This window comes from Enterococcus sp. DIV1337a (genome assembly GCF_051712285.1).
Lineage (GTDB): Bacteria > Bacillota > Bacilli > Lactobacillales > Enterococcaceae > Enterococcus > Enterococcus faecalis.
Genome location: NZ_JBIOOP010000001.1, coordinates 277,672 through 739,044 on the forward strand (window position 1 = coordinate 277,672; position 461,373 = coordinate 739,044).

The window sequence follows — 461,373 nt, forward strand, 5'->3', positions numbered from 1 at the left end:
AATGGGGCTATTAAGTGTCACGACCATTCCATTACTTGCTGCGTGTCAAGGAGGAGAAACACCTTCCGCACCGTCACAAAATAGTCAAACGGTGACTACTCAAAGTAGTGCAAAAACTGAAAGCACCAGTACAACTCGTTCAGTGGCTCAAACAACATCAAAAGAGGAAGTGAAAGAACCAATGAAGACCTATGAAGTGGGTGCACTTTTAGAAGCAGCCAATCAACGAGATACGAAGAGGGTTAAGGAAATTTTGCAAGATACTACTTATCAAGTGGATGAAGTCGACACAGAAAGCAATACACCGCTCAATATCGCTGTTCACAATAATGACATTGAGATTGCGAAAGCGTTGATTGATCGGGGTGCTGATATTAATCTGCAAAATAGCATTAGTGATAGTCCCTATCTTTATGCGGGAGCGCAAGGACGTACGGAGATTTTAGCGTATATGTTAAAAAATGCGACACCAGATTTAAATAAGCATAACCGTTACGGCGGCAATGCGTTAATTCCGGCAGCTGAAAAAGGACATATTGACAATGTGAAGCTCTTATTAGAAGATGGACGAGAAGACATAGATTTCCAAAATGACTTTGGCTATACAGCGTTGATTGAGGCAGTTGGGTTACGTGAAGGGAACCAACTATATCAAGATATTGTAAAATTGCTAATGGAAAATGGTGCGAATCAATCCATTAAAGACAATTCTGGTCGAACAGCAATGGACTATGCCAATCAAAAAGGTTATACGGAAATTAGTGAAATTTTAGCACAGTACGACTAAGTGTTGTGTCCTTTCGGGAAGGAATAAATACAGGTAGGAGTGAAGGAAAGCATGAATTATTGGTTAAAAAATGTTCGAATTGAAACAGGGTATCAAAAAGAAGGTGACTGGTTATCTGGGACAGTAACCAAAAAGGTGGCAATTGAAGTAACAGATGGAGTATTTACGAAAATCATCTCCAATGAAGAATTGGTAGAAGAACCTGGGATGACAATTATTGATGGTCACCATCAATTGATTTTACCAGGTTTGATTGAAAAACATTGTCACTTTGATAAAAGTAAATTAGGTGTTTCATGGTATCCAGTGACGCCAGCGAAGACAATTGTGGAACGTGTCGAAGCAGAAATTCCTTATTTAGACAGTTTAGAACTTTCTTTAACTGAACGCGCAAATCATTTAATTGACTTAGAATTACCGCATGGCGCGACAGCCTTCAGAACACATGTCGACGTGGAACCGATGACAGACTTACGTTATTTTGATGAAGTCCAAGCGTTGGCCCAAACGAAACCATTTGCGGTAGAAATTGTCGTCTTTCCACAGCACGGCTTACTACGTTCAGATTCCGTTGAATTAGTTGACCAAGCATTGGCAAAAGGTGCCGATTTTATTGGTGGCGTGGATCCTTATTCACTAGATGGTGATTACCAAAAATCATTAGCTGAAACATTCCGCTTAGCAGATAAACATGGTGTCGGTGTGGATATCCATTTACATGACCGTCACGAAGCTGGGACAACAACGATTAAAGAAATTATCCGTTTAACGAAGGAATATGGCCTACAAGACAAGGTATTTATCAGCCATGCGTTCGGGTTAAATGATTTCATTGGTGAAGAACGTGACGAAGTTTATGATGCTTTAGCAGCAGAAAAAATTCATATTAATTCCAGCGTGCCAATCACACCTAACACGATTCCGCCAATTATGGAATTGTTACGTCATGGCGTCAATGTCCATCTTGGTTGTGACAATATCTACGATTGCTGGTCTCCCTATGGTGATGGTTCATTACAAGAAAAATTGGCTCGTTTAGGTGAACTTTTTAATGTGAAAGATCAAGATGCTTTAACACAATTATTAGGCTTAGTGACAGATGGTATCACGACTTTAGATGAACAAGGGCAAGCAAATTGGCCGCAAGTTGGTGCTGAAGCAACTTACTTACTCACTGAAGCAGAATGTGCGGCGGCTTTTGTCGCTCGTCAGACACCGGTGGCAATCAGTGTGGTAAAAGGAACCACACTTTATCAAAAATAACAAAAAGAAGCGAGATTTCTCGCTTCTTTTTTTGTTATGCTTATCGTTCCTTCAACCAGCTATCCAATTGCTCAAATAAAGTGATGACCGAAGGATCTTTGGTTTGTTTTAAAAAATCATGTTCTAAATAGTAAACCGCTTTAAAGGTACTCTCAGGAATGGTCCGTCCGATTTTTTTGCTATAGCGGAACGGCACTTCTTCGTCTGAGCTGCTAGCTGTACTGAAACAAGGTGGAAAAGTTTTTAATGTTTCGTCTGACAGTGCGTAAGCAGACCAGTCCCCATTTTCTGGTAATCCGTAAAAGTGCGGCAATAGCTCTTGCTGAATACTGTAATGATACAGCAGATAGCGAGAAAGAAAAGGATCATCCCAAACGGGTTTCGTTTGATCGATGGCAGCTATTTCTTTAGCGGAAATGGCTTGCTTTAATAATTTTCGTGGCTCTTTAATAAATTCTAAATCTGTATAGCCATAAAAATTGACTAAAAATTGTGGCGTCAAATTTAGTGTTTGTAATTGTTTGGTTAACTGTAACATTAAATAACCGCCAGCGGAACGCCCGCACAAACCAAAGGGCTGATTTTGAATAATCTCTTCGTTTAACAATTGGAAGGTTTCTGTTAGCGTTCCTAAGATGTGATCGATTTTTGTATTTGGAGCCAACAAATAGTCCAGCGCTAAAACGGTATAGCCATTGCTTGTAAACAGCTCCTTCAGTTCTTCTGGTAAATCACTTTTGGTTCCATAAATCATCCCGCCACCATGTAAATAGACGACATAGTTCGTTGATTCAGTCGTAGTGGGGTAGATAGTAACTGTTGCGCCATTAGCGAGTGTTTGATTGTTTTTCAAGTGCACGTCTCCTCATCTTTATAATGTATGTGGCAATTTCATAGTTCAATAATTGCAAGGGATTGGCTAAGTCAATATCAAGCAGTTGTTCCACTTTGTTTAAACGATAACGAATCGTTTTTGAATGGAGGAACATCGCTTCAGAGGTCTGTTTATAATTGCGATTATTTTGGAAAAAACTGTACAAGGTTTCAAACAAATCGTAGTTATTTTCGGCTAATTGATAAAGTGCGCGAGGAATTAATTCATCTAAATTTTCCAATTGGTCTTCGCGGATAAAATTTTTAAAAACCCCGATATCGGCTAAGGTAACAATTGGTCCGTTGTAAAAAGTTTCATTAAAGCGCAGGATGTCCAGACATTCAATCAGTAGCTCTTTAATACCTTCTCGTGATTTCAAACTGCTGACGGCGACGGTAAGCGTGTCGTTTTCTTCTAAAAGTTCAGCTAATAAACGACTTAATTGAAGCTTTGTAATTTTTCCATCACTTTCATTGAAGTTAAAAAGGACAGCCGAATAATTTAGTTGATCAAAGAAGATGGATTTCACACGCAGGGTACGAAGTAAGGCAATAATTCGTTCTTTCATGAGTTGTGTATTGGTGTCTTTGGTAGAAAAAGCAATCGCTTGGTAAGAATCTAGTTCTTGCATTTGCACTTCACGTAGCAAACTGTTTAACTCGTCAGGATTTTGCGGTGTATTTTGTAAAATAGCATCCGCTAAGTTGTTCAAACGAGTATACCGTTCTTTTTTTAACAAATTTTCGGTATTGAATTTTTCTTGTAAGACATCAATCGCATTTTCGATAATCACTAAATCCGTTTCTTTAACCTTTTCATCTTGTAAATAAACCAGAAGTAAACAATTAGTGGAATAACTATTGAAAATAGAAACTTCTAGTGCCAACTGTTTTTTTGGGTTGGCATGAGAGTAAAGTGTTAAAAGAGAGTAATCATTTTTAGTGAACTCGCTGTTTTTTAGTTTTTCTCTTGAGAGCACAATCGCATCACGAGGTAAGTCGCCATCACTAATTTCCAGATGTTTATCCAACATTTTTAAAGCGAAGGGTAATTTAATGATGTCATAAAATTCTTGCATAATCGTCTCAACCGTTGGGTAGTGGCGTTCTAATTTGGTGAAACGTTGGCGCACATCGTAATACGTACGTAAGACATGCGACTGATAATTCAACAAAGGCTCGTAAATCGTAAATAGAATTTTTTCATAGCTAATGTCTTGTGTGATTTTAATTAAAGGAATTTCATAATTGAAACATAATTCGATAAACCACTCTGGAATCATTTTAATGAATCGATCTGTTTTTAAAATTAAGCCGCTGATGCCAATCCGGCGCATCTTTACGAAAAAATTTTCCAACTCTTTTTCAGGTAGATCATGCAAAGCGTAGAAAGAAGTCAAAATTAACTGATTCTTTCTACTCCAGTTCTCAATGTCAATCGCTTCTAGGACCATTGCTGAGTCAACTTCATTGTCTAAACCAATCTCTTTCGTCAAAATTTTACCTTTTTTTAAGTCGCCTATCGATAATAACTCTCTTAATTTCATCGTTTTCTCCTTTTTTCCTCTTATGGATAAAAATTATACCATTTTTTTAGAATTATGTCCGATGAAAACACTTTCTCGTTTCGATACAATAGCATTGTAAGGAATAGATAGGAGGATGAACAATGTTACACACAGTAATTTTGAAAAACAATTACCAAGACTCCATCAACTTAATGTTATTGACCAATAAAATCAATGCATTAGATGGTGTAACCATGAGTCAAATCATGATGGGAACAGATGCCAACAAAGACATCCTTAACAACACGAACTTGTTAACGGATGAGGCCAATAGTGCATCTGCAAACGACATGATGATTGTGGTTGACAGTGAAAAAGAAAACATCATGGAAGAAGTTATGCCAGCGATTGATGAATTCTTAGATGATTTATCAGCAAAAGGAACTAGTGAAGAAGCACAAGCAGCAACTTCTTGGGCAGAAGCGTTTGATCTTTTACCAGAGGCGAATGTAGCGCTATTCAGTATTCCTGGTGAGTATGGCGCGCCAGAAATGGAACGTGCCTTAAAAAATGATTTACACGTGTTCTCTTTCACGGATAATGTGTCGATTGAAGATGAAGTACGTTTGAAAAAATTAGCGCATGAAAAAGGCTTACTAATGATGGGCCCTGACTGTGGAACTGGTATTATCTCAAGTATTCCAATCGCCTTTACAAATGTTGTTTCTCCAGGAAACATTGGCGTTGTTGGTGCTTCAGGAACAGGGATTCAAGAAGTCACAACGATTATTGACCGCTTAGGTGGCGGAGTTGTTCACGCCATTGGTACTGGTGGTCGTGACCTAAGCGACAAAGTAGGCGCTATCACTGTGAAAGATGCAATTGTGGCCTTAGAAAATCACGAACCAACCGATGTGATTACAGTCATCTCTAAACCACCTGCAAAAGAAGTTCGTGATGAAGTGGTTGAATTATTACAAAGCATTTCAAAACCAGTCGTTGCGATTTTCTTAGGAGAAAAACCAACAAGTCACGAAGGCAAAGTTTATCTAGCTCATACATTAGAAGAAACAGCTAAAATTGCTGTCGATTTAGCAAATGATGTAGCCGTGAAGAAAAATTACTTTGAAGCATTAGCAAAACCAGCTGTACCAACATTACCAGAAGATAAAGTTGTAAAAGGCTTATATTCAGGTGGTACATTAGCTTCTGAAGCAGGTATGTTAATTTCTGAAGCTTTAGACCTTGGCGGTTTAGTGAAAGCAGAAGGCTATGTCTTGAAATCTCACGGTTATGAAGTCATTGACTTAGGCGATGATATGTATACACAAGGTCGTCCACACCCAATGATTGACCCAGATGTTCGTATCGAAAAAATTCGTGAATACGCACAAGATGAAAAAACGGGGATTATCTTATTCGATGTGGTGTTAGGCTATGGTGCTCATGAAGACATGGTTGGTGCATTGTTACCAGCAATTGAAGAAGCGCGTGCCACAGCCAAAGAAGCAGGACGTGATCTTTACTTTGTTGCAACTGTCTGTGGGACGACGAAAGATCCGCAAAATTACCAATCGTCGGTTGATCGTTTGAAAGAAGGCGGCGTTTTAGTTGCAGAAAGCAATGCTAAAGCTGTTCAATTAGCTTTATTACTAAAAGGAATCGAAATTTCAGAAGACGATAAAGAAGTGGTTGCTTACAACGGATCAACTGTCGATGTACCAAAACCAGGCGAAAAAGTAATGGAACTATTAACAACCAAACCAAGAATCATTAACGTTGGGTTGCAAAGCTTTACAGAATCAATCGTTGATTACGGGGGCGAAACTGTTCAATTCAACTGGCGTCCACGTGCTAACGGCAATAAAAAAATGATTAAAATTTTAGATGCTTTGGAAGATTACAGTGAACAAATCGAAGCTGAAAATCACAAAGTAACAGACAAAATTAAAAATGCACAACCATTCTTAGTAGATGTGGTACCTGCGAAATCAGTGATTCCAGAATTAAATGATGACGCACAAAAAACATTACTTCATGCTGGACCACCAATCCAATGGTCTGAAATGACTGGACCAATGAAAGGTGCTTGTATCGGTGCTGCATTATTCGAACGTTGGGCAGACAACGAAGAAGATGCCTTGAAGATTTTTGAAGCTGGCGAAGTACGTTTCATCCCTTGTCACCATGTGAAAGCAGTAGGACCAATGGGCGGTATTACTTCTGGTAATATGCCAGTCTTTGTTGTAGAAAATCGCTTAGAAGGTAACGAAGCATACTGTATCTTGAATGAAGGTATCGGTAAAGTATTGCGTTTTGGTGCTTATTCACAAGAAGTGGTTGATCGTTTAGATTGGATTAAAGATGTTTTAGGACCAACTATTGCGAAAGCCTTGAAACTTTCTGAAGAAGGCTTGAACTTAAACGTATTGATCGCGCGCTCTATTACAATGGGTGACGAGTTCCACCAAAGAAATATTGCCGCATCTTTGAACTTCTTAAAAGAATTGTCTCCATTAATTATCAAAACAGATATTCCAGAAGATCAAAAATACGAAGTAATCAAATTCTTAGCTGACACAGATCAATTCTTCTTAAATGTCATGATGGCAACTGGGAAAGCAATTGTTGATGGCGCTCGTAAAGATACCAACGGAACGATTGTCACAACGATGACTCGTAACGGCGTGAACTTTGGGGTCCGGATTGCAGAAACAGGCGATCAATGGCATACCGCCCCAGTAAATACACCAAAAGGTCTTTACTTCACTGGTTTCAGCGAAGAAGACGGAAATCCTGATGTCGGGGATAGTGCAATTACTGAAACAGTAGGCGTTGGAGCAATGGCTATGGTAGCTGCACCTGGCGTAACACGGTTTGTAGGTGCAGGTGGTTTTGAAGATGCGTTAGCAACCTCAAATGAAATGGCAAAAATCTGTGAAGGACACAACCCAACATTCTCAATTCCAACTTGGGATTTCCAAGGAACTTGTTTAGGAATTGATATCCGTAAAGTGGTGGAATTAGGAATTACACCAATCATCAATACAGGGATTGCACACAAAAATGCCGGTGTTGGTCAAATTGGTGCAGGGACAGTTAGAGCACCTCTAGGCTGTTTTGAAAAAGCTCTAGAAGCGTATGCTGAGAAACTAGGCATTACGGTTGAATAACCAACTAGTCATTAGTGACTACATTTTTCCTATCCACCAATATGGCAAGATGGGAACCATTCACAGTGTTTTTGAACGTTCATTTAATCTGAAAGTCCAGGATCAATTAATCAATGTTGCAAACTTCCATAATTATTTATCAAGCTTTGGTATGTTTTTGCCGGATCAATTGTTTCAAGAAATTTTTCCGTATGTACAACAAGGCAATAAAGTCAAAATCACAGAAAATCAGTTGACCTTTTACAGTACAGTCGGCGTGAAAACGATCCAACTCACACCTGCCGAGGTCGTTTCTTTAAACATTACTCATTTCAAGTTAGAAAAAGACCAATTACGCTTGTTGCGAGACCGCTTATTAGCGAGAAACTTAGAACGTAGAATTGGCCTGCCTTTAGACGAACGAGCAAAGCATATTTTCAAAAAAATGAGCCAAAAACAAAAAGATTGGACACTATCGGAATGGCAAGAAGTAACGAATTATCTGATTGGTCGGGGCAAAGGATTAACCCCGAGTGGTGATGATATTTTAGTGGCGTATCAAACAATTCTGTTCATACTTGCTGATGAAAGAGCTGCGGCGTTAGCCGCTACTCTTTCGGCAGCAAATTTATCCACAACAGATGTTAGTAAAGGCTATATTGCAAGCTCGGCTAAAGGTTATGTAAATTCATTGTTGTATCAGTTACTCTTGGATTTGGAGAACCATCGGGATAATAGAGTTGACGAAAATATTGACAGAATTATACAAATCGGACATTCCTCTGGTAAAGATATGTCATTTGGAATGTTACTAGCTTTACAATCTGTAGAGTTAGATGAGAAGTGAGGAGAAGACATGGAGAATAGTAAAAAAAATCAAGCAGTGCAAGTGAGCAATAGTTACTGGATTAAAGTCGTAGCCATTTTCTTCGTAGGCTGGATTTTAATGTACGCAACACGAACTATTTTTAATCCAGTGATGGGGGTCATTGGAGAACAATTTGGTCTAAGTAACACACAACTTGGTTTAGCCAATAGTATCTTCTTTCTAACCTATGCTGTTGCACAGATTCCTTTTGGGATGATTGGCGATAAAATTGGGCGGAAATTAGTCATTGCTGTTGGGTTTATCGTTCTTGCTATTTCTACTTATTTTAGTGGATTAGCGACAACCTTTGTTATGTTTTTAGTCATTCGTGCAATTGCTGGTATTGGTCAAGGCGCTTACTATGGCCCGCAATATGCGCTATCGACAGAAGCGATTCCAGCAAGTAAACGGACCATCGGTAATGCCATCATCAATAGTGGGATGGCCTTCGGTACATCAGGTGGGTACTTACTTTCAAGTAAGTTGGTTTTAGAAAATGGTGAACATTGGAGCAAACCATTCTTTATCATGGCGATTCCAACGTTTATCGTAGGAATTCTTTTCTATACAATTTTGAAAGAAAAAGTGATTCGTCCTGGTGAAGAAGCTGCACGAGCAGCTGCTGAAGAAGGACCACAAGAAAAGATCTCATTAAAAGAAATTTTCTCAAATCGTAATTTATTAGCCGCATTTATTTTATGTTTCACAAGTATTTATGCAAACTTTGTCATTATTACTTGGTTGCCACAATTTTTAATTGCTGAACGTGGCTTTACAGGAGCGAGCGTTGGTTTCATTTCATCACTTGTACCATGGGCCTCGATTCCAGGCGCCTTAATCTTCGCTCGTTTGAATGATAAAACAGGTGCGACGAAAAAATTAGTCTTTACATTAGTTCCTTTAGCAATCCTATCTGTCTTTGCGATTGCTTTTGTAACAAATCGGACATTGTTAATTTCTGTTTTAATTCTTTATGGGTTAACAGGAAAATTAGCATTAGATCCAATTATGGTGACTTTTGTTACCAAACATGCACCAAAAGCGGCCTTAGGAACAACGTTAAGTGCCTATAATTTTATCGGGATGTCAGGGTCAATCCTAGCACCGTATGTCACAGGATATTTAGCAGATACAGCAGGCTCAATGCAAGTTGGCTTCTATCTTTCTTGTGTACTATTAGTCATTGGTTTACTGGCTTTTGCTTTCTTGGCTAAAGATGAAAATAAACCGAAATTAGGTTAATTATCCCTTCGATAATGACTGAAACAATCAAAATGAGCAAGACAAAATCTTTCATTTCGTAAACAAATTATTTCTTATCCGTCGATACTGAAAAGATTTTGTCTTTGCTTTACTAAAAAGGAGCGAATCAATCAATGAGTTTAAACGTAATTGCCCTAGGTGGGAATGCTATTTTAGATACAGATCCAACAGATGAAGGCCAAAAAGCCGTCGTTAATCACGCGGCCAAATATATTGCAGAATTTGTTGCCAAAGGGGAACAAGTCATTGTCTGTCACGGAAACGGCCCACAAGTAGGGAATTTGCTTTTACAACAAAAAGCAGGCGAAAGTGAAAAAAATCCAGCGTTGAAATTGGATACTTGTGTTGCGATGACACAAGGAAGCATCGGTTACTGGTTACAAAATGCTTTAACTAATGAGTTTGAAAAACGTAACATTGCTAAACCAGTTATTTCTGTAGTTACGCAAGTACGCGTGGACAAAGAAGATCCGTCGTTTAAAAAACCATCCAAACCAATTGGTCCATTCTATACAAAAGAAGAAGCTGACGCGGAAGCAGCCAAAGATGGCTCTACTTATGTGGAAGATGCTGGCCGTGGCTACCGAAAAGTCGTTCCATCACCAATGCCTAAAGAAATTGTTGAAAAAGAGGCGGTACGTGCTTTAGTAGAGGCGGATGTTTTAACTATCTGTTCTGGTGGCGGGGGCATTCCTGTCGTAGCAGAAGACGGACAATACGTAGGTGTGGAAGCGGTTAACGACAAAGATTTTTCTGCACGTGTTTTAGCTGAAAACGTTGATGCAGACCGTTTGATTATTTTGACAGGCGTTGATAACATCTACATTAATTACAATCAACCAGATCAAAAAGCATTAGAACAAATCAGTGTAGCCGAAGCAGAAGAATACATTAAAGAAGGTCACTTTGCTGCTGGTAGCATGCTACCAAAAATCGAAGCTGCCTTAGACTTCGTAAAAGGTGATGACAAACGGAAAGCAATCATTACTTCTATCGAAAACTTAGAAAACATCGATAAAGAAGCAGGAACTGTGATCAGTCAAAAGGGGTAGTTTACCATGAAAAAACCGTCCATGATCACCCAAATTGCAATTGCTGTTGTCGTAGGAATCCTCGTAGGACTCTTGATTCCTGCTAGCGGCAATTACTTGAAAATAGTTGGAGATGTCTTTTTGCGACTGATGCAAATGGCCATTCCCATCTTAATCTTAGGACAAATTGTCCAAGCAGTTGGCAGTATTAATCCAAAAGAATTAACGAGCCTTGGGGGCAGAACAATCGCTGTTTTCGGGATTTCCTCCTTAGCTGCTGCTTTATGGGGCGTCCTAATGGCAGTCATTTTTAATCCAGGATACGGTGTTAAAATGACTGGCTTTCAAAATGCTTCTATTAAAGCGCAAGAAATCTCAATCACTGATACGATTTTAAATTTCGTTCCGAAAAATATTTTTGATTCACTGACTCAAGGATCGATTATTCAAATTATTGTCTTTGCATTATTTTTTGGTTTAGCACTGAATAAATACTTACAAAGCCATCCAGAGACACAACTCTTCCAAATAATTGTGGACTTTAATGAAGTTATCATTACAGTCATTCGATACGTTATGTATCTAGCACCTCTGGGGATTTTTGCTTTAATTGCTTCAACAATTAGTCACTTAGGCCTTCAAATTATTTTACCGTTAGTGAAGTATCTATTGGTCTACGGATTAGGAACTATTTTATTTTTGGGCATCTGGATTTTGGTTATCACATTGTACTGCAAAGTAAGTCCACTACGTTTAATCACAAACATGAAAAATATGTCTGTGATGGCCTTGGCGACAACTTCTTCAGCAATTACTTTACCAGTAGCTTTGGAAGAAACAGAAACAAAATTAGGTTTAAGTAAGCGGATTACTAACTTAGTGTTGCCATTAGGCATGTCGTTAAACAGTAACGGTTCAGCGATGCATATGGCTTTTACTGTAATGACTATCGCTCAGATGTATCAGCTAGAGTTTGATATTACGAAAATGATTTACTTAGCAATTACAGCAACGTTTGTCTCACTAGCAAACGCAGTTGTTCCCGGTGCGGGCTTAGTCTCACTGGCAGTGATTGTTCCGCAAATGGGTTTACCCATTGAGAGTATTGCAATTTTTGCAGGCGTCGAATGGTTTGTTGGCATGTTACGAACAATTTTAAATGTCAATTCAGATGTTTACTCTGCTATTCTAGTTGCAAAATCAGTGGATGAAATTGACTATACTGTCTTTAACAGTAGCAATAAGTAGTGAAAAAAGGGGAGGAAATGCAAGGACGAAGAAGAAAATCACTTGTTTTCTTTCCCTTTTTTAAGATTAATGATAAAGGAGCAAGCGCAATGGAAGAAATGGTTGTCGTTACACCGGAGAAATTAGAAAAGCTGATGAAACAAAAATTAGAAGCTGCTGGTTTACATTCTGAACATGCCGAAGAAGTTGCTCGACATTTAACTTTTGCAGATGCTAGCGGTATTCATTCACACGGGGCGGTTCGTATGGATTATTATGCGGAACGGATTGCAAAAGGCGGGATCACGATTGACCCCGAATTATCATTTGAAAAAACTGGACCGTCCACTGCCATTTTTCATGGCGATAATGGCGTGGGTCAATTTGTTTGTAACGAAGCATTAGCTGCTGCAGTTGATCTAGCCAAAGAATCAGGGTTAGCATATGTTGGCGTTTCTCAAACGAGTCATAGTGGGACGTTATCGTATTATGTTAAAAAAGCAGCGGAACAAGGCATGGTTGCTCTTTCAATGTGTCAATCTGATCCAATGGTGGTACCGTTTGGCGGTACAAGCAATTATTTTGGGACAAATCCAATCGCTTTTGCAGCACCTAGAGCAGGTCATGAACCAGTCGTGTTTGATATGGCCACGACAGTACAGGCTTGGGGGAAAATTTTAGATGCACGTTCAAGAGATGTTGAAATTCCCGACACATGGGCAGTAGACGAAAAAGGCCAGCCAACGACTGATCCTTATGAAGTACGAGGTTTATTGCCGATTTCAGGACCAAAAGGATATGGACTAATGATGATGGTCGATGTCTTAGCTGGTTCGTTGTTAGGCTTACCTTTTGGCAAACATGTCAGCTCCATGTATGCGGATTTAACGGAGAAACGGAATCTGGGTCAGATGTTTTTAGTCATTGATCCAAGCCGCTTTACAGATTCTGAACGATTTAAAGAAAATATTAATCAAATGGTGGAAGAACTTCATAGTGTGCCTACAGCAGAAGGGTTTCAACAAGTTTACTACCCAGGAGAAATTGGTCAGCTAAACTATCAAAAAGCCATGTCAGAAGGCATTGAAATTCCACAAAGTATTTATGATTATTTAGTTAGTGAGATTGTACATTACGATAAATATGGCGGGCAAGGGGCCTTTGCCAAATAATGAGGAGCGCAGAGAGTATTCGCTACTGCGTTGCTCTCGCCTTCTTTCTATTGGAGGAAAGTAAAATGAAAAAATCGTCAAAAGTAGCACTTATTTTTGCATTCTTAGTTAGTATTTTTGTGCCAGTTGCGGCCTTTGCTGATGAGATTGGGGATGTAGTTGCCCCGACAGGAATCATGGCATTAGTTGTGATTATTCCATTGATTGTTGTTTTGGTTCTATTGTTTATGAAAGTCGATATGATTATTGCTGGTTTAATTGGTGGCGTCTTAGCGATGCTGATTGGTGGCATTGGACTAGAAGAAGCGAATAAACAGATGTTGGAAGCTATCCCAATGATGTTAGGAATTACCGTTCCCATCATTAATTCAGCTGTTGCGATGGCGGTCTTTAAAGCAGGTAGTTATTCAGCCGCATTAACTTTAGCCAAACGAGGCACAAAAGGAAAAGTCGAGTATGTTTCAGCTTTTATTGTTATCTTATTAGCCGCAGCCACATATATGTCAGGAATTGGTGGCGGAAGTGCGATGGTTATTGCGCCATTGGCCTTTGCTGCAGTTGGCGTTGTTCCTGAATTAATTGCAGCCATGTCTTTAGCTGCTGCGGTATCATTTACAACATCACCCGCTTCATTAGAATCAAGTATTGTTTCAAAATTAGGCGATATCAGTGTAGGTTCATATGTTTCAACCATGCGACCTTACTGGTTATTCTTCGTAGCCTTAGCAATTGTTTTAGCCTTTTGGGGAACGAAACACAGAAAGATTGGCTTTAAAGAGTCGGCAGATGATGAATTTGATAAAAAGAGCAATGGTGAATTATTTAAAATTACCTTGCCAGCCATCTTCTTATTGTTTGCTGTAATTTTTGGACCAATTGTGAATGACTTAATTGGTTTTGCCTTCTTTACGCCACTTGTATACATGATTTTAACATTAGTTTTAATTTTCTTATGTACAGATTTCTCAATGAACAAATCTGTCGAAGCGATGGTAGATGGGTCTACATATATTTTGACTCGTTTGTTCCAAGTAGGGATTTTCTTAGCCTTTATTAATGTTATTGCACAAACCGGAACGTTTGCTGTAATCGCAGGTGTTGCCGAAAATGCACCAGCCTTTATTGTCGTGCCAGTTGCCATTTTAACAGGGATTTTAATTGGGATTCCAGCCGGGGCCTATGTTGGTTCTGTTTTAACTTTAGTGTTACCGGTTGCTGTATCGTTGAACTTCCCGCCGTTAGCATTAGGTTTTGTAGCAATGGGTGTTGGTTTAGGTAGTCAAATGAGTTTCGTTAATATTACTATGCAAGCTTTATCTTCAGGTTTCCAAATTCCAATTTTGGATGTTGTTAAAGGAAACGTGAAATGGTTAAGTATTGCCTCTGTACTATTATTAGTTATCGGTTTAATCTTTGGATAAAAAACAATTTAGGGAGTGGAAAACATGGATTTATTAATTAAACAAGTTCGTCTTCAAGACGGTGAAGCCTTACAAGATGTAGCTATTAAAGAAGGAAAAATCATTGAAATCGCCCCAGTTATTACTGGCGATGCCAAAGAAGTCATCGAAGCAGATGGTCGTGTTTTAATCCCCGGTTTTGTAGAAAGCCATTTACATTTGGACAAAGCATTGATCGCTGATCGTAAACCAAATAAATCAGGTACGTTGAAAGAAGCGATTGAAGTGACTGCAGAATTAAAACCAACATTTACCGAAGAAGACATTTACGACCGTGCCAAACGTGCTTTAGAAATGTTAATCGTTCATGGAACAACAGCGTTAAGAACGCATGCAGAATTTGACCCAGCACAAGGTTTTACTGGCTTCAAAACAATTATGCGTTTGAAAGAAGAATACAAAGAGTTAATTGATATGCAAGTAGTTGCGTTTCCGCAAGAAGGAATTTTTAAAGCTCCTGGAACAGAACAAATGATGTATGAAGCAATGGATATGGGCGCAGACGTTGTCGGCGGGATTCCTTATAATGATGCACCAGCGAAAGAACATATTGATTTAGTGTTTGAAATTGCCAAAAAATATGATAAAGACGTGGATTTACACCAAGATTTTGCCGATGAAGCTGATGATATGAGTATTGAATACTTATGTGAAAAAACCATTGCTGAAGGCTACCAAGGCCGTGTTTCAGTGGGCCACTTAACGGCATTGCACGCCTTACCAGAAGCAGAATTGGCGCCCATTATTGCAAAAATGGCGGAAGCAAATATTAGTGTGATGGCTTTACCAGCAACGGATTTACATTTAGGGGCTCGTGGTGATCAGTACAATGTTCGACGTGCTGTTACGCCAATTCGTAAATTACGCGATGGTGGCGTGAATGTCTGTATTGCTACAAATAATATTCGCAATGCTTTTACACCATATGGCACAGGGGATATTGTTCAAACGGCGATGTTAGCCATTCCTGTTGGGCACTTAGGTGGAGCGGATGACTTAAAAACAGTGCTACCAATGGTAACAACAAGTCCTGCTCGTGCGATGGGACTAGAAGGCTACGGTGTCGCAGTTGGGAATAAAGCAGATTTAGTCTTATTAGACACAAAAGTAGTTGAAGATGCGATTATTGATATTCCTGAACGATTATATGTCATTAAAAATGGCCGTGTCACAGTTAAAACAGATAAAAAAGTCGAAATCATTCGTTAAGAAAAAATGTTTATAAATGTCTTTTAATGAAAAAATCAAGAAGAGGTCGGGACAGAAGTGTTTAACTCCGAGAACTCTCAAGGACAAAACTGTGACGAGAAAACACCTTAGAAGTTGTTGAGAACGAAGCAACGCGTAGTGTTGCTTCTGTTCCCGTCGTTTATCAGTTTTTGAGCGTGGAGCAAAAATCCAAAGTGATTTTTGTCCCACGCTCTTTTTGATAGAAAAAGTTGTATTTGAATACATTTTGTAACAAAAACGTTTGATAAAAAGAAGGAAAAATGATTAATTTTACGAAAAAAAGCATATATCAACAAAAAAGAAGCAAATTTTGAATAAAAAAAGAAAAAATATGAAAAAAAATCGAAGAATTGTTTAACAATTGAAAACACATGAAAACCAGTGATATCAAGGTGTGAAAGCCTTACAAAAGGTAAGTTTACCTATTATGGAGAGAGAACGAGTAATCTGAAATGTTTTTGTAACATTTCTATTGCTTAATTGAAATATGGGTGTGGTAGAATGATTCTGTCGTAAGAAAAGATTAAGATATTTTAAATAAACTTTAGAAATTAATTCGGAGGAATGACAAGTGAAGAAACGTCTATTTGCATCAGTATTACTATGTTCATTAACGCTATCGGCAATTGCTACTCCAAGCATCGCTTTGGCGGACAATGTTGATAAAAAGATTGAAGAAAAAAATCAAGAAATTTCATCATTAAAAGCAAAACAAGGAGATTTAGCTTCACAAGTATCTTCTTTAGAAGCAGAAGTATCTTCAGTATTTGACGAAAGCATGGCTTTACGTGAACAAAAGCAAACACTAAAAGCAAAATCAGAACAATTACAACAAGAAATTACAAACTTGAATCAACGTATTGAAAAACGTAACGAAGCAATCAAAAATCAAGCACGCGATGTTCAAGTTAATGGACAAAGCACAACAATGCTAGATGCAGTTTTAGATGCGGACTCAGTTGCAGACGCAATCAGCCGTGTTCAAGCTGTTTCAACAATCGTAAATGCCAACAACGACTTAATGCAACAACAAAAAGAAGACAAACAAGCCGTTGTTGATAAAAAAGCTGAAAACGAGAAAAAAATGAAACAACTTGAAGCAACAGAAGCTGAATTAGAAACAAAACGTCAAGATTTACTTTCTAAACAATCTGAATTAAATGTAATGAAAGCTTCATTAGCATTAGAACAATCATCTGCTGAAAGTTCTAAAGCTGGCTTAGAAAAACAAAAAGCAGCTGCTGAAGCAGAGCAAGCACGTTTAGCTGCTGAACAAAAAGCTGCAGCTGAAAAAGCTAAAAAAGCTGCTGCAAAACCAGTTCAAGCTAAAGCTGAAGTGAAAGCAGAAGCACCAGTTGCCTCTTCTTCAACAACAGAAGCACAAGCACCAGCAAGCTCAAGCTCAGCAACTGAATCAAGCACGCAACAAACAACTGAAACAACTACACCAAGTACAGATAATAGTGCAACAGAAAATACTGGCTCTTCTTCATCAGAACAACCAGTACAACCTACAACACCAAGTGATAATGGAAGTAATGGTGGCGAAACTGGTGGTGGAACAGTTACACCAACACCTACACCAGAACCAGAGAAACCAACACCACCAACACCAACACCTTCTGCTGATCCAACAATCAATGCATTGAACGTTCTACGTCAATCATTAGGTTTACGTCCAGTAGTATGGGATGCAGGGTTAGCAGCTTCTGCAACTGCTCGTGCAGCACAAGTTGAAGCAGGCGGCATTCCAAATGATCACTGGTCTCGCGGAGATGAAGTTATCGCAATTATGTGGGCGCCAGGTAACTCAGTAATCATGGCGTGGTATAATGAAACAGGCATGGTAACAGCTTCAGGTAGCGGTCACCGTGATTGGGAAATTAACCCAGGTATTACACGTGTCGGTTTTGGTTACTCAGGTAGCACAATCGTAGGACACTCAGCCTAATCAGCAACGATAAAAATAGACGTAAGCAGCTTCTGAAAAGAAGCTGCTTTTTTCATTACTATTTCATCCGTCTCCGTTGACAAATTTGCTAAACGTGGTATTCTAATTATAATCTAATAATTTCCGTTGAATAGGAAAGTAAATACAAGACAGCTGGTAGAGAGACTTTGGTTGGTGAAAAAAGTTAGGTGTCTGTATCGAAAAATGGCCTAGGAGGAATTTTTGTCGAAACGTAGGCAAAAACGTAATGTCTTTCGTTAACAAGACCGCTGATTATGATTGTCAGTTGAAGGGAAAGAGTCATCTTTCCGAAAAAAGGTGGTACCGCGATAATAATCGCCCTTTTACTAGTTACGGCTAGTAAAAGGGCGTTTTTTTATAAATAAAAATAGGAAAGAGTGAGGCAAATGAGTAGTCAGATCCCTTTTACAGTTGATCATGTGGGAAGTTTTTTACGTCCGGAAACAATTAAGAAAGCACGGAAAAAGGTCCAAGCAGGTGCTTTATCTCAAGCAGAGCTACGTCTTATTGAAGATGAGGAAATCAAAGCATTAGTAGCAAAACAAAAAGCTGGCGGCTTACGGGGAATCACAGATGGTGAATTTCGTCGCGGTTTTTGGCATATTGATTTCTTAGAAGGATTAAATGGCGTGACAGGCTATATCCCAGAAACGGGGTATAACCAAACCTTTCATGGAAAAGCAGCTCCGGCCTATAATATCCGCGTAGTGGATAAAATATCTTTTCCTGCGCAACATCAATTTTTAGAGGACTTTTCATTTTTAAAAGAGGTGGTGGAAGTTGGTGATGGCACGGTAGCCAAAGCAACAATCCCTAGTCCGACCATGATTTTACGTCAAGAAATTTTATCCAATGATGGCACCTCGCGTATCCAAACAATTTATCCAGAGATTGGCGCTTTTTATAAGGATTTAGCACAAACATATAAAGACGCAATTGCGGCCTTTTATGAGAGAGGTTGCCGCTATTTGCAATTTGATGATACAAATTGGGCGTTTCTAGCGGATCAGACAAAACAAGAAGAATTACGAGCAAAAGGAATACAGCCAGAAGAAATTGCACAAGTGTGTACCACGATTATTAATGAAGCCTTGGATGGTAAGCCAGAAGATTTAACTGTAACTACACACATTTGCCGTGGGAACCATGCTTCGTCTTGGTTATTTTCAGGTGGTTATGAACCGATAGCAAAAGAATTATTTGCTACGAATTATGATGGTTTCTTCTTGGAATATGACTCAGATCGTGCAGGGGACTTTTCACCATTAAGACATTGGCAAAATAATGGCAGCAAAGTCGTTTTAGGTTTAGTTACTTCTAAGTTTCCTGAACTAGAAGAGACTGAGCAAGTGAAAGCACGAATTCAAGAAGCCCAACAGTTTATTCCTTTAGAAAACTTAAGTATTAGTCCGCAATGTGGTTTTGCTTCGACGGAAGAAGGAAATCGTTTGACGGAGAAAGAACAATGGCGCAAAGTTCAATTACTTCAAGAAATTGCTAAAGAAGTATGGTAAAAAACTGGGACATAAGTCTAAATGGCTTACGTCCCAGTTTTTTCATTATATTATTTTAAATATTGATCTTTAGTAAAATTTGTGTATTCATATTCGCCTTTGTTACCATAAAAGCGATTATAGCGTTGTTTGAATTTGCGGAATAAATAAATGACCGTTACTTTAACTAGGCAATACATTGGAATCCCAAAGATAACGCCCATTAAACCAAACAGTTCACCCATAACTAACAAGACAAGTAAAATGGTAATTGGATGGACTTTTAATTTATCGCCCATCACACGAGGAATAACAAAATCACCATGAATCAATTGGATGGCGAACCAGACGATAACAAATTTAACTACCATAAATGTGGAATCCTGAAAGGCAATAATCAATCCAGGAATAAAGGCAATAAATGGCCCGATATAAGGAATAATACATAAAATACCAGCAGCTAAAGCTAAAATGCTACCAAATTGTAAACCAATTAATAGAAAAGCTGGCCAATACATAATCCCTAAAACCAACGAAGCAATGACTTGACCTTTTAGATAATCGCCAATTTGAATATTGGCAATTTGACTATATTCATCAAAATCAGGACGAAAAGCTGGGGGAATCATGCCTTTTACAAAGCGATAAAACTTTTCTTTGTCCTTTAAAAGGAAAAAGGCGATGATAGGTCCTGTAAACAAGGTTAGGAAAGTAGAAGAGACTGCAGAAAAGACGCTTCCCAGACCTTGTGCGCCTGTTTGTAGGTAATCCCCTGCAAAGTCTTTAAAGGAGTTTGCCAGTTTGCTCCAGAGCTGATTAATGGACTCATTAGCAGATTCTAAATCTTTTACAAAAGGTGTTTTAGCCATAAATTGTTGTACTGTTTGGAGCGTGCTTTTCCAAAAACTTGGGAATTGTTTGATTAACTCTTCCGTTTGGTCTTGAATAATTGGGAAAAGTTGCAGTCCAGCTAACACGAGTAATGCAATAATTAAGACATAGAGAATCGCAATCGCCCAAACACGGGGGACTTTTTTCTCAAGGCGTTTCACCATTGGATTAAGCAAATAAAATAGAATAATACCAAAAAGTACCGGGCCTAAGACGGCACTGAAAATAACAAAAATCGGTTTAAAGATAAATGAAACGGTGTTGAATAAAAAGATAGTTACAGCAATTAGACAAAGGATAGTTAATGTGTAAAGTAAATTTTTCCCACCTAAAAAGCGGATCCACTTGGTACTTTCTTTATCCATAAGTTGCTCCTTTCGTTAAGCTTTATTTCTAAAATGACCAATAATTTCAATGATTCCCATGAAAATCAGGATAAATCCAAAGACTTGCATCAAAACTAAGAGGCTTTTGAAGGGGTTGAAAACTAAAACGGCTCCAGCGATTAAAACGAGAACACTGTAGATAAGCGCGCCTGTTTGACGAGTATTTAAAGCAAAAGTCAATTGAACGAGGCCGTTTATTACAATACTAATCCCTAATAAAAATGGCAGAATCGAAACGATCACTGGTGCAAAAAATAAAAAGGCTACTGCTAAGACAACAAAGATTAAACCTGTTACGAAACCAAGTCCCCAGCTACCTGTTTGTTTTTTTATTTTGTAGTCATCATAAATATTAATTAACCCTAAAAGCATCAAATAACCAGCAATTAAATAACCGACGAACTGGAAGAAAGCACCGGGATTAAAGGCAATGGCACTTCCGATAACGATAAAGACGGCGTCGCGTAATAGGGTATGGCGCCGAAAATTTTCTCTAAAAGTTTGGAACATAAAAATCCTCCTCAATGTTATTGGTTCTTTTATTCTAGCGGAAAAAAGGAAAAAGTGCGAGTGGTAGCTCTAAAAAGTGTTGGAAACTGTGTCTTTAGAAAAAGTAACATTAAAAATTAAAAAAGTCTTACAAATGAGCGAAAATTGGCATATAATGGAAAGTGAAATTTTATTTTAAGAAGGAGAGATTTGATGGATTTATTACCTTTATTAGGCGTATTGATCGTCATTGTCGGCTTCGCATTGAAATTTGATGCTATCTTGATTGTGATGGTTGCTTTAATAGTGACGGCTTTTACTGGCGGGCTTGGTTTGACATCGATGCTAGAAACACTAGGAACAACCTTTGTGAATAATCGAGGCATGGCTATCTTTATTATTATTATGTTAGCAACAGGAACGTTAGAAAGAAATGGCTTGAAAGAGTCAGCGGCTACGTTGATTAAACGATTCAAAAAGGTATCTGCTGGTGTGATTATTGACATTTATGGTGTCTTTCGGATTATTTTTGCCGCTTTTAACGTAAGTTTCGGTGGGGTAGCAGGTTTTGTGCGCCCGATTATTTTGCCAATGGCGTTAGGAACAATTGAATCAAAAAATTTACCAATGGTGCCAGAATATGAAGAAGAACTAAAAGGGATGGCTTCAGCCATGGAAAATATCTGTTGGTTCTTTGGTCAAGTTTTGTTTGTTGGTGGGGCTGGGGCATTGCTTGTTCAATCAACATTGAAAGATTTAGGCTATGAAGTGACATTAGGTAAATTGGCTTTAGTGGAAGTACCAGTCGCCTTAGTTGCCTTAATTTCGGCAAGTATTTACTTTACTTTAAAAGAAAAAAGATTACGTAAAAAATATTATGGACAGGAGGGACTGAAATGAGTTTTTTCACAGATTCAAGTATTGATTTGAGTGCAAAATTATTGGAAGTCCTTTACATTTTTATGGGGATTATCTTGTTATATACAAGTTTTCGTAGTTTTCGTGATAAAACCAATCCACATGCGTATGGGACTAGTTTATTCTGGGGAATCTTAGGGATTTTAATCGGTTTTGGCCGGTTTATTCCACCAGTTGCCTGTGGCGTACTTATTTTTGTGATGACAATTCCGGCAATTCTTCAAAAAGTGACAAAAGGGGAAAGTCGCTTACCTTCGAAAGAATACATGGAAAAAATGTCTCAAAAATTAGGAATGAAGATTTTTATTCCCGCACTAAGTATCGGGGTTTTTGCGATTCTTTTTGCCACATTGACTACTTTAGGGGCTTTAGTTGGTGTCGGCGTTGGTGTTTTTGTAGCAATTTTCATCATGATGTTCTTTTCTAAAAATAATACGCCGAAAGTATTTTTTGATGATGCGGCGGAAATGTTAGAAACAGTCGGTCCTCTTAGTACGTTGCCAATGCTATTAGCTTGTTTAGGTGCTGTTTTTACTAGCGCTGGTGTTGGTGAGATTATTTCAAAAGGGGTTAGTGCCGTAGTACCAGCAGGAAATGTTAATGTAGGGATTATTATTTATGCTGTGGGAATGGTTGTTTTTACGGCTATCATGGGCAATGCCTTCGCAGCAATAACTGTGATGACAGTCGGAATTGGTGTGCCGTTTGTCTTTTCTTTAGGGGCAGATCCCGCATTAGTTGGGATGGTTGCCTTAACATGTGGTTTTTGTGGTACACTGTTAACACCGATGGCTGCGAACTTTAATATCGTACCTGTAGCCATGTTGGAAATGAAAGATAAGTACGGCGTCATTAAAAATCAATTGCCGATTGCACTTTTCATGTTAATTTTCCAAATTGTTTATATGATTCTATTCAAATAAGAAAGGATGATCGAAATGAAAGTTGTCGTTACTGGCTTTAATCCATTTGGAGGAGAAGCAATCAATCCTGCCTTTGAAGCAGTCAAAAAATTACCTGCTGAAATTGCAGGAGCTGAAATTATTAAAGTTGAGGTGCCAACTGTTTTTGGCACTAGTGGTGAAAAGGTGGCTGAAGCAATTGAAGCCCATCAACCAGATATGGTGATTTGTGTTGGACAAGCAGGCGGCCGTCAAACAGTCACTGTTGAAAAAGTGGCGATTAATTTAGCGGAAGCGCGTATCCCAGATAATGCAGGGCAACAACCAAGCGATGTACCGTTGGTTGAAGAGGGAGCAACAGCCTATTTTACAAATTTACCGATTAAAGCGATGGTAAAAAATTGTCATGACCATCAATTACCTGCAGCGATTTCTTATACAGCAGGAACCTTTGTATGTAATGATATTATGTATCACTTACTACACTTAATTAACACTAAATATCCAACTATTCGTGGCGGATTTATTCATGTTCCGTTCCTACCAGAACAAACAATTGATAAACCAACGTTTGCTTCTATGTCATTAGAAGCAATCACAGATTCTTTGTTCTATATGATTGAAGCAGCGGTAAAAACGCAAGAAGATATTCAACTACAAGGTGGCACAACCCACTAACTAACAGGAGCGTGGAACAAAAATCACTTTGGATTTTTGTCCCACGCTCAAAAACTGATAAACGGCGGGAACAGAAGCAACACTACGCGTTGCTTCGTTCTCAACAACTTCTAAGGTGTTTTCTCGACATGCGTCTCGTCACAGTCCAGCCTTCAAAAGAGCTACAGCTCTAAGAGTTGCGATGTTTCACTGTGAAGCATGAACAGATGAAATCATCGTACCTACTTGGTGAAGGTCCTTCGGAAATAAGCCGAAATTGTTGAGAATCACGAAGAACGTAGTGATTCGATGATGAACAATACCTACTTGGTCTCCAAAAATTAAAGAACACCGGGTCCTTCAATTCTAGCATGTTCCATGCGTAGAAATTGATGCGAACGAAACGGAGTGTAGTGTATCATGCAACATCAACTCGTACCTCGTTGTGTTTTATGACAATTTTCGGAAATTCCTTCTTATTGCTGAGAAACACTATTTGCAAAGCAAATAGATGTTAAACAGTACCTACTTGGTTCTCGGAGTTAAAACGCTGCTGTCCCGACCTCTTTCTATTTTTACAAAAAGAAAAAGTAATTTTTGTTGGTGTGTGAAAAAATTTTTTATACTATTTTCGTTGACAAGTCGGTTTCTTCTTGGTATATTGAGATTCATAAATTATTAGCCCAGTAGGAAATAGATGTTTTGTTCAGAAAGTCGATGGTTGCTGCGAATCGATCAAGTCTATTTGTGAATTACACTAATAAGTAGTAACAATTACATAATACATAAGCGAGAAGCAAGTAAGCTTCTAATTAAGGTGGTACCGCGGAGAGATTCGTCCTTATTCTTTAAGGATGAATCTCTCTTTTTATATAGCTTTAGGAGGCGTTTTCAATGAGTTGTGGAGGGGTTATTCGTTATCATAAGATCCTTTAATGTCAGAGTATTCAGAAAAAAGATTAGAGGAGCGTAACGAAATGAAAGAAAAACAGAAAAAGAAGACCGTGAGTGTTCGAGAAGCAAGTATCGTGTTATTAATTATTGTGGCAGCTATTGCAACAGGAGTGATTGGCTTAAAGATATCGCCAAATATTACTATTTTGTTTGTGATTGCATTGATTTTAGGCTACGCAATGTTTCGTAAAGTACCATTTGATCAAATGCATAAAGGGATTGTTGATGGCTTGAAGCCAGGGATTATTCCAATTTTTATTTTTATTTTAGTGGGTGCATTGATTGCCGTTTGGATTCAAGCAGGAATTATTCCAACAATTATGGTTTTTGGTTTTAAAATGATTAGTGTTAAATGGTTTGTGCCGTCAGTTTTTATTGTCTGTGCGATTGTCGGCAGTGCAGTAGGTAGTGCTTTTACAGTGATGTCAACAATCGGAATTGCCTTTTTCGGTATTGGCAGTACCTTAGGGTTAAATCCTGCTTTAGTTGTGGGAGCGATTGTTTCTGGTTCAGTTTTTGGTGATAAAATGTCACCTTTATCAGAATCAACAAACTTAGCCGCAGCGATTGTTGAAGCGGATTTGTTTAAACATATAAAAAACTTGATGTGGTCGACTGTACCAGCATTTATTGTCTCTTTAATCTTGTTTATGATTTTAGGACAAACGTACGCGAATACTAGTCTGACAGAAGTAGTTCAAGTTATTCAAGTATTGGAAGACCACTTTACCATTTCCATTTGGTCATTGTTACCATTAGCCTTAATGTTAATCTGTGCCTGGCGCAAAATTCCAGCGATTATCACGATTTTGTTAAACATTATTGTGGCAGTAATTATGATTATTATTCAAAATCCGAAAGTATCGTTGCAGGCATTAGGAAACACGTTGGAAAATGGGTTTGTTTCTCAAACGGGGAACGCACAAATTGATCAATTACTAAGTCGTGGCGGAATTATGAGCATGATGCCGACTGTGGCACTTATTATTCTAACGTTGTCTCTAGGTGGCTTATTAATGGAATTAGGATTGATCTCTGCGGTCATGGAAGTTGTTTCGCAGAAAATGAGCAGTACACCGAAATTGATTTTATCAACGTTATTAACAGGAATTGGCGTAAATATTTTTATTGGTGAACAATTCCTATCGGTTATTTTACCAGGGAATGCCTTTAAAGAAGTTTACAAAAAAGAAGGTTTGGATCCGACTGTTTTAGGAAGAACCTTGGAGGATGGTGGGACGGTTATTAATTACCTCATTCCTTGGGGGATTGCAGGTAGCTTCGTAGCGGGGACCTTTGGCGTACCAACGTTGACTTACTTACCATTTGTTTTCTTTAGTTTGTTATCGCCTGTTTTCTCAATGGTCAGTGCGTTTACTGGTTTAGGGATTAAGCGGTTATCAATAGAACCTGTTACCGAAAAATAGGTTGATTAAAAATAGAACAGTTGATGGGGAATGCTGTAGTTTTTCTCCGTCAATTGTTCTATTTTTTTTTTGTAAAAAAGGTTGCATTTTTAGAAAGAAACAGTTATAGTTGACTAGTCAATTGTTGACGAGTCATCTTTATAAGGAGGAAACTATGTCGTTATCATTACGGGAAGTCAGCCAATTATTATGTCAGTTAAAGGTATTAGATCAAAAAATTACCAAAGTTTTTGAAGAGCATGTTGGCTTGAGTTTGACTCGTTATGAGTTGCTGATGATTTTAAAAGAACGTCAGCCGTGTCTTCAAACAGAGATTCAAGAACACTTAAAAATCGATAGTGGTGCGGTCACTCGCCATTTGAAAATTTTAGAAGAGAAACAGTATGTGACGCGACAGCGAAATCCAGAAAATAATCGGGAAGTGCTAGTGCATTTAACAAAAAAAGCACAACAAGAACTACAGCAATGTACAGCCAAGCAACAGACGGTAACAGAAATTATTCCCAGTACATTTACAAAGGACGACTGTCGCCAGTTAAAAGAACTTTTGACAAAACTAGATCAAAGCATTACAACGAAAGAGGTAGGATAGAATGACAACATATACAACGAATGATTTTTCAGAGATTGTTTTTGGCCGCAAATCGGTTCGGGTGTACGATGAAACCTATAAAATTTCTCATGAAGAAATGTTAGCAATGATTCAAGAAGCGACCACCGCCCCTTCTTCTGTTAACATGCAGCCATGGCGTTTTGTCGTAGTGGAAAGTGAAGCAGGCAAAGAAAAATTAAAACCCTTAATTCGCTTTAATACGCGTCAAAATGAAACATCTTCTGCAATGCTCTTAATTTTTGGTGATCTAAACTGCCATGAGCGAGGAGAGGAAATTTACAATCAAGCCTATGCTAGTGGTAAAATGCCTAAGGAAGTGCGGGACCAACAATTAGCAGCCATTATTCCCCATTATGAAAGTTTAAGCAGAGAACAAATGAATGACATCGTGAAAATTGATGCGAGTTTAGCAGCTATGCAATTTATGTTAGTGGCCCGAGCTCACGGATATGAAACGAATCCAATCGGTGGTTTTGAAGCGGAAAAATTAGCCGAAACATTCGGTTTAGATCAAGAGCGCTATGTCCCAGTAATGATTTTATCTGTGGGTAAGGGCATGGAAACTGGCTATGAATCTGTTCGTTTAGCACCAGAAAAAATTACGACATTTGAATAGGCAATAAAAAATGACGGCGTACGCTTACATCAACCAACATTCTTAAAGAAAGTTGGCTAATGCAACAGCGATGCCGTCATTGTCGTTGGATAAAGTGACTTCCGTTGCGATGTTTTTAAGCTCGTCAACCGCGTTTTCCATAGCAATCCCCGTGCCAGCCCATTCCAACATTGTATAATCGTTGTGACCATCACCAAAAGCGATTACTTCTTCAGCAGTTATGCCTAACTGTAGGGTTAGTTTTTCTAAAGAACGCGCTTTATCAATATTTTTAGCGGTAAATTCAAAATAGAAAGGAGCGGAAAAAGCAGCGGTGACGGTTTCTTTGAAAGGCGCGTAGATGGCCTCATGATATTTTTGTAAATAGGCGGGTTCACCAGCAATTAAAATTTTGTTCAAGGGAAAGTTTAGTCTGGCGGCTAAATCATGCCACTCACATAATTGAAAGTTACCACCCCGTGATTCATATTCAATAATATTAAAATCACCAGTCTCTAAATGTAAGGTGTTATGGAAAACATCATTGACATACATAAATGTTTCATCATTAATCATTGGAATTACGTCAAATTGTTTCAAATGTTCTAAAATTTGTTGACTCAATGACTTTGAAATGGTCTGGTTAAATAGTTGTTGCTGACTGCCATGATGGGTGACACAAGCGCCGTTATAGGAAAGTAGGTGTCCATTATAATGAGCCATTTCCAATTCATCTGCTAAGGGGCGCAGACCGTTAGTCGGGCGTCCAGAAGCCAAAATCAGTGATAGGCCTTGTTTTTGTGCAGCTACTAATGCTTGTCGGGTGTTTGGTGAAATCTTTTTTTCTGAAGTTAACAAGGTACCATCAATATCCATTACAATTGTTTTGATTGCCATAATTGGCCTCCAATCCGAAGAGTTTCTTTCTTTTAGTATAAAAGTTTTTTCTATTAATGTAAACGGATTCTCATGTGAAGTGTATAAAAGAATTATTTTACAAAAATCTATACTATTTTTTTGTGAAATTTCATATAATAGAAGTATTCTAATTATCTACATAGAGAGCGAGGGACAAGGGATATGAAGGAAAAAGAAATGCATTCGCTCTTTTTTAAACATAAGTTTGTGAAAGTAACTCCCTATTTACGCAGTTTTGGCCATCGTTTGAGTGGGATGATTATGCCAAATTTGAGTATTTTTATTGCGTGGAGCTTATTGTCTTTGGTGGCTGGCTATACGGCCGGGAATCTACGGCTAGCTCTTTCTGAAGTCGAAACAATAATGATTCGAGTTGTTTTACCGATTTTAATTGGTTTTACAGGCGGAAAAATGTTCGAGGAACAACGTGGCGGCGTCGTTGCTGCTATTGCGACAGTGGGCGTGATTGTTTCCACAGATGTTCCGCAGTTGTTTGGTGCTATGTTTATTGGACCTTTAGCAGGATATACTTTCGCCAAAATTGAACAAATTCTCTTACCGAAAGTTAAAGAAGGCTATGAGATGCTGACTAAAAACTTTTTAGCAGGAATTGTGGGAGGACTGCTTTGCTGTTTTGGTATTCTAGTTGTGGCTCCTGCTGTTGAAAGCGCTAGTTTTTGGCTGTATCAATTTTCTTCTTGGTTAATTGAAGCCAATCTTTTACCATTGGTTCACGTTTTCTTAGAACCCTTAAAAGTGTTATTTTTTAATAATGCGATTAACCACGGCTTATTAACGCCTCTAGGTTTAGAAGGGGCTAGTCAAACAGGTCAGTCCATTTTATTTCTATTGGAAACAAACCCTGGGCCAGGCGTGGGCGTTTTGATTGCTTTTCTGCTGTTTGGGCCTGTAGGACAACGAAAAACAGCAGGAGGTGCCACCATGATTCAACTGATTGGGGGCATTCATGAAATTTATTTTCCGTTTGTTTTGATGGATCCGCGCTTATTTTTAGCAGTAATTGCTGGAGGAATGAGTGGTACGCTTGTTTTTCAAATATTTAATGTGGGGCTAAGCGCTCCTGCTTCGCCAGGTTCATTGGTTGCGATTTTAGCCAATGCCCCAACTGATGCGAGGCTGGCAGTTTTTAGTGGAATTTTTGTTAGCTTTCTGTGCTCTTTTGCAATAGCAAGCTTGTTATTAAAACGTCAACGAGGAACTGGACCAGTTTCAATGATAAAGATGAAGGAGAAGGAGGAAGACCAAGTGAAAACAGTCACACCCAACTATCAACAAATTTTATTTGTTTGTGATGCAGGAATGGGCTCAAGTGCCATGGGGGCTAGTTTGCTAAGACGACAATTAAAAGCTGTGAATTTGGAGATGCCTGTGACTTACCAGTCCGTTCATCAGATGAAGTGGCAGCCTGAGACATTAGTGGTCATTCAAGCAGAATTGCAACAGTTAGCACAAAAGTACGTCCCAGAAAAGGATATGGTGAGTGTTCAAAATTTTTTAGAAATTAAATCCTATTACCCGCAAGTTTTAGCCAAACTGACTGCTTCTTCTCGAGAGCAATCTTCACTTGGTTCAGAATCTACTGGAACGAACCCGACAAAACAAATACAGAAGCTGGTTTTTTTATATGCCGAGAACGTTCGAGGGTCGCAAACAATGGGAATGGAATTATTGCGACAACAAGCGGCGAAACAAGGAGTCGCAATTGAAGTATCTAAAGAACCACTGGAAACAGTCTTTTTTACCAAGGAGAAAACCTACGTAGTGACTCGTGAACTGGCGCAAGCCTATCATTTAGATCTAACGCAACAAAATTTATATGTGGTTACTAGTTTTTTGAATAAGAAAGAGTATCAAGAATGGCTGGAAGGAGGAGTTGATAGATGTTTTTAACGACAAGAGAAACCGTTCTATTAACGGAATTAGTTAATAGTCCCACCCCCGTTTCAGTAAACCGCATGATGAATTTGTTAAAGGTTAGCCGCCGGACGGTGTATCGTGAATTAGAAAATTTAGAAACCTCGCTAGCATCGATGGGCGCGACGTTGGAAAAAGTAGCTCGTGGGCGCTTTTCGATTCAAGCAGATGAAGCAGCGATGACGGAAATTCAGGCTGCTATTTTAGGAGAAGAGACACAGGAACTTTCTACTTTGGCGCGGCAACATGCGATTTTATTGACATTACTTCAAACAAAAGAGCCAGTCTCTATGCATTATTTTCTGGAAACGTATTGTATTAGTAATACGACTTTTTATGCCGATATTAAACAATTAGAAACACGGATTGCGCGGATTCCTTTGACGATTTCTCGAAATCAAGGTTATGAGGTGACTGGTTCTGAAAAATATCGCCGTCTTCTAATGGCGAATATTCTAAGTATGGAAATTAATGAGTACCAATTTTTTCATTTTACCGAATTAACGACAAACGACCATTTTTTCTTTCAGTTTATTCATGCAGAACATTTAGCGTTTGCACAAAAAATTGTTCAGCCAGAAGTAGAAACTTTATTTCCAGCATTAAGTGATCGCAAATTACAACATTTGATCTTAATGTTAACGATTGCGATGGATCGGGTCACTGCAGGTTTTTATTTAGCTGATGAGACCTATACTGGGCAGATGAATAAGGCCTTTCTCAATTGTTCTAAACGACTTTTTTCAAAAGTCGCTGCTGAAACGAAACAACTGTATGCTGTTAGTGAGATTGTTTTTTTTGCTAGCTTATTAAGTGATTTTTCTAATTCTTTTGATGAAGATTTTTTTGATGAACATTTTGACACTCAGCTGGCTTATGCAGTGAAACAACTGATTGAAGCAGTAAGTCAAGAAACGGAAGTTAATTTTTTCGAAGATACAAATTTGTATAAAATGTTGTTGACACATTTATCGGGTGTTTTTTCTCGTGCAGTTTTACAAGAAGAAGATTTAACGAATCCCATTTTAGAACGGGTCATGAATCAATATCAAGAAATAGCTGCGGCTTTACGCCAAGCGTTGCCGCAAATTTTTCCGCAAAAGAATCTATCGGAAGAGGAAATTGCCTACATGGTGCTTCATTTTGCCAATTCTTTAGAACGGAGTCCCAAAATTATGGAAGTTGATATTGCTGGTTTTTCTCCTAGCGGCTTGGCTTCGACAAGTATGTTGGAAATGCGATTACGGCGCTACTTTCCTTTTATCAACCAGATTCATTTTTTTCGGATTGCGGATTTAGGCAAGGTAAATGTTGAGGAAAACTATGACTTAGTGATTTCCACTTCGTTATTACCAGGATACAACGGCAAATATAAATTGATTTCACCATTACTTTTAGACGATGAAATCCGCCAATTGAAAGAAGAGTTTAAGCGGATTAGTCACGAAAAACGCTCGCTTAGGAAAGCGCCTGTGAAAAAAACAAGTGGCGAGGAAAGTTACGAAACAGTGGTCGCTTTCATGGAAGAAATTAGTAAACTATTAGAAACATTTTTCATAGCAGATTTAAATAATCAAGCGGATTTAGCAGAAACCGTTCAACACGCCCTCGCGCAACTTTCCGAAAATTTAATCACCGATAGTGCAATCGTTTGTCAGCAATTGATGAAACGTTACGAGCAAGCGCCTATTGGGATTCCTCAGACGGAAATGGCCTTATTCCATACCTCAAGTACAGCAGTGACACAGCCTGTCTTTTGTATTTTTAATCTAGCTCAGCCACTTATGATTGAAGGCATGGATAAAAAGCCGATGCAGTTACAACGTATGTTACTCATGCTAGCGCCGATGCCGATCGATGAAACAATCGGAAAAATTTTAGGAAAAATCAGTGGTGCGATTATTATGAATGATTTAAATACAGAAATTTTTCATTCAGGAAATGAAGCCATTGTTTATCAGTTACTTTCGTCATTATTAATTGAAGAAATGAAAGGCTAGGTGTTGATAGATGTTTGAAATTACAGCAGAGCAAATAATGTTGAATCAATCGTATGCTAGTTGGGAGGAAGCACTTGCAGCTTCTGGTGAGTTACTGCTAAAAAATCAGTTGGTCACGCCTGACTATGTCAAAGCAATGTATCAACGCCAACAAAAAGTCAGCGTGTATATCGGTAACTTCGTGGCATTGCCTCATGCGGAAGGACAAGATGAACAAGTTTTAAAAGAAGGGATTTGCTTTATTCAAGTGCCTGATGGGGTCAACTTTGGTACGGAAGCAGATCGAAAAATAGCCACCTTGTTATTTGTCGTTGCTTTAAAAAGTCAACGGCAACTAAGCATGCTTCAAGAATTAGCTTTTTTCTGTTCAGAGCTCGAAAACATTCAGCGGCTCAGTGATTGTCAAACAATCGATGAAGCACAAAAAATTCTGGCCCAAGCCTAAAGCTACGTCTGAAAAAAATTGGTAGTAAAAAAATCAATTTATTTTGAAATTTTCAATAATTATTGAAATAATTTTATCTTAAAAAATAAAATATTTTTTATTTAAGAGATTAAACAAAAAAGATAAGAAGATTCCTTGACAAAAAATAGGCTCTATGATAAATTTAAGGTAACTTGTGACAAAGTCGTGCATGGATGCACTAAAAAGACACCCTACTGCTGATAGGGTGTCTTTTTTTGCTGTTTAGACAGCAGCGGTTGGAAGCAACTTGTTTATTCCTCGTTCTGTTTTTCCAACCAAATGGTTACAAGTTTCAGGACAATCCCGACAAAAATCGGCACAAGAATTTTTGTGACAATCTCGTACATGTGATGCACCTCCTTTCGAGGCAAGTCGCCAATTTGAGTATAGCATAAAAAGTTGTTCATTTATTATTGAAATTATTAGAAATGGAATAAGCACGTGTTTTCTGGTTTTCGTAACTAGAGAACACGTGCTTTTTTCTTTCAACTTTTGGCACAATGGTTTGTGCCAAAGTACGACTTTTTCCAGATTAGGAAAGCGGATACAATTTAGTCAACAAGAAAAGTTACTTGAGAGAAGGGGAATAAAAATGGAACAAGTACCAGAAAAGAATAAAGTATCAATTAAAGTAAAAGTTCAAAGACTAGGCAGTACCTTATCTAGCATGGTGATGCCCAATATCGGGGCATTGATTGCGTGGGGCGTTTTGACAGCGCTATTTATCCCAGATGGATATCTGCCAAATAAAGCCTTTGCCACGATGGTTGGCCCAATGTTGACCTATTTAATTCCATTATTAATTGGCTACACTGGTGGGAAAGTAATTGCAGGTGATCGCGGTGCCGTAGTTGGCGCAATTGCGACAATGGGCGTGATTGTGGGAACTGATATTCCGATGATGCTAGGTGCCATGATTATGGGTCCACTTGGTGGCTTGACAATTAAGAAATTTGATCAGTATTTCCAACATCGAATTAAAGCTGGTTTTGAAATGTTAGTAAACAATTTTTCAGCTGGATTAATTGGTTTTGCGTTAGCTTTACTTGGCTTTTCAGCGATTGGCCCAATTGTTGATGCGCTGACTGCTGCAATGGCACGTGGTGTGGAAATCATTTTAAATGCTCATTTGATTCCATTAACGAGTATTTTTATTGAACCGGCAAAAGTGCTCTTTTTAAACAATGCGATTAATCATGGCATTTTAACACCCTTAGGGACAGAACAAGTCTTATCGGCTGGTAAATCAATTCTTTTCCTATTAGAAGCAAACCCTGGTCCTGGGTTAGGAGTCTTATTAGCATTTATGTTTTTTGGAAAAGGTGCGGCAAAATCTTCTGCGCCGGGAGCAATAATTATTCATTTCCTTGGTGGTATCCACGAAATTTACTTCCCATATGTAATGATGAAACCGTTATTATTCTTATCGGTTATTGCAGGTGGCGCGACAGGTAGTTTGGTTTTCCAAACGTTAGATGCTGGTTTACGTGCGCCCGCTTCACCAGGCTCCATTATAGCTATTTTAGCGATGACACCAATGGGTTCTTACTTACCAGTTATTTTAGGTGTTTTGGCAGCAACTGCTGTTTCCTTTGCAGTATCCGCAGTCATTTTAAAAGCAGATGCGAAAGAAGAAAGTGATGAATTTGCCCAAAAAGTGAAAGAAACCCAAGCTGCTAAAGCAGCATCAAAAGGATTAACTGTCGCAAATGGTAGTGCTTCATTGTCAGGAATTCAACAAATTATTTTTGCTTGTGATGCTGGGATGGGCTCTAGTGCAATGGGTGCGTCTATCTTACGGAAAAAGGTCCAAGAGGCTGGTTTAGTACAAACTGTGACGAATCGGGCCATTAATAATTTGACCGATGAGGGAAATACATTGATTGTCACACAAGCGGAATTGCAAGAACGGGCCAAACAGAAAGCACCTAATGCAACCTTTGTAGCAGTTGAAAACTTCTTGAACTCACCACGTTATGATGAAATTGTGGCTGAACTATCAGGTACCAAAGAAAAAAACGACGCACAACCAACAGTCTCCAAAGAAACACCTGCTTCTGAAATTGAGGGAGATTTAGCCAATGTCAATGAGATTCTTTTGGTTCACGATGATCGTGTCGGGTCAGCAACGATGGGAATGAAAGTCTTAGAAGAAATTTTAGATAAAGAGAAAATTTCAATGCCGATTCGAAAAATTAATATTAATGAATTAACGCAACAAACACAGGCTTTAATTGTCACAAAAGCTGAACTAACGGAACAAGCCCGTAAAAAAGCCCCGAAAGCGACACACTTATCAGTAAAAAGTATGGTTAATCCCCAAAAATATGAAACAGTGGTTTCGCTCTTAAAAGAAAGTGCCTAGAGAGGAAGAAAACAATGGAAAATCTTACGAATATTTCAATTGAATTAAATCAACAGTTTAATACAAAAGAAGAAGCTATTCGCTTTTGCGGCGAAAAACTAGTCGAGGCAGGCTGTGTTGAGCCCGCTTATATCGAAGCAATGATTGAAAGAGACCAATTGCTATCTGTTTATATGGGGAATTTTATTGCCATTCCTCATGGAACAGAAGAAGCCAAAAAATTAGTGAAAAAATCAGGAATCTGTGTAGTGCAAGTCCCAGAGGGCGTTAATTTTGGCACCGAAGAAGATGAAAAAATTGCTACCGTATTATTTGGGATTGCCGGAGTCGGTGAAGAACATTTGCAATTAGTCCAACAAATTGCACTTTATTGTAGTGATATGGATAACGTGGTGCAACTTGCCGACGCATTAAGTAAAGAAGAAATAACAGAAAATTTAGCCATTGCTTAAAGGAGAGAATAAGAATGAACGCAGTACATTTTGGAGCAGGAAATATTGGACGCGGCTTTATCGGCGAAATTTTAGCTAAAAACGGCTTTCATATTACGTTTGTGGATGTTAATGAAACTATCATTCAAGCGTTAAAAGAACGTAAAAGTTACACAATTGAATTGGCCGATGCCTCACATCAACAAATTAACGTTGGAAATGTGACCGGGTTAAATAACATGACAGAACCAGAAAAAGTAGTCGAAGCAATTGTAGAAGCTGATTTAGTCACGACGGCGATTGGTCCCAATATTTTACCAAGAATTGCTGAATTAATTGCTCAAGGAATTGATGCACGTGCCGAAGCAAATTGTCAAAAGCCGCTGGATATTATCGCTTGTGAAAATATGATTGGTGGTTCAACCTTTTTAGCAGAAGAAGTGGCCAAATATTTGAAAAACCCAGCTTATGCTGAAAAATGGATTGGTTTTCCTGATGCGGCGGTTGATCGGATTGTTCCATTACAAAAACATGAGGACCCACTTTTTGTTCAAGTTGAGCCTTTTTGTGAATGGGTCGTTGATGATACTAACCGAAAAGCCAAAGAAATTCAGTTAGAAGGCGTTCATTACGTTGCTGATTTAGAGCCGTATATTGAACGGAAATTATTTAGTGTAAACACTGGCCATGCTACAGTTGCCTATACAGGGGCGTTGTTAGGCTATCAAACCATTGACGAAGCGATGCAGGACGCCTTAGTGGTAGCACAACTCAAATCAGTTTTGCAGGAAACGGGTAAACTTTTAGTGGCTAAGTGGAATTTTGATGAACAAGAACATGCAGCCTATATTGAAAAAATTATTCAACGTTTCCAAAATAAATATATTTCAGATGCTATTACACGTGTAGCGCGGACACCAATCAGAAAGTTAGGTGCGCAAGAACGGTTTATTCGACCAATCCGTGAATTACAGGAACGCAATCTAGTGTCGCCGCATTTATTAGCAATGATTGGTATTGTCTTTAATTATCATGATCCAGAAGATGAACAAAGCCGTCAATTACAGGAAATGCTTGACCAAGAAAGCGTTGATACAGTAATCGCTGAAGTAACGGGCATTGAAGATCCAGAAACGGTTAAAAATATTAAACAAAACGTAGAACGCTATGCGCGACCACAAGTAGCCTAATAACAAAATCCTTCTACCAAGATACTTCACATTTCTTAATTAAAGGCAAAAACAACCGCTCACTGATTAAAGTGAGCGGTTGTTTTTAACATATTGACTAAGTGGTTTTTGATAAAGTTCTCCTTTGAAGGCACCTGTATTGAAGTATTCAGCTAATTGGTAACCAATGAACGGGCCGGTAGTGAGTCCCGATGAACCAAGTCCGCTAGCAACCACAAGGTGGGGCATCTCTGGCAAGGGACCGAAAAACGGAGCGAAATCAGATGTATAAGCACGTGTACCGACGCGGTAATGCATTGGTTGCTTAAACAGCTGATCTGCTTCTTTTAGAAATGGCGCAGTCCCAGAAGTTAGTTGTTGAAAAGCACTAACAGTCTCTTCCAAATCCCAGGCTTGGTCATTTTCGTGGGTGGCACCTAATAAAATTTTTCCTTGATTAAACGGAATTAAATCAGCTTCGCCGTCTAACATAGCAACAGGCCATTGCTGACTATTTGTAAAAGGGGTCTCGAAAACTAATAACTGTCCTTTTTGGGGACGAATATCCACAGATAAATTTAAAGTAGCTAGTAATTCCTTTAAATGAGGACCAGGTGTTAAAGCGAGAAAATCAACGTTCTTTTTTTCTGAATTTGTGACAATTTCCCACCCTTGATTCAGTTGTCGAAAGTGCGCCCGTTGTGAGCAAAAAGTGACCCCTTTGGCTTCGGCGCGTTTCTGAAGATGGTTCAGATAAGCTGGACCATCTAGGCGACCGCCGCCAGAAATAAAAAGTGAGGGAGTTTCCTTAAGTAGTGGTAAGAACTTTGCTGTTTGAACCGCTGACAACATCTTGATTTCCCCAATTTCAGGTGCAGTTTGCTTACGCTCTTCTGCCAAATGGGCTAAGTCTGCCAAAGCGGCTGCCGGGCGCAAAATGACAGTCCCTGATTGACGATAAATATCCTCCGTCAGCTGTAAATCTTTGACTAGCTTTGGAAATAGGGCAGCACCCTCTCGTGCTAATTGATACCATTTCTTATTCCGACGTTTGGATAGCCAAGGGGAAATAATCCCGGCGCTCGCTTTAGTCGCTTGGCCGAGCCCTTCATCATAAATGGTAATGTCAAATTTTTGTGGATCTAAATAATTAGCTAACGTCATTCCGATAATGCCGCCGCCAATAATGGCAATTTTTTTCATGCTTCTTCTCTCCTTCGAACAGTTGTATTGTAACACAAAAAAACCGCCTCTAGACAGAGACGATTGGGGGATAACTTGTTAACGGGTCCTTCTGTGTGTGTAAATAGAATTGCCGCCTTCTAAAACGTGAACAATTTCTTGTGCCATTTCTGCCACAGGCACGGGATCATAGCCAATAAATAAGTTCTTTAAAAAGGGGATTTTCTTAAAAAAATAAATACATTTACTAAAAAGTATGGTGCCGGTACGTTCTTGACCTACGAGTAAACTAGGATAAAAAATCACTGCTTCAGTGACTTCTTGGTGGATTAGTTCCTCTGCTGCCAATTTGGCATCCATATATTTTCTCAAAGGGAAAGGAACAGTATTGGCTGAAATAAATAAAAACTTAGCTGGCTTTTTTTGTTGCGCTAAAAAAGAGCTGATTTTTTTCACTGGTGTCAGAATTAGGCGTTGATAGGTTTTCTTTTTTCGTGGATTTTCAAATAAAATACCTACTGTATCAATGACCCAGTCAGCACGTTGGACCTGTTCTTGCCAATTCGTGTCACGAGTAACATCGGAGCGTACCCACTGCACTTGGTGGCTCCAAGATGCGGAGAGCGTGGCAGGCTTTCCATGACGTGAAACACTGATGACTTGATGTTGGCGTTGGACTAAAATTTTCGCGATTTGTTGACCTAAAAAACCACTGCCGCCAAAAATAACGATTTTCATGGTAAGCCCTCACTTTCAATTGTTTCTTCTAGTTTACCTTAAATAAAAAAAGAAGCAAAAAATCTCGATTGCGTATAGTTTAATTATAAATAACATAAAAATAACCTTTTTTTAAATGTTGGAACACAAAGACTCAATAATGGTTGCTGATTGTCGTGAAATAAACAAAAAATGAACAAAGATGAAATAAATCAGACTAAAGGCCTAGAGAAAGGCCCTTGTTTCTTGAATTCAAGCATGGTTAAATAGTTATAAGTGAATGACCGAGCAATTTAGTTTGTTAGGGAAACTAGACAGAACGAGGAGATGAAACGAAGAAAATGAAGAAGAAAACGATGATTATATTGGGGGCAGTTGCAGTAATTGCGGTTGGGGGCGTCGTAACTGTGAATGCGTTAAATAAAAATGCACAACAAGTAGCTATTAAGCAAGCGCCTAAAGATGACTGGGGAATTGACTATTTTGACGTTCCCGATTTGCAACAAATTTATATTAATGGCGTTATCCAACCGGAACAAATGGAAGCCTTTGCGCGCGATCAAAAAATAACAAAGGATCCAGAGATTAAGGTGAAAAACGGCGATGTCGTAGATACAGGCACAGAACTGTTTATTTACGAAGATGAGGCGGTCACAAAAGAAATTGAGGCACAACAAAATAGCTTAGCCAAATTAGAAACGAAGCGGGCGAATATCTATAATAAGTGGAATCGAGCCATTGATAAATTTAATAAAACTAAAGAAGAAGATCGCACGATGTCTGGGGATGATTTAAATGAACAATATCAAACAGAAGTCGATGCGGTAGATGAAGAGATTACCTTCACCAATGAAACCTTAGCGGACTTAGGAGCGAAGCAATATATTTCCACAAAGGCTAATTTCAAAGGTCGCGTATCAATTCCAGAAGTAAAAGACGCCAATTCACCGATTTTACGGTTAACTTCAGAAGATCTTTATTTAGCTGGGAAAGTGAATGAAAAGGATTTGACTAAAATTAGTGTTGGGCAAAAAGCTAAACTAACTTCTGTTTCCAACAATGTGGTTGTGGATGGCTCAATTTCTTACATCGATGATAATCCTCCTGAAGGCAACAGCGATGCCGCGAGTGGCAATACAGAGGGCGGCACGACGATGTCTAGTTATAGCGTCAAAATTGCGTTGGCCAATTTAGACAAAGTCAAAAATGGCTACCATATGCAAGCAACCATTGATTTAGGTAATTTAGGGGCGATTGAGTTACCGAAAAAAGCGATTCAAAAAGAGGGTGAACAGGCCTACGTTTTAGTAAATGATTTTGGAACCATCATTCGTCGTGATGTCCAAGTCGGGCAAGAAAATGGCGACAAAATGGCAATTGAATCTGGTTTAGAATCAGCTGACCGAGTAGTTATTTCTTCAAAAAAACCAGTAAAAGTCGGTGATATTGTTGAATCAGATGCAGCGATTGTTTCTGATGAATCAGCAACCAACGAATCAATGACAGATGCGTCGAAATAGGAGGGCTTGATGGTGGAAGTAAACAATACAAATCAACCCCTCATTGAATTGCGGGACATTAACAAGTTCTATCCAGTTGGTAAGGAAAAACTACATGTTTTAAAAGAATTGAATTTGACCATTCATCAAGGAGAGTTCATTTTAATCATGGGGAAGTCCGGCAGCGGCAAGACAACGCTGATGAACATTATCGGTTTCTTGGATCGCTTAACAGACGGAAGTTATCATTTCTCAGGAACAGATGTTTCAAAATTGTCTGAAAATAAAAAATCAGCCTTTCGCAATGAATATCTAGGGTTTATTTTTCAACAATTTTTCTTGATTAATTCCTTAAATGTTAGTCAAAATGTTCAATTGCCCTGCGTCTATGAAGGAAAAAAAAGCCGCGCTGAGAAAAAAGCGATTGCTGAAAAATACCTAAAAATTGTCGGTTTGGAAACAAAAGCCAAATCAAAAGTTACTGAACTTTCTGGAGGGCAGCAACAAAGAGTAGCCATTGCTCGTTCCTTGGTGAATGATCCATTATTGATTATGGCCGATGAACCGACTGGGGCATTGGACAGTGAAACGGGTACAGAAATTATGGAATTACTGAAAGAATTGAATGAACAGGGCAAAACAATTGTCATGGTGACACATGATGAAGATATGAAAAAATATGCCTCACGAGTGATTCATATGAAAGATGGTCGCTTTTTGGAAGAAGAGGTGATTGGATGATTGCTAATTTATTTGTTAGTACTTTTTTAAGCTTAAAGGCGCATAAGTTGCGGGTATTTTTAACGATGGTCGGAATTATTATTGGGATTACATCAGTCGTAACGATTTCTGCGCTAGGTGAAGGGATGAAACGTCAAGTTGTGAAGGCATCCAGTGCAGTGAACGCGGATGTTTTGAAGATTCATTATACAATGTCAGATGGTAGCAGTGACAATTTTATGTCCTATGAAGAGCCAGATTATACGTTTAGCCGAGTGGACTTGAAAAAATTACAAGACATTCAAGGAATTGAAAGTATTTATCCTCAATATGGTGAATCAATGATGGGGGGCGGAGACAATTTGTTTGTACCAATGGATTATTTTGGGGCGCAAGCGAATTTATCCATTACGTCGACTAAAGGGCAGAACGATATTTTATATGGTCGTGATTTTCAACCGAGCGATGCAAATACAGATGCGATTGTCTTAAATCATGATATCTTTGAAGCGCAAATTCGGCTTGATGATCCTAGCCAACTCATTGGAAAAGCTGTTTCAATTGGTGGTTATATGTACAAGGTGATTGGTATTTTAGCACCAAAAGATTTAGATAGTTTGGGTATGAACGATGATTGGGCAACTGCTATGAGCAGTTTTGTTTCTCGAGAATCATACAATAAATTAGCGAAAACAAAAGCAATTAGTGGCATCAATATTAAAGTTCGTGAGGGAGCAGACCGTGAAGTAATTTTAGGACAGGCAATCACCATTTTAAGTGAAAATCATCCTGAAGTGAAAGGAACGTTTAAAGAAAATGATCAAGACCAACAACTCCAACAACAAATGGAAGAAATGGTCACGGGTATGACGATGTTTCTGATGGCAATTACTGCAATCTCCCTATTAGTCGGGGGAATTGGCGTCATGAACATCATGTATGTGTCTGTCACGGAACGGAAACGAGAAATCGGGATTCGTCGGGCCATTGGTGCTAAACCACGAGTCATTTTATTCCAATTTTTAATGGAAGCAGCGTTTATCACATTAATTGGTGGTTTGATTGGTGTCGGCTGCGGCTACTTATTGGCAACTGTGGTTGGTGGGTACATTTCGATCACGCCAATTATTACGCCGTCCATCTTTGCTATTTCAACATTGGTTTCGGTCTTCACAGGTATCTTTTTCGGGATTATTCCAGCAATTGGTGCCTCGAGGATGGATCCGATTAAAGCGATTTATAATTAAAAAGATATATTTTTGGTTTTTTCTAAACAGTTCAAATAATCTGAAATGAGATTGTTTGTTAAAAGATTGAATGATATGCTTTTGTTGTGCATGGTCACAATGGGAGCATATTGTTTTAATAGGAGGAGAGAAAATGAAAAAAACGGTTAGACTGTTGTTGGTTGGTTATGTAGAATGGACTGTAGAAGAAAGGTATCAAAGCTGTCTAGGGAATAATATAGTGAGTATAAGACAATTGTTTAAAAAAGTTCAGGAGCCAATTACATATAGAAATACAACGAAAATATGAAAAAAATAGTAGCAGGATTTCTTAGTTTGATTAGTATTGGAATAATGTTATTTGTTGTAAAAGACAAATTGATAGAAGAAAAAAAGCAATCTTTTGTTGTGCAAGAAGAAACAGATTTTTATGTATTATCAACCCAAGCGATTTATTCATTCATGTTTTCTGAAAATGACATCAAAAAACATAAGCGAAGTCGTGTGAATCTACCAGAGATTGTCCCAACAGGGTTTTCAAAAGGAAGATTACAATCCCACTATTTACTATTTTCAACGGGTGATCTTTTGAGCAGCACTAAGGATGAATTTATAGTGAGTGTTGATTTTTTAAAAGGAGAACTTTTGAAAAGAAAGACAGAAAAATATCCTTATACTGGTACTGGTTATAGCTCCAACTATTTTTATACTGTTCAAGCAGAGCGTTTTTATTCTTTTGATACTGAAGGGAATCCAGTTAGTTCATACATGTTTAATGAATCTACAACACCAGTTACGCAATTTTCAGGAACACAAAATAAGCTATATGTCGTCGCTAGTCAGGAAGCCAAAGAAAAACAACTTTATGAGAATACGTTGTTCATTTTTAAAGAAGGGGAAAATTTGACATTAACAGACGAAATATTTTTAGATACAAACCCAGAGTATGTTTATGGTTTTACTTCTTCTGTGATTGTAAATAATCAAATTTACTTGCCGATAACGGCTCATAGAAACCGAGTAAGTTATGAAAATGTGCCAGATAATCGAATTATGCAAATGGGTTTAGATGCTAAAAATCAACGTTTTATTCAATTGACAGAGAATTTTCCTAACCTAATTTACAAAAGTAGAACGTCCGAATATTTGATTATTGATCACGAGCCAAATGCATTAGGGAAAGTGGGGCTGTCAATTGTTAATCTTGCCACGGAAGAAAGTTATTTTTTAAATATTAATGGACAGTTAAAGACGGAAGAATTAGAAGAATCTATGATTTATAGTGTAAATACAACGAAAGATAATCAGTTGTTGGTTTTAGCTGGTCAGACGCTTCTCAGATATGATTTGGTGACAGGAAATTTGCTTTCGGAAACAAAAGTTCTTGAAAAAGAAGAACAAGGTATTTATATTTGGGTTAATCATTAAAAAAGAAGGACCGCCTGATAAGTTTCTCAGGCAGTCCTTTTTTTAATGAGTGTCACTAAGAATTTTCTGAATCAATTCTTGTTGAAACTCTTTGGTATATTGTTCGGTGAGTTTCCCTTGTTCTTCTTGGGACATTGATGGATTGGCCATCATAGCGGCCATCATTTTTTTGCCAACTGTTTCAGTCCCTTCTTTTTTGATATCAGCGGCATGTTGTTCCATATATTCGCCTAATTTTTTGGCTTGATCAGCACTTAAAACTAGCCAGTCACTAGCAACGTTGAAGGTGTTTTCTTGTTTTGCAAATTGGTTATCGTTGTCAGCAAGGCCAAATAGTGTTTTGGCCCAAGACTCTTGATAGGACCATTTCGTCGTTTTTTGGACTAATGTGGCTTTTTGAGCATCTTTTTGAACCGTGTTTGTGACGTTTTCCGTTCCTGTTTTTTGTAGTTTCTTTTTGTCTGGTGTGTTGTATAAATAAACTTTTTCGGAACCATCGCCCAACGGCTGGTACAATAACATGTTGGGGCCATCTTTGCTTGCGCTGCTGCTTTTTAGTTCAAACGTTTTGTCCTGAGTAACTTCGGTCATACCAAAATGATCTTTATCGTTTAAAACGATGAGACTTAACGAAGCTAAGAAGCCTAAACCAAAAATAACCATACAGCATTTATGCCAGACTTTTCGGCCAAATACATTCGTGTAGGCAAAGCCTAACACGCAAAGGATTAAAAGAAAAATAATCATTATTTCATTGCACCTACTTCCTTAACCGGCATCGCTTCTTTTTTATTTAAGAAGAAAGTAATCGCCAAGCCGAGAACGCCAAAGATTGTTGCCACGAAGAAGGCTGCGTGGTAGCCGTTTAATGTTGCGTTTGTTGCTTGATCGCGATAAGCGAGTGGAGCTGTTTTTAATAAGTCCGATGCAGGTAAGCCGTCTTTGGTAACATTTGTTAAAACACTAATCAAAACAGCAGTTCCAATTGAGCTGGCTACTTGTCGGAAGGTGTTGTTCACAGCAGTTCCGTGACTTAATAAATTCATTGGTAAAGCATTCATGCCAGAAGTTGTCACAGGCATCATGACCATCGAAATACCAAACATCCGAATCGCATATAGGACAATGATATAAATAATAGGTGTTGCTTTGGTTAAGAAAGCGAATGGTAACGTTGCAGCTGTTAAAATAAACATCCCAGTAATCGCAAGACGACGGGCACCAATTTTATCAAAAATGCGACCCGTTACTGGCATCATAAGTCCCATGACTAACGCTCCTGGTAAAAGCATTAACCCTGAATGGAAGGCAGATTCGCCACGAATATTTTGGATATACAGAGGTAAAACCATTTCGGCACCAATCATTGCCATGTTGGTTACACCAGATAAAATGGCTGCAACAGTAAAGACTTTTGATTTAAAAACGCGTAGTTCTAAGAAAGGTTGTTCTAAATGCAATTGTCGATATGTAAAAAGACATAAAACAATCGCACCAACAATTAAGAATCCATAAACTTGTGGGCTACCCCAACCTTTATCACCAACGCTTGAGAAGCCGTAAAGTAAGCTACCAAAGCCGAGAGTAGAAAGAATGACCGATAAGACATCGATACTTGGATTAGATAATTGAATGACATTTTTCATTAAAAATGAAGCTAAAATTAGGACTAAAACAACAATTGGAATGACCATCCCAAAAAGGTCACGCCATGTATAAGAATCAATAATCCAACCAGATAATGTTGGACCTAAAGCGGGTGCTAATCCGATAACAATTCCCGTTGTGCCCATGGCAGCGCCACGTTTTTCAGGCGGGAAAATTGAAAGCATAATTGTTTGTAAAAGAGGCATAGATACGCCGACCCCTGCGGCTTGAACAAGACGTCCAGTCAATAACATGCCGAAGTCTTGCGCTACAAAACAGATGATGGTTCCAATTAAGAACGTTGACATCGCTGTTATGTATAATTTTTTTGAACTGAATTTGTTAATCAACCAAGCACTGATGGGAATCATAATGCCGTTCACAAGTAGGAATCCAGTGGTTAGCCACTGTACACTTGAAGCTGAGATATCAAATTCTTTCATTAATGTAGGTAAGGCCGTCGTTAAAAGTGTTTGGTTTAAAATCGTACAAAATGTTCCGATTAGTAAAACACCGACAAGTAACGACCGGTTATAAGGTTTTCCGTGAATATCCACAGGTTGTTGTGAAGTCACATATATCGCTCCTTTTTCTGTAAGTTTCAAATTAAATTGCATTAACTACTTTACAACTAATTAGAATCTTTGTCAACTTACTTGACAAAGGTGTAAAAAAAACTACAATTAAGGAAAGGATAAGGGAAAGGAAGTTAAACTAATGTGGTCAAAAATGATTCAGCGTTTGTTAAATGAAGAAAATTTGTTGATAGGAATTAGTGAACTAAGTGAAATTGCTGAAGTTTCGCCACGTCAACTTCGTTATTGGGAAGAAAAGGGGTATATTTCTTCCATTGCGAAAGACGCAAACGGTCCACGGAAATATCGGTTACATACAGTCGTCAAAGTGCATTGGATCAAGCGTTTTTTAGATGAAGGATATACGTTACAAAGTGCGGTGGAAAAAGCAGAAGAGCAGCACCGTAATGTGGGCATGACGAAAAAAATCTTTAGTCAAATGTTTCATGGTATCTCAGAAGTTTGTCCCAATTACGTAGCGATTGATTTAGGCGATTTCGATGAAGAACAAAAATTATATGTCGTATTTAATGAAACCACAGAAGTCAGTGAGTATCTTTTAATTCCTAAGGATGCAGATGTTTCTGATGAGTTAAAGAAAAGAAAATAAGAATGAAATAGGACTGGGAGAAAGACCTGAAGTGAAAGTAAAACGTTACTGAATGAATCTTCGAGTTCTTTTTTTCTTGCAATTTCTTTATTTTTCTATATAATTTCTTATATGGAAAAGGAGGGTTTCGATGACAGAAACAAAACCTTACGGAACAGTCTTATTAAAAGCGGCTAAAATTATGGACTGTCTAAGTTTACAACCCGATCAAACCTTACAGGAAATTGCAAAGAGTACCGAAATGACGGCATCAACGGCAATCAAAATTTTAGAAACCTTAACATTAATTGGCTATGTTCAAAAAGACACGAACAAGACATATCGCTTAGGAACAAAATTGATTCGCTATGCGAATCAAAGTGTGGAGCAAATCGATTTAGCTGAAATTGCGGTACCTTATTTAGAAAATCTTCAAAATACGGTCGATGAAACCATTCATTTAGGGATTTTAAATAAGAATGAAATTCTGTATATCAATAAATTAGAACCAAAAAATCAAACCATTCGCATGTCCTCGAAAGTAGGAATTACTCGGCCTTTGTATAATTCGGCCATGGGCAAAGCTGTTTTAGCAGAATTTTCGGAAGAACAAGTGCAACAATATTTAGACACGCAGACATTAATTCCCTATACCGAAAATACGATTACCAATCCCTTGCGTTTGAAAAAAGAATTAAAACAAGTGCAACAAACGGGGGTTGCTTACGATGATGAAGAAATTGAACAAGATATTTTCTGTAGCGGAGTATCTTTAATGAAAGATGGCGAAATTGCGGGTGCTTTTAGTGTAAGTATGCCAAAATATCGTTTGACAGAGGAAAATAAAACGACGATTAATCAAGCCCTTTTAGCAACAAAAGCAGCGATTGAAGCGAAATTATAGTAGAAAAAGTAAGCCAAACAAAAGTCGATTGGGATTTTTGTTTGGCTTTCTTTTTTTATTTTTGTAAAAACGTTTGCATTTTCTTTTTTTATCTGTATAATGAAGTTGTGAATTTCTTTATAATAAATATATATTTCTAAATAAGAAATGAGGGAGTCTGTTGAAGCGAGTATCAATTTTACAAAAATTAGAAAATGCTGGCGTGATTGCTGTGGTTCGCGGAAAGACAAAAGAGGAAGCGCTAAAAGCTAGCCAAGCCATTGTAGCAGGCGGTATGCGGGGGATTGAGTTAACCTTTACTGTTCCTCAAGCAACAGAAGTGATTCAGGAATTAGTTGCGTTATACCAAGAGAATCCTAACGTAGTCATTGGTGCGGGCACAGTTTTGGATGCTACGACTGCTCGTTTAGCTATTGTAGCAGGGGCTGAATATATTGTGAGTCCAAGCTTCGATGAAGAAACCGCTAAAATTTGCAATTTATATCAAGTTCCCTACTTGCCAGGCTGTATGACCATCACAGAAATGAAAGAAGCACTGAAAGGCGGAGCAGATATTATTAAACTATTTCCGGGCAGTGTTTATGGACCGAGTGTTATTTCGGCATTTAAAGCGCCATTGCCTCAGTTAAATATTATGCCAACGGGTGGTGTCAGTTTGGAAAATATGGCCGAGTGGTTTGCTGCAGGTGTGACGGCCGTCGGTGTTGGCGGTAATCTGTTGGCGCCAGCAGCAACTGGGGATTTTGAAAAAGTTCGTGAGGTTGCCCAAGCCTATATGGAAAAATTCCAAGCAATCAAAGGGGTGTAGGCGCATGGGAAAAGTCGTAACATTGGGAGAAATCATGTTGCGTTTGTCAACACCTGTCGGAATATGCGTAGCACAAACAGAAAATTTCGCTGTACATTACGGCGGTGGTGAAGCGAATGTAGCAATTTCGTTAGCGAACTATGGCCACCAAGTGACTTTTGCTAGTAAAGTGCCCGATAATTCATTAGGAGAAGCCGCCAAAAAGCATTTAAGTCGTTATGGGGTTTCAACGGAATTTGTACGAACTGGCGGAACACGTCTAGGGACATATTACTTGGAAACTGGTACAGGAGAACGAGCAACCAGTGTTGTCTATGATCGGGCCTATTCAAGCTTTGCTCAAATCGAAGAAATGGAATGGGACTTACATGAGCTGTTTTCAGGAGTAGAGATCTTTCATATTTCAGGGATTACAGCGGCGTTATCAAAAACGTGGCAAAGTATGACGGTTGCGCTAGTCAAAGCAGCGAAGCAAGCAGGGTGCCAAGTAAGTTTTGACATTAACTATCGAGGGAAACTTTGGACTCAGAAAGAAGCGAGCGTGGCATTGAAGGCCATTCTTCCATTTGTTGATATTTGTTCAGCTGGGGTATTAGATGCTCGTTATTTACTGGAGATTCCAGAACCAGAGGAAGAACTTGAAGACGCATTAACGTGGTACTATCGAAAAATGCAAGAACGTTATCCCAACATTCAAGTATTTTATTCAACCAAACGTCAAGTACATTCAGCGACAGATAATGAATTAATCGGCACGCTATGGTACAAAGGTGCGTATTATACGTCCAAATGTCATCGATTACAACCGATTGTTGACCGTGTCGGTGCCGGTGATGCGTTTGCTGGTGGGGTTTTACATGGCATATTAGCTGCCTATGATCCACAAACCTGTATTGATTTTGCAACAGCGGCTAGTGCGTTAAAACATACTGTACATGGTGATTGTAATCAATTTAGTCAAAAAGAAGTCCTTGCTTTTTTGGCAACGGGCTCAGGAAAAATAAATAGATAGGAGATTTTAGTTATGCAAAATATGGAAACACGTTATACACATAGTCCGGCGGATATCCGTCACTATTCAACAGAACAATTGAGAGATGAATTTTTAGTAGAGAAAGTTTTTATTCCAGGTGCAATCAGCTTAACCTACACACATAATGATCGGATGATTTTTGGTGGTGTGACACCGACCACAGAAGAATTAGAAATTATTTTGGACAAAGAATTAGGGGTTGATTATTTTTTAGAACGCCGTGAACTAGGGGTTATTAATATTGGGGGACCAGGCTTTATTGAAATTGATGGCGCCAAAGAAACAATGAAAAAACAAGATGGCTATTATATTGGGAAAGAAACAAAACATGTTCGTTTTTCTTCAGAAAACCCTGATAATCCAGCGAAATTTTACATTAGTTGTGTGCCAGCACATCATAAATATCCCAACGTAAAAATTAGTATTGATGAAATTACCCCAATGGAAACAGGTGATCCATTAACATTGAACCAACGTAAAATTTACCAATACATTCATCCGAACGTTTGTGAAAGTTGCCAGTTACAAATGGGTTACACCATTTTAGAACCAGGTAGCGCTTGGAATACTATGCCTTGTCATACACATGAACGTCGTATGGAAGCGTATGTTTATTTTGATATGGAAGAAGATACGCGGATTTTCCACATGATGGGTAAACCAGACGAAACAAAACATTTAGTAATGAGTAATGAACAAGCAGCTATTTCACCAAGCTGGTCGATTCATTCTGGGGTTGGTACAAGTAATTATTCCTTTATTTGGGCCATGTGCGGAGAAAATATTACGTACACAGACATGGATATGGTTGCAATGGATCAATTAAAATAAACCAAAGAAAGAGGAGAAAACATGGAATTTAAAATGAATGATTTTCAATTAGATGGAAAAGTAGCGTTAATTACAGGTGCTGTCTATGGGATTGGCTTTGAGATTGCGAAATCCCTAGCTGAAGCAGGAGCAACAATTGTTTTTAATAACTTATCTCCTGAATCAGTTGAACAAGGCTTGGAAAATTATCGGGCCGCAGGGATTGAAGCACGTGGTTATGTGTGTGATGTTACTGATGAAGAGCAAGTTCAAGCGATGGTTGCTCAGATTAAAGAAGAAGTCGGCTCTATTGATATTTTAGTCAATAATGCGGGAATTATTAAACGAATTCCAATGGTGGATATGTCAGCAGAAGAGTTCCGTCAAGTGATTGATGTTGACTTGAATGCGCCATTTATTATGGCAAAAGCGGTTATTCCAGATATGATTGAAAAGGGCCATGGCAAAATTATCAATATCTGTTCAATGATGAGTGAACTAGGTCGTGAAACAGTTAGTGCGTACGCGGCAGCAAAAGGCGGACTAAAAATGTTAACGAAAAATATTGCTTCTGAATATGGACAATATAATATTCAATGTAATGGGATTGGACCTGGCTACATTGAAACGCCACAGACAGCGCCATTAAGAGAATCAGGGCATCCATTTAACGAATTCATCTTGGGACGAACACCAGCTAATCGTTGGGGCACACCAGCAGATTTAGCTGGCCCAGCAGTTTTCTTAGCATCTAACGCTTCTGACTTTGTTAACGGACATATCTTATATGTCGATGGTGGCATTTTAGCTTATATTGGAAAACAACCATAAAAAATAAGTAAAGGAGCGAGACTAGCAATCTCGCTCCTTTTACTTATGGCTAGCCTTCTACTAAAAACTCACATAAAAGAAAGAAGCAATCGCCACAGCAAATGAAATAATAGCAAACACTAAACTACTCCATAGTCCTAACAGAATAAATGGTGAGGTTCTTTTGCCGCCCTTTTTCTTTAAGTAGGAAAATGTTCGTCCAGTAACAATGAATTGCCAGATACTAATCAATAAAAAAATACCGCCAATTAAGTAACGCATGTCCTCGTCCTCCTTCTACTTAGTATACCACTTGATGAAAACGTTATCAAAACGCTGTATAAAAAAGTTGCCTTTCAAAAAAGAGAAAGGCAACTTTTTTGACGGTTTAACGGACGTCACCCATTAAGTTTTGGATTGGTTTTTTCACAATGAATAAGAGAATCCCGGCAACGACAGCTACAAGTCCGACAATCCCAAAATATGCTGACTCTGTTCCAGGTGTATAGAAACGAGCAATTTGAGCGTTAATGGCTTGTGAAGCGGCATCTGCTAATAACCAAATAGCAACGGTTTGAGCTTCGAAAGCTTTCGGTGCTAATTTTGTAGTAATCGATAAGCCAACGGGAGATAAACACATTTCTCCGACAATCATAATGAAGAAACTAAAGAATAACCAAAGTGGACTCACCCGTCCTTCGGTACCATAAAGTAGACCTGGCAACATTAATAAGACGAAGGAAAGACCAGCAAAGACTAGCCCTAGTGAAAACTTCACAACTGTTGATGGTTGACGTTTACCTAGTTTTGTCCATAATGTAACAAAAATAGGGGTCAAAATAACTACGAATACAGGATTTAATGATTGGAACCAGCTAGCGGCAATCGGGAAGCCAAACAAACTCGTTTGCGTCCGTTCATTTGCAAATAGAGCAAGAATAGACGAACCTTGTTCTTCCAATGACCAGAAAACAATTGCTGCTAAGAATAATGGCAAGTAAGCCAGAACTTTTGGTTTTTCTTCAGCAGTGACGTCTTTAGACGTTAACATTTTGCTGAAATAATAAACAGGTAACAGGATTCCTAACACGCTGATGGTATTAATAAAGAAATCAATTGTTAAATGTCCTGTGACATAGGCGCCACCAAAAATAAGTAAAGCAACGACAATTGCCAGCATAAATGCTTTAGCAAATTTCTTTTGCTCTTCTTTAGACATTGGATTAGTTGGGGCTTGACCAATTCCAGCAAGAGATTTACGTCCTTGGAAATAATATTGTAGTAGCCCGAAGAACATCCCAACTGCGGCAACGGAAAAGCCTAAATGATAATTATATTCTTGTCCTAAAGTTCCGACAACAAGGGGAGCGATTAAGGCTCCGATATTAATCCCCATGTAAAAAATGGAGAAGCCTGCATCTCTACGTAAGTCAGTTTTTGAATAAAGATGGCCAACCATCCCTGAAACGTTTGGTTTTAACATCCCAGTCCCAAATACAATTAACATAATAGAAACGAATAAGGCGGGGACACCAAATGGGGTAGCGAGAACAATATGTCCAGCAATGATTAACAAACCACCAATAAAAACAGTTTTCCTTGAACCTAAGACACGGTCAGAGACCCAACCGCCAATGATACTGGACATGAAAACCATTGATCCATAAATGGACATGATGGCTAAGGCAGTTGCTTTGGGGAGACCTAAACCGCCATTGGCTACGGTATCGTAAATGTAATACATTAGAATAGCACGCATGCCGTAGTAACTGAAACGTTCCCACATTTCTGTGAAGAACAGTGTTGCTAGTCCTTTCGGTTGTCCCAGAAAGGATTTGTCTAATTTCTCAAGTTGTTCTTTGTCACTCATAGATAAAACTCCAATTCTTATAATATTCAGAATATTTGATAATAAAATGACTTAAATGTAGATTCATATATTTTATTACTCATAGATTGGAAAATAGAAAGAGAAAAAACTGATTACGTTTTTAAATAACAAACGTTTGAGTGGTCGTTTGTTTTTTATTCGTGAATTGTGATAAAAATGAATATTTATTCTGCTTTATTTTCAATACTTTGTTTTCACAGTCGTTTTAGCTATTCCTTTTTTGAATAAGATTAAAATGAATAAATAACAAGCAAAATATAAGATTTTTTTGTTTAACTCTTTTTGTTTCAATAGGAAGTGCTTAGTGTTTTTTCAGAATCGAAAAATGAATACGATAAAAAATTTAACTATATAATAAAAGGAAAAATAAAAATAGTGAATGATAAAAAAATTCAAAGAAAACACCTGTTCTTTTTAGGCGTGAGTTTTTGAAAAAAACATTCTCATGTCTAGTATCTTTAACATTTTGTTACTTTTTGACTGAAACGAATGTAAAAAAAACGACATTTAATGGCTAATCAAGGGTTAGAAAACGGTTTCTCGAAAATAAAATCCTGTTTTTTTAACTTTTTTTCGCAAAATATAAACAGGATAATATCAAGCTTCCGACAGCTTTTTATTACAAAATGTAACAAAACCGACATTCTAGTAATAAATTGTCACGAGATATTCACCTACGACCGGTCATTCGATGATAAAGTATGTGAAGTCGTTTCGATAAAGCGAAGCAGACGTGGTTGTTGCCGAGAGCTAAGAGCAACAATCAAATATTTTTAATTACAAAGGAGAAACATACATGAAATCAATCAAAACGATTTTACTTGGAACAACTTTGGCCGCAGGTTTAGGATTATTCTTAGGAACAGACGCAAACGCAGAAAGCTTATATACAGTTAAAGCAGGAGATACTTTATCAACAATTTCACATCAATTTGCAGGAGACAATAGCTTAATTCAAAAAATTGCTTCTGATAACAAATTGCCAAACCTTGATTTAATTTTTGAAGGAGAACAATTAGTTATTCGTTCAGAAAAAGAAGTTGCTAATACTCCAGCACCAGCTGTAGAAGTTGCACCAGTTCAACCAGTAGTTGAACAACCTGTTGCACAACCCGTTCAACAAGAAGTACAACAACCTGTTGCTCAAGAAGTAGCACAACCAGCAGCACCTGCCGCAAGCAGTGATGCAAAAGAGTGGATTGCACAACGTGAATCTAGTGGTTCTTACGATGCAACAAACGGTCAGTATATCGGTCGTTACCAACTATCTGCCTCTTATTTAAATGGTGACTATTCACCTGCCAACCAAGAACGCGTGGCAGATCAGTACGTAGCAGGTCGCTATGGTTCATGGGATGCAGCTAAATCATTCTGGTTAGCAAATGGTTGGTACTAAAATTAAATAAACGAAGTAATATAATTACTTATTAAAAACCATAAACAAAAAAACAGTAACCTGTAAAGATTACTGTTTTTTTTGTCGATTTGTTAAGGTACAACGCCCCACGCTCGTCAATTGGTGGTCTGCGTTATAAATTTTTGCTTCCCAAACTTGAAGGGTCTTTCCCGAGTGATCGGGCGTCGCAATCACGGTAAGGCTACCATCATGGACACTACGAAGATGATTTACTTGTAAGTCTATGCCGACAGCAAAAGCATTTTCAGGAACGTTTTCGTTCGCACCTAAACTACAGGCAGTTTCAATTAAGATGCCATTTAAGCCCCCGTGGACAAGGCCATAGGGTTGTTTATGCACGTCTTTTACCGCTAAAGTAAGCTGACATTTCTCAGCAGAAACGTGTTGAATCGTGATGCCTAAATACTCTAAAAGATGAATCGTAATCAGTCCTTTCTAATAAAAGAGAGAATAAAAGGTTTTTTATTTATTATACAGGAATGAAGAAAATTTGAAATAGCCATGTTTTTTCTTAAAATTCAAGCGACTTTTTCTCTAAAGTGCCGATTCTTGTGTATAATAGAAAAGATGAGATTAATGAAGGAGGTTTCCTAATGAGAAACTGGACAACAATTAAAGAATATGATGAAATTTTATTTGAGCAAGCAGGCAAAGTAGCAAAAATTACTATCAACCGCCCGCATGTTCACAACGCATTCACACCAAAAACAGTCATGGAAATGATTGATGCATTCAACATTAGTCGTGATAAAGAAGATGTCGGGGTCATTATTTTAACAGGCGCAGGTGACCAAGCATTCTGTTCTGGTGGCGATCAAAAAGTTCGAGGCAACGGTGGTTATGTTGGTGAAGACAATATTCCACGTTTAAATGTGTTAGATTTACAACGGTTAATTCGTGTCATTCCCAAACCAGTCATCGCAATGGTGAAAGGCTGGTCCATTGGTGGCGGCAATGTTTTACAATTAGTTTGTGATTTAACAATTGCGGCTGAAAATGCTAAGTTTGGGCAAACAGGACCAAATGTCGGTAGCTTTGATGGTGGATATGGCTCAGGTTACTTAGCGCGCGTTATCGGCCATAAAAAAGCGAAAGAAGTTTGGTTTATGTGCAAACAATATTCCGCCCAAGAAGCTTTAGATATGGGCTGGATTAATACAGTTGTTCCATTGGAGCAAGTAGAAGATGTGACAATGGAGTGGGCGGAAGAAATGTTAACCAAAAGCCCCATTGCTTTACGGATGATTAAAGCCTCTTTAAATGCCGATACAGATGGCTTGGCTGGTGTGCAACAATTAGCTGGTGATGCGACACTTCTTTACTATACAATGGCCGAAGCACAAGAAGGCCGAGATGCATTTAAAGAAAAACGGACACCAGATTTCGATCAATTCCCTAAATTCCCATAAACCAATGACTTGGTTAAATAAACAAGTACAAAAACGTCCCGATCATCCTGCTTTTTATTTTCAGGATGAATCTTGGACGTTTTTAGAAGTGCAACAAGAAGTCAGCCAGTGGGTAGCCACATATCAACAGGTGCTTGCACCAGAAGAAAAACGTGTGGCTTTATTCAGTAAGAATAGCAAAGAGTTGTATTTTTCAATTCTAGCCTTATGGGAATTGGGGAAAGAGTTATTATTTTTAAATACGCATTTGACACTTGCTGAACTGACTTTTCAGTTAAAAGATGCGCAAGTTAAAACGATTATTGGTGCACCTGAAACGCAGGCTTTGTTAGAGGAGATTTCTTTTGTCGACGTTCAACCAATGGTTAAAAAACAGCATAGTCTTTCACGTCAGGAGTTTCAACAGCCAAGTGACTTAGAGTCGGTGGCTTCTATTATGTATACATCTGGAACTACAGGACAGCCTAAAGGGGTCTTGCAACGGTTTAAAAATCATTTGGCCAGTGCTAGAGGCACTCAAGAAAATATGGGGATTACTGCTGAAGATTGTTGGTTGTGTGCAGTCCCGTTATTTCACATTAGCGGATTGTCGATTGTTGTTCGACAACTCGTCTTAGGTTGTAGTATTCGCCTTTACGATAAATTTGATGAACAGCAAGTGACACAAGATTTACAAGAAGGCCGTGGAACCGTCATTTCAGTGGTTGCGACAATGTTACAACAATTATTGTCTGTCTATCCTGAGGCTGGCTACAGCGTCAGCTTTAAAGGAATGCTATTGGGTGGCGGACCGATTGCATCGGATAAATTAGCGCAGTGTGAGGAAAAAGGGATTCCAGTCATTCAATCTTATGGGATGACGGAAACGTGTTCGCAAGTTGTTGCCTTGAAATTTGAAGATGCGGCACTGAAAATCGGCTCTGCTGGGCAACCGTTAAAAGATATGCAGATCAAAATTGTTGATGAACTAGGACAAGAACAGCCAGAAAAGCAAGTCGGGGAAATTTTACTTAAGGGACCAAACGTTGTTTCAGGTTACCTTAACCAGCGTCAACCTGAAAAATGGACAGCGGATGGTTGGTTTAAAACAGGCGACATGGGCTATTTAGATGCACAAGGTTACCTGTATTTGGTTAGTCGTTTAAGTGAACTCATTATCTCTGGTGGTGAAAACATTTACCCCACTGAGGTTGAACAGGTGTTACAGGCGATAACAGGAATTAAAGCAGCGGCAGTTGTGGGAGAACCAGATGCGCAATGGGGAGCCGTCCCAGTTGCTTATGTGATTAGTGATCAAGAACTCACCTTAGCGCAAATTCAAGACCAGTGTTCACGAAAACTGGCAAAATATAAACGACCGAAACGCATTTATTTTTGTCATTCTTTCCCGCAAACAGCGAGTGGAAAGATTGCCAAACATCGTTTCATGACAGAAGAAAGAGAGGCGTTTTTAATCAGATGAAATTGCCTGATGAATTACGACAAGCCTATCAGAAGAATGCCCGTCAGTTCAGTTGGGTTTTTCCATTAGAAACAGAACAAACAGCCTTAGCAATTTTTGCCGCTGGTGAAAAGGCATACCAAGGAGAACGTTTTTTTTGGCAAACGCCGAAAAAAGATTTTGCTTTGGTTGGCTTCGGATATGAAACTATCTTAAAAGGCGCAGAAACAGAAACGCAGCAATTGAACAATTTTTTAAAAAAAGAGGCGGCAACTCGTTTTCAAAATATGTCTATTTCTGGTACGGGGGCTCTTCTGTTTGGCGGTTTGCCTTTTGATACAGAACAAACGCCTACTGAGGCCTGGGGAGAGTTAGGGGAAGGTTGGTTTTATCTACCAAGTATTCTATTTACTTTTTCAGGTTCACGTATTTATGGAACGCTGAACTTTTCAGGTTCTAGTGAACAAGAAGTCGAGGAACGTTGGTCGACTTTGGTGGCTCAGTTTGATCGCTTGTTAGCTACCTGTGAGGAGTTGCCAGCTGTAGCGGAAACAAAGATTGACAAGGAAGAAGTTGCCGTGACTGAATGGCTACAAGCTGTCAACGAAACCGTAGCAGTCTTAAGAGAAGCTGGCCCTTTAAAAAAAGTGGTTTTGGCTCGACAACTTGCTGTGAGCAGTCCTGAAAAAATTCGAAGTAACCAAGTGCTCGTTAATTTAATGGCACAACAACAAAATACGTATTTGTTTGCTTTGGAAGCCAACGACACCAGTTTCATTGGTGCAACACCAGAACGACTTCTGTTGGGTACTAAAGAAGCGTTTGCGACCGCTTGTATTGCAGGAACCATTAAAACGGGTCAAACACCAGAAGAAACGAAAGCTTTAGGAGCACAACTTTTACAAGACCGCAAAAATACCGGAGAACATCAAATCGTGGTGGAACGTTTAGCGAAAGAGTTGGCGAAGATGACGACTTCTGAAAACAGTATTCAAGCACCAATTATTTTGGAAAATCGAGATGTACAACATCTTTATGTGCCGATTTCGGGTCAACGTAAGCCAGGAATTTCGTTCTTGGAAAGTGTGATGCAGCTACACCCAACGCCAGCTTTAGGCGGTGAGCCCAAAGAGTTGGCAGTCGAATGGATTCGACAATATGAGCCGGGGAGTCGTGGGTTATATGGTGCGCCCATCGGTTGGATTTCAGGGAATGATGATAGTGGCGAGTTCGCTGTGGCCTTGCGTTCAGGTGTCTTTGCTGGTCAGCAAGGCGTTCTTTATGCAGGTTGTGGTATCGTTGCTGATTCTCAAGCAGAGCTAGAAAGAGAAGAAACGAAAATAAAATTTCAACCGATGTTACGAGGAATTGGAGGGCAGGTTTAATGAATCATCAAGAAACAATGACCGATTATTTAATGGCCTTTATTGAAGGCTTAAAAAATAGTGGGGTTGAACAAGCAGTCATTAGTCCAGGATCCCGTTCCACACCACTGGCTTTATTACTTCATCGGGAAACCGCAATCCAAACTTTTGTCGATGTCGATGAACGTTCCGCTGCTTTTTTTGCTTTAGGATTAAGTAAAGCGAGTCAAAAACCAGTGGTCTTACTTTGTACCTCTGGAACAGCAGCTGCAAACTATTATCCAGCAATTTGTGAAGCCAATATTAGCCATGTACCCTTAGTTGTTTTAACAACGGATCGGCCGCATGAGTTACGTCAAGTTGGTGCTCCTCAAGCCATGGACCAATTACAAATGTATCAAAATCATGTGAAATTATTTGTTGAAATGGCTTTGCCAGAAGCAACAGAAGAGATGTTGAATTACGCCTATTGGCAAGGCGCTAAAGGAGCAGCGTTTGCGCAACAAACGCCTGCAGCACCTGTTCATTTGAATTTTCCTTTGCGGGAACCATTATTACCTGACTTAGAGAGAAAAACAAAGAGTTCTCAACAAACGGCTTTATTCGCTGGCCAATCAATCCTTTCTACAGAACAAGTGCAACAGTTAGCGGATCAATGGTACCAGAAAAACGGCGTCTTGGTTGTCGGTGGCAGTCATACAGAGGAGGAAGCGGCGTTATTTATTCAATTAGCCGAAGCTTTGCAATGGCCGTTACTAGCGGATCCTTTAGCAAACATTGTGACACATGAGCGAAATAGTGAAGTTATTATTGCACACAGTGACCTGTTTCTAAATGTGGCGACCTTGCCACAAGAACCAGAAGTGGTAGTGCGCTTTGGTTCACTGCCAATTTCTAAAAACATCATGTTATGGTTGAAACGCTTAGCAACGACAGAGACTGCTTTTTATTTTGTAGACGAAAATGGGCAATGGCAAGAGCAATTGAAAAAATCACAAACAGTTATTCAGGCAAAGGAAACCACGTTTGTAGAACAACTACTAACGGTTGTCAAACCAACAGAAGCGACTTGGTTAGCACAATGGCTCCTGCTGGAAAAAACGGTCTCTGAAGTCCTTCTAGAAACGCTGAACGCGACAGAATTAAATGAAACAACAGCCAGTTTAGCTGTTCACAAAACGATGAAAGAGAACGGTCAGTTATTTGTATCTAATAGTATGGCTATCCGCTACTTAGATCGATTTATGGACAGTCGCCCTTATCGGATGTTTGGAAATCGCGGCATCAATGGGATTGATGGGATTGTTTCAACTGCTTTAGGAATGAGTGCCGTAGCACCGACACAGCAAAACGTTCTACTGATTGGTGATTTAGCGCTATATCATGATATGAATGGTTTATTTTTGGCTAAACGTTATCAGTTGCCGTTAACAATTGTTTTATTAAATAACAATGGTGGCGGGATTTTCTCTTTTCTATCCCAACGAACTTTACGTGAGGATGATTTTGAGCCTTTATTTGGAACACCGCTTGATTTAGATTTTTCGTTAGTTGCTGAACTTTACGGGGCTTCGTATCAAGAAGTCAAAACAATCGCGGAGCTCAAGCAAATTTTACAAACAGCGGCTGAAGAACCACAATTTCAAGTGATCGAAGTCAAAGGAAATCGTCAAGAGAATGTTCATTTGTACGAATCAATTTTAGCTGAAATTGGTAGACGAGTAGAAAGACAGGGGATTTCATGGAACGGTTAATTCGGGGAATGCAGTACCATTATCAATGGTTAACACCTTTTGATGCAAAGCGAACGACACTAGTCTGTTTACACGGTTTCACAGGAACGTTAGCCACGTTTGCAGCCGTTTTTCCTAGTCACACACCTTATAACGTTTTAGGCATTGATTTACCTGGGCATGGTGCTACTGCTAGTTTGGTAGCACCAGAGCGTTATACCATGAAACAAGTTTGCCGTGATATTGCTGAACTAACCGAATCGCTAAATTTGCCTTGTTTTTGTTTATTAGGCTATTCAATGGGCGCTCGAACAGCTTTAGGTTTTGCATTACATTATCCACAAAAGGTACAGCATCTTTTATTGGAAAGTGGGTCACCAGGTTTGGCCACCGCCGCAGAACGTCAGACTCGTATCTATCAAGATCATCGTTTGGCGGAACGTCTCTTAGAGGAACCGCTTGTGGATTTTATTGATTTCTGGCAAGAATTACCGTTATTTCAAACGCAAAAAGCCTTGTCTATGACACAGCGAATGGCCATTCGTCAGGAACGTTTGAGCCAATCGGCCTTTGGATTGGCTAGTAGTTTGTGGTATATGGGTACAGGAGCGCAAGAGAGTTATTGGGAACGTCTAGCAGAATTGCAGCCGATTCCTACCGATTTATTGGTAGGCGGCGAAGATCAAAAGTTTATTGGGATTGCGAAAAAAATGCAGGCACGTCAACCGTTGTTGCGGCTGACAATTTTTCCTGAAGCAGGACATTGTATTCATTTGGAACAACCAACGATTTTCTATGAAAAGGTGACAGTGTTATTGAAAGGAGCCATCTGAATGAACATTCAATCAATTGAAACCTATCAAGTTCGTTTACCTTTAAAAACGCCGTTTGTCACGAGCTATGGTCGCTTGGAAGAAAAAGCGTTTGATCTATTTGTAATAACGGATGAGCAAGGAAATCAAGGATTTGGCGAATTAGTGGCTTTTGAGCAGCCTGATTATGTGCAAGAAACGTTGGTAACCGAACGCTTCATCATCCAACAGCATTTAATTCCGTTACTTTTAACAGAAGCGATTGAACAGCCGCAAGAGGTTTCAACAATTTTTGAAGAAGTTAAAGGGCATTGGATGGGAAAAGCTGCGTTAGAAACTGCCATCTGGGATTTATATGCCAAACGGCAACAGAAGAGTTTAACTGAATTTTTTGGACCAACGCGGAGGAAAATTCCTGTAGGGATTAGTTTAGGGATTCAAGAAGACTTACCTCAATTACTTAAACAAGTTCAGTTAGCTGTAGAAAAAGGGTATCAACGAGTGAAGCTGAAAATTCGTCCCGGTTATGATGTGGAACCCGTTGCTTTGATTCGTCAGCATTTTCCTAACTTGCCTTTAATGGTCGATGCCAATTCAGCGTATACATTGGCTGATTTGTCTCAATTGCAACGTTTAGATCACTATCAATTAGCGATGATTGAACAGCCTTTTGCTGCAGATGATTTTTTAGATCACGCACAATTACAAAGAGAACTGAAAACAAGAATTTGTTTGGATGAAAATATTCGTAGTCTCAAAGACTGCCAAGTGGCGTTAGCATTAGGCAGTTGCCGTAGTATCAATTTGAAGATTCCTCGTGTAGGTGGGATTCACGAGGCGTTGAAAATTGCCACATTTTGCCAAGAAAATGATTTATTAGTTTGGTTAGGTGGCATGTTTGAGTCTGGTGTTGGACGCGCATTGAATTTGCAATTTGCGTCACAGCCTACCTTTTCCTTTCCAGGTGATATTTCAGCAACGGAACGCTATTTTTATGAAGATATCATCACTGAACCTTTTATTTTAGAGCAAGGGACAATGACCGTGCCTCAGGGGCTTGGTATTGGTGTGACACTTTCTCAGACGAATTTGCTAAAATATAGTCAGTATCAAAAAATCATGTAACAATAACAAAATTGCGCCTATGACCATGCGGAGAAGCATAATCTAGGCGCAATTTTGTTATTTTTCTAATTGACTCGCTGCGGCTTCATCCAAGAGAACCGTTAAATTTGGATGGAGTTGAAGAATAGAAGCAGGATACGTTTCTGTAATAGGTCCTTGGAGCACTTGTTTGACCATCTGAGCTTTTTGTGCCCCATTTACAATTAGGACAAGGTGCTTAACTTTCATGATGCTGGCTGGCCCCATCGTAACAAAGGTCATGTCTGGCTGCATCATTTCAGGAACAAACCAAGGCTCTGAACCAGTGACGGTCACTTGATAGGTTTCATTTTTAAAATGAGTGGTAGTGGGCATGTTCCCACAAAAATGACCATCTGCTCCTAAACCAATTAACATCAAATCTAAGCCGCCTGCGTCAGCAATCCGTTGTTCTTGTTGTTGAAAGTTTTCAACAGTTAATGGATGGATATTTTGCTCGGATATTTCTGCAGGTGTCAAATACAGCGTCCGCAAATCTGTTAGAGTAATGCCTTCCTTTTGATGAGGAACTGGGATTTCATCAAAGTTATAATAATGAACATTATCAAAATCAGGTGAATTTTTCACAATCGAGGCTAATTTTTGGTAAACAAGTGCTGGCGTTTTGCCAGCGGTAATTGATAAATTCACTCGTTTGTCTTGGCTCATCGTGCTTAGAAGTATCATTTTTGCCCATTCGCTCATCGCTTCGAAATCTTGTTTAATTAATATTTTCATACTTGCTCACTCCATTCTTTGAATAAGCTTAGTATAATTTGTGGGAACCATCCCATGTCAAGTTTTTCACAAAAAGGATTTAATTAACGGCTGCCCTTTTTTTTAAAACTTAAGATAAACTACAACGAGTTAACTTTTAGCTTTCTGTTCCACTTTCTCAAACGCTGGTCTAAAAGTTCTTTTTACCAACACTATTTGACAAAGAATCTTATTTTATTGTTCTTTTAACCATTTTTCTAGTTGTAAACGTTGCACTTTCATAGTAGCTGTGTGAGGGATTTCATCAAAAGCCATAATGATAGGTTCATTTAAATGTGGTAAATCGGCTACTTGTGTCCACCAAGCATCCCAATCCATTTCTTCCCCAGGGACAACCGCTAAAATTGGCTGAGGTTCATTTTCTTTGCCACGGACAATAATCACTTCTTCTAAGAAATCCAATGCATCCAATAAATGATCTTCAATAGCTAAATTACTGTCGATGTTTTCAATTAGATCTACTTGGCGATCTTTCAAAAATAAGTGACCGCGTTCATCTAACATTCCGTAATCGCCGCTGTCCCACCATTCGCCGTAGACATTTTCTGCAAAGCGGGCGTCTTCTTTATAATACGTTAAGGCCCGTCCTTTTGATAAAAATTGGATATGACCGTCCGTCATCGCAGGTAAAACTTGTCCTTTTTCATCGGTAATTCGAGCTTGTGTTAAATCCTCTAAACCAACGCCCATGTCACGAGCATCTGAATCTTTTAGGGATTCTAAAGTATGTGCCCGTAAGATCATTGGCCCGCATTCACTTTGCCCATAAACTTGTAGGAAAATTGGTTCATTGGCAGCAGATGCTTTTAAGAAAGCCACCATTGTAGCGTTGTTAATTGCATCAAAAGTAGAATGATAATAATGGACACTAGCGAAAGCTTCAGGTTTTTCTTTGGCCAAACGAACCCATTGAACGAAGTTATTGGGGTGTGTTTCTACAGCGATTGGTTGATAGGTGCTGAACATTTCAGCGACTTTTTCGCTCGAAGCATTTGCTAAAGGCATCATAGGGAAGCCCATGGCCATTAAAGAAGACACGCCAATGTTAAAACGAGAATGAACTGGCGAAATATGAAAGCCAACTAATTTCTTTTCAGCAATTTTTGTAAAAATGGTTTTTTGCCATTTTGTGCGCCAACCCATTGAGTGATTGGAGTGACAGATAAGTTTAGGAATACCCGTTGTTCCAGAGGTGTGGGTCATATAGGCAATTTCGTCTTTAGTTAGTTCGTCTTGAGGAACTTCTGTGGCATCAGCTTTTAAAAGAGAAGCAACCGAAAGTTTTTTATTGGCAGAGCTATTACGAACAGCTTGAACTTTTTCAGCAGTCACATCATCAAATAAAATAAAAGGATCTTCTAAACGATCCACGAATACTTCAATTGTTTCAAAAGGTAAATGGTATGAAACCATTACAGGAACGGCTGCTAGATATGAGGCTGCAACAGCTAATAAATACGTGTCGAATTTAGGACTTTTATAAATAATAATTTTGTCGCCTTTTTTTACACCTAAAGCGGCTAATTGATATGCCCGTTTCAAAATTTCTTGATGGCTTTCACCATAAGTTGTTTCTAAGCCAAGTGCAGGAAAAGCAGGCAAAGATTCATCAAAAATAATTGGAACAGTTGGTGTTTTTTCTGTGGCTTCTTGATAGTTTGTGTATAGGTTTAGTGGTTGATAATCAAGTAAGTGTGTCAAGGGAAAGTCTCCTTTGTAAAATAGTTTGTGTACAAATGTACAAGTTCACTTTATCCTATCATAGAATGGGTTCTTTTTCTATGTCAAAAATACAACGTTAAATGTTATTTTTTATTATTTACAAGCACAACGTTTGCTGTATCTGGCAAAGTTTCCTACAATAATTATGTAAGTAAAAAGTTCTCAGAAGTGTAAAACTTTACAAAGGAGAGGAATTTACATGAAAAAAATCTATGAAACAACTATCATTAATACGGGTGGACGTGCAGGAGAAGTTCACTCACCGGATAAATCATTTTCTTATGCGGTTGCTTCGCCAGGTGTCAAGAAAGAAAATACAACAAATCCAGAACAATTATTCGCAGCAGCTTACAGTGCTTGCTTTAACGGTGCATTAGAGTTAGTGATGGATCAAGAAAAAGTCGAAGGTAAAAGTACAGTAACCGCACGTGTTTCCTTATTCCAAGGAGAAGATGGGTTTAGCGTTGGTGCTGAATTAGAAGTTCATATTGATGGGGTAGATCAAGCCAAAGCAGAAGAACTTGTTAAAAAAGCCCACGAAATTTGCCCATATTCTAAAGCAACAAGAAATAATATAGACGTTAAATTAACAGTGATTTAACTAAAAAAAAGAAGCGCTTTGTCGTATAGACAAAGCGCTTCTTTTTTTAGATAACAGTCCACAAATTATACATATTTAACAAAATAACTAAAAAAACAACTAAACTATAAATCTGGGCAACCCGTTGTTGGGATAATTTTTTACTGAAAAGACCGCCGACATAACCACCGAGTAAAGCGGCAGGAATAATGGCCCAAAGCATTGTTAAATCAAAAATTGCAAATCCCGTGGTCAAGCCGATATTGCCGAGTTTGGCGAGTTGGGAGAAAAAAATAGTAATGATGGAATAGACGGTTGCTGATTTGATATCCATTCCAAAAAAGAGAATAAGGCAAGCTACATTAATGGGACCACCACCGATGCCTAAAAAGGTGGATAGAATCCCTAAGCCTAATCCGACAATCAGAAAAATGCTCAATCCGTTGAGGTGTAAGTGCCAGTTGGAAAATTGATTGTAGAGAAGAACCAAAACCAAGGTCAGTAACATAATGATATATTGGAGCAGTTGTACTTTTTCTTCATTTGGCGCTAGCGCAATCGCCTGATTAAGAAGTAAATCACCTAACATGCCGCCGACTAAGGAACCAAACGAAATACTCGCGGCTTTTTTCCATTCAATTTGGATACCATTTTGATACTGTTTATAAGTCGAAGAAATGGACATGACAAAAACAGCGACACTTGAATAGAACGCAATACTGTTTAACGAATGGAAACCAAGAAAATCCAAAACAGGCTTAATAATGACGCCTCCACCCATCCCAGAAAGCGCCCCAACTGTATTGGATAGAAAAATAGTGATGAAATAAATCAGTAAAACCCGCACATAATCACTCCTAAACCGTTTTCTTTTAGTATAGCACAAAAATTACTAAAGAAATTAAATTTCATTTAAAAATATTTTTAAAAAGAACTTGAAATAGTATTTCTTTAATGGTATTCTACAAATACAAAAAGAAAACGCATTCAAGGAGGATGAGAACGCATGACAGTATCGATTGGTATTATTTTGATTTTATGTCTTTACACAGTTGTTGGCGTACTTGACCAAATTTCTATTCAGATTGGTCCATATACACCATTGTTTGCTGCAACATTTACTGGCTTAGTTTTAGGGGACGTTCAAACAGGTTTGATGATTGGGGCAACGCTTCAATTAATGACATTAGGTGTAGCGACTTATGGAGGAGCAACAGTCCCAGACTTTCTTTCGGGGGCCATTATGGGAACGGCTTACGCAATCATTTCAGGGAAAGGGGCAGAGTATGGTATCGGAGTTGCAGTTCCGATTGGGTTATTATTAACACAACTAGATATTTTAGGCAGAATGGCTAATACGTTTTTCCAACACAAAGCAGATCGCTATGCGGAAGAAGGAAATTATAAAGGAGTCGAGCGCTGCAATGTTTTAGGAATTTTTCCTTGGACGATTTCTCGTGTCATTCCAGTTTTTATTGGCCTAGCTTTTGGCGAACAAGTTGTAAACGCTATCAACAATTGGATTCCTATTTGGGTGATGAATGGGTTAAAAGCAGCAGGAGCTATTTTACCAGCGATGGGGATTGCTATTTTAATGCGTTACTTACCAATTAAAACATACTGGCCTTATTTTATTATTGGGTTCGTGTTACTTGCTTATGGGGCCCAATTCTTCTCAGTTTTAGGTGTCGCACTGGTTGGCTTGGCTTTAGCAGCGATTTATGTGATGAATCATAACAAAGGCGGCGCAGCTACAACAAGTGGCACGGTTATTTATGAAGATGATGAGGAGGTTGAGATTGATGACTAACAAATTAACAAAAAAGGATATTAATAAAGTTTACGTCCGTAATCTTTTTGGCTATCAGTGGGGCTGGAACTATGAAAAAATGCAAGGACTTGGTTATGCTTGGGTGATGATGCCTGCATTAAAGCGACTATACAGTGAAGATCCAGTAGCTATGAAGAAAGCCTTGAAGACACATCTTGGTTTTATGAATACAACGCCAGCTATGTCACATTTAATTGTCGGAGCTGATATGGCTTTGGAAGAAGAAGTTGGTATTGAAGATGAAACGGCCATTACTGGTTTGAAAACAGGTCTAATGGGTCCGTTTGCTGGTGTTGGTGATACCATTTTTATCGCGATTTATCGTGCGATTGTTTTTTCGATTGCAGCTTACATGGCGCAAGGGGGCCAGGTTGTTGGGTTACTGATCCCGTTAATTGCCGGAGCAGTGGTCCTATGGGTACGCTATAAATTCACTTGGATTGGTTACCATCAAGGGAAAAAAATTGCGACAGAATTTGCGGATAAAATGAAATTGTTTACGCAAGGTGCAGCTATTTTAGGGTTAACGGTGGTTGGCGGTTTGATTCCTTCGGTAATTACTTACAAATTAGATTTAACTTATAAAATGGGGGATGTAACATTATCTGTCCAAGAAATGTTGGACAAAATTTTACCCGCATTAATTCCTTTAGGGATTGTTCTTTTATCCTATTGGTTACTAGGGAAAAAGAAAATGAATTCAACCCGGCTAATCTTTGTTTTAATTTTAATTGGCATGGTTTTAGGCAATTTACAACCAATGTTGGCTTGGGTTGGCGGTTTATTTTAAAAAAATAGTATATAATAGGAGAGATTTATTATGACAATTGTACATGCAAGAGTAGATGAGCGTTTAATTCACGGACAAGTTGCAACCGTTTGGACGAATACGGTTGGAGCACAAAGAATCATGGTAGTAAATGATGCCGCTGTCAAAGATCAATTACAAATTGGTGCCTTAAAAATGGCCAAGCCTGCAGGAGTTAAATTATCCATTTTATCAAAACGTAAAGCGATTGAAAAAATTTTAGCAGGCAATTATGATGAAGAAAAAGTCTTTTTAATTACGAAAGACATTGCAGACATGGCGGCTTTAATTGATGGCGGTGTTCCGTTACAGAGCTTCAATGTCGGCAATATTTCTCAAAAAGAAGGCAGTCGAGCAATTAAAAAATCTGTTGCATTAACCGATGAAGATATTCAAACCGTTCGTCGTTTAACAGATAATGGGGTGACTATTACCGCGCAGATGATCCCTTCTGAACCAAACGAAGCAATTTTAACTTTCATAAAATAGAAATGGAGATGAGAAGATGGAGCCAATCCGTTCAATCAGACAAAAATATAAGGACTTTTCCAAAGTAAATAAGAGAATCGCAGACTATATACTGAAGGATCCGACCCGTCTTCTCTCATTAACAGCAAACGAAATTGCTAGCAATAGCGAAACTTCTCCAGCATCAGTTACCCGTTTTTCTAAACAATTAGGGTTTGACAGCTGGGAAGAGTTAAAACTATCCATTGCAGCGGTACAAGCTGCCAGTAACGGTAAAAAAGATATTGATCCAATTGTAGCGGCGGATGATTCGGTGGATACTATTTGTATGAAAGTGGAATCTTTATTAAATGCTACGATTGAAGATTTATTTTATACAGTGGATAAACAAGCCTTGGAACGAGCAATCGCGCATGTTAAAAAAGCGGAAAAAATTCATCTGGTTGGAATTGGGGCCTCTTCTTTGACGACATACAATCTTTACCACAAGTTTAACCGCGCTGGTCGCCAAGCAATTTTTAATTATGATAGTCACATGATGTTGGAGTTTTTAAATTATGCAACGGCACAAGACATTTTGATCACGGTCTCATATAGTGGTTTGACAAAAGAAGCCTTAATCGCCTGTGAAATTGCCAAAAATAGAGGCGCAACGGTTATTTTTATTACCAGTAACGATGGAGAAAACGTACGGTCATTGAGCGATGAAGTTCTTTTAGTCCCCAATAATGAGCACCTCATTCGAGTGGGGGCTATTTCATCGATTGCTTCGTCAATGGCAATTGGCGATGTTCTGTATTTAGGTTCAATTCAAGATGATTTAGACACAGAAATTGAACGTAATATGATTGAAACGAGTCAACTTGTCAGCCGTCTAAAAGAGAAGTAGGGGTGTGCAAGCAAATGAACTTAGAAGGATTAACGACAGAAGCCAGAAATGAAGCGACTAAAAAGATTGACCAAGTGTCAACATTAGAGATGGTGACTTTAATAAATCAAGAAGACCAAAAGGTAGCACAAGCAATTGAAAAGGTGCTTCCGCAGATTGCTGCAGCAATTGATGCAGCGGCAGAACGATTTAAAAAAGGGGGCCGTTTAATCTACTGTGGTGCAGGAACATCTGGGCGTTTAGGTGCTTTGGATGCGATTGAATTAACGCCCACATATAGTGTTTCGCCAGAACGCGCATTTGGTATTTTAGCTGGTGGTGAAAAAGCAATGTATCAAGCAATTGAAGGCGCTGAGGACTCGAAAGAATTAGCCATCGAAGATTTAACGCAACATCAATTGACAGCCCGAGATGTCGTAATCGCAATTGCTGCTAGCGGCCGGACACCATATGCCGTTTCCGCAATTGAATACGGAAAAAAAGTGGGCGCTCTAACCATCTCCGTGACCTGTAATAATGAAAGTCCGATGAATCAATTGGCGGAAATTGGGATTGCGCCAATTGTAGGACCGGAAGTCATTACAGGGTCAACTAGAATGAAAGCGGGTTCAGCACAGAAAATGGTGTTAAATATGTTTTCAACAGGGATCATGGTTAAAGTAGGGAATATCTATCAAAATTTGATGGTCAACGTACAACCAACGAACGAAAAATTAATTCAACGTGCCACGAATATCATTAAAGAAGCAGCAGAAATCGATGAAGCACGAGCCAAAGAATACTTAGAGGCAGCGCAATTAGAAGTGGCACCCGCCATTGTAATGGCGAAAGCCCACGTTGATTTCCAAAAAGCCAAAGAACTATTAGCAGAACATGACGGACGGATTTCAGAAGTTTTAGCATAGAAGTGGTGAAGAATGAATCAAATTGCAATTCAAGAAACAATTCAGAGGCTGATTAGTCAGCAAGTCGTTCCGGGTGTCGCTTGGGGGATAATCACAGAAGATGGCTTATCAGAACAGTATACAGGCTTTTTAGGTAATACTGGTCCATTTGTAAGACAAAAGGTTTCATCAGCTAGCCTGTATGATTTAGCGTCCTTAACGAAAGTTATTGGGACAACAAATCGAATGTTACAATTAATCGATGCAAATCAGCTTGCTTTTTCAACCACTGTAGGGGAAGTCCTACCTGCTTATCAAGGGCTATCTTGTTCGATTGGGGAGCTGCTATTGCATCAGAGCGGGTTGCCAGCTGATGTTGCTGATAAGAAAAATGTCACAAAAAATAGCTTGCAAGAAATCATTTTGACGCATTCGTTATCTGAACGAGGGAAAACCACTTATTCTGATTTAGGGTATTACTTATTGGGAGAAATTATTCAAGTATTGGACCGCTGCTCATTAGAAGAGAGCTTTCAAACATACGTATTTCAACCAATGAACCTACAGCATACAAGTTTTACGGTCAGAGATTTTACCGAGGCAGTGCCCACAGAGATTACAAAACAACGCGGCGTTATTCAGGGGGGGGGTCCACGATTCGAAAGCCTATCAACTGAAAGCGCCAATCGGCAGTGCAGGTTTATTTGCAACTTTACCAGATTTACTCACTTTTGTTCAGTGTTTTATGAACAATCGCTACCCGTCTGGCAAACCATTATTTTCTGAAAAAATGTTTGAGGATCTCTGGTCTATAAATCAAGGTGGGCGTACATTTGGTTGGGAAGTGAAAAAGACGCAAGCGGGAGCAGACTATTTGTATCATACTGGCTTTACTGGAACGGCGATTGGTATGAAAAAAGAGACCAAAGAAGCCTTGATTCTGTTAACGAATCGGATTCATCCCACTCGTGAAGAACGTGGCTTTCTGAAAGCACGAACAAAAATTTATCAGCAGTATTTTTAGGAGGATATAATGAAACCAAAATTAATTTTAATGAGCCATGGACGGATGGCAGAAGAAACCTTGGCTTCTACTCAAATGATTGTCGGGGAATTAGCAGACGCAGCGATTGTGTCGATGACTGCAGAAGATGGCTTGAGCGGCACGCAAGCAAAGCTGGCAGCAATCTTAAAAGAAGCTGGCGATGTCCCGACGCTTGTCTTAGCTGATTTAAAAGGAGGAACACCTTGTAATGTAGCTATGATGGCTATGGACACTTATCCGCAATTGCGAGTAGTCGCCGGACTTAACTTAGCAATGGCAATTGAAGCCGCTGTGTCACCTTTAGAAAATGTGGATGAATTAGCTGCATATTTAACGCAAATAGGTCAATCTGCGGTGACCACGATTGATTTACCTGAATTAACAGATGAAGAAGAATTTGAAGAATAGAAAAGAGCGTGGGACAAAAATCACTTTGGATTTTTGCTCCACGCTCAAAAACTGATAAACGGCGGGAACAGAAGCAACACTACGCGTTGCTTCGATCTCAACAACTTCTAAGGTGTTTTCTCGACATGCGTCTCGTCACAGTACAACCTTCAAAAGAGCTACAGCTCTAAGAGTTGCGATGTTTCACTGTGAAGCATGAACAGATGAAATCATCGTACCTACTTGGTGAAGGTCCTTCGGAAATAAGCCGAAATTGTTGAGAATCACGAAGAATGTAGTGATTCGATGATGAACAATACCTACTTGGTCTCCAAAAATTATAGAACAATTTTCGGAAATTCCTTCTTATTGCTTTCTCGTCAAGGACTCGTCGCAGTTTTGTCCTTGAGAGTTCTCGGAGTTAAACACTTCTTTCCCGACCTCTTTTTAAGAACCAGGGATATTCCGTGGTTCGTTTTTGGTTGTGACAAAGAAAAAGAATAGACTTAGTAAAATAACTAGGATGCCATCGTTAAACATCGGATTTACGAAGTTTAAAATAGCACTTAGGATAACTGGCACGGTAGCACAATACGTAATAATTTTTAAACAATCAATCAAACGTAAAGAATAAAAACGTAATTTTGAATAGAGAGATGCACCGATAGCGGCAATCAGTAAGTCTAAAACTAAACCGATTAGAACAGGGTAGATAGCCACTAAAAAGACAATGAGTTTTGTCCACCAGGGGATCGCTGCTTCACTTAGCGCGGTCTTAATACTCTGAGCATTAACGCCATCTAAGGTTCCTTTACTATAGGGGAAGATAAATTGGTCGGTGCCTAGAATTGATTCAGTTGCTCCTGAATTTGGTAAGGCGACCACAAATTCATCTTGTAAAAAAGCCAAACCAAACGCATTACCAATTAAATCTTTTTGGACATCAGCGGCTGTACGCTTTCCATCTGGATCAAACGTAAAAATAATCGAGTCGGTTTGATAAATAAAGCCAGATTCTTTAGCCTTTGTTTGCAATGTGCCATTTTCAATAGAAAAGTCAGGCAACTTTTCTGCAATTTTTTGGCCATCTTGTTGTACCTCGTGTAGTACAGAAAAAACTTGTTTGGTAATGGGTAGTGCTAAAATAGCACTTAAAAAAACAGCATAGAGAATTACTTTCCAAAACGCCATTTTTTTCGCATGTCGTAATTCTGAAACTGAAAAAAAGGCCTGCTTAAATAATTGCAATGTATTCATTTATTTACTCCTCACATCATTCTTCTACAGGTCATTCTAGCGAATTTATGAGGGAAACACAAGGTAATCTCCCTCTTTTGTAAAACTTTTCTTTTGGCAAGCAAACTATTTTGTAGAAAGCGGTTCACTCTGTTATCATAATAATTGTATGAAAGACGTATGCTACATACTAAAAAATAGGGGGATTTAAAAAATGACTTACACATTACCAGAATTACCATATGCTTATGATGCATTAGAACCTTACATTGACGTGGAAACAATGCACTTACACCATGATAAACATCACAACACTTATGTGACTAACTTAAACGCAGCGATTGAAAAACATCCAGAATTAGGCGAAAAATCTGTAGAAGATTTAATTTCAGATATGAATGCTATTCCTGAAGACATCCGTACAGCCGTTCGTAACAATGGTGGCGGTCACGCAAACCATACATTCTTCTGGGAAATTATGGCACCAAATGCTGGTGGACAACCAACTGGCGCTATTAAAGAAGCAATCGATGAAACATTTGGTAGTTTTGATGAAATGAAAGCTGCTTTCAAAACAGCTGCAACTGGCCGTTTCGGTTCAGGTTGGGCTTGGTTAGTTGTGAATAACGGTAAATTAGAAATCACTTCAACACCAAACCAAGATTCACCATTAATGGATGGTCAAACACCTGTTTTAGGTCTTGACGTTTGGGAACATGCGTATTACTTAAAATATAAAAACGTTCGTCCAGATTACATTGAAGCATTCTGGAACGTTGTTAACTGGGATAAAGTAAACGAACTTTTTGCTGCGGCAAAATAAGTTTGTCAATTGTGAAGGAAAGAGTCAAATGACGGTCGTCATTTGACTCTTTCCTTTTACAAATCAAGGGTCGAAATAGTTGTTCGTTTATGGCATACTAAAGTAAGTAGGGAAAGATAACGGATACATAAAGAAGGAGCTAAAAAAATGAATGTTATGATGCAAAAAGTACACGGGTCAGAAAATGATTTCTTTTTATTGGATGAAACACAGTTTGAGCGTTCTTTAACCGCCGAGGAAATTGAGCAATTACGCATCCAGTTATGTTCGCGGGAAACAGGATTATTGGCGGGAGCAGATGGGTTACTTTTGGTAGGAGAAGGGACTCACGGCACGTCCAATGCTAGAATGCGAGTGATTAACAGCGATGGTAGTGAAGCAAGCATGTGCGGGAACGGCTTGCGTACGGTTGCCCGCTATTTAGCTGAAAAAAACCAAGAAAAATCATTTACAGTTGAAACAATGTTTGCGGATTTGAAAGTACGTCAAGCCCCCAATTTAGCTGAAGAAGTGGCGACTTACCAAGTGGAAATTTCACCAGTAAGTTTTGAAGCAGTCACTATTCCAATGCATTTAGGGGTCCAAACATTAATTGATGAAATTATACCAGCCTTATCTAAAACCATTCGTTTTACAGCGGTAGCAGTGCCTAATCCGCACCTTGTAGCATTTGTGGATCATGAAACCTTAAATGGTCCAGAATTTGAACGAATCGCTACCTATGTAAATAATGAAAATCCATATTTTCCAGAAGGGATAAATGTGAGTTTTGTTGAAATTCTTGGCAAAAATCAACTATTTGTTCGAACGTATGAACGTGGTGTAGGTTTTACAAGTGCTTGTGGGACAGCTATGTGCGCAAGTAGTTTACTTTATACGTTATTGAAAGATGGTGTTTTTTATGAAGAAATAACCGTCAAAAATACTGGGGGTATGGTGAAAACAGTCGTCCACGAAACGTCAGATGGCAGTTATTGGATGGAATTAATTGGGAATGCCACGATTACGCATTTGATTGAAGGATCACTGACTGATTTACTACATGGTGCATTTGAGAAAATAACTATCACTGAAACGAATGAACAGAAACATTATCAAGAATTTCTGCAAACACTTTCTCAAAAATAACAATTGTTCCTTGATAAAGCGCTCTTTTATTTTACAATTGTGTTAAGTTCTTGTTCCAAAAAATAAAAAATATTGCTTGAATAAGCAAACTATGAGAAAATAAAGGGCATGAATTAAGAATTATTCTTAGATAAACGAGGAAGTGTCTTATGAAACTATGGAAAAAAGTAGTACTGGGCTTCTTGAGCGTCTTGCTAGTGGTAGTAGCTGGGGTATGTGCTTACGGGATTAAGATGTATTCAGATGCCAATTCAACTATTAATGGGATCTATCAATCAGTTAACCGTAAGTCCAATAAAGGAGCCACGGCTAATATTGATGCGCAAGAACCATTCTCTGTTCTTTTAATGGGGATTGACACAGGCGATTTAGGCCGAACAGAACAAGGTCGTTCAGATACTACAATGGTTGTAACCATCAACCCGAAAGAAAACAAGTCCACAATGATCAGTTTGGATAGAGATATTCTAACAGATATTGTTGGAAATGACACACAAGACAAATTGAACCATGCCTATGCATTTGGTGGCGCCGAAATGGCGATTAATACAGTCCAAGAATTACTGGATATTCCCATCCATCACTATGTATCCATCAATATGAAAGGGTTAAAAGACCTGATTGATGCGGTAGGCGGTATTGAAGTAGATAATACGATTGGTGAATTTACATTGGACGGTATCACTGTTCCGGCAGGTAAAATCAAGTTAGATGGCACGACAGGTTTGGCTTATGCGCGGATGCGTCACGAAGATCCTGAAGGAGATGTAGGTCGTCAACGCCGCCAACGAGAAGTCGTTGAGAAAATTGTGCGCAAAGTCATGAGTTTAGATGGTGTTTCAAAATACCGAAAAATTCTTGACGCTGTTGAAGCCAATGTGAAAACAGACTTAACTTGGGATGACATGATGGACATCCAATCAAAATATTTGTCTGCCTTTAAAACAATTGACTCTGAACAATTACAAGGATACAGTGCAACCATTGATGATATTTATTATCAAGTCCTAGATCCAAATAGTTTATACAAAACACAAACAACACTTAGAAAACAACTTGGTTTAAAAGAACATGCTTCTGAACGTGAAAAAGATTTAGCCTTTTATAATCAGTTTAGCTATGCTGTTACAGATACTGCACTGATTGGTGAATCTGGTGATTCAAGTGCCAATAGCTCTACTAGTTCGAGTAGCACCGCAGACACCACAGCCGGACAAACAGAATACAACGGCAATACGCAACAAGCAGCAGAAGGAGCCTACGATCCGAATACGTACGTTGACCCAAATGCGTACACAGATCCAAACGCTTATGCTGATCCAAATACGTATGTGGATCCCAACGCACCACAATATTAATCTGTTAAACAAGCTCGAAAACTTCTATTTCTGATGGGAAATAGAAGTTTTTTTCTTTTATTCTAGAAATTTTTTTCAGAAGGTGTTATAATTGGACTATACCAAAATAAACCGTAAGGAGCGTGTCAAAATGCAAATTATCCGTGTAGCAAATGCAGAAGAAGGCGGCAAAAAAGCGTTTGAATTAATTAAAGAAGGTATGAACAATGGTGCGAAAGTTTTAGGCTTAGCAACAGGTAGTACACCAGAAACATTATATAAAGAAATGACAGCAAGTGATGTCGACTTTACAGAAATGACTTCTGTAAACTTAGATGAATATGTTGGTTTAGGCGGCGAAGATGAGCAAAGTTACCGTTATTTCATGAACAAACACTTATTTGACAAAAAACCATTTAAAGAAACATTTGTACCAAATGGTAAAGCAGAAGATTTAGATGCTGCTTCCGCAGAGTATGAAAAAATTATCGATGCACATCCAGTAGATATCCAAATCTTAGGTATTGGTCAAAATGGACACATCGGCTTCAACGAACCAGGTACACCTCTAGATAGCTTAACACATGTCGTTGAGTTGACTGAATCAACAATCAACGCGAACAAACGTTATTTTGACAAAGTAGAAGATGTCCCAACGCGCGCTGTTTCTATGGGGATTGGTTCAATCATGAAAGGCAAAAAAATGATTTTAATGGCTTATGGCGAAGCAAAAGCAGAGGCCATTAAAGGCATGATTGACGGACCAGTAACAACAGACATGCCAGCAAGTGCATTACAAAACCATCAAGATGTTGTTGTAATCATTGATGATGCAGCTGCAAGTAAATTATAATCGTTGATTAAAAAGAACTTGAAACATAAGGATTTCCTTATGTTTCAAGTTCTTTTTTTGTTATACTGGAAGTAATAGAAGAAGAGGTGAAAAGGATGTTACAGCTAACAATTCCAGAAATTATTTTACGGTTAGTCCTAGCGATGGTGATAGGTGGCGCAATTGGTTTTGAAAGACAATATAAGAATCGCCCAGCAGGAATGCGTACCCACATTTTAGTTTGTATGGGAGCGGCTATTATTGCGTTAATCCAGTCACAAATTGCAATCAGTGCATTGAAAGATGCGTTAGCTAATCCGGCTTTGACTGGGGTCATTCGTTCAGATCAAGCAAGATTGATTGCGCAAGTTGTAAGTGGCATCGGCTTTTTAGGTGCTGGAACTATCATTGTAACGAAACAAAGTGTCACAGGATTGACGACAGCGGCTTCACTATGGACCGTGGCTGGTTTAGGGATTGCGGTGGGCATGGGCTACTATACGATTGCCTTAACAAGTTTTATCGGTGTATTATTTGCCTTAACCATTGTCAAACGAATTATTCACGTACCAACAATCAAAAAATTAGAAATTCGCTATCAACATAAACAAGAAACTAAAGAATTTATTAATCAATATTTTGAAGAAAAACATATTGAAATTTATGATGTGAATTTCAATGTTTCTTGGGTAGATGATACAAAAATCTATACGAATATCTATACTATTGATTTACCTAAAGGCCTAACGTATGCCGATGTTATTGAAGATCTATCTGTTTCAAATAATGTAACAAAATTACGATTGATTAATGTGTAGAAACATCTATTTATAATTAATGACAACCGCTTTAAGTTAAAATGCTTATGGCGGTTTTCTTCTAGGACCTAGGACTGATTTTTCAGGTTTAATATTTCAAAAAGATTACAAAAGAGTTATGATTGTATTACGAGTTAGAAAGAAAGGTGATAAGTAAGATGAATAAAAAAAATAAATTTCTTAGTATTATTGTTGTTGTCGTTGTGATTATTGGTGCATTTGTGATGAAAGCTTATAATCAATTGATTACTTTAGATAATAAAGTCGAAGCAGAATGGTCACAAGTAGAGAATGTAATGCAAAGACGTGCTGATTTAATTCCGAATCTTGTCAGTAGTGTTCAAGGCAGTATGACTCAAGAAAAAGAAGTTTTAAAAGAAATAACGGAAGCACGTAAAGCATACGCAGGAGCAAAATCTTCTTCTGAAAAAGGGCAAGCAAATGAGCAAATTGAAAAAGGATTAGGTAATTTTGTTACAGTATTGAATGAAGATTACCCAAAGTTAGCTTCTTCTGAAAATGTCAAAACCTTAATGACTCAATTAGAAGGATCTGAAAATCGAATTTCTGTTGAACGCCGTAACTATATACAAGCTGTTGAAACATATAACCAACAGATTTCAAAATTCCCTGATAAAATAATTGCAAAACTTTTAGGATTTGAGAAGAAAACTAACTATGTTGCGACAGAGCAGGGAAAAGAAGTGCCGCAAGTAAAATTTAAATAAAAATTTATAGAAAATTTGGGTTAAAAAGAAAGAAGTGAGGAAGGTTGGATAAAAGAGTCGAAAAAATTCAAGAAAAAGTTCGTTTGTTTTATAAAAAGCATCAGCGGAATACAACGATTGTTGTGGTAATTAGTTTAAGTATGATTTTAATATTAGGAATGGCTGCTTGGTATGAAGGAAAGGGAATCTCTTATGAAGCAAAACAAACTGCACTGAGAGAGAAGCAACAAGCCTTACAAAAAAAGAGAGACGATATTTTAGCAGGAAAAATGACTGAAGCGTCAACCCAGACAACAATAAATAACTTTTCTAAACAAGAAATAACTGGTGAAAATGAATTAATGACAATTACTGGAACGAATGGGCAGTTGAACATTAATGATGCTAATATCTATGTTTCAGATAATGCAGGTATTGTCTCAAATCAACTTAAACAAAAAATGTTTCAATTGAATCAACAATTGTTGGAAAATGCGAATGGCGCACAATTTATGCTTATTACCGTTCCTGCGTTACCTAGTGGGGAATCTGTTGAATCTTACAGCAATAAGATTGCTAATCAATTAGGTGTTGGGGATCGCGAAAAAAATAATGGTGTGGTTTTTCTAATGGCAATTGAGGATCGCGAGTCTCGCTTGGAAGTTGGATATGGCTTAGAGAGTATTTTAACGGATAGCTATGCGGATGATATTATTAATAATGAAGAAGTAAAAGAGGCTTTTAGAGACGAGGATTATAATACAGGTCTCAATAAAATTATTGATCAAGTATCGGCTGCAATCAATTCAAAAACCGCACAAGTGGATAATGAATTAACAAATATACAAGCAGAGTTAAACACTAACACAACGAAAAGAAATGTTCTTTTAATGGCAAGTATTGCTGGGATGCTCATTTGTGCTGTTTATATTTTACAAATTTTAAGAACAAGAAAACTTGTTAAAAAAATGTATCAAGATTATTTGAATTGTTTACCAACAAAGGCTGTCCTAAATAACTCAGAACAGACAAAGGAAGTATTAAATAAGATGAAAAAGACTTCTTTTTATTGTTTATATCTTAATGGAGCAACGTTATTTGCCACAAAAGGGAAAATAAGACGTGCCACTAAGCGTGGTTCTTTACTAAGTATATATCCAAATGCAAAAAAACAATCTTTTGGGCGTTTATTAGTAGGAGATACTTTATATAGTTATGATGGTAGTGTTTTGACGTATGCTTATTTAAACTCACAATACAATCCGTCTAATCATAGTAGTTCTGGTAGCAGCAGTGGTGGTTCATTCGGTGGCGGTTCATTCGGCGGTGGCGGCGCCTCAGGAAGTTGGTAAAATAAAAAGCTAGAAACGTTAATCGTTTCTAGCTTTTTGGGCTCTATACTTTCTGATGTTGGTATTTTTACCAACATCTTTTTTGATTCACAAAAAAGACACCTTGAAATCCTGTAGAATTAAAGTCGCTGAACCCGTTCTAAGGAGGAATCAAGATGTCCTATACTGAGCTTATCAAAGAAACCCTAAATATTCTAGACCTAAATGTTACTTTTGAAGAAAATTGTTTGCGAAAAGAAAAAATAAATGGACAAATTTGTAAAGTTTATACAGGAAAATTAACCTATTCTGCAGATTCCTGTGAACATTGTAAAAGTAATTCCACGATTATTCGCTGGGGAATGACAACCGTTCGGTTGTTACTGAATGAAGTCGCAGAATTCAAAACGTATCTGGAATTGAGAAAACAACGGTTTAAATGTCATGCGTGCCAAAGGACCTTTGTTGCAGATACAAGTATTGCAGAAAAACACTGTTTCATTAGTCAATCTGTCAAATGGGCCATTACTACACGTTTGAAAGAAAATACTTCCATGACAGGCATCGCTCGCCAAAAAAATGTGTCTGTTTCTTCTGTTTATCGTGTGCTGAAACGCTTTTACCAACCGATGAATCCCTTTAAAACAACCTTACCAACGGTTCTTCACTTTGATGAATTTAAATCCGTTCGTCAGGTTTCTGGCGCCATGAGTTTTATCATTTTAAATGGGCAAACAAGAAAATTATTTGATATTGTTGAAAACCGACAACTGTCTTATTTAGAACGTTATTTTACTCGTTTTCCACTATCTGTGCGGGAAAACGTCCAATTTATTGTCATTGATATGTACGCACCTTACGTTTCTCTCGTGAAAAAATGTTTCCCTAAAGCGAAGCTCATCATTGATCGCTTCCATATCGTTCAACACATCGGTCGGACCTTTCGAAACCATCGAATCACTTGGACAAATCATCTATTAAAAAGTTCAAGTTTGGCTGAAAAACGCCAAGGAAAACAACTCAAAAAATACTGGAAATTATTACAAAAAAATCAAGAGAAGTTGGATAGTTTGAACCGCCGTTGGCGCCCTTCGTTTAAAACGTATTTAACCGAAACAGAGCTTGTGGACAGGCTGCTTTCCTATAGCGTTGAGTTAACACAAGGCTACACATTGTACCAAGACTTTTTGTATGCCGTTCACAAACGCAACCAAACGTATTTTGATGCCTTGCTTACGCAAAATATTTCTCACTTGCCAACTACTTATCAAACAACTATACGAACCTTTAAAAAATACCAAAAGCAAATTCATCATGCCTTGAATTCTTCTTATTCGAATGGACAATTGGAGTGTCTAAATAATCATATCAAAGTGTTAAAGCGGAATGCCTATGGTTTTCGTAACTTTTATAATTTCAAATTACGTATTTTCGTCCAACAAGGACAAGCTATACAAACCAAATAAAAAAATCCAGAGGATTTTCTCCTCTGGACTCGACATAATTCTACAATTTCTCTTTACCAACATTATTTGACAAAGAGCCGCTTTTTACTATTTATCTAAACCGTAAAGATAGTCATCATCTTTCATGGCTTCAACTGTTCCTAGTAAATAGCCATTTCCTACTTGAGAGAAGAAGTCATGGTTGCTAGTTCCTGTCGAAATACCATTCATTACAATCGGATTCACATCATTGGCTGTATCTGCAAACAAGGGATCCATACCTAAGTTCATTAAAGCTTTGTTGGCGTTGTAACGTAAAAAGGTTTTTACTTCTTCGGTCCAACCTAAGTCATCATATAATTCTTCTGTATAACGTTCTTCATTTTCGTACAATTCGTAAAGTAAATTATACATCCAATCTTTTAGTTTATCTTGCTCATCTTCTGGTAATTCATTAAATCCTAATTGGAATTTATAGCCAATATACGTGCCGTGCACTGATTCATCACGGATAATCAATTTAATAATTTCAGCGACGTTCGCTAGTTTATTGTTTCCTAAATAGTAAAGGGGAGTGTAAAACCCAGAATAGAATAAAAACGTTTCTAAAAATACACTAGCAATTTTTTTTTCTAACGGAGTACCGTTTTTATAAATTTCGTTAATCCGTTCTGCTTTATATTGCAGATGTTTGTTGGTATTTGTCCACTCAAAAATATCATCAATCTCTTTTTTTGTATTTAATGTACTGAAGATAGAAGAATAACTTTTAGCATGGACAGATTCCATGAATTGGATGTTATTTAAGACGGCTTCTTCATGGGGCGTCCGCACATCATTTCTCAGTTGATCCATGCCGCTTTCTGATTGAACAGTATCTAATAAAGTTAAACCGCCGAAAACGTAGCCGACAGTAGTTTTTTCTAAATCGGAAAGAGTCCGCCAATCATCTAAGTCATTGGATAACGGAATCCGTGTATCTAACCAAAATTGTTCGGTTAATTTTTCCCAAGTGGATTTATCAATGACGTCTTCAATGGCGTTCCAGTTAATTGCTTCATAATACGTTGCCATGGTTATTCCTCCTGTATGCTGGGACAGCAGTCTGTTTGACTAGTTGTCTCGTTTCTTCGCTTAAAACGTTCTACAGAGTCCAAATAGGAGCGTGCAGCCGTTCTTCTTTGTCCAGTATATCTGAAAATGTCCTGTTTAAAAAGAGAACATTCCTAAAAAATAAGACGCTCAAGCAGAACGCCTTATTTAAGTGCTTTTCATTAAATCACGCAAGACTCACATTGATTGCTGCCAATTTCTTCAGCATCATCTGTAAATGTACGAATATAGTAAATTGATTTAATCCCTTTGTTGAACGCATAATGACGTAAAATGTTCAAGTCACGGGTTGTTTGTTTCGGTGTTTCTTTCCATTCATACAAGCCTTCAGGGATTTCTGAACGCATAAACAAGGTTAAACTCATTCCTTGATCAACGTGTTGTTGCGCTGTTGCGTAGACATCAATCACTTTGCGCATATCCATGTCGTAAGCAGAAGTATAGTAAGGGATTGTATCATTAGCTAAATAAGGCGCTGGATAGTAAATCTTACCAATTTTCTTCTCTTGACGTTCTTCAATCATGCGAGTAATTGGATGAATGCTGGCACTAGTATCATTAATATATGAAATTGAACCATTTGGCGCTACGGCTAAACGATTTTGATGATAAAGACCATCTTTTTTCACAGCATCGCGTAACGCAGCCCAATCTTCAGCCGTTGGAATCTGAATGTCTTTGAAGATTTCTTTCACTTTATCAAATTTTGGTGTAAAGTTGCCTTCAATATATTTATCGAAGTAAGCACCAGAAGCATAATCTGATTTTTCAAAATTATGGAAGACTTGGTTACGTTCTTTCGCAATTTGGTTACTTTCCATTAAAGTCCAGTAATTTAATAACATGAAATAAATGTCTGTAAAGTCTAATGATTCTTCAGAGCCGTATTCCATATGATTTTTAGCGAAGAAGGTGTGTAAGCCCATTGCGCCTAGTCCGATTGTATGGCTTAAACGATTTCCATTTTGGATAGTTGGCACGACATCAATTTCAGAAGCATCTGTTACAAAAGTTAACGCACGCGTCATAGCGCGGACAGATTTTCCAAAGTCAGGACTTTCCATTAAATTAACAATGTTAGTTGAACCTAAGTTACAACTAATATCTGTTCCTAAAACTTCATATTCTTGTTTCCCATTAATAACAGAAGGCGTTTGAACTTGAAGAATTTCAGAACATAAGTTACTCATGATAATCTTGCCATCAATCGGGTTATTTTTATTGGCTGTATCGATATTAATGATATAAGGATAGCCAGATTCTTGTTGTAATTTAGAAATTTCATTTTCTAAGTCACGGGCTTTAATTTTACGTTTACGTATGTTTGGATTGGCCACTAGGTTATCATATTCTTTGGTAATATCTACATAGGAATAAGGCACACCATATTCACGTTCCACACTATAAGGACTAAATAAATACATATCTTCGTTGTTACGCGTTAATTCGTAAAATTTATCTGGAACAATAACACCAAGAGACAACGTTTTTACACGGATTTTTTCATCAGCGTTTTCTTTTTTAGCAGATAAGAACATTTCAATATCTGGATGGAAGACGTTTAGATAAACAACACCAGCACCTTGACGTTGACCTAATTGGTTAGAATAGCTAAAGCTATCTTCAAATAATTTCATAACAGGGACAACACCACTTGCTGCGCCATCATAACCTTTAATTGGTGCACCTGCTTCACGTAAGTTTGAAAGGGTAATTCCTACGCCACCGCCGATTCGTGATAATTGTAGTGCAGAATTAATTGAACGACCAATGCTGTTCATATCATCTGTTACTTGAACTAAGAAACAAGAAACCAATTCACCTCGACGTTTACGCCCAGCGTTTAAGAAAGAAGGTGTGGCTGGTTGATACCGTTGATGGATCATTTCATCCGCCAATGTTAAAGCCAATTCTTCATCGCCATCCGCAAAATACAAGGCATTAAAGGCAACCCGATCTTCATATGTTTCTAAATACTCTGTTCCGGCATTGTTCTTTAAAGCATATTGAGAATAGAATTTATAAGCCGCCATAAAAGACTTGAATTGGAAATGTTGTTCATCTAAGAAAGCATATAATTTTTCAATAAAGTCCATTGAATATTTTTCGATGAATTCAGTTTCAATAAAATCTTCTTTCATTAAAAAGTTGATTTTTTCCTCAGCAGAGCTGAATTTACGTGTATTCGGTTCTACATTTTCTTTAAAGAAGGCTGCGAGTGCTTCTTTATCTTTATTTAAAGGGATTTGACCATCAACAGGACGGTTAATCTCGTTATTCAGTTTGAAATAGCTGACATCTTTAATTTCTTTTAGACTCAATTTCTTCCACTACTTTCTTAAAGGTCTCCACGTCTTCGTCCGTTCCGCTAAACTCAAAGGAGTATAGAAGCGGAACGTGGTAATCGCGGGCAATATCTTTGGCGGTATAGACAAATAATTCAGCAAAATTACGGTTGCCCCCACCAGCTACACCAACTAACAGTTCTTGGTTACTTTTATAATCAAGAAAGTCATTCACCACCTCTGTAATTTCTGCATCATAGGTAGGAATGACAAGAATAAAAGGCTCATTTATTTCAAAAAAAGGATTCGCTGGCTCGAGTTCATAAGCAGGCAAATCCAATTTTTTAATAAAGCGCCTCGTTTGACCGGTTACTGAAAAATAAACAAGTTTCATCTTAGCTAGCCAATTGTTTTAATTGGTCTGGACGGAAGCCAACAACGGTTGTTGCTTCAGATGTGATGACCGGTACGCTTTGGAATCCTTGTTCTTTTAACCAGTCGATAGCTTCTGGTTGTGCGTCGATATTGATTTCTTCAAAAGCGATGTTATTTTCACTTAGGAAACGTTTCGCCATTTTACATTGGATACAGTTATTTTTTGAAAAGATTTTTACGTTCATTGAAAGTTCCTCCTCTTTTTTTCTACATAAACTAGTATAAATCTATGTAGAAAAAAGTCAACACTTTAACACTATATATTGTGGTGCGTTTTTCTCATAATACTAGTTTTTGTGTTTTTGAAAGAAAAATGAAAACACGTGAATCCTCGTTTTTGGGAGAAAAAACACATTGGTCAGTGTTTGACAAACAAAAAAATTAAAATTTTGAAAGAGAACATTTAGTGAAAAAATACTAAATCTTGTGTTGACTTTTGATTTAGGCACAAGAAGAAAAAATAAGCAGATTTGTTATTGAATGAACGGGAATTTATAGTAGCTATTAACATAAAAAAACAAGAGCTGACTTTTTTTAGAAAACGTAACCTGAAAAAAGTGTCTCTATATAGAAGGAAAATAGAAGAAAGCAGGAGATAGATTCAGAAATTCATTGACTTTCCGCTTAAGCAAGCGTATTCTTTTAATTGAGAACGATTCTCATTTTCGTTTGAAACTTTTTCACATGGAGGGAAGTAAATGATTACGTTAGCGCAGGCAGAAGTTGGGAAAGTCTATACAGTCGAAACCGTCCAAGCAGATGCTCAGACAAAGAAACATCTAAACAATTTAGGTGTCGTAGCAGGCCAAGCGGTTGTCCTTGTCAATTATCAGAATCAAAATGGTATTGTTTTATTACATAATAGTCGGATTGCGCTAACAGATACGATTTTACAAGCGATTCATGTGGAGGAGCGCTCGGCGAATGAGAAAGTTTGGGTCTCCTTGGATACCTTGAAAGTTGGAGAACGCGCTACGATAGTAGGTATCCACGGACAAGGAGCAGTGAAACGGCGGTTGATGGACATGGGCTTAACAAAAGGAACAGTAATTTTTATTCGCAAAGTGGCTCCTTTAGCTGATCCAATTGAAATCAATGTACGTGGCTACGAACTAACGTTACGAAAAAGTGAAGCGGAGCTGATCTTGGTTGAGAAGGAGGAAAGCGAATGACTCAGCAAATTGCACTAGCCGGCAACCCTAATAGCGGTAAAACAACAACATTCAATATGTTAACGGGAGCCAACCAATATGTTGGAAATTGGCCAGGTGTAACTGTGGAACGCAAAGAGGGAGTGGCAAAGAAAGATAAGACACTCATTATTCAAGATTTGCCAGGGATTTATTCTCTTTCTCCTTATACGCCTGAAGAAATTGTGGCACGAGATTACCTTTTGGAGGACGAACCTTCAGTGATTTTGAATATTCTCGATGTGACCAATTTGGAACGGAATCTTTATTTAACAACACAATTAATTGAAACAGGGTTACCGGTTGTTTGTGCGTTAAACATGATGGATTTACTGGAAAAAAATGGCCAAACATTAAATAGTGAAAAGTTAAGTTATGGCTTAGGCGTGCCTGTCGTTGAGATTAGTGCTTTGAAGAATCGTGGGTTGGATCATGCCTTAAAACAAAGTAAGCAGCGAGCCAATGCCATAGAGACAGAGGTTATTTATCCTTCTTATGATAATCGTTTAGAAGCAGCCCTTGCTGAAATTATTGATATTTTAGGGAATACTGTTCCTGAAACGCAACAGCGTTGGTATAGTTTAAAACTTTTTGAACGAGATGTTCGAACTAAAGAGCAATTATTATTGAGTTCTTTTCAAGAAAAAGAAATTGAAGAAGTCATTCGAATTACTGAAAAAATCTTTCAAGATGAAAGTGAAGCGATTATCATTAATGAACGCTATGCCTTTATTGCTCGATTAATTGCTTTGTGTGCGACGAAAAAAACAGAAATGACATTTACTCACAGTGATAAGATTGACAGAGTGGTAACCAATCGGTGGTTGGCGTTGCCAATCTTTGCGTTTGTGATGTGGTTGGTCTATTACTTGTCTATTCAAACGGTTGGTACAATGGGGACAGACTGGTTAAACGATGTCTTTTTTGGAGAATGGGTTCCTCAATTTGTGGGAAGTTGGTTGGCGCAATGGCAAGTAGCGCCATGGATGCAAAGTTTAATTTTAGATGGGATCATTGCAGGTGTTGGGGCTGTGTTAGGCTTTTTACCACAACTGGCCGTCCTGTTTTTATGTTTAGGTTTTTTAGAAGATTGTGGCTATATGGCACGGATTGCCTTTGTCATGGATCGTTTGTTTCGGAAATTCGGCCTATCTGGTAAGTCGTTTATTCCAATGTTAATTGCGACAGGTTGTGGGGTCCCAGGCGTGATGGCTAGTCGAACGATTGAAAACGAACGCGATCGGCGAATGACTATTATGGTCACGACTTTTATGCCTTGTTCGGCAAAGCTGCCAATTATCGCTCTGATTGCAGGCGCATTTTTTCCTAACCAAAGTTGGGTCTCGCCTTCTGCTTATTTTTTAGGGGTTGCTTCCATTGTGTTGTCAGGGATTGCTTTAAAAAAGACCAAGTATTTTTCGGGAGATCCGGCGCCGTTTATTATGGAACTTCCCGCCTATCATTTGCCACAGTTTAGAAGTGTGGTTCGACATGCTTATGAACGATGTCGCTCATTTGTAAAAAAAGCAGGAACGATTATTTTTGTTTCCAGTATTCTCATTTGGTTCATGTCCCATTATTCTGTGACGTTTCAACCTGTTCCAGAAAGTCAAAGTATTCTAGCATTTCTAGGTAAAGGGTTGGCGGTGCTATTTATCCCATTAGGCTGGGGCAATTGGCAAGGAGCAGTTGCCACAATTACAGGATTGATAGCAAAAGAAAATATTATTGGCACCTTGGGTATTTTATTTGGCAATGTGAAAGATGTTTCTGAAAACGGGGTAGAAGTCTGGGGCGCATTGCAACACACCTTTACACCAGTCGCAGCCTATTCGTTCTTAACTTTTAACTTATTATGTGCACCGTGTTTTGCTGCAATTGGCGCAATTCGCCGTGAAATGGGAGACCTTAAATGGACATTAGGAGCCATTGGTTATCAATGTGGTTTGGCTTATATGGTTAGTTTTGTGATCTATCAATTGGGCCATGTATTAGTCGAAAAAGGCACACTAACTATTGGGACTTTTTTAGCGATGGGCGTTGTTTTAGTTGGATTTTATTTCCTTATAAGAAAGCCAAAGCCAGGCAGAGAAAGCGTCCAAGCAATCACTTCTTTAGAAAGAGGGTAAGAACGAATGGCAACAATTATTTTATCCATTTTAATTTTTGGAACAGCAGGAATCATCACCTATCGACGAATTAAAAAAGGAGCAAGCTGTGAAGATTGTCAAACAGCCTGTCCTGTAAAAAAAGAACAAGCTTCACAAGAATAACAGGTTAAAAAAATTCCCTCTTGTATAAATAATAGCGGAGTGCTACAATATTGAGGTAGCTGAAAAGCCATTTTATACAACGGGGGCATAGCTCAGTTGGTTAGAGCATCTGACTCTTAATCAGAGGGTCTAGGGTTCGAATCCCTATGCCCCCATTGGGTGCCAAACCCACGAGAACGGTATTCTGTCGGCGTCTTAGGACGTTTCGAAGACGGAGTACGCGTTCTCTTTTTTTATCTAAAATGTTGAGTGTCGGGAGAGATATACTCATTAAATCGTTTAAAGAATGATTTGCTTAAAAGAAAGAAAAAGCACGTTATATAAAAAAGTTAAAAAATTTTCAGGCTAAAAAAGCGAATTTAACAAAAAGCGCACTTTTTGGTTCCTATGAAACGAAAAAGTACGTACTATACATCATATACGGCACGGTATATGATGATATCAGAAAACGTTAAAGGAGCGAATCAAATGATTACATCACTAGCAGATACAGTAATATTAAACAACGGCACTAAAATTCCAGGAATGGGCCTCGGGGTATTCCAAATACCAGATGAAGAGACAGCAAAAGTAGTCGAAGAAGGGATTATCAATGGTTATCGTTTAATCGATACAGCGCAAATCTATGGCAATGAATCCGGTACAGGAGCGGGAATTAAAGCAGGCTTAGCGGCAACTGGTTTGAACCGTGAGGACTTATTTGTTACCTCGAAAGTTTGGAACGCGCATATTTCCTATGATGAAACAATTCAAGCTTTCAATGATAGTTTGGAACGTTTAGGTTTAGATTATTTAGATTTGTATTTAATTCATTGGCCAGGAAATAATTCTTACAAAGAATCATGGCAAGCTTTAGAAACTTTGTACGCCGAAGGAAAAGTGAAAGCGATTGGTGTCAGCAACTTCCAAGTCCATCATTTAGAAGATTTACTTTCCTATGCAAAAGTTGTTCCAGTAATTAACCAAGTAGAACTACATCCAAAATTAGACCAAAAAGAAGTGCGTGATTTCTGTGAAAAACATGTTATTAAAGTCCAAGCTTGGTCACCATTAATGCAAGGTCAATTATTATCAAATGAAACAATTTTAGCGATTGCCGAGAATTATAATAAATCAGCAGCGCAAGTAATTTTACGTTGGGATATTCAACAAGATATCTTATTAGCTGTGAAATCTGTCCACAAAGAACGGATGATTAGCAATGCAGCGGTCTTTGATTTTGAACTAAGTGCAGAGGAAATGGCACAAATTAACCAATTGAATGAATCGTTACGTGTGGGACCAGATCCTGACACGTTTGATTTCTAAAAATTAACTAGGAGAAGAGACAATGAGTGAAGCAGTTAAAGGTTTTTCAGTAGTCAACCACGTGGGGATTACAGTCAGTAATTTGGATGAATCAGTGAAATTTTATGAAGCATTAACAGGAACCAAAATTGCAAATCGTGATGAAATTGGTGGAAAACGGATGGCCCAAACACAAGGGTTAGATGATACATTAATCAAGTATGCCAATGTGCATCTAGAAAATATCAATATTGATTTATTAGAATATGTTACACCTAAATCAGAAAAAGCCTCTTATTCCAATGAACAAATTAGTGCAATGCATCTGTGTTTTGAAGTGGAAGATATTGATGTAGCGGTTACCCGTTTAAGAGCGATTGGCGTAGAACCTGTTGGAGAGCCGATTACATTCCAAGAAGAAGATGGCTTGAAAAGCGGTTTTGGTACAAGTGTCGCTTACTTTACCGATCCAGATGGTACAAATTTAGAATTGATTGCTCCTAAAGGTCCATTTACCCGAAATTAAGTTAAAAGACTTTCAAACAAACATCAAAAAGAACCCCTCATTCTAGTACCAGTAACTAGAATGAGGGGTTCTTTTTATTTTTTAGAAAGAAGCAGCCAAAGAAAAGATATTCCAAATCCTTAATTGATGGTATACTAAAACGTAACAAATAAAGGAGGAAGACAATTGATTCTTAGTGTCTTAACAGTTATTTATTTTATTAATGCAATTATTGCGGGAATTACCATCTTGTTAAAACCTCGAGATGTAGCGGCAATTTGGGCATGGTTACTCGTACTGATTGCTCTACCCGTTTTTGGTTTTTTCTTATATTTATTCTTTGGTCGAGGCTTGACCGACAAAAAGAAATTTTATTTGCAACAAAGTGATTTACGGGAATTAGAGAATTTTCAGAATTTCCAAGAAGAAAGTTTTGAACTTTATAGTCAAAAGATGCCGACGGAGGAGCAACAGCAGTTTACAGACTTTTTCTCCTCGTTAAATAGGATGCCTCTGACTAAGAAAAATGACGTTGAGATTTTTACGGATGGTATGGAAAAATTCAATGCGTTGATGGCGGACATAAAAAAAGCTCAGCATTCCATTCATATTGAATATTATGCCTTTGTAACGGATCATATCGGCACCAAAATTTTGAACTTATTAGAAGAAAAGGCGGCTGAAGGGGTTGAAGTGCGGTTGCTTTACGATGCCTTTGGCTCAAAGGGCACCAAGGTTCATCATTTGAATGAATTGAAAAAAAACGGCGGTTTTGTCCAAACGTTTATTACTTCTCAAAAAGCACTCTTGAAGTTTCGTTTGAATTATCATGATCACCGGAAAATTGTCGTTATTGACGGAAAAGTAGGCTACATTGGTGGTTTTAATGTTGCCGATCAATATGCTGGAACGACTAAAAAGTTTGGCTATTGGCGGGATACGCATTTACGGATTCAAGGGCCAGCAGCCTCATTACTGCAAATGCGTTTTTTAATGGATTGGAACGTCTCTTCCCCTGAGAAAAATCGTGTGGCGTATCAATTGGATTATTTCTTTAAACTTGAAGCGTTGGTGCCAGAGGCAAATACATCCATTCAGATGATTGCAAGTGGACCTAACAGTGACCGTGAACAAATTAAATTGGCCTTTATTAAATTGATTACTTCTGCCAAGAAAAGAGTCTGGATTCAAACGCCGTATTTAGTTCCTGATGATAGTGTCTTGGCTGCTTTAAAGGTTGCTGCGGCTTCAGGAGTAGATGTTAAAATTATGATTCCAGATAAGCCCGACCATCCGTTTATTTATCGAGCAACACAGTATTACGGCCGCTTGTTAATGAAAGAAAATATTGAAATTTTAATTTATAACGGTGGTTTCTTACATGCGAAAACAATGATTATGGATGATGAAGTCTGCACAGTTGGTTCAGCTAATCAAGATATCCGAAGTTACAAATTAAACTTTGAAGCAAATGCTGTGTTATATGATAAAAAAATCATTGATCAATTAGAAGCAATTTTCTTAGAAGATCGAAAAAAATGTACAACAATGACTCCAGAAGTTGTTCGCGACATGTCAAAATGGTTGATTTTTAAACAACAAATTTCACGATTATTTTCACCAATTCTTTAAAACTGTTTTTCACAAAATGACGAACTTCTGATCAGAAGTTCGTCATTTTTCTTCGGGAATTTTATAAAAGTATAGAAAATCACAAAAAAAGTCAAAAAATTTTTTAAAAATATTCTTTAAGTTTTTTTGTTATTTTTTTATCTTTCGTTGTTGTTAAAACAATTTATTTTGTTTAAATATTGTTATTTTATTTTTGCGAAAAAAGGACATCTTTTGTAAAAGTAAAAAAAATTAAGCAAAGAGTGTTGACAAAAAAAACGAAAAGGAATATGCTACATGTACAAGTTAAATACAAAGCAATGACAGAAAAGCAGTAGAGAAATAACCACTGTTACAGAAAGCTAGTGGCGCTGGAAACTAGTACACGTTATTTATCGAATTACATTCTTGAGCTTCTGCCTACAGGGCACGGGTAACAGCGTTATTTGTTAAGAGGTATATAGTATTTTAAATAAACTATGTATAAATTTGGGTGGTACCACGAGAAATTCGTCCCTAAGTCGTTTCGACGACTTAGGGATTTTTTGTATTCTTTTTTGAATACGTGGCAGACCAAAGAAAATTTCGTGAACCCGTGTATACATAGAAATAAACACGGAATATCGTGTAAAAACAAGTGTGTTAATCGTTTTGTTTAATTAAATAAACGATTTCCTATAAAGAGATAATTATAAATATGGAGGGTGATAACATGAATATCATTGACGAGCTAGCATGGCGTGATGCAATCAATCAACAAACAAACGAAGAAGGACTAAGAGAACTTACAGAAAATACGAGCATTGCGCTATATTGCGGTGTCGATCCAACTGGAGATAGCATGCATATTGGACATTTAATTCCTTTTATGATGATGAAACGATTCCAATTAGCAGGTCATCACCCATACATTTTAATTGGTGGCGGAACTGGAACAATCGGTGATCCAAGTGGACGAACAACCGAACGTGTCTTACAAACGATGGAAGCTGTGCAACATAATGTGGACAGTCTCTCAAACCAAATGAAAAAATTATTTGGTAAAGATGCTGATGTCACAATGGTGAACAACTACGATTGGTTATCAGAACTATCTTTATTAGATTTTTTAAGAGATTACGGGAAAAACTTTAATGTCAACACGATGTTGGCAAAAGACATTGTCGCTAGTCGTTTAGAAAGTGGCATTTCCTTTACAGAATTCACATACCAAATTCTTCAATCAATTGACTTTTACACATTGCATAAAAAACATAATATTCAATTGCAAATTGGTGGCGCTGATCAATGGGGCAATATCACTGCAGGATTAGATTTGATTCGTAAAAAAGAAGGACCAGAAGCCAAAGTATTTGGGTTAACCATTCCCTTAATGTTAAAAGCAGATGGCACAAAGTTTGGGAAAACAGCGGGTGGTGCCATCTGGTTAGATCCTAAGAAAACCTCACCATTTGAATTCTACCAATTCTGGTTAAACCAAGATGATCGTGATGTCATCAAATACTTGAAATTCTTTACTTTCTTAGATAAAGAAGAAATCGATGCGTTAGCTGAAAAAGTTGAAAAAGAACCAGGTAAACGTGAAGCACAAAGACGCTTAGCTGAAGAAGTGACACGATTTGTTCACGATGATGCAGCACTAGAAGAAGCGCAAAAAATTTCAGAAGCTCTTTTCTCAGGCAACATTAAAGATTTAACGATTGAGGAAATCGAGCAAGGGTTAGAACATGTGCCAACTGTTGAAATTACCAAAGATGCTAAAAACATCGTAGATTGGTTAGTTGACACAGAAATCGAACCATCAAAACGTCAAGCTCGCGAAGACGTGAGCGGAGGAGCTATAAGTATTAACGGTGACCGAGTTACCGATTTAGATTTTGCAGTCGATCCAACACAACATTTCGATGGAAAATTCGTTGTTGTACGGAAAGGGAAGAAAAATTACTTTTTAGCAAAAGTAATGGATTAAAAATTGATAATAATTTCACGAAGAGAAGACGTGTGATTATTTGATCAAAGTTAAAATTCTATTTCTCCTTACAGGTAGTGGTGAAACCGTTAATACACCTAATAAGAGTGGGATTGTACACACAATCCCACTCTTATTTTTTTTTATAATGGTTCTGACAAGACACCTTGTGAAAAAATTATAAAATTAAAGAGCTATGATAACTATTGTTATTTTTCTTCTTTACACTTTAGCCGTTTGGGTGTAAGTTGTGAATGCAAAATCTAATTCATTAAAATTTGTAAGGAGGAATTTTCGTATGAAAAACGAAAAATTAGCAAAAGGCGAAATGAACCTTAATGCACTATTCATTGGGGACAAAGCCGAAAACGGACAATTATATAAAGACTTGTTGATCGACTTAGTAGATGAACATTTAGGATGGCGTCAAAACTACATGCCACAAGACATGCCAGTTATCTCTTCTCAAGAACGCACATCTGAAAGCTACGAAAAAACTGTCAACCATATGAAAGATGTATTGAATGAAATCTCTTCTCGCATGCGTACACATTCAGTTCCATGGCATACAGCAGGTAGATATTGGGGACATATGAACTCAGAAACATTAATGCCTTCTCTATTAGCTTACAACTTTGCAATGCTATGGAACGGGAACAACGTTGCCTATGAATCTTCTCCAGCAACTTCTCAAATGGAAGAAGAAGTAGGACATGAATTTGCTCACTTAATGAGCTACAAAAATGGTTGGGGACACATCGTTGCTGATGGTTCTTTAGCTAACTTAGAAGGCTTATGGTATGCCCGTAACATTAAATCATTACCATTTGCTATGAAAGAAGTAAAACCAGAATTAGTTGCTGGCAAATCAGATTGGGAACTATTGAACATGCCAACAAAAGAAATTATGGACTTATTAGAATCAGCTGAAGATGAAATTGATGAAATCAAAGCTCATTCAGCTCGTTCAGGTAAACATTTACAAGCAATCGGTAAATGGTTAGTCCCACAAACTAAACACTATTCTTGGTTAAAAGCTGCTGATATTATCGGTATCGGTTTAGATCAAGTTATCCCAGTACCAGTTGACCATAACTACCGTATGGATATCAATGAATTAGAAAAAATCGTTCGTGGTTTAGCAGAAGAACAAATTCCAGTGCTAGGTGTTGTCGGTGTAGTTGGTTCTACTGAAGAAGGTGCCGTTGACTCAATCGATAAAATTATTGCTTTACGCGATGAATTAATGAAAGACGGTATTTACTATTATGTACACGTTGATGCTGCTTATGGTGGTTATGGACGTGCCATCTTCTTAGACGAAGACAACAACTTCATCCCTTACGAAGATTTACAAGATGTTCACGAAGAATACGGTGTCTTCAAAGAGAAAAAAGAACACATTTCAAGAGAAGTGTATGATGCATATAAAGCAATCGAATTAGCAGAATCAGTTACAATTGACCCTCATAAAATGGGGTATATCCCTTATTCAGCTGGTGGTATCGTTATCCAAGATATCCGTATGCGCGACGTTATTTCTTACTTCGCAACTTACGTATTTGAAAAAGGTGCCGATATTCCTGCGTTACTAGGTGCTTATATCCTTGAAGGTTCAAAAGCTGGTGCAACTGCTGCTTCTGTATGGGCTGCACATCACGTTTTACCTTTAAACGTGGCAGGTTATGGTAAATTAATTGGTGCTTCAATTGAAGGATCACATCATTTCTATAACTTCTTGAATGATTTAACATTCAAAGTTGGCGACAAAGAAATCGAAGTCCACACATTAACTCACCCAGACTTCAACATGGTTGACTATGTGTTTAAAGAAAAAGGCAACGATGATTTAGTAGCAATGAACAAATTAAACCATGATGTATATGACTATGCATCTTACGTTAAAGGAAATATTTACAACAACGAATTCATTACTTCACATACTGACTTTGCTATTCCAGATTATGGCAACAGTCCATTAAAATTTGTAAACAGCTTAGGATTTAGTGACGAAGAATGGAACCGTGCAGGTAAAGTAACTGTGTTACGTGCTGCTGTAATGACTCCATACATGAACGATAAAGAAGAATTTGATGTTTACGCTCCTAAGATTCAAGCTGCTTTACAAGAAAAATTAGAACAAATTTACGACGTAAAATAATTGAATCTTAAACGGAAAAAAGAAATGGTAACCGAATGTGGGAACGTTCGTCTGGTTGATTTATCTATTGAATAAATCAACCAGACGGCTAACCTCTTAACCAATTCTTTGTCTGGGTAAGAGGCAGTCGAATGACTGTTTTACTCAGCGTATAACAGTCATTCATGCTCCTTATCCAAAATCTTATAAGGAGTGTACAAAATTGGATAAACAACAAGTTAAAAAAATTGAATTAGGTACTTTTATCGGTTTAACAATGGCATTGTGTGCAACTGTACGTAGTATCCCAACACTTGCTGCTGTTGGTTGGACATTAATTTCTTACACAATTTTCGCGGTCTTATTCTTTGCTGGTCCAATCGCATTGATATCTGGTGAATTATCTACGATGCTTCCTCAAGAAGGTGGCCCTCAACTTTGGGTTAAAACTGCCTTAGGTAGCAAATGGGGTTTTGTTGTCGCTTGGTTACTATGGGTGCAAATGTTCCCAGGAATGGTAATGGTTGCTTCTACATTAGGCCCTTTGCTAGGTAATACATTTGGTAATGTTCACTTAGGTGAAAATCATTGGTTCGTATTAGGTTGTATCTTAGTGATTTACTGGATTATTACAATCTTGAACTTGAAATTTGATATGGCGAAAGTTGGCGGAAATATTGGTGTTTGGCTAGGTGTTTACATCCCAGTATTAGTTATGTTTGTTTTAGGTCTTCTTTCAATGATTAAAGTAGGCTTAACACCCGGCGGCTATTTAGGTGCCTTCTCTTGGTCAAAAGTTTTACCAAACTTAGAAAACATGGACACATTTAAATATCTAGCAGGGATTGCGTTTATCTTTGTTGGGATTGAAATGTCCTCTGTTTATATTCCTCGTTTGAAAGATGCAACAAAAAATTATACAAAAGGCGTTTTCATTTCATTAATTGGTTTAGTATTATTAAACGTTATTAATGCAATGTTTGTCGCTAATATTGTTCCGAATGGCAAAATGGAATTGTCTAACATTACACAACCAATTTTGCTTTATTGTGACGTTTTAGGCTTACCAACAATTATTGGTAATATCTTTAGTTTCATGGTCTTCTTAGGCGTGTTATTACAATTATCTGCTTGGGTTACTGGACCATCAAAAACAATTATTCAAGTTGCTCGTGATGGCTTATTACCACCAAAATTTGGCTTCCATCGTGAAAATAAATATGGCGTTTCTCGTAACGTTGTTATCACACAATCTGTGGTTATCTCATTATTCGCTTTACTTTATGGCGTAATGGATGATGTCAACGCTGTATTCTTAACTTTAACAAATGCCACAACAATTATTTATAGTATTGTGTATGTATTGATTGCGATTTCCCTAATTAAATTACGTAAATCTCAACCAGATACACTACGTCCTTACCGAATTGGTAAAAAAGGTAATGGCTTAGCTTATTTAGTGGCAGCAATGTTAATTTTTAGTGTTATCATTGTTATTTTTGCCACATTAGGTACAACAACCGTGACTGATGCAGTCTTAGTTGCATTAATCACTATTGTTATGTTTGTGATTCCGTTAATCATTAATCGCTTTAAAAAAGCAAGTTGGGCAACGGAAGTAAAAGAAGATTTAGGTGAATAAAAAGGCTAGCAATTATTTTGCTGAGTGCCTCTTCACCTGATGACTATAGTAAATTGTCGTTTGGAAACTGAAGCAAGTTCGATTATTGCTTCAGTTTTCGCTTTCCATAAAAGGAGGTTTTCATATGAAATCAACGAAACCCACTGTTTCGTTCGCTGAAAGTTTAGGCATTTTGATTGCCTTGTTAGCGATTCTCGGGTACTTAATTATTGGTCAAAAATTAACCCCTCACATACCGATTCTTTTTGTATTCATGTTGTTGTTGCTTTATGGCAAATGGAAAGGATTTTCTTGGGATGAGATCCACGAAGGCATTGTGGAAGGGATCAAACCAGGGATCATTCCGATTATTATTTTCTTGCTGATAGGTGTCTTAGTTGCTACTTGGATCTTGTCTGGGACGATTCCAACAATTATGGTCTATGGTTTTAAAATTATCTCAGTGAAGTTCTTCTTACCAACCGTTTTTGTGGTCTGTGCACTAGTTGGTGTGACGGTAGGGAGTTCTTTTACGACTGTTTCAACTATGGGGATTGCCTTTCTAGGTATTGGACATATTCTTGGATTCGACAATGCGATGACAGCCGGCGCAGTTGTTTCAGGTGCCTTTTTAGGGAACAACATTTCGCCGTTATCTGATACAACAAACTTAGCTGCTGGAATTGGTGGCGTGAACCTTTTTGAACATATACTAAACATGATGTACACTGTTATTCCGGCGTTTATTATTTCGATTGTCGGCTATATCTTCTTGGGGCATCAATCTGGTTCGGCGGATTTACAATCGGTTGACGCAATGGTCCAAACGTTACATCAAGGATTCTGGATTTCACCGATTACATTGTTGCCAGTAGTGGTTTTATTCTTATTCGCCTGGAAAAAGGTACCGGCTATTCCAACGTTATTAGTCGGCTCTACAGTGGCGGTCATCTTAGCTTTTGTAAATGATCATCACCTAAGTTTAGCGAAAGTTTCTACCATCTTAATGAGTGGTTATGTGGCAGATACAGGGGATCAAAGTATTGATACACTTTTATCTCGTGGTGGAATTGAAAGCATGTTAGGTTCTGCTGCATTGATTATTTTGGCATTAGGTTTAGGCGGCTTGTTGATTAAGTTTAACATCGTGGCTACTTTAATTGATAAAATTAAAGGCTATGTGAATAATCCAGCCAAATTAATCGCTTTAACTGCCTTAAGTTCTGTGGGGATTAACTTACTAGTTGGCGAACAATATTTGTCAATTATTTTACCAGGGGAAACGTTTAAATCCTCATTTACTCGTTTGGGTATTGATAAAAAATATTTAACTCGTACTTTGGCAGATGCTGGGGCAGCGGTCAACTCGTTAATTCCTTGGGGAGTTAGTGGTACCTTCATTATGGGAACGTTAAAAGTTGGTGCACTAGAATACTTACCGTATGCCTTTTTCCCATTGCTTTGCCCTATTATCACCGTCATTTTGGGGATATTCTTAAAAAAACAACAAAGGGAAAACATAAAAGCGCCAGGGACTAACACTGAATTGTGAGTTTTTTCAGACAATTAAACAATTAGAATTGGTTACGATTGAACCTCAGTGCATCTACTGATTGGTTCAATCGTTTTTTCGTCACAGAATTTTTACAATTCTTCATATAATCTTTGAAGCTCCTTAAAGGCAATTTAATTATTCTGAGTTATGATACAAAGGATCAATCAAATAGGTGGATGAACGTGGTGTTAAACTCATAGAGACTAACAGTAGTTTATTCTTGCTCAATGTTGAGGTGTAGGTTCGAATCCTACCGTCCACTTTCTGTTATTTAAACCAACTGGAACGAAACACAAACAAGTGACGGATACACATGATTAAGGTACAATAAGGGTAGGGAAAACAAGGAGGAATTCTTATGAAAAAGATAGGGCTTATTTCTAGTGCTTTTCTTTTAACCCTTGCTTTAGCAGCATGTGGCGGCGGAAAAAGTACAGAAAATAAGGATAGTCGTTCCAGTGCTGTGGAAAGTACCACAGTCGAGAGTACGAAAGCATCTGCTACAAAAGAATCAAGTAGCAAAGCAGCAACAAAATCTAGTGATGCGAAACCGTCAGGAACAATGACAGCTGATTCGAAAGCAACAGCTTCTTCTACGAAGGAAGCGGCAAATAATGGCTCAGCAGAAAAACAATCACCAGCGAAAAATGCGAATCCAGATGACCAAGCCAACCAAGTGCTTAACCAGCTAGCAAACATGTTTCCTGGTCAAGGCTTACCGCAGGCAATATTAACGAGTCAAACGAATAACTTTTTAACTGCAGCGACAACTTCACAAGCGGATCAAAATAATTTCCGAGTTTTATATTATGCAGAAAAAGAAGCGATTCCAGTGAATGATGCACGTGTCAATCAGTTAACGCCAATTAGTTCTTTTGAGAAAAAAACATATGGCTCTGATGCCGAAGCCAAAAATGCAGTGAACCAAATCATTGACAATGGCGGTCAACCAGTAGATTTAGGTTACAATATCACTGGGTATAAACAAGGGGCGGCAGGTTCTAGTTATTTATCTTGGCAAGAAGGCAATTGGAGTTTAGTCGTACGGGCCTCAAATATCAATGGTGAATCGCCGGATGATTTAGCGAAAAATGTTGTCAACATTTTGGAACAAGAAACATTACCAGCACCGAATACCGTTGGTCAAATCACACTGAACGTGGCAGGAACCACTGACTATAATCGAAACTCAGTAGTTTGGCAAGCCGGTACAGTAGTTTACTCTGTCCATCATTTTGACCCAATTCAAGCAGTGAAGATGGCAACATCAATGTAATTAATAAAAAGAAGGTGTGGGACAATGTTCATTGTTCCACACCTTCTTTTATTATTTTTGTTCTGTATAACCTTGTGACTCCACCAATTCTTGGCTTTTCTTCATGCTAATTCCCTTAGAAGAGTCTCCATCAATCTGGATACCCTCCACTTTTTTGGCTTTATCATAATCAAGTTTTTCATAATTAATCGTCAATTTTTCGATGGCTTGTTTGTCTTCGTAAGTCAGTTTGTAATTAAGCCCTTTGATGTCCTCATATTGTTTAGAAACGGGTTCCAAGGCTGTTTTTGCCTCTTCTTTTGTAATCCCCAATTTGTCATAAGAAACAATGTTTTTAGCCGTTTGCGTTAAGACTTTATCTCCTTGGTACGTATAGGTTAAGGTGGAATCAATCCCATCTTGTGGCGAACCTACAAAGGTTTTTGTCTCTATTTTTGAACCGCAACTTGCAAGAAAGAATACCCCAATAAAAATTAAAAATACGCGTAAAAACTTTTTCATTTCTAGATAACCTCCTTTAGCTGTTTATTCTTGACTGTAACATAACACGGCAAATAATTACTGTTAAGTAGAAAGCTTGTGAGAAGTCCAGCAAATAAAAAAACTTGCCTCTTCTCATAAAAATGAAGAGGCAAGTTTTTTATTTAGTAATATCACTTAAATCTGGTTGTGAGTGAGCCAACCGACTGGCAGCCGCAGCCGCAATTGCGCCCACGATATCATCCAAGAATGTGTGGACATGTTCGCCATCATGCGCATTTAACTCTTTTAAAATGCCTGGTTTTACCTTGTCGATATACCCATAGTTCGTAAAACCGATAGATCCATAAACATTTACAATGGAGAGCGCCATAATTTCATCAATGCCATAAAGCCCTTCATCTTCCGTTAAAATTTCTTGTAACGGTGAGAGTAGCTTGTTTTCTTCCGCCAGAATATCCAGTTGGACACCTGTAATAATCGCGTTGTGTACTTCACGCTTTGTTAACACGGCATCAATACTTTCTAAACAAGTATCTAATGTTAAATTATCAATATAATCTTTTTGTAAAAATAACACAAGTTCAGCTAAATCATTCATTGTTACGCCACGTTCTTGCAATAAACGACGTGCGCTATTTTCTAACGTATCTCCTTGGATTACCATTTTTTGTCCTCCTAATTTCTGCTTTAGTTGAAGTTCTTCTTTTATGGTACCAAAAAGAACGATAAAGGGGAATTAGAATCTATTTTGGTAGAGAATAATTTAGTTGAAGTGTTATTTTTAGTTAAAAAATTACTAAGCGTTCGGTTGTAACGACGCCATCACTTGTTTTAATTGTGTCACTGATTTTTGGAAGAGTTCTTTTTCAGCGGCATTCAGATTCAATTCAATAATGTCAGTCACGCCTTGATTGCCAACGACTGCAGGAATCCCTGTAAATACATCTTGTTGCCCATATTGCCCGTCTAAGTAAGCTGAGACAGGTAAAATCGCTTGTTCATTATTTAAAATGGCTTTAACAATGCGTGCAGTACTCATACCAATCCCGTAATAGGTCGCTTGTTTGCGATCGATAATTTCATAAGCTGTATTTTTCACTTTATCAGAAATAATTGGTAAATCGTCACTAGTTAAACGCTCTGTCGTATCCACAATTTCTAAAATAGGTTTTGTCCCAATCATGGTATGAGACCAGACAGCCACTTCAGAATCCCCGTGTTCGCCAATAATATAGCCGTGAACATTGCGTGGATCAATCGCTAAACGTTGAGACAGTTCTTTGCGGAAACGGGTTGTGTCCAAGGTTGTACCAGTTCCAATTACTCTTGAAACAGGTAAACCAGAAGCTTGCCAAGCCACATAAGTCAGCACATCAACAGGATTTGAGGCAATCACTAAAATTCCATCAAAACCAGATTTCATGATATTGTTAACAATTGTTTTCATAATTTCTGCATTGATTGAAACCAAATCTAGACGACTTTGCCCAGGTTTTTGATTAGCGCCAGCTGTAATCACGACGATATCGGCATCTTGGCAGTCTTGATAGTCGCCAGCCCAGACGTTTACATTTTCTTGACCCCAAGACACACCATCTAATAAGTCAATTGCTTCGCCTTCAGATTTGGCTTTGTCAATATCGACTAAGATTAATTCATTCGCAATCCCTTGGTTGATCATGGAATAGGCAATACTTGTGCCAACAAAACCAGTACCAATAATTGCGACTTTTTTGTTAAATACTTTCATCGTTCATCTCTTCTTTCTGTAATATTTCTTTCTTAGTGAATTATATCACGAACTTTCCGAGTGTGGTTATACCAATCTGTAATAGTCTTTATTAACAATTTAAATAAGGGAAGCGTGCTTTTTTTGTTATGATAAGAGTAGGAAAATAGAGGAGATAAGGAGGCAAAATGACAACGACAACAGTGTATTATGCAAGCAATAATGAAAAACAGCCGAACCGTTTTCAACTAGTTATCGGTAGCTGTAGCTATGAACTTCCAAAAATAGAAATCTACGAAATTCTGGAATGTATCGCTTTAGCATATGGCTATCAAAAAGAACCATTCATTGAAGAACAAACAGAATGTTTTGTTAAAGGCAACCGTTGTATACATGTTTCCCAACAAGCGACGACGTTGACTTTTGTTGTGAATGATCTGCGTTTAGTAATGGAAAAACAATGCCGAAATCACGAAGAAGTCTTTCAAGAAGTCAATCATATTTTATTGAATATTTTTGAGGAGACCCCTTGTGTTTTTCTCGAAAAGTAGGAAAGAAGGATTAAGATGAAACAGGTGAAAATAACAACTACCTCAGACTTGATTAATGGCGGCTGCAATGCCTGTCCGAATGTGAAGTGTACGAATTATCTTGTTCATGTAGAAGATGAAACAATTGCGTTAGAAACACTAACCGTTGCAGATTTAGTAACTTTATTAGCACTCAAAGAAGGGTTTCGTCAAAAATTAGTTATGGAAATGTTCGAAGAATATACGGTGTTTGAAAGGGAAACTCATCAAGTTGTCTTTAAGGAAGAGGAAACGAGAATTCTTTTTCAATCAAAAAAACAGACCATTCAAAGCACTCTTTTGTGTAAAGAGCCACAACAAGTGTTCCAAGAAACCCAGCAAATTTTACACCAACTATTTGAGTTAGAACCTTTTGAATTTGAATTGGTAGAGGAAACTGATAAATAAAAAAACAGGAGAACGATTTAGCGAAAGCTAAGTCGTTCTCCTGTTTTTTAGGCTTGTCGTTCACGAATTTTTTCAACGATTCGGTTATAAACTTCAGAGAAGGAAGTATTGGCATGGTGATCGGTCTGGACAATGAAAATTTTTCGAGAAGCAAAGGACTGATCAATTGGTTGCCAAGGGATTTCATCGGAAATAGATAATCGAGAAACAATTGATTGCCCAATGTTATTTTTTAGCAATTGTAGTAGGACTTCGTTGTTGTTTAATTCGATAATTGGTAAGTTGATGCTATGTTCGTTGAGATAAAGCTCATTGAAAAAACGTAGGCCAGAGTTCTTTTCTCTTAAGAGCCAAAATTTTGAAGCGGCATCTCCTGCTAGAACTAGTTGGTCTTCATAAACAATTTCTTTGTGTAAATTTTTGGTTTCAATGGGTTTTTCAATTAGTCCAATGTGGGCATGATTATTTTGAACCATATCCACGACTTCGTTTGAATTCATCAGTTGAATCGAGAAGTTGATGAGTGGAAAAGCGGTAACTAAACTCTCCATAATATCTGGCAATAAATAAATAGCGACTGTATTTGAAGAGGCTATAATGCAGTCTTCTTTAAAATTCTCTTTTTCCGCAGCTTGCGCAAAAGAAGTGGTTAAGCTTTCAATAATCGAAAGCATTTTTGGATATAAAAAATCAGCTTCTTTGGTAGGAATAACCGATTGTTTTCCATTACGATAGAACAGCTTGATCGAAAAGTGTTGCTCTAATTTCTTGATTTGTAAAGAAACAGTTGGCTGAGAAATATACAATTGTTTGGCCGCCGCACTAAAATTTTTGGTTTCATACACAGCAATAAATGTTTTGATCCATTCGAACATAAAATCGCCTCTTTCTATTTACTATCTTAATAGTTGGTATTGCAAATATTTATTTTACAAATATAAATATTTCATTTAGTATAATAACATACTTTTGATTAATATCAATAATAATAAATAAAGACGGAGTGTGACTACATAATGGTAGAAAGTGCGAAAAAATTCTTGCGGAAAATGCCAATTCCCATTTGTGGACTAATTTTAGGGATGGTTTCTTTGGGGAATTTACTTTATTCCTTGGGATACGCAACAATTGGGACCATTTATTGTGTACTTGGCAGTCTCTTAATGATTGTAGTTATTTTAAAAATTATTTTTACAATGAAACATGCATTAAGCACCTTAGATGATCCAATTATTGCTTCGGTATCACCAACATTTACAATGGCTTTAATGGTGATCTGTGTTTTCTTAGATCGGATATTTACCAATGCTGCTTGGATTAATGTGTTGTGGATTGGTGCAGTGATTTTACATTTTATTTTAATGATTTATTTTGTAGCGGTGCATATTTTTCCAACAAAAATCGAATTGGAACACATTTATCCAAGCTGGTTTATTACGTTTGTCGGAATTGGTGTTATTCCTAATACTTCTCAATTGTTTATCAATGAGTTGGGAAAAATTGTTTTTTGGGTAGCGTTATTCTTTTATTTACTCTTGTTACCAATTTTAATCAAGAGAATTACGAAGTCGAAAGAAATGCCTGAATCAACCATTCCTTTATTGACGATTATGACAGCGCCAGGTTCTTTATGTTTAGCTGGCTATATTTCAATGGGTGGTCATTTGTATATGCCATTAGTTGTTTTCTTGCTAATTTTATCTCAATGTATTTATGGGATTGTAGTAGTGAATCTATATAAAATTATGCAAGTGACATTTTATCCAAGTTATGCTGCCTTTACATTCCCATTAGTGATTTCTGCGACAGCATTAGTCAAAGTTAAACCTTTATTTGCAGAAAAGGTAGGCCTCACAAGTCTGTTAAATATTTTGTCTACTTTTGAACTTTTATTAGCTGTGGCTATTGTAAGTTATGTGTTCATTCGATATTGCATTTTTTTATTCCAAAGAGAAATTAACACGAAAAAAGTGGAATTAAATTAAAAAAAAGAGAGGAAGCAAAGAGGTGAAGAAACTATTAATTACTGGAGGAGCTGGCTTTATTGGTTCTAATTTGGCTAATTTTTATAGTCAACAGTATCAAGTTTTTGTGATTGATGATTTGTCCATGGGGCAAGTGTCAAATTTGCAACAAACTGAGCAATTGGTTTTTATTAAAGGAAGTGTGACAGATCAGCAATTATTGGACGAAGTACTTTCAAAGCATTCATTTGAGTATATCTTTCATCTTGCAGCCGTGGCCAGTGTAGCAAGTTCTGTGGCACAGCCTCTAGAGACACATGAGGTCAATTTTTTAAGTGTATTAAAAATCCTGGAATCAATAAAAAAATATCAGAAAAAGCTCAAACGTTTTGTTTTTGCTTCGTCAGCAGCCGTTTACGGTGCAGAGCCAACGTTGCCTAAAAGAGAAACCTCGGTGATTTGCCCTTTGAGTCCCTATGCTATTGATAAGTTTGCTGCTGAGCGCTATGTTCTCAATGAATACCATTTACATGGGGTGCCCACAAGCGCAGTTCGCTTCTTTAACGTCTATGGTCCCAATCAAAATCCTTCTTCACCCTATTCTGGTGTCCTGTCCATTTTGATGGATCGTTATATCCAGTTAGAGCATGGGCAAGCGAGCCAATTTCAAATATTTGGAGATGGTCAGCAAACACGTGACTTTATCTACATTGAGGATGTCCTAACTGCATTAAATTTAGTAGCAACCAAAAGTGAAGCGTTGGGACACGTTTATAATGTGGGTACCGAAGTTGCCATTTCCCTTAACCAATTAATTGAAGAAATGAACCAATTAGTGGGGCTTTCTTTGCCAATTTCTTATCAAAAAGAACGAGATGGTGATATAAAATATTCTCTTTCAGATAGTTCGGCTTTGAAACGCTTAGGTTTTTCACCCGTTTATTCCATTCAAAAAGGACTTCAAAAATATCTAAAGTTTACCCATAATACCCAAAATAGATAAAAAAAGACGAGACTTATTTGTTAAGTCTCGCCTTTTTTTGTGCAAATGTTTCGCCCCAATGGCACAGCGAAGAGAGGGCATCGTAAAGAGCATATCCTTCCGGAGTGAGCGTATATTCCACACGCGGTGGCAGTTCGTTAAAGGATTCTCGATGGACTAGGCCATCTTTTTCCATTTCTCTCAAGCGATCTGTCAGGACGCGCTGAGTGATTCCGTCGAGCGCACGCATCAATTCGCCGTTGCGCTTGGTTCCTTGAAATAATTCATCCATTAAGGATAATTTCCATTTGCCGTTAATGGTAGAAAGGGCTAAGTTGATACTGGTTTGTTTATCAGTGGTCATAGTTTCTCCTTGTGACACGTAATGGTTACTTTTTTCTTCCTAGGTGAATAAAAAGTGCGTACTTTTTTTCTCCATGATAGTGAGTAATAATAACTATGTCAAGTAAGGCAAGAGAAAGGAAGAAAAAATATGATGTATCAAGATGTTGTTCGCAACCGTCGTTCAGTTCGGGATTTTATGCCAGATGTTGAGATTCCTAAAGAGGAATTAATGGCTATGATTGAGGAAGCGATGCTAGCGCCAAATAGTACTAATTTAAATTCATGGCGTTTTTTAATTGTCACAGAAAAAGAACAAAAAGAGGCGCTTTACGAAGTTTCAATGCAACAACCAGCAGTTAAAGGGGCAGCGGCGGTGATTATTTTATTAGGCGATTTGACTGCTTATACAGTGGCAAATGCAGATGAAATCAGTGCTAAAGCTGTGGCACAAGGCACCATGACAGAAGAAATTCGTCATGGAATTAATGAAAATGTTTCTTGGTACTATGATGTTAGCGAAGAACAAAAAAGAGAGTGGCTAATGTTAGACCAAGGCTTAGTTGCGATGCAGCTGATGCTTTCTGCAAAAGATCGAGGCTATGATACTGTGGCGATGTCTGGGTTTGAAACAGAAGCAGTTCGCAAGTTATTTAATATTGAGGATCATTTAGTGAACGGACTGATCATTCCGATTGGCAAAGCTCAAACACCCGGCTTTGAAACAGTCCGACGAGATGTTTCAGAAGTAGTAACTTGGTTAGACTAAAAAGCTAAACAGTTCTGTAATTGCTGTTTATTAGATTTTGAGCGTGGAACAAACATCCAAAGTGATTGTTGTCCCACGTTCGTTTTTTTTTTGATCATCCGCTTTTGAGAATGGCCAGAGAAGACGTTTAGTGAACCAATTTTGAAAGAAAGTGATACACTAGAAGAAAAAGAAGTGGGGCGACTTTATGCGTTATGTCATAATGCAGTCACGAGATATTCGTGAAAATTTAGCAACGGAAGATTATCTATTAAACACTCTCTCTTTTGAAGAGCCCTTAGTGTTGTTCTATATTCAGGAACCCTGTGTTATTTTAGGCCGAAATCAAAATGCTTATGAAGAAATTGACTTAGCTTATGCTAGAGAGAAGGGAATCGTGATTACTCGCCGTTTATCGGGCGGTGGTGCTGTTTATGATGATCTCGGGAATGTCAGCTTTAGTTTTGTTGTTCAGGAAGGACATCAAGCTTTTGGGGATTTTAAAGCGTTCACGAAACCAATTATTGAAGCATTACATAAAATGGGCGCAACGGGGGCCGAGATTAGCGGTCGCAATGATTTATTAATTGATGGGAAAAAATTTTCTGGCAATGCCATGTATACAAAAAAGGGGAAGATGTATACTCATGGTACCTTGATGTATGATGTTGATTTGGCAGAAGTTCAACGTGTTTTAACTGTTTCTAAGAAAAAAATTGAATCAAAAGGGACAAAATCTGTTCGGGGACGCGTAACCAATTTACGGCCGTACTTAGACGAAAAATATCAACAATTAACCATTGAGGAATTTCGCAATCGTTTACTGATGGAGCTCTTTGATGTCGAATCTCTAACTGAAATTGCGGAGAAAGAATATGTCCTAACCAAAGCAGATCAACAGGAAATTAGGAAATTGGTTGCTGAAGTGTATGGCAATGAAGCTTGGATTTTTGGTGAAGCGCCTAAATTTACGATCAAAAAAGAAGAAAAGTTTAAAGGCGGCATCGTGGATGCACGTTTGACTGTTGAAAAAGGTAAAATAATTGAGCTAACGATTTATGGTGATTACTTTGCCAAAAAAGAAACGGCGGAAATCGTTGCAGCTTTATTAGGGGTGGACTATCGGTATTCATCAATTTGGCAAGCATTAGCAGCGTTCAATTTTGAAGACTACTTTGTAAATATCACCAAAGAAGAATTTGTTCATTTATTGGTGGATTAATAAACGTTCTGGGACAAAAGTCAAAAAATTTTTTGTCCCAGAACGTTTATTTAATGATGGTTGCTCTTGCTAGAAAAATTTCCCATGAACGTCCCAATTGCCAGTATCTTTGGCTTTTTTCAATGTTTGCATTCGACGGAAGCCAACAGGATGATCAGATAAGAAGTTACTCAATTTAAGCCAGATGGTATCATCATGTAAATCAACACTATGAAAGTATTCTTCTAAATCCACACGACTGCCCATATATTTTCCTGAAAATAAATAAATCATACTTAAAGCACCTTCTTCGGCGTAATATAAACCTGCGCGATCAGCAGTATATTCTTGCGTTCTTGTAAAACTTTTATCTAACGCAACTGGTTTCAAAATAATGGATAACATTAGCCGCCATAAATTAGTGTGCCCACATTTATGGTGTCCTAGCTCGTGTGCCAAAATAAAGCGAATCAGCGAAAAATCGCCTGTATTGTACGCGATATCCAACAAATCACTGTGAATGACAACATAGCGTCTGTGTAAAGAGCATTTTGCCGCAAAAGCGTTTAAGACACCATTCCCGTTGATTAAATAGAGACGTGGCAGCCTTAATTTTTTAGTGCCAAAGCCCATTTCTTTTGCTAAATCAATATACAAGGAATAAATTTCTGGTAACTGATTTGCTGTAATTTCCACTCCGTTAGAAGCAGTATCCATGTACATATAACGAATGGTAAAAAAAGCAATGACTGGCGCAATGGGTGCAATTAAGACAATTAATAACCAGTCAGGAATCGGCAAATCACTCAATATCAACAAAGCAACTACCCCCAATGCTAAAAACAATAAAACGAAACCAATAATTATCATTGGTAATTCAAAGCGATAACGTAACTTGGCAACAGAAATCTCTTTCTTTTTTTCCTGCGGTTGACACATAAACATTCCTCCCCAAACATTTCTCAAACACTTTTTCAAATAAAATGACTTATCTGTTGTTTCCAATATACCATTGGTTAATCGGTAATGACAATGCTGGGAGCTTGGATAAAGGTAATTATATCAAGTGATTAATGAAAGGGACTCGTTGTACGCGGGGAATTGGTCTATCTTGATTAAATAAAATTTTAATAATTTAACTGTTTTAGACGTAATAAAGTAGTTTCTGGAGTTAATTTTTTTATGACATACAAACGCAAAATCGCATGTTCAATTTTTTGTTCTTCTGGCGATAGCTCTGAATTTATATAGGATAACTTCTCGATTAAATACGTTAAAAATGAGCCCGCACCTTGGCTGCCCACTAAAAAGCCCATTTCTTCCGTTTCGGTTAATTGTTGTTTTTTTAAGTGGTAAATTTCATGTGCAAGTGCCCCCGAGATAATGATTTCATCCGTTTGGTTGTTCAAATTCGTTAGTAAGTCGCTTTTTGTTGCTACTGTAACAGTTTCCATTACACTCATCCTTTGCATTTATATGATACATTTAGTATAACATGGTCTCACTTTTTTTATTTTTCTTCTTGCTCTGGTACGCGTTTCATAAGTTAAGCTAGGTGTATCAAAATATTGGAGGGCATGAAAATGAATGTTATAGTGGAGATAAGTGATAGACTTGGTATGGATTACTATTTTGTCTCGGTGACTACGACAGCCAAAAGTCTTCAGTTAAATAGTCCCAAAAAATACTACAAGATTTGGCATCAAGAAATTCCGTACCATCAGATAACGGAGTGGCACTTGACACAGCAGGAGGATATTCAGGAAATTTCTTTTGCTTGGCAGGAGACCTTTTATCGTTTTGTCGATTACGGGACAGGAATTGTGCCTTATTTAACTCAATTTTGTAAAGCAACGAGGTGAAATTATGACAACAATTCGAGAAATTGCTCGGCTTTCAGGATCTTCAGTTACGACTGTTTCGCGCGTGATTAATCATCACCCATATGTTTCTGAGGAAAAACGACTGAAAATCCAAGCAATTATTGATGAGTTGGGCTATAAGCCCAATATATTAGCGAGAAATCTCAGCTTTGGGAAAAGTAACACATTAGGTGTCATGGTTCCTTATACGAATCAACCTTATTTTGATGCTATTTTAAGTGGGATTATCCACCAAGCGTTTCAGCAAGGGATGATGGTTAGTTTATTACCAACGGATTATGATAAAGAAGTTGAAAAAAGTTACTTGGAAAAAATGGCCACGGGTGCGTTTGATGGCATGATTGTTTTATCAAAGGCAAATCCTTTAAGTGTGTTTGCTCCGTATAAAGAGCAAGTTGTTTTTTGTGAAAAAATAGAAGACCCTAGTTATGCTAGTATCTATATCGATCGTTTAACGGTTTATCGTCGGGTTTTTCAAGCATTGAAACAACAAGGATGCAATGAAGTGGCAATTACGATTAACCGTGTCCCAGAAAAAAGTACAAGCGCACGTTATTTAGTTGACGCATATCAGGAAATTTATGGAGAGATTCCCGAAAATCGGTTATTTAAGGGCTGTTTAACGTATGAAGATGGGTGTGAAGTAGGACGTCAATGTGCGCAAGATCCAACGCTCCAAGCGGTTGTGACCAACGGTGATGAAATTGCCGCAGGGATTCAAGCCGTTATTGAAAGACCACTCTTTTTAGTGGGACAGGAACAAACCTTATTAAGTGAAATTTTAAATTTTTCAACAATCTGTCATCCATTAATGGAATTAGGAGGAAAAGCCACACACTTATTTCAAGAAAAACGGCCGAAAACGGTCCAATTGACTTCTACATTTATTAATCGACAACCAAATTTTTCTTTTTCTTAGAAAAATTCTGGTTGTTTTTTCTTTGGTAGAATAAGGTTTTTCGCTAAAAAACAAAAAAACTTACAAAAAGTAAGGCAAAAACCTTTACTTACTTTTAGTAAGGTAGTATAGTAAGCATGTAAACAAAATTAAATGAATTTACTGAGGAAATTCGAAAGGATGAACATATTATGTCAAAATTTACTGAAATGATGAAAAACCGTCGTTCGATCTATGCTTTAGGAGAAAATTTACCAATTTCAAAAGAAGAAGTAACGGCTTTAGTAAAAGAAGTTGTTAGAGAAAGTCCAACAGCTTTTAACTCTCAAACACAACGCGTTGTGTTCTTATTCGGCGATGCCCACAAAAAATTATGGTCAATAACTGAAGATGCCTTAAAACCATTGACTCCAGCAGAAGCTTTTCCAAACACACAAGCTAAGTTACAAGGCTTTGCAGCTGGTGCGGGCACAATTTTATTCTTTGAAGATACAGATATCGTGAAAAACTTACAAGATAGCTTCCCATTATATGCGGATAACTTCCCTGTTTGGTCTGAACAAGCAACTGGTTTAACACAAGCGAACGTTTGGACTGCCTTAGCGCAAGAAAATATCGGCGCAAACCTACAACACTACAACCCAGTCATTGACGAAGCGGTTGCTGCAGAATGGTCAATTCCTGCAAACTGGAATTTACGTGCACAAATGGTTATTGGTTCCATTGAAGCGCCAGCTGGCGAAAAAGAATACATGGAAGATAGTACTCGTTTCAAAGAATTTAACTAAATCATTGCTTTAGCAAAACGAAGAGGAAAGGAGTGAAAGCAAATGATTCAAGCATTACCAAGTAATATTGGGATTCAACAAGTCACTTTGAAAGTGGCTGATTTGGATAAAATGGTAAACTTTTATACGAAAACAATTGGCTTAAGACTTTTAAAACAAGGAGAGGGACGTGCCTGGCTAGCGCCACAAGGCACCAATGATGCAATTCTTGTCTTAAAAGAACTAACTGCTGGGGAAGAAAATCAGGGAACTACTGGCTTGTACCATGTTGCTTTCCTTCTACCAACACGGAAAGATTTAGGCAATATGTTGTTGTGGCTTTTGCAAGAAAATGTGCAAATCGGCGCAGCAGATCATGGTTATAGTGAAGCCCTTTACTTAAGTGATCCAGAAAATAATGGCATCGAAATTTATTGGGATAAACCAGAAGAAGTCTGGGATATTCGCCCAAATGGTGAAATTATCGGTGTGACAGAAGAATTAGACGGTGATGGTTTAGCTGCAGAAGCTGACAGTCACTGGCTAGGAATTCCCGAAGGTTCTAAAATTGGGCACATTCATTTGAAAGTGGCCGATTTAGATACCACTGAAGCGTTCTATAAAAATTTAGGGTTTGGCTTAAAGTCTAACTTTGGTCAACAAGCGAAATTTTTTGCAGCAGGTCAGTACCATCATCATATTGGAACAAATACATGGAGCGGCAATCAGTTGCCAACGATTCAAGAAAATCAATTTGGCTTAGAAAATTATACCTTCCGTTTACCAACTGCGGCCGATTTAGAGATAGTCCAAGCCAATGCGGAAGAAGCAAAGTTACATTTTATTGCCAAAGATCATTTACTTGCGTTAGCAGATCCTAACGGCATGATTATTCAATTTACCTATTAAAACCACTCTCAAACTAGCCCTTCGTTATTAAATGAAGGGTTAGTTTTTTTTTTGCATTATTTCGCATTTGTTTGCAAAATAATGCAAAAGGTGCTATCTTTACTTAGAAGAGGTGAGGAATCATGTTGATTGAAGAGCGTTTGGCTAAGATTCAAAAAATAGTGAAAGAACAAAAAAGTATTTCCATGGAAGCGTTAGCGGAGCAAGTCTCCGTTTCAAAAGATACTATTCGGCGAGATTTAATTCGTTTAGAAAAGGAAGGACACTTAAAAAGAACGCATGGTGGTGCTATCTCAGTTCAGTCTGAAGCAACTATTTATGATTATGCTCAACGAATAATGAAGCATCCAGAGAAAAAACAAGCCATTGCCCAAAAAGTTTGGGCAACCATTCCCAAACAAGCGTCCATTTTTTTTGATTCATCAACCACAGTGGAAGCGGCTATTCGAGCGATGGAAAATAGTCCGATTCACGCGATAACGAACTCTCTCAGCCATGCGCTACTTCTAGCGCAAATGGATCAGACAAAAATTACAGTATTACCTGGGCAACTGCATAAACAACAACTTTTTTTATTTGGAGCAGAAACAGTCGCCAAGGTTGGAGAATTTGCCCCCGACTATACATTATTAGGTGTGTTTGCGTTATCTGAACAAGGATTATTTATTCACACAGAAGAAGAAGGTCAAGTCAAACGGCGAATGATTCAACAAGGTAAACAAGTCATTGCCTTAGCGGACCAAACGAAATTGAACAAAACGGGGTTATTTAAAATTTGCGAATTAACAGAAATTGATTGTTTAGTGACAGATACACGACCTGATGAAAAATTCTGTGAGCAGTTAGCGCAAGCAGGCGTAACGTTGATTGTCGCAGATGAATAATGGAAGATAATAATGAAGCGAAAAATTAATTATACACATGTTGCTGAACCTACTGTTTTTGAGAATGTTTTTCCAACATATTTGACGAATGAAACGATGATGGCGCGCAAACAGAAAGTATTACAACGAATGGAAACAGAAAAATTCGATCAATTAGTTTTCTATGCAGACAAAGAGCATGGCAGTAATTTTGAATACTTAACTGGCTTCATTCCGAGGTTTGAAGAAGGACTCCTTGTGTTAAATAAGGATGGTGCGGCGACGCTTATTTTAGGCAATGAAAATTTAAAACTGTGCCAACATGCGCGCATCTCAGCCGATTTAATTCATTATCCAGCTTTTTCGCTACCTAATCAACCAATGGCTGGAGAACAAAAGTTGTCGCAGATTTTTGAAACGCTTCTCGATGAAACAGCTCAAAAAATAGGTATTGTTGGTTGGAAAATGTTTACAACACAACAGCAAGAACCTGCTACGATGTTTGATGTACCATATTTTATTGTCGAAGCACTGAAAAAAGCGCTGCCGCAAGAAGCTCGTTTACTAAATGGGACTCACTTATTGATTGGAGCAAAGGGGGCCCGCACAACAAATAATGCCAACGAATTGGCGCACTATGAATATGGGGCGAATTTGGCTTCTCGCGGTATGTTAAAGGCCTTAAATGCAATTGAAGTAGGACAGCGTGAAACGGACCTTGGGGCTTTGTTAAATGATGAAGGTCAAACGCCGACGGTAGTAACCATTGCGGCAACCGGACAACGTTTTGAATATGCAAACATGTATCCGACTGCCAAAGAAATTCAGTTAGGCGATGCCTTGTCATTAACTACAGGCTACAAAGGCGGCTTGTCTAGCCGAACAGGTTTTGTTATTGAAAACGAGCAGCAATTGCCAGAAGCGCAACGTGATTATTTAGAGCGCGTAGCAAAACCCTATTTTCAAGCTGTCGTTCACTGGCTTGAAACCATTCGGATCGGACTGTTAGGACGAGAAATGTATCAAGCGATTGAAGAACAGTTACCAAAAGAAATCTATCACTGGCATTTAAATCCTGGCCATTTAGTTTCGGATGATGAATGGATGTCGTCGCCTATTTATCCAGATTCAGCCATTCGTTTGGAAAGTGGCATGCTCTTTCAAGTGGATATTATTCCTTCTGTACCTGGTTATACAGGGGTGAGTGCTGAAGAATGTGTGGCTTTGGCTGATAAAACACTGCAAAAAGAGATTCAGCAAAATTATCCAGACATGTGGCAACGGATTGTGACACGCAAAGCCTATTTAAAGGAGACATTAAAGATTGACTTACCAACGGAGGTTTTACCAATGTCTAATTTAGTTGGTTACTTACGGCCTTTTTATCTAGCTAAAGACAAAGCTTTGTGTGTAGAAAAACCAGCTCTTAAATGAGTAGGTCCCTTTTTTTGAGTTTCTTTTGGGCCTTATTTATAATCAATATAGAGAAGGAAGAACACCAGAAGAGAGGCGTGATGGCAAATGCATTATCCTGAAAAGCTGAAAAAAGCAGTTTTAGCTAAAGCGAAAGACTTACCATTAGAAGGTTTTGTGGAAGGGCAAGGTCCGCAACAGCCAAAAGTAATGTTGATTGGGGAAGCCCCTGGAAAAGAAGAAATTAAAGAAAATGTGCCATTTATTGGTCGTTCAGGTCAATTGTTGATGGAACAATTACAGCAAGTTGGCTTAAGTCGTGAAATGGTGTATATCACCAGTGCGGTTAGGAGTCGGCCTTTTTCTGTAAAAACGAAGCAGATTGCAAAAACAGGAGAAAGAGTAACCAAATTTCCTAATCGAACGCCAACCAAAGAAGAAATCAAAATTTTTGCGCCTTTGCTTGATTGGGAAATCGCTGTTTGCCAACCTGAACTAATTTTGACACTGGGAAATATTGGGTTGCAACGACTTTTAGGACCAAAGCTAACAATCACTGCAGTGCACGGAACGGTCATTCAGTCGCCCATTCAAACATTTGATGAGCAATCACAAAACTATTGTTGGACGCAGAAAACCTATCAAATCATTCCACTCTTCCATCCAGCGGCTGTCTTTTATAATTATCGTTTAAAAGAAGTCGTGAAAGAAGATTGGCAAGTGGTTCAAAAACAACTACAACTGCTTAAGAAAGTTTAAAATGAGAAAAATAGAAGGATGGTTGTTTTTTCGAAGAGAGAATGCTACCCTAGAAGTATCAATAAATAGACAGATTATTTAATCGCTGGGTTGAATAATTGAAGGATTCTGATTTTTGCGTAAGCCTTGAAGCAAAAAGAATGAGTCCTTTTTTTGTTAGAAGGAGATTTGGGTATGGAGCAAACACAGCAAAACCATTTTACTGCGTTGTTTTATAAAAATGTTCTGTTAGGAATTTTAAGTATGGCGGCGCAATCAATTTTTATTTTGGCGGACACATTTTTCATTGCAAATGGGATTGGCACCGAGGCGTTGGCGGGGCTTAACATTGTATTACCGCTCGTTAATATCATTAATGGATTAGGTTGGATGTTTGGCGTTGGCGGCGCTACGTTGTTTTCGACAACGGTTGCGCAAAAAGAAATCAAAAAAGCCAATCAGTATTTCAGTTTAACGATTGGGTTAGTTTTCGTTATAGGGAGTCTCTTTACTTTAGCGAGCTTGATTTTTTCCGATCAAATTATTCTGGGACTTCAGGGGACCGGGGTCTTGTTTGGTTTGGCAAAGGAATATTATATGATTTACCTTAGCTGTTCATTATTATTTATTTTAAACAATTGCCTGATTACTTTTTTAAGAAATGACCATAATCCTCGTTTGGCAACGATTGCTTTTGTCAGTGGGGGAATTGTCAATATTATTTTGGATTATGTCTTTATTTATCAATTTGGGTGGGGCATGGCAGGTGCGGCCATTGCAACGGTGATGTCACCTTTAACAAGCTTAATCCTGATTACGTTTCATAAGTGGTCGCCACAACGAGTTTTACGTTTTGAAAAGTTTAAAGTGAAATTTCAGGATGTTCGAGAAATTATGTCGATTGGTTTTTCCTCCTTTTTAAATGAATTTTCTTCGGCCTTTGTCATGTTTTTATTTAATATTGTTTTGCTGAACTTAGTCGGTCATGTGGCGATTTCAGCTTATGCGATTGTTGCCAATCTCAATATTATTGTGATTGCCATTTTTACAGGGATTGGGCAAGGGGCGCAACCATTACTCAGCCGATACTATGGTTTAGGGGAAACGAAGGTGTTGCGTAAATTTGTTAAACTTAGCTTTGTTACGTATTTGGCGGCCGGCTTCCTGTTCTTTTTAATCAGTCAAGTGTTCACGGGACAAATTATTGAGGTCTTTAATAGCGAAGGGAACGACCAGTTGGCACAAATTGCTAGGACAGCCATCCGCTTATATGCGATTTCCTTTTTGTTTACAGGATTGAATTTTATGGGGATTTATTACTTTTCGGCAGTTCGTAAACCGAAAATGGCGCTAATGATTTCCTCTTTGCGTGGGTTCTTTTTAATTGTGCCTGTTTTATTTATTTTGGTGAAATTATTAGGATTAACTGGTGTTTGGTTAGCCATGCCCGTAGTTGAATTTGTTACGTTTGGACTAATGCTTGTGGGCTACCTTGCGTATCGAAACTATTTGAAAAAAAGAGAAGCAGTAACCTGATGTTGGTTACTGCTTCTTTTTTTGTTTAGTTTACATAGTTTTCAGTTAAAGTCATGAATTGTTCCACATCTTTTAGGACTTGATCAATGCCGGCTTGCCAGAAATCAGGTTTCGTTAAGTCAACATTTAAATGTTTTTTCGCTAATTCTTCGCTTGTCATCGAAGCAGTGTCTCTTAATAACGCAATGTATTGGTCTTCAAAAGAGCTGCCTTGTTGATTGGCATACGCATAGATACCCATGCTGAATAGATAGCCAAAAGTATACGGGAAATTATAGAAAGGCACATCATCAATAAAGAAGTGCAATTTGCTCGCCCAGAAATGAGGATGATAACTGCCAAGACTATCTTTGTAGCTTTCTTTTTGCGCCGCTAACATTAATTCAGTAATATCTTCTTCCGCTACTAAACCTTTTTGGCGCGCTTGATAAAAATTATTTTCAAAGATAAAACGCGCATGAATGTTCATAAACATGGCAATGGCATTTTGCATTTTTGTGTCTAAAAGGTTAATCTTTTCAACATCTGATTTGGCCTCTTTTAAGGTGGCGTCAGCAACAATCAATTCTGCAAAGGTACTAGCTGTTTCTGCTACGTTCATGGCATACTCTCGATTCAATGAAGGTAAATCCCACATCACGCTACTATGGAAAGCATGACCTAATTCATGGGCTAAAGTAGCTACTTCGTTGATTGAATTGCCAAAGGTCATGAAAATCCGCGACTCTTGTGTCTCAGGTAATTCTGTACAATAACCCCCAGGACGTTTGCCTGGACGATCTTCAGCTTCAATCCAACTTTTTTCAAAAGCCATTTGGGCAAAATCAGCCATTTTCGGACTGAATTTACGGAAATTTTCTAAAATAAAGGCAGCGGCTTGATCAAAGGAATACGTTTTTTCTTCTAAATCACCTAAAATAATTGGCGCATCTTGGTCTTGCCAGTCCATTTTTTCTTTGCCGAATAATTGCGCTTTGCGTGTTAAAAAGTCGACGAATGGTTGTTTATTTTTTTGAATGGTTTCCCACATGACCGTCAATGTCTCTTGACTCATTCGATTATAGTTTAAGGGATTTTCTAAATAATCTGTAGTGCCATGCAATTTGTAATCAGATAAACGAAACCCATCTAGGTGATTTAGGGTGTCTGCCAAAATTGAAGCTTTGCCACTCCAAGCTTTCTCCCAAGCTGTAAACAAACGTTGACGAACCTCTTTGTCAGGATCTCCCATCATGCGGTTAAAGGCTTGGCCTGCAGATAGTTCAGTCACAGAGCCATCTTTTTCTTCAAAAGGAATCACGATGGAAGCAACAATCGTATCGTAATGTGTACTCCAAGCATTTAAACCATCTAGAGAAAGCGTATTGATGATATTTTCTTCTTGTTCAGAAAGCAGTTTTTTTCCATCACGACGTAATTCATTTAAGCGAAAAGCCATTGTTTTGAACGGTTCTTCGGCTAACAGGACTTGCCAATGTTCTGCTGAAATCTCGGTGATTTTTTTAGTAAAAACGGTTTCAGCTAATTGAATTGCTGGCAATAGATTGTATAAATCGCCTGATAAAATTTTGGCCTTGGTATCATTAGTATTGGCAGAAATTAAAGCAGTTAAAAAGCTATTACATTGTGAAAAGCCACTTGAGATTTTCCCTTGTAACGTTAAAATTTCAGCAAATTGTTCTTTACCTTGATCACTTTCTGGTGTCCATTCTGTGATTAATTGATGGTATTTTTTTGTTTGTTCGGTTAATTGAGTCATTCGTTGGCCAAGTTCTTTGGACTCGCTCCCATTGGGGAAAATACTGTCTAAATCCCAGGTAATAGAATAGGTCATATCCAATCCTTCTTTCATTTTTTTCTTTTCAGTATATCATAAGACCTAAGAGAAGTTGTTTCTTTTTCCCTCGAAACCGACTATAATAAAAAAGAATTTTCCCTGGTAGACACGGGGCAACTTGAACAAAGAAAAGAGGATTATATGAAAAATTATTTGAAAGATAGTAATTTATATTTAGTCATTGCGTTTGTTATTATGGCCATTTTATTTTTCAGTTCATCACAGACGTATGAACAGCAGTCACAAGTTGGTCTTTTAGATAAACTTCTGAGCAGTCATCCTTTTGAAGAACAATTAAAAAATATTTCTTTTCAATATGCTGGCAGTGAAGTGAGCATTCAAGCTAGTGGTTATAGTAAATTTGTTGAATTTTTTATTCGTAAAGGGGCCCATTTTGGTACGTATTTTCTATTAGGTGGTAGTTGGTTCATTGGATTAGTGCCAAGAATCAAAAGCCTGTTTTTAACAGGTGTTGTTTCCTGGCTAACTGCTACTGGCTATGCTGGTTTAGATGAATTTCATCAAATGATCACAGGCGGAAGGACCCCCCTTTTTCAAGATGTTATGTTGGATGCCATGGGTGCTTTGACAGCCATCGTTATTTGTTTGGTGGTTCATGGTTTGAAGAAAAATAAAAAAAGAAGACGCTAATTTAGAAGAGCTTCGTTTATTCGTCAGAAAGGTGAATAAGCGAAGGTCTTTTTTTTGGTAGCGCTTGTTCCTAACTGAAAAGAAGAGTAGAATAAAGGAGAATAGTAACGAAAAGTCAGGAGGAATCAAGGATGTCAGGACACAGTAAATGGAGCAACATTCAAGGGCGTAAAAATGCGCAAGATGCCAAACGTGGAAAAATTTTCCAAAAAGTTTCAAGGGAAATCTATATGGCGGCAAAAGCAGGTGGCCCTGACCCCGCAATGAATCCTGCTTTACGTTTAGCGGTCGATAAAGCTAAGTCAGCCAACATGCCCAATGATAATATTGCTCGCGCCATAAAAAAAGCCAGTAGTGCGGGTGAAGGGGAACATTATGACGAGGTAACTTATGAAGGGTACGGGCCAGGTGGCGTGGCAGTTTTAGTTCATACGCTAACAGATAACCGCAACCGAACGGCCACCAATGTTCGCGTCGCGTTTACTCGAAACGGTGGCTCTTTAGGTGAAACGGGTTCGGTGAATTATATGTTTGATCGTAAAGGCTATATTGTCATTAAGCGAGAGAATCATGCAATTGAGGAAGACGACATGCTAGAAGTCGTTTTGGAAGCAGGCGGCGAGGATTTAGAAACATCACCAGAAGTATTTGAAATTTACACAGCACCAGAAGATTTTACAGCGGTTCGCGATGCCTTAGAACAAGCGGGTTATTCATTAGCACAAGCTGAATTAACAATGGTTCCGCAAACCTTACTCACCTTGAACGATGAACAAAAAGCACAATTAGAGCGCTTGGTCGATAAGTTAGAAGACGATGATGATGTGTCAGAAGTATTTACCTCTGCAGAAAATCTATAAAATAAAGGGATGCTTGGCGTCCTTTTATTCATAAAATGAAATCGGATACAGAATGGAGGGCATTTTGAAAAAGAGAATTTGTTTACAAGCAATCAGGGAAGAAGCGGAAGCCTATTATCGTAACGGTGATTTTTATTGCTCGGAAGCGATTGTGGCGACCATTCGGCAACACTTCGATGCGGAGATTCCCATTGAAGCTGTGGCCATGGCTTCTGGGTTTCCTGTAGGTGTTGGAGGTGCGAAGTGTATTTGCGGTGCTCTTTCAGGCGGGGTTATGTGTCTGGGTTACTTTTTTGGTCGGACAGAAGCCAAAGGAGAACAAGTAAATAAAACGATGGCTTTAGCCAACGAATTGCATCAAAGTTTTCGCCAGAAGCATCGAGTGGTTTGCTGCAGTATTTTGACAAGTAAAATGACGATGGGCTCACCTGAGCATATGGAACAATGCATTGGCTTTACTGGAGAAATCGCTGAAACAACCGCAAAAATTATTGCACGAGAACTTGCTTACGAATTAGTCTAGTAAAAAATGAGAGAGGAGCAACCAGATTCAGGTGAATGAATCTGGTTGCTCCTCTCTCATTTAATGCGTAATCAATTAACCAAGTACTTTTTCATAAGCTTCCACTTGAGATAAGACACGTTGGAGCTGTAATTCATTTTCAATATAGTTGATTGAATTACCTAAATCTTCTTGGCGGTTTGTTTCTAAACGATCGACTTCTTTTTTTGCTTCGTTCAATAAGTGTAGAACTTCTTCCTTAGATAACATGTACTCACCTCCTTGCGCAGTTCATCTACTATTAGTGTACTCCTTTTTTTCAAAAAAGGGCAATAATAGGATATTAAAAAACAAAAATAGCGGTTAGAACCGCTATTTTTGTTTACTCATGGCGTTGTTGTGCTAAAATCGCTTCGATTCGTTCTCTTTGATCTGCCAAAAAGTGAGGCAAATAAAGGGGGATTTCATCAAAGTTTGGACTTTGATTTTCATAGGCTTCGGCATCTAGCAGGCCTTTTTGTGTGGCTACTTCAAATAATAAGTGGTTCGGTTCTCTAAAATACAATGATTTGAAAAATTCGCGGTCTTTAATTCCTGAGTTTGTAAAATTCTTTTCCTCTAACAGACTATCAACTTGCGTTAATTCTTGCGTATCTTCCACCCCAAAGGCGACGTGATGAACGCCACCAATTCCTTCAATGGCAAGCGGATTGGTTCGGTCATCAATGATATGAACCTCTTGATAAAACTGTGGATGATGATTTTCCAGAACAGTTACTTCATGTGCAGTTTCAAAAAAAGGTACTGTTTCTTTTTCATACCAATGTAAATAATCCACTAAAGGTTGCTTGGTAGCTGCGGCATATTGGACGCGTAATTGAATTGCATCAATGCCTAAAATTGCATGTTCTACTGGAATTTCAGCATGCTCAGCTGGAAAATAATCTTCCGCATTTTCAAATTCACGTAACGGAACAAGCGCCATTTGCGTATTATCGGGCGCTTCAAAACGCAAAATTGGATGTTGGTTAAATATTTCCACACCATAGTGGCAGATATCCGCTTGCTCAAGACGTTCTGCCCAAAAATCCAAAGAGGCGCGCGTTGGTACTTTTAAAATAGTCCGTTCAATCGTATTTGTCCCAAATGATTGATCTTGGCCATCATTCAATTCAAAAAAAGTTAATTCGGTACCTGTTCGTTGCTTATTATCTGAGAAAAACAAGTGATACATGGTGTGATCGTCTTGGTTGATCGTTTTCATTAGTAATTTTAATCCCAGTGTATTATGATAGAAGTCAAATGTAGGCTTTATCAATCGATTTAAAATAGAGATGTGATGAATTTGTGCATACATAGTAAAATTCCTTTCTTGGAGGTTTATTAAATGAAACAATTTTTTCAAAAAGGGTCGAAACCTAATCAATTAGTTGTCGCTTTCCATGGTACTGGTGGCAATGAATATCAATTATTAACGACCATCGCAACCCTTTATCCAGAAGCGAGTGTTCTAAGTTACTTAGGGACAGAAGGTGTAGGCGAACAGCGACGCTTTTTTGCGCCATTAGTCAATGGAGCATTACCTCGTGCTAACTTTGATGAGCGAGTGACGGCGTTTCTAGAAGAAGTTTGGCAACCGCAAAAGTTATACGATGAAGTTATTTTTATAGGGTACTCTAACGGTGCCAATTTTATTTTAGGCCTGTTAGAAAAGAACCCGACTATTGCTAACACTGTTATTTTACTGCATCCAAGCAATTTAGGCTATCAATATGTATCTGGTGAGTTTGCGACAAAAGTGATTGTCACAACAGGGGCTCAGGATGAGTTGAGTATTCCGGGACAAGTTCTTTCTTTAGCTAATCAATTAAAGAAACATTTTCCAGTCGACTTTTTACTAGTGGATGGCGGTCATGGGTTATCGGAAGAAGAAGTAACGAAAATAAAAGAAGTTCTTTAAAAAACAAGCTGCAACCTTTGCTGAGAAGTGGTTGCAGCTTGTTTTTTCATGTGTGTTTAAATGATTTAGTTCTTTTTATTAATGAAAGCTTCCGCAAGGGCAAAGTCTCCTGCGTAAGGTTCATCTACGCCGTTTACTTTTTGATAAAGGTCGGCGCCTTTACCAGCTAAGACAATCGCATCATCAGCCGTTGTGCTTAAAGATAATGCGTGAGCAATTGCTTCGCCACGATCTAAAACGGTGTAAACAGGCATTTCTTTGGTAATATGGGCTTGGATTTCTTGGCAAATTTTTGCTGGATCTTCACTGGCTGGGTCATCGGTTGTTAGGACTGCAACATCAGCCAATTCAGAAAGAACCGTACCAAAGTCTTTGCGGCGAGAAATCGCTTTGTCTCCTGTGCTGCCGACAAGAACAATTAAGCGGCCGTCAGGATGTTCTTCGCGGACAAAGGTTAAAAGATTCTTTAAACTGTCATAGTTATGAGCGTAATCAACATAGATGGTTGCGCCATTAGTATTCGTTAAAGATTCCATTCGGCCAGGGACGGTGGTTGCTGCGATCCCTTGTTGACACTCTTCTTTTGAGGCTCCCACAAGGACACTAGCAATCGCCGCACTTAACGCATTACCTTTGTTAAAATCACCACCTAAACGAAGGTGATAAGAGCCGGCTAATCCTAACGCATCTGCGGGACTTTCAACAATAAAACGTAAGGAATCCTCTGAAGAAACAGCGAATGAATAGTCAACTTCTGGAGCTGGCTGACTGCCATAGACAATGGCTGGGACTTTCTGTTGTTGTGCGGTTTCTTTAAGTAATGGAAAATAATCAGCTTCGTGATTCAACACAATGACTTTAGAATGTGTAATCAATTGACGTTTGCAATAAAAGTAATCGTCAAAGGTTGGATGTTCAATTGGACTGATATGGTCGGGCGTAATGTTTAAAAAAATGCCGACATCAAAAAATAGCTTGTAAACGCGATTGGTTTTGTAGGCTTGGGAAGAAACTTCCATAATAAAATGGGTCATCCCGTTAGCAACAGCGGTCGCCATCATTCGATACAAGTCCAAAGATTCTGGCGTAGTCAATGCAGATTTAAAAAATGTTTTGCCATCTAATGTCGAATTCATGGTAGAAAGCAAGGCTGTTTTTTGTTGTGTAGCAACATCTAAAATATATTTGGTGAAATAAGCCGCTGTTGTTTTACCTTTGGTTCCAGTAAAGCCAATCAGTTTTAATTTATTTTGTGGATAATCATAAAAAGCCATGCTTAACACAGCCATTGCTTTTTTTATGTCAGTCACGATAATTCCTAGTTGCGCTGGAACCTCATAAGGCACCTCAGAAACATAGATTTCTAGGCCGTCTTTTACGGCATTTTCTAAATAGATTTCTTTAAAGTTTAATCCTTTACAAAAAAAGAGTGTTTCTGCTGTTACGTCTCTCGAATCGTAAGAAAGAGCCGTTACTTCTCGTTGACCTAACGTGTCGGAAAGGGTCAAGTGCCAGCCTTCTGGTGAAATAAATTCTTTTAATAAATCTTCTTTTTCTAAGCAATCGCGAATTGCGAATAATGAAATCGTCACTTTTTTTGCCTCCAAACGTTTCAACGAAATTTCAAAACTGATGTCATTATAGCATTATTTTTCTTTTAAAAAAACCATCTCGTTAGCGTGAGAAAATCCATGAGAAATGTTAAAATAGGATAATTCTTCGAGAAAGTCGTTGCATATCCCAAGATGAACAATTAAAATAAAGAAAGCATACTCAAAGAATATTGGAGGACAAAATGATCAATCAACCAAATTCAGTTGATCAACCAATCCTGACGAACCAAGAAAAAATGGTCAAAGGCTCAGCTTGGATGACAGCTAGTAATATTATCTCCCGCATGTTAGGGGCGATTTACATCATCCCCTGGTACGCTTGGATGGGCGAGCACGGAAACGAAGCGAACAGTTTGTTTTCAATGGGGTATACGATTTATGCCTTATTCCTAATGATCTCTACCGCCGGAATTCCAGGTGCGATTGCCAAGCAGACCTCGCATTATAATTCATTGAACGAATATAAAATTAGTCGACAGCTCTTTTATCGTGCCTTACAACTAATGGGTGGCTTAGGTGTGGTTTTTGCTATCGTGATGTATTTGGCATCTCCTGCATTAGCAGCTTTGTCTGGTGGAGGTCCTGAATTAGTCCCAACGATGCGTTCATTAAGTTTAGCCGTTTTAGTTTTCCCAAGCATGAGTGTCATTCGCGGCTATTTCCAAGGAAATCAAGAAATGATGCCCTTTGCTTTATCACAAATTGTTGAACAAGTAGCACGAGTTTTTTATATGTTATTAACCGCCTTTATTATCATGAAAGTCTTTGAAGGTGATTATGTTACAGCGGTGACCCAAGCCACTTTCGCAGCGTTTATTGGGATGCTCGCAAGTTTTGCGGTTTTAGGTTATTACATGTACAAGCAAAAACCATTATTTGATTATTTAGAAGAACACAGCGCCAATGAACATGAGATTGCTCCAAAAGAGTTATTGATTGAAACTTTTAAAGAGGCGATTCCTTTTATCGTAGTTGGCTCAGGGGTGACTGTCTTTAAACTTGTCGATCAGTTTACTTTCTCAAACTTTATGCGTTTGTTTACGGATTATTCAGATACCCAATTACGAGAGCTTTTCGGTATCTTTAATGCCAATCCGGATAAATTAACTATGATTGTGGTGGCTTTAGCGACTTCAATTTCGGCTACTGGCTTGCCGTTAATTACAGAAGCGGTCACCTTAAAAAATTACCGCGAGTTAGCGCGTTTGATTAGCAATAATTTACAACTTTTTGTGTTTGTGATGTTGCCAGCAACATTCGGTATGATTGTCTTAGCGCAACCACTATACACTGTTTTTTACATGCCAGATGCTTTAGGCACTTCTTTATTAGTGCAAGCGTGTTACGCTAGTTTATTCTTGGGCTTGTATATGTTAGTGTCAAATATGTTGATGGGGATGTATGAAAATCGTGACGCAATGCGTTATTTAGGAATTGGTTTAGCTGTGAAATTAATCGTGCAATTCCCCGCAATCCGTTTATTTGAAGTTTACGGTCCGTTATTAGCAACGATGATTGGCTTTACGGTTTCTTGCGTATTGATTCTAAGAAGAATTCGTCAAGTGACACGTTTTAATTACAAATTAACCTTACGGCGAACATTGTTAATGTTCTGCATTACAGTCATCATGATGATTATCGCTTTGATTTTCCGTCAGTTCTTGTATCTATTTTTAGATCCAACTAGACGTTTCCAAGCCTTCATTATCGTTGTAATTGTGGCTGCTGTAGGAGGCGCTTTTTATGGCTATTCGGTCTTGAAGATTCGCTTAGCTGATCGTTTATTAGGGAAAAATGCCGCAAAATTACGTGCAAAATTCAATATTAAATAATAGCTGATTGAACTCCTTTCAGCAGATTCTCATAAGAGACAAGGCTTGAGACATCGATCGATTCGATTTATGTCCCAAGCTATTTTTTTAAAGGAAAGAGGAAGGACAATGCGTTTAGATAAATTTTTAGCCGATGTTGGTATCGGTAGTCGTAAAGAAATCAAACAATTGTTAAAGAAAAAAGTCGTTACGGTGAATGGTGACGTCGTAAAAGAAGCCAAAACACAAGTAAACGAAGAAACAGATCAAATTGCCTTGATGGGAGAAATTCTTACGTATCAGAAATTCTTTTATTACATGTTGCATAAACCACAAGGTGTCATTTCTGCGACGGAAGATCAGCGAGATGAAACGGTAATTGACTTGTTAACTGATCAGGATTACCGTGCCGACTTGTTTCCAGTTGGTCGCTTGGATAAAGATACCGAAGGCTTGCTTCTATTAACAAATGATGGCCAGTTAGCGCATCAATTATTATCACCCAAAAAACATGTGGATAAAGAATATTTAGCTGAAGTTGAGGGACTTGTGACAGCGGAAGATTGTCAACTGTTTGCGCAAGGATTTGCCTTAAAAGATGGAGAAATGGTTAAACCGAGTCGCCTAGTCATTGAGACGACCAATCAGGAAGAAGGGACTTCCGTAGTCCGTTTGGTGATTCAAGAGGGAAAATTCCATCAAGTCAAACGGATGTTAGCCACTGCAGGCAAACCTGTGACGTATTTAAAACGATTACGAATGGGCGAACTATGGTTGGATGAAACCTTAGAACTAGGGGAATATCGGCCTTTAACAGAAGACGAATTGCAACAACTACAACCTAAACAATCATACCTCAATTAAAATAAACAAAAACCCAGCCCTTTCTACGGAAAAGATAAAAATTTTCTCGAAAAATAGTGTCGGGTTTCTTTCTTTTTCTGCATAAAATGGTATGATTGACTATGTAGAACTTTATGAATAGGAGTGACAACAAATGACAATTGATTGGACAAAAGAAGTCGAAGCACGTAAAGACGACTTATTAGAAGATTTACAAAACTTATTACGGATCAACAGTGAACGTGATGATGCACAAGCAACACCTGAAGCGCCCTTTGGACCTGGACCAGTTGCTGGCTTAAAACACATGTTAGCGTATGGTGAACGTGATGGCTTTACGGTGAAAAATGTCGACAATTACGCTGGACACATTGAATATGGTGAAGGCGACGAAACGTTAGGAATTTTTGGTCATATGGACGTTGTTCCTGCTGGTGATGGTTGGGAAACAGATCCTTATGAACCAGTCATTAAAGATGGCAAAATTTATGCACGTGGTGCGAGTGATGATAAAGGCCCAAGTATGGCTGCTTATTACGCAATGAAAATTATCAAAGAATTAGGCTTACCCGTGTCTAAAAAAATTCGTTTCGTAGTAGGGAGTGACGAAGAAAGCGGCTGGGGCGATATGGATTACTATTTCCAACATGAAGAAGCGCCAGACTTTGGTTTCTCACCAGATGCTGAGTTTCCAATTATTAATGGGGAAAAAGGAAATGTGACTATTCGTTTAACTTTCCGAGGCGGTAACGGCGCTGATTATAAATTAGAAAGCTTCAAATCTGGCTTACGTGAAAACATGGTTCCGGGAACAGCAGATGCTGTTGTAACGGCTGCTTCAGCAGACGAAGCGGCTTCACTAGCTGCTAGCTTTGAAACATTCATCAAACAAGAAGCAAAAATTTCAGGTAATGCAGAACTTTCAGATAAAACAGTGACTTTCCATGTAGTTGGTAAAGGTGCTCACGGTGCTAGCCCACAATCTGGAATTAACGCAGCGACTTTCTTGGCAACTTTCTTAAATGATTACAGCTTTGCAGAAGGCGCATATAGCTTTATTAATACCATTGCTGAATTTATCCATGAAGATTTTTATGGTGAAAAATTAGGCGTGGCTTTTGAAGACGAAAAAATGGGTAAATTGACAATGAACGCTGGGATTGTTAACTTTGATCCAGAAAATCCTGAAAATAGCTTAGTAACATTAAACTTCCGCTATCCAAAAGGAACTTCAGCAGAAGAATTACAAGCAAAAGTTCAAGCAACAGTCGGTGAAACGGTCACTGCAACACAAGGAGATCGCAACCAAGAACCGCATTATGTACCAGTTGATGATCCATTGGTGGCAACGTTACTACAAGTTTACGAAGACCATACAGGCGAAAAAGGCCAAGAACAAATCATTGGTGGCGGTACTTATGGCCGCTTATTAAAACGTGGTGTTGCCTATGGCGCAATGTTCCCTGGCTACACAGACACAATGCACCAAGCCAACGAATTTATGGAATTAGATGACTTATTCCGAGCAGCTGCTATTTATGCAGATGCGATTTATCGTTTAGCGAAGTAAAGTAAAAAAGCTGTTTTCGATTTTCGAAAACAGCTTTTTTTTTGCAATTTTTGCCTTTTAAAAACCCAAAATCAGAACCGTCAATTTACTGAAAATTTCTTGCAAATCAAAGGATCCCACGATACGATAAATAGGAGAAAACGCAATGAGTGAAACACTTATTGTTAACTATTTAATCAAAGGACGTGTGAAGATGAACGTAGAAGAATTAGTTCAAAAAGCAAAAGATTTAATTGGAGAAGGCAACGTGGAACATGCCCAACAATTTATTGAAGAACATAAAGATGAATTAGGCGAACACTATCATAAAATTACAGCGATGTTAGCTGATACAACGACTGATGGTTTGTTTGATAAAATTAAAGGCTTGTTTCAATAGTCGAAAAAAATCTGAGATAAACGTGGTGGCTGAGACAAAAGTGTTTAGTTCTAAGAACCAAGTAGGTACGATGATTTCATCTGTTCATGCTTCACAGTGAAACATCGCAACTCTTAGAGCTGTAGCTTTTTTGCAGGCTGGACTGTGACGAGACGTATGTCGAGAAGTCACCTGAGAAGTTGCTTCTGTGCCCGCCGTTTAACAGTTTTTGAGCGTGGAGCAAAAATCCAAAGTGATTTTTGTCCCACGCTCTTCTTTTTTATTTAACTTTTAACCATTGTTTTGTCGATACATACGCAATCGGATTAAAAAGATAATCCGCTCCCCGTTTCACCACAGGCATATTCGTAATAGCTAAAATGAAGAGGGCTAAGAAGAAGAGTGCCAGGATTCGGAAAGTAAACCATTCTTTGAAGAGTGTGTCTAGTTGTAAGCCACTTTCCAACAGAATAATTAAGGGCATATGTAAGAGATAAGGGTAGAGGGTATCTTTTCCGAGGGCGCTTAAAGGTAACTTTCGGTTAGGCAATAATGCAAACCAAGAAAGAGACATCAAGGCTGCAGCAACGTAAAAGAACAGCTGAATGAAACTACTGTATTCAAAGGCTGGACTAATTTCAGCATAGGAAGCCCAACCAGTTAAGAAGCCCCAAAATTTCGTTGCCAATGACCATTGACTATTTACAAATAAAAAGGAGCATAAAATTACGCCTATCGCTGCCCATTTGACTTTGCGATGATCTAAAAAGGTTTGCAGCTTTTGAATATCCATTAAGTAGCCACAGTAAAAGAAAGGGAAAAAGCCCAGAGTCCGTCCTAAAGACAAGAAACCTTCCACAGGCAAATAGCCTGAGGCGCAGCCGATAATAATGATGATGGGCAACATGATTTTCGGCTGAACGCGCTGCAGAAAGATGGTAATTAAGTAGAAGCTTGCTAAGGAAAGTAAGTACCAAGGAACGCCTGTTTCATTCAGTAAATCAAAATTCATTTTATTTGCAAAGGCGAAATTAGCAAGCGTAATCAACAACTTCGCTAAGAGATAAAGCCAAACAAAGGAAAGTAAGCGTAGATATTTTCGTTGTTTAATTGCATGTTTACTAAAGAGTCCAGAGACAAAAATAAAGGCTGGCATATGGAATGAATAGATCCAAAAGTTGATCGTTTCCATGAGTCGTGAAGGAGAAGCTTCACGATCTAAAATATGCCCAAAAATCACTAAGAAAATTAAAAAAAGTTTCACGTTGTCCCATTTGTAAATTCGCTTGTCGTTTTCCATAATGATCACTCCTTTTAGTAGAAAACAGTTCACTTTTGTTTAAGGCAGAAGAGGACAATTTTTCCATTCATTGAGTAGATAATTGTAGATACGAACCGGCAGCCATTAAATGAGCCCCCCCACATACTTGCGCTTAAAACAAAAAATTAGGCAGGATGTTAGTCTTAAATTATACTGAAAGAGTGACGATCCTCCAAAGATTTTGTTTATTAAGAAGTGAAAGATGCGGTGAAAATAAATGATAAAATTTCAAAATGTTTCAAAAGTATATCAAGAAAATGCTGTTTTGTCCGATGTGAATTTAACAATCCAACAAGGCGAATTTTTTGTATTAGTAGGGCCGAGTGGTAGTGGAAAAACGACGACCTTGAAAATGATTAATCGGCTCATTGAGCCAACGACAGGTGAAGTGGCTCTCAATGAACAAGCGGTAGCCAATTACCCATTACGAGAATTACGACTAAAAATTGGCTATGTTCTTCAGCAAATTGCCTTATTTCCTAACTTAACCGTGGCGGAAAATATTGAGTTGATTCCTGAAATGAAAAAATGGCCCAAAGAGCAACGCAGAGAGCGAACCATTGAACTATTGAAAAAAGTTCAGCTGGATCCTGAGGAATATCTGCATCGTAAGCCAGCAGCACTTTCGGGAGGCGAGCAACAACGTATCGGGATTTTACGTGCCATTGCAGCCGAACCAGAAGTGATTTTAATGGATGAACCGTTTAGCGCGCTAGATCCGATTTCAAGGCATCATCTTCAACGTTTGGTGAAAGAACTTCATCAGGAATTAGCGAGTACCATTGTTTTTGTGACCCATGATATGAATGAAGCTTTACTGTTAGGTGAGCGCATCTGTATTATGGATGCTGGCAAAATTATTCAAGTCGATACGCCAGAAGCTATTCAAAAACATCCGAAAAATAATTTTGTCGGTCAATTTTTCAAACAATCTTCGCCAGAACTAGCGAACTATTGTGGCGCTGACTTGACTGCATTTTTAGAAGCCGCGGATGAGACGATTGAGCCAGTGCCGACTGTTTTCATGGAAACCAATTTAAAAGAGATTGTCCAACTCATTAATGCGCAAGAGAAAGCAAATTTAGTAGAAAAACAACAAGTTTTAGGGTGTATCACTTCAAAAACGATTACTCGTTTTATGGAACAACTGTTGGAAAGTGAGGGACAGTAGATGCAAACATTGATTGAAACTTTTTTCGCTCGAAAAGAAGAATATCTGCAAGCGTTAATCGAGCATATGCAATTGTCCTTTATCTCGTTATTATTCGCTGCGTTGATTGCAATTCCTTTAGCCATTTATTTAACGAGCCATCGTAAGTTAGCGGAAAGTCTGTTACAAGTGACTGGGATTTTCCAAACAATCCCTTCTTTAGCTTTGCTAGGCTTACTGATTCCGTTAATTGGTATTGGTCGACCACCGGCAATTGTTGCGCTAGTGATTTATGCCTTATTCCCAATTTTACAAAACACCTATACTGGTTTGACGGAAATTGATCCTTCGTTAGAAGAAGCCGCAGAAGCATTTGGGATGAGTAAAAAAGAAAAACTGTTTAAGTTTGAGTTACAAATGGCATTACCATTTATTATTTCTGGGATTCGAACGGCTACCGTTTTAATTATTGGTACGGCCACGTTGGCGGCGTTAATTGGAGCAGGTGGTTTAGGGACCTTCATTTTATTAGGAATTGATCGAAATAATTTATCGTTGATTTTTATTGGAGCCCTTTCATCGGCTGCACTAGCAGTCTTATTTAATTATGGAATTCATTGGTTGGAAAAAGCGAATGGACGGCGACTAATCATTGGTGGCACTATTTTAGGCCTTTTGTTAGGTGGTTCATTTTTCTGGAATCAACAAACTAGTTCAAAGGAAAAACAGCTGACAATTGCTGGGAAATTAGGGGCGGAACCAGATATTATTATTAATATGTATAAAGCCTTAATTGAAGAAAATAGCGACATTCAGGTGACGTTAAAGCCAAACTTTGGCAAGACTACTTTTTTATACAATGCCTTAAAATCAGATGAAATCGATCTTTATCCAGAATTTACAGGAACAGTGATCGAAACCTTTTTAAAAAATCCTCCCCAGCTAGACAATCAACCTCAAGTAGTCTATGAAGCGGCACGCGCTGGCTTGAAAAAACAAGAAAACCTTACTTTGTTGAAACCGATGCGCTATGAAAATACGTATGCCGTCGCAGTCAAGCGCTCATTTGCAAAAGCGCATCAATTAAAAACGATTAGTGATTTACAGAAAATTAGCAATCAGCTAAAAGCGGGGTTTACGTTAGAATTTATTGATCGGCAAGATGGCTATAAGGGATTACAAGAAAAATATCATTTAAATCTGAATGTCCAATCGATGGAACCGGCGTTACGCTACCAAGCGATTAATAATGGTGAGGTAAATGTGATTGATGCCTATTCAACGGATAGTGAATTGAAACAATACGATTTAGTAACGTTAGAAGATGATCAAGCGCTATTTCCGCCTTATCAAGGAGCACCACTTATTAAAACAGCAACGTTGGAAAAATATCCAGAATTAGCAGAAATATTGAATAAATTGGCAGGGAAAATCAGCGAAGAAGAAATGAGTGAAATGAATTATCAAGTCAATGTGGAAGGGCAAGATCCGAGCCTAGTGGCGAAAGACTATTTAAAAGAAAAGAATCTTCTTAAATAAGTATTTTTTACTGAAAAAGACTGGTATATAAACGTTTATCCAGTCTTTTTCAGATAAATAAAGAGTTTAATGTGAAAAGTACCTGTATTTTTACTCATTTTTGGATATAATAAAAGAAATGAATGGAGAGGAGTGGTCTATATGAAAAAAGCAGAACGTCAACGTTTGATTAAACAATTAATTATGCAACAAGAAATTGAAACACAAGATGAATTAATCACTCGTTTGGAAGAACTTGGCGTCCGAGCCACTCAAGCGACTGTTTCAAGAGATATCCGTGAAATGAGTATTGTTAAAACACATGGTGCAGATGGTCGTGTCAAATATGCAATTTTTTCTCAAGCACACGGCACAAGCAGTGAAGAGAAATTACGAGAATCAGTGAAAGATTCCGTTGTTCGAATGGAGCGAGTACAATTTATTGTCATCTTGCATACAGAGATGGGAAATGCCGATGTGGTGAGTAACTTTTTAGATGAAGTAGCCTATCCAGAAGTGGCGGGTACCGTGGCTGGTGCGGATACGATTATTGTGATTACACGTTCAGAAGAGGATGCGGAACACTTTATCGAACGCATCGAAAATATGATTTTTTAAAATTGAAAGCATCAATAGAAGGGAGTTTTTTTCTTGGTAGAATTGAAAGCGCTACAAAATGGTTCGGATATTCGGGGAATTGCTTTGGATACGGAAGAAAAAACTGCAACATTAACCGCAACAGCAGTAGCCGAAATTGCGGTGGGTGTGGTTCGTTGGTTACAGGACAAAAAACAGCTGCCACGAAAGGCACAACAGTGCCTGACAATTGCAATCGGACATGATGGTCGTCTAACGGCAGAGCCGATTAAGCAAGCATTAGTGGATACGTTTCTTTCATTAGGTATTCAGGTGATTGACGTTGGTTTAGCTACGACGCCTGCTATGTTTATGGCTACTCAATTTCCAACGCTTCAATGTGATGCAGCGATTATGATCACAGCCAGCCATTTGCCTTACTATTTTAATGGTTTGAAGTTCTTCACAGCAGAAGGTGGAGCAGAGAAAGAAGATATTCGGTATATTTTATCTCATACTGATCCGCTGACAGCCACCGAAAATGGCACCCTGATGAAGCAAGAGTTACTGCCAATTTATGCGGAGCATTTGGTGGCAAAAATTCGCCAAGGAATTCATTCGCCAGAAGAGAAACCTTTACAGGGCTTTCGAATTATCGTTGATGCAGGTAATGGGGCTGGGGGCTTCTTTGCGGAGCAAGTTCTTCAAGTTTTGGGCGCTGATACGACGGGGTCACAGTTTTTAGAACCAGATGGGCATTTTCCTAATCATGTACCTAATCCAGATAATTCTGAAGCAATGAAAAGTATTCAAACGGCTGTTTTAGCTAATCAAGCAGATTTGGGCATTATTTTTGATACAGATGTAGATCGTTCGGCTGTGGTGGACCAATCAGGTGAGGTACTAAACCGAAATAATTTAATTGCTGTTTTAGCGGCAATTGTTTTAAAAGAAGCGCCTGGTAGTTATATTGTGACAAATTCGCCAACCTCAAGTCATTTAAAAACATTTATTGAAGAAAAAGGCGGCCAACAGATTCGTTATATTTCTGGTTACCGAAACGTCATTAATAAAATGATTGAATTGAATCATGGAGGCTTTCAGACACCGTTAGCCATTGAAACCAGTGGTCATGCAGCGTTTCAAGAAAACTACAATCTGGATGATGGTGCTTATGTCGTAGCGAAAATTTTAATGTTGTTACCAGAATTGAAACAAAACAATCAAACGTTAGGTGATCTGATTGCTACGTTGAAGCAACCGGCAGAAACCAATGAATTTCGCTTCAAAATTACTGCGGAGGATGTTACTTGTTATGGGCAACAAGTCTTGCGAGACTTTGAATTGTTTGTAGAAAATCAAGCAGACTTTGCTGTGGACCGTGAAAATCAAGAAGGTGTTCGGGGAAACGTGTCTGGTCAATATGGCAGTGGTTGGTTTTTACTACGCTTAAGTCTGCATGAACCGTTGCTTGTTCTTCAGGTAGAGAATGACCAAAGCGATAAAAATGCGTGTGTCATCGAAAAAATTGCCACTTTTTTACAAAAATACGAGGAAATCGATAGTCAGCAAATAGAAAAATAATTTAGGAAATTAAAGGTGTTCTTATGGAAAATGTCTTACAAGGAAAACACATTGGCTTTTCTCATTTTAGAGAAGAATATATCGAACATATTGCAAAGCAGCAATGGGATAATGAATTGCTTCGGCATTTGAGTTGGGATGCTTTACATCCGTGGGGGCTTGAAGAATGGAAAGATTTCACAATTAATAAAGGAGAAGATGATCGATTTCTATTTGCTATTTTAGAAAATACGACAGAGGAATTTATTGGTTGGGTTTCGTTGTCTGATGTACAGTTGAAAAATAGAGGGGCCAATTTAGGGATTGCTATTTTACAAAAAGAGCAACGTGGTCAAGGATATGGCTTTGAGGCGGTGTCTTTAATTTGTAAATTTGCTTTTTATGAATTGGGTTTGCACAAAATCAGATTAGCTGTCAATAGTAACAATCCAAAAGCGATTCATGTTTATGAAAAAGTAGGTTTCAAAAAAGAAGGAATTGATAGAGAAGCATTATTTCAAGATGGCCAATGGCTGGATATCTACAATTACGGAATTTTACAAAAAGAGTGGCTACAAATGGTTAAGGCTGAGAGTTAGTTCAGGGACTGTTTAACACCAAGACACTAGCAAACGCAGATATGCCGTTCTCGACAGTGAATGTGCGGTAAAACAAAAAACAGAAGAAATTGGACGGTAGCCGCCGATTTCTTCTGTTTTTTACCATAGTCCAGGCGCTGCAGTCACAACGATTTGTTTTTTTGTAAACGGATGGCGTAAATGGAGTTGCGAAGCATGGAGCATTAAACGAGCTGCCTGCGATTTTGGGTTGTATAACGGATCACCAATAATTGGATGCCCTTCGCTAGCTAAATGGACCCGAATTTGGTGCGTCCGACCTGTTTCTAAAACACAGGTAACTGCGGTTTGATTGTTAGAAAGAGCTTGGACCACTTGGACATGTGTAATCGCAGGATCCCCTTTTTGAGGGTCAATCCGTCGTTTCCGGCGATCATGTCGATCACGACCAATTGGCTGATTGATTGTCTGCTCTTTTTGGTTAAAGTGACCAGACACAATCGCTTGATATTGGCGGTAAATTTGTTTTGTTTCTAATAAACGCCCTAAAATAGGTAAGACAAAAGGATTTTTTGCAAAGACAATCGCACCACTGGTTTCTTTATCTAATCGATGAACGACATAAGGGACCTGATTTTTCTCGGCTAAATAGGCAGCAACATGATTTAACAAGGTGTCTGTTTCCTGTGGCTGATTTGGATGGGTTTTAATGCCATAAGGTTTATTTACAATCATTAAATGTTCATCTTCATATAAAACCGTCACACGCGTTGCTTCCCCCCAATGAATAGCGGGACGTACATAATCGGTTTCTTCAAACGTTAAGGTGACACAATCGCCAGCTTGGACGGGAAAATGAAAAGCAGCTGTTTCCCCGTTTATTTTGACATTTTTTCGCGTGCGTAAAAAATGGCGCACTTTTCGAGGGACTAGCCACTCATTTTCTAATAGTTCTTTTACAGTCATTGTTGAAAAATTTTCAGGTAATCTCATTGAATATTCCACCAAATCCCACCTTTCACTGATTCGCTATTTAGTGTAACAAAGCTACTCAAAAGGTCAAGTCAGAACGGAAAAAAAGCTGAAATTTGTTAGAAAGGCAGTTCCTTGAGAGATTCTTAAACAAATTTACATAAAAAACGAAGAAAAGCATGATAGAATAGAGGCTAAATAAAGACTCGTTTCTAAACGTAAGCAATTATTTACCTCTAGTGAAGGCCACATTTCCTTTGCTACAGCGAAAAGACCATTGAAATTGTTTTTCAAGAATTTTTCATGCTTTAGACCTAGGTCGTACCCACAAGAATATGGTAGACTTAGCCAAGAAACGTAAACAGAGGGAGTACTATGGACAATCTTAAACAATTTTTTAGTAAAGTCGGTGTCGGATTACGTCATTTTTGGACGTGGATAAAGCCTTATTTAATACAATTCCATCAAGCCAGAAAGCGGATTTGGAAAAAGTATCAAATCAATAAAATTTTCTTGTTAATTGGTTTGGTAGTCGCTTTAGGTGCCAGTATTTATTTATTTTACTTAGCTAAGTCCGCAAACGTTGAGACCCTAAAATCGGGGCTAAGTGAATCAACACGCGTTTATGATGAATCAGGAAAAGAAGTCGGAAAGTTATTCGGGCAAAAAGGGACTTTTGTGGAGCTGGATAATATTTCTCCTTATATTCAAGACGCGGTTATTTCAACTGAAGATCGCGCGTTTTATCAACATAAAGGGTATTCCATCAAAGGGATTGCCCGTGCGGTTGTTGGCAAATTGACCTTCGGAAAAATTGGTGGCGGTGGTGGCGGAAGTACAATTACGCAGCAATTAGCCAAAAATGCTTACTTAACGCAAGAGCAAACGCTAGATAGGAAAGCCAGAGAATTATTCTTAGCGATTGAAATTGAAAAGAAATATTCGAAAAAAGATATCTTGGCAATGTATTTAAATAATTCTTATTTTGGTAATGGTGTCTGGGGTGTGCAAGATGCAGCTCGTAAATATTTTGGCGTGGATGCGTCCCAAGTCACAGTGGGAGAAGCCGCAACGCTAGCGGGCATGTTAAAAGGGCCAGGAATTTATAACCCAATTGATTACATTGACAATGCCACAGCGCGACGAAATACCGTTTTACAACTTATGGTCGACAATAAAAAACTATCTCAAGAAGAAGCCAATCAAGAAGCGAATGTTAACTTAGCGAGTCTATTAAATGACACCTATGTTGGCGACGAAAATAGTTACAAATATCCATATTATTTTGATGCGGTAATTGATGAAGCGGTCAATCGTTATAAATTTAAAGAAGAAGATATTTTAAATAAAGGCTACAAGATTTACACTTCTTTAAATCAGGGGTATCAAGATGCGATGGATGCAACTTATAAAAATGATGCACTATTTCCACCCAATGCAGAAGATGGTGCCATGGTTCAGAGTGGTTCTGTAGCCATTGATCCGAAAACCGGCGGCGTGCAAGCACTGGTGGGCGGTCGAGGGGAACACGTTTATCGAGGCTTTAACTTTGCAACGCAAACAAAACGTTCACCAGGCTCGTCCTTAAAACCAATTTCTGTCTATACACCAGCTTTAGAGGCTGGCTATAAACCAGACTCTGTTTTAGAAGATAAACCACAAGATTATTATCCAGCGCAAAACTATAGCCGCACGTACAGTGGAGAAGTTCCTATGTATCAAGCCTTAGGAGAAAGCTTAAATTTACCAGCGGTGTGGTTATTACATCAAATTGGTTTAGATAAAGGCTATGAAAAAACAGAGAAATTTGGCATTCCGTTATCAGAAAAAGATCGGTACTATGGTTTAGCCCTTGGGGGATTACAAACGGGTGTTTCGCCACTAACCATGGCGGGAGCTTATAGTGCCTTTGCCAATGAAGGTTATAAAACTGAAACGCATTTAATTACAAAAATCGTCGACTCAACTGGCGCAATTGTAGTTGATAATACGAAAGTCAAGAAAGAGCAAGTCATTACCAAAGATGTTGCAGATGGGATTACAAGTATGCTGCTAGGGGTCTTTAGTTCTGGGAGCGGGGTCAACGCACAACCAGCAGGCTACGTAATGGCTGGTAAAACAGGTACGACAGAAACCAACTTCGATAGTAGTAAAACGAACGATCAGTGGGTGATTGGTTATACACCAGAAGTTGTCATTGCTACTTGGTTAGGCTTCCAAGAAACCAGTAAAACCCATTATCTGGAAGGCAGTAGCGCTACGTATGCCTCTCAGGTGTTCAACAGTCAAGCCAGTGGCATCTTGCCACAAGTCAAACAAGCACAATTTCCTGTCGCGGATGCTTATGCCACAGGTGGGAAAGTTGTTGATAGCAACGATAGTTTAACCGGTGGTGCCAATTCTAATTGGCGAGATAACTTAAAAGACTTTGGAAACTCTGTTCAAGACGGCGCTAGCAATTTCGGAGATACATTGAATGAAGTTGGGGGACAAATTAAAGAGGGCGCGAAAAAAGTCAAAGACAAGATTGAAGGAATTTTCGGAGGCTTATTGGGAAATTAGTTGGGAAAACCTAAGAGAAATGGTACAATGAAGATGAAACTATTGAGAAAAGAGGGATTCCATTGAGTAACATTTATGATACAGCCAATCAGATTGAACGTGAACTACGTGAGTTAGACGAATTTAAAGCATTACAAGCAGCGTATGAAGAGGTAAAAGCAGACGAAGCAGCTTACACATTGTTTAAAGAATTCCAAGGATTCCAACAAGGACTACAAGAAAAACAAATGCGCGGCGAAGAATTCACGGATGAAGATGCTGAAAAAGCACAAAGCATTGCAACAAAAGTACAAGAAACAGCCGTTATCAACGAATTAATGCAAAAAGAACAAGCGTTTAGCTTAGTTGTCAATGATTTAAACCGAATTATCATGACACCTGTGCGTGATATGTATAACGATTAATTTACGTAATTGAAGAGGTCGGGACAGAAGTGTTTAACTCCGAGAAATAAGAAGGAGTTGCTTCTGTTTCCGCCGTTTATCAGTTTTTGAGCGTGGAACAAAAATCCAAAGTGATTTTTGTCCCACGCTCGTTTTTCTTTTACTAAAAATAAAAAACGAACAAATTTTCGTATGTTTTTACTGACCAAGCTAGCAGAAAATGATATGATAAAGGAAGGAGAAAAGGAGGGAAAAAGATGAAACTATTGCATACAGCTGATTTACACATGGATCGGTCTTTTGAAGGGTTAACTAAGATCCCGTCAACATTAGCGAAGCGCTTAAGAGAAGTTAACCAACAATTGTTAATGAATATCGTAACAGTTGCCATTCGAGAAGCGGTGGACTTGGTTATTTTTGCAGGAGATACGTTTCATCAAAGTCAGACCTCTATTTCAATGCAAGCCCAATTAATGGCCGCATTAGAACAGTTGAAACAAGCAGAAATCCCAGTGATTTTAACATTTGGGAATCATGATTACTATAAAAAAGACCGCTATTGGTTTTCTTTTCCGGATAATGTTTTTTTATTTGAAAAAGAAACGGTTGAGACACTGTATTTTGTAACAAAAGCTGGCGAGCAAGTGGCTGTTTCAGGGTTTAGTTATGAGCATCCCTGGATTGACGAAAATAAGGCATTAGAATTTCCTATCAAACAAGCAGATTCTGACATTCATATTGGGATTTATCATGGAGACACCAGTCGGCAAGCGCAACAAAATTATGCTCCGTTTACATGGAAGGATTTAAAAGCCACTGGCTATAATTATTGGGCATTGGGCCACATTCATCAGCCGCAAATTGTTAGTGAACAACCGCTAATTGTTTATCCTGGAACACCTCAAGGGCACACGAAAAAAGAACAGTCTTTACAAGGAGTTGCAGTGGTCACACTTTCCCGAAATCAAGCGACTGTTCAATTTGAAAAAGTCGCAGAAATAGATTGGACGAATGAAGAAGTATCTCTTGCGCAATGCCGTGACACCCAAAGCGTTTTGTCGTATCTTGAAACCAGTTTGCTGACGAAGTGGCATGCGCAACAGCAACAGCAATTGATGGCGTTGACACTGAAAGAAACGCAACATTTGGATGTGACCGTCGTGCAAGCCATTGTCAATGGTGAACTATTAAGCTATTTACAGCAGCAGCTTTTACAAAAAACGCAAGGTGATTTTTTTGTTTATCGCCTAATATTGCAAGCAGAGGAACCAACGAAAGAACCGATCTATTTAGCCGCTAGTCCCAACTTATTAACAGCATTAGAAAAAACATACTTAGATCCAGTTATTTTTGAAGATACCACCAAGGAATTGTTACGTTATCCAGAATTTGCTGGAATTTTTTCAATGGATGAGCAGTGGCGATTAGAGAGCTTGCGCCTAGCACATGAGCAAATTAATGAAGACTTTACTATTCAGGAGGACCCACTATGAAATTACTCGCAGTAGAGATTGTGGGCTTTGGAAAATGGCAACAACAGAAAATTACATTTGAATCTGGTAATCAATTGCTGTACGGCGCAAATGAAGTTGGCAAGTCCACATTGTATCAATTCATTCAAGCAATGCTGTTTGGTTTTCCCACAAAGGGCAAAAGAAAACGCGATTACGCACCTAAAAATGGTGGTTCGTATGGTGGTCGTTTGTGGTTGGAACATCCTGTGTTTGGGGAAGTTCAAGTCGAGCGTTTTAAAGAAAAAAATAAAGGGCAAGCAATCATTTATTATCAACAACAAATGGGGGATGAAAAAACCTTACAGCAAATGTTACATCCGCTAACGAAAAAGTTATTTCAAGAGGTTTTTACTTTCCAACAAGAACAATTAATTACGAGTGACAAGTTGACAGAAGAGGAACTGCAAACATCCTTGTTAGCCATTGGTGTTTCTGGTAGTCAACAACTTTTGACTTACCGAAATGCGTACTTTAAAGAAGCACAAAAAATCTTTAAAGGTAAAGGGCAGCAGCCATTACTCAATCAGAAGTTGGCGGCTTATCAAGAATTAAAAGAGCAAATTCAAGAGAAAGAAGCGCAGCAACAAACTTTTCAACAATTAAAAGAAACGATTCGCGAAACAGAACAACAGCGAGTGACACTGCAACAGCAACTAAAAGAAACGCAACAGGACTTGTTACAGGTTGCGGAACAGCAACGTCACTTTCCCTTGTACGAAGAATGGCAGTCGCTACCTGAAGAAACAGAGAACGTTGTTTTAGTAAAAGAAGACCAAGTTCAATTAGAAGAAACCTTTCAAGAATATATGTACCTAGACAAAGAACGACAACGTTTGACCAAAGAGTTATCTCTTCAGTCAGAAGCACTCGATGTTCCAGCAGGCTATGCTTTTTACCTAGAACAAGAAGCATTAATTCAACAATTGTTGAATCAACGCTATGATATGCAACAATTGATGACCGAATCGGAATGGATGACCCAAACCTTTGATCAAAATCGTCAAGAAATGGTCCTTTTGGAGAACGAATGGTCATGGTCGCCTGAACGACCACCACAGCTTTTTTATGACAACGAAACCGTTCAAAAGTGGCGCCAACAACAAGTTGCATATACCCAGGCTCTTCAAAAAAGCCAAGAACAAAAAGCATTCTTGGCTTCTCAAATTGAAAATCTGGAAGACCAGTTAACGGACTTTGAAAAAGAGCATGCCGCATTTTTTGGTGAAGCGACGCGGGCCCAAAAAGCGCAGAAAACAAGTCAGCCACTATGGTTATTGCTAGGAAGTGTCCTTGCATTACTCGGTTTCTTTTTACCAAGCCCTTTAAAATGGGGCCTAGTTCTCGTGGGAGTTAGTCTTATCGTAAAAGAAGTGCTTAGCTACGCCACTAGAAAAGAAGCTTCTTCTGATGAAGTGAAAGAAGAATGGCAAACGAAACTTTCGCAACTAGATTATTTAAATGAACAGTTCCAACAAGCGCTGAATCAAGAACGTGAGGCACAACTGCAAGTGGAACAACTTGAACAAGCAGTAGCGGAGCAAGCTCACCTTCATCAATTAGGAAAAATGCAGCAAATTGATACATTAATGAATCAGCGGGAATTGATTACGCGCTATTTATTGCTTGTTCAAACAAATGAAGAACTCATGAGTCAATTGAAAGAAAACCAACAAAAACGCCAAGTATTTGAAGAGCAAGTCGCCCCATTGATGACGCATTTACCCTTACAAGGAAAGAGCCTTTCCGAAAAGTTACACTTTTTAGAAGGATTTGCTGAAGAAATGGAGAAAGTTCGTTTTGCTCAGGAGTATCAAGCAGATGGCTATCTCAAACAGCAGTTACGAGAGTTGAAAACTAAACAGCAAGAAGCATTAACACGAATTCAGCCTTTACTGATTCGTTATCGGATTCTATCAATCGCTGATGTTCCAATGAGGATTCAACAGCTGACCACTCAGCAAGCTCAAGTTGGTCGTGGGCAAGAATTAGCGACACAATTAGGCAATCTGTTTCCAGAAGCGGTAACAGAAGCAACGTTAAAAGACCGTTCTTTACAACTGGCGCAGCAACAAGCACTGGAAGAAAGTCGGTTAGATAAATTACAAGAGCAGTATCAAGCGCTGATTTATGAAAAACAACAATTAATGATGGATGGTACCTTAGATGAGTTGTATCAACGCCAAGCAATTTTAAAAGCGGAAATCAAAGAACTAGCTCAACGTTGGTCGGGTTATCAACTAGCGGGACAACTGTTAATGGACTTATTAACAGAGCTTTCGGAACAACAATTGCCCAGCTTATTACAGTATGCATCAAGCTACTTTGCACTTTTAACAAACCAACGCTATCAATCAATCCAAGTAGCCGAAGGTCAACTAGTCGCGGTAACGAAAGAACAAGAAATGTTTTATTTACATGAATTATCAACTGGCACTAAAGATCAATTGATGATGGCTGTTCGTTTTGCCTTTTTAGCAGTTCAAGGCGAACAACTGATTTGTCCAATTATCATTGATGACGGTTGGTTACACTATGATCATCAAAGAAAAGCCCAATTAGCTGAATTATTTACTAAGTTTGGTCAAAAACAGCAAGTCATTTGTTTTTCTTCTGATCAAGAAATGGTAAGCTATTATCAGGACCTACAACAAAGAGTAATTGCGTTAGAAGGAGGAAGCGTCAAGTGAAAAAATTACGTGAATTAACAGTAGAAGAACTTTTTGAATCATTTGTTCTAATTAAAAATGCCGATGTGCGTGTAGCTAAAAATGGGAAAAAGTTTATTGCCTTTACTTTTCAAGACACATCTGGCACGATTGACGGAAAATATTGGGACGCCTCTGAGGATGAAATTACACGATTTACTGCGGGGAACGTTGTTTTACTGAATGGAAAACGAGAAGTTTATCAAAATAAACCCCAAGTAAAAATTTTACACATGCGTTTAGCGACAGCAGAGGAACCAAGCCAGCCAACTTTATATATGGAACGAGCGCCTTTGAAAAAAGAAGAGATGGTCGAGGAAATCAATCAAGTAATTTTTGAGATTACCAATGCTCATTGGAATCGTATTGTGCGCTATCTTATGACGAAATACCAACAAGAATTTTATGAATTTCCTGCAGCCAAACGGAACCATCATGCCTTTGCAAATGGCTTAGCTTACCACACTGTCTCAATGTTGCGCCTAGGCAAAGCAATTGCTAAGGAATATCCTGAAATTAACACGTCACTATTATACGCGGGGATTATTTTACATGACTTAGGCAAAGTTTTAGAGTTATCTGGCGCTATTACGACAGAATATACGGTGGCAGGGAACTTAATTGGTCATTTAGTTTTGGTGGATGAGGAAATTACCAAGGCGTGTTTGGCCTTGAAAATTGATGATCGAGAAGAAGACGTTGTCGTCCTGCGACACATGGTCTTAGCCCACCATGGGTTATTGGAATATGGCTCACCTGTGCGACCAAGAATTATGGAAGCGGAAATCTTACATCAAATTGATACCATGGATGCGTCCATTCAAATGATGCTAGGGGCCATTCGTCAAACACAGCCTGGGGAGTATACGGAACGAATCTTTGGTTTAGACAATCGCAGTTTCTATGTTCCGAAAGATAAATAAAAAAAGGGGGTGGTCAATTGACCACTCCCTTTTGTATGTTTATTTAGAAGAAGATTCTGTTGTTTTACTTGAAGAATCTGTTGCTTTTTCAGAGTCGCTTGTTTTGGTATCACTTGTTTTAGAATCACTTGATTTTGATTCTTTTTTCTCTGAAGAAGCGCTTGAAGATTCAGTTTGCATGTAGCCTGCTAAAGCATTCTTGAAGGCATCATCTTTAATTTTCACATTGGCCGCTTTTAATTCGTCACTAATAACTTTTGCTTGGAATGTTTGATCGGCTAATTTTGTATCTTCAGCAATTTTCTTGATCTCTTTTTCATAAGGTTTCATGTCATTGCCTTTTGCTTTGTTTTTCGTCATTTTCACTACATAGTAAGTTGTTTGGTACGTTTGTGCGTTTGTTGCAGCAATTGGTTCTGATACTTCGCCATCTTTTAGTTTGAAGGCTGCTTCTTTAACTTCGGCAGGAACAGTTGTTGATTGTGAATCAAATTTAATTTTACCGCCGTCTTTTTTCGTTGCAGCATCGGTTGATTTGTCTTTGGCAATTTTTGCGAAATCGCCGCCGTCAGTGATCTCTTTCTTGACAGCTTTGGCATCATCTTCTGAAGCAACTTGGATAATTTGTGCTTCTACTTCTGGATGGAAGCTTGCCCAAGCTGTTTTTAAGTCTTCATCTGTAATTTTTAAATGATCTTTCAAACCTACTTGCATTGCTTCGGCTTGTTTTAATTGCTTCTTGAATGATTTTTCAGTTAACCCAGCTTGTGTTAGTGCATCAGAGAATTTTCCACCTTGCGCTTCCACTTGTTTTTTAGCATCATCAAATTTCTTTTGAATGGCTTTATCAGTTACTTTGTCGCCATATTTTTCATCAAAGACTTTATAAATAACCATTTGGCTAAACGCTTGTTGGCTCGTACTTTGTTCTTTAATTTGGTTATAAAAATCATCAACAGTAATTGTTGAACCTTTCATTGTTGCGATATCTTTTGAACCGCTTGAACACGCTGCTAAACTAAAAACGGCCATTGCGCCCGCTGCAGCTAAGATTAGTTTTTTCTTCATTCTCTTATGCACTCCTGTTTTTTTTAGTTTTATTTCTGTTATAACTATACCATACCTTATTTTGAAAAAGAAAGAGTCTCAGGCATAGTTTCAAACAAAATTCGTATTTACGTCACACTTTTTATTTTTTTAATAACAAAAGAAATAATTAACATCAAAGACTTTACTTTTGCTTGTTGGTTTGTGTGTCAGGTAATTCAGCCGTGATTTTGGCAATTTGTTCTTTAATTTGAGCAATCCGAGGTTCCGCTTGGAATTTGAAATCAGTGATTTCTTGTTGCAGGTCTTTTGAAAATTCAGTTGCCAGAGGAACGTTTTCTTCGACAACTGCCAAATTTCGTTGCACCTGATCCCAGTCATTCGTGACTTGATTTTTCAGTGAACGATAGTCCTCTAGCTCATTGATTAAATGTTGGCGCGTTTCTTTCCCGCTTCTTGGAGCAGCCAACAATCCGCCAATGGTACCAGCAGCTGCGCCAAAAAAGAGACCTTTAATAAATTTTTTCATTTAGTTCACCTGCTTTGCAATGGTCTCAGCAATTTCTTGCATCGCTTCGGCGGAGTAGTCCTCTTGATGGTTGCCAAAATGAATAGAGAAATCATCTTCTTTTGAATAACGGGGAATCAAATGAACGTGGGAATGGAAAACGGATTGATAAGCCACTTCCTTATTGTTATTTAAAATGTTTAATCCTGCCATTTCTGGAAAAGCTTTTTCTAATGCTCGTGCTACTTTAGGAATACGAGCAAAGACGTCGCTTGCTAAAACGTCATTATATTCAAAAATATCAGCAACGTGTTGTTTTGGAATCATTAAGGTATGCCCTTTGGTCACTTGTGTAATGTCTAAAAACGCGTAGACTTTCTCGTCTTCATAGACTTTATAACTTGGGATTTCGCCGTTGATAATTTTACAAAAAATACAATCATTCATGAAAAATTCCTCTTTTCTCTAGGTTCTTTCCTTTACTTTACCACAAGTTGATTTCTCTGTGGATGAAAAAGTACGTGAGTTCGCTAAAAAGTTCGTTTCATTTCGTGTATAATAAGAGAAAGAAAAAAATCCATTTAATTAAGGGAGTAATTTTTGAATTCTTGGTTCGCTTAGGGTTTAATAATGGTAGAGAGAAAAGGTTGGAGGCAAAAGAAATGAGCTTAACAATTGAACATTTAACAGGAGGTTACGGCCATATTCCTGTCTTAAAAGATATTAATTTTGACGTCAAGTCTGGTGAAATGGTTGGTTTAATCGGCTTGAATGGTGCGGGGAAAAGCACCACCATCAAAAATATTATTGGGTTACTTACGCCGCAAAAAGGCAAAATTATGATTGACGGGGAAACATTGCAACAAGCCCCCGAAGAATATCGCAAAAAAATCGGGTATATTCCGGAAACACCTTCTTTATATGAAGAATTAACATTGAAAGAGCATATCGAAGTAACGGCGTTGGCTTATGATATTCCATTAGAAGAAGCATTCAAACGAGCGGAACCATTACTAAAAACGTTCCGTTTAGACAATAAATTGGAATGGTTTCCTGCTAATTTTTCAAAAGGCATGAAACAAAAAGTCATGGTACTTTGTGCATTCTTAATTGAACCGAGTTTATATATTATTGATGAACCTTTTCTAGGCTTAGATCCTTTAGCAATTCATGCTTTGTTAGAGTTAATGGATACGATGCGTAAGCAAGGGGCAGCGATTTTAATGTCCACGCATATTTTAGCAACAGCTGAAAAATATTGTGATCGTTTTGTGGTGCTACACGAAGGGAAATTACGGGCAAACGGTACAATGGCTGAATTACGTGCAGAATTTAATTTACCAGAGTCTTCTTTAGATGATATTTATCTTGCCTTGACGAAGGAAGAAAAGGTGGGGTAACATGGGCGAATTTTTTAGTCAACGTTTGTCACGGCATTTCAAAAAAATGTCCAAGTACTTGCGCTATATTTTAAATGATCATTTTGTTTTAGTCTGTATGTTTTTATTAGGCGGATTGGGTCTGTACTATTCCCAGTTGTTAAAAGAATTACCTCGTGATTTTGTTTGGGGCAGGCCGTTAATTCTGTTGGGCTGGCTGCTACTCATTCAAGTTGGTAAGTTGGCCACTTTGACAGAAGAGCCAGACAAGGTGTTTTTATTACCAAAAGAAAAACAATTTTCTGCTTATCTGAAACGAGCACTGCGCTACTCTTTACTTTTACCGATTGTGGTCAGCTTTCTAGGAAGTGGCCTATTGATGCCGTTGATTGTAGTCACAACAGGTTGGTCGTTTCAAACCTTCTTTTTATTTTTGGTCATGCTAGTTTGTATGATTTATACACATCTTAGTTTACAAAACTATGGGCTCTATCATCTTTCGTCAACCACTTACCGTAGTTGGTGGTTTGTTTGGTTGATCAGTAGTCTCTTGATTATGACGGGAGCCATTTACTGGACACCTTGGTTTGGTGTGATTGGCGGTATCGTTCTGGCCGTTTGTTTATCGAGTATTTGGCAAAATAAGATGAAACAGAGTTTCTTGGATTGGGAAAAAATGATCCAAAAAGAACAAAACAGAATGCATAGAATTTATAAATTCATTCAGCTATTTACAGATATTCCTGAAGTGAGTAGTACAGTGAAACGTCGCAAATACTTAGATCCTTTCCTAGGAGTAGTCAAAAAAACATCTGAGAATACGTATGCTTACTTATTCATTCGGAGCTTTTTACGAGGCAGCGAATATAGCGGCTTATTGTTTCGTTTGATTTTGGTTGGTGGCGTGCTACTCTTCTTTTTACAAGAATTCTGGATTGCGTTGGTAGTTGCTTTATTGTTTGTCTATTTAATCGGGTTCCAGTTGATTCCCATGTACACGCAATTTGATTATATGGTGATGACACAGCTATATCCAATTTCAATAGAAAAAAAACAAGCAGCGATTCGCCAGTTAATTGGCGGCGCATTGTCTGTTGCGGCCCTAATTTTTGGTGGGATTGTCTGCCTTCGTTTAGGCAGTTTGCAAAATAGCTTGCTCATTCTGGGTGCCTTAATTGTTGAAGTTGTGATTTTCACTAAAATGTATGTTCCAATGCGCTTGAATAAGCTATAAAGATGAGAAAACCAAGCAAAATTTACAAAAGAACCACATAGAAGCTTGACGAAGCAAGGTTTGGCGACTAAAATGGTAATTGCTGTAAAAATTGCAATAAAATTGTGTTGAGATAGGAGATAATTTCCATGGAATTTCAGTTGGATAAAGACTGGCGTCTGCAGCCGATAAAGGGCGCAACTGGTCAAACATACATGGGAATAAAAGAAACAGAGAAAGTGTTCATTAAACGAAACACTTCTCCACTTCTTGCAGCATTGTCTAAAGAAGGGTTAGCCCCGAAGATGATTTGGACAAAGCGGACAGCGAATGGCGACGTACTAACAGCCCAAGAATGGCTGGAAGGACGTTTATTACAGGCGGACGAAATTGGCAAACGCAATGACGTGATTGACGTCTTATACCAATTGCATCATTCCAATTTGCTGAAAGACATGTTGAAAAAAATTGGTGGTGAAGTTTGTACCCCGCTAACAATGTTGAAAGAGTACAAGCGCCAACTACCTAAAGAATTAAAACGAAACAGTTATTTAAAAGAAGTAATCACTTATTTATATAATCATTTACCAGAATATCCAGAAACTAGCTATGTGGCTGTCCACGGCGATGTGAATCATCGGAATTGGTTAGTCTCGAATAATTATCTCTATTTAGTAGATTGGGATTCTGTGATGGTCGCGGACCCAGCGGTAGATTTAGGAATGATTTTGAGTCATTATGTGCCTCGTTCCGGTTGGAATCAATGGTTACTATCTTATGGTTTAATTCCTAATGAAAGTACGGTTCAACGAATTTATTGGTATGGTTTATTTAGCTTTTTACAAGAGATTGTTCGTCATCACCAAGAAGGCGAAAGAAGAGCCATGACTGCAGAAATTTTACAATTAAAACGAATGTTTAGTAGTTAAACTAATTCATTTAACATCCACACAGGCTGGCGAATTTCACCAGTCTGTTTTTAAAAGAAAGGAATTTTAAATATGCGTGTAAGAAATAGACCCGGAGCAGCAGAATATATGGCAAAATATCCACAATACGTGGTAGAAGGTCCTGAAAAATGGCAAGGGAAATGGCAAGAACGTTTTGGCAATAATCAGCCCATCCACATTGAAATTGGTTCAGGTAAAGGTCGTTTTATTTATGAAATGGCTAAAGCACACCCTGAAATTAATTATATTGGTATCGATATGCAATTAAGTATTTTATCGATTGCATTAGATAAGCTAGTGGCCGAGCCGTTACCTAATCTACAGTTATTGCGAGTAGACGGCGAAGCATTAACAGAATATTTTGCTGAAAATGAAGTAGATTTAATCTATTTAAATTTTTCAGATCCTTGGCCAAAGAAAAAACATGAAAAACGTCGTTTAACGTATAAAAACTTTTTAGCGACAGATGAAATTATTTTAAAACCAAATGGAGAAATTCATTTTAAAACGGATAATCAAGGGCTCTTCGAATACTCATTAAGTAGCTTTTCTAAATATGGCATGATTATTGAACGTGTGTGGCTGGATTTGCATAATAGCGAGTTTGAAGGCAACATCATGACAGAATACGAAGAAAAATTTTCTAGTCGTGGTCAACGAATTTATCGAGTAGAAGCACGTTTTGTTGCAAAATAAAAACAAGCATTCCTTTATTTTAAGTGAAGGAATGCTTGTTTTTTATTATTTAAGAAAGCCTAAGTTGTCGTTCTTAAAGCATAGGCATCCAATAAAATTCTTGCCAGAATGGATAATGGTAACCGTGAACGCACTTCATAATCGGGGAAAAAGGAGCCTTCTGATTTGAAGCCCACGAACGGAATTTCAATGTATTTCATTAAACTAGAGTGTTTGCTTGCGGTTAAAAGGATCGTCCCAATTTCTGAGTCGTAACAGTTTTTACCAGCGACAACTAATTCTTGGGTTTCCCCGTTTAAAGAAACAAAAAGAGCCACATCTTTTTTTGATAACTTTTTACTAATATTTTTAATAATTTCTGGGTCCGTATGCAGTTCACAGTATTTGCCAGCCAATTGAAACTTAACCATCATTTCCTGAGCAATTAATTCTGAAAAACCTCTAGCAAAGATAATAATCCGTCGAGAAGCTTTGATTTTTTGGATCGCATCTTCGATATTACCAATTTCAATCATGTTAATCGTGCGAGTTACTTCTTCTTCATTCTTTAAAATGGCCGTCCGGATTCCTCGGTCTACTTTTTCTAATGCTGAAAAATTTATATTTTGGTTTTCTTTATCTTTCAAGTGATGCTTGAAGGATGTGAAACCTTCATAGCCTTTCTTTTTCATGGTTCTTACAATTGTCGCAGTTGATACGTTGGCTCGTTCGCTTAATTTTACAATGGAATAATCAGGGATTTCTAAAATATGTGTTTCGATAAAATGCCAGAGATATTGCTCTGACTCACTCAATTTTTGTTCCATAATGGCTAGCCCTTCTTTCTTTCGCTAAAAAACATTTATAAGCCTATTTTTAATGAAAAAAAATAAAAAAGCTAGAGAAATTATGAAATTGTAAATGTTTTCTATATTTTTGCGAAAGAATGAAAACCTTTACATAGTATTTTGAGACATAATAAAGAGGAGGAAGGAGGAACTACAGTGACTATTTATACATGTACATTAAATTTAGCCATTGATTTATTTATCGAAACAGAAGAGCTAGTTCCTTTTGTCGTGAATCGCACGAAGGAAGATGATATTCAAGCAAACGGGAAAGGAGTCAATGTTTCCCTAATTTTAAAGATGTTAGGGATTGATAATACCGCTTTGGGAGTCAAAGCTGGTTTCACTGGGAATTATGTCGAGGATTATTTAAAAGAAAAAGAGATAACCACTGACTTTATCGAAGTCGCTGGCACAACGAGAATCAATGTGTTTACAAAAGTTACCAACGATCAAAAGGAATACAAATTAGTCAATAAGGGACCAAAATTATCTGAAGAACATGTACAGCGTTTTTTGAAAAAAATTTCAGAGTTACGTAAAGGGGATTATTTGTGCGTATCAGGAAGTTTACCACAAGGGGTTTCGCCAAGTATTTTGATTGAAATTAGCCGAATTTGTTTTGAAAAGCAGGTGTTCTTAATTTTAGACAGTAGTTATGAAGAAATTTTAGATTGTTTGCCATATCAACCATTTTTATTGAAACCAAATGAAGAAGAACTTCAAGAGTGGTTTCATACAGAAGTGCAGACTAAGGACGATTACATTTTTTACGGACAAGAATTACTGAAGCGGGGAGCCAAAAACATTTTACTTTCTTTAGGTAGTGACGGGGCCCTATTTATGAATAATGAAAAGGTCCTTTCAGGTAATTCACCAACTGGAATGGTCGTGAATACAGCTTGTTCCGGGGATGCAATGTTAGGTACCTTTTTAGCTGGCTGGCATCAAGGACTTTCATTAGAAAAAAATTTAAAAAGAAGTATTGCAGCAGGTAGTTCAACAGCATTTCGCAAAGGATTGACAGATTTTTCAGATGTTCAGGAGTTAGAGCAACAAATAAAGATTCAAGAGGAGGAATAAACAGATGGCTACGTATCAATTAATAGCTGCTACAGGTTGTCCGACGGGAATAGCGCACACGTATATGGCACAAGAGGCATTGGAACAAGCTGCGAAACGTAAAGGTATTACTATTAAGGTTGAAACACATGGTCAGATTGGTATAGAAAACGAGTTAACACCTGCAGAAATCCAAGGAGCGGAGGCAGTCATTATTGCTGCCGACAAAGACGTTCAAGCAGAACGTTTTGCTGGAAAACGAATCATTGATGTTCCTGTCAGTGTGGGTATTAAAGAAGCAGATCGCTTAATTGAAGAAGCACTCGCAGGAAAAGGAATGATTGCGGCCGAAAACCAAGCAGTGGACGAACTTGAACAGGAGACACAGATTTCTTCAGGAAATGTTGGACATAGTATTTATAAAAATTTAATGAATGGTGTCTCTCACATGTTGCCATTTGTAGTAGCAGGCGGCGTTTTAATTGCTCTTTCTTTTGCTATTTGGGGTATTTATTCATTTGATCCAGAAAGTAGTCAGTATAATGCTACCGCTGCTATGTTAAAAAGTATTGGTGATGCCTCAATGGGCATGATGGTGCCAATCTTATCTGCGTATATCGCAGAGGGGATTGCCAAACGACCTGGTTTGGTTGTGGGCTTTGTCGGTGGTTTGATTGCTAACACTGGTGGCACAGGCTTTTTAGGAGGGATATTATCTGGTTTCCTTGCTGGGTATTTCATTCTGTTATTACAAAGAGTATTTAAAGGTTTGCCTAAATCATTAGATGGTTTAAAAGCAATTTTCCTTTATCCAGTTATTGGCGTTGCAGTGATTGGTATCACTATGTCTTTATTAGCAGATCCGATGAAAGCTGTTAACGAAGGAATGATGAGCTTTTTAGCTAGTTTCCAAAACTCAAGTCCATTGGTTTTAGGAATTATTGTGGGTTGTATGTGCGCGTTTGATATGGGAGGTCCAGTTAATAAAGCGGCCTATGTTACTGGGACAGCTCTCTTAGCTCAAGGCAATACTTCTTTTATGGCAGGAGTTTCTGCTGCCTGCATAGCGCCACCTCTAATTACAGGCTTTGCTACATTATTCTTTGGAAAATACTTTGACACAAATGAACGCAATGCGGGATTAGTGAACTTTATTTTAGGCTCTACACATATTACAGAAGGCGCTATTCCGTTTGCAGCAAAAGATCCATTGAAGGTTTTACCGATTATGATGCTCGGATCTTCAATTGCAGCAGTCCTAACGTATATGTTTGGGGTACAAGTGCCAGCGCCTCATGGAGGATTTCTTGTTTTACCAGTTGTTACTCACGCTGTTCAATGGGTTCTAGCAATTTTAGCTGGTTCATTGGTAGGCGGTTTATTGCTAGGATTTGTACAAAAAAGTAGAATCGCCAAACAAGAGCAATCGTTATCATAAAAACGAAATAACAGGAATTAGGAGTGGATGGAATGGCTTTTATTAAAGAAAATCATATTTTTTTAAATCAACATTTACAAACGCAAGAGGATGTTTTTCGCTTTTTAGCAAAAAAGTCAACAGAATTGGATGTTGCTCAGGACGCACAGGAAGTTTTCAATAAGCTGAACGAGCGAGAACAAGAAGGAACAACGGGGATGATGAATGGGTTTGCGATACCTCATGCAAAAGCAGCAACGATTCAACAAGCAGCCATTATCATTGTTACCTTGGACCAAGGTGTTGAGTGGCAGAGCCTTGACAACCAATTAACGGAGTTTGTGATTGCGCTGTTTATTCCAGATGCCGAAGCTGGCACGACACATTTGAAATTACTCTCTTCCGTTGCGCGCCTCTTATTAAGAGAAGAAATTACTTCTGGCCTGAAACAAGCAAGTTCGCCAGCTGAAATCGCTACGTTACTAAATAATCAATTGAGTGAGGGAACAGAATGAAAAAAATTAGTGAACAAAAACGTAAACATTTAGAAAATCTGGTAGATAATCAAGGGATTATTGGAGCACTAGCCATTGATCAACGTGGGGCCTTAAAACGCATGATGGGAAAATACAAAGAGGTGACTGCGCAAGAAATTAGTGACTTTAAAGTATTAGTATCTCGTTGCTTAACGCCAGAGACTTCAGCAATTTTGTTGGATCCAGAATATGGCTTAGCTGCTGCTGAAAATCGAGCACAGACTTCAGGTTTGTTACTTGCGTATGAAAAAACGGGCTACGATGCATCGACACCAGGACGGTTACCCGATAGTCTTGATGTTTGGTCGGTTAAGCGTTTAAAAGAAGCGGACGCAGACGCGTGTAAATTTTTACTTTACTACGATGTTGACGAAAGTGAAGCAATCAATGAACGAAAGAAAGCTTATATAGAACGGATTGGTTCAGAGTGTTTAGCCGAAGAAATTCCATTCTTTTTAGAAATTGTCTCTTATGATGCAAACAATTCGGATAGTACTTCAAAAGAATACGCTAAAGTAAAACCGCACAAAGTAATTGAAGCGATGAAAGAATTTTCAAAAGATCGCTATAATGTTGATGTTTTAAAAGTAGAAGTCCCGGTGAACATGAATTTTGTAGAAGGTTTTGGTACTGAAAGTCTTTATAGCCAAGATGAAGCGCAGGCTTTTTTCAAAATGCAAAGTGAAGCAACTCAACTTCCATTTATTTTCTTGAGTGCAGGGGTTAGTGCTACGATGTTTCAGGAAACATTGAAATTTGCAAAAAAAGCAGGTTCCTCGTTTAATGGAGTTTTATGTGGTCGCGCAACTTGGGCAGACGGTGTGCTTCCATTTGTCCAACAAGGTGCTGAAGAAACCATTGCGTGGCTTGAAACAACAGGTAAAACAAATGTTGAAGAATTAAATCAGGTTTTAAGAGAGAACGCAGTATCAGTCTTTGAAAAAATACAATAATTAAGCTGAAAACATTTACTGAATTTGAACTAATTGGTCATCTAAATTAAATTTTTTCAGAAATCGTCTTCTTTAAGTGAACTCAATGTACGCAAACTCAAAAGATATGATATAATTATTTCGATATCGATGTATGAACACCCAAAAAGTAACATTGCTTTACTTTATTTGGGGAAAGTTGGGGTATTATGGGAATTCCTAAAGAAGGCGAGTTTGTAACCATTCAGAGTTATAAACATGACGGACATTTACATCGAACGTGGCGTGATACGATGGTACTAAAAACGAGCGAGTATTCTTTAATTGGTGTGAACGATCACACGTTAGTAACGGAATCCGACGGACGTCGGTGGGTGACTCGTGAACCAGCCATTGTTTATTTTCACAAGAAATATTGGTTCAATATAATAGCAATGATTAGAGAAAAGGGGGTTTCGTATTACTGCAATCTGGCTTCGCCGTATGTTTTAGATGACGAAGCGTTGAAGTATATTGATTATGATTTAGATATCAAGGTTTTTCCAGATGGTGAAAAACGTTTACTAGACGTTGATGAATATGAATTTCATAGTAAACTAATGGATTATCCAGAAGATATTGACTTCATTTTAAAAGAAAATGTCAAGACTTTAGTGGATTGGATTAATAACGAAAAAGGCCCCTTCTCGCCCGAATATGTAGATATCTGGTATCAACGTTATCAACAGCTATCAAAAAAATAGCCGATGTAAACAGCCCACAAAAGGAGCTTGGAGCATTAGCCAAAATGGCTAATGCTCCAAGCTCTAAATTTTCTGATTTAAATGATGTTATAGTTCTTTATTCATTTCGTAGTGTTCAATGCCGGCATCCATAAAAGGCGCCCCTGTTTTTTGATAGCCTAAACGTTCATAAAAGCCTACAGCGGTGACTTGTGCCCCTAGTGTAATCTTGTGGTAGCCTTGTTCTTTGGCAAAATTTTCCGCCGCTTCCATAATCACTCGTCCATAGTCGGCGCCACGGTAAGCTTTTTCAACGGCCATTCGTTGTAATTTTATAACGCCATTTTCTAGTGGAAGCAAGCGACAAGTTGCGACAGCTACATGATCTGTATACAAAACAAAGTGAATACAACATGCTTCATATTCATCGATTTCCATCTCTTCTGGTACCCCTTGTTCCGCTACGAATACGCGTTGGCGAAGCCGGACAGCATCTAAATAAAGATCACTCATGGTATCTTTGGTTTGAGCTACATGCATAGAAAAACCCCCAAGTTCAGAATCTGTTTCTATTTTATTATACCACGAAAAAGTTCTAGCAATGAAGTATTCTCAATGACTGAGGGGGGAAGGTGTGATAAAATAAAACAGCAACAATTGAATAAAAATAAAGGAGGAGCCGCTGTGATTAATCGATTTAAAGAATCGAAATTATTTTTCTGGTCAGTTGAATTACTTGTCGTGGCCATGCTATTATTTATTGCTTCGAAAATTAATTTCTTATTTGCACCGATTGGGACATTCTTTTCAACGTTGTTTGCCCCAGTCTTAGTAGCAGGCTTTTTGTATTATTTACTAAATCCTGTGGTCAATCTACTAATGAAGACGAAAATGAAACGAATTTATGCCGTCTTACTGGTATTCTTATTACTAATCATCGCCTTAGTTCTGATCTTATTAACAATTATCCCTAAGTTGGCAGATCAGCTAGCTAGTTTAGCATCAAGTATGCCGGATTTCTTTAAACAAGTGGAGACCTGGATTTATGAGATTGCGGAGTTACCTATTTTTAAACAAATTGATTTAACAAGCTATATTGAAAAAATGGATATTTCTTATGCAAACATTATCCAACAATTTTTAAGTAGTTTATCAAGTAGCTTAGGTTCAATCGTATCAACGGTGGCATCAACCACTATTGTTTTGGTCACTGCGCCATTTATTTTATTTTATATGTTAAAAGATGGTGATAAGCTAGTACCAGCGATTCAGCGCTTTTTACCTGAGAAAAGAAAAGATGATATTGTAGATCTTTTAGGACAATTGAACCAAACTTTATCTAGTTATATTAGTGGACAAGCGATTGAATGTTTATTTGTCGGTACATTTACGATTATTGGGTATTCATTACTTGGCGTTCGTTATGCCTTTTTATTTGGTGTCATTGCCGGCTTTACGAATTTGATTCCCTATCTAGGCCCTTATTTAGGCTTAGCGCCCGCTGTCTTAGTGACCATCTTTAATGAACCCGTCAAAGCAGCCTTATGTTGTTTAGTGGTGCTAGTGGTTCAACAATTGGACGGAAATATTATTTATCCAAACGTTATTGGAAAATCTCTAAAAATCCATCCATTAACGATTATTTTAATTTTATTGGTAGCAGGAAATTTAGCAGGTTTGCTAGGTATTTTCCTCGGTGTCCCATTTTACGCAATCTGCCGGACCATTATCTACTATGTTATTGATATGGTCAAAGCGGGTCGTAGTGAAAAAGTTACCAATGCCGTTCTTTTAGGGAATGAAACAAATACGAAAGAAAATAACGGTTAATGATTGAATCCGCTAATCTTTCGTGCTATGATTTTATGGATTAGGATAGAAAATAACCTGTCATAATACTGATTGTGTCTGTTTCTAAGCCTAACCATAAAAAGAGGAAGAACGTTAAAAGAGTACGAAAGTACAGCCTCAGAATTATCAACAATTAAGGAGAGAGAGAACATTATGAATAATGCTGACCCTGAGAGTCAGTCGCTAATTGCGCAACTTCTATTATTAGTCGTGTTGACGTTTATCAATGCCTTTTTGGCAGCGGCGGAAATTGCAGTCGTATCTGTTAACAAGAATCGTGTGGAACAAAAAGCGGAAGACGGCGACGCAAAAGCTCAAAAATTGCTTAAGGTATTGCAAGACCCCAATAACTTTTTATCCACAATCCAAGTAGGGATTACTTTGGTTAATATCCTATCTGGTGCTTCATTAGCAGAGACTTTATCTAGTCGTTTGGCCCCTGTATTAGGTGGTGGCGCCGCAGCTAAGAGTCTTGCCAGTATCATTATCTTAGCATTGTTAACGTACGTTTCTATTGTATTTGGTGAATTATATCCTAAACGAATTGCTATGAATAAATCAGAAGAAGTCGCTCAATTGACTTCTGGTGCAGTCCGCTTTTTAGGAGTCATCGCGCGTCCCTTCGTTTGGTTGCTATCGGCTTCGACCGATTTATTATCTAAAATCACACCAATGACTTTCGATGATGCTGATTCGAAGATGACACGAGATGAAATGCGCTACATGCTTGAAACAGAAGGTGTTTTGGAAAACGAAGAACTAGAAATGCTACAAGGTGTCTTTTCATTAGATACAAAAGTGGCACGAGAAGTAATGGTTCCTCGGACAGACGCATTCATGGTTGATATCCAAGATGATGTCCAAGAAAACATCAATTTAATTTTAGGAGAAAATTATTCTCGGATTCCTGTTTATAGTGAAGACAAAGATAAAATTGTTGGTATTTTACATACCAAAACGTTATTAAAAGCTGCACGTAATTTAGGCTTTGAAAACATTGAATTAGGCGCAATCATCCAAGAACCATTATTTGTTCCAGAAACCATTTTTATTGATGATTTACTTTATGAGTTAAAACGAACACAAAACCAAATGGCGATTTTACTAGATGAATATGGCGGTGTTGTTGGTTTAGCAACACTGGAAGACTTACTAGAAGAAATCGTTGGTGAAATTGATGATGAAACAGATGAAGTAGAAAATTTATATACACAAGTAGATGACAATGAATATTTGGTTCAAGGGCGCATGTTAATTGACGAATTTAATGAAGTATTCGAAACAGATTTACACATGAGCGATGTTGATACGATGGCAGGTTACTTAATTACAGCGTTAGGAACCATTCCTGATGAAGGAGAAAAACCTTCTTTTGAAGTGGGCAATATTAAGTTAACTGCTGAAGAAATGGAAGGCACACGTTTGCTAGTCTTACGCGTTTATTTCTATGATGAAGAAACTGTCGATGAAGAACCAGAAGAAAATCGTCGTTTTTTCCGTAAAGAGTTGGAAGATGACGAACCAAGACGTTAAAAATAACCTGTGGCATCAGTCATTTTGACTAATGTCGCAGGTTTTCCTTTTAAAAAACAGCCAATAGCCGCTCTTTATTCTCAAGGCTTGACATGATATACTAGCAAAGGTTAAACAAAAATTATGCTGAAGAAAATAAATAAATAGACATCACAAGTGATAAGGAGATTTTTATGACGATCAATCAAAAAGAAGCAGTCGATAGTCGCCGTACGTTTGCGATTATTTCCCATCCGGATGCTGGGAAAACAACGATTACTGAACAATTACTATTATTTGGGGGCGCCATCCGCCAAGCTGGAACAGTCAAAGGGAAAAAAACAGGCAACTTTGCCAAATCTGACTGGATGGAAATTGAAAAACAACGGGGAATTTCGGTAACGAGTTCTGTGATGCAGTTTGACTATCAAGACAAACGGATTAATATCTTGGATACCCCAGGGCATGAGGATTTCTCAGAGGATACGTATCGGACATTAATGGCCGTGGATAGTGCTGTAATGGTTATTGATAGTGCCAAAGGGATTGAAGCACAAACGAAAAAACTTTTCCAAGTTGTTAAAAAACGTGGTATTCCAATTTTTACCTTTATTAACAAATTGGACCGTGACGGACGGGAACCATTGGAACTTTTAGAAGAATTGGAAGAACTTTTGGATATTGAATCTTATCCAATGAACTGGCCAATTGGTATGGGGAAGGGGCTAGAAGGTCTATACGATATTTATAATGAACGTGTGGAATTATATCGTCCAGAAAATAATGGCGGGGAGCGTTTTATTCCCTTAAAAGATGGCGATATCCCAAGCGATTTACCATTGCACGATAACAGTGTTTATCAACAAGTGTTGGAAGATGTTGAGTTATTGGTAGAAGCAGGTGATGAATTTAGCGAGGAAAAAATCGCTCGCGGTGATCAAACGCCGGTCTTCTTCGGTTCTGCTTTGACAAACTTTGGGGTTCAAACATTTTTAGAAACCTTCTTACAATTTGCGCCTGCACCACATGCGCATAAAACAGAAGAGGGCGGCGAAGTAAGTCCTTACGAAAAAGAATTTTCAGGCTTTGTCTTTAAAATTCAAGCGAATATGAACCCAGCCCATCGTGATCGAATTGCCTTTGTTCGAATTTGTTCAGGTGTTTTTGAAAGAGGCATGGACGTGACCTTAGGTAGAACAGGTAAAAAAGTCAAATTAAGTAACGTGACGCAATTTATGGCGGATGCCCGCGAAAACGTCACAGAAGCTGTTGCAGGCGATATTATCGGCGTGTACGACACGGGAAATTACCAAATTGGCGATACTTTGTATGAAGGGAAAATGAATGTTCAATATGAAGAGTTACCGTCATTTACCCCTGAATTATTCATGAAAGTGACTGCCAAAAACGTGATGAAACAAAAATCTTTCCACAAAGGCATTTACCAACTGGTTCAAGAAGGAGCCATTCAATTATATAAAACATATTTAACGGAAGAATACATCATTGGCGCGGTAGGTCAATTGCAGTTTGAAGTTTTCCAATACCGAATGTCTAATGAATATAACGCCGAAGTGGTAATGACGCCAATGGGTTCTAAAATTGCCCGCTGGATTAATCCAGAAGATTTAGATGAACGCATGAGCTCTAGCCGAAACATTTTGGCACGGGACCGTTTCGACCAACCATTGTTCTTGTTTGAAAACCAATTTGCGGAACGCTGGTTTGCGGATAAATATCCAGATGTTGAACTGAAAAGTTTGATGTAAAATTAATTTGTAATCAATCAGTAGCTGAATCTTTAGAAGATTGAAGCTCGGCGTAGTCATTCTCAAGATGATTGCGCTGAGCTTTTTCTTCTTATAAAGCACTAAAGCAAGCGTGATTGTTTTTTTTGAGATAGAATAATTACTATAACGAACCTATCAAGGAGTGGACAAGAACATGAATTTTTATGGCATCGAGTATTTAAAAGGCCAATCTAATTTAAATGATTACTTAAAGTATTTTTTTATTTTTGCTTTGTTAATCGGGCTAGTCATTGTGTTTAGTTTCTATGTGCGACATCAAATTCAAACGAAATATCGTGAATTAAGTATTATTATTTTTTTATCATTGTTATTTGTTTTAGGAGTTCAATATTCCAATTATCAACTGAACCAAAATCAGCATTCACAATCTTCACAAATGGTACATTTTGTTGAACAAGTGGCACAGGAAAAAAAGGTTTCTCCAGAAAAAGTTTATGTCAATGGTACACAATTGGCTGACGGAACCATAGTTAAAATTGACGAAGTCTTTTATAAAATGAGTTTAAGTACGGATCAGCAGTCTTATACGTTACAAGAAACGTATTTATTAACACCAACGATTGAAATAATAAAGTAAAGTGAGGGAAAATTAATGCAGTTTTATAGTCCAATTATTATTAAATTTGCTTTAGGTATTATTTGTTTAATTGTCCAAATTAATTTGATGGGAAAAGGCAATTTGGCGCCCACATCGGCCATGGATCAAGTGCAAAACTATGTATTGGGGGGCATTATTGGTGGTGTCATTTATAATGATTCAATTACGGTACTCCAATTTGTATTAGTGTTAATTTTGTGGACATTATTAGTCTTAATTTTAAAATTTGCAAAAGAACACAATCGCTATGTGAAACAAATTGTGGATGGTAAACCCATTACTTTAATTAAGGATGGACAGGTTGAGGTGAAGGAATGTTTGAAAAATGGTATTTCTGCAAATGATCTGATGTTTAAACTACGAGCAAATGGTATTTATGAAGTCCAGCTTGTTAAACGGGCGGTTTTAGAACAAAACGGTCAATTAACGATCGTCGAATACGGCGATGAAAGTATTCGTTACCCGATTATTGTGGACGGTCAAGCCAACATGGATGTCCTGGAGTTAATCAAAAAAGATGAGCACTGGCTATTAACGCAAATCCAAGAACAAGGCTTCCAAAGATTACAGGAAATCTATTTAGGTGAATATTTATCTGGACAGTTAAGTTTATCGCCATATGAAGAAAAAACAATTGCGTAGCTATACTTTTCATCCTACTTATATTAAAATTAAATGGTAATTCAATGAGTTTTAAAAGGAGGAAAAATGAAAACTAAAAAGATAGTTGTCGGGTTATTTTGTTCAATGATTGTTTTAATGGGGTGCCAACCAGATCAACGAACTGAAAAAATGAAAGAAAGTACTGAAGCAGAAGCAGGCCAAGTAACGAGTGGTGCCTCGGCAGCCACTAATGCCACTTCTATAAAGCAGGAGGCGCAGGCAAACACGAATAATCAATCGAAAGAGAGTGCTGCCAAAGTGAGTTATGAGCGTAATGGACATACCTTTGAAGTTGATGCTGTTTCTGGCGCTACAGTAGAAGCTAATAATGGACAATCAGTAATTAGTCCAGAAGAAAAAGCCCAGAAGATGTATTGGTCAGGTCGTCCAGAAATCGGAGAAGTTCAAGGGGATTATTATCATCATGAAGTCGTGTTTGATGGCGGCTATACGGCTTTAATTGATGTCGTTGTTAAGGATCAACAAATTCAGTTAGTGGAATTTGATGAACGCGGACCTAAAAACTATTATTCTGAAGAATGGGCAGGAGTGACAAAACGTTTATCCGGCTATGCAAATTTTCAAGCGAACAACGCCCGAACCGATCAATCCTTAGTGACCGTTGTTAATACGATGACTTTTTTAGAAAATCAAATGGTTGCTGAAAATCGTCTAGATGGCGCCTTCCAGACAGCCAAAGGTCAATCCAATAGCGCTAATAATGGCTATCTTCCTGCTGCTAGGGCTTTAGCCAAGGAAATTAAAGAACCATCAAAAGAACATTATACAAGTCTAACAGAAGATTTTGGAGAGGGGCTTTCTGGACGTTTAACTGTTATTACGTTAAAAGATTCAGGGAAAATAACCGATCTTCGTTATGATGAATATTTTGCAGATACAGAAGAAGAGATTAAAGATGCGAAACTGAAGGCTTATTCCCGCCAATCAAAATATTTTTCAAAAGATTATGCTCAAAAATCGGGAGAAAATTTCAAAAAAGAAGTGGATGACTTAAGAAAAAAAGCAATTGAGGAAAACAAATTAGTCAGTCTGACAAATGAGGAAGCCTGGTCGGAAAATTATCAAAGCCTTGTAAAAAAAATAACGTCACAATAAATTAAAAAACTGCCGAAGTGGGGAAACTTCGGCAGTTTTTTAGTTTTCCATGAGAGAAACTTTTAACGGAACAGACACTTCGGTCACATGGTTTAACTCAATGATAGAAATTTCATCTGGGTCATAAGCCTCTTTAGGTAATCGTTTTAACAATTTTGCTAAAATTTCTTTTACTTCTGTCGGACGAATACGACGATTTTTATTCATAATCAGAACTTCCACATGGTGAGCTGCTTCCGAATAGACAGCGGTCGTGTTTCCTGCTGAGTAGACTTTTACAAAGTAAGCATCCGTGTTTTCCAATTGTTTATTTACTAATTGTTTGTAGCTATTGGTCACATTCACTAATTTCATTTTATCACCTCATTATAGTTGTGTGCTGCAAAAGAGCGTTTCCAATTATGTACAGGAGTTCCAGATTGAATTTTTTCTCTGAGGAACAAGTATACGAAGATCTTTCTTCTATTATAGTTTTTTTTGATGAAAATAAAAAGTGAAAAGCATAAAAAAAAATCCGCACGCATTGTTATTAATGCGTGTGGATTTTTGATTATTCTGCTTGGTCAGATGTTGAAGTTTCTGTTTTAGTCACTTCTTGTGCGCCAGTTACGATAATTTTACCTTCGTTATCTAACGCTGCGACTAATTGATGATTTTCAGGATGATCTAGATAGTATTCAGCAATGCCGTCTTCAATTTGTTCTTGAATTGTTCGACGTAAAGGACGAGCGCCCATTGCAGGATCATAACCTAAATCAACGAGTTTCTCTTTGACTTCTGTTGGAACCTCAATGTGTAATTTTTGTTTAGCTAATAAGCCATTTACTTCTTCTAACATCAAGCTGACAATGTTCATCAGGTTTTCTTTGCTTAATGCTTTGAATTCGATAATACCATCGAAACGGTTAAGGAATTCGGGGGTGAAGAAGTTGTTCAATTGACCTAAAACAGATTTAGTCACACCTTCACGGGCAGCACCGAAGCCAACGTTGGCTTCCACAGCTCCTGTTCCAGCATTACTTGTCATGATAATGATGGTGTCTTTAAAGCTGACTGTACGACCTTGTGCATCTGTTAAACGACCATCGTCGAGAATTTGTAAAAACATGTGTAAAACATCAGGATGCGCTTTTTCAATTTCATCCAATAAAATTAAACTATAAGGATTACGACGGACTTTTTCTGTGAGTTGTCCAGCTTCGTCATACCCAACATAGCCTGGAGGAGAACCAATCAGTTTAGACACACTGTGTTTTTCCATATACTCACTCATATCAAAACGAACCATCGAATCTTCTGAACCGAATAGCTCAAAGGCTAATTGTTTTGCTAATTCTGTTTTACCAACGCCTGTTGGCCCTACAAATAAGAAGGAACCAATTGGACGGTTTTGCTTGCCTAAGCCTACACGATTGCGACGAATCGCTTTAGCTACTTTATCGACAGCATCATCTTGTCCGACAACGTGAGCTTTTAAGTCAACAGCTAAATTTTTCAATTGGGTTTGTTCTTTTTCTTTTAAGTCACCAACAGGAATACCAGTTTTTTGTTCCACAATGGCTTCAATATCTTTTTCAGAGATGACTGGTGTTTCTTCATCGCTGATTTGTTTTTCTTTCATTGCTTGTAATTTATTGATTTGATCACGATAGTAAGCCGCTTTTTCAAAATCTTCTTCTGCGGAAGCTTGTTGTTTTTGTTGTTCCGCTTCTGCTAATTTTTTATCAATTGTTTTTGGATCGACGAGTTGAATGGTTAGATTCATTTTAGAACCAGATTCATCTAACAAGTCAATCGCTTTATCTGGTAAAAAGCGATCTTGAATGTAACGGTTGGATAAGTTTGCTGCTGCGTTAATCGCTTCATCTGTATATTTGACATGATGATAATCTTCATAACGTTTTTGCAGACCACGTAAAATCGTAATGGTTTCGGCAACGGTTGGCTCATCGACTTGGACTGGTTGCATCCGACGTTCTAAGGCAGCGTCTTTTTCAATAATACGGTACTCATTTAAAGTTGTGGCACCGACTAATTGTAATTCACCACGTGCTAAGGCTGGTTTTAAAATATTGCCAGCATCCATATTGCCATCACCAGCAGCGCCAGCACCCACAATTTCATGGACTTCATCAATAAATAAAATGACATTTTCAGCTTCAGTGATTTCTTCAATCAATTTTTGCATCCGTTCTTCAAATTGTCCGCGAATACCAGTTCCTTGAACAAGTGAAACCACATCTAAACGAATGACTTCTTTGTCCAATAATTTTTGGGGCACATCGCCATCGACAATTTTTTGGGCTAAACCTTCGAAAACGGCTGTTTTACCGACACCTGGTTCACCGATTAAAACGGGATTGTTTTTTGTGCGGCGATTTAAGATTTCAATGACCCGCTTAATTTCCTGGTCACGTCCTACCACAGGATCGATATCTCCTTGGCGTGCCGCTTCGGTAATGTTAATCCCATACTCGCCTAGTAAACCTTGACCAGCGCCAGCGCTTCCCCGAGGGGGTTGACCGCCATTGCCACCCTCACCAAATTGAGTGGGTGGTGTTTGTTGTTCATAAGGATTACCTTGTTGCATTTGACGAGAAAGCGAGCGATATAAATCGTCTAAACTCCCAAAGCCAAAAGGGTCTTGTCCCATATTTTGAGGGGAATTATTTGCTTGATTTTTTAATTTTTGATAGCAGCTTTGGCAATAGTCCAGTTGTTTTCTTTGACCATTCACATTTGCATATAAATGAATTGTTGCTTCATTTTGTTGACAGTTTTGACAAATCATTGAATGAAACACATCCTTTCAAAATAACTGAGGCCAGAAAAATAGTTGTTTGCTCTATTATTTCTAGTAAACAGACCATTTTTCCTCAAACCAGCCAAGTACTAGATAGCAAGAATAAATTCTGTCTATAAAACCACTTGACCATTTTTGACCTTTGAGGTTATTATAGCATTTTTTGTAAGAGAATCAAGTAAAAGACCTTGTTTAAAAAAAGGCAAAGATTCGATTTTTTTACAGACAATTGCGCCGTTTTAAAGTAAACTGTAAGAGTTGATATTTAAGAGAAAGAGTGGTGAAATCAATGGCTGAAAATCCTTTTGTAGAAAAAATTGCTTCATTAAAAGCTGGAGAAATCTCTGAATTAATCGTGGAGCAAAATGAATTTTTCCAATTTCGTGATGCTTGGATTTCTTTGCCTGATCGCGCGGAAATTGTTGGAGAAGCGGGATTAAATGGACGAATCATTTATCGTTACCAAAAAGAGGAAGAATAGTCAGTGCAAAACATCACGAAATTTAAGCAAAAAGTGTTGTGTAAGATAGAAAAAAATGGTAATCTTAGAAACTGAAAGGGTCTTTTTTCGAGTAGACGTTTGATTTTAGCGTATCAAGAAAGGAAAACCCTAACATAAAAATTTTTTATTTACGAAGGAGACCGATTTATATGGAAAAGAAAGAATTTCACATTGTAGCAGAAACAGGAATTCACGCACGTCCAGCTACTTTATTAGTACAAACTGCAAGCAAATTTAACTCAGATATTAACTTAGAATACAAAGGTAAATCTGTTAACTTAAAATCAATCATGGGTGTTATGTCTTTAGGCGTTGGTCAAGGTTCTGACGTAACAATCACTGTTGATGGTGCTGACGAAGCTGAAGGAATGGCAGCAATCGTTGAAACATTACAAAAAGAAGGATTGGCTGAATAATGTCTGAGATGCTAAAAGGGATTGCCGCAAGTGATGGCGTTGCTGTTGCTAAAGCTTACCTGCTAGTTCAACCTGACTTGTCTTTCAACAAAACTTCCGTAGAAGATACTGAAGCAGAAGCAACTCGCTTAGACGATGCTTTAGCAAAATCTACTGAAGAGTTGCAAGCAATTCGCGACAAAGCAGCTCAAAGCCTTGGTGAAGCAGAAGCGCAAGTTTTCGATGCTCATTTAATGGTTTTATCTGACCCAGAAATGGTTGGTCAAATCAAACAAAATATCCAAGATAACAAAGTCAATGCAGAAGCTGCCTTGAAAGAAGTTACGGATATGTATATTGGTATGTTTGAAGCAATGGATGATAATGCTTACATGCAAGAGCGTGCAGCAGATATTCGTGACGTTGCCAAACGTATCTTAGCACATTTATTAGGTGTGACTCTTCCAAATCCTTCAATGATTAACGAAGAAGTCATCGTGGTTGCCCACGACTTAACACCTAGTGATACTGCACAATTAGACCGTACGTATGTTAAAGCCTTTGTGACAGACATCGGCGGACGTACTTCTCACTCAGCAATCATGGCTCGTTCGTTAGAAATCCCTGCAATCGTTGGTACAAAAGAAATTACTGACAAAGTAAAAGCAGGCGATATTTTAGCAGTGAACGGAATCATTGGGGATGTTATTATTGACCCAACAGATGCTGAAAAATCTGAATTTGAAGCAGAAGCAAAAGCCTATGCAGATCAAAAAGCAGAATGGGATAAACTAAAAAATGCAGAAACAGTGACAGCTGACGGTAAACATGTTGAGTTAGCTGCAAACATTGGTACACCAAAAGATTTAGAAGGCGTACACAAAAACGGCGGCGAAGCTGTTGGTTTATATCGTACAGAATTCTTATACATGGATTCATCTGACTTTCCAACTGAAGAGGACCAATACCAAGCGTATAAAGCAGTTCTTGAAGGAATGGAAGGAAAACCAGTTGTGGTTCGTACAATGGATATCGGTGGGGACAAAGAGCTTCCTTACCTAACATTACCACACGAAATGAACCCATTCTTAGGTTACCGTGCATTACGTATTAGCTTATCAGAACTAGGTGACGGCATGTTCCGTACACAAATGCGTGCATTATTACGTGCGTCTGTTCACGGTAACTTACGTATCATGTTCCCAATGGTTGCTACTTTGAAAGAATTTAGAGCAGCGAAAGCAATCTTTGAAGACGAAAAACAAAAATTAGTCAACGAAGGTGTTGAAGTTTCAAACGATATCCAAGTAGGTATTATGATTGAAATTCCAGCAGCTGCCGTATTAGCTGATAAATTTGCCAAAGAAGTTGACTTCTTTAGTGTTGGAACCAACGACTTAATCCAATACACAATGGCGGCAGACCGCATGAACGAACGCGTGTCTTACTTATACCAACCATACAACCCATCAATCTTACGTTTAATTAAAAATGTAATTGATGCAGCACACGCTGAAGGTAAATGGGCTGGTATGTGTGGTGAAATGGCGGGCGATCAAACAGCTGTTCCATTACTATTGGGTATGGGCTTAGATGAGTTCTCAATGAGTGCTACATCTATCCTTAAAACACGTAGCTTGATGAAACGTCTAGACACAACTAAAATGGCTGAACTTGCTGACCGCGCATTAAAAGAATGCGACACGATGGAAGAAGTCGTTGCATTAGTTGAAGAATATACAAAATAATTAAGTGATTATGAAAGCACATCGACAATTGTCGATGTGCTTTTTTATTGTTGCGATTCACGTATTTTTTTCTTGAAATAATAAATCGTGCTCCCCAAAATGAATAGAAAAACCAGCGTGATGCTACTCACCAGTTTCCAAGGAAAATTGGTGTGCTTTTCGGGTGGGAGGTTGACGGCGGTAGCATTGTATTTTTTAGCTTCTTTTTCTTGGATGACCAAGTGTTTTTCCCATGAATAGTCTTGATAACCATCGTTTGCTTTAATTTTTACAGTATAATTTCCAGGAACAAAAGGTTGTTCCTTTAAGTCAATCCGATAATTAAAATTTGTATTAGGAGCCATTGTTAACGACTCTTGGTGATTTTCGTAGCGAGGTTTGGTTTCTTTTTCATAATATAAAGAGGCATCGACTTGTAATTTTTTAATCATAGCCGCTTGTTTGTTTTGGAGATTCATTAATACGCGGTTACGACCGTTAGCTTGATCGGTTTTTACTTCATTTAAAGATAATTCTGGCTGAACAGGTTCATCTGTTTCACTAAGTAAGACGCCAACTACATAAGAAAAACGATTATTGATTGCTACGCCGTTTTCTGAGTGAGCAGATTGTTCATCTGACTTTTGTTCAAAATAAAGTCCTCCTAAAACATACCCTTTAAATGGTTCTTCTGGCAAAGTAAGCTGACATTCAACAATCTTTGTTGAGTGTTTAGGTAGGTGGATTTCTTTTGGTAATTGTGCAATCTCATTAAAGGTAAAAGGTGCAGATGGGTCTTTTTTTGTTTTAGCATGAGAATAATCTGCCAAGCCATTATCATTAGTAATCGCTGCATTGGCTGAAGCTAGCACGGTAATGTCGTTGGCTGTTTGATTCGTTAGTTCGATTTGTAGCTTTTGTGTTTGGTTTGGAGCGACACGTAAATCAAAATAACTGGTCTCTTTGGTTCGTTGATTGTCGGGTAAAATGGCTTTTATAGAAAAAGTCATTTCGCTTGCTTCTACAGAATAAGAGCCAATAAAAAATAAAAAAATGATGACGCTAATAGCATGGAGCCATTTAAAAAGCTGCTGATTCATAGTGTGCACTCCTTTTTGACAACATTTTATAAGAAGGTATTGCATGAAGTTGTTTCATGCAATACCTTGTTTGTTTTCTTTTAAAGTGGTGTATCATCCAAAATCCAAGTAAGCGTTGTTTTATATTGTTTAGCTGCAACTTTTTTCGTTGTCGCAGGAACCGTTAATTGAATGCCTTGAGCAGCGGTCGCTCCGCTACCAAAAGCTAATGTCCAAGTGCCCATTCCTGTTGAAAGAGCGGCAGTCGCCACAGGAGAAGTAGCGGCACCAGTTGGATCCAAGGTTACTGGGACCGTTAATGGCGCCAAAGAAAGCAACTGTGTTGAATTGGGGGTTGCTGCTAAAAAGGTCAAGGACGCATTATCCAAAACAGCGGGTGTTGAATCACTTGTAGCAAATTGCGCACTCTGTTTAACTGATAATTTCCAGCCAAGATTTAGACCACGTTTGTCAGTTACTTGAACATAGTTTGGCACGCTAATTAAATCGCCAGTACTATTTTGCACTTGGTCTAGTTGTGCCGAATAGATTGCTGTTCCGGCTTGGATTTGTTTTGACCCAAAATGGATATTTGAAACATAGTCAATACTAAGGGGTCCGGCTGTACCAGGTTGATGAGGATCAGCAGGATTAGGTGTCACAGGCTGAGACGGGTTCGTCGGACTGACAGGTGACGTGACAGTATTATCAAGAGCAAAAGTAATATCAGCGTTAGATTGAATAGAAGCGACTTGAGCAGCTTCAACTTTTGGACTATTTAAAAGCATAAGAGGCGTAGCAACGAACAAAATGCTTGAAATGCGCACGATCTTTTTCATTTTTGTTCCTTCTTTCTTGTTTATTTTTAACTTTTAAAAAAGCTAAATCCTAATTAGAGGGGTGTATCAGAAAGAATCCATTGTAATTCGGCAGTGTAAGATTCTTTGACCGTTAAATTAAGGTCAGGAGCAACGCTTAAAAAAAGTCCATTTTGTTGGTTCCAAGGGATTTCTACATTGTTATCGTCCGTTGCGGTGTATTGATAAACATCGGTTGCTAAAGAGGTGATAGGAAAATCACTGCCATTTTTTCGATAAATGAAAGCTTGTTGGATCGTTTTATTTGTAGAAGTTGAATGCATGGGCTGACTCTCTCTTACCAACAAATGCCACGGTGTTTTTGCAACTCGACCATCGGCAATGAGGAAAGGAGCGCTGATGGTCGATGGTGAGTATATGGTTCGTTTGCTGGGAAAAGGTAAATTTTTAAAGGAAACTGTAGTTGGCATCTGCACAAAACGGAGGGTACCGTTTTTGATGGGTAGAGACTGTTCCTTAGTGATTGGTGTAATTGGTGTTCCGCCACCATCATTGCCAGTAACCGTGCTAGAAAATAAAAGAAATTGGTTTATCAATTCTTCTGTAACCGTTGCTGTATATTGCAAGGTGAATTGTGTATTGGCTTCCGTAAAATTATCTGCTGGCAGCGAATTATGATAACTCCAATACTGCAAACCAGTGGAACTATCAGTTAAAAGTTGAAGCCCAGCTATTGGCGTACTTAAACCTGCTGCTGATTGTTTTGTTAATGTAGCAGCTGAAAGTTGGGTCAGTCCTTTAGGCACCGTTGCTCGTAATTGCTGATTCATCCACGTTGCTGGTTGATTGGTTAAACGTGTGGTTAACGTAAAACGAATGATTTGACCGCTTACGACAGAGTTTGCGGCTTCCCAGAGCCCTTGTGCATTTTTCCGCTCAATGGTTTGCGTGACCGCTAGCTGAGGCACAGGATAAGCAACTGTTTGAGAAACAGTAGAACTGGTTAGCAAAGGCAGACCAGTGCGATTGCTGAGACCTTGAATCCACAAGCTGACCGTTTCTCCTCCTTGGAAAGTAGGTAAATTAGCAAATTGAAAATGGCCATTGGAATCTAAGGATGTTGTGTAAATAGAACCACCATTTATTTGTACTTTAACTTGATAGGTTCCGTTAGATGCTTGAGAAGCTTTACCTGAAAGTTGAGTTGAGCCGGCATTAGCGGCTACATTTGTGACTGGTTGGATTGACCAATTGACACTTTGTTCAGCTGAGGGGCTGCTTTGAATATAGTCGGTTGACGTTTTTGAACGAGCAAAGACAATTGTAGAGAGCGTGTCGCCATATTCTAATGGTGAAGCTAAAGTGGTCGAGAAATTTCCGGCTGCCTCAACAGAAATCCCCTTCACCACAATGGGGGTAGTGGTCCCATCATGGCGGTTCAAGGTTAATTGAACAGAGTAGCTATAGTTTGGGTCTTGGACTTGTTGAATGGTTCCTGCTACAGTAGTTTCCAGATGGTTTGGTTGAGTTAGTTTGGCTGGTGTGACTTGAGGAACGGGATAATTACCTAAACTAAGTTGAGCTTTGCTAATCACACCTGTTTTTGTATTATTCCCAATAATAATATTAATTGCGCCTAATCCAGTGCCGACATCTGTAAAGGTTCCTCGAATCGGATAATCTTTGCCGTTAAGAGCAGGAGGGATTGAAATTCCTCGTTTATAAAGTGCGCCGACATCAAACGAAATGGCGGCAGACCATTTGGTTCCGGGAAGCAACACCAAGGTGCTACTTGGAAAAGTCAGATAAACAGAATGATACGTGCTACTATAAGAGAGGCTGACACCGTTAGTTGGACTGTGAATATCTTGAGTGGCTGTTCCTGGATAACTGACGGTTCCTGTTAAAAGAGTCAGAAAATCTTGTTGCTTTAGAGGGTCGTTATTTAACTGGTTTGAAATTTCTGTAGGAAGTTGAATAGCAATAATCGGCCGATCATTAATTGCTAAGCCGATAAGTGTCACACTGTATTCATACGAAAGCGTGATAATATCTTGGTTATACGTTCCCGTGCTTAAGGTACTTTTCAAGCTGCTATTACCAACAGAAACACTAGCTGGCGCAGGTGCTATAGGTTCATCGTTTTCAGAGGAAGTGTGGGTTTGCTCGGTTTCTTGTTCCACGATATCGGTTGCTTGAGTTGTTTGTTGTTCTGTTGAAACTGAGGTAAATGTTTCACTAAAAGTAGAGGCATGAGTTGCAGGGGCCATCAGTGTTTCAGAATGAGTAATCAACGGTTGAGTCAGCAATAAAAAAAGCCATGATATGATGCAAGAAAAGATGCCCCAGACGAACTTATTCAAAACCATCACCTCCTTTTTTGATATTATATGTATAATGATGAAAATATATAATACGTGAATATTGAGTACATACATTCTATAATGGTCCATCAATAAAGTAAAGCGATTACATCCTATGGTGAACAAGATATTTTGTTCACAATCTTTTAGGATTTTAAGAAGGAAATTTCTCGAAATTCTATGCTTTTTTAATCCGAAAAAATTAAAAAACTGATAGTTTGCTAAAAATCGCGTCTTTCTTTCACTTCTTAGCACTTAAAATATTTACATTTTCCTAGGGATAGTGTACTATTTAAAGGTATGCATAAATAAAGTTTGATGTATAAAATTAAATGTTATTCGGAGGGAAACAAATGTCTGCGAAATGGGAAAAAAAAGGCACTAATGATGGTGTATTAACTTTTTCAATCGAACAAGCAGTAATCGAAAAAGGATTAACGCAAGCGTTCAATAAAGTGAAAAAAAACTTAAACGTACCTGGTTTCCGTAAAGGAAAAGTATCACGTACTGTTTTTAACCGTATGTATGGAGAAGAAGCGTTATACGAAGATGCGTTAAACGCTGTTTTACCAGAAGCATATGAAGCGGCTGTATTAGAAGCAGGAATTGAACCAGTAGCACAACCAAAAATTGATGTTGAAAGCATGAATAAAGGGGAAGACTGGGTTATCACTGCTGAAGTAACTGTCAAACCTGAAGTAAAATTAGGTGAATACAAAAACTTAACAGTGTCTAAACAAGACCGTGAAGTAACAGATGAAGACGTGGAAGCACGTTTGAAACGCGAACAAGAATCTCAAGCTGAATTAGTAATCAAAGAAGATGCCGCTGCTGAAAATGGCGACACTGTAGTTATCGACTTTGAAGGCTTCTTAGGCGACGAAGCATTTGAAGGCGGCAAAGGCGAAAATTACTCATTAGAACTAGGTTCTAATTCATTCATCCCTGGCTTTGAAGACCAATTAGTTGGCAAAAAAGCTGGCGAAGAAGTAGAAGTAAACGTTACTTTCCCTGAAGATTACCAAGCAGAAGATTTAGCTGGTAAAGAAGCAGTCTTCAAAGTTACTGTTCATGAAGTAAAAGCAAAAGAATTACCAGAATTGGATGATGAATTTGCAAAAGACGTTGACGATTCAGTAGAATCATTAGACGAATTAAAAGAAAAATTCCGTAAAGAATTAACAGAAGCAAAAGAAGCAGCTGCTGAAGAAGCAAAAGACGAAGAAGCGATTCGTTTAGCTGTTGAAAATGCTGAAATCGTTGAATTACCACACGTCATGGTTCACGACGAAGTTCACCGTTCAATGGATGAATTCTTAAACAACATGCAACGTCAAGGAATTTCTCCTGAAATGTACTACCAATTAACTGGTTCTACAGAAGAAGATTTACACAAACAATTTGAAGGCGAAGCAGAAACACGCACAAAAACAAACTTAGTGATTGAAGCAGTTGCCAAAGCTGAAAACATCGAAGTAACACAAGAAGACATCGATGCTGAAGTGAAAGATTTAGCAGAACAATACAACATGCCTGAAGCGCAAGTACGTAAAGTATTAAACAACGACATGTTAGAACACGATATTCGTATGAAACGTGCTGTTGAAACAATTACTGAAACAGCTGTTGAAAAATAAACATTTTTAATAAGCTCTTCATTCGATAGAGTTTTCTAAAACTGTAGATGGAAGGTGTCTTTCATCTACAGTTTTTTTCATATAAAATAACTTTTGAAAGGATGTGTCAAAATGGATAAAAATTATTCGAAAATTAAATATGGATTAGTGGTGTTTGGCATCTTATGCTTGACGTACAATCTCTGGGAATTTTTTACGGCTAAGTATTCAACAAAACAAGGTGTGACGTTTGTTATCGAATGTTTACTTGGAATTGGTCTGATCTTTTTACCGGATCTTGTCAATAAATTTTTAAAAATTATTATGCCACCGACCATCGTTTATTTTTACTGGTTTTTCTTATTTATTTCAGTATTCCTAGGAACTTCGTTGCATCTGATTTCAATCATTTCGTTCTGGGATAAAATTTTACACTTTGTTAGTCCGATGCTGCTAACCGCTGTTGGTTATGGCATTGGTGGGTTCTTATTAAAGAAAACGAAGTATGCCGATGTTTCACCGTGGTTATTTTTATTATTTGGTTTTGCGTTTGCGGGACTTTGTGGTGTCTTTTGGGAATTCTGGGAATTTATCTGCGATTCATTAGGAGACATGAACTTACAACGCTATAATATGTCCAACGGCCAACCATTTATTGGGCGTGTTGCTTTAATGGATACGATGGGAGATTTATTTACCAATACCCTTGGGGCCTTTGTGATGGGCGTGTATACGTATATCAGAAGCAAAGGAAACCCTGAGTATTTAGAAAATTATGCGATAAAGAGAAAATAATAAAAAAGCGATTCAACCATAGTTGAATCGCTTTTTTGCTGTTTTTTAAGCAGATACTACGACAGGTTTTTTCAAAAGTCCGTAGACAATTCCTGAAATAATTGCACCAATTAAGATGAACAATAGATATAGTAATGGATTACTTAATAGGAAGACAACGAAGATTCCTCCATGTGGCGCCAATAATTTGATACCAAACGCACCAACCAACGCACCAGTAAAGGCAGAACCTACCACGAAACTTGGAATCACACGTAATGGGTCAGCTGCTGCAAAAGGAATTGCCCCTTCAGTGACAAAAGAAAGTCCCATTACAATATTGGTTAAGCCAGCGTCTTGTTGATCTTTTGTAAATTTGTTTTTAAATAAACGAGTTGCTACGAAAATTGCTAATGGAGGAACCATTCCGCCAGCCATTACAGAAGCCATGACCACGCTGCCACCTTCTGCGACAGTACTTGCTAGCGTAGCTGTACCGAAAACATAAGCAGCTTTGTTAACTGGTCCACCTAAGTCGATGGCCATCATACCAGCTAATAAGGCACCAAGTAAAGCTGCATTTGTGCCGTCTAAGCCAAGTAGGAAATGATTTAACGCATCGTTAATTGCTTTCATCGGGATGTTAATGACTAACATTAATAAGCCCGTAATAATCAAACCAAAAACTGGATAGAATAAAATGGTTTTAATTCCATCTAATGATTTTGGCAAGCCTTTGAAGACTTTACGTAAAAGAACCACTACATAACCAGCTAAGAAACCACCGATCAGGGCACCAAGGAACCCAGCTCCGCCAGCGTTTGCTAACGCACCAGCGGCGAAACCAGCAACTAAGCCTGGACGATCCCCAATACTAGAAGCAATAAAACCAGCTAAGACAGGTAACATAAAGCCAAATGCTGCGCCACCAATTTGGTTAAACCAGCTAGCTACGTCATTGTAATTACCTAAGTTGGCTAATTGATCTTGAGGAACCCCGATAAATTGATCAATCATAAAGGAAAGAGCAATGGCGATTCCGCCACCAATAACGAAAGGTAACATATGAGAAACACCATTCATTAAATCTTTATAGATACGAGAACCGATGGAACCTTCCGCCGAATCCTCTTGGTCGCTTGCAGCCGAGTCACTGCCATGGAAAGTAGGAGCTTCACCACTAATGGCTAAGTTAATTAGTTCTTCGGTTTTACGAATTCCATCACTGACGGGACGATTGACTAATTTTTTACCATCAAATCGATTCATTTCTACTTTTTTATCGGCTGCGACAATCACGCCATCAGCACGAGCAATATCTTCAGCAGTTAAACGATTTTTAATTCCTTCTGAACCGTTTGTTTCTACTTTAATGTCTACGCCCATTTCTTTTGCTTTTTTCTTCAGCGCATCTTCGGCCATGTAAGTATGAGCAATTCCTGTAGGACAAGCAGTCACAGCAATAATATATTTACGATTGCTTTCTGGTGCTGGCGTTGTTTGTTCTTGTTCTGCTTTTTCTTCCGCTTCTTTTTGATCTTCTGCTGCTTGGAAAAGAGCTTGGACTGCTTCTGGAGTTTCCGCTTCTTTCAATTTGCCAACAAAGTCTGGATCGATAAGTAATCGAGAAAGGGCCGCAAGTGCTTGGAGATGTGTATCATTGGCGCCTTCTGGAGCAGCAATCATGAAGAATAGATAAGTAGGTTGGCCATCTAGTGCTTCATAATCAACCCCTTTTTTACTTTTAGCGAAAAGAACTGTCGGTTCTTTAACGGCACTGTTTTTTGCGTGAGGCATAGCGATGCCGTCTCCTAAACCAGTCGATGTTTGTGCTTCGCGTTTTAAAATTCCTTCTTTGTAAGTGTCAATGTCAGAGATGCGGCCACCATCGTATAATTTTTGGACCATTTCATCAATTGCGCCTTTTTTATCAGTCGCTTGTAAATCCATAATCATGACATCTTTTATTAATAAATCATTAATGTTCACTCTATTTTCCTCCCTTAGTGGATTTATTCTGAAATTTTTTCAATTGTTACTTCGTGAATAAGTTCTTGGATAAAATCTTCTGAGGCTAAATCATCAGAAAAAGCAGTCGCGCTACCGCAAGCGACACCCCATTTGAAAGCCGCTAAAGGATCTTGTGTTTTTGAAAAGTTGCCAATAAAGCCAGCAATCATTGAGTCACCAGCGCCGACAGAATTTTTCAATGGGCGTTTTAAAACGTTGGAACGGTAAACACCTTCTGTTGTGAAAAGTAATGCACCATCACCAGCCATTGAGATAATTACGTGTTGTGCTCCTTCTTCTAGTAACCGATGTCCATAAGGTATAATGTCTTCAACACTTGTAAAGGTTGTATGATATAATTCTGCCAACTCATGATTATTTGGTTTGACCAATAAAGGCTTTTGTGCCAAAGCATTCATTAAATCTTCACCTGTCGTATCGATAACAAATTCTGCATCTTTTTCCTTTACAATTTGGATTAATTCTTCGTAAAATCCTTTGCGTAGAGAAGCAGGTGTACTTCCTGAAAGAACAACAATATCACCAGCCTGAACACGACTAACTGCTTGTTTTAGTTCTTGAATTTCTTCGTTTGTTAGGGCAGGCCCTAAGCCGTTAATTTCTGTTTCAGTATCTGATTTCAATTTAATGTTGATCCGTGTATCAGCCGACACGGGAGTGAAATTCGTTTGGATTTCTTCTTTTTTCAACCAATCGGCAATGAATGAGCCGGTAAAACCACCTAAAAAACCTAAGGCCGTGGATTCTGTCTCCATGCGTTTTAAAATACGTGAAACGTTGATTCCTTTGCCACCAGGTAATTTAAAATCATTCGTCATCCGATTCAAATCACCAATTTGTAGATGATCGACATGAACGATAAAGTCGATAGAAGGGTTTAAAGTCACTGTGTAAATCATTTATTTGCCTCCATTAAAATAGTTTTTTGCTGGAATCTTTGAAGTGATTCAGCAGGACAGTAGTCCGTTAATAAAGTAACTGCCTCTAATTCTTCCACTTTGGTAAACGTTACTTCGTTAAATTTTGTATGATCCAGTAACACATAGGCTGTTTCTGCTTGATGGATAGCCAAGGCTTTTAATGCGGCTTCTTCGGGATCAGGCGTGGTTAAACCAAACTCTAAATGTGCGCCGTTAGTTCCTAAAAAAGCTTTGTTAAAACGAAAATGTTGTAGCTGTTCCATACTAGTGGCACCAATGATTGCTTTAGTGGAGAGCTTCAAAGTACCACCGAGCATAATAGTGGGAATTTCCATATCGCTAAGTTTTGCTGCGTGATGCACGGAATTCGTCACTACATGGATTTGTTTTCCAACTAAAAAAGGGATCATTTCTAACGTGGTTGAACCAGCATCTAAATAGATCATATCGCCATCTTGTACACAACTAGCGGCTAAAGCAGCAATTTTTTGCTTTTCGTGCGTGTTTTTGCTCGATTTTTCCGTCATGTTTTGTTCAAAGCCTAAATTAAGAATACGCTTGGCGCCACCGTGAATGCGTTCTAACAAATTGGCGTCTTCTAATTCTTGTAAATCGCGGCGGATTGTGGATTCTGAAGCATTGAACAAGCTAGCAAGTTCTTGTGATTTGACGACTGATTTTTGATCTAACAATTGTAAAATTTTTTGATGTCGTTCTTCCGTAAGCATTTTCATCCCTCATTTCATGGATATAATAGCACAAATGAAAACGCTAATCAATCTAAAACGGTCAAAAACATTCAAAAAAATTAAAAAACAGTCATAAGAAAAAAAGAAAGCTGCTGAACCTGGGTTCAGCAGCTTTCTTTAATTCACTAAATCATTCGGTAAAGTTTTTTGATAAATCTCTTTTTTGACTTGGTAAGCGAGTTTTTCATCGGTCAAAATAATGAGCACATCGCCAACATGCATAACAGTATCACCATGTGTTAAAATTTCCGATTCGCCACGGCGAATGGAAGTGAGCAACATTTGTTTAGGCCAGACAAAATCACGTACCATCGTATCATCTAAGGAACTTTCTGCAGTGATAGGTAATTCAATAATCGTTTTGTGGCCACGAATATTACTTACTTTAGAAGGAACCAAACGTTCTAATAAGCTTTCATAAATTGGCTTGCCGCCAAGACTATCGATGGTAATATAACTAACTAAAGCGACAACCCCTAAAGACATTAAATGAGAAAAATTGCCGACCATTTCTGTTACTAAAATAATCGCTGTTAACGGTGCTTTGCCGATCGCAGTAAAATAACCAGCCATGGCAAAAATTAAAAAGTTTTTCACAAAAATTGGATCCATCCCTACGTATTGGACAAGTAGACTGCCATACAATGTTCCGATAATGGCACCTAAAGTTAGAATAGGCAAGAAAATACCACCAGGGAGATTCGAACCGTAAGAAACCATTGAAAAAACAAAACGTAAAACCAGTAAGCCGACTAAAGCCCAAATGGTGGCTGGTTGATTGCCTAAAGCTAAAACAATTTGATTCCCACCGCCAAGTAAATGTGGAAAGAAATAACCAATCGGTAAAATCAAAATAAAAGGAACAAAACCATAATAATTAGAAGAAAGGCCTTTGATTTTTCCATATACTTTTGGTAAGGACAACAATGTTTTTTGATATATCCAACCTAATAATCCTAGCAAAACGCCCAGCAGGACTAATGTCCAGTAGTACTCTAAAGGCAAAGATTTAACGGGACCAATATAAAGAACTGGTTGCAATCCGAAGAAATGCAAAGAAACAAAGTTAGCGGAAATGGCCGCAGAAAAAGAGGTTAACCAAACTAAAGGTGAAAAGGAATGGTGAACCTCTTCTAGAACAAATAAAAGTCCTGCGATTGGTGCATTAAAAGCGGCGGCTAAACCAGCACTGGCACCACTACTGATTAAAATTTTTTCTTCAGACTTGGTGCTTTGCCGCCATTGACTATAGCCTTGTCCAACCACGGCACCTAGTTGAATTGAAGGACCTTCACGTCCCAAAAATAGCCCAGGACTAATCGCTAAGATCCCACCGATAAATTTTTTCCAAAGCACTGGCAACCAGTGAATTTCTAATTGACCTTGGAGTTGTCCTTCCACTTGGGGGATGCCACTGCCTTTAATTGCTGGTTCGCTCTTAATCAGTCGTCCTAATAAATAAGCAAGCACGAGAGAAAATAAGAACCAAGGAATCATCCAAAAGGGTTTTTCGTGAAACATTTGATACAGGTGAACGACTTGTTCGCCAATTTTTTCAATGCCTAAGCGAAATAAGCTGACAACAAAGCCGACAAGAATTCCGACGACGATGCCTTTAAGGATAAAGCCGATTCGGGTACCATCTAATTGTTTAATTTCATGTACTTCATTATTCATTTCATTTTTAGCCTCCATCACTACTTACTAATGTACTGCGGTTTGACTTGATTTACAAGAAAATTTCATATAAAAAGAAAAAGATTTTTTGTTCTTTTCTAAAGAACTTCAAAGGGATTTTTGGTATACTGTATAAGATTGAAAAAAGAGAGAGGACGTTTAATATGACACAAAAACATGCCTTGGTTCACGGAATGAATCCTCGACAAGAAGAAGCCGTTTTGCATACAGAAGGACCACTGTTGGTCATGGCTGGTGCTGGTAGTGGAAAAACGCGGGTTTTAACACACCGAATTGCCTATCTAATTGAGGAAAAAGAAGTAAATCCATGGAATATTTTGGCGATTACGTTTACCAATAAAGCTGCTAAAGAAATGAAAGAGCGTGTAAATAAATTACTGGCAACGGGTGGCGAAGATGTATGGGTCTCCACTTTTCACTCCATGTGTGTAAGAATTTTACGTCGTGATGTTGATCAGATTGGCTACAACCGTAATTTTACAATTATTGACCCATCGGAACAAAAAACATTAATGAAACGCATCTTAAACGACTTAAATATTGATTCAAAAAAATATGATCCTCGCTCAATTTTAGGTACGATTAGCAATGCCAAAAATGAATTACAAACGCCTGAAAAAGTTGCTGAAATGCAAGGTTCCTTGTATGAAGAAATTGTCGCAAAATGCTATGAAGCCTATCAAAAAGAATTACGCAAAAACCAATGTATGGATTTTGATGATTTGATTATGAATACGATTCGTTTATTCAATGAACAACCAGATACGTTAGCTTTCTACCAAAATAAATTTCACTATATTCATGTGGATGAATACCAAGATACCAATCATGCACAATATACCCTAGTCAATTTATTGGCTGCACGTTTCAAAAATCTGTGTGTCGTAGGTGATGCCGACCAAAGTATCTATGGTTGGCGCGGGGCGGATATGCAAAATATCTTGGATTTTGAAAAAGATTATCCAGATGCCAGTGTAATTTTGCTAGAACAAAATTATCGATCCACCAAAAACATTTTGGCGGCTGCGAATGATGTCATTAAAAATAACCGTAACCGCCGCGAGAAAGAACTGTGGACAGAAAATATAGACGGTGAAAAAATTGTCTATTATCGTGGGGATACAGAACGGGATGAAACACAATTTATTGTGAGCCAAATTCAAAAAGAAATGCGGGAAAATGACCGAATTTATGGTGATTTTGCGGTTTTATATCGGACCAATGCTCAATCCCGTGTAGTGGAAGAAATGCTCTTGAAATCTAATATTCCGTATACCATGGTGGGCGGACATAAATTCTACGACCGTAAAGAAATTAAAGATATTTTGGCTTATTTAAGTTTGATTGCCAATCCAGACGATTCGATCAGCTTTGAACGAATTGTCAATGAACCAAAACGAGGAATTGGTAAAAGTTCAATTGAAAAATTACGGCTATTTGCGGATACACATGGTTGGGCTTTGCTGGAAGCTGCCCAAAATGTTGATTTGGCAAATATTTCAGGAAAAGCGGGTAAAGAGCTTGGTAATTTTGGCATGATGATTCAAGACTTAACGAAAACAGTGCCCTATTTAACGATTACAGAATTGGTGAAAGAAACTTTACAACGTAGTGGTTATCGGGAAGCTTTGATGGCGCAAAATAATCTAGAGTCTCAAGCTCGCTTAGAAAACTTGGACGAATTTTTATCTGTGACACAAGAATTTGATAAACGTTTTGAAGCACAAAATAACGACGATCCAAATGGCGAAGAAACAAAATTGGCGGATTTTTTAACAGATTTAGCCTTGGTTTCTGATTTAGATAATTTAGAAGAGAGCTCTTCACAAGTAACCTTAATGACGTTGCATGCGGCCAAAGGGCTGGAATTTCCAGTGGTCTTTTTAATGGGCTTAGAAGAAGGAGTTTTCCCTTTATCACGTGCTATGTTAGAAGAAAGTGAACTGGAAGAAGAACGGCGTTTGGCTTATGTTGGTATCACTCGAGCGGAAGAAGCCTTGTTCTTAACGAATGCTTATTCGAGAACATTATATGGTCGCACGCAATATAATCGACCAAGTCGCTTTTTAGAAGAAATTGAGGCGGAGCGTTTAATGAAACAAGGGGCGGCGGCCAATTTACAGAAATCTCCAGCGCGCACCTTTGATCCTAAAGTATTCAAGCCCAACGCAAGTAAACCAGCTTATACACAGCCAGCTACAAAATCAGTTAGCAACAAAGTGGCAAGTGGTGGCGAAAAAGTTTCTTGGCAAGCAGGTGATAAGGTCCAACATAAAGCATGGGGCGTTGGTACAGTCGTTCGTGTAGGCGGTTCGGCCAAAGACTTAGAGTTGGACATTGCTTTCCCAGAAAAAGGTATAAAACGGTTGTTAGCGGCATTTGCGCCAATTGAAAAAATTTAACATGCAAAATAGGTCAGCGATTTAATGAGAAATCATCATTAGATAAATTCTTTTTATTTTCTATCTTAGTGTAAATGTGTTAAAAAGACGATAGGAGCATTACACTTATGAGGAGGAGTTCTACGATGGAACAACAACCATTAACATTAACGGCGGCGACAACTCGTGCGCAAGAATTAAGAAAACAACTCAATCAATATTCCCATGAATATTATGTCAAAGATCAACCATCCGTAGAAGATTATGTTTACGATCGTTTGTATAAAGAGTTAGTCGATATTGAAACGGAGTTTCCTGATTTAATCACGCCAGATTCGCCGACACAACGGGTAGGTGGCAAAGTTTTATCTGGTTTTGAAAAAGCTCCGCATGACATTCCAATGTATAGTTTAAATGATGGGTTTAGCAAGGAAGACATTTTTGCTTTTGATGAACGTGTTCGTAAGGCGATTGGTAAACCCGTTGCTTACTGTTGTGAGTTGAAAATTGATGGTTTGGCAATTTCATTACGTTATGAAAACGGGGTGTTTGTACGCGGAGCAACACGAGGCGATGGAACGGTTGGTGAAAACATTACAGAGAACTTACGAACGGTTCGTTCTGTACCAATGCGTTTAACGGAGCCCATTTCAGTGGAAGTTCGTGGTGAGTGCTACATGCCTAAACAATCCTTTGTCGCATTGAATGAAGAACGTGAAGAAAATGGTCAAGATATTTTTGCCAATCCTCGGAATGCAGCGGCGGGAAGCTTGCGCCAATTAGATACAAAAATTGTGGCGAAACGGAACTTAAATACGTTTTTATACACAGTTGCTGACTTTGGACCAATGAAAGCGAAGACGCAGTTTGAGGCACTAGAAGAGCTTTCTGCAATTGGTTTTAGAACCAACCCCGAACGGCAATTATGTCAGTCAATCGATGAAGTTTGGGCCTATATTGAAGAATACCATGAAAAGCGGAGCACTTTGCCATACGAAATCGATGGAATTGTGATTAAAGTGAACGAATTTGCGTTGCAAGATGAATTAGGTTTCACTGTCAAAGCACCTCGCTGGGCGATTGCCTATAAATTTCCACCAGAAGAAGCAGAGACAATAGTGGAAGATATTGAATGGACAATTGGGCGAACGGGGGTGGTCACTCCTACTGCGGTGATGGCTCCTGTACGAGTCGCGGGAACTACGGTTAGTCGAGCAAGTTTGCATAATGCAGATTTTATTCAAATGAAAGATATCCGTTTAAATGATCATGTTATTATTTACAAAGCCGGCGATATTATCCCAGAAGTAGCGCAAGTCCTAGTTGAAAAACGTGCAGCCGATAGTCAGCCTTATGAAATGCCGACACATTGTCCGATTTGTCATAGTGAGTTGGTGCATTTAGATGAGGAAGTGGCGTTACGTTGTATTAATCCTAAATGCCCTGCGCAAATTAAAGAAGGGCTGAATCACTTTGTCTCACGAAACGCAATGAACATTGATGGCTTGGGGCCACGAGTGTTAGCACAAATGTATGACAAAGGATTAGTGAAAGATGTAGCGGATCTGTATTTCTTAACAGAAGAACAGTTAATGACTTTGGATAAAATCAAAGAAAAATCAGCAAACAACATTTATATCGCCATTCAAGAGAGCAAAGAAAACTCTGTCGAACGTTTGATTTTTGGCTTAGGGATTCGCCATGTGGGTGCGAAAGCGGCGAAAATTTTAGCGGAGCATTTTGGTGATTTACCAACCTTAAGTCGAGCAACTGCGGAAGAAATTGTGGCTTTGGATTCAATTGGCGAAACAATCGCAGACAGCGTCGTAACGTATTTTGAAAATGAGGAAGTTCATGAACTAATGGCTGAACTGGAAAAAGCCCAAGTGAACTTGACATATAAAGGTCTCCGGACAGAGCAATTAGCAGAAGTGGAGTCACCTTTCAAAGACAAAACAGTTGTTTTAACAGGGAAATTAACGCAGTACACCCGCGAAGAAGCCAAAGAAAAAATTGAAAATCTTGGTGGAAAAGTTACAGGCAGTGTTTCGAAAAAAACTGACATTGTGGTTGCTGGCGAAGATGCTGGCAGTAAATTAACCAAAGCTGAAAGCTTAGGCGTGACCGTTTGGAATGAACAAGAAATGGTCGATGCGTTAGATGCAAGTCATTTTTAAGAAGAAAAATTAACGTTGTCAGATTTTATGTAGTAATTTGATGGTATACTTATTTTAGTCATAAAAGTTATCTGAACGAGGACTTTCTGAGTTGAGAAAGGAGGTTGATGCGTATGCTCAATTCTTCTTACCTTAATGAAAGGAGCAATATTTTTGTCCGTTGAAGCAGCGTTAGGACTGATGATTGGTTTTGCAACACTTGTTGTAACCATTATCTTCAGTATCCTTGCGCTTGTCTCAGACAACAAAAATAACCGTTCATAAGCTTTGACGAGCTGAACGGTTACGCAGTTGAAATAAAAATAGTAACTCAGTAAGCCACCAGTTCTTATAACTGGTAATGGCTACTAGAGAGGTATGTTCCTGCATATCTCTCTTTTCATTTTCATAATAACATATTTCCGTCATTTTTGCGAGCGACAAATTATCAATGAAATTCAAGGTTTCATCTAAAATATCCGACCATTTTATGGTAGAATGGGAACAGAGTGAACAGCTGTGCTAAGCTGTTTAAAGAAATACAATCCAATTGATTAATCTGAAAATGAAAATTTCAGTAAATGATAGAAAGAAGGGTATCTATGGCAATTACAGAAGAACAAGTCAAACATGTCGCTAAATTATCAAAATTATCTTTCTCCGAAGAAGAATTAGCGGACTTTACCAATCAACTAGATAAAATTATTGATATGGTGGAATTATTAGAAGAAGTAGATACAACAGGGGTTCCTTTTACTTCAAACGTGAATGAATCAATCAATGTCATGCGTGAAGACGTAGCGACACCAGGAATGGATCGTAAAGAATTAATGCGGAATGTTCCTGAATCAGAAAATGGTTACATTAAAGTGCCTGCAATTATGGATAACGGGGAGGCAGGAGCCTAATGGAAAAATTATACGACAAATCGTTAACAGAGTTACATGATTTATTGGTTTCAAAAGAAATCACCGCAGTTGACTTAACCAAAGAAACATTAAATCGTATTCAAGATACAGAAGAACAACTAGGTTCTTTTATCACAGTGAGTGAAGAAAAAGCCATGGAACTAGCAAAAGCGATTGACTTAAAAGGCATTACGGAAAGTAATCCCTTAGCCGGAATTCCAATCGGGATTAAAGACAACATTGTCACAAAAGATATTTTAACAACAGCTGGCTCAAAAATGTTACACAATTTTGACCCAATTTATGATGCGACCGTGATGGATAAAGTCTATCAAGCAGATATGATTCCAGTCGGGAAATTGAACATGGACGAATTTGCCATGGGCGGTAGTACGGAAACGTCTTACTTTAAGAAAACCAAAAATGCTTGGGATCAAACCAAAGTCCCTGGTGGTTCTTCTGGTGGTTCAGCTTCTGCTGTCGCAGCCGGACAAGTCCCAGTTTCTCTAGGAACTGATACAGGTGGTAGTATTCGGCAACCAGCCGCATTCAATGGTATTGTGGGCTTGAAACCAACCTATGGACGTGTCTCTCGTTTTGGTTTGATTGCTTTTGCTTCAAGTTTAGATCAAATTGGTCCGTTGACACGTAATGTCAAAGACAATGCGCTAGCGTTAAATGCAATCAGTGGATACGATGAAAAAGATGGTACTTCTGCGGGCGTTTCTGTTCCTGATTTCACAGAAGGCTTAACAGGTGAGATTAAAGGGATGAAAATTGCTTTACCAAAAGAATACTTAGGTGAAGGAGTACACCCAGATGTTCGCGAAGCGGTATTAAAAGCTGCAGAAACATTCAAAGCTTTAGGCGCAACAGTGGAAGAAGTTAGCTTACCACATTCTAAATATGGGATTGCCGCTTACTATATTATTGCCTCTTCAGAAGCAAGTTCAAACTTACAACGCTTTGATGGCATTCGTTATGGTTACCGTTCCGAAAATGTCCAAAATCTAGAAGATGTCTATGTTAATTCGCGTTCCGAAGGCTTTGGTACTGAAGTCAAACGTCGGATTATGTTAGGAACATTCTCGTTAAGTGCCGGTTATTATGATGCACACTTTAAAAAGGCTGGCCAAGTTCGTACGCTTATCAAACAAGATTTTGATAACGTCTTTGCGGATTATGACTTAATTATTGGTCCTTCAACGCCAACCGTTGCTTTTGGTTTGGGTGAAAATATCAATGACCCAATCACAATGTATATGTATGATATTTTAACTGTTCCTGTCAACTTAGCTGGGTTACCAGGTATGTCAATTCCAGCAGGCTTCTCAGAAGGCTTGCCAGTTGGTTTACAAATTATTGGAAAACATTTTGACGAACATACAATGTATAAAGCAGCCTATGCTTTTGAACAAGCGACAGATTTCCATACGAAAAAACCAGTCATTTTAGGGGGGAACGATTAATGAACTTTGAAACTGTCATTGGATTAGAAGTCCACGTAGAATTAAAAACCAACTCTAAAATTTTCTCCTCTGCGCCAGCACATTTCGGAGCAGAACCAAACAGCAACACAAATGTGGTTGACTGGAGTTACCCAGGTGTTTTACCGGTCATGAATAAAGGTGCTTTAGAATTTGGCATGAAAGCAGCACTTGCGTTGAACTGTGAAATTTCAAAAGAAACACATTTTGACCGTAAAAACTATTTCTACCCAGATAATCCCAAAGCGTACCAAATTTCTCAATTTGATCAACCAATCGGACATGATGGTTGGATTGAAATTGAAGTGGAAGGGAAAAAGAAAAAAATTCGCATTGAACGCGTGCATTTAGAAGAAGATGCTGGGAAAAATATTCACGGCACAGATGGCTATTCTTATGTAGATTTGAATCGTCAAGGCACGCCTTTAATTGAAATCGTTTCTGAAGCAGACATGCGTTCACCAGAAGAAGCTTATGCTTATTTAGAAGCGTTGCGTTCAATTATCCAATTTACAGAAGTTTCTGATGTGAAAATGGAAGAAGGTTCTATGCGTTGTGATGCCAATATTTCTTTACGCCCATATGGTCAAGAAGAATTTGGTACCAAAGCCGAATTAAAGAACTTGAACTCCATGAACTTTGTAAAAAAAGGTTTAGCTTATGAAGAAAAACGTCAAGCCAAAGTCCTATTATCTGGTGGCGAAATTCAACAAGAAACACGCCGCTTTGATGAAGCAACTAGTACAACGTTGCTTATGCGTGTTAAAGAAGGCTCAAGTGACTACCGTTACTTCCCAGAGCCAGATGTTCCTCGTTTTTCAATTGATGATGAATGGATTGAAAAAGTTCGTGCTAGTTTGCCAGAAATGCCAGCCTCACGTCGTGCCCGTTATATCAGTGAATTAGGTTTACCTGAATACGATGCAATGGTCTTGACCTTAACGAAAGAAATGTCAGATTTCTTTGAAGCAACTTTAGCAAACGGTGCAGATGCGAAACAAGCATCGAACTGGTTAATGGGTGAAGTTTCTGCTTACTTAAACAGTGAAAAAGTTGAATTAGCCGATACTAAACTAACACCAGAAAATCTAGCGGGTATGATTACTTTGATTAATGATGGCACAATCAGCTCGAAAATTGCGAAGAAAGTGTTCAAAGAGTTAATTGAAAACGGCGGAGATGCTAAAGAAGTTGTCGAAGCAAAAGGCCTTGTTCAATTATCTGATCCAGCGCAATTATTACCAATGATTAACGAAGTATTAGACAACAACCAACAATCAATTGATGACTTTAAAAACGGAAAAGACCGTGCAGTTGGTTTCCTTGTTGGACAAATTATGAAAGCAACTCGTGGACAAGCAAACCCAGGTGTGGTAAACAAGTTATTGCAAGAAGAGCTTTCAAAACGATAAGAAAGTAGCAGGCGAACCATGAAAAAAGCTAGAGTGATTTATAATCCAACGTCAGGAAAAGAGTTAGTTAAAAAGAACTTAGCCGATATTTTGTCTATTTTAGAAGAATGTGGCTATGAAGCCAGTGCATTTGCGACCACACCAGAAGAAAATTCAGCGCGTAATGAAGCGCATCGTGCTGCGCGTGCAGGATTTGATTTACTAGTAGCAGCAGGTGGAGATGGGACCATTAATGAAGTTGTGAATGGGATTGCTCCGTTGAAGCGGCGCCCTAAAATGGCCATTATTCCTGCTGGAACGACGAATGACTATGCACGGGCCTTGAAGATTCCTCGTGATAATATCGTTAAAGCAGCGGAAGTGATTAAAAAAAATCAGACTGTCAAAATGGATATTGGCCAAGCTGGCAAAAATTATTTTATCAATATTGCGGCGGGTGGTCATTTAACAGAACTGACTTATGAAGTTCCGTCAGAGTTGAAAAGTATTTTTGGTTACTTAGCTTATTTAGCCAAAGGAGCCGAGATGTTGCCGCGAGTGAAGCCGATAAAAATGCGTATGACGTATGATGAAGGTGTCTATGAAGGCAACGCATCAATGTTTTTCCTAGGGCTGACTAACTCGGTGGGCGGTTTTGAGCAAATCGTACCAGACGCTAAATTAGATGATGGTAAGTTTTCATTAATTATTGTAAAAACAGCCAATATTTTTGAGATTCTTCATTTAGTTGCGTTAATGTTAAATGGTGGCAAGCATGTTGAAGATCATCGACTAATCTATACAAAAACCAGCTATTTACATGCAGAAACGTTAGAAAAGAACAATAAAATGATGATTAATTTAGATGGTGAATATGGTGGCGATGCTCCAATGACCTTTAAAAATATGCATCAACACATTGAAATTTTTGCAAATGGTGATGCACTACCCTCCAATGCGATTATGGGTTCAGTTTTAACTGGTAGCGATGAGATTGTCGTAGAATCAGAAGACGAAGAGGAAGAAGCATATAGCGAAGCTAGCAAAGAATTTGTCAAAGAAGTTGAACGACTAACAGACGAAGATATTGATGGCGATGGAAAGATTGCTGAAAAAGAAAAGCACTAGGTAGTCCGTGAATAGCTAATGAAAGATTTAGTTGATAAGATCTTTCATTGGCTATTTTTTGACTAAGGGAAAGGGTCTCATTTTTTTATTTACCCAAAAAGCTCAAACGGAATTGCTAAATCGCCATGAAAATTCGTTGTTGCTTTTCTTAGGTATTTTCATTAGAATGAGTGAAGTGTATAAAAAGAAGGAGCGACTTATGAAAAATTATCCAGTAAAGAAAAATGACGTCATTGAAGTAGAAATCATTGACTTGACGCATGAAGGTTTAGGCGTGGCAAAAGTGGACCATTATCCATTGTTTATTGAAAATGCCTTACCAGGTGAAAAACTTGAAATCAAAGTCTTAAAAACAGGTAAAAGTTTTGGCTATGGGAAAGTATTGACTGTCCTAAAAAGCAGTGAACAGCGTGTTCCCGTGAAAGATGAAAATTTTACAAAAGTCGGGATCAGTCCGTTGCAACATTTAGCGTACGGCGCCCAACTATCATTTAAAACGCAACAAGTAGAAAATGTTATGCAACGTGTCGCTAAATTGCCAGAAGTCCCTGTTTTACCAACAATTGGGATGAACGATCCGTGGCATTACCGGAACAAAGCACAAATTCCCGTACGTAAAATTGACAACCAATTACAAACAGGTTTTTTCCGGAAAAATAGTCATGATTTAATTCCGATGGAACATTTCTATATTCAAGACCCAGAAATTGATGCAGCAATTGTTAAAATCCGTGACATTATGCGTAAATATAGCGTAAAACCTTATAACGAATCTGATAATACAGGGAACTTACGGCATATTGTCGTTCGTCGTGGCTATCATACTGGGGAGATGATGGTTGTTCTAATTACGAGAACACCGAAATTATTCCCAATTAGTAAAATCGTGCCAGATATTTTAGAAGCTATTCCGGAAGTAGTCAGCATTGTACAAAATGTTAATCCCAAACGAACCAATGTCATATTTGGCGACGAAACCATCTTATTGCATGGGTCTGAAAAAATTACAGATACTATTTTTGATTTGAAATTTGAAATTTCTGCGCGTTCATTTTATCAAGTAAATCCCCAACAAACTGAAGTGATGTATCAAAAAGTCAAAGAGTATGCGGCTTTAACAGGCAATGAAATTGTGGTGGATGCCTATTGCGGGATTGGGACGATTGGCTTAACTTTAGCCCAAGATGCAAAGCAAGTTTACGGTATTGAAGTAATTGAAGAAGCGGTCAAAGATGCAGAAAATAATGCTAAATTAAACAACATTGAGAATGCCACTTTCACGGCTGGTTTAGCGGAAGAATTATTGCCAAAATTAGTTGAAAATGGCTTGAAACCAGATGTTGTGGTGGTGGATCCACCACGGAAAGGGTTAGATGGTCAATTAGTAAACACATTAATTGAAACGCAACCTGAACGAATTGTTTATGTCAGCTGTAATCCAGCCACACTCGCTCGTGACATTGCATTATTAACAGAAGGCGGTTATGAAGCAAAAGAAATTCAACCAGTGGATAATTTCCCACAAACGACCCACATTGAATCTGTCACGTTATTAACAAAGGCGGTGGATTAAATGAATGAAAAAGAAAAAATGTTAGAATTAATTAAAAAGAAACAAGGTGGTGGCCGTTCTAAAAAAATGGAAACCCCAAAAAATGATCGTAAAAACATGCGCAAAGGGCCTAAAATTTTTAATAAATAAACGGTTATCAGTAAAAAGTTGTCTTCCATTAATGAAATGGGTGGCAACTTTTTTGTTAAAGTATTCTTAGCTAAACAAATAAGTTGTTCTTTTGCTAGTAAATCTGTTATTTTAGACAAAAGACAAGGAGGGCTATTCAGTGGAATATGTAACAACATTAGAAGAATTAGAAGAAAAAATTACAGACAATCGTCTACAAGCCGTCTTTTTGACAGCAAAAAATTGTAGTGTTTGTACAGTTGATAAACCGATTGTCGAAAAAATTGCAACAAAATATGAATTTCCTACATACATCGCAGAAGTTGATAAAAGTCCAGAAATAATTGGACAATTAAATGCTTTTTCTGCACCGACGATTATCTTATACTATGAAGGAAAAGAAATTCATCGCCAAGCTAAAATTATTAACTTTCAAGAAATTGAAAAGAGAGTTCGACAAGTACAAGAAAATAGATAATCAAAAAGGAAGCCACCGATCACGGAGAGGCTTCCTTTTTGATTATCTCGCTAAATGTTCTGTTTGTTGTTGAGAAAAAAGTTGATAACTGACAAAAACTTCTGCTCTTTTGTTTACTTCTAATTTAACGAAAATATTGTGGATATGTGTTTTTACTGTCCCGATTGATAGGAATAGTTCGTTGGCTATATCTTGATTTGTTTTGCACTCTAAAAGTAACGAAAGTACTTCTCGTTCTCGTTGCGTTAATTGATAGGCATCACAAAAAGGCGCCAAAAGTACGGGTTCATCTGATTGATTTTCTTCCAATTTAGCAGCGTCTTTTTCAAGCACCGAAAGAGGAAAATCACGATTACAGAAGTAGATAATGGCGATGGAGAGAATGATCGTATAAATATCTTCAGAGACGTTTCGGTTGTTAATTTTAAAGACAATATCAGAATATTGGTCAATGTTAAAAATAACGAAGGTATCTTCCAAAAGAATTGCCACACCGAAACCAATGCTTAGCCAACCAATAAAACGAAGATATTTTTTTGCAAGGGCTGATAGAGGATCTGTTCGTAATTGATAGAGGGCATAGCATCCAAGGTAAATTAAAAATAATTGATTGGGTAAATAGTACAACCAAACTTTTAAGGCGGAATTTTGTGAAAATGGAATAGCTAACATCCATAAGCCAATTAAAAATAACCAGACAAATTGATAATTTTTGAAACGGCAACCACTAATGGTCTTGATAATGGCCAGGTAGGCAAAATTACAACAAATAAAAATGATAGTCTTTAAAAAAGGTGCGGTCATAAAGGTCTGATTATATTCGGTTGCAAACGAATTAATGAACTCAGTCATATAAACAATCACATTGTCACAAATAAAAATAACCATTAAAAAGAGAAGCAATAAAAAAATCGGTTGTTTATTTCTCAAGTAAAGATTTAAGGTGAAGGTTGAAGTAAACGAATATAAAATAATCAACAAGATGTTATAAATAAAAACAAATGTCACGATTGGAAACCCCTTTCATCTTTTGTTTTAAGTAAATGATTTTTCAAAATAATTATACCATTTTCAAATCTATGATTGGTCAGAAATTAGAGAGAAATCCGCCTAAACTTTTATAAACCCCTGGTGTACCAACGGTTTATAACCATAAATAAACTTTTTTTAATGAAAAATCACGCCAAAAAAGAAAGCGTTTTCTAACTTTTGGCGGATAGTAAACTCTTCGCTAAACTTGGTAAAGTCGATGTGTAAACAAAAACAACTTTTAGGAGGAACACATCATGAAAAGAGATTACGTTACAACAGAAACATATACGAAAGAGGAAATGCACTACTTAGTCGATTTATCATTAAAAATTAAAGAAGCGATTAAAAATGGGTATTATCCGCAACTGTTAAAAAACAAATCTTTAGGAATGATTTTCCAACAATCATCAACTAGAACACGAGTATCTTTTGAAACTGCAATGGAACAATTAGGTGGACATGGCGAATATTTAGCACCTGGTCAAATTCAATTAGGGGGACATGAAACGATTGAAGATACCAGCCGTGTATTGTCACGTTTAGTAGATATTTTGATGGCTCGTGTGGAACGTCACCATAGTATTGTTGATTTAGCTAATTGTGCTACCATCCCAGTCATTAATGGTATGTCTGATTACAATCATCCAACCCAAGAATTAGGTGATTTGTGTACCATGGTTGAGCATTTACCAGAAGGCAAAAAATTAGAAGATTGTAAAGTTGTCTTTGTCGGGGATGCGACACAAGTTTGTTTTTCTTTAGGATTAATCACAACAAAAATGGGCATGAATTTTGTTCACTTCGGTCCAGAAGGTTTCCAATTAAATGAAGAGCATCAAGCGAAATTAGCAAAAAATTGTGAAGTTTCAGGCGGTAGCTTTTTGGTCACAGATGATGCAAGTTCTGTTGAAGGCGCTGATTTCTTGTACACGGATGTTTGGTATGGCTTGTACGAAGCGGAATTATCTGAAGAAGAACGTATGAAGGTTTTCTATCCAAAATATCAAGTGAATCAAGAAATGATGGATCGGGCAGGTGCCAATTGTAAATTCATGCACTGTTTACCAGCGACACGTGGGGAAGAAGTAACTGATGAAGTAATTGACGGTAAAAATTCTATTTGTTTCGATGAAGCAGAAAACCGTTTAACATCTATTCGTGGCTTATTAGTATATCTTATGAATGATTATGAAGCAAAAAATCCTTATGATTTAATCAAGCAAGCAGAAGCGAAAAAAGAACTAGAAGTTTTCTTAGATACTCGAAGCATTTAACGGTCAACTGTCCACTGATTTAAAAATTGAATCAGTGGACAGTTTATAAAGAGAGGAAGAGTCTTCATGGAGGGGAAAAAGAAATTTAGTTTAACGAGTGCCATTTTATCAGTCATCTGTGTGGTTTTCGTTGCTGAAGCAGCGGCGCCTGTTGCTGCAATTGGTAATTCTCAGTTTTTTTGGTGGATTTTCTTATTAATTGCATTCCTATTGCCATATGGGTTAATTTCATCAGAATTAGGAACAACTTATATTGGTGAAGGAGGCATCTATGATTGGGTGACCAAAGCATATGGTCATCGTTGGGGTGCCAGAGTTTCTTGGTATTATTGGATTAATTATCCATTGTGGCTAGCTTCGTTAGCCGTTATGACGCCAGAACTATTAACGACAATTACAGGTATTAAGTTTTCAACACCGATGATGATTATTATTGAATTAATTTTTACTTGGATTGTGGTTTGGATTAGTTTTTATCCAGTTAGCGACAGTATCTGGATTCTAAATGGAGCTGCGGTAATCAAGATGGTTTTAGCGGTCTTAATTGGTGGGTTAGGATTGTATGTAGCCTTGACGAAAGGTGTGGCCAATGAATTTACCTTGAAATCGATGCTGCCAACGTTTGACTTAAGGAGTTTATCTTTTATTTCTGTAATCATTTTTAATTTGTTAGGGTTTGAAGTAATCTGTACATTTGCAGATGATATGGAAAATCCTAAGAAGCAAATTCCACAAGCTATTATAGCAGCGGGGTTAGTCATTGCTGCCATTTATATTTTTTCAGCCTTTGGAATTGGGGTAGCGATTCCCACCGATCAAATTAGTACCGGCAGTGGTATGATGGATAGTTTTAAACTATTAACAGGTTCGACAGAAGGTTGGTTCATTATGTTGATGGCTTTCCTCTTCCTTCTTACGTTGTTCGGCAACATGATTTCTTGGTCATTAGGAGTCAATAATACAGCTTGTTATGCTGCTGAAAATGGTGACATGCCTAAATTTTTTGAAAAACGTAGTAAGAAAAATGACATGCCAATTGGAGCAGCTTTGATGAATGGCATTGTGGCATCGATTGTCATTGTACTGGCACCAATTTTACCTAATCAAGATTTATTCTGGGCCTTTTTCTCCTTGAATGTCGTCCTATTCTTGTTATCGTATATCCCAGTTTTCCCAGCTTTTTATAAGCTTAGAAAAATTGATCCCGATACACCACGTCCGTTTAAAGTTAACGGAAAACCAGGATTTTTAAAAGTTTTAGTGGTTTTACCAATGATTATGATTATTATTTCACTGATTTTCACAGCAGTGCCTTTAGATTTTAGTCCCGCAGCATTAAATGAAAAATTACCAATCACAATTGGGGCAATCATTTTTATTCTGTTTGGTGAAGTAATTATTTACGTGAAAAAAATTAAGAAGGGAACGAAAGAAAATGGCTAAACGAATTGTAGGAAGTACCCCTAAACAAGATGGCTTTAGAATGCCAGGAGAATTTGAACCACAAGAGAAAGTTTGGATGATTTGGCCAGAAAGACCGGATAATTGGCGTGATGGTGGTAAACCTGTCCAAGAAGCTTTTACTAATGTGGCCAAAGCAATTAGTCAGTTTACACCGATGAATGTGGTGGTTTCTCAACAACAATTTCAAAATTGCCGGCGCCAATTGCCGCCAGAAATTACGGTTTACGAAATGTCAAACAATGATGCCTGGGTCCGTGATTGTGGACCATCATTTGTCATTAACGATCATGGAGAAATCCGTGGTGTGGATTGGACATTCAATGCTTGGGGGGGATTAGTAGATGGTTTATATTTCCCTTGGGACCAGGACGATTTGGTTGCACAAAAAATTTGTGAAATTGAGCATGTAGATTCTTATCGTACAGATGATTTTGTTTTAGAAGGCGGTTCATTCCACGTAGATGGTCAAGGAACAGTCTTGACTACAGAAATGTGCTTATTAAGTGAAGGTCGAAATCCACAACTTTCAAAAGAAGCAATCGAACAAAAATTATGCGACTATTTAAATGTTGAAAAAGTTCTTTGGCTAGGTGATGGAATTGACCCAGAAGAAACCAATGGTCACGTGGATGATGTAGCTTGTTTTATTGCACCTGGTGAAGTGGCTTGTATTTATACCGAAGATCAAAATAGCCCATTTTATGAAGCGGCACAAGATGCGTATCAACGTTTGCTCAAAATGACTGACGCTAAAGGACGCCAATTAAAAGTCCACAAATTATGCTGCCCTGTCAAAAATGTGACCATTAAAGGCTCCTTCAAAATTGATTTCGTGGAAGGAACCATGCCACGAGAAGACGGCGATATTTGTATCGCATCCTATATGAACTTTTTAATTACAAATGATGGCGTGATTGTGCCACAGTATGGTGATGAAAATGATCGTTTGGCTTTAGAGCAAGTTCAAACAATGTTCCCAGATAAAAAAATTGTCGGCGTTAATACGGTAGAAGTTGTTTATGGGGGCGGCAATATTCACTGTATCACACAACAAGAACCAAAGCGCTAGGAGGGAAACAAATGTCAAAAATAGTGATTGCATTAGGTGGAAATGCGCTAGGAAATTCTTCTAAAGAACAATTGGCAAAAGCACAAACAGCTGCAAAATCCATTGTTGATTTAATTGAACAAGGCCATCAAGTGGTGATTGCTCATGGCAACGGGCCACAAGTTGGCAAAATTCGCTTAGCTTTTGAGGAAACGAGTCAATCTCCAGAAGATGTCGTGCCGTTTCCTGAATGCACAGCAATGAGCCAAGGCTATATTGGCTATCATTTACAACAAGCAATTGATGAAGAACTAGTAGCCAGAAATTTAGGGGAACAACCAGTTGTTACGTTAATTACACAAGTCGTGGTAGATCCAAAAGACCCAGCGTTTACAAAACCAACAAAACCGATTGGTGGTTATTATGACGAAGAAACAGCCAAACAGTTGATGGCGGAAACGGGAAATGTCTATCAAGAAGATGCGGGTCGAGGCTGGCGACGGGTAGTTCCTTCACCAAAACCAGTCGATATTTACGAAAAAGTTAGCTTGCGAGCACTTGTTGAAGCAGGGCAAATCGTAATTGCTTGTGGTGGTGGCGGGGTTCCTATTGCCTATGATGGTCCAGTCTATCATGGTGTCGATGCAGTCATTGATAAAGACTTTGCCGCAGCTAAAATGGCTGAACTCATTGAAGCGGATATTTTTGTGGTATTAACTGCAGTGGAACATGTTTTTGTTAACTTTGGTCAAACAAATCAACAAGCATTGACCGATGTTACGGTTACGGCAATGCAACAATATGTCGAAGAAAATCAATTTGCACCAGGCAGTATGCTACCTAAGGTGGAAGCGGCCATCAGTTTTGCAGAAAGTAAACCAAATCGCCAGGCGATTATCGGGCTTTTAGAATTAGCTTCGGAAGCAATCAAAGGGGAAAGTGGCACACGAATTACACAATAAATTCTCAGTATTTAACTTTCACAAAAGGCTAAATAAACGTATTTAGCGAACTATCTTAATCGTTAGAGAGTAGGGCATCGGTCATTTTGACGGATGTCCTACTCTCTATTTTATCTTTTTAACGAACAAAACTGTTAGTTGTCATGCAAAAATAAACATAGTAAGATAATCTTTAAATGGTATAGGAGGATAAAAATGTCTAAATTTTTTAAAGTAATTGGAATAATTGCTGTTTTGTTAGTCATAATAGGCGCTGCAGCTTATTGGTTTATACTCAAAAAGTTCACTCCTGAGGCAGAAACCCCAGCGATGTACAATCAAGAGAGAATCGTTAAAACGATTGAAGACCAGTTAAAAGAAACGGATGTACAAAAAGCTCGTACCAAAGCACCGTTGATTATTGAAAAAAATATCACTGAATTACAGCAAGCGATTGCCAACGGAGCATTGACCTATGAAGAACTTACGACGTTTTATTTGGACCGTATTTTACAGTTCGATCAAATAGATAATGGGATGAATAGTATCTCTGAAATCAATCCGCAAGCAATTAAGGAAGCAAAGGCATTTGACCAGCAAGCCTCTCAAACACCGAAGAAGCCTTTGTATGGTATTCCTGTGACTTTGAAAGAAAATATAAATACGACCAACATGATTTCGAGTGCAGGAGCTTATGCCTTACGCTCATTCACGCCTAAGGAAGATGCGGAAGTAGTTAAGAAGTTAACAGAGGCGCAAGCTTTGATTTTAGGAAAAGTAAACTTATCTGAACTAGCGAATTATATGTCAATGAAAGCACCAAGTGGCTATAGTTCCAAACATGGACAAACACTTAATCCTTATGGGCCGCTCAAAATAACACCTTCAGGTTCAAGTTCTGGGAGTGCGGCTAGTGTGACGATGAATATCGGCGCCTTCTCTTTAGGCACTGAGACGATGGGATCGATTGTTTCCCCCGCTTCTCATCAATCAGTGGTTGGTTTTAAACCGACCCACAGTTCAGTAAGTGGTGAAGGTGTTTTGCCATTGGCACCGTCCTTAGATACAGTTGGCCCGATTGCCCGAAGTGTCGTTGATGCTGCGCAAGGCTATAATACGTTTAAGAAAGACACGGTTCCGAGCATTGATTCTACGAAATTTGCTAAGAATAACTTACAAGGTCAACGAATTGGGTTGCTAGAAATGCCAAGTGCTGAAGAAGAATTTGCGACTGCTAAAAAGGCCCTCCAAAAAGCTGGAGCAGAAGTGATTCCGATAACGCCAGACATGGAAGGTATTGACGGCGGGGAAGTTATTTCCAATGAATTTAAGTTTGCATTGGAAGAATTTGCGAAACGTTATGATTTGCCATTTAAAACACTGGAGGAACTAATTGCGTATAATCAACAAGATAAAAAGGTTCGTGCCAAGTATGGGCAAGATTTATTAGAAGCAGATGTTAAAAAGAAACAACCAGATAAAGAAGTCATTCAAGCAACCATTAAAAAAGCACAGCAAACGTTTGATGCGTTGCTAAAAAAACAACAATTAGACGGATATGCTTTTATTGATTCTGAAGGTACGGGCTTAAGTGCCGTGGCAGGATATCCTGAATTGACTGTTCCTTTGGCAGCGAACAGCGAAGGACAACCTTATGGGCTTACTTTTACACAAACTGCTAATAAAGAGCAAACGTTATTTGAGCAAGCTTACAGCTTTGAACAAAGTACAAAAGGACGGATAGTGCTTTCAGACAAAGAGCTGTTGGCAAACAGTAAAAAAATAGATAGAGATGAGCAGTAAAGGGAAACTAGGGATGGCGAAACATCCGTCTCAAACCTAATAAAAATAATCGACCTACAAATGAAAGAAAATTGTTTGTAGGTCGATTATTTAGGTGAATCGTCTTTTTTTTGCTTTTTTAGGCTAAAGTTTTCATATAATAAGTGGCCAGATTCGAGAAATAAGTCTATCAATTTTTAAGCATTTTAATAAAAAGAGTGAACGATGACTGTGTTTGAAGCATAAATATTTGCGGTTGCTTTCGCAACATTAAACTTAGTCCCTAGTATCGGAGCGCTACCGTCTTAAAGAGTTCTGTTGAAGGAGCAATTATATGAAAACAAATTTATGAATACGTAAAATATTAAAACAAGATGAAAAGAATATTGTGGCAATTGAGGATATGAGAAAGCTGTTAATGTAACTATATGTAGTGTTATTTTGTTTTTTTAATCAATATATAGTATTAAAATCTTCTTTTTCTTCCAAAATCTGATTGACTTGTTTTTTAAAACGGAGTACTCTTATTGAGACGTCAACAGATAAAAGTTTGGTTTTAGGAAGGTCGGAAATTTGTCGTGAATAAGAATTTTTTGGTGAATGATTTTAAAGGTTGGGAAACGAGAAGTTACTTGTTTTTAGCTTTGATGGTGGGGGTACAGTTGATTGCGTTTGCTATCAATCCATCGAATTGGATTACGTTAGTAGGTGGTTTAGCCGGCATCATTTGTGTGAATTTAATTGCCCAAGGAAAAGTCAGCAATTACATTTTTGGGTTAATCAGTGCAGTGATTATTGGTTATTTTGGGTTAGTGACACGGGTATATGCGGAAGTTCTTTTACAAAGCTTCTATATTATTATGGACATTACAGGGCTTTATGCTTGGCTTCGGGCTAGCGAAGATGGCTCAGGTCAAGTAACCGAAGTAAAAGTTTTAAAAGGTATTCAGTGGTTGTATGCCTTTTTCACGTGGTTGCTCATTGGCGTAGCTGCATATATTTTGTTAGGTTTTGTAAATGATGCGCAACAAACCTTAGATGCAATCACGTTCAGTGTTTCAGCGACAGGGATGTTATTGATGATTAAACGTTATCAATCGCAATTCGTGTTTTGGTTACTAGGAAATATTTTTTCAATTTTGTTATGGTTCCGAGCAGGGACGCACGCTGGTGGTGATTATGCGATATTTGTTATGTATTGTATGTATACTTTTAACTCAATTTTTGGTATGTTTAATTGGTTGAAGATAAAAAATAAAATGGAAAAAAATAGGTAGGGAGTTCGATGGCAGTGATTGTTTTAGCAGGTACGATTGGCGCTGGTAAATCTAGTTTAACAGCTTTAATTGCAAACCGTTTAGGTTCAGAAGCCTTTTACGAATCAGTTGATGATAATGAGGTATTACCTTTATTTTATGCGGAACCGGAAAAGTACGCGTTTTTATTACAAATTTATTTTTTAAATAAACGTTTTGATAGTATTAAACAAGCATTAACACATGAAAATAATGTATTGGACCGCTCGATTTATGAAGATTCATTACTTTTTCATTTAAATGCAGATTTAGGTCGTGCCAACGAAACAGAGGTCAAAGTGTACGATGACTTATTACAAAACATGCTCCAAGAATTGCCTTATGCTGCGCATAAAAAAAGACCTGATTTGTTAGTTCACATTCGTATTTCATTTCCCAAAATGTTGGAACGCATCAAAAAACGTGGCCGTCCTTATGAACAAATTGAGACAGATCCAACGTTGTATGATTACTATCAAATGTTGAACGAGCGTTATGATCAATGGTACGAAGACTATGATGAAAGTCCTAAAATTCAAATTGATGGCGATAAATATGATTTTGTCGAAGATCCTGAAGCGTGTCAATATGTCTTGGCGTTAATTGAGAAGAAAATTGAAGAATTAGAAAGATAAATAAAAAGAAGCAAGTCCGGACTTGCTTCTTTTTGACTTAAAATGTGGATAGATAGGCTAAAGTTGCTACTAAATAAAGGAGTGTAGTGCTAAATTATAGAATCGGATTTTAACCTTCCCCTAAGTTAAAATCGGATAATCTATCCATCGACAGTTTAAGTTTGTATAAAATAGCGGTAGCTATTATCAACGAAGTCATTCATCGGTTGACCTGACTTCTCTAGAAGTATACCATCGAAAATAACCAACAGTTGTTCAAAATTTGGACTTAGTAAGTGTAAATTTTGATTGAAAGTTTCTGTAAATCAATCATTTATTCAAAAAATAATGCTCGAAAGAAGGAAGATAAATGAGCCAAATTTGGTTTGAACGCATTCTACGTTGGCGCAAAAAAGCGCAACGATTTTTACAAGGACGTTATGCACGGTTCGATGAATTGAATCGAACGCTGTTGCTAACAAGTGTCGTGCTGGCGCTCATCAATATTTTTACTGGCTATCTTTGGGTTCGGTTATTGATTTTAATCACAGTCGCCTACGTGTATTATCGCTTTTTTTCAAAACATATTCATCCACGATTGAATGAAAATCAACGGTTTATTCTTCGAAAACAACGCCTAATACAAAAGGTTCATGCTTTTCGCAAGCGACACATGACTCAGAAAGAGTATCGTTATTTTAAATGTCCAAAATGCCAGCAGTCATTACGTGCGCCGAAAGGACGAGGAACAATCAAAATCACTTGTTCAAAATGTCAAAATCAATTTATCAAAAAAGTCTGACCTTCTGTGTTTTTTGGTCTAGGCAACTTTCGGACTTGTGGTATACTTGAGAAAAGAAACCATTGGATATTCTAAAAGGGGAATATCTTGTTAAAAAAGGAGAGAAAAAACAATGGAAATTAAACGCCAACAAGAAATTGTTGAAGCGTATCATTATGATATGCGAGTACCTGATTCAGAAGTAGAGACAGATTTACGTGTTAGTTTTTCACCAATTGAAGTAGAAGAAGAAAATTATCCAGAAAATAGCTCAGCACTTGTTGCTCGCTTAGAATTTCGAATTGTCTTTGACGAATTTGTTTTATCAGGGGCAATTAGTCAAATTAATCACATTATTGATCGTAAAATTGAAAAACAAGAAGATATTTCGCAAGAAGAAGTCGATGAACTTGTACGTCCTTTATTTAGCATCGTCGAACGTTTATCTTATGAAGTAACTGAAATTGCTCTGGATCGTCCAGGTGTTCAATTGAATTTTCAACAATCAGAAGAAGCTTAAACTTTAAAAACAGCGTTTGTAACGGATTCCGTTACAAACGCTGTTTTTATTCTTGTGAAGGTTTAGCAACCAAAGCCTTTTTAAACTGTTCATAATTTTTTGTAGCGATATCAATATAAGCAATCGGCTGTCCAACTTTGGTGATTTTTTCGGGAAGATAGGGAGCGAGCATTTCATTGTACAAAATAAACTCAGCTTCTGGTACTTCCTCTGAAAGAACATCATAACTGATAAAGTCAATTTCATAGGTTGGTTGAAAAAATGCTTTGATGTTCTGCTGCTCTTTATTTGAAAAGAGCCAAGGACCTCCATTTGCAGGGCTCCCCACAAACAACGTCGCTCCATCACGGTTGACAGAAAGGATCCAACAAATTTTTTGCATACGCTTACACCTCCTGAGAATAAGTATACCACGTCAGATTAAAAGAAAGAGCACAAAAAACAATTTATTTTTACAGTGACTAGTAAAACAACGCTTGGTGATAGTTTTAAACTATCACAACGGTTATTTTCTATCAAAAAGTAAGCAAATTGTCCCACTATTTGCTATAAAATAAGGTACAATAGAACTATCACTGGAAACAGCCTGCTGTTTTCAGGGTATTTACTGGAGAGTGAGTACCGGGAACCTTTACTTCCTTTGATGTACTTGTCATTAAAAACATAGGGAGGAACTAAAATGACAACATTCATCACTGTATTAGTGATCCTTGCATTTATTGCTGTGTTATTCGGTTTCTACCAAATGCAAAAGAAACATTTAAAATTCTCAACACGTGTCTTTTCAGCATTGGGCGTGGGGATTGTTTTAGGTGCAATTATTCAATTTGCTTTTGGTACAGACAGTAAAATTACTACGCAATCAATGGAATGGATCGGGATTGTAGGTAATGGTTATGTAGCGTTTTTACAGATGCTCGTAATTCCGTTAGTATTTGTATCTATCGTAGGTGCATTTACAAAAATGAAAGAATCCAATAAATTAGGAAAAATTAGCTTTAATGTGTTAGCCACCTTACTAGGAACAACAGCGGTAGCTGCCTTGGTGGGGATTGGAACAACCTTAGCGTTTGGTCTTCAAGGGGCAAAATTCACGCAAGGTGCTGCAGAAACGTCAAGAATTGCCGAGTTAGCTACGCGCCAAGATGCGATTCAAGATTTGACGATTCCACAACAAATCGTTTCATTTATTCCTAAAAATGTCTTTGCTGACTTTGCGGGAACACGTCCAATGAGTACCATTGGAGTGGTAATCTTTGCTGCGTTTGTTGGTGTCGCTTATTTAGGCGTTCGTCGTAAAGCACCAAAAGAAGCTGAATTTTTTGCAAATTTAATTGATAGTTTATATAAAATTACCATGCGAATTGTTACCTTAGTTTTACGCTTGACCCCTTATGGCGTGTTAGCGTTAATGATTAATGTTGTAGCAACAAGTGATTTTGTTGCGATTATTAACTTAGGTAAATTTGTGTTGGCATCGTATGTGGCCTTAATTATTGTTTTTGCCATTCACATGTTGATTTTAATTACTTTAAAAGTCAATCCAGTTACGTATCTAAAAAAAGTTTTTCCAGTCTTGAGCTTTGCTTTTACTTCTCGCTCAAGTGCAGGAGCTTTACCATTAAATATTGAAACACAAACCAAAGCATTAGGTGTCGATGATGCCACAGCAAACTTTGCTGGTAGTTTCGGTTTATCTATTGGACAAAATGGTTGTGCCGGCGTTTATCCAGCTATGTTAGCAACAATCGTTGCACCAACTGTTGGAATTGATGTCTTTAGTTTACAATTTATTTTAATGTTAGTGGCAGTTGTCACAATCAGTTCATTTGGAGTAGCCGGTGTCGGCGGCGGAGCAACCTTTGCTTCTCTAATCGTTTTAGGCGCAATGAACTTGCCAGTTGCAATTGTTGGTTTAGTAATTTCGGTTGAACCACTTATTGACATGGCGCGGACCGCTGTTAACGTTAACGACAGTATGGTTGCAGGCGTGTTAACGAGTGCTCGTATTCATGAATTAGACCGTGATGTCTTAAATGATCGCGACGTTGTCTTAGATGCAAATATCTAAATCAATAAAACGAAAAGTGTTTGAGCAATGTCTTGCTCAAACACTTTTTTTGGGGTTTTAAGCGAAAGTGCAGTAATTATTTAAAAGAACGTATATAATAAGTTGTTAACTAAATTCAAAAGGACGTGAACGAATGTTTTCAAACCAAGTAAAGATTATGTTATATGTGAATAATGTTGAGGAATCTAGTCAATTTTGGCAAACGTTTGGCTTTGTTGAAAAGGAAAGAGAGGAAATTGACGGCACATTGGTGGTAGAAATTGCGCCAAGTGAATCAGCAGAGACGATTATTGTTTTATATGATTTGGCCTTTATTCAAAAACATTCACCAGAAGTGGCGGGGAATACCCCTTCTCTAATGTTTGCTAGCGATGATATCATTGGTCTCTATAAAAAAATGCAAGAAGTCGGGGTTACTGTCGGTGAAATGGTTCAATTGCCAACAGGCTTAGTTTTTAATTTTGCAGATAATGATGATAATTACTTTGCTGTGATGGGACAAGAAAATAAATAAAAAACAGCTTGGCACCAGAATTTAGATTGATTCTGGTGCCAAGCTGTTTTTTATAAAAGTTGAAAGTTTTATAAATTTTACTAAAATCTGTAATTTTCATGAAAATATAGCGTATGATAATGCTGTTAATAGAATAGGCGGAGGTATGCGGTATGCGTAAACGACATGCAAAGAAAAGACATGGAGGAGTGAATTGGCTTTTTATAGTATGTTTGTTGGTGGTGATTGCTGGTAGTGGTTATTTAATAAAAACGTTCTTTTTCACTAGAGATTCACAAGTTAGTCAAGAATCTAAAGTGGTTTTGGAAGAAGATCGTCGAAGTGATAATTATGCGAATTTAACGAAAGAAATAGTTGCACCAGATAGTGGCGAACTTGATCAAAAAATTCAAGAAACAAATTATATTGGTTCTGCTTTGATTATTAAAGATGATCAGATTTTAGTAAATAAAGGATACGGCTTTGCCAATTTTGAAAAGCAACAAGCCAACACGCCGAACACAAGGTTTCAGATTGGCTCAATTCAAAAATCCTTTACCACAACCTTGATCTTAAAAGCGATTGAAGAAGGTAAACTCACATTAGATACAAAACTCGCTACGTTTTATCCGCAAGTACAAGGTGCTAGCGACATTACGATTAGCGATATGTTGAATATGATAAGCGGTTTGAAGTTATCTGCAATTCCTAATAATATTGTTACCGATGAAGAAATTATTCAATTTGTTAAACAAAACACCATTCAAGTCAATAAAGGAAAATACAATTATTCCCCAGTAAATTTTGTCCTTTTAGCAGGAATGTTAGAGAAAATGTATCAACGTACCTATCAAGAATTATTCAATAATTTTTATCACAAAACGGCTGGTTTAAAAAATTTTGGCTTCTATGAAACCTTATTGGAACAACCCAATAATTCAACAAGTTATAAATGGACAGAAGACAATTCGTATAACCAAGTGCTTTCAATCCCCGCCGCTAGTTTTGCCCATGAATTTGGGACTGGTAATGTGGATATGACAACAGGTGATTTGTATTGGTACTTACATCAATTAACGAGTGGACATTTAGTTTCCACCGCACTTTTGCAAAAACTATGGGCGTCTTCTCAGAAAAGTTCTTATCATGGCGGCATCTATGTTCATGATAATTATTTACGCTTACATGGCGTTGAAGCGGGTCAACAAGCCCTAGCTTTATTTTCAAAAGATATGAAAACAGGGGTCATATTGCTAACTAATTGTGTGAATCCAGCGAAATACAAAGAATTAATTGGTTCGTTGTTCCATGATGTAACCAATTTAACTGTTAAATTTTAAAGCAGAAGCAACAACGATTACTCCCAAAGCCTTTTAGGTTTCTTCTGAGAGACTTTATATTAAAATAAAGGGAAGAACGATCAAAGGGAGTGACGAAGATGAAGCAATCAAAAAATCAACAAGTTGTTATTGGTGAACCAACGAAAAAAAACATTTATCTTTAAGATATAGAACAGGAAACGCAAGCTTTTATTCTCCAAAACAAGCCACAATTGACAGCTGAATCGATGATTACATTGGCGGAGTTACTTAATTATCGTTTGGATTACATGAAACAATTGGTCGCAAATGATTCTGAAAAAATCCAACAGCTGAATGAATTAGTAGTTCAACATATCAAAGAAGATAAGCTGATTTCCAATAATATGAATGAAAAGATGGAAAAGAAATTAACCTTTGGCCAACGAGCAGCGGATACCATTGCTAAATTTGGCGGTAGCTGGGTGTTTATTGGCTTCTTTTGTTTCGTGTTGATTGCTTTGGATCGTGATTAACTCTACCACTTTATTGGGACAACCATTTGACAAATATCCTTATATTTTGCTAAATCTCGCTTTATCTTGTTTAGCAGCTATCCAAGCGCCGATTATTATGATGAGTCAAAACAGACAAGAAGCCCGTGACAGAGAACAAGCGAATAATGATTATAAAATTAACTTAAAAGCAGAAGTAGAAATTAATTTATTACATGAGAAGATGGATTATATTATCAATAATCAACTAGAAAATTTGGTAAAAATCCAAAATATTCAAATTGAACTTTTAGGTGAGTTGCAAGAACAACTCGCTACGACTTCTGAAAAGGAGTAGTATAAAAAAGTAGCTCGTTGTTGCGTAATAATTATTACGCAACAACGAGCTACTTTTTTATTGTGTGTAAATACACAAGCAAAATAATCGCTTTCCCTTTTTTATTCACCGTATAATGGGATAGAATGACTTTATACAAAAGGGGAAAACAAGATGAAATACCAAGTATTACTTTATTACAAATATACAACAATTGAAGATCCAGAAGCTTTTGCGAAAGAGCATCTAGCTTTTTGCAAATCATTAAATTTAAAAGGCCGTATTTTAGTAGCGACAGAAGGGATTAACGGAACGTTATCTGGTACTGTCGAAGAAACAGAAAAGTACATGGAAGCAATGCAAGCTGATGAGCGCTTTAAGGATACATTCTTTAAAATTGATCCAGCAGAAGAAATGGCGTTCCGCAAAATGTTTGTTCGCCCACGTTCTGAATTAGTGGCGTTGAACTTAGAAGAAGACGTTGATCCATTAGAAACGACGGGGAAATATTTGGAACCTGCAGAATTTAAAGAAGCCTTATTAGACGAAGAAACTGTTGTAATCGATGCTCGTAACGATTATGAATATGATTTAGGTCATTTCCGTGGTGCCGTGCGCCCAGATATCCGTAGCTTCCGTGAGTTGCCACAATGGATTCGCGAAAACAAAGAACAATTTATGGATAAAAAAATCGTTACCTATTGTACTGGCGGGATTCGCTGTGAAAAATTTTCTGGCTGGTTATTAAAAGAAGGATTTGAAGATGTTGCTCAATTGCATGGTGGTATCGCCAACTATGGGAAAAATCCAGAAACACGTGGCGAACTTTGGGACGGCAAAATGTATGTCTTTGATGACCGAATCAGTGTCGAAATTAATCATGTTGATAAAAAAGTTATTGGGAAAGACTGGTTTGATGGAACACCTTGCGAACGCTACATTAACTGTGCAAACCCAGAATGTAACCGTCAAATCTTAACTTCAGAAGAAAATGAACATAAACATTTAGGCGGCTGCTCATTAGAATGTAGCCAGCACCCTGCCAATCGTTATGTAAAAAAACATAATCTAACAGAAGCAGAAGTTGCTGAACGGTTAGCTTTGTTAGAAGCGGTAGAAGTATAAAAATAATAAAAAAATAAACAAAAAAACTTCGAAAATTATTTTTCGAAGTTTTTTTGTTTATTTTTTTGTCTTTAAAAGTGTTGATTTGAAAGCTTTCTTAGCTAAAACCATTTTATTTTTTAAAAGCATCTGAAAAAAATAAAAAAATCTAATAAATATTTCTTTTATATAATGTTTATTGGCTGGGCCAGTCAATGTTGAAAATGGGGAAGGAGGAATTCAGATGAAAATCATAAAAAGGTTTAGTTTGGTATGTTTAGGGCTATTGATCATTGGGTTGCAAACAAAAAGCGTTATGGCTGAAGAAAATAATTATGAATCAAATGGTCAAGCGAGCTTCTATGGCACCTACGTTTATGAGAATGAAAAAGAGTCAAATGACGTAGCGTATACCCAACAATCAGAAGAACAGGGAAGAAACAATTTAGCTGCTTCTGGACAAGCGGTTTTACCTAAGACAGGCGAGTCTGAAAATCCACTGTATTCCTTGATAGGAGTTAGTTTGTTGGGGGTAGTCATTTATTTAATTAATAAAATGAAACGAGAGAAGGAGCTTATTTAATGAAAAAAACTGTTTTACTTACATCGACAACCATACTATTAGGCGTAGGTTTTCAAGCAATAAACGCATCAGCAGAAACTTTTCCGAAAGAATACAATACGGAAGGCACAATTACTTTTGAAGCAGGCGATAACGAAATCACACCGCCTGTTGATCCGGAAAATCCCGATCCTACTGATCCAGTAGACCCAGTTGATCCTCCAGGCCCAGGAACGGGTGGCGCCTTATCAATTGATTATGGGTCAAAATTTAAATTTGGCACACAAAAGATTTCTACGGCAGATCAAACGTATTATGCTGCGCCAGATGAAATGAAAGATGGTTCAAAAAAACCAACCTATGTACAAGTAACTGATAAAAGAGGAACGTTAGCAGGATGGAAACTAACGCTTTCCCAACCTGAACAATTTAAAACGGCTACTGGAGAGGAACTAGTCGGCGCTCAATTAACGTTTACAAAGGCAGAAGCTGCCTCAATGGTGGATGAAAAATATAAACCTGCTGAAGTCAGTAGTACTATTTCCTTAACACCTGGTGTAAATAATAATCTAGCAATAAATGCTAAAAAAGAAACAGGTGTTGGGACCTGGGTCTACCGCTTTGGTTCAAATGAAGCAACAAATAAAGAAGCTGTCCAACTATTCGTTCCTGGAAAATCTGTAAAGCTTGCACAACAATATTCAACGAAGTTAGTTTGGGCATTAGAAGATACTCCCGCTAATAATTAAATAAAGGAGAAAAGCAATGAAAAAACAATTCACAGGAATCGTTCTATGCAGTACATTTGCAGTTGCTGGTTGGTCCTTACAAGCGAAGGCAGAAGAGCCAAAAGAGTATCGTTCGAATGGTTTAGTAGAATTTATTCCGAACGTAGATCCGACAGAGCCAGTTGATCCAGAAAATCCCGATCCAGAAAAGCCAGTCAAACCAATTGATCCGACAGACCCAGAAGGTCCCAATCCTGGTACCCAAGGGCCACTGTCTATTGATTATGCTTCAAGTTTTGACTTTGGAAAAAATCGTATTTCGAATAAAGACCAAGTATATTTTGCAAGAGCACAGCAATATCAAGAAAATCAAAAAGAAACACCAAATTTTGTGCAAATTTCTGATAATAGAGGAACCAATAGCGGTTGGTCTTTAACGGTTACGCAAAAGGAGCAATTTAAAGCAACAAAGGCGACTTTAAATAGTCAGTTGACAGGTGCGCAAATTTCTTTAGCTAACCCGACTGTTAATAGTAATGCGCAAAATGTTGTGAAACCAGAGGCAATAAATAAGATTGCCCTTATTCCAGGAACCGCATCGCTAGTGGCAGCTGCGAAGCAAGGAACCGGTGCGGGAACTTGGGCTACTTATTGGGGCAAAGTAGAAGTGGTTGCAGAACGCGATGAAACCAATGAGGTACACAATGTTAATGTTACAAAAGATGTCGCGCTATCAGTACCAGGGTCAACCCCTAAAGATGCCGTGAAATATCAAACAAAATTATTGTGGACGTTGACGGATGTACCAGGAATTTAAAAAGTAGAGGTGAAGAGAGATGCGAAACAAACAAAGCCTAGTCTTTTTGGCAAGTAGTTTATTCTTACTACTCCTTGCGCCTATTACTAGCGAAGCGATTAGTAATCCTTCGACAAATAGCAACGAAGTCAATCGGGAAATAGTGAAGGAATCGGCCAATGATCAGGCAACTAGCGCTCCTTCTCACTCGGAAACATTAGAGCAAGAACCTTCCCTAGAAACGACAACAACAACCGATAATCATCCAGCAGAAACAGACCAATCAACGGCTACTTTAGAACCTAGCGAACAACAAAAGGATGACGATAACAGTGCAACGGAATCGGCGATAGTTGAACCACAGCCGCGCATGTTGGCTGCACCATACGCTACTTCATTGCCTGATGATCCTAATATCATTCCAATCGACAAGGTGTTTCAAGAGCCAATTGGAAATGCAACAAGTATTTTAGAAGGTGGGAAGTTATTACAACTAAACCCAGCTGTTAAATCACAAAAAGGAGCTATTTGGTCAAAAAAACCAATCAGTTTATTGTCGGATTTTACCTTCAAAAGTTATTTGTATTTAGGAAATGAGTATGCAAATGCTGGTGATGGTATGACCTTTACCTTAACGAATGATCCTAGAATGTCCACAACGCCTCAAGAAGTCATTGGTTCACCTGGGATGGGAATCGGCGCATACTCCACGAAAGCGGGTCAACCCTACGTTAGAAATGCCTTATCGATTGAGTTTGATACCTATAAAAATACTGGTAGTTCCAACCGAATGGACCGAGAAATTTCACAAGATAAGGGAAATGGACATTTAGCTTTTGTCACTCCGAAAGCTAATAACAACAGCTATACAGGGGAGCATTCAGGCGTCACTGTTGCGCCAACCTATCTATCTAATGGAACCTGGCGCATGTTGACTGTTCATTGGAATGCCGCAACCAAAGCATTAACATATGATTTAGAAGGTGTGGGCACGAATACGTATGTAGTTTCAGATTTAAATGCACAATTTGGCGCAACAACGGTTTATTGGGGCTTTACATCATCCACAGGTGGCAAATACCAAGAGAATGCTTTAGCGATGACACAAATTCCTACCAACGTTACGTCACAAGCAGCCCTTAGCGTGAATGGTCAGGAGTTTAGCTCAGCTGTTGAAGCAGTGAAAAATGATCAGGTGATACTACGGAATACGTTGAATATTGACAATGACTTTATCGAAGATCGTCAACCGCAAGTAAGCATTGACTTACCTGATGAATTAGCATATGAAGAAAATTCATTAACGATTGATGGTAAAAAGGTAGCAGCCAAAGATCTGACACAAACAGGGAATCACTTAACAATTGCTTTAAATGACTACCTAGTTTTAAAGAAGGACATGATGATTGAATTAAAAACAACCCTTCAAGATAATACGCCCGAAAAAGTTTTAACTATGAACTTTGACTATTATGAAGAAGGAACCTTACTGCAAAAGTCAAATAATGTAACGATTACTATTCCTAAACCAACAGAAAAAACAGTAACCGTTTTTTATAAAGATGCGGAAGGTAAAGATATTGCTCCACCTAAAAGTGTAACAGGGAAAATTGGCGCACCCTATCAAGAAAAACCCCTAGATATTTCTGGCTATGTTTTTACAAAAGACTCGGGCAATGCGGAAGGAACAATGACAGAGGAAACAAAAGATATTTATTTTTACTATCGTTTAGGGGAACTATATTTTAAAGAGGCACCAAAACAGATTACTTTTGGTACGGAAAAGATACGTAATCAACCACTAATTAAACTTGGGCATCCCACCGAAGGACTCAAAGTCGTGGATGAACGTAACGCGAATAATTGGCGTTTGCAACTAAAGCAAACGCAATCGTTAACAAATGATTCAATTGTAATGCCAGATGTTTTTTCTTTCGTTTCAACTGCTGGAAGCTCTCAGATTACAAATGAGGCAATTACGCTTTTAGAAAGTAATCAGAAAGGTGAAACAGATTTAACAGCATTACTTGATGAATCAAAACAACAAGGAATTCAAATCAATGTTCCTGTAGCTTATCAAAGAGTTGGAACATTTAAAGCTCGTTTATCTTGGGCGTTAGAAGACGTACCAGGAAATTAAAGAAAAGAATGGAGAAAAGAAAATGAAAAAAGTAACAACAGTATGTTTATCCACATTTATTTTAGGGAGCTTAGGCATGACTTCTCAAGCCTTTGCAGAAGATGGCGGTAGTTATACATCTAATGGTATCGTAGAATTTACACCAAGTGAAGAACCAACTAATCCGGTTGACCCAACGGATCCAACTAATCCAGTTGATCCTATTGACCCAACAGATCCTGAAGGTCCTAATCCAGGAACAAACGGTCCGTTGTCAATTGATTATGCGTCAAGTCTAGACTTTGGTGTTCAAAAAATCACGTCGAAGGATCAAACTTATTTTGCTGCTACCCAAAAATACAAGACGGTAGGTGCAACCGATGAAGTCAAAGAAGGGCCTAACTATGTCCAAGTAACAGATAACCGTGGAACCGAAGCTGGCTGGTCATTAAAAGTGAAACAAGAAGGACAATTTAAATCAACTTCTGGTAAAGAATTGACTGGGGCAGCTATCACGTTTAAAAACGGAAATGTAGTGACTGCTTCAGATTCAGGCAAACCAACAGGCCCAGCCAAAATCACGTTAAATTCAGATGGTAGTCAATCAGATGTAATGAGTGCAGCGAAAGGAAACGGTGCAGGAACTTATTTATTTGATTGGGGAACAGATGCAACTACAGCTGCTAAAAGTATTGAGTTAACTGTTCCAGGTTCTACAACCAAATACGCTGAAAAATACGCCACAAAATTAACATGGACGTTGACAGACGCTCCAGGAAATTAAACGAGTTTTAAAAGAAGAATAGCGGGGGACATGGTTACCTGCTATTCACTACATATAGAAAAGGAGTAAATAATTTGAACAGAAAAAAACAACGATTTCTTTTTTTTCCGATACTACTAATTCTTTTAGCGTTAGTACCTAGCAATGGTTATGCCAGTGAATTTAATTTTGCGGTTACGCCTATTCCATCAGAAAAACAAGTAGATAAAGAAAAAACTTACTTTGATTTATTACTAGCACCAAATGAAGAAACTGAGTTGAAAGTGAACTTGCGCAATGATACAGATAAAGAAGTAAAGGTAGGTATTTCCATCAATAGTGCCATTACCAATTCAAATGTAATCGTGGAGTATGGTGAAAATAAGGGGAAAAAAGATCAAAGTTTAGCGTTTGATATAAAAGACTATGTTCAATACCCCAGCTCAGTTCGTTTAAAACCGAAAAGTGAACAAACGGTTTCTATTAACGTCAAAATGCCTAATACACCCTTTGATGGAGTGTTAGCTAGTGGTATCACTTTTAAAGAAGAGACGTCGGATGAAGGCAAACGTCAAGACGATAAGAGTCAGGGGTTATCCATTAAAAATGAATATTCGTATGTCGTTGCATTATTGATGCAACAAAACAAAAAAAAGGTTGAGCCGAATTTACTTTTGAAAAAAGTCTCACCAGGACAGATTAATGCTAGAAATGTGATTTTAGTCAATCTACAAAATGATCAAAAAACATATATTAACCAAGTTGCCTTTTCGGCAGAGATTACCAAAAAGGGACATGAAGAAGTTTTATATAAAGAGGAAAAAGCAAACATGCAAATTGCACCAAATACCAATTTTTCTGTTCCAATTGCTCTAAAAGGGCAACCGCTTAAGCCAGGAGATTATCATTTGTCTATGACCGTTGTTGGGAATAAAGATGCTGCAGGCGCATTTAAAAAATCAATAAACAATGAATCGATATCTTTTAGAAATCAATGGCAATTTGAAAAAGACTTTACAATTAATGGCGAAGTTGCCAAAGAATTAAATGAAAAAGATGTGACCTTAAAAGAAAATCATTCAAATTTATATTTGATGATTGGCTTACTACTATTATTGATAGTGATTTTAATCATTGCCTGGTTGATTTGGCGAAAAAAGAAACAGGAAAAAAACGAAAGAGAAATATAAAGAGTAGTTAATTTTTGATTTGATCATCGGCAACGTTTTTGTTTGTTTTTACTTATCAAACATGCAGTTTATTCAACAAACCTAACTCAAAAAAAGAAATAATAAGAAGGAGTATTGTTAAATATCGTCTGATACCACTTTACTAGTTATATTTTTTGTTTTGTTATGTAGCTAAAGTATTTGGCAATATATGTGAGAAAAATGGATAAATACAAACATTTACTATTATGGAGTACATTGTTACTCTCGTTTTTTCAAGTAACCAATGTGCAAGCAGCAGAAGAACGGAATCCAATTTATAATCCGACCAATCCAACAGAAGAAATTTATCCGATTGAGAATACTGGCACACCAGAAGAAATGGAAGAAACAAATGAAAGTACTATTACTAGCGAAACGCAAGCGGAAGAAAGTAGCGAAGAAGTTAGTAAAAAAGAAGTGAAAACCAATAATCCAAAAACAAATGAAGAAAGGCCTTCTTCCAAGAAAAGTCAGCATCAAGTATTTTTCACAGATGAATTATTTGATGCTAGCCATATCACCATTGTACCAAATAGCACAGGCGGTGCTGGAACGGAGGGGCAAAACACTTTTTACTTGAATTTCATACGGGAATTAGTAGGAACGGCTATTTATGGGAGAAAGAACTGATAAATGATGAATTATGAAATTTTTTTAAATAAAGAAGATCAACGAAGTTATTCCTTGCTAAGACATTTAGAAGAAAGTCCCACGTTATCGGGTACTTTTATTGCACTTCGCGAAGAATTATCGATGTCGAATTTTTTAGTCAAAAAAACATTAGAAAAATTAAAAGCAGATATTGACAATCTAAAGTTAAGCGACAGCTTAACTTTAGTCGTTTCTGATGTCGATGTTACACTTGAAATTGATGGAAACTATTCAAGTAAACTTTTGCTTACGAAATACTTAACAGAATCGCTCTCTTTTAAATTAGTGTTGTCTTACTTTAGAGGAAATTATAGTTTGACAAAGTTTGCTGAATGTAATCATGTCAGCACCTCTGTGGCGTATAGTACCTTACAGCGGCTAAAAAAAGCCTTAAAGGAGTATCAGATCTATTTTAGTAAGCGGGAAATTGTCGGCAATCAAAAAGCAATTTCATTTTTTTTGTATAAATTGTTCACGCTTTCCAATCAACCAATTTCCGAACTATATTCGGTAAAAGTCTATAATGAAGCGAAACGTGTATTACAGTCTGTTGAGTTAAACTATACTTTCACCACCTATGAGCGGCGGAATTTTTTCCATTATTTAGCTATTATGATTAACAACGAAGGACGTGCGGTGGAAGGGATCGATACGCGCGCACTAAATACATTTTCAGAGGAACTAATAAAAAAATCGCAAGTGGCATGGGCATTGTCCTCAAAATCATTAACATATACGATTGTTTTTTTCCTGTATTTGCATGGCAAACTAGAGAAAAAATATGTCATTCATGAAGATCCTACGATTGAAAGCCTAACTCGTGTTTTCATTGGAAGTTTTGAAAAAGCATTTAATTGTTTAGAGGAGTCAACAAGGAATACTCTAAAAGAAGGGTTAGCAATTATTCATTTTAATGTTATTTATTTTCCGATTAATATGTTTGACGACTTTGAAATGGATTTACAGTTTTTTAAGCAAACATATCCGGAATTTTATTTTTATTTAATTGAATATATTCGTTGGTTAACAGCAAAACATAAAAAAATTGCGAAAGCCAATCACTGTTTGTTTTTTAACTATCTATTGTTGCTAATTAATCATGTTCCAGTTCATTTAATCGCAGAGCCAGCCAAGGTCCTAATTGATTTTTCTTATGGAAAAGAGTATAACCAATTCATCAAAAAAAATTTATCCGTCTATGTGAATTTAAATGTAGAAATTATTGACCCGTTATCAGATGCCTTGCCAGATGTGGTAATTACCAATTTAAATAACTTGTATCAAGAAGAACAGAGTAAAGTTATGGTTTGGCTGGATCCACCTCGTTCGATTGATTGGGTAAATTTAACGCAATCATTATTAACTATTCAAGAAGAAAAATATCAACAACAAAAAGAATCAACAAAGACAAGCGGTGATACTATCGAATAGAATCATCGCTTGTCTTTGTATTTAAGTCTTTACAAAACCAACCAAGTGTTTTATAATATGAATATACATTCATATGAATGATAAAACATTAATAAGGAGGCGCATAACAATGTCAAAACAAATAGGTGCACACACACATGAAGAAAAAGGTAAAAACGTTCCAGTTATTCTCTTTTTTACAGGATTGGCTCTTTTCTTTATCGGTTTATTTTTAGGGAACATGCTCTTAGTGAAAAATATTCTTTTCTCGTTAGCTGCTATTTTAGCTGGTTATCATATTATTGGGGAAGGCTTTGGAGATACGTATCGGGATACGAAAAACAATCGAAAGTTTTCGCCTAATATTCATTTGTTAATGACCTTAGCTGCCGTTGGTTCAGCATTAATGGGAAGTTTTGAAGAATCAGCATTATTGATTTTGATTTTTGCGGCGGCGCATTTCCTTGAAGATTATGCTCAAGGCAAAAGTCAACGTGAAATTACAAAACTATTAAATTTAAATCCAACAGAAGCTCGCCTAATAACAGACGACGGCTCGATTCAAACTGTTTCAGTTGAACAATTGAAGATTGGTGACCGCGTGCAAGTCCTAAATGGTGCGCAAATTCCGACAGATGGCGTCGTGATTGAAGGAAGTACCGCTGTGGATGAATCATCTATTAATGGGGAAAGTATTCCCAAAGAAAAAAATAGTGGGGACCCAGTTTTTGGTAGTACCATGAACGGTTCAGGCACAATTGTTGTTGAAGTAACAAAAGATAGTTCAGAAACAGTTTTTGCAAAAATCGTACAGCTAGTGAACCAATCGCAAGAAAATCAATCGGAAATAGCAAGCAAAATTAAACGATTTGAACCGAAATATGTCACACTAGTTTTAGCCGTTTTTCCACTAATTGTTTTAGGTGGCGCATTACTTTTCCAATTGACTTGGGCTGAAAGTTTTTACAGAGGCTTGGTCTTCTTAATTGCTGCATCCCCTTGTGCCTTAGCAGCGAGTGCCGTTCCAGCAACTTTATCAGGAATTTCCAATTTAGCAAAACAAGGCGTTTTGTTTAAAGGTGGTTCGTTTTTATCAAATTTAGCTGAAGTGAAAGCACTCGCCTTTGATAAAACAGGTACACTAACAAAAGGGAAACCTGAGGTCACAGATTATCTTTTTATTGATGGCTTAGAAGATCGTCAAGACGAATTAGTAGCTGTTTTAACAAATATGGAGAAAAAATCCAATCACCCATTGGCAACGGCGATCGTTAATCGCTTTGAAGCAGAAACAACGACTTTAAATTTAGAAGTAGAAAATATTGTCGGTGTGGGTTTAGTAACGACCATTGCAGACACAACGTTTAGAATTGGTAAACCATCTAGTTTCGAACAAGTGCCAACAATCATTGAGAAACAAACAACGAGATTAGCGAGTGAAGGCAAAACGGTGGTGTACTTTGCCGAAAATGAACAAGTGATTGGTTTAGTGGCATTGATGGATGTTCCTAATGAAGAAGCGATGAACGCCATTCACTATTTCAAGTCACAAAATATTGAAACAACAATGATTACGGGAGATGCAAAACTTACTGGTGAAGCAGTTGGTCGCTTAGTAGGCGTGGACCAAGTTTTTGCTAATGTTTTACCTGAGGAAAAATCAGCGATTGTTGATCAATTAAAACGCGAAGTAGGGATGACAGGGATGGTTGGTGATGGCATTAACGATGCGCCCGCTTTAGTGAATGCTGATATCGGAGTGGCGATGGGGGATGGCACGGACATTGCTATCGATGTTGCAGACGTGGTAGTGATGAAAAATGATCTTTCTAAATTAGGCTATGCTCACCGTGTTTCAAAACGCTTGAATAAAATTGTGCAACAAAATATCATTTTTTCAATGCTAGTGGTAGCAACGTTAATTATCTTGAACTTTTTAGGTATTGCGAATATCGCATTTAGCGTACTTATTCATGAAGGAAGTACCTTAGTGGTCATTTTTAATGGCTTACGTTTATTAGTTAATACAAAATAAGTCAAATAGTCACTTGCAAGAAAGGAGAGAAAGCGATGAATTCTTTAAAAATGATTGAACTTTCTCTCGCAGATGTTGTCATTCGGATGGCCCTAGCCGTGGTTTTTGGGGCTTTGATTGGGTTAGAAAGAAGTATTAAAAGAAAAGGCTTCGGTATCAGTAGCAACGCCATTTTATGTTTGGCCTCCTGTACGATTTCCATTTTACAGATTCAATCGGTGGATATTTTAGTCGATGTGGTGAAACAAAATAGCGCCTTGGCGTCCATTATTTCTATGGATATTACACGATATGGCGCCCAAGTGATTAGTGGTGTAGGCTTTCTCGGTGCGGGGATTATCGTGTTTAGAGAAAGGAAAGTCTCTGGGTTGACAACAGCAGTAATGATGTGGAATGTTACTATTATTGGTTTAGTCATTGGGATGGGCTTTTTAGCCATTGCGTTTATCAATCTCGTGGCGACTTTGCTAGTATTAGCTCTGGCTCATTTTAAACGAAAAACTCCTCTAAAACGATTGCAGCTTATCGTAAAAATGAAGGAACCCATGATTAAAGAAAGCCGACTGCATGAACAACTTCAAGCTTCTTTAGAAAAAGGAGAGCGCTTAGTAGAATTGATTTTGGAATCCGAACAAGAGACAGTCACAGCAAAGATTTCTTATGTAGGTAAAGAAGATTTCTGGCATTCCAACTTGCACCATCTCTTAAAAGAAAAAGGGCACGTTCAATCTGTCTCTGTCACAGAAACAATTTAACCATAAAATAAAGCACTTGGGCGCTAGCGCGCGCCAAGTGCTTTTGTTTAAATATTTAATACTTTATCTAAGAAATCTTTTGTTCGAGGGTTTTGAGGATTTTCAAAGACTTGCTCTGGCGAACCATCTTCTAGGAAGTTGCCGCCATCAATGAACATTACTCGGTTAGCCACTTCTTTTGCAAAGCCCATTTCGTGTGTAACTATGACCATGGTCATTCCTTGTTTTGCTAAATCTTTCATTACACCAAGAACATCGCCAACCATTTCTGGATCAAGGGCTGATGTTGGCTCATCGAAAAGCATGATATCAGGATTCATCGCTAATGCACGTGCAATTGCAACACGTTGTTTTTGACCACCAGACAAAGAATCTGGATACGCATCTTTTTTATCTGCTAACCCAACACGGTCTAAAAGTTCTAACGCTTTTTTCTCTGCTTCATCTTTTGATAAGCGACCTAAATCGGTTGGTGCTAAAACAATGTTTTCTAAAATAGATAAATGTGGGAACAAATTGAAATGTTGGAAAACCATCCCAATATGTTGACGGACTTGGTTGATGTCCGTATTTTTATCTGTCAAGTTCGCACCATCAATAATAATGTCTCCGCTAGAAGCTTCTTCTAATTGATTCAAGCAACGTAAAAAGGTACTCTTACCAGAGCCAGAAGGACCGATGACACAGACTACATCACCTTCGTTAATAGAAACATTAATATCGTTTAAGACCGTGTTGTCACCATATTTTTTCACTAAATGTTCAACTAAGATTTTTTCAGTCATATTAGTTCACCTTCTTTTCAAGGTTTTTCGCTAATTTAGTTAAGCTAGTAATTAAAATTAAATAGATTAACGCAATAACGAAGTAAACCATTGTACTTTGTAATGTCCGAGCAACAATAATTTTTCCTGTTTGTAGTAGTTCGATTAAGCCAATTGCTGAAAGAATAGTTGTATCTTTCAATGAAATAACAAATTGGTTAATGAATGAAGGAATCATAATGCGAATCGCTTGTGGTAAAATAATTTTTTGCATTGTCCGATTATAGGAAAGACCTAAACTTCTTGAAGCTTCCATTTGACCAACTGGAACAGCTTTGATTCCGCCGCGCACAATTTCAGAGATATAGGCACTGGCATTTAAAGTTAATGTGATAATCCCAGCAATGAAGACCGGGATATTAAAGCCAAGCACACCAGGTAATCCGAAATAGATGAAGAACGCTAAGACCATTAAAGGAATGCCGCGAATTAAATCGACATAAATGGTTGAAAGTACACGTAACGCTTTAATTGGTGAAACGCTGAATAGTCCGAAAATAACGCCGACAATTAAAGCAAGTACAAAGGAAATTAACGTTAGTAGAATCGTCATCCATAAACCATGTAACAATTGCTTCCAGTTGTTTTGCATAAAGCCAACAAACGTAGATTCGTCAGCTGTTTCTTCTTTGGCTTCGTTGCCATCTTTCACGTAAGTGCTGATAATTTTATCGTATTCACCTGTACGTTTCATTTCTTTTAAGCCTTCGTTAAACATTTCAAGTAATTCAGGATTTTGACCTTTTTTGACAGCAAAACCGTAAGAACCACCTTTTTCACGAGGAATTGGTGTCGCTAATGGTTGATTTTGCGCAACCCCATAGCCAATGACAGGGTAATCATCCATCATGGCATCAACTTCGCCAATTTCTAACGCACTGTATAATGCATCGGTTGTGTCTAAATACTTAATTGAGTAATCATATTTCTTTTTATTTTTTTCTAAGAAATCAGCACTTTCAGTACCAATTTTTACGCCGACTTTTTTGCCTTTTAAATCATCATACGATTTAATTTTGTCATTGCCTTTTTTGACCGCAATTTGAATACCACTATCAAAGTAAGGAACAGAGAAGTCGAAGGCTTTTTTACGATCATCCGTAATCGTCATGCCTGCAACCATTCCATCTGCTTGACCAGATTCAACAGCTTGGACAGCAGAACTAAAACCAATAAATTTAAATTCAACATTGAAACCTTGTAATTCAGCTGCACGTTTGACTAAATCTACATCAATTCCGACATAATCGCCTTGGGCATTTTGAAACTCAAACGGAGCAAACGTAGAATCACTAGCAATCACATATTTCTCTTTTTTAGGAGTGATTTTTTTCATCTGTTCGCCAGCGTCTTGTGTATTTGTTTCATCGCCTGTCGCTAAGTAGTTGTTTAAAATTTTATCATAAGTACCATTGTCTTTAAGATTTTTCAAACCAGCGTTGAACTTTTTGATTAATTCAGGGTTTTGGCCTTTTTTCACTGCGAAACCATAAGAACTACCTGTTTCTTTATCGCCAACTAATTGTAATTTTTGGCCATTTTTAACTGCGTAGCCTAATACAGGATAGTCATCCACGATTGCATCTGCTTCACCGTTTTCTAAGGCTTTATAAAGACCCGTTGCATCATCAAAATTTTTGATGGTGTAGTCATATTTCTCTTTATTTTTTTCAAGGAAATTGGCACTTTCAGTTCCAACTTTAGCCGCAACCGTTTTGCCTTTTAAATCACCATATGATTTAATTTTGTCATTTCCTTTTTTAACCGCTAATTGTAAACCGCTATCGAAGTATGGATTTGAAAAATCAAAGGATTTTTTTCGTTCATCTGTAATGCTCATTCCAGCAATCATGCCATCAATTTGTTTAGATTGAATCGCTTGGACTGCACTATCGAAGCCTAATGGTTTTAAATCCACTTCAAAATCTTGATCTTTGGCAATCGCATCTAATAAATCAACGTCAATCCCAATGTATTTTCCTTTTGAGTCTTGGAATTCAAAAGGAGCGAATGTTAAATCCGTTCCGATTGTATATTTCTTTCCTTCTGCATGTGCTGAAGTGCCACTAATGAATGTTAGCAGAGTTACCATCATCACAAAGAAAGAAAGTAAAAAGTGTTTCCTTTTCATAAAATACCTCCTAGTTTTGCATATTGAACAATTATATAGTAAGAAATAGGAAGCTGACAAGTATTTGAACGCTAAAAAGAGAAAAAAACTCTAATTTCCTTACATTGCATGTTATAAAATATAACATATAAATTAAGAACAAAAGATTAAGATCAGTTGAAGTCCGAAACACCAAAAGTGGCGAAAATATGTTCGGTATGTTAAACTAATAAGTGGACATTCTGCCAGAATGGGCCGATAATTTAAGAGAGATTAGACACTTTGAGGGGGAGTTATAAATGATCGAAAGAGAAACTTCCAATACCTTTCATTTGGCTTCTAAATATGAGCCAGCCGGAGATCAGCCAGCCGCTATTGCTGAACTAGTTGACGGTGTCAAAGGTGGAGAAAAAGCTCAAATTTTACTTGGAGCGACCGGAACAGGTAAAACATTTACAATCTCTAATGTGATTCAAGAAGTGAACAAACCAACATTAGTGATTGCACATAATAAAACACTAGCTGGACAATTATACGGGGAATTTAAAGAATTTTTCCCAGATAATGCGGTCGAGTATTTTGTCAGTTACTATGATTATTATCAACCAGAAGCATATGTACCCTCAAGTGATACATATATTGAAAAAGATTCCAGTATTAATGATGAAATTGATAAACTACGCCATTCAGCGACAAGTTCTTTATTGGAACGAAACGATGTCATCGTGGTAGCATCAGTTTCTTGTATTTTTGGTTTAGGGGATCCGCGGGAATACAGTCAACAAGTTGTTTCATTACGTGTGGGAATGGAACTGGATCGTAATGAGTTACTAAAAAGCTTAGTCGATATTCAATTCGAACGAAATGATATTGATTTTCAACGGGGGCGTTTTCGCGTCCGCGGTGATGTGGTTGAGATATTCCCAGCTTCACGGGATGAGCATGCGCTACGTGTTGAATTTTTCGGAGACGAAATTGATCGAATTCGTGAAGTAGATGCGTTAACTGGTGAAATTGTCGGCGAAACAGAGCATGTCGCTATTTTTCCAGCAACACACTTTGTGACGAACGAAGAACATATGGAACACGCCATTTCGCAGATCCAAGAAGAATTAGAGGCACGTCTGAAAGTGCTTCGTAGTGAAAACAAATTATTGGAAGCTCAACGTTTGGAACAGCGAACCAATTATGATATTGAGATGATGAGAGAAATGGGTTATACATCAGGGATTGAAAATTACTCTCGACATATGGATGGTCGTCAAGAAGGGGAACCTCCATACACGCTATTGGACTTTTTCCCAGATGACTTCTTACTTGTAATCGATGAGTCTCATGTAACAATGCCGCAAATTAGAGGGATGTATAATGGTGACCGAGCACGGAAACAAATGTTAGTGGACTATGGTTTTCGTTTACCAAGTGCACTTGATAACCGACCGCTTCGGTTAGAAGAATTTGAACAACATGTAAACCAAATTGTTTATGTATCGGCAACACCAGGCCCTTATGAAATGGAACAAACAGAGACTGTTGTTCAACAAATCATTCGACCAACAGGTTTACTAGATCCAGAAGTAGAAATCCGTCCAATTATGGGTCAAATTGATGACTTGGTGGGCGAAATTCATGAACGGATCGAAAAAGATCAGCGGGTGTTTGTCACAACCTTAACGAAGAAAATGGCCGAAGATTTAACCGACTATTTCAAAGAATTAGGCTTAAAAGTTAAATATTTGCATAGTGATATAAAAACACTGGAAAGAACGGAGATTATCCGCGACTTACGATTAGGCGAATTTGATATTCTAATAGGTATTAACTTATTACGTGAAGGAATCGATGTGCCAGAAGTTTCCTTAATTGCGATTCTAGATGCGGATAAAGAAGGCTTCTTACGTAGTGAACGCTCATTAGTGCAAACGATGGGACGGGCTGCCCGGAACGCCGAAGGAAAAGTTATTATGTATGCAGATAAAATCACCGATTCGATGCAACGAGCTATGGATGAAACAGCACGACGTCGAGCGATCCAAGAAGCATATAATGAAGAACATGGCATTGAACCAAAAACAATTATTAAAGAAATTCGTGATTTAATTTCTATTTCCAAAACAGCTGATAAAGATGAAACAGTGGTTCAATTGGATAAATCATATGAAGATTTATCAAGACAAGAAAAAGCTGATCTATTAATGAAACTTGAAAGAGAAATGAAAGATGCGGCCAAAGCATTAGACTTCGAAACTGCAGCCACATTACGAGATACCATTCTTGAATTAAAAGCTGCCAAATAAGTCAACCAACGGATTAAGTAAAAGATACGATGAACCATCGTATCTTTTACTAATCTTTTCTTTATAGAATGACTTGAAATGATTTGACGTAAGAGATTTAGTAAAAGGAGAACATATATGGCAAATGATAAAATTGTGATTCATGGTGCACGCGCCCATAATTTAAAAAATATTGATGTTACGATTCCTCGTGACAAAATGGTTGTTGTAACAGGACTATCTGGTTCTGGCAAAAGTTCATTAGCCTTTGATACGCTTTACGCAGAAGGGCAACGGCGTTATGTAGAGAGTCTCTCTGCTTATGCGCGACAATTTTTGGGACAGATGGATAAACCAGATGTTGATAGTATCGATGGTTTAAGTCCAGCCATTTCGATTGATCAAAAGACGACAAGTAAGAACCCGCGCTCAACGGTGGGGACGGTCACGGAAATCAATGATTATTTACGATTGTTATTTGCTCGGGTAGGCCATCCAATTTGTCCTAACGATCATATTGAAATTACCAGTCAGTCTGTTGAACAGATGGTTGATAAAGTCTTAGAGCTACCAGAGCGAACAAAAATTCAAATTTTGGCGCCTGTTGTGGTCAAGAAAAAAGGACAACATAAAAAAGTGTTTGAAATGATCCAACGTGAAGGGTATGTCAGAATGCGAGTGGATGGTGAAACCTATGATGTTAGTGAGGCACCAGAACTTGAAAAAAATAAAAAACATGATATTGCGATTGTGATTGACCGTATCGTTGTGAAAGAAGGCATTCGCTCTCGCTTGTTTGATTCGTTTGAAGCGGCTTTGCGTTTAGCTGAAGGTTACGCAATTGTTGATGTGATTGGTCAAGAAGAGATGTTGTTTAGTGAACATTATGCCTGTCCTTATTGTGGGTTCACGGTTGGTGAATTGGAACCACGTTTGTTCTCTTTTAATGCGCCATTTGGAGCTTGTCCCGATTGTGATGGTTTAGGCGTTAAATTAGAAGTGGACAAAGACTTAGTGATTCCAGATCCCACTAAAACCTTGAGAGAAGGAGCTGTTGTTCCGTGGAACCCTATTAGTTCTCAATATTATCCACAAATGTTGGAACAAGCAGCCACCAGTTTTGGGATTGATATGGATACGCCGTTTGAAGAATTACCTGCAGACCAACAAGAAATTATTTTAAATGGTTCTGGCGAGAAAAACTTTCATTTTCATTATGAAAATGACTTTGGTGGTGTTCGTGACGTGGAAGTGCCATTTGAAGGGATTTTAAAAAATATTAAACGACGTTACCATGAAACAAATAGCGATTTTACACGAGATCAAATGCGGTTATACATGACAGAATTGACTTGTCGAAGCTGTCAAGGGTATCGTTTGAATCCGCAAGCTTTAGCTGTAAAAATCAATGGCACGCACATTGGTGAAGTCAGTAAATTAGCAATAAAAAATGCGGTCCAATTTTTTGAAGGTGTGTCTTTATCTGAACAAGAAACAACGATTGCTCGGCCAATTTTAAAAGAAGTCGAAGATCGGTTAACCTTCTTAAAAAATGTCGGTTTAGATTACTTGACCTTAAGTCGAGCTGCCGGCACACTTTCTGGTGGAGAAGCACAAAGAATTCGCTTGGCAACACAAATTGGGTCAAACTTATCAGGTGTCCTTTATATTTTAGATGAACCATCAATTGGTTTGCATCAACGAGATAACGACCGCTTGATTGACTCTTTGAAAAAAATGCGGGACTTAGGCAATACATTAATTGTGGTGGAACATGATGAAGATACAATGATGGCTTCGGATTACTTGATTGATGTGGGGCCTGGCGCTGGACATCTGGGCGGCGAAATTGTAGCCGCCGGTACGCCGGAAGAGGTTGCTAAAAATCCGCATTCATTGACTGGACAATATCTTTCTGGGAAAAAAGTGATTCCTGTGCCAAAAGAACGTCGCAAAGGCAATGGCAAAGCGATCAAAGTCACTGGTGCCAGTGAAAATAATTTGAAAAATGTCAGTGTTGAGTTTCCGCTCGGTGAATTTGTCGCTGTCACAGGCGTTTCAGGTTCAGGGAAAAGTACTTTAGTCAATCAAATTTTGAAAAAAGCACTGGCTCAAAAATTAAATCGTAATTCCAATAAACCTGGGAAACACAAAAGTATCACTGGTTATGAAGCCATTGAAAAGATTGTTGACATTGACCAAAGTCCAATTGGTCGAACACCAAGAAGTAATCCAGCGACTTATACTAGTGTTTTTGATGACATTCGCGATTTGTTTGCCCAAACAAATGAAGCCAAGGTTCGTGGCTATAAAAAAGGTCGCTTTAGTTTTAACGTCAAAGGTGGCCGTTGTGAAGCTTGTCGCGGGGACGGTATCATCAAAATTGAAATGCACTTTTTACCTGATGTCTACGTACCTTGCGAAGTTTGTCATGGCAAACGGTATAATTCTGAGACGTTAGAAGTTCATTATAAAGGCAAAAACATTTCTGATATTTTAGATATGACGGTGGAAGATGCCGTAGAATTTTTCAAACATATCCCTAAAATCCATCGTAAATTGCAAACCATTGTGGATGTAGGCTTAGGCTATGTGACATTGGGGCAGCCAGCAACTACTTTATCTGGTGGGGAAGCACAGCGGATGAAGCTAGCGAGTGAACTCCATAAAAATTCTAATGGGAAAAACTTTTATATTCTGGATGAACCAACAACAGGCTTGCATACCGATGATATTGCGCGGTTGCTTCTAGTATTAGAGCGTTTAGTGGAAGCGGGCAATACCGTTTTAGTGATTGAACATAACTTGGATGTCATCAAATCTGCGGATCATGTGATTGATCTAGGGCCAGAAGGTGGCGACGGGGGTGGTACGATTGTGGCAACAGGAACGCCAGAAGAAGTTGCTAAAGTCAAAGACAGTTACACAGGATATTATTTAAAACGTGTTCTGAAATAAACATTAATGATTAGATAAAGAACCTTGTTTTTATGGGAAACAAGGTTCTTTTATTATAAAATAACGAATATTTTTTAATTAAAATTAAAAATAAATGTTGACTTAATGTGTAATCAAAAGATATACTATGTTTGTTAACAAAATAACAATGAATACGAAGGGAAGTCTTAAATGAAAAACAAAAAAATAACAACAAGTTTAGTAACAGCAGGAATGGTCTTAGCCATCGGAATCACACCTTTTGTACATAGTAACACAATGGAAGCAGCCACCTTAATTTCACAATCAGACCATGAAAAAGTAATGAGTTTTACCAAGAAAGACTTAAAAGAAGCAACGGGCATTCAATTGGAGCCGGCGACAGTACAAGCCACTCATCAGGAATTAAAGCAACAAATTACCTGGGAAGCATTAGGCTATTCCACAATTGATGCGCAAAATATTGCGACACGTTTTACCCAAAATACATATCAGGCTCTGGGGATTTTAACAGATATCGCCAACCACTCAGACCTTCAATTGAAAGTCATTACCATTAATAATCCCTATCTAGCAACAGCTAAAATTGGCACCTTTAAGTGGGAAACCGTAACTCCTGAAGTTGGTGGGGACCATGAAACAGCAGATAATGAACTGACCACACCGACACCAACTGTTGCCAGTCTTCAAGAGATTGACGTAGAAATCGAATACGACGAAAATGAAATTGAGTTCACCTATGAAATAAAATCGAATGGAACAATTGAAGCAACGTATGAAGATGAATTTGCTGATTTAGAATTAGAAGGTCAGGCAGCACAAGACAAAATCATGACTCTTTTAGACGGATTGTCAATCAAAACAGCTACAAATGAACAAATTAAAGAACATATTACGAAAAAGTTAGCCGTGAATGAACAAGTAAAACAATTTGAGTTTGAAGCTAATTTTACTGATAAAACAGAAATTGAGTTTGTATTAAAATAACGCAAAGTTATATTGTACAATTCAGCAATTAAAACAGCATTGACATTCTTGTCTATGCTGTTTTTCTATGAAAGAATAGAAATCTTTATAAGAATGATTGAAAAGCTTTCTTTGATACGCCCGGGGTGTTATAATATAGTGATGCAAGTGAAGGGAGTGTTGAATATGCCAGAAAATTTACAACTGGTTATTATTACAGGAATGAGTGGCGCTGGAAAAACAGTCGCTGTCCAAAGCTTTGAAGACATGGGCTATTTCTGTATCGACAATTTACCACCAAGCTTAATCCCAAAATTTTGGGAATTAATTAAAGAATCTGGAAAAGTCACCAAGATTGCGTTAGTGATTGATTTACGTTCACGGACCTTCTTTAGAGAAATTCAGGATATGTTAGTCGAACTTGAAAATACCAATTTTATTGATACAACGATTTTATTTTTAGATGCTACCGATGAAGAGTTAGTTTCTCGCTATAAAGAGACACGGCGTGCGCATCCAATGGCGATGGATGGTTTAGTGACAGAAGGTATTCGTAAAGAACGCGCAATGCTGGAAGAAATCAAGGCGGATGCTCAGTTGGTTATTGATACCACGGACTTGTCCCCTCGTCAATTGCGGGAACGTTTGAATAAAGAACTAGCAACGAGAGAGACACACGAATTTCGAGTGGAAATGGTGTCCTTCGGCTTTAAATATGGTTTGCCGATTGATGCAGATATCGTCATGGATGTTCGCTTTTTACCTAATCCTCATTATATTGATGAACTACGACCATTAACTGGAATGGATCAACCTGTTTATGATTACGTGATGGGCTTCCCAGAAACAGATGAATTTTATACCAAATTTATCGATTTACTGCGAACAGTCTTACCTGGATATAAAAAAGAAGGTAAAAGTAGTGTCACCATTGCAATTGGCTGTACTGGCGGACAACATCGCTCTGTTGCATTGACAGAACGTATTGGCACTGAATTAAAAGAGGAAGATTACCATGTAAATATTACCCACCGCGACCGCTTAAAAAGAAAAGAAACGGTTAATCGCTCTTAATGAAAACCTATCGAATTCGTAAACCGAAGATCGTAGTTGTTGGTGGTGGAACAGGCTTGCCAGTAATTTTAAAAAGTTTAAGAAATCAAAGTGTTGATATTACTGCCGTCGTAACGGTCGCTGATGACGGCGGTAGTAGTGGCGAGCTTCGTTCTTCTATTAATAACATGACACCTCCGGGAGATTTAAGAAATGTTTTAGTGGCATTGTCAGATATGCCACAATTATATGAAGATATTTTTCAATATCGTTTTGATAAATCAGATAGTCATTTTGCCAATCATGCAATCGGTAATTTGATCATTGCTGCTGTCTCAGAAATGAGAGGAAGTACGTATGAAGCGATTCAATTGCTTTCAAAAATGATGCATGTTGATGGACGGATTTATCCATCATCAGAACGACCATTAACGTTACATGCCGTATTTAAAGATGGCTCAGTGGCGGTCGGAGAATCAAAAATTGCACTGGATCGCAAGACGATAGACCATGTGTTTGTGACAAATACACACGGAGAAGAACAGCCAAGAGCTGCGCGCAAAGTCGTCAAAGCAATTGAAGAAGCAGACATGGTCGTGTTAGGGCCAGGGAGTCTTTTTACAAGTATTTTACCTAATTTAGTTATTACAGAAATTGGTGAAGCCATCAAACAAACAGCAGCGGAAGTAGTCTATATTTGTAACATTATGACCCAAAAAGGGGAAACGGAACATTTTACGGATGCCGATCATGTTCGTGTCTTAAACGAGCATTTACAAGCACAGTTTGTTGATACAGTACTGGTTAACACAGAAAAAGTACCAGAAAATTACATGGATCCTGAAATTTATGATGAATATTTAGTTCAAGTAAAGCATGATTTTCAAGGATTACGTGAAGAAGGATGCCGAGTCATTTCGACAGACTTTTTAGAATTAAGAGATGGCGGAGTTTTTCATGATGGGGAAAAAGTTGTTGAAGAACTTTTCCGTATCGTATTTGGAACGAAATATTAATTAATCAAAAGAATCAGGAGAGGAGGAGCTTAGATGTCTTTTGCCTCGGATGTCAAAAAAGAGTTAACTGGTTTAGAAGTTCATCGAGAACACGCGAAAGCAGAATTAGCAGCATTAATTCGGATGAATGGCTCACTTAGCTTAGTTAATCAACAGTTTGTCTTGAATGTACAAACGGAAAATGCTGCAATTGCTCGTCGAATGTATTCATTGCTAAAAGATCATTACCATGCACAAGCAGAATTATTAGTTCGTAAAAAAATGAAACTAAAGAAAAATAATGTTTACATTGTGCGTCTAAAACAAGATACACAAAAAATTCTAGCTGATTTGGATATTATGGATGGGGTCGTTTTTAATGGCAATGTGTCAAATGAAATCATGGGTAACGCGCAAAAAATGCGTTCCTATTTACGCGGGGCCTTTATGGCTTCTGGCTCAGTTAATAATCCGGAAACAAGTCGCTATCATTTAGAAATTTTTTCAATTTATGAAGAACACAATAATGATATTTGTAAGATGTTGAATTACTATGACTTAAACGCTCGAACATTGGGACGCCGAAATGGGTATATTTGTTATTTAAAAGGTGCCGAAAAAATTGCCGACTTTTTAACGTTAATTGGTGCCACTAACTCTATGTTGAAATTTGAAGATGTCCGAATTGTCCGTGATATGCGGAATTCAGTAAATCGTTTAGTAAATTGCGAAACCGCGAATTTAAATAAAACCATTGATGCTGCTTCAAAACAAATTGAAAATATTCAATTTATTGAAAGTACAGTGGGGCTGACGTCATTACCGGAGAAACTTCAGGAAATCGCAGAATTACGGTTAGAGTATCCGGAAGTTAGTCTCAAAGAATTAGGGGAAATGATTCCTTCAGGGGCTATTTCTAAGTCAGGTATTAATCATCGTATTCGAAAAATTAATGAATTTGCAGAAAAATTACGAGAAAAAAGTGCATAATTTTTCTGCTCCAGAAGTGAAGAATAACATTTCCGTTTGAAGTGGTATCCTTCACTTTTTATTTAAGCGTGTAAAAAAATTAAAGTGTGCAAAAAGTGTGTAGTGCTGAAACGTAGTGTTTACCTGTGGTTTAAAGAAATGACGTTGGCATGAATGTTGCTTGTAATAAAATGCAAGCGATTACTTATTGCTGTTTTTAACTAAAACATTAAAAACTATTGGAGGGGTCAAAATGGTTCAACGATTAATTAGTGCAAATGCATCAGAAATCAAACGGATGTCAAAAGAAGAGCTGTTTCAGAGTATTAAAGCGAGCGAAGGGCGCGTAATTTTATCGGAAAATGTGGTAGTTCACCCATCCGTAACAGGTGACATTACTTGTGCGGAAATGTCAAAAGCCTATGGCGCAGACATGATTTTGTTGAATGTTTTCGATGTTAATCAACCGATTGTAGTAGCCGCGTATGAAGGACAATATACTGCGGAAACATGTGTCCCTAATGATGAGGTTGTTCATCGTTTGAAAGAATTAGTCGGTTTACCGATTGGTATGAATGTCGAACCTGTTAATGAAAATTTAGACTTAGCCTCGACTAGAGTTTCGATCGAACCAGGTAGAAAAGCATCAGCAGCTACTTTCAAAAAAGCCAATGAACTGGGTTTGGATTTTATCTTATTGACAGGTAATCCTGGAACTGGCGTGACCAACGATTTGATTGCTAAAAACGTGGCCTTGGCCAAAAAACATTTTGACGGCATCATTATTGCCGGAAAAATGCACAGTTCAGGCGTAGATGAACCAGTGGTCAGTTTAAAATCAGCTGAACAATTTATTGAAGCGGGTGCTGATATTGTCTTAGTCCCAGCAGTTGGCACGGTTTGGGGCATCGATGATCAACAAGTTAAAGAAGTCGTGGATTTTGCACATTCAAAAGGAAAACTAGTTATGAGTGCCATTGGAACTTCACAAGAAAGTGCTCAACCTGAAGTTATCCAAGCAATCGGCATTAGAAATAAAATTTTAGGCGTAGATATTCAACATATTGGCGATGCAAATATGGGCTTAGTTGGTATTGAAAATATTAAAGAGCTTTCTGACGCGATACGTGGGAAAAGACATACTGTTGCTAGAATGGCTCGTTCGATTAATCGTTAAAAAGTGAACAGAGGCACGAATTCAGAAAGTTTGAATTCGTGTCTTATGATTTTTTTATTGAAAAACGGTATACTAAAAGAGAAATAAAGGTTTGAAAGGATGAGGTTTTTTATGGATATTTCAGTAATTGATGCAACAAAAGTTAACACAGAAACAGGGCTTCATATTGGGGAGAGCAATGCCCCTGTCAAAATGATAGAATTTATCAATGTTCGCTGTCCTTATTGCAGAAAATGGTTTGAAGAGTCTGAGGAACTGTTAGCACAATCTGTCAAAAGTGGTAAAGTTGAACGTATCATTAAGTTGTTTGATAAAGAAAAAGAAAGTTTACAACGCGGTAATGTGATGCATCACTACATTGACTACTCAGCGCCTGAACAAGCACTGTCAGCATTGCATAAAATGTTTGCTACGCAAGATGATTGGGGGAACTTAACCTTAGAAGAAGTAGCGACGTATGCTGAAAAAAATCTTGGCTTAAAAGAACAAAAAGATGCAGCGCTTGTTTCTGCAGTGATTGCTGAAGCCAATGCGGCGCACATTCAATTTGTGCCAACGATCATCATTGGTGAGCATATCTTTGACGAAAGTGTCACTGAAGAAGAATTACGTGGTTACATTGAAAAATAAAAAATGGCAACAGCGATAATCGCTGTTGCCATTTTTTTATTTTTAATTTAAGGCGCTACTATTTTCCATTACTTCATCGATTAAACCATATTCTTTTGCTTGTTCGGCAGTCATATAGTTATCACGATCGGTATCACGTTCAATCACTTCAATTGGTTGGCCAGTTCGTTCAGCTAAAATTGAATTTAAACGTTGACGAGTGTCTAAAATGTGACGAGCAGCAATTTCAATTTCTGTTGCTTGCCCTTGAGCGCCACCAAGTGGTTGGTGAATCATGATTTCCGCATTTGGTAAAGCGAAACGTTTGCCTTTTTGACCAGCTGTTAATAAGAAGCTACCCATAGAAGCCGCCATTCCTAATACGATAGTTTGGACATCCGCTTTAACGAAATTCATGGTATCGAAAATCGCTAAACCTGCAGAAACACTCCCACCAGGAGAGTTAATGTACAAGTAAATGTCTTTTTCTGAATCTTGGGCATCTAAGAATAATAACTGTGCAATCACTGAGTTTGCCACATTATCATCGATAGGGCCGCTTAACATAATGATGCGGTCTTTTAATAAACGAGAGTAAATGTCATAAGCACGTTCACCGCGAGATGATTGTTCAATAACTGTTGGAATTAAATTCATAAGTAAATCCTCCTATATAAAGAAACTTTTAAAGTCATTCTATCACAAAGCACTGTGAATGCCTATGAAAAGTATACCTCTTTGGTCAATAAAGGTCAACGAAGTCGCTTGAAAAATTTTGTGTCATTTTTTATCCGAAACTTTTGGATTATGTTATACTAAAATGGAAAATCAGAAAAGAGCGAGGGGAAAAATATGTTTGTTTTTGTCGCCGGAATGGTCGGTGTAATCGTCGGTGCGCTAATAGTCACAGCAAGTGCTGCCTTACATTCATCTTACAAAGAGCGAAAAGAAGTACGTTATCGTGAACTAGAACATTTGGTTAAAGAAATTGAATCATTGAATTTATTAAATAAAAAAGTCAAAGAAATTTTACAAAAGCGTGAATTATATATAGACAGATCAATTGAATACTTATCAATGGACGATTGTTTCATCAGTATCGATGATTTTATTTATTTGGAATCATTTTCTGCTCAAAATAATTTTTATTTACCGACGTACTTAATTGAAGAATTTTTTAAAAAAATTGCGCATCGTAAAGTCATTTTGACGGCCAGCGAAGTTGCTGAAATGGGCGGGCACACCTATAAAGGTGGCCGTGTTATTTTGGAAAATTTTTCAGACGAGATTTTAGCAATTATCGAAGATAAAAAACGTAAAATGCAGCGTTTATCTAACGAACCACTTCATTATTTTAAAGCGATTAAATAAAAAAAGAACCAGCGTACCCGCTAATTTTTTTGGGTATCTGGTTCTTTTTCTTGTTGTTCCATATCGGTCATAGTGTCTTCAATTTCTTTATGTAAGAAATAAGAAATAACTGTACGGATGATTACCAAGGTTGCCAATTTCAAAATATCTTGAAAAGTTGGTTTGACAATGGATTCAATAATATCGGCAGCAATCAAAATTTCTAAACTTAACAGGATATAACTACCAAGGAAATTTTTGATGAACGTATTCATTTTGGTTAAGGTAAAGCGGCTTTGATTTTGTCGTTCGCTTTTAATGAAATCTTTTCCTGCTAAACAAACACCCCAAACTAAAACAACAATCGAAAAAACATTCAGTCCCAAAATACATAGCTCAAAAAGTGGGGTTAAAAGTGTCATTAACTGATGGGGCCATTCACTCATCGTGTTCACTCCTGCCAAAAAGCCTTTTCTTTAACTATAACGAAACGGTTGACTAACGTCAAATATTGTTGAAATAAACGGGCTAAACTATTTAGCTTATAGAACAAAAATAAGAAAACAATGAATAGCATCTAACAGGTAAGTAAACGGATTGTAAAGGTTCTTTTACTTTTTTTAGTAAAAAAAGACGCTTAAAAGGAATCAAGTGTTAAAAAGTAAGTGAAAACCAACTTTATCAGCGAATAGTCTTTTCATTAATTTTTAAAAGACAAATTTTACGTTTTCAAGAGCCGAATACTGCCAAGTTTGAGCCTATAAAGGTGATAGAATCAGAAATTGAGTAAGAGATGTGTCACAAAAACCAGGGGACACATCGACTTGATGAAAGATTTAAGGAGCTGTAGTTGAAGTTAAAAGTAGCAAGTGTCCCAAACACTAGCGAAAGAAAATAGGGAGGATTAAAATGTTTAAGAAAGCAACGAAAATATTATCGACAATGGTGATTGTCGCTGGAACAGTTGTGGGAAATTTCAGTCCCACATTGGCTTTAGCCGAAGGAGTGGGTAAAGCAGGTGATACTGAAGGGATGACCAATACGGTGAAAGTTCAAGATGAAAGTTTAGCCGATTGTAAACGAATTTTAGAAGGAGAAGCAGTATTCCCAGTTGTTGAAGGCGAAACGGAACCTGTTGATTTAGTGGTTGTCGAAGATGCTAGCGGGAGTTTCTCAGAGAATTTCCCAATGGTTCGATCAGCAATTGATGAAGTGGTTCAAGGATTAACAGACAAAGACCGTGTGATGTTAGCTTCTTATCGTGGTGGGCGCCAATATATGTTTCCTGATGGAACTACAAGAGTCAATGATGGAGATAAAGAGTTAAATGTTCGCGTGAATACACCATTAACATTTGATAAAGGTCAATTTGTATCAAATTTTGGAAGTGTTCGAACTTATGGTGGAACACCAACAGCTAAAGGTATGAAATTAGCCTTAGATGAATATAATGCGACGCATGGTGACTTAACGAATCGTAAAACTTATTTCTTATTAGTGACAGATGGTGTTGCCAATACTCGATTAGATGGTTATTTACACAAAACCAATACAAATGATTGGATTAGTGAATATCCAGATCCAAATCATCCATCAGGTACTTGGGGAGCTAGTAATTATGTATCTGTGGAATATAGTAATGACTATCAAGGCGCAGCAGAAGAAGTTTTGGCGTTGAATCAAGAAGTTACAAATGAAGGATATGAAATGATTAATGCCTTTTGGGAAAGTGTTGAGTCTTTAAGTTCAGTTCATTCTTATTTTGATAAATATAAATCAGAAGTCGGTCCTTTTGTAAAACAAGAGCTACAAAAAGGTGCTAGTACACCAGAAGATTTTATTACTAGCCAATCGATTGATGATTTTACCAATCAATTAAAACAAATTGTCCAAGATCGTGTGGGACAATCAGCAACAGCTAATGCTTCATTAACAGTTGCTGATCAATTTGATATTCAATCAGCAACAGCGACAGATGATGCGGGAAATGAAGTGCCTGTTCAGATTGACGGTCAAACAATTTCTGTTGTTAGTGTAGCAGGCTATGTTGGTAATATTACCATTCATTATACAGTGAAAGAAAATACAGCGATTGATGCAGATACTTTAGTCAGCTCAGGTTCAATGACTCAAGGTGAGGTAGCCAAAGATTTTCCTGAAGCAACGATCCCTAAAAATGACCATGCCCATGACTGTGACATTACACCAGAAGATCCAGGGATTACGAAAGATATTGAAAACCAAGATCACTTAGATTTAACCAATCGCAACGATCCCTTTGATTGGCATGTCAAAGCCGATTTTGGTAATGAAACGGCTGACTGGACCCAAGCAAGTGTTACTGATGACATTAATTCATTATTAGACATTCAAAAAGTAGTAGTTACAGATGAAAATGGAAAAGATGTTACAGCTGAAGGAACATTAACAACTGATAACAATAAAATTGTTTTTACTATTAATAAGCAAGACGATAGTTATGCGTACTTATCTGACCATACCTACACGATGACCATTACAACAACCATTAAAGCCGATGTAACCGATGAAGAATTAGCCCCTTATATCCAACAAGGTGGGATTCCTAACCAAGCGGACTTAAACTTTGGGAACGATGGCGATGTGTTACATTCAAACAAACCAACGGTAACACCACCGCCAGTTGATCCAAATATTACCAAAGACGTAGAAGGTCAAGATCATTTAGACTTAACTAACCGCGATCAAGCATTCAAATGGAACGTAAAAGCAGCCTTCGGAAATGAAACAGCTGACTGGACCCAAGCCAGCTTAGTCGATGATATCAACAAAGTCTTAGACATTGCAGATGTGAAAGTCACCGACGAAAATGGCAAAGATGTCACAACTAATGGCACAGTAACACAAGAAAATAACAAAGTAACCTTTACCATGAAAAAACTAGACGACAGCTACTCATACTTAGCTGGACATACCTATACCATGACAATCACAACCAAAATTAAAGCCGACGCAACAGATGAAGAATTAGCGCCTTATATCCAACAAGGTGGGATTCCCAACCAAGCGGACTTAAACTTTGGCAACGATGGCGATGTGTTACACTCAAACAAACCAACAGTCACACCACCGCCAGTTGATCCAAATATTACCAAAGACGTGGAAGGTCAAGAACATTTAGACTTAACTAACCGCGATCAAGAATTTAAATGGAATGTCAAAGCCGCATTCGGAAATGAAACAGCTGACTGGACACAAGCCAGCTTAGTCGATGACATTAATAAAGTCTTAGACATTGCAGATGTGAAAGTCACCGACGAAAATGGCAAAGATGTCACAACTAATGGCACAGTAACACAAGAAAATAACAAAGTAACCTTTGCCATGAATAAACAAGACGACAGCTACTCATACTTAGCTGGACACACATATACCATGACAATCACAACCAAAATTAAAGCCGACGCAACCGATGAAGAATTAGCCCCTTATATTGAACAAGGCGGCATTCCTAACCAAGCGGACTTAAACTTTGGCAACGATGGCGATGTGTTACATTCAAATAAACCAACAGTGACACCACCTGCACCAACACCAGAAGATCCAAAAAAACCTGAACCTAAACAACCGCTAAAACCGAAGAAACCGTTGACGCCTACAAATCATCAAGCACCAACGAACCCAGTCAATTTTAGAAAATCAGCAAGTAAAGGGATTCATTTACCAATGACTAATACAACAGTAAATCCACTTTACATGATCGCAGGTTTAATTGTCCTTATCGTGGCTATTAGCTTTGGGATAACCAAAAATAAAAAAAGAAAAAAATAGACAAACTAAAAAGGAAGAAAAAACATGAATAAAAAAATTTCGTTCAGTCTGTTAATTTTGTTACTTAGCTTGTTGGTAGGTTTGACATTTATTCCGCATAAAAAGGAATTAAGTTTTAATGAGTATCAAGAGAAAAAACACTCTGGCGAAACATTTTATGTTGTTTTAAAAAAGAAAAACTGTTCAGATTGCCAGAATTTCGAGAAGCTATTAGAAGCACCTAAGCAAGTCTATTACGTGGAATTAACCAACAAAGGGACCATGAAAGAATGGTCAACCTTTATACGAGAAAACAAGGTCCAACATGTGCCATCTATGTTTAAAATAGATAATGGCCATCTTAAGAAAGTTGATGGAGAAGGAGATGCGAACCAATTATTCGCAAACTATCAAAAAATAATGCAGTAAAAAGAATCAAAAAAGACAAGGCAAGTTTCCTGAATAAAGGAAACTTGCCTTGTCTTTTTTGATAGGAATAGTCTTTTATTAAATAACATGTGAAATGCCTTGCAAATTTATTTTGGTTTGATAAAATAAATTTGAACATATGAATTAATTTTCATTTGTTTTGAAAGGAGGAACAAATGATTGAATTGATTTTGCTTTTGTCGGTGATTCTTTTAGGTTTATTCATTGGAAACAAAAGAGTTGATAAGTGGCTTTTTTTTAAAGCATTGCTTTTGTTTTCTGTTATGCTAAGTGTGAGCATCCTAATTTCGGTAGTTATGTATCTATTATTAACAATAGGCGTTACAAACATAATTGGGCAGCAGTTAGAGTCGGTATTTCTTTTAGGAATAGTCGTTATCATCAGCACGAGTCTTTTATTATATTTTTTATTGAATTTAACGACGAAAAAAATTATTTTACCAATGACTTTAATGAAAATAATTGAATATTATATTCAATGGTTACTAATTTATGTTACTATTTATCAAGTGATTTTTGATCAGTTTATTGTTTCTTCAGAAGTAAAAAATACATTACAAGGGAATCTTGATGAGCCAGTCGCAATCATTATTGTTATTTTGCCATCATTTATTTCAATTTGGATTGCCGTTGTTTTATTTAGGATCCGTATGGAAGAACTTTAATCAGATACTTTTAGAATGGAGGAGTCAGTATGTCTGCTTGGCAAACATTTAAAAATGGAACAAGGCAATTTTTTAAAGACATCTTGCAGTATTTATGGTTATTTTTTACTTTAAATGTCTTATTATTATTGGTGGGTGGGGCTTTTAGTTGGGCTACTTCCAACGCGTTAAAAAGTCAAGGCATTCCTTATCTTTCGTTTAATAACCTGAATTTACTGTTGGAAAAGCCCCTTGCTCTGGTGTTATTAATTCTCTTGTTGATCCTTTTTTTAGGTGCAGTTTTTTATCAGTTTACCTTTTTACTATTAGGGATTTTTCAAATACGGCAAGACCATCGCTTTCATTTTAAAGGGGTTACCAAGGCATCTTTTAATGTTCTTAAAAAGCAAGGTGCCCGTTCGTGGTTATTCTTTTTCGGTTATTTTGTTGTCATTGTACCTTTTGGCAACCTAATTTTCCAAAGTAATCTATTGACGAAATTTGTGATTCCAGATTTTATTGTTGAGTTTTTGTCCCAACGAATTCCTTACTTGGTGGGGTTACTGGTCTTTGGATTAGTAGTCTGGTACTTAGCTATTCGTTTCATTTACACGCTTCCGTTAATGATTCTCGAGAGAAAAAAAGCGGGCGAGGCAGTTAAGGCCAGTTGGTCAATGACAAACAAAAGATTATGGTTTATTCTTCGGAACATTGCATTTGTGACCATCGCGGTATTTGTTTCAACGTATGCTATTTATGTGTTACTTTATCTTTTACAGTTGAAGTTAGATACCTTGAGCGATACCATTAGCTTGCTAGGTGGTATTTTAAATTTAACCGTTGTCCAATTTTTACAGTTTGTCTCTAATGCTTGGCTTTCAGTATTACTGATTAATTTCTTATATACACAATTAAATGTTCAGGCAGAAATGACGGCAAAAGTTGCCTTTGTTAAAGAAACGAAGCGTAATAAATTAGTGACTATCGGAATGGGCCTAGGACTATTCACCCTTTTTGGCGGTTATATAATTTTTAACGCTGTTTACTTAACGGGGCTATTAGAATCGAAACCTTTGATTATTTCGCATCGAGGGGTCACCAATAGTAATGGCGTACAAAATACTATTCCTGCTATGGAAAAAACCATTAAATTTAAACCAGATTATATCGAAATTGATGTTCAAGAAACCAAAGATCATCAATTTGTTGTGATGCATGATGCAAACCTTAAAGAACTCGCCGGCGTTGATGGCACGCCGCAAGAATTTACGTTGGCTGAATTAACAAAAACGACCCTTAAAGAAAATGGCCAAGAAGCACCAATTGCCAGTTTTGATGATTATTTAGCGAAAGCAAACCAAGTCAAACAAAAATTACTAGTAGAAATTAAAACGTCCAAACAAGATAGTCAAGGTGCGCTTTCCAACTTTATTGAAAAATATGAACGTCCGTTGCTAAAGAATCACCATCAGGTTCAATCTCTCGACTACAATGTGATCAAAGCGTTTAAAAAAGCCAAATCAAAAGTAAAAGTTAGTTTTATTTTGCCCTATAATTTCACTTTTCCAGAAACACAAGCTGATTTGTATACAATGGAAGCTACCACGTTGAATGATACCTTCATTTTAAAAGCTGACCAACAGAAAAAAGCAGTTTATGCTTGGACAGTTAATGACTCAGAGGTATTGAGTAAGATGCTCTTTATGGACGTCGCTGGAGTGATTACCGATGATTTGGAGTTAGTTAATGAAGAAGTCAATGACTTTGAAAAAAATCCATCGTATGCTGATCGTATTTTGCATTATATTTTTATGTTGCCAAGTGTGGCTTCTCAATAAAAAATGAAGAAGAGGGTTAAACGAAATGAAAAAAGAATTTTCGCGAGTACTTCTTAAAAATCAATCAGATGAAATTCTTATCTTAAAAGATCGGCCAGACACATGGAATTTCCCTGGAGGAAAACAAGAACTTGGTGAATCAGCGCTGGAATGTGCGATTCGTGAAATTAAAGAAGAATTAGCAGTGGAAATTACTGAACTTGAAGAAATTTTTACTGGACCACTCGTTTTTGATTCAATCGTTTGGCAAGGACATTTTTATTTTGCCAAACAAGCCCAAGGAAAAGTTACGCTGAACGAACCGAATAAAATTAAAGGCGTACAATTTATTAAGCGGTTTGAGGAAGTAAATTTTTCACCAGGATTAGCTCCGCTATTTGATTATTTAGCGTGTAGCGATTATTTAAAGTTAAACAGAACTAACTGGAAATAGAGAGAATAGGCGTGTCTATTCCAACATACGTTGAAAATAGATGTAAAGGAATTTTAGACGACGGGAATGGCTAAATTCTTTTTAAATAGAATGGTTGTAAAATTAGTTCTTGGTGATATTGCTTAATAAAATAGCTTTATTTTTGTCTCCTAAATTTACAAAAATCATTTTTAATTATCTTCTTCCTTTAGTCAAAGAATTATAGTGGTAAAATAATTGAAAAAATGTCATGATAAGGAGAAAATAAAAAGAAAAGTATTGGATTTGAGGTGAAGGAAAATGAACTATTTACGAACGGGAGCGGGAATCTTATTTTTTTTGATTGCATTATTTGGTGGGATTTTGGTGAATAATGCAATTGTAGGACTTTTTCCAAAGGAATTAGAATTAGTCGCTGATAGTTTAGGAACGATCGGGCATGTGGGATTTTTTCTTTTAATGATTTACTTAGCCAGTAAAGTTGAAAATAAACCATTAAGAGAATATGGAATATGGAACGAAAAAGGCAAAGTTCGTTTATTATCAGATGGTTTGTTATTAGGTATCCTTATCTTTTTAGTGGCTGTTTTTCCATTGTATGTAACTAACCTGTATTCTTTAGGAGCTGGCGACAAAAGTTTGATGAATGCAGTTAATAGTTTTATCGTCTTTATTGCAGTTGGTACAACGGAAGAATTATTTTTTCGTGGGTATGTTCAGCATCATTTGTTAAAATATGGTCCAATCAAAGCGATGTTAATTGCTGCAGTAACGTTTGCTGGTATTCACGGTTTAAATCCTAATATCACAATTATTTCTTTATTAAATATTTTTTTAGTAGGCCTATTGTTTAGTACTATGATGTATGCAACAGGAAGTATCCTAACGCCAATTGGGGCTCATATTACATGGAATTGGTTACAGGGGTCTGTCTTAGGAATTCCAGTGAGCGGACAAGAAGAAGCTGGATTTTTCAAAACAGTGATTGGTTCTAATCATCCATTGTTAACAGGCGGTCAATTTGGTGCAGAAGGTTCGTTATTCCTCACTGTAACACTACTAATCGTTGTAACTCTGTGGTTTACGTATCTATTAAAATCTGGAAAAATGACTCGCTATCGGACTAAAGTGTTTTCTGACTAAAAATGATTTAAATGTTTTTTATAAGAAGTTCAGTATTGTGAGTAGGATACACTCTAAAGCTAGAGCGTTCGTTTAATAACGAATGCTCTAGCTTTTTTATTGAAGGAATTCTAATTTTTTTCCCCAAGGAAGCAAAAAATACAACTGTTTTTTTATGGATATATATGTATTAATGAGTAGGTGAAATAATATACGAGTTTGTTGCACCATGGTTAAAAGGAGTTGAAAAGATGAAAAAATTATTATTTTTCGGAGCTGTGCTTTTTTGTTGTTGTTTTTTGGGGAAAAGTGTATTTGCTGAAGAAACAAGTAAAATTATTGAATCCCCGTATTATCAAGATGCCTACACCCAAAAAATTCCAGCAGAAAATACATTCATTATGAGGAATGGTGAGTTAACTACATTTGAGAAAATAACTGGAAATGTGCAAAGTGATAAGATGATTACGGGAAAAGCATCTACTTCATTAAGTGCTGTACTTATTAGAAACGTTGGCGTTTATCAAGGAAAAATGGTAAATGTCAAAGTGACATTGGAGATGCTAAAGCCTTTAGGAACAGATTTGTTATTAACTAAAGAAAAATTTTTACGATTACAAATCTGGTCAGGTGGAGTTGCAAAAGTTACTTATGAATTTTTGAATCAAGACTTGCAACCCTTCCCTTTAAAAACGACTTTTAATTTTAAAGGACTAAATAAATGGAAAGATGTGACTATTAATAATTCTGACGAAACCATTGATCACCTATTTGCTACGCCCGACTCGGCTATTGCTTATCAACAACGAAACAATGAAATGACTCTGACAGGAACAGGTGATGGTTCGACCTTTGAGTATGATTCTAGAAAAATTGCTATTACTACAAAAGCAATCGATAAATTTGAATTTATTATTAAAAATAATGATACACGTTCTGGAACAGCAGGAATTTCGGAAGTACAATATTTATCTCAATTTTTTCCTAATGTAGAGTATCCATACGCACAGGTTCAAAAAACTTCTGATCAAAAAATTATAAATAATGAGGTTGTCACAAATTTTCAACAAATTGTTCCTTCCACTGAAACAAACAACAAGATTTCAACCATGACGTACCTGATAAAAGAACCGCAACAGAACCAATTTTGTTTAAAAAATGTCACGATCAAAGATTTTTATGGCGTTGATCGTACAGGATGGTTTAATCAGCAAGTCGATCAAGAAGGTAATTTGTTGGTGAGTATCAAATCATCAACTTTAACCAATGAAGAATTTTACGATAATACCTATCAATTCACAGTTCATCATACTTTTATTGGTGGAAAAAATCGAGTTGTTGCGATGGAGGCTATTGAAAATAATAAGTTTGAGCTACAACCGACGCTAGTAGAAACAATTGAACAAGAACAACAGTTGTTAGGTGAGATGAAAACGAAGATTGATTATTTAAGTGAGATAAAAATTAAATACCTAGATAAAGATAATAAAGAGCTGTTACCAGAAGGGTCAGTAACAGGACTTATTACAACATCTACGGATCTTTCAAATTTTTATCCAGTACTTGCAGGTTATCAACCATTGAGAGAAAATAAAATAAATGATCAAGCGGTATTTATGCCCCAAATACAAACGAAAATCCACCATTATCGTAAAGAAGCACCCTTAATGATCCATCTAAAAAATGTCGAAAATCCAGAAATTATTTCAAGATTTTCAAAAGAAAAAGAGATAAATTATGAATTTAGCCATGATGAAGCAGTAGACGTCATGTTCGTTGCTCAATGTGGAGAGGAACAAAAGATTGTTAAAAAATACGCTGGTGGAAACGTTAAAAAAGAAGACACTGTGCTTTTTAAAATCCCCGATGATTGGGCTGGAAAAGAGATTCGATTTTATTTGCAGTCTTCACTAGGGGAACGTTCTAACGAAGAAATAAGAAAGTTTATCTTCGAAGACGGTGTGAAATTACAACTACCAGAAAAATTAAATTTTGGTATACAAGAAATTCCTTCAAAGGAAATTTTAATCGCTGCAAATAATCAAGAGGAGATACAAATAAATGATTCAAGTCATATTGATAAAAGCAAGTGGTCTGTAAAAGTAAAGCTGCTTCACCCAATGGCTAATTCAAATAATCAAATTCTTAGAGGGCCCTTCTTGTTTGTGAAAAAAGACAAAAAAATAACTATAAACAATGAGGAACAATTAATTTGGGCAGGTTCAGGAACGGATAAATTAGATAAACACGGACAATTAAAATTTATGTTAACACCTTCAGATGTAATAGGAACTTATTCTGGTACCTTGCATTGGTCGTTAGAAGAGGCACCGATATAATAAATGTTTCTCTGACTTAAATAAATGAATTTAAGCATACAAATGTGTTTCTACCATTTAAAAGTTATTTATATTTGTATATTCCTCGTTAATGTGTTATAGTAAATAAGTAATCAATTTTGACAAGTAATTCGAGTTATATATTTAAAAACTATACTTCTCCTTTTGCCACTCAACATTTTTTGCAATAACTTGCATATTTTTATGCACTAGGAGGAAATATATATGAACAACGGTACAGTAAAATGGTTTAACGCAGACAAAGGTTTTGGATTTATCACAGGTGAAGATGGCAATGATGTATTTGCACATTTTTCAGCTATTCAATCAGATGGATTTAAAACTTTAGAAGAAGGCCAAGCAGTAACTTTTGATACTGAAGAAGGTCAACGCGGCTTACAAGCTACGAACATCGTAAAAGCTTAATAATGAATGAAAACGGACCATGTGTTGGTCCGTTTTTTTTTTAGCTAATGGCTGAAGTTAATAATTTCTTCTATGAAAGATAGAAAACTTTAAATTTGTTGAGTAATTAGCAATAGTAGTAGGCAGGGATAAAGGACAGATAAAAAATGAAAAAATATGATCGTGTGTAGTAAACTACAGGTGTCTTATAAATAATAGAAACAATAGAAAATATCTTTCGCTGTTTTTTTTGTGAAAGTATTTATTGAATGCTGAAAAAGAGAGAGATTACTAAAAACTGATAAAACAAACGATGATTTTATCAGTTTTTTTGTATTTTTATTATATAAAAGCGCAAAAAAAAAATTACATTAATTAGAGTATATCGTTATATTAAATCAAAATATTTGTATTAATAAATAACAAATTATATACTTTTACTGTAACTAAAATTAGGAGGGTGTATAAAATGGAAAAAAGAAACACACGATTTAGATCTTATTTTACAGACGATGAGGCGGGGACAAATATTTCTTGGGGAGCAGTTTTTGCTGGTGTAATTACATTTTTATCTATTTTTATGACTCTTGGACTTATTGGATCAGCAATCGGATTCGGTACTTTAAAACCGACATCAAATAACCCTTTAGATGGTGTTGGGACTGGCCTCATTATTTGGACGATTATTACTATTGTATTATCTCTGATGGCTGCTGGATTTGTATCTGGTGTAGCGGCTAAAAGAATTGGTTTATTACACGGTTTCTTAACATGGGCAACAAGTATGATTGTAGTAATGCTTCTAGTGAGCTATACAGCAGTTAGTGCATTTTCAGCAATCGGTTCCCTTTTAGGAAATGTGGCTTCTGGTGTGGGGGATAGTGTTGGGGCAGTTGCTTCTACTACCGGCGATGCGATTTCAAAAGGTTTTGATAAAGTAACTGATGAAATTGGCACGGTCAATACACAAGAACTACAAAACAATGTAAACAAATATTTAAAAGATACGGATGTTCCAGAACTTCAACCAGATTATTTAAAAGATCAAATGAGCGAAGCGACTGATAAAATTAAAGATGCTGGTAAAGAAATTGTGAAAAATCCAAAAAATGCAGATAAGGTTTTTGATTCAACAGCTGATTCTTTACAAGACCAAGCGAAAAAAATTGGCGATTCTGTAGATAAAAATGCGATTGCGAATGCGGTAGCTAAAAATAGTGACCTATCTCAAGAAGAAGCACAACAAGCAACAGATAATATTTACAATGAATTAAAAACAGCCAGTGATGAAGCCCAAAAACAAATTGATACTGCACGTACTAATTTAGATAAAGCTAAAGATGATTTGAAAGAATCAATCGATGAAGCAAGACAAGCGGCAGAAGATGCGTCAAATACGACAGCTAAAGCGTCAATTTGGGGATTTGTTGCAATGGTCGTTGGCTTAATTATTACTTCTCTATCTGGATTATTAGGAGCTAACTTAGTGAAAAATCCTGAAAGAGAGCATAAAATGTAACAGGTCACCTAAGTTTAGGTAGGTAATTTTAAATAAAAAGAATGAGGACGAATTATCTTGAGGGTAATTCGTTCTCATTTTTGTTTATGGAGCAAAGATATGTACCTGATTAACTGATTTCTATACCATCTATATTGTAAAAATTCTTTTTTAGCACTCAATAGGATTCTATTGGTCTTTTCAACTATTTTTTAAAATTATAATAATTAGAAATTTTATATGGTAGATAGAAAAAAGTACCATTATAGGCTACAATGAAGAAGGTGAAAAAGCAAAGAGACATTTTCAAAAGGAAAATGTCTCTTACAATCAGTATTTTCTGTAATTGAATAACGCGCCCTGAGGGAATCGAACCCCCGTCTCAAGAACCGGAATCTTACGTGATATCCACTACACTAAGGGCGCGGCACGAATACTAGTTTAGCTGATATTGACAAAAATTACAAGAGGGAGGACGAAAATAATGAAATTTGAGCAACGAATGTCCCAGCAACAAAAACAAGTCCAGAAGTTGGCCATGACGCAACAGCTTCAACAATCCATTCAAATTTTACAATTTAATACGGAAGAACTGGCTGCCTTTGTTGAAACAAAAGCGTTAGAGAATCCATTGATTGATTTACAAGTAGACACGCAGTACACCACAGATTTTCCGATAACTAGTCGTTCTTACACCAACCAAGACGAAGAAAATAATTATATGAATCAAATTCCAGACTATCATTTATCATTATTTGAGTCTTTAATTGATCAAATTCATTTGAATTACCGCGATACATACTTGCGAACCTTGGTTTTGTTTTTAGTAGAATATATTGACGTGAATGGTTATTTAACGATTTCGTTAGAAGAAGCGGCAGAGAAAACTGAAGCAAGTGCCATCCAAATGTTAGATGCATTAACTTTGTTACAACAGCTAGATCCAGCAGGTGTGGGGGCACGCAATTTACAAGAATGTTTGATGCTACAAACAGAACGAGACGATGCCGCGCCTAATTTAGCGTATATTTTATTGGAGGAAGAGTTTGATGCCTTAGTCAGTCGTAAATGGGGCCCATTAGCTAAAAAATTCGGGATTGAATTAGCAGAAATTCAATTGATCTTTGATTATATACAAACGTTATCGCCAGCGCCAGGGAACATTTTTGATGCGACCGAGGAATTGTATATTCGACCAGATTTAACTGTCCGAATCAAGGAAGATCGAATAGTGGTGATTTCCAACAAAGCTGGTCGACCGACATTAAATTTTCAAGAAAATTATTTCAAACGAATGCAAGAGACTGACGACAAAGAAGTCCAAGAATACATTAAGGATAAGAAAAACGAATTTGAATGGTTAGAGCGCGCAGTGAATCAGCGAGGCGATACAATTTTACGCGTAGGGCAAGAAATTGTGCGCCGTCAAGACGCCTTCTTTTTAGAAGCAGATCGGCCATTAAAACCAATGACTTTAAAAGAAATTGCGGATGCTTTGTCTATTCATGAATCGACAGTTAGTCGTGCGGTCAATGGAAAATATCTAGAAACCACGTTTGGCGTCTTTGAATTACGCTCATTCTTCTCAACAAGTATTCTTTCATCAGAAGCAGATGGCGAGGATGTTTCGACAACGATGGTTAAAAAGCAACTACAAAAATTAATTGATGAAGAAGTCAAAAGTAAACCGTTATCTGATCAAAAATTAGTCGAGCGATTAAAAGAATCAGGCATGGAAATATCCCGGCGGACGGTGGCAAAATATCGTGAAGCCTTAGGGATTCCATCTTCATCTAAACGAAAACGATATGAGTAAAGAGCCAAAGCTTATGAGTGATTTTCATAAGCTTTGGTTGTTTTTTTACAATTTAAAAAATGTTGGTTTTTTGAATTGTAAAAAAAGCCTAAAGGAGGCAAAGTTTGCTTGCCATTTTCTAGGAAAAAACGTATATTAAAGTTACTTGCTTCTTTAAATAAAGGAAAAGAATAATTTTATAGAAAAGTTGGAAAGCACAAATGAATCAGACAGCAAATAGCAAGAAAAAACGCTATATTACAGGTTTTGATGGCATTCGGACGATCGCTGTAATTGGCGTGATTTTGTATCACCTTTTTCCCCAAGTCATGCGAGGTGGCTACTTAGGTGTTCCGATTTTCTTTGTTGTTTCAGGTTATCTTATTAACGACTTGTTGCGGCAAGAATGGGCAGAAAATCAGACCATTGATTTAAAAGGATTTTATGTGCGAAGGATGAAACGGCTGTATCCAGCATTAATTGTGATGCTTTTAAGTGCAGTTAGTTATATTACACTCTTTCAGCAGGATTTATTAAACAATATTCGCAGCGTTGTCGCTAGTAGTGTTTTTTATTACAATAACTGGTGGCAAATTTTTAAAGGGTTTTCTTATTTTGATGGATTTGCGACACAATCGCCATTTGTACATATTTGGTCATTGGCAGTTGAAGCGCAAAATTATTTAATTTGGCCATTACTTTTTATTCTTCTGGAACGATTCGTTCGTAAGCGCGGTCGAATTTTCAGTTTAGTTTTAATCGGCGCCTTGATTTCGGTGACGCTGATGGCCGTTTTATATGTTCCTGGCGCAGATCCTACACGTGTCTATTATGGAACAGACACACGTGTCTTTTCTATTTTACTCGGTAGTGCATTGGCGTATGTTTGGCCAAGCACACGCTTGAAAGAAGAAATTCCAGAAGCCTCCAAAAAAGTCTTAAATGGCGCTGGTTTAAGTGCCTTAGTTCTTTTAGTGTTAGCCTTTTTAACATTATCTGATCATACAAATTTTGTTTATTATGGCGGCATGTTTTTAATTAGTTTGGCAGCCACTGTCTTAGTGGCCGTCACGGCACATCCAGGGGCAGATATGAATCGTTGGTTAACGAATCCTGTCTTTACGTGGATAGGTAAACGGAGTTATGGCATTTACTTGTATCAATTTCCAATCATGATTTTTTATGAGGCCAAAATTAAGACCTTATCGGACCATGTTTTTTTACATTCATTGGTTGAAATAGCATTAATTTTAGTAGTGAGCGAATTGTCTTATCGTTTTATCGAACATCCACTGACACGATTGTCTTATAAGGATGTCTGGACTCAATTCACTGAGTTCTTACGGAAACCGTGGGATCTTCGTGAAAAAGGGACAATGGCCTTTATGACAGTGATTAGCGTGATTGCAGTATTCGGGTTAATTGTTGCCCCAGCAAACGCTAAAAGTGCGCAACAAGAGCAACTAGAAAAAAATATTGCGAAAAATCAGCAAAAAATTGAAGAACGTAAAAAAGAAGTCCAAGAAAGTGGCACTAAAAATAGTAGTACGTCCACAGAAAGTAGTACAAAACCGAGTGAAAGCCAAGACGTTCTACCCACACAACTCACACCAGAACAAGTAAAAAAAGCGAAGGAATTAGAAATCACGACTATTGGTGATTCTGTTATTCTAGATGGCGCTAGCGGGTTACAAGATATTTTCCCTAAAATGATTATCGATGGGGAAGTGGGCCGTCAATTGTATAGTAGCATTTCGCTAATTGGTGAACTAGATAAAAAGAAAATGCTCAAAGATACTGTTTTAGTGAGTTTAGGTACGAATGGTCCTTTTACAGAGGCACAATTTGATGAATTTATGAAAGCGTTAGGTAATCGAAAAGTTTATTGGATTAATGTTCGCGTTCCGACTAGAAGATGGCAAAATCAAGTGAATAGTTTACTTAGTCAAATGGACAAAAAATACGATAACTTAACGGTTATTGACTGGTTTAATTATAGTAACGCCCATGATGATTGGTTTTATGATGACCGAGTTCATCCAAATGTGGCAGGCGGCGAGCAATATACACACTTTATCGCAGAGAAAATTTTACAGTAGCAAAAAACTTCCAGCTCAGATGAAAGGGGCTGGAAGTTTTTTGTTATAGATAAAGAAATCGTTTACAAAATATAGTGTTTACGTTACGATAAATAAATAATCATCGTTTTTATAGGAGGTAGGTAATGAGAGAAATTCGGAGTGAGAACAGTGGAATTTATGCTGAAGATATTAGTTTTTTCTACAAAAAAAATTATTTTGTTTTGGAAGATATTAATTGGAAAATCGAAAACGGACAATGTTGGGGGATTCTTGGTCACAACGGTGCGGGAAAAACGACACTAAGTTATTTAGTTTTAGGTTTGCTGAAGCCGAGCAAAGGTGTAGTACATAATTATATAAAAAAAGTAGAATATCTTCCGGAAATGGGTGGTTTCTATGAACGACTGACAGTCAGAGAAAATATACTTTTTAAATTGGAGCTGTCGGGGGAAAAACAAAAGTCAAAAAAATTGAAACAAGTGTTAAAAGAATTTGGATTAATAGACTATCAGTTTAAACGTGTAGATAAATTGTCACAGGGATTAAAAAAAAGAGTTGCTTTAGCAATGCTTTTTTTAAGAGAGAGTGAAGCTTATTATTTTGACGAACCTACGAATGCTTTAAATCCAGAAATGAAAAAGAAGTTACGACAATTAATTATTCATTTAAAAGAAGCAGGAAAAATCATTTTAATTAATAGTCATGATTTAGCTTTCGTTGAAGAAATATGTACTAATTTTTTAATATTAAATAATGGAAAAGTCTGCTTCAATGAGCCAAATATAGGAGTCAATTTAGAAGAAATCTATTTGGAAAAAGTAGGTGGACACCATGAATAAAGAATTTTTTTATGAAATCCAAGTAGTGATTAAACGTGAGTTTCTGGAATTAAAAAGTCATCTTTGGAAATATTTCGGTTTAATGCTTTATTTGATTTTTTTTACAGTTTTCATTAGTAAAAGCGGCGGTTCAGAAGGAATTGTTTTGCCAAATGAAGCTAACTTATTTTCCAGCTTTACTTTGGCCGGTAGTTTTGCTGCTATGTTTATCATGAGTACAATGCTTCAAGAAAAAAAGCAAATGACCTTACCTCTATTACTTCTGTCTTCTGTCAGTATAACTAGGGTAGTTGTTGGGAAAATAGTGGTTGCTGTAATGATTAGTGTACCTTTTCAAGTGTTTCAACTACTTATTAGTTTTGTTATTTTAAATAACCAACAGAGTCCATATCTTTATCTATTGGCACCACAGAACGTAGTTACTTTACCTTTTATTACTTACCTGTTAGGAAGTTTAGTTCTATTGCTTTCGGTAATTATCAAAGATAAAAAGGTGGCAGAGTATCTTTCTGTTTTTTGTTCGCTGACTTTAGGTGGCATTCTCGCAAGTGCCTATATTTTATTTAATGTACAGTTTTCTTTAGTAAAGGTTTTACTTTATTTTCTGTTTTTAATAAGTTGTAGTATTTTGCTAACTATGGCAACAAGTAAGATAGTTAAAAATTCGCTATTCTTTATTGAATAGTGTGATAGAAATTTATAATAGGTTAATGATTTTCTTGAAAACCTAAGCTTTTTTTTTAGATATCTGGTATACTGTTTTTGTTACAAGTTCCCGAAAGGATTTAGCAAGTAATTGTCGTTACTTACTAAAGATGCCTTGTAACCGAAACTATTTAGGGGGAATAACATTATGACAGAAAGACATTTATTTACATCAGAATCCGTTTCAGAAGGACATCCAGATAAGGTAGCTGACCAAGTCAGTGATGCAATTTTAGATGCGATTTTGGAGAAAGATCCGATGGCCCGCGTGGCATGTGAAACATCCGTAACAACTGGTTTAGTCCTAGTATTTGGAGAAATTTCTACAACAGCTTATGTAGATATCCAAAAAATTGTTCGTCAAACTGTGAAAGATATTGGTTATACACGAGCAAAATATGGATTTGATGGAGAGACTGTCGCAGTTCTTGTAGCAATCGATGAGCAATCACCTGATATCGCTCAAGGGGTTGACGCAGCCTTAGAAGTGCGTGATCAAGATGAAAAAGACGATATTGGCGCTGGTGACCAAGGCTTAATGTTTGGTTTTGCCGTTGACGAAACACCAGAATTAATGCCCTTACCGATCGCGTTAAGTCATCGTTTGGTTCGCCGTTTAGCAGAATTGCGGAAGGAAAAAGTCTTACCTTATTTACGTCCTGATGCAAAATCTCAAGTAACAGTGGAATATGATGAGCAAGGTCAACCACAACGTGTGGATACGATTGTCATCAGTACACAACATGATGATGAAACAACCTTAGAACAAATCGAAAAAGACATTAAAGAACAAGTAATCAATGAGGTGATTCCTCATGAACTTTTAGATGATGAAACAAAATACTTTATCAACCCAACTGGTCGCTTTGTAATCGGTGGCCCTCAAGGAGATGCCGGCTTAACTGGTCGTAAAATTATCGTTGATACTTATGGCGGTTATGCTCGTCATGGCGGCGGCGCTTTTTCTGGAAAAGATGCAACCAAAGTTGACCGCTCTGCTAGTTATGCTGCGCGTTATATCGCGAAAAACATTGTTGCTGCTGGTTTGGCGAAAAAAGTAGAAGTCCAATTAGCTTATGCAATTGGTGTGGCGCAACCAGTGTCTATTTCTATTAATACGTTTGGTACGAGTGATCTTCCAGAAAGTAAATTAATCGAAGCAGTTCGTAAAAACTTTGATTTACGTCCAGCAGGTATTATTGAAATGCTAGATTTACGTCGCCCAATTTATAAACAAACTGCGGCTTATGGTCATTTTGGTCGAACAGATATTGATTTACCTTGGGAACAAACAGATAAAGTTGAAGCGTTAAAAGCTAGTTTAGCTGAATAATTAAATAAAAAACAAGAAGTCAGCCAATACTTGGCTGACTTCTTGTTTTTTAGTTTGCAATAATTTTTTTACGAAAAAGCATTTTTTTAAGACATTTTGTTCTTTTTTGTATAGAATAGCTATGGAGCGATTTAGAAAATTGACAATTGAATAGAAAAGGATGTGAACAAATGGCAAAAGAAACAAATGTTAAGTTAGTCACGGTGAGTGTTTTTGTGGCAACATTTATGACAGCTATTGAAGGGACCATTGTGTCCACTGCGATGCCAACGATTGTCGGCTCGTTACATGGCATGGAAATTATGAACTGGGTATTTTCAATTTATTTATTAACGAATGCGATGTTAACACCGATTTATGGGAAACTGGCAGATAAAATTGGTCGTAAACCTGTCTTCATGATTGGCATTATCATTTTTATTTTGGGCTCCTCGTTGTGTGGCTTTGCCCAAGATATGCTGACATTAATTATTGCCCGCGCAATTCAAGGTGTGGGTGCAGGTGCAATTTTACCAGTTGCATTAACGATTATTGCCGACATGTATTCATTGGACAAGCGAGCGAAAATTTTAGGCTTAAACAGCGCCGCCTGGGGGATTGCCAGTATTTTTGGTCCGTTAGCAGGTGGTTTTATTGTAGACACAGTCGGTTGGCATTGGATTTTCTTCATTAATGTTCCTATTGGACTTGTGTTATTGGGCTTGATTAGTATTTTCTTAGTTGAACCAAAGCGGGAACGGACCAAGATGCCAATGGATATTTTGGGCAGCGTTACTTTGATGGCCGTTCTGCTAACGTTATTGTTAGGTTTTCAAATGATTAGCGATAATGGTTTTACACTAGTAACATTTGGTTGTTTGAGTTTGAGTGTGCTCTTTTTTGTAGCGTTTGTGATGATAGAAAAACGCGCGCAAGACCCAGTGATTGATTTGCATTTATTTAATCAACCGACGTTTGTTTTAGTGAATCTTATTGCGGCGCTTATTAGTGGTTTCTTAATGGGGATTGATGTCTACATTCCGATGTGGATGCAAGGTGTTTTAGGAAAAAGTGCAGGAATTGGTGGCTTAGTTTTAGCGCCTATGTCATTACTTTGGATGGCTGGATCATTCATAGCAAGTAGCTTTATGGAAAAATATGCTATGAAAAAAGTCTTAACGATTGGGTTATCGATTCTATTAGTCGGGGCCATCTTTTTAGTGGTAATGCCAATGGCCGTTCCGTTTTGGCTTTTCTTTGTAGTGTCTTCTGTCTTAGGAGTTGGTTTTGGGATTACTATCACAACGACTACTGTGACAGCACAAAGTACGGTGGAGCCTGAAAAAATGGGGGTTGCAACATCGTTTAATACGTTGGTGCGTACAATTGGTCAGACTGTGATGGTGTCAATTTTTGGTGTGATTTTAAATGCAGGAATGTTTGCGAAATTGGAAGCGAGCCCGTTAAACGTCGATGCAGATGTCATGAATCAATTAGTGAATCCACATACTGCGAATTTAATTCCAGCTGCGTTGTTAAAACCATTACGCGGTATCCTCTATGCAGGTCTGCATAATGTTTACTTAGTCGGTGCGGGCTTAGTTGTTGTCGCTCTTTTATTAAATATTTTCGCAAAAGCGCAACGAGCGAAGGTTTAGTGGTACACTAATAGAAAGAGTATTGGAGGGAAAAGTAGATGGCCTTTTTACAAGCAAATATTTATTCAAATGTATTGGAAATGGAAGTGAATGTGAACGTCATTTTACCACAAGAAACGGTAAAAAAAGTGGGCACAAGTACCCAAGCAGCATTAACAGATATTCCCGTGTTGTATTTATTACATGGGATGGGAGGAAATCACAGCGTCTGGGCTCGCAGAACCTCTATTGAGCGGTATGTCGCTGATTTGGGGATTGCTGTCATTATGCCGTCCACGGATTTAGCTTGGTATACGGACACGCAATACGATATGAACTATTGGACGTTTATCTCAGAAGAATTACCGAAAATTTGTCATCAACTCTTTCCACAGTTAAGTACAAAACGAGAAAAAACCTTTGCCGCTGGTTTGTCAATGGGTGGTTATGGCGCCTTGAAATTAGGCTTAGCGAAACCAGAATCTTTTGCAGCTGTTGCTTCTTTGTCTGGGGCAGTCAGTTTATCATCCACTAGTTTTGGGGAATTATTAAAAGTCCGTAAGCGAAGCTATTGGGAAGGTATTTTTGGCCCGTTAGATCAAATTGAAGGTTCCATTCACGATCCGCTGTATTTATTACAACAATTAGTAGAAAGTCAAACAGAAATGCCCCAATTTTACCTTTGTTGTGGGGAACAAGATATGTTACTTTCTGCTAATCAACAGATGGCTCAAGCGTTGAAACAGGCACAGGCAAGCTATACATTTGAAACGGGACCAGGAGAACATGACTGGGTATTCTGGGATGAATGGATTCAAAAAGCCTTGGCTTGGCTACCGATACCAAAATAGAGAAAGTAGTTCTCGCTATTTATTTTAAAAGTTAGCCCTTGATCCGTCAGTCATTTCGACTGACGGATCAAGGGCTTTTTTCTATTTAGATGAAGAGGTGTTATCTGCTTGTAACCCATCTAAGTAGGTTTTAACGGCTTGAATAAAGGCGGATTTTTGATGGATGGAGCGCCGAAATTGGATGCTTTCTTCCATGTACGTTAGCTCATTGTCGGAGACATATTGTTTCATTTGTTGCACTTGTTCTTTTAAATAGTCATCTCCGTGCAACACTTGCGAAACGAGCTGTTTTTCCTCCGTTGCGTCCATAATCATTCCAAACAAAAGGTGTTGTAAAGAAGTTACTGCTAAATGAGTCATTTCGGGTGAAAAACCTGCTTCTCTTAAAATGCCCATCATTTGATTCAAATGGCGTAATCGTTGGGGATAGGCAGGGACAGTTTGGATTTCGATGGCTACAGCACAGGGAAATTGTTGATAAAGATCATAATAGTTTTCCATGAAGGCCAGTAAATCAGGGTACCATTCACCACGTAAAGTTGGTTCTTGAAAATGCTCTTCAATCGCTTCAGCCATACTTTGAAGTAAGGCTTGCTTATTTTTAAAATACCAATAAATTGCGGGCGCCTGTACACCAAGCTGTTTGGCGACTTTACGCATAGAAAGTTGCTCTAAAGTAGGACTTTCTTCTAATAAAGTAAATGCAGCTGCAATAATCGTGTCTTTTGATAATTTTGCTTCCATGATTTTAGCTCCTATTAAACGTTATCTTCGTAAGTTTATCAAAAAGAAGGTACACTTTATGATAGGAAAAACTTGTGAAAAATTAACTTGTTCGCTTGTATTTTACCACTAAAAATGGTAAATTATGAATCGGCCTTATTTTACAGTGTTAAATTGGTGAAGTCAATGAGCAAATTGATTTTTTTGTAATGGGGAAGAACTCGCAGATCGACACTGAAGAAGCAGGAAATTATTTTAAGAAAGTAGGGATAAGATGGACCTTATTATTCAACACGCCAAAAAATATAAAGGCTCGGTAGTTATTGCCTTGTTGGCGGTGATCGTAATGGTTGTCTCAGCACTTTGGCAACCAAAATTGTTACAACAAGTGTTGGAAGCGATTATGAATGACGATAGCGACAAAATGAAAAACTTAGGGATTCAATTAATTGCCATTGCAGGATTAGGACTTGTTGCAGGGGTTATTAATACAATTTTTTCTGCCAAAGTTGCCCAAGGTGTCAGTGCTGACATTCGTGAAGCAACTTTCCGCAAAATCCAAACCTTTTCATTTGGCAATATCGAAAAATTTTCAGCAGGTAACTTAGTTGTTCGCTTAACAAATGACGTTACTCAAATTCAAAATGTCATTATGATTGCGTTGCAGACACTTTTTAGAATTCCTTTTTTATTTATCGGGAGTTTTATTTTAGCGATGCTAACCTTGCCGCAACTATGGTGGGTGATTGTTGCACTTGTCATCGCAGTTATTTTGATTTCTATGCTGTCCTTTTCGCAAATGGGCAAACATTTTATGATTATTCAAAACTTGATTGATAAGATTAATGGTATCGCAAAAGAAAATTTGTTAGGCATTCGTGTCGTCAAATCATTTGTTCAAGAAAAAAATCAATTGTCACGTTTTACAAAAGTGAGTGAAGAATTAACCACCCATAACTTAATCGTAGGTAGCTTATTTGCTGTCATGATTCCAGCATTTATGTTGGTGGCGAACTTAGCCGTTGTAGGCTCGATTTTCTTTGTGAGTAACTTAGTCAAGGACGATCCAACTTTAATCGGTGGTGTCGCTTCCTTTATGAACTATTTAATGCAAATCATGATGGCGATTATTATCGGCGGAATGATGATGATGATGACTTCTCGTGCCGCTGTTTCCATTAAGCGGATTAAAGAAGTGATGGAAACAGAACCAGATGTTACCTACAAAAAAGTCCCAGAACAAGAGTTAATTGGTAGTGTTGAGTTTGATCACGTATCTTTCCGTTATCCTGGGGATGAAGAAGATACCTTGAAAGACATCTCTTTCTCTATTCAGCCAGGTGAAATGATTGGGATTGTCGGTGCAACTGGCGCTGGTAAATCTACATTGGCACAATTAATTCCACGTTTGTTTGATCCGACAGAAGGAAAGATTGAAGTTGGTGGTGTCGATTTACGAGAAGTGAACGAACACAGTTTACGAAAAACAGTTTCCTTTGTGTTGCAAAAAGCAATCCTGTTCTCTGGCACGATTGCGCAAAATCTACGCCATGGTAAACGTGACGCTTCTGAAGCGGACATGGAACGGGCTTCAGGCATCGCCCAAGCCAAGGAATTTATTGAAAAATTAGCAGAAGGTTATGATGCGCCCGTCGAAGAACGAAGTAATAACTTTTCTGGTGGACAAAAACAACGGTTATCAATTACAAGAGGTGTGATTGGTGAGCCTAAAATTTTGATTTTAGATGATAGTACCAGCGCGTTGGATGCACGTTCTGAGCGATTAGTCCGAGAAGCGTTGGATAAAGAGTTAAAAGAGACTACCACGATCGTTATTGCCCAAAAAATTTCTTCTGTTGTCCATGCAGATCGTATTTTAGTGTTGGATAATGGACGTTTAGTCGGGGAAGGCACGCATGAAGAATTAGCAGCTACGAACCCAGTGTATCAAGAAATTTACGAAACTCAAAAAGGAAAGGAGGAAGCTTAATGACTGATTTAATGAAAGCTAGTAAATTTTTCTATCATTATTTAAAACGTTACAAAGTTTCTTTCCTCTTTATTTTCTTAGCAATTTTCGCAGCGACTTATTTACAAGTCAAAGCGCCGCAATTTGTTGGGGAAGCTATTCAGGAATTAGCGAAATATGCGGTTAATGTGATGCAAGGAAAAGACGATAAAAGCGCCTTTGTTTCCGTGATTTGGAAACTACTCATTTTTTATGTCTTAACTAGTGCCGCTAGTTTCATTTACAGTATTCTCTTTACACAAGTCGTGGGGAAATCGACGAACCGCATGCGGATTGGTTTGTTTAACAAATTAGAAAAATTGACGATTCGTTTCTTTGATTCTCATCAAGATGGTGAAATTTTAAGTCGTTTTACCAGTGACTTGGACAACATCCAAAACAGTTTAAACCAAGCGTTGCTACAAGTATTAACCAATATTGCCTTATTGGTTGGGGTCTTAATCATGATGTTCCGGCAAAATGTGGAACTGGCATGGGCTACAATTGCTTCTACGCCGATTGCAATTTTAATTGCGGTCTTTGTGATTAGCAAGGCACGCAAATATGTCGATTTGCAGCAAGATGAAGTGGGTAAATTAAATGGCTATATGGATGAAAAAATTAGTGGGCAACGTGTGATTATTACCAATGGCTTACAAGAAGAAACCATTGACGGCTTTTTAGAGCAAAATGAAAAAGTTCGTGCAGCTACGTATAAAGGTCAAGTGTATTCAGGATTACTTTTCCCAATGATGCAAGGAATGTCATTAGTCAATACGGCGATTGTTATTTTCTTTGGTGGTTGGTTAGCAATCAATGGCTCTGTTGATCGTGCCGCTGCGTTAGGTTTAGTCGTTATGTTTGTTCAATATTCTCAACAATATTATCAACCATTGATGCAAATTTCTTCAGGTTATAGCATGATTCAATTAGCTGTTACAGGCGCTCGTCGTTTAAATGAGATGTTTGATGAACCAGATGAAATTCGTCCCGAAAATGGCGAAAAATTAGAAGAGATTAACAAAGCTGTGGCTTTAAATCATGTTGTTTTTGGCTATAATCCCGAAACGCCTGTGTTAAAAGATGTTTCTATTCATGTGGATAAAGGTGAAATGGTCGCTTTAGTCGGACCGACAGGCTCAGGAAAAACAACGATTATGAATTTAATGAATCGCTTTTATGATGTGAATGAAGGCGCCGTGACGTTTGATGGTGTGGACATTCGTGAAATGGATTTAGATAGCTTGCGTTCACATGTAGGCATTGTTTTGCAAGAGTCTGTTTTATTTTCAGGAACAATTCGTGAGAATATTGCGTTTGGTAAGCCAGAGGCAACGGATGAAGAAATTGTTCAAGCAGCGAAACAAGCGAATATCCATGAATTTATTGTAAATCTTGAGCAAGGCTACGATACTGAGATTACGGAAGAGAATAATCTTTTCAGTACGGGGCAAAAGCAATTAGTAAGTATTGCACGAACTATTATTACCAATCCAGAATTATTAATTTTGGATGAAGCGACAAGTAATGTTGATACAGTAACAGAAGCCAAAATCCAAAAAGCGATGGATGAAGCAATTAAAGGGCGCACCAGTTTTGTGATTGCCCATCGTTTGAAAACGATTCTAAATGCGGATCGGATTATTGTTTTACGAGACGGTGAAGTCATTGAAGAAGGCAACCACCATGAACTAGTTGAACAAGATGGATTTTATGCGGAACTTTATAAAAATCAATTTGTTTTTGAGTAAGTTGAAAAAGAAGCAAAATGAGTCATTCTCATTTGCTTCTTTTTTTGCTATGCTAAATAGAAAAAGGAGAAATATCAATGGAAAAAATGAGGAATGTACGGCAATTACGGCGCACGTTTTTGGTGCTAAATACTTTATTTGTACTGAGTGTATTCAGAGAGAATCGATGGACAAAATCGGCGCTGCTTTTTTGGTGGTTGGCTAATAGTTTTTTATATGGACTGCAGTGGTTGATTTATTTTGGGGGCGAAAAAGGCTGGCTGACACATCTGCAGCGGTGGTATTATTGCGCGGCTCTTCTCCAAATAGTAGGCACATTGATTGTATATTTTTCGTTTTTTGTATAAAGGTCTCTCGTTTCTTGTCGGAGAATATGCTAAAATAAAAAGCAGCAGGGGGCGAGAAAACCATGGAAAAGCCAAATAAACGCAAAGCTGATTTAGAACGTACACGGCAAATTATTTTGTCTGTCGCTTCTGAATTATTCATGACAAAGGGGTTCAAAAATACCTCCACTCGTGAAATTGCTTTAAAAGCGAACATTACCCAACCAAATCTCTATCACCATTTTAAAAATAAAAAAGAACTGTATTTAGCTGTGATTGAAGAATTAACGTCCCGTGTTCAGGAAGAATTAGTCCCGATTGTTTCTGGAAATGCATCCGTAGAAGAAAAACTTTATCAATTAATCAAAGTTTTATTAGACGAACATCCGACCAATCTTTTCTTAATGTTGAATGACATGTTTCAAGAAATGGGCCCTGATTACAATCGTACGCTGTATCAAATTTTCAAAAAAACTTATATCAATAATATTGCGGCTATTTTTGAAAGTGAACCTGAAACTAATTGCTTACAAGAGGGCATCAGTGTAGATGATGCAACTCGGTTTATTTTATATAACGTTAGTGCATTATTAAGTATTGAAAAAACGTACCAGCGAAAAACAGTGGATGACGATGTCAAAAAATTTATTCAATTTATGCTACATGGCGTTTTGAAAAGTCACAAATAAAAAATAGAGAAGCCCTGTTGAAAAACAGACTTCTCTATTTTTTTGTAAAATTCACTTATCAATCGATAAATAATTATTGATTTATCGATTGATAAGTGATATAGTTTATTTCGAAAAGAAGAAAGAGGTGAACCATTCATGTTTTTAGGATTTAATGAAATGAAGTATTCAAAAGGACGGTACGTCCTTGTAGTCTTAGTAATGGTCTTGATTGCTTGGTTAATTTTTATTTTGTCAGGTTTAGCGAACGGTTTAGCTCAAGGAAATCGTTTAGCCGTAGATCAATGGCAAGCGAATCAAGTGGTTTTATCAAAAGAGGCCAATAGTAATTTAAATGTATCAGTGTTAGATGAAAACGTGAAAGAGACGATTTCAGGAGGCAAAATTGCACCGATTGGTCAGCAGTCTCTAGCCATCCGCCCAGCAGATGATAAAAAGGCTGAATTAACGAATGTTAGCTTATTTGGGATTGAAAAAGACAGTTTTTTAATGCCAAAAGTGATTGAAGGAAACGCATTTACTGATAAAAATCAAGTGATTGCTTCAGAAACATTGAAAAATCAAGGATTTAAAATTGGCGACAAATTAACGGCTGGGAAATATGATGAGCAATTAGAAATTGTCGGCTTTATTTCTAAAAGTAGCTATAACATTGTGCCAGTTATTTACACTTCTCTGGATACTTGGCGGTCAATTAAATATGGTGACAATCCAGCAATGGCCAAAATGGTTAATGGTTTTATTGTTCGCAGCAAGGACAATGCGAAAGTCAAAACGACTAATAAGGATAGCCAAGTTCTTTCAATTTCAGATTTTATTGAAAAACTGCCAGGATACAGCGCTCAAAACTTAACCTTGGATGGCATGATTTATTTCTTGATTGTGATTGCAGCGTTCATTATCGGTATTTTTATCTTTGTGATGACTTTACAGAAAACAGCAATGTTCGGTGTCTTAAAAGTTCAAGGGGTACCGACAAGTTTCTTAGCAAAGGCAGTTATGCTACAAACCGCTTTATTGGCTGTTTTAGGAGTGGCAATTGGTCTTGCTTTAACGGGAATTACCGTGCTCTTTTTACCAGAAGCAATGCCTTATGCAACTAATGGACCACGCATGATTTTGTTTAGTGTACTATTGATTTTATCTGCATTAATTGGCGGAGCATTTTCAATTCGAACGATTGCTAAAATTGATCCGTTAATCGCGATTGGAGGTTAGAGACATGGCAAATGTTTTAGAAATGAAAAATATTTATAAAAAATATGGTGAAAAACATACAGAAGTGATTGCATTAAAAGAATTATCTTTTGCGGTTCAACCAGGTGAATTTGTCGCAGTAATTGGTCCTTCTGGTTCTGGTAAAAGTACCTTTTTAACGATTGCAGCTGGTTTACAGGCACCGACAAGTGGCGAAGTCATTGTTGGCGGGCAATCACTAAATAAGCTAACGAAAAAGCAACGTTTGGCGCAACGCTTTCAAAAAATCGGCTTTATTTTACAAAGCTCTAATTTGGTTCCATTTTTAACAGTGGAAGATCAATTTCACTTAATTGAAAAAGTTGATAAGTCACGTAAAAATAGTGAATTAAAAGAGCAATTGTTAGAGACTTTGGGGTTAAAAGAATTACGAAATAGTTATCCTCGTGATCTCTCTGGCGGGGAAAGGCAACGGGTGGCCATTGCGTGTGCATTGTATCATGAACCAGACGTAATTTTGGCAGATGAACCAACGGCTAGTTTAGATACAGAAAAGGCATTTGATGTTGTCCAATTGCTAGCGAAAGAGGCCAAAGAGAAAGATAAAGGGATTATCATGGTGACACATGATGAGCGCTTGTTAAAATACTGTGATCGAGTGGTTCGTATTCGTGATGGTGAATTGACAGAGTAACAAAACAAATAAAAGAGAACATGGTCGGATTGCTAGAGACAATCCGATCATGTTCTCTTATTTCTTTTCAATACAGAAAAGAACAGGTGGCTGATTTTTTTGATTGATAAACTCATAACGTAAGACACTGTAAACATCTTGTGGTAAGGCTTGCGTGTAATTAGTGACCAAATCAAGTTCCTCTGAACCACCTTCGTGGCCATAATAAACGACTAAAATAATGCGACTTCCTTTTACCAAATGAGGCAGTAACCCGTCTAACGCCTGTTTAGTCGTAGTGGGTTTTGTAATAATTTCCTTATTACTTTTAGGTAAATAGCCTAAGTTAAAAATAGCGGCAGTGATTTCTGTTTCTTCATCTAGGACAGCATGAAGATGTTCATGTCCTAATGGAAATAACGTAGTTTGTGGAAGTAAATGAAGTTCTGTTAACTTTTGTTCTGTATTGATCAACGCTTCTTTTTGGATATCAAAGGCGAAAACTTCACCAGAAGGGCCAACCAGCTCTGCTAAGAATGCTGTATCATGACCATTTCCCATTGTTGCATCAATGACGAAGTCGCCAGGTTCCACCACTTCTTTTAAAAGTTGGTGACTAAAATGTAGGGCTGTTTGTAGCATTAATTGAAAACTTCCTTTCTTGAAATGACAGTATATTTTCCTTGATAACTGTTGCGGCGTTTCATTTCCGCATCAATCGCATTGAGGACTTCCCATTTTTTCAAGCTCCACATCGGTCCGATAATTGTTTCAAAGGGGGCGTCGCCTGTCAAGCGATGAATAACAATTTCGGGTGGAATCATTTCTAACTGATCACAAATCACTGAAACATAGGCTTCTTTGCTCATCAATTGTAAGCGGCCTTCATTATAATCCCGCATCATTTTGGTATTTGTCATTAAATGAAGTAAGTGCAGTTTAATCCCTTGAATATCTGAATCTTGAATAGTTCGGCGCACATTTTCGCGCATCATGGCAGGTGTTTCACCAGGTAACCCGTTAATTAAATGTGTACAAACCCGAATCCCGTGTTTCCGTAATTTAGCCACACCATCTAGGTATGTTTGATAATCATGAGCGCGATTAATGGCAGCGCTAGTTTCCTCAAACGTGGTTTGCAAGCCCAACTCCACCCATAAATAAAAGCGTTCGTTTAATTCGGCTAAATAGTTCACCACCTCATCAGGCAAACAATCAGGACGGGTACCAATGGACAAACCAACGACGCCTTTTTCATTGACTACTTGTTCAAACCGATGACGAATAACGTCAACTGGCGCATGTGTATTGGTGAAATTTTGGAAGTAAACAATGTATTGATCGACTGTTGGCCATTTTTGATGCATCAATTGGATTTCTTTTTGAAATTGCAGCGGTAGCGGATCGCTAGGTGCAACAATCATGTCACCTGATCCAGAAACACTACAGAAAGTACAACCGCCTTTGGCAACCGTCCCATCACGATTGGGGCAATCAAAGCCACCATCAATTGGCACTTTAAAAATCTTTTCACCAAACTGTTGACGAAGTGCATAGTTCCAAGTGTGGTAGCGTTTATTTGGATCATCTGAATAAGAAAAAATTTGCATAATCAAGACTTCTTTCTAGCGTTGTTTGCTTTGAAATCGCCAAACAAAGCGTTTTTCTAAATAAATAGGGTAACTTAATAGCAACCAAGCTAAACCGAGACAAAAACCACCTAAGATATCGCTAGGGAAATGGACACCTAAATAGATTCGACTAACCCCAATCATGAAAATCCCAATACCTAGTAAAATTTGCACACAAAGGCGGACCGTTCTATTTTTAATGAAAATTGGCAGAATCAATAAAATTGTGCCGTAGAACAAGGTACTTCCTACAGCATGTCCGCTAGGAAAACTATACGTATGTTCAGTTACTAAATGCTCCAAAGTAGGACGTTGGCGCATAAAGAATAATTTTAATAAAGAATTACCTACGCCAGCAATTAAGGCAGTATTAATAAAGAGCCATAATGCTTCAGCATAATATTTCCAAACAATAAACAGAGCAATGACAACGATTGCTAAGATGATAATCGTCAATGAATTGGCAAACTTGGTGTACCAAATAAAAAAGTTATTTAACTGTGGAAAAGGACGACGAACAAAAGAAGTAATCGTTTGATCAAAGCCTTTGAGCCAAGTTGGATAAAAACGAACAACATAGCCTAAAAACATAAATACTAAAAGAAAACAACTACCTGCAAATTGATAATAAAGTTTGTTTTTCATAAAAAATCCTTTCAAAATTTAATCGCAACAATCCGTATTATACCATCAAAAGGGTAAAAAATTAAAAGATAATTTTATTGCCTGATTGGAGGGAATACAGATATTAAAAAGTTCTGGTAGCACAATCTCTCATTGTGCTGCCAGAACAGATGTTTTAGATGGCGCATGTTTATTGATTATCGTCGTCAGGAGTATCAACGGTAATATCGCCAAACTCGCTAGAAAGGTTAAATTCTGTATCCGAACGACCATTTTTATAAGATGTTCGCTCTTTGTTTAAAAGTTGAACATCGCCTAATTTTGATTCACCTTTGATTGAAATGTTACGCAAAATTTCCCCAGAATTTACATAAATATCTCCATGGACAAGAGCGACAGTTAATTTTTTAGGCACAGCAGGCATTTCTAAAGAAAAATCACCATTTTCACTTGAAAAGTTAGCTTCTCCTTTGAAATTATAGACGCTGATATCGCCATCTGTCGTTGTTGCTTGAATGTTTCCGCGAGCATTTTGCACTCGAATATCACCAGAAGTAGTCGTATTTTTGATTTCATCGAAGTAGGCTGAATCCAACGTTATATCACCGCTAGTGGATTTAACTGTTGCTGTTTTAGCGGAAGTATCCGCAGAAAGGTAGATACCATCTGAGGAGTTAAGCGTCATTTTTTTGGCTTTAACGCCCGATAGATTGACATAAGAATTTGGTAGATTAGTTGTTAATTCGTCTACGTTAAAAGCATTCAATGAAACTTGTGAATGGGTTGAGCCATCAATCACTAATTTTTTCACGTTATTAGGAATCTGGACACTCACGTTCGGTGTGAAGTCACTAAAAATACCAATATTAAAAAATGACAACTCAGGTTGGTTTTGTGTACGAGTGGTATTGATGGTTGCTGTTATTTTATTTTTTTCTTCTTTGACATCTAAGGTGCCTTCAGCTTTTGAATAAAAGGCATTATTCGGTGATTGTAACGCCATTTTGTTACTATCAGTTTTATAAATGGTATAAGGACCTGTGCCTTTTAAGGATAAGTGAAGTTCTTCGCCTGCTTGTTTATTTTTTAGTGTATAACTTTCTTTTAGCGGCGTGACTGATTTTTCCGCTTGTTTGTAAAAATAGACGGCGCCGGATCCACCAATTAGCATCGCTAAGACAGCAATGGATAAGAGAATACCTGTTGTTTTTTTCATTAGATATCACCTCGTAAAACAGCAATGTTCCATTGGAAATAACGCTTAAAGACATGTGCTGAAAATTTTAAAATTGGTAGAAACAGTAACCAACCAATGATTGATGCACCAAATAAAAAGAGACTCATAGATAATTGGAAAAAGGAAGCGGCATTCGCTTGGGTAATAACGCTATAAATACCAAAAATTGGTGAAAATAAAGTTGTAGCTCCAGCAATGCCACAACCGATGTACATTAAGGCAATCCCTAAAATAACCCAAAACATGAAGAAAAAATTTAAACAGAAAATACCAAGCACTTGGAAAAAGCGGGTTAGCGGCCGATGCTGTGGCCGTTGATAGTAAGGAGAATCATTATCATAGTAAAATTCAGATTCTTCTTCATAGGGATGATCATAAGCAGGTGTAGCCGCTGGAATTTCTTGCCAGCCATTATTTTCAATTTTTCGTTCCGTCAATTCAATTCCTTGTTCTTTTAAAATTTCTTCTGCGATAATCCGTGGTTTCCCCAATGATTTTGCTACTTGTTCTTCTGTTTCGCCTTCCGCAACACGAGCATCAAATAACGCCTTGTATTTCGCAAGAATAATAGCTTGATCTTTTGGATTTAACGCTTTTAAATAAATTTTCAGCTCAATAATAAAATGTTCTTTATTCATTCCGCTCCCTCTTTCTACACGATTCATTTCTCATCTTAAACTATAATTTCTTTTTGGGCGAATAACAAGAGAAATTAAAAAAATCAGACTAAGGTAAAGAAGCGCCTACAACTAAAGTCGCAGTTTTTTTTTTGAGTAGTAACAAGAGAGTAAATCCATGTTAAAAAACATTACTTCTTTACAATCTGGTTACATTAATATGAAATTTTGTTGAAGTGTTTTTAATTCGCCAGAAAAAAAGGTATACTTGTTATAATAACAAAACTAAAAAATTACATTTACATATAAGTTAAAAAAGGAAAGTTGGGGACGTATCAATGAAGAAAGAATCAATGTCACGTATCGAAAGAAGGAAAGCACAACAAAGAAAGAAAACGCCAGTACAATGGAAGAAGAGTACTACTTTATTCAGCTCGGCGTTAATTGTTTCATCTGTAGGAACGCCCGTTGCGTTATTACCAGTGACTGCTGAGGCAACAGAAGAGCAGCCAACAAATGCGGAAGTTGCCCAAGCACCTACTACGGAAACTGGCTTAGTAGAGACACCAACAACAGAAACTACGCCAGGAACTACGGAACAACCGACAACGGATTCGTCAACAACGACTGAATCGACAACTGAATCATCAAAAGAAACACCAACAACACCAAGCACCGAACAACCAACAGTTGATTCAACTACACCTGTGGAATCAGGAACGACTGACTCTTCAGTAGCAGAAATCGCGCCAGTAGCTCCTTCAACAACCGAGTCTGAAGCAGCGCCTGCGGTTACACCCGATAATGAAGTAAAAGTACCAGAAGCTAGAGTAGCTTCTGCGCAAACTTTTTCAGCGTTATCACCGACGCAAAGTCCTTCAGAATTTATTGCCGAGTTAGCTCGTTGTGCACAGCCTATTGCGCAAGCCAATGATTTATATGCATCAGTGATGATGGCTCAAGCAATCGTTGAAAGTGGTTGGGGGGCAAGTACGTTATCTAAGGCACCAAACTATAACTTATTTGGGATTAAAGGCAGCTACAATGGACAATCTGTCTATATGGATACATGGGAATATTTAAACGGCAAATGGTTAGTGAAAAAGGAACCCTTCCGTAAATATCCTTCTTATATGGAATCATTCCAAGATAATGCGCACGTGCTAAAAACAACTTCTTTCCAAGCGGGCGTTTACTATTATGCTGGGGCTTGGAAAAGCAATACAAGCTCGTACCGCGATGCAACTGCCTGGTTAACAGGTCGTTATGCGACAGATCCTAGCTACAACGCTAAATTAAATAATGTCATTACCGCATATAACTTAACTCAATATGATACACCATCTTCTGGTGGGAATACTGGGGGCGGAACAGTGAATCCAGGAGCAGGCGGTTCTAACAATCAATCAGGAACGAACACGTACTATACTGTAAAATCAGGGGATACCTTGAATAAAATTGCCGCGCAATATGGTGTGAGTGTTGCTAATTTACGCTCATGGAACGGCATCTCTGGCGATTTAATTTTCGTTGGTCAAAAACTCATCGTGAAAAAAGGTACTTCAGGTAATACTGGTGGCTCAGGCAACGGTGGTTCTAACAATAATCAATCAGGAACGAACACGTACTATACTGTAAAATCAGGGGATACCTTGAATAAAATTGCCGCGCAATATGGTGTGAGTGTTGCTAATTTACGCTCATGGAATGGCATCTCTGGCGATTTAATTTTCGTTGGTCAAAAACTCATCGTGAAAAAAGGTACTTCAGGTAATACTGGTGGCTCAGGCAACGGTGGTTCTAACAATAATCAATCAGGAACGAACACGTACTATACTGTAAAATCAGGGGATACCTTGAATAAAATTGCCGCGCAATATGGTGTGAGTGTTGCTAATTTACGCTCATGGAATGGCATTTCTGGCGATTTAATTTTCGTTGGTCAAAAGCTCATCGTGAAAAAAGGTACTTCAGGTAACACTGGTGGCTCAAACAACGGTGGCTCTAACAATAATCAATCAGGAACGAATACGTACTACACAATTAAATCAGGCGATACCTTGAACAAAATTGCCGCCCAATATGGCGTGAGTGTTGCTAATTTACGCTCATGGAATGGCATTTCTGGCGACTTAATCTTCGCTGGTCAAAAAATTATTGTGAAAAAAGGTACTTCAGGTAACACTGGTGGCTCAAACAACGGTGGCTCTAACAATAATCAATCAGGAACGAATACGTACTACACGATTAAATCAGGGGATACCTTGAACAAAATTTCTGCACAATTCGGTGTTAGTGTGGCTAACTTACAAGCCTGGAATAACATCAGCGGTAGTTTGATTTTTGCTGGTCAAAAGATTATCGTGAAAAAAGGCGCTAACTCAGGTTCAACGAATACGAACAAGCCTACGAATAATGGTGGCGGTGCGACAACATCCTACACGATTAAATCAGGCGATACGTTGAATAAAATTTCTGCACAGTTTGGCGTGAGCGTTGCTAATCTACGTTCATGGAACGGGATCAAAGGCGATTTAATTTTTGCTGGTCAAACAATTATCGTGAAAAAAGGCGCTTCTGCAGGTGGCAATGCTTCTTCAACAAATAGTGCATCAGGCAAACGCCATACAGTTAAAAGCGGTGATTCACTTTGGGGCTTATCCATGCAATACGGTATCAGCATCCAAAAAATCAAACAACTAAATGGCTTAAGCGGGGATACAATTTATATTGGTCAAACTTTAAAAGTTGGTTAATTTAAGATTGAAAAAAATAGCTATCTTTGGTAACATGAGTCTTATAATAGAAAAAAACAATGAGAAGGAATAGTAGAAAGAACCATGTAATAGAGAGCGTATGGTTGGTGGAAATACGTACAGAAGCTTTTGAACTCGCCTTTAAGTTACTTTTTTGAACAAACCAAGTAGGAAAAGTCGGTGACGACCGTTAAGACGTTTGAGGTTAAGGTGACGGTGACTGACCGTTTCTTTGACGAATTTAGGTGGTACCACGGTGCATTTGTATGTTCACGTCCTATAGGAATTTTTCCTATAGGACTTTTTTTTTTCACACTAATTGGCTATTCTAAGCCAGAACAGTGACAATGGCTACAGGTGGCAAATTTTAAGAATGAAAAATTTTATATTACTAGGAGGAATAACATGAGCTACAATCACAAAGAGATTGAGAAAAAATGGCAAAAATATTGGGCTAAGAACAATTGTTTCAATACATTGGACGACCCAAATAAAGAAAAATTTTATGCACTAGATATGTTTCCCTATCCATCTGGACAAGGCTTACACGTAGGTCACCCGGAAGGCTATACAGCAACTGATATTCTTTCACGTATGAAACGTGCGCAAGGCTATAATGTGTTGCATCCAATGGGCTGGGATGCGTTTGGTTTGCCAGCAGAACAATATGCGTTAGACACAGGGAATGACCCAGCTGAATTTACTAAGAAAAATATCGAAACATTTCGTCGCCAAATTAATTCACTAGGATTCAGCTATGATTGGAATCGCGAAATTAATACCACTGATCCTGAATATTACAAATGGACACAATGGATATTTACAAAATTATATGAAAAAGGGTTAGCTTATGAAGCAGAAGTCGCGGTTAACTGGGTACCTGAATTAGGCACTGTTATTTCAAATGAAGAAGTCATTGATGGAAAAAGTGAACGTGGCGGTTATGACGTGGTTCGCCGACCAATGCGTCAATGGATGCTGAAAATTACCGCTTATGCAGATCGCTTATTAGAAGATTTAGAGCTTGTTGATTGGCCAGAAAGTATTAAAGATATGCAACGAAATTGGATTGGGCGTTCTGAAGGGGCCAATGTGACCTTTAAAGTCGCTGGCACGGAAGAAAGTTTCACGGTGTTTACAACTCGTCCTGATACCTTGTTCGGTGCAACCTATACTGTTCTAGCTCCCGAACTAGAACTAGTGAAAAAAATTACGACACCTGAACAAACAGCAGCTGTAGAAGCGTATATCGAAGAAACCTCAAAGAAATCTGATTTAAATAGAACGGATTTAGCAAAAGAAAAAACAGGTGTTTTCACAGGTGCGTATGCTATCAATCCAGTCAATGGCCAAGAAATTCCAATTTGGATTGGTGATTATGTTTTAGCAACCTATGGTACAGGCGCAATCATGGCGGTACCAGCGCATGATGAACGGGATTATGAATTTGCGAAAACATTTGGCATTGATATCCTACCAGTAATCGCAGGTGGCGACATTACAACAGAAGCCTATACAGGTGATGGACCGCATATCAATTCTGATTTCTTAAATGGATTAAACAAGGCAGAAGCCATTGCTAAAATGAATGAGTGGCTAGAAGAAAATCACGTAGGGAAAAAAGAAGTGTCTTATCGTTTACGTGACTGGTTATTCTCTCGTCAACGCTACTGGGGTGAACCAATTCCTGTGATCCATTGGGAAGATGGGACAACCACAACGGTTCCTGAATCTGAGTTACCGTTATGTTTGCCAGTAACGTCGGATATTCGTCCAAGCGGAACTGGGGAATCACCATTAGCAAACATTGATGAATGGGTCAATGTCATCGACCCAGAAACCGGCATGAAAGGAAAACGTGAAACGAATACTATGCCACAATGGGCTGGAAGCTCTTGGTATTACTTACGATTCATTGATCCTCATAATAAAAACGAAATTGCTGATTTTGAAAAATTAAAACGTTGGTTACCAGTCGATATCTATATTGGTGGTGCCGAACATGCGGTATTGCATTTACTTTATGCTCGTTTCTGGCATAAATTCTTATATGACATTGGTGTAGTTCCTACCAAAGAACCTTTCCAAAAATTATACAACCAAGGCATGATTTTAGGAGAAAACAACGAAAAAATGTCTAAATCACGTGGCAATGTTGTAAATCCGGATGATGTGGTGGCTAAATATGGTGCGGATACGTTACGTCTTTATGAAATGTTCATGGGCCCATTAGATGCTTCCATTGCTTGGAATGAAAATGGATTAGAAGGAAGTCGTAAATTCTTAGATCGCGTTTGGCGTCTGATTGTTGATGAAGAAGGCAAAATGCGTGATCGAATTACCACAATTAATGATGGCCGTTTAACGAAAGTTTATCATCAAACGGTTAAAAAAGTGACAGAAGATATGGCGAACTTGCACTTTAATACAGCGATTTCTCAATTAATGGTTTTTGTGAATGAAGCCAATAAAGTGGATGCCTTACCTTATGAATATGTGGAAGGATTTGTCCAATTACTTGCGCCAATCGCGCCACATATTGGTGAAGAGCTATGGCAAATTTTAGGTAACGATGAAAGCTTAACTTATGTCCCTTGGCCAACCTATGATGAAGCGGCCTTAGTAGAAGATGAAGTGGAAGTAGTTTTCCAAGTGAACGGAAAATTACGTGGCAAACAAAATGTCGCTCGTGGGTTAAGCAAAGAAGAATTAGAACAAATTGCAATGAACCATGAAGCTGTTAAAGAATTTATTGAAGGAAAAACAGTGCGCAAAGTGATTGCTGTTCCAGATAAATTAGTAAATATTGTTGCAAATTAAGCTTACATGTTTTTATAAAAAAAGGGCCTGATGTTTTGACACGTCAGGCTCTTTTTAAGGCTGTTTTGTTTTACCTTTTTGATTCATATGTTCTTTAAATGTGATTGTTATAACTGAAAGCAAGGCGATGAAGAGAAAAAAGTAACCGAGGGGCGTACAGAAAAAGGCGGGTTCTTTTAAGAGTCCATCGCTAGACAATGTTGATCTAACTAAAATAGAAATCATAAATAATAAAAGACTAATCAAGCCAAGAAATAAGCTAATACGATATTTTTTCAACTTCAGTTCCTCCTTTAGTGAACTATCACTAAGATAAATCAAAAAGATTAACTTTTTTTTGGGCAACTGTTAAAACTTAGATAAGAAAGCTATTTTCTAAGTTTGTCGTTGTTGGTAATTGGTTAAGATCATACGTGAAAAGGGACCGACAATCAGCAATTGATAAGGAAGGGCAACAATAAAGTTCAGGCCCCAAGCTTGGAAATAGGCACTTAGTGACAACGTCTGGCTTTCCATTAATAAACCAAATAAAGACATACAAGTCACCATGCCGATAATCATGAAGCTCGAAATTGTCAGAATCAGCAATAGCCGTTTTTCTTTATTAAAGGGTAAAGAAAAAGCGATTTTCTTAGCTAAGACACCAACGACGAAAACATCTAAAATAAAAGCAACGATAAAACCAGGAAGCAAACCTTTTGATAAGGCGTACAATGAAAATTCTCCATGCAATAATAAATTATAGGTGCTCATTCCGAAAACCATCAGAAAGCACATTAACGTGGTAAAAAGCAGTCCTTCTTTTTTATTAGTAGGCATTTTTTTCTCCTTTCATTTATTGAGAGTAATGATTGTTCTAGGCAGAAAAAGGACAAATTCTCTCGACTTTTACTAGTGTAGCAAAAATAAAAGTTCTTCATAAGTTAGAATTTGCTAAATTTTCTATGTGAATTTAAAATTATAAAATAGTTGAATTTTGTAATTTTGAATGTTAAATTGAAGTGAAAGATATTCTAAATTACAAAAAAACGTTTTTTTGTAATTTAGAATAAGAAAAGAGGGGTATAATGACATATAAATTACTAAAAGTAGATTTTTATAAAAATAGAGATTCTTTTGAAAAGAAATATCAAGAACGTTTAAATTTTGATTCTACTTTACAAACTAAGTTATTTATCCACCCTTTTGACAAAGAAGAACGGAAAACAAAAGAAACCTATGAGTTATTCTACGTTCCTTTACTTCAACACAGCGTATTACAAGAAAAAATTATGAAAAATTCTCAAGAAATAATGAGATATATACATAAATTACCAAAAATTGTACAAAAAAATATCTTTTTTTATCAATTGATTGAAGAGATACAAAGTACGAATGAAATTGAAGGGGTTAAAAGTTCAAGAAAAGATATTAGCAAAGTTTTACACAAATTAAATGCTAATTCAACTGAAAGATTTCAGGGTATTGTAAACATGTATAAAGGTATTGTGACTGATAAAATGCTAAAAATAGAAACATTAGGTCAATTTAGAGAAATCTATGATGAACTCTTTAAAACTGATATCCAAAAAGAAGACTATCCAGATGGTTTATTATTTAGGAAATCTGTTGTGTATATTAGCGATAAAGACAAAGTTGTTCATCAAGGTAGTTCCAACGAAGAAAGTATTATAGCTGATCTAGAAAAACTTATCCTTTTTATGAATCAATCAGCATTACCAAGTTTACTTAAATGTTGTATCAGTCATTACTATTTTGAGTATATTCATCCCTTCTATGATGGGAATGGACGAATGGGCCGTTTTTTGATGTCTAACTATCTCTCTAGAAAATTGGATCCACTGACAGGATTGACTGTTTCCAATGCCGTAATCCATAATAAGAGAAAATATGAAAAAGCTTTTTCCGAAGTCACAAATCCAAGAAATAGAGGAGAAGTAACTCTTTTTGTTCAGACGATGTATGAATTTATCTTATTAGGACAAACGGAAATTTTAGAAGAGCTGAGAACATGGACTAATCAGTTGAAAAGAGCCACGCAATGGTTAAAACATTCAAAGTTATCTGAAGATGAATGTAGTGTTCTGTTTTTATTAATTCAAGCACATATGTTTAGAAACGGTACCGAAAGTGTGTCGATTAAAGAAATTCAAGAAAATCAAAACTGGTCCTACGGAAAAGTTAAGCGAATAACGGAAACATTAGAAAAACAAGCGTATATTCAAGTTCAAGGGAAGAAACCGAAAACGTATCGAATCACTCAACAATTTGAAGAAACAATTGGATAAAAAAATCCTGAAACTCTCGATTTTGAGAGCTTCAGGATTTTTTATTGGTCAACTTTTAATGATTTGTAACGTCCTCTCCAAACCATTTTTGAGAAATTTTACTAAGGGTGCCATCATTTCGTAAAGTTTCAAAGGCAGCATTGATTTTTTGGACTAATTGATTGTCTGATTTGCGGACGCCCACAGCAAAATCTTCATTGTCATAGCCGACATGAGAAATAGTATAGTTTTTTAAATTATCTTCGTGGGAAAGATAGTAGTTGGCGTAAACGCGATCGATTAGGAGTCCGTCAATTCGACCAGATTTTAAATCTAAGAAAGCTTCATTAAAGCCGTCATATAAAATAGGCGTTTGGTCTTTAACAAATTTTTTCAAAACGTTGGGCTGACTTTCGAAGCCATCATAGCCAGAAGAGCCATTTTGAACCCCTAAAATTTTGCCTTGCATGTCGCTCGCTGTTGCAATGTTTTTTTCTTTTAAAGAAACAAGTACTTGGTCGTTCGTCATGTAAGGTTGTGTGAATTGAACTTTTTCGGCCCGCTCGCTCGTTTTAGTGTAGCCGTTCCAAATAAGATCAATGGTTTGATTTTGTAATTCTGTTTCTTTCATAGACCAATCAATCGGTTGGAAGTCAACGGAAATGCCATAAAGTTTAAAAACCGCTTTGGCTAAGTCGACATCAAAGCCGACAATTTTGCCTGCTTTATCTTGAAAACCCATGGGCACAAAGGAGTCATCTAAGCCAATAATAATCCGTTTTTCTTCGTTAATCCGTGTCCATTGATCTTCGTTGCTTTTTCTTTTACCACAACCTGCAAATAGGAGTAAACTACAACAGATAACCAGCAAGGCTAAAGAAGATTTCTTTTTCATTATAAACTCCTTTCTATTGGACGGGGGCAACCGTCAAAAGATTGTCTGCAATTTTTTCAGCGAAAGCCATATCGTGGGTCACGACGATCTGTGTCATGCCTTGTTTCCGTAAATCTAAAATAACTTCTTCCACTTGTTGGCGTAAAGCAGAATCTAACGCACTTGTTGGTTCATCGTACCCAAGAACTTTTGGCTTCATTGCTAAGGCACGAGCAAGTGCAACTCGTTGTTTTTGTCCACCGGAAAGTTGATACGGATAGAGTTTTTCTTTACCAGCCAAGCCCAATTTTTCCAGTAATTCTAAAGCTTCTTGCTGACTTTTTGATTTTTCTTCTTTTAGTACTAATGTAGGTGCTAAGGTAATGTTTTCTAAAACTGATAAGTGAGGGAAAAGTTGGAAATCCTGAAAAACGACCCCAACCACTTGATCGGCATTGTCCATTTCAGCAGGATTGAAAGGAACACCATCCAACAAAAGTTCACCAGAATCAATGGTTTCTAAACCAGCTAAACAACGAAGCAAAGTGGTTTTTCCGCCGCCTGAAGGACCAACAATCGTTAAAATTTTACCATCTGGAATTTCTAAATTTAAGTGATCAATAATGATCCGGTTATCAAAATGTTTGGTTAAATTTTTAATAGTTAACATGGTAGATTCCTCCTATTTATAATATTGATAGAATTTTTCAATTTTCTTAGAAGCAACAGTTAAAATTGCTGTAAAGAGTAAATAAATCACTCCCACTAAAGCTAATGGCACTAATGTAACATCGCGGCTCATCGCAATTTTACCAGCACGTAAAAGATCGCCTAAGCCAAGGACATAAATAAGAGAAGTATCCTTAACCAAATTGATAATTTCATTTCCTACGGAAGGCAGCACGATTTTAACAACTTGTGGCAAAATAATCCGCGTGACTGTTTGAAAACGTGTTAAACGTAAAACTTTGGCAGCTTCATATTGTCCTTGGGGAATGGCTTGAATCCCCCCACGGAAAATTTCAGCAAAGTACGCAGCATAATTTAAAATAAATGCGAATAAGGCCGCGTCGTAACGTTCAAAGACAATACCAATTAATGGTAAGCCGTAGAAAACAAAAATTAATTGTAACAATAGTGGAGTGCCGCGCATTAACCAAATGTAGAAGTTAATTAAGTAACGTAAAGGTTTAAACGAACTTTGTAAAATAAAGGCAATGACAATCCCCAGTGGAATCGAGCCAAGGAGCGTAAAGAAAAAGACTTTCAGTGTCATGCCAGCTCCGCTAACTAAAGCAGGTAAAATTTCTAAAATATAATCCATCATTTTTTCCTCCAACAATTTTTATTAAAAAAACAAAAAAGCCTCTTGGCTGTGAGCCAAGAGGACGAATCGCATTCGTGGTGCCACCTCAATTTACTTATCTTTCACAAGATAAGCCTCATGTAGTTGCGTTGACAACTACTCTCTGTTAACGATAGAGCCACCGGTTTTTCTTACTAAAGGATTCAGAAAAACATCTTTTAGGTGTGAGTAAAGAAGAAGCCATCTTTTTCTTTCAGCCAATGAAAAAGTCTCTGTAAAGGAAGAGCTAAATTACTATGTCCTAAGCCTTGATTGTAAGTATGAAATTGTTCGAACGGAACAGAAAACCTGTTGTTTTTCTAGATTATCCCATTAAGCATAAAGAAAAGGGGACAACAGACTTGAGTGGTTGAATGACGCTCTCAGTTTGAAAGTGCCTCTAAAAAACAAAAAAGTCCTTTGGCTAGTCAGCCAAAGGACGAATAATCAATTATCGTGGTTCCACCTTAGTTTATTCGTGTTTCACAACACGAACCTCATGAAGTTCATAACTTCGCCTGTTAACGAGTGGTCCCGGACTTTCCTACTAAGGGTTCAAAAAGTCAACTCCCAGATGTGGTTCGCTGTTTCTTTACGTCTTTTTCCACCAACCAAAGACTCTCTTCACTAAAGGAAACAGTTACTCTTCTGTTCTCTGTTTTTCAATACTGTACCACCAGAAAAAATATCTGTCAACTCTTATTCTTAAAAAAATATTTTTCTTTCAAAAAGTAAGTGCTGAAAAAGGACAAATATATGGAAAATCATGTAAAATGTAAGTAAGTTGTTTGAACAGAAGGAGGAGTTTTGGTATGAAACAGAAAAAGTGGTTAATCGGACTTGTTGTGTTGGGCTTGGTCTTAGCAGCGTGTGGCAGTGGTGGTTCGAAAACAACCTCGAACGAAACAGCCACACAGAAAATTAACGTCGCATCTGGTGGTGAACTATCGACATTAGACAGCGCTCATTATACAGATGTCTATAGTTCCGATATGATTGGTCAAGTGGTTGAAGGCTTGTATCGACAAGATAAAAACGGAGATCCTGAGCTAGCTATGGCGAAAGCAGAGCCACAAGTTAGTGAAGACGGGTTAGTCTATACATTTAAGTTGCGAGAGGCAAAATGGACAAACGGGGATCCTGTTAAAGCAGGGGATTTTGTAGTTGCTTTTAGAAACGTGGTCGATCCAGCGTATGGTTCAAGCAGCAGTAATCAAATGGATATTTTTAAAAATGGACGTGCGGTTCGGGAAGGACAAGCCACGATGGAAGAATTTGGTGTCAAAGCAATCGATGACCAGACACTAGAACTAACATTGGAAAATCCAATTCCTTATTTAGCCCAAGTTTTGGTGGGGACACCTTTTATGCCTAAAAATGAAGCCTTTGCCAAAGAAAAAGGCACTGCCTATGGGACTTCTGCAGATAATTTTGTTGGCAATGGGCCGTTTGTAATTTCAGGCTGGGATGGCAATTCAGAAACCTGGAAATTGAAGAAGAATGATCATTATTGGGATAAAGAACACGTCAAATTGAATGAAATTGATGTTCAAGTAGTGAAAGAAATTGGCACAGGAGCCAATCTTTTTGATAATGGCGATTTAGATTACACTGTTTTAGCAGATACTTATGCACTGCAATATAAAGACTCAAAACAAGCGCATTTTGTGCCTAAAGCCATGGTGGGTTATTTAAGTCCCAATCATCGCCGTGAAATTACCGGCAATGAACATGTTCGAAAAGCTTTTTTACAAGCGATTGACAAAGAAACTTTTGCAAAAGAAATTTTAGGGGATGGCTCGACAGCTTTAAATGGTTTTGTACCAGCTAATTTTGCAAAAAATCCAGATACAGGTGAAGATTTCCGCAAAGAAAATGGTGATTTATTGCCATATAATATTAAAGAAGCCCAAGCCAACTGGACCAAAGCGAAAGAAGAGTTGGGCAAAGATAAAATTGAATTGGAGCTAATCTCAGCGGACTCAGCGATTGCCAAGAAAACCATTGAATTTGTTCAAGGGCAATTGCAACAAAATTTACCAGGTTTAACAATCAAATTAAAATCACTGCCTTTGCAAAATCGTTTGGATTTACAAACAGCAGGTAATTACGATTTAGCCTTTGGAACATGGACACCTGACTATGCTGATCCCATTAATTTTTTAGAATTTTATGACTCAAAAAGTGGCTTAAATACTTCTGGTTATAACGATTCAGCGTATGATGCGGGTCTCCAAAAAGTTAGAAAAGATTACGCCAATGAACCTGAAAAACGCTGGAATGAATTACTAAGTTTAGAAAAAACATTAATTGAAAAAGATGCCGGTGTTTTACCCTTATTCCAAGGAGCCATTGGTTACTTGAAATCAGATCGCTTACAAGGTTTGCAAGTATTTTCTTTTGGTCGCACAGTTTCCTATCGTTTAGCTTATGTAGAAGAATAAATTGACTTCTAAAAGGTCCTATCTTTTGAAAAAGTCTGCTTTCTGTTTTATTCTTAAAGTAGGAAAATTAACTAAAAAAATTAACTATGAAAGGTAGGTTTTTCAAATGTTTAGCTTTTTATGGGCATTAATTGTCGGAGGAATTATTGGCGCAATTGCTGGCGCAATTTTAGGAAAAGACGTGCCAGGTGGCATTATTGGAAATATTATCGTGGGCTTTTTAGGAAGTTGGGTAGCATCACTCTTGTTGCCTTCTTTAGGACCAGTCATCGGCGGCTTTCCAATTATCTCAGCGTTGCTAGGAGCGATTATCTGTATCGCTATTTACTCTTTTATTGTAAACCGCATGGCGTAAATTTGTATCAAAATGATATCTTGAAAAGCATCATAAAACTTGTGAAGGTTAATCAGACCATTACTTTTGATGTCTTTTCTATCATATTTTAAGTCTATGACAAAAATCTCTTTGGATTTTTGTCATAGACTCTTTTTTTTTTAAAATATTTATTATGAGAATTTCCTACGTTAGACTACTTATTTTTCATTTATTATTCATTTTTGATAAAGGAAGTTTTGTCGGATAAAGTGAATAGCTCAAGGTTCAACAAAAATAAAGAAAAAATTAATATGTTAAGTTTAGGGAAGGTGAAATGCTGCTCTCATAATACGCCGTTTTATTCATTAAACGATAGTTGAAAAAAATAAGTGCTCTTGTTATTCTTTGAATTAAACTAATGGGGGCGAAAAGCATGGAATCGTTAAAAAGTAATCTTTTTTTGACCAGAGAAGCATATTTGGAAGCTTTTGAAACAATCATGACACCTTTAAAAACGGCTATTTTAACATCAGAAAAACCTGGCGTGAATTTTGGGTCCAGTGGTGCTGTATATGATCAGCAACATGCTGAAATGGAAGCGCTCATTCGACCATTATGGGGAATTGGACCACATTGGGTTGCTTGTAAAGATGATGTTTTAAGAGATGCTTATGTGGAAAAATTAATCGCAGGAACTGATCCGTCATCCCCAGATTATTGGGGCGATATTGTTGATTATGATCAATATATTGTGGAAGCAGCAGCATTATCTTTAACTTTATTGCTTCATAAGACATATTTATGGTCCTGTTTTTCTGAGAAACAGCAAAAAAATATCATAGCTTGGTTAAATAAGGCACTTGGTTGTAAAATTCCTAAAAATAATTGGACGTTTTTTAAAGTGCTCATTCGTTTGGCACTCGAGGGATGTGGACAAGTGATTAACCAAACGGAACTAGAGGAAGAATTGGCGTTGATTGAACGCATGTATTTAGGTGATGGTTGGTACATGGATGGTAAAACTACGCAAAGAGATTATTATATTTCGTTTGCTTTTCATTATTATAGTTTGATTTATGTCAAATTTATGCGAGAAAGAGATCCTGTTCGTGCGAAACGTTTTACAGAACGAGCCGTTATGTTCGCGCAGGACTATCTGTACTATTTTGATAAGGAGGGCGAAGCGTTACCTTACGGACGTAGTCAAACGTATCGATTTGCTCAAGGAGCGTTTTTCGCAGCTTTGATATTTGCAGAAGTAGAGGCGTTACCTTGGGGACAAATAAAAACGCTGTTAGCAAAACATTTACACTGTTGGATGCAACAGGCTATTTTCACTTATGATGGTCGGTTGTCCATTGGCTATCATTATGAAAATTTAGTAATGGCAGAAGGCTATAACGCACCAGGCTCTCCGTATTGGGCCTTTAAAACATTTTTGTTACTCGCAGTGGATCAAGACCATCCGTTTTGGCGTGCTGAACCGCTGGCGATAAAACGAGAAGAAAAGCGTTTGATTGAAAAGGGAAACATGTTATTAATCCATCCTAAAATGAAAACGCATGTCCTTGGCTATCCTGCAGGACTATGGCTTGAAAATCAAGCGCATGCTGCGGCTAAATATAGTAAATTTGTCTATTCTAGTCGCTTTGGTTTTAGCGTTCCCAAAGCTGGTGCGCGTTATGATGAGGGGGCTTTTGATAACGTATTGGCTGTTTCTCGTGATGGTGAATATTTTCGTGTTAAAGGGAAAGTTCATGATTTTTATTTAACAGAGGAGCAGGTTTATTATAAATGGCTACCTTTTCAAGAAGTAGAAATTGAAACAACCATTTATCCTTTTGGAGAATGGCATGTTAGAGTACATGAGATAGTGACATCGGTTCCATTAAAAGTGCGAGAAGGAGGATTCACTCTACCGTTACTTGGAAAATTTCCAGAAAAAGAACTTGGTAAAGAGTGGGCTAGAGTCGATTCAGGAGAATTGTGTTCGCAAATAGTTGCAATTGAAGGGTATGACCACGCAGGTATTCTTCAACCTGAACCCAATACATCGTTGTTTTTCCCAAGAACAAGTTTACCTTATTTGCAAAAAGAGCTACCAATAGGAACGCATCGCCTGATTTGTTTGGTAGGTGGTGTGACAAGGGAGGAATAAAAATGATAAAAATCGAATTGAAAAATAAAGACAATCAAATTATTACTGGCCGAATCGATCACGAGAAGCCAGAAGCACCTTTCATGACGGAGGGAGAAACGTCAGCGGTATTAGCAATTAAACAGTACTTTTATCAAGTTGGCGACAAAATTGTAGTGACTTATACAGGGACTAGCCCTTATTTGGTGGTTCAACTAGATGAAACTTTGGCTCCTTCATTGATTTATCTAAAAGAAGAAGTTTGGGAATATCAAATCCCATTAGAAGAATCTGCTCGAAAAGCTTTTGTTGATACAGCCTTTCATTCAGCAAGACACCAAATAATGGTTCGACAAGCGCACACGTTTGAAAAAGACAATTATCAAAATCTTTCTATGAATACACATGATCAAAAAGAATATTCAGGGGCCTATCCCCATGCGTATGCAAACGTTGAAACGAGAGACGATGCTGTTTTCTTTGCGAAAAATGCTATTGATTCTAAGTTTGGTAACCTTTCTCATGGTTCGTATCCATTTGCTTCTTGGGGAATTAACCAACAAAAGGAGGCACAGTTAACGATTGACTTTGGCAGGCCTGTAGAAACGGACTGGATCCGCTTGCTATTTCGGGCGGATTACCCACATGATAGCTATTGGGAGGAAGTCACTTTAGCTTTTTCAGATGGTGAGGAACGAGTAGTTGCCACAACGAATACCGCCTGTTTTCAAGAAATAAAGTTCCCAATGAAATCAACACAAACTTTGACATTAAAATGCTTACGAAAAGCGCTGGACTCTTCTCCGTTTCCAGCGTTGACCCAAATTGAAGTATTCGGTCGGAATAAATAACAAAACAAACTAGCCTTTCGATGGCTAGTTTATTTTGTTTTTAAGAGAAATAATCAAGAAAGGTCGCTTTTTATTTTCTTTTACGTTATAATACAATAAGTTAATATGTTAACAAGTTAAGGAGTGATGGAGATGTGTAGTCAAGAAAATAAACAAAGATTAATCTCTTTAGGAGAAAAAGTCACAAATGAATGGATTCAAACGCAATTAAATGAATGCGTTTCAAAAATTGCTAAAAATATGCAGCGTTTCGGAACACAATTTCCTTCAGCTTGTGCTACGAATGGTCGATATCGTCTTAAAGCTAACGATGACTGGACCAATGGCTTTTGGACAGGCATGCTTTGGCTGGCATATGAGTGGTCTCACCAAGAAAAATTTCGTTTACTGGCAATGGAAAATATTGACAGCTTTCAACAACGGTTAGAGGAGCATTTTGTTTTGGACCACCATGACATTGGTTTTTTATATAGTCTATCAGCGGGTGCTGGGTATAAAATTACCGGTGATGAGCGCTGTAAACAAGAAGTGATCGCTGCCGCTGAAGTATTGTCAGCACGATTCCAAGAAAATGGCTCCTTCATTCAAGCGTGGGGCCGTTACGGTGATCCCAAAGAATATCGATTAATTATCGATTCATTAATGAATTTACCGCTTTTATTTGAAGCAACTAAATTATCTGGAAATAGCGTGTATGAGGAAATTGCCTCACGTCACTATCATACGTTAATGAAAACAGTGATTAAATCCGATGCGACAACTTATCATACCTATTATTTTGATCCAGAAACTGGTCGACCAAAACATGGGGCTACGCATCAAGGACATAGTGATACTTCGATTTGGGCACGGGGTCAAAGTTGGGCAATTTTAGGGATTCCCCTAAACGAAACATTTCTCCATTCCCAACCATTTCCAGAAATGTATCCACAAATAGTGGAGGTTTTTCTAGCTCATTTGCCAGCAGATTTAATTCCTTATTGGGATTTTGATTTTAATGACCAAATGCCATCTGACAAAGATAGCTCGGCACTGGCAATTGCAGCATGTGGTTTATTGGAAGCAGACAAACTACAGGCTTTTCCTCAAGCGAATGAGCTTGCCAAAGGAATGATTTATCAATTAGGAGAATATTATCGTACGCAAAATGATCCCGAAAATGAAGGACTGCTACTCCATGGTGTTTACGCACATGCAGAAGGAAAAGGGATTGATGAACCCAACTTATGGGGCGATTATTTTTACATGGAAGCCTTAATGCGTTTAGCAAAACCATCATGGCAAAGATACTGGTAAAGGGGAAAAATGATGCAAACGTTTGAGATTAAAGAAGACTTTTTATTAAATGGACAACCAATAAAAATTATTAGCGGGGCGATTCATTACTTTCGAATGACACCTAGACAATGGGAAGATAGCCTCTATAATCTGAAAGCTTTAGGGGCTAATACAGTAGAAACCTACATTCCTTGGAATATTCATGAACCAGAAGAAGGCGTATACGATTTTGAAGGAATGAAAAACATTGAAGCATTTGTCCGCTTGGCAGAAAAACTGAATTTACTAGTTATTCTGCGTCCTTCGGCTTATATTTGTGCAGAATGGGAGTTTGGTGGCTTACCCGCATGGCTTTTGAAAGAAAAAGGCGTGCGCTTACGTTCGACAGATCCTATTTTTATGACTAAAGTTCGTAACTATTTTCAAGTATTATTGCCTAAACTAGCACCTCTACAAATAACACAAGGTGGACCAGTGATCATGATGCAGGTTGAAAATGAATATGGGTCCTATGGCATGGAGAAAGCGTACTTGCGACAAACCAAGCAGATAATGGAAGAACTGGGGATTGAGGTTCCTCTTTTTACAGCTGATGGCGCTTGGGAAGAGGTTTTGGATGCGGGCACGTTAATTGAAGAGGATGTTTTTGTGACAGGAAATTTTGGTAGTCATTCGAAAGAAAATGCTGCCGTTTTGAAAAAATTTATGACTCGTCATGGTAAAAAATGGCCGTTGATGTGCATGGAATACTGGGACGGGTGGTTCAATCGTTGGGGCGAACCAGTGATTCAGCGAGAAGGTACCGACTTGGCGAAGGAAGTAAAAGACATGCTGACAGTGGGTTCTTTAAATCTCTATATGTTTCATGGAGGAACAAATTTCGGTTTTTATAACGGGTGTTCGGCGCGAGGAGCGAAAGATTTACCTCAAGTCACAAGCTATGATTATGATGCTTTATTAACAGAAGCAGGAGAACCAACAGAAAAATATTATGCCGTTCAAAAAGCAATTAAAGAAGTATGTCCAGAAGTTTGGCAAGCACAACCACGCACGAAAAAACTGGGGAATTTAGGAAGCTTTCCAGTAACTGCTAGCGTATCTTTATTCGCAGTAAAAGATCAAATGATGACACCGAAGACCACCACGTATCCATTAAGTATGGAAGAAGCTGGCTCAGGCTATGGCTACTTGCTTTATTCGTTTGATTTAAAAAATTATCATCATGAAAATAAACTAAAAGTCGTTGAGGCCAGTGATCGTTTACACATTTATGTAGATGGAGATTTAGCTGCTACCCAATATCAAGAGACAGTGGGAGAAGAGCTACTCATTTCAGGAAAAACTGAAAAAGACACACTTGCGTTAGATATTTTAGTGGAAAATTTAGGTCGCGTTAATTATGGCTTTAAATTAAATAATCCGACACAAAGTAAAGGAATTCGAGGTGGAGTGATGCAAGACATTCATTTTCATCAAGGCTATCAACACTATCCCTTAACTTTTTCACAAGAGCAATTAGCCAAGATTGATTACACAGCTGGAAAAAATCCATTGCAGCCTTCGTTTTATCAAGTAACATTTGAATTAAAACAGCTAGCAGACACGTATATTGACTGTCGAGGCTACGGCAAAGGAGTCGTTGTGGTCAATGGTCATCATCTAGGTCGTTATTGGGAAATGGGACCAATTCATTCGCTGTATTGTCCCAAAGAATTTTTACATCAAGGACAAAATGAAGTAGTAATTTTTGAAACAGAGGGAATTAACATTGAGTACTTGAAATTTACGAATCAAGTGATCATAGACTAAAAAAATAGAAGTAGAAGCTGAAATTTATTCGGCTTCTACTTCTATTTTGGTTTTGAAATATTTCCAATGTTTATAACTGATAATATATTCAGCAACACTACCATCTGCGAGATAGGAATGTTTGAGTTGTTTAACAGCGGGTTCACGAAAACTTAATTGAAGTAAATTCAATAACTCAGCATCTTCGGGAAAGACAATTTCATTTGTTTCTACAGAAGCCAACGAGAAGAGGTCTACTGAGAAATCTTTACGGACTCGTTCATACACACTTGCATAAGCTGTGAGGTCCTTTGAGAGCGGCTCTTTAACAAGCTTTTTGGGAAGATGTGTGATATGTACGAGAAAGGGTGTATCTTCAGAATAGCGAACACGCTTGATTTTATAATAAGAAGCGTTAGCTGGTAAGCCTAATTCCTTTAAAATTTCAGTTTGATTTTCTTCTTCAATTGAAAGGACTTTAACTTTTTCAGAGTCTAAAGAATGCAACTCGATATCAGAAAATTTTACATTTTGTGAAACTTTTGATTTCGAAACAAAGGTCCCTTTTCCTTGGATACGATACAAGTAACCTGCACTGGTTAGCTCATTCAGTGCTTTGACAGCTGTGATGGAGCTAACAGCATATTTTCGTTTAATATCGGCTTCGGAATAAAATTTATCACCAGGAATAAAGGTATGATTTTTTATTTCACGTAAAAGGTCTTGTTTGATTTGTTCGTATTTAGGTAACATGCGATTGCCTCCATTCTAGTAATCGAATGAATTAAGCATAACATGTTAACTAGTCTTTAGCAAACACTTTGAAAAAGAGGAAAGACAATTTTTATTTAAAGGATTCAAAAAAATAAATTCAATATATTAAGATATTAGGTTTACGGATAACTTAGTATGTGTTATAGTAAGTTCGTAGAAAACATAACATGTTAAGTAGAGTCATCTACATTTAGGGAGGGAAATTCGTGGAAAACATTGTACTAATTAGTCATGGTAGCATGGCTGAAGGCGTCAAAGTTAGCTTAGAAATGATTGTTGGTCGGCAAGAACACGTGCATACAGTCTCATTACGACCAGATAGCGACAATCTTCAATTTGAGAAAGAGCTAAACGAAAAAATGAAAGCCCTTAACGGTACGACACTGATTATTGCTGATTTACTTGGCGGAACGCCATGTAACGTGGCAACTAAGAATTATTTGAACGTTGACGGAGTGGAAATTATTGCAGGGATGACGCTTTCTGTTGTGATTGAAGCAGTGGTCAATCAACAGGCTTCGATTAAAGAATTAGTTTGTTTAGCACAAGAAAATATTGTTGATGTAAAGGCTGGAATGAATCAAGCAGAACAAGAGATTTCAGAAGCTAGCAAAGAAAAAGAGTTAAGTAACTATAGTCAGTATGCTGGAAAAGAAAATATTGTAAACACACGGATTGATGAACGCTTAATTCATGGACAAGTAGCGGGAATTTGGTCAACAAGTCTTAGTACACAGCGAATAATTGTAGCCAATGATGAGGCGGCTAAAGATCCTTTACAAAAATCATCTTTGAGAATGGCAGCGCCTTCTTCAATGCGTTTATCTGTTCTTGGAGTAGAAGCTGCCGCTAAAAATATTCAATCAGGTAAATATGGTAAGCAGCGTTTATTTTTATTATTTAAAAATCCGAAAGATGTGCTCCGCTTTATCGAAGCGCAAGGACCTATCAAGACTGTAAATGTTGGGAATATGAGTTACAAAGAAGGCGCACGCGAAGTAACAAAAAGTATTCAAGTTTTACCAGAAGAAGAACAAATTTTTGAAACAATCGCTTCAAAAGGCGTCACTGTGACAGCCCAATTAGTCCCAAACGATCCAGTCGTTGATTTTATGAAAAAATTACGCGGCTAAAAATGACAGACTAAGAAAGAATATTTTTAAATTTAGGAGGAAAATTCAATGCATTTAGCAGCGTATCAAATTATTTTAATTACTCTTTATGCGTTTATTGCTATTAATGACTCACTTATTTCAAATACGTTGACGCAACCAGCTATTGCTGGAATGATTTCTGGAATGATTATGGGAGATTTAAAAACTGGTTTAATGGTTGGCGGCACTCTTCAATTAATGCGTTTAGGAATTGCTGCTTTTGGTGGAGCATCAGTACCTGATTATTTCACAGGGGCTGTTTTAGGAACCGCTTTCGCTGTAATCTCTGGAAAAGGAGCGGAGTATGGTATTGGTTTAGCTGTTCCTGTTTCTCTGTTGATGTTGCAACTAGATGTAGTGGCCCGTTTTTGTAATGTCTTTTTACTTCATAGTGTCGATAAAGCGATTGATAAGATGCAAGTAAAACGGATTCCACGCTTAGTTTTATCTGGTTCTGTTCTATGGGGACTGTCTCGTGCCATTCCGATTTTATTAATGTTATTAGCGGGGGATGCTGTAGTAACAACGATTACCGATAACATGCCAGAATGGCTAATGACGGGCTTAAAAACAGCTGGAGGAGTATTACCTGTTGTCGGTGTAGGGATTTTATTACGTTACTTGCCAACGAAGCAATATATTCCCTATTTACTATTAGGCTTTTTCTTAGCGGCTTATTTAAAAGTTCCGATGTTAGGTGTTTCGATAGTTGGGCTGGTAGCAGCGATGCTTGTATTTAAACGTGATGGGGCAAAAAGCACGACACAAGTAACCACAGGAAATGGTGATTTTGAAGGAGGATATGACGGCGATGAGTAAGCATAAACTGACAAAAAAAGAATTAAATGCAATTAGCTGGCGTTATATTTTAGGAAGCCAATTAAACTGGAACTATGAACGTATGATGAGTTCAGGATATTTATACGGCATCTTACCTGTCTTAAAAAAATTCTATGGTCATGATGAAGCACAATTTCAAGATATGATGCGCACACACAATCAATTTTTTAACACCAATGCTATTTTCGGGAATTTAATTATGGGGATTGATGTTGCGATTGAAGAGCAAGATGGCTATAAAGCGAAAGAAACAATTATTGCGCTAAAAACAGCTCTGATGGGTTCTTTGGCAGGCGTGGGTGACTCTTTATTCCATGTTATTTGGGGCACAATTTTTGGTTCTGTTGCAGGGACACTGGCTCAAAATGGCTCCGTGGTTGGCTGTGTTATTTGGATTATTGCAAATATTGCATTATTATTTGGTCGGGCCGCACTCTTACCACTTGGTTATAAGCAGGGGGTCAAACTAGTGACAACCTTGAAAGACAAGTTATCTGCCTTTACGAATGCAGCAACTGTTCTTGGTGTGACTGTGATTGGTGCCTTAATTCCTTCAGTTATCAAGGCGACAGTTCCTTTTGTTTATAAAAAGAACGGGGTCGAATTAGTTATTCAAGATACGTTAGATGCGATTTTGCCTTCCTTAGTTCCGATCTTACTTGTTCTTTTGACTTATTGGATGTTAGGTCAAAAGAAATTAAATTCCACACGAGTGATTTGGATTATTTTAATTTTATCGATTGTTTTGAGTGCCTTTGGTATTTTGGCGTAAAAAGTATATTAAGTAATTTTCAGAGAGTCGGAGAGTGTAGAAAGTAGTTTTCTTCACTCTTTTTCTCTAATTTGTATGTAAGCGTTTTACAATATTTTTTTTAGGAGGAGAAAGAATGAAAAACAGAAAAATATGGTTAATGCTGGTCGGACTGTTTACTGCTTTGACGAGTGGACTTATGGGAACCACCCTTGCTTTTGCAGAAGAAAAAGAAGCAAGCCAAACGCTTGAGCAACCCTCTTACATTTCAGATTTCCCGAATCAAGTTGGGCATTGGCAAGATTTGGTGGGAACAGCAGAAAAAAAGAATGGTCCTGCTGGTTTATGGATAGCAAACACGAAACAAGGGACAAACCTAGAATCTGTCTCTATCAATCTTGATGCAAGCGAACAATCTTCAGGAGATCTTGAACTAACCTTTTTATATGAAGGACAAAGTAACTTCGGCTTGGTTTTTCGCGGAGATAAACAAAAGACGAGTCAATGGCAATCTTTTGCTTATAATCGTGACGGTCGCTGGCAATTAGGACAGCCGGGCGGTAAATGGCTAACTAATATTCCGGGACCAACATTACTAAGTGGCCAACAATATAAACTGCTGGTTCGCTATGACGAGAAAAAAATTCAGACATTCCTGAATGATCAATTATTTTATGAAAATGAAGAGGTTCATTATCCTGATGGTACGTCCATTAATGATGACTGGACGGGCGCTGTAGGAATTAGGCTATTTGGTAATCTATCAAAGCTGAATGTCATTTCTATGAAGAGCGGCTCCGTCGGTAGCATTCCTGTTATCGATTCATCTACAGAATATCGACAATTAAAAGAAAAGTGGCGAAATCAGCTTGTTTCAAAAGAGTATGATTCAACTAACCAAGCGCTTGTAAACTACGTCCAAAAAATCTCCAATGAAGCAACAGAACTCGATCAAACGATGAATAAAGAGTCGAACCGCAGCTATTTATGGCCACTAGAGTCTGGCAATACGCCATCTGCTGATTTAACGACTCAATTTACCAAATTGCAAAAATTAGCGGTAGCCTATGGAACGAAAGGGAGTACGCTTTACCAAGATGACAAATTGGCAGCAACCATTATTGATGGCTTAGATTTTATGGTGACGCAAAAAGGATATGATGGGAAAAAGTACCATGGAAATTGGTGGGACTGGCAAATTGGTGTGCCACAGAAGTTTCTTAATATTCTAATGATTTTAGAAGATAAAGTTTCTCCAGAAAAGCAACAAATCTATACAAATGCGCTGAGCAGTTATGTCCCAGATCCGTTTAAACAGTTGTATACAAAACCACAAGGAACGTTTGTGGATTTAGCTTTTATCCCAAATTTTGTGACATCAGGAGCAAACCGAACGGACTTAGCTTTAACTGTTTTGGGGTTAGGAATTTTACAAAAGGACAGCGGGAAAATTAACCAAGCATCCAGTAGTATCGTCGATGTATTTAAATTAGTCACAAAAGGGGATGGTTTTTACCAAGATGGTTCTTTTATCCAGCACAATAACATTCCTTATACAGGTTCGTATGGCAATGTATTGGTGAAAGGGGTTGGACAAATTTTGGCCATTACAGCAGATTCATCTTTTCAAATGGATGCAACTCTTGTGACAGAATTTGTTGAAAATGTTGATCGTGCCTTTCTTCCTTTGATTTATAAAGGTGAAATGCTACCAACTGTGAATGGCCGTTCCATCTCAAGAGCCCCAGCAGTTGGAAAAACAGGCTACGGCTCAACTACCATGTATAATTTATTAATTGTGGCTAAATTTGCTCCTAATAATTATCAAAAGAAATTTCAAGAAGCCGTTAAATATTGGATGAAGGAGAACCCAGATTATTATTTGACAAATGCTCGTGATTTTAATGATTTACAGATGACTATGCAACTTTTAACTAATCCAGAAATTATGGGAGGGCAACTTCCTTTTACAGGCACGAAACTTTATGCTTCGATGGATCGATTTGTCCAACGAACACCTAGTTATATGTTTGGGCTAGGCTTGTATTCGAAGCGCACTGCATCTTTTGAAGCAGGGAATAAAGAAAATAAACGTGGCTGGCATACTGGTGACGGAATGATGTACGTATATAATGATGACGAGGTTCAATTTAATTCCAGCTATTGGCCAACTGTAGATCCCTATCGACTACCAGGAACAACGGTCGATACCATTTCTTTGGCAGATGAAGTTTCGGCATTTACAACAATCACATCGAAAGAGCAATGGGTTGGTGGAGTAACGTCAGAAAATCAGGCAGTAGTAGGGATGGCTCTTAATAAAGACGGAACCAAAAATAATGGGAAACTTTTACCTATGAACTTACAAGCTAAAAAATCTTGGTTTGTATTAAATGGGCAAATTGTCGCATTAGGCGCAAGAATTAAAGGCGATACAGAAGCTTCGATTGAGACAATTGTTGATAATCGTTTGTTAAATGATGCCTATCAGTATCAAGTGCTATCAAACGTTGGGGAAATTCATGAGCAAAATGAAACGAGTAAAAAACAATGGTTATTACTAAAGTCGGATCATTCCAATGCTAATATGGGTTATTATTTTCCAGAAGAAACAACGGTTAATGTTAAAAGTGAAACTAGAAAAGGAACCTATAAAGCAATTAATGAAGCATTCCCAAGTGATAAAGAATATGTAGGTGATTATCGAACATTTACGATTCAACATGGTCAACACCCAACGAACGAGCATTATGCTTATGTAGTTTTACCAGGAATCGATGAAACTGATTTAAAAACATATGCTGCCAAAAAAACAGTAGAAGTTCTCTCAAATACAGAAGAAATTCAAGCAGTTAAGCAAGAAGAAGAAGGCTATCTTGGGGTTAATATTTGGTCAGAAACTGGCGGTACAATAGCAGGGATTACCTCAAATAAAGCTATTTCTTTAATGAGAAAGACACAACAACACCAAAAAACGTATACTTTCTCTGATCCCACACAAACAACTAAGACACTGACTTTAAAAATACCAAAAGATTACAGCACAGTAATTAGTCAAAGTGACGGAATCACTTATGATGATGCAACAGAAACCTTTACTATTAATTTTGAAAATGCCGCAGGAAGTAGTAAACAAATTATTGTAGAATAACTCAAAGAAATTAAAGTAGCCTCAAATTCCAGTTTAATCGGAATTTGAGGCTACTTTGTAGAAATTATTTAAGATTCTAACATTTCTGCAGGTAATAAAATCGTTTCACGATGGCCATCATCAAAAGCAAAAATTCGCGACGGATATGCCGTAGAATAACTAAATGGTAAGTCGATGGCCATTTCTACTGAACTATTTTCTTGAGAAAAATGGACAGTCACTTTGCCATTATTGTTCAACAAATCAAAGTGAAGTAAGTCGTTTAAAGAGATAACCCCTTTTAGATTTAAGTCAATAATCAACCAAATACTATCAATTAAGCCACTAGGTAAGCTAGAAACAACACCTAATGAAGCATAGCGGCTACGGTCACTATCAAAACGTTCAAACATATGGATGACCTCCTTTTTGTTTACTTACTTTTAGTATACTGCAAATTTAAAAAAAAGAAATTGTTTCGTTTGAAAATATTGCGTAGATTAGCAAAAATTTAATATTCCTCTGTAGCTTCCTGACTTGGGGGCATCGTTTATGTATAGAAACCAAGACATGCAGTAAAAAGAAAGAGGGAGGTACGTTGTTTCAACGTACCTCCCTCTTTCTAAAACTTAAGATAATCAGCTGAACAAAAGTGTTCTCTTTATTCGGCTAATTCTGGTTCAGTTGTTTCAGCAGCTGTTCCTTCTTCTTCTTCAGGAGCAGTTTGTGCTTCAACAATAGCAACTAGTTGTTCTTCTGGATCAGTTAAAATTTCATAGTCTTTGTGTTCAGGTAAATCAGCGATTGTAAGAGCATCACCAATTTCTAAATTTGTAATATCTACTTCAATTGATTCTGGTAATTTATCTGGTGTGGCTGCCACTAAAACAGTGTACAAGTTTTGAGCTAAGGTGCCCCCAGCTTTCACACCTACAGATTCACCAACTAATTGAACTTCTGCTTCGACTTCTGTTGTTTCTTTCATATTTACAGATAAGAATTCAACATGAAGCATTTGACCAGTAAAGGTATCTAATTGTGCTTTTGACATTAATGTGTTGATGTTTTTGCCATCAACTGTCATTTTAATAACGGTGTTAGCACCATGTTCGCGTAAAATTTTTGATAAGTCTTTTTCTTCAAAATAGATTGGTGTACTTTCAATTTGGTAACCGTAAACAATGGCAGGTACTTTCCCTTCGTGACGTAGCTGATTTCTTAGTGAACGTGGACGGATAGCTCTTTCTTTAACTTCTAATTGTACTGACATAACCTAATTCCTCCTTGAAATAATGAGTGATTTGGTTAAACTCAGAAACAAAACATAATGGAAAAAAGAAACTCTTTTTTCAGTTGTTCTTGTCTAGAAAAATGCTAACAATAATCAAAAAATCCCCACAAATATTGCCAGGCAACACTCATGGGAATGGTTCATTGTTATCGTTGTTCTCTCCCAGGTCATTACGCTGTTTTTGAGAAACCTTTATTTACTTTACTTATTAACCGTAACACTTATATTTTTATACGTCAAGGAATTACCTTTTTCTACTTTTCATCTTTAACGGATTCTACTATACTAATACCAGAATGGAGCGGAACAATGCGATTAGATAAATTACTAGAAGAACTTCAGTTTGGATCACGCAAAACAGTGAAACGATTAATCAAAGGCAAGCAGGTCACTGTGGATGGCATCGTGACATTAAATGAAAGCCAAAATGTCGATGCGCAATTACAAATGATTAAAGTAAAAGGAAAATTAAATTCGCATAAGACCCATGTGTACTATATGTTGAATAAGCCAAAAGGTGTGGTGAGCGCTGTCTCAGATGCATCTAAAAAAACAGTCATTGATTTGATTGCGCCGCAAGACAGACGCCCTGGTCTTTATCCAGTGGGAAGACTCGATGGCGATACGGAAGGGTTACTTCTATTAACAGATAATGGACAATTAGGGTATCAATTAATTCGGCCAAATAAAGAAGTAGCGAAATGTTATGAAGTAAAAGTCAATGGTTTGGTCTCTGCAGAAGATTGTGCTAAATTTAAAGATGGGATTGTTTTGCAAGGGGGCATTCAATGTAAGCCAGCAAAAATAACTGTTCTTACAGCGACTGAAACGGAGAGTCATGTTTTCCTAACTATTCAAGAAGGAAAATTTCACCAAGTGAAAAAAATGTTTTTATCCGTGGGGAAAAAAGTGACTGCTTTAAAACGCCAAACTATGGGGCCGTTGCGGCTAGATCCGCAATTACCTTTAGGTGCTTATCGTTCATTAACAAGAGAAGAGTTACAATTGCTATTGCCTTATTTTTTTATTGAAAAACAACAAACAAGCAAAGCGTTACCGAGTAATTTGAAAAGAGAAGAGGAACGGAAATGAAAACATTGCTTTTTGATGTTGATGATACATTGTTAGATTTTAAATTGGCTGAAAAGAAGGCGCTCCATGCCTTATTTGAAGAAGAAAATGTACCATTTACATCTGAAGTCGAGTCAACATACCACCGAATTAATCAAGGATTATGGCGTTCATTTGAAGAAGGAAAAATAACAAAAGATGTTCTCCTTGATACACGGTTTGGTTTATTGTTTGACGCGTTTAATCGAGAAGTTGATAGCGTTAAAATGGGAGAAAACTACCGAGAATATTTAAGTCAAGGACATGACTTGCTTGGCAATAGTCAACGTATTTTGGAAAAATTAGCACCCCATTATGATTTATATATTGTGACAAACGGAGTGGCAAAAACACAGTATCGTCGGTTGGAAGATTCGAAATTAATGCCTTATTTTAAAGATATTTTTGTTTCAGAAGAAGTGGGTTATCAAAAACCGATGAAAGAGTATTTTGATTTTGTTTTTGAACGGATTCCTAATTTTAGTCGAGAAAAAACAATGATTATTGGCGATTCTTTGCATTCAGATATTCAAGGAGGCCAACAAGCGAAAATTCAAACGGTTTGGCTCAATCCAACCGCCGCTCCAGCAACACCAACCATTCAACCCAATTATACGATTCAACAGCTAGATGAGTTGTTACCAATTCTTGGGCATTAAAAAAACAACATTTCCTGTGCAGGAAATGTTGTTTTTTTAACTTAAGTGTAAACGTAAGCGAACCATATCCTTTAAAGGTAAACCGTTTTCCGTAATAGGCTCATCATAATGATGGATAAAAAAATCTGGTTCAATATGTGTCATCCGAAAACCGACTTTTTGATAGAGATATAGCTGTTGAAAGCCTGTGCTCCCAGTCCCAATTTCCAAATAATCATACTTTTCTTTTTTGGCAAAATCAATGGCAAAATGTAATAATTCTTGCCCAATGCCCCGCCCTCGGCTTTCTGCTGAGACAGCGATGTTTACGATTTCCAATGTCCGTGGGTGAGTTGGCAACACGACTAAAATTCCTTGAAGATGTTCAGTCTGATAGTCAAAGCAAATGCCGCGGGTAATGTAATCTGCCACCATTTTTTTTGAGGGATCTGCCTCATAAAGAAGGGCGTAATGCGCAGTTGTAAGTGCTTCTTTTTTAACTTTTTTAATCATAGGTAGGATTCTCCTTTTATTGATAAGTATACTGTAATTGAAAGAAGTGTGGGCAGATTTTTCATAAGAAGATAAAAATCACATGAAAAGTCTTGGAAAAGGTCTGGCATTCTTCAGAGTTTTCATTATAATAGTAAAAGACAATGAAGTTTTTGAAAAGAAAGAGGTTTATACATGAAAGATAGTCAGCCAATTATCATTGGTGTTACTGGCGGATCAGGAAGCGGAAAAACCAGTGTTAGCCGTGCGATTTTTAATAATTTTCCCGATCATTCAATTATGATGTTAGAACAGGATTCTTATTATAAAGATCAGAGCCATTTGAGTTTTGAAGAACGTTTAAATACCAATTATGATCATCCTTTTGCGTTTGATACAGATTTATTGATTCAACATGTTGAACAACTGTTAAACTATCAAGCCATTGAAAAGCCAGTTTATGACTACGTTGCGCATACAAGAAGTACAGAAACGGTGATACAAGAACCGAAAGAAGTAATTATTCTTGAAGGGATTTTAATTTTAGAAGATCGCCGCTTAAGGGATTTAATGGATATTAAAGTGTATGTGGATACAGATGATGACATCCGTATTATTCGTCGAATCAAGCGTGATATGGAAGAACGTGGCCGTACTTTGGATTCTGTGATTGAACAATATTTGACAGTCGTGAAGCCCATGTATCACCAATTTATTGAACCTACGAAACGTTATGCAGATATTATTGTGCCAGAAGGTGGCGAAAACCACGTCGCTATTGATTTAATTAATACAAAAGTGGATAGTATTTTAACAAAAATGTAACAGTCAGCTTAAATAGGCGTCTCTATATCAGAGTCGACTGTTTAAGCTTTTTTTTGACTTTTAAAGGGTGGTTTTATCAAATATTTTAAGGGATAGCTAAAAAGTTGAAAATATTGCAAGAAACAATATGCTATAATTTTTTAAAGGAAAAGGAGGGAAGGGAATCTGAATGATAAAAAGAGGTGAGGTTTTTTATGCGAATCTCTCACCAGTTGTTGGTTCCGAACAAGGTGGGATTCGACCTGTCCTGATTATTCAAAATAACAAAGGTAACTTATTTAGTCCAACGTTGATTGTTGCACCGATTACCCGTAACGTAAGCAAGCGGCTGCAACCAACGCAAGTCCTCATCGAAATTCCCCATAACGAGTGCAGGACACCATCACTTATTTTGTTAGAACAAATTCGAACATTGGATAAAGAACGAATGCTACACAAGGTTTGTCAACTTTCTCGTGAAGAGATGGAACAGGTCAATCAAGCTTTAAAAGTTAGCGTTGGTATCCGTTAATTTACATATAAAGAAATCGTTTTGGGGAAACGGTTTCTTTTTTTATTGAAATAGTTTCCAAATATTCGTTTTTCTCGTATAGTGAAAGAGGAGGCGATCACATGGATAAAATTCGTTATGGAATTATGAGTACTGCCCAAATTGTCCCAAGATTTGTAGCAGGGCTTCGAGAAAGTGCGCAAGCTGAAGTGCGCGGGATTGCGTCAAGGCGTTTAGACAATGCTCAAAAAATGGCTAAAGAATTAGCGATTCCGGTGGCTTATGGCAGTTATGAAGAGTTATGTAAGGATGAAACAATTGATATTATTTATATTCCCACCTACAATCAAGGACATTACTCAGCAGCTAAGCTTGCGTTATCACAAGGAAAACCCGTCCTATTGGAAAAACCATTTACATTAAATGCTGCTGAAGCAGAAGAACTCTTTGCAATCGCACAGGAGCAAGGGGTTTTTCTAATGGAAGCTCAGAAGTCTGTCTTTTTACCAATTACCCAAAAAGTAAAGGCGACGATTCAAGAAGGGAGATTGGGAGAGATTTTATGGGTTCAGTCAGTTACTGCCTATCCCAATGTGGATCATATTCCCTGGTTTTACTCGAGAGAAGCGGGTGGTGGAGCGCTTCATGGTTCAGGAAGTTATCCATTACAATACTTACAATACGTATTAGGGAAAGAGATTCAAGCGGTTACGGGAACCGCAACATATCAGCAAGGAGCGACGGATAGTCAATGTAATTTAGCTTTGAAATTTGCTGAAGGGACGCTGGGCAATATTTTTATTAATGTTGGTTTAAAGATACCTAGTGAAATGACCATCTGTGGGACAAAAGGGCAAATCGTTATTCCTAATTTCTGGAAAACAGATTGTGCTTATTATACAGATGCTCAAGGTAACACTGTCAAATGGTCTGAACAATTCACTAGTGAATTTACGTATGAAATCAATCATGTGAATCAATGTTTACAAGACAAAAAGTTAACTAGCCCCGTAATGACGAAGGAATTAACGATAGCAACCGTTAAAATTGTTGAAAGTTTTTATCAAGAATGGTTCGATAACGAATAATTACCATCACTTGCTATCCAAACTATTCTGTGTTAAAGTGTGTTTTATGCGACGAGTTGACTCAATCAGATAGCTTCGGCTATTCCGTTTTGACGGCTAGTGATTGTCAAACACAACGACACCAGATAGTACGGCTATCAGTTACCGGATTTGTAACGTGTCGGACAGAATACTTTTGTGGAGAAGGTTTCTGTCTATTTATGCAAATAAATAGTGTGGTATCCCTTAACAGTAGTAACTGTTAAGGGATTTTTTTGTATGAAAAGAGAAGTGTTGCACTTTTATAAGTGCAACTTTTTTGTGTTGTGGAACAGATAAAATAACGCTATAGTTTTAAGTGTAAAGGGAAAAGAAAAGAGGTGACAAGGCATGACCGTGTTGTTGTCCAAAAGAGCGATAAATATTTTATTGATGCTTTTGGATTTGGAAGGGAGTATTACCACGCAAGAATTAGCTGAGAACTTTACTGTCAGTGTTCGAACAATTAAGTATGATTTAGAAGATATTCGTGCTTGGTTTGAACAGCACGATGAGACACTTTATTCAAAACGAAATAAGGGCATCTGGCTAGATTTACCTGACTCGAAACGCTTACTGTTAAAAAATGAAATTATCGATGTCGATCGATTTGAAACCTATCCTGATCAAAAAAGACGAGTCAATGTATTGATTTTTCAGCTATTGTCAGTCAAAGGATACTTAACGGCACAGCAGCTGGCAGATGAATTATTAGTGAGCCGAAACACGATTGTCAGTGATTTGGAACAGGTCGAACGGTTGCTGCAAGCATATGATTTAACCTTAATTCGCCAAGCACGGCAAGGGTTTACAATTAGTGGTGAAGAAAGCAATGTACGCTTACTGATGGAATTTATCACTCAAAAAGAGCTTACAGAATACGATATTTACCAAATTATGAACTATGTGACAAAGACAAAAGGGGCTGAAAAAATCCCTAAAATTAAATTTGGGTCAGGGACATTATTTCAAGGTTGTTATCGTAGTGCATTGAAAAAAATGCGAAATTTAATTAATCCACTCGATCAAAATCAATTTGATTATGCCGAAATATTATCTATTACGTTGAGAGTGGCAATTGCCGCAGCACGTATGCAGATGGCGCATACAATTGGGACTTACCGAGTGTTATCGCAAAAAACACGCTTTGAACAACGGAACGAAGTACCACTTTTACTTTTACAAGAGGTGTTTGAACGGTATGACTTGCCTTTATTAGCGGATGAATATTTTTATATTTATAGTGATTTATTCGGAACCCATCAACGGCAAGATATGGTTCAATTAACAAAACAAGTGATTGAAAGCGTTTCAAAAGAGCTGAATTATCCTTTTGTAAATGATCGCCAATTATTTACGAACTTGTTTGCGCACCTGTCCTTACGTTTTACTAAGAAACATTTATTTATCAATGAATACAATCCGTTTTCTGAAGAAATCAAAGGAAAACATCCAGCGTTATTTTTAGCTATTCAATGTGCCTGTAAACAATTAATTCAACGTTCTGTTTTGTTAGTCAACGATTCTTTCTGCGCATATATTGCGTTGCATTTTTTGGCAGCTCAGGAACGACAACAGCAGGAAGCTAAAGTTGTTAGGATTGTGTATGTTTGCTCGACGGGCTTAGGTGTGACCAGTTTAATTGAACAAAAAATTTTAGAGGAAGTACCAAACGTTGAACTCGCGGGATTTGCTTCTGTTTTAAATGCAACTGAAGTGATTCAAGCAGAAAAGCCTGATTTGGTATTGAGTATTTTCCCAATTGAAGAAATGACATACCCATTTATTAAAGTTAGTCCATTGTTGACGGACACAGACTTAAGTTTGATTCGGGAAGAGGTCGATAAAATTTTATTAGGGAAACGTCAAGGCAAAGGTACCGCTCGTTCCACGAAATCTGATGTAATTGAAAAAAATGAACGGATACAAAGCCAAGATTTATTAGTAAAAGCGTATATTATTTATGAAGAGTTAAAACGAATGTTTCAAACAAAGTTACTGAGCGAATATCAAGAAGCCTTTTTACTTCACGTTTTATTAATGACACATCGGATTACGTTTAATAAACAATACGAAGAGATCCCTTGTAATAGAGAAGTATTCCATGAAAGTCAAGAAGAAATTCGGCAAATTGAATGTTTATTTGCTAAAAATGAGTTACCTGTCAATCATGCTGAAATTTCAGCATTACTTAATTATTTAGAACAACCAAAGGAGGAAGAGGATGGAACTAGCAATGGAAGCACAGGAGATCATTCGACAAAGTGCTGAACCAGAAAAGCTCCAATCGATTATCAAACAAACCAGCGCGCGATTAGCAGAAGCACAAATTGAACCAACGGAATTACAGTGGACGATTTTGATTAACCATCTTAGTGAGATGTTGAATCGTTCAAGAGAAGGAACGACATTAGCTGGTGTTGATCGGACGTTATTTACGGAACTAACACCAGAAACGTTGAAAATTGCACAAGAAACAACAGAAGCAATTGGTCAGTTATCAGAAGATGAGTGGTATGTTTTAGCTGTTCATTTTGAAGTTGCTAAACAAAACAATTAATAGGAGGAAAAGTTATGATTACAGTAGTTATCGCAGATCGTTTAGGAAAAGGACAAAATGTTGCAAAAGGAGTGGAGCAAGCCGGTGGACGCGCGGTTGTTGTTCCAGGAATGGGTGCAGATATGCGTTTAGGCGATGTGATGCAACAAGAAAAGGCAGATTTAGGCATTTCTTTCTGTGGCAGTGGTGGTGCAGGGGCGTTAACAGCTGCTACTAAATACGGGTATCCCGAAAGACATGGCATGCGATCAATCGAAGAAGGGGTAACAGCAATTAACGATGGGAAAACTGTTCTTGGATTTGGTTTTATGGATCAGGAAGAACTTGGTAAACGAGTAACTGAAGCATTTATTAAGAAACACGGAGCATAGAAAGTAGTAACTTAGAAAGGAGCGGTAATTATGGATGCCACAAAACGGTCAACACAAACCGTGATTGTTTCTGGAAAAGGTAATAAGAAGAATGAAGCTTTTGCAAGTGCATTGAATGATGTTTCAAAAAAAGTATTAAAAGAAACAACAGAGGTCCTCATCCGGATTGAACCGAAAGAAGTAACTATTCGTCAGGCAAAAGAACAAGTTTATACAGAAAAATTTCTGTTCTTCTTCTTTCCTAGAAAGAGAGTGATTTATCATGTCGAACTAGCTGTAGAAGTGGAAATCCAAGCCATTGCAGTCGAAGAAGTTGATTTTTTAACGGAAACAATTAAAGAACCGAACGCAGTAGTAGTTCCGTTTCTTTCAAAAAGAGGCGTATAAAGGGAGGAAGAAGGAATGGAATTTGTAATCATTTTGCTGAAGTCATTGCTTATTGGTGGTTTACTAGGTTTTGCAGCTGGCGCAGGCGCTGCTCGGATGTTTCATGCACCACAAACGCAAGGGCTAGGGGCATTTAGAACATTAGGAGAAATGAACGCGGCACAAGGAGATCCAGCATCACACTTTTCTTTTGGTTTAGGTTTTTTCTTTAATGCTTGGGCTTCAGCCGTCGGAGCAGGGGCCTTTACACAAGATGTAACCCACCGGATTGTACCTAACTGGGCTGCAGCAATTTTATTGGTAAAGGATAAAGATGTCACTAAAACGATGCATAATCCCCAAAAAATGGGGATTGTCGGGGCCTTTGTAGGGATGGCGACTGTGACATTCTTAAATAGTACGGCTGCAGCAATTCCAGAATCGCTTCAAGTAACAGCAGTTGCGGTGTTGGTACCTGCAGCAACGATTTTAATCAATACTGTGATGCCCGTGTTATTCTGGCTAGCGGCTTTAGATGCAGGAAAACGGACGGGTTTCTGGGGAACGTTATTTGGCGGATTATCTCAATTAGTCATGGGCAATGCTGTTCCAGGAGTTGTATTAGGGATCTTAATCGGTAAAGGTGTCGATGATTTAGGGTGGACCCGAATGACACGCGGCATGCTTGGTGCCATTATCTTATTATTTATTTTAAGTGGCTTCTTCCGAGGTTTCGACTTAGAAATGATCGAAAGTTTCCGCTTGTCGATTCCTCAATGGTTAAATAATTTACACAATGTTTTCACCGTTAAATAGAAAAAAGGAGGTCTCATAGATGGAACAGCAAGAAAAAAATGAATGGGCACAGCAAGAACAAGAAATTCAAGAAGGTTTAACAGGCAAAAGTTTTTGGTATGCTGACTGGGGCTTTCCCATTTTAGTCGGGATTATGTCAGCGGCAATTTTTGCAGGAACACATATGTATGTAGTTTATGGCGTGGGCGCGTTCAATGAAGTTTCAATTGTCGCGATGCTAAAAGCTGGTTTAGATGGTGGTTCTTATGGCGCTGCCGCAGCATTTGGTGCAAGTTTCCTGTTTGCACGAATTTTAGAAGGTTCCTTAGTCGGGATTTTAGATTTAGGTGGCTCAATTTTAACGGGGCTCGGGATTGGTGTACCTGCAATTTTCCTCAGCATGGGAATTAAAGCGCCTGTAGAAAACTTCGGCTTAGCACTTTTAACGGGTGCGATACTAGGATTAGCAGTTGGTGGCGTGATTGTGTTGATTCGGAAGTTTACCATCAATCAAGGAAACTCCACTTTTGGTGCGGATGTGATGATGGGTGCTGGTAATGCCTCCGGACGTTTCTTAGGACCGTTAATTATTTTGAGTGCGGCGGGTGCTTCAATTCCTATTGGGATTGGTGCCACATTAGGAGCTTTAGGTTTTTACATTTGGAAAAAACCAATTGCTGGTGGTGCAATTTTAGGCGCAATGATTTTTGGTGCAATATTCCCAGTTTCTTTATAATAAGAAAAAGCCTTTTGTTTTGCACTTTCTCTGTCACGAATACGAATAAGCGTTTACATTATAATGTTACTATGTTATTATGAATGCGAAATAATTATTATTTTTATTAGTTGAACGGAGGAATTAACAGATGAATGGTTTTGTACAGTGGATGGAAGTTAAGTTAATGCCGATTGCGAATAAATTTGGTTCGCAACGCCATATGACAGCGATTAGAAAAGGATTAATTGCAACGATGCCTTTAACAATTGTGGGCTCATTCTTTACAATTTTTCAAAATATTCCAATTGAGGCATACACAAAATTGATTGAACCGTATCAAGCAATTTTAGATATTCCTTCCCGCTATACGATGGGATTACTTGCACTTTATGCAACATTTGGGATTGCTTCATCATTGGCCAAAAGTTATAAGCTTGACTCTTTGACGTGCGGAATTTTAGCATTAATGGCCTTTTTAGTAACAGCAGCACCACCAACACGTGTCTTTGAAGATGTTGACAACGTCATTACAGCAGGGCGCTATATTAATTTAGCAAATTTAGGTTCAGCTTCTTTATTTGGTGCGATTGTAACAGCGTTGTTATCTGTTGAAATTTATCGCTTCTTTATTGAAAAAGATATTATGATTAAGATGCCAGATGGTGTACCGCCTGAAGTGTCAAATTCATTTATTGCGTTAATTCCAGGAGCAGTTATTCTTTTATTATTCTGGGTTATTCGCCACGTAATTGGTTTTGATTTGAATGGTTTCTTGAGTACGTTATTAATGCCACTTAAAGGTATCCTTGCTGGTAACAGTTTATTTGGCGGATTACTAACAGTCTTCTTAATCTGTTTCTTCTGGGTTTTAGGGATTCATGGTCCAGCGATTATGGGCCCAGTTATTCGTCCTTTCTGGGATATGTCGATTGCAGAAAACCTTGAAGCTTTTACCAATGGTGCAAATGTTCATCAGTTACCTAATATTTTTACAGAACAGTTTTTACAATGGTTTATCTGGATTGGTGGCGCTGGAACTACGCTTTCTTTAGTTGTTTTAATGATGTTTTCTAAATCAACGTATCTGAAAAGTCTTGGCCGTTTATCGTTCTTACCAGGCTTGTTTAATATTAATGAACCAGTTATTTTCGGAACGCCTATCGTAATGAATCCTATTTTAGGTATTCCGTTTATCGTGGCACCGTTAATTACAACAACGTTATCTTATTTCTTAACAGTCGCTAATATAATTCCGATGATGGCTGCACGCTTAGCGTTTGCAATTCCAGCACCAATTGCTGCTTGGATGAGTACCAATTGGAGTTTTTCGGCCGCAGTATTAGTGATTGTTAACTTCTTAATTACAATGGCTATCTACTATCCATTTTTCAAAGTTTATGAAAAACAACAATTGGATAAAGAAGCAGAAGAATTAGCAGCTGAACAAGCAGCGAAAAATTAAAAAATGTTAGGGCGGGTGTTCTGATATGAATATCCTGCCCCTTCTAAGTCAGAGAAGAAAGTCAGGAGCGTATAAGATGATTATTTGGTTCATTTTCTTTTTTATCGTTAGTCAAATTATTATAGAAAAAGGGCAGTTGCATACTGTTGTTTATCAACTTGGTTTAGTAAAGACGTTGGTTTTTACGGCAGTTTGTATTACTCTTTCCATGATAATTGGCGGATTTCTAAATCAACCAGTATTGCTCGTTGGCTCTACAACAATCCTGTGTAGCTCGGTGATTGCTTGGAAATTTCGAAATAAATTTGAAAATAGCGGAGTGTGAGAACGAAGATGAAAAGAGCATTAGGTGTATCAGTTTATCCAGATCATAGTGATATCAATCAAGATAAAGCGTATTTAAAAAAAGCCAGCGAATGTGGGTTTACTCGAATTTTTATGAGTATGTTAGAAGTGACCGATGGCAAAGAAGCGGTTCAGAAAAAATTTAAAGAATTAATTAGTTATGCGAAAAATTTAGGATTTGAAACAATTTTAGATGTCGTTCCAAGTATCTTTGATGAATTGGACATTTCATATGATGATTTGACTTTTTTTAGCGAATTAGGAGCTGATGGGATTCGGTTGGATACAGGTTTTGATGGAAATAAAGAAGCCATGTTGACGTTTAATCCATTCGGCGTGGCTATTGAGCTGAATATGAGTAATGATGTTGCTTATCTTGATAACATTTTAACGTACGAAGCGAATCGACCTTTCTTATATGGTTGTCATAACTTTTATCCACAAGCGGGAACTGCATTGCCGTATGATTTCTTTGAAAAATGTAGCATCCGCTTTAAAAAGGAAGGGATTCGGACAGCTGCTTTTATTTCATCACAGGTAGGTGAAATTGGTCCTTGGGATGTGAATGATGGTCTACCTACTTTAGAAATGCATAGACAGTTGCCAGTCACTGTTCAAGCTAAACATTTATTTGCAACAAATTTAATTGATGATGTTGTTATTGGAAATGCTTATGCTTCCAACGAAGAATTAGAAGCATTGGGTCAGTTGAATCGTTATCAAACAGAATTGACCATTGTTTTTGAAGAAGCGACTTCTGAAATTGAAAAAGAAATCGTAACAAAAAATCAACATTTTCGCCGTGGAGATATCACTCAGCAGATGATTCGTTCCACTGAAGTGCGTAAAAAATATAAAAATGAAGCTAATCCCCCACATGATAATCAAGCAATGCTACAACCTGGAGATGTTGTTGTGGGAAATGATGCATTTGGAAAATACAAAAATGAATTACAAGTCGTTTTAGAACCACATCAAGACTCACGCAAAAATCGAGTAGGGCGTATTATAGAAGAAGAACTTGTATTATTAGAATTCATTAAGCCTTGGACAAAATTTAGATTTATAGAAAAGTAGGGAAGAATATGGACTACGATTTACTTATAAAAAATGGACAGACAGTAGATGGTATGCCTGTTGAAATTGCAATTAGAAAGAAAAAAATAGCTGCTGTTGCAACAACTATTTCAGGTTCTGCAAAAGAAACTATCCACTTAGAACCAGGTACTTATGTATCCGCAGGCTGGATAGATGATCATGTTCATTGTTTTGAAAAAATGGCTCTTTATTATGATTATCCAGATGAAATTGGGGTCAAAAAGGGAGTTACGACAGTGATTGATGCTGGGACAACAGGCGCTGAAAACATTCATGAATTTTATGACTTAGCACAACAAGCAAAAACAAATGTTTTTGGATTAGTTAATATTTCTAAATGGGGCATCGTTGCTCAGGACGAACTCGCAGATTTAAGTAAAGTGAAAGCGGGTTTAGTCAAAAAAGCGATTCAAGAATTACCAGATTTTGTTGTAGGGATTAAAGCCCGTATGAGTAGGACCGTTATTGGCGCTAACGGCATTACGCCTTTAGAATTGGCCAAACAGATTCAGCAAGAGAACCAAGAAATTCCCTTAATGGTTCACATTGGATCAGCACCGCCTCATTTAGATGAAATTTTAGCCTTGATGGAAAAAGGGGATGTCCTAACCCATTGTTTTAATGGGAAAGAAAATGGCATCTTAGACCAAGCAACGGATAAAATAAAAGATTTCGCTTGGCAAGCTTACAACAAAGGGGTCGTCTTTGATATCGGGCATGGTACGGATAGTTTCAATTTTCACGTAGCTGAAACAGCGTTGCACGAGGGAATGAAAGCTGCATCAATTAGCACAGATATCTACATCCGTAACCGAGAAAATGGTCCTGTTTATGATTTAGCCACAACGATGGAAAAACTCCGTGTGGTCGGCTATGATTGGCCAGAAATTATTGAAAAGGTAACCAAGGCTCCTGCTGAGAATTTCCATTTAGCTCAAAAAGGCACATTAGAAATAGGTAAAGATGCTGATTTAACGATTTTTACGATTCAAGCAGAAGAAAAAACATTGACTGATTCTAATGGATTGACACGAGTAGCCAAAGAGCAAATTCGCCCAATCAAAACAATTATTGGAGGACAAATCTATGACAATTAGTTACGAAAAATTTCACTTAAAAGAAGTTATCAACGCTTCTGGAAAAATGACCATTCTAGGTGTCTCCAAAGTTTCGGAGGTAGTCCTCGCGGCTCAACGATTCGGCGGCGAACATTTCTTTGAAATGAGTGAACTTAGTGTGCAAACAGGGGCCTTTTTAGCCAACTTGTTGAAGGTAGAAGATGCCCAAATCGTTTCCTCGGCTTCGGCAGGGATTGCCCAATCGGTGGCTGCCTTGATTGGAAAAGGCAGCTTGTACCACGCGTATCATCCCTATACAGAAAAAATTGAACAGCGAGAGATTGTTTTACCTAAAGGGCACAACGTGGACTACGGCACGCCTGTAGAAGTCATGGTAGCGCAAGGTGGTGGCCAAGTAGTGGAAGCTGGCTACGCCAACATGTGCAGTCCAGAACACGTGGAAATGATGATTTCTGAAAAAACAGCGGCCATTCTATACATCAAAAGCCATCATACCGTGCAAAAAAGTATGCTGACGGTGGCCGAAGCGGCCAAAGTGGCGCAACGCCACAAGGTGCCGCTGATTGTTGACGCGGCAGCAGAAGAAGATCTTTTCAAATACACTGAAGCAGGCGCTGATTTGGTGATTTACAGCGGCGCCAAAGCCATTGAAGGGCCAAGTGCTGGTTTAGTGGTCGGGAAAAAAGAATACATTGACTGGGTGCGCCTGCAAGGCAAAGGCATTGGTCGAGCAATGAAAATTGGCAAAGACAATATCCTAGGCTTTACGCAAGCAGTGGAAGAATACTTGGCGCATGGCAGTGAATCAGGGGCTTCGATGCAAGAGCGCTTAAAACCGTTTGTTGAAGCCATCAACAACTTGTCAGATTTAACCGCTAAAATTGTCCAAGATGGCGCTGGTCGAGACATTTATCGCGCCAGTGTCAAAGTGGACGGCAGAAAAACTGCCAAGGAAGTCATCCAAGCCTTAAAAGCAGAAAGTCCAGCTATTTATACGCGAGAATATCAAGCCAACAATGGCATCATTGAATTTGACATTCGTTCTGTCAATCAAGAAGAAATGAACAAAATCGTGCAACGATTACAAGAAATTATGGACACAAAGGAGAAATAAGCCATGTCATTAAAACCTAATTATTTAGAAGAACGCATTTGTTTAAACGTCTTAGCCAATTCAGTAGAAAATGCCCAAGCCTGTTATGAAGCAGCAGAAGGGCATGTTGTGTTAGGCGTCCTTTCAAAAAACTATGAAACCGATGAAGTAGCCATTGACGATATGAAAAAATACCAAGCAGCAACCAACAACGCTTTATCTGTCGGCTTAGGGGCTGGCGATCCAAATCAAAGTCAAATGGTGGCTCGCTTATCAGAAGTTCTACAACCGCAACACGTGAACCAAGTCTTCACAGGTGTCGGCGCTTCGCGGGCCTTACTTCGTCAAGACGAAACAGTGATCAATGGCTTGGTTTCACCCACAGGCAAAGTTGGCTATGTCAACATTGCGACAGGTCCGTTAAGCTCGGGTGCGCCAGCGGCGGAAGTGCCTATCGAAACCGCCATCAAATTGTTGAAAGACATGGGGGGCAGTTCCATTAAATATTTCCCGATGAAAGGCTTGGCTCACAAAGAAGAATATCAAGCAGTAGCAGCAGCTTGTGCCAAGTATGACTTTTACTTAGAGCCAACAGGGGGCATTGATTTAGAAAACTTTGAAGAAATTGTTCAAATTGCGGTGGATGCCGGCGTTAAAAAAATCATTCCTCATGTCTACAGCTCAATTATCGATCAAGAAACAGGGGACACTAGAACAGAAGACGTGAAAACGTTACTAACCATGATGAAAAACACATTGAATAAGTAGGTGGCAAAGATGAAAATTGCTGCGTTTGGTGAAGTCATGCTTCGTTTCACTCCGCCAGAGTATCTAATGTTAGAACAAACAGAGCAGTTAAGAATGAACTTTGTAGGGACTGGCGTAAATCTCTTAGCAAATTTGGCTCATTTTCAACTAGAAACAGCATTGATTACGAAATTACCCGCCAATCGTCTTGGTGAAGCTGGCAAAGCAGCGCTAAGGAAGTTAGGGATTTCAGATCAATGGATAGGGGAAAAGGGCGATCATATTGGTAGCTTTTTTGCAGAAATGGGTTATGGAATCCGACCCACACAAGTAACTTATCAAAACCGCCATCAGAGTGCTTTTGGCATCAGCGAGGCGAAGGACTACGATTTTGAGGCCTTTTTAGCGGAAGTAGATCTGGTGCATATTTGTGGTATTTCGTTAAGTTTAACTGAAAAAACTCGTGATGCTGCTTTGATGCTTGCTCAAAAGGCTCATGTCTGTCAAAAGAAAGTTTGTTTTGACTTTAACTATCGACCTAGTTTGAATACAACAAATAGTGCGCTCTTTATGCGTCAACAGTACGAACGCATTTTACCTTATTGTGATATTGTTTTTGGTAGTCGTCGTGATTTGGTCGAGCTATTAGGTTTCATTCCGCGAGAAGATTTAGAAGGTGAAGCACAAGAAACAGAACTGATTCAGCGCTTCATGTCTCAATACAATTTGGAATGGTTTGCTGGGACAACGAGGAGTCATTCCCAAAATCAAAACTACTTAAGTGGTTATTTATATACCCAAAATGAATCCCAACAGAGTGAAAAAAGACCGCTTCTTAATCTTGATCGAATTGGCGCTGGTGATGCTTATGCGGCGGGGATTTTATATGGCTATAGCCAGAATTGGTCGTTAGAAAAGGCAGTTACCTTTGCCACAGTCAATGGGGTCCTTGCACATACGATTCAAGGAGATATTCCTTTGACAACGGTCAAACAAGTGAATCACGTTCTTGAGCATCCGAATATTGATTTAATTCGTTAAAGAAGAAAACCAGAAGAAAAGGCGTGTGTGGCTTTTCTTCTGGTCTTTTTTTCATTATAATTAAAAGAAACAGATTGCAAAGGAGGCAGCAGGATGAGTGTTGCACATCTTTTAACAGTTTTAGAAAATGATGAATTTATTGAACGGATTCAAAAACGACCAGAAGCGTTCATTGGAACGACTGGCTTAGTCGGCTTAGAGAATTTACTTGTTCAGACAATCAATGGTTTATTAGAGTTTTTCATTGAAAAGAATCAAGGGAAAATTGCTATAAAGTTATCGCGTCAACAAATCTCTTTTCAGGTATCTTCCGCACGACCGCTTGTTTTTGAACAAAAGCAAGTCGATTTAGAACCACCGTTTCTGTATTTATCTGTTTTACAAGCCTTCTCAAAACAAGTAGGGATCAGTATCGATCAAGAAAAACAGCGAACTATTTTTATTTACCATCAAGGGCAATTGAAAAAACGATTATTGTTACCTATTGAAGAAACCCAAGAACGGATTGAAGTCTTATTTTGGCCAGATCCGCAAATTTTTGGTGCAGAATCGCTTTCTTATATGCGTGTTTTACAACATTGTCAACAGATTGCCATGTTAAATCCAGGCTTAAAGATTCTTTTAACACAGGAAGATGAACAAAAAAATCTTTGTTATTACCCTAAAGGTTTAAGTAATTATTTATTTGAAAACGATAACCCATTAACTAGAAAAGCCGCACCGATTATTCAAGCCAAGCAAACAGAATTGGCCCTTGTTCAATTTATTTTGAGTAAAAATCATGCGCCGCAAGTGCAAAAAACGTTTGTTAATGGGCATTATCCCAGTCTTGGCGGAACCCACTATGAGGGATTTCTTGATGGCGTAGTAGCCGCCTTTAATCAATTTTTAGAGGAGCAACATTACTCATTATCTGTGACAGCAGATAGTTTTTTAGCAGAATTTGATTTTGTTTTAGCCGTTACGATACCAAAGCCCCGCTACACGGATGCAACGAAAACCATTTTAAGAAATACAGAGTTATATGAAGTGGTCAAAGAAGTCGTTTTTGATGAATTACAACACTATTTTCAACGTCATCCCAAATGGTTAGAGCAAGGAAGAATCGAGGGAAACGAATGAAAATTTTTGTCGATGGCGATGGTTCGCCTGTGAAAGAGACGGTTATTGAAGTCGCTGTAGAGAAAGCTTTGGATGTGGTGATTGTTACTAGTGTAGATCATTATTCCTTAAAAGATTATCCAGAAAATGTCTCTTTTGTGTATGTTGATAAAGGAGCGGATGCTGCCGATTTTAAAATTGTGCAGTTAATAAAAAAAGGGGATCTTTTAATTACACAAGATTATGGCTTAGCTTCCTTGGTTTTGCCAAAAGGAGTGTTGGTTTTACATCAACTGGGTTATCAATATACGAAAGAAAATATTGATGGATTGTTAGAACAACGCTATTTTAGTGGCCAAATTCGGCGAAAAGGTGGCCGAACGAAAGGACCTAAACCTTTTACAGACGAAGATAGAACAACGTTTAAACAAGCCCTTATTGAGCTGGTGGAACGGAGTCTTTAGTAAGGAAAAGGCAAGCAAAGAATTTTTCCTTCACTAAATTTGCTTCTATTATGAAACTGGGTTTTATGCTAAAATAAGTAAGGATAATTTGAAAAATAATTTTTTCTAAAAGACAGGAAAGAAACTAGGAGGACAAGCATTTGAAGATTATTTTGTTGTATGGCGGCAGAAGTGAAGAGCACGATGTGTCTGTTTTGTCTGCATATTCCGTTTTAAATGCAATCTATTATAAATATTATCAAGTACAGTTAGTCTTTATTAGTAAAGATGGTCAATGGGTAAAAGGCCCTCTCTTATCTGAACGACCACAAAATAAAGAAGTTTTACATTTAACTTGGGCACAAACACCTGAAGAAACAGGCGAATTTTCAGGAAAACGTATCAGTCCTTCGGAAATTTATGAAGAAGAAGCGATTGTTTTCCCTGTTTTACACGGGCCAAATGGTGAAGATGGAACAATTCAAGGATTCATGGAAACCATTAATATGCCTTATGTGGGCGCAGGCGTCTTAGCTAGTGCTAACGCAATGGACAAAATCATGACGAAATATCTTTTACAAACTGTTGGCATTCCACAAGTACCATTTGTGCCAGTTTTAAGAAGTGACTGGAAAGGAAATCCGAAAGAAGTCTTTGAAAAATGTGAAGGATCTTTAATTTATCCGGTCTTTGTTAAACCTGCCAATATGGGTTCTAGTGTCGGAATTAGCAAAGCGGAAAATCGTGAAGAATTGCAAGAAGCATTGGAAGAAGCTTTCCGTTATGATGCCCGAGCAATTGTTGAACAAGGGATTGAAGCACGTGAAATTGAAGTAGCCATTTTAGGAAATGAAGATGTCCGTACGACTTTACCTGGTGAAGTGGTGAAAGATGTCGCTTTCTATGATTATGATGCCAAATACATCAACAACACGATTGAAATGCAAATCCCTGCGCATGTGCCAGAAGAAGTAGCCCTTCAAGCGCAAGAATACGCTAAAAAAGCGTATATTATGTTAGATGGAAGCGGCTTAAGTCGCTGTGATTTCTTCTTAACAAGCAAAAACGAATTATTCCTGAATGAATTGAATACCATGCCTGGTTTTACTGACTTTAGTATGTACCCCTTACTATGGGAAAATATGGGCTTGAAATACAGTGATTTAATTGAGGAACTGATTCAGTTAGCTTTGAATCGTTTTAAACAACGCCAAGAATTTTATAATAACTAAGAAGAAAAAATCACACAAGACTGGGACATGACAAGACTTTGGCATGTCCCAGTCCCTGTGTCAGAGGAGCAAAACATAATGAAATTAACCTTCTGGGAAGTAGCGCAAGCGGTTGAAGCCAGTAATGATTGGCAACAATGGCCTGATTTTCCTTTAACAGGCATTGAATTTGATAGTCGTAAAATTGTGAAAGGAGACCTCTTTGTTCCTTTACAAGGTGAAAATGATGGTCATCGTTTTATTGAGAGTGCCATGGCTAATGGCTGTCAGGCCGCTTTTTGGGGACAGGATTTAGTCGATGCACCGCAACAATTGCCTGTTTTGCATGTTATTGATCCACTGGTTGCTATGCAAAAATTAGCTACCTATTATTTAAATAAAATGCAACCGAATGTCATCGCTGTGACTGGTAGTAATGGAAAAACCACCACTAAAGATTTGATTGCTGCTGTGTTATCTGAAAAGTTTGTGACTTACAAAACGCAAGGCAATTACAATAATCAAATTGGCTTACCCTATACTATTTTACACATGCCTGATGAAACAGAAAAACTGATTTTAGAAATGGGCATGGATCATGCTCAGGAAATTTCTTTCCTTTCCAATCTGGCTCAGCCAGAAGTTGCCGCCATCACAATGATTGGCGAAGCCCATGTGGAAAATTTAGGCTCACGAGCAGGCATTGCACAAGCAAAAATGGAAATCGTAGATGGTTTAGCCAAAGACGGTAGTTTATTTGTGCCAAGCGATGAACCTTTGTTAGAACCATTGGTGGAAAAAGTCACGCAACAAGTGATTACTTTTGGTTTTAGCCAGGAAAGTCAACTTCAAGGAATCGTCATAAATGAAGCCAAAGAGCAAACCTCATTCAAAATCAGTGATACACAAATGACGTTTACGATTCCAGTGCCAGGAACCTATAATGTCACCAATGCATTAATCGCAATCGGGATTGGTCGGTATTTCCAATTAACGGATAGGGAGATTCAAAAAGGTTTGGCAACAGCGGAGCTAACAAAGAATCGGACAGAATGGTTGAAAGCAGCGAATGGGGCCGAAATTTTAAGTGATGTTTACAATGCTAATCCGACAGCCATGGGTCTTGTTCTGGACAGTTTTAGCAAAATGTCCAAAGTAGGAAAACGGATTGCTGTTTTAGGAGACATGCTGGAATTAGGTCCTGATTCTGTTGCCATGCATCAAGCAATGGCACAGCATTTAGCACCAGACGCGATTGAAGAAGTCTTTTTATATGGCCCTGAAATGGCTTATTTAGCCGATAAGTTGCAAGAAACCTATGCACCAGCTAACATTCATTCTTTTAAAAAAGAAGAAAAAAATGAGTTGATTGAAGCTGTCAAAAAAGTCTTACAGCCAGAAGATATGGTGGTTTTAAAGGGAAGTAACGGGATGGGACTTCGTGAAGTCATCGATGCACTTTTGGAAAAGTAAATAAGTTTCATAAAACTTGCTGAAAATAGGATTCTATGATAGAATGACCTATTGCCGGAAGATGACGAGAAAAATTGAATCGTAGTAAATAAAATAGATCTATTTCTATGTTTAATAATAAATGTGAAGCTGAACGACCACGTTTGGCTTTTCTAATGCCATAAGGTGAATTTTTCGGTGAAATCAGGAAAGAAGAAATAGTTGGCACACTATAATGGATTTCTTTTTAACAACTGAAAGTGAAGACACCTGAAACTAGGAAGAAATCGTTCTTTCCGAAACAAAATCTAGGAGGATATCATTTGAAATTTAAAGAACTTGGTTTAGCGCCAGAATTATTATCAGCGGTAGAACGCGCAGGCTTCGAGGAAGCAACCCCTATTCAATCAGAAACAATTCCGTTAGCGTTAGCAGGAAAAGACGTAATCGGACAAGCACAAACAGGAACAGGGAAAACCGCTGCTTTTGGCTTACCAATGCTTAACAAAATTGACGCAGACAACCGCGTTATTCAAGGATTAGTCATTGCACCAACCCGTGAGTTGGCTATCCAAACACAAGAAGAGTTATTCCGTTTAGGCCGCGATAAAAAGATTCGCGTCCAAGCCGTTTACGGCGGGGCTGATATCGGTCGCCAAATCCGTGGACTAAAAGATCGTCCACATATTGTTGTAGGTACACCAGGACGTTTACTAGACCATATTAACCGTCGTACCTTGAAATTAGAAACTGTTGAAACATTAGTTTTAGACGAAGCAGATGAAATGTTAAACATGGGCTTCTTGGAAGACATTGAAAAAATCATCTCACAAGTGCCAGAACAACGTCAAACACTTCTATTTTCAGCAACTATGCCGCCAGCAATCAAGAATATTGGCGTGAAATTCATGAAACAACCAGAACATGTGAAGATTAAAACCAAAGAAATGACGGCTGATTTAATTGATCAATATTATGTACGTTCAAAAGACTTTGAAAAATTTGACATTATGACACGTTTACTAGACGTGCAAACCCCAGAATTGACCATTGTCTTTGGTCGGACAAAACGCCGTGTTGATGAACTTGCCCGCGGGTTAGAAGCGCGTGGTTACAAAGCAGAAGGCATCCATGGCGATCTATCACAACAAAAACGGATGAGCGTTTTACGTTCATTCAAAAATGGTAACTTAGATATCTTAGTGGCAACAGATGTAGCAGCACGTGGGTTAGATATTTCAGGTGTCACCCATGTCTATAACTACGATATTCCACAAGATCCAGAAAGCTATGTTCACCGTATTGGTCGGACAGGTCGTGCTGGTAAAGGCGGTATGTCTGTAACGTTTGTAACACCAAACGAAATGGGCTACTTACATGTCATAGAAAACCTAACGAAAAAACGGATGACACCATTACGTCCACCAACCGAAAAAGAAGCATTTAAAGGACAATTAAGTGCAGCAGTTGAAACCATCGAAAGTGATCTAGAAGAAAATGGTTTAGACAAATATCTAGAATCTGCTGAAGCGTTATTAGAAAAATATTCAGCGACAGACTTAGCTGCGTTATTATTAAAAACAGTAGCGAAAGATCCAGCAGATGCGGTTCCTGTAAAAATTACCCCAGAACGTCCATTGCCTTCAAATAAAAAAGGCTTTAACAAAAATGGCCGTGGTGGTGGCGGTGGGAACAACCGTAATCGTAACCGTGGTGGCAATGGTAAAGGTGGTAGCTATCGTGGCAACAAAAACCATAAAGATGGCGACCGTAATTACAAAAATAGCGACCGTAAAAATAAAGATCAACGTGGCGGTAAACGTCATAACGATAAAAAACGTGGTTTCGTCATTCGCGAAAACGCCAAATAATCAAAAGAGCGAGTGTTCCGTCTATGAACGGAACACTCGCTCTTTTTTGGTAGATAATCGTTAAATAGAAAAACTCAAAAAAAGTAAAAAAGGCATCAAAATGATATAAAAAAAGAAAAACGCTAAAATTATCCAAGTTTTCAACGGGGAAGATTGATTGAAGAGTTTCAGTTTTTGTTGTAGCAAATGAATGGTTACGATCCAAACCAGTTGCAAGAGAAAAAATAGGCTGGGATTTTTAAAGAAGATTGGAAATATGTAAAGCAACAAAGTAACAATAAACAGGGCGCAACAAAGTACCTTTTTTTGCCGAGAAGTTAAAGTCATAAGTTTTTCTCCTTTTTCTTTTTATTCTCCCATAAATAGCCAAAATTTTCTATAAAATATCTGAACATCCGCTTAGTTTCCTGATTTTTTTCTGATACTCTTCGGTTGTTGTCTTACTTTTATAAAAATTCAGAAAAACTTTATAAAAATGTAAATAGGAAGAAAACGTATGGTACTTCAATTTGTGTGAGAATCGTGTAAAACATTATTTATTTTTTTAGCGAATCAGTGGAAAAATTTTGAAATTTTGTTAAAATGAAAGGTAATTCGGAGTAACTATATTAAATAGGAAGTAAGGCGGAAAATGATAAAAGGAATTGGTATTGATGCAGTAGAATTAAGTCGAATAAAACCGATTGTTGAAAAACAGGGATCGTTTATTCAACGGGTTTTAACACCTAACGAATTGACTCTTTTTCAAAAGTTATCTACAAAGCGTCAAATAGAATTTTTAGCTGGTCGCTTTGCTTGTAAAGAAGCGTTTTCTAAAGCATGGGGCACTGGGATTGGCAAAGTTGGTTTACAAGATATTGAGGTGCTGACTGAAAAAACAGGTGCACCATACGTAGCAAACTCGCCCCATAATGGTAAAGTGTTTGTCTCGATTACGCACACAGATACTATGGCGATTGCACAAATTGTTTTAGAAAGCGAATAACAGAAGCAAAGAAGAAAGAAGGATGTACAATGGTCGTTGGATGGCATCGTCCTACACGGTTACATATCGATACGCAAGCAATTACTGAAAATGTCCAAAAGGAATGTCAACGTTTGCCAGAAGGAACCGCTTTATTTGCGGTTGTAAAAGCGAACGGCTATGGGCATGGCGCCGTAGAATCCGCCAAAGCGGCGAAAAAAGGTGGCGCGACAGGTTTTTGTGTCGCCTTATTGGATGAAGCAATTGAATTGAGAGAAGCAGGTGTTCAGGACCCCATTTTAATTTTGAGTGTGGTAGACTTAGCTTATGTGCCTTTGTTGATTCAATATGATTTATCTGTAACGGTAGCTACACAAGAATGGTTAGAAGCTGCTCTTCAACAACTAACGCCTGAGAGTAACACGCCATTACGTGTTCACTTAAAAGTCGATACTGGCATGGGACGGATTGGCTTTTTAACCCCAGAAGATACTAAGCAAGCAGTGCGGTTTGTTCAATCCCACAAAGAATTTTTATGGGAAGGGATTTTCACTCATTTTTCAACAGCTGATGAAATCGATACAAGCTATTTTGAAAAACAAGCAGGGCGTTTTAAGGCTGTTCTAGCAGTTTTAGAAGAGTTACCTCGGTATGTCCATGTTAGCAATAGTGCGACAGCGTTATGGCATCCTGATGTGTCAGGAAACATGATTCGCTATGGTGTAGCCATGTATGGTTTGAACCCTTCAGGTAATAAGCTGGCCCCAAGCTATGCGTTAAAGCCGGCCTTGCGGTTGACCAGTGAACTCATCCATGTAAAACGCTTAGCGGCTGGCGAAGGAATTGGCTATGGCGAAACCTACGTGACTGAATCCGAAGAGTGGATTGGGACAGTGCCAATCGGTTATGCAGATGGCTGGTTGCGTCATCTCCAAGGATTTACAGTGCTCGTGAATGGCAAGCGTTGCGAAATCGTTGGACGAGTGTGTATGGATCAATGTATGATTCGTTTAGCAGAAGAAGTTCCTGTCGGCTCAGTCGTTACATTAGTTGGAAAAGATGGCAATGAAGAAAATACGTTACAAATGGTAGCCGAAAAATTAGAAACCATTCATTATGAAGTTGCATGTACTTTCTCACAAAGAATCCCCAGAGAATATAACTAGATAGGAGGTTCCACTATGGTCAAACGCGGAGATATTTATTTTGCAGACCTTTCCCCAGTAGTGGGCTCGGAACAAGGTGGCGTCAGACCTGTCCTTGTTGTCCAAAATAACTTAGGTAATCATTTTAGTCCAACGATTATCGTTGCGGCGATTACAGCCAAAATGGCAAAGCCAAAATTGCCAACACATATCGGGATTAATTCTGATGAAACAGGCATTGAAAAAGATTCAGTGATTCTTTTAGAGCAGATTCGAACAATCGATAAGGGCCGCTTGAAAGAAAAAGTTTGTCATTTGAGACTTGATATTATGGAAGAAGTTGATCGTGCCTTAGGCATCAGTGTTGGACTTAGTAGCGATTCAGCCCCAGCAAAAGCAAATTCAGCTACATAAAGAACGATAGCTACTATGAAATCAACAAAGACTAATTAGATTTTTTAAAAAGCGACTGATTGAATTTGGTTCGCTAAACATAGTTTGAGTAAAAGCGAGAGAGATGGCCAAGTGGCATCTCTCTTTTTTTGTTTTATATTTTAAAAATTAAAATATAAATATAAAATATAAAATTTTATCATAGTATTTTAAATAAAGTTGTTGGCAAGGCTCAAACGGAATGTTACAATCAATACTATATAGAGTTTTTAAAGAGCGTAGCAGGTGATTTTACAAGTTTTGATTGTCGAGTGATGACATAAAGGAGATTATATTTGTATGATGATTGTTGTACTTTTAATGAGTAGTTGCTTATTTTTATTTGTAAGCTATCAATTGTATTTGCGATTACTTGTCGAAAAACTGGATTCAGAGGACCGGACATTAAAGAGGAAAATAAATTTCTATAAGTATCAGAAAAATAGTCGTTTAATGATTTATTTATTGTTTAGTGTTTGTCTACTTAGCGTATTATTGTTAGGAATTGTTTATACATATTATCAATTAAATCAACGAAATATCCGCATGGAACAACGGATTGAGCGTTTGGCACAAGGCCAAGCTACTCAAGGTGACAAAATAAAAAAACAAGCGATTAAAAAAACAGCCTTAAATCAGTTTCCCTGGAAGCAAGCTGTTTCGGCAGAATCGGCCGCTGTCTTGACTAATTATGAATTACAATTAGCGCGTGAATGGCGTCCTTACCTCGGAGAGACGAGTATCACAATGATTAGAAGTGAAAAAACACAAACCTTGACACTGTCTGTTTTTTCAGTTGGCTTAAGTTACCATGAATTTCAAACAGGCCAAGACAATATTGTAGCACTTATTGCAGCGTTGAATTCAGTTAAAGAAATTACCATGATTGATTTTAATTTTACTTATCGAAATCAAGAGCAAACCCTTGTCAAATCCATTGATACGTATGCTCGTGAGACGTTGGAAACAAATTTGGAGCCTGTCGTGATTAGTTAAAAGGACGAGAGAAAGGACATATAGATGACAAAAAGACGTTTAATCAAAAAAATTAAAGATATTTCGGATGATACGCTTGAAAAAGAAGTCTTTTTTCAGCCAGGATTCGAACCAGAAAAAATAATTAGCGGAATCAAACCGGAACAACAGGAAAAAGAAATGGCGACGTTAAGAGAAAGGCTCGCCTACTATCAGAAAAAAGAAACAGCCTTTAAAAAACTTCAAGAAGAAAATGAGCAATTAAAGAACCAACAAGAAACGGAAAAACAAGCATTAGAAGAAAAAAATCAGGCATTACTTGAAACACTAAATCAAAAGGAACATGAAATTTTTGAATTGGAAGAGCAACTGGAAACGAACAGTGAAACCACGACAGAGGCTACCACTCTTCAAACAAATCTGCAAAACGCAGAAAAACAATTAACCACTGTACATAATCAAATGGAACGTTTAGAAAGTGAATTAACGCAGCAAGTGGCAGAATTAGAAAAAGAATTGGCTGAACAGCAACAACATATCCAGACATTACACAACCAGTTAGCAGAAGAAAAAGGAAAGTTGGAGAAAAAAGGAGATATTACAGGAATGGAAAAGCAAGTAGAAACGTTAACGACAGAATTAGAAGAAAGCACAACGACTCAACAAGCATTGCAGGAACAAATTGAAAAACTAACTGTACAATTACAAAAAGTAGAAGCCGAAAAACGAACCTTACAAGAGGCTGCCCAACAAGAAGTGATTGTGAAACAACGCATGGAGGAGTTAAAGAATGAGCTTCAAAATAGTTTACAGCAAAAAAATGAAGCAGAAGTAAAACTAGGTCGACTACAAGGTGTCAATGACAAACATCTTGCTGAAAAGCAAGTTTACGAAGGGGAATTAGCTGCTCTAAGAAAAGAAGTAGAGGCCAAAGAAGACAGTTTAGAACAAGTTCAAAAAGAATTGAAGACACTACAAGCCGTTTCAAAAAATATTGAACCGAGTAGTGAGCAGTTAACAGAACTGCTACGCGCAAAACAGCAAATTAACGATTTATTAATGAAAAATCAGCAATTACAAGAAGAGGCTTTAAAATCGCAACAAGAAATTGGCGAAGTGATGGTTTCTGCCAAAAAAGAAGCCAATCGGATTGTTAATGAAGCGAAAGTAGAAGCAAAACACCTAATCAATTCTGCAGAATTAGAAATGTTAAATATTGGTAATCGAGCGAAAAGTATTTCGAATGAAGTCGAAGCGTCAAAAGTAGAAGTACTTGAGATTTATCGCGAATTAGAGGAACGCTTAACGAAACTGACACGTCTTGAACAAGATAACTATTAATAAAATGGTCAGTAAAAAGTTAACGGGAGCAAGGAAACTACATTGTCTTGGGGTCCTTTTTTTAGCTGTTACACTAAGTGGCTCTGCAGAACGATTACAGGCTGCTGTTGTCTCAAAGAAAGAGCAGTCGCTAAGGCAACCGCTTATCAGGAAAAACATAGTAACAGAGAAGAGCGAATATCTTGTACAAGCAAATCAAAGTATCTGGGAGCTGGCACAAGATGCGCAGAAACCACTGAATCAGTTTATGAAGGAGAACCAGTTACGTAGTAGTTATATAAAAAAAGGAACGCAATTAGTCAAATAGAAAAAAGGAGCAAGAAAGGAAAAGTTTATTTAAGAAGCTTTTCCTTTTAAGAAAACGATGGAAGAATGGATAAAGCCAGTTATGCGAACAATTCGCCACATTAAGCGCGCCTTCTTGAAGCAAAAGTTGCCTGCGACATATCAGCTAAAAAAGCAAAAGACTAACAAAGCAACGGAATATTTACTTGAGCAAACAGATAACCATCAATCAATAAGAGGACCACAAAGAAAAATGACTGCTGAAGAGATTAAAAAAAAGCGGCAAGCCTACCAAAAGAAACAACGCATCCAAGTCGTTAAATTTTTTATGCCAGCTATTCTTTTCGCCATTTTTGTGTTCTTTTTTGTGTTAAAGACATCTAGCTACCCAATTGCTGGGCAATCCATGAAGCCGACACTTAACGCAGGGGAACGAGTCTTAGTACAACGGACGAAGCAAGTAACAAGGTACGATGTGATTGCATTTAAAGCACCGTTGGCTAGCACAGGTACGTACGTCAAGCGAATTATCGGGGTTCCTGGTGATCGAATTTGGGTAAACGAGACAAAACTTTATCTTTCGGAAGAACCTATAGCAAGTGATAATGAGGCATTACCTGAGAATGCCAGTCGTTTTGACTTATCAGAAGAAGCGGCAGCCCAACTTCGCCTGTTTCAGAAGATTCCAGCTGGTCATTACTTTGTCTTAGGGGACAATCGTACGCATTCAAGTGATAGTCGTACGTTCGGCTTTGTCGAGATACAAGCGATTGAAGGAATCGTGGTATTTAAAATGGCGCCGTTTAAGGAAATAGGGAAAGTAAAATAAAAAGCTTAAGTCAGCCATCTGAGAGTAGGGCACTTAAGCTTTTTTTATTAGAGATTATTTGCCCAATAACAATTGAATGATTTTTTCAATTGATTGTAGGTCGTAACGATTACTAATATCTGAAAAAATATAGTAATGGTCATACTGGGCAACGAGCTGTTCATTATTGGTATTCATTAAAAGCAAATCATAATGGTTTTCTGCGTTGTAAGGCTCAATTTTCAGCGGATATTTTCCAGCGATACTCTGTTGTATTTTTTGTGCTACCAACTCGCTATAAGCACTGCTCAGTGAGTGATAAACACCAATCGTTATTTTTTTTTCATTTAATTCAGCAATGTGATTCAAAATAAGTGTATAATTAATTTCAGTAAATTGATTTTGGTACTTAGAAGCAGTGACTTTTGTGGCAAAGTTCGTTGTAGCGATCTCCACTAATTCGTAAACTTCACTTTCGCTAAAAGGATGACGTAAGACTTTCAAAAGTGACTGAATTGTCCAATAATCAAAGGGTAAAATAAATCCTGAAAAATAATAGAGTTGCGCATGTAATTGGAAAAGTAAATTTTCAATATAAAGTAGCCGAATAGGCAGCACGTAATGGGATAAATAACCACGTGCTTTAAGGTACGTTAAAATGACCCGGTTCATTTCGTTAAGATACGTTTTTTCAATTCGTTGTTGTTTTGCTAAACGAAAGGCGAAAGCAGCATTCGCAGAATAGTTATGCATGGAACAAAAAAAGTCATAAAACATATAGGCTTCATTGATTGTATATGGACGGTCGATTCTTTTCATATATGTATGTATAGATAAATTAATTTCTTCAAATAAAGGTCGATCGAGTTGGACATCATGTGGACTAATCGTTGGCAGGGGTTCTAAAACCATGCGACGAAAAGAAATTTTCATCCAAAGTTTAATTTGGAGAATTTCTGTATGGTCAAAGGTAATTCTGGGGATTTCTTGTAATATCTCGATTAATCCTAGGTATTGATTGGCCAGTTCTTTTTCTAAATCTGTTTTTTCTTCAAAGATAAACCAGAAAAAATTAAAAAAGAAAAAGCGAATTTGTTTTTCTTCGCCGATAAGTTTTCCTCGTTTGATACGTAAATTAAACTCATTGAGTAAGTCATTCAATTCAACAATTTTTCGATAATAGGTAGCAGAGCTAATGGCATAATTCTGTTGAAAATACCCGCCATTTATTTTATTTTTATGAAAGAGTTGCTGAACCATGTGAAACTTAATCGATTTATCTAAGAACAACATGATCATTGCTTTCATGGAAAAGGTAGGCGCTTTATTTAGATATAGAGTGTCACCTAATACAGTTAAGGTGAGGTTTTCTTGAAGTTGCTCTTCTTTCAAAAATTGCTCTAAAAAAGAAAGATACTCATTCAATGTTGGTAAACTAATATTGAAAAAATCTACTAATTCATTTCGTGTCGCTTGACCTTTATTATTATATAGGAACAATAAAATATCATTCATATAATCATAAGGCTTTTCTAAAAAATCTCGTTTTAGCATCGTTACTCACCTCTCTTTTAAGAATACTGCATCTATGATAAAATGGCAATAAACAACTGATAAAAAGATTGTTTTTTGAAGTGTTTTTTATTATCATTGAGAAAAAGAAATAAAAAGAAAAAACAAAGTATTTAAATGATAACAAAATAATTAAAATGAAGGAGCGATAGAACATGAACAGCGTGGTGAACTTTAGAGATATTGGAGGATTTCCAACGCAACAAGGCACAGTTGTCAAGACAGGGCATTTTTTTCGGAGTGGTGAACTCGTCAATGTTGCACAAGCGGATCAACAGAAACTGGTAGAGGACTATCAAATTAAACGAATCTATGATTTTAGAAGTGCAGCGGAAACGCAAGAACGACCAGATGATTCAATTCAAGGAACCAACTATCTACATATAGATATTTTGGCCGATATTCAGGCGCAGACTGCTTCATTAGAAGGAATGCTTAAAACGGTTGGTTCACCCGATGAAGCAATGGACATGGCTTATAAAGAAATGGTTCTTTCCAATTCGGGGCGCAAAGGTTACCAAACATTTTTTGAAAACTTTTTAAGTTATCCACAGGAAGCTATTTTATTTCATTGTTTCGCAGGAAAAGATCGAACAGGAATCGGCGCAGCCTTGATATTAAGTGCTTTAGGTGTGGAACATTCTTATATTTTAGAAGATTATTTAAAGACGAATGAGCAAAGAAAAGCTGCTAACGAGCAAATTATTGCACAATACCAAGCAAACGGAACCTCTTCAGCAGAAATTCAACAATTAGAAACGCTGCTTTATGTGAAAAAAGAGTACTTAGCGACCGCTTTACAAGCGATTGAAAAAGAATTTGGTTCGGTAGAGGGCTATTTAAAAGAGGGACTCGGTTTACCTTTATCTGCCAAAAAAGACATGCTAAGTCTGTACACAAAATCGTAGATCCTAAAAAAGGACTATCCTTTCTAAAAAAGAAGTTTTATAATAGAGAAGAATCTGTTTGTAAGGAGGGATAGGAATGAAAGAAGGACAAGAACAATTCTTAACGTTCATACTAGATCGAACAAAAGAAGATAAAAAAGAAAAGATGCAAGCGCTACTTGCAGAAATGTTTGAACGCCAACAAACAGGCAAATTAGATAAAATGTACTTGATGACAAAAGCACCAAAACTTTTGGCTTATTTAAAACCAGAAGCCATTGATGAAGTTAAACAAGTCGTTTCGGAATTTTCTAAAAACATGAAATAAACAATCTTAGCTTGAACTTGCGACATTTTAAAAATGTGTCGTAACATTCAAGCTTTTGTTTGTTATTCTCTTGTATTTTATGCTAAAGTTATTCAGGCACAAAAAAAAGCAGGTGATTTTATGAAACATATAAAAAATACATGGGAACTATTTATTTTAGATTGGAAAAGAATTTTTAAAAACCCAGTGGCAACATTTTTGATTGTTGCCTTGATGATTATTCCATCATTATATGCATGGTTTAACATTAAAGCACTATGGGATCCGTATTCAAATACCGGAGAGCTACCAATAGCGGTTTATAGTGATGATCAAACAGCAACCTTTCAAGATAAATCAGTCAATATTGGTGATGAAGTCTTGAAAAACTTGAAGAAAAACAAGCAGTTAGGTTGGCGTTTTGTTGATTCGAAAAAGGAATTAGACAAAGGGGTCCAATCAGGAAAATATTTTGCCGGGATTTATTTACCTAAAGATTTTTCCAAAGATTTGCTAAGTTTTACTTCTGGAGATATCAATAAACCTAAAATTGAATACTCAATCAATGAAAAAATTAATGCAATTGCACCAAAAATTACGTCAAAAGGCGCTTCTTCCATTCAGTCACAAATTTCGGGAGAATTCATTAAAACGGCAAGTAGTACATTAATCAAAACATTCAATGATATTGGCTATGATATTGATAAAAATATGGTCAGCATTCAAAAAGTTAAGAGCATGATTTTAGATACAGATGCCAACATTGGAACCATTGACACGTACGCGAAACAAGTCACAGACTTACATGGTAAGATGCCTGAGCTAAAAGAAAAATTAGCGAAAGCCAACGATGCGATGAAATATTTACCTGAAGTTGATGCTTTAGGAGAGAAGATTGTTGAGCTAAATGGCAAAATGCCAACCATCAAAGAACAAGCCAGTGTTATTTTGACCTTACAAGAAAAGATTCCAGAAATTCAAAATGCTGGCCGACAAATTGCCATGATTGATGAAGATTTTGCCTCTGTGGAAAAAACAATGAGCGAAGGAATCCAAGAAGCAAAACAAGGATTAGAAATCATTCAACAAGTCCAAACGGCGTTACCAGATATTCGTAAATTAGGTGATCAGGCCAATGATTTAGGGAATGTCACATTAGATGGCGCCAATAAATTGCAAGAGGCTTTACCTGGAATTACTCAAAGTGTGGGGACGATTTTAAAAGCAATTGGAACAATTAGCGCTGGTGTAAATACAGCACTAGAAGATTTAAAAAATCATCGTTTACCAGTTGAAGAAAGAGAAGCAATTAAGCAACAACTGTCTGAAAGCTTAGGAAAACAACATGAAAATATTCAACAGCTGATTCAATTGTTTACGCAAATACAAGAAGCCACAGGTAACACAGCCTTGCAAGATACGATAAATAGATTGAATACGATTGATGGTATTGTAGTTAGATTAAAAACTGATGTTGATAACATTGATGTGAATGCGGTAACTGATGCAGATTTAAATGCTATTCAAGCAGAAGCTCAACAAGTAGAAGCAACCGTCAATAGTATTAACCCTAATGCGATTGAAAACACAGTAAAAACGATTTTAGACAAATTAATTGCTACCATCCAAAACGCTCAAGGACAACTAAACAAAGCACAACAAATTGACTTTGAAGGGTTATTGAGTTCAACAAGTCAAACGGTCACTAATGCGATTTCTTTATTAGAAAAATATCAAGCTGAAATGCCAGCAATTAAACAAGAAATTCATGATGCGAATACGATGTTGAATGGCAATATGGAAACAATTGTCAATGGCATTAATCGTGGCGCTGATTTGTATAAAAACGAATTACCGGTTATTCAAGACAAAGTCAGCCAAGCGGCAGCCTTTATGCAAAATGACTATCCTGGTATCCGAAAAGATTTAACGAATACCTTGAAAACAGTCAATGAGAAAATGCCAGATGTTGAAGCGGCCTTAGACAAAGCCAACGAGCTAATTATTAATGATTGGCCAAATATCAAAACAGGGTTACACAAAGCAGCGAATGCAATCCGTAAAGGTGAAAAAGAAGTTGACTTAGGCGAAATTCTTAAATTACTAAAATTAGATGCCAATAAAGAAAGTGACTTCTTTACACAACCAGTCGAAGTCAAAGAACATGCTGTTTATCCGATTGCAAATAATGGTTCGGCAAGTACGCCATTCTATACAGCTTTGTGTTTATGGGTTGGTGCTGTGTTATTCTCAAGTGTTGCGACAACAGATGTTTATCTTGAAGGTAAAGATAAAAAACGCTTCTCTAAACGGGAACAATTTTCAGCACGGATGTTTACCTTCATTGTCATGGGGATTGGTCAAGCGCTGATTGTAACCTTAGGTAATTACTTTGCGTTAGGCGTAGATGTTCGTAATCCAGCGTATAGTGTTTGGTTTGCTGTATTGATTGCCATTACGTTTATGATAATGGTTTATGTGCTCGTTGCTCTCTTTGGCAATGTAGGGAAAGGAATTGCGATAATAATCTTGGTGCTATCCATCTCTGGTGGGGGTGGGAACTACCCAATTCAAGTTTCAGGTAAATTCTTCCAAATGATTAATCCGTTCTTGCCGTTTACGCATGCCGTAAACTTGCTAAGGGAATCAGCAGGGGGCATATACTGGCCAAATGCTTGGTTTGCAATTTGGATTATGGTGGGGATTTCAGTCGTCTTTAGTATTGGCGGCGCAATTCTTTATCCACATTTGGAACACAGATCGAAAAAATTTGCGGCTTTAGCACAAAAGAGCCATTTATTCCATTAAGAAAATAAAAAGCTGAAAACGTCTCTAGCGTTTTCGGCTTTTTGTTTTTCTTTATTTTCAAGGCAACCCTAACAAAGAAGTTTTTGGGGCTCTTGCTTTTGACTTTTTGGCAATGCTAAATAATAAAATCTCCCTCAGAAAGTGAGGTTTTTTGTGTACAAATACATAAAAAGGTTTTATAGTATTTTTTTAAGAAATAAAAAGTGGGTAGGGGTTGTAAAATGATTCAAGCATTGCTTCAACGATATGAGAAAAAAATTGAACGTCGTAAATTGGACAAACGAACAGCATTCGGTGCTTTTGCCGGTCGGATTGGGCTTGTTTCTAATTTATTTTTATTCGTTAGTAAATTTATGATTGGCTTGCTTTCAGGTAGTGTTTCAATCATGGCAGATGCCATTAATAGCTTGTCCGATACTATTTCTTCTGTTTTAACAGTAGTTGGTTTTTATATTGCTGGTAAGCCAGCGGATAAAGAACATCCCTATGGCCATGAACGTTTTGAATATATTAGTGGAATGCTTGTATCATTAGTGATTACGTTTATTGGGTTTGAGTTTCTAACGACCTCCGTGGAGCGCATCCTGCATCCAGAATTAATCAAGGTGACCCCCATTTTATTTGCTGTTTTAGCTTTATCAATTGGGATTAAAATTTGGCAAGGGTTGTTTTACAAAAAAGTATCAGCAAAAATTGATTCTCAAGCATTAGTTGCTTCTGCTAAGGATAGCTTTAATGATGTTTATACTACATTAGCTGTTTTGGTTTCTGCATTCATTGAAGGCGTTACTGGTTTGCGAATTGATGGATATATTGGTTTTTTAATTGCCGCATATATTATTTATAGTGGGTTGCAGTTAATTCGTGAATTTATTAATGAGTTGATGGGCATGCGTCCAAGCCAAACGGAGATTGATGAAATGAAAAATGTCTTATCAAAAATAGAAACAATTGTGGGGTATCACGATTTACTGATTCATAATTATGGTCCCAGCCAAACTTTTGCGTCTGTTCACATTGAAATTGATGATCGCTGGGATTTAAATAAAGCCCATCAGACAATCGATGCGATTGAAGCGAAGTTTAAAGAAGAGTTGGATGTTAATCTTGTTTGTCATATTGATCCAGTGAATTTGTATGACCCAACACAACAATTTGTTCATCAAACCATCAAAAAGATTATTCGTTCTTTTGATGCGTCTTTAAAAGTCCATGATATCCGTTTAGTTACCCATGGTGAAGAACCGAAGATTTTGTTCGACTTGGTTTTGCCTACAGAATCAAAATTATCTGAATTTGAACTGGGTGTGGAAATTCAGCGGCAAGTTTATGAAAAAATTGGTCGTTATAAAGTGGAAATTACCTTCGATCATACGTACTTGTTACAATAAAAGGGAATAATTAACTAAGTTTTCAAAGAGGTCGGAACAGAAGTGTTTAACTCCGAGAACCACGTAGGTACCGTTCAACACTCCCAAAGGCTCAAATACATCGAGTAATCGCAGATGTCATCTATTTGCTTTGCAAATAGTGTTTCTCAGCACTTAAAAAGGCTAAACTATGACGAATGCTCACATAAGAAAGCCAATACGAAGGAATTTCCGAAAATTGTCATAAAACACAACGAGGTACGAGTTGATGTTGCATGATACCACTACACTCCGTTTCGTTCGCATCAATTTCTACGCATGGAACATGCTAGAGTTGAAGGACCCGGTGTTCTATAATTTTTGGAGACCAGGTAGGTATTGTTCTTCACTTTCAAAGGACAAATTGCGACGAGTAACCGCAGGAGCACTTGTAAGGATTGAACTGCGACGAGTAACCGTAGGAGCACTTGTAAGGATTGAACTGCGACGAGTAACCGCAGGAGCACTTTCCAAGTTTTCTGTGATTCTCAACACTTGGAAGGATTAAGATACGCCGAACACTTGTGTGAGAAAGTCAATTTCGGCTTATTGTTTTCTCGCCAAAGGCTCGTCACAGTTTTATCCTTGTAAGTTTCGAAGGACCTTCACCAAGTAGGTACGATGATTTCATCTGTTCATGCTTCACAGTGAAACACCGCAACTCTTAGAGCTGTAGCTCTTTTGTAGGCTGTACTGTGACGAGACGCATGTCGAGAAAACACCTTAGAAGTTGTTGAGGTCGAAGCAAAGCGTAGTGTTGCTTCTGTTCCCGTCGTTTATCAGTTTTTGAGCGTAGAGCAAAAATCCAAAGTGATTTTTGGCCCGCGCTCATTTTTTTGATTAGAGAATGCAAATCCTTTTGTTATCTGGAGTCTCTTGATAAGATAAAGGAAGCGGGGGACTGTAAATGAGTGTCTGATTAAAAAAAGATGGTGATTTTTTTATCTTTTTCAGTAACAAAAATCAATTGACTTTTCATTGTGAGAAGCGTAGCATATGGATTTGTTTGATAAAAATAATGAAAAAAGTGAGCGGGTCACTCTAAAGAAAAGGAGTCGAAAAAAATGGCAGATTTAAAACGACTGTTCATTGGGAAACCATTGAAATCAGCCGAAAATGATGAACATAAATTAAGCAGATTTGCAGCGCTTGCGTTGTTATCTTCTGATGCACTTTCATCCATTGCGTATGGTACAGAACAAATAGTGGTGGTTCTGGTTACTTTGTCGGCGGCTGCGATTTGGTATTCATTGCCAATTGCTGCATTTGTTATTATTTTACTTATTTCTTTAACATTGTCGTACCGACAAATTATTCATGCTTATCCGCATGGCGGCGGCGCATACGTTGTTAGTAGTGAAAACCTCGGCAGAAATGCAGGTTTATTGGCTGGTGGTTCGTTGTTAGTCGATTATATGCTAACAGTAGCCGTTTCAGTTTCAGCGGGCGCAGAGGCGATTATATCGGCAATTCCGGCGCTGTATGGTCACCAAGTAGCAATTTCTATTGGGATTGTGATATTGATTACCTTAATGAACTTGAGAGGCCTGAGAGAATCTGCTTCGTTCTTAATGTTGCCAGTGTATAGTTTTATCGCAATTATTACCTTACTGATTGTTGTTGGGCTATTTAAAATTGTGACTGGCGCACAGCCGTTGAATGCGACAGCTATACCAGGAGCCGTGGTTCCAGGAATTTCTATTGCCTTGGTTTTACGGGCTTTTTCATCTGGTTCTTCTTCCTTAACAGGGGTTGAAGCCATCAGTAATGCAGTGCCATTCTTTAAAAAACCACGAGCAAAAAATGCTGCCGGGACGTTAGCGTTAATGGCAACGATTTTAGGGTTCTTCTTCGTGGGGATTACGTTTATTAACTATTGGTATGGGGTTGTGCCAAAAGAAGAAGTGACAGTTCTTTCACAAATTGGGAAAGCGGTCTTTGGTCAAAATATTTTATATTACTTACTACAGTTTGCGACAGCCTTAATTTTGGCAGTTGCCGCTAATACAGGATTCTCAGCCTTTCCCGTTTTGGCTTATAACTTAGCCAAAGATAAGTTTATGCCGCATATGTATATGGATCGTGGTGATCGTTTAGGGTATTCAAATGGTATATTAACTTTAGCTGCTGGTTCCATTGTTTTATTATTGATTTTCCAAGGTTCAACAGAACGTTTAATTCCATTGTATTCGATTGGTGTGTTTATCCCGTTTGCATTGTCTCAATCGGGGATGGTTGTCAAATGGCGAAAAGAAACTAAAAATTGGTTGCCAAAATCAATTGCTAATATTGTTGGCGCCTTTATCTCTTTCGCGATTATCGCCATTTTATTTATTTATCGATTAGGGGACATTTGGCCGTTCTTTATTATTATGCCGGTGTTGATTTACGCATTTTATCGGGTCAATACTCACTATAAAAACGTAGCGGAACAGCTGCGTTTAGAAGATGGGGCACAGTTGCATGAGTTTGATGGGAATACAGTCATTGTTTTAGTGGGGAACGTAACCAAAGCCAATGTCGGCGCCTTAAATTATGCGCGGTCCATTGGCGATTATGTCGTTGCCATGCATGTCTCAATGGATGAAAATGTTGAGAAGGAAAAAGAAATTCAGGAAGAGTTTAAAAAACACTTCCCAGATGTTCGTCTATCAATTGTCCATTCTTCGTATCGTTCACTGCAAAACCCTATCTTACGTTATGTTGATTTGGTTAGTAAAAATGCAACGAAGCATAATTACAGTACAACTGTTTTAGTACCACAATTTGTACCGAATAAACGTTGGCAAAATATTTTGCATAACCAAACAAGTTTACGCTTGCGGATTCGTTTAGCTTGGCGGGAAAATATTATTGTGGCCACGTATAGTTATCACTTGAAAAAATAAATAAAAAAATCTGTCATCAAAAGATGGCAGATTTTTTTATTGACGTAATTGTTTTTGATAAATTTACCTCCTAGATAAAAAGAGCAGCGCCCATTGAAAAGAAACAATGTTGGAGCTGCTCTTTATTTTTTTAATTCGAGTGTTTGCTAGCTGGGTCTAAACGACGTTCGATAATCCCTAGCACCCAATCTGTGATAATCGCCATAAAGGCGGTTGGTAAGGCACCAACTAAAATGATAGAAGCGCCGTTTGTGGCATTGGTTCCACGAATAATAATATCCCCTAAACCACCAGCACCAACGAAAGCACCAATCGCAGTAATCCCGATTGCGACGACTAATGCATTTCGAATACCAGCCATGATTACTGAAACAGATAAAGGTAATTCGACCATATAAAGAAGTTGTACTTTTGTCATACCCATTCCTTTACCAACATCTAAAATATTGCGATCCACTTGAATCATACCAGTGTACGTATTTTTGATAATTGGTAGGAGAGAATAAAGGAAGACCGTCACAACAACTGTGTTGACGCCTAAGCCCATCCCCAACATTAAAATCGAAAGCATTGCCAAAGCTGGCACTGTTTGGATGATGTTCGCTAAACGGATAATCCAGTTGGCTAAGCTACGTTTACGTGAAATCATAATCCCGATAGGAATCCCGACAATTGCAGCAAAGATTACGCCATAAATCGAAATTAAAAAGTGACGTAAAAATTGTTGAAAGACGTAGTCGCCATTTTGTTGGAAATAGTAGATAAATTGTTGGAATAAATTCATATTATTCATCTGTTACTCCCCCTCAAAATAGTTATTTTCTTTTAAGAAACGTTCGGCCACGACAGCAGGCTCAATTAAATCGTTATCTGCTTGATAGTTCAATTCTTGCATTTTTTTAGTAGAAATTTTACCATCTAAGCGATTTAAGACATCTTTGATTTCCGGCGTTTCTTTTAATAATTTGTCACTGACCACAGGAGCGGCATCATAAGGCGGGAAGAAGCGTTTGTCATCTTTTAACATGACTAAATCGTAACTACCAATCCGACCATCTGTTGAGTAACCTAAGATAACATCCATTTTTCCAGCGTTGACTGCGTCGTACACCAAGCCGATTTGCATTGGTAAAATAGATTTAAATTGGAAGTTGTATTCCTTCTTAAAGCCTTCGTAACCGTCGCCTTCACGTGTAATCCACGCAGTATCGACACCAGCAACTAATTTGTCCGCGACTTTCCCTAAATCACTGACTGTTTTTAAGTTGTATTTCTCAGCCGTTTCTTTTGTAACTAAGAATACATAAGTATTTTCAAATCCATATGAAGGGAACCAAGTTTGTTGATAACGTTTTTCAAATTCTGATTGAACTAGGTTAAACGCTTTTTTAGGGTCTTTTTCCGCTGGTAAGCCAAGCGTAGTGGTCACGTCAGTTCCAGTATAACGAGCTGCAGAAATTGAGGCATCTCCGTTTAACATTGCTTGGTGATTGATGGTAGTAGTGGCTAAGTTGTTAATCACATTTGTTTTTTTATCTGTGTAGTGCTCAACCATGCCCGCTACAATGCTCCCTAAAATTTGCGCTTCTGAAGTAATCCCACCAGTAATAGCAACAGTATTATCATCAGAAGTTGAAGCGAGACCAGGTAAAGAACAACCTGCCAATAAAAGTAAACTGCTTAAGAAGAGTAAGCTTAACTTGAGTTTCTTTTTCATCATTATTCGCCCTCCCTTAAAGCTTTTGGCGTTAAACGATTTTCTAATAATCCAAGAAGAACATCTGCTAAAAGCGCTAAAATAGTTACTGGAATAGTCCCACCAAAGATTAATTCTGGCTGATAGTTATTTAATCCACTGAAAATCATATCACCAAGACCACCTGCTCCAATATAAGAAGCTAGTGTAGCCCAAGCAATGACATAGACAGCAGCTAAACGAATGCCGGCCATAATTGTTGGCATGGCAATAGGTAATTCAACACTAAAAATAGATTGTAAATTGGTCATGCCCATACCTTTAGCAACATCTCGATAATTTTCATCGACATTTTTCATTCCGATATACGTGTTTCTTAAAATAGGTAGAAGGGAATAGATGAATAGCGCGATAATAGCGGGTGTTTTGCCGACACCAAAAATTGGAATCATCAGAGCTAATAAAGCCAACGAAGGAACCGTTTGTAAGGCACTTGTTAAACCAATGACAATATTGGCCACTTTGGGCAAACGTGTTAACCAAACGCCAACGGGCACAGCGACAGCGACCCCTAATAAAAGTGCAAAGAATGAAATATAAATATGTTCAATACTTTTTGAAATCATTTCTGATCCATATTCTTGAAAGAAGCTACTCATTGCTTACGCCTCCTCTTTATCAGTTTCGGACTCGCTTTGTTTTGCTTCTACAGCTTCACTAATCGTTGTTTCATCGCCCCAGATAACATCATAAACAATGTCAACAAGGGAAGCACGTGTTAAGATGCCCACCACGCGTTTTTGTTCATCAACAACTGGCACATATTTTAAGCCACGTTTTAAGATTCTTTGTAAAGCATCACGTAAAAGAGCGGTTTTTTGAACAAAGAAGACATCTTTATTTAAGATATCACCGACACTAGAAGCTTTGCCACGTTGCTGATCTAATGTTTCAACATCGATAAAACCTTTAAGTACATGGGAATTATCGACCACTAATAAAGTATCAACCCGTTTTTCACGCATCAATTTAATCGCTTCTTGTAAGGATTTTTCTGGCGTGATAGTAATGGCTGAATTTAACATGACTTCATCAACGGTGGTGAAATCAGGTTTGGCTTGTAATAGGCGATCTTCTCCGATGAGTTCTTCCACAAATTCATTGGCTGGATGACGTAAAATATTATCTGGTGTGTCAAATTGAATCACTTTGCCTTCACTCATAATGGCAATTTTATTCGCTAATTTCAACGCTTCATCCATATCATGAGTAACAAAGACAATAGTTTTTCCTAAACGTTCTTGCAAATCTTTCACTAAATCTTGTAATGAATCACGGGTGATGGGATCTAAAGCACCAAAAGGTTCATCCATTAGAATAATATCTTGATTGGCAGCTAAAGCCCGCACGACACCGATTCTTTGTTGTTGCCCACCAGAAAGTTCATTGGGATAGCGGTCCAACATTTCTCGTGGTAACTCAACCAAATCAATCATTTTTTCGGCTATCTTGTTGCGTTCTTCCACAGGAACTTTCAATAATTTAGGCACTAAAACGATATTTTCACGAATGGTCATGTGAGGCATCAAGCCGATATTTTGAATGACATAGCCAATTTGGCGTCGTAGCTCTACAGGATTGATTTTTTGAATATCTTGGCCATCAATTAAAATTTTTCCTTTCGAAGGGTCGGTCATGCGGTTAAGCATCCGCATTGATGTCGTTTTTCCACTACCACTTGTTCCGATGAAGCAGATAAATTCGCCCTTATTGAAAGACAAATTAATGTCATCAACGGCGACTTTTCCGCCTTTATAAAATTTTGATACATGCTGAAATTCTATCAACTTACTCACCTCAACTAAATATTTTGAAAATGTATCTTATTACTAGTATGCTATAAAAATGCGATTTCGACAAATGTAATCTATTTTTAATGGGAAAAACAAGGCGGTAAAATTTTTTTATTTCGTTCATAAAAAAAGAAAAGACAACTATTGTTTAGTAAAAGTTGTCTGAATGAAACAAGATGTTAAAAAGAGTATTCTGAAAAGGGGAAAAAGCCGCTATAACAAAGAAAAACGTCCTTTTTAGCAAGTTGACGGGAGCTGGATTTTTCATTAGAATAGAAAGAGAACAAGGGAATAAAATAAAAAAAGGCGCTTCATGATTTAGCGGCAACTAAATCACGAAGCCTTGAATAGTCACCTGTGCAAGTGGACCATCAAGTTGCCCGTTCAATCAATGGAAACCATTGATCACTTTTATTTTACTGAATTTTTGAAAAAATTACCAGTTTTTTTAAGAAGTAAGAAGTGAAAGAACGAAGGATGCTTTTTATGGAATGTGCAATGACGTTCAGAAAAATCTGAAGGTCGTTTTTTTTATTCTCTTGTTCAAACATTCAAACATAGGGGAAGAGAGACGGGCGTAATTTTGTCACCGATTATTACGTCCGTCTTTCGCTGTTTTCTAAAGCGTTGGTTACCTGTCTTCATAGAGGTTGGCTTCAATTGCAGCCCGTTTTGGTTCTAAAAAAGGCGGTAAAGCTAATGTTTCCCCTAAATGTTCTAGAGGCTCATCCAATGTAAAGCCAGGAGCCAAAGTAGCAAATTCAACCCGATTCCCGCCTGGTTCACGAATGTATAAACTTTTAAAATATCCACGACTTACATACATTTCAATCTCCCAGCCTTGTGCTAAAGCGCGAGTGTGTAGTTCTTGTAATGCTTCATCATCAGCCACAGAAAAAGCAATATGGTCCATACTGCCGCGCCCCATTCGGCTTGTTTTATCCGATGTTGTTTGATGAACAGAAAAGCTTTCCGTCTCACTTAGAATAATCGTATTGCCAACTGCCTGCCAACCAAGAAATGTTTCAAAAAAGGCCAAGGTTTTTTCAGAATCTGGCACATGAAATTCAGTAGAGGCCAAACCGATAATTTGAACCGCTGCTGGAATTTCGTTAGAAACAACGAGTGTTTCTTTTAATGGATTTTCAGGAACTTCTGTCAGGATAATATGCGTATCATCCGGATCACTGAAATGTAAGCTCTTTTCTTTTTTGTTAAATGGGATTTTATTTTCTGTTAAACGTTGTTCCCAAAAGGAAAGGCTATTTTGGGGAATTTTTAAGCCAATCGTGGCTAAATAATTTTTTTCTTCATAGCGGTTGCCTAATAAGGGCACGATAAAAAAAGTTACTAAGCTTCCCGGTGTTCCTTGATAATCGCCATAAAAATAATGAGGCATGCGATTGTTGTCTTGATTGACGGTATTTTTGACAAAACGTAAGCCTAACAATTTTGTATAGAATGACTGATTTTCTTGACCATGACGTGCTAATAGTGAAACATGATGAAATTGAGCATGCATTTTTGTTCCTCCTCTAAATAACTATGTACACTTACTTAAAGTAAGTATAGTGCTTCTAGCATTTTTTGACAACTATTTAGTTTGATTCAGAAGGCTGACATAGCCAGAAACAAGAAAAAGTGTTAGAATAACCAAGATAAAAACTAGTAGAAAGAGTGACGGAAATGCTAAGTACAGAAGATTTTGATTTTGATTTACCAGAAGAATTAATTGCTCAAACCCCATTAAAAGATCGCGCTAGTTCACGATTATTAGTTGTAAATAAAGAAACAGGGGACATGGAGGATAAACATTTTCATGACATTCTTGATGAATTACAGCCTGGGGATGCCTTAGTCATGAATAATACACGGGTGCTACCGGCCCGTTTATATGGAGAAAAACCTGAAACAGGCGGTCATTTGGAAGTGTTACTTTTAACAAATACAGAAGGCGATACATGGGAAACCTTGATTAAACCTGCGAAACGTGCAAAAGTCGGCACAGAAATTCAATTTGGTGATGGTCGTCTCAAAGCAGTGGTTAAAGAAGAGTTGGAACATGGTGGTCGAATCATTGAATTTAAATATGATGGCATTTTCTTAGAAATTTTAGAATCATTAGGAGAAATGCCACTGCCGCCGTATATTAAAGAACGTTTAGATGACCCAGATCGTTATCAAACAGTTTATGCTGAAGAAAATGGCTCAGCTGCAGCGCCAACAGCGGGTTTGCATTTTACAAAAGAACTATTAGAAGAGATCAAAGCAAAAGGTGTTCATCTCGTTTATTTAACTTTACACGTCGGTTTAGGCACATTCCGTCCTGTGAGTGTCGATAATATAGAAGAACATCATATGCATAGCGAATTCTATCGTTTAACTGAAGAAGCGGCTAAGCAATTAAATGAAGTACGCCAAGCAGGCGGTCGGATTGTTGCGGTTGGAACAACCTCTATTCGTACATTGGAAACAATTGGCACAAAATTTAATGGTGAAATCCAGGCTGACAGTGGCTGGACTGATATTTTTATCACACCAGGGTATCAATTTAAAGTCGTAGAGGCTTTTTCAACGAACTTCCATTTACCAAAATCTACGTTAGTGATGCTTGTGAGTGCCTTTGCAGGAAAAGACTTAACATTGGCTGCTTATCAACATGCAATTGAAGAAAAATATCGTTTCTTTAGTTTTGGCGATGCGATGTTTATTAAATAAGCGACACTTTGTGAGCAGAATACTTGGGATTGAAACAAAAATATATTATGATAAACACGTGATTTTTGGAATCACAGTAAAGGTGTGCTTTATTTTTTCTTCCCCTGTAAATAATAAAGTTAGAAACCCAAACGCTACTAGGACAAAAGTGCTTAGTAGACAATCTTAGAATAAAAAGAACGGCGCAACCACGGTTGCGCCGTTCTTTTTTATGTAAGAAAGGATTAATTATTGAAACAACAATACGAAGAAGTGCTTTCTTCGTATTGCCGGTACTAAGTTGTACCTCGGCAACTCCAAGTACAATCAGGAAAATTGTCTTGTTAAGTACAGCTTATACTGTTTAGGCTTCTTGTTCTACATCATCATTCAGTGTTTCTTTAAAGGTGAACACATCATCAATGGTCACACCAAAGACGTTCGCGATGTCATGCGCAAGAAGTAATGAAGGATTGTACTTGTTTCGTTCCAGTTGAATAATTGTTTGTCGAGAGACACCGACTCGATTGGCCAAATCTTGCTGGGTCATACGAGCCATAGCACGATAAACATGAATTGAACTTTCAAACGAAGATTTTTTCTTTTTTCGCATAGCATTCCCTCCTTTAACAGAAGATAAAATAGAATGTGCATCTTGAATATAACACATATGATTATTTGATACAAATATATTTTATTGCCTAAAAGAAAAACCGAGCTTAATTTTAAGCTCGGCCTTGTTAACGGGAAGACATCAATTGGTTGAATAAGTGTTTACATTTCGCGATACATGTAAAGCAAAAGGTGAACGTGATGTGGTGAAACTAAAACTTTGTTTTCATACAGTTTCGACGCTTGGATGGTGGATAACTTGCGTTAGGTGATAACAGATAGGGTAAATGCTTTATAGAAACTCCATCCTTCTATAACCTTTCCCTATTTTCCGATACGAGTTATCACTAACAATTACTCTACACGTATTGTTTACAGGTGAATCTTGCAATTCTAACAACTTTGAGTTTACCGATTTTTATCTACTGAGAAAATCTTCAACCAATTGATTTGCATGTCCTCCTTACACTTAAAGAATAGCACTATTTGAAAGCGTTTGCAAGTGATAACACTTATTAATAAGGTTAAATATAATATTTTTCTGGTTATTTTATAACATGTAAAATAAATAATCATACGAACTAAATAACATTGTATTTTTTTCTTATTTTTGTGTTGAATATATATAAATAAACTGTTTTTTTGTCAGACAAAATGAAAAAAATGTCCATTGCTTTTTGTGTGAATTCGTTTCCTTTTTCATAAAATTCCCATAATCAAATAGAAACATTGCTGTAGCAACAACGAAAATACCAGTTTTTTCTGGACATATGAGAGAACGCTAAGCCAAAGATGAAAAAAGTTGCGTGTTCAAAAAAAATCATGTTATATTTAATAGAGACACTATTATATAGGAAGAAAAAATTAGAGGGGGAATAGGATGGAAGCTTACAAGCAATCTGTCGATACTGTCACAAAAGAAGTTTCAGTCAATACTGAAACTGGGTTAACACAACAAGAGGCCCAACAACGGCTGAAAGAAAATGGCCGCAATCAATTTGAAGAGGCTAAGAAGGATTCTGTGTTAAAGAAATTTATTCACAGTTTATCTGATTTTACAACGATTATTTTATTAGTTGCTGCGGCAATTTCGTTTTATACAGCAATCGTAACAGAACACGGCGAATATTTTGAAGGAATCTTAATTATTGCAATTGTGATTATCAATGCTGTTTTAGCCATTGTTCAAGAAGGAAATGCTGAAAAATCTCTGGCGGCTTTACAAGACATGAACAAGCAAAGTAGTGCAGTCTTACGAGATGGCAAGGTAATCGAAGTCGATGCTGAAGAACTAGTAGTAGGAGATGTTCTAGTTCTTGAAGCCGGTTCAATGATTACAGCCGATGCACGACTTATTCAAGCTTCTCAAATGCGCGTAGAAGAGTCAGCACTAACAGGTGAAAGTGAACCTGTTGAAAAAGATCCTACATACGTGGGGCATGACGATGATGGCTTAGGAGATCAAATAAATATGATTTTCAAAGGCTGTACCGTTGTGAATGGCCGCGGACGAGCAGTAGTAACTGCAACAGGAATGAATACGGAAATGGGTAAAATTGCTGGGTTACTGAATAACAGCGATCAGCAAAAAACACCACTACAAAAACGCTTGAATCAATTAGGCAAACGTATTAGTTTGTTAGCTTTAGGGGCTGCGGCAATTGTTTTCATTATTGGTGAACTGCAAGGAGAACCGCTTCTTGAAATGTTTATGACAGCCGTTTCCTTAGCGGTGGCAGCTGTACCAGAAACACTAACCGTGATTGTAACGTTAACCTTAGCATATGGTGTTCAAAAAATGGCTAAGAAACATGCGATTATTCGTCGATTGCCAGCAGTAGAAACGCTAGGAACTGCGAATGTTATCTGTTCTGATAAGACAGGAACACTGACACAAAATAAAATGCGCGTCCGCCGAGTATGGCATCGTGGTGATGAAGTAACGGATACGGAAGATGCCATGACCGATGAAGCCATGGAAGTATTGAAAATGGCTGCTTTATGTACAGATGTCATTGTGGAAAAAGAAGGCGATGAACTAACTGTTACAGGGAATCCGACAGAAGCGGCAATTGTTCGTGCTGTCGAAGAAAATTATCATACTAAAGAAGAACTTGAAGAAAAATATCCTCGTATTGGTGAAATTCCCTTTGATTCAGAACGAAAAATGATGACTACGGTCCATCAATGGGGGAAAAAGTACATCTCAATTACTAAAGGAGCCTTTGATGTGTTACTACCTCGTTTTGGTTTCGGAGATGTCGATCAAGCGGCTATTGTTAATGATCGTTTCGGAAAACGAGCGTTACGAGTTATTGCTGTCGGTTATGCCGTATATGATGAACCACCCAAGGAGATGACATCGGAGGCTTTAGAAAAAAATCTTCGCTTGTTAGGCTTAATTGGCATGATTGATCCACCGCGTCCAGAAAGTAAGGGCGCCATTGCTCGTGCGAAAAAAGCTGGAATTAAAACAGTGATGATTACTGGTGATCACGTGGTAACGGCCAGTGCAATTGCTAAAGAATTAGGGATTTTAAAAGATAAAAGTGAAGCCTTATCTGGTTCAGAATTGAAAAAAATGAGCGATGAGGAATTAGATAAACGTGTCAAAGGTTTATCTGTTTATGCACGGGTAACGCCTGAAGACAAAATTCGAATTGTTCAATCATGGCAACGTTCTGGCGCTGTTGTAGCAATGACCGGAGATGGTGTGAATGATGCGCCAGCCTTGAAAGCTAGTGATGTCGGTTGCGCAATGGGTATTACTGGAACAGATGTGGCCCAAGGCGCCTCAGATATGATTTTGACGGACGATAACTTTGCAACTATTGTTGATGCCGTGGCGCAAGGACGTGCCGTGTACCGAAATATTCGTAAAGCCATTAACTTCTTGTTAAGCTGTAACATTTCTGAGATTTTTATTGTTCTAATTGCCATGTTACTCGGTTGGGGCGCGCCATTTACTGCGGTTCAACTGTTGTTTGTTAACGTGGTCGCAGATGGGCTACCTGGTTTTGCATTAGGAAAAGAACCAGCGGAAAAAGGAATTATGGATGAGGCACCAATCCCTAAAAACGAAGGGATTTTTGCACGAGGCTTATGGCAAAAGATTGGGATTAATGCAGCAGTTTTCACAGCTATTACTTTGTTTGGTTTTTACCTAGGTGCTTTTGTACCAGGTGTTTCAGCATATGTTTCAAACAGCTATGAAGTTGGACAAACAGTGGCGTTTTTAATCTTAGCTTATTCTTCAATCTTACATGTCTTTAATGTTCGTAGTGCGAACTCTATTTTCCGTGTAAAATTATCAAGCAACAAGTCGCTCTTTGAAATGGTTGTTTTAGCATTACTAATTACCACAACCATTGCTTTATTACCATTCACACAAGAACTATTTGGTTTAGTGCATATTAGTTTAAATCATTGGATGTTGGCAATCTTCCTATCCTTTGTGCCAATTTTCGTCAATGAAATGATTAAGTTCCATTTCTCTGAAGTCGAAGAGGAAGAAGAAGTGATTTAAATTTAACAGGAATAAAAGGAGCTACTTTTATTCAGGGAATTATCTTAATAGTTAGCAAGAGGTCGGGACAGAAGCGTTTAACTCCGAGAAATAAGAAGGAATTTCCGAAAATTGTTCTTTAATTTTTGGAGAATTCCGGCTTATTTCCGAAGGAGTTGCTTCTGTTCCCGCCGTTTATCAGTTTTTGAGCGTGGAGCAAAAATCCAAAGTGATTTTTGTCCCACGCTCTTATTTTTGATTTTTTTTTAAAATAGGTGGGTTTCTTATCTAAGATGAACATTCTCTAATAAAAAGACTTGCTAAACGATTTAAAACGTATTATAGTGAGTAGCATCGTTAGTCAAAAAGCGCTTTTTGACTAAGGAAAAAGATATATAAAACGTTATATAATAAAGAGTTTTAAAAGTTTTTTTGTGGAGCTGTTGGTTAAACTAAACGAAGTCATTTCTTTTGTAGGAGGAAAGTATTGTGTTACACAAAACAGAGGGGTTTGATCGTCGAAAATTTACGATGGCAGGAATCTTAGTTGCCATGGGCGTTGTCTATGGAGATATTGGAACGAGCCCTTTATATGTAATGAAAGCCATTGTAGGAGATAATGGTGGCTTAGCACGAGTCTCTGAATCGTTTATTCTAGGTTCGGTCTCATTAATTTTTTGGACGTTGACGATCTTAACCACGATTAAATATGTTGTTATTGCTTTAAATGCTGATAACCATGGAGAAGGTGGGATTTTCTCTCTTTATACATTGGTCCGTAAAAAAGGTAAGTATTTGATTATTCCCGCAATGATTGGTGGAGCCGCTTTACTGGCTGATGGTGTTTTGACACCAGCTGTGACAGTGACGACAGCGATTGAAGGCTTGCGGGGGATTCCAGCATTTTTTGAACGTTTTGGCAATGACCAAACGATTATTGTGGTTATTACGTTAACGATTATTTTAATTCTTTTTTCTGTTCAGCGATTCGGAACAGAATTGGTCGGGAAAGCTTTTGGGCCGATTATGTTCTTGTGGTTTACTTTTTTAGGCATCATTGGTTTAATGAATTTTAGCCAAGATTGGACGGTTATTCGTGCATTAAATCCATATTATGCTTTGCAATTACTAGTCAGTCCAGAAAATAAATTAGGTCTATTTATTTTAGGGAATATTTTCTTGGCTACAACTGGTGCTGAAGCTTTATATTCTGATTTAGGGCATGTAGGAAAAATGAATATCCGCATTAGTTGGCCGTATATTAAGATTTGTTTGATTCTTAATTATTTAGGGCAAGCTGCATGGCTATTAACGGTCAAAGAAAACCCTGAAATGCAGGCATTAGCTGAAATTAATCCGTTTTTCCAAATGATTCCACGAGGCGTTCTCGTATTTGGCGTTGTGTTTGCAACAATCGCCGCAGTGATTGCTTCGCAAGCATTAATATCAGGTTCGTATACCTTAGTTTCTGAAGCGATTAAATTGAAGTTATTACCAAGACTTAAAATTATTTATCCTGGGAGCAATATCGGCCAAATGTATATTCCAGCGGTAAATTTAATTTTGTGGTTAGCTTGTTCAGCAATCGTGCTGGCTTTTAGAACATCGACACACATGGAAGCTGCGTATGGTCTATCGATTACGATTACGATGTTAATGACAACCATTTTATTGTTGTTTTATCTTTTGGATAAAATTCCAGCGTGGTCTGCGTATCTAATTTCCTTGTTCTTTGCTGCCATTGAAGTTGTCTTTTTCTTTTCAAGCGCTGCGAAGTTTTTCCATGGCGGATATGTTGCTGTGGGAATGGCAGTCTTCTTGTTGTGTATCATGATTATTTGGGAACGTGGTAACGAGATTAAGGAAGCAACAGCGGAACAAGTACCGTTGGAAAAATATGTACCGCAACTTAAGGCTTTGAAAGAAGATACATCTGTACCAATGTATCAAACCAATGTGGTCTTTTTAACTTCCGATCGAGTGGACGGTGAAATTAATCGTAATATTATTTATTCGATTTTGGACAAACAACCAAAACGAGCGAATGTTTATTGGTTTGTTAATGTTCAGGTAACAGATGAACCTTTTACTCAGGAATATTCTGTTGACATGTTAGGAACTGATTTTATTGTGCAAGTTCAGCTATATTTAGGCTTCCATATTTCTCAAGAAGTGAATGTATATTTAAGACAAATTGTTCATGACTTGATGAAAACAGGCCGCTTGCCAAAACAGCCACAACGTTATTCATTAACGCCAGGAAGAGAAGTTGGCGATTTCCAATTTGTATTAATTCAAGAAGAATTATCTAACGTTTCTGAACTAAAAAAATGGGATCGACAAATTATGCAGGCAAAATTAGCTATCAAAAATTTAACTACTTCTCCTGAAAGCTGGTTTGGCTTGGAATACAGTGAAGTCAAATATGAATCCGTTCCTTTAATCATTGGCCCACAACGGAAAACGCACTTAGTCGAACGAAAGAATCGTTCATAAATAGAAGAAATTTAACTAAAAGATTGAGCCTAGGTCCTTGAGATACATGGCTCAATCTTTTTTGTAGAATCAGAGTAAATACTGTAATTCCACAAAGAATTCATTTAAAAGTGTTTGGTCTTTAAAGGAATTCATCCGCTTAAAGATGGCCAGCAAGATTTCTTTTTGTGGCTCATTTAATTGATCTACTTTTAACAAAGGAAGAAAAGCGATAATCAGAGAATAATCCAATTCTGGATTTTGAGAATGTGTAAATAATTCATGTAGTTCCGACAAAATAAACGGATGATAATAAGATTGGTCAGACTGTTCTTCTGCAGTTGTTGGTTCATAAATAGAAATACTCTCTTTGGAATGAGAGGGGGATTCTGCTGTTAGCGGAAAAGCATAAAAGGACTGCTGTAACTTTTGCGCGTGAATCATAATTTTTAATGAATCGTGATAGGATAGCTGTTCTTCAGATAAACGTACCATCAACTGAGTAAAAAAAGGTGGTTTTAGCAGTTGTTTATTTTGAAAATTTTCTTTCAAAAGCTGGCGCACAAATCGATCAAAATCACCATAAAGTAGCCAATCTACTGTTGTATCGCAGGCTTTAGCGATTTTTTTTAAGTATCGTTTATTGGGTAAATTCAACCCTAGTTCCCAGTTACTAATTGTACTTCCACTAGATAAACCAATTTTATTAGCTAAATAACGTAAAGTGTACTTTTTCTTTTTTCGAGCTTCACGCATGCGTGCCCCGACTTGCTTTGTAGTAATTTTCATTGAAATACTCCTTTTGTGAGAAATATGAGGATAAGGTGTTCTTAAAATATACATACGCAAAATTCGGCTCCTTTTTTTTCTAAACTAAAAAAAGTAATTATTTCTAACAATTTTCATCTTGTGCTATGCTTAAGATGAAAATACTTAAGAAGAGAAGGGATCATATGTCAGCAAAACATAATCATGAACAACATCAGGAAAAACAGCCAACAATATCCCACAATAAAATGAATCACATGAATCATGACATGGCGCATGAACAAATGGCTATGTCACACCAACATGAAGGAATGAAGGGAATGGACCATTCAATGCATATGGGGAATTTTAAACAAAAATTCTGGCTGTCATTGATTTTAGCTATTCCGATTATTGTTCTTTCACCGATGATGGGTTTTCAATTACCTTTTCAATTTACTTTTCCAGGGTCTGATTGGTTGGTTTTAATTTTAGCAACTGTGCTATTTTTTTATGGTGGACAACCATTTTTAAGTGGCGCTAAAATGGAATTACAGCAAAAGAGCCCAGCAATGATGACGTTAATTGCGATGGGGATTTCGGTATCATATTTTTATAGCTTATATGCATTTTACATGAACCATTTTACGAATCAGGCCCACGTGATGGACTTTTTCTGGGAATTAGCCACTCTGATTGTTATTATGCTTTTAGGCCATTGGATTGAAATGAATGCTATTTCTAATGCTGGTGATGCCTTGAAAAAAATGGCTGAACTGTTACCTGACACAGTCAAGCGAATGAGTGAACATGGGGAAGAAGAAATTCCTTTGCAAGATGTTCAAGAAGGCGATCGGTTGATTGTTCGTTCGGGAGATAAAATTCCGACAGACGGTAAAATTTTGAAAGGAAGCACAACAGTCGACGAATCGATGGTTACAGGGGAATCAAAAACAGTAGAAAAAAACAGTGGCGACTCCGTGATTGGTGGAGCTGTCAATGGCAACGGAATGATTGAAATTTCAGTAACTGGCACGGGTGAAAATAGTTACCTATCAAAAGTTATGGAGATGGTTAAACAAGCGCAATCGGAAAAATCAAAACTAGAATCAATTTCGGACCGTGTCGCGAAGTGGTTATTCTATATTGCCTTATTCGTAGGTGTGTTAGCATTTATCGGTTGGTTAATGGCAACGAAAGATTTGTCGCTAGCATTTGAACGAATGGTTACAGTTTTTATTATTGCCTGTCCCCATGCATTAGGCTTAGCAATTCCATTAGTGATTGCTAGAAGTACCTCCATTGCTGCTAAAAATGGCTTACTTTTAAAAAATCGGAACGCATTAGAACAAGCCAATAAGGTTGAATATGTGTTGCTGGATAAAACTGGTACTTTAACAGAAGGACAATTTACAGTTACTGGCTTAGAATTAATGAGTAAGCAATTCACTAGAGAAGAAGCACTTAAATATATTGGAGCATTAGAAAAAAACGCAAACCATCCGTTGGCAATTGGGATTATGAACTATTTAAATAAACAAGCCGTTCAACCTTATGAAGCCCATAATCTGCAAGCTTTATCAGGCGTGGGATTGGTTGCTACTGTTCAAAACCAAGAAGTCAAAATAGTCAATGAAAAAGAAGTCGCACGGTTACAGTTAACCTTCGATGAAACAATTAAAACAAACTATCAAGAGCAAGGAAATACCTTGAGTTATTTAATCATCGCTGGTCAACTAGTCGCACTGCTAGCTTTAGGAGATAAAGTCAAACCAGAAGCTAAAACATTTATTGCAGAGTTACAAGCGCAAGGAATTACGCCAGTCATGTTAACAGGGGATAATCAAACAGCCGCCAGTGCAGTTGCTAATTATTTAGGAATGAAGGAATACTACGCAGAGCTCTTGCCAGAAGACAAAGAAAAAATTGTACAACAGTACCTTACTGAGGGGCATCAGGTCATGATGGTAGGGGACGGTATTAATGATGCACCAAGTTTAGCCCGTGCTTCAATCGGAATTGCGATAGGCGCTGGTACCGATGTAGCCATTGATTCGGCAGATGTGGTACTGACAGATAGTGATCCTAAAGATATTTTAAGGTTCTTAGATTTAGCCAAACAAACACGACGCAAAATGATTCAAAATCTTTGGTGGGGAGCCGGGTACAATATTGTCGCTATTCCTTTAGCGGCTGGGGTCCTTGCACCAATTGGGATTGTTTTAAATCCAGCTGTAGGTGCTGTATTGATGTCGTTAAGCACAATTATTGTAGCAGCAAACGCTATGACACTGCATATTTCAAAAAAATAATTCGATATAATTGTAGAGAATGGAAAGTAATCAATACTTTTTGTTCTCTATTTTTTTCTTTTAAAAAAAATTTTTGCCTTATTTGACGTATCCTTATAACAAGGGAATGAAAGGGGACGATATATGGATTTCAAGGAATTATTGTCTTTTGAACATAAAAATATGTTGGAATTGTTGGATTTACTGCAACAAGAGCAGACATTTTCTGTTTTGATGGCTGCAGAAAAACTAAAGGTGAGCGACAAAACGATCCATTGTTACATTCAACGTTTTGAAAAAAAGCAGGAGGGGTTTAAGATAGAACGGCTTTGTAAGATTTATACAACAACTAAAGGAATTGTAAAATATCGTGAATTATGCGCTTGTGGGCTAGCTCGCTTTAGACAAAAATTTTGTTATTTTATTCCCGAATTTTATATTTTGCGTTGTCTAATTGAAGAGCGAATCAATTATGCCCAATTGACCCAGAGATTAGGTTTACAGGAATCAACTATTCGGAAGAAACTGTCTAATATACGACGTTGGCTAGTTAATTTTGATATTGTTGTGCGTCAAAAACATTATGATTTAACTGGCAATGAATGGCAAATTCGACAGCTAACCCTTTATTTTTATTTGTTTTTTCAAGAAAGTTGTCTGGAAGAAAACAAAGAAATGACTCGGAAAATCATTACCTTTTTTGAGTTGGATTTAAATGTGGCGCAACAGAATCATCTTAGTTGGCTAATTTATATTTGGGAGAAACGGTACCGAGGCGGTCATGAAATTTCAGTGCCAAATGCTAGTATATTTCAACAAACAAGTCCCTTTTTTTATTTATTTCGTGTCGAAGTATTAAGCACTTCTTTTATGTCTCTCAAAGAACAAAAAGCGTTATTTGTGATTCTTGAAGCGCATTTTGGTGGTTGCTTTGGCAAGAGAGCACGAAAATATTTTATTCATGAGCAAATGAAAATTGAAAGTTTATGCTTAAAAACAGCTATTTTTATCATGAAAGAAATTAGGAAAAGTTTTACACAACATCAGTTTAATTATCAAGAAATTCATTTGTGTCGATTTTTAAGTACGCATATGAATAGTTTATTAGACGGCCAAGCGAGATTTCCAGCTCATAAACAGGAACAAAAACTTGCTGTACGTTATCAGCAAACCTGGCACAGATTACAGAAACTTATTAGGCTTTTAAAACGCCTGTATCCAGTCTTTGCTTCAGTAAAAGAAAGGGAATTGACGAATTGCTATTTTTATCACATCCTGGATTTATTTAACCCCATTTTATATGAAAAAAAATATATTATTTGTTTATTGACAGACTTTCCTCCAGAAAAGGAAGAAGCGCTGGGGCAATCTTTAAAAAACTATTTCAGTGAAAAAAAGAATATTACAATTATTTATGGAAAACCAACGTATCAACTTCACCAAGCACATCTAGTAATTGTCAATCATTTGTTTCAGATGAACGTATCACTTTCTCCAGAGACAATTGTTTATTTGCCAGAAGAATTATCGCCTGCTTTTTTTGAAAAAGTTGAAGCGAATCTATCGTAAGAAGTCCAATTTTGTCTAAATAGTGTTAAAATGAAGAAGTAAGAGGAATGGATGAGGAGGATATTAAAATGAAACAACTGCAATTTGGTACAAGTGACGAAACAGTTTCTTCGGTTATCTTAGGATGTATGCGCTTAAATGGTGCTGGAAATCCTCAACAGGTAATTGAAGCTGCTTATGATCATGGCATTACATTCTTTGATCATGCCGACATTTATGGTGGCGGCGACTGCGAAACAATTTTTGGTAAGGCCTTAAAAGAAAGTTCCATTCGTCGTGAAGATATTTTTATACAAACGAAATGTGGGATTCGTCAAGGCTTTTTTGACTTTTCAAAAGAACATATTTTAGAAGCGGTCGAAGGGAGTTTACAGCGTTTAGGTATAGATTCAGTCGATGCATTATTGTTGCATCGTCCAGATACTTTAGTGGAACCAGAAGAAGTAGCTGAAGCTTTTCATTTATTAGAAAAACAAGGGAAAGTTCGCTATTTTGGTGTAAGTAACCAAACGCCAGGACAAATTGAACTTTTAAAAACAGCTGTTAAACAACCATTATTAGCCAATCAATTACAATTTGGCATCAAGCATACTGGCATGGTGGATCAAGGATTACAAACAAATATGGAAACATCAGGAAGCATTGATTATGATCATGGCATTTTAGATTATTCACGTTTGAAACAAATGACTATTCAAGCATGGTCACCTTATCAATATGGATATTTTGAAGGTGTCTTTATTGGAAATGAAAAATTCCCTGAGTTAAATCAAAAATTAACCGAGCTGGCTGAAAAATATCAAACGACGCCAACTGGTTTAGCCTGCAGCTGGATTCTGCGCCATCCTGCTAATATGCAAGTCATCGCAGGAAGTATGAATCTTGGTAGAATTGAAGAAATTGCTAAAGCAGCAGATATCGTGATTAGTCGCGAAGATTGGTACGACATTTATCGTGCAGCGGGAAATGTTTTGCCGTAAAATATTCTCATATTTTTGAAGATACAGCGTGTATTGCTGCTTGATTTTGGTATTTGATATAGTCATCATTAAAGAACTATGTCAAATACCTTTTTCTTTCATTCGGCAATCGCCGTCTACTGCAAATTCTGTAGTTTTTTGTTAAAATAGAAAGGAAACTAGTTTGCTAAAGATGAGGGGAAAAAAATGACCAAAAAAAAATTATTACTCGTTGATGGAAACAGTGTAGCCTTTCGTGCATTTTTTGCGCTACATAACTCATTAGAACGATTCAAAAATAAGAACGGCTTGCATACAAATGCCATTTATGCATTTAACAATATGTTTGAAAATGTAATGCAAAAAGAAATGCCTACTCATGTTTTAGTCGCTTTTGATGCAGGGAAAACCACATTCAGAACAGAATTTTATTCAGAATATAAAGCCGGACGCTCAAAAACACCGGGCGAATTTAAAGAACAAATGCCGTATATTCGTGAACTTTTAGAAGGTTTAGGTGTAAAATATTATGAACTGCCTAACTATGAAGCGGATGATATTATTGGTACATTAGCCAACAAAGTTGATAAAGATGAATTTGATGTTGTTGTGTTATCAGGAGACCGAGATTTGACACAATTAGCGACGGACACTGTCAAAGTAGATATCACTGTTAAAGGAGTTAGCGATATTGAATCATATACGCCTGAGCATATTGCTGAAAAATATGATGGGTTAACACCTAATCAAATTATTGATATGAAAGGGTTGGCTGGCGACACGTCGGATAATATTCCAGGTGTAACGAAAATTGGTGAGAAAACTGCAATTAAGCTGTTAAAACAATATGGCTCAGTTGAAGGGGTTTATGAAAATATCGATGAAATGAAAAAAAGCAAAATGAAAGAAAACCTGATTAATGATAAGGAGCAAGCCTTTCTTTCTAAACGTTTAGCGACAATCGAAGTCAATGCACCAGTCGAAGTCAATGTGGAAGACTTGGTATATAAAGGGAAAAATTTAGAAAAATTGGTTCCTTTTTATAAAGAAATGGATTTTAAACAATTTTTAGCTAAGTTGGACATTACAGAAGAACCTGTTGAAATGGAAGATATTTTATTTGAAGTCGTTGAAGATCAGTTAACCAACGAAATGTTTACAGACGATATGGCTCTTTATGTTGAAATGATGGAAGATAACTATCATACGTCACCGATTGTCGGCCTTGCTTGGGGCAACGACAAGAAAATTTATACCACAAATAATTTAGCTGTTTTTGAAAGTCAGCCATTTATCGATTGGTTGATGGATGAGACACGCAAAAAAAATGTCTACGATGCAAAACGAACCTACGTTGCGTTAAATCGCTATGTAGGAAAAATGACAGGGATTGCCTTTGATGTTTTATTGGCTGCTTATTTACTTGATACCAATGACAATAACGCTGATATTGAAGGCGTAGCACAACATTACGGATATGATGCGATTCAATCTGATGAAGCAATTTATGGAAAAGGGGCCAAAAAAGGCTTGCCAGAAGACGAAGAAGTTTTCTTTGGTCACTTAGCGCGTAAGATTAAAGCAATTCAATTTTTAACAAGCAAATTAGACAGCGAATTAACAGAAAAGAATCAAGCTGATTTATTCTATAAAATGGAATTACCACTTTCTCGTATTTTAGGCGATATGGAAATAACTGGGATCCGTGTTGATGCCACGCGCTTAAAAGAAATGCAAGTAGAATTTTCAGAACGCCTAAAAGAAATCGAAGAAAAAATCTATGCAGAAGCTGGCGAAGAATTTAATTTGAACTCACCTAAACAATTAGGCGTTATTTTATTTGAAAAAATGGGCTTACCTGTGATCAAAAAGACGAAAACTGGCTATTCAACAGCGGTGGATGTTTTAGAACAACTAAAAGAACAAGCACCAATTGTGGCGGATATTTTAACTTATCGTCAAATTGCCAAAATTCAATCGACCTATGTTGAAGGGCTCTTAAAAGTAATTCAGCCAGATAATAAAATTCATACTCGGTATGTACAAACACTGACACAAACAGGACGGTTAAGCTCAGTAGATCCTAATTTACAAAATATTCCTATCCGTCTAGAAGAAGGCCGGAAAATTCGAGAAGCGTTCGTACCAAGAGAGGATAACTGGTTGATTTTCTCTTCTGACTACTCTCAAATTGAGTTACGTGTCCTGGCGCATATTTCTAATGACAAGCATTTAAAAGAAGCGTTTGTGGAAGGGCAAGATATCCATGCCAGCACTGCAATGCGAGTTTTCGGTGTCGAAAAAGCAGAAGAGGTCACACCTAACATGCGTCGTCAAGCTAAAGCGGTGAATTTTGGAATTGTCTATGGTATCAGTGATTATGGCTTGTCCCAAAACTTAGGCATTACTAGAAAGCAAGCACAACAATATATTGACACCTATTTTGAAAAATATCCAGGTGTGAAACAGTATATGGAAGAGATTGTCCGCGATGCCAAAGACAAAGGCTATGTGGAAACATTGTATCATCGTCGTCGTTATTTAAGTGATATTAATTCAAGAAACTTTAATCTACGTTCATTCGCTGAACGTACAGCGATTAATACACCGATTCAGGGAAGTGCCGCAGATATTTTAAAAATTGCGATGATTGAAATGGCGCGTCGCTTAAAAGAAGAAAAATTACAAGCGACAATGTTATTACAAGTGCACGATGAGTTAGTTTTTGAAGTGCCAGAATCAGAATTAGAACAATTAAATCAACTCGTGAAAGAAGTGATGGAGCACGCGGTTTCCTTACATGTGCCACTTATCACCGATAGCAGTTGGGGTAAAACATGGTATGAAGCAAAATAATAGCTTACCCATTAAGAACTATGAATAAAATAAGCATAAGTAGGATCTGGACGTTGGTATCTAAGCGTTCAGACCTCTTTATATAAAGGAGCAAAAATAATGCCAGAATTACCAGAAGTAGAAACAGTGCGAAAAGGACTTGAAAAACTTGTTGTAGGAAAAACCATTCAAGAAGTCATTGTTTTTTGGCCAAAAATTATTGAATCACCAGAAGTTGATGTGTTTCAAGGTCAATTAGCTGGCCAAACGATTGAAGGGATTGAGCGAAGAGGAAAATTTCTGATTTTTAAATTGTCTGATAATGATATGATTTCTCACTTACGAATGGAAGGAAAATATGAGTTTCATCAGGCTGATGATGACATTGCCAAACATACCCATGTAATGTTTACTTTTACAGATGGTACGCAATTACGTTATTTAGATGTGCGAAAATTTGGCCGTATGACATTGGTTCCTAAGAATCAAGGTCATCAATATAAAGGGATTTTAGCTTTGGGCCCAGAGCCAACACCAGACGTTTTTCAATTAGCTGCTTTTCAACAAGGCTTGAAAAAGCATCATAAGGCAATTAAGCCATTGCTGTTAGATCAAAAGCTAGTGACTGGCTTGGGGAATATTTATGTCGATGAAGCACTTTGGCAAGCGCAAATCCATCCAGAGCAACCAGCAGATTCCTTAAAACCTGAGGAAGTTGCTACGTTGTATCAAGCAATCATTGATGTCTTGGCACGCGCTGTTGAAGCAGGTGGAACCACCATTCGCACCTATCTAAACGCGTTAGGAGAAGCAGGGACTTTTCAAGTAGCGTTGAATGTCTATGGGCAAACAGGCTTACCTTGCAATCGTTGTGGTACCCCGATTGTTAAAACAAAAGTGGCACAACGTGGTACGCATTATTGTCCACAATGTCAACAATTGAAGGGGCGTCGATTGAAATGACAAAAGTTTTAGGTATTACAGGAGGGATTGCGACAGGTAAAAGTACGGTTGTTGCTTTTTTTAAAAAAGCGGGTTATCCAATTGTTGACGGCGATGTTATCGCCCGAGAAATTGTTGCAAAAGGGCAACCAGCTTTAGCCGCAATCGTGGAAACTTTCGGCCCAGAAATAGTATTAACAACTGGTGAATTGGATCGGAAAAAATTAGGACAATTAATTTTCTCTAGCTCTCAAAAACGGGAGTTGTTAAATGAAACGCTGAAACCTTTTTTAAGAAAAGAAATTTTACGTCAAATTGAAGAAGCTAAAAAGAAAGCAGCATCCCTTATTATTGTTGATATTCCTCTGCTTTATGAAGCCCATTATGAGGCGATTATGGATCAAGTCGCTGTGGTGTATGTACCTGAAAAGATTCAAAAAGAGCGTCTGATGGCCCGAAACCATTTAACAGAAGAAGAAGCACAACAACGAATTGCTAGTCAATGGCCGATTGAAACGAAAAAAGAACGAGCAGATATCGTATTTGATAATCAAGGAACTAGAGAAGAAACGGAACAACAAGTGAAGAAGTGGCTAGAGAAACAAGCTGAAAAGAAGTGAATACTTTTTAAATGACGTAAAATTTTTTGAAAATTTCAGAAAAAATAGCGAAAGTCTTTGTTTTTATTAAAGAATGGCAAAGATTCAACTAAGAACCAGTTCTAAAGCCCTAGTAATAGCGCAATTTCATGTTATAATATAGGCAACAAAAATTATACAGAATAGAAGAGGTGAACGTTATGCGTTGTCCAAGATGTCATCATAATAATTCCCGTGTTATTGATAGCCGTCAAGCAGATGATGGACGTGCAATTCGCCGTCGTCGTGAATGTGAAAATTGCAGTTATCGGTTCACTACATTTGAAAGAATTGAAGCAGCGCCATTACTTGTGATCAAGAAAAATGGGGATCGTGAAGAATTTAATCGTGATAAAATTTTGCGTGGGCTTATTCGCTCTGCGGAAAAAAGACCCGTTGCTATGGAACAAATGGTTCAAATTGTCGATAATGTTGAAAATCGAGTGCGTAGTTTAGGGGAAAACGAAGTCTCTACCACGCTTATCGGTGAATATGTGATGGAGGATTTAGTCAATCTAGATGAAATTGCCTACATCCGCTTTGCCAGTGTTTATCGACAATTTAAAGATATGAGCGTGTTTTTGAAAGAGTTACAGGACATTGTCGACAAAGCAAAATCTTCTTCTCCTGACTCAGAAAATTAAAAAGGAGGTCTTTCTTTGAACGGAAATCGGCAAAGAATCCAACCAAAAAATATTTTTCAAGCGGTTATTGATTCACCGCTTTCTGATCAAGAGAAAGAGGTTTTAACCTTTTTATATCAACCAATTGTCGGCGCCAATGCGTTTAGTTTATATTGGCTTTTGTTATCTGAAACAACAGACTCAGAGGAGAATGGCTCGCTGTTTCATGCAGATTTAATTAGTTTGCTAGACTTGAGTTGCCAACAATTAGAAGAAGCTTGCTACAAATTAGAAGGCATTGGGTTGCTAGAAACGTATAAAAAAACAGATCGGGAATTAGGAGATTGTTATTTATATTATTTAAAAGCACCTGAAACAGCCACTCGTTTTTTTAAAGATGAAGTGTTAGCTTTAGTGTTATTTAATCGGGTTGGACAACGGAAATTTGATCAATTAGTGCAAAAGTTCCAACCGCATCCTACTAAAACAGAGGGCTATCAAAATGTTTCCGCTAGCTTTCAAGAGGTTTATGCCTTTAAAGAAGAACAAATTGTTTCCGAAGCGAACCGATTGACAACGATTCAAGAAACTTTTTCTCAACAAGAAAAATCGAAGAAAATTTCTGTATCAAAGGATTCTTTTGATTGGCACTATTTTGTGGAAGGTTTGCACCGTTTAGGTTTACAACTGCCTGAAGATGAGGCTAGTTTTCAAGAAGAAGTCTATGTTTTTCATCAATTATATGGCATCAATGAGTTAGATATGGTAGACTTTGCTTCGAAATCATTTGACTATTATACAAGTCGAATTTTGCCTAAGGAATTAGTGCGAACGATTCATCAAGCGTTTGATCCTGATAAAAAACCACAACCAACAAACGTAGTGACAAACGAGCAAGCACAATTGACGGTGGAAGAGCAACAAACGTATCGATATAACGCATTAAAAATGAATGGTTTTTCTGAACTGGATATTCAAATGATTATGGATAGTGAAAAGAATCCGCCTATTCAATATTTAGAAGCTTTAAAAAATAGTCGAGGCGGCTATACGACACCACAAGAACGTTCATTAGTGAAATATTTGGTTGCCAAATCAGGCTTACCAACTAGTGTGATTAATATTTTGATTAACTATGTTTACAACATTCAACAACAACCGACTTTAAAAGCGGAGTATGTGAATCGAATTGCGAATGAATGGGGACAGAGTGGGATTCATTCACCAGAAAAAGCAATTGAGCACGTCAGAGAATTGGCAAAACAAAGCCAAACCAAACAAAAACAGCGACAACAAAATTATTCAGGGAAACGCCAAACTGTTCGACAAGAGCGATTACCAGAATGGGCAGATCAGCCAAACGATGAAACAAAACTTTCCCCAGAAGAACAAGCCGAGTTAGATCGACAAATTCAAGAATTTTTAAACCAAGGAGGTGACCAATGATGGAAGACGTAGGAAAAGAAATGTCAAAAATTATCCAGAAGCGTGATATCAATGAACGATATGAAGAGCTAGTTAACGAAGTATTGAAAGATCAAGATGTTCAAGCCTTTATACAAGCAAACCGAGAGCGTTTAACCGATGAAGATATTCGTAAAAGTTATGCTAAGCTGTATGAATTTGTTCAAGAAAAAAAGAAATTTCAATTAAACGATCCGGCAATGATTGCCCCAGGCTATGAGCCAAGATTAATGTTGAATTTTCATTACATTGATGTAACGTATGTCCCAACGGCTGATTTAATCGCCCGTCAAAAGGAAGAAGAAATTCGCAATCGAGTAAAGGCAATGGATATGCCAAAAGATGTCCGAGAAGCAAATTTACGAGATTTCGATCCATCTTCTCAAGGTCGAGCCAAAGCGTTAGCAGAAGCGATGCAATTTTTAAGAGAATATCCTGCGACACCAAAAGAATTTCATAAAGGACTCTATTTACAAGGCCCCTTCGGTGTAGGAAAATCTTTCTTATTAGGTGCGATGGCTAATGCTTTAGCAGAACGTGGATTTACTACGACAATTGTTCATTTTCCAACCTTTACAGTAGAAATGAAACAAGCCATTGGTCGCGATCAAGTTGGTGAAAAGCTCGATGCAGTAAAAAAATCCCCTATATTAATGATTGATGACATTGGTGCGGAATCCATGACTAGTTGGATTCGTGACGACGTTTTAAGTGTAATCTTGCAATACCGAATGCAAGAACAATTAGTTACTTTTTTCTCTTCCAACCTAGATTTAAAAGCTTTAGAAGAGCATTTAACCGTGACGCAACGAGGAGAACAAGAGCCACTAAAAGCCAGACGAATTATGGAACGTGTGCGTTATCTGTCAAAAGAGATTACGATGACAGGAAATGATCGACGAAACGGTTAGAGCAATCCTTTTATTTTATGGATTGCTTTTTTTCTTGCGCTTGATGATGTAGCGTAAGTTTCGCAAAAACAAGTACTTTTGTGTACACTGACAATAAAGAAGTGAGGAAAAGAGGCGTAATAATGAAGAGAAAACTTTGGATTTTTATTGGGGTATTCGTGGTGCTTCTGGGAGGATATTTTCTTTTGTTTAGAGAAAAATCCTATAAAGTAGAGGTGGAAAAAGTGAATCCCAAAATTCAACGCTTAATGTCAACAGACAAACAACATTTTTTAGCGAGAAATAAATTCAGTACGAAAGAAACTGCGGAACGTAAAGATTTGTTGAAGTTTTTTATTGAAACTCGCCTCAAAACAGAAGGTGGCTTTTTAACCAATTATTTACCAGACGCTGAACGTAAAGATGTCGCAACAGGACATGAGTTGTTAAGTGAGTCTTCAGGTTTATATTTACGTAATTTAGCGGGATTTGATACGCAGGGACGTTTTGACAATTTTTATAAACAAACAAAAGATACTTTTTATGACGGAATACAGTTTAGCTATCGTATTGATGAACAAGGTAACAAATATAATGTGAATGCCTCAATTGATGATTTACGGATTATTCGTTCCTTGATTGAAGCAGGTGGGCATTTTAAAACAGATCAGTATGACCAAGAAATTAAAAAATTGAGCAAGAGTTTTATGAAAACCTCAATGAAAGATAACATTTTAATTGATTTTTACGATAGTAAATCAAAACAAAGGTCTTCAGAAACTTCCTTGTTTTATATTGACTTAATTACACTGGGTTATCTATACAAAGAATTCGGCATTTCAGCAGATTACTTGCAATATCATTATCAATTAATAGATGAGGGCTATATTTCTGACGATTTACCCCTTTATCAAACAAAGTTTAATCATCAAACAAATAAATATGAAAACGAAGGAAATATTAATATTATCGAGTCATTATTGACAATATTACATTTAAGTGAAATTGGTATGGCTAGACAAACGAGTCTTGATTTTGTAAGAGATCAAGTACAACAAGGTACGCTATTTAATTCGTACGATTTGAATAGTTCGCCAGTAGATAAAAATCAATCAGCTGCTAGTTATGCATTAGCAGCGCTAATAGGAGCTAACGAAAACGACAAGGAACTTTATCGTTCAGCAATTACTGTGTTAAACAACTTTCAGATTATGGACACAAAAAGTCCTATCTATGGAGGGTTTGGCGATAAAGTGACAAAGCAAGTTTACTCCTACAACAATTTGATGGCTCTTTTAGCTTATGATTTTTAAATGAGGTGAAAGCATGGAAAAAATAAAGCAATTAATCAATTCAACTTTCACGTGGCTGAATCGCTATATATCACCAGCTCTTTTTGCCGTGTTAGGAATAGGGATTGCAACGAGTATTTTGTTATTTGTTCAACCTATTAATGGGTTAGGAGACAACGGAGAATACTTTCGGGTGTTAAATTCAAACGGTTTATACCGTGTGAATGGTGAAAATTATGATAATGTATCCTATTTTGTTAAAGAGTTTTCAATTATGCGTTACTTTAATGAGTCATCAACTCATTTTGTCTCAACCCAACAGTTTTTTATTACAGTAGCCATTTGGTTAAATAAGCTCTTCTATAGTCAAACCGTTTTTGATTTACGTTTTTTAGGGTTTCTTTATCTTAGTTGTTTTTTGGTTTATATATATTTTTTAGTAAGAGGCTTAACAGAAGGGGTTTCGATCAAAAAAAGTTATTTGATTTCATTACTTGTCATCTTTATTCTAGGGGATTCCTCTTATACAATTTATTTTAATTCCTTTTATACTGAAGCAACTAGTTATCTATTAGCCGTAGGCGTGTTAGCATTTTCTGTTTATTTTTATCGAGTTACTAAACCGCGTACTTGGTTGCGTCGTATAGTACTTGTAATCTTGGCGCAGGTGACAGTTCTTTTAATAGGATCCAATAGGCAAGAATATCTTTTAATCATCGGTATTATTATTTCTGGACTAGGTTTTTTTGCCTATTTACATGAAAAGTACCAACGTTTATCCCTTACCGCATTTTTTATTGCTTTAGTGGGTTTCACGACTTTAGCATCTTTCATTGTTCCTAATGATACTTATGAAAGAGATTTATATCATAGTATGACTCGGGGAGTTATGAAAGATACTAAAGTCCCCGATAAACGGATGTCTGAAGGTGGCATTAACCCTCAATATGGTTTACAAAGAGGACGATCATACTTTGAAGAATACAGTCCCGTCTCACCAAACTCTGAACAAATGAAAAAAGAGTTTTTAAATAAAACAAGCTTTGTCTGGATTCTATTTGATTATTTAAATTATCCATCCGAATTATGGCAAGGACTTAACTCAGCTGTACCTAATGTTTACTTGGTAAAACCAAATAATGTGGGGAATTTTGAGAAATTATCTGGACAACAACCTTTAGCACAATCGAAATTTTTTATGATATATAATCGAATAAAAGCTAGTTTTTTTCCGAAAAGTTTTGCTTTTTATTTGTTATTAGGCGTAATCGTTATTGGCCTATACAGTATTGGTTTGTATAACGGAATAAAGAAGTTGCAACCTCGTTTAATTTTTAGATTCTTTTTAATGTCGGGAATCTACCTTAATCTATTAGTAATATTTGTAGGAACAGTTATTATAGATGGTGATAGCGATCTCGTTCGTCACTTATTTTTAGTCTCAGTATTTTTAGATTTTTTATTGTTACAAGTTGTTTCAGATGTTATTGGAAAAAGAATGTGGCAAGATGAAAACCCAATTTTATTAGAGGAGGGAATATTAAGTGAAAAATGAAAAAAAATACATCGTATTTTTTCTTGCGATATTTTCTCTGGTTGTCTTCATTTTTCCGAAAACCGCTTTAGCAGCACCAAGTAAACATGTTTTGCTTGTTTATGATAGTCTTAACGTTGCTGGTGAGAAAGAAAATGATGTAGATGCCTTACAACGGGTGTTAACGAGTTTTGGTGTAGAAGTTCAAAGTGTGGCTGTTTCTGATTATATACCTGGAGAATTACTAAATGCAGATTATGACAGTTTAATTTCAATGGTTAACTGGCCAGAACAAGCGGGAGTAATTGCTTCAGACTTTTTAGCTGATCGTGTTCACTTTAAAGGTAAACAATTACACATTGGTCGAAACATACGCGACGATGAAAAGCAATATTTCACAGGAAAATGGAAAGAACTAAGTCATCGTCAATATCATTTAGAAGATGAAAAGGGTCGCTTTTCTCAAATATTACCATTTCAAGATCAATCAGTTGTTTTGGATGGAACAGATGGAGAAACAATCGGGAAATTAAAAACACAAGAGTTGGAACCTGAAGTATATCCGTTTGGCGTAATAGAAAACGGGCACGGATTTATACCAATGTTTGAACGTAAAGGAGCGATTTTTTTAGAAAGTGTAGAGGTAATTAGCAAGTGGCTTGAAAGCGAACAATTCTCCCGTCCTTTTTTGACGATTTCAGGATTTAATCCCTTGAAAGAAATGTCTGTGGCTACGTATTTACAAGAAGAATTAGTCAAGACGACATATCCATATATTTTATCTAGTACCAGCGTTTCGGTGAATAACACAATTCTACCTTATAAATTGTTTACGAATGCTCTACGCTCTTTCGCAGCTACTGGCATCATTTTTTTAGAAACACCAGTTGTCAATAATGTAGATTTGAACGATCAACGTGCACTTCATCAATTACTAGAACAACAAATTAGTTTGTTAGTGGATAGACACGTTTATCCTGTTGGTATTTCAGCGCCTGGTTATTGGAATCAAGATTTACAGTACCAAGAAGATGGTCTTTCAATTAGTGATACAGTTATTCTGAGAGAAAATCCACCAATTGACCGTGTCTTTTATCGGAATCAGACAGGAGAATCGTTAACATATAAAAATGCATTATTTGATTTGCCCTATGATTATTTATCGGGAGTTGAATGGTCGACTAAAAGTAAATCCGTAGACTATCGCTTTCCTATGCCTACAACAGTGAGCTTTCCATTTCCCAATTCTAAAAAAGAAGTAGATCAATTAATTCAAAAAATTGAGAAATCCCCACTTATATTTAGCATTACAGAAGCGGATCAACATTTTACTTTACAAACGCAAACACAGAAAATTGAATTTCGCAAGAATCGATTTTTTTTAAATAACAAAATTGTTAACGGAATGGCTGATACGGGTGCTTCAACTGTGGAGAAACAAAAATTTACAGGAGTATTTGCTTTCTTTTTTAATATTACAAACACTATTTTAGTGGTACTTGTGACGTTAACATTAGTAATATTAGTTGTACTGTTTATGATTGGACGAAAGAATTATCGATCGAAATATATTAATAAGGAGGAAGACAAATGACCATTGCTGACATTGTAATGTTAACAGCAACTATCATTATTTGGAGTCTACTAATTGTAAATATTCTCTTAGTTATTTTTGGCTATGTTTATTATTTAAAAACAGACCCTGTCGCACCGCCACCTGTAGAGGACGAAGAAGCGCCTTTTGTTTCAATTATGGTGCCGGCCCATAATGAAGGAATTGTCATTGTGCGGACAGTGGAAGCGTTATTGAATTTTAATTATCCGCAAGATCGCTATGAAATTATTGTGATTAATGACAACTCAAGTGATAATAGTGCCGAGCTTTTAGCTAACGTCCAAAAAAAGGCGGCCAATCGAAATTTGCAGATCATTAATACAGACAATATAACGGGTGGGAAAGGCAAGTCCAATGCCTTAAACATTGGTTTTAAGCAAGCCAAGGGAGACGTGATTGCCATTTATGATGCGGACAATACGCCTGAACCGAATGCACTTCGTTATTTAGTCGGAGAGTTAATCGCTAGTGAGGAATACGGTGCGGTTATTGGTAAATTTAGAACCAGAAATCGCAATGCAAGCCTGTTGACACGCTTTATTAATATCGAAACACTCGCCTTTCAATGGATGGCACAAGCCGGTCGTTTTCAATTGTTTAAGTTATGCACGATTCCTGGCACAAATTTTATTGTTCGTCGTAGTATTATTGAAGCCATTGGCGGCTGGGACGATAAAGCATTAGCCGAAGATACAGAAATTAGTTTTCGCATCTATATGATGGGCTATAAAATTAAGTTTCAACCAAAAGCAGTGACGTGGGAGCAAGAGCCGCAAACATTATCTGTTTGGTTCCGACAACGAACGCGATGGGTCAAAGGCAATATTTATGTCATTGTTAAAAATGCTAAATTATTGTTTAATCCTAGAGCAAGTCGGATCCGTTTTGATATTTTATATTTCTTGTCCATTTATTTTCTCTTAATGACATCGCTCGTTTTGTCAGACATCATGTTAGTTTTATCAATGTCTGGTTACTTAACAACGACCCTGCAAGGATTTAGCAATTCCTTATGGTTGTTAGCGATTTTGTTATTTATTTTCAGTACTTTTGTCAGTATTACGACCGAAAAAGGCGAAATGACTTTAGAGAATATCTTAATTATTGCCTTGATGTATATTACATACAGTCAGATGTGGCTAGTAGTCGCCGCTTATGGCATGGTGATGTATATTAAAGAAAATGTTTTTCATAAACAAACACAAACAAAATGGTACAAAACTGAACGATTTAAATAAGGAGGAAACGTGCAATGAAACAAAAAACAGTCACTTTAATAGGGTTGTTCTTTCTGACAATTCTGATTGGTGTCGCAAGTCCGACCGTATACGCCGAAAACAAAGAACAAGACAACCATACCTTTACACAACCTTTTCAAAATAAAACAATCTCTTTAACAGGTACTTCTGTCCGTAGCACCATGTATTTTACAAAAATTGATTATTGGGACGTTAAAAAAGCATCATTCAATATGACTTATCAAATCACACAATTAAAAAATAATCAGACCTCAGATTTAACTGTGGCGGTTAATGGTGTTAAGTTTTATTCTTGGCGTCCTGAAAATACAACTGGTATTCAACAAAAGACGATTGAAATCCCTTTGGAACTGATTAAAGAGACAAATACATTGACTGTTGAGGGCCAAATTATTAATCAGGCAGGAAACGACATGTATAATTTAATTGAAACTCCGGCAAATTGGTTAACGATGTATGAAGGATCTAACGTAAACTTCCAATACGATTTACAATTACCAGAGAATACAATTCATTCTTTTTATAATCATTTTGTGGGAGCAGACACGATTGCGAATAAACATAGTGTTATTTTGACACCAGAAAATGCAACGGAAAAAGAGTTAGCTGCAGCGACCCATGCATTAGCTGGCGCTGCTCGTTTGATTACTACTTCAGAAGAATTGTTGCCAATGGCTTCTTTGAACAAAGAACAGTCAGCACCCTATCAGTTGATTATTGCCAGCTATGATAAATTGCCAGATCAGTATAAAAGTCAAATTGATAGCAAACGTGTGGAGGACCAAGCTGTCTTAAAATTTTTCAATCAACCAGATAAGCATGTTTTAGTAGCTACTTCGAAAGATGAGGACTTACTTGTTCGTGCGGGGCGTTATTTAGCCAACTATGAATTAATGACCCAAACAGATAAAGAAGAGACGACAGTTGATGAGAATATCGATACGTTTAGTTCAACTTTAGAATTTGATGGAAATTATCCATTAACCTCAACGGGAGACAAACTAGAAGGAGCCTATCACCAAGAACAAACGTACTTTGTCAATTTGCCAGTGGATCGAAACAACGCCAATGGTAGTCGTGTACATTTACATTTTAAATACGCTGAAAACTTAGATTTTGATTCTTCATTAGTGACCGTCTCTGTTAATGATGTTCCTATCGGTAGTAAAAAATTAACTAAAGAAGAGGCAAACGGAGACGAAATTAGTTTGGAATTCCCTGATAATTTGGAAATTGCAGATAATTTTGTTTTGAAAGTTGCATTTGATTTGAATGTTAAATCACCTGAAGCATTAAGAAACGGACAAACACCTTGGGCTTTTATTGAAAATAATTCTAATGCTTTTATTCAGACAGAAGAGCTAAATGATGTACTGTTTAATAATTATCCTAACATTTTAATTCGAAGTCGCTCTTTTGCCGATTTAGCGATTTTATTACCAAAAAAAATGGATGATAATTACTTTAAAGTTTTAACAAATTTATTTAATTTAATTGGTAATTACGCTGAAAGTAACGTTGGTGAAATTACTTATTATAAACAATCCCCTAAAAAAGCAACGTTAGAAAATCATAACTTAATTATTTTTGGTACACCAGATGATAATCCGATGATTCAGACATTAAATAATCAGTTATATTTTCAATACGATAAGAACTTTACGCGTTTTGTTTCTAATGAAAAATTAAGTATTGAGAAAGACTATGGTAAACAAATCGGAACGGCACAGCTCATGTTTTCGCCGTATAATTCTAAAGCTGCAGCATTGGTATTAACAGCTGCTAAATCACAAGGTGTCTTTTTGGCTTCCACGCAAGTCAGTACTGAGAAAAATGCGTCCATGTATAAAGGTGATGCAATTGTTGTTGATCCTAACTACCGTCGTTATGATTACCGATTTAAAAAACGTGCAAGCCATGTGAGTAATGAATCACTAGGAAAACGAATTGTTTCAAATCATAAATTAGCGATTTACATCTTTGTTTTTCTAATCGGAATCTCAATTATTGGTTTAAGTGCTTTCTTTATTGTGAGAAAAAACTTGAAAGGGGGAGAATAGGATGGAACCTAGACGCACCACGTTACTCTTAGATTTAACACTTTTAATGGGAACATTTCTTATAGTAGGAACCACTATCTTTATCTCTCTAGATACTAATGATTTTTTTATTGATTTAACTTGCTTATTAATTTCTGTTCTATTAATTATTATTACTTATTTTACAGGAATAACTGCAGGTTTAACATTTTCATTAATTTTTATATTTATCCAGTTAACTTATGTGGTTTATCAGTATGCTTATCATAATGTTTTCAGTTACGGATTATTATTTTGGCTGGTTATGCCGCCAATCTATTGTTTAACTATTTATGCAGTTACTTATCAAATTAGAACGATTCAAGAAGAAAATATTCGTTTGCGAAAAGAAACAACTCGTTTGAATACCTTAGATTCTGTTACTAATTTAAGAACGGCTAAAATGTATGAAGAAGGATTTGATTTATTTTCTGATGTTTCTACTCGATATAATGTCCCTTTATATATGGCAGTAATTCGTGTTGCTTACTGGGAAAGTATTCGTAATTTGATGAATTTAGAGCAGAAAAAAGAATTGTTACAACTTGTTACTGCAGCTATTTCAGATACCACAGATGGTCGTTACTTACCATATTTTATTGAATCAGAACCTCCAACTTGGAGCTTGTTAATATTTAGAGAAGGAGAAGATCCACAAAGTGCAAAAATTCATTTTAAAGAAGATGTTCAAGAAAAAATAGTAGGTTCTGAGTTATTAAGCAATTTAACGATTACATTACAAGTTTCCTATACCAAATATGATCCTGCCGAATTTAACAACGCTTCAGAATTTTTAGGGGAGGGGATTAATTCTCTTCAATATGATGTTTAAAAAGGAGGCAAACAAATGACTGAAAAAATTGCTGTTTTTACAGGGAAATTAGCAGAGGCTGGTGTGTTAAATGAGACGCAGCCGTTGTCAATGCGATTACATTTAGAAAATATCCAAGCAGAAAGTGATCCAGAATCCATTGTGCCCTTATTTTCTCATGGGGTAATTCTAAACATACTCGTTGAACAGTTAGAGGAAAGTATCTCAATGTCTCACTTAAAAAAAGGGACCAAAGTCCGTTTCACAGTCGTGGGCTTGCCGCCGATGACTATGTCGATTCCGCCGCATGTTGGTGGGCAAGCGATTGAGTTGATAGAAGAAATCTAAAAAGCTTCTGCATTAGCTATGATTATTAGCTAATGCAGAAGCTTTTTTATTCAAAGGTCATTCTTTCAATTCGATCGAACGCTTCCTTTAATAAATCTAAATTTTGTGTTGCGGCTAAGCGAATGTACTCATCGCCTGTTGTTTCACCAAATGCTTTTCCAGGAATCACTAATACTTGTGTCTCTTTTAAAAGTTTTTCCACAAAAGGGACGGAAGTTAGTCCAGTTTTTTGAATGTTAATGAAGGCGTAAATACTTCCTTTGACTGGATGCAGCGAAAGGAAAGGAATCTTTGCTACTCGTTGGGCCACATACTCTAAACGTGTTTGGAACACTTCAACAATCGGGTCTACAAATTCATCAAAATGTTGTAACGCATAGATTCCTGCTTGCTGTGACAACGTAGGCGCAGAATACGTAACGCCTTCATTAATTAATTTGGCTACTTCGTTAATATAGTCTGGGGCAATCATATAACCAATACGCCAACCAGTCATTGCAAAGGCTTTTGAAAAGCTACCAAAAGTGATAGTATTTTCTGGAGCAAACGTAGCCATAGGAGTAAACGTTTCTTGGAAACAAAAGGCTTCATAAACTTCATCTGAAAGAATGTATAAGTTGTGTTCAATCGCTACCTGTGCAATTTCTCTGAAAGTTTCTTCAGAGAAAACAGCGCCTGTCGGGTTATTCGGTGAATTAAGAATAATCGCCTTGGTTTTAGGCGTGATTTTTTCTTTCAAAAGAGCTACATCAATTTGGAAACCATCTTCTTCATAAGTCGGTAAAAAGACAGGAACGCCATCTGCTAAAAGGACTTGGTCTTTATAAGGAGAGAAGTAAGGTTCATGAATAATCACTTCATCCCCAGGATTTAGAATCACTTGTAAGGCAAGATACATCCCGTGCAGAGCACCGACTGTGGCTCGGACTTGATTCGGTTGAAAGGATAATTGATAATGTGACTGATAAAACTGAATGACCGCCTCAATGAATGCTTGGCTACCATCAGAAGCGGTATATTTTGTATAACCATTTTTGGCATCGTTAGCTGCTTGTTCGATAATCCGCTCATCGGTAATTAAGTCAGGGTCACCAATCGATAAATCGATTAAATTTGGGGTCTTTTTCGCCAAGGTTGCAATATCCATGAGTAAATTTTCAGTAGGTTGTTGGTAACGTGTTGCGATATTCTTGCGATCCATACCAGGTGCTCCTTTTTATAAAACTTTTCTTAGAAAATCTTGTGTTCTTGGGTTTTGTGGTGCATCAAAAATTTCTTCAGGTGTGCCTTCTTCTTGAATAATTCCTGCATCCATAAAAATGACACGGTCCGCAACTTCTTTTGCGAAGCCCATTTCGTGGGTAACCACCACCATTGTCATCCCTTCAATAGCTAAATTTTTCATAACGGATAGCACTTCGCCCACCATTTCAGGATCTAAGGCAGAAGTTGGTTCATCGAACAGCATCACGTCAGGGCGCATGGCTAAAGCGCGAGCAATCGCTACCCGTTGTTGTTGTCCACCAGAAAGTTGAGCGGGATAATTTTCTTTTTTATCTGATAAACCAACTTGTTCCAGTAAAGAAAGAGCGTGTTCCGTGGCTTCGGCAGCGGCTTCTTTTTTTACTTTAACAGGACTAATCGTTAAGTTTTCCAAGACATTTTTATGCGGGAAAAGATTGAAATTTTGGAATACCATCCCCATTTTTTGACGGAGTTGATCAATGTTGGTATTTTTATCTAATAAATTTTTTCCTTCAAATTCGACGCTGCCACCAGTTGGTGTTTCTAATAAGTTCAAGCAACGTAAAAAAGTACTTTTACCACTACCAGAAGGGCCAATAATTACGACAACTTCACCAGCTTCAATTTCTAAGTCAATTCCTTTAAGTACTTCATTTTTTCCGAATGTTTTCTGTAAGTTTTTAATATTAATCACTAGTACTCATTCTCCTTTCAGCAACACCTAATAGACGCGAGATAGTAAAGGTTAGGACGAAATAAATCAACGATACAATTAAGTAAGGTAAGAAGGGTTTAAAACTTGCGCCTTGAACGTTGCCAGCTTGGAAAATTAGCTCCGAAACACCAATGACTGAAACAACGGAAGACTCTTTAATTACTGTAACAAATTCATTGCCTAACGCTGGTAAAATATTTTTAATAGCTTGTGGGAAAATGATGTACCGCATTGCTTGATTTTGATTCATTCCCAAGGAACGAGCAGCTTCCAATTGTCCTTTATTAACTGCCTGAATACCAGCACGAATAATTTCTGCTACATATGCACCACTATTTAGAGAAAGGGCAATACAACCTGCTGCTACTTTTGATAAGTCTAAACCAAGAACCCCTGTCCCGAAATAGACAATAAAAATTTGAACAAGCAAAGGAGTGCCACGAACATATTCAATATAAGCAATGGCGATGCCACGTAAAATTTTGGAATTGGCTAACTTCATTAAGGCAAGTAATGCTCCTAAAATGGCACCAAACAAAACACCAATGAAAGCTAGGAAAATGGTATAGCCTGCACCGTTAAGATAGAACTTTCCATACTTTTGTAAAAAGCTTTGATCTTTTTGGAACATTAATTGATTGGCTTCTTTTTTATAACCGTCCATTAATTTTTGATCATTAATTTGTTTAATAGAGGCATTTACTTTCTCCGTCAAAACGGGCGCATCTTTAGGGAAAGCAACGGCAGTATCTTTTGAGCCTTTTTCAAAGGTAACATCAGCAAAAGCTAAATCCTCATTTTGAGAAACATAGGCTTCGCCAACCGGTTCTTCCATAACGACTGCATCTAATTTATTATTTTTTAGATTCATAATTAAATCTGGAATTTTTTGAAGAGAAGTAGGGACAGCACCGGTTAATTCGGTTTTAATTAATTCTTCTTGTGTCGTTTGCTTTTGGGCACCTGCACGAACGCCTTCGAAATCTTTAGTGGAATGAAATTTATCTTTGTCTTCTTTCCGAACAATAACTTTTTGTTGAACGTTCATATATGGTTGAGAAAAAGCTACTTCTTTTAATCGTTCAGGCGTTGGCGACATGCCAGAGATGACCATGTCAATCTTGCCAGTTTTTAAGGCCCCTAACAGAGCATCGAAGCCTAGTTCTTCGATTTTTAATTTAACGCCTAAATCATCGGCAATTTTTTGAGCAATAGAAATATCAAAACCGACAATTTTATCTTCACCATCTACTTTTGTATGAAATTCATAAGGGGCATAGTCTGCGGATAAGCCGACAACTAGTTCTCCCTTTTGGATGATTTTGTCATAGACTGGATTGTTTTCGGCTGCAAAAGTTTCTTTAATAGGTAATAATGAGAGCAACAAGAATAAAATTGGTAAAATCGTCTGTAGCCATTTTTTACATTTGGTCATTTGCGCAAACTCCTTTTTGTATTATTTTTATAAATATTCAAAAAAAGCGAATAAATGTATAAAAATTTATTGTGTTATGATGTGGTTTATCATATCATAGAATATGTAAAAGGAAAAGTAGTAGAATTGAAAAAATACAACTTTTTCAAAAAAATTTTCAAAAGTCAAAAATGAAGGGGATTTTCAAGATGGAACAATCATTAATTGTGAGAGGGACACCACAAGAGTATCTTTGCGAAATTGGTTCGTGGGAATTATTAGAAGGACAACTATTATGCAGAAATATTCATCGTGTATTCATTTTACACGGGACTGAGTCATGGCAAGCGGCAAAACCGTATTTTCCGACGTTTCAAAAAGTAACAGCTGTTTTTGAAAACTATGGAGGTGTATGTACAGATCAACGTGTGCAAGAGTTAGAAGCGCAAGTGCTGGACAATCATTTAGAGGCCATCGTTGCTGTCGGTGGAGGAAAAATAGCCGACTTGGGGAAAGCCTTAGCACACAAAATGGCGTTACCGGTAATTATTTTACCCACTTTAGCAGCTACTTGTGCACCGTGTACGCCATTGAGTGTGATGTATCGAGAAGATGGGGCAATGGAACGGTATGACGTTTTTCCGCAAGCAAACGCTTTGGTGTTGGTAGAACCAAGAGTGTTATTGCATTCGCCTAGATCTTTAATGGTGGCAGGTATTGGGGATACATTAGCTAAATGGTACGAAGCAGATGCGATTATTTCGCAGTTAGATGTCCAAGTGTTACCTATTCAAGTTTCTCATTTTGCCGCGGAAAAATGTCGCGATATTTTATTAAATGAAAGTATCAATGCTTTAAAAGCGATGGAAGAGCAACAATTAAATCAATCGTTTATTGATGTGATCGAAACGAATTTAATTATTGGTGGAATGGTGGGTGGCTTTGGCGATGATTATGGTCGGACAGCGGGGGCCCATTCCATTCATGATGCACTAACTTTGCTACCAGCTAGCCATCGTCAATTGCATGGAAACAAAGTGGCGTATGGTGTGTTTGTTCAATTAGCCATTGAAGAAAAATGGCAAGAAATCGATGAATTGATTCCTTTCTATCACCAACTAGGTTTGCCTATTTCTTTAAAAGAAATGGATATGGACTTAACTGAAGCCGAGTATCAAGAAGTAGCAGAACGTGCTTGTATAGAAGGCGAAACGATTCATTATATGAAACAAAAAATTACCCCTGAAATTGTGAAAACAGCGATGCAAGATTTAGAAAAATATACAGCGACCAAATAAGGGCCAAACAGCAACTAGTTCAAACAATTCAAATGAACTAGTTGCTGTTGTTTAAGGATCCTTTTTTGAAAAAAGAAACCTTGAGAAATCCTTGCAAATTCAATAAAAAAAAAGTATGATGATGGGAGGACAAATTATAGTAGAAAGTAGGGAAATGAATGACGGAACCAGCCATTCGTTATCGTTTAATCAAAAAAGATAAACACACAGGTGCGCGTTTAGGTGAATTAATTACTCCTCACGGCACATTTCCAACACCAATGTTTATGCCAGTAGGAACACTTGCGACAGTTAAAACAATGTCGCCAGAAGAATTAAAAGAAATGGGTGCCGGTGTTATTTTAAGTAATACTTACCATTTATGGTTACGCCCAGGTGAAGATTTAGTTGAAGAAGCAGGCGGGTTACACAAATTTATGAACTGGGATCAACCCATTTTGACTGATTCAGGTGGCTTCCAAGTCTTCTCATTAAGTGATATGCGGAAAATCGAAGAAGAAGGTGTGCATTTTAGAAATCATTTAAATGGTTCAAAAATGTTCCTTTCTCCAGAAAAAGCAATCAATATTCAGAATAAATTAGGATCAGATATTATGATGAGCTTTGATGAATGTCCACCATTTGATGAAAGCTATGAGTATGTTAAACGCTCGATTGAACGGACTTCTCGTTGGGCTGAGCGTGGCTTAAAAGCCCATGCAAATCCTGATAGACAAGGATTATTCGGTATTGTTCAAGGTGCGGGATTTGAAGATTTACGTCGTCAAAGTGCCAAAGATTTAGTGAGTATGGATTTTCCTGGCTATTCGATTGGTGGCTTATCTGTTGGTGAGTCTAAGGAAGAAATGAACCGAGTCTTAGACTTTACGACACCGTTAATTCCTGAAAATAAACCACGTTACTTAATGGGTGTGGGTGCCCCTGATTCATTAATTGATGGAGTGATTCGTGGGATTGACATGTTTGATTGTGTATTACCAACGCGTATTGCGCGCAATGGTACTTGTATGACTTCACAAGGTCGCTTGGTTGTTAAAAATGCCCAATATGCAAGAGATTTTCGTCCGCTTGATGAAAAATGTGATTGTTATGTTTGTCGTAATTATACCCGGGCCTATATTCGTCATTTGATTAAATGTGATGAAACGTTCGGAATCCGTTTAACATCGTATCATAATTTATACTTCCTGTTAGACTTAATGAAAAATGTCCGTCAAGCAATTATGGACGACAATTTATTAGAATTCCGACAAGCGTTTTTTGAAGAATATGGCTTTAATAAAGCGAATGCAAAAAGTTTCTAAAAATTAGAGGAAAAAACTAGTTCTTCAAGCGTTTTTTTGATACAGTTAGTAGTGTGAATAATGCAGAGTGAGGTGAAACAAATGGGTGGCGGATTTACAATGATTTTTACATTAGTCCTTTTAGGAGGAATGATGTTTTTCATGACACGTTCTCAAAAGAAACAACAGCAAGAACGTCAAAAACAACTAAATGCAATGAAAACTGGCGATAGTGTTGTCACAATTGGTGGTTTACATGGTGTTTTAAGTGAAATCAACGAAAAAACAGTTTTAATCGATTGCGAAGGTATTGTCTTAGAATTTGACCGTGCAGCAATTCGAACTGTAACACCTGGAACTGCTGTTACAAATGATCCAGCAGTAACTAGTGTACCAGTCACAGAAGTTGAAGAGACAGTCACGGAAGAAGTAACTGAAGTTCCTGAAACATCAGATCCTTCAAAAGAAAAGAAAGACTAAACGATTCAACTAATTCATTTAATGGTTAGAGAAAGCGGAACAGGCTTTTCAAAGGCGAAACTGTGACCAGTAGTCACGCAAGAAAGCCAATAAGAAGAGACGATTCCTATTCCGCTTGTATCGTTTATCTTAAAATGTAGGACTAGGAAGGAGCCTGGGACAAAAATCACTTTGGATTTTTGTCCCAGGCTTAAAAATTGATAAACGGCGGGAACAGAAGCAACTCCTTCGGAAATAAGCCAAAATTCTCCAAAAATTAAAGAACAATTTTCGGAAATTTCTTCTTATTGCTGAGAAACACTATTTGCAAAGCAAATAGATGTTAAACAGTACCTACTTGGTTCTCGGAGTTAAACACTTCTGTCCCGACCTTGTCCTAAGTCCTTTTTAACTATTAAGTTTACAAAAAAGGTTCCTTTTTATAGTGTTGGAAGATAGTTAAAAAGTGAGCAATCTTTCACTTGATTGGAAGGAGAAGAGTCCATGACAAAGAAAAAATTAAGTTGGTTACAACAAAAAATGCTCAATAAAAGTATTAAAAAGAAGTGCCAAAATTTTCGTGAACTAGGTTATTCTTCCATCAACGAAGAAGATTTATTGACTTATTTACTCACCTATCGTTGGAAAAAACAAACCCATTTATCTGTCAAAGACTGTCGTAAAGACATTCAGAAGATTAAGCCGAATGAATTTTTTGACTATCAACAATTATTGGCACAGACATCAAAAAATCCTTTAAGGGACTGGCATGATATTGAAGACTTATTCTAGAAAAAAGAATAGGTCTTTTTTTTGAGATAAAAAAATTACAAATAGTTGTGAAAAATATCACAAAAACTATTTACAAGATTCATTTTATGTTGTATGATGTGAATGTGAAATATTTAACAAAGTTTTTTTAAAATGAAACTCTTAGGAGGATGAATATGGTTAAAACAGTAAAAAAAGAAAAGACAGAAACAGTTGATGTTTCATCAATGATTGATGAATTAGCAACAAAAGCGAATGTCGCTTTAAAAGCAATGGAAGATTTTACACAAGAACAAGTAGATCACATTGTCCATCAAATGGCGATGGCGGCGTTAGACCAACATATGCCTTTAGCAAAAATGGCTGTCGAAGAAACTGGCCGTGGAATCTATGAAGATAAAGCAATCAAAAATATGTATGCATCTGAATACATTTGGAATAATATTAAACATGATAAAACAGTGGGTGTAATTAACAAAGACGAACAAACCGGCTTAATGGAAATTGCTGAGCCAGTCGGCGTGGTATGTGGGGTCACACCAACAACGAATCCAACGTCAACAACTATTTTTAAATCACTAATTGCCTTAAAAACAAGAAATCCAATTGTTTTTGCTTTCCATCCTAGCGCACAAAAATGTTCGGCAGAAGCGGCACGTATTGTACGGGATGCGGCGATTGCAGCAGGTGCACCAGAAAATTGTATTCAATGGATTGAACAACCATCGATTGATGCAACATCTGCTTTAATGAATCATCCAGGGATTGCCATTGTTCTAGCAACTGGTGGCGCAGGCATGGTAAAATCAGCGTACTCAACAGGTAAACCAGCATTAGGCGTTGGTCCTGGGAACGTACCAGCTTATATTGAAAAAACGGCTAAAGTAAAACGTGCGGTTAATGATTTAATTGTTTCAAAATCATTTGATAATGGAATGATTTGTGCTTCTGAGCAAGCGGTCATTGTGGATAAAGAAATTTATGCTTCTGTCAAAGCTGAGTTTGAAGCACACAATGTTTACTTCGTGAAACCGAATGAATTACAAAAACTAGAAGATGCAGTGATGAATGAAGGCAAATACGCGGTAAATCCAGCGATTGTCGGTAACTCTGCAGAAAAAATTGCTGAATTAGCAGGAATTAGCGTACCAAAAGGCACAAAAATTTTAGTTGCTGAATTAGAAGGTGCAGGTCCGGAATATCCATTATCAAGAGAAAAATTATCGCCAGTTTTAGCAATGATGAAATCAAACAATGCAGAGCATGCTTTTGAACTATGTGAAGCGATGTTAAACTTAGGTGGTTTAGGACATACAGCAGTAATTCATACAGAAGATGAAGAGTTACAAGTTGCTTTTGGTTTACGTATGAAAGCTTGTCGTATTTTAGTGAATACTCCATCAGCAGAAGGTGGTATTGGTAACATTTATAACGAAATGATTCCATCCTTAACACTTGGTTGTGGTTCATACGGGAAAAATTCTGTTTCTAAAAACGTATCAGCCATTAACTTAATTAATATTAAAACGGTAGCGAAACGGAGAAATAATATGCAATGGTTTAAATTACCTCCAAAAATTTTCTTTGAAAAAAATTCTTTACAATATCTACAAAAAATGGAAAATGTTGAACGTGTCATGTTAGTTTGTGACCCAGGTATGGTTCAATTTGGCTATGCAGATATCGTACGTAAAGAGCTACAAAAACGTAAAAATGATGTGAAAATCGAAGTGTTTTCTGATGTTGAACCAAACCCATCAACAAATACCGTTTATGCAGGGACCAAAATGATGGTTGATTTCCAACCAGATACAGTGATTGCCTTGGGTGGCGGTTCTGCAATGGACGCGGCGAAAGGCATGTGGATGTTCTATGAACACCCAGATACAGAGTTCTTTGGTGCAAAACAAAAATTCTTAGATATCCGCAAACGGACATATAAAATTGCCAAACCAGAAAAAACACAATTTGTTTGTATCCCAACTACTTCAGGAACTGGTTCAGAAGTTACACCATTTGCCGTTATTACTGACAGTGAAACACACGTGAAATATCCGTTAGCAGACTATGCGTTAACACCAGATGTAGCGATTGTTGATCCACAGTTCGTAATGTCTGTGCCAGCTTCAGTCACTGCAGATACAGGTATGGATGTTTTAACACATGCGATTGAATCTTATGTTTCCGTGATGGCTTCAGATTACACACGTGGTTTAAGTTTACAAGCAATCAAGTTAGTTTTCGATCATTTAGAAAATTCAGTGAAACGTCCAGATATGGAATCTCGCGAAAAAATGCATAATGCATCAACCATGGCAGGGATGGCATTTGCCAATGCATTCTTAGGTATTTGTCACTCTATTGCTCATAAAATTGGTGGGGAATATGGCATTCCACATGGTCGTACAAATGCGATTTTATTACCACATATTATTCGTTACAATGCGAAAGATCCATCAAAACACGCAATGTTCCCTAAATATGATTACTTCCGTGCCGATACTGATTATGCAGACATTGCAAAATTCTTAGGCTTAAAAGGAAATACTACCGCAGAATTAGTAGAAGCTTTAGCAACAGCAGTAGCAGACTTAGGTAAATCAGTCGGAATTGACATGAACTTGAAAGCCCAAGGTGTCTCACAAGAAACATTAGACACAACGGTTGATCGTATGGCAGAACTTGCATATGAAGACCAATGTACAACTGCAAATCCGAAAGAACCATTAATTAGTGAACTAAAACAAATTATCTTAGATGCTTATGTAGGATAAAAGAACTCAAATAAAGAGACCAGAACATTAATGTTCTGGTCTCTTTAACGTTTTGCGAAAACAGTGCTGTCGATACCACGGTTATGACACCAATTAACTAAAACCGGATCGAGGATAAGTGCGGTACTCGTCAATTCTTCTGTCGTCTTTTTTCCTAAAAGAGTATAAAGCATTTTCACTTCTTCTTGCCATTGCTGTACAAGGGCTAAGGTATTTTCTAAACCATTTTTACTCATAAGGGAAGCTAAGATAGTCCCAGCAACTCCCATGCTTTTGGCACCTAAAGCGAGTCCTTTGACAATATCAAGAGAGTTACGCACACCGCCAGAGCCAAGAATAGTTAGTTTCTTTTGCCAATTTTGTGATTCCAGAAGAGAGATGACCGTTGATTGCCCCCAATCATCTAAGAAAGAAAGTTCTCGTTTCTTCCGCCGGGCATTTTCAATTTGTGTAAAACTCGTTCCGCCTTGGCCGCTCACATCCGCTGCTTGAACGCCGATAGAGGTAAGTTTTTCTAAGGTTTCTTGGCTCATGCCAAAGCCAACCTCTTTGACAATAACAGGCACTTCTACGGCCTGTACGATAGCTTCAATCTTGGTTAGCCAATTAGTAAAATCACGATCTCCTTCAGGCATGACCAATTCTTGGGGCACATTTACATGGATTTGTAAGGCATTCGCTTGAAATAAATCAAGCGCTCGCTTTGCTTCTTCCACACCCAAGCCTGCACCAATATTGGCAAAAATGAGTCCATCTGGGTTTTCTTTTCGCATAATTTGATACGTATCCGCTAAACTAGCATCTTTTAACGCTGCCGAGACAGATCCTGTCGCAACTAAAAGGCCAGTTTCTTTTGCAATAATGCCTAATTGCTGATTAATTTCTTTTGCACGCTGACTACCACCTGTCATTGCATTGACATAAAAAGGTTGGGGAAGCTGAAAAGAAAGAAACGAAGTGGAAATATCCACTTCGTTAACAGCGGATTCAGCAAACGATTGGTGAACAAAACGCACACGATCAAAGTCATTACTTTTTTCTTTGTGGAACGCTTTAGCTAATGATAGATGTTCATCTTTTCGATTCATGCTTCTCCTTACACTCCTTTTGACCATAGGTATAGACGTGAAGTGGCAGTGGGGTAATTCCGTCTTTTTCCCAAGCAGTCATTAATGGTAAAATCCCTGATTTTTGGCGGAAAATTACGATCCCACAATCGCCGCCGCCAGCGCCAGAAGATTTCGCAGCTCCTGTATAAGATTCAGCCAAATCACAAAGATTTTTCAAGGCTTCTGTTTCGATTACCACACCAGTCAGTGAAGATAATTCAGCGAGCAATTGGCGATTCTTAGTAATTTGTTTTTGAATAACAGAAATTTTTCCTGTGTTAAAGCCATTAATCATTGTTTCGACACAAAGCCGGCTTTTCATTAAGAACTGCTCATAAGCCGCTTGTTTTTCTTCTTTTGATTGATGGACTCGATCAACTAAGTCTGAAGTGGATGCAGGGCTACCTGTCCAGCCAATCAGTAAACGTAGTTGTTTCGGTACTTTTAACGGAAAAATCATTAGTTCAGGCCAGTCCATTGCTAACAAATCAGTTAATGTTTCAGTGGCTACTTTTTGATTGACCCAATCATGATCGAAGGTTGAAAAGGCAATCCAACCACCATAACAGCTGGCGGCGATATCTCCGCAAGAACCATTTCCTTGAACAGCTAAGTGAGCTAGTGCTGATAATTTGAAAATTTGCTCGTTTTCCAAACCTAAATCATAAAAAATATTCAAGGCTTTGACAGTTCCAACGGTTACTGCACCGCTTGAACCAAGACCGTATTTTCGTCCATTTGAACTATCTAATTCACTCGTCACTTTTAAATGATAAAATGACAAATCTTTGTTTTGTTCTTGCGCATATTTTTCAGTTAGATGAATCGCCGCTAGAACATAATGAAAGGGATTTTCGCGAATATCTAATACAAGCTCACCATTTCGGCGTGTCCAGCGAATAGGTAAAGAGCTGTATTGTGCAGATTGAATACTGCCTTCATCTGTTGTTTCTTCGACAGTCACAGTTACGAATTGATCCACAGCAACGATAATGGCAGGGTGGCCAGGTTCAACAACGGCATATTCTCCTGCAATAAATAACTTTCCTGGCGTAGTAACTTCAATCATGCTTATTTATCCATTCCTTTCGTTTCAAACAATTCAATTCCGGGACCAGCAAAAGCTGGGACTAACTGCTCTTTTGAAAAATGTTCACTTAAAAATGTTTTTAACGCTTCTAAGTTTTTCTTTTCGACTAAGACCTTGACATTCGGACCTGCATCCATTGTAAAGTAGCAAGGAATTCCTTGCGCCCGTGCTTGGCGAACGAAAGCCATCGCTTGTAAGCTGCCTGGGGACCAGTAAGTAAATGGAGGGACAGCGCCTAAGGTTGTTCCATGCATCCTTAAACCATTGGCTTCAATGATTTCTCCTAAACGAGGAAAGTCTTTTGTTTTAATTGCTTCATGAACTTGTGATAAATCTTTCTCCACATTGTCCAACCAACCTTGATAAAAGCTAGAAGTTTCTACTGTTCGTTTCATTCCATCACGGCTGGAAACATCTTTTTCGCCATCGTTAATTAAGATAAAGAGCATGGCCAATTCGTTTTCCCAATTATTGGCTGGAATATTTTCAGCAAACGACGTTTCATCAGAGTGGCCTTTGTTCCATTGCGCAAAACCACCAAAAATACTACGACAAGCAGAGCCTGAACCACGTCGCGCTAAACGTGATAAGTCTTTTGCTGAAAGATTTAATCCTAAGGCTACGTTACAGGCGCCTGCTAAAGCAGCTAGACCACTCGCTGAAGAAGCTAAACCAGCTGCAGTAGGCACAAAATTTTGACTTTCCACTTTTGCAAACCAAGTACAATTGGCTTGTTGACGAACAAGGTTCAAAAATTCTTTGACTTTTTTTGTTTGTTTTTCGTTTTGCAAGATACCATCTAAAATAAATACATCTTCCGAATAATGGGCATCAAATGTTACAGTTGTTTCTGTGTAAAATGCATCTAATGTTAATGATAAACTACTATTCATTGGTAAAATGTATTCTTCATTGGCTTTTCCCCAATATTTAATCAGAGCAATATTTGTATGCGCTCGTGCTTTTCCTGAAAGCATTACTTTTTCACCTCTAATGATTGAATCCATGTAGCAACAGCTCCATTTTCTTCTAAAGTCTGTGCAATGGTTTGTGCGGTCTTTTTATTATCTGTTAAGGCAATCATACAACCACCGCGACCGCCGCCGGTTAATTTTGCTCCTAGAGCGCCATGTTCTAAAGAGAGAGCCACTAGTCGATCCAGCATATCGTTGCTGACGGTTAATTGCTGGAGTTGCTCTTGCGCTAACGTCATCAGCTGACCTAATTTTTGTTTATCATCTTGTAAAATCGCCTGCTTTGCTTCTTTAGTAAAAGAACCTAATTGTTTCATTGTTTCAGCGATTGCTGTGGGATTATTTTGAGCGAGCTGCGCAATATCTTTCACTGCTTCACGTGTTTGGCCTTTAATTCCCGTATCAGCTACTACTAAGTAGGCATTAGATAAATTCATCGAGAAATGTGTGGGCGGAAATCCTCTAGTAAAAAATAAGGGATCAGCGCCGCTTGTTGCTGCGGCATCGATACCACTTGGATTGCCATGAGCAATTTTCTCACTTAAGGAAACAAGCTCAAACAATTCTTGATATGTATAAGCGTAATCAAAATAATCAAAAAGGCTTCGAACGATGGCCACAGCGGTTGCTGCGCTTGAGCCCATTCCTCGTTCAGCGGGAATCGTACTTGTTAAGGTCAAAGTGCCTTTAAACGTATCTTCCTTTAAAAAGTGTAAGGTTTGCTGAACAACTTTCTTGATATTTGCTAGCTCTGGGGGCACGTCTTCAAGCAATCCTGTAAAATATGCGCAATCAATCTGCATAGTTTCTGCCGGGGTAAAGACGGCTGTAATTTCTGTCGCTTGAAAAGGAAAGGCGATTGCTGGTTCGCCGTAAACAACGGCGTGTTCCCCCATTAAAATGATTTTTCCCGTCGCTTGACCGAGGCCTTGTTTTTTTATATTCATTCACTGACATTCCTTTTGAGTAGAATCGAGTATAGGACAAAAGACGTTCTTGGATTAGAAGAACGTTTGTCATAATCTCTTCATGATTTATAGGAAATGATTCCAAAAGTTTCTCTTGTTCCAAAAAAAGAGATTGCTTAACCTAAGATAGTTTACCTAAAAATAAGGCACAAGTAAAATGGTTCCGTTGGTTTTTCCAAAAAATTAATAACAATTTAATAAGAAAGAACCGACAGAACCAGTTATTCGACTATTTTTTTAAAATTTTCTTAGGTAATCACCAAGCCAAGGGCACTTGCCAAATAAATGGCTTGTTCCGGGGTGACTTTGAGACCTGATAAATAGTTTGGTGAGAAAGTCAAGCGTTCAAAGGTGTTTTGGGAAAAATCCAATCCTTTTAAAGAAGTATTCAGCCAATTACTTTCGGTCAAATCGCAAGCTTCTAGAAGGAGTTTCTTCCAAGTGACCTCGAAAAATTCACTTTCGACTAAACGAGTCTGATTAAAGTGAACAAGATTAAAATTTGCAAAACGAAAAGAAGCATAATCGGCTTTGCAATCCTCAAACAGACAATCTTTTAAATAGCTATCTGCAAAATTCGTTCCTGTCAAATTGCAACGAAGGAAAGTCACTCGATGAAAACTGCCAGACAGCCATTCGATATTAGAAAAATCGCAAGCTTCAAAACGCACATTACTACAATCAAAAGAAGCAAATTGGCCATTTGCTAATGAAAGATGATCGAAAACAGCATCCCGAAAGACTAAGTTACGAACTTCTTGATTCGATAAATCAATCTGTTGATACAAATGATTTTCTAAGATGGCCTCATCTTCTAATTGACAGTTCGTTAATAGAGGAAGTTGTTCTGGCAGATTTGGTGGCAAGGGATAAGTTATTTTCATAAAACGCCTCTTTCTTCTCGTTGATTTTCAAAGGTTTCATCAATTGAGTAGGCCCGATTATAGAAACGTAGCGCAGTTGTGAAAACATAAGCGCCGGCAAAACCAAGTAAACTGCCTAACACAATCCCGACTAATCGATAGTTTAAAAGATTACTAATGACTTGCTGCCGTGCAAGATTTGATAATAATAAGGACATCGGGGTAATAAAAAAGCTGGCAATCGCATAGTTTCTGTTAATGAATCCTTCAAAAGCTGCATATAGAATACTAATGATACCGATTGTTTGTAAAGGTGTAAAGGGAATCATTAATAAAATTGCAGAAAGCAACAAACCGAGACTCGTGCCCAGAATCCGTTGAACATTTCGCTGCATCACAGAATGTAAATTTTCCCCTTGTAAAATGGCTGCGCAAGTAAATGTCATCCAATAGGCGTTGACTAAGTGAAGCGATTGACTTAAATAAGCCGCTAAAAATAAAATAGCCGCATAATGCAAAGCGTCTAATAAAGAAGCGGGATCGATATAAAGACGTTCTTGCAGGGACATCCGTTTTTGAAAAACGTACGGGCGCTTGTCGATAAAATGAAGCACTATGCCCATGATAATGCCGGTTACTACTCCTAAAAGAACAAAACTGGCCATGATGGGAATCTTATGTAAAGGAAAATTGTTGCTCGTTCCCATTGCGGTTGACATGATAACTAACAAAGCACCAGGCTTTTCAATGCCATACAATCTAAAAAGTAAGCGTGCAAGAAAAGCCACGATAGCAATCGTAATGGGAATCAACCAAGGAACATGGTGGCTCAGCATTCCTAAGCTGTTGCCCAGAACGATAAAAAAGCCTACAATATTCAGTCTGCGCAACAATTGGGGCAAAGGAAGCGGCTGATAATAAATAAACGTATAAATGCCCATCGAGCCGAAGGTCCCAATGAGTAAATTATTGGAAAAATAACCAATTAATAATGGAATTGCCATACAAATTGCGACACCAACTAACCGAAATAATTCGTCATTTGCTTTATCAATAGCAAACAAATCCTTTAAAAACGTAGAATTTTTCATATTTTGTCACTCCTTTAGTTCCTAATTTACCATAATGTTTAGAAAACTGACAAAAGAATTGCAATAAAAGAGAGGAAGAAAAAGAGTGGTTTCTGATAGTAAGAGAAGAAAAATTAAAAAAAGTTAACATTTTGACTTGCAATTTTAATATGAAAAATGTAAGATATATTCCATAGCAATAAATAATTATTAAATTCTGATTTTTCAGAAAATACAGATTGTATTATTTTAGGAGGCAACACTATGAAATTGAAAAAGTCATTAACATTCGGTGTGATTACATTATTTAGCGTGACAACTTTAGCAGCTTGTGGAGGCGGCGGAACGTCAGATAGCTCAAGCGCATCTGGTGGCGGCAAGGCAAGTGGCGAACAAGTTTTACGTGTCACAGAACAACAAGAAATGCCAACAGCTGATTTATCACTAGCAACAGACAGAATTAGTTTTATTGCATTAAATAATGTATATGAAGGAATTTATCGTTTAGACAAAGATAACAAAGTCCAACCTGCAGGTGCAGCGGAAAAAGCAGAAGTTTCTGAAGATGGACTAACATACAAAATTAAATTAAATAAAGATGCAAAATGGTCAGACGGTAAACCAGTGACTGCGAATGACTATGTTTATGGATGGCAACGAACAGTTGATCCAGCGACAGCTTCTGAATATGCTTATCTGTATGCCTCTGTAAAAAATGGTGATGCCATTGCTAAAGGGGAAAAAGATAAATCAGAATTAGGAATTAAAGCAGTCAGTGATACAGAATTAGAAATAACTTTAGAAAAAGCAACACCGTACTTTGATTACTTATTAGCTTTCCCATCATTCTTCCCACAACGTCAAGATATTGTGGAAAAATATGGTAAAAATTATGCATCAAACAGCGAAAGTGCTGTCTACAATGGTCCATTCGTCTTAGACGGCTTTGATGGTCCTGGGACAGATACAAAATGGTCATTCAAGAAAAACGATCAATATTGGGATAAAGACACAGTAAAACTGGATTCAGTAGATGTGAATGTTGTTAAAGAATCTCCAACCGCGTTGAACTTGTTCCAAGATGGACAAACAGACGATGTCGTTCTTTCTGGTGAATTAGCGCAACAAATGGCCAATGACCCAGCTTTTGTTAGTCAAAAAGAAGCATCAACACAATATATGGAACTAAATCAACGTGATGAAAAATCACCATTTAGAAATGCAAACTTACGTAAAGCAATTTCTTACTCAATCGACCGTAAAGCGTTAGTTGAATCAATCTTAGGGGATGGTTCTATCGAGCCGAACGGTTTAGTACCAGCAGATATGGCAAAAGACCCAAGTGGCGGTAAAGACTTTGCTAAAGAAGCAGGTAGTCAAATTGAATATGATACGAAAAAAGCTAAAGAATACTGGGAAAAAGCGAAAAAAGAATTGGGTATTTCAACCTTAACAATGGATATTCTTTCTTCAGATGCAGATTCTTCTAAGAAAACAGTTGAATTTGTTCAAGGGTCAATTCAAGATGCTTTAGATGGTGTGAAGGTAACGGTTAGTCCAGTTCCATTCTCTGTTCGTTTAGATCGTTCAAACAAAGGCGACTTTGATGCAGTAATTGGTGGTTGGAGTGCTGACTATGCTGATCCAAGTAGTTTCTTAGACTTATTTGCTTCAGATAACTCATATAACCGTGGACGTTATAACAATCCAGAGTTTGACAAGTTTGTGAAAGCAGCAAGTAGCGCAGATGCGACAAATCCTGAAAAACGTTGGGATGATATGTTAAATGCAGAGAAAACGATTATGGGAGACATGGGTGTTGTACCATTATTCCAAAAATCAGAAGCGCATTTACGTGCTGAAAAAGTCAAAGATGTCGCAGTTCATCCAGCTGGCGCAACGTATGACTACAAATGGGCATACATTTCAGAATAACCTGACAAAAGATCGATAGCAAACAAAAAAGGACCTTTGCCATGGAATAAAAGGCAACGGTCCTCTTGCTATCTTGTCTTAGACCAAGTAAAATAGTAGAAAGCCTAAAGACAGAATCAGTAAGATGCCCCCAGTTTTTAGCCAGAAAGAGCGATGTGCATCGCCAATGACTGAAAGCGGGATAAACTCTTTCGGTTCATTTTTCTTTTTAAAACGAAACGCGTTCTTCATTGAGCGCTGAAAGTTATCGAAAAAGCCAGAGGACATAATCCATAAAGCAATGCCGATAATTAAAAAGAAAAGCGAAACGATAAAGAAGGTATCTGATAATGAGGAGGTAGTGATAGGTTCCTTACTTATTAATAAGTAAAGAAAAATGCCGATACTGGAAATAACGGCTGTAATAATTGGCCATTTAAAAGTTTTCATGTGTTCACCCTATCTATTATTGTGGTCTATCTAGTCATTACTTTAACGAAAATAACTGAGGAAGTCAAAAAAATCTCGGAGGTGTCATTATTGAATAGTTTTGGAAAATATTTTCTTAAACGGATCTTTTTCATGATTATCACTTTGTGGTTAATCGCAACGATTACGTTTTTCTTAATGCAATTATTACCAGGTACGCCTTATACCAACCAAGAAAAACTTAGTCCAGAAACAATCGCTATGTTGAATAAACAATCTGGCTTAGATAAACCAGTGATTGTTCAATACGGAATTTACTTAAAGAACCTAGTAACTGGGGACTTTGGTATTTCATTCCAATTTAAAAACCAACCTGTTGCTAAGTTATTAGCTGGTCGAATTGGGCCATCCCTTCAACTGGGAGGACAAGCGATTATCTTTGGTACGTTAGTCGGTATTTTATTGGGGATTATCGCAGCGATGCGTCAAAATACTTGGGTAGATACGTTGGCAACATTGTTAGCCATTTTAGGTCGTTCTATTCCAAACTTTGTTTTCGCGGTATTATTACAATACATTTTTGCAATGAAATTAAGAATCTTACCAATTGCTATGTGGAATGGTTTTGCCTACACAATTTTACCAACTATTGCCTTGGCAATGAGTCCAATGGCGGATTCGGCTAGGTTTATCCGAACCGAGATGGTAGAGGTCTTGCATAGTGATTATGTCGAATTAGCCAAAGCAAAAGGCTTGAGTCGCTGGCAAGTTGCATTCCGCCACGGGTTAAGAAACAGTTTAATTCCATTGATTACCTTATTAGGACCTTTAGCCGTTGGTTTAATGACAGGTTCTTTAGTAGTAGAAAATATTTTTGCCATCCCTGGAATTGGGGAACAGTTTGTAAAATCAATTATGACAAACGACTATCCAACAATTATGGCAGTAACTATTTTGTATTCAACAATGTTAGTTGTTGTAATTCTGATTGTTGACTTACTTTATGGTTTAATTGATCCAAGAATTCGCGTATCAGGAGGTGCAAAAGGCTAATGGAAACAGTCAATAAAAATAATCTACCACAAGCGATTAAAGATATTCCGGCAGATGAGTTTCAGCCTCTAAACACTTCAACTCTAAAAGAAAGAGAGCGTATTGCCACACCGTCTTTAAGTTTCTTACAAGACTCATGGCGTCGTTTGAAAAAGAATAAAGCTGCAGTTATCTCAATGAGTTTCTTAGCAGTTATTATCTTTATCTCTATTATTACCATTTGGGTTTCACCACATAACCCAACGAAACAAAATGTTTCTTACATTAACTTACCACCACGAATTCCTGGCTTGGAAAGCGTGAATGGTTTAAATGGTAAAACAACAGTTGCTGGTCAATTAGTTGATAAATATGCACAAGCAAACGTTCCAGATAACGTAAACTTTTATCTAGGAACAGATGGTTTAGGTCGTGATGTCCTAAGTCGTTTATTTATGGGAACACGTATTTCCTTATTAATTGCGTTTATCGCGGCAATTCTAGATATTACGATTGGGGTAACGTATGGACTGATTTCCGGGTTAGTCGGCGGTCGTGTCGATACAGTAATGCAACGTATTTTAGAAGTTCTTTCTGGTATTCCTAACTTAGTTGTTATGATCTTGATGCTAACAGTCTTTGATCCAGGGATTGTTTCGATTGTTTTAGCCATGGTTATTACAAACTGGATATCAATGGCCAGGATTGTGCGAGCCCAGACCATGAAACTAAAAGACCAAGAGTTTGTCATGGCAGCAGAAACATTGGGCGAATCTCGTTGGAAAATTGCTATTAAACATATTTTACCGAATATCTCAAGTGTCATTATTGTCCAAATGATGTTCAGTATCCCATCGGCAATTTTCTTTGAAGCGTTCCTAAGTTTTATTGGGTTAGGCTTACGTCCACCAACCGCATCTTTAGGAACCTTGTTAAACGAAGGATACAAAACTTTCCGTTTCCTTCCATATTTAATGTGGATTCCAGCGGCAACACTTTCAGTTATCATGATTTGTTTCAACTTGTTAGCTGATGGTTTACGTGACGCATTTGATCCTAAGATGAAAGAGTAAGAGTGGTGAATGACTATGGAAAAAGTATTAGAAGTTAAAGACTTAAGAATCTCCTTTGATACATTTGCAGGTAAAGTCAACGCCATTCGTGGTGTGAGTTTTGATCTTTATAAAGGTGAAACGTTAGCCATCGTAGGTGAATCAGGGAGTGGTAAATCTGTTACAACTCGCAGTATTATGCGTTTGTTGAGCAGTAATGCCAATATTGATAACGGGGAAATTTTGTTTAAAGGGCAAGATATTGTTCATAAAACAGAAAAACAAATGCAAGCCATTCGTGGTAAAGAAATCGCAATGATTTTCCAAGATCCGATGACTTCATTAGACCCAACGATGCCAATTGGCAAACAAGTGGCGGAATCATTAATCAAACATAATAAAGTCTCAAAAAAAGAAGGCTTAGCGCAAGCATTAGAATTACTAAAATTAGTCGGCATTCCTAATGCTGAAAAACGTTTGAAAAACTATCCGCACCAATTTTCTGGTGGGCAACGTCAACGGATTGTCATTGCAATTGCTTTAATTTGTTATCCAGAAGTTCTAATTGCAGATGAACCAACTACAGCGTTGGATGTAACCATCCAAGCACAAATTTTAGAGTTATTAAAAGACTTACAAGAAAAAATTAGCACTTCAATTATTTTCATTACCCATGATTTAGGGGTAGTAGCGAACGTGGCTGACCGTGTTGCTGTCATGTACGGTGGACGTTTGGTTGAAGTCGGAACAGCAGAAGAAATTTTCTATAATCCACAACATCCATATACTTGGGGACTTTTAGGGTCAATGCCAACGATGGAAGGAACAGAAGACAAACTTTATGCGATTCCAGGTTCACCGCCAGATTTATTAGATCCACCAACTGGAGATGCCTTCTATCCACGGAATGAGTTTGCTTTAAAAATTGATACAGAAAAAGAACCACCTTATTTTGAAGTATCACCGACACACAAAGCAGCAACGTGGTTATTAGCACCACAAGCACCAAAAGTTACGCCTCCAGCAGAGATTGTTCGTCGTTGGGCAATTTATGCAGAGCGTCAAAAAAATCCAGGAGGTAGTAATTAATGGCAGAAGAGAAAAAAGTCCTATTAGAAGTCACTGGTTTGAAACAGTATTTCAATGTTGGTCGTAAAGACGAAGTAAAAGCCATTGATGACATTAGTTTTCATATTTATGAAGGCGAAACCTTTGGATTAGTTGGCGAATCAGGAAGTGGAAAATCAACAACTGGTCGCAGTGTCATTCGTTTATATGATCCAACTGCTGGTGAAATTCTTTTCGATGGAAAAGACATTAGCAAAATTAAATCAAAAGCGGACATGCAAGCATTCCGCCGCGATGTTCAAATGATCTTCCAAGATCCATATGCTTCATTGAATCCAAGAATGAAAGTCAATGATATTATTGCTGAAGGAATCGATGTCAATGGATTGGCTAAAACACCAAAAGAGCGGGAAGAAAAAGTCAATGAACTTTTAAAAACGGTAGGATTAAATCCAAGTCACAGTACGCGTTATCCTCATGAGTTTTCTGGTGGTCAACGTCAACGGATTGGGATTGCTCGGGCTTTAGCGGTTAATCCACGTTTTATTATCTGTGATGAGCCGATTTCGGCTTTGGATGTGTCGATTCAAGCCCAAGTAGTAAACTTATTACAAGATTTACAAAAAGAGCAAGGCTTAACTTATTTGTTTATTGCACATGACTTATCGATGGTAAAACATATCAGTGACCGAATTGGCGTAATGCACAGTGGGAAATTATTGGAAATGGGCACAAGTGATGATGTCTATAATTTCGGCGTTCATCCTTATACAGAAAGTTTGCTTTCTGCGATTCCATTACCAGATCCAGACTATGAACGCACACGTAAACGGATTGTTTACCAACCTGCAGCGGCAGATGGGAAAGATCGTGAGCTCCGTGAAATTCTCAATGGACACTATGTTTATTGTGCTGAAGACGAAGTTGCAATGTACCGTGAAAAAATTGAAGAGAAGAAAAGAAAAGCTGGTTTATAACCAGCTTCTTTTCTAACTATCTGGGTAGGGTGGTTATGAGATGAAGGTTCTGAAAGCTTATAAATACAGACTTTATCCAACCTCAAAACAAGAAGAGTTTATTCAAAAAACATTTTCTTGTGTTCGCTTGGTGTATAATTTAATGTTACAAGATCGGATTGATCTCTACAAAGAGATGCGAAAAAATCCTCAACAAACGTTTAAAATGCCAACGCCAGCTAAATATAAGAAACAATATCCTGTCCTCAGAGAAGTTGATAGTTTAGCCTTGGCAAATGCACAAGTTTATTTGGATCGCGCCTTTAAAAATTTTTATCGGGAAAAAGGGATGGGCTTTCCAAAAAAGAAAAAGAAAGAAACGGTACATTCCTACACTACGAACAATCAACATGGCACGGTCAAAATTTTGGATAATCGTTATTTGAAAGTACCTAAATTGAAATCTTTAATTAAAATGAAGGTACATCGCCAACCGCTGGGGGAGATAAAATCTGTAACTATTTCTATGAGTGCTAGTCACAATTATTACGTTTCCGTTTTGTGTGAAGCACCGATTGAAACAAAAACAAAGCAACAAAAAATGGTCGGAATTTGTAGCAGTAGGGAAAAATTTGCGCTGCTTTCGAATGGTGAAAGCTTCGAAAAAAGCTATTGTTCAAAGCATTTAAAGCAAAAACTACGTCAAGAAGAACGAAAATTAAACAAGCGTAAAATGATTGCTTTGGAAAAAGGTATCGACCTTTCGCAAGCAAAAAATTATCAAAAACAAAAAATAAAAGTTGCAAAAATTCGCGAAAAAATAGCCAACCAACGAACGGATATTTTAAACAAAATTACAACGGAATTGGTTTCAAGTTACGATGTTATTTGTATTGAAAAAGCCCATCACAGTAATGAGCGGCCGCCAAAACATGACCGTTCTGAACTAGCTTGGTCCTTATTCTTAGCTAAATTGTTGTATAAAGCACAATGGTATGGCAAAGAACTCATTTGTATTGAGTCAGAGGAGATAGAAACAAATTTGTCTTTTTCTAAAAGTACAGAAAATTCAGAGTATCTTAGAAGCCAAAAAATCTTAGAAAGTGGCTTGTCTAAACGAGAAACCTTATAAATAGAAGAACTGTAGGGACTACAGGGATCGCCTAGGGGATAGAAAATGCACACCATGTGTTGAACCATTTGTTTCTAGGAAGTCACATTGGGACAGTCCACTAATTATTAATGATCAAAATACGAGTTCAAACGAATCTAGTGCTAGATTCGTTTTTTTTGAGGAAATATATTGACAACTAGGATAAACTAAGGTAAACTAGTGAAGTTGAGAAATGAAAGCAGAAGCACCCGCTTCTCGCCTTAGTTGAGTATATCGCTGGGCTAGATAAAGTATTCCTTATTTTTTAAGTAAGGCAGACTGTTGGCGGGTTCTGGATAGGAACCTGTTTTTTTATTGCGTTTAGCAAACAAAGCAGACTTCCGTTAGGATTTTCTCTTAAAAATTTTGGAGGTGAATGACCATAGCAAAGGATATGATGGTTAACGACGGCATTCGTGCACGCGAGTTACGTTTGATCGGACAAGATGGTGAACAATTAGGTGTAAAAACCAAAGCAGAAGCATTACAAATCGCTGAATCTGCAAACTTGGATTTAGTACTTGTAGCGCCAGGAGCGAAACCACCAGTTGCGCGAATTATGGATTATGGAAAATTCCGTTTCGAACAACAAAAGAAAGAGCGTGAAGCTCGCAAGAAACAAAAAGTGATCAACGTCAAAGAAGTTCGTTTAAGTCCAACAATTGACGTAAATGACTTCAATACAAAACTTCGTAATGCGCGTAAGTTCTTAGAAAAAGGAGACAAAGTGAAAGCTTCTATCCGTTTCAAAGGCCGTGCCATTACCCACAAAGAGATTGGTCAGAAAGTTCTTGATCGCTTAGCTGAAGAAACTGCGGACATCGCCACAGTGGAACAAAAAGCGAAAATGGACGGACGCAGCATGTTTCTAACGCTGGCACCGAAAAACGACAAGTAAACGAAGAGACCGAGCATTCGGACTTTTGGTAATTTCTACAAGAAGGATATTCGACAGTTGTGACTGTTAGAGTCTTTCACTTGAAGCAAAGATTTTGAGGAGGAAAATTAGTCATGCCAAAACAAAAAACACACCGTGGATTAGCAAAACGTGTAAAACGTACTGGTGGAGGCGGCTTAAAACGTGGCCGTGCCTTTACATCTCACCGTTTCCACGGTAAAACTAAAAAACAACGCCGTCAATTGCGTAAAGCAAGCATGGTTGCAAAAGGCGATTACAAACGTATCCGCCAACAATTAGCAAGAATGAAATAAAACAACTCGGTGACTTTTAGATTACCGTCAAGAGAAACAAGATATTAGGAGGAATTCAACATGGCACGTGTTAAAGGTGGAACAGTAACCCGTAAACGTCGTAAAAAAGTCCTTAAGTTAGCGAAAGGCTACTACGGATCAAAACATACTTTATTTAAATCAGCAAAAGAACAAGTAATGAACTCTTATTACTATGCATTCAGAGACCGTCGTCAAAAGAAACGTGACTTCCGTAAATTATGGATTGCACGTATCAACGCGGCAGCTCGCATGAATGGCTTAAGCTATTCTAAATTAATGCACGGTTTGAAATTGGCAGAGATTGATATCAACCGCAAAATGTTAGCTGACTTAGCCGTTAACGATGCAGCAGCATTTACAGCGTTAGCTGAACAAGCAAAAGACGCTTTAAGTAAATAAGCTTAAACAATCTTTCACACCCTACTCATTGAGTAGGGTGTTTTTTTTTAATAACTCCGTTGGTAACTTTCATCTATAAATGAAAAAACTTGTGAGAGCGGAATTTCTTCAGAAAGACTTAACCAATGTTCTTTGTTCATATGATAGGCAGGAAAATAGCCAGGTTGAGTCTTTAATAAGGCAACCAGTTCAGGCGCGAGTTTAACGGTTAAAATAGTGAGTTGCTTATTCTCGGTAGCGCCGAGCAGTTGTGCATCCAGTGGCATGATTAAAGCAAACCATTTCGCATTTCTGGGATGACGAAAGACGAGATAGTCTGGGTGTTTTTTAAAAGGAAAATCGGGCGTTATCTGATAACGTTCTTGGATATAGGCGCTAATGGTTTCTTGAAAAGTCATAGGTTTCTTCCTTTCGTTAAGGCTAGGCATATCTATTTACATCATAGCAAAAATTACATAAAATTACTTCGTTCAAAGGAATGGGAGGAGGGAATTTATGACATTAATTTCAACAATTTTAGTAACCTTGGTGGCTGTAGAATTTTTCTACATTATGTATTTAGAAACGATTGTACCAACTTCTGAGACAACAAGCCGTGTTTTTAAAATGGATAAGCAAGAGTTACAAAGAAAATCAGTGACTACATTGTTTAAAAATCAAGGAATCTATAATGGACTAATCGGTGCAGGACTTATTTATAGTGTCTATTTTGCACAAGCAACGATGGAGATGACCAAATTTTTATTGATTTATATTATTTTAGTGGCTGCGTACGGTAGCTTAACAAGTGATAAAAAAATTATTTTAACACAAGGCGGTTTAGCCATTTTGGCTTTGCTTAGTTTACTCGTTTAGCTATCAGAGTTAATAGAGAGAAACAGTCAAATTGACAGAAAAAACACTGTTGATTTGACTGTTTTTTATGGAATTGAGAGAGAAAAAATATGGTATACTTTGTTTATTAGAGAGGGAGGAATTAAAAATGCTGAGCCAAAAAGAAGTGAAAAAAACCGATTATTCTCAATTAATTTCTCTATGGCGTTCTTCAGTAGAAGCTACCCATTTATTTTTGAGTCAGGAAGATATTGATAAAATCGAATTGGTTTTACCTGATTATTTTCAACAAGTTCAATTAAGCATGTGGTTAAATGAAGAACAGAAATGTGTGGGCTTTAGTGGAACAAATCAACAAACGTTGGAAATGTTATTTATTGACCCAGTCTATTTTCGTAAAGGCTATGGTGGAGAAATTATCCAAAAGTTAATAGAGCAAGAATCAATTATCTTTGTCGATGCCAATAAACAAAATGAAAGGGCAGTAAAGTTTTATCAATCTCAAGGGTTTCAAGTCATTGGTGAATCTAAGGAAGATTCTGAAGGAAATCCGTTCCCTATCTTACATATGAAACGGATATAGAAAAGAGGGAAGAAATCATGCGAGTAATCGTTACAGAATACCAACCAGCATGGGTGGAACAGTTCGAAGAAGAAGCCCAAGTATTGAAACAGATTCTAAAGGAAAATTGTCTTAAAGTTGAACATATCGGTAGCACATCTGTGTCTAATTTAGCAGCTAAACCAATTATTGATTTTTTGGTCATTGTTGAAGAAATTGAAAAAGTAGACCTGTTACAAGGAGAATTTGAAAGATTCGGTTATGAATATATGGGGGAATTTGGGCTATCAGGACGTCGTTATTTACGAAAAGGCCCGATAAAAAGAACACATCATGTGCATATTTATCAGTTTGACAATACGCAAGAAATTTTGCGCCATCTTGCTTTTCGGAATTATTTACGAGAAAATCCGGCAATTGCTAAAACCTATGGCACATTAAAAAAGCAATTGGCCCAAGCGCACCCCGATAGCATTGATAAATATATGGATGGCAAAGATGCGTTCATTAAGAAAATAGAAAAAGAAGCGTTGAAGAAATATTGGGAAAAATAAAAAAAGTTGCTAAAGTTAGCAACTTTTTTTTGGTTCTTTTTTGAAAAAATGATAAAGAAGACCACTTAAAAGAACACCTAGAATAATTCCAATCGCTAAATTATGCGTATAGACGATCACACCCACTGTCACGAGTAAAATAACAATTTCAGTAATTTCAAAAGTTTGGAAAAGCTGTAAACTTTCCCAATCAAAGGTGTCAACTGCCACCGTCATCATGATCCCAATCAATGCAGCTGTGGGAATGGCTACCATTACGGATTTAAAAACAAAAATGAATAAAAGGAGGGTAATGCCTGAAATCAAAGTAGAAAGCCGTTTTCGTCCCCCAGATTTAACATTAATGACCGCTTGCCCAATCATCGCACAGCCAGCTTGACCACCAAAAAAGCCGGTAATTATATTAGCGAGTCCTTGCGCCTTAACTTCTCGTTGGCTATCACTTTTGCTTGCTGTCATTTTGTCCACAATGGGGACCGTCAATAAAGATTCAATTAACCCGACCATTGCTAAGGCAACAGAGCTAGGTAAAATAATCCACAACGTTTCTAAGTCGACGGGTACATTAGGCCAACGGATAGCTGGCTGAAACTGACTCATTTCGCCAAGATCACCCACCGTTTGCAAATGACCTTTTAAAAAATAGGACAGGATAGTCATGAATAAAATAACAATTAAAGCAGGAGGCACAATCGTAATAAACTTAGGTAAGAGATAAATAAGTAAGATACTACAGATAATCATGCCGTAGGACCACAGCGTTTGATGAGGCAATTGCTGTACTTGCGCCATGAAAATTAAAATAGCTAACGCATTGACGAATCCGTACATCACTGTCTTGGGAATAAAGCGCATCAATTTATGGATACCTAAATAACCTAAAATAAATTGCAGAAAGCCTGTTAAAATAGTCGCAGCAAGCATGTATGACAAACCATGTGCTTGAATTAGGCTTGCAAGGACTAAGGCCATTGAACCAGCAGACGCCGAAACCATTGCCGGACGGCCGCCCGTAAAAGTAATCACAAGTAAAGTAACTGCTGAAGCAAACACTGCAGAAAGCGGGTGAACCCCAGCGATAATCGCAAACCCGATTACTTCTGGTAAAATGGCGACAGAAGAAACGAGACCCGCAAATAGATCATTTCGTTCATTGCCTAACCATTCGCTTTTTTTAATACTAAATAACATCGAAAAACTCCTTTAAGTTAATAAAACCTTATTTATAATAGCATGAATAAGCTGAAATAAAAAAGTTTGACGTGTTAACGTCAAACTTTTTTATTAGAACTGTAACAGTGCCAACAACAAAATGGCTAGGACGACTTGAACAGTTCCTACTGATAAACCATAGATTAAGAAACGTTTGCCTTCTTGGAAAAACTTTTTAAAATCGAGTCGTAACCCAATTGCTGCCAAGGCAGTAATTTCAAACCAAGAACTAAAGAAATGAGCAGTCTCGCTGATCACGTCGGGGAAATGAATCAAACTATTAAAGACACAGGCAATGAAAAAGCCAACTACATACCAAGGTAGGGCGCTACTTTTTTTGGTGACTTCTACCAATTCAGCCTCTGATTCTGCCGTCTTACTTTGCTTGAAACGTCCAAATAAATAGACAACTGCTACGAGTAGGACAATCCGCATAATTTTAAAGAGCATCGCAAGTTGAACTGCGTTCTCATTGACCATATTGGCACTGGCGACAACCTGACCAACTGATTGTAAAGTCCCTCCGATTAGTGCGCTACGAGCCAACAAATTGGTACCATAGAGAATCCCACTTAAAATGGGTAAGGTCAACATTAAAACGGTTCCTAATAAGTTTACTAAAGTAATGATTTGGCCTTTTTCTTCCTCATCTGCTTGAATTGCTGGAGCAATCGAAGCAATAGCAGAAGACCCACAAACGGCATTACCACCAGCCATCAATAAAGACATATTATCAGAAAAAGCCAGTTTTTTACCGATCAAATAGGCAAAAATAATGGTCAGCGACATTTGAATGAGAATAAATGCGACACCTTGTAAGCCAATTTGGGCAATCGTTTGAAAGGTCACGGTGGTTCCCAATAAAACAACAGAAAATTCTAGTAATTTACTTTCGGCTACTTTGGTTCCACGATTTAAATTGGCACCGCGAACAAAGGTATTTCCCAAAAAGATTCCTAGTAAAATAGCTATCGTTGCGGCGCCTAAGCTAGGTAACCAGATGGCAAGAAACTTGCTAAGGCAGGCGACAAGGAAAGCTGTTAGCAAGCCGGGAAGAATTTGGAATAAAGATTGGATATAATCATTTTCTGAATTTTTCATTGAAAAAATCTCTCTTTCTTGTTCATTACTTCCAGTATAACGAAATTTTTTACATTTGAGAAATAAATAGTTAAAATAATATTTATAATAGAAAGTTATCGAAAGGATACCTATGTTTAAATTATTAAAGACTTTTCAAATTGTGTATGAGCAAATGAACTTTTCCAAAGCAGCTGCCTGCTTATATATCTCACAACCAGCCGTTTCTAATCAAATCAAACAATTAGAAGAAGAATTAGGCTGTTCATTGTTTTTAAGAAATGGTCGACAAGATGTGGTCCCTACTAGACAAGCAGAAGTCTTATATCATCGTTTGCTAAATTTAGCTGATGATTGGCAAGAAACATTAACAGCTCTTCATCAGGCGAGATTACCTAAAGAAACTTGCCGAATTGCTGCGTCTAATACTTTTGCAGTTTATTATTTGCCAGAACTAATGCAGCATTTACAGACACAGTATGCAACGATCAATTTTGTTTTAGAAATGAATAATTCAGAAGAAGTAGTGGAAAAAGTTGAAAAACATCAAGTTGATTTTGGCTTTATCGAAAAACCATTAATTACGAAAGGCGCATCTCGTGAAGAAATTATTCAGGATCAATTGGTTTTAGCTGGGGACCCTGCCAATCAGAATTGGTTGGTACGTGAAAAGGATTCTGGGGTCTTTCATTATACCCAACAGTATTTAGAAGAAAGTAATCAAAGCCCAACACTCATGACAATTAAAAATAATGAAATGATTGTTAAAATGTTGGAACTGGGCATGGGGCAATCGTTGCTTTCAAGAAAGGCGATTACTGAAAAAATTCCCTTCCAAACGTTAGGTGAAAAGTACTGGCGTTCCTTTTATTTTTTGACACGAGGACATTTAAAATCCTCCTTGCTTCAAGAAGTAAAACAAGCAATTTATCGATTCTATCAGACGGAAATGACTAAATACTAAAACGTTCTCTTTGTTTATTTATCAATCTTTGACTACACTAAAAGAAAACGAAGGAGGGAACCACAATGCCTAAATTTTCACCTTGTTTATGGTTTGACACACAAGCGGAAGAAGCTGCTAACTTCTATACAACAATCTTTGAAAAGGGTGCGATTCTAAGTAAAACGAACTACGTTAATGAGGAGCACCAACCTCAAGGAACATCATTAATGACCATTGAATTTACCTTGGCGAACCAAACAATCATTGGTTTAAATGGCGGACCAGAATTTTCCTTTACGCCAGCTAGTTCATTTTTTGTTGAATGTAAAACATTATCACAAACAGAAACGTTGTGGAAAAATTTGACAGCAGATGGACAGATATTGATGCCTTTTGGTGAATATCCTTTTAGTCCTTTATATGGTTGGGTAATGGACAAATTTGGTGTTTCTTGGCAATTGTCTTTTTCAGGAAAAGAGCAAACAATTGTACCAACCTTTATGTTTGCAAATGAAAAATATGGCGAAGCAGCCAAAGCTCTATCAGAATGGATCGCGATTTTCGGTCCAGGCGAAATAATTGAAAAAGTTGAATATGAAGATGGGAACATTGCGCAAGTACTTTTCACATTACAGGAGCAACCGTTTCGAGTAATGGATGCACGCGATAAACATGACTTTGATTTTACCGTGGCTTTCTCCATTTATATTGATTGTGAGAATCAAGAGGAAATAGATCGGCTATGGCAACAAGTGACTGTTAAAGGGAAAGAATGGCCGTGTGGCTGGATGGAAGATCAATTTGGGGTCAGTTGGCAAACAGGCAATGCTGAACTGAAACGTTATTTATCTGACTCAAATCCAGCTAGAGCAAATGAAGTGACCAAAAAATTGTACCAAATGAAAAAAATAGATTTAAACCAGTTAAAAGAAGTGTATGACAAATATAATCATTAGAAAAACTGAGGTTGTCTGATACACTACACTTCGTTTCATTGGTCTCAATTTCTATGCATAAAACATACTAGAGTTGCAGGACTTGTCTTTTAAGGATCAAGACCTGCAACTCTTAAAAGTGGTTGAGATTGGGGTGTAACGGAGTTGATAAGTAGCAGCAGCGAATCACTACGTTTCTCGTGGTTCTAATCAATGTCGGCTGCTTGTTTTCTCGCCAGAGGCTTATCACAGTTTTATCCTGCGAGTTTCGAAGAGGCTATTTCTATTCCATTGTTTATCTTAAGGGTTAGGACGCTGCCGATTTTTTTATAAGATTATGCTATAATTAAGAGTAGCAAATTATTGAAGGAAAAATGAAAAGTCCAAAATAGGAAGTGGTAAAATGATTGAGTTAATTGTGTTGTTAACAGTTTTTACTTATGGAACAAACTTTGTTTTATATCTTATTTTGAAAAATAAAAAGTCCATGCCAATTGTCGAAAAAGCTTCTATTGTATTAGGAATTAATATGTCTGTGTTATTATTAGATGGTATTTTTGCTTTCGTTGGTAAATTCATCATGTTATCAGAATGGGAATTATTAGCGCCTATTTTTGAAATAGTGTAAAAATCATCATAAAGTCCTATATCCAAAAAGAATGAAGTTTGTTAGGATAAGAAAGATGAAAATTTAGAGATAAAAGAGGTGGGATTGCATGGCTAAAATTATGATTGTCGAAGATGAAACAACCATTCGAGAATTAATTAGCGAGGAATTACAAAAATGGCAATTTGAAACGATTGGAACAACCGATTTTAATGATGTATTGGATGATTTTCAAGAGGAGAATCCCCAATTAGTCTTGATGGATATTAATTTACCTGTGTATGATGGGTACTATTGGTGTCAAAAAATTCGTGAAGTTTCTAAAGTACCAATTATTTTTATTTCGAGTCGTAGTACCAATATGGATATGATTATGGCGATGAACATGGGCGCGGATGATTTTGTTACAAAACCGTTCCAGATAGATGTTTTAATTGCTAAAATCAATGCTTTGTTGCGCCGCTCTTATAACTATTCCGATACGGATAGTGAAGTGCTTTCACATAATGGCATTACTTTAAATGTGGACAATGGACGAATGGAAATCAAAGGCGAAATGATCGATTTAAGTAAAAATGAATACCGATTACTGTATCTTTTAATGAAAAAGCACGGAAAAATTTTAACACGTGAAAAACTATTGCGCGCTTTATGGGACGATGAACGTTTTGTGGATGACAATACGTTGACGGTAAATATCAATCGTTTAAGAAAAAAAATTGAGCAAGCAGGGATTGCTGGCTATATTGAAACCAAAGTCGGCGTCGGTTATATGGTGCCCTAGATAGGAGTAGACAATGACCATTCTAAAGTATTTAAAAGATCGCTGGTTATTACTAATTGGTTGGTTATTTTTTCTGTTCTTAACTTGTTTTATTTTATGGTTGGCTCCTAATGTCCGCTTAGATTGGACAGTGGTTGGCTATATCTTTTTACTGCAATGTGTTTTTTTATCGCTATTTTTAACAATTGATTATTATTTAAAACGTAAATGGTGGCTTTCGTTGGCAACGGAAAAAGAGCCGCCTTCTTTACAAGAGTATTTGAATACAGCAGAAAAAGAAGAAGAACTACTTGTCCAAACGTATATTAACGGTTTATTGCAAGAGCACCAACAAACTATGCAGCAAGCAATTAACAACCAACAGGACCAAAAAGATTACATTGACTCTTGGGTCCATGAAATTAAAGTTCCCTTAGCGGCTATCACCTTACTGGTACAATCTGTCGAAGATGATATTCCAGAGAAAAAATATTATCTATTGGAAAATGAGTTAGGGAAAATTGATGAATATGTCGAGCAAGTCCTATATTATGCTAGACTGGATAGTTTTTCTCGAGATTATTTACTCCAAGAATATTCTTTAAAAGAAATTGTGCAATCTGTTGTTCGTACGCAAGCAAATTATTTTATCCAAAAAAGATTGCAATTCTCAATTGAAGGGGAAGATGAAGCGGTTTTAACCGACCGAAAATGGGTCATTTTTATTTTCCGCCAATTATTAAGTAATGCAGTCAAATATACGCCAGAAGGTGGCTCGATTACGGTCCTAATTTCCAAAAATAAACAAGGTGTTTATTTATCTTTAAAAGATTCTGGAATTGGCATTCCGACGCAAGATCAACGACGCATTTTTGATAAAGGATTTACTGGTGAAAACGGGCGAAAAAGTGAACAGCATTCGACTGGTCTAGGCCTGTATTTAGCCCATAGCTTAGCGAAAAAGTTAGGTCATGATTTAACAGTCGAATCGACAGAGGGGCAAGGGACAACGATGACATTGTTTTTCCCATCCCTTAGTTATTATAATGAAGTGAAATAAAAAGTAGGTCTATCAGCAAATTTAAGAGATGATAGGCCCTTTTTTAATTTATTAAAACTTTCTTGCTAACTTCTCTTACTCTTCTTAGTTGTTTAGAAAACGTTTTTATTGTTAGAATGAAATGAAATAAATTTGTTAGGAGAATATTATGAGTTTACTTATCGCTTTAGTGCCCATGATTGCATGGGGCAGTATTGGTTTAGTCAGCGGTAAAATTGGTGGAAGCGCCAATCAACAAACGTTAGGTATGACAATCGGCGCATTACTATTTTCAATTGTTGTCTTTTTTGTCATCCAGCCTACGTTGACGACAGCCACATTAATTGTTGGATTTATATCTGGCTTATTCTGGAGTTTGGGACAGAATCAACAATTTCATAGCATGAAATATATGGGCGTTTCCGTTGGTTTACCAATTTCAACTGGGATGCAGTTAGTTGTTAATACCGTTGCAGGGGCTGTTTTTTTCCATGAATGGACGAAAACAAAAGACTTTGTTGTGGGCTTTATCGCTTTAGCCTTTTTAGTTTTTGGAGTGTATTTAACAGCTCGACAAGATGATGACAGCCAACCGAAAACCTCAAATAGTATGTTAGATTTTAATAAAGGGATTCGGGCGTTGATTTTCTCAACAGTTGGGTATGGTGTCTATACCATCATTATTAATGCCACTGGTTTAGATCCGTGGGGAATTATCTTACCACAAAGTATTGGTATGTTGGTGGGGGCCAGTTTCTTTGCCTTCAAAAAAGTCAAAGTTGATCGTTTTGTTTGGATGAATATGACGACGGGGCTGCTTTGGGGCTTAGGAAATATTTGTATGTTATTAACCATGCGTGAAATTGGCTTAGCTATTAGCTTCTCTTTATCACAAATGGGGATTATTATTTCGACTCTTGGGGGCATCTTCCTTTTAGGCGAAAGAAAATCAAAAAAAGAAATGTTTTATGTTATTTTTGGTTGCATTTTTGTTATTCTAGGTGGTATCCTTTTAGGGTATATGAAAGCGTAAATAGTTTATTTACGCTTATTTTTTTTACGGGGGTAAACACATGTCTATTTTCAGAAAAAAAGAAATCACTGTGCCTGTCAATGACAGTGGTGGGATGAAAAAAAATCTTAAGACGATGGACTTAATTTTTCTAGGAATTGGGGCTGTAGTAGGAACAGGGATTTTTGTTGTAACAGGTGTCGCAGCGGAACGCTATGCAGGTCCAGGGCTCGTCTTATCATTTCTGGTAGCAGCAGCCGCGATTATTCTATCTGGTTTATGTTATGCAGAATTTGCATCACGTATTCCGGTCATTGGCGGGCCGTATGCCTACATGTATGTGGTCTTTGGAGAAATTGTGGCTTGGATGACTGGTTGGATGATTATTTGTGAGTTTTTCTTGGCGGTTTCATCCGTTGCTTCAGGTTGGTCAGGCTATGTCCATGGCTTTTTGGATAGCTTAGGTTTTTCTTTGCCGCAAGCGTTAAGTGGCGCTTATAATCCAACAAATGGTACATATATTGATTTGATTGCCATGTTGGTCGTTGTAGCCGTAACTTTTTGGGTATCCTTAGAAGCGAAAACAGCGTTACGTTTAAATAACTTAATGGTTTTCGTGAAGTTTGGGATTATTTTATTATTTGTTCTCGTTGGGATCTTTTATGTAAAACCAACGAACTGGCAACCGTTTATTCCTTATGGTTTTTCAGGCGTTTTCAGTGGCGCTGCTTTAGTTTTCTTTGCCTTTTTAGGGTTTGATGCAGTCAGCATGGCAGCGGAGGAAGTGAAGAATCCGAAAAAAGATATTCCAAAAGGGATTATTGGTTCCATTATTATTTCAACATTGTTATATATTGTTGTTACGTTAGTTTTAACTGGGATTGTTCCATTTACGGATTTAGGGGTCAAAGATCCGGTGGCTTTTGCGATGCGTTTCATTAATCATGGCGCAATTGCGACAATCATTTCAGTTGGCGCTATTTTAACCTTATTAACAGTGACGATTGCGATGATGTACAGTTTAGCCCGTGTGATTTATGCGATTAGTAAAGATGGATTATTGCCACAGTTTATGAGCAAAATCGATGAGAAGCGGCACACACCTAAGAATGCAACCTATGTAGCTGGATTTTTAGCAATGGTTTTTGCTGGGATTGTTCCAATGGAGATGTTGGCTGAACTTACAAATATCGTGACACTCTTTTATTTGATGTTTCTCGCTTTCGGAATTATCAAATTACGAACAATGAAAGGAGAACCGCAAGCAGGTGAATTTAAAGTACCACTCGTGCCGGTTCTACCATTAATTTCAATCGTGGTTTGTGCAGCCCTGATGTTCCAATTGTCTTTAGCTACTTGGCAAGTATTTGGCGTAGCCGTAGTGATTGGTTTGGCTATTTATTTCTTTTATGGTCGACATCATAGTATCGCTCGTTTCGAGACAAAAGAATAAAAATGAACGAAAAAATGAGAGGAATGCTTGTCAAATAGACAGGTGTTTCTCTCTTTTCTTTCTGGCATTTTCTTCATTTTCAAAAGAAAACCGACAAGAAATATAGTTTAATAATGTCTAATTATGGTATACTGTTTAGGAGTAAATCCTGAGGGTTTAGGAAAATGACTAAAGGAGGTTTTTTCTGTATGTCACAGAAAGAAACATTTTATATTACCACCCCAATTTATTACCCAAGTGGGAAGTTACATATTGGGAATTCATATACAACAATCGCCTGCGATGCAATGGCCCGTTACAAGCGTTTAATGGGTTTTGATGTATTCTATTTAACAGGTGTGGATGAACATGGCCAAAAAATTGAAAAAAAAGCTGCTGAGTTGAATGTGACACCAAAAGAGTACGTTGATAAAATGGCAGCAGATGTTCAAAAATTATGGAAAACATTAGATATCAGCTATGATAAATTTATTCGGACAACGGATGATTATCACATGGCAGCCGTGCAACAAATTTTTGATCGTTTAGTAGAACAAGGAGATATCTACCTTGGAGAATATGAAGGTTGGTATTCAGTTTCGGATGAAGAATTTTTCACTGAAACACAATTAGCTGAAGTATATCGTGACGACGAAGGCAATGTGATTGGTGGGAAAGCACCAAGTGGTCACGAAGTTGAATTAGTTAAAGAAGAATCCTATTTCTTCCGCATGAGTAAATATGCGGATCGCTTGGTAGAATATTACGAAGAACATCCAGAATTTATTCAACCAGAATCTCGTAAAAATGAGATGCTAAATAACTTCATCAAACCGGGATTAGAAGATTTAGCCGTTTCAAGAACGACTTTTTCTTGGGGAATTCCATTAAAAAATGATCCAAAACATGTGGTTTACGTATGGATTGATGCGTTGTCAAACTATATTACAGCACTAGGTTACGGCTCAGAAGATGATTCATTATTCCAAAAATATTGGCCTGCGAACGTACAAATGGTTGGGAAAGAAATCGTACGTTTCCATACGATTTATTGGCCAATTATGTTAATGGCTTTAGATTTACCATTACCGAAAAAAGTCTTTGGACATGGTTGGTTATTGATGAAAGACGGAAAAATGTCTAAATCTAAAGGAAATGTTGTCTATCCTGAAATGTTAGTAGAACGCTACGGTCTAGATGCGTTACGTTATTATTTATTACGAGCAATTCCATTTGGTAGTGATGGCGTCTTTACACCAGAAGATTTCGTTTCTCGCTTAAATTATGATTTAGCTAATGACTTAGGAAACTTGTTGAATCGAACAATTGCGATGATTAATAAATATTGTGATGGCAAAGTACCAGCTTATGCTTCAAAAGTTACCCCATTTGATAGTGAACTATCGACAACTGCGGCTAATGTTATTGGAAAATATCATGAAGCAATGGAAAAAATGGAATTTAACACGGCTATTGCAGAAATCTGGACGCTGGTTTCTCGTGCAAATAAATATATTGATGAAACAGCGCCTTGGGTATTGGCTAAAGAAGAAGAGAAACGCAATGAATTAGAAAGTGTCATGATCCATTTAGCGGAAAGCTTACGAATTGTGGCAATCTTATTGCAACCAGTCATGACAGAAACACCAGGGAAAATTTTCGAACAATTAGGCTTAGATCCAGAAACAATGAACATGGAAAATATTCATTTTGGTGAGTTCCCAACAGACGTAACAGTAACAAGTAAAGGAACACCTATTTTCCCACGTTTAGAAATTGAAACAGAAGTGACGTATATTCAAAAGAAAATGTCCCAAAGCGAAAGTGCCACAGAAGAGGATATTAAATGGAATCCAGAAGAAACAACGTTGGTTTCAACGAAAGAAAAACAAATTAAGTACGATGATTTCGATAAAGTGGAATTAAAAGTTGCCGAAGTTATTGACTGTAAAAAAGTCAAAGGAGCAGATAAATTATTGCAATTCCGTTTAGATGCTGGGGATGAAAACCATCGTCAAATTCTTTCAGGTATTGCTGAATTTTATCCAGATCCAGCTGCGCTAATTGGTAAAAAAGTAGTCATTGTGGCTAACTTAAAACCAAGAAAAATGCGTGGTCAAATTAGCCAAGGAATGATTCTTTCAGCTGAATCACTAGAAGGTAAACTTCAAATTGTTGAAGCACCAAAAGAAATGCCAAATGGTGCAGGAATCGCGTAAAAGTATAAGTGTGAAAGATAAAAGGTGAATTGTAACCTTTTATCTTTCACACTTTTTTTGTATACTAGAAGAAAAGTGATTTGATGTGGGGGAAGTTTGATGGCTTATCATAAATTTAAGTTTTATGAGCAACGAAAAAATGATCCTAAATGGCGTCCGTATTATTTAGAAGCTATGAGAGTAAGGGAACAAGCACGGCTAACAGTTCAACGTAGAAAAAGAAGGGCAAGAATTAGAACCTTTTTAGTGGTTGCGCTACTGGTTATTTTAGTTTTTCTGTTATTGGCTCATTGGACATATTCACAAACAAGTGAACTCTCTTTCTCCAGTTTTATCGACGTCCTAAAATCGAAAATCAACGAATTTTTCAATTAAAAGAATCGAAGAAAAGCCTAGAAAAAATTATTTGCGATTTTTCCTAGGCTTTTCTATTTTAGAGTTTCACTTTTTTAGGTATTCGTTTTTTACCAAAACGACCTTTCGTTAGGCGACTTGGTAAAATAATCAGTAAGAGTGAAAAAGGGACACTAATAATTTGCCACGTGAGTAAACGGCCTAAGCTATTATTTTTATAGAGCCACTCTAATATAAAATGCAGCCCTAAAATACTTAACAAAGCCAAGCCTGTCAGGAAATAAGGTGTTGATACCCAGTCGGTCGTTTTCAAGAGACTAAAACCTAAAGGAATTAGATAAAAGTAAGCACTTGTTAAAGTAATCCGCCAACTTTTCATAACGGTGCCTAAATTAATTATAAAAAAAAGTAAAGATAGGACTAAAGCAAAAGGTGGAAACAAAGCCACTAACGCCGAATAGATGGTTCCCCAGACGAGCATTAAGGGACCTTTAACAATAGCGGCAATAAGTGTAAACAAGCCAATTAGGAGTAACTGCTGTGTCAGTGAGCCAAAGGTTAGCAAGCCAAATAAAATAAGCAGTAGCCAGTGCCAAATGGTTTGGTTTTGTTGTTTTCGCTCAATAGTTACATTTTTTTGGATAGAGGTTTTTAAAAAATTCTCTAAATCAGGTGAGTGTTTCACCTTATCACGCTCCTCTCAACTTAAGAGACAATAAACGAGTAGGTCTACTAATTAAAAAGCAGGGCCTACTCGTTTATTATAAGTGGTTTTTCTAAAAATAAAATCCGCCTTAAGTCTCAGTTACTCGGCTGCCAAGTAAGGTGCAAACCATTCAGACAGTGTGTCGGTATAAGGTAAAACAACCCGTTTCATTCCACGAGAAATAGCAGTATACAGGATTTTTTTATCTCGTTTATTGTCAGAATAGCGATTAACATTTGGGTTATGAAGAATTACGTTATCAAATTCTAGACCTTTTGCCATATCAATTGATAAAACTTGCAGTGACGGATGCTCTTCCAATGAAAGAGAAGCACTGAGTTCTTTTGTTAATTGTTCTTTTTCTGCAAAAGTTTTAGTAATAATGGCGGTGCTTTCTTTCGGATCAAAAGTTGCAATGAAAGCGACGATTGTTTTAAGATAGTCAGACGCAGAATCACAAGGAATAAATGTCGGCTTTTCTCCATCATGCCGGATGGGCACAATGGTTAATTGCTCTGGTTGAGTGCCTAATGTTTGGAAGAGTCGTGTAATTTCTTTACTTGAACGGTAACTGTTTAATAATTGATACGTTCCAACAGAACGGCTGGTTTCGTTAACCAATAAATCATGAGCTTCAGAAAATTCAATGGCTGTATTAAAAATGGCTTGATTTTCATCACCAGCTAAAGTAAAACTAGCTTTAGGGAAAAGTGTCAGCAGTAATAATAATTGGGCTTCTGTATAATCTTGGACTTCATCGACTAGGATAAAAGCCATTTGCTGGTTGGCGAGGTTTTCAATAAATGCATGTTTCACCAAAATAAGGGCCACAATTTCATCGGCTGTGAAAACAGCTGTCTCTTTTTGATACGATTTTTCAGTGAATAAAGAATAAAACGTTTCAAAAAAGGCCCATTGATCTAGCCAAGCATCATTTTTGATAGCGGCAGTGATAGAGCGATATTTTTTCTTCAAACGTTTTAAAGCAAAATCAGCCAGATGTTTTTCATTATCTTCGGTAATCACTGTGCCAAAATAACGAACTTGTTCAGCTTCTGTTAAGTCTTGGAATTGATCCAACATTTTTTTAGAATGGGCTTGTTTTAATAAGTACCGTGTCCAAAGACTGGTTAATTTTTCTTTTGTGGCTGAAATTCGTTGGCGAATACTCAAATCAGCTGGTGTTTCTTGATAAAGTTTAAAAATTGTTTCTGAAGTAAATAAGGTCTGCTTTTTAAAAGTTAAAGGACGGAAAAAATGTGGCTGCACAACTGCTTTTTCAGGATTGCTTAAAAGAAACGTTGCAAATTCTTTTGAACGAATAACGTGCTCTTGCTCCGTTGCCTCAGAGCGAGTAATGCGTTCAAAATAGTCCGTTTCTTCTTCCATGGGCCATGCTTCTTTGGTAGTAAAGCGCAAAAATTGTAAAAGAGTCAAATTCAAGGGATTTCGTTCGCCTAAATTCGGTAAAACTTGAGAAATATAATCAATAAATGTTGAATTTGGTGAAAGTAATAAAATATTATCCGCCGTAATTTCTGCTCGATGTTGATAGAGTAAATAAGCAATCCGTTGCATAATCGCAGACGTTTTCCCACTACCAGCAATCCCGTTGACTAGCAGGAGTGGCTGCGTTTCGTCACGAATTATTTGATTTTGTTCTTGTTGAATGGTTGTCGTAATGTCCTTCATGTAAGGAGAAGCATCTTCTTCTAAAGAATGCAATAACACATCATCTTGAATCGCAATGGTTGTGTCAAAATAGTTGATTAATTGATCTTTTTCAATAATTAACTGTCTTTTCAAATTAAGTTGTACAGGAATGGTTTGTTGATGTGCCATGTAGGCTGTTTTCCCTAAAACATTGTCATAAAATAACGAAGCAATCGGTGAGCGCCAATCGTGAATGCGCGTTTCTTCTTCTAAAGAAGTAAAATCGTTTACGCCAATATAAAAGTTTTCTGGCTCTTCCGGGCTGTCTTCAAAAGTCACGCCAATTTTGCCAAAATAAGGAACTTGTAATAGACGTTTCACTTTGTCTAAATTTTTAGCCGTTGCTTCATTTTTTAAGTTCCACTGATCAATTTCACGGTTCTTCATTTCCAACATGGCAAACGTTTCTAAATTATCGGCATAACTATCAAAATTCAGCTTAGAATCGCGACCAAATTCTTCTAGCATATGTTTGCCATCTTTCATTGTGTTCGCCAATTGCTCTTCGTAAACTTTTTTAGCCGCTTGCAGCTCATGATAAACCGTTGTTAAATGCTGTTGTTCATAAATTTTTTCATCGGTCATGGAGATTCCTCCTTTTAATAACATGACTGAATAGTATACGTTACTTTTATCAGAAATGCAAGCGCTGTTTATGAGGAAATGGCGAATCTTGTCGCCTAGTCATTCAGATTTTTCAAGAAATATGATAAAGTAGAGAGGAGATAAAGGAGGCAATCATAATGATTTTTGATACACATACACATTTGAATGCAGAACAATTTAATGATGATATTCCAGAAACGATTGCACATGCCCAAGAATTGGGTGTTACAGAGATGGCCGTGGTCGGTTTTGATGAACCAACGATTGAAAAATCTCTTTTACTTAGTCAGGAATATGCCAATATTTATAGTATCATTGGTTGGCATCCAACAGAAGCGGGCAGCTATACGCCAGAGGTTGAACGACGATTACAAGAACAATTAACGTTGCCAAAAATTGTCGCATTAGGTGAAATCGGTCTTGATTATTACTGGATGGAGGATCCTAAAGAGGTGCAAGAAAAAGTCTTTCGCCGTCAAATTGCGATTGCTCGGGAAATGAATTTACCGTTTAGTGTGCATACGAGAGAGGCATTAGAAGATACCTATCGAATTTTAAAAGATGAAAAAATTTCAGATATTGGTGGAATCATGCATAGTTTCAGTGGCGATGCCGAGTGGATGAAGAAATTTTTAGATTTAGGTCTGCATATTTCTTTTAGTGGAGTCGTAACGTTTAAAAAGGCGTTGGATGTTCAAGAAGCGGCGATGGCGGTACCACTCGAACGAATGTTGGTGGAAACAGATGCACCCTATTTAGCTCCCGTTCCTTATCGTGGTAAACGGAATGAACCAGGCTATACACGATACGTAGTGGAAAAAATTGCTGAATTACGACAACTAACCTTTGAAGAAGTGGCAGAACAAACGAGAGTCAACGCTCATCGCTTGTTTGGGATAGATAAATGAAGGGAAAAATGAAAGTTGCAGAAATCATTGTCGTTGAAGGAAAAGACGACACACGCCGCATTCAAGAGGTAGTTGAAGCGGATACGATTGAAACGATTGGTTCTGCTATCAATGATGAAATTTTGACACAAATTGAACACGCACAAGAAACGAGAGGCGTAATTATTTTTACAGATCCAGACTATTCGGGCGAAAAAATTCGTAAAACAATAATGGAAGTCGTTCCTGATGCAAAGCATGCTTTTTTATCAAGAAAAGTCGCAGTGCCTAAAAAAAATGGCGGTAGCCTAGGGGTTGAACATGCTAGTGATGAAGCAATTATTGAAGCCTTAAAAAAAGTCGTGACACCTGTCCAAGCTGGTGAAGACTATCAAGAAATTCCTAGACAAAAACTAGTTGAATATGGTTTAATAGCGGGAGCAAATGCCAAAAAATACCGTGAATTATTAGGAGATGACCTAAGAATTGGCTATACAAATAGCAAACAGTTAGTCAAACGGTTAAGCATGTTTCGGATTACAGAAGCAGAATTGAAAGAAAGCATGACACGTATTTTAAAAGAACTTGCAAACGAAGAATAACTACATGGAGGAACAAGCGTGACGGACTATAAAGAAATTGCCACACCATCCAGAACCAAAGAAATACTAAAAAAGCATGGATTTTCATTTAAAAAGAGTTTAGGTCAAAATTTTTTAACAGAGCCTAATATTTTAAGAAAAATTGTAGAAACAGCGGGAATTAATCAGCAGACAAATGTTGTCGAAGTCGGGCCTGGAATTGGTGCATTAACAGAGCAATTAGCGATGAACGCAGCCCAAGTTGTGGCTTTTGAGATTGATGATCGCTTGATTCCTGTCTTAGCGGATACCTTAAGTCGCTATGATAATGTGACAGTGGTTCATCAGGATGTTTTAAAAGCTGACTTGGTCGAGACAACCAACCAAGTTTTTCAAGAGAAGTATCCGATTAAAGTAGTAGCGAACCTACCTTACTATATTACTACGCCAATTATGATGCATTTTTTAGAATCTTCTTTAGATGTAGCTGAAATGGTTGTGATGATGCAAAAAGAGGTCGCTGATCGAATTGCTGCTAAACCAGGAACGAAAGCTTATGGCTCATTATCAATTGCTGTCCAATATTTTATGGAAGCAAGTGTCGCCTTTATTGTGCCAAAAACAGTTTTTGTGCCGCAGCCCAATGTTGACTCGGCGATTATTAAATTGACACGCCGTGCTACACCAGCGGTGACAGTGACCAATGAAAAAGAATTTTTCAAATTAACCAAAGCCAGTTTCCAATTAAGACGTAAAACATTGTGGAATAACTTAACGCATTTTTATGGGAAAGATGAACAAACGGTGGCTTGGCTTAAAGAAAGCCTAGTTGAAGCAGAAATTGATCCTTCTAGACGTGGTGAAACATTGTCTTTAGAAGAATTCGCTCGTTTAAGTAATACTTTAGAAAAAAATAAACCAGTATAAAAAAGAACTTTCTGTTATTTATGAGAAATAACAGAAAGTTCTTTTATGTGTCTTGACACATTGCGGCTGTTCAGCTACACTTGAGAAAAACAAAAAGGTGTCATGACACCTTTAGGAGGCAGTTTTAATGAAAACAAACTCAGTAAAACGTTTAACAATTTCAGCACTTTTAATTGCAATGGGGATTATCATTCCAATGGTTATGCCAAGAATTACCATTGGTCCAGCCAGTTTTACGTTAGCAAGTCACGTCCCAGTTTTTATTGCCATGTTTATTTCTCCAGTGGTGGCAATTGCGGTTAGTCTAGGAACAGGTTTTGGGTTTTTCTTATCCGCGACACCGATTATTGCTTTACGGGCCTTATCTCATTTGATTTTTGCAGTCATTGGCGCAGTGATTTTACAAAAGCATCCAGAAATTTTAATTAATAAAGAGGGGAAATTCACTTTATTAAATGGAAAATTACAGTTGTTTAACGTGGGAATTGGAGTGATTCATTCCGCTGCCGAGCTAGTGGTTGTTTCTGTATTTTACACAATGGGCAACTTGCCAGGAACCTATTATACAGCCGGCTTCATGTATTCTATTTTTCTTTTGATGGGCGTTGGTGGATTAATTCATAGTTTGGTGGATTTCAGTATTGCCTACTTTTTAGCAAGTACCTTAAGTAAACATGTAGATATTCCAACTTTTACAGAAGCGAAACAACCCAAAGTGATAAAGAAGAAGGTTAAATTAGCATAAAGAGAATAATCGAGGCAGCCGTCATTGCGACGGCTGCCTCGAGATTTTTTTATTTAATGACTTCTTCTGTTTGAGGGTCGAAGAAATGTCCTTTGTTAATATCAAAAGCTAAGTCAATCATTTCACCAGGATGGTGGAAGTCACGAGCATCTACTTTTGAGATAAACTCTGTATCACCAATTTTTGTATAAAGCATGGATTCAGCCCCTAATAATTCAGAAACAACGACTTCAGATTTAATCACCGCATCTTTCATTGCCGTTAAAGCCACTTGTTCGCTATGAATATCTTCTGGCCGAATACCGAAAATTAATTCTTTGCCTTCATAACCATGTTCAACGAGCTCTTTGTTTCTTCCTTCAGGAATTGCTAGTTTTAAGCCATGTTGGTTAGAAATAACCCCATTGTTTAAGGTAACTTTGAAGAAATTCATGGCAGGTGAGCCGATGAACCCAGCTACGAACATGTTTTTTGGTGTATTGTAAACTTCTTTTGGTGAACCAATTTGTTGAATAAAGCCATCTTTCATAATTACGATTCGATCAGCCATAGTCATCGCTTCGGTTTGGTCATGTGTCACATAAATTGTCGTAGTTTCTAAACGTTGGTGTAGTTTAGCGATTTCAGCACGCATGGCTACACGTAATTTTGCATCCAAGTTTGATAAAGGTTCATCCATTAAAAAGACTTTGGCATCACGGACGATTGCCCGCCCAAGTGCCACACGTTGGCGTTGCCCACCAGAAAGTGCCGCAGGTTTACGCTGTAAGTACTCTGTTAAGCCCAGAATATCCGCAGCATTTTCCACCCGTTTTTTAATTTCAGCTTTATCATATTTTCTTAGTTTTAAACCAAAAGCCATGTTATCAAAAACAGTCATATGCGGATAAAGCGCATAGTTTTGGAAAACCATAGCAATATCACGATCTTTTGGCGCAACGTCATTCATGACTTTGTCCCCGATTGATAATTCTCCTTCAGTGATATCTTCTAAGCCAGCAATCATTCGCAATGTTGTTGATTTACCGCAACCAGAAGGTCCGACAAAGACGATAAATTCACGGTCTGTAATTTCTAAGTTAAAATCTGTAACAGAATAATGTTCTGCATTATCATATTTTTTATACACATTTCTAAGCGCCATTTCCACCATTTGATACGTCACTCTTTTCTTTTTGATTTGTTACTCATAGTTTAAATGAAAACGCTATCTTTCGGCAAGGGAGAATTGCACAAGAAAAAGAAGACTTTTTCGTCAAGGTGACAAAGGACAAACACTCTCAGCGGATTTATCGATAAACTTTTGTTATAATATAACAAAGACAGGAGTTGGATAACATGAAAATCGCTTTAATCGCTCATGATCGTAAAAAAACATTAATGATCAAACTAGCAACCGCTTATAAACATATTTTAGAAAAACATGAATTGTATGCAACCGGGACGACAGGCATGAAAGTGATGGAAGCAACTGGCCTACCCGTGCATTGCTTTAAATCAGGGCCATTAGGTGGGGATCAACAGATTGGCGCAATGATATCAGAAGACAACATTGATTTAGTTATTTTTTTAAGAGATCCTCTTTCTGCACAACCACATGAACCAGATGTGACGGCTTTGATTCGTCTCAGTGATGTCTATGAAATTCCTTTAGCGACCAATATTGGCAGTGCTGAAATTCTTTTGAGAGGTGTCGAGGCGGGGTTTGCGGACTTCCGTGAGGTCATCCATGAAGGCGATCGTCGACCGTTAGCTTTTTAGAGAACCTTAATGGTTATTTTGACTATTTTGTGGTATATTTTATGAGGACTTTTGTCCAAATAAAATAACAGAGTAGGAGACAAAGCGTTAAGTGCTAAAAGGATGGGATGTTGCCTTTTGGACGAAGAACATAAATAGTGTGTTGCTAGAAAGCAAAGGTTCTTACTTTGCTTATCATCAGAACAACACGTTCAGCTTTTTAATGTTCGCGGTTTTGTTTTCGCATTCGCTGCATGGTTCGTCATGTAGCAGCTCTTAGAGGAGATGCTAAAAATGACAAAGAAAAAATTTGGCACAAAATCCATTGCGTTAATGGGCGTACTCATTGCGGTGGTCGTTGTCTTTTCACGCTTTTTTGCGTATGAAACAACGTTTTTAAAAATCAGTTTCACGTTTATTCCAGAATCATTGATTGGGATGATTTTCGGACCTTTTTGGGCTGGAATCGGCACGGCGGTGGCTGATGTAGTAGGAATGTTGCTTTTTCCAAAAGCAGGCTATTTTCCTGGGTTTACTTTAAATGCCTTTTTGGCTGGTGCTATTTATGGTTATTTCTATTATAAGAAAGAAATGACATGGCAACGAGTGATTTTGGCGACATTGATGGTCACCGTTTTAATTAATATCATTTTAACTCCTTTATGGTTAAGTTTAATGTATGGAGTCAATCTAGCAAATTTTGCTTGGTGGGTGCCACGCTTAGTTAAAACAGTTATTTTCTTTCCCATTCAAGTAATTGCCACTTATTATTTAGGCAATAAAATTCCTTTTAAACGTTTATTTGGGAAACCATTATCTGAATTAGATCAATAAATTTAAAATTAAAAGAGTCACTTTTCATCATCCCAGAAAAGTGACTCTTTTTTATTGTGCTTTTTGATTAAACTGTGCTTCGTAAAGGTCACGATAATAACCCTGTTCTTTTTGCAATAATTCGTCATGGGTACCAATTTCAACCACTTGACCATTATCCATAACTAGAATTTTTTCAGCACTTTTGATTGTTGCTAAGCGATGGGCAATAACAAAACTGGTCCGGCCAGTCATCATTTGTAAAAAAGCATCCTGAATTTTTTGCTCAGTCAGCGTATCAACTGAACTGGTCGCTTCATCTAAAATAAGCATCGGCGGATTACTAATCATCGTGCGTGCAATGGTCATTAATTGTCGTTGTCCTTCAGAAATTTTAACGCCTTGGGAACCAATCTCGGTATCTAGTCCTTGAGGCAAACGCATGACGAAATCAAAAATATGGGCTTTTTTCATGGCTTCTATGATTTCTTCCTCAGAGGCTTCAGGATTACCGTACGTTAAATTTTCCCGAATGGAGCTATCGAATAGCCAAGTATCTTGGAGAACCATGCCAAAACTTTTTCGTAAGCTATCCCGAGTAATTTGAGTAATGTCGTGAGTATCAACCGTAATTTGGCCACGGTCTACCTCGTAAAAGCGCATTAACAAATTCACTAATGTTGATTTACCCGCACCAGTTCGCCCAACAATGGCAATTGTTTCTCCTGGTTCAGCAATTAAATTAAAGTTTTCGATTAAAGGTCGCGTTGGCGTGTAAGAAAAATCAACATCTTTAAATTCAACACGGCCTCGCGCTTCTTTCAAAACAATTGCGTTCGGGGCATCAGGACGTTCAACTGGTTGATCCATCATATCAAAGGTACGTTCCAATCCAGCTAAGGCTGCTTGGATTTGGTTGGTGATGCCTGAGAGTTCAATAAAAGGTTTAGAAAATTGACTAGAGTAAATGGTGAAACTGGAAATAACACCAACTGTGACTAAAGGATTGCCACTTAAAACTAACAAGCCACCGACTAATCCAATCGATAAATAAGATAAATGATCGATAAATCGAGAAAGTGGGTTGGTTAAGGAAGAAGAAAACTGAGCCTTCTGTCCTTTTTCATACAACGTTTGATTCAATGCTTCAAATGTTTCTTGCGTAGCTTGTTCTTGTTGAAAGGCTTTAACAATTTTTTGGTTGCCAACCATTTCTGAAACGAAGCCGGAAATTTCACCAACAATCGTTTGTTGAGCAGCAAAGTTTTTTTGTGAAGCTTTTGCGACAAGCCAGTTTACAATAAAAATAATCGGCGTACTGATAAGAACCACTAATGTGAGCAGGGGACTTAGCCGAATCATAAAGAGTAAGGCAACAACGACGGTGGCCATGCCAGAAAATAATTGGTTGAAGACGGCCGAGCAAGCCATTGAAATATTGTCAATATCGTTGGTAAAGCGACTGACGATATTGCCGTGTGACGTTTGGTCATAATAACTTAACGGTAATTGATTTAAATGGGCAAAGGCGTCTTTTCTCAGCTGTGTGGTCGATAAATAAGACACGCGATTACCGAGACGTTGAATCAGCCATTGACTTAGAGCGGTTACGAGTAAAATTCCTGCTAATAAACCTAAAATTTTGATGAGTTGCGCAGCATTGACTTGCCCTTTCCCAACCATTGTATCAACGGATTTACCTATATAATAAGTCATGAGGACAGTCGAAAAACCACTGAGAATTCCTAGGATTAAGGCGCCGATAATTTCTTTTGGATAGCGTAGTAAATACGGCTTAAAACGTGAGAAGGCACCAAAATGAATTTTTTTAGTTTGCATGGGTATCCTCCTCCTGTGACGCAACGATTTCTTGATACTCTTTAGAAGAAGTAAGTAATTCTTCGTGGGTGCCAAGACCAGCGACTTTTCCACTATCTAGGACTAAAATTTGATTCGCCGTAGCAATCGAGCTCACGCGTTGTGAAATTAAAATGACAGTTGTCTCTGCTCGCTCTTTTTGTAAAGCACGGCGCAGATTCAAATCTGTTTGATAGTCGAGGGCACTCAAGGAATCATCTAAAATAAGTAAATGCGGTTTTCTAATCAAGGCGCGGGCAATGGTCAACCGTTGTCTTTGTCCACCAGAAAAGTTTTTTCCGCCTTCGTTAACAGGTGTGTCTAACCCTTGGTCTAATTGTTCAACAAATTCTTTGCATTGGGCGATAGCTAATGCTTCCCAACAGTCTTCATCAGTTGCATTTGGTTTGCCCCATTGTAAGTTTTCTCGAATAGTCCCTGTAAATAAGACGGCAGTTTGTGGGACACTTGCAACTTGTTGGCGTAAAGTAAAGAGCGGCCAATCGCGCACATTTACACCATTAATAAAAAGGTTTCCTGCACTCACATCATAAAATCTGGGAATGAGTTGGGTTAAGGTACTTTTCCCGCTGCCGGTAGGTCCCGTGATACCGAGAATGGAGCCTTTAGGAATCGTAAAATTGATATTTTCCAAAGCCAAACCGGCCTCTGGTTCATAGCGAAAATCCACATGGTCAAAGGTAATATCACCAAATTGTGGAGATGTTTTTGCTGATTCTGGTGTATCTGTTAACTGGCTTTCTACAGTTAAAACCGCATTGACACGGTTTGCGGAAGCGGCGGCTCGCGTAAAAATTACCACGAGATTAGAAGCAACAATTAAAGCGAGCATCATTTGATTCATATAATTGATCAATGCTAAAACTTCCCCTTGTTGCAAGGAACCAAAAGAAACTTTTAAGCCACTAAAATAAAGTAAAAATAAAATCCCAACATTCATAATCAAAGTGGTTAAAGGCGTTAATAAAGCAGAGACATTCGATACGCGAATGTAAATATCGCCTAAATCATCTGAAGCTTTATCAACATGTCGTTGTTCTGTTTCCTTTCTAGCAAACGCACGGATCACACGGACGCCGCTTAAGTTTTGACTGATTTGACGGTTTAACCGATCCAAATATTCTTGGACTTTTTGATATAAAGGCACAGTCACTTTAATGATAATAAAGAGAATAAGGCTAAAAATTGGTAAAAGTAATAGGAAAAGAAAGCCCATCTGTACATCAATGTAAAAAGCCATGACCACAGAACCGATACTTAAAAAAGGTGTTCGAATGACCAAACGAATAAACATCGCTAAAGCCAATTGAAGCTGATTGATATCGTTTGTGATCCGAGTGATGAGGGTATCTGTACCAAAACTATTCAATTCTTTGTGTGAAAGCTGATTAATTTTCTTCATTAATTGATTTCTTAGCTCCGTCCCAAAACCTTGTGAAGCGACTGAAGCATAATATTGACAAATCATAACAAAAAATAAACCAACTAACGACATAACGAGCATCCAGAGGGCCATTTCTATGACAGTCTGTCGGTCGTTTTGACGAATACCGACATCGACTAAGTGAGCCATGAATAAGGGTAAGACTAACTCGAAACAAGCTTCTAAAAATTTGAAGATTGGACCGAGGATAATTTGTTTTCGATAATTTTTTGCGTATTTCAGTAAACCAAACATAAGATTCCTCCCTTTGCTGCTCTCATTGTAGCCTAATCTTTCAATGAAAGAAAGTTGTTCGCTACATTTTCTCAACTTCTGTTAAAATAGAAGAAAAGCGCAAAGAAGTGGAGTGTGACAGAAACGTGGAAAAAATGAGTCAGGTTATTCTGTTATTTTTTATTTATTCCTTTATCGGCTGGTTATGGGAAACGGTGTATTGTTCATTAAAAGCTAAAAAATTTGTTTATCGAGGATTTTTGGTAGGCCCCTATTGTCCTATTTATGGATTTGGGATCTTAAGCGTTCTCTATTTTGTGGAACCCTTTGAGAATAATCTCTTGGTATTGTATGTTGGCTCAGCTGTTTTAGTGACGATATTAGAATATGTCACTAGTTATGGCTTGGAAAAACTGTTTCATGCCTCTTGGTGGGATTATCATGATGTACCTTTTAATTTAAACGGTCGCGTGGCTTTACCGGTTTCTCTTTTTTGGGGATTGGGTTGTGTCTTGATTGTCAAAGTTATTCAACCAGAAATCGCCAAAGTTGTCAGCTTTTTACAAGCAACCTTTGGCAACTACTTAGCACTTTGCATAGTGATTGTAATGGGGCTTGACTTAATTTATACATTGCTGAACATGCAAGGCTTCAAAAAACTCATTACCGAGATGGGACAAACGTTGGAAACGAACCAACAAGAATTTAAGCAACGGTTGGACACAAAAATGGAAATCGCTACAGCTGATTGGCAGAAGTTAAAAGAGCGAACCAAAAAAGAGCATTTCCAAAATCGGTTAAATTTCCAACAACGTCGTTTTATTAACAATTACCCAAAACTAACTTTAAAAAACATTAAAAATTCCAAAGAAGTTCGGCATCTCTTAGAAGATTTGAAGAAAAAGGTTCAATAATTAACAAAAAATATTACAAAATATTTCAATCAATGGTCTAATGGGATGAAAAAAAGAAAAATCGTCAAAGGCCAGTTTTTAAGGCATCTTAAGAAATTCTTAAAGAATTAAGATAGAAATGGACTAATGAATAAACGCAGGATAAAAAACGAGCTGCATTTAAATTGTAATAAATTGTAACATAATTGAAATAAAACAAGCCCTCCTGACTAGTATAATGAGTAGGTGTTTTAGATAAGTTAGGAAAGGTGTTGGATTTAGTGAAGGTTAAAAAGTTGATACCATTTTTAACAACAATGATGCTTATCAATTTTGGACTTCCAGTCGCTGCGGCAGCAGAATCACTTGATTCGTTGCAAGAAAAAGAAGCGCAAGCGAAACAATCTGGGGAGTTAATTAGTAAAGAAATCAATTCAGCCTTAGACGATGTAAATGCTAAATATGCGGAAATCGAACGTTTAAAAACGCAAATTTCAAAAGCGGAAGATACGTTGAAAACTTCGAAAGAGGAAATAGAAAAAACAGAAAAAAATATTTCTCGTCGTAAAGAAGCTGTTGGCGATCGTATGAAGGATATTCAATTAAATGGCGACCAACGTACTTGGCAAGCCTTATTAGATGCAGAAAATTTATCAGATTTCTTTAATCGGGCCTACGCCATGACCGTTTTACAAAACTTTGAACGGGAAAAGATTGAAAGCTTAACTAGCGAAAAAGAAAAGTTAGCTGCATTACAAGAAAAAGTTGAAAATACGCAAACAACTTTAAAACAAAATGAAGAGAAATTACAAGTTGAAGCTTCTTCAATGAATAATAAAGTCTCTGATTTAAAAGAAAAAATGGCGAATAATGAAGAATTATTGGCTCAAATTTCGACAGACAAACAAAAAGAGCAACAACGCTTAGTCAGCGAAAAAGCAGCAGCTGAGGCACAGAAAAAACGTGCGGCACAAACTGTAAAAGCAGAAGCAGCGAAGAAACAAGCAGCTGCCGACAAACAAGCGCAAGCAGATGCAGCGGCTAAACTAGAAGCCGAAACTGTTGAAGAGTCAAGCAGTCAAACATCAAGCTCTTCTACAAGTACGGAAAGCAGTAGCTCTGAATCTTCAAGTTCAGCTAGTTCATCAGAATCGTCATCAACGACAGAATCATCGACAGGCGAACCATCAACACCAGGAACTGGCTCTGGTCGTGTGCTTCAGATGGAATCAACTGCTTATTCTTGGCGCGAAGCTGGTGCAAGTAATCTAAGTGCTACTGGCATTGACTTAAGTAAACAAAGCAATGTAGTTGCAGTTGATCCAAGTGTAATTCCTCTGGGGTCATTAGTGAAAGTCTCTGGTTATGGCTTTGCTATTGCTGGAGATACAGGTGGCGCTATTCAAGGAAATATTATTGATGTTCATTTTGATTCAGTAGACCAATGTATTGCTTGGGGACGACGTCAGGTTACAGTAGAAATTCAATAATAAATTTGTTATACTAAAGATAAGATAAAAGGAATTGGCTAAGTCAGTAATGATAGTAGCCAGTTCTTTTTTAGTTAAATGTAAAGGAGAATTACAATGATTCGCTCGGCAACAAAAGAAGACGGTCAAGCGATTGCTCGGCTAGTCCTAGTTATTTTAAAAGATATGGAGTTACCAATTTTAGAAGAAGTCTCAGAAGAACAAATGATTGACCTGTTAGCAGAGGCAACGGCGTATCCAACCTATCGCTATGGCTATCAACGAATTTTAGTTTATGAACATGCAGGTGAAGTTGCAGGGATTGCTGTTGGCTATCCTGCAGAAGATGAAAAGATTATTGATGAACCTTTAAGAGAAGTCTTTAAAAAACATGGCTTAGCAGAAGACGTTCGGCTATTTATTGAAGAAGAAACCTTGCCTAATGAATGGTATTTAGACACAATTTCTGTGGATGAACGTTTCCGCGGAATGGGAATTGGTTCTAAGTTATTAGATGCTTTACCTGAAGTAGCCAAAGCTAGCGGGAAGCAAGCCTTGGGTCTAAATGTTGATTTTGACAATCCAGGGGCGAGAAAGTTATATGCAAGCAAAGGCTTTAAAGATGTCACAACCATGACTATTAGTGGCCACTTATACAATCATATGCAGAAAGAAGTGTAAAAATAACGAAGCTAAAGTCAATCACTTTAGCTTCGTTATTGTTCATTAATCCGTTAAAGGATCAAAATCTAATCCAAAATCATCGGAAGTTTTTTGTTTTTTCTTATTATATAACCAGTAGTCAAGGACAGCTGCTATGCAGATGCACAACGGTGCGTCGGCATCATTGGCAACAGTTAAAACAAAATAGTCGCCTGTACAAAGCATGGTTTTATCCATTGACATGATTTTTTTACGGACTTGATAAATTGAATATTGGTGCGCTTTGATATCCCCAACAACTGCCCAGCGAAGACCTTGAACATAATAGAAATCAGCATTCAAATTGAACAGTTTTCGTAGAGTACCCACTTTTTCGAAACGCTGGTATAACTCAAAGCGTGTACCAAAAGTCCAAGAAACTTGTTTAATACTGGCTAAAATTTCTCCGTTCATTGCATATAAAGAAAGCGCATCTCCTCGTGTGCCCCAGCGCCCCACCAATAGAAAAAGTGAACGGCCTGCTTGGTCTTTCACGATGGTTCGCGTAACTTTTCCTAACTGTTGTTCTTGAATAAAAAATTCAGACACGGCACGATCTCCTTTCTATATATAAATGAGTGCTGTAACTGGTAGTGCTGATTACAAATTTTCTCTTATTGCACGCAGGATGGCTTCGCCAACACCATTTTCTAAATTAGTGGCTGTTTCATATTTAGCATATTCTTTTAATTCCAGTTCGGCATTGCCCATTGCAAAACTTACTCCGGCCCATTGAATCATGCTGACGTCATTTAAGTTATCACCAATAGTCATGACTTGTTCAGCTGGAATCCCACGTTCTTTAGCGACGCGCGCAACCGCAATCCCTTTTTGTGCTAGGCGGTGGTTAATTTCAATATTATTAAGTGCAGAAGAGGTGACAACCAAATCATCTAGTTCTTCTACTTCCATCCCAGCGGGACCTAATACTTTTGGCCCATCCATACTGAAGCCAATAATTTTAAGGACTTCAATTGAATCATCTTTTAAAATGTCTTCTAAACGATCAACATAGGTAATATGCAATAAAGATAGGTGGGCTGAAGCCATGGCAATCGCCACTTTATAAGTTAAATGGGGCATGGATTCTGCAATATGAGCGGCAAAGTTTTCAATTCTTTTTTCTTGATGTTCAGAAAAAATACCTTTATTTGTAGAGATTTCATAGTAAACATTGTGTTGACTTAAAATAGTTAGTACTTCTGTTACTGTTTCTTTTTCGATCCCAGCCGTGAAAAGTGAGTGTCCATCTTTGTCGAACACTTGGGCGCCGTTTAAAGTAATCATGGCGCAGTCAATTCCAGCTTCTTCTAACGCGGGTTTCGCTTCGGTATATGCGCGGCCAGTAGCAACCATAAATTCGATTCCTAAACGTTCCGCTTCGCGAATTGCTGAAGCGTTATCATTTGTGATGCTCATTTTTGCATCTAAAAGTGTTCCATCCATATCTGAAGCAATTAATTTAATCATCGATTCTCTACACCTCATTATCTATTTAAAGCTTACCTATAGTTTACCACGTTTTTCCAAGAGAAAGTACCCAGAAATTTCTTGTCAGGTTTGGAGAAATTCGTTATGCTTAGAGAGAGAAGGAGTGAGCATTATGAAAGAAATTATTCACAATAGTTGGCAAACCGTTTTATCTGCTGAATTTGAAAAACCGTATTATCAAGAATTGCGGGAATTTTTGAAAAAAGAATATCAGACACAAACGATTTATCCAGATATGTATCATTTATTTTCAGCGTTAGAACTAACCCCTTTTGAAGAAGTAAAAGTAGTGATTTTGGGACAAGACCCATATCATGGACCCAATCAAGCACACGGACTAAGTTTCTCTGTCCAGCCAGGTGTGAAAGTGCCGCCATCTCTTGCGAATATTTACAAAGAATTACAAGCTGATTTAGGGTACCAACCCGTCAACCATGGCTTTTTAGAAAGCTGGGCCAAACAAGGCGTGTTATTATTAAATACTGTGTTGACCGTTCGGGCAGGTCAAGCCTATTCCCATCGAGGCAAAGGGTGGGAGCAACTGACAGATGTCATTATCGAAAAGTTGAATGAGCGTGAAAAACCTGTTGTTTTCATTTTATGGGGTCGTCCTGCTCAAGAAAAAATTAAAATGATTGATACGACTCGGCATGTGATTATCAAATCGCCACATCCAAGTCCATTGTCAGCACATCGTGGTTTTTTTGGCTCACGTCCGTTTTCTCAAGCGAATACCGCTCTAGAACATTTAGGGGAAACGCCGATTGATTGGCAGCTGCCTGAAACAGTGTAGTGCAACAGTGTGGGCTGTTATAGTGTAGAAAAGTTAGTTTGTGAAAAGTTTATCGGATTATTGGTTTTTTTGACTAATACAGCTAGAAAAAACTGTTATTTTCTTTGAGAATAGTGTATGATGGATTTTGTAAATATAAAACTGGAGGGTTTATCGTGGAATTATTCGATAGCTTAAAATTTAAAGTCGTACGCCGTAATATCAAAATTGTTTTCCCTGAAGCAACAGATCCTAGAATCTTAGGTGCTGCTGCCCGCTTAAAATCTGATGAATTAGTAGAACCAATCTTAATTGGTGATCCAACAGATATCGCAAATGCTGCTATGGCTCGTGGAATCAACACATCAAACTTTATTATTGTCAACCCAAATGATTATGAAAAATGGGATGAAATGGTCGAAGCATTTGTTGAACGCCGTAATGGAAAAGCTACTAAAGAAGATGCTGAAAAAATCTTAAAAGATGTCAACTATTTCGGTACTATGTTAACTTATATGGGTATTGCTGATGGTATGGTTAGTGGTGCTATCCACTCAACAGGTGATACAGTTCGTCCTGCGTTACAAATTATTAAAACAAAACCAGGCGTGAGCCGTACAAGTGGTGCCTTCTTAATGATTCGTGGTCGTGACCAAGAAAGATATTTATTCTCAGACTGCGCGATTAACGTGAACCCAACTGCACAAGAATTAGCTGAAATTGCTGTTGATAGTGCCAAAACAGCTGAATTATTTGACATTGAACCAAAAGTTTCATTGTTAAGTTTTTCAACAAAAGGTTCTGCAAAAGCACCAGAAGTAACAAAAGTTGCTGAAGCTACAAAAATTGCGCAAGAATTAGCACCTGAATATGCGATTGATGGTGAATTACAATTTGATGCTTCTTATGTATCTTCTGTCGCACAATTAAAAGCGCCCAACTCAAAAGTTGCTGGGGAAGCAACAGTCTTTGTATTCCCAGATTTACAATCAGGAAATATTGGCTACAAAATTGCTCAACGTTTAGGTAACTTTGAAGCAATTGGCCCAATCTTACAAGGATTGAATAAACCAGTTTCTGACTTATCACGTGGCGCAAACGAAGAAGATGTTTATAAATTATCAATCATTACAGCTGCTCAAACATTAATGAACGACTAATTAGCTATGTCGAAGCATTATAAATAAGCAAAGTAGAAGTTGAGGTTCCCAGGACACTTGGACCTCAACTTTATTTTTTTGAAGCTGCCACTAGTCAACTTATTGAATTTTCGGTATACTTTCATACATAGATTCTTGCAGATGGGAGGCAAAAAAATGAACATTGTCCTGAACAATCCATTGGAAACAGAAGCGATTGCTAAAATTATTGGACAAAAGGCACAAGCTGGTGATGTAATTGTCCTGACTGGTGATTTAGGGGCCGGTAAGACGACAATGGCGAAAGGGATTGCTTTAGGATTAGGCATTTCCCAAATGATTAAAAGTCCCACCTATACGATTATCCGAGAATATCCACAAGGACGACTTCCGTTATACCATATGGATGTCTACCGTGTTGAAGAGGGTGCGGATGAATTAGGGTTAGATGAGTATTTTGAAGGAGATGGGCTATCCGTTGTAGAATGGGGCGGCTTGATTGAAGAAGAATTGCCAGAAGATTATTTAGAAATTATTTTAAATAAAGATTCTCAAGAAGCTGACAAGAGAGTTCTTGAATTCCGCGGAACTGGTCCGTTGGCAGAAGAAAGAATAGCAGAGATTCTGCAAACGTGGGAGGCTCGCGAATATGATTGAACAAACATTTTCTATTCGAGAAGCAGTTCCTACCGATGCGGATCAATTACTATCTGTGATGTCAAAAATTGGGAGTGAAACGCCCTATTTGGTAATGGATGAGCGAGGAATGGCCATGTCGACAACAGAATTGGCTGAAAATCTAGCAACACTCTATGAATCGCCAAATAATGTTTTATTGGTGGCATTAGCGGGAGAAGCGATCATTGGTACAGCTTCTGTGTCTGCATCTTCTAAAAAGCGGATGGAGCATATTGGTGAAATCGGCATTAGTATTTTAAAAGAGTACTGGGGCTATGGACTAGGCAGTATCCTGATGGAAGAACTTATTTGCTGGGCGCGTGAAAGTCATGTTATTCGTCGTTTGGAATTAACGGTACAGGATCGCAATCAACGAGCGATTCACGTCTATAAAAAATTAGGGTTTGAAACAGAAGCAATTATGCCTCGGGGCGCCAAAACAGATCAAGGTGAATTTTTAGATGTTCATTTAATGCGTTTGCTGATTGATTAATTATTAGTTAATAATTTTAATTTATTAAATAATCGAACGATAATTGCACGAAAAAACAAAATTTTCGCAATTATCGTTTGTTTCATATTTATTTTTCTGATATTTTTGTTATAATTATAGAAGAATTTAACGAAAAAATGAAAATTTATTTTGGGAAGGAATGTAAGAAATGGCGAAGGCAACGAAAATGAATGTTAACTACCGGGAGTCAATCTTGGATCGTGCGTATCGTTTAGAGCTAATAAAAAAAGACGAGTATGCAAAACATCAAGAAAAATTATCATTATTAAATGAAAAATTGTCTGACGGGGAACCAGCTCAATTTGATGCAAAAGAAGAAACGTTTTGGAAAAAAATTTCGCAAAAAGTTATTTTATAAAAGTAATACATACGAATAAGAGCGTACACATAGAAAGAAGCGTAAGCAGTTCGACACTGCTTACGCTTCTTTTTTAATGAATAGGAATAACTGTTTCACGCTTAATTAATTTGTGAGGAATAACGAGGCGGACACCATTCGTCAATTCTTCGTGGATTAATTCATATAATTTTTTCATCGCCATTCGACCTAACTCTGACGTGTCGATGTCAATGCTTGTTAGATAAGGATGTGTCAATGTTGAAAAGATTGAGTTGTTAAAACTGATAATGGATAATGTTTCAGGAACTTGATAACCATAGATTTGCGCAAGTTGCATCGTCCGTAGAGCAAAGATATCATCAATCACTACCAACGCAGTGGCATTATTTTGATGAAGAATGTCATCGAAAGCCATGTAATCTTCAGGTTTTTCTAACGCAACACTAGGCAAAACGGTTAATCCTTGCATCATCATTGCTTTTTGATAACCAAAGTAACGTTCAAAGTACAAACTTTCATGCGTTGTATTGGTCACAAATAAAATATTTTTATGGCCGTTTTCAATTAAAAATTCCGTCGCTTGTTTCCCTAATAATTGATTATCATTATCCACGTAAACTATTTCCGTTTCATGTTGGTAAGGTTGACCGATTAGAGTAAAGGGAATATTGTTTTGGTATAAGTAATCAATGACGGGATCCTTACTATCTGAATACACAAGAATAAAACCGTCCACTTGCTTTTGAAGATGCATCCTTTTGACGTTTTCCAGTAGTACATCAAAACTTTTGGCAGTTGCAATAGCAGTAGTCATGTCGTAAAGACGGGCTTCCTCGTTGATGGCTTCCATAATTTCTAAATAAAATGGATTGCCTAACCGTTCTTTCGAATCTAAAGGAGGTAAAATTACGCCAATGGCACTTGAAATTCGTTTGCCCAAATTCCGTGCCGTCATATTTGGCACATAGCCTAAGTCATCCATGACTTTTCGCACTTTCTTTTTTGTCGATTCAGAAATACTTGGATGATCGTTAATGACACGCGAAACGGTTGAAGTTGCAACCCCCGCTTTCTTAGCGACATCTTTTACTGTAATTGCCATTTTTGCCACGCCTTTCTTAGTGATTATAGAAGGTTAAATTGATAAACCGTTTGGTAGGTTTGCTTATTATCAGCTGGTAATAAAATAGAGCCCCACTGAGGATGATGAACAATGTCTGGATACTCTTGTGGTTCAATTGCTAAGCCATAGTTTGAATGCATCGCTTGTCCATTTATAGAAAAAGGAGCCTCAAAACCAGTCGTAGAAAATAATACCATACTTTGGTTCGTTGTTGCTATCGTCATTTTTCTTCCAGAAGTAGGTTCTTGTAAGCGTAATTGTGGCTGTCTTAAGTCAGAGCCAACTAAGGGGAAAACATCATCTAACCCAGTTGGATAGTGTTGGAGGATTGTTTCGATAGGTGTCAGTTCATTAAACTGTATGGGTAGTTCAGAAGCTGGCAAAATCCGTCCAGTAGGCAGCTTATTATCGTCTAATTCTAACATACCTTGGCAGTTCAAAGATAGCGAATGTGACAGAATATCTAACTTTCCATCACCAGATAAATTAAAGTAGGCATGGTTTGTAGGATTAAAAAGTGTTTCCTGTTTACTCCGTCCAGTACTGATCATTCGTAAACGATTATCCTCTAGCTGATAGGTGATGGTAGCATCAATTGGTCCGGGATAACCAGAAATGGTGTCGGTTAAATGAAAAGCGACGCCAATGATATCATTTTTTTCAAAGGGCTCGACTGTCCAATATTGAAAAGACCAACCCTTTGAGCCACCATGGATATGATGACCGTCGCTGTTTTGTTCTAATGTTCCATTTTGCCAATGGCCATTACGAATGCGTCCAGCAACTGGTCCAACAGTGGCGCCGAAAAAGCTTTGATCCTTTAAGACATCTTGATAAGAATCATACGCTAAAAGGATATTTTCCCAATGATTATTTTTGTTTGGCATCAAAAGTTGATGGAGGCGCGCGCCATAATTGAGAAGAACGACTTCTAAAAAGTCGTTCTTCAAAGTAATTTTTTTTAAGTTTGTGTTTGGAATATCGGTTACAGTGATACGATTATGCTTCATGATCCAGCCACACTTTTTTTAAGTAATCAAACGTTAAAGCGCTCGTCTCTGGTACGATTGGCAACCCTTCACCTAAATCTTCTTTGCGGCCAACGCCAACAGGCTGCGCTCCACTAGCAAGAATCGCTTGAATCCCAGCTTGGGCATCTTCAATGCCAAGACATTCTGCTGGTGTCAAATCGATTTCTTTCGCAGCTAAAATGAAAATATCTGGAGCAGGTTTGCCCGCCTGAACGTCTGCTGGATTAGCAATGGCATCAAAAAGGGGCGTCAATTGCATTTTTTCTAAAAGGAAAGGTCCATTTTTACTTGCAGAAGCCAAGGCAATCTTAATATTGGCCTCACGCAATTCCGTTAATAAAGAGAGAATTCCTGGATAGACATCTTCAGGCGTAATCGCTTGGATCATTTCCAAGTAATAATCGTTTTTCCGTTGCGCTAACTGGGCAAATTCTTCAGAAGAAAACGTGCCTTCTTTTTTTCCGTATTTTAACAGTAACTGCAGAGAATCTTCACGGCTTACACCTTTCAGTTGTTCGTTGAAAACACGGTCAATGGAAATCCCAATTTCGTTCCCTAATTTTTTCCAAGCGTGGTAATGAAATTCTGCTGTATCAGTAATAACGCCATCTAAATCAAACAAAACGCCTTTAAACATGAACTTCTTCCTTTCTAATCGGTAAAACTAATCGATCTTTTAATGTGTATTGTTGATCGTAAACAGTCAATGGAATTGCTGGGCCGTCGAGTAAAGTGAAGGCCACTTGGTCTGCTGCAACTTCAACAAATAGTAAACGATTCCGATAATTGATGTGGAATGAGTAGGCTGTCCATGTCGCTGGTAAAAAGGGTGCAAATTTTAGTTGTTGATGGTCCGTTTTCATTTGGGCAAAACCTTGAACAATCGCTAGCCAACTACCAGTCATTGAGGTAATGTGTAAGCCATCTTCTGTATCATTATTGTAATTATCTAAGTCAAGGCGCGCTGTTCGTTGATACATTTCCACTGCTTTTTCTTCCATGCCTAATTCAGCAGCTAACACAGCATGAATGCTTGGTGAAAGGGAAGATTCATGGACAGTCATTGGTTCGTAAAAATTAAAGTTCCGGCGTTTTTCTTCTAAAGAAAAGGCGTCATTGAAGAAATAAATTCCTTGAAGAACATCGGCTTGTTTAATGAAACAAGACCGCAAAATTTTATCCCATGACCAATGTTGATTTAAAGGCAGCTCACTAAGTGGTAAATCAGAAACAGGCATTAAATCTTTATCTAAGAAAGTGTCATGTTGTACAAAAATGCCTAATTCATTATCCACTGGGAAGTACATATTTTCTACAATGTCTGCCCATTTAGCTAATTCGTCGTCTGCGATTTTGAGCGTTGTTTCTTCTTGGAATTTTAAATAAGACTCACGGGTGTAACGTAGAACCCACGCAGCGATGGTATTGGTATACCAGTTATTGTTGATATTATTTTCATATTCATTTGGCCCCGTTACGCCATGAATCATATATTGTTTATGACGTTGGGAGAAGTGGACCCGATCTGCCCAAAAACGAGCAATTGCCACAAGCACTTCAAGCCCAGCATCTTTTAGATAGTCTTCGTCTCCTGTATAGTTGACATAATTATAAATCGCGTAAGCAATCGCGCCATTTCTGTGAATCTCTTCAAAAGTGATTTCCCATTCGTTATGACATTCCACACCAGTAAAAGTAACCATTGGGTAAAGGGCTCCCTTTAACCCCTGTTGTTGGGCGTTATGAATGGCTTGAGGCAATTGATTGTGGCGATATTTCAGTAGATTTTTAGTAACTTCGGGCTTAGCCAACGCCAAGTAAAGTGGGACAGCATATGCTTCGGTATCCCAGTATGTGGCACCGCCATATTTTTCGCCAGTAAAGCCTTTTGGTCCGATATTTAAACGATCGTCTTCACCATAGTAGGTTGAGAAAAGTTGGAAAAGATTAAAACGAATGCCTTGTTGGGCTTCGTCATCTCCTTCAATAACAACATCAGCTAATTGCCAACGTTTTGCCCAAGCGGCAGCTTGACCAGCTTTTGCTTCAGGGTACAAGGTAGTCATTTCTGCAAATAATTCGTTTATTCGTGCGATTTGTTGCGTTTCTGGCACATCACGGCTGGTAACGACAAGCACTTCTTTTGTGATGGCGGTCGTATCACCTTCGTTTAAGGACACTGTCAATTCTGCGGTTAAAGCCAAGGGCTGTTGTGTATATGTAGGCACAACAGAGGCTCCATCGATGAAATGACGCATGCCCGCAGTCACTGTAAAACGCTCTATTTCAAAGTTGTTAGGAATGGTCTTAGTCGTAACAAAGCCAAGTGTTTTTTGTGTTTCAATAGCTATTTCTTCCCAAAAATGTTCTTCATAATTGCTATCTTCATTTTGAACATCGCCATCCAATTTTGAGTGCAGGGTGATTATGCCTGTACCTTCCAGCATTTCAATTGTTAAGTGGATGTAAGCTGCTTCCTTTTTTTCTAAGCTTAAAAAACGTTCAAAAGAGAAGCGCACCTTGTTCTTCGGTGTTTGGATGGTGAATTGCCGAGAAAGAACCCCATTTTGCATGTTTAATTCTAAAGAAAAATCTTCGTAAGGGGTGGTGGCTAAATCAATTGTTTGTCCATCAATTTGTAAATCCATTGCGATGAAATTAATTGCGTTAATCACTTTGCCAAAATATTCAGGGTAACCATTTTTCCACCAACCAACACGTGTTTTGTCTGGATACCAAACACCTGCTAAATAGGTTCCTTGATGGTGGTCGCCAGAATAATGCTCTTCAAAATTTCCCCGCATCCCCATATAGCCATTTCCAATGCTCGTTAATGATTCTTGTAGACGTAAATTTTCTTTATCTAAGTGTGTAGTACGGATTTTCCAAGGATCAATTTGGAATAAACGTTTGATTTGTTTCATGAGAATCCCCCTCAGTGATTTTATTGATAGGTCTATCATAAACGCAACCGATTGCATAAGTCAATAGTCAATGCTTAAAAAGTTAATCTTATGGAATAAAAGCTGTAACAAAGGTAGAATAGAGGGATCTTTATTTGCTTTATTAAAAGACAAAATAAAAAATGATTAAGTAGTAGGGATTTGTTTTCCGCAATATTTTTGAAATTAAAGCATTTACAAAAAGGAAACAGGGGTATATAATGGCAACATAACGAAACCGATTGCATAAGGAGTGGCAGGAATGAAAAAAATGTTTAGTTTTGAATTTTGGCAAAAATTCGGAAAAGCTTTAATGGTCGTTGTGGCAGTAATGCCCGCAGCGGGTTTAATGATTAGTATTGGGAAATCGCTTCCCTTAATCGATCCTAATTTAGGCTTGTTAGTAACAACAGGCGGAGTTCTAGAGAGTATCGGTTGGGCAATTATTGGCAACTTACATTTACTATTTGCGTTAGCAATAGGTGGTAGTTGGGCCAAAGATCGTGCAGGTGGAGCATTCGCAGCGGGGATTTCTTTTGTTTTAATCAATCGGATTACTGGAGCCATTTTTGGTGTAACAAATGAAATGTTGGCAGATGAACAAGCTTTCACGCATACCTTATTTGGCACCAAGATTATGGTCAAGGGATTCTTTACAAGTGTCTTAGAAGCTCCGGCATTAAATATGGGTGTCTTTGTAGGGATTATTGCTGGTTTTGTCGGTGCGATGGCTTACAACAAATATTACAATTATCGGAAATTACCAGATGCGCTATCATTTTTTAATGGTAAACGATTTGTCCCTTTTGTTGTTATTTTATGGTCAACAATTGTCTCAATTGTATTAGCACTTATTTGGCCAAATATTCAAGCGGGGATTAATAATTTTGGGTTATGGATTGCGCAATCTCAAGACAGTGCGCCTATTTTAGCGCCATTCTTATATGGAACGTTGGAACGTTTGTTATTACCTTTTGGGTTACATCATATGTTGACGATTCCAATCAACTATACACAATTAGGTGGAACGTATGAAATTTTATCTGGCGCACAAGCTGGAACACAAGTTTTTGGTCAAGATCCTTTATGGTTGGCTTGGGCAACAGACTTAGTGAATCTTAAAGGCGCTGGTGACATGAGCAAGTATCAGTTTGTTTTAGAAAATTGGACACCGGCTCGATTCAAAGTAGGCCAAATGATTGGTTCTTCAGGAATTTTAATGGGGATGGCTTTGGCTATGTATCGTAATGTCGATGCAGATAAAAAAGCTAAATATAAATCAATGTATTTTTCTGCTGCTTTAGCTGTTTTCTTAACTGGTGTGACAGAGCCGTTAGAATTCATGTTTATGTTTGCAGCAGTGCCGCTTTATGTGATTTATGCCGTGATTCAAGGTGCTGCTTTTGCAATGGCTGATATTTTACCATTGCGTGTGCATTCGTTTGGAAATATTGAATTGTTAACAAGAACACCGCTAGCAATAAAAGCTGGTTTAGGTGGCGATTTAATCAATTTTGTTTTAATGGTCATCGTTTTTGGCGTAGTAACTTACTTCTTAGCGAATTTCTTAATTAAAAAATTTAATTACGCAACACCTGGAAGAAATGGAAACTATGACAATGATAACGGCGAAGAAATCGCATCTGGCGCGGCTGGTTCAGGCGTCGTCGATCAGCAAATCGCGCAAATTGTTTACTTACTTGGCGGTAAACAAAATATCAAAGAAGTTGATGCATGTATGACACGCTTACGTGTCAGTGTAAAGGATCGAGAAAAAGTCGGTTCGGAAGAGGCATGGAAACGGGCAGGTGCAATGGGCTTGATTGTGAAAGATAATGGCGTTCAAGCCGTTTATGGACCAAAAGCCGATGTTTTAAAATCCGATATTGAAGATTTACTAGCTTCTGGCGTTGACATTCCAGAACCAGTTATAGCAGAAAGTACAACAGAAGCGACAACGACGAATTTCTTAGGCAAGAAAAAAGATTTCGTGGCTGTGGCGACAGGGGAAGTTATTCCAATGACGCAAGTCAATGATCCTGTCTTTTCACAAAAAATGATGGGGGATGGATTTGCGGTTAAGCCTCTAGAAGGAGAGGTGGTGGCACCAATTTCAGGGAAAGTTCTAAGTGTTTTCCCAAGTAAACATGCGATTGGGCTACAAACAGAAGAAGGCATCGAAGTACTTGTCCATATGGGGATTGATACAGTCGAAATGGCAACTCCTGCTTTTGAATCTTTTGTTAAAGAAGGACAATCATTGAAAGCCGGTGCGAAACTAGCTAAAATGAACTTAGATGTGATTGAACAAGCTGGCAAAGAAACAACGATTATTGTCGCTTTTACAAACAGCGACAAAGTGCAACAAGTAGTCATCAATCAACTAGGAACCGCCACTGCGGGAACTGTGATCGGACAGATTGAAATTTAAATGATTAGGTCTGGCGCAATCAATAATTGTGATTGTGCCAGACCTAATAGCATGTAAGGGAGGGTGAAAAGATGAATCTTTTAACAATCAATACTCATAGCTGGTTAGAAGAAGAACCGTTAAAAAAATTAGAGGAGATTGCCAAGGTGATTTTATCTTCTGAAAGTGAAATAATTGCTTTACAAGAAGTGAACCAGAAAGTCGCTTCTAAGAAAGCGCCGTTAGAACAGTTAACTACTTTTTGTCCTGTGGTGACCCAAACACCGATCCATGAAGATAATTTTGCTTATTTAATCGTTCAATACCTAGCTGAAAAAGGCCAACACTATTATTGGAGCTGGGAAATGAGCCACATTGGTTACGCTATTTATGAAGAAGGGAATGCACTACTTTCGAAATGTCCGTTGACTAGTGAAGCTCTCCTTATTTCAGAAAGCCAAGAATCAATGAATTATCGAACAAGAAAAATCTTAGTAGCGGAGACAGAGAGTTCAAAAGGTCCGCTTACTGTTGTCTCTGGTCACTTTTCTTGGTGGGAAACACCCTGTACAGGTTTTGCCTATGAATGGCTACAATTAGAGAAATACTTAGCGACGCGGCAACAACCGTTAGTCATTTTAGGCGATTTAAACAACCCAGCTGGTACAACTGGCTATCAATTAGTAGAAAATAGTTACTTGCCGATTCAAGATGCGTTTGTTGTAGCGGAAGAGACAAGCGGTGAAGCGACAGTAGAGAAAAAAATAGATGGTTGGGAAGAAAATGAAGCAGCCTTGCGGATTGACTACGCATTTGTTCCAAAACAGTGGCACGTGCGAAAATATGAAGTAATTTTTGATGGTAGGGAAACGCCGATAGTCAGTGATCATTTTGGCTTACTCATTCAATTAAAATAAGAAAAAGCGCTGAATTTTCAGCGCTTTTTCTTATTCACTCACTCATGTAACTATTCCTCTCAGTTTTGTTTGGCTAATTCTTGATCCCGAAGGATAGTGGCCTCAATCCCTTTAATGACTGTTGAAATAAACGCATTGTTTTCTAATTCGACAATCCCTGCAACCGTGGTTCCACCAGGAGAACTGACCTGATCGATTAAAGTCCAAGGATTTTCTGTACTATTCGCCAAAGTTTGAGCGCTGCCTAGTACAGCTTGTGTGGCAATTTCTAAGGCTAACTCTTTGTTCATGCCATTTTTAACGGCTGCTCGGGCAATCGAATCAATAAATAAGAAAGAATACGCAGGAGTGCTACCTGCAATAGCAGTAAAAATCGAAAAATACTGTTCCTCTAATTCCCAAGCTTGGCCAACTGATCGAAACAACGATAAAACAGTCTGGATGTCTTCAGGGGATGTAAAAGCATTGCCACAAACAGCTGCTGCGCCTGCGCCAATCAGTGCATTCATATTAGGCATCACACGAACAAGACGAAGCGATTGAGTGGTCTCAAACAGTTGATACAATTCTGCAATAGTCGTACCTGCTGCAATGGAAACAATTAACGGTTGCTTGTCTAAAATTGCTTCTTTTGCTTCAAGTAAAGCTGCTTGAACGAATTGCGGTTTTACCGCTAAAATAACTAAGTCAGCTACTGCAATGGCTTCTTGTGGCGAAGCGACCGCATGTGCACCAATTTCTTGTGCAAAAGCGGCGGTTTTTTCGACTTGAATATCATAAAAATAAAGGTTTTCTGCGGCAATAAATTGCTTTTTTAGCGCACCTTTGGCAATGGCGGATGCCATATTTCCAGCACCGATAAAACTAATTTTCATAAAAATTCCTCCTAAAAACTGTTGAATTTCTTTTTTCGTGTTACCATGTATCTAGTATAGAAGGAAACGCCAAAGAAAAAAATAGAGGGAGTAAAGTAAAAAGTGTTGGATTATGAGGTGATTAATTGGCAAGCAAAGAAGAGCAATATGCAGCATTTTATCAGTTTTTAGAGACCTTAGATTGTTATTTAACCACTACTAGTGCTCTTGAAAATGAAGTAGCGCAATTTAAGGAAAATCCGCATCGAGAAATTGCGGGCTTCATGCTGGCATCTTCGGAAACGATTGACGTTCCGAAAGGATTTATTCGGATGCTGTATTGTTTAGAACAAGATGGCAATGCTTATTTGGATCAACAAAGGTGTTCGTTTTCGGCTGGCCAAGTCATGATTGTCAATGAGGCAACCTCGGTTAGCTATCAGGGGCAGGGAATGTCTATGATTATATTTTATTTTAAAAAGCACTATTTTCTTGATACGCTCTTAAATCAGCTGGCGGAAGAACCAGTCATGTATCGTTTTTTTACAGAAATTGCTAGCAGTGAATTTGAAAACATTCCTCGATATTTCGTTTTTGCCAGCCAGCCAAATTCGGATGTTCACGTCTATTCGCTATTATTGCTGAAACAAATTGTGAAAATGGCCTATTTTAATAATAAAGTGACCAAAGCGGCCTTTGTTTTGCTAGTGGTGGAACTAGGTCAACTGCCTAGAGAATCTTTAAAGATGCAAGATGATTATTTGTCGAATCATCAACGTGTTGAGGTGATTTTAGCGTATATTGAGCAACAGATTGCGCATGTCACTTTAGCAGAAGTCGCCGCTAAATTTCATTTTCATCCGAATTACTTATCGAATTTTTTAAAAGACAAAACAAACAAAACGTTTACGGAAATTGTCTTAGACTACCGAATCCAATTGGCGAAAAACTACTTGAAGCAAACAGATTTATCGATTCAAACGATTGTTGAACGAATCGGCTATCAAGACAAAGCCTTTTTTTATAAACGTTTTAAAGAAGAAATGGGCATGACTCCAAAACAATATCGACAGAAAGAAGGAATGGCAGATGTATGAAGAAGTCTTTGAAGAATTTCAGTTAACTGTAGTAGAATTACCAATCGAATTCGTTGATGATTTGCCTGTCTATCGCGGACATTTAAAAGAATTAACGTTTCTTTCAGCGGAAGCCTCTTCACGAAAAAAACTATATCAACAGCTTTTACAGGCTTATTTGTTGTATAGAGAGGAGAATCAAGCAGTTGTTGAAGAGGAAGAAATAACCTCCTCATTATTGTCTACAGAACAGTTATTAAAATACTATGATGGTGAAACGTTCGATGGGTTTCAGTTGCCATCAAATGAATAAGAAAGCAGGAGAACAGATGGATGCAATGGCAAAAATTAATCAATTTCGTGATGAAAGAAATTGGCGCCCCCACCATAATGAAAAAGATTTGGCGCTCTCAATTTGTTTAGAAGCGGCAGAATTGTTAGAACTTTTTCAATGGAAAACAGCAGAAGAAGGCATCAAACAAGAAGAACGAATCAAAGAAGAATTGGCTGATGTTCTCATTTACTCCTACATGATGGCTGATAATTTAGGGTTTGATTTGGACGAAATTATCGAAGAAAAGTTGAAGAAAAATGCGGTGAAATATCCAGTGCCAGAAAAATAAGTGTTGAAACAAATGAATCGAAGAACTTCTAAAAAAGAATAACGAAGTGGAAAATAGCCAGTATTAAGAAATTCTGAAGGGTTTGCGGAAAACAGAAATAAAAAGTAGCTTTCTGCTGCAAAAAATTTTAAGGAGGAACAATCAATGATTACAGGCACAGAAATTGATTTTATTGTTAGTGATAGTTTAAAGGCATTAGCTTTATATAAAGAAATCTTTGAGGTCCATGTAGTTGAAGCGACAAAGTATCCTGTTGGAAGGAATGAAGTAGTGTTTAACTTATATGATACTCGGTTCCATATGTTAGATGCTAATGAAGAATTTGGTTTAAAAGCACCAGATTCAGAACATCCCAATACAATTTGGTTCAATATCACGGTAGCAGATATTGTGCAAACTCATAAAAAAGCCTTAGCAAATAAGTGCATTGAGATGCAACCAGTTACAGAAATGATGGAAGGAGCTATTCAAAATTCGTTATTTGTTGATCCATTTGGTTACATGTGGATGGTACATCAAATTAACCAAGAACTAAATTTTGAAGAGCGAACAGAAATTTTAGAAAAAGAAATGTAGTAAGGAGTGGTTCTCAGAGATGAGTACCACTTTTTTTATTTTACAATAGAAGTAAAATACCAATGATCCTGTAGTGATCAACAAGACAGTAAAAAATTGGAGATAGAAAGTCAGTGTGTCATAGAAATACAGCAATATTCTCTAATAATTAATCTAACGTTAAAAAAATTGAGAAAATGCCAGATTGATTTTTGATAAACTGTAAACAAAGAAAAACTGGCTGTAAAAATCTTGATAAAACAATGGAATAAAAGGAGAAAGCGAAAGATTAATTCTTGTATGTAGATACAAAGGGAGACTAAATGAATGAAAAACAAAAAGCGAATAAAATTTGGTATCTTAATCGCAGTAATATCAGTAGCCATAATCGGCACGATTGGAGTGAAAAAAATGACTGAACCAACAGAAAAAGAAAAACAAATTGCTTTTTTGAAAGAGCATGAAGAAGAAATGACGGAGTATGTAAAACAGCAAAATAAAAAGATTGCTAAAGTTGCGTTTTGTTGGGAATCGTTAGAACAAGAGTCAGTGGGAAATGGTCTTCCGCAAGGAGCAGGAGATATTCTATCTATCCGAATACAAATTATTGATAATAATAACAATAAAATAAATTCATTTGGACTTGCAATAAAACCAAATAATTGGAATGAGCCTACTAAAATAAAAGAACTGTATACGATTAATGCTGACTACGATTACTATACAGAAGGAGGATAATATGGCAGACTTAGAAAAATATAGTAATTTATACGCGGATTTAGCGCAGGCAACTTATAATGGCAGATCCATACAATTTCCGTATAGTGCAAAGAAATGGAATGATAAACAATTAGATAAGTACCGAAATAAAGAGGCTGTTCCATTCACCTTCCCCAACGCCAAAGACGCCCATGGAAATGATGCTAGCACAGTCTATCTCCAACCCGACAACACTGTAAAAACAATCAAAGAAAAAAACTGGGTAGGTAGGGAAACGGTTTATAAAAAAGGGTTATTAACATAGGAAAAGTCAATCAAAAAAAATCACATAGTAATTCTTCCCCATACATATTAAGGAGGTGAAAAAGTGAAAAACAGAAAGCGAATAAAATTTGGTATCTTAATCGCAGTAATATCAGTAGCCATAATCGGCACGATTGGAGTGAAAAAAATGAACGAACCAACAGAAAAAGAAAAACAAATTGCTTTTTTGAAGGAGCATGAAGAAGAAATGACAAAGTATGTAAAATCGAAATCATCAAATATTAAGAATATAAATTATCTTTGGGATACTACAGAAAAGTCATCTAGTAGCGTATTTACAAAAGAAAATCTATCATTACGTGTTGAAATAAAAAGTAAAGATGATTTAGAAACAGATACCTATTCTCTAGTGATTGACGTAGATGTAAAAAAACTGGATGAAATAAAAGGACTATTTTTAGTAAATTGGAAACAAGGAGAAGCTATCCATGAAAAATCTTGATAATTATTATAATTTGTATGTGAGTTTATCAGAAGCTTCATATATTAAGAGACCTATAAATTTTAGCAATGATTTTCTTACAAAGAAACAGAGAATAAGGCTTGAGGAAGGAAGATCTGTCAAATTCCATTACCCCAACGCCAAAGACGCCCATGGAAATGATGCTAGCACAGTCTATCTCCAACCCGACAACGCTATAAAAACAATCAAAGAAAAAAACTGGGTAGGCAGGGAAAAGGTTTATAAAAAAGGGTTATTAACATAGGAAAAGTCAATCAAAATAGAAAAAAACACATAGCAACTCTTCCTCATACATATTAAGGAGGTGAAAAAGTGAAAAATAGAAAGCGAATAAAATTTGGTATCTTAATCGCAGTAATATCAGTAGCCATAATTGGAATAATTGGAGTGAAAAAAATGAACGAACCAACAGAAAAAGAAAGACAAATTGCTTTTTTGAAAGAGCATGAAGAAGAAATGACGGAGTATGTAAAATCTCAAAATTCAAAGATTTACAGTGTTCAATATGATTGGGAAAGTGTAGAGGTTGGAACTATTGGTAACGGAACACCTATAGGAGCTGGAAAAATACTCACGATTGATGGAAAATTCAATAGTATTTATGATTCTAGCTTTTATTTACAATTTAAATTTGATAAATCTACTAAATTACCAAGTATTAAAAGTATGACAAGTTATAATTCTTTTAGGATAGGAGGAATGTTGTATGAATAATTTAGAAAACTTTAATTGTATCTATGCAAGTTTATCTGAGAGTTCTTATAATGGTAGACCTAACGCTTTTCCAAAATATCAAAATAGCAAGGAAAAAGAAGAATTTAATTACTCTTTAGATGTAATTGATGAAAAAGGAGATAGAACTAAAGGAGGTCAAAATCTCCCAAATAGTGGAATTGTCTACCTCCAACCCGACAACACTGTAAAAACAATTTAAATCGAAAAAAACACATAGTAACTCTTCCCCATACATATTAAGGAGGTGAAAAAGTGAAAAACAAAAAGCGGATAAAATTTGGTATCTTAATCGCAGTAATAGCAATAGCCGTAATCGGCACGATTGGAGTGAAGAAAATGAACGAACCAACAGAAAAAGAAAGACAAATTGCTTTTTTGAAAAAGTATGAAGAGGAAATGACGGAGTATATTAAACAATCAGAGTTAGATAAAGTGGCCAGTGTTGAGTACCTTTGGAATACGGTTAAATCAGATAAAGGCATGGCATTTACAAAAGAATTTTTAACAATTAAAACCAATATTTATGACGGAAGAAATATAAAAATAAATGGTTTTTGGATTAATATTTTTGTAGACAATGTGAGAGATCCTAAGAAAATTAGTAACATAAATTAAAGGAGAATATATATGAGTGATTTATCAAATTATTATAATGTTTATGCCAATTTATCCCAAGCTTCGTATAAAGGGCGACCTCAGTCTAAATCGTTAGCTAAACTTGACGATAATCAATTGAAAGAAATGGAGATAAAAAAGCATGCTACATTTCATTTTCCCAACGCCAAAGACGCCCATGGGAATGACGCCAGTACTGTCTATCTCCAACCCGACAACACTGTAAAAACAATCAAAGAAAAAAACTGGGTAGGCAGGGAAAAGGTTTATAAAAAAGGGTTATTAACAGATGAGAAAGCTGGTTATAATTCTTATTATGTAACAGATACGCCGACCTTGAGTCCAAAAACGCAGCATACATATTTTACCACTCGCGGTAGTGACGGCGTTTCAATGGACGTGAAAAAAGGTTGGTCAGGGAATAATTTGAATGACTGGGTCAATAATAATGGATCCTTTACATTATTCAATGCCTATTTGCCTCAAGCAAAATTAGCCAATGAAGCCATGCATCAAAAGATAATGGAGATGAGTGCTAAAGGCCCTAATGCGACTATGTCGATTACAGGTCATTCTTTAGGAACCATGATTTCTATTCAAGCGGTGGCCAATCTCCCCCAAGCAGATCTCGCTAAAATTGATAAAGTAGTATTGTTTCAAGGGCCTGATGCGCGAGAAAGCATTAATAAAATGTCTCAACAAGCTCAGGAAAATATTCAACAATTAGAAGAACAAGGGAAAATTGATTATTATGTAAATGCTTTTGATATTGTCTCCATGTTGAATCGAAATAAAAAAGGGGTAGATGAAATTGGTCGGGTGCATTATCTATTACCGAAAACGTTCACCACTACTTTTGATCTGACGGACAAATACGGTTCTAGTCATGATTTTGGTCAGTATCAATTAAATCCTGATGGTACTCCCAAAGAAGCCAATCTAAAGGAACATGGCTATATTTTTGCGGCAGGAGTAAAAGTTTCCAAACTTATTGATAAATATTTAGGGAAAATCATGGATGCTTCAGGTGAATCCTTAGCTAAAAACAGTCTCCAATTTTTGTTAAGTCTGCTATCTGAAGAAAATCGCCAGAAAATCATCAAAGAATATGAAAAAATCATTCACGAAGCAAAAATTGCCAGCCAATGGCAAGGGAAAGTGAGTCGTATTCAGAAAAGTTTAGCCAGTGCTTCAGGTAGTCAAAAGATTGAATTACGTAGTGAATTAGCAGAACTAGTTGCAAAACAAGCGCAGCAAGCTGGAAAAGAATACGAACTACTTGTGAAAAATATCCTCCAAGAAGCAGAAGGTGAAGTCCAGACAGTTTCAAAGGAAATTCGTGAAAGTGCAATGAGTATCCGACAGTATCTATCCTATGCAGAAGTTCAAGCAATGATTGCTCCTTACGAAAAAAGTCGTCTTTGGGATAGCGCTGAAGCAACAAATACTAGCAACCAAGCCAAGCAATACAAGCAAAAATTAACTGATTTTAGCGGAAAATTAACAACTGTTGCTAAAAATATTCAAGCATACGATCAACAAGCAAGAAGTAGTTTATTTCAAAAATAATAAATGAAAGGGTTTTCCTATGAATGAAAGAGAATTTCAAGAAAAATTAGAAGTAGAACAAAAAGCTCGTGAACGAGTAGCAATCCAGACAGTAATTACTGCTAAAAAAACACGAATTATTACAACCAAACAAAACACAACCGCAAGTTTGAAAGAACTTTCAGAAGCCATGTTTCAACAAACAAATAGTGCCCTACCTAACGCCTTGAACGGAGCTTTGAAGGGGAAAAGTGCAGAATCAGCAGAAAAATTTTTAAAAGGAAGCCAGAGACCAAATTTAAAAACACCTGTCAAGGGAGAGTGACCGACAAATGGAGGAACAGCGAAGAAAACGGCAATATTTAGAAGAACAATATTATGAAGAAAAAAATAAAATTCACCGCCAACAAGAAGTGCTGAGTAATCAATTAGTAAACTTTAGAAGAGAAACTGGACAATTGGTAGATAAAGTCAATTATTTAACGAAAAATGATCAATGGCATAAACAGCAATTTTACCATGCAATGGAACAAAGTGATTACTTGATACGTCAAGAAGGAAATCGTTATAGACAACAATTAGAGGAAAAAGAACGTGAATGGACGAGGACATATCGAAAAGAATTGGATAAACTCTAAAAAAACAGCGTCACCCCTAAAGGTAACGCTGTCTTTGTCAGTCTGTTACGTCACAGGAGGGATTCGAACCCCCGACCGTCCGCTTAGAAGGCGGATGCTCTATCCTGCTGAGCTACTATGACAATAGTTGTAACACAACAAAGCTAATTATAATGGAAGTAGTGTTAGAAAGTCAATCGGAAATTTAAATAACAGAAGAAGTTTTTTTGGAGAGAGAAAGTGAAGAAAATAGAGAGTTTATATTGACGAGGTTTTCTGGTTCTGTTATTATAGTTAGTGTTGTAATTGTGGTCTCCACAGCTACAACCGCACAGAACAAGTTTTTAAGCATGAGCAATCATCACTTGGGATGGCGAGTCTAAGTCTAGAAGAAGGAGGTGCTGTATAGCATGTACGCAATTATCAAAACTGGTGGTAAACAAGTGAAAGTTGAAGTAGGTCAAGCAATCTACGTTGAAAAATTAAACGTTGAGGCTGGCGAGAAAGTTGTTTTTGACGAAGTTATCTTAGTAGGTGGCGAATCTACAAAAGTTGGTGCGCCAACTGTTGCAGGCGCAACTGTTGAAGGAACTGTTGAAAAACACGGCAAACAAAAGAAAGTCGTGACTTTCCAATACAAACCTAAAAAACACTCTCACCGTAAACAAGGTCACCGTCAACCGTATACAAAAGTTATGATCGAAGCAATCAACGCTTAATCTCTCTTGTTGACAGGAAAGAAGGCCTATCAATGATTAAAGGTTCTTTTAAACGAACAGGCTCCGGCCGAATCGTTTCATTCGAATTAACCGGGCATGCTGAAGCAGGTCCTTATGGCAGCGATGTGGTTTGCGCGGCAGTTTCTGCCTTAGCAATTAGCACAGTCAATGGAATTGATGCCTTAGCAGGTTTTGAACCGATTGTGGAAGTTGACGATGTAGAAGGTGGCTACCTTTATGTCGAAATGTTAACAACTGTCAATCAGGAACAAAAAAATATTGCCCAAATTCTATTAGAAAATCTTTTATTAGGTTTACAATCAATAGAGAACGAAAATACTGAATTTATTCAAATAAAAACAATCACTGAGAAATAGGAGGTGCAGACTATGTTATTGACTATGAATTTACAATTATTTGCCCATAAAAAAGGTGGCGGTTCTACATCAAACGGCCGTGACTCTGAATCTAAACGATTAGGCGCTAAAAGTGCTGATGGCCAAACAGTTACAGGTGGTTCAATTTTATACCGTCAACGCGGAACTAAAATTTATCCAGGTGTGAACGTTGGAATCGGTGGCGACGATACGTTATTTGCAAAAGTTGACGGTGTGGTACGTTTCGAACGTAAAGGCCGCGACAAAAAACAAGTATCAGTTTATCCAGTAGCTAACTAATACGATTAAAAAGCTGAATCTGTGGATTCAGCTTTTTTTGTTTTGCATAAAGGGTTGGACGGAAAATAGAGGAAGATCTCAAAATAAAAAAAATCTCACATTGGGTTTAACTGCTTGTCTGACAAGGTTAATTGATGATATATTTAATGTAATAACAAGCATGTTATAAAATAATTGAGTCAAAAGAAAGAAGGGTATTATGCAGAAGAATTTTAGTGTAGTAAAGAAGTACGTGAATTTGATTTTGGATATTGTATTAGGGATTTTAGGAGTTTTCTTATTAGTATTTATGGCTAGTTATTTAGTTGACCTCGCTACATATCTCATGAAGCCAATGACGCCGGATAATTTTTCAGTTATCATGCAAGAAATTATTTCATTCTTTATGTTATTTGAGTTTATTATGATGATTCTTCGCTATATTCAAGAAGGACACCATATTCCGATTCGTTATTTGATTTTAATTTGTTTAACCGCAATTTTACGTCAATTAATGGTTGCACATGGCGATGGCTTGCAGACTTTATTGTTATCTTTATCAATTCTTTTACTAGTGGTTGTGCTATTTATTCTCGGGTTAAATGGCAGCAAATTTTATACGCTAGGAAAAGCGAAAGTAGAAGAAGATCACGAGCAAGATTTTCATCATTAATCGAACATAATCAAAGACCGTCCAACGTGAGAATTTTTCTCTAACGTGAGGCGGTCTTTTTTAATGCATAGTTAAATAGTTAGCTCAATCAGTTCAATCGTTGGTAAAACACCGAAGCGTGCGCTGATTTTAGTGGTTCCGATTCCTGGGTGAACAATTAACGGTGTTTCATCTTCTAAACGATAAAGCCCATGTGTATATTTTTTGGCAAGTTGATTTTTGTAAGTGAAAAAAGGTAAGCGAATCTGTCCGCCGTGACTATGTCCTGCTAAAATGAGGTCAATGTTTTTGTTGACTGCTGAGTCTGCGACATCTGGCTCATGGGTTAATAGCAGAGTGGGCGTTCCAGTAGGACGGTTGACTAAAGCCGCAGCTAAGTCGGTTTGTCCATATAACGAATCTTCTAAACCAGCGACGTACAAGGAGATACGGTGTGAGACAGGCAGTAATTTACCCGTGTTTTTTAGTACGGTAAAGTCGGCAGCTTCTAAGATTGTTTCGTAAAAATTGGTATCCAACCCGCTATACTCGTGGTTGCCATAAATAGCGAATTTGCCATAAGGGGCGTTAATTTTACGGAAAAGTTGACTCACTTCATCCTGAATTTCGATACCGTAACGGGCATAATCATCAAATAAGTCTCCTGTAAAAACGACTATGTCTGGTTGCAATGTATTTGTTTTTTCAACAATCTGTTTTAAGGCCTTCACAGAATAATTCTTTTTTAAATGAATATCAGAGAGTTGAACAATTCGTAAGGTTTTCCCTGATTCCGTAACTTTAATTTGATTTTTGTGTATGACTAAGCATTTAGGTTCAATAAAAAAACTATAGCTTAAAACGCCAATAATAATGAAAAATAGTGCCAGAAATAAATAAACGTTCATAATTTCCTCCTTGAAGACGCTAAATTAGTTTACTATAAAAGTGTTAAGTAAAAAATAAGGAAAGGTAAAATTTTCAGTAAACTTTCTCGATGAAGTTGTTTGGTGATTCATGCTTTTCTGAAGCAAATTTGCTATAATGAAAAATGAGAAAAAAGAAAGAAGGTCGAACCAATGATGGCAAGAGTCGAAAAGCTACGGGAGTTAATGAAAGAAAATAATCTACAAGGATTTTTAGTGACAAGTCCGTATAATTTACGTTATTTAACCAATTTTACTGGGACAACAGGCTTGGCAATGATTACATTAGATAAAGCTTTTTTTGTAACGGATTTTCGTTATACGGAACAAGCCGCGGAACAAGCAACGGGTTTTACTATCGTTAAAAACACAGGACATATTTTTGACGAAGTAGCCGATTTAGCTGAACGTTTGCAATTAGATAATTTAGCTTTTGAAGAAACGCAAGTTAGTTTCGCTGATTATAGCTTATTGGAAGAAATTTTACCATGTGAATTAGTTCCGGTAATGGGTTTGATTGAAGAATTAAGAGAAGTAAAAGATGAAGAAGAAGTAGCGATTATTGAAAAAGCGTGTGCCATCGCTGATCAAGGATTTGCCTTTGTTTTAGAGATGATTAAACCTGGAATGACAGAGATTGAAGTAGCGAATCAATTAGATTTCTTCATGCGTTTAAAAGGAGCCAGCGGTGTTTCTTTTGAGACAATTGTGGCCAGCGGTCTACGTTCGGCGATGCCACATGGCGTTGCTAGCCATAAAGTCATCGAAAAAGGTGATTTAATCACTTTGGATTTCGGTTGTTATTATGAAGGCTATGTTTCTGATATGACACGGACATTCGCTATTGGTAGTATTCAGCCAAAACTAAAAGAAATTTATGATATTGTTTTAGAAGCACAATTAAAAGTGTTGGCAGAGGCTAAACCTGGGTTGACGGGCATTCAATTAGATGCGATTGCACGGGATCATATTGCTTCCTATGGCTATGGCGATGCGTTTGGCCACAGTACTGGTCATGGCATTGGGTTAGAAATTCATGAAGGACCAAATGTTTCATTCCGAGCAGATAAACAGTTTGTACCAGGAAATGTCATTACGGACGAACCTGGAATTTATTTGCCAGGAATTGGTGGCGTGCGCATTGAGGACGATTTATTAATTACTGCTGAAGGTAATCGTGTATTAACACATGCGCCAAAAGAATTAATCATTTTATAAAGGTTGGGAGAACATGGATATCCAAGAGTATCAGCGGTTTATTAGCGCGTTTTATAAAAAACGTAACTGGTATCAATATGATCCGTTTATTCGTTCCAACTTTTTAACAGAAGAAGTCGGCGAAGTTTGTCGGGCCATTCGGACAATTGAAATTGGCCGTGATCGACCTGATGAAACAGTTTTGGCGGATGAAGAGAATCTGGAAAATTTAACGGAAGAGTTAGGCGATGTGTTGGATAATTTATTTATTTTAGCCGATAAATATGACATCTCTTTAGAAATGATTATGCAAAAGCATCGGACGAAATTAATGGAACGTTATGCTGAAGAATAAAGACGTAAAAATAAGAAAGCCAAAATTACTTGGTCTTTCTTATTTTTACGTCTAAAGGCTTAGATTAGAAATTTATGACAAGAAATTATCTGTTCTTTTAGCCAGAACTTAGCTTTTCTGGTAGCGAAATAGGCTAATTAATGATAAACTAAGAACGAGTATTGATAAGCAAAATTTGGACGTTCTTTCACAACCAACTGAAGAAACCAGTGTTGTTTTAATTTTTAAGAATCATCCGTTGCTTAAAAGAGAATCCTTAAGAGACTTAGTGATTCATCAAATAAATCGTTTATTTAACGATTTTGTGCGTAATAGATAAGGAGGACAACCAAATGTCAGAAGAAAAAAATCTTGTAATCAATGCAAACGATTCTTTAGGAGAAATCGTGATTGCTCCAGAAGTTATTGAAGTAATTATCGGAATCGCTGCTTCAAAAGTAGAGGGCGTTTATGGGATGCGTGGCACGTTCGCCAATAACGTGAATGAATTATTAGGCCGTGCAGCACACGGTAAAGGTGTATATTTACGAACAGAAGAAGAAGGCTTAAAAGTCGATATCTATTGTTACTTTAACTACGGTGTTTCTGTGCCAAAAGTTGCTTTAGAAATGCAAGACCGTGTGAAACAACAAGTCTTATTTATGACAGATATTGATTTAGTTGAAGTGAATATTCATGTTGTAGCGGTAGTACCTGAAAAACTCCCTCAACCAGACTTAAATGAATTATTCCCAGAAGATGAAGATGAAGATGGAGAAGAGAATGAGTAAAACAGAATTAACCCGTCACGAGATTCGTGAAAAAGCGCTCCAAGCCCTTTTTCCTTTAGATTTTAATGCTGATTTAACCAAACAAGATGCCATTGATTATGCATTGGCTTATGATAATCGGGAAATCGTCAGTGAAGATGGCGAAGATTTAGTCCCTACGTATTTAGATTTACTTGTCGGCGGTGTGTGTAGCCGCAAAGTAGAATTAGACGAAGTGATTACGAACCATTTAGGTAATAACTGGTCTATGCAACGCTTAGCAAAAATAGATATTGTTATTTTACGCTTAGCTATTTTTGAAATGCTATACGTTTCAGATGTGCCAAACATTGTGGCATTAAATGAAGCTGTTGAGTTAAGTAAAAAATACAGCGACGACCGTTCACGTAAATTTGTTAATGGTGTGTTATCAAATGTAATGAAAGAAATTGATTCAGAGGCGTAAGCTCTGAATCTTTTTTACTATCTAACTGGTGTTAAGATACTGGGTTATATGCTAAAATAAATACTATTAAAGAAGTAAAGAAACAATAGAGGGAGCGAAGGAATGAGTACAGTAATTAACGGTCGTGAATTAGCAGATCAAATGCAAGCAGAGATTCAAAAAGATGTAGAAAAGATGACACAACAAGGCATCCAACCAGGATTAGTTGTTTTATTAGTTGGGGAAAATCCTGCCAGCCAAACGTATGTGAGAAATAAAGAACGTGCAGCAGCCAAAATTGGCATTCTGTCAAAGGTTGAAAAACTACCAGAAACTATTTCAGAAGAAGAATTGTTGGCTGAGATTGATAAATATAATCAAGATTCACGCTTTCATGGCATTCTTGTACAACTACCTTTGCCAAAACATATTGATGAAGAAAAGATTTTATTAGCGATTGATCCCAAAAAAGATGTAGATGGGTTCCATCCAATGAATTTAGGCCGTTTGTTTGTAGGCAAACCTGAAATGATTCCTTGCACGCCGTATGGAATTATGAAGATGTTTGAAGCCTATGATATTGATTTAACAGGTAAACGCGCGGTGGTTATTGGTCGAAGCAATATTGTTGGTAAGCCAATGGCACAATTATTGTTAATGAAAAATGCGACTGTGACGATAGCCCATTCTAAAACTGAACATTTAGCAGAAGTTGCAAAAGAAGCGGATATTTTAGTTGTAGCAATTGGACGTGGGCATTTTGTCACCAGAGAGTTTGTGAAACCAGGTGCGGTAGTGATTGATGTGGGGATGAATCGCAATCAAGAAGGAAAACTGATTGGTGATGTAGCATTCGATGAAGTTTCTGAAATTGCAAGCTATATCACACCAGTTCCCAAAGGTGTCGGCCCAATGACGATTACCATGTTAATGTATCAAACGGTCGAGGCAGCAAAAAAACAAAAGTAAGGTGAAAAAATGACGCAACAGTATTTGACAGTAACAGCCTTAACGAAGTATTTAAAACGTAAATTTGATGCAGACCCTTACTTAGGACGTGTCTATCTAACAGGGGAAATTTCGAACTTTCGCTTCCGAGCGAACGCGCATCAGTACTTCAGTTTAAAAGATGACCATGCGAAGATTTCTGCAATTATGTTTAAATCAGCCTTTCAAAAATTGAAGTTTCAACCAAAAGAAGGCATGAAAGTCATGGTGGTGGGGCGGATTTCGCTTTATGAAAACAGCGGCTCCTATCAAATTTATATTGAACATATGGAACCAGATGGTGTTGGTGCACTTTATCAAGCATTGGCAGAATTAAGAGAAAAACTAGGAAAAGAAGGACTTTTTGAAGGCCCTAAACAACAGTTGCCTCGTTATCCCAAACGAATCGCTGTGGTTACAAGTCCTAGTGGTGCTGTCATTCGGGATATCATTACGACAGTCAAAAGACGCTATCCGATTGCACAACTGGTCCTTTTTCCCACCTTGGTCCAAGGCGAACAGGCGGCAGATGACATTGTGCGGAACATTCAGCGAGCCGATGCGCAAGGTGATTTTGATACGATGATCATCGGCCGTGGCGGTGGTTCAATCGAGGATTTATGGCCATTTAATGAAGAAAAAGTGGCTCGAGCCATTCATGCTGCCACCACACCGATTATTTCATCGGTTGGTCACGAAACAGATGTAACAATTGCCGATATGGTAGCAGATGTTCGTGCGGCAACGCCAACGGCAGCAGCGGAACTGGCGGTACCAGTTTTAAATGAAGAACTATTAAGAATTAGTGAACGGCGTAGTCGTTTAGAACAAAGCTTTTTATATCTCTTACAACAACGAACAGAACGTTTCCAACGACTACAAAACTCTTATGTGTTTAAGCAACCTGAGCGACTTTATGAAGGTCAAACGATTAAACTAGATCGAATGACGCAACGTCTTTTCCAAGCAATGACAACGATTCATCACCAAAAACAACGTCAAGCCCAAGGAATTATCGCTCAATTGCAACAACAGACACCAAAGGGACAATTAAGAGAAAGTCAGCAACAGTTGGCGTTTTTACAACGAAACTTGCAAACACAAATGACACAATTGTTCCTAAACAAACAAAAGCAATTCACGTCTGCTGTTCAACAATTAGACTTACTCAGCCCACTCAAAATTATGGGTCGAGGATATAGTTATACTACAAAAGAGGACCGTGTCGTTAAAACTGTTACCGAGTTGCAGCCAGCAGATCAATTAACGATTCATTATGCGGATGGTACAGTTCAAGCAAACGTCGAAACAATAACAGCGAAAAAAGAGGAGTTTTAACATGCCAGCAAAAGAAAAAACGTTTGAAGAATCATTAAATGCCTTAGAGGAAATCGTTCAGCGCTTAGAACGAGGAGATGTTCCTTTGGAAGAAGCATTAGCTGCCTTTCAAGAGGGCATGGCATTAAGTAAACAATGTCAAGATACATTGGAAAAAGCGGAAAAAACTTTAACGAAAATGATGACAGAAAACAATGAAGAAATTGTTTTTGAAGAGAGCGAGGAAGCGTAATGACGAATTTTAGTCAACAGCATTTACCGTTGGTTGAAAAAGTCATGGTCGATTTTATCGCAGAATATACTGAAAATGAGCGTTTGAAAGAAGCAATGCTCTACTCAATACACGCAGGTGGCAAACGATTACGCCCGCTATTAGTGTTAACAACAGTGGCCGCTTTTCAAAAAGAGCTGGAAATACAAGACTATCAAGTGGCTGCCTCTTTAGAGATGATTCATACGTATTCATTAATTCATGATGATTTACCAGCAATGGATGATGATGATTTACGTCGTGGCAAACCAACCAATCACAAAGTGTTTGGTGAAGCAACTGCCATTTTAGCAGGAGACGGCTTATTAACAGGCGCGTTTCAGTTACTTTCTTTGAGCCAACTAGGCTTAAGTGAAAAAGTTTTACTGCTGCAACAACTGGCAAAGGCAGCGGGGAATCAAGGCATGGTTGCTGGCCAAATGGGTGATATTGAAGGAGAAAAAGTCAGCTTGACTTTAGAAGAGTTAGCGGCTGTTCATGAAAAGAAAACCGGAGCACTAATTGAATTCGCCTTAATTGCAGGGGGCGTATTAGCCAATCAAACAGAAGAAGTCATTGGTTTACTGACACAATTTGCGCATCACTATGGCTTAGCTTTTCAAATTCGTGATGACTTATTAGATGCCACAAGTACAGAAGCAGATTTAGGTAAAAAAGTAGGCCGAGATGAAGCGTTGAATAAAAGTACGTATCCAGCTCTTTTAGGGATTGCTGGTGCGAAAGATGCGCTAACACATCAATTAGCAAAAGGCAGCGCTGTTTTAGAAAAAATCAAAGCAAATGTTCCCAACTTTTCAGAAGAACATTTAGCAAACTTGTTAACTCAGTTACAATTGAGATAGAAAGAAGGCACTTATGAAAAAAGAACGCGTCGATGTCTTGGCGTTTAATCAAGGACTATTTGAAACACGAGAAAAAGCCAAACGCAGCGTGATGGCTGGTTTGGTTTACAATGATAAAAATGAACGTTTAGATAAACCAGGGGAAAAAATTTCTGTGGAGACACCCTTACATACTAAGGGCCAAGTAATGCCTTATGTTTCTCGTGGGGGCTTAAAACTAGAGAAGGCACTAAATGTTTTTGCAATCAACGTTCAAGGCAAAACAATGCTAGATATTGGTTCCTCCACAGGTGGTTTTACCGATGTCGCTTTACAAAATGGGGCTCGTTTGAGTTACGCTTTAGATGTTGGCTATAACCAACTAGCATGGAAAATTCGGCAAGATGAACGCGTGGTGGTAATGGAACGTACCAATTTTCGCTATAGTAAACCTGAAGATTTCACCGAAGGGGTGCCGGATATTGCAACGATTGATGTTTCTTTTATTTCATTACGCTTAATTTTGCCACCTCTTCATGATATTTTGAAAAAAGGTGGTAGTGTGGTGGCGTTAATTAAGCCACAATTCGAAGCTGGCAAAGAGTTTGTTGGGAAAAAAGGAATCGTGCGTGATCCAGAAACCCATCAAATGGTTGTGGAGGAAATTACACGCTTTGCCATGAATAACGGTTATGATGTGAAAAACTTAGATTTTTCACCAATCACTGGTGGCGAAGGAAACATTGAATTTTTGGCACATTTAGTTTCTGTTGAAGGGGAAGGATCCTATCAAGCGACAGAATCCATTGAAGAAGTTGTCGCGCATGCGCATCAAAAATTAGCGGAATGATGAGAAAAACAGCAAAGTTTGTAGACTAAGCAATTAAACAAAAAGGAATCTGTGACAGTCATTAGAAGTGCAGCTGTCTCAGGTCCTTTTTTATTTTATAAATGAATTAGTGAGACATTTAATAATGATAGAAAGGGGTTTGAATAAAAATAGTCGTTGAATTGGACTTTATTGGTCCTTTTTTATCGTGATGAAATAACATTTTTAAAATATGTATCTTTTAAATAATAATTTAAAAAACATCCAAAAATTTATTTAATCTTATTTTAATTTATTTATGTATTTTTTAATGTTAAACTAAGGATAGTTCTGATCAGACAAACTATTTTAGTAAGACCAAGTAATTGAATAGAGAGGTAAAAAAATGAAAAAAATGAAGTTATTAATTTCTGTTTTTTTTGTAGCAATCGTTTTGGGTACTAGTGTTGATACATTTGCAGCCTCTAGGTTTCCTGGCGTATTATCGAGAGGAATTAATGGAATTAGTTATTGGTTAGGACCAACCGCAACATTTGGTAATACCGATACAGCGATTAGAAATTGGATGTATACTCCGTGGGGGAATCCTTTGTATATTTATAAACAAGGGAATAACTATGGGACATCAATTGATTTTTATTCAACAAAGTTAAATCCGGGAATAGGTGGGGTTACAGATTTTTTTGATGGCAGAGATAGGATGATTGCAACTGGGATGCGAGAAGCTCCGCGAATAAACTATTACTATGCTAAAATTAATTATAATACTATGTATTCACGAGCTTCATCGATGAAAAATGGGACTATTGCTAGACATGAAATTGGGCATGCGCTTGGAATTGCACATTCAAATGGCATTATGACACGTTCTGTAAGTACTAATACAAATCTTTCTGTTGATAAAGCGAATAATGATATCTTAGCAAGAATATACGGGTGGTGAAAAAATGAAAAAAAATTCCATAGCATTTTTGATAGCGTTTTCTTTGTTGGTGTGCGCTTTCTTAATGATTAATTTTGTTAAAGAGGAAGAGAAGAAACAAGTTGCTGCTGAAAAAATAACAACAACTTCCAATTCATTAAAGAAAAAAGCCTTGAAAAATAGTATTGATTCTTCAGAAAGAAAATATTATTCATATCTTGATGAAATTGACCAAAGTAAGGTTATTAATCAATCCGGTGGATCGCAACGACTGTTAATGTATAATCCTGAAATCCCAAAAGATATCCAATCTTTGTCAACAAATATTATTATTGGCAAAGTTCTTTCTTTAGATAAAGCAGATGCGCCTGCTAATGATCCTAGTAGTCCCTATAATGGAGAAATCTATCCATGGACATTTGGAAAAATCCAAGTACTAAAAAATATTCAAGGCGAATTAGCACCTACGATTGAATTTGCGCGACCAGGTGGCATTATGGAAGAAGGGCGAATGTTTTTAAATGATGCGAAAGAAAATGTTGATAAATTGAATCGTGGGCGTGCAACAAGACGAATGGCACCGATTCAGCAAAGTCGTCAGCTTGTTGAAATATTACAGTATGAAGGAGATTTTTATTTAGCAGCTGGTGAGACCTATTTGTTTTATGTTTATTGGGATACGGAATGGAATAAGGGGTTAATAATGGGCTATCAATACGGTTCTTTACGTTTAGAAGACGAGCAGCAACCTGCTGAGGAATTAACCAAAAGAAATCGTCGAGCGATTGGCAAAACGTGGAATGTTGTCAATGAATCAACCAAAGAAACGACTAATTTAACTACCTATTTAAAAGATGAATTAGGAATTGAACTTCCAGCAGAATAGAAGTAGAGAATAACAAAAAGTCAGCGGAGTTTCCCTTGCTTTTTGTTATTCTTTTCTTTGTTTAGTCTTTTAAAATGCATAAAAATAAGCTATGATGAGGGCAAGAGTAAACTGAAAAGGAGAGCGGCGCCATGAGAAAGCAAGATAGACACCGTTTAATTACACGTTTATTGACTGAAAAAAATATTCAAAAGCAAGAAGATTTTGTCAACTATTTACAAGAAAAGGGCGTAGCTGTCACACAAGCAACGATTTCTCGCGACATTAAAGATATGAAACTGATTAAAGTTCCTTCTGCAGAAGGGGGTTATCGATATAGCCTTCCATTAGAAACACAAGCTAATACGAGTGCTAAACTTGCAAAGCTTTTAAAAGATGCCTTTGTAGCTGCAGAACAAATGGAAAAATATGTCGTATTACGAACCATTCCTGGCAATGCGGCGGCGTGTGGTAGTTTAATCGAAAAGAATTACCAGGAGAAACTTTTTGCCGTCATCAACGATGATGATAGTGTTCTCATGATTGCACGAACTGAGGAGGCGGCAGAAAAACTTCATAAAGAGCTGTTAAGCTATCTATAAAGAATGAGGTGAACAAGATGTTACAAGAACTTTCCGTGAAAAATTTTGCGATTATCTCTTCGTTACAATTAGAGTTTCAAATGGGTATGACCGTTTTAACGGGAGAAACGGGTGCGGGGAAATCCATCATTATTGATGCAATGGGATTACTCACAGGCGGACGCGGCTCCAGTGATTATATTCGTCAAGGAGCAAATAAATGCACCTTAGAAGGACTTTTTTCAATGCCGAAAAGTCAAGAATTAAAGCAATTATTAGAAGAATTAGGGATTGAAACAGAAGAAGATTCTTTAGTGATTCAACGAGATATTTCCGCTTCTGGTAAAAATGTTTGCCGTGTCAACGGACGAATTGTCAACATTACTAATTTAAAAAGAATTGGGGAATATTTAGTAGATATTCATGGCCAAAATGAACATCAAGAATTGATGCAAAGTGAACGCCATATTGATATGTTAGATGAATTTGGTGGGAAAAAACTTTTAGCAGTCAAAGAAAAATATACACGGGCATATCAAGAGTATCGCGCACTCGAAGCCAAAGTCAGAAAGCGACAAAAAAATGAAAAAGAATTTGCCCAAAGAATGGACATGCTTCATTTTCAAAGTGATGAAATTGCTAGTGCACAGTTAGTCGCTGGCGAAGAAGAACAATTGCTAGAAGAACGCAATAAACTGAACAATTTTCAAAAGATTGCTGATGCACTGACGATTAGTTATGCCGCGCTAAATGGTGAAGATGATAGTAGTTTGGATAAAATCGGCACAAGTATGAATGAACTCGCTTCGATTGAATCCCTTGATCCAGAATATAAATCATTGTCAGATACTGTTCAAAATGCTTACTATTTACTACAAGAAGCCAGTGGAGATCTTTCTAGGTTGATTGATGGCTTAGAACTAGATGAAGGCCGCTTGAATGAAGTAGAAAATCGTTTGGAATTAATCCGTCAAATGAAGCGTAAATATGGCGATTCGATCGAAACAATTTTATCTTACTATGAAGAAATCACCAAAGAGTTAGCAGAGGCTGATTTTTTGGAAGGTGGCACAGGTGACTTAGAAGCGTTGCTTGCAGAGAAACAACAAGCCGCTCATCAACAAGCGTTAGCTTTACGAAAAGAACGCAAGCGCCTAGCCAAAGAGCTCGAACAACAAATTTTAACCGAATTAAAAGAACTATATTTGGAGCGAACTGAATTTGAAGTCCGCTTTACAGAACTTGAGCATTTACAAGAAAATGGCTTAGACGGAGTAGAATTTTATATTACTACTAACCCAGGGGAACCATTAAAACCGTTAGTTCGGGTGGCTTCTGGCGGAGAACTTTCGCGAGTGATGCTGGCTATGAAAACAATCTTTTCTCAAACGCAAGGGATCACTAGTATTGTTTTTGATGAAGTGGATACAGGAGTCAGTGGCCGAGTAGCACAGGCGATTGCCGATAAAATTTATCAAATTTCAGAAAATTCGCAGGTGTTGTGTATCACGCACTTGCCACAAGTGGCGGCCGTTGCCGATGAACATTATTTTATTGAAAAAGAAATCGTGGCGGGTCGGACAGAAACAAGCGTCCGAATTTTATCTGAAAAAGAGCGAGTAAACGAAATTGCGCGTATGCTCGCAGGAAGTGAAATTACGAAATTAACCATTGAACATGCACAAGAGCTGTTGGCGATGGCGAAAAAATAGCCGCTCTATTTGAGCAAGTAAAAAAACAGCCTCTTCAATTGATAGAAGGGGCTGTTTTTTTACTTTTAATGTGTGAAGAAGTTCTCCAGTTTAAAGACTAAGAATTGCTGTTAAAACAGTTGAACCTACAATTGCGATCAGCATTAGCCAAACCACGACTTTCGTGATTTTTGAAAAGCGACTTTGTTCTTTGTCGTTCATAAATGACACGTCCTTTTTAATTTCTGCTAATAGTGTACAACCTTTTCCTGAAAACAGCAACCTAAAGTTATAAGAGATTCTTTTTCTTTAAAATTCGAATACTAATTACACAGATTAAGGTAGTGATGGCAAAAATAATCCAAAAAGAATATTCATGTTCTGCAAAAGGGAGTTTCACATTCATGCCGTAAATTCCTCCGATGATGGTCGGGATGGTCAGGACAATTGTTAAGGATGTTAAAATTTTCATGACATTATTTAAGTTATTTGAAACGATTGCTGAAAAAGTATTACTAATGTTATCAACTAATTTTAGTTGTATTTTAGTCGTATTCAGTCCTTGTTCTAGTTCGATTAAAATATCCCTTAAAAATGGCAAATGTTTTTCTGGATGATTAAAAATTTCAGCGCTATATAAACGTTTTAATACTTTTAAATTATCCGTTAAAGCTGCTTCAAAATAAACCAGACTTTTTTGAATGTCCATAATCTGATACAATTGACTATTTTCTGTGGCTACTTGGAGCTCTCCTTCAAGTTTGTTGGTTTGTTGGATAAGTGCTTGTAAGTTTTTATTGAAGGAAAGGGCCATCTTCCATGAAAGGGCTAAAATTAAGGCCTTTTCGATAGAAAGATCTTGATGCGTGAAAGCCTCTTTTTGAATCCCATGAACGATATCGTTAGGCCCGTTGCTAACAGTAATTAATTTGTTATCGACAGTTGCGATTAAAGCAATCGGAACCGTTTCTACTTGCAGATAGCCACTAGGACTGATGCTAGCTTTGGGATAACGAAACAAAAGTAACGTAGGCGTTTGTAATTTTTCGTGGCGAAAACCTTCCACTCGAGCATTTTCTTCATCATCTAAAACGCCGGTAAGATAATCTGTTGGTAAATGGTATTGATTCACAAGACGCTCGATTTCTTCTTCCGAAGGGGATTCTATTGAAATCCAACTTAGCGCTTCATCGTCTGGTGAACAAGGTTCAAAATAGTCATTTTTCAATAATAAATAATTAATCAAAAGATTCACCCCGAATCAACATTTTTTGTTCTAAATCCATTATAATAGAAGTATGACACAATACGAGAAGAAAAGCTTATAAAAAACATTCAAAAAATAAGTGGCCACGATAAGTGAAGCCTCGTTTTGAAAATTGTTTGATAAGTAATCCGTTTTTTATATGAAAAAGCAAGCAAGAAGGGCTTTTAGCACATATATTTAAACGAAATGAAACATCTGTGTAACGTTGATGAAGTATAGTTATAGCAGGTGGAATGAAAGGATTTGTTGAGAGAATGGTGTCGTTTTCGGCAATAATGTTATTTTGGTATATTTTTCCGGTAATTGTGCTCTTTGCGTGCAATTTTCTCGTGTCCACTTTTTCCCTAACGGAACGTTGGAAAATAAAAGCACCGGATTTGGCCATTCCGTTTTTATTCATAGGGATCCATGAGTTATCCAAAGATAGTTATGATGAATCGATTATGCCGTATTTTGTGATTTCTATTTTGTTACTAGGAGTCGCTGTTGCCCTGTTTCAAGCTTATTATTATGGAGAGATTTTATATAGACGATATTTCAAGATGTTTTGGCGGTTGACGTTTTTACTAACGTTTGTATTGTATGTGTTGCTTATCTTGCTTAATATCAGTCATTATCTACTGTAATAAAGCGTAGAAACAATAGGGGAAATACGCTGTGGGAAAATGTCCCCCACAACTCCCCACTCCGTGGGGTTTTTTTGTTATTTGTGGGTTTATTTTATAAAAAACATAGTAAAAACCTTGTTATAATAACATTTTTTGCTCGGTGATTCTTGTTACATAAAACCCTGTAAATATTACAGAAATTTTAAATAACAGTTAAAAAATAGAAGTTTTTAGATTTATAGTGGTAGAAAGTGGTGGGATGTGGTAGACTTGTTCTATCAAGTGGAAAAGCGGGTGTATTGGCTATGCTTATGGGTGAATACCAACATAATATCGATGCCAAAGGCCGCCTAATCGTTCCATCAAAGTTTCGTGAGGAACTTGGTGAAAAATTTGTGGTAACGAGAGGGATGGATGGCTGTTTATTTGGTTATCCTTTAAATGAATGGTCACAACTTGAAGCAAAACTTCAAGAAATGCCCTTAGCTAAGAAAGATGCACGTACCTTTGTACGATTCTTTTATTCCGCTGCAACAGAATGTGAGATTGATAAACAAGGTCGTATTAATATTCCTGCGAATTTACGGACACATGCCAGTTTAGAAAAAGGCTGTGTTGTTATCGGCGTCTCTAACCGAATTGAAATTTGGAGTGACGAACGTTGGCATGCATTCTCTGATGAAGCTGAAGAAAACTTTGATGAATTAGCAGAAACAATGATTGATTTTGGATTTTAGGAATGAGGCAAATGATGACTGAAGAATTTCGCCATTACACCGTTCTTTTAAAAGAAACAGTGGATGGATTACAAGTGAAGCCGGATGGCGTATACGTAGATTGCACACTCGGTGGTGCCGGACATAGTGAATACTTACTGACACAATTGAATGAGCACGGTCATTTATATGCGTTTGATCAAGACCAAAAAGCGTTGGCACATGCTAAGACTCGTTTGCAGAAATATGTAGACAAAGGTCAAGTGACCTTCATCAAATCAAATTTTAGAAATATTAAAGAAGAATTAGCAGAACATGGGGTGTTC

General features: G+C 37.5%; 430 protein-coding genes, 3 tRNA genes, 5 pseudogenes, 2 riboswitches and 8 other annotated features (2 of these 448 cut by a window edge). Of the genes and pseudogenes, 330 read left to right on the plus strand and 108 right to left on the minus strand.

Features of this window, described 5'->3' with window-relative positions; genetic code table 11:
* On the plus strand, positions 1-787 hold the 3' portion of the coding sequence (locus IGL49_RS01455) for an ankyrin repeat domain-containing protein (protein WP_174128034.1). Its footprint begins 17 nt before the window's first position; the window shows 787 of its 804 coding nt (coding positions 18-804); the start codon falls outside the window, past its left edge; it ends in the stop codon at positions 785-787.
* Positions 788-838: 51 nt separating this feature from the next.
* Positions 839-2,050 carry an amidohydrolase family protein gene (locus IGL49_RS01460; protein WP_104853828.1) on the plus strand — a complete coding sequence of 404 codons (1,212 nt, stop codon included), beginning with the start codon at positions 839-841 and terminating at the stop codon, positions 2,048-2,050.
* A gap of 40 nt (positions 2,051-2,090) precedes the next feature.
* Here IGL49_RS01460 and IGL49_RS01465 read toward each other — a convergent pair whose 3' ends face one another.
* Entirely contained in the window at positions 2,091-2,903 is an 813-nt protein-coding gene (locus tag IGL49_RS01465; protein ID WP_010819721.1) for an alpha/beta hydrolase, read from the minus strand.
* A complete protein-coding gene (locus tag IGL49_RS01470) occupies positions 2,878-4,470 on the minus strand; it encodes a PucR family transcriptional regulator (RefSeq protein WP_104853829.1) in 1,593 nt (530 codons plus the stop codon). The genes IGL49_RS01465 and IGL49_RS01470 overlap by 26 nt, the downstream gene beginning before the upstream one ends.
* A gap of 122 nt (positions 4,471-4,592) precedes the next feature.
* On the opposite strand from IGL49_RS01470, the gene fdrA reads away from it, so the two are divergent.
* From fdrA to IGL49_RS01520, 10 genes are all read left to right on the plus strand, one after another.
* Complete coding sequence (gene fdrA / locus IGL49_RS01475) at positions 4,593-7,604, plus strand: DUF1116 domain-containing protein (protein WP_104853830.1); 3,012 nt, start codon at positions 4,593-4,595, stop codon at positions 7,602-7,604.
* Positions 7,597-8,430 (plus strand): DUF2877 domain-containing protein, encoded by an 834-nt coding sequence (locus IGL49_RS01480; protein ID WP_104853831.1) that lies wholly within the window; start codon positions 7,597-7,599, stop codon positions 8,428-8,430. Before fdrA ends, IGL49_RS01480 begins: the two co-directional genes overlap by 8 nt.
* Positions 8,431-8,439: 9 nt before the next feature.
* Positions 8,440-9,693, plus strand: a complete 1,254-nt coding sequence (locus IGL49_RS01485) for an MFS transporter (RefSeq protein ID WP_104853832.1) — start codon at positions 8,440-8,442, stop codon at positions 9,691-9,693.
* 134 nt (positions 9,694-9,827) lie between these two features.
* Positions 9,828-10,766, plus strand: coding sequence for a carbamate kinase (gene arcC, locus IGL49_RS01490; protein WP_002355252.1), 939 nt, complete (start codon positions 9,828-9,830; stop codon positions 10,764-10,766).
* Positions 10,767-10,772: 6 nt separating this feature from the next.
* A complete protein-coding gene (locus IGL49_RS01495) occupies positions 10,773-11,993 on the plus strand; it encodes a dicarboxylate/amino acid:cation symporter (RefSeq protein ID WP_104853833.1) in 1,221 nt (406 codons plus the stop codon).
* An 89-nt stretch (positions 11,994-12,082) separates the two neighbouring features.
* Positions 12,083-13,144 carry an ureidoglycolate dehydrogenase gene (gene allD / locus IGL49_RS01500; RefSeq protein WP_002413499.1) on the plus strand — a complete coding sequence of 354 codons (1,062 nt, stop codon included), beginning with the start codon at positions 12,083-12,085 and terminating at the stop codon, positions 13,142-13,144.
* Positions 13,144-14,565 carry a hypothetical protein gene (locus IGL49_RS01505; protein ID WP_025189294.1) on the plus strand — a complete coding sequence of 474 codons (1,422 nt, stop codon included), beginning with the start codon at positions 13,144-13,146 and terminating at the stop codon, positions 14,563-14,565. The genes allD and IGL49_RS01505 overlap by 1 nt, the downstream gene beginning before the upstream one ends.
* A gap of 24 nt (positions 14,566-14,589) precedes the next feature.
* Positions 14,590-15,813: an amidohydrolase family protein gene (locus IGL49_RS01510; RefSeq protein WP_164982914.1), complete on the plus strand. Its 1,224-nt coding sequence runs from the start codon at positions 14,590-14,592 to the stop codon at positions 15,811-15,813.
* Positions 15,814-16,405: 592 nt separating this feature from the next.
* On the plus strand, positions 16,406-17,785 hold the full coding sequence (locus IGL49_RS01515; protein WP_104853835.1) for a PcsB-like coiled-coil domain-containing protein: 1,380 nt from the start codon (positions 16,406-16,408) through the stop codon (positions 17,783-17,785).
* Between the two features lie 117 nt (positions 17,786-17,902).
* Positions 17,903-18,132, plus strand: a binding site (T-box leader).
* 60 nt (positions 18,133-18,192) lie between these two features.
* The gene (locus IGL49_RS01520) at positions 18,193-19,320 is read left to right on the plus strand and encodes a 5-methyltetrahydropteroyltriglutamate--homocysteine S-methyltransferase (protein ID WP_104858234.1); all 1,128 of its coding nucleotides are present in this window, start codon (positions 18,193-18,195) and stop codon (positions 19,318-19,320) included.
* 50 nt (positions 19,321-19,370) lie between these two features.
* Here the strand turns inward: IGL49_RS01520 and IGL49_RS01525 are convergent, their stop codons facing one another.
* Positions 19,371-20,555, minus strand: a complete 1,185-nt coding sequence (locus tag IGL49_RS01525; protein ID WP_104853837.1) for an AI-2E family transporter — start codon at positions 20,553-20,555, stop codon at positions 19,371-19,373.
* A gap of 15 nt (positions 20,556-20,570) precedes the next feature.
* Positions 20,571-21,086 (minus strand): HdeD family acid-resistance protein, encoded by a 516-nt coding sequence (locus tag IGL49_RS01530; protein WP_104858674.1) that lies wholly within the window; start codon positions 21,084-21,086, stop codon positions 20,571-20,573.
* A 192-nt stretch (positions 21,087-21,278) separates the two neighbouring features.
* Between IGL49_RS01530 and IGL49_RS01535 the strand changes: the two genes are divergently transcribed.
* The 6 genes from IGL49_RS01535 (at position 21,279) to IGL49_RS01560 (ending at position 27,152) form a co-directional block, all read left to right on the plus strand.
* Positions 21,279-21,965, plus strand: coding sequence for a DUF969 domain-containing protein (locus tag IGL49_RS01535; RefSeq protein ID WP_002355265.1), 687 nt, complete (start codon positions 21,279-21,281; stop codon positions 21,963-21,965).
* The gene (locus tag IGL49_RS01540) at positions 21,962-22,906 is read left to right on the plus strand and encodes a DUF979 domain-containing protein (protein ID WP_104853840.1); all 945 of its coding nucleotides are present in this window, start codon (positions 21,962-21,964) and stop codon (positions 22,904-22,906) included. Before IGL49_RS01535 ends, IGL49_RS01540 begins: the two co-directional genes overlap by 4 nt.
* Positions 22,907-22,921: 15 nt before the next feature.
* Positions 22,922-23,563 carry a pyroglutamyl-peptidase I gene (gene pcp, locus IGL49_RS01545; RefSeq protein ID WP_104853841.1) on the plus strand — a complete coding sequence of 214 codons (642 nt, stop codon included), beginning with the start codon at positions 22,922-22,924 and terminating at the stop codon, positions 23,561-23,563.
* Positions 23,564-24,212: 649 nt separating this feature from the next.
* Positions 24,213-24,388: a binding site (T-box leader), on the plus strand.
* A gap of 89 nt (positions 24,389-24,477) precedes the next feature.
* Positions 24,478-25,923, plus strand: a complete 1,446-nt coding sequence (nhaC, locus tag IGL49_RS01550; protein WP_164982913.1) for a Na+/H+ antiporter NhaC — start codon at positions 24,478-24,480, stop codon at positions 25,921-25,923.
* A 154-nt stretch (positions 25,924-26,077) separates the two neighbouring features.
* A complete protein-coding gene (locus IGL49_RS01555) occupies positions 26,078-26,515 on the plus strand; it encodes a MarR family winged helix-turn-helix transcriptional regulator (RefSeq protein ID WP_104853843.1) in 438 nt (145 codons plus the stop codon).
* 1 nt (position 26,516) lies between these two features.
* Positions 26,517-27,152 carry a nitroreductase family protein gene (locus IGL49_RS01560; protein ID WP_104853844.1) on the plus strand — a complete coding sequence of 212 codons (636 nt, stop codon included), beginning with the start codon at positions 26,517-26,519 and terminating at the stop codon, positions 27,150-27,152.
* Positions 27,153-27,194: 42 nt separating this feature from the next.
* On the opposite strand, the gene IGL49_RS01565 is transcribed toward IGL49_RS01560, so the two are convergent.
* Entirely contained in the window at positions 27,195-28,028 is an 834-nt protein-coding gene (locus IGL49_RS01565; RefSeq protein WP_104853845.1) for a Cof-type HAD-IIB family hydrolase, read from the minus strand.
* A 183-nt stretch (positions 28,029-28,211) separates the two neighbouring features.
* Here IGL49_RS01565 and IGL49_RS01570 point away from each other — a divergent pair, with 183 nt between their 5' ends.
* From IGL49_RS01570 to IGL49_RS01580, 3 genes are read left to right on the plus strand one after another with little or no spacing between them, the layout of a single operon-like run.
* The gene (locus IGL49_RS01570; RefSeq protein ID WP_164982912.1) at positions 28,212-29,960 is read left to right on the plus strand and encodes a PTS transporter subunit EIIC; all 1,749 of its coding nucleotides are present in this window, start codon (positions 28,212-28,214) and stop codon (positions 29,958-29,960) included.
* On the plus strand, positions 29,951-31,984 hold the full coding sequence (locus tag IGL49_RS01575; RefSeq protein ID WP_104853846.1) for a BglG family transcription antiterminator: 2,034 nt from the start codon (positions 29,951-29,953) through the stop codon (positions 31,982-31,984). Before IGL49_RS01570 ends, IGL49_RS01575 begins: the two co-directional genes overlap by 10 nt.
* A 10-nt stretch (positions 31,985-31,994) precedes the next feature.
* Positions 31,995-32,429: a PTS sugar transporter subunit IIA gene (locus IGL49_RS01580; RefSeq protein ID WP_104853847.1), complete on the plus strand. Its 435-nt coding sequence runs from the start codon at positions 31,995-31,997 to the stop codon at positions 32,427-32,429.
* A 272-nt stretch (positions 32,430-32,701) separates the two neighbouring features.
* Here the strand turns inward: IGL49_RS01580 and IGL49_RS01585 are convergent, their stop codons facing one another.
* Positions 32,702-32,797, minus strand: a complete 96-nt coding sequence (locus IGL49_RS01585) for a type I toxin-antitoxin system Fst family toxin (protein WP_015543884.1) — start codon at positions 32,795-32,797, stop codon at positions 32,702-32,704.
* Between the two features lie 245 nt (positions 32,798-33,042).
* Here IGL49_RS01585 and IGL49_RS01590 point away from each other — a divergent pair, with 245 nt between their 5' ends.
* The 3 genes from IGL49_RS01590 to IGL49_RS01600 are packed head-to-tail and all read left to right on the plus strand — an operon-like array spanning position 33,043 to position 36,436.
* Positions 33,043-34,815, plus strand: a complete 1,773-nt coding sequence (locus tag IGL49_RS01590) for a PTS mannitol-specific transporter subunit IIBC (RefSeq protein ID WP_104853848.1) — start codon at positions 33,043-33,045, stop codon at positions 34,813-34,815.
* A gap of 14 nt (positions 34,816-34,829) precedes the next feature.
* A complete protein-coding gene (locus IGL49_RS01595; RefSeq protein ID WP_002355279.1) occupies positions 34,830-35,267 on the plus strand; it encodes a PTS sugar transporter subunit IIA in 438 nt (145 codons plus the stop codon).
* 14 nt (positions 35,268-35,281) lie between these two features.
* Positions 35,282-36,436 carry a mannitol-1-phosphate 5-dehydrogenase gene (locus IGL49_RS01600; RefSeq protein ID WP_104853849.1) on the plus strand — a complete coding sequence of 385 codons (1,155 nt, stop codon included), beginning with the start codon at positions 35,282-35,284 and terminating at the stop codon, positions 36,434-36,436.
* A 66-nt stretch (positions 36,437-36,502) separates the two neighbouring features.
* On the opposite strand, the gene IGL49_RS01605 is transcribed toward IGL49_RS01600, so the two are convergent.
* Both IGL49_RS01605 and IGL49_RS01610 read right to left on the minus strand, forming a co-directional pair.
* Positions 36,503-37,618, minus strand: coding sequence for an NAD(P)/FAD-dependent oxidoreductase (locus IGL49_RS01605; RefSeq protein ID WP_104853850.1), 1,116 nt, complete (start codon positions 37,616-37,618; stop codon positions 36,503-36,505).
* A 78-nt stretch (positions 37,619-37,696) separates the two neighbouring features.
* Positions 37,697-38,335, minus strand: a complete 639-nt coding sequence (locus tag IGL49_RS01610) for an NAD(P)H-binding protein (protein ID WP_104853851.1) — start codon at positions 38,333-38,335, stop codon at positions 37,697-37,699.
* A gap of 320 nt (positions 38,336-38,655) precedes the next feature.
* Between IGL49_RS01610 and IGL49_RS01615 the strand changes: the two genes are divergently transcribed.
* From IGL49_RS01615 to IGL49_RS01635, 5 genes are all read left to right on the plus strand, one after another.
* Entirely contained in the window at positions 38,656-39,834 is a 1,179-nt protein-coding gene (locus tag IGL49_RS01615; protein ID WP_104853852.1) for an efflux RND transporter periplasmic adaptor subunit, read from the plus strand.
* 9 nt (positions 39,835-39,843) lie between these two features.
* Entirely contained in the window at positions 39,844-40,554 is a 711-nt protein-coding gene (locus tag IGL49_RS01620; protein ID WP_104853853.1) for an ABC transporter ATP-binding protein, read from the plus strand.
* Positions 40,551-41,780, plus strand: a complete 1,230-nt coding sequence (locus tag IGL49_RS01625) for an ABC transporter permease (RefSeq protein WP_016631081.1) — start codon at positions 40,551-40,553, stop codon at positions 41,778-41,780. The genes IGL49_RS01620 and IGL49_RS01625 overlap by 4 nt, the downstream gene beginning before the upstream one ends.
* Positions 41,781-41,913: 133 nt before the next feature.
* A complete protein-coding gene (locus IGL49_RS01630) occupies positions 41,914-42,069 on the plus strand; it encodes a hypothetical protein (RefSeq protein WP_240185142.1) in 156 nt (51 codons plus the stop codon).
* Positions 42,066-43,187, plus strand: coding sequence for a hypothetical protein (locus tag IGL49_RS01635; protein WP_002375823.1), 1,122 nt, complete (start codon positions 42,066-42,068; stop codon positions 43,185-43,187). Before IGL49_RS01630 ends, IGL49_RS01635 begins: the two co-directional genes overlap by 4 nt.
* A gap of 42 nt (positions 43,188-43,229) precedes the next feature.
* Here IGL49_RS01635 and IGL49_RS01640 read toward each other — a convergent pair whose 3' ends face one another.
* Both IGL49_RS01640 and IGL49_RS01645 read right to left on the minus strand, forming a co-directional pair.
* Positions 43,230-43,934, minus strand: a complete 705-nt coding sequence (locus IGL49_RS01640) for a DUF4811 domain-containing protein (RefSeq protein WP_104853855.1) — start codon at positions 43,932-43,934, stop codon at positions 43,230-43,232.
* Positions 43,934-45,451, minus strand: a complete 1,518-nt coding sequence (locus IGL49_RS01645; protein WP_002389910.1) for an MDR family MFS transporter — start codon at positions 45,449-45,451, stop codon at positions 43,934-43,936. The genes IGL49_RS01640 and IGL49_RS01645 overlap by 1 nt, the downstream gene beginning before the upstream one ends.
* 100 nt (positions 45,452-45,551) lie before the next feature.
* Between IGL49_RS01645 and IGL49_RS01650 the strand changes: the two genes are divergently transcribed.
* From IGL49_RS01650 to IGL49_RS01675, 6 genes are all read left to right on the plus strand, one after another.
* A complete protein-coding gene (locus tag IGL49_RS01650) occupies positions 45,552-46,019 on the plus strand; it encodes a MerR family transcriptional regulator (protein ID WP_002383688.1) in 468 nt (155 codons plus the stop codon).
* 130 nt (positions 46,020-46,149) lie between these two features.
* The gene (locus IGL49_RS01655; RefSeq protein ID WP_104853856.1) at positions 46,150-46,902 is read left to right on the plus strand and encodes an IclR family transcriptional regulator; all 753 of its coding nucleotides are present in this window, start codon (positions 46,150-46,152) and stop codon (positions 46,900-46,902) included.
* 160 nt (positions 46,903-47,062) lie between these two features.
* Positions 47,063-47,710 (plus strand): bifunctional 4-hydroxy-2-oxoglutarate aldolase/2-dehydro-3-deoxy-phosphogluconate aldolase, encoded by a 648-nt coding sequence (locus IGL49_RS01660; RefSeq protein WP_104853857.1) that lies wholly within the window; start codon positions 47,063-47,065, stop codon positions 47,708-47,710.
* A 4-nt stretch (positions 47,711-47,714) separates the two neighbouring features.
* Complete coding sequence (locus tag IGL49_RS01665) at positions 47,715-48,722, plus strand: sugar kinase (RefSeq protein ID WP_104853858.1); 1,008 nt, start codon at positions 47,715-47,717, stop codon at positions 48,720-48,722.
* 12 nt (positions 48,723-48,734) lie between these two features.
* Positions 48,735-49,574: a 5-dehydro-4-deoxy-D-glucuronate isomerase gene (kduI, locus tag IGL49_RS01670; protein WP_002355301.1), complete on the plus strand. Its 840-nt coding sequence runs from the start codon at positions 48,735-48,737 to the stop codon at positions 49,572-49,574.
* A 21-nt stretch (positions 49,575-49,595) separates the two neighbouring features.
* A complete protein-coding gene (locus IGL49_RS01675) occupies positions 49,596-50,384 on the plus strand; it encodes a gluconate 5-dehydrogenase (protein WP_104853859.1) in 789 nt (262 codons plus the stop codon).
* A gap of 60 nt (positions 50,385-50,444) precedes the next feature.
* Here IGL49_RS01675 and IGL49_RS01680 read toward each other — a convergent pair whose 3' ends face one another.
* Both IGL49_RS01680 and IGL49_RS01685 read right to left on the minus strand, forming a co-directional pair.
* Entirely contained in the window at positions 50,445-50,645 is a 201-nt protein-coding gene (locus IGL49_RS01680) for a hypothetical protein (protein ID WP_104853860.1), read from the minus strand.
* 106 nt (positions 50,646-50,751) lie between these two features.
* Positions 50,752-52,233: a peptide MFS transporter gene (locus IGL49_RS01685; protein WP_002355315.1), complete on the minus strand. Its 1,482-nt coding sequence runs from the start codon at positions 52,231-52,233 to the stop codon at positions 50,752-50,754.
* Between the two features lie 817 nt (positions 52,234-53,050).
* Between IGL49_RS01685 and IGL49_RS01690 the strand changes: the two genes are divergently transcribed.
* A complete protein-coding gene (locus tag IGL49_RS01690; protein ID WP_104853862.1) occupies positions 53,051-53,650 on the plus strand; it encodes a LysM peptidoglycan-binding domain-containing protein in 600 nt (199 codons plus the stop codon).
* A gap of 69 nt (positions 53,651-53,719) precedes the next feature.
* Here IGL49_RS01690 and IGL49_RS01695 read toward each other — a convergent pair whose 3' ends face one another.
* Positions 53,720-54,100: a PaaI family thioesterase gene (locus IGL49_RS01695; protein ID WP_174108268.1), complete on the minus strand. Its 381-nt coding sequence runs from the start codon at positions 54,098-54,100 to the stop codon at positions 53,720-53,722.
* 110 nt (positions 54,101-54,210) lie between these two features.
* On the opposite strand from IGL49_RS01695, the gene menB reads away from it, so the two are divergent.
* The 6 genes from menB to menC are packed head-to-tail and all read left to right on the plus strand — an operon-like array spanning position 54,211 to position 61,555.
* Positions 54,211-55,080 carry a 1,4-dihydroxy-2-naphthoyl-CoA synthase gene (gene menB / locus IGL49_RS01700; RefSeq protein ID WP_002385329.1) on the plus strand — a complete coding sequence of 290 codons (870 nt, stop codon included), beginning with the start codon at positions 54,211-54,213 and terminating at the stop codon, positions 55,078-55,080.
* Between the two features lie 4 nt (positions 55,081-55,084).
* Positions 55,085-56,542 carry an o-succinylbenzoate--CoA ligase gene (locus IGL49_RS01705; protein ID WP_104853878.1) on the plus strand — a complete coding sequence of 486 codons (1,458 nt, stop codon included), beginning with the start codon at positions 55,085-55,087 and terminating at the stop codon, positions 56,540-56,542.
* Entirely contained in the window at positions 56,539-57,906 is a 1,368-nt protein-coding gene (locus tag IGL49_RS01710; RefSeq protein WP_104853864.1) for an isochorismate synthase, read from the plus strand. The genes IGL49_RS01705 and IGL49_RS01710 overlap by 4 nt, the downstream gene beginning before the upstream one ends.
* A complete protein-coding gene (gene menD / locus IGL49_RS01715; protein WP_104853865.1) occupies positions 57,906-59,639 on the plus strand; it encodes a 2-succinyl-5-enolpyruvyl-6-hydroxy-3-cyclohexene-1-carboxylic-acid synthase in 1,734 nt (577 codons plus the stop codon). Before IGL49_RS01710 ends, menD begins: the two co-directional genes overlap by 1 nt.
* Entirely contained in the window at positions 59,627-60,451 is an 825-nt protein-coding gene (menH, locus tag IGL49_RS01720; RefSeq protein ID WP_164982911.1) for a 2-succinyl-6-hydroxy-2,4-cyclohexadiene-1-carboxylate synthase, read from the plus strand. The genes menD and menH overlap by 13 nt, the downstream gene beginning before the upstream one ends.
* Complete coding sequence (gene menC / locus IGL49_RS01725) at positions 60,452-61,555, plus strand: o-succinylbenzoate synthase (protein WP_104853866.1); 1,104 nt, start codon at positions 60,452-60,454, stop codon at positions 61,553-61,555.
* Positions 61,556-61,612: 57 nt separating this feature from the next.
* On the opposite strand, the gene IGL49_RS01730 is transcribed toward menC, so the two are convergent.
* Both IGL49_RS01730 and IGL49_RS01735 read right to left on the minus strand, forming a co-directional pair.
* A complete protein-coding gene (locus IGL49_RS01730) occupies positions 61,613-62,311 on the minus strand; it encodes a glucosamine-6-phosphate deaminase (protein WP_104853867.1) in 699 nt (232 codons plus the stop codon).
* A 213-nt stretch (positions 62,312-62,524) separates the two neighbouring features.
* Positions 62,525-64,051 carry an AMP-binding protein gene (locus tag IGL49_RS01735; RefSeq protein ID WP_104853868.1) on the minus strand — a complete coding sequence of 509 codons (1,527 nt, stop codon included), beginning with the start codon at positions 64,049-64,051 and terminating at the stop codon, positions 62,525-62,527.
* 220 nt (positions 64,052-64,271) lie between these two features.
* Between IGL49_RS01735 and IGL49_RS01740 the strand changes: the two genes are divergently transcribed.
* Complete coding sequence (locus IGL49_RS01740; RefSeq protein WP_002355332.1) at positions 64,272-64,673, plus strand: organic hydroperoxide resistance protein; 402 nt, start codon at positions 64,272-64,274, stop codon at positions 64,671-64,673.
* Positions 64,674-64,719: 46 nt separating this feature from the next.
* Here the strand turns inward: IGL49_RS01740 and IGL49_RS01745 are convergent, their stop codons facing one another.
* Complete coding sequence (locus IGL49_RS01745; RefSeq protein ID WP_258078302.1) at positions 64,720-65,469, minus strand: sulfite exporter TauE/SafE family protein; 750 nt, start codon at positions 65,467-65,469, stop codon at positions 64,720-64,722.
* Positions 65,470-65,658: 189 nt separating this feature from the next.
* Here IGL49_RS01745 and IGL49_RS01750 point away from each other — a divergent pair, with 189 nt between their 5' ends.
* The 7 genes and pseudogenes from IGL49_RS01750 to IGL49_RS01780 all read left to right on the plus strand — a co-directional run bounded on the left by IGL49_RS01750 (position 65,659) and on the right by IGL49_RS01780 (position 70,985).
* Positions 65,659-66,462 carry a PTS mannose/fructose/sorbose/N-acetylgalactosamine transporter subunit IIC gene (locus IGL49_RS01750; RefSeq protein ID WP_002358431.1) on the plus strand — a complete coding sequence of 268 codons (804 nt, stop codon included), beginning with the start codon at positions 65,659-65,661 and terminating at the stop codon, positions 66,460-66,462.
* Positions 66,455-67,273: a PTS system mannose/fructose/sorbose family transporter subunit IID gene (locus IGL49_RS01755; RefSeq protein ID WP_002355336.1), complete on the plus strand. Its 819-nt coding sequence runs from the start codon at positions 66,455-66,457 to the stop codon at positions 67,271-67,273. Before IGL49_RS01750 ends, IGL49_RS01755 begins: the two co-directional genes overlap by 8 nt.
* A gap of 30 nt (positions 67,274-67,303) precedes the next feature.
* On the plus strand, positions 67,304-67,780 hold the full coding sequence (locus IGL49_RS01760) for a PTS system mannose/fructose/N-acetylgalactosamine-transporter subunit IIB (RefSeq protein WP_002355337.1): 477 nt from the start codon (positions 67,304-67,306) through the stop codon (positions 67,778-67,780).
* Between the two features lie 16 nt (positions 67,781-67,796).
* Positions 67,797-68,648 carry a MurR/RpiR family transcriptional regulator gene (locus IGL49_RS01765; RefSeq protein ID WP_002355339.1) on the plus strand — a complete coding sequence of 284 codons (852 nt, stop codon included), beginning with the start codon at positions 67,797-67,799 and terminating at the stop codon, positions 68,646-68,648.
* A 14-nt stretch (positions 68,649-68,662) separates the two neighbouring features.
* Positions 68,663-69,553 (plus strand): N-acetylmuramic acid 6-phosphate etherase, encoded by an 891-nt coding sequence (gene murQ / locus IGL49_RS01770; protein WP_164982910.1) that lies wholly within the window; start codon positions 68,663-68,665, stop codon positions 69,551-69,553.
* Positions 69,554-69,565: 12 nt separating this feature from the next.
* Positions 69,566-70,556 (plus strand): annotated as a pseudogene (locus tag IGL49_RS01775) (serine hydrolase domain-containing protein).
* Between the two features lie 9 nt (positions 70,557-70,565).
* The gene (locus IGL49_RS01780) at positions 70,566-70,985 is read left to right on the plus strand and encodes a PTS sugar transporter subunit IIA (protein ID WP_104853871.1); all 420 of its coding nucleotides are present in this window, start codon (positions 70,566-70,568) and stop codon (positions 70,983-70,985) included.
* Between the two features lie 426 nt (positions 70,986-71,411).
* Here IGL49_RS01780 and IGL49_RS01785 read toward each other — a convergent pair whose 3' ends face one another.
* Positions 71,412-72,221, minus strand: a complete 810-nt coding sequence (locus IGL49_RS01785) for a DUF1189 domain-containing protein (RefSeq protein ID WP_104853872.1) — start codon at positions 72,219-72,221, stop codon at positions 71,412-71,414.
* 193 nt (positions 72,222-72,414) lie between these two features.
* On the opposite strand from IGL49_RS01785, the gene IGL49_RS01790 reads away from it, so the two are divergent.
* From IGL49_RS01790 to IGL49_RS01825, 8 genes are all read left to right on the plus strand, one after another.
* Positions 72,415-73,023, plus strand: coding sequence for a superoxide dismutase (locus IGL49_RS01790; protein WP_002361201.1), 609 nt, complete (start codon positions 72,415-72,417; stop codon positions 73,021-73,023).
* 147 nt (positions 73,024-73,170) lie between these two features.
* Positions 73,171-74,151, plus strand: a complete 981-nt coding sequence (gene dapF, locus IGL49_RS01795) for a diaminopimelate epimerase (protein ID WP_104853873.1) — start codon at positions 73,171-73,173, stop codon at positions 74,149-74,151.
* Between the two features lie 149 nt (positions 74,152-74,300).
* Positions 74,301-75,509: an LCP family glycopolymer transferase gene (locus IGL49_RS01800; RefSeq protein WP_104853874.1), complete on the plus strand. Its 1,209-nt coding sequence runs from the start codon at positions 74,301-74,303 to the stop codon at positions 75,507-75,509.
* 130 nt (positions 75,510-75,639) lie between these two features.
* Positions 75,640-76,341, plus strand: a complete 702-nt coding sequence (nagB, locus tag IGL49_RS01805; RefSeq protein ID WP_002355352.1) for a glucosamine-6-phosphate deaminase — start codon at positions 75,640-75,642, stop codon at positions 76,339-76,341.
* Positions 76,342-76,436: 95 nt separating this feature from the next.
* Positions 76,437-77,138, plus strand: coding sequence for an MgtC/SapB family protein (locus IGL49_RS01810; RefSeq protein ID WP_104854700.1), 702 nt, complete (start codon positions 76,437-76,439; stop codon positions 77,136-77,138).
* Positions 77,139-77,296: 158 nt separating this feature from the next.
* Positions 77,297-77,866, plus strand: a complete 570-nt coding sequence (locus IGL49_RS01815) for a LemA family protein (protein WP_002385314.1) — start codon at positions 77,297-77,299, stop codon at positions 77,864-77,866.
* Between the two features lie 44 nt (positions 77,867-77,910).
* Positions 77,911-79,197, plus strand: a complete 1,287-nt coding sequence (locus IGL49_RS01820) for a TPM domain-containing protein (protein WP_104854701.1) — start codon at positions 77,911-77,913, stop codon at positions 79,195-79,197.
* Positions 79,198-79,352: 155 nt separating this feature from the next.
* The gene (locus IGL49_RS01825; protein ID WP_104854702.1) at positions 79,353-80,642 is read left to right on the plus strand and encodes an ISL3 family transposase; all 1,290 of its coding nucleotides are present in this window, start codon (positions 79,353-79,355) and stop codon (positions 80,640-80,642) included.
* 87 nt (positions 80,643-80,729) lie between these two features.
* Here the strand turns inward: IGL49_RS01825 and nrdF are convergent, their stop codons facing one another.
* The 4 genes from nrdF to IGL49_RS01845 all read right to left on the minus strand — a co-directional run bounded on the left by nrdF (position 80,730) and on the right by IGL49_RS01845 (position 84,639).
* Positions 80,730-81,695 carry a class 1b ribonucleoside-diphosphate reductase subunit beta gene (gene nrdF / locus IGL49_RS01830; protein ID WP_002355357.1) on the minus strand — a complete coding sequence of 322 codons (966 nt, stop codon included), beginning with the start codon at positions 81,693-81,695 and terminating at the stop codon, positions 80,730-80,732.
* Positions 81,696-81,895: 200 nt separating this feature from the next.
* The gene (nrdE, locus tag IGL49_RS01835; RefSeq protein WP_002355358.1) at positions 81,896-84,055 is read right to left on the minus strand and encodes a class 1b ribonucleoside-diphosphate reductase subunit alpha; all 2,160 of its coding nucleotides are present in this window, start codon (positions 84,053-84,055) and stop codon (positions 81,896-81,898) included.
* Positions 84,036-84,413, minus strand: a complete 378-nt coding sequence (gene nrdI / locus IGL49_RS01840) for a class Ib ribonucleoside-diphosphate reductase assembly flavoprotein NrdI (RefSeq protein WP_002355359.1) — start codon at positions 84,411-84,413, stop codon at positions 84,036-84,038. Before nrdI ends, nrdE begins: the two co-directional genes overlap by 20 nt.
* 1 nt (position 84,414) lies before the next feature.
* On the minus strand, positions 84,415-84,639 hold the full coding sequence (locus IGL49_RS01845; protein ID WP_104854703.1) for a redoxin NrdH: 225 nt from the start codon (positions 84,637-84,639) through the stop codon (positions 84,415-84,417).
* Between the two features lie 513 nt (positions 84,640-85,152).
* On the opposite strand from IGL49_RS01845, the gene IGL49_RS01850 reads away from it, so the two are divergent.
* The 12 genes from IGL49_RS01850 to IGL49_RS01905 all read left to right on the plus strand — a co-directional run bounded on the left by IGL49_RS01850 (position 85,153) and on the right by IGL49_RS01905 (position 99,881).
* On the plus strand, positions 85,153-85,626 hold the full coding sequence (locus tag IGL49_RS01850; protein WP_104854704.1) for a ferrous iron transport protein A: 474 nt from the start codon (positions 85,153-85,155) through the stop codon (positions 85,624-85,626).
* Positions 85,623-87,773 carry a ferrous iron transport protein B gene (gene feoB / locus IGL49_RS01855; RefSeq protein WP_104854705.1) on the plus strand — a complete coding sequence of 717 codons (2,151 nt, stop codon included), beginning with the start codon at positions 85,623-85,625 and terminating at the stop codon, positions 87,771-87,773. The genes IGL49_RS01850 and feoB overlap by 4 nt, the downstream gene beginning before the upstream one ends.
* A 6-nt stretch (positions 87,774-87,779) precedes the next feature.
* Positions 87,780-87,917, plus strand: coding sequence for a FeoB-associated Cys-rich membrane protein (locus IGL49_RS01860; RefSeq protein WP_104854706.1), 138 nt, complete (start codon positions 87,780-87,782; stop codon positions 87,915-87,917).
* An 81-nt stretch (positions 87,918-87,998) separates the two neighbouring features.
* Positions 87,999-88,072 (plus strand) — tRNA-Lys (locus IGL49_RS01865).
* Between the two features lie 277 nt (positions 88,073-88,349).
* On the plus strand, positions 88,350-89,225 hold the full coding sequence (locus IGL49_RS01870; protein WP_277814875.1) for an aldo/keto reductase: 876 nt from the start codon (positions 88,350-88,352) through the stop codon (positions 89,223-89,225).
* Between the two features lie 22 nt (positions 89,226-89,247).
* Complete coding sequence (locus IGL49_RS01875; RefSeq protein WP_104854708.1) at positions 89,248-89,730, plus strand: VOC family protein; 483 nt, start codon at positions 89,248-89,250, stop codon at positions 89,728-89,730.
* 165 nt (positions 89,731-89,895) lie between these two features.
* Positions 89,896-91,341 carry a cardiolipin synthase gene (cls, locus tag IGL49_RS01880; protein ID WP_104855074.1) on the plus strand — a complete coding sequence of 482 codons (1,446 nt, stop codon included), beginning with the start codon at positions 89,896-89,898 and terminating at the stop codon, positions 91,339-91,341.
* 290 nt (positions 91,342-91,631) lie between these two features.
* Positions 91,632-91,841, plus strand: a binding site (T-box leader).
* Between the two features lie 191 nt (positions 91,842-92,032).
* Positions 92,033-93,289 carry a tyrosine--tRNA ligase gene (tyrS, locus tag IGL49_RS01885; RefSeq protein WP_104855073.1) on the plus strand — a complete coding sequence of 419 codons (1,257 nt, stop codon included), beginning with the start codon at positions 92,033-92,035 and terminating at the stop codon, positions 93,287-93,289.
* 298 nt (positions 93,290-93,587) lie between these two features.
* A complete protein-coding gene (gene tdc / locus IGL49_RS01890; RefSeq protein WP_002355450.1) occupies positions 93,588-95,450 on the plus strand; it encodes a tyrosine decarboxylase in 1,863 nt (620 codons plus the stop codon).
* Between the two features lie 202 nt (positions 95,451-95,652).
* A complete protein-coding gene (gene tyrP / locus IGL49_RS01895; protein WP_104855072.1) occupies positions 95,653-97,071 on the plus strand; it encodes a tyrosine-tyramine antiporter in 1,419 nt (472 codons plus the stop codon).
* Positions 97,072-97,195: 124 nt separating this feature from the next.
* Positions 97,196-98,602: a Na+/H+ antiporter NhaC gene (nhaC, locus tag IGL49_RS01900; RefSeq protein WP_104855071.1), complete on the plus strand. Its 1,407-nt coding sequence runs from the start codon at positions 97,196-97,198 to the stop codon at positions 98,600-98,602.
* 361 nt (positions 98,603-98,963) lie between these two features.
* On the plus strand, positions 98,964-99,881 hold the full coding sequence (locus IGL49_RS01905; RefSeq protein WP_104855070.1) for a hypothetical protein: 918 nt from the start codon (positions 98,964-98,966) through the stop codon (positions 99,879-99,881).
* Between the two features lie 51 nt (positions 99,882-99,932).
* Here the strand turns inward: IGL49_RS01905 and IGL49_RS01910 are convergent, their stop codons facing one another.
* The 3 genes from IGL49_RS01910 to IGL49_RS01920 all read right to left on the minus strand — a co-directional run bounded on the left by IGL49_RS01910 (position 99,933) and on the right by IGL49_RS01920 (position 102,114).
* Positions 99,933-100,382 carry a YehR family lipoprotein gene (locus IGL49_RS01910; protein ID WP_104855069.1) on the minus strand — a complete coding sequence of 150 codons (450 nt, stop codon included), beginning with the start codon at positions 100,380-100,382 and terminating at the stop codon, positions 99,933-99,935.
* Positions 100,383-100,521: 139 nt separating this feature from the next.
* Positions 100,522-101,028 (minus strand): phosphatidylglycerophosphatase A family protein, encoded by a 507-nt coding sequence (locus IGL49_RS01915; protein WP_010710809.1) that lies wholly within the window; start codon positions 101,026-101,028, stop codon positions 100,522-100,524.
* A 132-nt stretch (positions 101,029-101,160) separates the two neighbouring features.
* Positions 101,161-102,114 carry an L-lactate dehydrogenase gene (locus IGL49_RS01920; protein WP_002358635.1) on the minus strand — a complete coding sequence of 318 codons (954 nt, stop codon included), beginning with the start codon at positions 102,112-102,114 and terminating at the stop codon, positions 101,161-101,163.
* A 167-nt stretch (positions 102,115-102,281) separates the two neighbouring features.
* On the opposite strand from IGL49_RS01920, the gene IGL49_RS01925 reads away from it, so the two are divergent.
* Positions 102,282-102,644 carry a DUF4809 family protein gene (locus IGL49_RS01925; protein WP_002364850.1) on the plus strand — a complete coding sequence of 121 codons (363 nt, stop codon included), beginning with the start codon at positions 102,282-102,284 and terminating at the stop codon, positions 102,642-102,644.
* A 15-nt stretch (positions 102,645-102,659) separates the two neighbouring features.
* Entirely contained in the window at positions 102,660-103,070 is a 411-nt protein-coding gene (locus tag IGL49_RS01930; RefSeq protein ID WP_002375889.1) for a DUF4809 family protein, read from the plus strand.
* Positions 103,071-103,117: 47 nt separating this feature from the next.
* On the opposite strand, the gene IGL49_RS01935 is transcribed toward IGL49_RS01930, so the two are convergent.
* Positions 103,118-103,945, minus strand: coding sequence for a LysR family transcriptional regulator (locus IGL49_RS01935; protein ID WP_002355461.1), 828 nt, complete (start codon positions 103,943-103,945; stop codon positions 103,118-103,120).
* Positions 103,946-104,086: 141 nt separating this feature from the next.
* Here IGL49_RS01935 and IGL49_RS01940 point away from each other — a divergent pair, with 141 nt between their 5' ends.
* Positions 104,087-105,055 carry a TDT family transporter gene (locus IGL49_RS01940; RefSeq protein WP_104855067.1) on the plus strand — a complete coding sequence of 323 codons (969 nt, stop codon included), beginning with the start codon at positions 104,087-104,089 and terminating at the stop codon, positions 105,053-105,055.
* Positions 105,056-105,077: 22 nt separating this feature from the next.
* On the plus strand, positions 105,078-106,037 hold the full coding sequence (locus IGL49_RS01945) for a GDP-mannose 4,6-dehydratase (protein ID WP_104855066.1): 960 nt from the start codon (positions 105,078-105,080) through the stop codon (positions 106,035-106,037).
* Between the two features lie 13 nt (positions 106,038-106,050).
* Here the strand turns inward: IGL49_RS01945 and IGL49_RS01950 are convergent, their stop codons facing one another.
* Positions 106,051-106,398: a winged helix-turn-helix transcriptional regulator gene (locus IGL49_RS01950; protein WP_002355464.1), complete on the minus strand. Its 348-nt coding sequence runs from the start codon at positions 106,396-106,398 to the stop codon at positions 106,051-106,053.
* A 111-nt stretch (positions 106,399-106,509) separates the two neighbouring features.
* On the opposite strand from IGL49_RS01950, the gene IGL49_RS01955 reads away from it, so the two are divergent.
* Both IGL49_RS01955 and IGL49_RS01960 read left to right on the plus strand, forming a co-directional pair.
* Positions 106,510-107,127: a nitroreductase family protein gene (locus IGL49_RS01955; protein WP_104855065.1), complete on the plus strand. Its 618-nt coding sequence runs from the start codon at positions 106,510-106,512 to the stop codon at positions 107,125-107,127.
* A gap of 187 nt (positions 107,128-107,314) precedes the next feature.
* Positions 107,315-108,328, plus strand: coding sequence for a lipoate--protein ligase (locus IGL49_RS01960; RefSeq protein WP_104855064.1), 1,014 nt, complete (start codon positions 107,315-107,317; stop codon positions 108,326-108,328).
* A 69-nt stretch (positions 108,329-108,397) separates the two neighbouring features.
* Here the strand turns inward: IGL49_RS01960 and IGL49_RS01965 are convergent, their stop codons facing one another.
* Both IGL49_RS01965 and IGL49_RS01970 read right to left on the minus strand, forming a co-directional pair.
* On the minus strand, positions 108,398-109,252 hold the full coding sequence (locus tag IGL49_RS01965) for a M48 family metallopeptidase (RefSeq protein ID WP_104855247.1): 855 nt from the start codon (positions 109,250-109,252) through the stop codon (positions 108,398-108,400).
* Between the two features lie 182 nt (positions 109,253-109,434).
* Entirely contained in the window at positions 109,435-109,770 is a 336-nt protein-coding gene (locus IGL49_RS01970; protein ID WP_164982909.1) for a hypothetical protein, read from the minus strand.
* A 114-nt stretch (positions 109,771-109,884) separates the two neighbouring features.
* Here IGL49_RS01970 and IGL49_RS01975 point away from each other — a divergent pair, with 114 nt between their 5' ends.
* The 8 genes from IGL49_RS01975 to IGL49_RS02010 all read left to right on the plus strand — a co-directional run bounded on the left by IGL49_RS01975 (position 109,885) and on the right by IGL49_RS02010 (position 117,314).
* Positions 109,885-110,169 (plus strand): hypothetical protein, encoded by a 285-nt coding sequence (locus tag IGL49_RS01975; RefSeq protein ID WP_162782611.1) that lies wholly within the window; start codon positions 109,885-109,887, stop codon positions 110,167-110,169.
* Positions 110,170-110,173: 4 nt separating this feature from the next.
* Positions 110,174-111,109 (plus strand): LacI family DNA-binding transcriptional regulator, encoded by a 936-nt coding sequence (locus IGL49_RS01980; protein ID WP_104855244.1) that lies wholly within the window; start codon positions 110,174-110,176, stop codon positions 111,107-111,109.
* Positions 111,110-111,279: 170 nt separating this feature from the next.
* The gene (locus IGL49_RS01985; RefSeq protein WP_104855243.1) at positions 111,280-111,876 is read left to right on the plus strand and encodes a nitroreductase family protein; all 597 of its coding nucleotides are present in this window, start codon (positions 111,280-111,282) and stop codon (positions 111,874-111,876) included.
* A gap of 42 nt (positions 111,877-111,918) precedes the next feature.
* On the plus strand, positions 111,919-112,764 hold the full coding sequence (locus IGL49_RS01990) for a VOC family protein (protein WP_104855242.1): 846 nt from the start codon (positions 111,919-111,921) through the stop codon (positions 112,762-112,764).
* 122 nt (positions 112,765-112,886) lie between these two features.
* Positions 112,887-113,648 (plus strand): DeoR/GlpR family DNA-binding transcription regulator, encoded by a 762-nt coding sequence (locus IGL49_RS01995; RefSeq protein ID WP_104855241.1) that lies wholly within the window; start codon positions 112,887-112,889, stop codon positions 113,646-113,648.
* A 12-nt stretch (positions 113,649-113,660) separates the two neighbouring features.
* Positions 113,661-115,061: an aminopeptidase P family protein gene (locus IGL49_RS02000; protein WP_104855240.1), complete on the plus strand. Its 1,401-nt coding sequence runs from the start codon at positions 113,661-113,663 to the stop codon at positions 115,059-115,061.
* Positions 115,062-115,148: 87 nt separating this feature from the next.
* Positions 115,149-115,799: a uracil-DNA glycosylase gene (locus IGL49_RS02005; RefSeq protein ID WP_104855239.1), complete on the plus strand. Its 651-nt coding sequence runs from the start codon at positions 115,149-115,151 to the stop codon at positions 115,797-115,799.
* Between the two features lie 174 nt (positions 115,800-115,973).
* Entirely contained in the window at positions 115,974-117,314 is a 1,341-nt protein-coding gene (locus tag IGL49_RS02010; RefSeq protein ID WP_104855238.1) for an MATE family efflux transporter, read from the plus strand.
* Between the two features lie 25 nt (positions 117,315-117,339).
* Here IGL49_RS02010 and IGL49_RS02015 read toward each other — a convergent pair whose 3' ends face one another.
* Positions 117,340-119,166 carry a M3 family oligoendopeptidase gene (locus tag IGL49_RS02015; RefSeq protein ID WP_174108238.1) on the minus strand — a complete coding sequence of 609 codons (1,827 nt, stop codon included), beginning with the start codon at positions 119,164-119,166 and terminating at the stop codon, positions 117,340-117,342.
* Between the two features lie 126 nt (positions 119,167-119,292).
* Between IGL49_RS02015 and IGL49_RS02020 the strand changes: the two genes are divergently transcribed.
* The 3 genes from IGL49_RS02020 (at position 119,293) to IGL49_RS02030 (ending at position 121,185) form a co-directional block, all read left to right on the plus strand.
* Positions 119,293-119,802 carry a VanZ family protein gene (locus tag IGL49_RS02020; protein WP_104855236.1) on the plus strand — a complete coding sequence of 170 codons (510 nt, stop codon included), beginning with the start codon at positions 119,293-119,295 and terminating at the stop codon, positions 119,800-119,802.
* 131 nt (positions 119,803-119,933) lie between these two features.
* Positions 119,934-120,662 (plus strand): YebC/PmpR family DNA-binding transcriptional regulator, encoded by a 729-nt coding sequence (locus IGL49_RS02025; protein WP_104855235.1) that lies wholly within the window; start codon positions 119,934-119,936, stop codon positions 120,660-120,662.
* Positions 120,663-120,714: 52 nt separating this feature from the next.
* Positions 120,715-121,185, plus strand: a complete 471-nt coding sequence (locus tag IGL49_RS02030; RefSeq protein WP_002384891.1) for a C-GCAxxG-C-C family protein — start codon at positions 120,715-120,717, stop codon at positions 121,183-121,185.
* 75 nt (positions 121,186-121,260) lie between these two features.
* Here the strand turns inward: IGL49_RS02030 and IGL49_RS02035 are convergent, their stop codons facing one another.
* On the minus strand, positions 121,261-121,434 hold the full coding sequence (locus tag IGL49_RS02035; RefSeq protein ID WP_002355495.1) for a hypothetical protein: 174 nt from the start codon (positions 121,432-121,434) through the stop codon (positions 121,261-121,263).
* A 112-nt stretch (positions 121,435-121,546) separates the two neighbouring features.
* On the minus strand, positions 121,547-122,521 hold the full coding sequence (locus tag IGL49_RS02040; RefSeq protein ID WP_104853924.1) for a ring-cleaving dioxygenase: 975 nt from the start codon (positions 122,519-122,521) through the stop codon (positions 121,547-121,549).
* 30 nt (positions 122,522-122,551) lie between these two features.
* Here IGL49_RS02040 and IGL49_RS02045 point away from each other — a divergent pair, with 30 nt between their 5' ends.
* Positions 122,552-123,124, plus strand: coding sequence for an alpha/beta hydrolase (locus IGL49_RS02045; RefSeq protein WP_002358653.1), 573 nt, complete (start codon positions 122,552-122,554; stop codon positions 123,122-123,124).
* A 65-nt stretch (positions 123,125-123,189) separates the two neighbouring features.
* Here IGL49_RS02045 and IGL49_RS02050 read toward each other — a convergent pair whose 3' ends face one another.
* Positions 123,190-124,716 (minus strand): UDP-N-acetylmuramoyl-L-alanyl-D-glutamate--L-lysine ligase, encoded by a 1,527-nt coding sequence (locus IGL49_RS02050; RefSeq protein WP_104853925.1) that lies wholly within the window; start codon positions 124,714-124,716, stop codon positions 123,190-123,192.
* Positions 124,717-124,919: 203 nt separating this feature from the next.
* Between IGL49_RS02050 and IGL49_RS02055 the strand changes: the two genes are divergently transcribed.
* From IGL49_RS02055 to IGL49_RS02070, 4 genes are all read left to right on the plus strand, one after another.
* Entirely contained in the window at positions 124,920-126,569 is a 1,650-nt protein-coding gene (locus IGL49_RS02055; RefSeq protein WP_104853926.1) for a putative polysaccharide biosynthesis protein, read from the plus strand.
* A 108-nt stretch (positions 126,570-126,677) separates the two neighbouring features.
* A complete protein-coding gene (locus IGL49_RS02060) occupies positions 126,678-127,412 on the plus strand; it encodes a pseudouridine synthase (protein WP_174108236.1) in 735 nt (244 codons plus the stop codon).
* Between the two features lie 133 nt (positions 127,413-127,545).
* On the plus strand, positions 127,546-128,961 hold the full coding sequence (gene pepV, locus IGL49_RS02065) for a dipeptidase PepV (protein ID WP_002358655.1): 1,416 nt from the start codon (positions 127,546-127,548) through the stop codon (positions 128,959-128,961).
* Positions 128,962-129,106: 145 nt separating this feature from the next.
* Entirely contained in the window at positions 129,107-129,340 is a 234-nt protein-coding gene (locus tag IGL49_RS02070; protein ID WP_002355504.1) for a hypothetical protein, read from the plus strand.
* Between the two features lie 259 nt (positions 129,341-129,599).
* Here the strand turns inward: IGL49_RS02070 and IGL49_RS02075 are convergent, their stop codons facing one another.
* The gene (locus IGL49_RS02075; protein WP_104853928.1) at positions 129,600-130,619 is read right to left on the minus strand and encodes an acyltransferase family protein; all 1,020 of its coding nucleotides are present in this window, start codon (positions 130,617-130,619) and stop codon (positions 129,600-129,602) included.
* A 238-nt stretch (positions 130,620-130,857) separates the two neighbouring features.
* Here IGL49_RS02075 and IGL49_RS02080 point away from each other — a divergent pair, with 238 nt between their 5' ends.
* From IGL49_RS02080 to IGL49_RS02100, 5 genes are all read left to right on the plus strand, one after another.
* A complete protein-coding gene (locus IGL49_RS02080) occupies positions 130,858-131,811 on the plus strand; it encodes an ABC transporter ATP-binding protein (protein WP_104853929.1) in 954 nt (317 codons plus the stop codon).
* Positions 131,812-133,329, plus strand: coding sequence for an ABC transporter permease/substrate-binding protein (locus IGL49_RS02085; RefSeq protein ID WP_104853930.1), 1,518 nt, complete (start codon positions 131,812-131,814; stop codon positions 133,327-133,329).
* 141 nt (positions 133,330-133,470) lie between these two features.
* Positions 133,471-133,926 carry an arginine repressor gene (argR, locus tag IGL49_RS02090; protein ID WP_104853931.1) on the plus strand — a complete coding sequence of 152 codons (456 nt, stop codon included), beginning with the start codon at positions 133,471-133,473 and terminating at the stop codon, positions 133,924-133,926.
* A gap of 33 nt (positions 133,927-133,959) precedes the next feature.
* Positions 133,960-135,468 carry a phosphomannomutase/phosphoglucomutase gene (locus IGL49_RS02095; protein WP_104853932.1) on the plus strand — a complete coding sequence of 503 codons (1,509 nt, stop codon included), beginning with the start codon at positions 133,960-133,962 and terminating at the stop codon, positions 135,466-135,468.
* A gap of 23 nt (positions 135,469-135,491) precedes the next feature.
* The gene (locus IGL49_RS02100; RefSeq protein WP_104853933.1) at positions 135,492-136,046 is read left to right on the plus strand and encodes a GNAT family N-acetyltransferase; all 555 of its coding nucleotides are present in this window, start codon (positions 135,492-135,494) and stop codon (positions 136,044-136,046) included.
* Positions 136,047-136,166: 120 nt separating this feature from the next.
* Here the strand turns inward: IGL49_RS02100 and IGL49_RS02105 are convergent, their stop codons facing one another.
* Positions 136,167-137,030 (minus strand): RluA family pseudouridine synthase, encoded by an 864-nt coding sequence (locus IGL49_RS02105; RefSeq protein ID WP_164982907.1) that lies wholly within the window; start codon positions 137,028-137,030, stop codon positions 136,167-136,169.
* A 342-nt stretch (positions 137,031-137,372) separates the two neighbouring features.
* Between IGL49_RS02105 and IGL49_RS02110 the strand changes: the two genes are divergently transcribed.
* From IGL49_RS02110 to IGL49_RS02130, 5 genes are all read left to right on the plus strand, one after another.
* Entirely contained in the window at positions 137,373-139,559 is a 2,187-nt protein-coding gene (locus IGL49_RS02110) for a PBP1A family penicillin-binding protein (RefSeq protein WP_104853934.1), read from the plus strand.
* Positions 139,560-139,621: 62 nt separating this feature from the next.
* The gene (locus tag IGL49_RS02115; protein ID WP_002355518.1) at positions 139,622-139,963 is read left to right on the plus strand and encodes a YlbF family regulator; all 342 of its coding nucleotides are present in this window, start codon (positions 139,622-139,624) and stop codon (positions 139,961-139,963) included.
* Between the two features lie 236 nt (positions 139,964-140,199).
* Positions 140,200-141,435, plus strand: coding sequence for a metallophosphoesterase family protein (locus IGL49_RS02120; protein ID WP_104853935.1), 1,236 nt, complete (start codon positions 140,200-140,202; stop codon positions 141,433-141,435).
* Positions 141,432-144,143, plus strand: a complete 2,712-nt coding sequence (locus IGL49_RS02125) for an ATP-binding protein (protein WP_104853936.1) — start codon at positions 141,432-141,434, stop codon at positions 144,141-144,143. Before IGL49_RS02120 ends, IGL49_RS02125 begins: the two co-directional genes overlap by 4 nt.
* Positions 144,140-145,084 (plus strand): 3'-5' exoribonuclease YhaM family protein, encoded by a 945-nt coding sequence (locus tag IGL49_RS02130; RefSeq protein ID WP_104853937.1) that lies wholly within the window; start codon positions 144,140-144,142, stop codon positions 145,082-145,084. The genes IGL49_RS02125 and IGL49_RS02130 overlap by 4 nt, the downstream gene beginning before the upstream one ends.
* Before the next feature lie 39 nt (positions 145,085-145,123).
* Here IGL49_RS02130 and IGL49_RS02135 read toward each other — a convergent pair whose 3' ends face one another.
* The 3 genes from IGL49_RS02135 to IGL49_RS02145 all read right to left on the minus strand — a co-directional run bounded on the left by IGL49_RS02135 (position 145,124) and on the right by IGL49_RS02145 (position 147,086).
* On the minus strand, positions 145,124-146,152 hold the full coding sequence (locus tag IGL49_RS02135; RefSeq protein WP_010774502.1) for a peptidylprolyl isomerase: 1,029 nt from the start codon (positions 146,150-146,152) through the stop codon (positions 145,124-145,126).
* A 163-nt stretch (positions 146,153-146,315) separates the two neighbouring features.
* Positions 146,316-146,660, minus strand: a complete 345-nt coding sequence (locus IGL49_RS02140; RefSeq protein WP_002355526.1) for a YtxH domain-containing protein — start codon at positions 146,658-146,660, stop codon at positions 146,316-146,318.
* Positions 146,661-147,086 carry an HIT family protein gene (locus tag IGL49_RS02145; protein WP_104853938.1) on the minus strand — a complete coding sequence of 142 codons (426 nt, stop codon included), beginning with the start codon at positions 147,084-147,086 and terminating at the stop codon, positions 146,661-146,663. It lies immediately after the preceding gene.
* 215 nt (positions 147,087-147,301) lie between these two features.
* Between IGL49_RS02145 and IGL49_RS02150 the strand changes: the two genes are divergently transcribed.
* The 4 genes from IGL49_RS02150 (at position 147,302) to trmB (ending at position 150,877) form a co-directional block, all read left to right on the plus strand.
* Entirely contained in the window at positions 147,302-148,039 is a 738-nt protein-coding gene (locus tag IGL49_RS02150) for an ABC transporter ATP-binding protein (RefSeq protein WP_002363160.1), read from the plus strand.
* A 1-nt stretch (position 148,040) separates the two neighbouring features.
* Positions 148,041-149,252: an ABC transporter permease gene (locus IGL49_RS02155; RefSeq protein WP_104853939.1), complete on the plus strand. Its 1,212-nt coding sequence runs from the start codon at positions 148,041-148,043 to the stop codon at positions 149,250-149,252.
* A gap of 128 nt (positions 149,253-149,380) precedes the next feature.
* Positions 149,381-150,160: a phosphotransferase family protein gene (locus tag IGL49_RS02160; RefSeq protein ID WP_104853940.1), complete on the plus strand. Its 780-nt coding sequence runs from the start codon at positions 149,381-149,383 to the stop codon at positions 150,158-150,160.
* Between the two features lie 72 nt (positions 150,161-150,232).
* Positions 150,233-150,877: a tRNA (guanosine(46)-N7)-methyltransferase TrmB gene (gene trmB, locus IGL49_RS02165; RefSeq protein ID WP_104853941.1), complete on the plus strand. Its 645-nt coding sequence runs from the start codon at positions 150,233-150,235 to the stop codon at positions 150,875-150,877.
* A gap of 59 nt (positions 150,878-150,936) precedes the next feature.
* On the opposite strand, the gene IGL49_RS02170 is transcribed toward trmB, so the two are convergent.
* Entirely contained in the window at positions 150,937-151,683 is a 747-nt protein-coding gene (locus IGL49_RS02170; protein WP_002363162.1) for a MurR/RpiR family transcriptional regulator, read from the minus strand.
* Between the two features lie 177 nt (positions 151,684-151,860).
* Here IGL49_RS02170 and pfkB (IGL49_RS02175) point away from each other — a divergent pair, with 177 nt between their 5' ends.
* The 5 genes from pfkB (IGL49_RS02175) to bph all read left to right on the plus strand — a co-directional run bounded on the left by pfkB (IGL49_RS02175) (position 151,861) and on the right by bph (position 156,394).
* The gene (pfkB, locus tag IGL49_RS02175) at positions 151,861-152,787 is read left to right on the plus strand and encodes a 1-phosphofructokinase (RefSeq protein WP_104853942.1); all 927 of its coding nucleotides are present in this window, start codon (positions 151,861-151,863) and stop codon (positions 152,785-152,787) included.
* A gap of 4 nt (positions 152,788-152,791) precedes the next feature.
* The gene (locus IGL49_RS02180) at positions 152,792-154,204 is read left to right on the plus strand and encodes a PTS fructose transporter subunit IIC (RefSeq protein ID WP_104853943.1); all 1,413 of its coding nucleotides are present in this window, start codon (positions 152,792-152,794) and stop codon (positions 154,202-154,204) included.
* A gap of 32 nt (positions 154,205-154,236) precedes the next feature.
* Positions 154,237-154,698, plus strand: coding sequence for a fructose PTS transporter subunit IIA (locus IGL49_RS02185; protein WP_104853944.1), 462 nt, complete (start codon positions 154,237-154,239; stop codon positions 154,696-154,698).
* A complete protein-coding gene (gene lacD, locus IGL49_RS02190) occupies positions 154,695-155,672 on the plus strand; it encodes a tagatose-bisphosphate aldolase (RefSeq protein WP_104853945.1) in 978 nt (325 codons plus the stop codon). Before IGL49_RS02185 ends, lacD begins: the two co-directional genes overlap by 4 nt.
* A gap of 188 nt (positions 155,673-155,860) precedes the next feature.
* Positions 155,861-156,394: a biofilm phosphatase Bph gene (gene bph, locus IGL49_RS02195; RefSeq protein ID WP_002355538.1), complete on the plus strand. Its 534-nt coding sequence runs from the start codon at positions 155,861-155,863 to the stop codon at positions 156,392-156,394.
* A gap of 87 nt (positions 156,395-156,481) precedes the next feature.
* Here the strand turns inward: bph and IGL49_RS02200 are convergent, their stop codons facing one another.
* Complete coding sequence (locus IGL49_RS02200) at positions 156,482-156,913, minus strand: GNAT family N-acetyltransferase (protein WP_104853946.1); 432 nt, start codon at positions 156,911-156,913, stop codon at positions 156,482-156,484.
* Between the two features lie 75 nt (positions 156,914-156,988).
* Between IGL49_RS02200 and IGL49_RS02205 the strand changes: the two genes are divergently transcribed.
* From IGL49_RS02205 to IGL49_RS02230, 6 genes are all read left to right on the plus strand, one after another.
* Positions 156,989-158,203, plus strand: a complete 1,215-nt coding sequence (locus IGL49_RS02205) for an AI-2E family transporter (protein ID WP_002384914.1) — start codon at positions 156,989-156,991, stop codon at positions 158,201-158,203.
* Between the two features lie 174 nt (positions 158,204-158,377).
* Positions 158,378-159,757, plus strand: coding sequence for a hemolysin family protein (locus IGL49_RS02210; RefSeq protein WP_104853947.1), 1,380 nt, complete (start codon positions 158,378-158,380; stop codon positions 159,755-159,757).
* 173 nt (positions 159,758-159,930) lie between these two features.
* On the plus strand, positions 159,931-161,505 hold the full coding sequence (locus IGL49_RS02215; protein ID WP_104853948.1) for a peptide chain release factor 3: 1,575 nt from the start codon (positions 159,931-159,933) through the stop codon (positions 161,503-161,505).
* A 175-nt stretch (positions 161,506-161,680) separates the two neighbouring features.
* On the plus strand, positions 161,681-162,124 hold the full coding sequence (locus tag IGL49_RS02220) for a DUF3290 domain-containing protein (protein ID WP_104853949.1): 444 nt from the start codon (positions 161,681-161,683) through the stop codon (positions 162,122-162,124).
* Between the two features lie 15 nt (positions 162,125-162,139).
* Positions 162,140-162,787 (plus strand): DUF421 domain-containing protein, encoded by a 648-nt coding sequence (locus IGL49_RS02225; RefSeq protein WP_104853950.1) that lies wholly within the window; start codon positions 162,140-162,142, stop codon positions 162,785-162,787.
* Positions 162,788-162,853: 66 nt separating this feature from the next.
* Complete coding sequence (locus IGL49_RS02230; protein WP_104853951.1) at positions 162,854-163,924, plus strand: hypothetical protein; 1,071 nt, start codon at positions 162,854-162,856, stop codon at positions 163,922-163,924.
* A gap of 39 nt (positions 163,925-163,963) precedes the next feature.
* Here IGL49_RS02230 and IGL49_RS02235 read toward each other — a convergent pair whose 3' ends face one another.
* Complete coding sequence (locus IGL49_RS02235; protein ID WP_002355547.1) at positions 163,964-164,278, minus strand: DUF1827 family protein; 315 nt, start codon at positions 164,276-164,278, stop codon at positions 163,964-163,966.
* A gap of 196 nt (positions 164,279-164,474) precedes the next feature.
* On the minus strand, positions 164,475-166,715 hold the full coding sequence (locus tag IGL49_RS02240) for an ATP-dependent Clp protease ATP-binding subunit (protein WP_174128028.1): 2,241 nt from the start codon (positions 166,713-166,715) through the stop codon (positions 164,475-164,477).
* A gap of 301 nt (positions 166,716-167,016) precedes the next feature.
* Between IGL49_RS02240 and IGL49_RS02245 the strand changes: the two genes are divergently transcribed.
* The 3 genes from IGL49_RS02245 (at position 167,017) to ptsP (ending at position 169,372) form a co-directional block, all read left to right on the plus strand.
* Positions 167,017-167,208, plus strand: coding sequence for a hypothetical protein (locus IGL49_RS02245; protein ID WP_002366170.1), 192 nt, complete (start codon positions 167,017-167,019; stop codon positions 167,206-167,208).
* A gap of 170 nt (positions 167,209-167,378) precedes the next feature.
* Positions 167,379-167,645, plus strand: coding sequence for a phosphocarrier protein HPr (locus IGL49_RS02250; protein ID WP_002355551.1), 267 nt, complete (start codon positions 167,379-167,381; stop codon positions 167,643-167,645).
* Positions 167,645-169,372, plus strand: coding sequence for a phosphoenolpyruvate--protein phosphotransferase (gene ptsP, locus IGL49_RS02255; RefSeq protein WP_002363173.1), 1,728 nt, complete (start codon positions 167,645-167,647; stop codon positions 169,370-169,372). Before IGL49_RS02250 ends, ptsP begins: the two co-directional genes overlap by 1 nt.
* Positions 169,373-169,416: 44 nt before the next feature.
* On the opposite strand, the gene IGL49_RS02260 is transcribed toward ptsP, so the two are convergent.
* From IGL49_RS02260 to IGL49_RS02270, 3 genes are read right to left on the minus strand one after another with little or no spacing between them, the layout of a single operon-like run.
* Complete coding sequence (locus IGL49_RS02260) at positions 169,417-170,496, minus strand: DUF916 and DUF3324 domain-containing protein (RefSeq protein WP_164982905.1); 1,080 nt, start codon at positions 170,494-170,496, stop codon at positions 169,417-169,419.
* Positions 170,497-170,531: 35 nt separating this feature from the next.
* Entirely contained in the window at positions 170,532-171,269 is a 738-nt protein-coding gene (locus tag IGL49_RS02265) for a WxL domain-containing protein (RefSeq protein WP_104853953.1), read from the minus strand.
* Positions 171,270-171,322: 53 nt separating this feature from the next.
* Positions 171,323-173,701, minus strand: a complete 2,379-nt coding sequence (locus tag IGL49_RS02270; RefSeq protein ID WP_164982904.1) for a hypothetical protein — start codon at positions 173,699-173,701, stop codon at positions 171,323-171,325.
* Positions 173,702-173,964: 263 nt separating this feature from the next.
* On the opposite strand from IGL49_RS02270, the gene tig reads away from it, so the two are divergent.
* Positions 173,965-175,248: a trigger factor gene (gene tig / locus IGL49_RS02275; RefSeq protein WP_002355556.1), complete on the plus strand. Its 1,284-nt coding sequence runs from the start codon at positions 173,965-173,967 to the stop codon at positions 175,246-175,248.
* A 111-nt stretch (positions 175,249-175,359) separates the two neighbouring features.
* Positions 175,360-176,022 (plus strand): hypothetical protein, encoded by a 663-nt coding sequence (locus IGL49_RS02280; RefSeq protein ID WP_104853955.1) that lies wholly within the window; start codon positions 175,360-175,362, stop codon positions 176,020-176,022.
* Between the two features lie 45 nt (positions 176,023-176,067).
* Here the strand turns inward: IGL49_RS02280 and IGL49_RS02285 are convergent, their stop codons facing one another.
* The 4 genes from IGL49_RS02285 to IGL49_RS02300 all read right to left on the minus strand — a co-directional run bounded on the left by IGL49_RS02285 (position 176,068) and on the right by IGL49_RS02300 (position 181,378).
* Positions 176,068-177,990 (minus strand): PTS fructose transporter subunit IIABC, encoded by a 1,923-nt coding sequence (locus IGL49_RS02285; protein WP_104853956.1) that lies wholly within the window; start codon positions 177,988-177,990, stop codon positions 176,068-176,070.
* 23 nt (positions 177,991-178,013) lie between these two features.
* Positions 178,014-178,931, minus strand: coding sequence for a 1-phosphofructokinase (gene pfkB / locus IGL49_RS02290; protein WP_104853957.1), 918 nt, complete (start codon positions 178,929-178,931; stop codon positions 178,014-178,016).
* Complete coding sequence (locus tag IGL49_RS02295; protein ID WP_104853958.1) at positions 178,928-179,680, minus strand: DeoR/GlpR family DNA-binding transcription regulator; 753 nt, start codon at positions 179,678-179,680, stop codon at positions 178,928-178,930. The genes pfkB (IGL49_RS02290) and IGL49_RS02295 overlap by 4 nt, the downstream gene beginning before the upstream one ends.
* A gap of 138 nt (positions 179,681-179,818) precedes the next feature.
* Entirely contained in the window at positions 179,819-181,378 is a 1,560-nt protein-coding gene (locus IGL49_RS02300; RefSeq protein ID WP_104853959.1) for a ClC family H(+)/Cl(-) exchange transporter, read from the minus strand.
* Positions 181,379-181,542: 164 nt separating this feature from the next.
* On the opposite strand from IGL49_RS02300, the gene pcrA reads away from it, so the two are divergent.
* Both pcrA and ligA read left to right on the plus strand, forming a co-directional pair.
* Positions 181,543-183,801, plus strand: coding sequence for a DNA helicase PcrA (gene pcrA, locus IGL49_RS02305; protein ID WP_104853960.1), 2,259 nt, complete (start codon positions 181,543-181,545; stop codon positions 183,799-183,801).
* A gap of 125 nt (positions 183,802-183,926) precedes the next feature.
* A complete protein-coding gene (gene ligA / locus IGL49_RS02310; protein ID WP_104858680.1) occupies positions 183,927-185,957 on the plus strand; it encodes an NAD-dependent DNA ligase LigA in 2,031 nt (676 codons plus the stop codon).
* Here the strand turns inward: ligA and IGL49_RS02315 are convergent.
* A complete protein-coding gene (locus IGL49_RS02315) occupies positions 185,954-186,169 on the minus strand; it encodes a hypothetical protein (RefSeq protein WP_308659093.1) in 216 nt (71 codons plus the stop codon). The genes ligA and IGL49_RS02315 overlap by 4 nt on opposite strands.
* Here IGL49_RS02315 and IGL49_RS02320 point away from each other — a divergent pair.
* The 8 genes from IGL49_RS02320 to IGL49_RS02355 all read left to right on the plus strand — a co-directional run bounded on the left by IGL49_RS02320 (position 186,135) and on the right by IGL49_RS02355 (position 193,009).
* Positions 186,135-186,221 (plus strand): hypothetical protein, encoded by an 87-nt coding sequence (locus tag IGL49_RS02320; protein WP_308659094.1) that lies wholly within the window; start codon positions 186,135-186,137, stop codon positions 186,219-186,221. The two genes, IGL49_RS02315 and IGL49_RS02320, sit on opposite strands and share 35 nt — an antisense overlap.
* 317 nt (positions 186,222-186,538) lie before the next feature.
* Positions 186,539-186,844 (plus strand): Asp-tRNA(Asn)/Glu-tRNA(Gln) amidotransferase subunit GatC, encoded by a 306-nt coding sequence (gene gatC, locus IGL49_RS02325; protein WP_002355569.1) that lies wholly within the window; start codon positions 186,539-186,541, stop codon positions 186,842-186,844.
* Positions 186,844-188,313 (plus strand): Asp-tRNA(Asn)/Glu-tRNA(Gln) amidotransferase subunit GatA, encoded by a 1,470-nt coding sequence (gene gatA, locus IGL49_RS02330; protein ID WP_104853962.1) that lies wholly within the window; start codon positions 186,844-186,846, stop codon positions 188,311-188,313. Before gatC ends, gatA begins: the two co-directional genes overlap by 1 nt.
* Positions 188,313-189,743, plus strand: a complete 1,431-nt coding sequence (gene gatB, locus IGL49_RS02335) for an Asp-tRNA(Asn)/Glu-tRNA(Gln) amidotransferase subunit GatB (RefSeq protein ID WP_002358703.1) — start codon at positions 188,313-188,315, stop codon at positions 189,741-189,743. The genes gatA and gatB overlap by 1 nt, the downstream gene beginning before the upstream one ends.
* Before the next feature lie 18 nt (positions 189,744-189,761).
* The gene (locus tag IGL49_RS02340) at positions 189,762-190,850 is read left to right on the plus strand and encodes a diacylglycerol kinase (RefSeq protein ID WP_104853963.1); all 1,089 of its coding nucleotides are present in this window, start codon (positions 189,762-189,764) and stop codon (positions 190,848-190,850) included.
* Positions 190,851-191,049: 199 nt separating this feature from the next.
* Complete coding sequence (gene rlmD / locus IGL49_RS02345) at positions 191,050-192,423, plus strand: 23S rRNA (uracil(1939)-C(5))-methyltransferase RlmD (RefSeq protein ID WP_104853964.1); 1,374 nt, start codon at positions 191,050-191,052, stop codon at positions 192,421-192,423.
* A complete protein-coding gene (locus tag IGL49_RS02350) occupies positions 192,424-192,552 on the plus strand; it encodes a hypothetical protein (RefSeq protein WP_002355577.1) in 129 nt (42 codons plus the stop codon).
* Positions 192,553-192,691: 139 nt separating this feature from the next.
* Entirely contained in the window at positions 192,692-193,009 is a 318-nt protein-coding gene (locus IGL49_RS02355) for a thioredoxin family protein (RefSeq protein ID WP_104853965.1), read from the plus strand.
* Between the two features lie 42 nt (positions 193,010-193,051).
* Here the strand turns inward: IGL49_RS02355 and IGL49_RS02360 are convergent, their stop codons facing one another.
* Positions 193,052-193,897 (minus strand): helix-turn-helix domain-containing protein, encoded by an 846-nt coding sequence (locus IGL49_RS02360; protein ID WP_104853974.1) that lies wholly within the window; start codon positions 193,895-193,897, stop codon positions 193,052-193,054.
* A 398-nt stretch (positions 193,898-194,295) separates the two neighbouring features.
* On the opposite strand from IGL49_RS02360, the gene ptcA reads away from it, so the two are divergent.
* From ptcA to IGL49_RS02405, 9 genes are all read left to right on the plus strand, one after another.
* Positions 194,296-195,315 (plus strand): putrescine carbamoyltransferase, encoded by a 1,020-nt coding sequence (gene ptcA, locus IGL49_RS02365; protein WP_104853966.1) that lies wholly within the window; start codon positions 194,296-194,298, stop codon positions 195,313-195,315.
* 66 nt (positions 195,316-195,381) lie between these two features.
* Entirely contained in the window at positions 195,382-196,758 is a 1,377-nt protein-coding gene (locus IGL49_RS02370) for an APC family permease (RefSeq protein ID WP_104853967.1), read from the plus strand.
* Complete coding sequence (gene aguA / locus IGL49_RS02375; RefSeq protein WP_002364800.1) at positions 196,751-197,848, plus strand: agmatine deiminase; 1,098 nt, start codon at positions 196,751-196,753, stop codon at positions 197,846-197,848. Before IGL49_RS02370 ends, aguA begins: the two co-directional genes overlap by 8 nt.
* An 11-nt stretch (positions 197,849-197,859) precedes the next feature.
* Positions 197,860-198,789, plus strand: coding sequence for a carbamate kinase (gene arcC / locus IGL49_RS02380; RefSeq protein ID WP_104853968.1), 930 nt, complete (start codon positions 197,860-197,862; stop codon positions 198,787-198,789).
* A 195-nt stretch (positions 198,790-198,984) separates the two neighbouring features.
* A complete protein-coding gene (locus tag IGL49_RS02385) occupies positions 198,985-200,571 on the plus strand; it encodes an amidase family protein (protein WP_104853969.1) in 1,587 nt (528 codons plus the stop codon).
* A 557-nt stretch (positions 200,572-201,128) separates the two neighbouring features.
* Positions 201,129-201,827 carry a nicotinamide riboside transporter PnuC gene (pnuC, locus tag IGL49_RS02390; RefSeq protein ID WP_002355593.1) on the plus strand — a complete coding sequence of 233 codons (699 nt, stop codon included), beginning with the start codon at positions 201,129-201,131 and terminating at the stop codon, positions 201,825-201,827.
* An 8-nt stretch (positions 201,828-201,835) separates the two neighbouring features.
* Positions 201,836-202,480 (plus strand): deoxynucleoside kinase, encoded by a 645-nt coding sequence (locus IGL49_RS02395; RefSeq protein ID WP_002355594.1) that lies wholly within the window; start codon positions 201,836-201,838, stop codon positions 202,478-202,480.
* Positions 202,481-202,829: 349 nt separating this feature from the next.
* Complete coding sequence (locus IGL49_RS02400) at positions 202,830-203,261, plus strand: hypothetical protein (protein ID WP_104853970.1); 432 nt, start codon at positions 202,830-202,832, stop codon at positions 203,259-203,261.
* 112 nt (positions 203,262-203,373) lie between these two features.
* Positions 203,374-203,760, plus strand: a complete 387-nt coding sequence (locus IGL49_RS02405) for a DUF1149 family protein (RefSeq protein WP_002358717.1) — start codon at positions 203,374-203,376, stop codon at positions 203,758-203,760.
* Between the two features lie 46 nt (positions 203,761-203,806).
* Here the strand turns inward: IGL49_RS02405 and IGL49_RS02410 are convergent, their stop codons facing one another.
* The gene (locus tag IGL49_RS02410) at positions 203,807-204,142 is read right to left on the minus strand and encodes a hypothetical protein (RefSeq protein ID WP_104855378.1); all 336 of its coding nucleotides are present in this window, start codon (positions 204,140-204,142) and stop codon (positions 203,807-203,809) included.
* Positions 204,143-204,439: 297 nt separating this feature from the next.
* Here IGL49_RS02410 and IGL49_RS02415 point away from each other — a divergent pair, with 297 nt between their 5' ends.
* From IGL49_RS02415 to IGL49_RS02485, 15 genes and pseudogenes are all read left to right on the plus strand, one after another.
* The gene (locus IGL49_RS02415; protein WP_002355598.1) at positions 204,440-205,831 is read left to right on the plus strand and encodes an L-cystine transporter; all 1,392 of its coding nucleotides are present in this window, start codon (positions 204,440-204,442) and stop codon (positions 205,829-205,831) included.
* A 133-nt stretch (positions 205,832-205,964) separates the two neighbouring features.
* Positions 205,965-206,345 (plus strand): VOC family protein, encoded by a 381-nt coding sequence (locus IGL49_RS02420; protein ID WP_104855377.1) that lies wholly within the window; start codon positions 205,965-205,967, stop codon positions 206,343-206,345.
* Positions 206,346-206,497: 152 nt separating this feature from the next.
* Complete coding sequence (locus tag IGL49_RS02425) at positions 206,498-207,664, plus strand: serine hydrolase domain-containing protein (protein ID WP_104855375.1); 1,167 nt, start codon at positions 206,498-206,500, stop codon at positions 207,662-207,664.
* 167 nt (positions 207,665-207,831) lie between these two features.
* Positions 207,832-208,474 (plus strand): annotated as a pseudogene (locus tag IGL49_RS02430) (DUF1003 domain-containing protein).
* Between the two features lie 153 nt (positions 208,475-208,627).
* Positions 208,628-209,578 (plus strand): oxygen-dependent tRNA uridine(34) hydroxylase TrhO, encoded by a 951-nt coding sequence (gene trhO / locus IGL49_RS02435; RefSeq protein WP_104855376.1) that lies wholly within the window; start codon positions 208,628-208,630, stop codon positions 209,576-209,578.
* Positions 209,579-209,756: 178 nt separating this feature from the next.
* Positions 209,757-210,140 carry an LPXTG cell wall anchor domain-containing protein gene (locus tag IGL49_RS02440; RefSeq protein ID WP_002355604.1) on the plus strand — a complete coding sequence of 128 codons (384 nt, stop codon included), beginning with the start codon at positions 209,757-209,759 and terminating at the stop codon, positions 210,138-210,140.
* Positions 210,140-210,868, plus strand: coding sequence for a WxL domain-containing protein (locus IGL49_RS02445; RefSeq protein WP_104855215.1), 729 nt, complete (start codon positions 210,140-210,142; stop codon positions 210,866-210,868). Before IGL49_RS02440 ends, IGL49_RS02445 begins: the two co-directional genes overlap by 1 nt.
* A 16-nt stretch (positions 210,869-210,884) precedes the next feature.
* Entirely contained in the window at positions 210,885-211,664 is a 780-nt protein-coding gene (locus IGL49_RS02450; protein WP_104855216.1) for a WxL domain-containing protein, read from the plus strand.
* 19 nt (positions 211,665-211,683) lie between these two features.
* Entirely contained in the window at positions 211,684-213,783 is a 2,100-nt protein-coding gene (locus IGL49_RS02455) for a lectin-like domain-containing protein (protein WP_104855217.1), read from the plus strand.
* 22 nt (positions 213,784-213,805) lie between these two features.
* On the plus strand, positions 213,806-214,546 hold the full coding sequence (locus tag IGL49_RS02460) for a WxL domain-containing protein (RefSeq protein WP_104855218.1): 741 nt from the start codon (positions 213,806-213,808) through the stop codon (positions 214,544-214,546).
* A 74-nt stretch (positions 214,547-214,620) separates the two neighbouring features.
* The gene (locus tag IGL49_RS02465) at positions 214,621-215,715 is read left to right on the plus strand and encodes a DUF916 and DUF3324 domain-containing protein (protein WP_104855219.1); all 1,095 of its coding nucleotides are present in this window, start codon (positions 214,621-214,623) and stop codon (positions 215,713-215,715) included.
* Positions 215,716-215,916: 201 nt separating this feature from the next.
* A complete protein-coding gene (locus IGL49_RS02470) occupies positions 215,917-216,366 on the plus strand; it encodes a hypothetical protein (RefSeq protein ID WP_104855220.1) in 450 nt (149 codons plus the stop codon).
* Between the two features lie 3 nt (positions 216,367-216,369).
* Positions 216,370-217,818 (plus strand): helix-turn-helix domain-containing protein, encoded by a 1,449-nt coding sequence (locus IGL49_RS02475; protein WP_104855221.1) that lies wholly within the window; start codon positions 216,370-216,372, stop codon positions 217,816-217,818.
* Positions 217,819-217,927: 109 nt separating this feature from the next.
* Positions 217,928-219,832, plus strand: a complete 1,905-nt coding sequence (locus IGL49_RS02480) for a heavy metal translocating P-type ATPase (RefSeq protein WP_104855222.1) — start codon at positions 217,928-217,930, stop codon at positions 219,830-219,832.
* 35 nt (positions 219,833-219,867) lie between these two features.
* Positions 219,868-220,587, plus strand: coding sequence for an MgtC/SapB family protein (locus IGL49_RS02485; protein WP_104855223.1), 720 nt, complete (start codon positions 219,868-219,870; stop codon positions 220,585-220,587).
* A 47-nt stretch (positions 220,588-220,634) separates the two neighbouring features.
* Here the strand turns inward: IGL49_RS02485 and IGL49_RS02490 are convergent, their stop codons facing one another.
* Both IGL49_RS02490 and IGL49_RS02495 read right to left on the minus strand, forming a co-directional pair.
* Positions 220,635-221,372, minus strand: a complete 738-nt coding sequence (locus IGL49_RS02490) for an amino acid ABC transporter ATP-binding protein (RefSeq protein ID WP_016618263.1) — start codon at positions 221,370-221,372, stop codon at positions 220,635-220,637.
* Position 221,373: 1 nt separating this feature from the next.
* Positions 221,374-223,542 (minus strand): amino acid ABC transporter substrate-binding protein/permease, encoded by a 2,169-nt coding sequence (locus IGL49_RS02495; protein WP_104855224.1) that lies wholly within the window; start codon positions 223,540-223,542, stop codon positions 221,374-221,376.
* A 278-nt stretch (positions 223,543-223,820) separates the two neighbouring features.
* Between IGL49_RS02495 and uvrB the strand changes: the two genes are divergently transcribed.
* The 8 genes from uvrB to IGL49_RS02535 all read left to right on the plus strand — a co-directional run bounded on the left by uvrB (position 223,821) and on the right by IGL49_RS02535 (position 234,524).
* Positions 223,821-225,818, plus strand: a complete 1,998-nt coding sequence (gene uvrB, locus IGL49_RS02500; RefSeq protein ID WP_104855225.1) for an excinuclease ABC subunit UvrB — start codon at positions 223,821-223,823, stop codon at positions 225,816-225,818.
* A gap of 117 nt (positions 225,819-225,935) precedes the next feature.
* Positions 225,936-228,755, plus strand: a complete 2,820-nt coding sequence (gene uvrA / locus IGL49_RS02505) for an excinuclease ABC subunit UvrA (protein WP_104855226.1) — start codon at positions 225,936-225,938, stop codon at positions 228,753-228,755.
* A gap of 171 nt (positions 228,756-228,926) precedes the next feature.
* Complete coding sequence (locus IGL49_RS02510) at positions 228,927-229,721, plus strand: YusW family protein (RefSeq protein WP_104855227.1); 795 nt, start codon at positions 228,927-228,929, stop codon at positions 229,719-229,721.
* Positions 229,722-229,886: 165 nt separating this feature from the next.
* Complete coding sequence (rapZ, locus tag IGL49_RS02515; RefSeq protein WP_104855228.1) at positions 229,887-230,774, plus strand: RNase adapter RapZ; 888 nt, start codon at positions 229,887-229,889, stop codon at positions 230,772-230,774.
* Positions 230,774-231,769 (plus strand): gluconeogenesis factor YvcK family protein, encoded by a 996-nt coding sequence (locus tag IGL49_RS02520; RefSeq protein ID WP_002355627.1) that lies wholly within the window; start codon positions 230,774-230,776, stop codon positions 231,767-231,769. The genes rapZ and IGL49_RS02520 overlap by 1 nt, the downstream gene beginning before the upstream one ends.
* A 33-nt stretch (positions 231,770-231,802) precedes the next feature.
* A complete protein-coding gene (whiA, locus tag IGL49_RS02525; protein WP_002358736.1) occupies positions 231,803-232,738 on the plus strand; it encodes a DNA-binding protein WhiA in 936 nt (311 codons plus the stop codon).
* 232 nt (positions 232,739-232,970) lie between these two features.
* A complete protein-coding gene (locus IGL49_RS02530; RefSeq protein ID WP_104855229.1) occupies positions 232,971-233,894 on the plus strand; it encodes a DUF7916 family protein in 924 nt (307 codons plus the stop codon).
* Between the two features lie 111 nt (positions 233,895-234,005).
* Positions 234,006-234,524 (plus strand): DsbA family protein, encoded by a 519-nt coding sequence (locus IGL49_RS02535; RefSeq protein WP_104855230.1) that lies wholly within the window; start codon positions 234,006-234,008, stop codon positions 234,522-234,524.
* A 42-nt stretch (positions 234,525-234,566) separates the two neighbouring features.
* Here IGL49_RS02535 and clpP read toward each other — a convergent pair whose 3' ends face one another.
* Complete coding sequence (gene clpP / locus IGL49_RS02540; protein WP_002355633.1) at positions 234,567-235,160, minus strand: ATP-dependent Clp endopeptidase proteolytic subunit ClpP; 594 nt, start codon at positions 235,158-235,160, stop codon at positions 234,567-234,569.
* A 195-nt stretch (positions 235,161-235,355) separates the two neighbouring features.
* On the opposite strand from clpP, the gene IGL49_RS02545 reads away from it, so the two are divergent.
* Positions 235,356-235,874, plus strand: a complete 519-nt coding sequence (locus tag IGL49_RS02545) for a hypothetical protein (RefSeq protein ID WP_104855231.1) — start codon at positions 235,356-235,358, stop codon at positions 235,872-235,874.
* 20 nt (positions 235,875-235,894) lie between these two features.
* On the opposite strand, the gene IGL49_RS02550 is transcribed toward IGL49_RS02545, so the two are convergent.
* Positions 235,895-236,299, minus strand: a complete 405-nt coding sequence (locus tag IGL49_RS02550; RefSeq protein ID WP_104855232.1) for a DUF1622 domain-containing protein — start codon at positions 236,297-236,299, stop codon at positions 235,895-235,897.
* A gap of 463 nt (positions 236,300-236,762) precedes the next feature.
* Between IGL49_RS02550 and IGL49_RS02555 the strand changes: the two genes are divergently transcribed.
* The 9 genes from IGL49_RS02555 (at position 236,763) to IGL49_RS02595 (ending at position 248,371) form a co-directional block, all read left to right on the plus strand.
* Entirely contained in the window at positions 236,763-239,663 is a 2,901-nt protein-coding gene (locus IGL49_RS02555) for an isopeptide-forming domain-containing fimbrial protein (protein WP_104855233.1), read from the plus strand.
* 24 nt (positions 239,664-239,687) lie between these two features.
* Complete coding sequence (locus tag IGL49_RS02560) at positions 239,688-240,071, plus strand: bacteriocin (RefSeq protein ID WP_104855234.1); 384 nt, start codon at positions 239,688-239,690, stop codon at positions 240,069-240,071.
* 176 nt (positions 240,072-240,247) lie between these two features.
* On the plus strand, positions 240,248-240,757 hold the full coding sequence (locus IGL49_RS02565) for an SA1002 family membrane protein (protein ID WP_104855325.1): 510 nt from the start codon (positions 240,248-240,250) through the stop codon (positions 240,755-240,757).
* 29 nt (positions 240,758-240,786) lie between these two features.
* A complete protein-coding gene (locus tag IGL49_RS02570; protein ID WP_104855324.1) occupies positions 240,787-242,574 on the plus strand; it encodes a glycerophosphoryl diester phosphodiesterase membrane domain-containing protein in 1,788 nt (595 codons plus the stop codon).
* A gap of 25 nt (positions 242,575-242,599) precedes the next feature.
* The gene (locus tag IGL49_RS02575) at positions 242,600-243,007 is read left to right on the plus strand and encodes an NUDIX hydrolase (RefSeq protein ID WP_104855323.1); all 408 of its coding nucleotides are present in this window, start codon (positions 242,600-242,602) and stop codon (positions 243,005-243,007) included.
* Between the two features lie 279 nt (positions 243,008-243,286).
* Entirely contained in the window at positions 243,287-244,129 is an 843-nt protein-coding gene (locus IGL49_RS02580) for a CPBP family intramembrane glutamic endopeptidase (RefSeq protein ID WP_104855322.1), read from the plus strand.
* Positions 244,130-244,359: 230 nt separating this feature from the next.
* Entirely contained in the window at positions 244,360-246,447 is a 2,088-nt protein-coding gene (locus tag IGL49_RS02585; protein WP_104855321.1) for a hypothetical protein, read from the plus strand.
* Between the two features lie 225 nt (positions 246,448-246,672).
* Entirely contained in the window at positions 246,673-246,873 is a 201-nt protein-coding gene (locus IGL49_RS02590) for a cold-shock protein (RefSeq protein WP_104855320.1), read from the plus strand.
* A gap of 448 nt (positions 246,874-247,321) precedes the next feature.
* Entirely contained in the window at positions 247,322-248,371 is a 1,050-nt protein-coding gene (locus tag IGL49_RS02595) for a hypothetical protein (RefSeq protein WP_104855319.1), read from the plus strand.
* A 333-nt stretch (positions 248,372-248,704) separates the two neighbouring features.
* On the opposite strand, the gene IGL49_RS02600 is transcribed toward IGL49_RS02595, so the two are convergent.
* A tRNA-Arg gene (locus IGL49_RS02600) sits at positions 248,705-248,776 on the minus strand.
* A gap of 58 nt (positions 248,777-248,834) precedes the next feature.
* On the opposite strand from IGL49_RS02600, the gene rpoN reads away from it, so the two are divergent.
* The 7 genes from rpoN (at position 248,835) to IGL49_RS02635 (ending at position 257,570) form a co-directional block, all read left to right on the plus strand.
* Complete coding sequence (gene rpoN, locus IGL49_RS02605) at positions 248,835-250,166, plus strand: RNA polymerase factor sigma-54 (RefSeq protein ID WP_164982902.1); 1,332 nt, start codon at positions 248,835-248,837, stop codon at positions 250,164-250,166.
* A gap of 200 nt (positions 250,167-250,366) precedes the next feature.
* Positions 250,367-252,244 (plus strand): acyltransferase family protein, encoded by a 1,878-nt coding sequence (locus IGL49_RS02610; protein ID WP_104855318.1) that lies wholly within the window; start codon positions 250,367-250,369, stop codon positions 252,242-252,244.
* Between the two features lie 125 nt (positions 252,245-252,369).
* Positions 252,370-253,065 (plus strand): ABC transporter ATP-binding protein, encoded by a 696-nt coding sequence (locus IGL49_RS02615; protein ID WP_104855317.1) that lies wholly within the window; start codon positions 252,370-252,372, stop codon positions 253,063-253,065.
* Positions 253,058-253,750 (plus strand): hypothetical protein, encoded by a 693-nt coding sequence (locus IGL49_RS02620; protein ID WP_104855316.1) that lies wholly within the window; start codon positions 253,058-253,060, stop codon positions 253,748-253,750. The genes IGL49_RS02615 and IGL49_RS02620 overlap by 8 nt, the downstream gene beginning before the upstream one ends.
* Positions 253,751-253,825: 75 nt before the next feature.
* Positions 253,826-253,921, plus strand: a riboswitch (SMK box riboswitch).
* Positions 253,919-255,103, plus strand: a complete 1,185-nt coding sequence (gene metK / locus IGL49_RS02625) for a methionine adenosyltransferase (RefSeq protein WP_010712036.1) — start codon at positions 253,919-253,921, stop codon at positions 255,101-255,103. (Overlaps the previous riboswitch by 3 nt.)
* A gap of 170 nt (positions 255,104-255,273) precedes the next feature.
* Positions 255,274-256,740 carry an MDR family MFS transporter gene (locus IGL49_RS02630; protein ID WP_104855280.1) on the plus strand — a complete coding sequence of 489 codons (1,467 nt, stop codon included), beginning with the start codon at positions 255,274-255,276 and terminating at the stop codon, positions 256,738-256,740.
* Positions 256,741-256,778: 38 nt separating this feature from the next.
* A complete protein-coding gene (locus IGL49_RS02635; RefSeq protein WP_104855279.1) occupies positions 256,779-257,570 on the plus strand; it encodes an alpha/beta hydrolase in 792 nt (263 codons plus the stop codon).
* 81 nt (positions 257,571-257,651) lie between these two features.
* Here the strand turns inward: IGL49_RS02635 and IGL49_RS02640 are convergent, their stop codons facing one another.
* The gene (locus tag IGL49_RS02640) at positions 257,652-258,314 is read right to left on the minus strand and encodes a TetR/AcrR family transcriptional regulator (protein ID WP_104855278.1); all 663 of its coding nucleotides are present in this window, start codon (positions 258,312-258,314) and stop codon (positions 257,652-257,654) included.
* Between the two features lie 253 nt (positions 258,315-258,567).
* On the opposite strand from IGL49_RS02640, the gene erfC reads away from it, so the two are divergent.
* From erfC to IGL49_RS02665, 5 genes are all read left to right on the plus strand, one after another.
* Complete coding sequence (gene erfC, locus IGL49_RS02645) at positions 258,568-260,283, plus strand: multidrug ABC transporter ATP-binding protein/permease ErfC (RefSeq protein WP_002355662.1); 1,716 nt, start codon at positions 258,568-258,570, stop codon at positions 260,281-260,283.
* Positions 260,283-262,052, plus strand: coding sequence for a multidrug ABC transporter ATP-binding protein/permease ErfD (erfD, locus tag IGL49_RS02650; protein ID WP_010712040.1), 1,770 nt, complete (start codon positions 260,283-260,285; stop codon positions 262,050-262,052). Before erfC ends, erfD begins: the two co-directional genes overlap by 1 nt.
* Before the next feature lie 409 nt (positions 262,053-262,461).
* A complete protein-coding gene (locus tag IGL49_RS02655) occupies positions 262,462-263,067 on the plus strand; it encodes a TetR/AcrR family transcriptional regulator (RefSeq protein ID WP_002355664.1) in 606 nt (201 codons plus the stop codon).
* Positions 263,068-263,205: 138 nt separating this feature from the next.
* The gene (locus IGL49_RS02660) at positions 263,206-264,285 is read left to right on the plus strand and encodes an ABC transporter permease (RefSeq protein WP_104855276.1); all 1,080 of its coding nucleotides are present in this window, start codon (positions 263,206-263,208) and stop codon (positions 264,283-264,285) included.
* Between the two features lie 4 nt (positions 264,286-264,289).
* Entirely contained in the window at positions 264,290-264,958 is a 669-nt protein-coding gene (locus tag IGL49_RS02665; protein ID WP_002363221.1) for an ABC transporter ATP-binding protein, read from the plus strand.
* Between the two features lie 57 nt (positions 264,959-265,015).
* Here IGL49_RS02665 and IGL49_RS02670 read toward each other — a convergent pair whose 3' ends face one another.
* From IGL49_RS02670 to IGL49_RS02690, 5 genes are all read right to left on the minus strand, one after another.
* Positions 265,016-265,579, minus strand: coding sequence for a class I SAM-dependent methyltransferase (locus tag IGL49_RS02670; protein WP_104855275.1), 564 nt, complete (start codon positions 265,577-265,579; stop codon positions 265,016-265,018).
* A complete protein-coding gene (locus IGL49_RS02675; protein ID WP_104858268.1) occupies positions 265,579-266,547 on the minus strand; it encodes a TIGR01212 family radical SAM protein in 969 nt (322 codons plus the stop codon). The genes IGL49_RS02670 and IGL49_RS02675 overlap by 1 nt, the downstream gene beginning before the upstream one ends.
* A 15-nt stretch (positions 266,548-266,562) precedes the next feature.
* Positions 266,563-267,213 (minus strand): phosphatase PAP2 family protein, encoded by a 651-nt coding sequence (locus IGL49_RS02680; protein ID WP_104855273.1) that lies wholly within the window; start codon positions 267,211-267,213, stop codon positions 266,563-266,565.
* 169 nt (positions 267,214-267,382) lie between these two features.
* Positions 267,383-268,408 (minus strand): DUF4097 family beta strand repeat-containing protein, encoded by a 1,026-nt coding sequence (locus IGL49_RS02685; RefSeq protein WP_104855272.1) that lies wholly within the window; start codon positions 268,406-268,408, stop codon positions 267,383-267,385.
* Positions 268,408-269,067, minus strand: coding sequence for a DUF1700 domain-containing protein (locus IGL49_RS02690; protein WP_104855271.1), 660 nt, complete (start codon positions 269,065-269,067; stop codon positions 268,408-268,410). Before IGL49_RS02690 ends, IGL49_RS02685 begins: the two co-directional genes overlap by 1 nt.
* A gap of 317 nt (positions 269,068-269,384) precedes the next feature.
* On the opposite strand from IGL49_RS02690, the gene IGL49_RS02695 reads away from it, so the two are divergent.
* Together IGL49_RS02695 and leuS are read left to right on the plus strand one after the other, a co-directional pair.
* Complete coding sequence (locus tag IGL49_RS02695) at positions 269,385-271,802, plus strand: LysM peptidoglycan-binding domain-containing protein (protein WP_104855270.1); 2,418 nt, start codon at positions 269,385-269,387, stop codon at positions 271,800-271,802.
* 50 nt (positions 271,803-271,852) lie between these two features.
* Positions 271,853-272,085: a binding site (T-box leader), on the plus strand.
* Positions 272,086-272,207: 122 nt separating this feature from the next.
* Positions 272,208-274,622 (plus strand): leucine--tRNA ligase, encoded by a 2,415-nt coding sequence (leuS, locus tag IGL49_RS02700; protein ID WP_104855269.1) that lies wholly within the window; start codon positions 272,208-272,210, stop codon positions 274,620-274,622.
* 54 nt (positions 274,623-274,676) lie between these two features.
* Here the strand turns inward: leuS and IGL49_RS02705 are convergent, their stop codons facing one another.
* Both IGL49_RS02705 and IGL49_RS02710 read right to left on the minus strand, forming a co-directional pair.
* On the minus strand, positions 274,677-274,901 hold the full coding sequence (locus IGL49_RS02705; protein ID WP_164982900.1) for a DUF3955 domain-containing protein: 225 nt from the start codon (positions 274,899-274,901) through the stop codon (positions 274,677-274,679).
* A 96-nt stretch (positions 274,902-274,997) separates the two neighbouring features.
* Positions 274,998-275,441 (minus strand): DUF2798 domain-containing protein, encoded by a 444-nt coding sequence (locus tag IGL49_RS02710; protein WP_104858179.1) that lies wholly within the window; start codon positions 275,439-275,441, stop codon positions 274,998-275,000.
* A 248-nt stretch (positions 275,442-275,689) separates the two neighbouring features.
* Here IGL49_RS02710 and IGL49_RS02715 point away from each other — a divergent pair, with 248 nt between their 5' ends.
* The gene (locus IGL49_RS02715; RefSeq protein ID WP_104855266.1) at positions 275,690-276,910 is read left to right on the plus strand and encodes a Fic family protein; all 1,221 of its coding nucleotides are present in this window, start codon (positions 275,690-275,692) and stop codon (positions 276,908-276,910) included.
* A gap of 55 nt (positions 276,911-276,965) precedes the next feature.
* Here IGL49_RS02715 and IGL49_RS02720 read toward each other — a convergent pair whose 3' ends face one another.
* Genes IGL49_RS02720 through IGL49_RS02730 form a run of 3 tightly spaced genes read right to left on the minus strand, consistent with a single transcriptional unit; the run spans position 276,966 to position 279,090 of the window.
* Positions 276,966-277,784, minus strand: coding sequence for an amino acid ABC transporter substrate-binding protein (locus tag IGL49_RS02720; RefSeq protein ID WP_104855265.1), 819 nt, complete (start codon positions 277,782-277,784; stop codon positions 276,966-276,968).
* A 13-nt stretch (positions 277,785-277,797) separates the two neighbouring features.
* Positions 277,798-278,433: an amino acid ABC transporter ATP-binding protein gene (locus IGL49_RS02725; RefSeq protein ID WP_104855264.1), complete on the minus strand. Its 636-nt coding sequence runs from the start codon at positions 278,431-278,433 to the stop codon at positions 277,798-277,800.
* A 12-nt stretch (positions 278,434-278,445) separates the two neighbouring features.
* Positions 278,446-279,090, minus strand: coding sequence for an amino acid ABC transporter permease (locus IGL49_RS02730; RefSeq protein ID WP_174108317.1), 645 nt, complete (start codon positions 279,088-279,090; stop codon positions 278,446-278,448).
* A 54-nt stretch (positions 279,091-279,144) separates the two neighbouring features.
* Positions 279,145-279,387: a binding site (T-box leader), on the minus strand.
* A 153-nt stretch (positions 279,388-279,540) separates the two neighbouring features.
* Positions 279,541-279,773: a binding site (T-box leader), on the minus strand.
* Positions 279,774-279,920: 147 nt separating this feature from the next.
* Here IGL49_RS02730 and IGL49_RS02735 point away from each other — a divergent pair.
* The 6 genes from IGL49_RS02735 (at position 279,921) to IGL49_RS02760 (ending at position 287,943) form a co-directional block, all read left to right on the plus strand.
* The gene (locus tag IGL49_RS02735; RefSeq protein WP_104855262.1) at positions 279,921-281,552 is read left to right on the plus strand and encodes a peptide ABC transporter substrate-binding protein; all 1,632 of its coding nucleotides are present in this window, start codon (positions 279,921-279,923) and stop codon (positions 281,550-281,552) included.
* Positions 281,553-281,658: 106 nt separating this feature from the next.
* A complete protein-coding gene (locus IGL49_RS02740; RefSeq protein ID WP_104855260.1) occupies positions 281,659-281,907 on the plus strand; it encodes a GlsB/YeaQ/YmgE family stress response membrane protein in 249 nt (82 codons plus the stop codon).
* Between the two features lie 379 nt (positions 281,908-282,286).
* Positions 282,287-284,026: a DUF2264 domain-containing protein gene (locus tag IGL49_RS02745; RefSeq protein WP_164982899.1), complete on the plus strand. Its 1,740-nt coding sequence runs from the start codon at positions 282,287-282,289 to the stop codon at positions 284,024-284,026.
* A 2-nt stretch (positions 284,027-284,028) separates the two neighbouring features.
* Positions 284,029-284,856 carry a hypothetical protein gene (locus IGL49_RS02750; protein ID WP_104855258.1) on the plus strand — a complete coding sequence of 276 codons (828 nt, stop codon included), beginning with the start codon at positions 284,029-284,031 and terminating at the stop codon, positions 284,854-284,856.
* A 132-nt stretch (positions 284,857-284,988) separates the two neighbouring features.
* Positions 284,989-286,152: a glycoside hydrolase family 88 protein gene (locus IGL49_RS02755; RefSeq protein WP_104855257.1), complete on the plus strand. Its 1,164-nt coding sequence runs from the start codon at positions 284,989-284,991 to the stop codon at positions 286,150-286,152.
* A gap of 12 nt (positions 286,153-286,164) precedes the next feature.
* Entirely contained in the window at positions 286,165-287,943 is a 1,779-nt protein-coding gene (locus IGL49_RS02760; protein ID WP_104855256.1) for a glycoside hydrolase family 35 protein, read from the plus strand.
* A 24-nt stretch (positions 287,944-287,967) separates the two neighbouring features.
* Here the strand turns inward: IGL49_RS02760 and IGL49_RS02765 are convergent, their stop codons facing one another.
* The gene (locus tag IGL49_RS02765; protein WP_104855255.1) at positions 287,968-288,675 is read right to left on the minus strand and encodes a GntR family transcriptional regulator; all 708 of its coding nucleotides are present in this window, start codon (positions 288,673-288,675) and stop codon (positions 287,968-287,970) included.
* A gap of 260 nt (positions 288,676-288,935) precedes the next feature.
* On the opposite strand from IGL49_RS02765, the gene IGL49_RS02770 reads away from it, so the two are divergent.
* From IGL49_RS02770 to IGL49_RS02785, 4 genes are all read left to right on the plus strand, one after another.
* Positions 288,936-289,829: a PTS mannose/fructose/sorbose transporter subunit IIAB gene (locus tag IGL49_RS02770; RefSeq protein WP_241690078.1), complete on the plus strand. Its 894-nt coding sequence runs from the start codon at positions 288,936-288,938 to the stop codon at positions 289,827-289,829.
* 48 nt (positions 289,830-289,877) lie between these two features.
* On the plus strand, positions 289,878-290,669 hold the full coding sequence (locus tag IGL49_RS02775) for a PTS mannose/fructose/sorbose/N-acetylgalactosamine transporter subunit IIC (protein ID WP_104855253.1): 792 nt from the start codon (positions 289,878-289,880) through the stop codon (positions 290,667-290,669).
* Positions 290,662-291,462: a PTS system mannose/fructose/sorbose family transporter subunit IID gene (locus IGL49_RS02780; RefSeq protein WP_002383066.1), complete on the plus strand. Its 801-nt coding sequence runs from the start codon at positions 290,662-290,664 to the stop codon at positions 291,460-291,462. Before IGL49_RS02775 ends, IGL49_RS02780 begins: the two co-directional genes overlap by 8 nt.
* Before the next feature lie 115 nt (positions 291,463-291,577).
* Positions 291,578-294,592 (plus strand): polysaccharide lyase 8 family protein, encoded by a 3,015-nt coding sequence (locus tag IGL49_RS02785; protein ID WP_104855252.1) that lies wholly within the window; start codon positions 291,578-291,580, stop codon positions 294,590-294,592.
* Between the two features lie 68 nt (positions 294,593-294,660).
* Here the strand turns inward: IGL49_RS02785 and IGL49_RS02790 are convergent, their stop codons facing one another.
* Together IGL49_RS02790 and IGL49_RS02795 are read right to left on the minus strand one after the other, a co-directional pair.
* A complete protein-coding gene (locus IGL49_RS02790) occupies positions 294,661-294,984 on the minus strand; it encodes a DUF960 domain-containing protein (RefSeq protein WP_104855251.1) in 324 nt (107 codons plus the stop codon).
* A gap of 248 nt (positions 294,985-295,232) precedes the next feature.
* Positions 295,233-295,841, minus strand: a complete 609-nt coding sequence (locus tag IGL49_RS02795) for a 50S ribosomal protein L25/general stress protein Ctc (RefSeq protein WP_104855250.1) — start codon at positions 295,839-295,841, stop codon at positions 295,233-295,235.
* Between the two features lie 330 nt (positions 295,842-296,171).
* Between IGL49_RS02795 and IGL49_RS02800 the strand changes: the two genes are divergently transcribed.
* A complete protein-coding gene (locus IGL49_RS02800) occupies positions 296,172-296,954 on the plus strand; it encodes a pseudouridine synthase (RefSeq protein ID WP_104858735.1) in 783 nt (260 codons plus the stop codon).
* Entirely contained in the window at positions 296,951-297,631 is a 681-nt protein-coding gene (locus IGL49_RS02805; protein ID WP_104855248.1) for a YjjG family noncanonical pyrimidine nucleotidase, read from the plus strand. The genes IGL49_RS02800 and IGL49_RS02805 overlap by 4 nt, the downstream gene beginning before the upstream one ends.
* Before the next feature lie 36 nt (positions 297,632-297,667).
* Here IGL49_RS02805 and IGL49_RS02810 read toward each other — a convergent pair whose 3' ends face one another.
* Positions 297,668-298,123: a GNAT family N-acetyltransferase gene (locus tag IGL49_RS02810; protein WP_104854241.1), complete on the minus strand. Its 456-nt coding sequence runs from the start codon at positions 298,121-298,123 to the stop codon at positions 297,668-297,670.
* Between the two features lie 174 nt (positions 298,124-298,297).
* Here IGL49_RS02810 and udk point away from each other — a divergent pair, with 174 nt between their 5' ends.
* The 28 genes from udk to lepB all read left to right on the plus strand — a co-directional run bounded on the left by udk (position 298,298) and on the right by lepB (position 324,247).
* Entirely contained in the window at positions 298,298-298,927 is a 630-nt protein-coding gene (gene udk / locus IGL49_RS02815) for a uridine kinase (protein ID WP_002355702.1), read from the plus strand.
* 169 nt (positions 298,928-299,096) lie between these two features.
* Positions 299,097-299,438, plus strand: a complete 342-nt coding sequence (locus tag IGL49_RS02820) for a type II toxin-antitoxin system PemK/MazF family toxin (protein WP_002355703.1) — start codon at positions 299,097-299,099, stop codon at positions 299,436-299,438.
* A gap of 101 nt (positions 299,439-299,539) precedes the next feature.
* On the plus strand, positions 299,540-300,505 hold the full coding sequence (locus IGL49_RS02825; protein ID WP_104854240.1) for a Gfo/Idh/MocA family protein: 966 nt from the start codon (positions 299,540-299,542) through the stop codon (positions 300,503-300,505).
* Positions 300,506-300,874: 369 nt separating this feature from the next.
* Positions 300,875-302,794, plus strand: coding sequence for a BglG family transcription antiterminator (locus IGL49_RS02830; RefSeq protein WP_104854239.1), 1,920 nt, complete (start codon positions 300,875-300,877; stop codon positions 302,792-302,794).
* Positions 302,760-303,083 (plus strand): PRD domain-containing protein, encoded by a 324-nt coding sequence (locus IGL49_RS02835; protein WP_164982921.1) that lies wholly within the window; start codon positions 302,760-302,762, stop codon positions 303,081-303,083. Before IGL49_RS02830 ends, IGL49_RS02835 begins: the two co-directional genes overlap by 35 nt.
* 14 nt (positions 303,084-303,097) lie before the next feature.
* Positions 303,098-303,454 (plus strand): glycine-rich SFCGS family protein, encoded by a 357-nt coding sequence (locus IGL49_RS02840; protein WP_002355707.1) that lies wholly within the window; start codon positions 303,098-303,100, stop codon positions 303,452-303,454.
* A gap of 30 nt (positions 303,455-303,484) precedes the next feature.
* On the plus strand, positions 303,485-303,841 hold the full coding sequence (locus IGL49_RS02845) for a DUF4312 family protein (protein ID WP_002355708.1): 357 nt from the start codon (positions 303,485-303,487) through the stop codon (positions 303,839-303,841).
* A gap of 15 nt (positions 303,842-303,856) precedes the next feature.
* Entirely contained in the window at positions 303,857-304,636 is a 780-nt protein-coding gene (locus tag IGL49_RS02850; protein ID WP_104854237.1) for a DUF4311 domain-containing protein, read from the plus strand.
* Positions 304,637-304,655: 19 nt separating this feature from the next.
* Entirely contained in the window at positions 304,656-305,351 is a 696-nt protein-coding gene (locus IGL49_RS02855; protein WP_104854236.1) for a DUF4310 family protein, read from the plus strand.
* A 130-nt stretch (positions 305,352-305,481) separates the two neighbouring features.
* Positions 305,482-306,795 (plus strand): PTS sugar transporter subunit IIC, encoded by a 1,314-nt coding sequence (locus IGL49_RS02860; protein WP_002358780.1) that lies wholly within the window; start codon positions 305,482-305,484, stop codon positions 306,793-306,795.
* A gap of 25 nt (positions 306,796-306,820) precedes the next feature.
* Positions 306,821-307,120, plus strand: coding sequence for a hypothetical protein (locus IGL49_RS02865; RefSeq protein ID WP_164982898.1), 300 nt, complete (start codon positions 306,821-306,823; stop codon positions 307,118-307,120).
* An 8-nt stretch (positions 307,121-307,128) separates the two neighbouring features.
* Complete coding sequence (locus IGL49_RS02870) at positions 307,129-308,217, plus strand: DUF871 domain-containing protein (RefSeq protein ID WP_104854234.1); 1,089 nt, start codon at positions 307,129-307,131, stop codon at positions 308,215-308,217.
* 8 nt (positions 308,218-308,225) lie between these two features.
* The gene (locus IGL49_RS02875; protein ID WP_104854233.1) at positions 308,226-309,335 is read left to right on the plus strand and encodes an amidohydrolase/deacetylase family metallohydrolase; all 1,110 of its coding nucleotides are present in this window, start codon (positions 308,226-308,228) and stop codon (positions 309,333-309,335) included.
* Positions 309,325-310,431, plus strand: a complete 1,107-nt coding sequence (locus tag IGL49_RS02880) for a DgaE family pyridoxal phosphate-dependent ammonia lyase (protein ID WP_104854232.1) — start codon at positions 309,325-309,327, stop codon at positions 310,429-310,431. Before IGL49_RS02875 ends, IGL49_RS02880 begins: the two co-directional genes overlap by 11 nt.
* A gap of 3 nt (positions 310,432-310,434) precedes the next feature.
* Positions 310,435-311,178 carry a 2-dehydro-3-deoxy-phosphogluconate aldolase gene (dagF, locus tag IGL49_RS02885; RefSeq protein ID WP_104854231.1) on the plus strand — a complete coding sequence of 248 codons (744 nt, stop codon included), beginning with the start codon at positions 310,435-310,437 and terminating at the stop codon, positions 311,176-311,178.
* A 9-nt stretch (positions 311,179-311,187) separates the two neighbouring features.
* Entirely contained in the window at positions 311,188-312,198 is a 1,011-nt protein-coding gene (locus tag IGL49_RS02890; RefSeq protein WP_104854230.1) for a sugar kinase, read from the plus strand.
* Positions 312,199-312,291: 93 nt separating this feature from the next.
* Positions 312,292-313,320, plus strand: coding sequence for a DNA topoisomerase II (locus tag IGL49_RS02895; RefSeq protein WP_104854229.1), 1,029 nt, complete (start codon positions 312,292-312,294; stop codon positions 313,318-313,320).
* Positions 313,317-313,763, plus strand: a complete 447-nt coding sequence (locus IGL49_RS02900) for a YaiI/YqxD family protein (protein WP_104854228.1) — start codon at positions 313,317-313,319, stop codon at positions 313,761-313,763. Before IGL49_RS02895 ends, IGL49_RS02900 begins: the two co-directional genes overlap by 4 nt.
* 140 nt (positions 313,764-313,903) lie before the next feature.
* A complete protein-coding gene (locus tag IGL49_RS02905; protein WP_104854227.1) occupies positions 313,904-314,974 on the plus strand; it encodes a D-alanine--D-alanine ligase in 1,071 nt (356 codons plus the stop codon).
* A gap of 78 nt (positions 314,975-315,052) precedes the next feature.
* A complete protein-coding gene (locus tag IGL49_RS02910; RefSeq protein ID WP_104854226.1) occupies positions 315,053-316,426 on the plus strand; it encodes a UDP-N-acetylmuramoyl-tripeptide--D-alanyl-D-alanine ligase in 1,374 nt (457 codons plus the stop codon).
* A gap of 302 nt (positions 316,427-316,728) precedes the next feature.
* The gene (cshA, locus tag IGL49_RS02915) at positions 316,729-318,276 is read left to right on the plus strand and encodes a degradosome RNA helicase CshA (RefSeq protein ID WP_164982949.1); all 1,548 of its coding nucleotides are present in this window, start codon (positions 316,729-316,731) and stop codon (positions 318,274-318,276) included.
* Between the two features lie 631 nt (positions 318,277-318,907).
* Entirely contained in the window at positions 318,908-319,261 is a 354-nt protein-coding gene (gene acpS, locus IGL49_RS02920; protein WP_104854223.1) for a holo-ACP synthase, read from the plus strand.
* Positions 319,262-319,290: 29 nt separating this feature from the next.
* A complete protein-coding gene (alr, locus tag IGL49_RS02925) occupies positions 319,291-320,406 on the plus strand; it encodes an alanine racemase (protein WP_104854222.1) in 1,116 nt (371 codons plus the stop codon).
* A 15-nt stretch (positions 320,407-320,421) separates the two neighbouring features.
* Positions 320,422-320,799 (plus strand): type II toxin-antitoxin system PemK/MazF family toxin, encoded by a 378-nt coding sequence (locus tag IGL49_RS02930; RefSeq protein ID WP_002355729.1) that lies wholly within the window; start codon positions 320,422-320,424, stop codon positions 320,797-320,799.
* A 318-nt stretch (positions 320,800-321,117) separates the two neighbouring features.
* Positions 321,118-321,813: a hypothetical protein gene (locus IGL49_RS02935; protein WP_104854221.1), complete on the plus strand. Its 696-nt coding sequence runs from the start codon at positions 321,118-321,120 to the stop codon at positions 321,811-321,813.
* 24 nt (positions 321,814-321,837) lie between these two features.
* The gene (locus IGL49_RS02940) at positions 321,838-323,133 is read left to right on the plus strand and encodes a hypothetical protein (protein ID WP_104854220.1); all 1,296 of its coding nucleotides are present in this window, start codon (positions 321,838-321,840) and stop codon (positions 323,131-323,133) included.
* Positions 323,114-323,440, plus strand: coding sequence for a hypothetical protein (locus IGL49_RS02945; RefSeq protein ID WP_025189176.1), 327 nt, complete (start codon positions 323,114-323,116; stop codon positions 323,438-323,440). Before IGL49_RS02940 ends, IGL49_RS02945 begins: the two co-directional genes overlap by 20 nt.
* A 57-nt stretch (positions 323,441-323,497) precedes the next feature.
* Positions 323,498-324,247 (plus strand): signal peptidase I, encoded by a 750-nt coding sequence (gene lepB / locus IGL49_RS02950; RefSeq protein WP_164982950.1) that lies wholly within the window; start codon positions 323,498-323,500, stop codon positions 324,245-324,247.
* Between the two features lie 54 nt (positions 324,248-324,301).
* On the opposite strand, the gene IGL49_RS02955 is transcribed toward lepB, so the two are convergent.
* Positions 324,302-325,780, minus strand: coding sequence for a helix-turn-helix domain-containing protein (locus tag IGL49_RS02955; protein WP_104854219.1), 1,479 nt, complete (start codon positions 325,778-325,780; stop codon positions 324,302-324,304).
* 173 nt (positions 325,781-325,953) lie between these two features.
* Here IGL49_RS02955 and IGL49_RS02960 point away from each other — a divergent pair, with 173 nt between their 5' ends.
* From IGL49_RS02960 to IGL49_RS02985, 6 genes and pseudogenes are all read left to right on the plus strand, one after another.
* Positions 325,954-326,706: a tyrosine-protein phosphatase gene (locus IGL49_RS02960; RefSeq protein WP_104854218.1), complete on the plus strand. Its 753-nt coding sequence runs from the start codon at positions 325,954-325,956 to the stop codon at positions 326,704-326,706.
* A 76-nt stretch (positions 326,707-326,782) separates the two neighbouring features.
* Positions 326,783-327,013 carry a hypothetical protein gene (locus tag IGL49_RS02965; protein ID WP_002355737.1) on the plus strand — a complete coding sequence of 77 codons (231 nt, stop codon included), beginning with the start codon at positions 326,783-326,785 and terminating at the stop codon, positions 327,011-327,013.
* A gap of 120 nt (positions 327,014-327,133) precedes the next feature.
* Positions 327,134-329,800: a YhgE/Pip domain-containing protein gene (locus IGL49_RS02970; protein WP_104854243.1), complete on the plus strand. Its 2,667-nt coding sequence runs from the start codon at positions 327,134-327,136 to the stop codon at positions 329,798-329,800.
* A 221-nt stretch (positions 329,801-330,021) separates the two neighbouring features.
* The gene (locus IGL49_RS02975; protein ID WP_104854217.1) at positions 330,022-331,191 is read left to right on the plus strand and encodes a cation diffusion facilitator family transporter; all 1,170 of its coding nucleotides are present in this window, start codon (positions 330,022-330,024) and stop codon (positions 331,189-331,191) included.
* A 42-nt stretch (positions 331,192-331,233) separates the two neighbouring features.
* A pseudogene (locus IGL49_RS02980) lies at positions 331,234-331,449 on the plus strand (hypothetical protein).
* Between the two features lie 824 nt (positions 331,450-332,273).
* Positions 332,274-334,097 (plus strand): APC family permease, encoded by a 1,824-nt coding sequence (locus tag IGL49_RS02985; RefSeq protein ID WP_104854215.1) that lies wholly within the window; start codon positions 332,274-332,276, stop codon positions 334,095-334,097.
* A gap of 130 nt (positions 334,098-334,227) precedes the next feature.
* Here IGL49_RS02985 and IGL49_RS02990 read toward each other — a convergent pair whose 3' ends face one another.
* The 5 genes from IGL49_RS02990 to IGL49_RS03010 all read right to left on the minus strand — a co-directional run bounded on the left by IGL49_RS02990 (position 334,228) and on the right by IGL49_RS03010 (position 339,168).
* Entirely contained in the window at positions 334,228-334,890 is a 663-nt protein-coding gene (locus IGL49_RS02990) for an ABC transporter permease (RefSeq protein WP_104854214.1), read from the minus strand.
* Between the two features lie 3 nt (positions 334,891-334,893).
* Complete coding sequence (locus IGL49_RS02995) at positions 334,894-335,814, minus strand: osmoprotectant ABC transporter substrate-binding protein (protein ID WP_162782652.1); 921 nt, start codon at positions 335,812-335,814, stop codon at positions 334,894-334,896.
* A 2-nt stretch (positions 335,815-335,816) separates the two neighbouring features.
* Entirely contained in the window at positions 335,817-336,452 is a 636-nt protein-coding gene (locus IGL49_RS03000) for an ABC transporter permease (protein WP_104854212.1), read from the minus strand.
* Between the two features lie 3 nt (positions 336,453-336,455).
* The gene (locus tag IGL49_RS03005; protein WP_104807319.1) at positions 336,456-337,649 is read right to left on the minus strand and encodes a betaine/proline/choline family ABC transporter ATP-binding protein; all 1,194 of its coding nucleotides are present in this window, start codon (positions 337,647-337,649) and stop codon (positions 336,456-336,458) included.
* Positions 337,650-338,277: 628 nt separating this feature from the next.
* A complete protein-coding gene (locus tag IGL49_RS03010) occupies positions 338,278-339,168 on the minus strand; it encodes a ring-cleaving dioxygenase (RefSeq protein ID WP_104854211.1) in 891 nt (296 codons plus the stop codon).
* A 164-nt stretch (positions 339,169-339,332) separates the two neighbouring features.
* Here IGL49_RS03010 and queA point away from each other — a divergent pair, with 164 nt between their 5' ends.
* Positions 339,333-340,364 (plus strand): tRNA preQ1(34) S-adenosylmethionine ribosyltransferase-isomerase QueA, encoded by a 1,032-nt coding sequence (queA, locus tag IGL49_RS03015; protein ID WP_002355747.1) that lies wholly within the window; start codon positions 339,333-339,335, stop codon positions 340,362-340,364.
* A gap of 343 nt (positions 340,365-340,707) precedes the next feature.
* Here the strand turns inward: queA and IGL49_RS03020 are convergent, their stop codons facing one another.
* A complete protein-coding gene (locus IGL49_RS03020; RefSeq protein WP_174108252.1) occupies positions 340,708-341,013 on the minus strand; it encodes a helix-turn-helix transcriptional regulator in 306 nt (101 codons plus the stop codon).
* A gap of 822 nt (positions 341,014-341,835) precedes the next feature.
* Between IGL49_RS03020 and IGL49_RS03025 the strand changes: the two genes are divergently transcribed.
* The gene (locus IGL49_RS03025) at positions 341,836-344,481 is read left to right on the plus strand and encodes a calcium-translocating P-type ATPase, PMCA-type (RefSeq protein ID WP_104854209.1); all 2,646 of its coding nucleotides are present in this window, start codon (positions 341,836-341,838) and stop codon (positions 344,479-344,481) included.
* A 468-nt stretch (positions 344,482-344,949) separates the two neighbouring features.
* Positions 344,950-346,956: a KUP/HAK/KT family potassium transporter gene (locus IGL49_RS03030; RefSeq protein WP_104854207.1), complete on the plus strand. Its 2,007-nt coding sequence runs from the start codon at positions 344,950-344,952 to the stop codon at positions 346,954-346,956.
* Positions 346,957-347,025: 69 nt separating this feature from the next.
* Here the strand turns inward: IGL49_RS03030 and IGL49_RS03035 are convergent, their stop codons facing one another.
* Positions 347,026-347,724: a helix-turn-helix domain-containing protein gene (locus tag IGL49_RS03035; protein WP_104854206.1), complete on the minus strand. Its 699-nt coding sequence runs from the start codon at positions 347,722-347,724 to the stop codon at positions 347,026-347,028.
* Positions 347,725-347,849: 125 nt separating this feature from the next.
* Here IGL49_RS03035 and IGL49_RS03040 point away from each other — a divergent pair, with 125 nt between their 5' ends.
* The 16 genes from IGL49_RS03040 (at position 347,850) to IGL49_RS03115 (ending at position 368,830) form a co-directional block, all read left to right on the plus strand.
* A complete protein-coding gene (locus IGL49_RS03040) occupies positions 347,850-349,994 on the plus strand; it encodes a heavy metal translocating P-type ATPase (protein ID WP_164982951.1) in 2,145 nt (714 codons plus the stop codon).
* Between the two features lie 123 nt (positions 349,995-350,117).
* Positions 350,118-351,542: a helix-turn-helix domain-containing protein gene (locus IGL49_RS03045; protein WP_104854204.1), complete on the plus strand. Its 1,425-nt coding sequence runs from the start codon at positions 350,118-350,120 to the stop codon at positions 351,540-351,542.
* A 68-nt stretch (positions 351,543-351,610) separates the two neighbouring features.
* Positions 351,611-352,522 (plus strand): aldo/keto reductase, encoded by a 912-nt coding sequence (locus IGL49_RS03050; RefSeq protein WP_104854203.1) that lies wholly within the window; start codon positions 351,611-351,613, stop codon positions 352,520-352,522.
* A gap of 186 nt (positions 352,523-352,708) precedes the next feature.
* Positions 352,709-355,357: a DNA polymerase I gene (gene polA, locus IGL49_RS03055; protein WP_104854202.1), complete on the plus strand. Its 2,649-nt coding sequence runs from the start codon at positions 352,709-352,711 to the stop codon at positions 355,355-355,357.
* Between the two features lie 99 nt (positions 355,358-355,456).
* Positions 355,457-356,299 carry a DNA-formamidopyrimidine glycosylase gene (mutM, locus tag IGL49_RS03060; RefSeq protein WP_104854201.1) on the plus strand — a complete coding sequence of 281 codons (843 nt, stop codon included), beginning with the start codon at positions 355,457-355,459 and terminating at the stop codon, positions 356,297-356,299.
* Positions 356,296-356,898 carry a dephospho-CoA kinase gene (gene coaE / locus IGL49_RS03065; protein ID WP_104854200.1) on the plus strand — a complete coding sequence of 201 codons (603 nt, stop codon included), beginning with the start codon at positions 356,296-356,298 and terminating at the stop codon, positions 356,896-356,898. Before mutM ends, coaE begins: the two co-directional genes overlap by 4 nt.
* 179 nt (positions 356,899-357,077) lie before the next feature.
* Complete coding sequence (gene nrdR / locus IGL49_RS03070; protein ID WP_002381296.1) at positions 357,078-357,560, plus strand: transcriptional regulator NrdR; 483 nt, start codon at positions 357,078-357,080, stop codon at positions 357,558-357,560.
* A 15-nt stretch (positions 357,561-357,575) separates the two neighbouring features.
* Entirely contained in the window at positions 357,576-358,985 is a 1,410-nt protein-coding gene (locus IGL49_RS03075; protein ID WP_104854199.1) for a replication initiation and membrane attachment family protein, read from the plus strand.
* On the plus strand, positions 358,985-359,914 hold the full coding sequence (gene dnaI / locus IGL49_RS03080) for a primosomal protein DnaI (RefSeq protein ID WP_164982965.1): 930 nt from the start codon (positions 358,985-358,987) through the stop codon (positions 359,912-359,914). The genes IGL49_RS03075 and dnaI overlap by 1 nt, the downstream gene beginning before the upstream one ends.
* An 80-nt stretch (positions 359,915-359,994) precedes the next feature.
* Positions 359,995-361,206 carry a hypothetical protein gene (locus IGL49_RS03085; protein ID WP_164982952.1) on the plus strand — a complete coding sequence of 404 codons (1,212 nt, stop codon included), beginning with the start codon at positions 359,995-359,997 and terminating at the stop codon, positions 361,204-361,206.
* Positions 361,207-361,219: 13 nt separating this feature from the next.
* Positions 361,220-362,740 (plus strand): glycan biosynthesis hexose transferase WsfD, encoded by a 1,521-nt coding sequence (wsfD, locus tag IGL49_RS03090; RefSeq protein ID WP_104854197.1) that lies wholly within the window; start codon positions 361,220-361,222, stop codon positions 362,738-362,740.
* Complete coding sequence (locus IGL49_RS03095; protein WP_104854196.1) at positions 362,730-364,313, plus strand: hypothetical protein; 1,584 nt, start codon at positions 362,730-362,732, stop codon at positions 364,311-364,313. Before wsfD ends, IGL49_RS03095 begins: the two co-directional genes overlap by 11 nt.
* Entirely contained in the window at positions 364,310-365,572 is a 1,263-nt protein-coding gene (locus IGL49_RS03100; RefSeq protein WP_104858231.1) for a glycosyltransferase, read from the plus strand. Before IGL49_RS03095 ends, IGL49_RS03100 begins: the two co-directional genes overlap by 4 nt.
* Positions 365,573-365,586: 14 nt before the next feature.
* Positions 365,587-367,653 carry a cellulose biosynthesis cyclic di-GMP-binding regulatory protein BcsB gene (locus IGL49_RS03105; protein ID WP_104854194.1) on the plus strand — a complete coding sequence of 689 codons (2,067 nt, stop codon included), beginning with the start codon at positions 365,587-365,589 and terminating at the stop codon, positions 367,651-367,653.
* A gap of 1 nt (position 367,654) precedes the next feature.
* A complete protein-coding gene (locus IGL49_RS03110; protein WP_104854193.1) occupies positions 367,655-368,503 on the plus strand; it encodes a diguanylate cyclase in 849 nt (282 codons plus the stop codon).
* A 15-nt stretch (positions 368,504-368,518) separates the two neighbouring features.
* Positions 368,519-368,830 (plus strand): hypothetical protein, encoded by a 312-nt coding sequence (locus tag IGL49_RS03115; protein ID WP_104854192.1) that lies wholly within the window; start codon positions 368,519-368,521, stop codon positions 368,828-368,830.
* Between the two features lie 46 nt (positions 368,831-368,876).
* Here the strand turns inward: IGL49_RS03115 and IGL49_RS03120 are convergent, their stop codons facing one another.
* The 3 genes from IGL49_RS03120 to IGL49_RS03130 are packed head-to-tail and all read right to left on the minus strand — an operon-like array spanning position 368,877 to position 372,225.
* Complete coding sequence (locus tag IGL49_RS03120) at positions 368,877-370,031, minus strand: pyridoxal phosphate-dependent aminotransferase (protein ID WP_104854564.1); 1,155 nt, start codon at positions 370,029-370,031, stop codon at positions 368,877-368,879.
* Between the two features lie 15 nt (positions 370,032-370,046).
* Entirely contained in the window at positions 370,047-370,769 is a 723-nt protein-coding gene (locus IGL49_RS03125) for an amino acid ABC transporter ATP-binding protein (RefSeq protein WP_002355769.1), read from the minus strand.
* On the minus strand, positions 370,762-372,225 hold the full coding sequence (locus IGL49_RS03130) for an ABC transporter substrate-binding protein/permease (RefSeq protein WP_104854563.1): 1,464 nt from the start codon (positions 372,223-372,225) through the stop codon (positions 370,762-370,764). The genes IGL49_RS03125 and IGL49_RS03130 overlap by 8 nt, the downstream gene beginning before the upstream one ends.
* A gap of 170 nt (positions 372,226-372,395) precedes the next feature.
* Here IGL49_RS03130 and IGL49_RS03135 point away from each other — a divergent pair, with 170 nt between their 5' ends.
* The 5 genes from IGL49_RS03135 (at position 372,396) to adhE (ending at position 378,789) form a co-directional block, all read left to right on the plus strand.
* On the plus strand, positions 372,396-373,502 hold the full coding sequence (locus IGL49_RS03135; protein ID WP_164982953.1) for an iron-containing alcohol dehydrogenase family protein: 1,107 nt from the start codon (positions 372,396-372,398) through the stop codon (positions 373,500-373,502).
* A gap of 158 nt (positions 373,503-373,660) precedes the next feature.
* On the plus strand, positions 373,661-374,806 hold the full coding sequence (gene tgt, locus IGL49_RS03140; RefSeq protein ID WP_002355772.1) for a tRNA guanosine(34) transglycosylase Tgt: 1,146 nt from the start codon (positions 373,661-373,663) through the stop codon (positions 374,804-374,806).
* A 60-nt stretch (positions 374,807-374,866) separates the two neighbouring features.
* Positions 374,867-375,265 (plus strand): preprotein translocase subunit YajC, encoded by a 399-nt coding sequence (gene yajC, locus IGL49_RS03145; protein WP_174108254.1) that lies wholly within the window; start codon positions 374,867-374,869, stop codon positions 375,263-375,265.
* A 465-nt stretch (positions 375,266-375,730) separates the two neighbouring features.
* On the plus strand, positions 375,731-376,036 hold the full coding sequence (locus IGL49_RS03150; RefSeq protein WP_164982954.1) for a post-transcriptional regulator: 306 nt from the start codon (positions 375,731-375,733) through the stop codon (positions 376,034-376,036).
* Between the two features lie 155 nt (positions 376,037-376,191).
* Positions 376,192-378,789, plus strand: coding sequence for a bifunctional acetaldehyde-CoA/alcohol dehydrogenase (gene adhE, locus IGL49_RS03155; protein WP_002388933.1), 2,598 nt, complete (start codon positions 376,192-376,194; stop codon positions 378,787-378,789).
* Between the two features lie 44 nt (positions 378,790-378,833).
* Here adhE and fni read toward each other — a convergent pair whose 3' ends face one another.
* The 6 genes from fni to IGL49_RS03185 all read right to left on the minus strand — a co-directional run bounded on the left by fni (position 378,834) and on the right by IGL49_RS03185 (position 384,884).
* Positions 378,834-379,877 (minus strand): type 2 isopentenyl-diphosphate Delta-isomerase, encoded by a 1,044-nt coding sequence (gene fni, locus IGL49_RS03160; protein ID WP_002381302.1) that lies wholly within the window; start codon positions 379,875-379,877, stop codon positions 378,834-378,836.
* A complete protein-coding gene (locus IGL49_RS03165) occupies positions 379,861-380,967 on the minus strand; it encodes a phosphomevalonate kinase (protein ID WP_104854558.1) in 1,107 nt (368 codons plus the stop codon). Before IGL49_RS03165 ends, fni begins: the two co-directional genes overlap by 17 nt.
* Before the next feature lie 2 nt (positions 380,968-380,969).
* Positions 380,970-381,965: a diphosphomevalonate decarboxylase gene (gene mvaD / locus IGL49_RS03170; protein WP_104854566.1), complete on the minus strand. Its 996-nt coding sequence runs from the start codon at positions 381,963-381,965 to the stop codon at positions 380,970-380,972.
* Complete coding sequence (gene mvk / locus IGL49_RS03175) at positions 381,965-382,909, minus strand: mevalonate kinase (protein ID WP_104854557.1); 945 nt, start codon at positions 382,907-382,909, stop codon at positions 381,965-381,967. Before mvk ends, mvaD begins: the two co-directional genes overlap by 1 nt.
* A 269-nt stretch (positions 382,910-383,178) precedes the next feature.
* Positions 383,179-383,814 carry a pentapeptide repeat-containing protein gene (locus IGL49_RS03180; protein ID WP_104854556.1) on the minus strand — a complete coding sequence of 212 codons (636 nt, stop codon included), beginning with the start codon at positions 383,812-383,814 and terminating at the stop codon, positions 383,179-383,181.
* Entirely contained in the window at positions 383,811-384,884 is a 1,074-nt protein-coding gene (locus IGL49_RS03185) for an FUSC family protein (protein ID WP_104854555.1), read from the minus strand. The genes IGL49_RS03180 and IGL49_RS03185 overlap by 4 nt, the downstream gene beginning before the upstream one ends.
* A 243-nt stretch (positions 384,885-385,127) precedes the next feature.
* On the opposite strand from IGL49_RS03185, the gene opp1A reads away from it, so the two are divergent.
* Positions 385,128-386,798 (plus strand): oligopeptide ABC transporter substrate-binding protein Opp1A, encoded by a 1,671-nt coding sequence (gene opp1A / locus IGL49_RS03190; protein WP_010775666.1) that lies wholly within the window; start codon positions 385,128-385,130, stop codon positions 386,796-386,798.
* A 78-nt stretch (positions 386,799-386,876) separates the two neighbouring features.
* Here the strand turns inward: opp1A and IGL49_RS03195 are convergent, their stop codons facing one another.
* On the minus strand, positions 386,877-387,227 hold the full coding sequence (locus tag IGL49_RS03195) for a DUF3899 domain-containing protein (RefSeq protein ID WP_002355784.1): 351 nt from the start codon (positions 387,225-387,227) through the stop codon (positions 386,877-386,879).
* A 90-nt stretch (positions 387,228-387,317) separates the two neighbouring features.
* On the opposite strand from IGL49_RS03195, the gene opp1B reads away from it, so the two are divergent.
* The 8 genes from opp1B to rplT all read left to right on the plus strand — a co-directional run bounded on the left by opp1B (position 387,318) and on the right by rplT (position 394,099).
* Positions 387,318-388,259 (plus strand): oligopeptide ABC transporter permease Opp1B, encoded by a 942-nt coding sequence (gene opp1B, locus IGL49_RS03200; protein ID WP_002381304.1) that lies wholly within the window; start codon positions 387,318-387,320, stop codon positions 388,257-388,259.
* Positions 388,259-389,311: an oligopeptide ABC transporter permease Opp1C gene (opp1C, locus tag IGL49_RS03205; protein WP_002355787.1), complete on the plus strand. Its 1,053-nt coding sequence runs from the start codon at positions 388,259-388,261 to the stop codon at positions 389,309-389,311. Before opp1B ends, opp1C begins: the two co-directional genes overlap by 1 nt.
* Positions 389,312-389,320: 9 nt before the next feature.
* Complete coding sequence (gene opp1D, locus IGL49_RS03210; RefSeq protein WP_002355794.1) at positions 389,321-390,379, plus strand: oligopeptide ABC transporter ATP-binding protein Opp1D; 1,059 nt, start codon at positions 389,321-389,323, stop codon at positions 390,377-390,379.
* Positions 390,379-391,335: an oligopeptide ABC transporter ATP-binding protein Opp1F gene (opp1F, locus tag IGL49_RS03215; protein WP_002355795.1), complete on the plus strand. Its 957-nt coding sequence runs from the start codon at positions 390,379-390,381 to the stop codon at positions 391,333-391,335. The genes opp1D and opp1F overlap by 1 nt, the downstream gene beginning before the upstream one ends.
* Positions 391,336-391,375: 40 nt before the next feature.
* On the plus strand, positions 391,376-392,446 hold the full coding sequence (locus IGL49_RS03220; RefSeq protein ID WP_104854553.1) for an RNA-guided endonuclease TnpB family protein: 1,071 nt from the start codon (positions 391,376-391,378) through the stop codon (positions 392,444-392,446).
* 212 nt (positions 392,447-392,658) lie between these two features.
* Positions 392,659-392,789: a sequence feature (ribosomal protein L20 leader region), on the plus strand.
* 54 nt (positions 392,790-392,843) lie between these two features.
* Positions 392,844-393,365 carry a translation initiation factor IF-3 gene (gene infC / locus IGL49_RS03225; RefSeq protein ID WP_002355797.1) on the plus strand — a complete coding sequence of 174 codons (522 nt, stop codon included), beginning with the start codon at positions 392,844-392,846 and terminating at the stop codon, positions 393,363-393,365.
* A gap of 113 nt (positions 393,366-393,478) precedes the next feature.
* Positions 393,479-393,679, plus strand: coding sequence for a 50S ribosomal protein L35 (gene rpmI, locus IGL49_RS03230; protein ID WP_002355798.1), 201 nt, complete (start codon positions 393,479-393,481; stop codon positions 393,677-393,679).
* Between the two features lie 60 nt (positions 393,680-393,739).
* Positions 393,740-394,099, plus strand: coding sequence for a 50S ribosomal protein L20 (rplT, locus tag IGL49_RS03235; RefSeq protein ID WP_002355799.1), 360 nt, complete (start codon positions 393,740-393,742; stop codon positions 394,097-394,099).
* A gap of 47 nt (positions 394,100-394,146) precedes the next feature.
* Here rplT and IGL49_RS03240 read toward each other — a convergent pair whose 3' ends face one another.
* Positions 394,147-394,527, minus strand: coding sequence for an MmcQ/YjbR family DNA-binding protein (locus IGL49_RS03240; protein ID WP_164982955.1), 381 nt, complete (start codon positions 394,525-394,527; stop codon positions 394,147-394,149).
* 67 nt (positions 394,528-394,594) lie between these two features.
* On the opposite strand from IGL49_RS03240, the gene IGL49_RS03245 reads away from it, so the two are divergent.
* The 3 genes from IGL49_RS03245 (at position 394,595) to IGL49_RS03255 (ending at position 396,049) form a co-directional block, all read left to right on the plus strand.
* On the plus strand, positions 394,595-394,954 hold the full coding sequence (locus tag IGL49_RS03245) for a DUF1304 domain-containing protein (RefSeq protein WP_104854550.1): 360 nt from the start codon (positions 394,595-394,597) through the stop codon (positions 394,952-394,954).
* Positions 394,955-395,021: 67 nt separating this feature from the next.
* On the plus strand, positions 395,022-395,516 hold the full coding sequence (locus tag IGL49_RS03250) for a GNAT family N-acetyltransferase (RefSeq protein ID WP_164982956.1): 495 nt from the start codon (positions 395,022-395,024) through the stop codon (positions 395,514-395,516).
* 17 nt (positions 395,517-395,533) lie between these two features.
* Complete coding sequence (locus tag IGL49_RS03255) at positions 395,534-396,049, plus strand: GrpB family protein (RefSeq protein WP_104854548.1); 516 nt, start codon at positions 395,534-395,536, stop codon at positions 396,047-396,049.
* Between the two features lie 15 nt (positions 396,050-396,064).
* Here the strand turns inward: IGL49_RS03255 and IGL49_RS03260 are convergent, their stop codons facing one another.
* Positions 396,065-397,240: a SulP family inorganic anion transporter gene (locus IGL49_RS03260; RefSeq protein ID WP_104854547.1), complete on the minus strand. Its 1,176-nt coding sequence runs from the start codon at positions 397,238-397,240 to the stop codon at positions 396,065-396,067.
* A 93-nt stretch (positions 397,241-397,333) separates the two neighbouring features.
* Positions 397,334-398,362, minus strand: coding sequence for a YeiH family protein (locus IGL49_RS03265; protein ID WP_104854546.1), 1,029 nt, complete (start codon positions 398,360-398,362; stop codon positions 397,334-397,336).
* Positions 398,363-398,474: 112 nt separating this feature from the next.
* On the opposite strand from IGL49_RS03265, the gene IGL49_RS03270 reads away from it, so the two are divergent.
* The 9 genes from IGL49_RS03270 to IGL49_RS03310 all read left to right on the plus strand — a co-directional run bounded on the left by IGL49_RS03270 (position 398,475) and on the right by IGL49_RS03310 (position 407,669).
* Complete coding sequence (locus IGL49_RS03270; protein WP_104854545.1) at positions 398,475-399,305, plus strand: LysR family transcriptional regulator; 831 nt, start codon at positions 398,475-398,477, stop codon at positions 399,303-399,305.
* A 65-nt stretch (positions 399,306-399,370) separates the two neighbouring features.
* Positions 399,371-400,243 (plus strand): VOC family protein, encoded by an 873-nt coding sequence (locus IGL49_RS03275; protein WP_104854544.1) that lies wholly within the window; start codon positions 399,371-399,373, stop codon positions 400,241-400,243.
* Between the two features lie 382 nt (positions 400,244-400,625).
* Entirely contained in the window at positions 400,626-400,850 is a 225-nt protein-coding gene (locus tag IGL49_RS03280) for a hypothetical protein (RefSeq protein ID WP_002355808.1), read from the plus strand.
* Positions 400,851-400,938: 88 nt separating this feature from the next.
* Positions 400,939-401,613: a two-component system response regulator SapR gene (gene sapR, locus IGL49_RS03285; protein WP_002355809.1), complete on the plus strand. Its 675-nt coding sequence runs from the start codon at positions 400,939-400,941 to the stop codon at positions 401,611-401,613.
* Positions 401,614-401,626: 13 nt separating this feature from the next.
* Complete coding sequence (gene sapS / locus IGL49_RS03290) at positions 401,627-402,652, plus strand: two-component system sensor histidine kinase SapS (protein ID WP_104854543.1); 1,026 nt, start codon at positions 401,627-401,629, stop codon at positions 402,650-402,652.
* 148 nt (positions 402,653-402,800) lie between these two features.
* Positions 402,801-403,664, plus strand: coding sequence for a GRP family sugar transporter (locus IGL49_RS03295; protein ID WP_002355811.1), 864 nt, complete (start codon positions 402,801-402,803; stop codon positions 403,662-403,664).
* Positions 403,665-403,704: 40 nt separating this feature from the next.
* Positions 403,705-405,096, plus strand: a complete 1,392-nt coding sequence (locus IGL49_RS03300) for an amino acid permease (protein ID WP_104854542.1) — start codon at positions 403,705-403,707, stop codon at positions 405,094-405,096.
* 188 nt (positions 405,097-405,284) lie between these two features.
* On the plus strand, positions 405,285-407,294 hold the full coding sequence (gene metG, locus IGL49_RS03305; protein ID WP_104854541.1) for a methionine--tRNA ligase: 2,010 nt from the start codon (positions 405,285-405,287) through the stop codon (positions 407,292-407,294).
* Between the two features lie 99 nt (positions 407,295-407,393).
* Positions 407,394-407,669, plus strand: coding sequence for a hypothetical protein (locus IGL49_RS03310; RefSeq protein ID WP_104854540.1), 276 nt, complete (start codon positions 407,394-407,396; stop codon positions 407,667-407,669).
* Positions 407,670-407,727: 58 nt separating this feature from the next.
* On the opposite strand, the gene IGL49_RS03315 is transcribed toward IGL49_RS03310, so the two are convergent.
* Positions 407,728-408,333 carry a hypothetical protein gene (locus IGL49_RS03315; RefSeq protein WP_104854539.1) on the minus strand — a complete coding sequence of 202 codons (606 nt, stop codon included), beginning with the start codon at positions 408,331-408,333 and terminating at the stop codon, positions 407,728-407,730.
* Positions 408,334-408,453: 120 nt separating this feature from the next.
* Complete coding sequence (locus IGL49_RS03320) at positions 408,454-410,676, minus strand: HelD family protein (protein ID WP_164982957.1); 2,223 nt, start codon at positions 410,674-410,676, stop codon at positions 408,454-408,456.
* A 134-nt stretch (positions 410,677-410,810) separates the two neighbouring features.
* Here IGL49_RS03320 and IGL49_RS03325 point away from each other — a divergent pair, with 134 nt between their 5' ends.
* From IGL49_RS03325 to IGL49_RS03340, 4 genes are all read left to right on the plus strand, one after another.
* The gene (locus tag IGL49_RS03325; protein ID WP_104854537.1) at positions 410,811-411,581 is read left to right on the plus strand and encodes a TatD family hydrolase; all 771 of its coding nucleotides are present in this window, start codon (positions 410,811-410,813) and stop codon (positions 411,579-411,581) included.
* A complete protein-coding gene (rnmV, locus tag IGL49_RS03330; protein ID WP_164982958.1) occupies positions 411,578-412,162 on the plus strand; it encodes a ribonuclease M5 in 585 nt (194 codons plus the stop codon). The genes IGL49_RS03325 and rnmV overlap by 4 nt, the downstream gene beginning before the upstream one ends.
* Positions 412,163-412,180: 18 nt before the next feature.
* A complete protein-coding gene (gene rsmA, locus IGL49_RS03335; RefSeq protein WP_104854535.1) occupies positions 412,181-413,068 on the plus strand; it encodes a 16S rRNA (adenine(1518)-N(6)/adenine(1519)-N(6))-dimethyltransferase RsmA in 888 nt (295 codons plus the stop codon).
* A 127-nt stretch (positions 413,069-413,195) separates the two neighbouring features.
* Positions 413,196-413,813, plus strand: coding sequence for a hypothetical protein (locus IGL49_RS03340; protein ID WP_002355821.1), 618 nt, complete (start codon positions 413,196-413,198; stop codon positions 413,811-413,813).
* Positions 413,814-413,862: 49 nt separating this feature from the next.
* Here IGL49_RS03340 and IGL49_RS03345 read toward each other — a convergent pair whose 3' ends face one another.
* Positions 413,863-414,966, minus strand: coding sequence for an ABC transporter ATP-binding protein (locus IGL49_RS03345; RefSeq protein WP_002355822.1), 1,104 nt, complete (start codon positions 414,964-414,966; stop codon positions 413,863-413,865).
* A 185-nt stretch (positions 414,967-415,151) separates the two neighbouring features.
* Between IGL49_RS03345 and mgsA the strand changes: the two genes are divergently transcribed.
* Both mgsA and IGL49_RS03355 read left to right on the plus strand, forming a co-directional pair.
* Complete coding sequence (gene mgsA, locus IGL49_RS03350) at positions 415,152-415,574, plus strand: methylglyoxal synthase (RefSeq protein ID WP_002355823.1); 423 nt, start codon at positions 415,152-415,154, stop codon at positions 415,572-415,574.
* A gap of 66 nt (positions 415,575-415,640) precedes the next feature.
* Positions 415,641-415,808: riboswitch (THF riboswitch) on the plus strand.
* 30 nt (positions 415,809-415,838) lie between these two features.
* On the plus strand, positions 415,839-416,387 hold the full coding sequence (locus IGL49_RS03355) for a folate family ECF transporter S component (protein WP_162782638.1): 549 nt from the start codon (positions 415,839-415,841) through the stop codon (positions 416,385-416,387).
* 51 nt (positions 416,388-416,438) lie between these two features.
* On the opposite strand, the gene IGL49_RS03360 is transcribed toward IGL49_RS03355, so the two are convergent.
* Positions 416,439-418,205 (minus strand): ABC transporter ATP-binding protein, encoded by a 1,767-nt coding sequence (locus IGL49_RS03360; protein WP_104854533.1) that lies wholly within the window; start codon positions 418,203-418,205, stop codon positions 416,439-416,441.
* Entirely contained in the window at positions 418,195-419,922 is a 1,728-nt protein-coding gene (locus IGL49_RS03365) for an ABC transporter ATP-binding protein (protein ID WP_104854532.1), read from the minus strand. The genes IGL49_RS03360 and IGL49_RS03365 overlap by 11 nt, the downstream gene beginning before the upstream one ends.
* 125 nt (positions 419,923-420,047) lie before the next feature.
* Between IGL49_RS03365 and IGL49_RS03370 the strand changes: the two genes are divergently transcribed.
* The 3 genes from IGL49_RS03370 (at position 420,048) to IGL49_RS03380 (ending at position 422,944) form a co-directional block, all read left to right on the plus strand.
* The gene (locus IGL49_RS03370) at positions 420,048-420,815 is read left to right on the plus strand and encodes a putative ABC transporter permease (protein WP_164982959.1); all 768 of its coding nucleotides are present in this window, start codon (positions 420,048-420,050) and stop codon (positions 420,813-420,815) included.
* Between the two features lie 248 nt (positions 420,816-421,063).
* On the plus strand, positions 421,064-422,284 hold the full coding sequence (locus IGL49_RS03375) for a 3D domain-containing protein (RefSeq protein WP_425268199.1): 1,221 nt from the start codon (positions 421,064-421,066) through the stop codon (positions 422,282-422,284).
* A gap of 96 nt (positions 422,285-422,380) precedes the next feature.
* A complete protein-coding gene (locus IGL49_RS03380; protein ID WP_002355832.1) occupies positions 422,381-422,944 on the plus strand; it encodes a GNAT family N-acetyltransferase in 564 nt (187 codons plus the stop codon).
* Positions 422,945-422,989: 45 nt separating this feature from the next.
* Here IGL49_RS03380 and IGL49_RS03385 read toward each other — a convergent pair whose 3' ends face one another.
* Positions 422,990-423,514, minus strand: coding sequence for an LURP-one-related/scramblase family protein (locus IGL49_RS03385; protein ID WP_104854529.1), 525 nt, complete (start codon positions 423,512-423,514; stop codon positions 422,990-422,992).
* 51 nt (positions 423,515-423,565) lie between these two features.
* Complete coding sequence (locus IGL49_RS03390; RefSeq protein ID WP_104854528.1) at positions 423,566-424,435, minus strand: Cof-type HAD-IIB family hydrolase; 870 nt, start codon at positions 424,433-424,435, stop codon at positions 423,566-423,568.
* Positions 424,436-424,568: 133 nt separating this feature from the next.
* Between IGL49_RS03390 and IGL49_RS03395 the strand changes: the two genes are divergently transcribed.
* The 5 genes from IGL49_RS03395 to IGL49_RS03415 all read left to right on the plus strand — a co-directional run bounded on the left by IGL49_RS03395 (position 424,569) and on the right by IGL49_RS03415 (position 427,917).
* Positions 424,569-425,249, plus strand: coding sequence for a uracil-DNA glycosylase (locus tag IGL49_RS03395; protein ID WP_104854527.1), 681 nt, complete (start codon positions 424,569-424,571; stop codon positions 425,247-425,249).
* A 155-nt stretch (positions 425,250-425,404) separates the two neighbouring features.
* A complete protein-coding gene (gene pta, locus IGL49_RS03400) occupies positions 425,405-426,388 on the plus strand; it encodes a phosphate acetyltransferase (RefSeq protein ID WP_104854526.1) in 984 nt (327 codons plus the stop codon).
* Positions 426,389-426,529: 141 nt separating this feature from the next.
* On the plus strand, positions 426,530-427,024 hold the full coding sequence (gene tsaE, locus IGL49_RS03405; RefSeq protein ID WP_164982960.1) for a tRNA (adenosine(37)-N6)-threonylcarbamoyltransferase complex ATPase subunit type 1 TsaE: 495 nt from the start codon (positions 426,530-426,532) through the stop codon (positions 427,022-427,024).
* Positions 427,017-427,538, plus strand: a complete 522-nt coding sequence (locus IGL49_RS03410; RefSeq protein WP_104854524.1) for a GNAT family N-acetyltransferase — start codon at positions 427,017-427,019, stop codon at positions 427,536-427,538. Before tsaE ends, IGL49_RS03410 begins: the two co-directional genes overlap by 8 nt.
* Positions 427,539-427,707: 169 nt before the next feature.
* Positions 427,708-427,917, plus strand: a complete 210-nt coding sequence (locus IGL49_RS03415; protein WP_002355840.1) for a hypothetical protein — start codon at positions 427,708-427,710, stop codon at positions 427,915-427,917.
* 73 nt (positions 427,918-427,990) lie between these two features.
* On the opposite strand, the gene bopD is transcribed toward IGL49_RS03415, so the two are convergent.
* Genes bopD through IGL49_RS03435 form a run of 4 tightly spaced genes read right to left on the minus strand, consistent with a single transcriptional unit; the run spans position 427,991 to position 432,977 of the window.
* Positions 427,991-429,001, minus strand: coding sequence for a LacI family transcriptional regulator BopD (gene bopD / locus IGL49_RS03420; RefSeq protein ID WP_104854523.1), 1,011 nt, complete (start codon positions 428,999-429,001; stop codon positions 427,991-427,993).
* Between the two features lie 23 nt (positions 429,002-429,024).
* Complete coding sequence (locus IGL49_RS03425; protein WP_104854522.1) at positions 429,025-430,032, minus strand: aldose epimerase family protein; 1,008 nt, start codon at positions 430,030-430,032, stop codon at positions 429,025-429,027.
* The gene (gene pgmB, locus IGL49_RS03430; RefSeq protein WP_104854521.1) at positions 430,022-430,690 is read right to left on the minus strand and encodes a beta-phosphoglucomutase; all 669 of its coding nucleotides are present in this window, start codon (positions 430,688-430,690) and stop codon (positions 430,022-430,024) included. The genes IGL49_RS03425 and pgmB overlap by 11 nt, the downstream gene beginning before the upstream one ends.
* Positions 430,683-432,977, minus strand: a complete 2,295-nt coding sequence (locus IGL49_RS03435; RefSeq protein ID WP_104854520.1) for a glycoside hydrolase family 65 protein — start codon at positions 432,975-432,977, stop codon at positions 430,683-430,685. The genes pgmB and IGL49_RS03435 overlap by 8 nt, the downstream gene beginning before the upstream one ends.
* Before the next feature lie 280 nt (positions 432,978-433,257).
* Here IGL49_RS03435 and IGL49_RS03440 point away from each other — a divergent pair, with 280 nt between their 5' ends.
* Together IGL49_RS03440 and mapP are read left to right on the plus strand one after the other, a co-directional pair.
* Positions 433,258-435,426 carry a PTS transporter subunit IIBC gene (locus IGL49_RS03440; protein WP_104854519.1) on the plus strand — a complete coding sequence of 723 codons (2,169 nt, stop codon included), beginning with the start codon at positions 433,258-433,260 and terminating at the stop codon, positions 435,424-435,426.
* Between the two features lie 71 nt (positions 435,427-435,497).
* Positions 435,498-436,322: a maltose 6'-phosphate phosphatase gene (mapP, locus tag IGL49_RS03445; RefSeq protein ID WP_104854518.1), complete on the plus strand. Its 825-nt coding sequence runs from the start codon at positions 435,498-435,500 to the stop codon at positions 436,320-436,322.
* 59 nt (positions 436,323-436,381) lie between these two features.
* Here mapP and proC read toward each other — a convergent pair whose 3' ends face one another.
* Complete coding sequence (gene proC / locus IGL49_RS03450; protein WP_104854517.1) at positions 436,382-437,197, minus strand: pyrroline-5-carboxylate reductase; 816 nt, start codon at positions 437,195-437,197, stop codon at positions 436,382-436,384.
* 125 nt (positions 437,198-437,322) lie between these two features.
* Between proC and IGL49_RS03455 the strand changes: the two genes are divergently transcribed.
* The 14 genes and pseudogenes from IGL49_RS03455 to IGL49_RS03520 all read left to right on the plus strand — a co-directional run bounded on the left by IGL49_RS03455 (position 437,323) and on the right by IGL49_RS03520 (position 444,473).
* Positions 437,323-438,273, plus strand: a complete 951-nt coding sequence (locus tag IGL49_RS03455; RefSeq protein ID WP_104854516.1) for a helix-turn-helix domain-containing protein — start codon at positions 437,323-437,325, stop codon at positions 438,271-438,273.
* The gene (locus IGL49_RS03460) at positions 438,266-438,565 is read left to right on the plus strand and encodes a hypothetical protein (protein WP_002358867.1); all 300 of its coding nucleotides are present in this window, start codon (positions 438,266-438,268) and stop codon (positions 438,563-438,565) included. Before IGL49_RS03455 ends, IGL49_RS03460 begins: the two co-directional genes overlap by 8 nt.
* Complete coding sequence (locus IGL49_RS03465) at positions 438,558-438,875, plus strand: nucleotide pyrophosphohydrolase (protein WP_164982961.1); 318 nt, start codon at positions 438,558-438,560, stop codon at positions 438,873-438,875. Before IGL49_RS03460 ends, IGL49_RS03465 begins: the two co-directional genes overlap by 8 nt.
* Before the next feature lie 144 nt (positions 438,876-439,019).
* Positions 439,020-439,451: a VOC family protein gene (locus IGL49_RS03470; protein ID WP_002355856.1), complete on the plus strand. Its 432-nt coding sequence runs from the start codon at positions 439,020-439,022 to the stop codon at positions 439,449-439,451.
* Between the two features lie 306 nt (positions 439,452-439,757).
* Positions 439,758-440,168: a hypothetical protein gene (locus tag IGL49_RS03475; RefSeq protein WP_104854514.1), complete on the plus strand. Its 411-nt coding sequence runs from the start codon at positions 439,758-439,760 to the stop codon at positions 440,166-440,168.
* Position 440,169: 1 nt separating this feature from the next.
* Positions 440,170-440,451: pseudogene (locus tag IGL49_RS03480) on the plus strand (hypothetical protein); the annotation flags it as partial.
* Between the two features lie 66 nt (positions 440,452-440,517).
* A complete protein-coding gene (locus IGL49_RS03485) occupies positions 440,518-440,916 on the plus strand; it encodes a hypothetical protein (protein WP_104854512.1) in 399 nt (132 codons plus the stop codon).
* A pseudogene (locus tag IGL49_RS03490) lies at positions 440,903-441,178 on the plus strand (hypothetical protein); the annotation flags it as partial. The gene IGL49_RS03485 and the pseudogene IGL49_RS03490, both read left to right, overlap by 14 nt.
* Before the next feature lie 71 nt (positions 441,179-441,249).
* Entirely contained in the window at positions 441,250-441,651 is a 402-nt protein-coding gene (locus tag IGL49_RS03495) for a hypothetical protein (RefSeq protein WP_104854510.1), read from the plus strand.
* Positions 441,644-441,871, plus strand: coding sequence for a hypothetical protein (locus IGL49_RS03500; RefSeq protein WP_104854509.1), 228 nt, complete (start codon positions 441,644-441,646; stop codon positions 441,869-441,871). The genes IGL49_RS03495 and IGL49_RS03500 overlap by 8 nt, the downstream gene beginning before the upstream one ends.
* 53 nt (positions 441,872-441,924) lie before the next feature.
* Complete coding sequence (locus IGL49_RS03505; RefSeq protein ID WP_104854508.1) at positions 441,925-442,287, plus strand: hypothetical protein; 363 nt, start codon at positions 441,925-441,927, stop codon at positions 442,285-442,287.
* A 12-nt stretch (positions 442,288-442,299) separates the two neighbouring features.
* Positions 442,300-443,856, plus strand: a complete 1,557-nt coding sequence (locus IGL49_RS03510; protein ID WP_104854507.1) for a cutinase family protein — start codon at positions 442,300-442,302, stop codon at positions 443,854-443,856.
* 19 nt (positions 443,857-443,875) lie between these two features.
* Positions 443,876-444,160, plus strand: coding sequence for a hypothetical protein (locus IGL49_RS03515; protein WP_104854506.1), 285 nt, complete (start codon positions 443,876-443,878; stop codon positions 444,158-444,160).
* Positions 444,161-444,167: 7 nt separating this feature from the next.
* Positions 444,168-444,473 carry a hypothetical protein gene (locus tag IGL49_RS03520; RefSeq protein ID WP_085442986.1) on the plus strand — a complete coding sequence of 102 codons (306 nt, stop codon included), beginning with the start codon at positions 444,168-444,170 and terminating at the stop codon, positions 444,471-444,473.
* A 48-nt stretch (positions 444,474-444,521) separates the two neighbouring features.
* Here IGL49_RS03520 and IGL49_RS03525 read toward each other — a convergent pair.
* A tRNA-Arg gene (locus IGL49_RS03525) sits at positions 444,522-444,595 on the minus strand.
* Between the two features lie 172 nt (positions 444,596-444,767).
* Positions 444,768-444,843 (plus strand) — a sequence feature (ribosomal protein L21 leader region).
* A gap of 19 nt (positions 444,844-444,862) precedes the next feature.
* On the opposite strand from IGL49_RS03525, the gene rplU reads away from it, so the two are divergent.
* The 4 genes from rplU to psiE all read left to right on the plus strand — a co-directional run bounded on the left by rplU (position 444,863) and on the right by psiE (position 446,500).
* On the plus strand, positions 444,863-445,171 hold the full coding sequence (rplU, locus tag IGL49_RS03530) for a 50S ribosomal protein L21 (RefSeq protein ID WP_002355866.1): 309 nt from the start codon (positions 444,863-444,865) through the stop codon (positions 445,169-445,171).
* Positions 445,172-445,203: 32 nt separating this feature from the next.
* Positions 445,204-445,548, plus strand: coding sequence for a ribosomal-processing cysteine protease Prp (locus IGL49_RS03535; protein ID WP_002355867.1), 345 nt, complete (start codon positions 445,204-445,206; stop codon positions 445,546-445,548).
* A gap of 12 nt (positions 445,549-445,560) precedes the next feature.
* Positions 445,561-445,848 carry a 50S ribosomal protein L27 gene (gene rpmA / locus IGL49_RS03540; RefSeq protein ID WP_002355868.1) on the plus strand — a complete coding sequence of 96 codons (288 nt, stop codon included), beginning with the start codon at positions 445,561-445,563 and terminating at the stop codon, positions 445,846-445,848.
* Positions 445,849-446,047: 199 nt separating this feature from the next.
* The gene (gene psiE, locus IGL49_RS03545; RefSeq protein WP_002355869.1) at positions 446,048-446,500 is read left to right on the plus strand and encodes a phosphate-starvation-inducible protein PsiE; all 453 of its coding nucleotides are present in this window, start codon (positions 446,048-446,050) and stop codon (positions 446,498-446,500) included.
* A 71-nt stretch (positions 446,501-446,571) separates the two neighbouring features.
* Here the strand turns inward: psiE and IGL49_RS03550 are convergent, their stop codons facing one another.
* Positions 446,572-447,387 carry a metallophosphoesterase gene (locus tag IGL49_RS03550; RefSeq protein WP_104854505.1) on the minus strand — a complete coding sequence of 272 codons (816 nt, stop codon included), beginning with the start codon at positions 447,385-447,387 and terminating at the stop codon, positions 446,572-446,574.
* Positions 447,388-447,558: 171 nt separating this feature from the next.
* Between IGL49_RS03550 and IGL49_RS03555 the strand changes: the two genes are divergently transcribed.
* The 13 genes from IGL49_RS03555 to recN all read left to right on the plus strand — a co-directional run bounded on the left by IGL49_RS03555 (position 447,559) and on the right by recN (position 458,477).
* Entirely contained in the window at positions 447,559-448,623 is a 1,065-nt protein-coding gene (locus tag IGL49_RS03555; RefSeq protein WP_104854504.1) for a M24 family metallopeptidase, read from the plus strand.
* 13 nt (positions 448,624-448,636) lie between these two features.
* Positions 448,637-448,957, plus strand: a complete 321-nt coding sequence (locus tag IGL49_RS03560; RefSeq protein ID WP_104854503.1) for a MazG nucleotide pyrophosphohydrolase domain-containing protein — start codon at positions 448,637-448,639, stop codon at positions 448,955-448,957.
* A gap of 332 nt (positions 448,958-449,289) precedes the next feature.
* Complete coding sequence (locus tag IGL49_RS03565) at positions 449,290-449,727, plus strand: Asp23/Gls24 family envelope stress response protein (protein ID WP_104854502.1); 438 nt, start codon at positions 449,290-449,292, stop codon at positions 449,725-449,727.
* Positions 449,720-450,172 carry a transcription antitermination factor NusB gene (gene nusB, locus IGL49_RS03570; RefSeq protein WP_162782643.1) on the plus strand — a complete coding sequence of 151 codons (453 nt, stop codon included), beginning with the start codon at positions 449,720-449,722 and terminating at the stop codon, positions 450,170-450,172. The genes IGL49_RS03565 and nusB overlap by 8 nt, the downstream gene beginning before the upstream one ends.
* Before the next feature lie 102 nt (positions 450,173-450,274).
* Complete coding sequence (locus IGL49_RS03575) at positions 450,275-451,120, plus strand: bifunctional methylenetetrahydrofolate dehydrogenase/methenyltetrahydrofolate cyclohydrolase (RefSeq protein ID WP_104854501.1); 846 nt, start codon at positions 450,275-450,277, stop codon at positions 451,118-451,120.
* Between the two features lie 9 nt (positions 451,121-451,129).
* Positions 451,130-452,476, plus strand: a complete 1,347-nt coding sequence (gene xseA, locus IGL49_RS03580; RefSeq protein ID WP_002355877.1) for an exodeoxyribonuclease VII large subunit — start codon at positions 451,130-451,132, stop codon at positions 452,474-452,476.
* Position 452,477: 1 nt separating this feature from the next.
* A complete protein-coding gene (locus IGL49_RS03585; protein WP_002355878.1) occupies positions 452,478-452,708 on the plus strand; it encodes an exodeoxyribonuclease VII small subunit in 231 nt (76 codons plus the stop codon).
* On the plus strand, positions 452,708-453,589 hold the full coding sequence (locus IGL49_RS03590) for a polyprenyl synthetase family protein (protein ID WP_104854500.1): 882 nt from the start codon (positions 452,708-452,710) through the stop codon (positions 453,587-453,589). Before IGL49_RS03585 ends, IGL49_RS03590 begins: the two co-directional genes overlap by 1 nt.
* Positions 453,590-453,602: 13 nt before the next feature.
* Entirely contained in the window at positions 453,603-454,418 is an 816-nt protein-coding gene (locus IGL49_RS03595) for a TlyA family RNA methyltransferase (RefSeq protein ID WP_002355880.1), read from the plus strand.
* A gap of 364 nt (positions 454,419-454,782) precedes the next feature.
* Positions 454,783-455,340, plus strand: coding sequence for a matrixin family metalloprotease (locus IGL49_RS03600; protein WP_104854499.1), 558 nt, complete (start codon positions 454,783-454,785; stop codon positions 455,338-455,340).
* 64 nt (positions 455,341-455,404) lie between these two features.
* Positions 455,405-456,205 carry a hypothetical protein gene (locus tag IGL49_RS03605; RefSeq protein WP_113795019.1) on the plus strand — a complete coding sequence of 267 codons (801 nt, stop codon included), beginning with the start codon at positions 455,405-455,407 and terminating at the stop codon, positions 456,203-456,205.
* A gap of 131 nt (positions 456,206-456,336) precedes the next feature.
* Positions 456,337-456,786: an arginine repressor gene (locus IGL49_RS03610; RefSeq protein WP_002358881.1), complete on the plus strand. Its 450-nt coding sequence runs from the start codon at positions 456,337-456,339 to the stop codon at positions 456,784-456,786.
* A gap of 17 nt (positions 456,787-456,803) precedes the next feature.
* Entirely contained in the window at positions 456,804-458,477 is a 1,674-nt protein-coding gene (gene recN, locus IGL49_RS03615; protein ID WP_010825092.1) for a DNA repair protein RecN, read from the plus strand.
* Positions 458,478-458,567: 90 nt separating this feature from the next.
* Here recN and IGL49_RS03620 read toward each other — a convergent pair whose 3' ends face one another.
* On the minus strand, positions 458,568-458,678 hold the full coding sequence (locus IGL49_RS03620; protein ID WP_002383399.1) for a DUF4044 domain-containing protein: 111 nt from the start codon (positions 458,676-458,678) through the stop codon (positions 458,568-458,570).
* Between the two features lie 67 nt (positions 458,679-458,745).
* Positions 458,746-459,711 (minus strand): magnesium transporter CorA family protein, encoded by a 966-nt coding sequence (locus IGL49_RS03625; RefSeq protein ID WP_104854497.1) that lies wholly within the window; start codon positions 459,709-459,711, stop codon positions 458,746-458,748.
* 245 nt (positions 459,712-459,956) lie between these two features.
* Between IGL49_RS03625 and IGL49_RS03630 the strand changes: the two genes are divergently transcribed.
* From IGL49_RS03630 to rsmH, 3 genes are all read left to right on the plus strand, one after another.
* The gene (locus IGL49_RS03630) at positions 459,957-460,349 is read left to right on the plus strand and encodes a DUF3397 domain-containing protein (RefSeq protein WP_002383401.1); all 393 of its coding nucleotides are present in this window, start codon (positions 459,957-459,959) and stop codon (positions 460,347-460,349) included.
* A 233-nt stretch (positions 460,350-460,582) separates the two neighbouring features.
* Positions 460,583-461,068 (plus strand): division/cell wall cluster transcriptional repressor MraZ, encoded by a 486-nt coding sequence (gene mraZ / locus IGL49_RS03635; RefSeq protein WP_002383402.1) that lies wholly within the window; start codon positions 460,583-460,585, stop codon positions 461,066-461,068.
* Positions 461,069-461,082: 14 nt separating this feature from the next.
* On the plus strand, positions 461,083-461,373 hold the beginning of the coding sequence (rsmH, locus tag IGL49_RS03640; RefSeq protein ID WP_164982962.1) for a 16S rRNA (cytosine(1402)-N(4))-methyltransferase RsmH. It continues 666 nt past the right edge of the window; only the first 291 of its 957 coding nucleotides appear in the window; it begins with the start codon at positions 461,083-461,085; its stop codon lies off the right edge, out of view.

Excerpts from the sequence above, each read along its gene's own strand:
- IGL49_RS02270 (WP_164982904.1), bottom strand. The coding sequence starts at position 173,701 with ATGGACCATTATAGAATGTATGTACTCAATATTCACGTATTATATATT.
- arcC (WP_104853968.1), top strand. The coding sequence starts at position 197,860 with ATGTCAAAAATAGTGATTGCATTAGGTGGAAATGCGCTAGGAAATTCT.
- IGL49_RS01590 (WP_104853848.1), top strand. The coding sequence starts at position 33,043 with ATGGAACAAGTACCAGAAAAGAATAAAGTATCAATTAAAGTAAAAGTT.
- IGL49_RS01915 (WP_010710809.1), bottom strand. The coding sequence starts at position 101,028 with ATGGTAATCCAAGGAGATACGTTAGAAAATAGCGCACGTCGTTTATTG.
- IGL49_RS02910 (WP_104854226.1), top strand. The coding sequence starts at position 315,053 with ATGAAATTAACCTTCTGGGAAGTAGCGCAAGCGGTTGAAGCCAGTAAT.
- IGL49_RS03180 (WP_104854556.1), bottom strand. The coding sequence starts at position 383,814 with ATGAAAATAACTTATCCCTTGCCACCAAATCTGCCAGAACAACTTCCT.
- trhO (WP_104855376.1), top strand. The coding sequence starts at position 208,628 with ATGAAATACCAAGTATTACTTTATTACAAATATACAACAATTGAAGAT.
- IGL49_RS01575 (WP_104853846.1), top strand. The coding sequence starts at position 29,951 with ATGTTTTTAACGACAAGAGAAACCGTTCTATTAACGGAATTAGTTAAT.
- IGL49_RS02020 (WP_104855236.1), top strand. The coding sequence starts at position 119,293 with ATGAAAAATTATTTGAAAGATAGTAATTTATATTTAGTCATTGCGTTT.
- mvaD (WP_104854566.1), bottom strand. The coding sequence starts at position 381,965 with ATGCTTTCAGGAAAAGCACGAGCGCATACAAATATTGCTCTGATTAAA.
- tdc (WP_002355450.1), top strand. The coding sequence starts at position 93,588 with ATGAAAAACGAAAAATTAGCAAAAGGCGAAATGAACCTTAATGCACTA.
- IGL49_RS03320 (WP_164982957.1), bottom strand. The coding sequence starts at position 410,676 with ATGTTATTAAAAGGAGGAATCTCCATGACCGATGAAAAAATTTATGAA.
- IGL49_RS02955 (WP_104854219.1), bottom strand. The coding sequence starts at position 325,780 with ATGCTAAAACGAGATTTTTTAGAAAAGCCTTATGATTATATGAATGAT.
- IGL49_RS01960 (WP_104855064.1), top strand. The coding sequence starts at position 107,315 with ATGCGTTATGTCATAATGCAGTCACGAGATATTCGTGAAAATTTAGCA.
- pgmB (WP_104854521.1), bottom strand. The coding sequence starts at position 430,690 with ATGTTTAAAGGCGTTTTGTTTGATTTAGATGGCGTTATTACTGATACA.
- metG (WP_104854541.1), top strand. The coding sequence starts at position 405,285 with ATGTCACAGAAAGAAACATTTTATATTACCACCCCAATTTATTACCCA.
- IGL49_RS01925 (WP_002364850.1), top strand. The coding sequence starts at position 102,282 with ATGACAACGACAACAGTGTATTATGCAAGCAATAATGAAAAACAGCCG.
- IGL49_RS02400 (WP_104853970.1), top strand. The coding sequence starts at position 202,830 with ATGAGCCAAATTTGGTTTGAACGCATTCTACGTTGGCGCAAAAAAGCG.
- IGL49_RS02235 (WP_002355547.1), bottom strand. The coding sequence starts at position 164,278 with ATGAAATTAGTGAATGTGACCAATAGCTACAAACAATTAGTAAATAAA.
- IGL49_RS02510 (WP_104855227.1), top strand. The coding sequence starts at position 228,927 with ATGAAAAACAAAAAAATAACAACAAGTTTAGTAACAGCAGGAATGGTC.
- IGL49_RS02775 (WP_104855253.1), top strand. The coding sequence starts at position 289,878 with ATGCATTTAGCAGCGTATCAAATTATTTTAATTACTCTTTATGCGTTT.
- IGL49_RS01510 (WP_164982914.1), top strand. The coding sequence starts at position 14,590 with ATGGATTTATTAATTAAACAAGTTCGTCTTCAAGACGGTGAAGCCTTA.
- IGL49_RS03465 (WP_164982961.1), top strand. The coding sequence starts at position 438,558 with ATGAATAAGAAAGCAGGAGAACAGATGGATGCAATGGCAAAAATTAAT.
- IGL49_RS02205 (WP_002384914.1), top strand. The coding sequence starts at position 156,989 with ATGACTGAGGGGGGAAGGTGTGATAAAATAAAACAGCAACAATTGAAT.
- IGL49_RS02785 (WP_104855252.1), top strand. The coding sequence starts at position 291,578 with ATGAAAAACAGAAAAATATGGTTAATGCTGGTCGGACTGTTTACTGCT.
- queA (WP_002355747.1), top strand. The coding sequence starts at position 339,333 with ATGCTAAGTACAGAAGATTTTGATTTTGATTTACCAGAAGAATTAATT.
- trmB (WP_104853941.1), top strand. The coding sequence starts at position 150,233 with ATGCGTGTAAGAAATAGACCCGGAGCAGCAGAATATATGGCAAAATAT.
- IGL49_RS02545 (WP_104855231.1), top strand. The coding sequence starts at position 235,356 with ATGTTTGTTTTTGTCGCCGGAATGGTCGGTGTAATCGTCGGTGCGCTA.
- IGL49_RS02030 (WP_002384891.1), top strand. The coding sequence starts at position 120,715 with ATGGAGGGCATTTTGAAAAAGAGAATTTGTTTACAAGCAATCAGGGAA.
- argR (WP_104853931.1), top strand. The coding sequence starts at position 133,471 with ATGAAAAAAGCAGAACGTCAACGTTTGATTAAACAATTAATTATGCAA.
- IGL49_RS01810 (WP_104854700.1), top strand. The coding sequence starts at position 76,437 with ATGTTACAGCTAACAATTCCAGAAATTATTTTACGGTTAGTCCTAGCG.
- IGL49_RS01680 (WP_104853860.1), bottom strand. The coding sequence starts at position 50,645 with ATGCGTTACTTAATTGGCGGTATTTTTTTATTGATTAGTATCTGGCAA.
- IGL49_RS02860 (WP_002358780.1), top strand. The coding sequence starts at position 305,482 with ATGAATGGTTTTGTACAGTGGATGGAAGTTAAGTTAATGCCGATTGCG.
- IGL49_RS01460 (WP_104853828.1), top strand. The coding sequence starts at position 839 with ATGAATTATTGGTTAAAAAATGTTCGAATTGAAACAGGGTATCAAAAA.
- IGL49_RS02615 (WP_104855317.1), top strand. The coding sequence starts at position 252,370 with ATGAGAGAAATTCGGAGTGAGAACAGTGGAATTTATGCTGAAGATATT.
- IGL49_RS02890 (WP_104854230.1), top strand. The coding sequence starts at position 311,188 with ATGAAAATTGCTGCGTTTGGTGAAGTCATGCTTCGTTTCACTCCGCCA.
- IGL49_RS02245 (WP_002366170.1), top strand. The coding sequence starts at position 167,017 with ATGGCTGAAAATCCTTTTGTAGAAAAAATTGCTTCATTAAAAGCTGGA.
- IGL49_RS02425 (WP_104855375.1), top strand. The coding sequence starts at position 206,498 with ATGCGTAAACGACATGCAAAGAAAAGACATGGAGGAGTGAATTGGCTT.
- IGL49_RS02530 (WP_104855229.1), top strand. The coding sequence starts at position 232,971 with ATGGTTCAACGATTAATTAGTGCAAATGCATCAGAAATCAAACGGATG.
- IGL49_RS01935 (WP_002355461.1), bottom strand. The coding sequence starts at position 103,945 with ATGTTCGAATGGATCAAAACATTTATTGCTGTGTATGAAACCAAAAAT.
- tyrS (WP_104855073.1), top strand. The coding sequence starts at position 92,033 with ATGAATATCATTGACGAGCTAGCATGGCGTGATGCAATCAATCAACAA.
- IGL49_RS02990 (WP_104854214.1), bottom strand. The coding sequence starts at position 334,890 with ATGAATAATATGAATTTATTCCAACAATTTATCTACTATTTCCAACAA.
- IGL49_RS02865 (WP_164982898.1), top strand. The coding sequence starts at position 306,821 with ATGAATATCCTGCCCCTTCTAAGTCAGAGAAGAAAGTCAGGAGCGTAT.
- aguA (WP_002364800.1), top strand. The coding sequence starts at position 196,751 with ATGGCTAAACGAATTGTAGGAAGTACCCCTAAACAAGATGGCTTTAGA.
- IGL49_RS03020 (WP_174108252.1), bottom strand. The coding sequence starts at position 341,013 with ATGTGTTATATTCAAGATGCACATTCTATTTTATCTTCTGTTAAAGGA.
- IGL49_RS02280 (WP_104853955.1), top strand. The coding sequence starts at position 175,360 with ATGGATAAAAATTATTCGAAAATTAAATATGGATTAGTGGTGTTTGGC.
- IGL49_RS01595 (WP_002355279.1), top strand. The coding sequence starts at position 34,830 with ATGGAAAATCTTACGAATATTTCAATTGAATTAAATCAACAGTTTAAT.
- bph (WP_002355538.1), top strand. The coding sequence starts at position 155,861 with ATGGGAATTCCTAAAGAAGGCGAGTTTGTAACCATTCAGAGTTATAAA.
- IGL49_RS02745 (WP_164982899.1), top strand. The coding sequence starts at position 282,287 with ATGGGGGCGAAAAGCATGGAATCGTTAAAAAGTAATCTTTTTTTGACC.
- IGL49_RS01610 (WP_104853851.1), bottom strand. The coding sequence starts at position 38,335 with ATGAAAATCGTTATTTTTGGCGGCAGTGGTTTTTTAGGTCAACAAATC.
- IGL49_RS02470 (WP_104855220.1), top strand. The coding sequence starts at position 215,917 with ATGGATAAATACAAACATTTACTATTATGGAGTACATTGTTACTCTCG.
- IGL49_RS02655 (WP_002355664.1), top strand. The coding sequence starts at position 262,462 with ATGGAAAAGCCAAATAAACGCAAAGCTGATTTAGAACGTACACGGCAA.
- IGL49_RS03250 (WP_164982956.1), top strand. The coding sequence starts at position 395,022 with ATGGAATTGAGAGAGAAAAAATATGGTATACTTTGTTTATTAGAGAGG.
- dagF (WP_104854231.1), top strand. The coding sequence starts at position 310,435 with ATGTCATTAAAACCTAATTATTTAGAAGAACGCATTTGTTTAAACGTC.
- nagB (WP_002355352.1), top strand. The coding sequence starts at position 75,640 with ATGCAAATTATCCGTGTAGCAAATGCAGAAGAAGGCGGCAAAAAAGCG.
- uvrA (WP_104855226.1), top strand. The coding sequence starts at position 225,936 with ATGGCAAATGATAAAATTGTGATTCATGGTGCACGCGCCCATAATTTA.
- IGL49_RS02710 (WP_104858179.1), bottom strand. The coding sequence starts at position 275,441 with ATGCCTACTAATAAAAAAGAAGGACTGCTTTTTACCACGTTAATGTGC.
- IGL49_RS02740 (WP_104855260.1), top strand. The coding sequence starts at position 281,659 with ATGTTTAGCTTTTTATGGGCATTAATTGTCGGAGGAATTATTGGCGCA.
- IGL49_RS01965 (WP_104855247.1), bottom strand. The coding sequence starts at position 109,252 with ATGTTTATGTGTCAACCGCAGGAAAAAAAGAAAGAGATTTCTGTTGCC.
- allD (WP_002413499.1), top strand. The coding sequence starts at position 12,083 with ATGGAAGAAATGGTTGTCGTTACACCGGAGAAATTAGAAAAGCTGATG.
- IGL49_RS01655 (WP_104853856.1), top strand. The coding sequence starts at position 46,150 with ATGACAGAAACAAAACCTTACGGAACAGTCTTATTAAAAGCGGCTAAA.
- IGL49_RS03600 (WP_104854499.1), top strand. The coding sequence starts at position 454,783 with ATGAAAAAAATGAAGTTATTAATTTCTGTTTTTTTTGTAGCAATCGTT.
- rpoN (WP_164982902.1), top strand. The coding sequence starts at position 248,835 with ATGAAATTTGAGCAACGAATGTCCCAGCAACAAAAACAAGTCCAGAAG.
- tsaE (WP_164982960.1), top strand. The coding sequence starts at position 426,530 with ATGGGAGGCAAAAAAATGAACATTGTCCTGAACAATCCATTGGAAACA.
- IGL49_RS01920 (WP_002358635.1), bottom strand. The coding sequence starts at position 102,114 with ATGAAAGTATTTAACAAAAAAGTCGCAATTATTGGTACTGGTTTTGTT.
- IGL49_RS03620 (WP_002383399.1), bottom strand. The coding sequence starts at position 458,678 with ATGAACGACAAAGAACAAAGTCGCTTTTCAAAAATCACGAAAGTCGTG.
- IGL49_RS02755 (WP_104855257.1), top strand. The coding sequence starts at position 284,989 with ATGTGTAGTCAAGAAAATAAACAAAGATTAATCTCTTTAGGAGAAAAA.
- IGL49_RS03025 (WP_104854209.1), top strand. The coding sequence starts at position 341,836 with ATGGAAGCTTACAAGCAATCTGTCGATACTGTCACAAAAGAAGTTTCA.
- IGL49_RS02565 (WP_104855325.1), top strand. The coding sequence starts at position 240,248 with ATGATTGAATTGATTTTGCTTTTGTCGGTGATTCTTTTAGGTTTATTC.
- IGL49_RS01785 (WP_104853872.1), bottom strand. The coding sequence starts at position 72,221 with ATGAATACATTGCAATTATTTAAGCAGGCCTTTTTTTCAGTTTCAGAA.
- IGL49_RS02495 (WP_104855224.1), bottom strand. The coding sequence starts at position 223,542 with ATGAAAAGGAAACACTTTTTACTTTCTTTCTTTGTGATGATGGTAACT.
- IGL49_RS01930 (WP_002375889.1), top strand. The coding sequence starts at position 102,660 with ATGAAACAGGTGAAAATAACAACTACCTCAGACTTGATTAATGGCGGC.
- IGL49_RS02985 (WP_104854215.1), top strand. The coding sequence starts at position 332,274 with ATGGCAGATTTAAAACGACTGTTCATTGGGAAACCATTGAAATCAGCC.
- IGL49_RS03110 (WP_104854193.1), top strand. The coding sequence starts at position 367,655 with ATGGAACCTAGACGCACCACGTTACTCTTAGATTTAACACTTTTAATG.
- menD (WP_104853865.1), top strand. The coding sequence starts at position 57,906 with ATGAATCATCAAGAAACAATGACCGATTATTTAATGGCCTTTATTGAA.
- xseA (WP_002355877.1), top strand. The coding sequence starts at position 451,130 with ATGACGCAACAGTATTTGACAGTAACAGCCTTAACGAAGTATTTAAAA.
- IGL49_RS01845 (WP_104854703.1), bottom strand. The coding sequence starts at position 84,639 with ATGAACGTAAAAATCTTTTCAAAAAATAACTGTATCCAATGTAAAATG.
- IGL49_RS02040 (WP_104853924.1), bottom strand. The coding sequence starts at position 122,521 with ATGTATGCACAAATTCATCACATCTCTATTTTAAATCGATTGATAAAG.
- IGL49_RS02730 (WP_174108317.1), bottom strand. The coding sequence starts at position 279,090 with ATGATGGATTATATTTTAGAAATTTTACCTGCTTTAGTTAGCGGAGCT.
- ptcA (WP_104853966.1), top strand. The coding sequence starts at position 194,296 with ATGAAAAGAGATTACGTTACAACAGAAACATATACGAAAGAGGAAATG.
- IGL49_RS02225 (WP_104853950.1), top strand. The coding sequence starts at position 162,140 with ATGCAGTTTTATAGTCCAATTATTATTAAATTTGCTTTAGGTATTATT.
- IGL49_RS02180 (WP_104853943.1), top strand. The coding sequence starts at position 152,792 with ATGGCTACGTATCAATTAATAGCTGCTACAGGTTGTCCGACGGGAATA.
- IGL49_RS03425 (WP_104854522.1), bottom strand. The coding sequence starts at position 430,032 with ATGAAGCATAATCGTATCACTGTAACCGATATTCCAAACACAAACTTA.
- opp1F (WP_002355795.1), top strand. The coding sequence starts at position 390,379 with ATGGCAGAAGAGAAAAAAGTCCTATTAGAAGTCACTGGTTTGAAACAG.
- IGL49_RS03595 (WP_002355880.1), top strand. The coding sequence starts at position 453,603 with ATGAAAAAAGAACGCGTCGATGTCTTGGCGTTTAATCAAGGACTATTT.
- IGL49_RS03120 (WP_104854564.1), bottom strand. The coding sequence starts at position 370,031 with ATGGATCGCAAGAATATCGCAACACGTTACCAACAACCTACTGAAAAT.
- sapS (WP_104854543.1), top strand. The coding sequence starts at position 401,627 with ATGACCATTCTAAAGTATTTAAAAGATCGCTGGTTATTACTAATTGGT.
- IGL49_RS02085 (WP_104853930.1), top strand. The coding sequence starts at position 131,812 with ATGCAAACATTGATTGAAACTTTTTTCGCTCGAAAAGAAGAATATCTG.
- IGL49_RS03515 (WP_104854506.1), top strand. The coding sequence starts at position 443,876 with ATGAATGAAAGAGAATTTCAAGAAAAATTAGAAGTAGAACAAAAAGCT.
- IGL49_RS03510 (WP_104854507.1), top strand. The coding sequence starts at position 442,300 with ATGAGTGATTTATCAAATTATTATAATGTTTATGCCAATTTATCCCAA.
- IGL49_RS01565 (WP_104853845.1), bottom strand. The coding sequence starts at position 28,028 with ATGGCAATCAAAACAATTGTAATGGATATTGATGGTACCTTGTTAACT.
- IGL49_RS01605 (WP_104853850.1), bottom strand. The coding sequence starts at position 37,618 with ATGAAAAAAATTGCCATTATTGGCGGCGGCATTATCGGAATGACGTTA.
- pepV (WP_002358655.1), top strand. The coding sequence starts at position 127,546 with ATGACAATTGATTGGACAAAAGAAGTCGAAGCACGTAAAGACGACTTA.
- menC (WP_104853866.1), top strand. The coding sequence starts at position 60,452 with ATGAACATTCAATCAATTGAAACCTATCAAGTTCGTTTACCTTTAAAA.
- IGL49_RS02880 (WP_104854232.1), top strand. The coding sequence starts at position 309,325 with ATGACAATTAGTTACGAAAAATTTCACTTAAAAGAAGTTATCAACGCT.
- IGL49_RS02965 (WP_002355737.1), top strand. The coding sequence starts at position 326,783 with ATGAAAGAAGGACAAGAACAATTCTTAACGTTCATACTAGATCGAACA.
- IGL49_RS02795 (WP_104855250.1), bottom strand. The coding sequence starts at position 295,841 with ATGTCAGTACAATTAGAAGTTAAAGAAAGAGCTATCCGTCCACGTTCA.
- feoB (WP_104854705.1), top strand. The coding sequence starts at position 85,623 with ATGACTCAGCAAATTGCACTAGCCGGCAACCCTAATAGCGGTAAAACA.
- IGL49_RS03135 (WP_164982953.1), top strand. The coding sequence starts at position 372,396 with ATGAAGGGGATTTTCAAGATGGAACAATCATTAATTGTGAGAGGGACA.
- IGL49_RS02735 (WP_104855262.1), top strand. The coding sequence starts at position 279,921 with ATGAAACAGAAAAAGTGGTTAATCGGACTTGTTGTGTTGGGCTTGGTC.
- IGL49_RS01470 (WP_104853829.1), bottom strand. The coding sequence starts at position 4,470 with ATGAAATTAAGAGAGTTATTATCGATAGGCGACTTAAAAAAAGGTAAA.
- lacD (WP_104853945.1), top strand. The coding sequence starts at position 154,695 with ATGAAAAAAATTAGTGAACAAAAACGTAAACATTTAGAAAATCTGGTA.
- IGL49_RS02800 (WP_104858735.1), top strand. The coding sequence starts at position 296,172 with ATGCGATTAGATAAATTACTAGAAGAACTTCAGTTTGGATCACGCAAA.
- IGL49_RS03240 (WP_164982955.1), bottom strand. The coding sequence starts at position 394,527 with ATGCCTAGCCTTAACGAAAGGAAGAAACCTATGACTTTTCAAGAAACC.
- IGL49_RS02635 (WP_104855279.1), top strand. The coding sequence starts at position 256,779 with ATGGCCTTTTTACAAGCAAATATTTATTCAAATGTATTGGAAATGGAA.
- IGL49_RS02350 (WP_002355577.1), top strand. The coding sequence starts at position 192,424 with ATGAATGAAAAAGAAAAAATGTTAGAATTAATTAAAAAGAAACAAGGT.
- IGL49_RS03185 (WP_104854555.1), bottom strand. The coding sequence starts at position 384,884 with ATGAAAAATTCTACGTTTTTAAAGGATTTGTTTGCTATTGATAAAGCA.
- IGL49_RS02000 (WP_104855240.1), top strand. The coding sequence starts at position 113,661 with ATGAAGCGAAAAATTAATTATACACATGTTGCTGAACCTACTGTTTTT.
- IGL49_RS02590 (WP_104855320.1), top strand. The coding sequence starts at position 246,673 with ATGAACAACGGTACAGTAAAATGGTTTAACGCAGACAAAGGTTTTGGA.
- metK (WP_010712036.1), top strand. The coding sequence starts at position 253,919 with ATGACAGAAAGACATTTATTTACATCAGAATCCGTTTCAGAAGGACAT.
- IGL49_RS02595 (WP_104855319.1), top strand. The coding sequence starts at position 247,322 with ATGGAAAAAAGAAACACACGATTTAGATCTTATTTTACAGACGATGAG.
- IGL49_RS01905 (WP_104855070.1), top strand. The coding sequence starts at position 98,964 with ATGAAAAAGATAGGGCTTATTTCTAGTGCTTTTCTTTTAACCCTTGCT.
- IGL49_RS01600 (WP_104853849.1), top strand. The coding sequence starts at position 35,282 with ATGAACGCAGTACATTTTGGAGCAGGAAATATTGGACGCGGCTTTATC.
- IGL49_RS03040 (WP_164982951.1), top strand. The coding sequence starts at position 347,850 with ATGCTTAAGATGAAAATACTTAAGAAGAGAAGGGATCATATGTCAGCA.
- IGL49_RS02185 (WP_104853944.1), top strand. The coding sequence starts at position 154,237 with ATGGCTTTTATTAAAGAAAATCATATTTTTTTAAATCAACATTTACAA.
- IGL49_RS02415 (WP_002355598.1), top strand. The coding sequence starts at position 204,440 with ATGACAACATTCATCACTGTATTAGTGATCCTTGCATTTATTGCTGTG.
- IGL49_RS02490 (WP_016618263.1), bottom strand. The coding sequence starts at position 221,372 with ATGACTGAAAAAATCTTAGTTGAACATTTAGTGAAAAAATATGGTGAC.
- IGL49_RS02975 (WP_104854217.1), top strand. The coding sequence starts at position 330,022 with ATGATTCAAGCATTGCTTCAACGATATGAGAAAAAAATTGAACGTCGT.
- IGL49_RS02145 (WP_104853938.1), bottom strand. The coding sequence starts at position 147,086 with ATGAATGATTGTATTTTTTGTAAAATTATCAACGGCGAAATCCCAAGT.
- tgt (WP_002355772.1), top strand. The coding sequence starts at position 373,661 with ATGACGGAACCAGCCATTCGTTATCGTTTAATCAAAAAAGATAAACAC.
- IGL49_RS02850 (WP_104854237.1), top strand. The coding sequence starts at position 303,857 with ATGGAATTTGTAATCATTTTGCTGAAGTCATTGCTTATTGGTGGTTTA.
- dapF (WP_104853873.1), top strand. The coding sequence starts at position 73,171 with ATGAATGTTATGATGCAAAAAGTACACGGGTCAGAAAATGATTTCTTT.
- IGL49_RS03035 (WP_104854206.1), bottom strand. The coding sequence starts at position 347,724 with ATGAAAATTACTACAAAGCAAGTCGGGGCACGCATGCGTGAAGCTCGA.
- pfkB (WP_104853957.1), bottom strand. The coding sequence starts at position 178,931 with ATGATTTACACAGTGACTTTAAACCCTTCTATCGACTTTATCGTTCAT.
- IGL49_RS01580 (WP_104853847.1), top strand. The coding sequence starts at position 31,995 with ATGTTTGAAATTACAGCAGAGCAAATAATGTTGAATCAATCGTATGCT.
- IGL49_RS01750 (WP_002358431.1), top strand. The coding sequence starts at position 65,659 with ATGACAGTATCGATTGGTATTATTTTGATTTTATGTCTTTACACAGTT.
- mapP (WP_104854518.1), top strand. The coding sequence starts at position 435,498 with ATGAATCTTTTAACAATCAATACTCATAGCTGGTTAGAAGAAGAACCG.
- uvrB (WP_104855225.1), top strand. The coding sequence starts at position 223,821 with ATGATCGAAAGAGAAACTTCCAATACCTTTCATTTGGCTTCTAAATAT.
- opp1D (WP_002355794.1), top strand. The coding sequence starts at position 389,321 with ATGACTATGGAAAAAGTATTAGAAGTTAAAGACTTAAGAATCTCCTTT.
- IGL49_RS01630 (WP_240185142.1), top strand. The coding sequence starts at position 41,914 with ATGAAAAAAACGGTTAGACTGTTGTTGGTTGGTTATGTAGAATGGACT.
- IGL49_RS03475 (WP_104854514.1), top strand. The coding sequence starts at position 439,758 with ATGAAAAACAAAAAGCGAATAAAATTTGGTATCTTAATCGCAGTAATA.
- IGL49_RS02445 (WP_104855215.1), top strand. The coding sequence starts at position 210,140 with ATGAAAAAAACTGTTTTACTTACATCGACAACCATACTATTAGGCGTA.
- IGL49_RS02895 (WP_104854229.1), top strand. The coding sequence starts at position 312,292 with ATGAGTGTTGCACATCTTTTAACAGTTTTAGAAAATGATGAATTTATT.
- IGL49_RS02725 (WP_104855264.1), bottom strand. The coding sequence starts at position 278,433 with ATGTTAACTATTAAAAATTTAACCAAACATTTTGATAACCGGATCATT.
- alr (WP_104854222.1), top strand. The coding sequence starts at position 319,291 with ATGGTCGTTGGATGGCATCGTCCTACACGGTTACATATCGATACGCAA.
- IGL49_RS01985 (WP_104855243.1), top strand. The coding sequence starts at position 111,280 with ATGTCAAAATTTACTGAAATGATGAAAAACCGTCGTTCGATCTATGCT.
- IGL49_RS02480 (WP_104855222.1), top strand. The coding sequence starts at position 217,928 with ATGTCAAAACAAATAGGTGCACACACACATGAAGAAAAAGGTAAAAAC.
- IGL49_RS01525 (WP_104853837.1), bottom strand. The coding sequence starts at position 20,555 with ATGGATAAAGAAAGTACCAAGTGGATCCGCTTTTTAGGTGGGAAAAAT.
- IGL49_RS03340 (WP_002355821.1), top strand. The coding sequence starts at position 413,196 with ATGAAAACAAACTCAGTAAAACGTTTAACAATTTCAGCACTTTTAATT.
- mgsA (WP_002355823.1), top strand. The coding sequence starts at position 415,152 with ATGAAAATCGCTTTAATCGCTCATGATCGTAAAAAAACATTAATGATC.
- IGL49_RS01645 (WP_002389910.1), bottom strand. The coding sequence starts at position 45,451 with ATGCAATTTAATTTGAAACTTACAGAAAAAGGAGCGATATATGTGACT.
- IGL49_RS02770 (WP_241690078.1), top strand. The coding sequence starts at position 288,936 with ATGGCTGAAGGCGTCAAAGTTAGCTTAGAAATGATTGTTGGTCGGCAA.
- mutM (WP_104854201.1), top strand. The coding sequence starts at position 355,457 with ATGCCAGAATTACCAGAAGTAGAAACAGTGCGAAAAGGACTTGAAAAA.
- nrdI (WP_002355359.1), bottom strand. The coding sequence starts at position 84,413 with ATGAAACTTGTTTATTTTTCAGTAACCGGTCAAACGAGGCGCTTTATT.
- IGL49_RS01850 (WP_104854704.1), top strand. The coding sequence starts at position 85,153 with ATGATTACGTTAGCGCAGGCAGAAGTTGGGAAAGTCTATACAGTCGAA.
- IGL49_RS02420 (WP_104855377.1), top strand. The coding sequence starts at position 205,965 with ATGTTTTCAAACCAAGTAAAGATTATGTTATATGTGAATAATGTTGAG.
- IGL49_RS02690 (WP_104855271.1), bottom strand. The coding sequence starts at position 269,067 with ATGAATAAAGAACATTTTATTATTGAGCTGAAAATTTATTTAAAAGCG.
- IGL49_RS01485 (WP_104853832.1), top strand. The coding sequence starts at position 8,440 with ATGGAGAATAGTAAAAAAAATCAAGCAGTGCAAGTGAGCAATAGTTAC.
- IGL49_RS01760 (WP_002355337.1), top strand. The coding sequence starts at position 67,304 with ATGACAATTGTACATGCAAGAGTAGATGAGCGTTTAATTCACGGACAA.
- proC (WP_104854517.1), bottom strand. The coding sequence starts at position 437,197 with ATGAAAATTAGTTTTATCGGTGCTGGAAATATGGCATCCGCCATTGCC.
- IGL49_RS02210 (WP_104853947.1), top strand. The coding sequence starts at position 158,378 with ATGAATAATGCTGACCCTGAGAGTCAGTCGCTAATTGCGCAACTTCTA.
- IGL49_RS03220 (WP_104854553.1), top strand. The coding sequence starts at position 391,376 with ATGAAGGTTCTGAAAGCTTATAAATACAGACTTTATCCAACCTCAAAA.
- IGL49_RS01765 (WP_002355339.1), top strand. The coding sequence starts at position 67,797 with ATGGAGCCAATCCGTTCAATCAGACAAAAATATAAGGACTTTTCCAAA.
- ptsP (WP_002363173.1), top strand. The coding sequence starts at position 167,645 with ATGTCTGAGATGCTAAAAGGGATTGCCGCAAGTGATGGCGTTGCTGTT.
- IGL49_RS01615 (WP_104853852.1), top strand. The coding sequence starts at position 38,656 with ATGAAGAAGAAAACGATGATTATATTGGGGGCAGTTGCAGTAATTGCG.
- IGL49_RS02695 (WP_104855270.1), top strand. The coding sequence starts at position 269,385 with ATGAAGAAAGAATCAATGTCACGTATCGAAAGAAGGAAAGCACAACAA.
- IGL49_RS03270 (WP_104854545.1), top strand. The coding sequence starts at position 398,475 with ATGTTTAAATTATTAAAGACTTTTCAAATTGTGTATGAGCAAATGAAC.
- IGL49_RS03275 (WP_104854544.1), top strand. The coding sequence starts at position 399,371 with ATGCCTAAATTTTCACCTTGTTTATGGTTTGACACACAAGCGGAAGAA.
- IGL49_RS01870 (WP_277814875.1), top strand. The coding sequence starts at position 88,350 with ATGATGATATCAGAAAACGTTAAAGGAGCGAATCAAATGATTACATCA.
- IGL49_RS02260 (WP_164982905.1), bottom strand. The coding sequence starts at position 170,496 with ATGCAATACCTTCTTATAAAATGTTGTCAAAAAGGAGTGCACACTATG.
- IGL49_RS03605 (WP_113795019.1), top strand. The coding sequence starts at position 455,405 with ATGATTAATTTTGTTAAAGAGGAAGAGAAGAAACAAGTTGCTGCTGAA.
- IGL49_RS02675 (WP_104858268.1), bottom strand. The coding sequence starts at position 266,547 with ATGCAAATTTTTTCTTATTCAGATGATCCAAATAAACGCTACCACACT.
- IGL49_RS02930 (WP_002355729.1), top strand. The coding sequence starts at position 320,422 with ATGGTCAAACGCGGAGATATTTATTTTGCAGACCTTTCCCCAGTAGTG.
- murQ (WP_164982910.1), top strand. The coding sequence starts at position 68,663 with ATGAACTTAGAAGGATTAACGACAGAAGCCAGAAATGAAGCGACTAAA.
- IGL49_RS02485 (WP_104855223.1), top strand. The coding sequence starts at position 219,868 with ATGAATTCTTTAAAAATGATTGAACTTTCTCTCGCAGATGTTGTCATT.
- sapR (WP_002355809.1), top strand. The coding sequence starts at position 400,939 with ATGGCTAAAATTATGATTGTCGAAGATGAAACAACCATTCGAGAATTA.
- IGL49_RS02120 (WP_104853935.1), top strand. The coding sequence starts at position 140,200 with ATGAAACTATTGCATACAGCTGATTTACACATGGATCGGTCTTTTGAA.
- fni (WP_002381302.1), bottom strand. The coding sequence starts at position 379,877 with ATGAATCGAAAAGATGAACATCTATCATTAGCTAAAGCGTTCCACAAA.
- IGL49_RS03500 (WP_104854509.1), top strand. The coding sequence starts at position 441,644 with ATGAATAATTTAGAAAACTTTAATTGTATCTATGCAAGTTTATCTGAG.
- IGL49_RS02875 (WP_104854233.1), top strand. The coding sequence starts at position 308,226 with ATGGACTACGATTTACTTATAAAAAATGGACAGACAGTAGATGGTATG.
- IGL49_RS03010 (WP_104854211.1), bottom strand. The coding sequence starts at position 339,168 with ATGCATGCTCAATTTCATCATGTTTCACTATTAGCACGTCATGGTCAA.
- IGL49_RS03355 (WP_162782638.1), top strand. The coding sequence starts at position 415,839 with ATGCTAAAAATGACAAAGAAAAAATTTGGCACAAAATCCATTGCGTTA.
- IGL49_RS02100 (WP_104853933.1), top strand. The coding sequence starts at position 135,492 with ATGGAAAATGTCTTACAAGGAAAACACATTGGCTTTTCTCATTTTAGA.
- pcrA (WP_104853960.1), top strand. The coding sequence starts at position 181,543 with ATGACACAAAAACATGCCTTGGTTCACGGAATGAATCCTCGACAAGAA.
- IGL49_RS01640 (WP_104853855.1), bottom strand. The coding sequence starts at position 43,934 with ATGATTATTTTTCTTTTAATCCTTTGCGTGTTAGGCTTTGCCTACACG.
- IGL49_RS03415 (WP_002355840.1), top strand. The coding sequence starts at position 427,708 with ATGGCGAAGGCAACGAAAATGAATGTTAACTACCGGGAGTCAATCTTG.
- nhaC (WP_164982913.1), top strand. The coding sequence starts at position 24,478 with ATGTCAGAGTATTCAGAAAAAAGATTAGAGGAGCGTAACGAAATGAAA.
- gatC (WP_002355569.1), top strand. The coding sequence starts at position 186,539 with ATGGCAATTACAGAAGAACAAGTCAAACATGTCGCTAAATTATCAAAA.
- IGL49_RS02025 (WP_104855235.1), top strand. The coding sequence starts at position 119,934 with ATGTCAGGACACAGTAAATGGAGCAACATTCAAGGGCGTAAAAATGCG.
- IGL49_RS02685 (WP_104855272.1), bottom strand. The coding sequence starts at position 268,408 with ATGAAAAAAACAACAGGTATTCTCTTATCCATTGCTGTCTTAGCGATG.
- IGL49_RS01690 (WP_104853862.1), top strand. The coding sequence starts at position 53,051 with ATGAAATCAATCAAAACGATTTTACTTGGAACAACTTTGGCCGCAGGT.
- IGL49_RS02870 (WP_104854234.1), top strand. The coding sequence starts at position 307,129 with ATGAAAAGAGCATTAGGTGTATCAGTTTATCCAGATCATAGTGATATC.
- IGL49_RS01755 (WP_002355336.1), top strand. The coding sequence starts at position 66,455 with ATGACTAACAAATTAACAAAAAAGGATATTAATAAAGTTTACGTCCGT.
- IGL49_RS02960 (WP_104854218.1), top strand. The coding sequence starts at position 325,954 with ATGAACAGCGTGGTGAACTTTAGAGATATTGGAGGATTTCCAACGCAA.
- IGL49_RS02660 (WP_104855276.1), top strand. The coding sequence starts at position 263,206 with ATGTTTTTAGGATTTAATGAAATGAAGTATTCAAAAGGACGGTACGTC.
- IGL49_RS01990 (WP_104855242.1), top strand. The coding sequence starts at position 111,919 with ATGATTCAAGCATTACCAAGTAATATTGGGATTCAACAAGTCACTTTG.
- IGL49_RS02455 (WP_104855217.1), top strand. The coding sequence starts at position 211,684 with ATGCGAAACAAACAAAGCCTAGTCTTTTTGGCAAGTAGTTTATTCTTA.
- IGL49_RS02110 (WP_104853934.1), top strand. The coding sequence starts at position 137,373 with ATGGACAATCTTAAACAATTTTTTAGTAAAGTCGGTGTCGGATTACGT.
- IGL49_RS03265 (WP_104854546.1), bottom strand. The coding sequence starts at position 398,362 with ATGAAAAATTCAGAAAATGATTATATCCAATCTTTATTCCAAATTCTT.
- IGL49_RS02405 (WP_002358717.1), top strand. The coding sequence starts at position 203,374 with ATGGAAATTAAACGCCAACAAGAAATTGTTGAAGCGTATCATTATGAT.
- IGL49_RS02215 (WP_104853948.1), top strand. The coding sequence starts at position 159,931 with ATGACGATCAATCAAAAAGAAGCAGTCGATAGTCGCCGTACGTTTGCG.
- yajC (WP_174108254.1), top strand. The coding sequence starts at position 374,867 with ATGCAGAGTGAGGTGAAACAAATGGGTGGCGGATTTACAATGATTTTT.
- IGL49_RS01910 (WP_104855069.1), bottom strand. The coding sequence starts at position 100,382 with ATGAAAAAGTTTTTACGCGTATTTTTAATTTTTATTGGGGTATTCTTT.
- IGL49_RS03255 (WP_104854548.1), top strand. The coding sequence starts at position 395,534 with ATGCGAGTAATCGTTACAGAATACCAACCAGCATGGGTGGAACAGTTC.
- IGL49_RS03345 (WP_002355822.1), bottom strand. The coding sequence starts at position 414,966 with ATGGTGGAAATGGCGCTTAGAAATGTGTATAAAAAATATGATAATGCA.
- mvk (WP_104854557.1), bottom strand. The coding sequence starts at position 382,909 with ATGAATATAAAAAAACAAGGCCTCGGTCAAGCGACGGGAAAAATCATT.
- fdrA (WP_104853830.1), top strand. The coding sequence starts at position 4,593 with ATGTTACACACAGTAATTTTGAAAAACAATTACCAAGACTCCATCAAC.
- IGL49_RS02125 (WP_104853936.1), top strand. The coding sequence starts at position 141,432 with ATGAAATTACTCGCAGTAGAGATTGTGGGCTTTGGAAAATGGCAACAA.
- IGL49_RS02315 (WP_308659093.1), bottom strand. The coding sequence starts at position 186,169 with ATGGTTACAACAAGTGTTGCAAAACCAATCATCAGTCCTAACGCTGCT.
- IGL49_RS01710 (WP_104853864.1), top strand. The coding sequence starts at position 56,539 with ATGAAATTGCCTGATGAATTACGACAAGCCTATCAGAAGAATGCCCGT.
- rlmD (WP_104853964.1), top strand. The coding sequence starts at position 191,050 with ATGAAAAATTATCCAGTAAAGAAAAATGACGTCATTGAAGTAGAAATC.
- IGL49_RS01620 (WP_104853853.1), top strand. The coding sequence starts at position 39,844 with ATGGTGGAAGTAAACAATACAAATCAACCCCTCATTGAATTGCGGGAC.
- IGL49_RS03460 (WP_002358867.1), top strand. The coding sequence starts at position 438,266 with ATGTATGAAGAAGTCTTTGAAGAATTTCAGTTAACTGTAGTAGAATTA.
- gatB (WP_002358703.1), top strand. The coding sequence starts at position 188,313 with ATGAACTTTGAAACTGTCATTGGATTAGAAGTCCACGTAGAATTAAAA.
- IGL49_RS02045 (WP_002358653.1), top strand. The coding sequence starts at position 122,552 with ATGAAACAATTTTTTCAAAAAGGGTCGAAACCTAATCAATTAGTTGTC.
- pcp (WP_104853841.1), top strand. The coding sequence starts at position 22,922 with ATGAAAGTTGTCGTTACTGGCTTTAATCCATTTGGAGGAGAAGCAATC.
- IGL49_RS03470 (WP_002355856.1), top strand. The coding sequence starts at position 439,020 with ATGATTACAGGCACAGAAATTGATTTTATTGTTAGTGATAGTTTAAAG.
- IGL49_RS01955 (WP_104855065.1), top strand. The coding sequence starts at position 106,510 with ATGATGTATCAAGATGTTGTTCGCAACCGTCGTTCAGTTCGGGATTTT.
- IGL49_RS02935 (WP_104854221.1), top strand. The coding sequence starts at position 321,118 with ATGATGATTGTTGTACTTTTAATGAGTAGTTGCTTATTTTTATTTGTA.
- IGL49_RS01625 (WP_016631081.1), top strand. The coding sequence starts at position 40,551 with ATGATTGCTAATTTATTTGTTAGTACTTTTTTAAGCTTAAAGGCGCAT.
- IGL49_RS03435 (WP_104854520.1), bottom strand. The coding sequence starts at position 432,977 with ATGAAACAAATCAAACGTTTATTCCAAATTGATCCTTGGAAAATCCGT.
- IGL49_RS02845 (WP_002355708.1), top strand. The coding sequence starts at position 303,485 with ATGGATGCCACAAAACGGTCAACACAAACCGTGATTGTTTCTGGAAAA.
- IGL49_RS01540 (WP_104853840.1), top strand. The coding sequence starts at position 21,962 with ATGAGTTTTTTCACAGATTCAAGTATTGATTTGAGTGCAAAATTATTG.
- IGL49_RS02970 (WP_104854243.1), top strand. The coding sequence starts at position 327,134 with ATGAAACATATAAAAAATACATGGGAACTATTTATTTTAGATTGGAAA.
- IGL49_RS02450 (WP_104855216.1), top strand. The coding sequence starts at position 210,885 with ATGAAAAAACAATTCACAGGAATCGTTCTATGCAGTACATTTGCAGTT.
- IGL49_RS02550 (WP_104855232.1), bottom strand. The coding sequence starts at position 236,299 with ATGAGTGAATGGCCCCATCAGTTAATGACACTTTTAACCCCACTTTTT.
- IGL49_RS02640 (WP_104855278.1), bottom strand. The coding sequence starts at position 258,314 with ATGGAAGCAAAATTATCAAAAGACACGATTATTGCAGCTGCATTTACT.
- IGL49_RS02855 (WP_104854236.1), top strand. The coding sequence starts at position 304,656 with ATGGAACAGCAAGAAAAAAATGAATGGGCACAGCAAGAACAAGAAATT.
- IGL49_RS01940 (WP_104855067.1), top strand. The coding sequence starts at position 104,087 with ATGGTAGAAAGTGCGAAAAAATTCTTGCGGAAAATGCCAATTCCCATT.
- IGL49_RS02830 (WP_104854239.1), top strand. The coding sequence starts at position 300,875 with ATGACCGTGTTGTTGTCCAAAAGAGCGATAAATATTTTATTGATGCTT.
- IGL49_RS03440 (WP_104854519.1), top strand. The coding sequence starts at position 433,258 with ATGAAAAAAATGTTTAGTTTTGAATTTTGGCAAAAATTCGGAAAAGCT.
- IGL49_RS01780 (WP_104853871.1), top strand. The coding sequence starts at position 70,566 with ATGAAACCAAAATTAATTTTAATGAGCCATGGACGGATGGCAGAAGAA.
- IGL49_RS02995 (WP_162782652.1), bottom strand. The coding sequence starts at position 335,814 with ATGAAAAAGAAACTCAAGTTAAGCTTACTCTTCTTAAGCAGTTTACTT.
- IGL49_RS01685 (WP_002355315.1), bottom strand. The coding sequence starts at position 52,233 with ATGAGTGACAAAGAACAACTTGAGAAATTAGACAAATCCTTTCTGGGA.
- IGL49_RS01635 (WP_002375823.1), top strand. The coding sequence starts at position 42,066 with ATGAAAAAAATAGTAGCAGGATTTCTTAGTTTGATTAGTATTGGAATA.
- IGL49_RS02070 (WP_002355504.1), top strand. The coding sequence starts at position 129,107 with ATGAGTGAAACACTTATTGTTAACTATTTAATCAAAGGACGTGTGAAG.
- IGL49_RS02630 (WP_104855280.1), top strand. The coding sequence starts at position 255,274 with ATGGCAAAAGAAACAAATGTTAAGTTAGTCACGGTGAGTGTTTTTGTG.
- nhaC (WP_104855071.1), top strand. The coding sequence starts at position 97,196 with ATGAAATCAACGAAACCCACTGTTTCGTTCGCTGAAAGTTTAGGCATT.
- psiE (WP_002355869.1), top strand. The coding sequence starts at position 446,048 with ATGCAGAAGAATTTTAGTGTAGTAAAGAAGTACGTGAATTTGATTTTG.
- IGL49_RS03050 (WP_104854203.1), top strand. The coding sequence starts at position 351,611 with ATGAAACAACTGCAATTTGGTACAAGTGACGAAACAGTTTCTTCGGTT.
- IGL49_RS01740 (WP_002355332.1), top strand. The coding sequence starts at position 64,272 with ATGAAAAAAATCTATGAAACAACTATCATTAATACGGGTGGACGTGCA.
- IGL49_RS03410 (WP_104854524.1), top strand. The coding sequence starts at position 427,017 with ATGATTGAACAAACATTTTCTATTCGAGAAGCAGTTCCTACCGATGCG.
- IGL49_RS01705 (WP_104853878.1), top strand. The coding sequence starts at position 55,085 with ATGACTTGGTTAAATAAACAAGTACAAAAACGTCCCGATCATCCTGCT.
- IGL49_RS03245 (WP_104854550.1), top strand. The coding sequence starts at position 394,595 with ATGACATTAATTTCAACAATTTTAGTAACCTTGGTGGCTGTAGAATTT.
- IGL49_RS02080 (WP_104853929.1), top strand. The coding sequence starts at position 130,858 with ATGATAAAATTTCAAAATGTTTCAAAAGTATATCAAGAAAATGCTGTT.
- IGL49_RS01675 (WP_104853859.1), top strand. The coding sequence starts at position 49,596 with ATGGAATTTAAAATGAATGATTTTCAATTAGATGGAAAAGTAGCGTTA.
- IGL49_RS01535 (WP_002355265.1), top strand. The coding sequence starts at position 21,279 with ATGGATTTATTACCTTTATTAGGCGTATTGATCGTCATTGTCGGCTTC.
- lepB (WP_164982950.1), top strand. The coding sequence starts at position 323,498 with ATGGAAGAATGGATAAAGCCAGTTATGCGAACAATTCGCCACATTAAG.
- IGL49_RS03165 (WP_104854558.1), bottom strand. The coding sequence starts at position 380,967 with ATGATTGAAGTTACTACGCCAGGAAAGTTATTTATTGCAGGAGAATAT.
- IGL49_RS01495 (WP_104853833.1), top strand. The coding sequence starts at position 10,773 with ATGAAAAAACCGTCCATGATCACCCAAATTGCAATTGCTGTTGTCGTA.
- IGL49_RS02520 (WP_002355627.1), top strand. The coding sequence starts at position 230,774 with ATGAAAACCTATCGAATTCGTAAACCGAAGATCGTAGTTGTTGGTGGT.
- IGL49_RS02295 (WP_104853958.1), bottom strand. The coding sequence starts at position 179,680 with ATGCTTACGGAAGAACGACATCAAAAAATTTTACAATTGTTAGATCAA.
- acpS (WP_104854223.1), top strand. The coding sequence starts at position 318,908 with ATGATAAAAGGAATTGGTATTGATGCAGTAGAATTAAGTCGAATAAAA.
- IGL49_RS03520 (WP_085442986.1), top strand. The coding sequence starts at position 444,168 with ATGGAGGAACAGCGAAGAAAACGGCAATATTTAGAAGAACAATATTAT.
- adhE (WP_002388933.1), top strand. The coding sequence starts at position 376,192 with ATGGTTAAAACAGTAAAAAAAGAAAAGACAGAAACAGTTGATGTTTCA.
- IGL49_RS03380 (WP_002355832.1), top strand. The coding sequence starts at position 422,381 with ATGATTCGCTCGGCAACAAAAGAAGACGGTCAAGCGATTGCTCGGCTA.
- IGL49_RS03630 (WP_002383401.1), top strand. The coding sequence starts at position 459,957 with ATGAAAGGATTTGTTGAGAGAATGGTGTCGTTTTCGGCAATAATGTTA.
- IGL49_RS02370 (WP_104853967.1), top strand. The coding sequence starts at position 195,382 with ATGGAGGGGAAAAAGAAATTTAGTTTAACGAGTGCCATTTTATCAGTC.
- IGL49_RS01560 (WP_104853844.1), top strand. The coding sequence starts at position 26,517 with ATGACAACATATACAACGAATGATTTTTCAGAGATTGTTTTTGGCCGC.
- IGL49_RS03280 (WP_002355808.1), top strand. The coding sequence starts at position 400,626 with ATGATTGAGTTAATTGTGTTGTTAACAGTTTTTACTTATGGAACAAAC.
- IGL49_RS03365 (WP_104854532.1), bottom strand. The coding sequence starts at position 419,922 with ATGTTTGGTTTACTGAAATACGCAAAAAATTATCGAAAACAAATTATC.
- IGL49_RS02840 (WP_002355707.1), top strand. The coding sequence starts at position 303,098 with ATGATTACAGTAGTTATCGCAGATCGTTTAGGAAAAGGACAAAATGTT.
- IGL49_RS01585 (WP_015543884.1), bottom strand. The coding sequence starts at position 32,797 with ATGTACGAGATTGTCACAAAAATTCTTGTGCCGATTTTTGTCGGGATT.
- IGL49_RS02200 (WP_104853946.1), bottom strand. The coding sequence starts at position 156,913 with ATGCATGTAGCTCAAACCAAAGATACCATGAGTGATCTTTATTTAGAT.
- IGL49_RS02780 (WP_002383066.1), top strand. The coding sequence starts at position 290,662 with ATGAGTAAGCATAAACTGACAAAAAAAGAATTAAATGCAATTAGCTGG.
- IGL49_RS02900 (WP_104854228.1), top strand. The coding sequence starts at position 313,317 with ATGAAAATTTTTGTCGATGGCGATGGTTCGCCTGTGAAAGAGACGGTT.
- rnmV (WP_164982958.1), top strand. The coding sequence starts at position 411,578 with ATGAAGGGAAAAATGAAAGTTGCAGAAATCATTGTCGTTGAAGGAAAA.
- IGL49_RS03260 (WP_104854547.1), bottom strand. The coding sequence starts at position 397,240 with ATGTTATTTAGTATTAAAAAAAGCGAATGGTTAGGCAATGAACGAAAT.
- IGL49_RS02820 (WP_002355703.1), top strand. The coding sequence starts at position 299,097 with ATGATAAAAAGAGGTGAGGTTTTTTATGCGAATCTCTCACCAGTTGTT.
- IGL49_RS03585 (WP_002355878.1), top strand. The coding sequence starts at position 452,478 with ATGCCAGCAAAAGAAAAAACGTTTGAAGAATCATTAAATGCCTTAGAG.
- IGL49_RS01875 (WP_104854708.1), top strand. The coding sequence starts at position 89,248 with ATGAGTGAAGCAGTTAAAGGTTTTTCAGTAGTCAACCACGTGGGGATT.
- IGL49_RS02230 (WP_104853951.1), top strand. The coding sequence starts at position 162,854 with ATGAAAACTAAAAAGATAGTTGTCGGGTTATTTTGTTCAATGATTGTT.
- IGL49_RS01555 (WP_104853843.1), top strand. The coding sequence starts at position 26,078 with ATGTCGTTATCATTACGGGAAGTCAGCCAATTATTATGTCAGTTAAAG.
- IGL49_RS02015 (WP_174108238.1), bottom strand. The coding sequence starts at position 119,166 with ATGAAAGAAGGATTGGATATGACCTATTCTATTACCTGGGATTTAGAC.
- IGL49_RS02560 (WP_104855234.1), top strand. The coding sequence starts at position 239,688 with ATGAATAAAAAAATTTCGTTCAGTCTGTTAATTTTGTTACTTAGCTTG.
- whiA (WP_002358736.1), top strand. The coding sequence starts at position 231,803 with ATGTCTTTTGCCTCGGATGTCAAAAAAGAGTTAACTGGTTTAGAAGTT.
- IGL49_RS01995 (WP_104855241.1), top strand. The coding sequence starts at position 112,887 with ATGTTGATTGAAGAGCGTTTGGCTAAGATTCAAAAAATAGTGAAAGAA.
- IGL49_RS03360 (WP_104854533.1), bottom strand. The coding sequence starts at position 418,205 with ATGCAAACTAAAAAAATTCATTTTGGTGCCTTCTCACGTTTTAAGCCG.
- IGL49_RS02750 (WP_104855258.1), top strand. The coding sequence starts at position 284,029 with ATGATAAAAATCGAATTGAAAAATAAAGACAATCAAATTATTACTGGC.
- IGL49_RS03310 (WP_104854540.1), top strand. The coding sequence starts at position 407,394 with ATGGCTTATCATAAATTTAAGTTTTATGAGCAACGAAAAAATGATCCT.
- IGL49_RS02060 (WP_174108236.1), top strand. The coding sequence starts at position 126,678 with ATGCGTTTAGATAAATTTTTAGCCGATGTTGGTATCGGTAGTCGTAAA.
- IGL49_RS02035 (WP_002355495.1), bottom strand. The coding sequence starts at position 121,434 with ATGTTATCTAAGGAAGAAGTTCTACACTTATTGAACGAAGCAAAAAAA.
- IGL49_RS02790 (WP_104855251.1), bottom strand. The coding sequence starts at position 294,984 with ATGTTTGAACGTTTTGATAGTGACCGTAGCCGCTATGCTTCATTAGGT.
- IGL49_RS02825 (WP_104854240.1), top strand. The coding sequence starts at position 299,540 with ATGGATAAAATTCGTTATGGAATTATGAGTACTGCCCAAATTGTCCCA.
- recN (WP_010825092.1), top strand. The coding sequence starts at position 456,804 with ATGTTACAAGAACTTTCCGTGAAAAATTTTGCGATTATCTCTTCGTTA.
- nusB (WP_162782643.1), top strand. The coding sequence starts at position 449,720 with ATGAGTAAAACAGAATTAACCCGTCACGAGATTCGTGAAAAAGCGCTC.
- IGL49_RS03560 (WP_104854503.1), top strand. The coding sequence starts at position 448,637 with ATGGATATCCAAGAGTATCAGCGGTTTATTAGCGCGTTTTATAAAAAA.
- IGL49_RS03610 (WP_002358881.1), top strand. The coding sequence starts at position 456,337 with ATGAGAAAGCAAGATAGACACCGTTTAATTACACGTTTATTGACTGAA.
- IGL49_RS02475 (WP_104855221.1), top strand. The coding sequence starts at position 216,370 with ATGATGAATTATGAAATTTTTTTAAATAAAGAAGATCAACGAAGTTAT.
- dnaI (WP_164982965.1), top strand. The coding sequence starts at position 358,985 with ATGGAAGACGTAGGAAAAGAAATGTCAAAAATTATCCAGAAGCGTGAT.
- IGL49_RS02075 (WP_104853928.1), bottom strand. The coding sequence starts at position 130,619 with ATGGAAAACGACAAGCGAATTTACAAATGGGACAACGTGAAACTTTTT.
- wsfD (WP_104854197.1), top strand. The coding sequence starts at position 361,220 with ATGGAAAAAATAAAGCAATTAATCAATTCAACTTTCACGTGGCTGAAT.
- IGL49_RS03195 (WP_002355784.1), bottom strand. The coding sequence starts at position 387,227 with ATGAAAACTTTTAAATGGCCAATTATTACAGCCGTTATTTCCAGTATC.
- IGL49_RS02670 (WP_104855275.1), bottom strand. The coding sequence starts at position 265,579 with ATGCTACAAACAGCCCTACATTTTAGTCACCAACTTTTAAAAGAAGTG.
- IGL49_RS02585 (WP_104855321.1), top strand. The coding sequence starts at position 244,360 with ATGAAAAAATTATTATTTTTCGGAGCTGTGCTTTTTTGTTGTTGTTTT.
- IGL49_RS03105 (WP_104854194.1), top strand. The coding sequence starts at position 365,587 with ATGAAACAAAAAACAGTCACTTTAATAGGGTTGTTCTTTCTGACAATT.
- IGL49_RS02940 (WP_104854220.1), top strand. The coding sequence starts at position 321,838 with ATGACAAAAAGACGTTTAATCAAAAAAATTAAAGATATTTCGGATGAT.
- IGL49_RS02360 (WP_104853974.1), bottom strand. The coding sequence starts at position 193,897 with ATGGTTATTTTTATTTGTGACAATGTGATTGTTTATATGACTGAGTTC.
- IGL49_RS01665 (WP_104853858.1), top strand. The coding sequence starts at position 47,715 with ATGGGAAAAGTCGTAACATTGGGAGAAATCATGTTGCGTTTGTCAACA.
- IGL49_RS03590 (WP_104854500.1), top strand. The coding sequence starts at position 452,708 with ATGACGAATTTTAGTCAACAGCATTTACCGTTGGTTGAAAAAGTCATG.
- IGL49_RS02395 (WP_002355594.1), top strand. The coding sequence starts at position 201,836 with ATGGCAGTGATTGTTTTAGCAGGTACGATTGGCGCTGGTAAATCTAGT.
- IGL49_RS02155 (WP_104853939.1), top strand. The coding sequence starts at position 148,041 with ATGGGCGAATTTTTTAGTCAACGTTTGTCACGGCATTTCAAAAAAATG.
- bopD (WP_104854523.1), bottom strand. The coding sequence starts at position 429,001 with ATGGCAATTACAGTAAAAGATGTCGCTAAGAAAGCGGGGGTTGCAACT.
- IGL49_RS02535 (WP_104855230.1), top strand. The coding sequence starts at position 234,006 with ATGGATATTTCAGTAATTGATGCAACAAAAGTTAACACAGAAACAGGG.
- IGL49_RS03575 (WP_104854501.1), top strand. The coding sequence starts at position 450,275 with ATGAGTACAGTAATTAACGGTCGTGAATTAGCAGATCAAATGCAAGCA.
- nrdR (WP_002381296.1), top strand. The coding sequence starts at position 357,078 with ATGCGTTGTCCAAGATGTCATCATAATAATTCCCGTGTTATTGATAGC.
- rpmA (WP_002355868.1), top strand. The coding sequence starts at position 445,561 with ATGTTATTGACTATGAATTTACAATTATTTGCCCATAAAAAAGGTGGC.
- polA (WP_104854202.1), top strand. The coding sequence starts at position 352,709 with ATGACCAAAAAAAAATTATTACTCGTTGATGGAAACAGTGTAGCCTTT.
- IGL49_RS03300 (WP_104854542.1), top strand. The coding sequence starts at position 403,705 with ATGTCTATTTTCAGAAAAAAAGAAATCACTGTGCCTGTCAATGACAGT.
- IGL49_RS03100 (WP_104858231.1), top strand. The coding sequence starts at position 364,310 with ATGACCATTGCTGACATTGTAATGTTAACAGCAACTATCATTATTTGG.
- IGL49_RS02575 (WP_104855323.1), top strand. The coding sequence starts at position 242,600 with ATGAAAAAAGAATTTTCGCGAGTACTTCTTAAAAATCAATCAGATGAA.
- IGL49_RS02150 (WP_002363160.1), top strand. The coding sequence starts at position 147,302 with ATGAGCTTAACAATTGAACATTTAACAGGAGGTTACGGCCATATTCCT.
- rplT (WP_002355799.1), top strand. The coding sequence starts at position 393,740 with ATGGCACGTGTTAAAGGTGGAACAGTAACCCGTAAACGTCGTAAAAAA.
- IGL49_RS01730 (WP_104853867.1), bottom strand. The coding sequence starts at position 62,311 with ATGAAAATATTAATTAAACAAGATTTCGAAGCGATGAGCGAATGGGCA.
- IGL49_RS01815 (WP_002385314.1), top strand. The coding sequence starts at position 77,297 with ATGAATAAAAAAAATAAATTTCTTAGTATTATTGTTGTTGTCGTTGTG.
- IGL49_RS02765 (WP_104855255.1), bottom strand. The coding sequence starts at position 288,675 with ATGTTACCTAAATACGAACAAATCAAACAAGACCTTTTACGTGAAATA.
- coaE (WP_104854200.1), top strand. The coding sequence starts at position 356,296 with ATGACAAAAGTTTTAGGTATTACAGGAGGGATTGCGACAGGTAAAAGT.
- IGL49_RS02220 (WP_104853949.1), top strand. The coding sequence starts at position 161,681 with ATGAATTTTTATGGCATCGAGTATTTAAAAGGCCAATCTAATTTAAAT.
- IGL49_RS02160 (WP_104853940.1), top strand. The coding sequence starts at position 149,381 with ATGGAATTTCAGTTGGATAAAGACTGGCGTCTGCAGCCGATAAAGGGC.
- IGL49_RS03325 (WP_104854537.1), top strand. The coding sequence starts at position 410,811 with ATGATTTTTGATACACATACACATTTGAATGCAGAACAATTTAATGAT.
- IGL49_RS03535 (WP_002355867.1), top strand. The coding sequence starts at position 445,204 with ATGATTAAAGGTTCTTTTAAACGAACAGGCTCCGGCCGAATCGTTTCA.
- rplU (WP_002355866.1), top strand. The coding sequence starts at position 444,863 with ATGTACGCAATTATCAAAACTGGTGGTAAACAAGTGAAAGTTGAAGTA.
- kduI (WP_002355301.1), top strand. The coding sequence starts at position 48,735 with ATGCAAAATATGGAAACACGTTATACACATAGTCCGGCGGATATCCGT.
- IGL49_RS02805 (WP_104855248.1), top strand. The coding sequence starts at position 296,951 with ATGAAAACATTGCTTTTTGATGTTGATGATACATTGTTAGATTTTAAA.
- IGL49_RS02140 (WP_002355526.1), bottom strand. The coding sequence starts at position 146,660 with ATGAAAAAATTTATTAAAGGTCTCTTTTTTGGCGCAGCTGCTGGTACC.
- IGL49_RS03565 (WP_104854502.1), top strand. The coding sequence starts at position 449,290 with ATGTCAGAAGAAAAAAATCTTGTAATCAATGCAAACGATTCTTTAGGA.
- tig (WP_002355556.1), top strand. The coding sequence starts at position 173,965 with ATGTCTGCGAAATGGGAAAAAAAAGGCACTAATGATGGTGTATTAACT.
- IGL49_RS02250 (WP_002355551.1), top strand. The coding sequence starts at position 167,379 with ATGGAAAAGAAAGAATTTCACATTGTAGCAGAAACAGGAATTCACGCA.
- IGL49_RS01860 (WP_104854706.1), top strand. The coding sequence starts at position 87,780 with ATGGCAACAATTATTTTATCCATTTTAATTTTTGGAACAGCAGGAATC.
- nrdF (WP_002355357.1), bottom strand. The coding sequence starts at position 81,695 with ATGGCAACGTATTATGAAGCAATTAACTGGAACGCCATTGAAGACGTC.
- IGL49_RS02385 (WP_104853969.1), top strand. The coding sequence starts at position 198,985 with ATGTCTAAATTTTTTAAAGTAATTGGAATAATTGCTGTTTTGTTAGTC.
- IGL49_RS02410 (WP_104855378.1), bottom strand. The coding sequence starts at position 204,142 with ATGCAAAAAATTTGTTGGATCCTTTCTGTCAACCGTGATGGAGCGACG.
- IGL49_RS01980 (WP_104855244.1), top strand. The coding sequence starts at position 110,174 with ATGACAACAATTCGAGAAATTGCTCGGCTTTCAGGATCTTCAGTTACG.
- erfC (WP_002355662.1), top strand. The coding sequence starts at position 258,568 with ATGGACCTTATTATTCAACACGCCAAAAAATATAAAGGCTCGGTAGTT.
- IGL49_RS02340 (WP_104853963.1), top strand. The coding sequence starts at position 189,762 with ATGAAAAAAGCTAGAGTGATTTATAATCCAACGTCAGGAAAAGAGTTA.
- IGL49_RS02760 (WP_104855256.1), top strand. The coding sequence starts at position 286,165 with ATGCAAACGTTTGAGATTAAAGAAGACTTTTTATTAAATGGACAACCA.
- IGL49_RS02055 (WP_104853926.1), top strand. The coding sequence starts at position 124,920 with ATGATCAATCAACCAAATTCAGTTGATCAACCAATCCTGACGAACCAA.
- IGL49_RS02720 (WP_104855265.1), bottom strand. The coding sequence starts at position 277,784 with ATGAAAAAGAAATCTTCTTTAGCCTTGCTGGTTATCTGTTGTAGTTTA.
- IGL49_RS01975 (WP_162782611.1), top strand. The coding sequence starts at position 109,885 with ATGAAAATGAATGTTATAGTGGAGATAAGTGATAGACTTGGTATGGAT.
- gatA (WP_104853962.1), top strand. The coding sequence starts at position 186,844 with ATGGAAAAATTATACGACAAATCGTTAACAGAGTTACATGATTTATTG.
- IGL49_RS02240 (WP_174128028.1), bottom strand. The coding sequence starts at position 166,715 with ATGATTTGTCAAAACTGTCAACAAAATGAAGCAACAATTCATTTATAT.
- IGL49_RS03115 (WP_104854192.1), top strand. The coding sequence starts at position 368,519 with ATGACTGAAAAAATTGCTGTTTTTACAGGGAAATTAGCAGAGGCTGGT.
- IGL49_RS02620 (WP_104855316.1), top strand. The coding sequence starts at position 253,058 with ATGAATAAAGAATTTTTTTATGAAATCCAAGTAGTGATTAAACGTGAG.
- IGL49_RS01800 (WP_104853874.1), top strand. The coding sequence starts at position 74,301 with ATGAAACTATGGAAAAAAGTAGTACTGGGCTTCTTGAGCGTCTTGCTA.
- IGL49_RS01530 (WP_104858674.1), bottom strand. The coding sequence starts at position 21,086 with ATGTTCCAAACTTTTAGAGAAAATTTTCGGCGCCATACCCTATTACGC.
- IGL49_RS03045 (WP_104854204.1), top strand. The coding sequence starts at position 350,118 with ATGGATTTCAAGGAATTATTGTCTTTTGAACATAAAAATATGTTGGAA.
- clpP (WP_002355633.1), bottom strand. The coding sequence starts at position 235,160 with ATGAATTTAATTCCAACAGTTATTGAACAATCATCTCGCGGTGAACGT.
- leuS (WP_104855269.1), top strand. The coding sequence starts at position 272,208 with ATGAGCTACAATCACAAAGAGATTGAGAAAAAATGGCAAAAATATTGG.
- IGL49_RS03550 (WP_104854505.1), bottom strand. The coding sequence starts at position 447,387 with ATGAACGTTTATTTATTTCTGGCACTATTTTTCATTATTATTGGCGTT.
- menH (WP_164982911.1), top strand. The coding sequence starts at position 59,627 with ATGGAACGGTTAATTCGGGGAATGCAGTACCATTATCAATGGTTAACA.
- IGL49_RS03555 (WP_104854504.1), top strand. The coding sequence starts at position 447,559 with ATGATGGCAAGAGTCGAAAAGCTACGGGAGTTAATGAAAGAAAATAAT.
- erfD (WP_010712040.1), top strand. The coding sequence starts at position 260,283 with ATGACTGATTTAATGAAAGCTAGTAAATTTTTCTATCATTATTTAAAA.
- IGL49_RS03390 (WP_104854528.1), bottom strand. The coding sequence starts at position 424,435 with ATGATTAAATTAATTGCTTCAGATATGGATGGAACACTTTTAGATGCA.
- IGL49_RS02170 (WP_002363162.1), bottom strand. The coding sequence starts at position 151,683 with ATGGAACAAAAATTGAGTGAGTCAGAGCAATATCTCTGGCATTTTATC.
- IGL49_RS03295 (WP_002355811.1), top strand. The coding sequence starts at position 402,801 with ATGAGTTTACTTATCGCTTTAGTGCCCATGATTGCATGGGGCAGTATT.
- IGL49_RS02005 (WP_104855239.1), top strand. The coding sequence starts at position 115,149 with ATGCATTATCCTGAAAAGCTGAAAAAAGCAGTTTTAGCTAAAGCGAAA.
- IGL49_RS02580 (WP_104855322.1), top strand. The coding sequence starts at position 243,287 with ATGAACTATTTACGAACGGGAGCGGGAATCTTATTTTTTTTGATTGCA.
- IGL49_RS01970 (WP_164982909.1), bottom strand. The coding sequence starts at position 109,770 with ATGAGTGTAATGGAAACTGTTACAGTAGCAACAAAAAGCGACTTACTA.
- IGL49_RS01520 (WP_104858234.1), top strand. The coding sequence starts at position 18,193 with ATGAGTAGTCAGATCCCTTTTACAGTTGATCATGTGGGAAGTTTTTTA.
- IGL49_RS03000 (WP_104854212.1), bottom strand. The coding sequence starts at position 336,452 with ATGAGTAGCTTCTTTCAAGAATATGGATCAGAAATGATTTCAAAAAGT.
- udk (WP_002355702.1), top strand. The coding sequence starts at position 298,298 with ATGAAAGATAGTCAGCCAATTATCATTGGTGTTACTGGCGGATCAGGA.
- IGL49_RS01505 (WP_025189294.1), top strand. The coding sequence starts at position 13,144 with ATGAGGAGCGCAGAGAGTATTCGCTACTGCGTTGCTCTCGCCTTCTTT.
- IGL49_RS02680 (WP_104855273.1), bottom strand. The coding sequence starts at position 267,213 with ATGAAAAACAAACTTTATTATCAATTTGCAGGTAGTTGTTTTCTTTTA.
- IGL49_RS02570 (WP_104855324.1), top strand. The coding sequence starts at position 240,787 with ATGTCTGCTTGGCAAACATTTAAAAATGGAACAAGGCAATTTTTTAAA.
- rapZ (WP_104855228.1), top strand. The coding sequence starts at position 229,887 with ATGCCAGAAAATTTACAACTGGTTATTATTACAGGAATGAGTGGCGCT.
- IGL49_RS02835 (WP_164982921.1), top strand. The coding sequence starts at position 302,760 with ATGGAAGCACAGGAGATCATTCGACAAAGTGCTGAACCAGAAAAGCTC.
- IGL49_RS02010 (WP_104855238.1), top strand. The coding sequence starts at position 115,974 with ATGGAGCAAACACAGCAAAACCATTTTACTGCGTTGTTTTATAAAAAT.
- rpmI (WP_002355798.1), top strand. The coding sequence starts at position 393,479 with ATGCCAAAACAAAAAACACACCGTGGATTAGCAAAACGTGTAAAACGT.
- infC (WP_002355797.1), top strand. The coding sequence starts at position 392,844 with ATGACCATAGCAAAGGATATGATGGTTAACGACGGCATTCGTGCACGC.
- arcC (WP_002355252.1), top strand. The coding sequence starts at position 9,828 with ATGAGTTTAAACGTAATTGCCCTAGGTGGGAATGCTATTTTAGATACA.
- IGL49_RS02460 (WP_104855218.1), top strand. The coding sequence starts at position 213,806 with ATGAAAAAAGTAACAACAGTATGTTTATCCACATTTATTTTAGGGAGC.
- ligA (WP_104858680.1), top strand. The coding sequence starts at position 183,927 with ATGGAACAACAACCATTAACATTAACGGCGGCGACAACTCGTGCGCAA.
- IGL49_RS02665 (WP_002363221.1), top strand. The coding sequence starts at position 264,290 with ATGGCAAATGTTTTAGAAATGAAAAATATTTATAAAAAATATGGTGAA.
- IGL49_RS02715 (WP_104855266.1), top strand. The coding sequence starts at position 275,690 with ATGACATATAAATTACTAAAAGTAGATTTTTATAAAAATAGAGATTCT.
- IGL49_RS02265 (WP_104853953.1), bottom strand. The coding sequence starts at position 171,269 with ATGAAAAAGATCGTGCGCATTTCAAGCATTTTGTTCGTTGCTACGCCT.
- IGL49_RS02610 (WP_104855318.1), top strand. The coding sequence starts at position 250,367 with ATGAATCAGACAGCAAATAGCAAGAAAAAACGCTATATTACAGGTTTT.
- IGL49_RS02135 (WP_010774502.1), bottom strand. The coding sequence starts at position 146,152 with ATGAAGAAAAAACTAATCTTAGCTGCAGCGGGCGCAATGGCCGTTTTT.
- opp1A (WP_010775666.1), top strand. The coding sequence starts at position 385,128 with ATGAAATTGAAAAAGTCATTAACATTCGGTGTGATTACATTATTTAGC.
- IGL49_RS02810 (WP_104854241.1), bottom strand. The coding sequence starts at position 298,123 with ATGATTAAAAAAGTTAAAAAAGAAGCACTTACAACTGCGCATTACGCC.
- IGL49_RS01790 (WP_002361201.1), top strand. The coding sequence starts at position 72,415 with ATGACTTACACATTACCAGAATTACCATATGCTTATGATGCATTAGAA.
- IGL49_RS02555 (WP_104855233.1), top strand. The coding sequence starts at position 236,763 with ATGTTTAAGAAAGCAACGAAAATATTATCGACAATGGTGATTGTCGCT.
- IGL49_RS01570 (WP_164982912.1), top strand. The coding sequence starts at position 28,212 with ATGAAGGAAAAAGAAATGCATTCGCTCTTTTTTAAACATAAGTTTGTG.
- IGL49_RS03130 (WP_104854563.1), bottom strand. The coding sequence starts at position 372,225 with ATGACCAAATGTAAAAAATGGCTACAGACGATTTTACCAATTTTATTC.
- IGL49_RS03395 (WP_104854527.1), top strand. The coding sequence starts at position 424,569 with ATGAAAGAAATTATTCACAATAGTTGGCAAACCGTTTTATCTGCTGAA.
- IGL49_RS01825 (WP_104854702.1), top strand. The coding sequence starts at position 79,353 with ATGTCCTATACTGAGCTTATCAAAGAAACCCTAAATATTCTAGACCTA.
- IGL49_RS01650 (WP_002383688.1), top strand. The coding sequence starts at position 45,552 with ATGTGGTCAAAAATGATTCAGCGTTTGTTAAATGAAGAAAATTTGTTG.
- opp1C (WP_002355787.1), top strand. The coding sequence starts at position 388,259 with ATGGAAACAGTCAATAAAAATAATCTACCACAAGCGATTAAAGATATT.
- IGL49_RS02300 (WP_104853959.1), bottom strand. The coding sequence starts at position 181,378 with ATGAATAATGAAGTACATGAAATTAAACAATTAGATGGTACCCGAATC.